Annotated in this window: 380 protein-coding genes, 3 tRNA genes and 1 pseudogene (2 of these 384 running past the window's edge); 161 read left to right on the forward strand and 223 right to left on the reverse strand. The window is 39.8% G+C overall.

Features of this window, described 5'->3' with window-relative positions:
- The 13 genes from ACK1I8_RS13455 to sucD all read right to left on the reverse strand — a co-directional run.
- Positions 1–1,075, reverse strand: the 5' portion of a protein-coding gene (locus ACK1I8_RS13455; RefSeq protein WP_412465883.1) for an agmatine/peptidylarginine deiminase. The gene continues 2 nt to the left of window position 1, outside the view; 1,075 of the gene's 1,077 nt are visible here — the first part of the coding sequence; it begins with the start codon at positions 1,073–1,075; the stop codon is cut by the window's left edge — 1 of its three bases falls inside, at position 1.
- 228 nt (positions 1,076–1,303) lie between these two features.
- The gene (locus ACK1I8_RS13460; protein WP_412465884.1) at positions 1,304–2,179 is read right to left on the reverse strand and encodes a carbon-nitrogen hydrolase; all 876 of its coding nucleotides are present in this window, start codon (positions 2,177–2,179) and stop codon (positions 1,304–1,306) included.
- 290 nt (positions 2,180–2,469) lie between these two features.
- Entirely contained in the window at positions 2,470–3,612 is a 1,143-nt protein-coding gene (locus tag ACK1I8_RS13465) for an efflux RND transporter periplasmic adaptor subunit (protein ID WP_412465885.1), read from the reverse strand.
- 6 nt (positions 3,613–3,618) lie between these two features.
- Entirely contained in the window at positions 3,619–7,986 is a 4,368-nt protein-coding gene (locus tag ACK1I8_RS13470; RefSeq protein ID WP_412465886.1) for a CusA/CzcA family heavy metal efflux RND transporter, read from the reverse strand.
- A gap of 71 nt (positions 7,987–8,057) precedes the next feature.
- On the reverse strand, positions 8,058–8,438 hold the full coding sequence (locus ACK1I8_RS13475; RefSeq protein ID WP_412465887.1) for a hypothetical protein: 381 nt from the start codon (positions 8,436–8,438) through the stop codon (positions 8,058–8,060).
- Between the two features lie 569 nt (positions 8,439–9,007).
- The gene (locus ACK1I8_RS13480; protein ID WP_412465888.1) at positions 9,008–9,229 is read right to left on the reverse strand and encodes a cysteine-rich CWC family protein; all 222 of its coding nucleotides are present in this window, start codon (positions 9,227–9,229) and stop codon (positions 9,008–9,010) included.
- A 138-nt stretch (positions 9,230–9,367) separates the two neighbouring features.
- Positions 9,368–11,752 (reverse strand): ribonucleoside-diphosphate reductase subunit alpha, encoded by a 2,385-nt coding sequence (locus tag ACK1I8_RS13485; RefSeq protein ID WP_412465889.1) that lies wholly within the window; start codon positions 11,750–11,752, stop codon positions 9,368–9,370.
- A gap of 179 nt (positions 11,753–11,931) precedes the next feature.
- A complete protein-coding gene (locus ACK1I8_RS13490) occupies positions 11,932–12,903 on the reverse strand; it encodes a ribonucleoside-diphosphate reductase small subunit (protein ID WP_090771670.1) in 972 nt (323 codons plus the stop codon).
- 457 nt (positions 12,904–13,360) lie between these two features.
- Complete coding sequence (locus tag ACK1I8_RS13495) at positions 13,361–13,741, reverse strand: septal ring lytic transglycosylase RlpA family protein (RefSeq protein ID WP_412465890.1); 381 nt, start codon at positions 13,739–13,741, stop codon at positions 13,361–13,363.
- Between the two features lie 144 nt (positions 13,742–13,885).
- The gene (locus ACK1I8_RS13500; protein ID WP_412465891.1) at positions 13,886–14,389 is read right to left on the reverse strand and encodes a methionine-R-sulfoxide reductase; all 504 of its coding nucleotides are present in this window, start codon (positions 14,387–14,389) and stop codon (positions 13,886–13,888) included.
- A gap of 176 nt (positions 14,390–14,565) precedes the next feature.
- A complete protein-coding gene (locus tag ACK1I8_RS13505) occupies positions 14,566–14,667 on the reverse strand; it encodes a GxxExxY protein (protein ID WP_412465892.1) in 102 nt (33 codons plus the stop codon).
- Complete coding sequence (locus ACK1I8_RS13510; protein WP_412465893.1) at positions 14,643–14,954, reverse strand: GxxExxY protein; 312 nt, start codon at positions 14,952–14,954, stop codon at positions 14,643–14,645. Before ACK1I8_RS13510 ends, ACK1I8_RS13505 begins: the two co-directional genes overlap by 25 nt.
- A 183-nt stretch (positions 14,955–15,137) precedes the next feature.
- Positions 15,138–16,010: a succinate--CoA ligase subunit alpha gene (gene sucD / locus ACK1I8_RS13515; protein ID WP_293788988.1), complete on the reverse strand. Its 873-nt coding sequence runs from the start codon at positions 16,008–16,010 to the stop codon at positions 15,138–15,140.
- Positions 16,011–16,796: 786 nt separating this feature from the next.
- On the opposite strand from sucD, the gene ACK1I8_RS13520 reads away from it, so the two are divergent.
- On the forward strand, positions 16,797–17,219 hold the full coding sequence (locus tag ACK1I8_RS13520; RefSeq protein ID WP_412465894.1) for a cupin domain-containing protein: 423 nt from the start codon (positions 16,797–16,799) through the stop codon (positions 17,217–17,219).
- Between the two features lie 125 nt (positions 17,220–17,344).
- On the opposite strand, the gene rlmF is transcribed toward ACK1I8_RS13520, so the two are convergent.
- Together rlmF and dctA are read right to left on the reverse strand one after the other, a co-directional pair.
- On the reverse strand, positions 17,345–18,313 hold the full coding sequence (rlmF, locus tag ACK1I8_RS13525) for a 23S rRNA (adenine(1618)-N(6))-methyltransferase RlmF (RefSeq protein WP_412465895.1): 969 nt from the start codon (positions 18,311–18,313) through the stop codon (positions 17,345–17,347).
- Between the two features lie 141 nt (positions 18,314–18,454).
- Positions 18,455–19,723, reverse strand: coding sequence for a C4-dicarboxylate transporter DctA (gene dctA / locus ACK1I8_RS13530; protein ID WP_412465896.1), 1,269 nt, complete (start codon positions 19,721–19,723; stop codon positions 18,455–18,457).
- Between the two features lie 214 nt (positions 19,724–19,937).
- On the opposite strand from dctA, the gene ACK1I8_RS13535 reads away from it, so the two are divergent.
- Positions 19,938–20,534 carry an RNA polymerase sigma factor gene (locus ACK1I8_RS13535; protein WP_412465897.1) on the forward strand — a complete coding sequence of 199 codons (597 nt, stop codon included), beginning with the start codon at positions 19,938–19,940 and terminating at the stop codon, positions 20,532–20,534.
- Between the two features lie 3 nt (positions 20,535–20,537).
- Here ACK1I8_RS13535 and ACK1I8_RS13540 read toward each other — a convergent pair whose 3' ends face one another.
- Complete coding sequence (locus ACK1I8_RS13540; RefSeq protein ID WP_412465898.1) at positions 20,538–21,539, reverse strand: hypothetical protein; 1,002 nt, start codon at positions 21,537–21,539, stop codon at positions 20,538–20,540.
- Between the two features lie 124 nt (positions 21,540–21,663).
- On the opposite strand from ACK1I8_RS13540, the gene ACK1I8_RS13545 reads away from it, so the two are divergent.
- The 4 genes from ACK1I8_RS13545 to ACK1I8_RS13560 all read left to right on the forward strand — a co-directional run bounded on the left by ACK1I8_RS13545 (position 21,664) and on the right by ACK1I8_RS13560 (position 29,283).
- On the forward strand, positions 21,664–22,857 hold the full coding sequence (locus tag ACK1I8_RS13545) for a FecR family protein (protein WP_412465899.1): 1,194 nt from the start codon (positions 21,664–21,666) through the stop codon (positions 22,855–22,857).
- Positions 22,858–23,090: 233 nt separating this feature from the next.
- A complete protein-coding gene (locus ACK1I8_RS13550) occupies positions 23,091–26,438 on the forward strand; it encodes a TonB-dependent receptor (RefSeq protein ID WP_412465900.1) in 3,348 nt (1,115 codons plus the stop codon).
- Between the two features lie 10 nt (positions 26,439–26,448).
- Positions 26,449–27,993, forward strand: coding sequence for a RagB/SusD family nutrient uptake outer membrane protein (locus ACK1I8_RS13555; protein WP_412465901.1), 1,545 nt, complete (start codon positions 26,449–26,451; stop codon positions 27,991–27,993).
- 54 nt (positions 27,994–28,047) lie between these two features.
- Positions 28,048–29,283 carry a M14 family metallopeptidase gene (locus tag ACK1I8_RS13560; protein ID WP_412465902.1) on the forward strand — a complete coding sequence of 412 codons (1,236 nt, stop codon included), beginning with the start codon at positions 28,048–28,050 and terminating at the stop codon, positions 29,281–29,283.
- 51 nt (positions 29,284–29,334) lie between these two features.
- Here ACK1I8_RS13560 and ACK1I8_RS13565 read toward each other — a convergent pair whose 3' ends face one another.
- The 9 genes from ACK1I8_RS13565 to truA all read right to left on the reverse strand — a co-directional run bounded on the left by ACK1I8_RS13565 (position 29,335) and on the right by truA (position 41,845).
- Positions 29,335–30,174 (reverse strand): cyanophycinase, encoded by an 840-nt coding sequence (locus ACK1I8_RS13565; protein WP_412465903.1) that lies wholly within the window; start codon positions 30,172–30,174, stop codon positions 29,335–29,337.
- The gene (locus ACK1I8_RS13570; protein WP_412465904.1) at positions 30,174–31,199 is read right to left on the reverse strand and encodes an isoaspartyl peptidase/L-asparaginase family protein; all 1,026 of its coding nucleotides are present in this window, start codon (positions 31,197–31,199) and stop codon (positions 30,174–30,176) included. Before ACK1I8_RS13570 ends, ACK1I8_RS13565 begins: the two co-directional genes overlap by 1 nt.
- A gap of 5 nt (positions 31,200–31,204) precedes the next feature.
- On the reverse strand, positions 31,205–32,293 hold the full coding sequence (locus ACK1I8_RS13575; protein ID WP_412465905.1) for a cyanophycinase: 1,089 nt from the start codon (positions 32,291–32,293) through the stop codon (positions 31,205–31,207).
- 51 nt (positions 32,294–32,344) lie between these two features.
- Entirely contained in the window at positions 32,345–33,736 is a 1,392-nt protein-coding gene (locus tag ACK1I8_RS13580) for a RagB/SusD family nutrient uptake outer membrane protein (protein WP_412465906.1), read from the reverse strand.
- Between the two features lie 11 nt (positions 33,737–33,747).
- The gene (locus ACK1I8_RS13585) at positions 33,748–37,146 is read right to left on the reverse strand and encodes a SusC/RagA family TonB-linked outer membrane protein (RefSeq protein WP_412465907.1); all 3,399 of its coding nucleotides are present in this window, start codon (positions 37,144–37,146) and stop codon (positions 33,748–33,750) included.
- Between the two features lie 78 nt (positions 37,147–37,224).
- Entirely contained in the window at positions 37,225–38,403 is a 1,179-nt protein-coding gene (locus ACK1I8_RS13590) for a FecR family protein (protein ID WP_412465908.1), read from the reverse strand.
- Between the two features lie 95 nt (positions 38,404–38,498).
- Positions 38,499–39,083: an RNA polymerase sigma factor gene (locus ACK1I8_RS13595; RefSeq protein ID WP_412465909.1), complete on the reverse strand. Its 585-nt coding sequence runs from the start codon at positions 39,081–39,083 to the stop codon at positions 38,499–38,501.
- 125 nt (positions 39,084–39,208) lie between these two features.
- Positions 39,209–40,978, reverse strand: coding sequence for an ABC transporter ATP-binding protein (locus ACK1I8_RS13600; RefSeq protein WP_412465910.1), 1,770 nt, complete (start codon positions 40,976–40,978; stop codon positions 39,209–39,211).
- 141 nt (positions 40,979–41,119) lie between these two features.
- Complete coding sequence (truA, locus tag ACK1I8_RS13605) at positions 41,120–41,845, reverse strand: tRNA pseudouridine(38-40) synthase TruA (protein WP_412465911.1); 726 nt, start codon at positions 41,843–41,845, stop codon at positions 41,120–41,122.
- 220 nt (positions 41,846–42,065) lie between these two features.
- Here truA and ACK1I8_RS13610 point away from each other — a divergent pair, with 220 nt between their 5' ends.
- The 9 genes from ACK1I8_RS13610 to ACK1I8_RS13650 all read left to right on the forward strand — a co-directional run bounded on the left by ACK1I8_RS13610 (position 42,066) and on the right by ACK1I8_RS13650 (position 51,674).
- A complete protein-coding gene (locus ACK1I8_RS13610; protein ID WP_412465912.1) occupies positions 42,066–42,533 on the forward strand; it encodes a DUF4293 domain-containing protein in 468 nt (155 codons plus the stop codon).
- Between the two features lie 5 nt (positions 42,534–42,538).
- Positions 42,539–43,009 carry a DUF4293 domain-containing protein gene (locus tag ACK1I8_RS13615; protein WP_412465913.1) on the forward strand — a complete coding sequence of 157 codons (471 nt, stop codon included), beginning with the start codon at positions 42,539–42,541 and terminating at the stop codon, positions 43,007–43,009.
- A 25-nt stretch (positions 43,010–43,034) separates the two neighbouring features.
- Positions 43,035–43,583, forward strand: a complete 549-nt coding sequence (locus ACK1I8_RS13620) for a DUF4256 domain-containing protein (RefSeq protein WP_412465914.1) — start codon at positions 43,035–43,037, stop codon at positions 43,581–43,583.
- An 8-nt stretch (positions 43,584–43,591) separates the two neighbouring features.
- Entirely contained in the window at positions 43,592–44,053 is a 462-nt protein-coding gene (locus ACK1I8_RS13625) for a hypothetical protein (protein WP_412465915.1), read from the forward strand.
- Between the two features lie 57 nt (positions 44,054–44,110).
- On the forward strand, positions 44,111–44,476 hold the full coding sequence (locus ACK1I8_RS13630; protein WP_412465916.1) for a DUF2200 domain-containing protein: 366 nt from the start codon (positions 44,111–44,113) through the stop codon (positions 44,474–44,476).
- Between the two features lie 262 nt (positions 44,477–44,738).
- Positions 44,739–46,595, forward strand: a complete 1,857-nt coding sequence (locus ACK1I8_RS13635; protein ID WP_412465917.1) for a DEAD/DEAH box helicase — start codon at positions 44,739–44,741, stop codon at positions 46,593–46,595.
- A 204-nt stretch (positions 46,596–46,799) separates the two neighbouring features.
- Positions 46,800–48,641 (forward strand): alpha-L-fucosidase, encoded by a 1,842-nt coding sequence (locus tag ACK1I8_RS13640; protein ID WP_412465918.1) that lies wholly within the window; start codon positions 46,800–46,802, stop codon positions 48,639–48,641.
- 293 nt (positions 48,642–48,934) lie between these two features.
- Positions 48,935–50,521 carry a bacillithiol biosynthesis cysteine-adding enzyme BshC gene (bshC, locus tag ACK1I8_RS13645; protein ID WP_412465919.1) on the forward strand — a complete coding sequence of 529 codons (1,587 nt, stop codon included), beginning with the start codon at positions 48,935–48,937 and terminating at the stop codon, positions 50,519–50,521.
- A 67-nt stretch (positions 50,522–50,588) separates the two neighbouring features.
- Positions 50,589–51,674 carry an Ldh family oxidoreductase gene (locus tag ACK1I8_RS13650; protein WP_412465920.1) on the forward strand — a complete coding sequence of 362 codons (1,086 nt, stop codon included), beginning with the start codon at positions 50,589–50,591 and terminating at the stop codon, positions 51,672–51,674.
- 395 nt (positions 51,675–52,069) lie between these two features.
- On the opposite strand, the gene ACK1I8_RS13655 is transcribed toward ACK1I8_RS13650, so the two are convergent.
- From ACK1I8_RS13655 to ACK1I8_RS13695, 9 genes are all read right to left on the reverse strand, one after another.
- Complete coding sequence (locus ACK1I8_RS13655; RefSeq protein ID WP_412465921.1) at positions 52,070–53,494, reverse strand: alpha-L-fucosidase; 1,425 nt, start codon at positions 53,492–53,494, stop codon at positions 52,070–52,072.
- Between the two features lie 55 nt (positions 53,495–53,549).
- Entirely contained in the window at positions 53,550–55,142 is a 1,593-nt protein-coding gene (locus ACK1I8_RS13660) for a SusD/RagB family nutrient-binding outer membrane lipoprotein (protein ID WP_412465922.1), read from the reverse strand.
- 19 nt (positions 55,143–55,161) lie between these two features.
- Positions 55,162–58,428, reverse strand: a complete 3,267-nt coding sequence (locus tag ACK1I8_RS13665) for a SusC/RagA family TonB-linked outer membrane protein (protein ID WP_412465923.1) — start codon at positions 58,426–58,428, stop codon at positions 55,162–55,164.
- Between the two features lie 122 nt (positions 58,429–58,550).
- Positions 58,551–59,741 carry an ROK family protein gene (locus ACK1I8_RS13670; RefSeq protein ID WP_412465924.1) on the reverse strand — a complete coding sequence of 397 codons (1,191 nt, stop codon included), beginning with the start codon at positions 59,739–59,741 and terminating at the stop codon, positions 58,551–58,553.
- Positions 59,742–59,889: 148 nt separating this feature from the next.
- Positions 59,890–61,083, reverse strand: coding sequence for a signal peptidase I (lepB, locus tag ACK1I8_RS13675; protein ID WP_412465925.1), 1,194 nt, complete (start codon positions 61,081–61,083; stop codon positions 59,890–59,892).
- A 137-nt stretch (positions 61,084–61,220) separates the two neighbouring features.
- Entirely contained in the window at positions 61,221–61,955 is a 735-nt protein-coding gene (dapB, locus tag ACK1I8_RS13680) for a 4-hydroxy-tetrahydrodipicolinate reductase (RefSeq protein ID WP_412465926.1), read from the reverse strand.
- 106 nt (positions 61,956–62,061) lie between these two features.
- Positions 62,062–62,775 carry a DUF5683 domain-containing protein gene (locus tag ACK1I8_RS13685; protein WP_412465927.1) on the reverse strand — a complete coding sequence of 238 codons (714 nt, stop codon included), beginning with the start codon at positions 62,773–62,775 and terminating at the stop codon, positions 62,062–62,064.
- Positions 62,775–63,683 (reverse strand): ParB/RepB/Spo0J family partition protein, encoded by a 909-nt coding sequence (locus tag ACK1I8_RS13690; RefSeq protein WP_412465928.1) that lies wholly within the window; start codon positions 63,681–63,683, stop codon positions 62,775–62,777. The genes ACK1I8_RS13685 and ACK1I8_RS13690 overlap by 1 nt, the downstream gene beginning before the upstream one ends.
- 7 nt (positions 63,684–63,690) lie before the next feature.
- Positions 63,691–64,494 (reverse strand): ParA family protein, encoded by an 804-nt coding sequence (locus tag ACK1I8_RS13695; protein ID WP_090984756.1) that lies wholly within the window; start codon positions 64,492–64,494, stop codon positions 63,691–63,693.
- A 181-nt stretch (positions 64,495–64,675) separates the two neighbouring features.
- Here ACK1I8_RS13695 and ACK1I8_RS13700 point away from each other — a divergent pair, with 181 nt between their 5' ends.
- The gene (locus ACK1I8_RS13700; protein WP_412465929.1) at positions 64,676–65,197 is read left to right on the forward strand and encodes an NADPH-dependent FMN reductase; all 522 of its coding nucleotides are present in this window, start codon (positions 64,676–64,678) and stop codon (positions 65,195–65,197) included.
- A 212-nt stretch (positions 65,198–65,409) separates the two neighbouring features.
- Here ACK1I8_RS13700 and ACK1I8_RS13705 read toward each other — a convergent pair whose 3' ends face one another.
- Complete coding sequence (locus tag ACK1I8_RS13705) at positions 65,410–66,702, reverse strand: IS4 family transposase (RefSeq protein ID WP_412469375.1); 1,293 nt, start codon at positions 66,700–66,702, stop codon at positions 65,410–65,412.
- A 535-nt stretch (positions 66,703–67,237) separates the two neighbouring features.
- Here ACK1I8_RS13705 and ACK1I8_RS13710 point away from each other — a divergent pair.
- From ACK1I8_RS13710 to ACK1I8_RS13720, 3 genes are all read left to right on the forward strand, one after another.
- Positions 67,238–67,516 carry a hypothetical protein gene (locus tag ACK1I8_RS13710; RefSeq protein ID WP_412465930.1) on the forward strand — a complete coding sequence of 93 codons (279 nt, stop codon included), beginning with the start codon at positions 67,238–67,240 and terminating at the stop codon, positions 67,514–67,516.
- A 5-nt stretch (positions 67,517–67,521) separates the two neighbouring features.
- Complete coding sequence (locus ACK1I8_RS13715) at positions 67,522–67,800, forward strand: hypothetical protein (RefSeq protein WP_412465930.1); 279 nt, start codon at positions 67,522–67,524, stop codon at positions 67,798–67,800.
- A 1,361-nt stretch (positions 67,801–69,161) separates the two neighbouring features.
- Positions 69,162–70,913, forward strand: a complete 1,752-nt coding sequence (locus tag ACK1I8_RS13720) for an ATP-binding protein (protein WP_412465931.1) — start codon at positions 69,162–69,164, stop codon at positions 70,911–70,913.
- A 419-nt stretch (positions 70,914–71,332) separates the two neighbouring features.
- Here the strand turns inward: ACK1I8_RS13720 and ACK1I8_RS13725 are convergent, their stop codons facing one another.
- From ACK1I8_RS13725 to ACK1I8_RS13740, 4 genes are all read right to left on the reverse strand, one after another.
- Positions 71,333–71,809, reverse strand: a complete 477-nt coding sequence (locus ACK1I8_RS13725; RefSeq protein WP_412465932.1) for an acyl-CoA thioesterase — start codon at positions 71,807–71,809, stop codon at positions 71,333–71,335.
- A 210-nt stretch (positions 71,810–72,019) separates the two neighbouring features.
- Positions 72,020–74,164: a glycoside hydrolase family 97 protein gene (locus ACK1I8_RS13730; RefSeq protein WP_412465933.1), complete on the reverse strand. Its 2,145-nt coding sequence runs from the start codon at positions 74,162–74,164 to the stop codon at positions 72,020–72,022.
- A gap of 193 nt (positions 74,165–74,357) precedes the next feature.
- Positions 74,358–75,608: a DUF2130 domain-containing protein gene (locus tag ACK1I8_RS13735; protein ID WP_412465934.1), complete on the reverse strand. Its 1,251-nt coding sequence runs from the start codon at positions 75,606–75,608 to the stop codon at positions 74,358–74,360.
- A gap of 86 nt (positions 75,609–75,694) precedes the next feature.
- Positions 75,695–76,075: an OsmC family protein gene (locus tag ACK1I8_RS13740; RefSeq protein ID WP_412465935.1), complete on the reverse strand. Its 381-nt coding sequence runs from the start codon at positions 76,073–76,075 to the stop codon at positions 75,695–75,697.
- 178 nt (positions 76,076–76,253) lie between these two features.
- Between ACK1I8_RS13740 and ACK1I8_RS13745 the strand changes: the two genes are divergently transcribed.
- Both ACK1I8_RS13745 and ACK1I8_RS13750 read left to right on the forward strand, forming a co-directional pair.
- Positions 76,254–76,619: a YtxH domain-containing protein gene (locus tag ACK1I8_RS13745; RefSeq protein ID WP_412465936.1), complete on the forward strand. Its 366-nt coding sequence runs from the start codon at positions 76,254–76,256 to the stop codon at positions 76,617–76,619.
- A gap of 213 nt (positions 76,620–76,832) precedes the next feature.
- Entirely contained in the window at positions 76,833–77,462 is a 630-nt protein-coding gene (locus ACK1I8_RS13750; protein WP_412465937.1) for a YdcF family protein, read from the forward strand.
- Between the two features lie 246 nt (positions 77,463–77,708).
- Here the strand turns inward: ACK1I8_RS13750 and obgE are convergent, their stop codons facing one another.
- From obgE to treZ, 4 genes are all read right to left on the reverse strand, one after another.
- Complete coding sequence (obgE, locus tag ACK1I8_RS13755) at positions 77,709–78,704, reverse strand: GTPase ObgE (protein ID WP_412465938.1); 996 nt, start codon at positions 78,702–78,704, stop codon at positions 77,709–77,711.
- A gap of 180 nt (positions 78,705–78,884) precedes the next feature.
- Positions 78,885–79,460: an adenylate kinase gene (locus tag ACK1I8_RS13760; RefSeq protein ID WP_412465939.1), complete on the reverse strand. Its 576-nt coding sequence runs from the start codon at positions 79,458–79,460 to the stop codon at positions 78,885–78,887.
- A gap of 376 nt (positions 79,461–79,836) precedes the next feature.
- Entirely contained in the window at positions 79,837–83,889 is a 4,053-nt protein-coding gene (gene treY, locus ACK1I8_RS13765; protein WP_412465940.1) for a malto-oligosyltrehalose synthase, read from the reverse strand.
- Positions 83,882–85,741, reverse strand: a complete 1,860-nt coding sequence (gene treZ, locus ACK1I8_RS13770) for a malto-oligosyltrehalose trehalohydrolase (protein ID WP_412465941.1) — start codon at positions 85,739–85,741, stop codon at positions 83,882–83,884. The genes treY and treZ overlap by 8 nt, the downstream gene beginning before the upstream one ends.
- Before the next feature lie 134 nt (positions 85,742–85,875).
- Here treZ and ACK1I8_RS13775 point away from each other — a divergent pair, with 134 nt between their 5' ends.
- Entirely contained in the window at positions 85,876–86,883 is a 1,008-nt protein-coding gene (locus ACK1I8_RS13775; protein ID WP_412465942.1) for an SDR family oxidoreductase, read from the forward strand.
- A 259-nt stretch (positions 86,884–87,142) separates the two neighbouring features.
- On the opposite strand, the gene ACK1I8_RS13780 is transcribed toward ACK1I8_RS13775, so the two are convergent.
- From ACK1I8_RS13780 to ACK1I8_RS13795, 4 genes are all read right to left on the reverse strand, one after another.
- Complete coding sequence (locus ACK1I8_RS13780) at positions 87,143–87,937, reverse strand: SDR family NAD(P)-dependent oxidoreductase (protein ID WP_412465943.1); 795 nt, start codon at positions 87,935–87,937, stop codon at positions 87,143–87,145.
- Positions 87,938–87,984: 47 nt separating this feature from the next.
- A complete protein-coding gene (locus ACK1I8_RS13785; RefSeq protein WP_412465944.1) occupies positions 87,985–88,176 on the reverse strand; it encodes a hypothetical protein in 192 nt (63 codons plus the stop codon).
- 205 nt (positions 88,177–88,381) lie between these two features.
- Positions 88,382–90,574, reverse strand: a complete 2,193-nt coding sequence (locus ACK1I8_RS13790) for a catalase (RefSeq protein ID WP_412465945.1) — start codon at positions 90,572–90,574, stop codon at positions 88,382–88,384.
- Positions 90,575–90,588: 14 nt separating this feature from the next.
- The gene (locus tag ACK1I8_RS13795; RefSeq protein ID WP_412465946.1) at positions 90,589–91,143 is read right to left on the reverse strand and encodes a ferritin-like domain-containing protein; all 555 of its coding nucleotides are present in this window, start codon (positions 91,141–91,143) and stop codon (positions 90,589–90,591) included.
- A 221-nt stretch (positions 91,144–91,364) separates the two neighbouring features.
- On the opposite strand from ACK1I8_RS13795, the gene ACK1I8_RS13800 reads away from it, so the two are divergent.
- From ACK1I8_RS13800 to ACK1I8_RS13815, 4 genes are all read left to right on the forward strand, one after another.
- Positions 91,365–91,856 (forward strand): CinA family protein, encoded by a 492-nt coding sequence (locus tag ACK1I8_RS13800; RefSeq protein WP_412465947.1) that lies wholly within the window; start codon positions 91,365–91,367, stop codon positions 91,854–91,856.
- 11 nt (positions 91,857–91,867) lie between these two features.
- Entirely contained in the window at positions 91,868–92,545 is a 678-nt protein-coding gene (locus ACK1I8_RS13805; protein WP_412465948.1) for a DUF6766 family protein, read from the forward strand.
- A 110-nt stretch (positions 92,546–92,655) separates the two neighbouring features.
- Positions 92,656–93,213: a ferritin-like domain-containing protein gene (locus tag ACK1I8_RS13810; protein ID WP_412465949.1), complete on the forward strand. Its 558-nt coding sequence runs from the start codon at positions 92,656–92,658 to the stop codon at positions 93,211–93,213.
- Between the two features lie 260 nt (positions 93,214–93,473).
- Positions 93,474–93,947, forward strand: coding sequence for an ankyrin repeat domain-containing protein (locus ACK1I8_RS13815; protein WP_412465950.1), 474 nt, complete (start codon positions 93,474–93,476; stop codon positions 93,945–93,947).
- On the opposite strand, the gene ACK1I8_RS13820 is transcribed toward ACK1I8_RS13815, so the two are convergent.
- The gene (locus ACK1I8_RS13820; protein ID WP_412465951.1) at positions 93,944–94,552 is read right to left on the reverse strand and encodes a hypothetical protein; all 609 of its coding nucleotides are present in this window, start codon (positions 94,550–94,552) and stop codon (positions 93,944–93,946) included. The two genes, ACK1I8_RS13815 and ACK1I8_RS13820, sit on opposite strands and share 4 nt — an antisense overlap.
- 191 nt (positions 94,553–94,743) lie before the next feature.
- Between ACK1I8_RS13820 and ACK1I8_RS13825 the strand changes: the two genes are divergently transcribed.
- The 3 genes from ACK1I8_RS13825 to ACK1I8_RS13835 are packed head-to-tail and all read left to right on the forward strand — an operon-like array spanning position 94,744 to position 97,436.
- The gene (locus ACK1I8_RS13825) at positions 94,744–96,309 is read left to right on the forward strand and encodes an FAD-dependent oxidoreductase (protein WP_412465952.1); all 1,566 of its coding nucleotides are present in this window, start codon (positions 94,744–94,746) and stop codon (positions 96,307–96,309) included.
- A gap of 52 nt (positions 96,310–96,361) precedes the next feature.
- Positions 96,362–96,658, forward strand: a complete 297-nt coding sequence (locus ACK1I8_RS13830) for a hypothetical protein (protein WP_412465953.1) — start codon at positions 96,362–96,364, stop codon at positions 96,656–96,658.
- Positions 96,659–96,704: 46 nt separating this feature from the next.
- On the forward strand, positions 96,705–97,436 hold the full coding sequence (locus tag ACK1I8_RS13835) for a DUF72 domain-containing protein (RefSeq protein WP_412465954.1): 732 nt from the start codon (positions 96,705–96,707) through the stop codon (positions 97,434–97,436).
- A 314-nt stretch (positions 97,437–97,750) separates the two neighbouring features.
- Here ACK1I8_RS13835 and ACK1I8_RS13840 read toward each other — a convergent pair whose 3' ends face one another.
- The 3 genes from ACK1I8_RS13840 to ACK1I8_RS13850 form a co-directional block, all read right to left on the reverse strand.
- A complete protein-coding gene (locus ACK1I8_RS13840; protein WP_412465955.1) occupies positions 97,751–98,113 on the reverse strand; it encodes a response regulator in 363 nt (120 codons plus the stop codon).
- Positions 98,106–99,659, reverse strand: a complete 1,554-nt coding sequence (locus tag ACK1I8_RS13845) for a PAS domain-containing protein (RefSeq protein ID WP_412465956.1) — start codon at positions 99,657–99,659, stop codon at positions 98,106–98,108. The genes ACK1I8_RS13840 and ACK1I8_RS13845 overlap by 8 nt, the downstream gene beginning before the upstream one ends.
- A gap of 397 nt (positions 99,660–100,056) precedes the next feature.
- A complete protein-coding gene (locus tag ACK1I8_RS13850; RefSeq protein WP_412465957.1) occupies positions 100,057–102,984 on the reverse strand; it encodes an ATP-binding protein in 2,928 nt (975 codons plus the stop codon).
- 252 nt (positions 102,985–103,236) lie between these two features.
- Here ACK1I8_RS13850 and ACK1I8_RS13855 point away from each other — a divergent pair, with 252 nt between their 5' ends.
- The 3 genes from ACK1I8_RS13855 (at position 103,237) to ACK1I8_RS13865 (ending at position 108,155) form a co-directional block, all read left to right on the forward strand.
- Complete coding sequence (locus ACK1I8_RS13855; protein ID WP_412465958.1) at positions 103,237–104,559, forward strand: paraquat-inducible protein A; 1,323 nt, start codon at positions 103,237–103,239, stop codon at positions 104,557–104,559.
- A gap of 12 nt (positions 104,560–104,571) precedes the next feature.
- Positions 104,572–105,921, forward strand: a complete 1,350-nt coding sequence (locus ACK1I8_RS13860; RefSeq protein ID WP_412465959.1) for a paraquat-inducible protein A — start codon at positions 104,572–104,574, stop codon at positions 105,919–105,921.
- 176 nt (positions 105,922–106,097) lie between these two features.
- A complete protein-coding gene (locus tag ACK1I8_RS13865) occupies positions 106,098–108,155 on the forward strand; it encodes an ATP-binding protein (protein ID WP_412465960.1) in 2,058 nt (685 codons plus the stop codon).
- A gap of 261 nt (positions 108,156–108,416) precedes the next feature.
- On the opposite strand, the gene ACK1I8_RS13870 is transcribed toward ACK1I8_RS13865, so the two are convergent.
- Complete coding sequence (locus ACK1I8_RS13870; RefSeq protein WP_412465961.1) at positions 108,417–108,593, reverse strand: hypothetical protein; 177 nt, start codon at positions 108,591–108,593, stop codon at positions 108,417–108,419.
- 175 nt (positions 108,594–108,768) lie between these two features.
- Here ACK1I8_RS13870 and ACK1I8_RS13875 point away from each other — a divergent pair, with 175 nt between their 5' ends.
- The 6 genes from ACK1I8_RS13875 to ACK1I8_RS13900 all read left to right on the forward strand — a co-directional run bounded on the left by ACK1I8_RS13875 (position 108,769) and on the right by ACK1I8_RS13900 (position 115,319).
- Positions 108,769–109,506 carry a hypothetical protein gene (locus ACK1I8_RS13875; protein WP_412465962.1) on the forward strand — a complete coding sequence of 246 codons (738 nt, stop codon included), beginning with the start codon at positions 108,769–108,771 and terminating at the stop codon, positions 109,504–109,506.
- 222 nt (positions 109,507–109,728) lie between these two features.
- Positions 109,729–110,469: a hypothetical protein gene (locus tag ACK1I8_RS13880; protein WP_412465963.1), complete on the forward strand. Its 741-nt coding sequence runs from the start codon at positions 109,729–109,731 to the stop codon at positions 110,467–110,469.
- Positions 110,466–111,149, forward strand: coding sequence for a response regulator transcription factor (locus tag ACK1I8_RS13885; RefSeq protein WP_412465964.1), 684 nt, complete (start codon positions 110,466–110,468; stop codon positions 111,147–111,149). Before ACK1I8_RS13880 ends, ACK1I8_RS13885 begins: the two co-directional genes overlap by 4 nt.
- Entirely contained in the window at positions 111,150–112,487 is a 1,338-nt protein-coding gene (locus ACK1I8_RS13890; protein ID WP_412465965.1) for a sensor histidine kinase, read from the forward strand.
- Positions 112,488–112,649: 162 nt separating this feature from the next.
- Positions 112,650–113,867, forward strand: a complete 1,218-nt coding sequence (locus ACK1I8_RS13895) for an MFS transporter (protein WP_412465966.1) — start codon at positions 112,650–112,652, stop codon at positions 113,865–113,867.
- Positions 113,868–114,074: 207 nt separating this feature from the next.
- Positions 114,075–115,319, forward strand: a complete 1,245-nt coding sequence (locus ACK1I8_RS13900) for an arsenic transporter (protein WP_412465967.1) — start codon at positions 114,075–114,077, stop codon at positions 115,317–115,319.
- Positions 115,320–115,487: 168 nt separating this feature from the next.
- On the opposite strand, the gene ACK1I8_RS13905 is transcribed toward ACK1I8_RS13900, so the two are convergent.
- The 10 genes from ACK1I8_RS13905 to ACK1I8_RS13950 all read right to left on the reverse strand — a co-directional run bounded on the left by ACK1I8_RS13905 (position 115,488) and on the right by ACK1I8_RS13950 (position 129,164).
- Entirely contained in the window at positions 115,488–116,636 is a 1,149-nt protein-coding gene (locus tag ACK1I8_RS13905; RefSeq protein WP_412465968.1) for a redoxin domain-containing protein, read from the reverse strand.
- 1 nt (position 116,637) lies between these two features.
- Positions 116,638–118,266: a S41 family peptidase gene (locus ACK1I8_RS13910; RefSeq protein WP_412465969.1), complete on the reverse strand. Its 1,629-nt coding sequence runs from the start codon at positions 118,264–118,266 to the stop codon at positions 116,638–116,640.
- Positions 118,266–120,266: a TlpA family protein disulfide reductase gene (locus ACK1I8_RS13915; RefSeq protein ID WP_412465970.1), complete on the reverse strand. Its 2,001-nt coding sequence runs from the start codon at positions 120,264–120,266 to the stop codon at positions 118,266–118,268. Before ACK1I8_RS13915 ends, ACK1I8_RS13910 begins: the two co-directional genes overlap by 1 nt.
- Before the next feature lie 13 nt (positions 120,267–120,279).
- Positions 120,280–121,650: a RagB/SusD family nutrient uptake outer membrane protein gene (locus tag ACK1I8_RS13920; RefSeq protein ID WP_412465971.1), complete on the reverse strand. Its 1,371-nt coding sequence runs from the start codon at positions 121,648–121,650 to the stop codon at positions 120,280–120,282.
- A gap of 4 nt (positions 121,651–121,654) precedes the next feature.
- Positions 121,655–125,251 carry a SusC/RagA family TonB-linked outer membrane protein gene (locus ACK1I8_RS13925; protein WP_412465972.1) on the reverse strand — a complete coding sequence of 1,199 codons (3,597 nt, stop codon included), beginning with the start codon at positions 125,249–125,251 and terminating at the stop codon, positions 121,655–121,657.
- Positions 125,252–125,392: 141 nt separating this feature from the next.
- On the reverse strand, positions 125,393–126,571 hold the full coding sequence (locus tag ACK1I8_RS13930; protein WP_412465973.1) for a FecR family protein: 1,179 nt from the start codon (positions 126,569–126,571) through the stop codon (positions 125,393–125,395).
- A 104-nt stretch (positions 126,572–126,675) separates the two neighbouring features.
- A complete protein-coding gene (locus tag ACK1I8_RS13935; RefSeq protein WP_412465974.1) occupies positions 126,676–127,254 on the reverse strand; it encodes an RNA polymerase sigma factor in 579 nt (192 codons plus the stop codon).
- Between the two features lie 292 nt (positions 127,255–127,546).
- Positions 127,547–127,620: transfer RNA gene (locus ACK1I8_RS13940), tRNA-Arg, on the reverse strand.
- Between the two features lie 98 nt (positions 127,621–127,718).
- A complete protein-coding gene (locus ACK1I8_RS13945; RefSeq protein ID WP_412465975.1) occupies positions 127,719–128,183 on the reverse strand; it encodes a redoxin domain-containing protein in 465 nt (154 codons plus the stop codon).
- 78 nt (positions 128,184–128,261) lie between these two features.
- On the reverse strand, positions 128,262–129,164 hold the full coding sequence (locus ACK1I8_RS13950; protein ID WP_412469376.1) for an SDR family oxidoreductase: 903 nt from the start codon (positions 129,162–129,164) through the stop codon (positions 128,262–128,264).
- Positions 129,165–129,256: 92 nt separating this feature from the next.
- Between ACK1I8_RS13950 and ACK1I8_RS13955 the strand changes: the two genes are divergently transcribed.
- From ACK1I8_RS13955 to ACK1I8_RS14045, 19 genes are all read left to right on the forward strand, one after another.
- Positions 129,257–129,775: a hypothetical protein gene (locus ACK1I8_RS13955; protein ID WP_412465976.1), complete on the forward strand. Its 519-nt coding sequence runs from the start codon at positions 129,257–129,259 to the stop codon at positions 129,773–129,775.
- 200 nt (positions 129,776–129,975) lie between these two features.
- The gene (gene atpD / locus ACK1I8_RS13960; protein WP_412465977.1) at positions 129,976–131,478 is read left to right on the forward strand and encodes a F0F1 ATP synthase subunit beta; all 1,503 of its coding nucleotides are present in this window, start codon (positions 129,976–129,978) and stop codon (positions 131,476–131,478) included.
- A gap of 81 nt (positions 131,479–131,559) precedes the next feature.
- Positions 131,560–131,805, forward strand: coding sequence for an ATP synthase F1 subunit epsilon (atpC, locus tag ACK1I8_RS13965; protein ID WP_412465978.1), 246 nt, complete (start codon positions 131,560–131,562; stop codon positions 131,803–131,805).
- Positions 131,806–132,764: 959 nt separating this feature from the next.
- Positions 132,765–133,655, forward strand: a complete 891-nt coding sequence (gene ilvE, locus ACK1I8_RS13970) for a branched-chain-amino-acid transaminase (protein WP_412465979.1) — start codon at positions 132,765–132,767, stop codon at positions 133,653–133,655.
- 284 nt (positions 133,656–133,939) lie between these two features.
- The gene (gene ilvD / locus ACK1I8_RS13975; protein ID WP_412465980.1) at positions 133,940–135,622 is read left to right on the forward strand and encodes a dihydroxy-acid dehydratase; all 1,683 of its coding nucleotides are present in this window, start codon (positions 133,940–133,942) and stop codon (positions 135,620–135,622) included.
- Between the two features lie 47 nt (positions 135,623–135,669).
- Positions 135,670–136,230 (forward strand): ORF6N domain-containing protein, encoded by a 561-nt coding sequence (locus ACK1I8_RS13980; RefSeq protein ID WP_412465981.1) that lies wholly within the window; start codon positions 135,670–135,672, stop codon positions 136,228–136,230.
- Between the two features lie 19 nt (positions 136,231–136,249).
- Positions 136,250–138,001 (forward strand): biosynthetic-type acetolactate synthase large subunit, encoded by a 1,752-nt coding sequence (gene ilvB, locus ACK1I8_RS13985; RefSeq protein WP_412465982.1) that lies wholly within the window; start codon positions 136,250–136,252, stop codon positions 137,999–138,001.
- Positions 138,002–138,048: 47 nt separating this feature from the next.
- Complete coding sequence (gene ilvN, locus ACK1I8_RS13990; RefSeq protein ID WP_412465983.1) at positions 138,049–138,687, forward strand: acetolactate synthase small subunit; 639 nt, start codon at positions 138,049–138,051, stop codon at positions 138,685–138,687.
- A gap of 116 nt (positions 138,688–138,803) precedes the next feature.
- Positions 138,804–139,181 carry a glyoxalase superfamily protein gene (locus ACK1I8_RS13995; RefSeq protein WP_412465984.1) on the forward strand — a complete coding sequence of 126 codons (378 nt, stop codon included), beginning with the start codon at positions 138,804–138,806 and terminating at the stop codon, positions 139,179–139,181.
- Positions 139,182–139,188: 7 nt separating this feature from the next.
- Positions 139,189–139,650, forward strand: coding sequence for a DinB family protein (locus ACK1I8_RS14000; RefSeq protein ID WP_412465985.1), 462 nt, complete (start codon positions 139,189–139,191; stop codon positions 139,648–139,650).
- A 122-nt stretch (positions 139,651–139,772) separates the two neighbouring features.
- Complete coding sequence (gene ilvC, locus ACK1I8_RS14005) at positions 139,773–141,254, forward strand: ketol-acid reductoisomerase (protein WP_412465986.1); 1,482 nt, start codon at positions 139,773–139,775, stop codon at positions 141,252–141,254.
- Between the two features lie 106 nt (positions 141,255–141,360).
- The gene (leuC, locus tag ACK1I8_RS14010; protein WP_412465987.1) at positions 141,361–142,773 is read left to right on the forward strand and encodes a 3-isopropylmalate dehydratase large subunit; all 1,413 of its coding nucleotides are present in this window, start codon (positions 141,361–141,363) and stop codon (positions 142,771–142,773) included.
- Positions 142,774–142,832: 59 nt separating this feature from the next.
- Positions 142,833–143,135 carry an antibiotic biosynthesis monooxygenase family protein gene (locus ACK1I8_RS14015; RefSeq protein WP_412465988.1) on the forward strand — a complete coding sequence of 101 codons (303 nt, stop codon included), beginning with the start codon at positions 142,833–142,835 and terminating at the stop codon, positions 143,133–143,135.
- Between the two features lie 120 nt (positions 143,136–143,255).
- Positions 143,256–143,840 carry a 3-isopropylmalate dehydratase small subunit gene (gene leuD, locus ACK1I8_RS14020; RefSeq protein WP_412465989.1) on the forward strand — a complete coding sequence of 195 codons (585 nt, stop codon included), beginning with the start codon at positions 143,256–143,258 and terminating at the stop codon, positions 143,838–143,840.
- Entirely contained in the window at positions 143,840–145,303 is a 1,464-nt protein-coding gene (locus ACK1I8_RS14025; RefSeq protein WP_412465990.1) for an ATP-binding cassette domain-containing protein, read from the forward strand. Before leuD ends, ACK1I8_RS14025 begins: the two co-directional genes overlap by 1 nt.
- Before the next feature lie 109 nt (positions 145,304–145,412).
- On the forward strand, positions 145,413–146,504 hold the full coding sequence (gene leuB / locus ACK1I8_RS14030; protein ID WP_412465991.1) for a 3-isopropylmalate dehydrogenase: 1,092 nt from the start codon (positions 145,413–145,415) through the stop codon (positions 146,502–146,504).
- A gap of 10 nt (positions 146,505–146,514) precedes the next feature.
- Positions 146,515–147,675, forward strand: coding sequence for a 2-isopropylmalate synthase (locus ACK1I8_RS14035; RefSeq protein WP_412465992.1), 1,161 nt, complete (start codon positions 146,515–146,517; stop codon positions 147,673–147,675).
- Positions 147,676–148,034: 359 nt separating this feature from the next.
- Complete coding sequence (gene ilvA, locus ACK1I8_RS14040; protein WP_412465993.1) at positions 148,035–149,285, forward strand: threonine ammonia-lyase IlvA; 1,251 nt, start codon at positions 148,035–148,037, stop codon at positions 149,283–149,285.
- Positions 149,286–149,443: 158 nt separating this feature from the next.
- A complete protein-coding gene (locus ACK1I8_RS14045) occupies positions 149,444–149,794 on the forward strand; it encodes a cupin domain-containing protein (protein WP_412465994.1) in 351 nt (116 codons plus the stop codon).
- Positions 149,795–149,945: 151 nt separating this feature from the next.
- Here the strand turns inward: ACK1I8_RS14045 and ACK1I8_RS14050 are convergent, their stop codons facing one another.
- Complete coding sequence (locus tag ACK1I8_RS14050; protein ID WP_412465995.1) at positions 149,946–150,506, reverse strand: DUF4230 domain-containing protein; 561 nt, start codon at positions 150,504–150,506, stop codon at positions 149,946–149,948.
- A gap of 135 nt (positions 150,507–150,641) precedes the next feature.
- On the opposite strand from ACK1I8_RS14050, the gene ACK1I8_RS14055 reads away from it, so the two are divergent.
- Entirely contained in the window at positions 150,642–151,055 is a 414-nt protein-coding gene (locus ACK1I8_RS14055; RefSeq protein WP_412465996.1) for a hypothetical protein, read from the forward strand.
- Between the two features lie 67 nt (positions 151,056–151,122).
- Here the strand turns inward: ACK1I8_RS14055 and ACK1I8_RS14060 are convergent, their stop codons facing one another.
- Positions 151,123–152,331: an ATP-binding protein gene (locus ACK1I8_RS14060; RefSeq protein ID WP_412465997.1), complete on the reverse strand. Its 1,209-nt coding sequence runs from the start codon at positions 152,329–152,331 to the stop codon at positions 151,123–151,125.
- A 93-nt stretch (positions 152,332–152,424) separates the two neighbouring features.
- Positions 152,425–153,417 (reverse strand): ABC transporter ATP-binding protein, encoded by a 993-nt coding sequence (locus ACK1I8_RS14065; protein WP_412465998.1) that lies wholly within the window; start codon positions 153,415–153,417, stop codon positions 152,425–152,427.
- Between the two features lie 144 nt (positions 153,418–153,561).
- Between ACK1I8_RS14065 and ACK1I8_RS14070 the strand changes: the two genes are divergently transcribed.
- Together ACK1I8_RS14070 and ACK1I8_RS14075 are read left to right on the forward strand one after the other, a co-directional pair.
- Positions 153,562–153,840: a DUF6364 family protein gene (locus ACK1I8_RS14070; protein ID WP_412465999.1), complete on the forward strand. Its 279-nt coding sequence runs from the start codon at positions 153,562–153,564 to the stop codon at positions 153,838–153,840.
- A 20-nt stretch (positions 153,841–153,860) separates the two neighbouring features.
- Complete coding sequence (locus ACK1I8_RS14075) at positions 153,861–154,121, forward strand: hypothetical protein (RefSeq protein WP_412466000.1); 261 nt, start codon at positions 153,861–153,863, stop codon at positions 154,119–154,121.
- A 114-nt stretch (positions 154,122–154,235) separates the two neighbouring features.
- Here ACK1I8_RS14075 and ACK1I8_RS14080 read toward each other — a convergent pair whose 3' ends face one another.
- The 13 genes from ACK1I8_RS14080 to hemA form a co-directional block, all read right to left on the reverse strand.
- On the reverse strand, positions 154,236–155,030 hold the full coding sequence (locus ACK1I8_RS14080; RefSeq protein ID WP_412466001.1) for an outer membrane beta-barrel protein: 795 nt from the start codon (positions 155,028–155,030) through the stop codon (positions 154,236–154,238).
- A 99-nt stretch (positions 155,031–155,129) separates the two neighbouring features.
- The gene (locus ACK1I8_RS14085) at positions 155,130–155,882 is read right to left on the reverse strand and encodes a hypothetical protein (protein ID WP_412466002.1); all 753 of its coding nucleotides are present in this window, start codon (positions 155,880–155,882) and stop codon (positions 155,130–155,132) included.
- Positions 155,863–156,432, reverse strand: a complete 570-nt coding sequence (locus tag ACK1I8_RS14090) for an RNA polymerase sigma factor (protein ID WP_090984941.1) — start codon at positions 156,430–156,432, stop codon at positions 155,863–155,865. Before ACK1I8_RS14090 ends, ACK1I8_RS14085 begins: the two co-directional genes overlap by 20 nt.
- 385 nt (positions 156,433–156,817) lie before the next feature.
- Positions 156,818–157,975 carry a hypothetical protein gene (locus ACK1I8_RS14095; protein ID WP_412466003.1) on the reverse strand — a complete coding sequence of 386 codons (1,158 nt, stop codon included), beginning with the start codon at positions 157,973–157,975 and terminating at the stop codon, positions 156,818–156,820.
- A gap of 185 nt (positions 157,976–158,160) precedes the next feature.
- On the reverse strand, positions 158,161–158,721 hold the full coding sequence (locus ACK1I8_RS14100; protein ID WP_412466004.1) for a CopD family protein: 561 nt from the start codon (positions 158,719–158,721) through the stop codon (positions 158,161–158,163).
- 136 nt (positions 158,722–158,857) lie between these two features.
- Positions 158,858–159,883: a uroporphyrinogen decarboxylase gene (gene hemE, locus ACK1I8_RS14105; RefSeq protein WP_412466005.1), complete on the reverse strand. Its 1,026-nt coding sequence runs from the start codon at positions 159,881–159,883 to the stop codon at positions 158,858–158,860.
- A gap of 182 nt (positions 159,884–160,065) precedes the next feature.
- Positions 160,066–160,581 carry a hypothetical protein gene (locus ACK1I8_RS14110; protein WP_412466006.1) on the reverse strand — a complete coding sequence of 172 codons (516 nt, stop codon included), beginning with the start codon at positions 160,579–160,581 and terminating at the stop codon, positions 160,066–160,068.
- Complete coding sequence (locus tag ACK1I8_RS14115; protein WP_039477978.1) at positions 160,581–161,285, reverse strand: response regulator transcription factor; 705 nt, start codon at positions 161,283–161,285, stop codon at positions 160,581–160,583. Before ACK1I8_RS14115 ends, ACK1I8_RS14110 begins: the two co-directional genes overlap by 1 nt.
- Before the next feature lie 8 nt (positions 161,286–161,293).
- Entirely contained in the window at positions 161,294–162,160 is an 867-nt protein-coding gene (locus tag ACK1I8_RS14120) for a sensor histidine kinase (RefSeq protein ID WP_293784589.1), read from the reverse strand.
- 74 nt (positions 162,161–162,234) lie between these two features.
- Positions 162,235–163,605 (reverse strand): glutamate-1-semialdehyde 2,1-aminomutase, encoded by a 1,371-nt coding sequence (hemL, locus tag ACK1I8_RS14125; protein ID WP_412466007.1) that lies wholly within the window; start codon positions 163,603–163,605, stop codon positions 162,235–162,237.
- A gap of 96 nt (positions 163,606–163,701) precedes the next feature.
- Positions 163,702–164,670: a porphobilinogen synthase gene (hemB, locus tag ACK1I8_RS14130; protein ID WP_412466008.1), complete on the reverse strand. Its 969-nt coding sequence runs from the start codon at positions 164,668–164,670 to the stop codon at positions 163,702–163,704.
- A gap of 226 nt (positions 164,671–164,896) precedes the next feature.
- On the reverse strand, positions 164,897–166,477 hold the full coding sequence (hemC, locus tag ACK1I8_RS14135; protein WP_412466009.1) for a hydroxymethylbilane synthase: 1,581 nt from the start codon (positions 166,475–166,477) through the stop codon (positions 164,897–164,899).
- Between the two features lie 402 nt (positions 166,478–166,879).
- Positions 166,880–168,106, reverse strand: a complete 1,227-nt coding sequence (gene hemA / locus ACK1I8_RS14140) for a glutamyl-tRNA reductase (RefSeq protein WP_293786751.1) — start codon at positions 168,104–168,106, stop codon at positions 166,880–166,882.
- 136 nt (positions 168,107–168,242) lie between these two features.
- On the opposite strand from hemA, the gene ACK1I8_RS14145 reads away from it, so the two are divergent.
- Entirely contained in the window at positions 168,243–168,626 is a 384-nt protein-coding gene (locus tag ACK1I8_RS14145; RefSeq protein ID WP_412466010.1) for a DoxX family protein, read from the forward strand.
- A gap of 247 nt (positions 168,627–168,873) precedes the next feature.
- Positions 168,874–169,698: an alpha/beta hydrolase family protein gene (locus ACK1I8_RS14150; RefSeq protein WP_412466011.1), complete on the forward strand. Its 825-nt coding sequence runs from the start codon at positions 168,874–168,876 to the stop codon at positions 169,696–169,698.
- Positions 169,699–170,167: 469 nt separating this feature from the next.
- Here ACK1I8_RS14150 and ACK1I8_RS14155 read toward each other — a convergent pair whose 3' ends face one another.
- From ACK1I8_RS14155 to ACK1I8_RS14180, 6 genes are all read right to left on the reverse strand, one after another.
- Complete coding sequence (locus tag ACK1I8_RS14155) at positions 170,168–171,442, reverse strand: mechanosensitive ion channel family protein (protein WP_412466012.1); 1,275 nt, start codon at positions 171,440–171,442, stop codon at positions 170,168–170,170.
- A 268-nt stretch (positions 171,443–171,710) separates the two neighbouring features.
- Positions 171,711–173,690 carry a (E)-4-hydroxy-3-methylbut-2-enyl-diphosphate synthase gene (ispG, locus tag ACK1I8_RS14160; protein WP_412466013.1) on the reverse strand — a complete coding sequence of 660 codons (1,980 nt, stop codon included), beginning with the start codon at positions 173,688–173,690 and terminating at the stop codon, positions 171,711–171,713.
- Positions 173,691–173,993: 303 nt separating this feature from the next.
- Positions 173,994–174,605 carry an RDD family protein gene (locus tag ACK1I8_RS14165; RefSeq protein WP_412466014.1) on the reverse strand — a complete coding sequence of 204 codons (612 nt, stop codon included), beginning with the start codon at positions 174,603–174,605 and terminating at the stop codon, positions 173,994–173,996.
- Between the two features lie 110 nt (positions 174,606–174,715).
- Positions 174,716–175,699, reverse strand: a complete 984-nt coding sequence (locus ACK1I8_RS14170; protein ID WP_412466015.1) for a LiaF transmembrane domain-containing protein — start codon at positions 175,697–175,699, stop codon at positions 174,716–174,718.
- Between the two features lie 5 nt (positions 175,700–175,704).
- Entirely contained in the window at positions 175,705–176,400 is a 696-nt protein-coding gene (locus ACK1I8_RS14175) for a PspC domain-containing protein (protein ID WP_412466016.1), read from the reverse strand.
- Between the two features lie 19 nt (positions 176,401–176,419).
- Positions 176,420–177,109, reverse strand: coding sequence for an SDR family oxidoreductase (locus ACK1I8_RS14180; RefSeq protein WP_412466017.1), 690 nt, complete (start codon positions 177,107–177,109; stop codon positions 176,420–176,422).
- Positions 177,110–177,256: 147 nt separating this feature from the next.
- Between ACK1I8_RS14180 and ACK1I8_RS14185 the strand changes: the two genes are divergently transcribed.
- From ACK1I8_RS14185 to msrA (ACK1I8_RS14215), 7 genes are all read left to right on the forward strand, one after another.
- The gene (locus tag ACK1I8_RS14185) at positions 177,257–177,991 is read left to right on the forward strand and encodes an MlaE family ABC transporter permease (RefSeq protein WP_113949422.1); all 735 of its coding nucleotides are present in this window, start codon (positions 177,257–177,259) and stop codon (positions 177,989–177,991) included.
- Positions 177,991–178,743: an ABC transporter ATP-binding protein gene (locus ACK1I8_RS14190; protein ID WP_265850718.1), complete on the forward strand. Its 753-nt coding sequence runs from the start codon at positions 177,991–177,993 to the stop codon at positions 178,741–178,743. The genes ACK1I8_RS14185 and ACK1I8_RS14190 overlap by 1 nt, the downstream gene beginning before the upstream one ends.
- A gap of 53 nt (positions 178,744–178,796) precedes the next feature.
- Entirely contained in the window at positions 178,797–179,009 is a 213-nt protein-coding gene (locus ACK1I8_RS14195; protein WP_412466018.1) for a DUF2281 domain-containing protein, read from the forward strand.
- Positions 179,009–179,395, forward strand: a complete 387-nt coding sequence (locus ACK1I8_RS14200; protein WP_412466019.1) for a type II toxin-antitoxin system VapC family toxin — start codon at positions 179,009–179,011, stop codon at positions 179,393–179,395. Before ACK1I8_RS14195 ends, ACK1I8_RS14200 begins: the two co-directional genes overlap by 1 nt.
- Entirely contained in the window at positions 179,396–180,277 is an 882-nt protein-coding gene (locus ACK1I8_RS14205) for a class I SAM-dependent methyltransferase (RefSeq protein WP_412466020.1), read from the forward strand. It abuts the gene before it with no gap.
- A gap of 87 nt (positions 180,278–180,364) precedes the next feature.
- Complete coding sequence (locus ACK1I8_RS14210) at positions 180,365–181,414, forward strand: hypothetical protein (RefSeq protein WP_412466021.1); 1,050 nt, start codon at positions 180,365–180,367, stop codon at positions 181,412–181,414.
- Between the two features lie 189 nt (positions 181,415–181,603).
- Positions 181,604–182,146, forward strand: a complete 543-nt coding sequence (msrA, locus tag ACK1I8_RS14215) for a peptide-methionine (S)-S-oxide reductase MsrA (protein WP_412466022.1) — start codon at positions 181,604–181,606, stop codon at positions 182,144–182,146.
- Here msrA (ACK1I8_RS14215) and ACK1I8_RS14220 read toward each other — a convergent pair whose 3' ends face one another.
- The 5 genes from ACK1I8_RS14220 to ACK1I8_RS14240 form a co-directional block, all read right to left on the reverse strand.
- Positions 182,147–183,235 carry an acyl-CoA dehydrogenase family protein gene (locus ACK1I8_RS14220; protein WP_412466023.1) on the reverse strand — a complete coding sequence of 363 codons (1,089 nt, stop codon included), beginning with the start codon at positions 183,233–183,235 and terminating at the stop codon, positions 182,147–182,149. It lies immediately after the preceding gene.
- A gap of 25 nt (positions 183,236–183,260) precedes the next feature.
- Positions 183,261–183,881, reverse strand: a complete 621-nt coding sequence (gene pnuC, locus ACK1I8_RS14225; RefSeq protein WP_412466024.1) for a nicotinamide riboside transporter PnuC — start codon at positions 183,879–183,881, stop codon at positions 183,261–183,263.
- Between the two features lie 342 nt (positions 183,882–184,223).
- Positions 184,224–187,097, reverse strand: coding sequence for a DNA gyrase/topoisomerase IV subunit A (locus ACK1I8_RS14230; RefSeq protein WP_412466025.1), 2,874 nt, complete (start codon positions 187,095–187,097; stop codon positions 184,224–184,226).
- A 1,083-nt stretch (positions 187,098–188,180) separates the two neighbouring features.
- On the reverse strand, positions 188,181–189,863 hold the full coding sequence (locus ACK1I8_RS14235; RefSeq protein WP_412466026.1) for a PNGase F N-terminal domain-containing protein: 1,683 nt from the start codon (positions 189,861–189,863) through the stop codon (positions 188,181–188,183).
- Positions 189,864–190,119: 256 nt separating this feature from the next.
- The gene (locus ACK1I8_RS14240) at positions 190,120–190,608 is read right to left on the reverse strand and encodes a cytidine deaminase (protein ID WP_412466027.1); all 489 of its coding nucleotides are present in this window, start codon (positions 190,606–190,608) and stop codon (positions 190,120–190,122) included.
- 148 nt (positions 190,609–190,756) lie between these two features.
- On the opposite strand from ACK1I8_RS14240, the gene ACK1I8_RS14245 reads away from it, so the two are divergent.
- Genes ACK1I8_RS14245 through ACK1I8_RS14255 form a run of 3 tightly spaced genes read left to right on the forward strand, consistent with a single transcriptional unit; the run spans position 190,757 to position 199,074 of the window.
- Positions 190,757–195,745 carry a translocation/assembly module TamB domain-containing protein gene (locus ACK1I8_RS14245; protein ID WP_412466028.1) on the forward strand — a complete coding sequence of 1,663 codons (4,989 nt, stop codon included), beginning with the start codon at positions 190,757–190,759 and terminating at the stop codon, positions 195,743–195,745.
- Positions 195,729–198,044 carry a BamA/TamA family outer membrane protein gene (locus ACK1I8_RS14250; protein WP_412466029.1) on the forward strand — a complete coding sequence of 772 codons (2,316 nt, stop codon included), beginning with the start codon at positions 195,729–195,731 and terminating at the stop codon, positions 198,042–198,044. Before ACK1I8_RS14245 ends, ACK1I8_RS14250 begins: the two co-directional genes overlap by 17 nt.
- Positions 198,045–198,051: 7 nt before the next feature.
- Positions 198,052–199,074: a YihY/virulence factor BrkB family protein gene (locus ACK1I8_RS14255; protein WP_412466030.1), complete on the forward strand. Its 1,023-nt coding sequence runs from the start codon at positions 198,052–198,054 to the stop codon at positions 199,072–199,074.
- 120 nt (positions 199,075–199,194) lie between these two features.
- Here ACK1I8_RS14255 and ACK1I8_RS14260 read toward each other — a convergent pair whose 3' ends face one another.
- Positions 199,195–201,063 (reverse strand): DNA topoisomerase IV subunit B, encoded by a 1,869-nt coding sequence (locus ACK1I8_RS14260; protein WP_412469377.1) that lies wholly within the window; start codon positions 201,061–201,063, stop codon positions 199,195–199,197.
- 461 nt (positions 201,064–201,524) lie between these two features.
- On the opposite strand from ACK1I8_RS14260, the gene ACK1I8_RS14265 reads away from it, so the two are divergent.
- Together ACK1I8_RS14265 and ACK1I8_RS14270 are read left to right on the forward strand one after the other, a co-directional pair.
- Positions 201,525–202,862, forward strand: a complete 1,338-nt coding sequence (locus ACK1I8_RS14265; RefSeq protein WP_412466031.1) for an APC family permease — start codon at positions 201,525–201,527, stop codon at positions 202,860–202,862.
- 281 nt (positions 202,863–203,143) lie between these two features.
- A complete protein-coding gene (locus ACK1I8_RS14270; RefSeq protein WP_412466032.1) occupies positions 203,144–204,478 on the forward strand; it encodes an MFS transporter in 1,335 nt (444 codons plus the stop codon).
- 512 nt (positions 204,479–204,990) lie between these two features.
- Here ACK1I8_RS14270 and ACK1I8_RS14275 read toward each other — a convergent pair.
- Both ACK1I8_RS14275 and ACK1I8_RS14280 read right to left on the reverse strand, forming a co-directional pair.
- Positions 204,991–206,703 (reverse strand): RagB/SusD family nutrient uptake outer membrane protein, encoded by a 1,713-nt coding sequence (locus tag ACK1I8_RS14275; RefSeq protein ID WP_412466033.1) that lies wholly within the window; start codon positions 206,701–206,703, stop codon positions 204,991–204,993.
- 12 nt (positions 206,704–206,715) lie between these two features.
- On the reverse strand, positions 206,716–209,946 hold the full coding sequence (locus ACK1I8_RS14280) for a SusC/RagA family TonB-linked outer membrane protein (protein WP_412466034.1): 3,231 nt from the start codon (positions 209,944–209,946) through the stop codon (positions 206,716–206,718).
- Between the two features lie 539 nt (positions 209,947–210,485).
- On the opposite strand from ACK1I8_RS14280, the gene ACK1I8_RS14285 reads away from it, so the two are divergent.
- Positions 210,486–211,784: a DEAD/DEAH box helicase gene (locus tag ACK1I8_RS14285; protein WP_412466035.1), complete on the forward strand. Its 1,299-nt coding sequence runs from the start codon at positions 210,486–210,488 to the stop codon at positions 211,782–211,784.
- A gap of 230 nt (positions 211,785–212,014) precedes the next feature.
- Here the strand turns inward: ACK1I8_RS14285 and leuS are convergent, their stop codons facing one another.
- Positions 212,015–214,843 (reverse strand): leucine--tRNA ligase, encoded by a 2,829-nt coding sequence (gene leuS / locus ACK1I8_RS14290; RefSeq protein WP_412466036.1) that lies wholly within the window; start codon positions 214,841–214,843, stop codon positions 212,015–212,017.
- Positions 214,844–215,325: 482 nt separating this feature from the next.
- Positions 215,326–215,754 (reverse strand): hypothetical protein, encoded by a 429-nt coding sequence (locus ACK1I8_RS14295; RefSeq protein ID WP_412466037.1) that lies wholly within the window; start codon positions 215,752–215,754, stop codon positions 215,326–215,328.
- 198 nt (positions 215,755–215,952) lie between these two features.
- Between ACK1I8_RS14295 and ACK1I8_RS14300 the strand changes: the two genes are divergently transcribed.
- The 10 genes from ACK1I8_RS14300 (at position 215,953) to ACK1I8_RS14345 (ending at position 226,189) form a co-directional block, all read left to right on the forward strand.
- The gene (locus tag ACK1I8_RS14300) at positions 215,953–216,831 is read left to right on the forward strand and encodes a cell division protein FtsX (RefSeq protein ID WP_412466038.1); all 879 of its coding nucleotides are present in this window, start codon (positions 215,953–215,955) and stop codon (positions 216,829–216,831) included.
- Positions 216,831–217,058: a DUF3098 domain-containing protein gene (locus tag ACK1I8_RS14305; RefSeq protein ID WP_412466039.1), complete on the forward strand. Its 228-nt coding sequence runs from the start codon at positions 216,831–216,833 to the stop codon at positions 217,056–217,058. Before ACK1I8_RS14300 ends, ACK1I8_RS14305 begins: the two co-directional genes overlap by 1 nt.
- Before the next feature lie 69 nt (positions 217,059–217,127).
- Entirely contained in the window at positions 217,128–217,922 is a 795-nt protein-coding gene (locus ACK1I8_RS14310) for an undecaprenyl-diphosphate phosphatase (RefSeq protein WP_412466040.1), read from the forward strand.
- Between the two features lie 118 nt (positions 217,923–218,040).
- Complete coding sequence (gene truB / locus ACK1I8_RS14315) at positions 218,041–218,772, forward strand: tRNA pseudouridine(55) synthase TruB (RefSeq protein WP_412466041.1); 732 nt, start codon at positions 218,041–218,043, stop codon at positions 218,770–218,772.
- On the forward strand, positions 218,769–219,629 hold the full coding sequence (locus tag ACK1I8_RS14320) for a YitT family protein (RefSeq protein WP_412466042.1): 861 nt from the start codon (positions 218,769–218,771) through the stop codon (positions 219,627–219,629). The genes truB and ACK1I8_RS14320 overlap by 4 nt, the downstream gene beginning before the upstream one ends.
- 11 nt (positions 219,630–219,640) lie before the next feature.
- Positions 219,641–220,627: a bifunctional riboflavin kinase/FAD synthetase gene (locus ACK1I8_RS14325; RefSeq protein WP_412466043.1), complete on the forward strand. Its 987-nt coding sequence runs from the start codon at positions 219,641–219,643 to the stop codon at positions 220,625–220,627.
- A 668-nt stretch (positions 220,628–221,295) separates the two neighbouring features.
- A complete protein-coding gene (locus ACK1I8_RS14330; RefSeq protein ID WP_412466044.1) occupies positions 221,296–223,512 on the forward strand; it encodes a cation:proton antiporter in 2,217 nt (738 codons plus the stop codon).
- A gap of 108 nt (positions 223,513–223,620) precedes the next feature.
- Positions 223,621–224,655, forward strand: coding sequence for a DUF2157 domain-containing protein (locus tag ACK1I8_RS14335; protein ID WP_412466045.1), 1,035 nt, complete (start codon positions 223,621–223,623; stop codon positions 224,653–224,655).
- A gap of 44 nt (positions 224,656–224,699) precedes the next feature.
- Positions 224,700–225,761 carry a PDDEXK nuclease domain-containing protein gene (locus ACK1I8_RS14340; RefSeq protein WP_412466046.1) on the forward strand — a complete coding sequence of 354 codons (1,062 nt, stop codon included), beginning with the start codon at positions 224,700–224,702 and terminating at the stop codon, positions 225,759–225,761.
- Positions 225,762–225,766: 5 nt separating this feature from the next.
- Positions 225,767–226,189: a secondary thiamine-phosphate synthase enzyme YjbQ gene (locus ACK1I8_RS14345; RefSeq protein ID WP_412466047.1), complete on the forward strand. Its 423-nt coding sequence runs from the start codon at positions 225,767–225,769 to the stop codon at positions 226,187–226,189.
- A gap of 1 nt (position 226,190) precedes the next feature.
- Here the strand turns inward: ACK1I8_RS14345 and ACK1I8_RS14350 are convergent, their stop codons facing one another.
- The 21 genes from ACK1I8_RS14350 to surE all read right to left on the reverse strand — a co-directional run bounded on the left by ACK1I8_RS14350 (position 226,191) and on the right by surE (position 258,707).
- Entirely contained in the window at positions 226,191–227,159 is a 969-nt protein-coding gene (locus ACK1I8_RS14350) for a YihY/virulence factor BrkB family protein (RefSeq protein WP_412466048.1), read from the reverse strand.
- 155 nt (positions 227,160–227,314) lie between these two features.
- Positions 227,315–228,634, reverse strand: coding sequence for a DUF3887 domain-containing protein (locus tag ACK1I8_RS14355; protein WP_412466049.1), 1,320 nt, complete (start codon positions 228,632–228,634; stop codon positions 227,315–227,317).
- Between the two features lie 434 nt (positions 228,635–229,068).
- Positions 229,069–229,458 (reverse strand): LiaF transmembrane domain-containing protein, encoded by a 390-nt coding sequence (locus ACK1I8_RS14360; protein WP_412466050.1) that lies wholly within the window; start codon positions 229,456–229,458, stop codon positions 229,069–229,071.
- A gap of 448 nt (positions 229,459–229,906) precedes the next feature.
- The gene (rpiA, locus tag ACK1I8_RS14365; RefSeq protein WP_412466051.1) at positions 229,907–230,596 is read right to left on the reverse strand and encodes a ribose-5-phosphate isomerase RpiA; all 690 of its coding nucleotides are present in this window, start codon (positions 230,594–230,596) and stop codon (positions 229,907–229,909) included.
- 441 nt (positions 230,597–231,037) lie between these two features.
- A complete protein-coding gene (locus ACK1I8_RS14370; RefSeq protein ID WP_412466052.1) occupies positions 231,038–232,999 on the reverse strand; it encodes a hypothetical protein in 1,962 nt (653 codons plus the stop codon).
- Between the two features lie 11 nt (positions 233,000–233,010).
- Positions 233,011–234,414: a DUF1080 domain-containing protein gene (locus ACK1I8_RS14375; RefSeq protein ID WP_412466053.1), complete on the reverse strand. Its 1,404-nt coding sequence runs from the start codon at positions 234,412–234,414 to the stop codon at positions 233,011–233,013.
- Positions 234,415–234,557: 143 nt separating this feature from the next.
- Positions 234,558–236,846: a GH92 family glycosyl hydrolase gene (locus tag ACK1I8_RS14380; RefSeq protein WP_412466054.1), complete on the reverse strand. Its 2,289-nt coding sequence runs from the start codon at positions 236,844–236,846 to the stop codon at positions 234,558–234,560.
- A gap of 40 nt (positions 236,847–236,886) precedes the next feature.
- On the reverse strand, positions 236,887–237,558 hold the full coding sequence (locus tag ACK1I8_RS14385; RefSeq protein WP_412466055.1) for a basic secretory protein-like protein: 672 nt from the start codon (positions 237,556–237,558) through the stop codon (positions 236,887–236,889).
- Between the two features lie 308 nt (positions 237,559–237,866).
- A complete protein-coding gene (locus ACK1I8_RS14390; RefSeq protein ID WP_412466056.1) occupies positions 237,867–238,847 on the reverse strand; it encodes a basic secretory protein-like protein in 981 nt (326 codons plus the stop codon).
- 64 nt (positions 238,848–238,911) lie between these two features.
- The gene (locus ACK1I8_RS14395; RefSeq protein ID WP_412466057.1) at positions 238,912–239,883 is read right to left on the reverse strand and encodes a hypothetical protein; all 972 of its coding nucleotides are present in this window, start codon (positions 239,881–239,883) and stop codon (positions 238,912–238,914) included.
- 59 nt (positions 239,884–239,942) lie between these two features.
- Entirely contained in the window at positions 239,943–241,769 is a 1,827-nt protein-coding gene (locus tag ACK1I8_RS14400; RefSeq protein ID WP_412466058.1) for a RagB/SusD family nutrient uptake outer membrane protein, read from the reverse strand.
- A 10-nt stretch (positions 241,770–241,779) separates the two neighbouring features.
- Complete coding sequence (locus tag ACK1I8_RS14405; RefSeq protein WP_412466059.1) at positions 241,780–244,983, reverse strand: SusC/RagA family TonB-linked outer membrane protein; 3,204 nt, start codon at positions 244,981–244,983, stop codon at positions 241,780–241,782.
- Between the two features lie 124 nt (positions 244,984–245,107).
- Positions 245,108–245,668, reverse strand: coding sequence for a discoidin domain-containing protein (locus tag ACK1I8_RS14410; protein ID WP_412466060.1), 561 nt, complete (start codon positions 245,666–245,668; stop codon positions 245,108–245,110).
- A 743-nt stretch (positions 245,669–246,411) separates the two neighbouring features.
- On the reverse strand, positions 246,412–247,287 hold the full coding sequence (locus ACK1I8_RS14415) for an ROK family protein (protein ID WP_412466061.1): 876 nt from the start codon (positions 247,285–247,287) through the stop codon (positions 246,412–246,414).
- 68 nt (positions 247,288–247,355) lie between these two features.
- Positions 247,356–249,623 (reverse strand): GH92 family glycosyl hydrolase, encoded by a 2,268-nt coding sequence (locus ACK1I8_RS14420; protein ID WP_412466062.1) that lies wholly within the window; start codon positions 249,621–249,623, stop codon positions 247,356–247,358.
- Between the two features lie 418 nt (positions 249,624–250,041).
- Positions 250,042–251,685 carry a RagB/SusD family nutrient uptake outer membrane protein gene (locus ACK1I8_RS14425; RefSeq protein WP_412466063.1) on the reverse strand — a complete coding sequence of 548 codons (1,644 nt, stop codon included), beginning with the start codon at positions 251,683–251,685 and terminating at the stop codon, positions 250,042–250,044.
- A 10-nt stretch (positions 251,686–251,695) separates the two neighbouring features.
- On the reverse strand, positions 251,696–254,746 hold the full coding sequence (locus ACK1I8_RS14430; protein WP_412466064.1) for a SusC/RagA family TonB-linked outer membrane protein: 3,051 nt from the start codon (positions 254,744–254,746) through the stop codon (positions 251,696–251,698).
- A 343-nt stretch (positions 254,747–255,089) separates the two neighbouring features.
- The gene (locus tag ACK1I8_RS14435) at positions 255,090–256,094 is read right to left on the reverse strand and encodes a LacI family DNA-binding transcriptional regulator (protein WP_412466065.1); all 1,005 of its coding nucleotides are present in this window, start codon (positions 256,092–256,094) and stop codon (positions 255,090–255,092) included.
- 293 nt (positions 256,095–256,387) lie between these two features.
- Positions 256,388–257,491, reverse strand: coding sequence for a lipid-A-disaccharide synthase (lpxB, locus tag ACK1I8_RS14440; RefSeq protein ID WP_412466066.1), 1,104 nt, complete (start codon positions 257,489–257,491; stop codon positions 256,388–256,390).
- A 97-nt stretch (positions 257,492–257,588) separates the two neighbouring features.
- Positions 257,589–257,858, reverse strand: a complete 270-nt coding sequence (locus ACK1I8_RS14445) for a stationary phase survival protein SurE (protein ID WP_412466067.1) — start codon at positions 257,856–257,858, stop codon at positions 257,589–257,591.
- A gap of 9 nt (positions 257,859–257,867) precedes the next feature.
- Positions 257,868–258,707: a 5'/3'-nucleotidase SurE gene (surE, locus tag ACK1I8_RS14450; RefSeq protein WP_412466068.1), complete on the reverse strand. Its 840-nt coding sequence runs from the start codon at positions 258,705–258,707 to the stop codon at positions 257,868–257,870.
- A gap of 222 nt (positions 258,708–258,929) precedes the next feature.
- On the opposite strand from surE, the gene ACK1I8_RS14455 reads away from it, so the two are divergent.
- Both ACK1I8_RS14455 and ACK1I8_RS14460 read left to right on the forward strand, forming a co-directional pair.
- Entirely contained in the window at positions 258,930–261,863 is a 2,934-nt protein-coding gene (locus ACK1I8_RS14455; RefSeq protein WP_412466069.1) for a M16 family metallopeptidase, read from the forward strand.
- Between the two features lie 573 nt (positions 261,864–262,436).
- Complete coding sequence (locus tag ACK1I8_RS14460; RefSeq protein WP_412466070.1) at positions 262,437–263,492, forward strand: hypothetical protein; 1,056 nt, start codon at positions 262,437–262,439, stop codon at positions 263,490–263,492.
- A 376-nt stretch (positions 263,493–263,868) separates the two neighbouring features.
- On the opposite strand, the gene ACK1I8_RS14465 is transcribed toward ACK1I8_RS14460, so the two are convergent.
- Entirely contained in the window at positions 263,869–264,918 is a 1,050-nt protein-coding gene (locus ACK1I8_RS14465; RefSeq protein WP_412466071.1) for a glycoside hydrolase family 130 protein, read from the reverse strand.
- A 67-nt stretch (positions 264,919–264,985) separates the two neighbouring features.
- Entirely contained in the window at positions 264,986–265,171 is a 186-nt protein-coding gene (locus tag ACK1I8_RS14470; RefSeq protein ID WP_029276197.1) for a CsbD family protein, read from the reverse strand.
- Positions 265,172–265,373: 202 nt separating this feature from the next.
- Between ACK1I8_RS14470 and ACK1I8_RS14475 the strand changes: the two genes are divergently transcribed.
- Positions 265,374–268,382, forward strand: coding sequence for a SusC/RagA family TonB-linked outer membrane protein (locus tag ACK1I8_RS14475; protein ID WP_412466072.1), 3,009 nt, complete (start codon positions 265,374–265,376; stop codon positions 268,380–268,382).
- Between the two features lie 12 nt (positions 268,383–268,394).
- Entirely contained in the window at positions 268,395–269,762 is a 1,368-nt protein-coding gene (locus ACK1I8_RS14480) for a RagB/SusD family nutrient uptake outer membrane protein (RefSeq protein WP_412466073.1), read from the forward strand.
- Positions 269,763–269,832: 70 nt separating this feature from the next.
- Here the strand turns inward: ACK1I8_RS14480 and acs are convergent, their stop codons facing one another.
- Complete coding sequence (gene acs / locus ACK1I8_RS14485) at positions 269,833–271,728, reverse strand: acetate--CoA ligase (RefSeq protein ID WP_412466074.1); 1,896 nt, start codon at positions 271,726–271,728, stop codon at positions 269,833–269,835.
- Positions 271,729–272,018: 290 nt separating this feature from the next.
- On the opposite strand from acs, the gene rpmB reads away from it, so the two are divergent.
- The 7 genes and pseudogenes from rpmB to ACK1I8_RS14520 all read left to right on the forward strand — a co-directional run bounded on the left by rpmB (position 272,019) and on the right by ACK1I8_RS14520 (position 276,237).
- Positions 272,019–272,252, forward strand: a complete 234-nt coding sequence (rpmB, locus tag ACK1I8_RS14490) for a 50S ribosomal protein L28 (RefSeq protein ID WP_025145121.1) — start codon at positions 272,019–272,021, stop codon at positions 272,250–272,252.
- 44 nt (positions 272,253–272,296) lie between these two features.
- Positions 272,297–272,479, forward strand: a complete 183-nt coding sequence (rpmG, locus tag ACK1I8_RS14495; protein WP_010599807.1) for a 50S ribosomal protein L33 — start codon at positions 272,297–272,299, stop codon at positions 272,477–272,479.
- A gap of 92 nt (positions 272,480–272,571) precedes the next feature.
- Positions 272,572–272,727 carry a DUF4295 domain-containing protein gene (locus tag ACK1I8_RS14500; protein ID WP_010599808.1) on the forward strand — a complete coding sequence of 52 codons (156 nt, stop codon included), beginning with the start codon at positions 272,572–272,574 and terminating at the stop codon, positions 272,725–272,727.
- Positions 272,728–272,809: 82 nt separating this feature from the next.
- Positions 272,810–273,772, forward strand: a complete 963-nt coding sequence (ftsY, locus tag ACK1I8_RS14505; protein WP_412469378.1) for a signal recognition particle-docking protein FtsY — start codon at positions 272,810–272,812, stop codon at positions 273,770–273,772.
- A 157-nt stretch (positions 273,773–273,929) separates the two neighbouring features.
- Positions 273,930–274,223: pseudogene (locus ACK1I8_RS14510) on the forward strand (GxxExxY protein); the annotation flags it as partial.
- Between the two features lie 62 nt (positions 274,224–274,285).
- Positions 274,286–275,614, forward strand: a complete 1,329-nt coding sequence (gene rimO, locus ACK1I8_RS14515; protein WP_412466075.1) for a 30S ribosomal protein S12 methylthiotransferase RimO — start codon at positions 274,286–274,288, stop codon at positions 275,612–275,614.
- A 116-nt stretch (positions 275,615–275,730) separates the two neighbouring features.
- Entirely contained in the window at positions 275,731–276,237 is a 507-nt protein-coding gene (locus ACK1I8_RS14520) for a hypothetical protein (protein ID WP_412466076.1), read from the forward strand.
- Between the two features lie 67 nt (positions 276,238–276,304).
- On the opposite strand, the gene ACK1I8_RS14525 is transcribed toward ACK1I8_RS14520, so the two are convergent.
- The 4 genes from ACK1I8_RS14525 to ACK1I8_RS14540 form a co-directional block, all read right to left on the reverse strand.
- A complete protein-coding gene (locus ACK1I8_RS14525) occupies positions 276,305–276,646 on the reverse strand; it encodes a hypothetical protein (RefSeq protein ID WP_412466077.1) in 342 nt (113 codons plus the stop codon).
- Between the two features lie 1,669 nt (positions 276,647–278,315).
- On the reverse strand, positions 278,316–279,314 hold the full coding sequence (locus ACK1I8_RS14530; RefSeq protein WP_412466078.1) for an NAD(P)H-dependent glycerol-3-phosphate dehydrogenase: 999 nt from the start codon (positions 279,312–279,314) through the stop codon (positions 278,316–278,318).
- A gap of 215 nt (positions 279,315–279,529) precedes the next feature.
- Entirely contained in the window at positions 279,530–280,870 is a 1,341-nt protein-coding gene (locus ACK1I8_RS14535; RefSeq protein ID WP_412466079.1) for an efflux RND transporter periplasmic adaptor subunit, read from the reverse strand.
- Between the two features lie 130 nt (positions 280,871–281,000).
- Positions 281,001–282,401, reverse strand: coding sequence for a TolC family protein (locus ACK1I8_RS14540; protein ID WP_412466080.1), 1,401 nt, complete (start codon positions 282,399–282,401; stop codon positions 281,001–281,003).
- 18 nt (positions 282,402–282,419) lie between these two features.
- On the opposite strand from ACK1I8_RS14540, the gene ACK1I8_RS14545 reads away from it, so the two are divergent.
- The 5 genes from ACK1I8_RS14545 (at position 282,420) to ACK1I8_RS14565 (ending at position 290,058) form a co-directional block, all read left to right on the forward strand.
- Positions 282,420–283,088, forward strand: a complete 669-nt coding sequence (locus ACK1I8_RS14545; protein ID WP_412466081.1) for a polysaccharide deacetylase family protein — start codon at positions 282,420–282,422, stop codon at positions 283,086–283,088.
- Positions 283,089–283,246: 158 nt separating this feature from the next.
- Positions 283,247–283,873 (forward strand): hypothetical protein, encoded by a 627-nt coding sequence (locus tag ACK1I8_RS14550; RefSeq protein ID WP_412466082.1) that lies wholly within the window; start codon positions 283,247–283,249, stop codon positions 283,871–283,873.
- 289 nt (positions 283,874–284,162) lie between these two features.
- Positions 284,163–286,928, forward strand: coding sequence for a bifunctional aconitate hydratase 2/2-methylisocitrate dehydratase (locus tag ACK1I8_RS14555; protein WP_412466083.1), 2,766 nt, complete (start codon positions 284,163–284,165; stop codon positions 286,926–286,928).
- Between the two features lie 180 nt (positions 286,929–287,108).
- A complete protein-coding gene (locus ACK1I8_RS14560; protein ID WP_412466084.1) occupies positions 287,109–289,388 on the forward strand; it encodes an aconitate hydratase in 2,280 nt (759 codons plus the stop codon).
- A 142-nt stretch (positions 289,389–289,530) separates the two neighbouring features.
- On the forward strand, positions 289,531–290,058 hold the full coding sequence (locus ACK1I8_RS14565; RefSeq protein ID WP_412466085.1) for a DUF3575 domain-containing protein: 528 nt from the start codon (positions 289,531–289,533) through the stop codon (positions 290,056–290,058).
- A gap of 280 nt (positions 290,059–290,338) precedes the next feature.
- Here ACK1I8_RS14565 and ACK1I8_RS14570 read toward each other — a convergent pair whose 3' ends face one another.
- From ACK1I8_RS14570 to ACK1I8_RS14580, 3 genes are all read right to left on the reverse strand, one after another.
- Positions 290,339–290,776: a DUF2007 domain-containing protein gene (locus ACK1I8_RS14570; RefSeq protein WP_412466086.1), complete on the reverse strand. Its 438-nt coding sequence runs from the start codon at positions 290,774–290,776 to the stop codon at positions 290,339–290,341.
- Positions 290,777–290,827: 51 nt separating this feature from the next.
- Positions 290,828–292,165: a GH1 family beta-glucosidase gene (locus tag ACK1I8_RS14575; protein ID WP_412466087.1), complete on the reverse strand. Its 1,338-nt coding sequence runs from the start codon at positions 292,163–292,165 to the stop codon at positions 290,828–290,830.
- Between the two features lie 316 nt (positions 292,166–292,481).
- The gene (locus tag ACK1I8_RS14580; RefSeq protein ID WP_412466088.1) at positions 292,482–294,299 is read right to left on the reverse strand and encodes a MutS-related protein; all 1,818 of its coding nucleotides are present in this window, start codon (positions 294,297–294,299) and stop codon (positions 292,482–292,484) included.
- A gap of 108 nt (positions 294,300–294,407) precedes the next feature.
- Between ACK1I8_RS14580 and rlmH the strand changes: the two genes are divergently transcribed.
- Positions 294,408–294,881 carry a 23S rRNA (pseudouridine(1915)-N(3))-methyltransferase RlmH gene (gene rlmH, locus ACK1I8_RS14585; RefSeq protein WP_412466089.1) on the forward strand — a complete coding sequence of 158 codons (474 nt, stop codon included), beginning with the start codon at positions 294,408–294,410 and terminating at the stop codon, positions 294,879–294,881.
- 145 nt (positions 294,882–295,026) lie between these two features.
- Entirely contained in the window at positions 295,027–295,152 is a 126-nt protein-coding gene (locus ACK1I8_RS14590) for a hypothetical protein (RefSeq protein WP_412466090.1), read from the forward strand.
- 60 nt (positions 295,153–295,212) lie between these two features.
- Here the strand turns inward: ACK1I8_RS14590 and ACK1I8_RS14595 are convergent, their stop codons facing one another.
- Positions 295,213–295,752 (reverse strand): DUF5606 domain-containing protein, encoded by a 540-nt coding sequence (locus ACK1I8_RS14595; RefSeq protein ID WP_412466091.1) that lies wholly within the window; start codon positions 295,750–295,752, stop codon positions 295,213–295,215.
- 139 nt (positions 295,753–295,891) lie between these two features.
- Positions 295,892–296,353, reverse strand: a complete 462-nt coding sequence (locus ACK1I8_RS14600) for a peptidylprolyl isomerase (protein WP_205058801.1) — start codon at positions 296,351–296,353, stop codon at positions 295,892–295,894.
- A 235-nt stretch (positions 296,354–296,588) separates the two neighbouring features.
- Between ACK1I8_RS14600 and ACK1I8_RS14605 the strand changes: the two genes are divergently transcribed.
- Together ACK1I8_RS14605 and ACK1I8_RS14610 are read left to right on the forward strand one after the other, a co-directional pair.
- Complete coding sequence (locus ACK1I8_RS14605; protein ID WP_412466092.1) at positions 296,589–297,770, forward strand: asparagine synthetase B; 1,182 nt, start codon at positions 296,589–296,591, stop codon at positions 297,768–297,770.
- Positions 297,771–298,040: 270 nt separating this feature from the next.
- Positions 298,041–298,781: a porin family protein gene (locus ACK1I8_RS14610; protein WP_412466093.1), complete on the forward strand. Its 741-nt coding sequence runs from the start codon at positions 298,041–298,043 to the stop codon at positions 298,779–298,781.
- A gap of 78 nt (positions 298,782–298,859) precedes the next feature.
- Here ACK1I8_RS14610 and ACK1I8_RS14615 read toward each other — a convergent pair whose 3' ends face one another.
- The 3 genes from ACK1I8_RS14615 to lpxK are packed head-to-tail and all read right to left on the reverse strand — an operon-like array spanning position 298,860 to position 302,716.
- Positions 298,860–300,866: a putative porin gene (locus tag ACK1I8_RS14615; protein WP_412466094.1), complete on the reverse strand. Its 2,007-nt coding sequence runs from the start codon at positions 300,864–300,866 to the stop codon at positions 298,860–298,862.
- 1 nt (position 300,867) lies between these two features.
- A complete protein-coding gene (locus tag ACK1I8_RS14620) occupies positions 300,868–301,683 on the reverse strand; it encodes a purine-nucleoside phosphorylase (protein WP_412466095.1) in 816 nt (271 codons plus the stop codon).
- On the reverse strand, positions 301,655–302,716 hold the full coding sequence (lpxK, locus tag ACK1I8_RS14625; protein WP_412466096.1) for a tetraacyldisaccharide 4'-kinase: 1,062 nt from the start codon (positions 302,714–302,716) through the stop codon (positions 301,655–301,657). Before lpxK ends, ACK1I8_RS14620 begins: the two co-directional genes overlap by 29 nt.
- Positions 302,717–304,239: 1,523 nt before the next feature.
- Between lpxK and ACK1I8_RS14630 the strand changes: the two genes are divergently transcribed.
- From ACK1I8_RS14630 to pruA, 8 genes are all read left to right on the forward strand, one after another.
- The gene (locus ACK1I8_RS14630; RefSeq protein WP_412466097.1) at positions 304,240–305,370 is read left to right on the forward strand and encodes an NAD(P)/FAD-dependent oxidoreductase; all 1,131 of its coding nucleotides are present in this window, start codon (positions 304,240–304,242) and stop codon (positions 305,368–305,370) included.
- Positions 305,371–306,084, forward strand: a complete 714-nt coding sequence (locus tag ACK1I8_RS14635; RefSeq protein WP_412466098.1) for a methyltransferase domain-containing protein — start codon at positions 305,371–305,373, stop codon at positions 306,082–306,084. It begins immediately after the preceding gene.
- The gene (locus tag ACK1I8_RS14640; RefSeq protein WP_412466099.1) at positions 306,081–307,133 is read left to right on the forward strand and encodes a type III polyketide synthase; all 1,053 of its coding nucleotides are present in this window, start codon (positions 306,081–306,083) and stop codon (positions 307,131–307,133) included. Before ACK1I8_RS14635 ends, ACK1I8_RS14640 begins: the two co-directional genes overlap by 4 nt.
- 25 nt (positions 307,134–307,158) lie before the next feature.
- Positions 307,159–307,605, forward strand: a complete 447-nt coding sequence (locus ACK1I8_RS14645) for a 3-hydroxyacyl-ACP dehydratase FabZ family protein (RefSeq protein ID WP_412466100.1) — start codon at positions 307,159–307,161, stop codon at positions 307,603–307,605.
- Entirely contained in the window at positions 307,598–308,875 is a 1,278-nt protein-coding gene (locus tag ACK1I8_RS14650; protein ID WP_412466101.1) for a beta-ketoacyl-[acyl-carrier-protein] synthase family protein, read from the forward strand. The genes ACK1I8_RS14645 and ACK1I8_RS14650 overlap by 8 nt, the downstream gene beginning before the upstream one ends.
- Positions 308,868–309,128, forward strand: a complete 261-nt coding sequence (locus ACK1I8_RS14655) for an acyl carrier protein (protein WP_412466102.1) — start codon at positions 308,868–308,870, stop codon at positions 309,126–309,128. Before ACK1I8_RS14650 ends, ACK1I8_RS14655 begins: the two co-directional genes overlap by 8 nt.
- Positions 309,118–309,573, forward strand: a complete 456-nt coding sequence (locus ACK1I8_RS14660) for a 4'-phosphopantetheinyl transferase superfamily protein (protein WP_412466103.1) — start codon at positions 309,118–309,120, stop codon at positions 309,571–309,573. The genes ACK1I8_RS14655 and ACK1I8_RS14660 overlap by 11 nt, the downstream gene beginning before the upstream one ends.
- 344 nt (positions 309,574–309,917) lie before the next feature.
- Positions 309,918–311,552 carry an L-glutamate gamma-semialdehyde dehydrogenase gene (gene pruA / locus ACK1I8_RS14665; RefSeq protein WP_412466104.1) on the forward strand — a complete coding sequence of 545 codons (1,635 nt, stop codon included), beginning with the start codon at positions 309,918–309,920 and terminating at the stop codon, positions 311,550–311,552.
- A 96-nt stretch (positions 311,553–311,648) separates the two neighbouring features.
- On the opposite strand, the gene ACK1I8_RS14670 is transcribed toward pruA, so the two are convergent.
- The gene (locus ACK1I8_RS14670; protein WP_412466105.1) at positions 311,649–312,410 is read right to left on the reverse strand and encodes a response regulator transcription factor; all 762 of its coding nucleotides are present in this window, start codon (positions 312,408–312,410) and stop codon (positions 311,649–311,651) included.
- Positions 312,411–312,495: 85 nt separating this feature from the next.
- Between ACK1I8_RS14670 and ACK1I8_RS14675 the strand changes: the two genes are divergently transcribed.
- Positions 312,496–312,750 carry a hypothetical protein gene (locus tag ACK1I8_RS14675; RefSeq protein WP_412466106.1) on the forward strand — a complete coding sequence of 85 codons (255 nt, stop codon included), beginning with the start codon at positions 312,496–312,498 and terminating at the stop codon, positions 312,748–312,750.
- Entirely contained in the window at positions 312,751–313,479 is a 729-nt protein-coding gene (locus tag ACK1I8_RS14680) for a DUF3667 domain-containing protein (protein WP_412466107.1), read from the forward strand. It abuts the gene before it with no gap.
- A 212-nt stretch (positions 313,480–313,691) separates the two neighbouring features.
- Here the strand turns inward: ACK1I8_RS14680 and can are convergent, their stop codons facing one another.
- The 3 genes from can to ACK1I8_RS14695 all read right to left on the reverse strand — a co-directional run bounded on the left by can (position 313,692) and on the right by ACK1I8_RS14695 (position 316,452).
- Entirely contained in the window at positions 313,692–314,348 is a 657-nt protein-coding gene (can, locus tag ACK1I8_RS14685; protein ID WP_412466108.1) for a carbonate dehydratase, read from the reverse strand.
- Between the two features lie 2 nt (positions 314,349–314,350).
- Positions 314,351–315,958, reverse strand: a complete 1,608-nt coding sequence (locus tag ACK1I8_RS14690; protein ID WP_412466109.1) for a SulP family inorganic anion transporter — start codon at positions 315,956–315,958, stop codon at positions 314,351–314,353.
- A 149-nt stretch (positions 315,959–316,107) separates the two neighbouring features.
- Positions 316,108–316,452: a hypothetical protein gene (locus tag ACK1I8_RS14695; RefSeq protein ID WP_412466110.1), complete on the reverse strand. Its 345-nt coding sequence runs from the start codon at positions 316,450–316,452 to the stop codon at positions 316,108–316,110.
- Positions 316,453–317,912: 1,460 nt separating this feature from the next.
- Here ACK1I8_RS14695 and ACK1I8_RS14700 point away from each other — a divergent pair.
- The 7 genes from ACK1I8_RS14700 to ACK1I8_RS14730 all read left to right on the forward strand — a co-directional run bounded on the left by ACK1I8_RS14700 (position 317,913) and on the right by ACK1I8_RS14730 (position 323,982).
- The gene (locus tag ACK1I8_RS14700) at positions 317,913–319,454 is read left to right on the forward strand and encodes an acyl-CoA carboxylase subunit beta (protein WP_412466111.1); all 1,542 of its coding nucleotides are present in this window, start codon (positions 317,913–317,915) and stop codon (positions 319,452–319,454) included.
- A 123-nt stretch (positions 319,455–319,577) separates the two neighbouring features.
- Positions 319,578–320,753, forward strand: a complete 1,176-nt coding sequence (locus ACK1I8_RS14705; protein ID WP_412466112.1) for an MFS transporter — start codon at positions 319,578–319,580, stop codon at positions 320,751–320,753.
- A 5-nt stretch (positions 320,754–320,758) separates the two neighbouring features.
- On the forward strand, positions 320,759–321,361 hold the full coding sequence (locus ACK1I8_RS14710; RefSeq protein ID WP_412466113.1) for a hypothetical protein: 603 nt from the start codon (positions 320,759–320,761) through the stop codon (positions 321,359–321,361).
- 2 nt (positions 321,362–321,363) lie between these two features.
- A complete protein-coding gene (locus tag ACK1I8_RS14715; protein ID WP_412466114.1) occupies positions 321,364–321,771 on the forward strand; it encodes a GNAT family N-acetyltransferase in 408 nt (135 codons plus the stop codon).
- Positions 321,772–321,876: 105 nt separating this feature from the next.
- The gene (locus tag ACK1I8_RS14720) at positions 321,877–322,992 is read left to right on the forward strand and encodes a M42 family metallopeptidase (RefSeq protein ID WP_412466115.1); all 1,116 of its coding nucleotides are present in this window, start codon (positions 321,877–321,879) and stop codon (positions 322,990–322,992) included.
- Entirely contained in the window at positions 322,992–323,258 is a 267-nt protein-coding gene (locus ACK1I8_RS14725; protein ID WP_412466116.1) for a hypothetical protein, read from the forward strand. The genes ACK1I8_RS14720 and ACK1I8_RS14725 overlap by 1 nt, the downstream gene beginning before the upstream one ends.
- A 319-nt stretch (positions 323,259–323,577) precedes the next feature.
- The gene (locus ACK1I8_RS14730) at positions 323,578–323,982 is read left to right on the forward strand and encodes a PAS domain-containing protein (RefSeq protein ID WP_412466117.1); all 405 of its coding nucleotides are present in this window, start codon (positions 323,578–323,580) and stop codon (positions 323,980–323,982) included.
- Between the two features lie 6 nt (positions 323,983–323,988).
- Here ACK1I8_RS14730 and xth read toward each other — a convergent pair whose 3' ends face one another.
- Positions 323,989–324,765: an exodeoxyribonuclease III gene (gene xth / locus ACK1I8_RS14735; RefSeq protein ID WP_412466118.1), complete on the reverse strand. Its 777-nt coding sequence runs from the start codon at positions 324,763–324,765 to the stop codon at positions 323,989–323,991.
- Between the two features lie 152 nt (positions 324,766–324,917).
- Here xth and ACK1I8_RS14740 point away from each other — a divergent pair, with 152 nt between their 5' ends.
- Positions 324,918–325,376 carry a hypothetical protein gene (locus ACK1I8_RS14740; protein WP_412466119.1) on the forward strand — a complete coding sequence of 153 codons (459 nt, stop codon included), beginning with the start codon at positions 324,918–324,920 and terminating at the stop codon, positions 325,374–325,376.
- On the forward strand, positions 325,366–325,860 hold the full coding sequence (locus ACK1I8_RS14745) for a hypothetical protein (protein ID WP_412466120.1): 495 nt from the start codon (positions 325,366–325,368) through the stop codon (positions 325,858–325,860). The genes ACK1I8_RS14740 and ACK1I8_RS14745 overlap by 11 nt, the downstream gene beginning before the upstream one ends.
- A gap of 140 nt (positions 325,861–326,000) precedes the next feature.
- Here the strand turns inward: ACK1I8_RS14745 and ACK1I8_RS14750 are convergent, their stop codons facing one another.
- From ACK1I8_RS14750 to ACK1I8_RS14770, 5 genes are all read right to left on the reverse strand, one after another.
- Positions 326,001–326,381, reverse strand: a complete 381-nt coding sequence (locus tag ACK1I8_RS14750; RefSeq protein ID WP_412466121.1) for a two-component system response regulator — start codon at positions 326,379–326,381, stop codon at positions 326,001–326,003.
- A 70-nt stretch (positions 326,382–326,451) separates the two neighbouring features.
- Complete coding sequence (locus ACK1I8_RS14755) at positions 326,452–326,970, reverse strand: RNA polymerase sigma factor (RefSeq protein ID WP_412466122.1); 519 nt, start codon at positions 326,968–326,970, stop codon at positions 326,452–326,454.
- Between the two features lie 125 nt (positions 326,971–327,095).
- Complete coding sequence (locus tag ACK1I8_RS14760) at positions 327,096–327,746, reverse strand: response regulator transcription factor (RefSeq protein WP_293788480.1); 651 nt, start codon at positions 327,744–327,746, stop codon at positions 327,096–327,098.
- A 40-nt stretch (positions 327,747–327,786) separates the two neighbouring features.
- Positions 327,787–328,863 (reverse strand): ATP-binding protein, encoded by a 1,077-nt coding sequence (locus ACK1I8_RS14765; RefSeq protein WP_412466123.1) that lies wholly within the window; start codon positions 328,861–328,863, stop codon positions 327,787–327,789.
- A 324-nt stretch (positions 328,864–329,187) separates the two neighbouring features.
- The gene (locus ACK1I8_RS14770; protein WP_412466124.1) at positions 329,188–330,252 is read right to left on the reverse strand and encodes a Gfo/Idh/MocA family protein; all 1,065 of its coding nucleotides are present in this window, start codon (positions 330,250–330,252) and stop codon (positions 329,188–329,190) included.
- Between the two features lie 210 nt (positions 330,253–330,462).
- Here ACK1I8_RS14770 and ACK1I8_RS14775 point away from each other — a divergent pair, with 210 nt between their 5' ends.
- From ACK1I8_RS14775 to ACK1I8_RS14800, 6 genes are all read left to right on the forward strand, one after another.
- Positions 330,463–330,879, forward strand: a complete 417-nt coding sequence (locus tag ACK1I8_RS14775) for a DUF1801 domain-containing protein (RefSeq protein ID WP_412466125.1) — start codon at positions 330,463–330,465, stop codon at positions 330,877–330,879.
- A 257-nt stretch (positions 330,880–331,136) separates the two neighbouring features.
- Positions 331,137–333,554: a prolyl oligopeptidase family serine peptidase gene (locus ACK1I8_RS14780; RefSeq protein ID WP_412466126.1), complete on the forward strand. Its 2,418-nt coding sequence runs from the start codon at positions 331,137–331,139 to the stop codon at positions 333,552–333,554.
- Positions 333,555–333,817: 263 nt separating this feature from the next.
- Positions 333,818–334,714 (forward strand): DnaJ C-terminal domain-containing protein, encoded by an 897-nt coding sequence (locus ACK1I8_RS14785; protein WP_412466127.1) that lies wholly within the window; start codon positions 333,818–333,820, stop codon positions 334,712–334,714.
- Between the two features lie 5 nt (positions 334,715–334,719).
- The gene (locus tag ACK1I8_RS14790; RefSeq protein WP_412466128.1) at positions 334,720–335,025 is read left to right on the forward strand and encodes a chaperone modulator CbpM; all 306 of its coding nucleotides are present in this window, start codon (positions 334,720–334,722) and stop codon (positions 335,023–335,025) included.
- A 94-nt stretch (positions 335,026–335,119) separates the two neighbouring features.
- Entirely contained in the window at positions 335,120–336,694 is a 1,575-nt protein-coding gene (locus ACK1I8_RS14795; protein WP_412466129.1) for a helicase HerA-like domain-containing protein, read from the forward strand.
- A gap of 120 nt (positions 336,695–336,814) precedes the next feature.
- Positions 336,815–337,714 carry a nucleotidyltransferase family protein gene (locus ACK1I8_RS14800; protein ID WP_412466130.1) on the forward strand — a complete coding sequence of 300 codons (900 nt, stop codon included), beginning with the start codon at positions 336,815–336,817 and terminating at the stop codon, positions 337,712–337,714.
- Positions 337,715–338,313: 599 nt separating this feature from the next.
- On the opposite strand, the gene dnaK is transcribed toward ACK1I8_RS14800, so the two are convergent.
- On the reverse strand, positions 338,314–340,221 hold the full coding sequence (gene dnaK, locus ACK1I8_RS14805) for a molecular chaperone DnaK (protein ID WP_412466131.1): 1,908 nt from the start codon (positions 340,219–340,221) through the stop codon (positions 338,314–338,316).
- Positions 340,222–340,679: 458 nt separating this feature from the next.
- Between dnaK and ACK1I8_RS14810 the strand changes: the two genes are divergently transcribed.
- Positions 340,680–341,039: a DUF1304 domain-containing protein gene (locus ACK1I8_RS14810; protein ID WP_412466132.1), complete on the forward strand. Its 360-nt coding sequence runs from the start codon at positions 340,680–340,682 to the stop codon at positions 341,037–341,039.
- A gap of 67 nt (positions 341,040–341,106) precedes the next feature.
- Entirely contained in the window at positions 341,107–341,682 is a 576-nt protein-coding gene (locus ACK1I8_RS14815; RefSeq protein WP_412466133.1) for a murein L,D-transpeptidase catalytic domain-containing protein, read from the forward strand.
- 104 nt (positions 341,683–341,786) lie between these two features.
- On the opposite strand, the gene ACK1I8_RS14820 is transcribed toward ACK1I8_RS14815, so the two are convergent.
- On the reverse strand, positions 341,787–342,986 hold the full coding sequence (locus tag ACK1I8_RS14820) for a class I SAM-dependent methyltransferase (RefSeq protein ID WP_412466134.1): 1,200 nt from the start codon (positions 342,984–342,986) through the stop codon (positions 341,787–341,789).
- A 290-nt stretch (positions 342,987–343,276) separates the two neighbouring features.
- Between ACK1I8_RS14820 and ACK1I8_RS14825 the strand changes: the two genes are divergently transcribed.
- Genes ACK1I8_RS14825 through ACK1I8_RS14835 form a run of 3 tightly spaced genes read left to right on the forward strand, consistent with a single transcriptional unit; the run spans position 343,277 to position 347,089 of the window.
- The gene (locus ACK1I8_RS14825; RefSeq protein ID WP_412466135.1) at positions 343,277–345,013 is read left to right on the forward strand and encodes a GMC family oxidoreductase; all 1,737 of its coding nucleotides are present in this window, start codon (positions 343,277–343,279) and stop codon (positions 345,011–345,013) included.
- A gap of 11 nt (positions 345,014–345,024) precedes the next feature.
- Positions 345,025–345,654, forward strand: a complete 630-nt coding sequence (locus tag ACK1I8_RS14830) for a gluconate 2-dehydrogenase subunit 3 family protein (protein ID WP_412466136.1) — start codon at positions 345,025–345,027, stop codon at positions 345,652–345,654.
- Between the two features lie 16 nt (positions 345,655–345,670).
- Positions 345,671–347,089, forward strand: a complete 1,419-nt coding sequence (locus tag ACK1I8_RS14835; protein ID WP_412466137.1) for a TlpA family protein disulfide reductase — start codon at positions 345,671–345,673, stop codon at positions 347,087–347,089.
- A gap of 94 nt (positions 347,090–347,183) precedes the next feature.
- On the opposite strand, the gene ACK1I8_RS14840 is transcribed toward ACK1I8_RS14835, so the two are convergent.
- From ACK1I8_RS14840 to ACK1I8_RS15000, 33 genes are all read right to left on the reverse strand, one after another.
- Complete coding sequence (locus ACK1I8_RS14840; protein ID WP_412466138.1) at positions 347,184–350,153, reverse strand: glycoside hydrolase domain-containing protein; 2,970 nt, start codon at positions 350,151–350,153, stop codon at positions 347,184–347,186.
- 235 nt (positions 350,154–350,388) lie between these two features.
- Positions 350,389–350,910 (reverse strand): 50S ribosomal protein L17, encoded by a 522-nt coding sequence (gene rplQ / locus ACK1I8_RS14845; protein WP_412466139.1) that lies wholly within the window; start codon positions 350,908–350,910, stop codon positions 350,389–350,391.
- 127 nt (positions 350,911–351,037) lie between these two features.
- Positions 351,038–352,030: a DNA-directed RNA polymerase subunit alpha gene (locus ACK1I8_RS14850; RefSeq protein WP_090984031.1), complete on the reverse strand. Its 993-nt coding sequence runs from the start codon at positions 352,028–352,030 to the stop codon at positions 351,038–351,040.
- Between the two features lie 85 nt (positions 352,031–352,115).
- Positions 352,116–352,724, reverse strand: a complete 609-nt coding sequence (gene rpsD / locus ACK1I8_RS14855; protein WP_090984033.1) for a 30S ribosomal protein S4 — start codon at positions 352,722–352,724, stop codon at positions 352,116–352,118.
- A 62-nt stretch (positions 352,725–352,786) separates the two neighbouring features.
- Positions 352,787–353,176, reverse strand: a complete 390-nt coding sequence (rpsK, locus tag ACK1I8_RS14860; RefSeq protein ID WP_039475175.1) for a 30S ribosomal protein S11 — start codon at positions 353,174–353,176, stop codon at positions 352,787–352,789.
- Positions 353,177–353,326: 150 nt separating this feature from the next.
- Positions 353,327–353,704, reverse strand: coding sequence for a 30S ribosomal protein S13 (gene rpsM, locus ACK1I8_RS14865; RefSeq protein ID WP_010599886.1), 378 nt, complete (start codon positions 353,702–353,704; stop codon positions 353,327–353,329).
- A 70-nt stretch (positions 353,705–353,774) separates the two neighbouring features.
- On the reverse strand, positions 353,775–353,891 hold the full coding sequence (gene rpmJ / locus ACK1I8_RS14870) for a 50S ribosomal protein L36 (RefSeq protein WP_010599887.1): 117 nt from the start codon (positions 353,889–353,891) through the stop codon (positions 353,775–353,777).
- 1 nt (position 353,892) lies between these two features.
- Complete coding sequence (gene infA, locus ACK1I8_RS14875; RefSeq protein ID WP_010599888.1) at positions 353,893–354,111, reverse strand: translation initiation factor IF-1; 219 nt, start codon at positions 354,109–354,111, stop codon at positions 353,893–353,895.
- Between the two features lie 67 nt (positions 354,112–354,178).
- Positions 354,179–354,967 carry a type I methionyl aminopeptidase gene (gene map, locus ACK1I8_RS14880; protein WP_412466140.1) on the reverse strand — a complete coding sequence of 263 codons (789 nt, stop codon included), beginning with the start codon at positions 354,965–354,967 and terminating at the stop codon, positions 354,179–354,181.
- A 7-nt stretch (positions 354,968–354,974) separates the two neighbouring features.
- The gene (gene secY / locus ACK1I8_RS14885; RefSeq protein ID WP_090501111.1) at positions 354,975–356,315 is read right to left on the reverse strand and encodes a preprotein translocase subunit SecY; all 1,341 of its coding nucleotides are present in this window, start codon (positions 356,313–356,315) and stop codon (positions 354,975–354,977) included.
- A 7-nt stretch (positions 356,316–356,322) separates the two neighbouring features.
- Entirely contained in the window at positions 356,323–356,769 is a 447-nt protein-coding gene (gene rplO, locus ACK1I8_RS14890; protein ID WP_025145210.1) for a 50S ribosomal protein L15, read from the reverse strand.
- Positions 356,770–356,873: 104 nt separating this feature from the next.
- Entirely contained in the window at positions 356,874–357,053 is a 180-nt protein-coding gene (rpmD, locus tag ACK1I8_RS14895; protein WP_010599892.1) for a 50S ribosomal protein L30, read from the reverse strand.
- 4 nt (positions 357,054–357,057) lie between these two features.
- Positions 357,058–357,576: a 30S ribosomal protein S5 gene (gene rpsE, locus ACK1I8_RS14900; protein WP_010599893.1), complete on the reverse strand. Its 519-nt coding sequence runs from the start codon at positions 357,574–357,576 to the stop codon at positions 357,058–357,060.
- Positions 357,577–357,593: 17 nt separating this feature from the next.
- Positions 357,594–357,947 carry a 50S ribosomal protein L18 gene (gene rplR, locus ACK1I8_RS14905; protein ID WP_412466141.1) on the reverse strand — a complete coding sequence of 118 codons (354 nt, stop codon included), beginning with the start codon at positions 357,945–357,947 and terminating at the stop codon, positions 357,594–357,596.
- Between the two features lie 5 nt (positions 357,948–357,952).
- Positions 357,953–358,510, reverse strand: coding sequence for a 50S ribosomal protein L6 (gene rplF / locus ACK1I8_RS14910; RefSeq protein ID WP_293788497.1), 558 nt, complete (start codon positions 358,508–358,510; stop codon positions 357,953–357,955).
- 19 nt (positions 358,511–358,529) lie between these two features.
- Complete coding sequence (gene rpsH, locus ACK1I8_RS14915) at positions 358,530–358,931, reverse strand: 30S ribosomal protein S8 (protein ID WP_412469379.1); 402 nt, start codon at positions 358,929–358,931, stop codon at positions 358,530–358,532.
- 148 nt (positions 358,932–359,079) lie between these two features.
- A complete protein-coding gene (gene rpsN, locus ACK1I8_RS14920; RefSeq protein WP_039475193.1) occupies positions 359,080–359,349 on the reverse strand; it encodes a 30S ribosomal protein S14 in 270 nt (89 codons plus the stop codon).
- Entirely contained in the window at positions 359,349–359,915 is a 567-nt protein-coding gene (gene rplE / locus ACK1I8_RS14925) for a 50S ribosomal protein L5 (protein ID WP_138818417.1), read from the reverse strand. The genes rpsN and rplE overlap by 1 nt, the downstream gene beginning before the upstream one ends.
- The gene (rplX, locus tag ACK1I8_RS14930) at positions 359,912–360,250 is read right to left on the reverse strand and encodes a 50S ribosomal protein L24 (RefSeq protein ID WP_412466142.1); all 339 of its coding nucleotides are present in this window, start codon (positions 360,248–360,250) and stop codon (positions 359,912–359,914) included. Before rplX ends, rplE begins: the two co-directional genes overlap by 4 nt.
- A 1-nt stretch (position 360,251) precedes the next feature.
- The gene (gene rplN / locus ACK1I8_RS14935; RefSeq protein WP_010599900.1) at positions 360,252–360,620 is read right to left on the reverse strand and encodes a 50S ribosomal protein L14; all 369 of its coding nucleotides are present in this window, start codon (positions 360,618–360,620) and stop codon (positions 360,252–360,254) included.
- Between the two features lies 1 nt (position 360,621).
- Positions 360,622–360,876, reverse strand: coding sequence for a 30S ribosomal protein S17 (gene rpsQ, locus ACK1I8_RS14940; protein WP_010599901.1), 255 nt, complete (start codon positions 360,874–360,876; stop codon positions 360,622–360,624).
- Positions 360,877–360,889: 13 nt separating this feature from the next.
- Positions 360,890–361,102, reverse strand: coding sequence for a 50S ribosomal protein L29 (rpmC, locus tag ACK1I8_RS14945; protein ID WP_090984044.1), 213 nt, complete (start codon positions 361,100–361,102; stop codon positions 360,890–360,892).
- Positions 361,103–361,176: 74 nt separating this feature from the next.
- On the reverse strand, positions 361,177–361,599 hold the full coding sequence (gene rplP / locus ACK1I8_RS14950; RefSeq protein ID WP_010599903.1) for a 50S ribosomal protein L16: 423 nt from the start codon (positions 361,597–361,599) through the stop codon (positions 361,177–361,179).
- A gap of 40 nt (positions 361,600–361,639) precedes the next feature.
- Positions 361,640–362,485 carry a 30S ribosomal protein S3 gene (rpsC, locus tag ACK1I8_RS14955; RefSeq protein WP_090501104.1) on the reverse strand — a complete coding sequence of 282 codons (846 nt, stop codon included), beginning with the start codon at positions 362,483–362,485 and terminating at the stop codon, positions 361,640–361,642.
- A 7-nt stretch (positions 362,486–362,492) separates the two neighbouring features.
- Positions 362,493–362,855, reverse strand: a complete 363-nt coding sequence (gene rplV, locus ACK1I8_RS14960) for a 50S ribosomal protein L22 (RefSeq protein WP_090984046.1) — start codon at positions 362,853–362,855, stop codon at positions 362,493–362,495.
- Positions 362,856–362,862: 7 nt separating this feature from the next.
- Positions 362,863–363,129 (reverse strand): 30S ribosomal protein S19, encoded by a 267-nt coding sequence (rpsS, locus tag ACK1I8_RS14965; protein ID WP_010599906.1) that lies wholly within the window; start codon positions 363,127–363,129, stop codon positions 362,863–362,865.
- A complete protein-coding gene (gene rplB, locus ACK1I8_RS14970; RefSeq protein WP_412466143.1) occupies positions 363,129–363,953 on the reverse strand; it encodes a 50S ribosomal protein L2 in 825 nt (274 codons plus the stop codon). Before rplB ends, rpsS begins: the two co-directional genes overlap by 1 nt.
- A 20-nt stretch (positions 363,954–363,973) precedes the next feature.
- Positions 363,974–364,264: a 50S ribosomal protein L23 gene (gene rplW, locus ACK1I8_RS14975; protein ID WP_090501098.1), complete on the reverse strand. Its 291-nt coding sequence runs from the start codon at positions 364,262–364,264 to the stop codon at positions 363,974–363,976.
- A 1-nt stretch (position 364,265) separates the two neighbouring features.
- Positions 364,266–364,895 carry a 50S ribosomal protein L4 gene (rplD, locus tag ACK1I8_RS14980; protein ID WP_412466144.1) on the reverse strand — a complete coding sequence of 210 codons (630 nt, stop codon included), beginning with the start codon at positions 364,893–364,895 and terminating at the stop codon, positions 364,266–364,268.
- A gap of 4 nt (positions 364,896–364,899) precedes the next feature.
- A complete protein-coding gene (gene rplC, locus ACK1I8_RS14985) occupies positions 364,900–365,517 on the reverse strand; it encodes a 50S ribosomal protein L3 (protein WP_039475454.1) in 618 nt (205 codons plus the stop codon).
- Between the two features lie 440 nt (positions 365,518–365,957).
- Positions 365,958–366,353, reverse strand: a complete 396-nt coding sequence (locus ACK1I8_RS14990) for a DUF1634 domain-containing protein (RefSeq protein WP_412466145.1) — start codon at positions 366,351–366,353, stop codon at positions 365,958–365,960.
- Positions 366,353–367,186, reverse strand: coding sequence for a sulfite exporter TauE/SafE family protein (locus tag ACK1I8_RS14995; RefSeq protein ID WP_412466146.1), 834 nt, complete (start codon positions 367,184–367,186; stop codon positions 366,353–366,355). Before ACK1I8_RS14995 ends, ACK1I8_RS14990 begins: the two co-directional genes overlap by 1 nt.
- Positions 367,187–367,342: 156 nt before the next feature.
- The gene (locus ACK1I8_RS15000) at positions 367,343–368,599 is read right to left on the reverse strand and encodes an NAD(P)-binding domain-containing protein (protein ID WP_412466147.1); all 1,257 of its coding nucleotides are present in this window, start codon (positions 368,597–368,599) and stop codon (positions 367,343–367,345) included.
- 168 nt (positions 368,600–368,767) lie between these two features.
- Between ACK1I8_RS15000 and ACK1I8_RS15005 the strand changes: the two genes are divergently transcribed.
- Positions 368,768–369,379 carry a hypothetical protein gene (locus ACK1I8_RS15005; RefSeq protein ID WP_412466148.1) on the forward strand — a complete coding sequence of 204 codons (612 nt, stop codon included), beginning with the start codon at positions 368,768–368,770 and terminating at the stop codon, positions 369,377–369,379.
- Positions 369,380–369,663: 284 nt separating this feature from the next.
- Here ACK1I8_RS15005 and ACK1I8_RS15010 read toward each other — a convergent pair whose 3' ends face one another.
- The 4 genes from ACK1I8_RS15010 to dgt form a co-directional block, all read right to left on the reverse strand.
- Positions 369,664–370,542, reverse strand: a complete 879-nt coding sequence (locus ACK1I8_RS15010; protein ID WP_412466149.1) for a type IX secretion system membrane protein PorP/SprF — start codon at positions 370,540–370,542, stop codon at positions 369,664–369,666.
- Positions 370,543–370,553: 11 nt separating this feature from the next.
- Complete coding sequence (locus ACK1I8_RS15015) at positions 370,554–371,057, reverse strand: gliding motility-associated C-terminal domain-containing protein (RefSeq protein ID WP_412466150.1); 504 nt, start codon at positions 371,055–371,057, stop codon at positions 370,554–370,556.
- A 6-nt stretch (positions 371,058–371,063) separates the two neighbouring features.
- Entirely contained in the window at positions 371,064–373,232 is a 2,169-nt protein-coding gene (locus tag ACK1I8_RS15020; protein ID WP_412466151.1) for a hypothetical protein, read from the reverse strand.
- Between the two features lie 245 nt (positions 373,233–373,477).
- Positions 373,478–374,821 carry a dGTP triphosphohydrolase gene (gene dgt, locus ACK1I8_RS15025; protein WP_412466152.1) on the reverse strand — a complete coding sequence of 448 codons (1,344 nt, stop codon included), beginning with the start codon at positions 374,819–374,821 and terminating at the stop codon, positions 373,478–373,480.
- A gap of 139 nt (positions 374,822–374,960) precedes the next feature.
- On the opposite strand from dgt, the gene ACK1I8_RS15030 reads away from it, so the two are divergent.
- Positions 374,961–375,608 (forward strand): hypothetical protein, encoded by a 648-nt coding sequence (locus ACK1I8_RS15030; RefSeq protein ID WP_412466153.1) that lies wholly within the window; start codon positions 374,961–374,963, stop codon positions 375,606–375,608.
- Positions 375,609–375,715: 107 nt separating this feature from the next.
- Complete coding sequence (locus tag ACK1I8_RS15035) at positions 375,716–376,078, forward strand: hypothetical protein (protein ID WP_412466154.1); 363 nt, start codon at positions 375,716–375,718, stop codon at positions 376,076–376,078.
- Between the two features lie 378 nt (positions 376,079–376,456).
- Here the strand turns inward: ACK1I8_RS15035 and ACK1I8_RS15040 are convergent, their stop codons facing one another.
- From ACK1I8_RS15040 to ACK1I8_RS15105, 14 genes are all read right to left on the reverse strand, one after another.
- A complete protein-coding gene (locus ACK1I8_RS15040) occupies positions 376,457–376,729 on the reverse strand; it encodes a hypothetical protein (protein ID WP_412466155.1) in 273 nt (90 codons plus the stop codon).
- Positions 376,730–376,850: 121 nt separating this feature from the next.
- Entirely contained in the window at positions 376,851–377,096 is a 246-nt protein-coding gene (locus tag ACK1I8_RS15045; protein WP_412466156.1) for a hypothetical protein, read from the reverse strand.
- Positions 377,097–377,197: 101 nt separating this feature from the next.
- Positions 377,198–377,503 (reverse strand): 30S ribosomal protein S10, encoded by a 306-nt coding sequence (rpsJ, locus tag ACK1I8_RS15050; RefSeq protein ID WP_008244591.1) that lies wholly within the window; start codon positions 377,501–377,503, stop codon positions 377,198–377,200.
- Between the two features lie 139 nt (positions 377,504–377,642).
- Entirely contained in the window at positions 377,643–379,757 is a 2,115-nt protein-coding gene (fusA, locus tag ACK1I8_RS15055; RefSeq protein ID WP_293788512.1) for an elongation factor G, read from the reverse strand.
- 129 nt (positions 379,758–379,886) lie between these two features.
- Positions 379,887–380,354 carry a 30S ribosomal protein S7 gene (rpsG, locus tag ACK1I8_RS15060; protein WP_025145241.1) on the reverse strand — a complete coding sequence of 156 codons (468 nt, stop codon included), beginning with the start codon at positions 380,352–380,354 and terminating at the stop codon, positions 379,887–379,889.
- 17 nt (positions 380,355–380,371) lie between these two features.
- Positions 380,372–380,785, reverse strand: coding sequence for a 30S ribosomal protein S12 (gene rpsL / locus ACK1I8_RS15065; RefSeq protein WP_010599925.1), 414 nt, complete (start codon positions 380,783–380,785; stop codon positions 380,372–380,374).
- 323 nt (positions 380,786–381,108) lie between these two features.
- Positions 381,109–383,925, reverse strand: a complete 2,817-nt coding sequence (locus ACK1I8_RS15070) for an outer membrane beta-barrel protein (protein ID WP_412466157.1) — start codon at positions 383,923–383,925, stop codon at positions 381,109–381,111.
- Between the two features lie 201 nt (positions 383,926–384,126).
- Entirely contained in the window at positions 384,127–384,297 is a 171-nt protein-coding gene (locus ACK1I8_RS15075; RefSeq protein WP_412466158.1) for a hypothetical protein, read from the reverse strand.
- A gap of 467 nt (positions 384,298–384,764) precedes the next feature.
- Positions 384,765–384,986, reverse strand: a complete 222-nt coding sequence (locus ACK1I8_RS15080) for a VF530 family DNA-binding protein (protein ID WP_412466159.1) — start codon at positions 384,984–384,986, stop codon at positions 384,765–384,767.
- A gap of 23 nt (positions 384,987–385,009) precedes the next feature.
- The gene (locus ACK1I8_RS15085) at positions 385,010–385,618 is read right to left on the reverse strand and encodes a class I SAM-dependent methyltransferase (protein ID WP_412466160.1); all 609 of its coding nucleotides are present in this window, start codon (positions 385,616–385,618) and stop codon (positions 385,010–385,012) included.
- 305 nt (positions 385,619–385,923) lie between these two features.
- Positions 385,924–386,289 (reverse strand): RidA family protein, encoded by a 366-nt coding sequence (locus ACK1I8_RS15090; protein ID WP_412466161.1) that lies wholly within the window; start codon positions 386,287–386,289, stop codon positions 385,924–385,926.
- 158 nt (positions 386,290–386,447) lie between these two features.
- On the reverse strand, positions 386,448–388,433 hold the full coding sequence (locus ACK1I8_RS15095; RefSeq protein ID WP_412466162.1) for a M1 family metallopeptidase: 1,986 nt from the start codon (positions 388,431–388,433) through the stop codon (positions 386,448–386,450).
- A gap of 239 nt (positions 388,434–388,672) precedes the next feature.
- Positions 388,673–389,413, reverse strand: coding sequence for a carboxypeptidase-like regulatory domain-containing protein (locus ACK1I8_RS15100; protein ID WP_412466163.1), 741 nt, complete (start codon positions 389,411–389,413; stop codon positions 388,673–388,675).
- Between the two features lie 68 nt (positions 389,414–389,481).
- Positions 389,482–389,829, reverse strand: a complete 348-nt coding sequence (locus ACK1I8_RS15105; RefSeq protein ID WP_412466164.1) for a Spx/MgsR family RNA polymerase-binding regulatory protein — start codon at positions 389,827–389,829, stop codon at positions 389,482–389,484.
- A 283-nt stretch (positions 389,830–390,112) separates the two neighbouring features.
- On the opposite strand from ACK1I8_RS15105, the gene ACK1I8_RS15110 reads away from it, so the two are divergent.
- Both ACK1I8_RS15110 and ACK1I8_RS15115 read left to right on the forward strand, forming a co-directional pair.
- Positions 390,113–391,651: a sensor histidine kinase gene (locus ACK1I8_RS15110; RefSeq protein WP_412466165.1), complete on the forward strand. Its 1,539-nt coding sequence runs from the start codon at positions 390,113–390,115 to the stop codon at positions 391,649–391,651.
- Positions 391,652–391,887: 236 nt separating this feature from the next.
- Positions 391,888–392,562: a LytR/AlgR family response regulator transcription factor gene (locus tag ACK1I8_RS15115; protein ID WP_412466166.1), complete on the forward strand. Its 675-nt coding sequence runs from the start codon at positions 391,888–391,890 to the stop codon at positions 392,560–392,562.
- 291 nt (positions 392,563–392,853) lie between these two features.
- Here ACK1I8_RS15115 and ACK1I8_RS15120 read toward each other — a convergent pair whose 3' ends face one another.
- The gene (locus ACK1I8_RS15120) at positions 392,854–399,216 is read right to left on the reverse strand and encodes an alpha-2-macroglobulin family protein (RefSeq protein WP_412466167.1); all 6,363 of its coding nucleotides are present in this window, start codon (positions 399,214–399,216) and stop codon (positions 392,854–392,856) included.
- 160 nt (positions 399,217–399,376) lie between these two features.
- Between ACK1I8_RS15120 and ribH the strand changes: the two genes are divergently transcribed.
- The 3 genes from ribH to ytxJ all read left to right on the forward strand — a co-directional run bounded on the left by ribH (position 399,377) and on the right by ytxJ (position 400,514).
- Positions 399,377–399,868 carry a 6,7-dimethyl-8-ribityllumazine synthase gene (ribH, locus tag ACK1I8_RS15125; RefSeq protein ID WP_183767954.1) on the forward strand — a complete coding sequence of 164 codons (492 nt, stop codon included), beginning with the start codon at positions 399,377–399,379 and terminating at the stop codon, positions 399,866–399,868.
- Between the two features lie 101 nt (positions 399,869–399,969).
- Positions 399,970–400,092: a hypothetical protein gene (locus ACK1I8_RS15130; protein WP_255420130.1), complete on the forward strand. Its 123-nt coding sequence runs from the start codon at positions 399,970–399,972 to the stop codon at positions 400,090–400,092.
- Between the two features lie 89 nt (positions 400,093–400,181).
- A complete protein-coding gene (ytxJ, locus tag ACK1I8_RS15135) occupies positions 400,182–400,514 on the forward strand; it encodes a bacillithiol system redox-active protein YtxJ (protein WP_293788522.1) in 333 nt (110 codons plus the stop codon).
- Positions 400,515–401,185: 671 nt separating this feature from the next.
- Here the strand turns inward: ytxJ and ACK1I8_RS15140 are convergent.
- From ACK1I8_RS15140 to msrA (ACK1I8_RS15150), 3 genes are all read right to left on the reverse strand, one after another.
- Positions 401,186–402,703, reverse strand: coding sequence for a malate:quinone oxidoreductase (locus ACK1I8_RS15140; protein WP_412466168.1), 1,518 nt, complete (start codon positions 402,701–402,703; stop codon positions 401,186–401,188).
- 337 nt (positions 402,704–403,040) lie between these two features.
- On the reverse strand, positions 403,041–403,397 hold the full coding sequence (locus tag ACK1I8_RS15145; RefSeq protein ID WP_412466169.1) for a VOC family protein: 357 nt from the start codon (positions 403,395–403,397) through the stop codon (positions 403,041–403,043).
- Between the two features lie 332 nt (positions 403,398–403,729).
- Positions 403,730–404,329, reverse strand: a complete 600-nt coding sequence (gene msrA, locus ACK1I8_RS15150) for a peptide-methionine (S)-S-oxide reductase MsrA (RefSeq protein WP_412466170.1) — start codon at positions 404,327–404,329, stop codon at positions 403,730–403,732.
- A 223-nt stretch (positions 404,330–404,552) separates the two neighbouring features.
- On the opposite strand from msrA (ACK1I8_RS15150), the gene ACK1I8_RS15155 reads away from it, so the two are divergent.
- The 3 genes from ACK1I8_RS15155 (at position 404,553) to ACK1I8_RS15165 (ending at position 407,122) form a co-directional block, all read left to right on the forward strand.
- On the forward strand, positions 404,553–405,515 hold the full coding sequence (locus ACK1I8_RS15155; RefSeq protein WP_412466171.1) for an isopenicillin N synthase family dioxygenase: 963 nt from the start codon (positions 404,553–404,555) through the stop codon (positions 405,513–405,515).
- A 225-nt stretch (positions 405,516–405,740) separates the two neighbouring features.
- Positions 405,741–406,328, forward strand: a complete 588-nt coding sequence (locus tag ACK1I8_RS15160; RefSeq protein WP_412466172.1) for a Crp/Fnr family transcriptional regulator — start codon at positions 405,741–405,743, stop codon at positions 406,326–406,328.
- A gap of 74 nt (positions 406,329–406,402) precedes the next feature.
- Positions 406,403–407,122 (forward strand): sterol desaturase family protein, encoded by a 720-nt coding sequence (locus ACK1I8_RS15165; RefSeq protein ID WP_412466173.1) that lies wholly within the window; start codon positions 406,403–406,405, stop codon positions 407,120–407,122.
- Positions 407,123–407,346: 224 nt separating this feature from the next.
- On the opposite strand, the gene ACK1I8_RS15170 is transcribed toward ACK1I8_RS15165, so the two are convergent.
- Genes ACK1I8_RS15170 through ACK1I8_RS15180 form a run of 3 tightly spaced genes read right to left on the reverse strand, consistent with a single transcriptional unit; the run spans position 407,347 to position 411,077 of the window.
- Complete coding sequence (locus ACK1I8_RS15170; RefSeq protein ID WP_412466174.1) at positions 407,347–409,164, reverse strand: serine hydrolase domain-containing protein; 1,818 nt, start codon at positions 409,162–409,164, stop codon at positions 407,347–407,349.
- Entirely contained in the window at positions 409,151–410,785 is a 1,635-nt protein-coding gene (locus ACK1I8_RS15175) for an amidohydrolase (RefSeq protein WP_412466175.1), read from the reverse strand. The genes ACK1I8_RS15170 and ACK1I8_RS15175 overlap by 14 nt, the downstream gene beginning before the upstream one ends.
- Entirely contained in the window at positions 410,715–411,077 is a 363-nt protein-coding gene (locus ACK1I8_RS15180; protein ID WP_412466176.1) for a hypothetical protein, read from the reverse strand. Before ACK1I8_RS15180 ends, ACK1I8_RS15175 begins: the two co-directional genes overlap by 71 nt.
- 270 nt (positions 411,078–411,347) lie before the next feature.
- Between ACK1I8_RS15180 and mutL the strand changes: the two genes are divergently transcribed.
- The 6 genes from mutL (at position 411,348) to ACK1I8_RS15210 (ending at position 420,488) form a co-directional block, all read left to right on the forward strand.
- Complete coding sequence (gene mutL, locus ACK1I8_RS15185; RefSeq protein WP_412466177.1) at positions 411,348–413,183, forward strand: DNA mismatch repair endonuclease MutL; 1,836 nt, start codon at positions 411,348–411,350, stop codon at positions 413,181–413,183.
- Between the two features lie 154 nt (positions 413,184–413,337).
- Positions 413,338–414,069 (forward strand): rhomboid family intramembrane serine protease, encoded by a 732-nt coding sequence (locus tag ACK1I8_RS15190; protein ID WP_412466178.1) that lies wholly within the window; start codon positions 413,338–413,340, stop codon positions 414,067–414,069.
- On the forward strand, positions 414,062–414,916 hold the full coding sequence (locus tag ACK1I8_RS15195) for a rhomboid family intramembrane serine protease (RefSeq protein WP_412466179.1): 855 nt from the start codon (positions 414,062–414,064) through the stop codon (positions 414,914–414,916). Before ACK1I8_RS15190 ends, ACK1I8_RS15195 begins: the two co-directional genes overlap by 8 nt.
- A complete protein-coding gene (locus ACK1I8_RS15200; protein ID WP_412466180.1) occupies positions 414,916–416,028 on the forward strand; it encodes an endonuclease/exonuclease/phosphatase family protein in 1,113 nt (370 codons plus the stop codon). The genes ACK1I8_RS15195 and ACK1I8_RS15200 overlap by 1 nt, the downstream gene beginning before the upstream one ends.
- Positions 416,029–416,690: 662 nt before the next feature.
- Positions 416,691–417,323, forward strand: a complete 633-nt coding sequence (locus ACK1I8_RS15205; protein WP_412466181.1) for an NAD(P)H-dependent oxidoreductase — start codon at positions 416,691–416,693, stop codon at positions 417,321–417,323.
- Positions 417,324–417,761: 438 nt separating this feature from the next.
- Entirely contained in the window at positions 417,762–420,488 is a 2,727-nt protein-coding gene (locus ACK1I8_RS15210; protein ID WP_412466182.1) for a carboxypeptidase regulatory-like domain-containing protein, read from the forward strand.
- Positions 420,489–420,629: 141 nt separating this feature from the next.
- Here the strand turns inward: ACK1I8_RS15210 and ACK1I8_RS15215 are convergent, their stop codons facing one another.
- The 11 genes from ACK1I8_RS15215 to ACK1I8_RS15265 form a co-directional block, all read right to left on the reverse strand.
- Positions 420,630–421,589 (reverse strand): 2-hydroxyacid dehydrogenase, encoded by a 960-nt coding sequence (locus ACK1I8_RS15215; RefSeq protein WP_412466183.1) that lies wholly within the window; start codon positions 421,587–421,589, stop codon positions 420,630–420,632.
- A 42-nt stretch (positions 421,590–421,631) separates the two neighbouring features.
- Positions 421,632–422,438 (reverse strand): DUF4249 domain-containing protein, encoded by an 807-nt coding sequence (locus ACK1I8_RS15220; protein ID WP_412466184.1) that lies wholly within the window; start codon positions 422,436–422,438, stop codon positions 421,632–421,634.
- A 4-nt stretch (positions 422,439–422,442) separates the two neighbouring features.
- Positions 422,443–424,767 carry a TonB-dependent receptor gene (locus tag ACK1I8_RS15225; RefSeq protein WP_412466185.1) on the reverse strand — a complete coding sequence of 775 codons (2,325 nt, stop codon included), beginning with the start codon at positions 424,765–424,767 and terminating at the stop codon, positions 422,443–422,445.
- Positions 424,768–424,863: 96 nt separating this feature from the next.
- The gene (locus tag ACK1I8_RS15230; RefSeq protein WP_412466186.1) at positions 424,864–426,063 is read right to left on the reverse strand and encodes a multiheme c-type cytochrome; all 1,200 of its coding nucleotides are present in this window, start codon (positions 426,061–426,063) and stop codon (positions 424,864–424,866) included.
- A gap of 16 nt (positions 426,064–426,079) precedes the next feature.
- Positions 426,080–427,831, reverse strand: coding sequence for a cellulase family glycosylhydrolase (locus ACK1I8_RS15235; RefSeq protein ID WP_412466187.1), 1,752 nt, complete (start codon positions 427,829–427,831; stop codon positions 426,080–426,082).
- A gap of 17 nt (positions 427,832–427,848) precedes the next feature.
- Entirely contained in the window at positions 427,849–429,246 is a 1,398-nt protein-coding gene (locus tag ACK1I8_RS15240) for a glycoside hydrolase family 30 protein (protein ID WP_412466188.1), read from the reverse strand.
- A gap of 87 nt (positions 429,247–429,333) precedes the next feature.
- A complete protein-coding gene (locus ACK1I8_RS15245) occupies positions 429,334–430,860 on the reverse strand; it encodes a RagB/SusD family nutrient uptake outer membrane protein (RefSeq protein ID WP_412466189.1) in 1,527 nt (508 codons plus the stop codon).
- Between the two features lie 12 nt (positions 430,861–430,872).
- A complete protein-coding gene (locus ACK1I8_RS15250) occupies positions 430,873–434,016 on the reverse strand; it encodes a SusC/RagA family TonB-linked outer membrane protein (RefSeq protein ID WP_412466190.1) in 3,144 nt (1,047 codons plus the stop codon).
- Positions 434,017–434,275: 259 nt separating this feature from the next.
- Positions 434,276–437,194 (reverse strand): triple tyrosine motif-containing protein, encoded by a 2,919-nt coding sequence (locus ACK1I8_RS15255; RefSeq protein WP_412466191.1) that lies wholly within the window; start codon positions 437,192–437,194, stop codon positions 434,276–434,278.
- 1,617 nt (positions 437,195–438,811) lie between these two features.
- A complete protein-coding gene (locus ACK1I8_RS15260; protein WP_412466192.1) occupies positions 438,812–439,471 on the reverse strand; it encodes a GDSL-type esterase/lipase family protein in 660 nt (219 codons plus the stop codon).
- An 868-nt stretch (positions 439,472–440,339) separates the two neighbouring features.
- Complete coding sequence (locus ACK1I8_RS15265; protein WP_412466193.1) at positions 440,340–442,409, reverse strand: FUSC family membrane protein; 2,070 nt, start codon at positions 442,407–442,409, stop codon at positions 440,340–440,342.
- Positions 442,410–442,698: 289 nt separating this feature from the next.
- On the opposite strand from ACK1I8_RS15265, the gene ACK1I8_RS15270 reads away from it, so the two are divergent.
- From ACK1I8_RS15270 to ACK1I8_RS15280, 3 genes are all read left to right on the forward strand, one after another.
- Entirely contained in the window at positions 442,699–443,322 is a 624-nt protein-coding gene (locus tag ACK1I8_RS15270) for a DUF5343 domain-containing protein (protein ID WP_412466194.1), read from the forward strand.
- Positions 443,315–443,905, forward strand: coding sequence for a Swt1 family HEPN domain-containing protein (locus ACK1I8_RS15275; protein ID WP_412466195.1), 591 nt, complete (start codon positions 443,315–443,317; stop codon positions 443,903–443,905). Before ACK1I8_RS15270 ends, ACK1I8_RS15275 begins: the two co-directional genes overlap by 8 nt.
- Positions 443,906–443,987: 82 nt before the next feature.
- A complete protein-coding gene (locus tag ACK1I8_RS15280; RefSeq protein ID WP_412466196.1) occupies positions 443,988–444,863 on the forward strand; it encodes a hypothetical protein in 876 nt (291 codons plus the stop codon).
- A 156-nt stretch (positions 444,864–445,019) separates the two neighbouring features.
- Here the strand turns inward: ACK1I8_RS15280 and ACK1I8_RS15285 are convergent, their stop codons facing one another.
- A complete protein-coding gene (locus ACK1I8_RS15285) occupies positions 445,020–445,466 on the reverse strand; it encodes a hypothetical protein (protein WP_412466197.1) in 447 nt (148 codons plus the stop codon).
- 504 nt (positions 445,467–445,970) lie between these two features.
- On the opposite strand from ACK1I8_RS15285, the gene ACK1I8_RS15290 reads away from it, so the two are divergent.
- Complete coding sequence (locus ACK1I8_RS15290) at positions 445,971–446,348, forward strand: nuclear transport factor 2 family protein (protein ID WP_412466198.1); 378 nt, start codon at positions 445,971–445,973, stop codon at positions 446,346–446,348.
- 517 nt (positions 446,349–446,865) lie between these two features.
- Positions 446,866–447,057: a hypothetical protein gene (locus ACK1I8_RS15295; RefSeq protein ID WP_412466199.1), complete on the forward strand. Its 192-nt coding sequence runs from the start codon at positions 446,866–446,868 to the stop codon at positions 447,055–447,057.
- A gap of 253 nt (positions 447,058–447,310) precedes the next feature.
- Here the strand turns inward: ACK1I8_RS15295 and ACK1I8_RS15300 are convergent, their stop codons facing one another.
- From ACK1I8_RS15300 to ACK1I8_RS15315, 4 genes are all read right to left on the reverse strand, one after another.
- Positions 447,311–447,673 (reverse strand): hypothetical protein, encoded by a 363-nt coding sequence (locus ACK1I8_RS15300; protein ID WP_412466200.1) that lies wholly within the window; start codon positions 447,671–447,673, stop codon positions 447,311–447,313.
- A gap of 141 nt (positions 447,674–447,814) precedes the next feature.
- Positions 447,815–450,262, reverse strand: coding sequence for a TonB-dependent receptor domain-containing protein (locus ACK1I8_RS15305; protein ID WP_412466201.1), 2,448 nt, complete (start codon positions 450,260–450,262; stop codon positions 447,815–447,817).
- Positions 450,263–450,395: 133 nt separating this feature from the next.
- On the reverse strand, positions 450,396–452,132 hold the full coding sequence (locus ACK1I8_RS15310) for a PspC domain-containing protein (RefSeq protein WP_412466202.1): 1,737 nt from the start codon (positions 452,130–452,132) through the stop codon (positions 450,396–450,398).
- A 17-nt stretch (positions 452,133–452,149) separates the two neighbouring features.
- Positions 452,150–452,485 carry a PadR family transcriptional regulator gene (locus tag ACK1I8_RS15315; protein WP_412466203.1) on the reverse strand — a complete coding sequence of 112 codons (336 nt, stop codon included), beginning with the start codon at positions 452,483–452,485 and terminating at the stop codon, positions 452,150–452,152.
- Between the two features lie 564 nt (positions 452,486–453,049).
- Between ACK1I8_RS15315 and ACK1I8_RS15320 the strand changes: the two genes are divergently transcribed.
- A complete protein-coding gene (locus ACK1I8_RS15320; RefSeq protein ID WP_412466204.1) occupies positions 453,050–454,504 on the forward strand; it encodes an amino acid permease in 1,455 nt (484 codons plus the stop codon).
- 207 nt (positions 454,505–454,711) lie between these two features.
- Positions 454,712–454,876, forward strand: a complete 165-nt coding sequence (locus ACK1I8_RS15325; RefSeq protein ID WP_412466205.1) for a hypothetical protein — start codon at positions 454,712–454,714, stop codon at positions 454,874–454,876.
- Positions 454,877–454,890: 14 nt separating this feature from the next.
- Here the strand turns inward: ACK1I8_RS15325 and ACK1I8_RS15330 are convergent, their stop codons facing one another.
- From ACK1I8_RS15330 to ACK1I8_RS15340, 3 genes are all read right to left on the reverse strand, one after another.
- Positions 454,891–455,787 carry an NAD(P)/FAD-dependent oxidoreductase gene (locus ACK1I8_RS15330; protein WP_412466206.1) on the reverse strand — a complete coding sequence of 299 codons (897 nt, stop codon included), beginning with the start codon at positions 455,785–455,787 and terminating at the stop codon, positions 454,891–454,893.
- Positions 455,788–455,862: 75 nt separating this feature from the next.
- On the reverse strand, positions 455,863–456,489 hold the full coding sequence (locus ACK1I8_RS15335) for a class I SAM-dependent methyltransferase (protein ID WP_412466207.1): 627 nt from the start codon (positions 456,487–456,489) through the stop codon (positions 455,863–455,865).
- Between the two features lie 92 nt (positions 456,490–456,581).
- Positions 456,582–457,493, reverse strand: a complete 912-nt coding sequence (locus ACK1I8_RS15340) for a hypothetical protein (RefSeq protein WP_412466208.1) — start codon at positions 457,491–457,493, stop codon at positions 456,582–456,584.
- Between the two features lie 123 nt (positions 457,494–457,616).
- On the opposite strand from ACK1I8_RS15340, the gene ACK1I8_RS15345 reads away from it, so the two are divergent.
- Positions 457,617–458,033 (forward strand): VOC family protein, encoded by a 417-nt coding sequence (locus ACK1I8_RS15345; protein ID WP_412466209.1) that lies wholly within the window; start codon positions 457,617–457,619, stop codon positions 458,031–458,033.
- 630 nt (positions 458,034–458,663) lie between these two features.
- Here ACK1I8_RS15345 and ACK1I8_RS15350 read toward each other — a convergent pair.
- From ACK1I8_RS15350 to recO, 4 genes are all read right to left on the reverse strand, one after another.
- Entirely contained in the window at positions 458,664–458,825 is a 162-nt protein-coding gene (locus tag ACK1I8_RS15350; protein WP_412466210.1) for a GIY-YIG nuclease family protein, read from the reverse strand.
- A gap of 182 nt (positions 458,826–459,007) precedes the next feature.
- Positions 459,008–459,082: transfer RNA gene (locus ACK1I8_RS15355), tRNA-Val, on the reverse strand.
- A 145-nt stretch (positions 459,083–459,227) separates the two neighbouring features.
- A tRNA-Val gene (locus ACK1I8_RS15360) sits at positions 459,228–459,305 on the reverse strand.
- Between the two features lie 93 nt (positions 459,306–459,398).
- Positions 459,399–460,124 (reverse strand): DNA repair protein RecO, encoded by a 726-nt coding sequence (gene recO / locus ACK1I8_RS15365; RefSeq protein WP_412466211.1) that lies wholly within the window; start codon positions 460,122–460,124, stop codon positions 459,399–459,401.
- A 119-nt stretch (positions 460,125–460,243) separates the two neighbouring features.
- Between recO and ACK1I8_RS15370 the strand changes: the two genes are divergently transcribed.
- On the forward strand, positions 460,244–461,373 hold the beginning of the coding sequence (locus ACK1I8_RS15370) for an efflux RND transporter permease subunit (protein ID WP_412466212.1). Its footprint extends 1,222 nt past the window's final position; the window shows 1,130 of its 2,352 coding nt (coding positions 1–1,130); the start codon lies at positions 460,244–460,246; its stop codon lies beyond the right edge, outside the window.

A 461,373-nucleotide genomic window follows, 5' to 3' on the forward strand; every position in this document is an offset into this window, starting at 1 on the left:
AAACCGCCGGTTCTTGTTGGCTCAGGCAATGAAAACTACCCAAACCCCAGATAATATCAACAGAGTTGATTCCTACTACCTTGCGGTCAGGAAAACAGCCCTGAATAATATCCAAAGCTTTCTGGTCGTTCACATCACCAAAAACGGGAACAATTACTGCCGAATTGGCAATGTAAAAATTGGCATAAGAGGCCGGTAAACGGGTGTCATCATAAATTACGGGTGAAGGCATAGGCAATTCAACAATATTTAACGGCCTGCCATCTTTTAACTTCATTTCTTTTAGTGCCGATAAATTTTCCTGTAGCAACACATAGTTTTCATCCAAAGGATTACTTTCTACCACGGTTAAAACGGTATCTTCGTTTACAAAACGGGTAATATCGTCAATGTGGCCATCAGTATCGTCGCCTACAATGCCATCGCCCAGCCATAACACCTGATCCTGACCATAATATTCGAGCAAATATTGTTCTATCTGCTCCTTTGTTAAATGTGGATTACGATTCTCATTCAACAGACAGGCTGTAGTGGTTAAAACCGTTCCTGCGCCATTAAATTCTACGGAACCACCTTCCATTACAATATCTGGATTGAATAAGGGTAAATTAAAATGTTTTGCAATTTTAGTTGGCACCACGTCATCCAGGTCAAAAGGTGGATATTTACCGCCCCAGGCATTATAACCCCAATCTACCACTGCTTTTTCGTTACCTTTAACCACAAATGCAGGCCCATGATCGCGGCACCAGGCATCGTTGGTTTCATTGAAATAAAATTCGATCTGCGTTAAATCGGCATCTACTTTTTGAAGTTCGGCAACGGCAAAAGCTTTCATTTCTTCGTCTTTTACGTTGATCCGTACTTTCTCGCCCCCGGCCACCACTTTAATAAACTGGCAATAAGGAGCATAAATAGTTTCGATCTTGCCCGGCCAACTGGCCTCTTTGTGCGGCCAACTTAACCAGGTAGCCTCATGTTTAGCCCACTCGGCTGGGAAAGCATATCCTTGCTTTTTTGGAGAATAATCGAAATGATTGATATTTAAATCTTTTCTTGGCGGAAAGTTTGACATCTAATTTTAATTTATAAAATGAATGGTTCGTGAGGACACGAACCATGGATTTGGATGTTCGTCATCTCGACTGAAGCGCAGCGCAATGGAGAGATCTATTGACAAAAACTGAAGATTAGATTTCTCGCCTCCGTTTCACTCCGCTCGAAATGACGATTTTGGAGGTTTATTAAAATAAAGAATCCTCCATAGTTGTTCGCTTTAAGCTTTGGTCTTTAACCTTTCCGCTTAATCCCCATCAATATATCTTTTAGTAATCGGTTGATACGAATCAATTCTTCTGTCTCTTAAAAACGGCCAGTGTTTGCGCATAAAATCGCTCTGATCCAGGTCTAGTTCCACTACTTCAGTTTCTTCCTGATCATGCGAAGCTAAATAAAGTAAACGGCCCTGCGCATTGGTAGCAAAACTTCCACCCCAGAATTTCATGGCACCATCCTGTTCAAAACCAACTCTGTTTACACTTACTACGGGAACGCCATTGGCCACAGCGTGCGAGCGTTGAATGGTTTGCCAGGCATTGTACTGATCCTGGTTGGTTTCTTCATCCTGATCGGTTGCCCAACCAATTGCTGTTGGATAAAACATGATATCGGCCCCCATTAATGCCGTAATACGTGATGCCTCCGGATACCACTGATCCCAGCAGATTAAAATACCGATCTTCGCAAATTTGGTTTGGAAAACCTTATAACCTAAATCGCCTGGAGTAAAGTAAAATTTCTCGTAGTAAGCCGGATCATCAGGAATGTGCATTTTACGATACTTACCTAAATATGATCCATCAGCATCTAAAACAGCAGTAGTATTGTGGTATAAACCTTCTGCGCGTTTTTCAAACAGCGAAGCAATAATCACCACCCCTAATTCTTTTGCAACGATCTGCAAAGCATCAGTTGATGGGCCTGGGATTGCTTCTGCCAGGTTGAAGTTATCGTAATCTTCCACATCGCAGAAGTATAAGGATGTAAAAAGTTCCTGCAAACACACAATCTGTGCACCTTTAGCAGCGGCTTCCCTTACCTTCATAATGGCCTTATCTAAATTCTCCTGCTTATCTTTAGTACAGCTCATCTGCACCAGGCCAACTTTTACCTTCTTCATTTTTTAAAATTATTGGTTGAGAGAATGAGTGAACGAACGCATTACAATATCATTCAGCCATTCAAAATGCTATCATTCTAAATCGGATGCAAAGTTACTATTTTGTTTAAAAGTAGAACGGCATAAAATTGTAAATGTTATTTTATATCAGTTTAATTCATTTGTATATCAACCAGGTACTTTGTTTTTAAATTCAAGCTTAAAAAACGAAAATACGCTGCAAATTTTCCTATTTATTTCTCTTTGAGGCATTGTGTAACATATTCAAATATTCAATATTCAGCCCCAGGTTATTCGCCTTCCTCTCCTCCGTTTTTCATTTTCATCAAAATGGCATAGGCATTTTTTGTTACCACAATCCCAGGCTTTTTATTGGTTTTAATTTCTATAAATCCATCCATGGTTGTTCCAATTTCTACAGGAACCATTTTGTACAGTTGATGGCCAACTTCCTCAAAAATGTAATATTTATTTTCCCATTTAACTACAGCATCTTCTGGTAAAGCATCAACAGTTTCGTTGCCGATAGCAATGGCTGCGTTTAGAAATGAGCCTGGTAATAATTTATGATCTGAATTTTGGATATCGCAATGCACGGTGGTAGTCCGGTCGTCTTCAATATTTGGCGTAATCAGATGTATTTTAGCGATATATTTCTTTTCGGGGTTTGTCGTCGTGTTACAGATAACCTCCTGTCCTGTTTTTAAACTGGCTGCATCTTTTTCAAGTACAGTGAGGTTCGCGTGTAGTTCTCCGGGCCCAATTAATTCAAATAAAATATCGGTTGCATTAACAAATTTGCCCGTGTTTACATTAACTTTGGTAACATAGCCGCTAATGGGAGAATAAATTTTGATATTACGGCTTATCGAATTTTCATTTAAGGTTTCGGGATTGATGCCAATTAACCTCAATTTTTGGGCAAGTGCTTTTGCCAAAACTTTTTGGTTGTTATAATCGCTCTCGGTTTGCTGAAAGATTTTATCGCTGGTTGCCTTTGTTTGATTTAATCCCTTTTGCCTGGCATAATCTACTGCTAAAAACTTCAGTCTGTTTTGAGAAGTTAGATAATCTTGTTGGAGTTGAATGTACTGTTGATCCTCAACCATAGCTAAAACAGCTCCCTTTTTAACGAACATTCCAGGCATAATAATCATTTTTTTAATATAGCCACCCATAGGCACACTAACAGAATAGGTATTTTCTGGCGGCACATCCACAACTCCGTTAACATTAATGGTGCTATGCATAGTTTTTTGTATTACTTTACCGGTTAGAATTCCAGCATTTTTTGCCTGTGCATCGGTAAGTTGCACCTGGTCTGTATGTACTGCTGCAGGTTTTTCAGACTGAACAGTTTCTTTTTGATCTCCATTGCTGCAGGCCAGTAAAAGTGACATGCAAACCAATGCGGCTAATATTTGAGTTTTCATTTTATCTTATTTATCTGTTGCTGTAATACGTTCAATTTCAAATGCGGCTTCGTTAAATTGTTGTACTTTATCATAATATTCTGCTTTCACCTGAATAAACTGGTTAACCAAAATCACCCAATCCAGATAGGCGATCTCACCAGCATTGAGTTTATCAGAAGCCGTTCTGAAAATATCATCAGCGTTCCTTAACGCGATTTTATGGTAAGAGTTGATCAGTTTTTCAAGCCGGGTATAACGTTCAACTGCGTTTATTAAATTATTATCCAAAGTTTTTTTTGTTAAGGCCAATTCTTTTTCACGCTGTTGGATGAGGATGCCATTGGCTTTAATACGGGAATTTTGCGCACCAAAAAAAATTGGAATCCCGATACCAACACTAACTGAAGAAAACCTTTTACTTTTATCGAAATACTGTTCTGCCCCAATACTGTTGGTTTGCCAACCAATAATACTCGAATTATTGTAACCAAAACTTAATGAAGGCATCAATTTGCTTTTTTCGAGTGCTTTTTGTTGTCTGGCCAAAACCAATTGTTCCTCTCCTAATTTCAGCAAAGGATGGTTGATCTGTTCCTCCCTAAATAAAAGCGCAGTGGAGTAAAGCAGACTATCAGCCTTTGGCAGCAGGTTTTCATTAGTATTTAATAAAAATTTAAACCTGTTTTGCATCAATACATCATCTGTTTTAAGCAACTCAAGCTGATTGTTAATTTGTTGTTTTTGATTTTCTACGGTACGAAGTTCAAGTAAATCAACATCACCTGATTTAAAACGCTGAGTGGATTTCTCAAGAAATGCACCATAAACACTATCGGCCCAAAGTAACAATTTCTGTTTTTCACTTAACAATAACAGGTTGTAGTATGCTGATTTCACTTCGGTTTTCAAATCGAGCTGACGGGCATCTACTTCGATCTCGCTGATACGCAAATTTGTTTTGTGAGCAGCAGATTGCCTGGCATACACCGTTGGAAAATCAAATGTTTGCATGACAGAAAATTTATTGTCATTCGCCAAACTATTGAATTTACCATAATCGAAACTGATTCCTGTTTTTGGCGCATCAAAACTACTTTTAGCGATTTGCTGATAATACTGAACGTTGCTTTTGGCAATCTGCAGTGATATGTTGTTTTTAACAGCAGTATCCAGTGCTGCTTTTAAACTGATATTCTTTTGAGCATTCGCATTGAAAGTTCCTAAAAGTATTATCAGTGCAGTTATGGCAAGTTTATTTTGGGGTTTGAAATACGAAAAGCCTTTTTCAAACAATATATATAACATGGGCAAAACAAATAATGTTAATAAGGTAGAGATTAATAAACCGCCAATAACCACTGTAGCCAGTGGCTTTTGAACCGCACCACCTGCTCCCGTACTAATGGCCATCGGGATAAAACCAAGCGATGGGACCAGCGCAGTCATTAAAACGGCACGAAGTTTTGACTTTGTTGCATGGATGACAATTCGTTTCACATCTGTCCAGCCTTCTTTTTTTAACCGGTTAAATTCTGAAACCAGTAAAATCCCATTCAATACGGCTACACCAAAAAGGGCAATAAAACCTACACCGGCAGAAATACTGAAAGGCAGATCCCTGATCCATAAGGCAAATATGCCGCCGGTTGCGGAAAGCGGAATAGCGGTATAAATCAAAAGCCCCTGTTTAACAGAACTGAAAGCAAAATAAAGGAGTAAGAAAATTAGCAACAATGCGATCGGCACTACAATCGCCAAGCGTGATTTTGCTGCGGTCATGTTTTCGAAAGAGCCGCCATAAGAAATGGTATAACCCCTAGGTAAGTGGAGCTTAGTACCTGCTTTCTGCTGTAATTCCTCTACAATCGACTGCACATCCCTATCCTTAACATTAAATCCAACAATGATCCTGCGTTTGGTATCTTCTCTTTGAATCTGATTAACCCCTTCCACTTCTTCGATATTAGCAACCATACTCAAAGGCACCTGATTACCTGATTTGGTTAAAACCATCAGATTTTCCACATCTTTAATGTTCTTCCTGGCTGATTCATCAAGGCGTACCACCATATCAAAACGTTTTTCTCCTTCGTAAACCTGTCCGGCCACCTGGCCCGCGAAAGCAGTATTAACCACCCGGTTTACATCACCTACGTTTATACCATATTTAGCCATTCCATCGCGGTTGTATTTGATGACCACCTGAGGCATTCCGGTAACTTGCTCCTCGTAAACATTAATGGCCCCGTTAACAGTACCGATTATGGCCCCTAAACGTTTGGCGTAAACAGCCAGCGAATCCAGATCTTCCCCGAATATTTTACAAACCACATCCTGCCTTGCACCGGTCATCAGTTCGTTAAACCGCATTTGTACCGGAAACTGAAAACCTACGGTAATGCCAGGGATTACTTCAACTGCCTTGGTCATTTTAGCGCTTAACTCCGGAAATGATCTGGCAGAAGTCCATTCTTTTTTAGGCTTTAAAATCACCATCATATCTCCTGCTTCAAAAGGCATGGGATCTGTCGGCACTTCGGCACTCCCTATTTTGGTTACTATTTTTTGCACCTCAGGGAACTGATCCAATAGAATTTTCGATGCTTTTTGTGTAGTTTCGATTGTATTGTTCAGGTTACTACCCGTAAGCAAACGGGTTTCAACAGCAAAATCTCCTTCTTCCAGCTGTGGAATAAATTCACCACCAAGTGTGCCCATTATAAAGATGGAGATGGCGAACAAGGAAAGTGTAACCAGCAGAATAGTTTTTGGAAAACGAAGTACTTTACTCAATATCGGCTGATACTTTCTTTCTATCCAGGCCATCAACTTATCTGTTAGATTTTTCTTATGGCTTATGGTTTTATTCAGGCATAAAGCCGACATCATCGGCACATAAGTGATAGACAAGAGAAATGCGCCGAGAATAGCAAAAGCAATGGTCCAGGCCATGGGTTTAAACATTTTACCTTCGATACCTTCTAACGATAGAATGGGTAGATAAACAATAAGAATAATAATCTGGCTGAATACCGCCGATTTAATCATCGATCCGGTTGATTTTTCCACTTCATTGTCCATCTGGTTTTGGTCTATCTTACCAATAGCCCTGAAGTGCTTGCTATGCGAGAACCGGTGAAGAATGGCCTCAACCACAATTACAGAGCCATCTACAATTAAACCAAAATCTATCGCGCCAAGCGACATCAGGTTTCCGCCAACGCCAAACTTATTCATCAGTATGATGGCAAAAAGCATGGATAGCGGGATCACAGAGGATACGATCAAACCTGCACGAAGATTCCCCAAGAAAAACACCAGTACAAAAATCACAATCAGTGCACCTTCCATCAGGTTGGTTTCTACCGTACTAATGGCATTATCAACCATTTTTGTTCGATCCAGAAAAGGCTCGATCACCACACCATCAGGAACCATAGTTTGGATTTTCGCAATTTTATCCTTTACCCGTTTTACTACAACAGAAGAATTTTCACCCTTTAACATCATCACCACAGCACCTGCAACTTCACCCTGGGCATTATAGGTCATGGCACCATAACGTATTGCTGAGCCATACTGAACCTTTGCAACCTGCCCCATTAAAACAGGCATTCCATTATCAAGTGTTTTTACCACAATCTTTTCAATATCGGCCAGATTGGTCGTTAATCCTTCACTTCTGATATATAAAACAGTTGGTCCTTTTTCAATATATGCACCACCGGTATTTTCATTGTTTTTTTCGAGGGCATCGAATATATCAGCAATGGTAAGTCCATAGGCTTTAAGTTGGTCTTGCCTCACCGCAACTTCATATTGCTTCAGCCTGCCGCCAAAACTAGATACCTCTGCCACACCTGGCGTACCTAAAAGCTGCCTTCTTACTATCCAATCCTGAATAGTCCGTAATTCCTGTTCGTTGAATTTGCCTTCATAGCCTTTTTTAGGCCGAACTACATATTGATATATTTCGCCCAAACCGGTTGAAACAGGAGCCATTGCAGGAGAACCTATACCTTGCGGAATTTCCTGCTGTACCTGCTGTAAACGTTCGGCAATTTGCTGCCTTGCCCAATAAACATCGGTTTCCTCACTGAAAACGATGGTAACCAAAGAAAGTCCGAAACGTGAAAAGCTCCTGATCTGTTTAAGTCCTGAAATACTGCTACAGGCTTGCTCAATAGGAAATGTAATGAGGCGCTCAATATCTGGTGCGCCCAAAGATGGAGAAACGGTAATGACCTGCACCTGATTGTCGGTAATATCGGGAAGTGCATCTATAGGTAACTTGGTAACCTCGTAAGCCCCCCACCCGATCAGTGAGCATACAAACAAAGCAATGATCAGTTTATTCCGGATGGAAAAACCGATAATTTTATTTAACATCATAACTTAAATTAAAATAACAGACAAATCCAGAAGCCATCGGAAACGGTTCTGAAAAATTTTAGAAAAGAAATTTAGGCTATGGAAATGGGTGGGCGAAATAGACTTCCGAAAGCAGGATTACTGTAGCAATTGGTGTAATTGAAAATTTTTCTGGTATAAATATTTAAGCACAACGCTTTTAGTAATATAAATTTTTCTGCGGGAACACCTACGGAAATAATGTGATGACCATCAATTTTTTTGAATGGGAGTTTCATATCTTCCTCGTCATCATTATCATTTGGGTCCTGGCCGAAGTAATGCATTTCAAGAAAATCTATAAAACTGATTTCTGCGTTGAGCTGCTGATGCTGTAAAAAGTGAAAAACAAGCTGAGGCGCCTTTATAACTTCTCGTACAGAGGTGTTAAAAATGAGTACCGGGAAAAGTAGCAGAAGGACAACTTTATTCACCCCACAAAGATAGCAAAGCATCAAAATAATTCAAACCTTGATGCTTATTATATCTGTTACTTTACTTAAAAGCCTCCTGAATACGATGGGTAATTTTAAAAGTCTTTCAACCAAAAGATGTGCGCCGAATGGAAGTTGAATACCTTAACATCCATAATTTATATGTTTTTAATGTTTTTTAAGCCTGATAAACCATTTATTAAGCATGCTATTGATACCAAATGATGTGCTTTGTACCAGATTGAACAACTATTTTGAACTATTTTTGCATTGAATTTAAGGCCTTAAAGAAAGGTTAAGTTGAATGATTTGAGGAATACCAATGCAGATGACATTTTTACGATCTGCTCAACCAATCGCTTATAAACAGCCAAAAACGACCTTTTTATTTACAGGCAACAGCTGCAGGAATTTTAATTGTAGTTTTAACAATTAAAAGCAAAAAGCTGTCCTTTTTCGGGCCTATGGAACTGACCTGATCTGGGGACAATTTGCATGAAGCTGAACAGCGGAATGAATAAGATATTCATTAACAAGGTGGTTGTGGACCACAGACCATGGAAGAAAAATTAAACCCTCATTTCAGCTCTGTAGTCTTGCTGTAACTCAAACAGACATTTCGCACAAAGACAGCCATCATACAGTTCGGAAATGTATTGCACTTCATTAATGCTGAGCTGCACCACGCTACACTGGCATTTGGTATAGGAATTTGCCTTGCATTCAATAGCGTTTCCGCATCTTTCGCAGGGAATGATTTCGTGTTTGCTATGTTTCAAGGTTGAAGGCATAAGGTGTCAGGTTTGAGGTAAAACCTATCGTAATACAAAAATATAAACAAAAAATAAGGTTTTGAGCGTTTGCCCAAAACCTTACGATATGATTAGATTCGTCATTCCAGGCTTATTCAGCATGACGACTGTGCGAGACTAGCCAGAACAGCTGATGCAACCTTCTTCCATGGTACAAACCGGACCGGTGATGATTTCCTCAGCTACCTGATCTTGTGGAATTTCGGCAGGGATAACGGCCTCAATGGCTTTACCGCCCTGATTCTCTACTGTAAATTTAACTGCCTGAGAAGCTGCTTGTGTACGCAGGTAATACATACCGGTTTTTAAACCTTTCTCCCATGCGTAAAAGTGCATTGAAGTTAATTTTGATGTATTTGGCGCATTTACAAACAGATTTAATGATTGCGACTGGCAGATATAAGCGCCACGGTCGGCAGCCATATCGATGATGTTACGCATCTTGATCTCCCAAACGGTTTTGTACAGTTCTTTAATATAATCAGGAATTTCAGGAATAGCCTGGATTGAACCGTTTGCCAATATGATTTTGTTTTTCATATCGTTGTTCCATAAACCCAATGCTACTAAATCTTTCAATAAATGTTTGTTTACCACCACAAACTCTCCACTCAATACCCTACGGGTATAAATGTTAGAAGTATAAGGTTCGAAACACTCATTGTTACCCAAAATCTGCGAAGTAGATGCAGTTGGCATCGGAGCCACCAATAAGGAGTTGTACACACCATCTTTAACTACTTTTTCGCGCAAGGTATCCCAATCCCAACGGCCGCTGTCTGGTGTTACATTCCACAAATCGAACTGGAATTTACCTTCAGACAATGGTGAGCCTTTAAACGTTTGGTAAGGACCGTATTTCACTGCCAGATCATGCGAAGCCGACATCGAAGCGAAATAAATGGTTTCGAAGATATCTTTGTTCAAACGTTTAGCCTCATCGCTTTCGAAAGGTAAACGCAACAGGATAAAGGCATCAGCTAAGCCTTGCACCCCTAAACCAACCGGACGATGACGCCTGTTAGAGTTTTCGGCTTCCTGAACAGGATAATAGTTATGATCGATGATTTTATTCAGGTTTAAAGTAGCCTGATAAGTTACATCATATAATTTTTGGTGATCGAAAGCACCGTTGATCACAAAACGAGGTAATGCCAGCGAAGCTAAATTACAAACCGCAACCTCATCTTTAGAAGTGTACTCGATAATTTCGGTACACAGGTTAGAACTTTTAATGGTACCTAAGTTCTGCTGATTAGATTTGCTGTTGGCTGCATCTTTAAACAACATATAAGGTGTACCGGTTTCGATCTGCGAATCTAAGATGGCAAACCAAAGTTCCTGTGCTTTAATGGTTTTACGGCCACGGCCTTCTGCTTCGTATTTAGTATACAATTCTTCGAATGCCGCACCGAAACAATCTGCCAAACCTGGTGCTTCGTGCGGGCAGAATAACGTCCATTCGCCGTTATCTTTAACACGTTGCATAAATAAATCGTTGATCCATAGGGCATAGAATAAATCGCGCGCACGCATTTCTTCTTTACCGTGGTTTTTACGTAAATCTAAAAACTCAAAAACATCTGCATGCCAAGGCTCCAGATAAATCGCAAAAGCGCCTTTACGTTTACCTCCACCCTGATCTACATAACGGGCGGTGTCATTAAATACGCGTAACATCGGGATAATACCGTTACTTGTACCGTTTGTACCCCCGATGTATGAACCCGTAGCACGGATATTATGAATGCTTAAACCAATACCACCTGCACTTTGCGAAATTTTAGCGGTTTGCTTTAATGTATCGTAAATACCTTCGATGCTGTCATCCTGCATGGTTAACAGGAAACACGACGACATTTGAGGTTTAGGTGTAGCTGCATTGAACAAAGTTGGTGTAGCATGTGTAAACCAACGCTCGCTCATTAAGTTATAGGTTTTAATGGCGCTTTCGATATCTTCTTTGTGGATACCAACCGAAACACGCATAAACAAATGCTGAGGACGTTCTACAATCTGACCGTTAACTTTTAACAGGTACGATTTTTCTAAAGTTTTAAAACCGAAATAATCGAAGCCGAAATCGCGGTCATAAATAATCGAACTATCTAAAATATCCTTGTTTTTTTCAATGATCTCATAAATATCATCAGCGATAAGAGGAGCCTCTTTCTGCGCTTTCGGGTCGAAATATTCGTACAACATTTTCATCGTACCCGAGAATGACTTAGTAGTGTTTTTATGTAAATTGGAAACCGCGATGCGCGAGGCCAACAGAGCATAATCAGGGTGTTTTGTGGTTAACGAGGCAGCAGTTTCTGCAGCAAGGTTGTCCAACTCCGAAGTGGTTACCCCATCGTATAAACCTTCGATTACCTTTTTGGCAACGTCAATCGGATCAACAAGATCTGAATTTAAACCATAGCAAAGTTTTTGAATACGCGCTGTGATTTTGTCAAATTGCACCGGTTCTTTCCGGCCATCTCTTTTTAGTACGAACATATTTTATGAGATTATTAGTTAATATTTAGTAGCGGTTATTAAGTATCAGGACTTGATATCCGCCTTTATATTTTTTGTTATTTATTTTAGTAGTATTAAGTAATCGGTATCAAGTAGCAAGATTTAAGTATCTAATATCAAGATTAAACCTTCCACCCTCAACCTTCTAACCTTCTACCTTAGAAGTCTTCATCTAAAGAAAACGCCTGGGCTTTGTTATCGGCAGCGGTTAATACACCACTTTTCTGATAGTCGCCAACACGTTTTTCAAAGAAATTGGTTTTACCCTGCAACGAGATCATCTCCATAAAGTCGAAAGGATTGGTTGCGTTGTATATTTTTTTATAACCTAATTCCTGTAACCACCTATCGGCCACAAACTCGATATACTGGCTCATTAATTTTGCATTCATACCAATCAGGGCAACCGGCAATGCATCGGTGATAAACTCTTTTTCAATTTCAACTGCATCGCTGATAATGCCATGCACCTGTTCTTCACTCAATTTATTGCTCAACATACTGTATAACAAGCAGGCAAATTCGCAGTGAGAACCCTCATCTCTTGATATCAACTCGTTACTGAAAGTTAAGCCCGGCATTAAACCGCGTTTCTTTAACCAGAAAATTGAACAGAAGCTACCGCTGAAGAAAATACCTTCAACTGCAGCAAAAGCCACTAAACGTTCTGCAAAAGTTCCGTTATCAATCCAGCGCAAAGCCCACTCAGCCTTTCTTTTTACGGCCGGAACAGTATCAATAGCATGGAACAAGCGATCTTTTTCTTCCGGATCTTTAATGTAGGTATCGATTAATAAGGCATAAGTTTCTGAATGGATATTTTCCATCATGATCTGGAAACCGTAAAAGCAGCGCGCTTCCGGAATCTGAACTTCACTCATGAAGTTTACTGCAAGATTTTCGTTTACAATACCATCACTGGCCGCAAAAAAGGCTAAAATATGAGATATGAAATGTCTTTCACCGTCGTTAAGGTTTTCCCAATGCTTAAGGTCATCAGAAAGGTCGATTTCTTCGGCTGTCCAGAAACTGGCCTCCGTTCTTTTATACATCTCCCAAACTTTCGGATACTTAATCGGCAAAAGCACAAACCTGTCTTTGTTTTCTTGTAGTAATAATTCCTGTTCCATATGCTGAGGTTTTTAAAATCTTTATTTTTTTACAGAGCCGACAAAGACATGCATCCACCAATTTATATATGATGATTGTAATGTCTTGCTCAAAACGCTGCTGTGAAAGTGCTAACCCTATTGCCTGGTAAACAACTGAATTTTTAGTTGCGAAAATTTAGAATGATAATCTGAGAGATCTACTTACAATTAACTAAAAATTAAGCTTTTATATTTGTTTCCAAACGCAAGAAGTTAAAGAACTTTGTTATAACAAATATATATACGGTGGCCATTTTTTGTGAACCAAAGTTGTTAACACCCCGCCCAATAAAGGGGAAAAAACGATCAGCTCAATATCATTTTCAAGCGAAAAAAAAGCTAATCGTTTGTTTTCAAGGCTTTAGCAAACCAAAATAAGTGTTAATAACTTAAATTTTAGGAGTATTTTGAGGTTTTAATGATGCTAAAAAGCGTATTATTCAATGGTATAACTCAGACTTACCTTTGCGATGCCTTTGCGGTAGATACCGATCTGTTTTGCAGCACGTTCAGACAGATCAATAGCCAATCTTTTGGAAAAAGGGCCACGATCGTTTACCTTAACGATTACTGATTTTCCGTTATCAGGATTGGTTACGGTAACCATCGTTCCCATGGGCAAGGTGCGGTGGGCGGCTGTTAGCTTTTTGGCGCGGTACTTAGCGCCGCTGGTGGTGCGGCGACCTTCGAATTTTCTGTGATAATAAGTCGCGAGAACTGTTTTTTTGATACTATCCGGTTCATTTGAAGATCCAGAATTTTGTGCTTTACCTTGTAAAAACAGGAAACAAAAACTTAATAACAGCAGATATCTCATAGGCTAAATTTTATTTATCGAGCCTGCAAATATAAGCATTTAGTTTATAATCAATAATTTGTGGAAAAACAGCTCATTTTTGTGCATTAAAAAAGGCGTAAAGCTTATCGCCTTACGCCCCTACCTAACCCTTCTACATCTACCTTATTTTTGATCTGGTACAAAGTTCATCGAGATCGAATTTACGCAATGACGGGTGTCTTTATTGGTAAATCCTTCACCCAAAAACACGTGACCAAGATGCGCGCCACAGTTGGCGCAAACAATTTCTGTACGCGAGCCATCGGCATCCGGAATACGCTTAACAGCGCCTTTAATTTCATCATCAAAAGCAGGCCAGCCACAATGCGCATCGAACTTACTTTCTGAGCGGTAAAGTGGCGCATTACAACGTTTACAAGTGTAAGTTCCCTTATCTGTAGTATGCTCATATTTACCTGTGCCCGGATACTCGGTACCTTTATGTACAATTACCCTTTCTTCTTCGGGAGTTAATGGATTCCAGTTCATCTTTTTCTTGGGTATAATTTGTGTTGCGTCTGTTGCCTGTTTTGTCTCTTTCTTATCCTGCTTTTGCGCACAGGCAGAAAGCCCGGTAATTAAAATAACAGCTGAAAGCAAAAATAGTTTATTTAACATCGTTTTCATACTTCAATATACGGTATAGATGTTGTTTTGGTTTGATGGTTTAAGGGTTTGTATTAGTGTTTACAAAGGAATGATAAATGTATCCTGGAGTTTTCTGTTATATGATTGCTTTCAAAAACCTAAAAAGAGTACATTCACTTTTTGCCACGGAAACACAGCTAACACGGAGGCATTTTTCATAAAACAACTCGTCGGATCTCCAAAGTTGGTTTACCGAAATTTAAAATCAAACCAACAGTACAGCCGGAGCACTTTAAATAATTAATAGTTTGGGCCAAATCTTCATTAGCAATTCCACTTTTAGATTTGACTTCTTAACAGAATCAAAAACAATGAAATCAGCGTAGAAATTATGTGGCAGCAAAATTTCTTTATAATAAACAGGGTATTGCTTTTCACGTTCATAATGATAGCCCCGGCTTTCCAACTCAACACAAATGGCATCCTTGTAAACAATTTCCAGAAAACCAAAGCCCAAATCTCTATGGACTTCAATTGCAGCATTAATAATTAAATCAGTTTCATTTTTAAATGGAAAATGATTTTGTTTTATTTCATAAGCCATAAACGATAGTTTTGAACTAATTTAATGATATTTTGACATTCTTCTATTTGCGTAGCGCGCTGTTCCGTGGCGACTAATTTTCAGTTTAACCCTGTGGCTACTTTGTTTTCGGGCAATCTAACCAAATAAAAAAGCGCTTCGAAACTAATCGAAACGCTTTCCTTTTGATGTAAATTTAAAATCTTACTTTGCTAATTCTTCCGCTATTGCAACACCGATTTCAGCAGGACTTTCTACTACCCGGATACCACACTCCCGCATGATTTTCATTTTTGCAGCTGCAGTATCATCAGCACCGCCAACAATTGCACCCGCGTGGCCCATTCTACGTCCCGGAGGCGCAGTTTGACCAGCGATAAAGCCAACAACAGGTTTAGTGCCATGTTCTTTGATCCAACGGGCAGCTTCGGCTTCCATACCACCACCAATTTCACCAATCATGATGATACCGTGTGTTTCAGGATCGTTCATTAATAATTTAACGGCTTCAACGGTTGGTGTTCCGATAATCGGATCACCACCAATACCAATGGCAGTGGTAATACCCAAACCGGCTTTAACCACCTGATCTACCGCCTCGTAAGTTAAAGTTCCTGATTTAGAAACCACACCTACATGACCTTTTTTGAAGATAAAACCTGGCATAATACCGATTTTGGCCTCATCAGCAGTAATTACACCAGGGCAGTTAGGACCGATAAGTGTCACATCACGATCTGCAATATATTCTTTAACCTGAATCATATCCTTTGTAGGGATACCTTCGGTAATACAAACAATAACTTTAATACCACCCTCGGCAGCTTCCATAATGGCATCAGCAGCAAAAGCCGGTGGTACAAAAATGATCGATACATTTGCACCTGTTTGATCAACGGCGTCTTTAACAGTATTAAAAACAGGCTTTTCTAAATGTAATTGCCCACCTTTGCCAGGTGTTACACCACCAACTACGTTTGTACCATAGGCCAGCATCTGCTCAGCGTGGTAAGTTCCTTCGTTTCCGGTAAAACCCTGAACGATAACCTTAGAATCTTTATTTACTAAAACGCTCATGTATCAATATTTTTTTGTGCAAAGCTAATATTATTGAACTGGAATTCAAATCTAAAACCATATTATTTGGTCCGTTTTTTCAGGAAAATGTAAGGAAATGGTTTTAAGCTAAAAGGGAAAAGACAAAAGCTAAAGCGCAAAGCAAAATCACTTCTTATTTTGCTGCCATAGAAAAAATCTACCGTAGCCAATCTAGCGATTGAATTGAGGTTAAATTAAAGGAAAAATACTGGGCGCCACAACCAAAGGCAACCCCTTCGGCAATAAACCTGACAGCAGCGGACATCCCGATTTTTCATCGTGATAAAGCGAATGGCAGGACTAAAGGCCGCCAAGAAACACAGCACGTCGGTTTCCAAATTAAAACCCTAACGTTAATTCCATTAATAATCTGCCCTGAAGATGTTTTGAACATTTTTTTATCCCGGCCGTCACCCTGATCCGATAGCTATCGGATTTATTTCAGGGTCTATTTGTATATAAAAAATGCTGACCACGAAGTAGCTACAAGGCAATTGAAAACACTATTTCTACTTGTAAAATAAATTCAGCATGACGATCACATATTATAAATATCTAAAAATGAAATTCTTATATTATAAAATAATCGAGATCATTTTACTAACACTTAGGTTTATGAAATGAGCAGTCCGGCACTTTTAGAAGGCGGGTTAGTAACAAAGCTTAGATGTTCTGGCAATATCAAGACAAAACGCTTAAATTTACCTTTAGGGCTAAAGCAGAAAGACCAAAGCTTAAAGCCAATATTAATATAAAACGAGCCAAATGAGCAGCAGAGCACTAACCGTACTATTTTTCATATTTTTTATTTCAATCGCGGCAAAAGCACAAACTGCCGATACCAGTAAATACATTCTGCAAAATGATGCTGAAGTAGCTAAGGAAGAACCAGGAACCCACAATGGCGGAGGTAAAACCATTGGCTTTAACTTTTTTGCTAATGCCAAAAAGCTGAAAACAGCTTTTAGGAAAAGGATTTTGAAACCGGGCTCATCAATCGGTTATCACCTGCAAAAAGAGGATGAAATTTATTACGTAATCAGCGGAAAAGGAACCATGCAAATGAACGGGAAAACCTTTGCGGTGAAACCTGGCGATGCCATTCTAACCCGTCCGGGCAGCTCGCACGGCATTGCACCGGATGCAGGCAACGATCTGGTGATTTTGATTGTTTATGAAAGGAAATGACTGGCAGTTTTCAGTAAGCTATCAATGGGCGCAACTGCAAACAAAAATGCCGAATGGATTTATATCCACCCGGCAATATTAGATCATTTGACTTGATTATGTGCCTGAAGCTGAAAACTCCAAACTTAAGCTTTCCATCCTTTTACCCATTCGTCCTGCGCTCTTTCATCCTGGAAAGTCCAGGCCACGAAGCGGCTTATTTTCTGGCCCTGGCTCATGATAACAGTACGTACTTCAAAAGCATTTGCTTTAACTAAAGCGTTATAAATACTTTTCAGGTTTGCGCTTTTCGAAACGAGTGAACTAAACCATAAAACCTGGTTTTTAATCTGCGCACTCTGGATAATCATCTGCTCCACAAAAGCACGTTCGCCTCCGGGGCACCAAAGCTCGGCCTTGTTTCCACCAAAGTTTAGTACATGTTTTACTTCTTTTTCATTTCCCCCCAGGTTGCGCCATTTTTGACGGGTACCCTGTTCAGCTTCTTTTAAGGAAGAATGGAAAGGCGGATTACAGACCACTGCATCAAAACGTTCTGTTCTGCCTACAATTCCCCTGAAAATACCCATTTTAGAGGATTGCTGGCGGATTTCTATCGCACCCTGCAATGGTTTGTTGGCTTCGATAATGCGTCTCGCCGATTCGACCGAAAGTGGATCAATCTCCGAACCCACAAAACTCCATCCGTATTCCTGATGACCGATGATCGGGTAAATGCAGTTAGCACCTACACCAATGTCGAGTACATTGATTTTAGGCCCTTTTGGATTTTTACCTTTATTGCTTGATCCCAACAGATCGGCAACATAATGGATGTAATCTGCCCTGCCCGGAATAGGCGGACAAAGAAAATCCTGTGGAATATCCCATTGTTGGATATCGTAAAAATATTTCAACAATGCCCTATTTAATGCTTTTACAGCATTTTGATCAGCAAAATCGATTGAATCGTCGTTATGTTCGTTTTTAAAAACAAAACGTCTTAGTTCTTTTGAAGCGGCAATAAGTTGTTTGAAATTGTAACGTGAACGGTGTTTATTGCGTGGATGCAACTCGCTTTTTTCTTTGCGGTTATTTTGTTCTTGCTGGGCCAATGTACTATAGGTTAATTAAACAAGCTGTGTTGCCTGTTTCTGCTACAAAGATAGGTTAAATAGTTTGGAGTTGGGCGTTTTTAGTTGGGAGGAGAATTCCTTTGGTTAAAGAAAATCCAAACTGACAACTGCAAACTCCTGCTAAGCCTCCTCTCCTTTTTCGATCGTGGCAGGTTGTATGGCTTTTAAATATTTCTCCTGGTCGAACTGGTTTTCACTTTTGGCTATCACAATAGTAGCCACGCCGTTTCCGATTACGTTGGTAATGGCCCTGGCCTCGCTCATAAAACGGTCTACACCAATTAAAATGGATATATGTTCAATCGGCATGATTTTTAAAGCGGTAAGGGTTGATACCAATACGATAAAACCACTTCCGGTTACACCTGCAGCGCCCTTCGAAGTAACCATAAGTACACCTAAAACGGTGATCTGCTGCCCCAGGGATAAATCGACCTGGAAAACCTGGCAGAGAAATATCACCGCCATGGCCAGATAAATTGCGGTACCGTCAAGGTTAAAAGAATAGCCGGTCGGAATTACCAAACCCACCACTGATTTATCGCAACCTATGCTTTCCATTTTCTGCATCATACTGGGCAAAGCCGATTCGGAAGATGAGGTACCCAATACAATCAGGATTTCCTGACGGATGTATTTGAGGTAAGCCCATAGACTGAATTTGTAATACCTGCAAATCCCATTTAGCACGATAAAAATAAAAAGGATACAGGTTAAATATACTGAACCCATCAGTTTGGCCATGCCAAATATACTTTCCAGGCCATGGGTACCGATGCTAAAGGCCATCCCGCCAAAAGCGCCTATAGGTGCTAACCGCATAATCAGTTTCATGATTTTAAAAAGCACTTTCGAGATTCTGTCAAAGGCGTTTAAAACACTGGTTCCATCGCTGCCCAGTTTATTCAGCCCGTAACCAAAAAGAATGGCAAAAAGCAGAATCTGCAGGATATTTCCCTCTGCAAAAGCCGCTATAACGTTATGCGGGATAATGTGAAGGAAAAACTCACCCCAGTTCATCTCTCTGGCCTGTTGGGCGTAACCTGCAATTTTTGTGGCATCGCCGGCTTTGTTTACCATCCCGACACCTGGTTTTAAGATATTCGCCACCAGCAAACCAATGGCTATGGCAACGGTACTTACAATTTCGAAATATAACAGTGCCTTACCACCAACACGGCCTACTTTTTTCATATCGCCCATATGTGCAATACCCAACACAATGGTAAAAAATATAATCGGGGCAATTAACATGCTGATGAGGTTAATAAAACCCTCACTGATCATTTTGGCTGTTGGTGCGAAGCCAGGAAAATAAGCGCCAACAATAATACCCACCGTTATGGCGATTAAAACCTGAACTGTTAAATTGGAAAATATCTTTTTCATTTATGCTTAGGAAAAATGAAAGATAGGGTAATTTTTCTTTCTGTTCTTATACTGGTTTAAAATTACATGTAACATGCCCCTTCACGATGCGTTTGGAAAGCCCGGCAGATTTGACAATAATCAAACTCCTTTGATAAATCGGGTTACAAAACTGGATTTATTCTACAGTAATTCATATATTTAGCGACCTAACAAACCAAACCTCCAAACATTCATGTCTTTATACAACCTATCTGCTGAAAAGATATTACTGCAAAAGATTGCCGAGGGCGATGCCTATGCCTTTAAGCATGTTTTTGAGCTGTATAAGAACAAAGTATATAGTTTTGTGGTCAGGTTTGTGCACTCAAGGGCTGATGCTGAAGAAATTGTGCAGGATACTTTCTGCACCATCTGGCAAAAGCGTGATATATTGCCCAACATTGAGCATCCGCGCAACTATATATACACTATTGTACGCAATAAAACCTATACTTATCTGAACCAGGCCGCAAAAAATCAGAAAGCCCTGGCCCAGGTATGGGCAAACATGCAGTTGGAACAGAATGATATTGCCGATCTTACCGATTTAAGGGATAGTGAACTCCTGATCAAAAAAGGGCTGGCCAACCTATCGGAACAAAAGCAACAGATTTTTAACCTTAGCCGGATAGATGGTATGAGCCATGAAGAAATCGCTGCACAGGTTGGTTTATCCAAAAGCAGGGTAAAAAATGTGATCGTAGATGTGCTAAAATACCTGCGCCATTATCTTTCCGAAAATAATATCAGCATCAGTATTTCTGGCCTGTTGTTTTATTTCATGATGTAAACGCTATTTAAAATACCTGTTCATAAAGGCAGTAACAGCTCTTGCTATGGATTTTGCATAATTGTTCCTGCTTTTATCATTCATCCTAACCTCCTGGTTAAACTCAAGCTGAATAGCCGAGATATTGCCCGAAAACCTGGATCCGTGCCTCGCCGTATTATAACCACCGTTAAAATACCGCCTATCGGGAAAATCATTTGCATCAATAGGATTGGGATAGGCCTTTGACGGCGTTGCTGTAAATCCGCTTTGATTTAACAGCGTGCCAAGTGCAGTATCTCCGGTAGCCAGTTCCTTCATGCTGGCCTTTCCCGATCTCACCAATGCCCTTAAACTCGATTGATCAGCCAATTTTTCGAGGTCGCCACTTCCAAAGTCTTTACCGCTTAATAATAGCCCTACTTCTGTACGCTGTGGCCGGTGCGCATTTCCATGAATATCAAGAACCAATCCCGAACCATTTTTGGCCACCTGAATCTTCGCATCATCTATATATTGATGAAAAGCCTTCCAGGCGGCTATTGCATTTTTGTCATCCTGTGCAGCTAATGACATGGCCCTGTTGGCATCCAGCTTACACCTGTGCAGGTGGTTAAGCACCACATGCGGACGTAATCCGGTAACTTTTCTGATCTCTTCTGCCAGGGCCAACGTGAGTTCCAGTGTTTTCGAATCAGCCATTGCCGAGAAACTTTCGGTATCGCCATAATCCAAATCGTTTTCCGATACCACAAAATCCTTAGTGCGTGTATGCATAAATTCCGGTTTGAGGTCGCCACCATGTGGAGAAGTCAGGATCAGTTTCGAGCCGGCATCGCCTGCAATGTATTCGATAGCCACTGCATGCTCGCCAATAGCTGATTCAACCTGAAAGGTATAACTTTTACCTGGCTGATACCTCCGCAGACTATCTTGCAGTGAAAATGTTTTGGCAATGCCCGATGCCTGGTAACCTAAGCTGTTCAGCAGCAGTACAACAATATAAATCCGTATTCTTAAAGACATTTTTTTTGGTTTTAGATATAGACTTTTTCTACGGTTAAAAGGACCGCGAAAAAAAATATTTTTTTTCGCGGTCCTTTGGTTCCTGCCAGTAGTCTATCTATTTAACCAAACTTGCCAAAACATCATGCCCGAAAATATTAACCAAAGAATTAACGAACTGCTTACACAATATGTAAACAAGAGCATTTCTGAAGCTGATTTCAAAGAATTGTTCGAATACCTCAGCCAAACAGAAAACAGGCACATTTTTGATGATTTCATGAAAAAATCGGAAAAAGAAACACTACCGGATATTACAGCCAACCATGTAGATTGGGACCACATGTATCAGCAGATCGTAGAAAACGGGCAGGAAAAACCGAAGTTCGGTTTAATTATCAATATCGGTAAAAAACTGACCATTGCAGCATCACTGGTGATGATGATTTATCTTGGGTATCAACGATATCGTCAACCTGAAATTACACCCCATTTGGTAAGCGTTCAGAAAAAGGACCTTGCCCCCGGGAAGAACAAAGCCACTTTAAAACTTGCCGACGGTTCAGAAATTATACTGGATGATATGCAAAATGGCATACTGACTAAACAGGGTGCAGCAAATATCAGCAAAAGTGACCAGGGAACATTAGCCTATACAACAGAACAAACTTCGGCTTCAGAAAAAATTTATATCAACACCCTGAGCACACCAAGAGGTGGCCATTTTAAACTGATGCTACCTGATCAAACAATGGTATGGCTTAATGCAGAATCGTCTATTACTTTTCCCACGGCATTTAACGGAAGTGAGCGTAGGGTAAAGGTAACCGGTGAAACTTATTTCGAGGTATCGAAAAACCGGAGTAAACCTTTCATTGTAGAAAGCGGTGCAGCAAAGGTAGAGGTTTTAGGTACCCATTTCAATGTGAATGTATATCCAAACGAAGAAAATTCGGCAGTTACGCTGTTAGAAGGTTCGGTAAAACTCAGCCGGCAAACGCATTCAATAACACTTTTACCCGGGCAACAGGCTGTTTTTAATCCGAAAAATGAGCATACAAACATCATTTATGTGGATATAGACAATGTGGTAGACTGGAAAAACGGGTTATTTATTTTCGAGAATGCCAGTGTCCCTGAGGTAATGCGCCAGATTGAAAGGTGGTATGATGTAGATGTGAAGTATATCGGGCAAATACCGGGCATTAAATTTAACGGAGCATTAAGCCGCAGCAATAATGTGTCGAAGTTACTCAAACTTTTACGGGCCGCCGGGAATATCGAATTCAACATCCATAATCAAACAATAGAAGTAAAACAAATCAGTAAGAAACCATGAGATAGATAAATCGGAAATACCCATAGCGAAAAAATCCTCCCGGTGGCCGCCGGGAAGATTTCACTAAAGCTGCAGGCAGCAGTTTTTGGGCTATAATAATTATCAACAGATCTATAAACCTAAAACCAAACAAACTTATGAAAGATTGTCTACAATCTGAAACGGACACTGGTATGTCCAAAACCACCAAACAACAAAAGAGAAGAGGTTATGCATTTAAAGCTTTTTTGATCATGAAATTTACAACAATCATCGTCTTTTGCCTATCCATGCAACTCAGCGCCAAAACCATGGCACAGAAAGTAAGCTTATCGGTAAAAGATGCCAGCCTTAAAACGATTTTTAAAGAGGTTCGGAAACAAACAGGCTACTATTTTATCTATAGCAACGAGGCTTTATCTCAATCCATACCGGTATCTGTTCAGGCTAAGAACCTGGATCTGGACAAACTTCTGGCTATCATTTTTGATCACCAGCCACTAAGTTATGCAATCGAAGAACAAACCATTATCGTCAATATCAAAACCCCGGTTCCTGGCATGAGGGTGGACCGGATTATCACCGGTATCGTTACCGGACAGGATGATAACCAGACCTTGCCTGGCGTATCAGTAAAAGTAAAAGGAAAAAACGGAGGCGTCATCACCAATATGGATGGTAAGTATACCATTAACCTTCCTGAAGGGGAAAATACGCTCGTGTTTTCATACCTGGGTTATACTACAAAAGAAGTCATCGTGGGCTCCTCAAATACACTCAATGTTAAGCTCGCCGTAGAAAACAAGCAGCTGGAAGAAGTGGTTGTTCAAGCCTACGGAACCGTCCGTAAGAGTGCGCTGACCAATTCGGTTTCCACCATTAGTGCAAAAGAAATTGAATCTAGGCCGATATCAAATCTGGGTGTCGCATTGGTAGGTGCTGCTCCAGGTTTGCAAACCACTACAGGAAGCGGGCAACCTGGTGCCGGGCCGGCCGTAAGAATCAGAGGATTTGGCACCATTAACGGAGGCTCTGATCCTTTATATGTGGTAGATGGCGCACCTTATGAAGGTGCCTTGAACAACCTCAATCCTGATGATGTGGAAAGCATTTCCGTGTTAAAAGATGCTTCAGCCTCTGCCTTATATGGTTCGAGGGCGGCAAACGGTGTCATCCTGATCACCACAAAGAGAGGAAAAGACAGTCCGGCTACGCTGACCTTAAAAACTACCCAGGGATTAAATTCACGCGGGCTGAGCGATTACGAAAAAGTAGATGCCTTTCAGTATTATCCGCTTTTATGGGAATCTATGAGAAACAGCCTGGTAACCGGCGGAGCAACTTTAGATGCGGCCAACACACAGGCATCCAATAATATTTCGGGAGCCTTGGTTTCAAACCCATTTAATGTTCCAGACAACCAGATTGTACTCACTGACGGAAAAATTAATCCTTCAGCCAGCCTGCTTTATCCTGAAGACCTGGACTGGCGCGATGCGCTACGCCGCACGGGTTTGAGAAGTGAATATAATCTGAACTACAGAGGTGGAAGTAACAAAAGTGATTTTTTTGCTTCTTTCAATTATTTAAAGGATGAAGGTTATTCTGTTTTAACTGACTTCAATCGTTACAGTGGCCGGGTAAATGTGAACTCTCAGATTAAAAAATGGATCAAAACCGGAATGAATGTTTCAGGATCTGTTCAGAAAACAAAAGTAGGTAATGAAGACAGCGGAATCTGGGAAAATCCATTTTACACCGACCTGATCTTTGGCCCTATCTACGCGGTACATAAACACAATCCTGATGGAAGTTACGTCATGGATGCATCGGGCAATAAAGTTTATGATGAAGGCTATACCCGACCTATAGCCCCAGGTAGAAACGTGATAGCAGAAACGGAATACAATGATAATTTCACCGAACGCAACTTTTTAAGCGGCAGAACTTATGCAGAAATTTCTTTTCTCAAAAACTTTAAATTCACGACGAACATCAGTCTGGATTTAAACAATTATAAATTCAATGTTTTTGATAGTCCGAAGATTGGCGACGGGCTTAGCTCAAACGGGCGGAGCAACCGGACCAATTCTACTACCCGTACCATTAACATTAACCAGTTGTTAAATTATAACAAAACCATGGGCAGACATAATATCGATGTACTGGCTGGTCACGAATCTTATCAACGTCGTTATGATTACAGTTTCGGCAGTGCAGCAGGGCAAATTGTAAGTGGTTCAACCGAGTTGAGAAATTTCGCTAACATACTTTCCCTAACCTCTTATCAGGATAACTACCGCATTGAATCTTATTTCGGCCGGATGCAGTATGACTTTGACGGACGCTACTTTTTGTCTGCTTCGTATCGTACGGATGGTTCCTCTAAATTTGCACCTGATTACCGCTGGGGCAATTTCTGGTCTGTGGGCGCCGGCTGGCAAATCAATAAGGAAAAGTTTTTTAAAGTGGATTGGGTAGACAACCTGAAAATCCGCGGATCTTATGGCCAGGTAGGTTCTGACGACCTGGGCAGTTATTATCTTTATCAAACCTTTTATGATACCGGATATAAAAACGGAAATGAGGCAGGCATAAAACAATCACTGGCATTGGGAAATGAAAAAATTCAATGGGAATCTAACGACAATATGGATGTTGCCCTTGAATTTGGTGTATTAAAAAACCGGATTTCAGGAAGCGTTGAATATTTTAACCGTTATACGGATAATCTGTTATTTAATGTCCCATTGGCTTTATCATCGGGCTTAACGACTCAAAATCAGAATTTTGGCAGTTTGTACAATCGAGGAATAGAAATCCAGTTAGATGGTATACCGGTGAAAACCAAAAATTTCAGATGGAATATCGGCATCAACTGGACTACCATCAATAATAAAATCTCTAAACTGCCATTCGATGAATTTATCGACGGAACCAAAAAATATATGGTGGGTCAATCCCGTTACGATTACTGGCTAAGAGATTATTATGGTGTTGATCCGGATACGGGATCAGAACTATATGTTGCCGGGCCGGCTGCCACCTCAACGAAAACTTTAGCCGACGGAACCGTAGTAACCACCAGCGGAAGCGGTGCGCAGTACCATTATGCCGGTTCTGCCATTCCGGATTTTTATGGCAGTATCAACAATACTTTTACCTATAAAAATTTCTCGCTGGATTTCAGGTTTATCTACCAGGTGGGCGGTGTTTCGTTCGACAATGATTACCAATCGCTGATGTACAACGGAACTTACGGACGCGCCCTGCACGTTGACGCCCTGAACCGCTGGCAGAACCCGGGCGACATTACCAACGTTCCAAGGCGGGCCATCGGCGCAACCATGTACGATAGTGATAAATGGTTGGTTGATGCATCTTACCTGTATTTGCGGGCTGCTAACTTTAGCTATAACCTGCCTAAAGCGTTTGCAAAAAAAATAGCCATCAATAATGCCAGAGTTTTTGTTACCGGAGAAAACCTTTTTATGAAATCATACCGCAAAGGTTTTGATCCTTCTCAGGCTTTCAACGGAAATACAGGCTATACCTATGCCCCTACACGGATAATTTCTTTAGGTTTAAACGTAACGCTATAATATCATTGACATGAAAATTTTTAAACTCACATCGGTATTCATGCTGATTACGGCATTGCTTACCTCCTGCAAAAAAGACTTTTTAGAAACCTTCCCTACTGATCAGGTGGCACAAACTACTGCCTTCGAATCTTTAGCCAATGCCAAACTGGCCGTTAACGGGATGTATAGACTGATGTACCTGCAAATCTCGAATCAATCGCAGGACGCTCATGGGGCCATGATGCTGAATATGGACGCCATGGGAGAAGATTTTGTATGGTCTGGCAATACTTACAGTTATTTCAAACCGGCTTTACGGTGGGTAGATCACCGTAGTGCTGCAACCAGTTTAGCGGCCTTTCCCTATATTCTGTACTACCGCATTAACAGTAATGCCAACATGATTATCGAAAACATTGATAAAATTGATGGTCCTGCAAATGAAAAAGCAGCTGTTAAAGGCGAATGTCTGGCAGTACGGGCCTGGTGTCACTTTAACCTGGTTCAGCTTTATGGCAAACGCTACGAGGCAGGGAAACAGAATACCCAGCCCGGCATTCCACTAATCGTTAACAACAGTGGAGTTGATCAGCCACGTTCCACCGTAGAAGATGTTTATAAACAGATTAATGCCGATCTGGATCAGGCCATCTCCTTACTTTCTACCGCGGTGGCCAGACCAGCCAAAACCCATGTTAACATCAATGTGGCCAAAGGATTTAAAGCACGTGTTGCGCTTACGATGCAAGACTGGGCTACCGCAGCCAGGATGGCTAAGGAAGCCCGTACGGGATTTAGCTTAATGAGTAATGCTGATTACCTGGGTGGATTCACGCAGATTGGCAATATAGAATGGATGTGGGGGGCAAACCAGCTCGTAGATCAGGTACCTACGTACGGATCTTTTTATTCTTATGTTTCGGCCAATTTCAACTCCTCATGGAACAGGCTGGAACCAAAAATGATCAATTCCGTTTTATATGCTAAAATTGCCAGCACGGATATCCGCAAAAAATTATGGTGGGACGGAACCACAGCAGAAAAAAGCAATTTTCCGGGCGCCATTGATGCCGCTACCAATGCCCCGGCTTCGAGCGTAAAAGTAATTAAATATATGCACCGTAAATTTAAGGTACAGGATGTGAACAGCCGGGCAGGAGACATTCCCTTTATGCGTGTGGCCGAAATGTATCTGATTGAAGCGGAGGCCCTGGCCAGAAGTGGGCAGGATGCAGCCGCAGCCACTGCACTTTATCCTTTGGCTGTGAACAGAAATCCATCTTATGTTTTATCAACGAAAACAGGCAATGATCTGATTGAAGAAATCATGATCCAAAGAAGGGTTGAATTGTGGGGTGAAGGTTTCCGCTTTTACGATCTGAAACGTACCGATAGTGAACTCAACCGGAGCGGGATGGATAATCCCCGTGTAAGCAGCACAGTAACCTACACCGACATTGCCTTTACCTTATCAAAGCCTAAGCCTTCTCAAAGTAATTTATGGGAATATAAAATTCCACAAGACGAGATTGATGTGAATAAAGCGATAGGCCCTGAAGATCAGAACCCATAATTAACCTCCAGATAGGGGCTGCCCCGATGGGTAGCCCTTTATAAATGATGTGTAATGAGTAAATTAACCAAACTTTTCATCCTTCAGCTTGTTTGGCTGAATATATTGTTATCCTGTAAATCCAGATCAATTCTGGCTACCGGAACAGCTTTACCAGAATCGGTTCCCAAGGCTTCGATCCGGTTTCAGCAAAGAAAGGTTTTTCATTTTAACCAGGGTACTGTTGCCTTTAGTAATACTTTTGCCGGCGCAAGACTGAACCAGGTGACACAGCTAAACGACAGTACTTTTAAACTCCTGATCGAACCCGAAAATACACCCGTTAATCCAAGTCCGTGGTATGCCTTTAAAATATGGTCGGCTCATAAACGTCGCTATACCCTGCAATTAACCTATGTCGGCACCAAACATCGTTATGATCCGAAGCTCCAATTAAAGAACGGCGCCTGGAAAGATGTGCAGCCTATCGAAGTAAGCAAAGATGGAAATCTTGCCAGCTTTGGTTTGGAGGCAGGTGCCGATTCTTTACTAATCGCGGCGCAGGAGCTGATGACTAGTCATGACGAATACCAGTGGGAAGACAGCCTGATTAAACTGCCCTTTATTAAGCGTATGCAGATTGGCAAAAGCATATTAGGGAAACCCATTAACGCTTTAAACATCACTGAAGGAAACGGAAAAAAACTTATTGTCATCCTCAGCCGGCAACATCCTCCGGAAGTTACCGGTTACATGGCCATGCAGGAATTCATCAGAACCGTAAGTGGTTCATCTGCCTTGGCCAGTAACTTTCGCAAAGCTTATGAGGTTGTACTTATTCCGATGATCAATCCGGATGGGGTTGATGAGGGAAACTGGCGTCATAATGTTGCCGGGGTTGATTTGAACAGAGATTGGGAAAATTTTATCCAGCCTGAAACGAGAAGTGTCAGAAATTATATTTTAAAAAAAGTTGATCGGCAGCAGGCAAAGGTATACTTCGGGATCGATTTCCATTCAACTTATCATGATGTATTTTACACCAATGAAGACCAACCTTTGCAGCAAACCAACCGGCCCGGTTTTACCCTCAAATGGCTAAATGCCTTCAGTGAGTCTATCCCTGGTTTTAAGCCAAATATCAAACCTTCACCAAATGGCGGAAATGTATCCAAAAGCTGGATGGGAAGAAATCTTAATGCTGAAGCGCTAACCTATGAGGTAGGTGATGATACGCCAAGACCAACACTTAAAATGAAAGGCCGGGTGGCCGCAGAAAAAATGATGGAGCTGCTCTTAGCTGAAAAATAATTGGTTTAATGCAAAATGGCCGATGGATTATCGGCCATTTTTATAGCTGTTTTAGGGTTTAATGTTGATCACGTCACCTGCTGTGAAGATCCCAAAATCGGCCTGTTTAAATTTTAGCAAACCTTTACCGGTTTTCTTAAGCGCTTTTGGATTAGCCAAACGAACAACCTGACTTTCACCTGCAATAGTTGCTGTATGACCATGAACAATGATCGCTGTACTTTCATCAATACCTATGCAAACCAGACGGGGGTGTGCTGCCAAAGCAGAAATCAATCGGTTATAACGGTTACGTTTTAAAAAATGCTGATCAATGATGGTATTTTGCAACAAACCCATTCCTTCATCAAATTCGATATTTTTATCCCATAATTTGTTAAATGTTTCTTTGTAAACAGTATCTAAAAGTTGTTTGCCGGTAATCATATACTTACTCATTACCGCAGCACCAGCACTTGTTCCGGCAATAGTGGCTCCATTTTGATAGGCCTTATGAATAGCAGCGTAAACCGGGGTGTTTAGCACCGATTTCATAAAACGGTTCTGGTCACCGCCTAAAATATAAATCAGTTTTGCACCAGCCAGCGAATCGATCCACTTTTTATCATTAACATCATGTCTGCTGAAATTAAAATTCCTGATAGCCCGGTTGTCAAGCTTCTTTAGCTGTGTAGAAAGGGTCCCGAAGCCTACATCAGGTACCTCGCTCGCCATTGGCAGCACAATAATATAATCGTTCGCTTTTAGTGAAGCGGTATTCAGCATTTCTCTCATCAGCGCATCCGAGCGCTCGCCGCCACCAATAATAAACAGCTTACCTTTAGGCTTTCCCTGCGCAACCGCCATTAGTGAAAGACTGGCCAGCCATACCATCAAAAATAGTTTTTTCATTATTTGTAAATGTTTACTTCGATTTTCCCATCCGCAGTGATGGTGCCTCTGTACATGCCTTCGGTGTTAAATGGCATCGCCACATTTCCTTTTTTATCTAATGCGATCAAACCACCGTCGCCCCCCATTTTACCCACTTTATCCAGTACAATTTTCGACGCTTCTGCTACCGAAATACCTTTGTATTCCATTAAATCGGAAATGGTTTTGGCTACCACATTGCGGATATAAAATTCGCCCCAGCCAGTACACGAAATGCCGGCAGTTTCGTTGTTACAATAAGTGCCTGCGCCAATAATCGGCGAATCGCCTACCCTGCCATATTTTTTATTGGTCATACCGCCTGTGGATGTCCCTGCGGCCAGGTTGCCCGCTTTATCCAAAGCCACACAGCCCACGGTACCGAATTTATAATCATGGTTTTTGATGCCAAGCAAACCCGATTTTTTACTGCCATGATCCAAAACTGCTTTTGTAGAATCTTCTTTAATGGCTTCCTGCAAACCGTCCCAACGTTCCTTGGTCCAGAAATATTTAGGGTCAACGATTTCTAAACCTGCATCTTTAGCAAACTGATCAGCTCCGGCACCCACCATCATCACATGTTCTGATTTTTCCATTACCGCTCTTGCTGCTGAAATGGGATTTTTAACAGTTGTAACACCTGCAACAGCACCTGCCATCAGCGTTTTACCGTCCATAACGGCAGCGTCCAGTTCATTTCTGCCATCGTGGGTAAAAACAGCGCCCTTACCTGCATTAAAATGAGGATCGTTTTCTAAAACATGGATCGTTGCCTCCACTGCGTCGAGACTCGTTTTTCCGGCTTTAATTTGGGCATAACCGGCCTGCAATGCCTTTGTTAAAGCAGCTACATAAGCGGCTTCTTTCTCTGGCGTCATATTTTTCTTCAGAATGGTACCTGCACCACCGTGGATCACCATTACATATTTTTTCTGTTGTGCATCCACATTCAATGCCCATAAAGCGCATAATAATACCGTAAATAATTTCAGTGCTTTCATTTCTTCTATTGATCTTTTTTATTTAAAACTCCGTTATCTATCCACCATGAGTACCATTTTCCACCGCTGGCTTCGTTTGCTTTAAAGGTAGCAACATTAAAGTTTCCACCACCATTAACCGATGCGGCAATTTCGTAAACGGCAACTGCTTTTCCGTTATTGTTCCAGTTTACTTTTTGGTTTGCCTCGAACTGCTCTGGTGCTTTGGTTGCATCAGGAATAATAAAATAAGCATAACTATAAGCCCTAGTAGCCGAATAGTCACCAAATACCTGTGCTTTTCCATCTTTATCAATACAAACGGCGGTACGCTCATCTGCAGCGATACATTTAGCCTGAACCGAAAAGTCTTTACTGATTCTCCCTAAAAATACCACGGATCTTCCTTCGCGATCTCGGGTGAGATAATGCTGGTCGGTAATTACATTTTGCAGATAAGGCGCTTTCAGAAAATCATTATTATACAAAGTAACGTTTGTATTGTATGGATTTGCCAATGCCTGCGCAGAAGTTAAGCCACCGGTTTCGCCACTATAGTAAAAACCACCCAAAATGGCACAACCTGCGCTGGTGCCGCCAACCGGCGCCTTTTTATCGTTTAACAGATAATTTAAGGCCTGTTCGGTTTTGGTGCCTTTCCAGTATTTCATATAATCAGACTGGTCTCCACCGGCAATAAAAACCATTTCCGCATTGCGGATAATATAGGCAACTCCATCATCATTGGCCAATTCCCTGGAGTTGATCAAGAGGGTTTCGACAGAATTAACGGTACCCAGGCCATTTACAAAAGCATTGTAGGCATCCGTCCCGCTTGCACGCAGAATCACGACATCTCCACCTCCGCTTCTGGCGATCATCCACCTGAAGGCAGCTTCCACATCAGCACCGCCTCCCATTAAAACCATACCGCCATTAGTTGGTTTGACCACATTGGCACTATCGCCAATAATACTGATTGACGCCGGCCTGGGTTTAACCACAGGCGTATTGTTACCACCCGTTGGTGGGGGTATTGGCGTTTCGGTTACTTTACTGCATCCCATAACCGAAAAGCAGTAAGCCACTAAAATGATTAAAAAGGATGATTTCATGGTAAATATATTAATCCAGAGGAATGCGAACATGCCTCTGGACAATTTTACTTAGTAGTTAGGATTTTGAACGGTTTGTTTGTTTACTGAAATTTCCGCTGCAGGAATCGGGAATGCATATTGTGCCTGAGTAACTGGCAGGGTGATTGCACCAGATGCATTTGCAGCATCAGCGGCCAACCTGACTACAGGTAAACTTCTTCGTTTTAAATCGAAAAAGCGGTGACCCTCGAAAGCGAGTTCTTTATATCGCTCTTCTAAAATAGCAGCAATTAACGTTGGCTTGTCAGCGAAAGCAGCGGAAACATATCCATTAATGCGGGCACTTCGTAAAGTGTTTAAATCTCCAGCGGCGTCACCTGTAGATTCTGCTTCAGCTTCTGCTTTAATTAAATACATTTCTCCGGTACGAAATAATTTAATATCTGTTAAGCCAGGTGCTGTTGAAGTACCTCCAATATATTTACTAACGAGATATTGTGATTTGGTTCCTGTTCTTGTTGCATCAAATTTAATGTATGCCTGATAACGTAAGTCGTTCACCTTATCAAAGGTATTGATCAACTTAAATGCCGGAGCATATAAAACAATTTCCCCTGTTTGACGGAAATAGAATTCGCCCAAACGCGAACCTGTAGTGCCAACACGTTTTGCTTTCCAAATGACTTCACTATCGTTCGCATCTGTCCAAATGCCCGGAAACTGCGCTTTTGTAGCAAGTGGAAAAGCCGCAATGGCTTCGCTCGCATAAGTTATTGCCTCACTCCAGTTTTTTTCGTACAACGCTAATCTGGCCTGTATGGCTGAAACAGCAGCTTTGGTAATACGGGTTTTATCTGTAAATGTTGTTGGAATCAAAGGCTTGGCAGCGATTAAATCTGCTTTTGCATTGGCAATAACCACTTCAAAATTGTCTCTTGCAGGATAAACAATGGCAGAAACTTTCATGTAAGGTACACCTAAAGCACCTGTTTGATAAGATGAGGCATAATTACGAAGCAGCTCAAAGTGAAAATAGGCGCGTAAGGCCAGCAATTCACCCCGATAGCGGGCACCAGTTGTAGCGTCGGCCCCTGTTAGTGTTAACGCATCTAAACCTGCCAGGGTTCTGTTTATCCGGTCAATCGCCACATAAAATGTATAATATTGACTGGTAACAGATCCACTGCCCGCATTGTAAAGCCATCGGAAAGCATCGCTATTTCCAACTGTATTTTCTGTGGGAAACGTAGCTTCATCCGAAACGGTGGAAACCACACCTATGGTACCGCCATCCAAAAGGGCATAAACACCCAGAACGCCTAAATTAATATCGCTGATATTTCGGTAAGCCTTATCAGGAGATATGGTGTCTGTTGGAACCAAATCTAATTTTGTACACGACGATGTTAAAACTAACAACGAAAATATAAGTACGTATTTTTGATATATTTTATTAACCATTGTTGTAATTATTAAAAGTTAACGTTTAAGCCTGCTGTATAGGTTCTGGTGTTAGGGTATTGGAAACGACCATAAACAGCATTGTTTTCCGGATCTAAACCTCTCCATTTTGTCCAGGTAAATAAGTTCTGGCCTTGAACGAAGATTTTAACACCTTTAATGATTTTGGTTTTTTCCAACAAACTTTTTGGTAAAGAATAACCAATATTTACATTTCTCAATCTTAAAAATGAAGCATCCTGAATATCTTTTGAAGTAAAATTTCTTGGAAGATCGAACCTTTGCAAAATCGCGTCATTTCCTGTATCTCCAGGAACCTGCCACCTGTTTTCGAGCATCCTAACGGTTTGGTTACTCGTTGCATATCGCTGGTTTTCATTATAAAAATCCTCGTTGTTCCAACGCATTACATTAGATACGAAAGAAAACAATGCCGATGCAGTAATGCCTTTATAACTTAATGAAGTATTAAAACCTCCCGTAAACGTTGGATATAAACTTCCGGAATTGGTGTTGCTTTGTGTATTTACATTATAAGCTGTTGTGATCGATCCATCCAGATTATAATATTGCGGCTCACCTGTTTGCGGATTTACGCCTGCCCAGTCCGGGGCATAATAAGTGCCATAAGGCAAGCCAACTTTTAAAATTCGTGTGTCGCCATCAGGATATGAGTCTACCAGATCGGTAACATGCAAAATTTTATTTTTATTATAACCAGCATTTACGCCAACCGTCCAGATAAAATCCTGGTTTTTAACCACATCCCCGCTGACGTCAAACTCCACACCCCTGTTTCTCATCACACCGGCACTGAGGTTTAACTCACTGAAACCAGATGTTGCCGAAAGTGGCTGATTGATGAACATATTGGTGGTTTTCCGGTTGTAATAATCAACTGTAATACGTAACCTGTTTCTGAAGACCGCTAAATCAAAACCAGTATTAAATTCTTTCACATATTCCCAGTCAAAGGCATCATTGCCCGGTGTAGTTGCTCTTAATGCTGAGGCACCACCATAAGATGTATTCACGGCGTAAGTAGGTAAATAAAGGAAATCGCCACCAAACGGACTTGCCGTAATACCGTAACTTCCTCTTAAACGTAAATCGTTAATTAATTCGGTATTTTTTAAGAACTCTTCTCCTTTAACATTCCAGTTTGCACCAAATGAATAGAAACCGTGCCACTTATTGGCTGGTGCTACACGGGTTGATCCGTCATAACGGTAACTTCCTGTTAAAGTATATTTATCATCATACGTGTATCTGGCCACGCCCATGATCGATGCCAGGGCATTTTTAGTTTTCCCACCAGTGGTACTAGGCAAAAATGTTGCACTGCCATTTGTTGCACCTGCCGGTGTTTCTGGTAGGCGGCCATCAATACCGTAAGCACTAAAACCAAATGAATTGTAATTATTATAAACGTACTCATAGAAAGCAGAAGCTTCAAAATCATGAACTTCGTTGAATTTCTTCGCGTAAGTTAAGCCAGTAGTGGAAATGATATTAAAATTTCTTCTGCTCGCATCAGTTAAACGCCCTTTGCCCCCTAATGTGTTGGCAACACTTCTTGATCCATAATAAGAATCCGGGTTAATAAATTGTTGGTCAGTTGACTGACGGTAATCAATACCTGCTCTGGTTGTTATTTTTAATTCCGGTAAAATCTGGTAAGCAAAAGCCGTGCTGATGATTGATTTTAATTGTTCTGTTTTATCTGATGAATTGAGCAAACGTTCTAAGGCCTGACTCCCTTCACGCTGATCCAGGATGAAATATTGGGATCTGTTCCCGGGATGTACCAAAGTACCGTCAGATGCGTATGGTTTTTCATATGGCAAAGCATAATAAACCGAAGCCATGGCTGTACCTGCTCCTGTTCCGCCCTCACCTTCGGTAAAACTTGATTGCGAATAGCCAATGAATACATTGGTACTTCCACTAAATTTACCATCATTAAAATCTAAATTACTTCTTAATGAATAGCGGTCCAGTCCGGTACGTTTTGCTACGCCTTCCTGGCTGTAATAGTTTAATGAATTGTAAAAACGAAGTTTATCATTTCCACCACTAATGCTTACTTGCTGTTCCTGAAACTTACCGCGTTGAAAGAAAATATCTCTCCAATCCGTATTAATCTGTTTTAAACTATCGATGATAAAATCAGCACGGGCACGTGATGCTGCAGTTCCTGCTGCATAGGTCGGGTTTTTGGGGGAGTATGTCCAGCCCGGACCAAGATTACGGCCAAAAGTTGCGCCAATTTCTTCTTCAAACTGTAAACGCTGAGCAGTGTTCATCATCTCGAAATTTGGCCTGCTTAAATTAGAAAAACCGTATTGTGATGTATAATTAACCGCAATTTTACCTGCCTTACCTTTTTTGGTTGTTAACACAATCACGCCGTTCGACCCTCTTGAACCGTATAATGCTTTAGCCGATGCATCTTTCAATACAGTTGCCGATTCGATATCTTCAGGGTTTATGGTTTGAAAATAGCCGGCTTCGATCGGTACACCATCCAAAACAAATAATGGCGTAGACGAACCATTTACGCTGCCAATACCGCGAATAACAACTGATGCACTTTGACCCGGCTGTCCCGTGGTGGAAATTACACTCATGCCCGGAACACGGCCTTGCAAAATTTGATCAACTGTTAATCCCGGAACTGTATTAATTTTATCAGCAGTAACCAGTGAACTCGCTGCAGCAGATTGCGTTTTAGTGTAGTTGGTATAACCTGTAACCACCACATCACTTAAATTGCCTGCTGATGGGGTTAATTTCAATATGCCCATCTGTGCTTTTGCCGATACCTCTCTATCCGTATAACCAATATATGAAATTACCAGAACCGCATTTTCATCTACATTTCTGATGATGAAATTCCCATTGCTATCACTAACAGCAGTTGCAGTCTGACCTTTTACCCGAACCGAAGCACCCGGCATCGGGTTTCCATTCTCATCAACAATTTTTCCGCTTACATCAATAGCCCTGGCATTATTGCTTTTGGCAAGGGGCATAATTAAAATGGTATTTTCTTTAATTTCCCAACTGAAAGGCTGCGATCTTAATACCTGTGCAAGCACATCTTTAATTTCGGCATTTTTCACATCAACGGTTACGGGTCTGGCCAGCTTTTCGATCAAATCCAGGTCATACAGGAAAAAATAACCACTTTGTTTCTTAATTTCTTTTAAAACACGCACCAGAGGCACGTTTTTTTGGTTTATGCTAATGTTCTGGGAAAATGCCGATGCACTCACCTGTAAGCACAAAACTGTTATTAAAACAACAAAAAGTTTCATGGTTCTCATAACCGTTAGGTTAAAATAGTTTGTAACGCACCCCATCGCCTTTAAGACATCGGGATGATTACCTTTTGTGTAGAAGTTCATACATTCAGTTTGGTTTAAATTTTTAAATTGATTAGTTTATTTGTGGGTTAATTGATAAATCTCTTTTGCCATAGGCGATTATTTTTCAGGCAGTACGGTTAACTTCTTTCCTTCGGCTATCCCGAACCTGATGTTTCCGGTCTTTTCAAGCATTTTTAATACTTCAGAGAGTTTAGCCTTACGTGGAACCATACCATTGTATTTTTTATTGGGTACAGTACGATAATCGATATGAACATCGTACCACCTCTCCAATTGCTTCAGAATGCTTTTCAGGTCGGCGTTATTAAACTGGAAAAGGCCATTTTTCCATGCGGTCTCATCTTCTGTGTCTACATCTGCTGCTAACCTGATGATACCTTTACCCGAAACTTCAGCAACGGCCTGCTCACCAGGTTTTAAAATCTTTACAGACCGACCATTACTGATCCGAACACGGCCTTCGAGCAGCGTGGTTTTAATGGTATTGTTGTCTAAATAACTATTGACATTGAAATGTGTGCCCAACACTTCTACATCCTGATGGTGATTTCTGACATGGAAAGGTTGTGCCTTATTTTTAGCTACTTCGAAATAAGCCTCTCCGGTAAGTTCTACACTACGTTCGTTACCGTTAAATACTTCCGGATACTTTAAAGAGGATGCAGCATTTAACCAAACTTTGGTACCATCTGGTAAAATCACCTGGTATTGCCCACCCTTAGGTGTTTGAATGGTGTTATAGGAAACTGATGATTCCAGTTTCAGATTGCTTTGATCTGAAACGGTATATACCAATTGCCCATCCTTTGTTCTGGAGATCTTCAAGCCATCTTTATCGCTGATATTGGCTGCAGTATGTTCATCCAAAACAATTTTTGAACCATCAGCGAGGGTTAAAATAGCTTTATCGGTACCCGGCAGAACATCCAGGTTTTTTTGAGTGACCAAGTGAGGCTTGGGCGATGGTTTGGCTAGATGAAGAACAGTATAAGTGATTCCGAAAACTATCAGCAATATCGCCGCTGCTGCGCTGTATTGATATAGACCAAAAGTTTTCCCTTTTTGATCTGCATTAATTTTAGCATGAATCGCTGAGAAATTAACTTCAGCCATCTTGGCTATTTCATCAGCATGGAGCTGATCAAGAATATCAGCGTTTTTGTCTAAATATTGATAGTATTTTTCTACAAAAAGAATCTCATCTGCCGTAGCCGTACCCGACACATAACGCCGGATGATTTTTTGCAGTTCTTTTTGATGTTTGAAGGCGTTCATTTTTTCTGGTTTTATATAGATGTACCAGAAAATGAAAAATATCCCAAAAGAATTTTAAAATATTTTGAAGAAGTTAAGAAATGACCCTAAACTTATCAGGAAAATGAAGTGATAACAACTGAAACTACCAAAAAGAGATGTGTAAGCCTTAAACGCAGGGCTTGTGTTGCGGTGGTTAACTGATTCTGAACAGTTTTTTGCGAGATATTGAGTTCAAAAGCAATTTTGGCCGTAGACAAACCTTCGAAATAATGCATAATAAATATATTACGCCGTTTTTCGGGCAGCGCTTTAATAAACAACTCCAATATTTCAGCTACTTCTCTTTCCAGTAACATGCCATCGGCCTGTAATGGAGAAATTAACTCATTTTCGAAAGATTTCCCGAAAAAACTGCTTTTCGGACTTCTGGAAATATGTTTTAAAACCTGGAAACGGACTGCGGTATGTAGATAAGCTACCGGATTTTCTAAATCGAGTTCAGTTTTTCTGTTCCACAGGTCAGTAAAAACATTCTGAATGATATCCTGGCATTTTTCTCTTTCTGGCAGGCGTTTGTAGGCTGCATTATAGAGTTCAGCCCAGTACAGGGTATAAATTTTTCCAAAGGCAACCTCATCTCCTTGCTTTAATAAGTCAAAAAGGGCATATTTATGCTCACTGTTTCTCTCGATTTTCAAATGAATTTTTGGGTTGCGAAACCAAACATAGTCATTTTTAAGGAATTATGTAAATCTTCTCATACGAGAATTAAAGAAGAAATTTTTAAAAGCGTTTACCTAAGTTTCGAAAACAGAAATACATATCAGACTTTAGCAATCCCCTTAGAAGAGAACTGGAGGTCGTAGAGCTTTTTATAATAACCGTTTAGTTTTAACAACTGCTGATGTGTGCCTTTTTCTTTGATCTCTCCCTTGTCGAGCACGATAATCTGATCGGCTTTTTGGATGGTTGACAGGCGGTGGGCAATTACGATTGACGTACGGCCCTCCATTAAATTATCAATGGCTTTCTGGATCAATAATTCCGTTTCAGTATCAACCGATGAGGTGGCCTCATCTAAAACCAGAATTGCCGGGTTATGTACCAATGCACGGATAAAGGAAATCAGCTGCGCCTGACCAGCAGAAAGTGTAGCCCCTCTTTCCATTACATTATACTGATAACCACCAGGCAACCGCTCGATAAAATCATGTGCCCCCACTTTTTTTGAAGCATTAATCACTTCTTCTATCGTAATTTCAGGATTATTAAGTGTAATGTTATTTAAAATAGTATCTGAAAACAAAAAAACATCCTGAAGTACTGTCGCGATGTGGCTTCTCAGGTAATTGAGTTCGAAATCTTCAATAGGTATGCCGTCAACGGTGATATCTCCTTTTTTTACTTCATAAAAACGGTTCAGGATATTAATGGTAGAAGATTTACCGGCACCGGTTGCGCCAACCAAAGCAACGGTTTCACCAGCCTTTACTTCAAAGCTGAGATCTTTCAATACATAGCTGTCATCATTGTATGCAAACCAGACCTTTTCAAACCTGATATTCCCTTCCAGTTTGGCAGGCTTTTGTTTACCGTTGTCGGGTGTAGTTTCGTCCGTATCTAAAACTTTAAAAACACGTTCAGCGCCCACCATCCCCATCTGCAGGGTATTAAATTTATCTGCCAGTTGGCGGATGGGCGTAAAAACCATACCAAGGTACATTATAAACTGTGTAATGGTACCAGGTGTAACATCTAATGGTTTAGCAAGAATGCTTTTGGCACCGTACCATACCAACAAACCTAAAGACATGGCCGAAATCAGCTCGACTACAGGAAAGAATATCGAATAATACCAGTTACTGCGGATATTGGCATCGCGATAACGTTTGTTAATGGCATAAAATTTTCTGTATTCCTGTTTCTCCCTGGCAAAATACTGCACAATAGAAACGCCGGTAATGTGTTCCTGCAAAAAGGTATTCAGGTTTGAAACCTCGTTCCTGATTTCCTGAAATGCCACCTTAATAGCTTTCTGAAATTTCCGTGTAGCCATAATCAGTAGCGGAATAGGTAAAAGCACTACTAAACTTAACTGCCAGTCGGTATATAACATTACGCCCACAATAACCACCACCTGCAAACTGTCGCCAATCATGGAAATTAAACCTTCTGAAAAGATATCTGCAATGGTTTCCAGATCTGAAACCGTTCTGGTAATTAATTGTCCTATTGGTGTTTTATCAAAAAACTTAAGCCTCAATTTAGTGATATGGTTAAAAACATTGATCCGCAGATCGCGGATAACCGACTGGCCCAATGTATTGGTTAACAGCGTGTGGTTATACTGAATTAAACTCTGCAAAACGAGCATAAAAACCATGAGCATGGTCATGTTGACCAGGCCGGCATAATTTCCGTTTAAAATATAATGATCGAGTGTGTATTTGATCAAAAACGGACGTACTGGCGAAATGGCCGCCAGCAAAATGGTTAAAATAACCGACCACACAAAAACGGCACGGTAAGGCTTTACATATTGAAAAATACGTTTCAGTAATCCGGTGTTATATACTTCGCCTGTAACTGCCATTTTTAAGGTTTAGGGTTTAGGGGTTAGGGTTTAGGGTTTAGGGGTTAGGGGTTGAAAATGTATCTTCAAAAGGTTTAATTAATAATTTAATTTTTCATATATACATATGGCAAACATTAACCTCAAACACTTAACTGCCAACTATCCCAAATACGGATAGTCTATCTTCACTAAATACAAACCACATGCAGGTACCGATTGCCCGGCATTACTGCGGTTTTTACTTTCTATTATTGCTTTAAAAGCAGCTAAATTTATTTCTTTTTTACCAACCGACACCAAAGTACCCATAATGGCCCTAACCATGTTCCGCAAAAAACGATCAGCCTGGATGGTAAAAACCAGGCTACCTTCCTGTTGTTCAAACACCGCTTTAGTGATGTTGCAATTATTGGTAAAAGTTTGGGTATTGGATTTGCTGAAACAGGAGAAATCGGTATAATTTAACAAAACAGCTGCGGCCTCATTCATGGCCACAACATCAAGTCGATCTTTAACCAGCCACGACCGGTTAAGTTTAAAAGGATCTTTTTCGAAATGGATATGATATTTGTAAGTACGTGCTGTGGCATCAAAGCGGGCATGTGCATCGGGATGTACCGGTATCATTTGTTTTACAGCAATTTGATAGGGCAACATGGCGTTGATGCCGGTAATGGAATTTAGCACTTTAATTTCCTCTACATCCTCAACATCAAAATGGGCATAAAAATCTTTGGCATGCACTCCTGCATCGGTTCTTCCGCAGCCCAATGTTTCGATAGGCTGCCGAAAAAAAACAGACAGTGCCTTATCCAACAATTCCTGCACGGTGATTGCGTTAGGTTGAGTCTGCCAGCCATGGTACAAGCTGCCATCGTATGCCAATTGGATGAAATACCTTTTTTTAATCAAAACGATGCAAAAGTACGGTTTAACGGGCAAAGGGCAAAGGGCCGAAGTAAGAGTTTGGAGCCTGGCATTTGGTCTGAATCTTTTAAGTTAATCGCAATTGATGCCTCCTTTTCGATTTATACACCTATCCTGCACCTTTAATCTTTTTTTCTTTTCTTAAAAAAATTAGCTTTGTTTCTATATTTTTACGTCCATGATACAAAGAATACAATCTATCTGGTTTTTTTTAGCCGCTTTAACCTTGGTTTTAATGTTGTTTTTACCTATTGCAACAAAAACAGTTGATGGTTCGGAAGCAAAGATTTTTACCAACGGCCTACATCATTTTCTTGAAGGTAAAACTGGAAAGGTACTGAATGTTGAAGTATTTTTACCTTTATTGATTACCCATATCGCTGTTGCCATTATCTGTTTCATCAATATATTTAATTACAAAAAAAGAAGTTTCCAAAAACGCTTTGCCATTGTTTCGATTATATTAATTGTTGGTTTTGCTTTTTGGTGCAGTATCTATGCAAAAGAACTTCCTGGCGGCGTAAAAGGCGCCAGCTTTGGTATTGGGGCGTACTTGCCTGCTGCAGCTATCCTCTTTATTGTACTGGGTATTTTTGGCATCAATAAAGACGAAAGGCTGATCCGTTCGGCTGAAAGATTAAGGTAACATTTATGCATCAAAGAATACAAACCATATGGCTCTCGCTCGCTACTATAGCGCTCAGCTTAATGCTTTTCTTCCCTTTGGTAGTGAAGAAATTAAGTGGTGTTTCATTCCCATTGTTATACACAAAAGGATATGTTTCGAGTTGGGACGCCGGTGAGTTTATAGCAATAAGCATTAAACCAATATATCCATTGTTTATTCCAAATATCGCCCTAGCCTTAATCTGCTTTCTCAATATATTTAATTACAAAAAAAGAAGTTTCCAAAAACGCTTTGCCATTGTTTCGATTATATTAATTGTTGGTTTTGCTTTTTGGTGCAGTATCTATGCAAAAGAACTTCCTGGCGGCGTAAAAGGCGCCAGCTTTGGTATTGGGGCGTACTTGCCAGCTGCAGCTATCCTCTTTATTGTACTGGGTATTTTTGGCATCAATAAAGACGAAAGGCTGATCCGTTCGGCTGAAAGATTGAGGTAATTTAATTAATTTTATAACGAATCAAATGTTATCTACAAATCAAGTCCAGGAGCTGCTAGATATACTGAAGACCCGCTTTGAAAAAAACATGCACCGGCATGAGGGCTTGGAATGGCAACATGTACTGAATAAATTAGAAGCCGACCCGCAGAAACTTTGGGCGCTGAATAAAATGGAAGAAACCGGTGGTGAACCGGATGTAGTTGACTTTGATGAAAAAACCGGCACGTATCTTTTTTTCGATTGTGCTGCCGAAAGCCCAAAAGGACGTAGAAGTTTGTGTTATGACGCCCAAGCACTGGCGTCGAGAAAAGAACACAAGCCAAAAGATAGTGCGGTGAATCTGGCAAGTGAATGGGGCATTGAACTTCTGACCGAAACACAATATCAATATTTGCAAAAATTTGACCGGTTTGACAGTAAAAGCTCCAGCTGGATTAAAACACCGGATGATATTAGAAAGCTGGGCGGCGCGTTGTTTTGCGACTACCGCTATGGAAAAGTTTTCACTTACCATAACGGCGCAGAATCTTATTATGCAGCAAGGGCTTTCAGAGCTTGTTTAAGTGTCTGATTTTAAAAATGATTTATAAATATTTATCCTTCAGCATTTCGATTGCATTTATCTCATGGATTGTGGGCATGTTGATCAACGCTTTCATCAGAAAAACTGATTTTTATCATAAACACCTAAATCACCTTAATTTTATTAAAAGTGAAAAACTGAATAAAATCATTGGGTTGCCTGTTTTTAAATGGATCGTGAAAAACACTTTTTTCAAATTTTTCAATCAAAAACTTAAACTCACAGGCAAGATTGAAAAGACTGATTTAATTAAATTACGTGCTGAGATGACAACATCTGAAATAGATCATTTAATCGCGTTTATTTTTGTAACCTGTTTTGCGCTGGTGTCATTCTATAATCTTAAATTTAAATCTGCCGGCATCATCATGTTTATAAATGTCCTCATGAACCTGTATCCGTCTTTACTGCAACAAGAGAACAAAAGGAGAATAGATAAATTCATCCATAAATTTTAGCATTTATCTTGCCTCCTTAAAAAATACCATTAAAAGGAAAAAATTTAAAAGAATACCATGCGTGTAACACCTGAACATAATGAAAAAATAGCCAAAATGACTTTTTCATCTGTTTATCCCCATTACGTTGCAAAAGTTGAGAAAAAAGGAAGAACTGTTGAAGAGCTGCACCAGGTGATCAGCTGGTTGACAGGTTATGATGAAGAACAACTCCAGAAATTTATTCTACAGAAAACAACCTTTAAAGACTTTTTTGAGCAAGCCGATATACATCCGAATGCACATTTGATTACAGGTGTGATCTGTGGTTACCGGGTTGAGGAAATTGAATATCCATTGACCAGGCAAGTACGCTATCTGGATAAACTGGTTGATGAACTGGCCAAAGGCAAAGCGATGGAAAAAATTTTGAGAGCCGGATAGACTAAACTTAAAATTAACCGGTTCCTGATCCCCTTTGAAATTAATGCGATCAAGATCATCAGGTTTAACGTTATCATTTATTTTAAAGATTTTTAGGAGGCAATTTATACGGTATAAGATCATCCATTTTCTTCTTCCGTTTTTCACCTTCTACTTCCTCCTTATTTTCAAATATTTAGCTCAAAAACTATTTACTTGATTGTCTGGGAAATACAAAATATTAACCGTACCTTTGCGGCTCAATTAAAAAATAAATAGACGAATGACAAACCCATTTCAATTATTGGGGATAAGTGATGACGTCGTTAATGCCGTAAAGGACCTTGGATTCGAAAATCCAACGCCGATTCAGGAGCAAAGTATTCCTGTACTGTTAGAAGGCACTAATGATTTTGTTGGTTTGGCCCAAACAGGAACAGGAAAAACAGCCGCATTTGGTTTGCCGCTGTTAGAACTAATCGATTTTAAAGTTAACAAACCACAGGCATTAATTTTATGCCCTACGCGTGAGTTATGTTTACAGATCGCTAACGACCTTAAAAACTTTTCTAAAAACATTGCTAATGCCCACGTTGTTGCCGTTTACGGTGGCGCGAACATTATGCAACAACTACGCGAAATCCGTCAGGGAATTCAGATCGTAGTGGCCACGCCCGGCCGTATGTTGGATATCATTGGCCGTAAAGCCATTGATTTTTCAAATGTTAAATATGTGGTGCTTGATGAAGCCGACGAGATGTTGAACATGGGTTTCCAGGACGACATCAACGACATTTTATCAACCACTCCTGATGACAAAAAAACCTGGTTATTTTCGGCTACGATGCCGTCGGAAGTTCGCCGTATAGCTAAAAACTATATGGATAACCCTGTAGAATTAACCATGGGCACAAAAAATACCGGTAACGTTAATATCGAACACGAATATTATATTGTTCGTGCCCGTGATAAATACGCTGCCTTGAAACGCATTGTAGATTTTAACCCTGATATTTTTGGTGTTGTTTTCTGCAAAACGAAATTAGATACCCAGGATATTGCCGAACATTTAATCAAAGATGGTTACAATGCAGACGCATTACACGGTGATTTATCGCAACAACAACGTGATAAGGTAATGCAGCGTTTCCGCGAGCGTAACATGCAATTGTTAATTGCAACCGATGTTGCTGCACGGGGTATTGACGTAAACAACGTAACGCACGTAATCAACTATTCTTTACCTGATGAGATTGAGAGTTATACCCACCGTTCGGGCCGTACCGGCCGTGCAGGTAAAACCGGTATCTCCATCTGCATCATCAATTCTAAAGAACTGGGCAAAATCCGCCAGTTAGAGCGCATTATCGGTAAACAATTTACCAAAGCCGAATTACCTACCGGTTTCGATGTTTGCGAAAAACAATTGTTCTCTTTGGTACACAAAGTTCATAATGTTGAGGTTAACAACGAACAGATTGATCAATACATCCCACGTATTATGGATGAATTTAAAGATTTATCTAAAGAGGATGTGATTAAACGTTTTGCTTCGCTGGAATTTAACCGTTTCTTAGATTATTATGCCAAAGCACCTGATTTAAATGCTGCTGTGGGTGAAGATCGTGGAGAAAGAGGCGAGCGTGGCGAACGCCGTGGCCGTGGTAGCGAAGGCTACACCCGTTTGTTCATCAACTTAGGTTCTGTAGATGAGTTTACCCGCGGTGATATGTTATCTTTTATCTGCAATAACGGAAAAATTGGTGGCAAGAGTGTTGGTAAGATTGATTTAAAAGGTGTTTTCTCTTTCTTTGAAGTAGAAGATGCGGTGGCAGACAAAGTTTTTGAAGGCTTTAAGTCAGTTGAATTTAACGGTCGCCAGGTACGTATCGAAAGAAGTGGTGATGGCGGTGGCGAAAGACGCGGTGGCGGTGAAAGACGTGGCGGCGGTTTCGGCGGTGAACGCAGAGGCGGCGGTGGCGGTGGTTACCGTGGTGGCGACAGAAGATCAGGTGGAGGAAGACGCGAAGGCGGAAACAGCGGTGGCGGTTTCAGAGATTTTTCTGGTCGTAGCCGTGAAGATAAAGGTGGTAGCGGACGCAGAGAAGGCGGAAGCGATGAGCGCCGTAAAAAATGGTAAATTACTAAACCAAATACATTATAGCCGTTCTGATTATTCAGAGCGGCTTTTTTGTATCCTGTCAATACCACCCAGCAGAGTAGACGTCAACTCTAGCAAACTGCTTAACAACATTGCACCCCCAATTAGCTACAATTTATATTCATCGGATTCAATAGACTGTAAAAAATAGATATATTTAACATCTTATCTGTTTAACTGAATATGATGCGTTATTTTAAGCTGGCCATTACTTTTTTCCTTTTAGCTACAGGCCTCGATTTATCTGCCCAACAAACAGCTTCAAATCAAAAAATGCAGTGGTTTGCTGATGCCAAACTTGGCATCTTTATTCATTGGGGTATCTACTCCGTAAATGGTATATCCGAATCCTGGGCTTTTTACAATAATTATATCAACCATGATCATTATATGAAACAGCTTGATGGATTTACAGCTAAAAAATATGATCCGCAGGAATGGATAAACCTGATTAAGGAAAGCGGCGCAAAATATGCAGTAATTACCACCAAGCACCATGATGGTGTGGCCCTTTGGGACAGTAAAATGCCTAATGCAACCACAACGGTAAAGCATAGTGCAGCTAAAAAAGATTTAATAACGCCATTTGTAACCAACCTTAAAAAATCTGGGCTGAAAACAGGTTTATATTTTTCGCTCCCTGATTGGAGCTATATTGATTATGATGGTTTTACGCGCGACCGCAAGCGTTACGATTATAAACAGAATACTGCCCGTTTTAAAAAATTCCAAAATTACTTTCAGGGACAGCTCAATGAACTTTCCAAACAATACAACCCGGATTTAGTTTGGTTTGATGGCGATTGGGAACATAGTGGCGAAGAGTGGCAGGCCAAAAATATATTGGAAAATTTGCGTAAGGTAAATCCAAACGTTATCATCAATTCCCGTTTAAATGGCCATGGCGATTACGATACCCCTGAACAGGGTGTACCGGTATTAAAGCCCGCATCACCAGAGTGGGAATTATGTTATACAATGAACGATTCGTGGGGATACCAGCCTTATGACAACCACTACAAATCGCCAAATATGATTATCCGCACACTTGTTGATTGCATCAGTATGGGTGGTAATTTATTGCTTGATATCGGCCCCAAAGCAGACGGAACCATCGCACCCGAGCAGATTAAAATTTTAAAAGGCCTAGGTCGCTGGACTCAAAAACATGCTGAAGCTATCTACGGTACACAGGCAGGAATACCAGGCAGACATATTAACGGAAAAACGACTTTATCTAAAAACAAAGATGTCTTGTACGTGTATCTGGATTATAAAACAAAAAATGGCATTTTATTATCAGGAATCAAATCTAAAATCAACAAAATTGAAGTGGTTGGCAGCAAAACGCAGGTATATTCAACCAAATTAAATCAAACTGCTTACTTACTTAATTTAAAAGAAGCTGATTTTGATAGCGATGTAACCGTGATAAAAGTGTCCTTAAATGGACCTATCCAGCTCGTCGAGGATATACAAGAAACGCTTTCGCTGCCAGACCTGTACGCAGCGCCCCAACAACGCGGTTTAATCAACCTGACTAAACTGGCCGTTAACCTAAACGATGGTATAAATGTATTTCAAAACACCAGTTTACCTGCCGATGGCCTAAACTTTAACCCTGGCATTAAAAATGCGGATCAAAAGGTTGGTAATTGGGTAATTAAAAATGCCGAGGCCCTCTACAAAACCGGAAAAGGTATCCCTGGTGGCCATTACCAGGGCAATACTACTCTTTCTGCCGATAAACAAACGCTTTATTTATTTGTAGAAGGCACACCAACTGGCCCTATTGCCATTAAAGGCTTAAAAAACAACATCAGCAGAATCAGGATTGTAGGTGAAGGTACTATGCTTCCGCACGAAATTTATAACAAACTGTACTGGAGCAAAATACCCGGTATTGTTTACATTCCGGTACCTAAAGAGAAACTGGATCCTGAATTAACCGTGATTGCCGTACTTTTAGATAGTCCGATTGACCTGTACCGTGAAAAGGTTGGCGCGATTGAAAGCAATCTCTAATAAAAATCGTCACCTCAACCGAAGTGCGGCGAAATGCCCGCCCGTGCGGGTGTGGAGAGATGTTTCCACATCGTTTAAAAGATTCAGCTTCGCGGAGCCTTCGGTTTCTTCATTACAGTTGAAATGACGAATCAACGGAAAAATGCATCATTAAAATTTCTTTATTTTTCGGAAACTGAATCAGGACGATGGTCATCCTGATTGCTGCGCTTCCATGACAAAAATTATTTAACAATTGTAAAATAGTGGCTTGACTTTACGATTATCCTTAAATTGCATTACTTTCGCACATCATGCAGGCAAAATATATTTCCTATCAGGAAACCGGATCCTTTTCAAAACTGGTTTTAGATTATATTAACGACGAAGAACAGCTTAAAACTTTTTACAGTTACCGTCCGGATATGGCGGGTTTAGCCAATGCAATTAAACATAGAAATTTCCTCGGAGACCGCACCATCCTGGCAGGGGTTCTGCAAGATCAATATCGGAATTTACAGCCCAATAAATCCGTTATCAAAAACATAGAGCTTTTAGCCCTTGACAATACTTTTACGGTAACTACCGGTCACCAGTTAAATTTATTTACCGGTCCGCTTTATTTTATTTATAAAATCGTAACGACCATTAATTTAGCCATTGAATTAAAAATGGCTCATCCCGAAAAAAACTTTGTTCCGGTTTATTGGATGGCCACTGAGGATCATGATTTCGACGAGATCAACCATGTAAGTGTTGATGAAAAAAATATCAGTTGGATACAACAAACTAATGGAGCTACCGGAAGATTAAGTACCAAAACCGTTGCCGCAGCCGTAACAGCTTACAAAGGATACCTTGGTATTTCGAAAAACGGGAAACGGATTGCCAAATTAGTAGAACAGGCCTATTTACAACATGATAATTTAGCCGATGCCACCCGGTTTCTGGTGAATAACCTCTTTGAGAAATATGGTTTGGTCATCATTAACGCCGATGATGCACGTTTAAAAAAGCAATTTTCAGGTATTGTTACCGAAGACATTATTCAGCATAACAGTGCAAAAAATATTGAAAACAGCTCTAAAAACCTCGAAGAACTGGGCTATAAAACACAAGTGAATGGCCGTGATATTAATTTCTTTTACCTGCTTGATAACCTGCGCGAACGTTTGATTTTTGAAAATGACAGATATGTTGTCAATCATACGGATATCAGTTTTACAGAAGCCGAATTAAAAGCCGAAATTGAATCTCACCCCGAGCGGTTTAGCCCAAATGTGGTGATGCGTCCTATGTACCAGGAAGTAGTTTTGCCCAACATTGCCTATATTGGCGGTGGTGCTGAAGTAGCCTACTGGATGCAGCTGAAAGCAAATTTCGATTACTATAAGGTAGATTTTCCGGTGTTACTGCTACGTAACTCAGCTTTAGTAATAGACAAACGCAGCGCGGAAAATCTGTACAGATTAGGTTTTTCTTTAGAAGATATTTTCCTTCCGGCAGAAGAACTGAAAAACATCTGGGTAAAACGGAATACATCTGCAGAGCTCAGCTTAGCTGATGAAACCCGGGCAATTAACAGCATTTTTGACCAGATTAAATTAAATGCCTATAAAATAGATAAAACGCTTTCTGTTTCTGCCGATACCGCAAAGCAAAGAGCCAACCGTTTGTTGGCAAACCTGGAGAAGAAACTATTCAGGGCAGAAAAAAGAAAACACGAAACAGCATTGCAGCAGATTGAGAACGTAAAGAAAAGACTATTTCCAAATGGCACCTTGCAGGAAAGAATCTTAAATATAGCACCTATGTATGTAAATTATGGAGAAGATTTTCTTTCATCGTGCATAGAAAATTTTGAACCACTTGGTGGTGACTTTACGGTTTTATTGCCATAAATATTAGTCCGGAGACGGGAGTCCGAAGTCCGCCGTCAATCTTGATACTCGATACTAAATACGTTAAATGAACTTTATCACCTTTACCGAAACCAAGCTCCGCGCTTTCACTTATAGCGTTTTTAAAAAAATAGGTTGTTCTGATGAACACGCCGGTTTAGCAACAGATGTTCTGATCCGATCAGATTTACGCGGAATCGACTCGCATGGCGTTGCCCGTTTAAGTGGCTATGTACGCCTTTGGGAAAAGAAAAGAATCAATGCTACTCCAAACATTAAAATTGTTCATGAAACCCCTACTACAGCAACAGTTGATGGCGATTCAGGATTGGGTTTGGTTGTAGCCCCCTTCGCTATGAAGGTTGCTATCGAAAAAGCGGAAAAATATGGCAGCGGCTGGGTATCAGTTAAAAATTCCAATCATTTTGGGATAGCAGGTTACCATGCGCTAATGGCCGTAGAAAAAGATATGATCGGTATCAGCATGACCAATGCAAGCCCTCTGGTAGCGCCTACTTATGCCAACGAACGTTTATTGGGTACCAACCCCATGTGTTACGCTTTCCCGGCCGGAAAATACCCACCGGTAATTGTAGATATGGCTACAGCAGCGGCGGCCAACGGAAAACTGGAAATTGCACAGCGGGCTAACAAAAGTATTCCTGATGGTTGGGTGCAGGATAAAAACGGAGAAAACTCTACTGACCCTAATGAATTAAAAAACGGCGGTTCGCTGTTACCATTGGGTAGTGATAAAGACCACGGCAGCCATAAAGGTTATGGTCTGAGTGCCACAGTCGACATTTTATCAGCAGTATTATCTGGCGCCAATTACGGGCCATGGGTACCTCCCTTTGTAGCATTTTTAGAACCCTCTGCTCACCCGGTAGGCGAAGGACTTGGCCACTTTTTAGGCGCTATGCGCGTAGATGGCTTCAGGCCGGCTACAGACTTTAAAAATCATTTAGATCATTGGATAGAACGCTTTAAAAGCGCCAAGACAATTGACCCTGATCAAAAAGTAATTATTCCCGGTGAGCCTGAATCTGAATTTGAGCAGGAAAGGAAAATCAGCGGTATTCCGATCATTGATGTAGTAGTACAGGACCTGAATGAGTTGGCCGTAAAACTTGGTCTGGACGGGTTGAAATAATTGATTTTGCCTAACCGCAAAGAAAAGGCGCAAAGCGCTCAAAGTTGGGCGTGGTAAACTACCATTTTTACCACAGAGTACCTGAAGTAAGCACCGGAGTAAACAGCATTCAGATCTGCGCCGCGGATTAAAACATATAAAAATGCGGTAACTACCGTAACTATTGAGTTAAAAACTCAATCTTTTTCAATATCCGTAGAGACGACACGCTTAACTCTACGGACAAGAATGGAATCAATGAACAACTGCCAAAATTTTTCTTCGGGAGTCATTCTCGGAATCAGGTCTTTTACCCCTTAATTGACACTTAGTTTTGATTGTTTATAGAGCAAAGAGGTCTTTTTTCCCGGTAAAAAAACTGCTAAAAAGATGCAGGTATGTTCTCAGCTTTGGCCTTACTGATTAATGTCGGGCGTAAAAGAGAAAGCCAATGCCATTTTCTCATCCGTTTTTGGAAGATCAAGATGTACTTTGCCATCTATCAACTTCCATTTCACTTTTTGCTTATTACTTAACAGGGTAATAGATGTTCCTTTTTTAGGGATACTACCCTGCCAGGAAATTCCCTGAGCTGCATTACCGTTAAGCAGGCTGATCCCATAAATGGTTTTACCATCTTTACTTTGGGTAAACCAGTTTTGCCCGTCATGATAATTTTTGGTGATCCTTGTACCATAAATTGCGGCACCATTTTTTGTAGTCCACTGCCCAATTTCTTCTAATCTTTTAATTACATCGTCAGGCAGCGTTCCACTTGCTTTTGGACCAATCCCCAGTAACAAACTTCCGCCTTTCGCTACAATCTCTACCAGTTTATGAACCACTTCTCTTGCTGATTTATACTGATCATTCGGTACAAAACCCCATGCTCCACCCAGGGTCATACAGCTCTCCCAGGGATAATCCAATTGTGTTTCCGGGATTTTCTGTTCTGGCGTTTGATAGTTTTCGAACTGACCATGTACGGTACGGTCTACCACAATCAAACCGGGTTGTACTTTTCTGGCATCAGCTGCAATTTTCGGCATATCAATATCCTGGCTCCACTCCGGAATAGGTGCTCCCCAGGAAAGCACTTCTTCATTTACGCTAGCCCGAGGACGAACCCATCCCCCGTCAAGCCACAAAATATCAATACTTCCATAATTATTCATCAACTCACCAATCTGGTTCTGGGTAAAGTTTTTAAACTTGTTCCAGCGCCATGGATTCTTCCTGATATCGTAATTGTTGTTTCTATTTGCCGTAGCATATTTATCCCACCAATAGTATTGCGAATGCCAGTCGGGTTTTGAGAAATAAGCACCGATCATGAAATCCTGCTTCCGAAAAGCCTCGAATACATATTTGGCCACATCTTTTTTAGGATTATTGGCAAATGGACCTTTTGCAATGCTATAATCACTTTCTTTGGTATCAAACATCGCAAAACCATCGTGATGTTTGGTGGTAAAAACCAGGTATTTCATTCCGGCATCCTTACCTGCCTTTGCCCATTGCTCCGGGTTAAACTGCGTTGGATTAAATTTTTCATTTAATCCCCAATACCATTTCTTGTAATCGTCATACTTAATTGTACTGTCTCTCTCAATCCAGTCTTCCGAGCAGATGGACCAGGATTCGATAATTCCGGGAACGGCATATATACCCCAGTGAATGATCATTCCGAATTTTTGGTCTTGCCAGTGTTCTAATTTTTCTTTTACCAGAGGATCTTCAGGCCATTCGTATTTTGTTGACTCTTTGAGGATATCATTTCTTTGCGCAAAAGCAACATTAATGCAGCAGATAAAGGCAATTAAAAGGCTGGGTATTTTCATATTGTAATATTATTAAAAATCCCGGCAGAAACTGCCAGGATTTAATTTAAATGGATTACGGCATCCAGAATATTTTAGTTTTTCGGGTATCTTTAGCTTGTACAGCTTGATAGTTTGCACTATTTAAAGTTTTCTCTTTTGCCGGATAAACCAATCTGGTTGGTGGTGTTTCGAAGCCGACCTGCTTTCCGTTTGTTGGAAAAGTTAGTAAAGGGAAACCAGTCCTTCTGTACTCAGACCACGCTTCAATAGATTGAAGAACACCAAAATGTGCCCATTTTTGTGTATAAATTTTTGTCAATTTATCAGTAGAAGCTCCGGTATATGCCGCTGATGAAGTATTCACCCAAGTATCGACTGTAGCAGTTGCAGGAGCATCTAACTTAACATAGGCCCCTTGATTTAGATTATTAAGATAATAATAAAAAGCTACTGATTGTCTCAAAGCAGTTTCATAAGCAGTTTTAGCATCAGTAGTGCTCCCCCATCTTTCATAAGCTTCAGCTTTAAGCAAATTGACCTCTGAAGCTGTCATCAAAATCCCAGGAAGTTTTTGATTGTAAACAAATGTAGCAGAATCAAGCACAGAATAGTCGGCGAAGTTAGCTTCTTGTTGTGCGGTAGTAAATGTGATCGGCATCGCTCGGTAAGTGGCATTCTGAACAAACTTACCATTAACAGTACGACCAAATTTATCGTACAATACAGGGATACGGGGATCATTTGCTGGCAGTAAAACAGAATTCAACATGTAATCAGTAGCATACCAGCTTCCTTCAAAAAAGGCATCATGCAGATCACTGGTACTATTGGTTAAAGGTTGTAGTAACACGTCACTATTGCCTGGGTTATAGGTTCCAACATTTCCACCATCAATTAACGGATATGCTGATTGATTACCTAACATCTGTAAAACTGCAGCTTTAGCTGTTGCTTCATCCGTTTTTGAAATGCGCATTAGTAATCTCAAGCGTAATGAGTTGGCGTATCTTGTCCATTTTGAAACGTCACCTTTAAGAAGAATGTCTGATTTCGCGAAAGCTGCAGTAGTTGTTGCTGACTTGAAAAATGTAGCTGCAGCATCCAAATCAGCAATAAAAGAGGTATACAAAGCTTTTTGTTCATCATATTTTGGGTTGCTGATGGTGCTATTGGTAGGTAAGCTACCGGCAGCAGAATATGGAATGTCGCCCCATAAATCTACCATTTTAGCTGCCTGTTCCAACAATACAACTTTTGCTGCCTGCATGATGATTTTCTGGCTAGCCTGATCTGCTGCTGAAAGTGAATTAAATTTTCCTTCCATCACCCTGTAAATGGTTAACGGGCCGCTACCATTACCACCAGTACTGTAAAAATCATCCCAATACTGCTGAGAATAGCTGTCGCTTTGTTGGTAAACCGTATTGCCATTTGATACATACATCGTTTGTGCATAAACTCCCGGCATCTGACTTAGAAAGGTACGAACATTCCAATACTTGGCTGCTACACGGTCGTTATTTAACATAGCAGTGAACAATCCTGGTAAATTAGGGTCTAAAACCTTCTCCGGATTATTAAACTTTTTATCAATATCTTTTTTGCAGCCAAGCAGAGTTGTTAGCGACAATAAAAGAAAACTTGCTTTTATGATTAATTTTTTCATAATGTCTGATATGTTTTGACTAAAAATTTGCATTTAATGAAAATCCAAAGTTCCTGGATGCAGCTGTTGAGCCCACATCTACCCCTTGTGACCACCATTTGTTTCCAAGTGGAGCTTCAGGATCCAGATCTTTCAAAGTTCTGTGAATGTAAAACAGATTACGTCCGATCAATGAAAATCTTAAATTAGAAATTTTCAGTTTTTTAGTGAATGAGGCTGGAATTTTATAGCTCAATACAACCTCTCTCATTTTGATATAATCATTATCAAAAATTTCTGCTTCGGTTAATGAACCTTCACCCCAGTTATAGGTGGTAAGGTAGTAATCCGCCGCAGAGAGGATTTTGTTATTTGGTAACCCAGTGGTTTGATTTACACCTGCTAAGATAACGCCATCATTATAAGTTTTTCCGTTAACAGTATAGCTTAATCCGCCATTAGCCGCATCTCTGTATTGCATTGAATTTTCTAACATACCGGCACCGCGCATATACTTCAAGTTAGGTGCAATCATTTTACCCCCGAAACGATAGTCTATAGTGAAATCCAGTGCTAAGTTGCCATAGCTAAACGTGTTTGAAAAACCACCTACAGCTTTTGGCATAATATTACCTGCTTTAACATAAACAGAATTATCCATTACATAATAACCATCGTCGTTAATTAAATAATTACCATTGGCATCAGTTTTTCTCGGACGGATATAAATGTTACCTAACTCTTCACCAGCCCGAGCTACGATTTTAGCAGTAGATTGATCCGATGAATAGAAATTAATTTCGGAATTGGCATCTTTTAATGAGTTTACTTTAGATTTGTTTGTAGAGAAATTTAAACGGGTATCCCATCTGAATTTTCCTGAAACTGGCGTGGCATTTAAAGCAAGTTCAAAACCTCTATTGCCAATTTCGCCAACATTTACAATCTGGCTTTGTGCTCCATTGGTAGAACTTACTTCCAATGGTAAAATCTGGTTTTTAATTTTGTTGTCATAATAACTCACATCGAGCCCTAATCTTCCATTTAAAAACCTCGTTTCTAAACCAAACTCTGCTTCATGTTTCTTTTCCGGCATCAAACCTAAATTACCATAAGCTCTCGCAGGCACTAAGGTAGGTACAGAACCATTGATCGTTTGTTGTGATGTTTGGGTATAAGAAACATTTGCTTCATAAATTGGAGGTGCATTACCCACCACCCCATAAGAGGCTCTTAATTTACCGTAACTCCAGAATTTTGGTAATTTCCAAAGGTCACTAAATACAAAACCACTGTTTACTGAATAATAAGAGTATTGATTGTTTCCAGGAGGAAGAGTTGAAACATATTCCTGTCTGGCCGTACCTTCAGCAAATAAGAAATCCTTATAACTTAGGTTCATTATTCCTAAATATGCGTACTTGAGCTGTTCTTTACGAGATTCAGAGGTTTCAGCAACACCAAAAGAGTTTGATAATGCAAAGAAATTCTCCGTTACCAATCCATCTCTGGTGTTCGATTTTAAGTCTTTATAAGTTTCTTTTCGACCTTGATAACCGCCGCTAACAGACAAGCCAAAATCATTACCAATCTTATTGGAATAGGTTAATAAAGCATCGCCATAAAGTACTGAATATTGGCCTTGTGACGTTGTGTAAGATCCTGTACTCGTATTACCATTTAATGCAGTAGGAATTTCGGTAAACTGACGGTTTTCCGCCTTAGCACTGGTATAGTCATTACCGATACGTCCTCTTAACTTTAAGTTTTTAGCAACGTCATAATTTAATGTAAAGCTTGACAATAACCTGTTTTCGTTCTCATCGTATTGGTTTTTCAATTGCTGCCAGTAAAAATCGAGCAAATTAGTGGCTCTGATATTGAAAATGAATGGCTCAGGACGGGCAGTCTGGTCAAAAGTGGCATATTTATAACCATTGCTGGTTTGAAATTTTTCTTTCATCAGGCCCATATCTTCAGCACGACTAAAAAAACCACCAAATGAGCCCAATACCTGACCTAATTGATATGGTCTGTTTTTTGTTAGGGTATTAACATAACTGACAATTACATCTGCAGATAGTTTTGGTGCAAGTTTGATGGTAGAGTTTAAGTTAAAGGTATTTTTCGACCCGGTATTTCCCGGCTGGGTACCTTTATAGTCTAAACGTGAAGCCGAAAAACGATAGTTCACACTTTCTGTCTGGTTTGAAATGGCCACGTTTGCGTTTGAAGTATAACCATTTTGATAAACATCTCTGTAATTATTTGGTTGGGGAGAGTATGAACGAATTGAACCATCCCACCATCTTACCTGTTGGCCTTCCATTTTAGGACCGAAGTTGGCATAAGCCCTGAAGTACGGTCTGAAACCACTTGGAGAAGCTGCATCAGCAATCCAGCCTTCTTCAGTTGCACCGTTTGCCACGTTGGTTTCTCTATCGTAACCCGGACCATATGTATTCTGGAAATTCGGCAGGAACGCCACCTGATCAATTGAGCCCTGGTAGTTAAAATCAATACCCAAACCCCTGTTTTTAGATCCTTTTTTGGTTGTAATGACTACAACACCACTGGCTGCATCAGAACCATATAATGCCGATGCACTTGCTCCTTTTAATACCGTTAAGCTTTCAATATCCGCCGGGTTGATATCCAGAATACCGTTACCACGAACACGTTGATCATCCCAATAATTATTATTGTTTGCTCCTGCCGCACCATTTTGACCATCATTTCTGATCATCACACCATCCACAACATATAAGGGTTGCTGATTGTAGTTAATGGAGTTAATACCCCTGATCTGAACATTTACCGCGCTACTTGCACCGCCTGGGGCTGTTGTAATTTTTACCCCCGCAGCTTTACCATACAATGCAGATGCAAAGTTGGTGTTTCCAGCTTCTGTGAGCTGTTTAGCGGTTACCGTACTTACCGCATAACCCAGCGATTTTTCCTGCCGTTTGATGCCCAGTGCAGTTGTTACTACATTAACTTCATCCAGTTGATTACTGCTTTCTTTAAGGACCACATTAAGTGATGTTTGGTTAGTAGTACTGACTTCTTGCCTGGCATAACCTATGGCAGTAAAAACCAATACCTCACCCGGATTTACGGGTAATGAAAATTTACCATTCCCATCTGTCTGAGTTACTTTGGATGTTCCTTTAACAGAAACACTTACACCAGGAAGGGGTCCTGAGGAGTCCTTTACCGTACCGGTAACGGTTTTTTGTGCAAAAGCACTTATTGTTATCAAACATAACAACAATATACTCAAACACTTTAAGTACATTTTTTTCATATTTTTTTGTGTTTAGTTTAAGATTAGTTTAAAAATTTCTGACTTTTTACTGAGCCTTTTATCTTGCCATATCGTATTGGTTTTGGTTAAATATTTATCTTCTATTTGTTAGCTATCTAATTTCAATCAAACTGATTATACTCTACGGTCAAACTCCCGGCAGCCAATAATTCGGCTTCATCCGTCAGGGCAGAGAGCTTTATTTCGGTCTGCCCGGCTATCCGGGGGATACAGAACTCATGGATAGCCTGCTGAATAGGAGGCAAAAGCATTTTACCTGCCTTGGCACCTCTTCCGCTCAAAACAATACACTCAGGGTTTAAAAGGTGAATTAAAGTAGCTACTCCTTTACCTAGTTGAAAAATTGCTTTGGCCAAAACCGATATGGCCACAGGATCTTGTTCACTTACGGCTTGCAGGAAATGATCAGCAGGATGTTTACTTTTGTCTTCAAAATATTTTTTCATGCTCGATTCAGCACCAGCCGCTATGGCTTCTTCTGCCCGCTTCACCATTACCAGTAAAGAAGTATCTACCTCTAAACAGCCCCTTCTGCCACAAGAACACAAATTGTCGCTGTTTGAAAGCGGGATATGACTAAATTCACCAGCACTGCCACTACTCCCCCGGTATAATTTACCATTTACAATAATGCCCAAACCCGTTCCCCAACCAATATTAACCACCATTACATCTTTTAAATCAATGGCCTCACCAAAATTAAGTTCAGCAAGCGCAATTAAACTGGAATCGTTATCTATATGTACGGGTAAATTGATTTCGGAAGATAGATAATGCCTTAACGTTGTTCCATTTTCAACCTTAAGAAAAGAATGGTTAACGCCTTCATCGGCATTCACAAAACCCGGCATACCAATCCCGACACCTAAAATATCGGCTCTGTTGATTTTCGATTGATCGATACTGCTATTAACAAAATTAACCAGGTCTCCGATATTACACTCTTTCGATGACAGATCAAACTCTAAAGTCTGAATGGGTGTAATCATTTTTCTAGAAAGATCGTAAATGGTTAATCGGGAGGTTAGCTGATCCATGGCAATGGCCACAATATATTTTTTCAGATTTGGATTGATGAGAAACATCGCTGCCCTTCTTCCACCTGTTGATGGCGCAAAGCCTTCTTCTATTATATAACCTTCAGTAATTAAACCGTTGACCACAGCGGTAACCACAGGCAAACTCTTCTGGGTCAGCTTACTCAGGTCTGTAAGTGATAACGATTTTTTATAATACAAATGTTTAATAATACCAGCCCTGAGACGCTGATTTTTCTTCACAATTACAGACATAATATTTGATTACAATCCAAACTTAAAAAATATTTTTAAAACATTACTATACTTTTTAATTTTTTTTAAAAGTTAATTATAAATGCATTATTAATAAAAAAGGCGAATAATCTTCGATTATCCGCCTTTTTTAAAGAATTATATTTTATTAATGAATTCCCATAAATAACCTGCTCCATCTTATTTTATGTAAAAAAGAGGCGGTGCTGTCCCAGCTCATCCAAACAAATAAAGCTTTGCCTACAATATGATCTTCAGGCACAAAACCCCAATAACGCGAATCTGCCGAATTATGACGGTTATCGCCCATCATCCAATAATAGTCCATTTTAAAGGTATAGGTAGTAGCTATTTGATCATTAATATACCAAACACCGGCCTTTTGTTCCACTTTATTTCCTTCGTAAGTTCTGATTGCCCTGTAATACAGCGGCATGGTATTGCTATCGATTTTAACGGTCCAACCTTTTGAAGGTATTTTAATCGGTCCAAAGTTATCACGGTTCCAAACCCTGTTCGGGTCGTTTGGAAAAACACCTCCCGGAACAGCGCCTGCAGGGTCCGGACTTAAGGTTACTGTTTTTACAAAATCAAAAGTTTTTAGCTTTTCTGCAATTTCCGGGGTAGCATCTACGATGTAGGTATTAGCAGCCACCGCCGGTACGCTGCCCAGGTTTAAATTAAACTCATCAAGTGCTGCATAATTAAAGTCCATGGTTTTAAACTCAATGCGATAAGGCATCATGCCTGTACTTTTTAAAGGCTCATCCTTGCCATTTACTTTGGCAATACCATTGCTCATTGAAATGACATCGCCCGGAATACCTATACATCTTTTGATAAAGTTCTCGCGTTTATCTACCGGACGGTCTACAATGGTGTAGGTACTCCTCACCTGTTCCCTTCCCATGCTCCGTACTAAAGCATAATAACTTTCTGCCTGGTTTTCTACGGCAACGGTATCTCCTTCGGGAAAGTTGAAAACCACCACATCGTTTCTTTTAATTTTAGACAAACCTGGTAAACGGTGATATTTCCACTGCACGCCATCCCAATAAGCTTTGGTAGAAGTGGTTAAAGGCATGGTATGGTGAGCAAAAGGAAAAGCAACCGGCGTCATCGGAATACGTGCCCCGTAATTAACTTTACTTACAAAAAGGAAGTCGCCGATCAGTAATGATCTTTCCATCGAACCCGATGGAATGGTATAAGCCTCAATAAAAAACACGCGGATGATGGTAGCAGCCACTACTGCAAAAACAATTGCATCAACCCATTCGCGGGTTTTCGTTTTTTTCTTCTTTGGGGCATCTTTTTTTCGTTGCCAGAATTTATAATTCATATATCTTATTTTTGGTTTAGCGATTTATGAAATCGGCTACCGGTTATCTGTAATCCTTTACTGTGGTTTCACAGCTTTATCTCTGAATTGGCTAACTGCCAACTAAAAATTTCCAACTGCCAACTGAAAACTTTGGCTTATTCAAAAATATCAGTAATACTGAAAAATCCTTTTTTATCTTTAACCCATTCTGCCGCTACTACCGCACCTAAAGCAAAGCCTGCTCTGTTATGGGCCGTATGTTTAATTTCTATCTCGTCTACCTCACTGCTGTAAATCACCGTATGCGTACCCGGTATGTTTTCAATCCGATGCGATTCGATCAGCAATTGATCCGCTTTAGGGAAGAGTTCAACATCGGTTCCCACCACCTCGTTTAACCACTCCTGCTTTCTGTCCAGGTTGTCTACAATCCCTTCTGCAAGGGTGATGGCGGTACCACTTGGTGCATCCAGTTTTTGTGTATGGTGAATTTCTTCTACCTGAACATCGTAAGCGGGATAGTTATTCATCAGCCTGGCCAAAGTTTGATTAAGCTTAAAAAACAAATTTACGCCAATACTAAAGTTAGACCCATAAAGCAAAGTATTGTTACTTTTATCGCAATCATCTTTTACTTCCTGCAATTTGCCATACCAGCCAGTTGTTCCTACAACCACAGGAACATTGGCATCAAAACAGGCATCAATATTTTTTAAAACCGAATCAGGCGTACTAAAGTCGATAGCCACATCAGCTGATTTTAAATTCTGCCTGGTTAAATCCTCTTGATTATCGATCGTTATCTTCAAAACAATTTCGTGGCCACGTTCCACTGCAAATTTTTCGATAATCTGTCCCATTTTACCATATCCTAAAAGCGCAATTTTCATCTCTATATGTTTGTTTTATTCTTATCTTCAAAAGCAACCTTAAATGTTTATCAGGCCATTCATCACCATTCTAAATGTTTATTTATTAAGTTCATGATGTGCAGTATTAAAAAGTCAATGATAATTTAAGTACCGGCGTTAAATTGAAACCATACATGGAATCGGCACTCATCACCGATGGCATGACCCTAAAAGAAAGATTATCATCAATATTAAAAAAATGCAAACGCGCTGCAACATAGGCATCGATAATATTGGCAGCATACAGCAACCCATATGAAAAGTACACAATCTGCGAATTCCGCTTATATAAACTTTTCCCGTCCAGAATACCCTGATCACTATATTGTTTTAAATCAGACTTACTACCTGGATGATCCTGGCGGTATTGGGCCTCATTTAAAAAACGTTTGTAATTCTTCCTGCTATCCATTAGCGATAGTGTAAGCGCGGTGGCACCTCCGTAAATAGCTGTAATTTTGCCACCGGTATAGATCTTTTGAAAAAACTGGCTTTTTCCTGCTCTTGTGCCATAACCATCGTTAAGCAATTGAATATTATACAACTGCCCCCAGCCGGGTATAATCATCGATCTGAAAACAGCTTTTCTACCGGCAACCTTACCTGGGTTAACATACTTGGCTTTCACCGAGTCCTTTCTGGTCATGTTTTTTTTAGCCGCAGTATCTAACCGTTTCGATACTATAATTTTTGCGGTGTCTGTAGGTTTTGATAAAGTATCCTTAACCTGCGCACCAGCCAGGTTTACAAGAAAAAATGTAAATGCAGCAACCAGTATAAAAAGCTTAGTCTTTTGCATTACCAGTCTAATAACTCCAGAATCCGGTTTAAATCTTCATCGCTCATAAACGGAATTTCTATTGCTCCCTTACCGTTCTGACTTACTTTTAACTTTACACGGGTAGCAAACTTGGAAGCCAGATCATCCTGTAATTTTTGATATTGAAAGGAAACAGCTTTTTCTTTTGGCTTTTCGCTGGCTTTTAAAGGTATATGCTGTAAATTACGTACAAGCTCTTCCACTTTACGTACGGATAAACCTTTTTCTAAGATTTCCTGGTGAATAAACAATTGTTTATCAACACCATCAACATTGATTAAGGCCCTTGCGTGCCCCATACTAATTCTCTGATCGCGGATGGAAGCCTGAATAGCGGGTGGAAGCTTTAACAAACGCAGGTAATTGGTTACTGTGGTACGATTTTTACCTACGCGCTCGCCCAACTGTTCTTGTTTTAACCCTACCTCATCAATCATCCGTTGGAAACTCAATGCTACTTCGATGGCATTTAAATTTTCGCGCTGAATATTTTCGATCAGGGCCATCTCCAACATCTGTTGGTCGTTGGCACTGCGGATATAAGCAGGAACCTGGGTTAAACCGGCCAGTTTGGAGGCCCTGAACCTCCGCTCACCAGAAATAAGCTGATATTTATTTGCCGCCAGTTTTCTAACGGTAATGGGCTGTATTAAACCTTGTATCTTTATCGAATCGGCAAGCTCATTTAAAGCTACCTGATCAAATTCGGTACGGGGCTGATATGGATTGGTCTCAACTTCAGTTAAACTTACGTGACTGATATTGCCAATCTGCTCGGTTTCACTCACCGCATTTACCTGATGTTTAGGCGGATGGGCAGATTCGCTATCATCTAAAAGCGCACTTAACCCTCTTCCTAAACCTGTTTTTCGCTGAAAAGATGTCATCTATAATTTATAAAGTTGCTGTTCCAATGTTTTCTTCTTCCTTTAAAAGGCCGTTTTTCTTTACAATTTCCCGGGCCAGGTTCAGGTAGTTGATGGCACCTTTGCAATTCGCATCGTGCATAATCACCGAAACACCATAACTTGGTGCCTCACTTAAACGGGTATTTCGCTGAATAATGGTATCGAAAACCAATTCGTTAAAATGCGTTTTTACCTCTTCTACCACCTGGTTCGATAAGCGCAAACGAACATCGTACATGGTTAATAAAATACCTTCAATCTCCAGATCAGGATTTAAACGGTTCTGAACAATCTTGATGGTATTTAACAATTTGCCTAAACCTTCCAGTGCGAAATACTCGCACTGCACCGGAATAATAACCGAATCGGCAGCAGTTAAAGCATTAATGGTAATTAAACCTAAGGATGGCGAACAATCGATGATAATAAAATCATACTGGTCTTTAACCTTCTCCAAAACCGCTTTCATTTTATACTCGCGGTTGTTGAGGTTGATCATCTCAATTTCTGCACCCACCAGATCGATGTGGGCAGGCAATAAATCTAAATTTGGGGTATCCGTTTTTTGGATGGCCTGTAGCGGATCAATATCATTAATGATGCACTCATAAACACTATCTTTAATATTCCGTGGATCGAAACCGATACCTGAAGTCGAATTGGCCTGAGGATCAGCATCTACCAGTAAAGTTTTGTATTCTAATACGGCCAAACTAGCAGCCAGGTTTATAGATGAAGTTGTTTTACCAACACCACCTTTTTGATTTGCTAATGCAATAATTTTGCTCATCTATGTATCCGAAATTTACTCAACGTTTATTTGGGCTGTGTTATTTATGCATGTAAAATCGGCAAAAAGTTCTATTTTTGCCTTGTTTACGGCCTTTTTCACAATCAGCTAAGATACAAACTATATGTCAATTTTAGCAAGAAGCGTATTTGGGTTTTACACATCTTATTAACAATTATCCATGATTACGATTATAGCTGCAACCAACAGGCCCAATAGCAATACGCTAAAAGTTGCTAAATATTACCAAAAGCAATTAAAAGAAAAAGAAACCGAAGCCAATCTATTCAGTCTGGAGCACCTGCCTGCAGATGTTTTGAATACCGATATGTATGGCAAACGATCAGCAGCTTTTCAGGAAATCCAGGACATGATCAACAGCACCGAAAAGTTTTTATTTATCATGCCAGAGTACAATGGCAGCTATCCGGGTGTACTCAAAGTACTCATCGATGCCTGTACTTTTCCTGATAGTTTTTACGATAAAAAAGCAGCTTTAGTTGGTATTTCTTCCGGTAAATATGGCAATATCCGTGGTGTAGATCATTTTACAGGCGTTTGCCATTATATTCATCTGAATATTTTACCTCTACGTCTGCATATTCCGAACATTAAAACAGAATTAGATGAATCGGGTAACCTCATCCAGCCGGATACCATTAAGTTTACCAATGAGCAGATAGAGAAGTTTATTAAGTTTTAATAAAATATCGTTATTTCTGAAGATCAGCGACAGTCCCAGAAGGACTAAAGTACCCTAAACCTCACTAAACTGCTTCCTAAAAAATAATTTCAAAGTTTTTTGATTTGGAAAGCAAAACCTGTGTTTAATAGGAATATTTGTTCCTGCTCTCCGCTTTACTCCGTTACACTCCGTGCTCGCTGCGATCACCCGCCCAATGTCGTTAAGTTAAGCTATATCCCTCTGTACATCAAAGGTTTTCTCTTTTCTTTATAGACCTTAATTCTTTTGAAGCTTCTATTGGATCTAACTATATCCGTGCAATTCTTTAATAACTTTAGGATTTTCTGGACCGAACAGACTATGTCGTTTCTGTAAAATATGTCAATCAAAAAGTCTTTAACTTTGGTTACTACCTGAGTTTTATTGATTTGTACGGCATGCTTGTGTCCTTTATCTTTTTGTCCGGCTTTTTCGATCTGCACTCCTATCATTGCTGAAATATTTAATAAAATTATCCTTGCATAAAAATCCTGTTGAATAGCATGTACCGTTCTCCCTGAAAAATATTCCATTTGTGCTACCTGTTTAATGCGCTTGTAACATTCTTCCACTCCCCATCTCATGTGGTATAGTTCTTTGATTGCTTGGACTGGGTATACATCTCTGTTACACAAACTGGTAAGTAGAACTTCCTGTTCACCATCAGGTAAATCTACCGATAGCAGCCTTAGCCCCTCAACTTTGGTCTGGAGGTTGTAGCTCCTCAATTTCCCGTATTCTTGCGAGGGACGCTTTTTTAGCTCAAAGTCAATATCTTTTTCTATGCTTGAATTTAGAGTTTCATGGGCAGTTTTCCATGCTGTACTCAACCTGAAACAAAAATCAAACCCCTCTTTCTTTAGGTAAGAAATTAGCCAAAGACTGGGATATCCCCGGTCAAAAACAAGAATATCAGTTTCACTATTTAAATTCTTCAAGTGATTTTTGGCCATCTCTTTCTCATCATCGTGCTGTGTATGGACAATCAGCGCGTCCAGGATAATATTATTGCAGACATCATAAGCAATTGATATCCTGGCACCTGCAGAAATAGTTTTGTTTTGATTCGAAAAGTTACCAAATTTCTCTATTAAGCATTTTTCGTTTGGCAGTACAAGAAAACTTCCATCAATAGCGACAACCCTCTTGCCCTTCCAGTTTCTTTGAGAAGGGCTATTGTTTTTAAAATAATCTAAAAGAGATTGGTTTAAACAGATGAAACTCTCTGGCCTTAATTTTTGCCGAGCCTGAGTAAACGCACTTTTAGAAAAGGTGGTGATTTCTGAACCTGTACCGGAAAGGGATTTGAAGAACCTGTCAAGTTCGGTTCGGACGGAGGCACGGCTAAAGCCCAGGATATTGACAACAAGGTCCTTAAAGGAAAACTTACGCTTCCTTGTAAAATCACTAGAAACAGTTTTAGAGGAGACTCTAAAATCTTCATTTTCAATGTGATTAATAGTGTGTAAAAAAAGCCCTTCTATAAACTGGAAAAAGTTCGCCTTCCTTTATAAGGGCTGACATAAAGATACTGGTTAAATCCTTTCTTTGCAATGTTTTTCCTTAACTTAACGACATTGATCACCCGCCTGCAACGGGCAGGGGTTTAGGCACATAGAACAGTGCGGTAAACCCCATGAAAATTTTAAAGAAATTGTCATTTATTCGCCCTGCAACCACAAATCCACTTACCGGCCGTGCCACCTAAACCCGATGGAAGCGGCACGCAGTATAGCGTACAGCGGGATTACATTAACCCAAATGCTTCTGAACCTGCTTTCCAAAAAAAAATGCTAAATTCTGTTTTTAAAAAGCAAAACCAGTATTCCATAGCAACATATGTCCCCGCTCTTCGCTTTACTCCTTTGCACTCCGTGTTCCCTACAATCACCCGCCTGCAACGGGCAGGGGTTTAGGCACACAGGACAGTGCGGTAAACCCCATGAAAATTTTAAAGAAATTGTCATTTATTCGCCCTGCAACCACAAATCCACTTACCGGCCGTGCCACCTAAACCCGATGGAAGCGGCACGCAGTATAGCGTACAGCGGGATTGCATTAACCCAAATGCTTCTGAACCTGCTTTCCAAAAAAATGCTAAAACCAGTATTCCATAGCAACATATGTCCCCGCTCTTCGCTTTACTCCTTTGCACTCCGTGTTCCCTACAATCACCCGCCTGCAACGGGCAGGGGTTTAGGCACACAGGACAGTGCGGTAAACCCCATGAAAATTTTAAAGAAATTGTCATTTATTCGCCCTGCAACCACAAATCCACTTACCGGCCGTGCCACCTAAACCCGATGGAAGCGGCACGCAGTATAGCGTACAGCGGGATTGCATTAACCCAAATGCTTCTGAACCTGCTTTCCAAAAAAATGCTAAAACCAGTATTCCATAGCAACATATGTCCCCGCTCTTCGCTTTACTCCTTTGCACTCCGTGTTCCCTACAATCACCCGCCTGCAACGGGCAGGGGTTTAGGCACACAGGACAGTGCGGTAAACCCCATGAAAATTTTAAAGAAATTGTCATTTATTCGCCCTGCAACCACAAATCCACTTACCGGCCGTGCCACCTAAACCCGATGGAAGCGGCACGCAGTATAGCGTACAGCGGGATTGCATTAACCCAAATGCTTCTGAACCTGCTTTCCAAAAAAATGCTAAAACCAGTATTCCATAGCAACATATGTCCCTGCTCTTCGCTTTACTCCGTTGCACTTCGTGCTCGCTACGATCACCCGCCTGCAACGGGCAGGGGTTTAGGCACACAGGACAGTGCGGTAAACCCCATGAAAATTTTAAAGAAATTGTCATTTATTCGCACTGCAACCACAAATCCCCTCACCGGCCGTGCCACCTAAACCCGATGGAAGCGGCACGCAGTATAGCGTACAGCGGGATTGCATTAACCCAAATGCTTCTGAACCTGCTTTCCAAAAAAATGCTAAATTCTGTTTTAAAAAGCAAAACCAGTATTCCATAGCAATGTATGTCCCCGCTCTTCGCTTTACTCCGTTGCACTCCGTGTTCGCTACGATCACCCGCCTGCAACGGGCAGGGGTTTAGGCACACGGAACAGTGGGGTAAACCCCATGAAAATTTTAAACAAATTGTCATTTATTCGCCCTGCAACCACAAATCTCCTTACCGGCCGTGCCACCTAAACCGGATGGAAGCGGCACGCAGTATAGCGTACAGCGGGATTACATTAACCCAAATGCTTCTGAACCTGCTTTCCAAAAAAAAATGCTAAATTCTGTTTTTAAAAAGCAAAACCTGTGTTCCATAGCCATGTTTGTTCCTGCTCTTCGCTTTACTCCGTTGCACTCCGGTAAACCCCATGAAAATTTTAAAGAAATTGTCATTTATTCGCCCTGCAACCACGAATCCACTTACCGGCAGTGCCACCTAAACCCGATGGAAGCGGCACGCAGTATAGCGTACAGCGGGATTACATTAACCCAAATGCTTCTGAACCTGCTTTCCTAAAAAATGCTAGAATCTGTTTTTAAAAAGCAAAACCAGTATTCCATAGCAACGTATGTCCCCGCTCTTCGCTTTACTCCGTTGCACTCCGTGTTCGCTACGATCACCCGCCTGCAACGGGCAGGGGTTTAGACACATAGAACAGTGCGGTAAACATTCGGCAACAATTGTTCATAATGGTAAAAACCCTCCCGAAATGAAAAGGTTTTTTTGCTGAACAACACCACAAAAACAACACAAAAAACTACTAATCAACAACTTATATACAAGCAAAACGCACTGGCATTACTATTGATGACAAGCTAAACAGATGCTATTTATCTAACCTTTGTTATGTAATTTAGTTCATCGGTAAACAGATTTAATTATAAGCAACTTTTACCACGAAAAGAGAGCAATTAATTTGCGTTCTTCGCGAAAAACTTTCCCTCTTTGCGGTTAACCAAGTCATCATGAAAATAAAAACCAAACTCCGACTCGGATTCGGCTTTCTCTTTATCATCGTTTTATCTTTCGGATTAATTGCACTCTTTTTCTTAAATGAGCTTTCCGACAAATCGAAGGTAATTCTGAAAGACAATTACAAATCTTTGAAATATGTTGCCGCTATGCGCAATGTGATCGACCAGCATGCTTTTCCATTAAGCCCCACACAGCTGACTATTTTTACCGAAAACCTAAAAAACGAGGGTTTGAACATTACCGAACCTGGTGAAAAAGCGGCTTTCAGGAAATTAGAAATAGCGTTCAATGCACTAAAAGGTTCAAAATCTTTAACGGTTAAGGAAAGTGATATCAAAAATTTGCGTGTTGCACTGCAAAATATAGAACAGGTTAACATGAAAGCCATTTATGATAAAAATGAACTGGCAAACGAAGCCTCGTCGCGGGCAAACCTTTACATCATGATAGCGGCCACACTAAGTTTTATCATCCTCTTTACTTTCATTGTCAACTTTCCGGGTTTTGTGGCCAACCCCCTGGCCGAATTTAGCGCAGCGATTAAACAGATCAGTCGTAAAAATTATAAACAGCGTTTGCATTTCGAAAACGAAGATGAGTTTACAGAACTGGCAAATTCCTTTAACAAAATGGTGGTTAAATTAAATGAATGGGAAAACAGCAACTTATCCAAAATTAAATCTGAAAAATCGCGTATTGAAGCCATCATTGCACAAATGCAGGATGCCATTATCGGATTAAATGAGAAAGGCGAAGTACTATTTCTGAATCATCTTGCTGCAAAACTGATGAATCTGGATGAAGAGAAAGTAGTCGGTCAAAACGTAGCCGAACTGATGCAAAAAAATGAGTTGCTCAAACGGATTATCAAACCTGAAACCAATGACAATACCTTAAAAATTTATGCTGATGACAAAGAATCCTATTTTCTGCTGGAAAATCGCGAAATCATCATCCCGAACTACGATGAGCAGGAAGAAAATACCTTGATTGCTTCGTCTAAATCGGCAGGAAGCGTTTATACCTTAAAAAATATTACGCAGTTTAAGGAGCTTGATGAAGCCAAAACTAATTTTATTGCCACCGTGTCTCATGAATTAAAAACACCGCTTTCATCTATCAAAATGAGCCTGAAATTACTTAATGATGAGCGTGTAGGCATGCTGAACGAAGAGCAGCAAGAGTTACTTCACCACATCAAAGAGGATAGCGACAGGCTCCTAAAAATTACCAGTGAACTGCTGGATCTCTCGCAGGTAGAAACCGGTAATTTAAAACTCAATTTTGCCCTAACCAAACCCGAAGAAATTGCGAATTATGCCATTGATGCGGTGAAATTACAGGCGGAACATAAATCGATTCAACTGGTGCTCAATTGCGGTGAGAACCTGCCTAATGTGAATGCCGATATCCAGAAAACGGCTTGGGTAATGGTTAACTTTTTATCGAATGCACTGCGCTATAGCTCCGAAAAATCGAAAGTAATCATCGATATTTTACAAAAAGACAATTTTATTGAATTCGCTGTCCGCGATTTTGGAAAAGGCATTGATGAAAAATATCAAAAAAGATTGTTCGACAGGTATTTCCAGGTGCCAACCGATGGTCAGAATAAGTCGGGATCCGGATTGGGCCTTGCCATTTCCAAAGATTTTATTGAAGCTGAAAACGGAAAAATATGGGTAGTAAGTGCCATTGGAGAGGGCAGTAAGTTTTGTTTTAGTTTACCAATCGCAGAATAGCCTCTATTTTTAACCGCAAAGTTCGCAACGCTTTTCGAAGAGCTTAATAGCTTAAGTTTAGGTAACTATTTAGATTTTTGATGCAATTATTTATATAGACCAGATCGTCATGCTGATCCGATAGCTATCGGATTTATTTTACAAGTAAATATGATGTTTTCGATTGCCTTGTAGCTACTTCGTGGTCAGCATCTTTTACTGTAAAATTGACCCTGATCCGATAGCTATCGGATCAGGGTGACGATTAGAAAATAAAAATATCTATAAAAATCTTCTGAAGAGCTTATTGATCAAACCCAAGTTATCAGCTATTTATCACAGAGAATAAAATGTTGATATGGTCGCAAAAATAACTCCGTGCACCCGGTGCCTTTACTCTGTTTTCTCTGTGGTGAACGTTAAACGCTAACCGCTCAACCCTAAACAATATACGGTTCCATTTCCTTATCAATGCTTTTACGTAGTTCCATTAATTTAATGGCGTAGCCATGCATGGCAACTTCTTTTTCTGTTTTAGGTTTAAAAGCGGGGATTGGCTTTGGTTGGCCATTGTCATCTACCGCAACAAAAACAATAATACAGTGTGTATTTTTAACAAAATCAGTCTGCTCTACCGGTTTGGAAAAGGCATCAACGGCGATATGCATACTGGTTTTGCCTGTGTAAATAATGCGTGCTTCCATTTTTACTAAATGCCCGATATGAACAGGATGAAAAAACCTGATTCCCCCCACATATACCGTTACACAATAGGTTTGGCTCCATTGCAGGGCGCAGGCAAAAGCAGCCTGATCAATCCACTTCATCATCATCCCGCCATGTACCTTACCCCCGTAATTAACATCAGAGGGTTCGCTTAAAAATTGAAGTTCGATATGGTTTTTGATTTTGGGCATAGTAGCTGATTTGATTTAATGGTTTTGCTAAGATATTATAAATAAGGTATAATAAAAAAGTGGATTAAGCCTGCGGTCAGCTGTTGCCACCTCACTGATAAATAAGCTGTTGCCGCTTGGCTAAAACTAACACTATTAATAGTTAACCAAAGCTAAAAAGGATACAACAAAACGGTGCCAGTTGTTGCCAACTGACACCACACTTACATTTTATTTCGCTATAATACTGATCGCATATCCACCACCAGGGGCGCAATACTGGGTCAATTTTGTTTTATTGGTCACTTCCATTTTACGGATGGTATAGGCTTTTGGGTTAGTTTCATAATGGGCATCCTTTGCGTCAGCATAAATCGTTGCAGTGTATTTTTTACCTGGTTCTAAAAAGCTGAAGTTGATTCTGGAAGTGCGGGCTTCTTCATCATTGGTACGGCCCACAAACCAATTATTTTTACCTTTTGCCTTACGTGCAAAAGTAATGTAATCGCCGGGTTCTGCTTCCAACACTTTGGTATCGTCCCAATCTACCGCTACATCTTTAATAAACTGGAAAGCATCCATATACTTGTTATAGGTTTCTGGTAAATCGGCTGCCATTTGCAAAGGACTGTACATCGTTACATAAAGTGCCAGCTGACGCGCCAAAGTGCTGTGTACAAAAGAAGTATTTTCAGGATTATAAACGCTCACTTTGGTTTCGAAAATACCAGGAGTATAATCCATAGGTCCGCCGATTAAACGGGTAAATGGCAAAATGGTGGTATGATCGGCATTGTTACCACCAAATGCTTCGTATTCGGTTCCCCTGGCCGATTCGTTTCCGATCAAATTTGGATAGGTACGTGCTAAACCTGTCGGGCGGACAGCTTCATGTGCATTCACCATAATTTTATATTCGGCAGCTTTTTGAATGGCGTACAGGTAATGATTGTTCAGCCACTGGCCGTAATGGTGTTCTCCCCTTGGGATGATGTTACCTACATAACCACTTTTAACCGCATCGTAACCGTTGGCTTTCATAAATTTATAGGCCGTATCTAAATGACGTTCATAATTACGAACAGATGAAGAAGTTTCGTGGTGCATAATCATTTTTATGCCTTTACTTGCCGCATAACGGTGCAGCTCTTTTACATCAAAATCGGGATAAGGGGTAACAAAATCAAATACATCATCTTTTGTTTTACCAAACCAATCTTCCCAACCTTCGTTCCAGCCCTCCACCAAAACAGCATCTAAACCATTTTTGGCTGCAAAATCGATGTATTCTTTTACATGGGCGGTATTCGCAGCATGTTTTCCATTGGGTTTGGTTTTCGAATAATCCGTTACGCCCAATTGCACACTGGTTAAATCATTGTAGGCCCAGGTACTTTTTCCCGTAATCATTTCCCACCAAACGCCAACATATTTGGTTGGTTTTATCCACGATACATCTTTGAATTTTGTAGGTTCGTTAAGGTTGTAGGTAAGTTTTGAGGTTAAGATATCTCCAGCTTTATCACTCACGATAATGGTCCGCCATGGAGATATACAGGGTGCCTGCATATAACCTTTATCGCCAACTGCATCTGGCGTTAACCACGATTCTAAAATCATATGCTGATCATCCAGGTTTAGCGACATCAAAGAATAATTGACTAGTGCTGCTTCGTGAATGTTGATGTATAAGCCATCTTTGCTTTTCATCATCAAAGGTGTTTGCAAGCCGGTTGGCGAAAAAGTAGTCTGAGAGGCATTTGGCGTTACCGCAGCTTTCATTTTACCACGAACCTCCGATAAATTTGAAGTTACCGTGCTATACTCCTGTGTATCGTAATCTCCGGGAAGCCAAAAAGCCTTATGATCGCCGGCCAGGGCAAACTGCGTTTTCTCCTCTTTGATTACAAAATAATCCAGATTTTTCTGTTCAGGAAATTCATATCTAAAACCCAAGCCATCATTAAACAAACGCATGCGGACAATGATATAGCGGTTTGTTTCTTTTTGCGTTAGGGTTACCGCCAATTCATTGTAATGATTGACAATTTCTTTTACCTCGCCCCAAACCGGTTTCCAGGTTTCATTAAAGGTGCTGGTTTTGGTATCGGTGATGGAGAAACCGTTCATTAAGGATTTACCCTCTTTAAGTTCTAAACCCAACTTACTGGTTTTGATCACATCTTTTCCTTTGTATGTCAAGCTATAAGTAGGTATCCCCCCTTCAGCCAAAGCAAAAGTGGCTACCAAGGCGCCATCCGGAGATTTCAGATTTTCTCCGGGAACGTTCCCGAAAACACTCCCAAAAAATAGGAGCGTGCAGATTAAAGTAAGAATTTTAGAGCGGGTAAAGAATTGGTTAGTTTTTTTATTCATGTTATGGTTTATTTATTATTGCTATTTATATCACATTAAAACTTGAAGGTTTTGGATCAAATGATAAACTGTCTACTATATTCCGGTCCGTGGCCACACGAACCGGAGCGGGTATGTGAGATTTAATTTTTTATTCCGATGCCATTGTTCGTGGCGATACGAATCCTTGCTAAAACCTTCGGTGTTGGTCGTATTACTCCAAAAGCAACGTATCATCTTCATCGGTTAAACTCAGCTGTACACTATCGCTACCAGCGATTCCCTCTATCGAACCACGGATGTGGGTAGCGTTTAACAGTACTTTCTCCAATTGTTTTTCACGCGCTTTCCATAAACGTTCCATCGCATCGCGCTCGCGCTGTATAGATAGTTTCATGCTCATAAACCCTTCTCTAATGGCTTTCCATTGTTCAGAAAACTCTGCACCCATTAAATAATCGTATAACATGTGCATTTTTTCGCCACGGTTTTCCTGCGATTTTACTGCTCCGGCCAAACGCAAAATACCCTCACGCAATACATAGGCTACGGCATTTACTTCTTCGAAAGAGCAGATCCAAACCCCATCACGCTGCCCGAAACAATCCATCCCTTTTGGGTAACATTGACTTACAATTACCGCTACATCAATGCCCATGCTCCGCATATCTTTCTTCAGTTTTTCAATCCAGTCGCCACCAAAATCTTTAGTACGTTTGCTTTCGTAAATTATTTTGCCGCATTCCTGTCCGAACTGATTACGCACCACCTGCACACAGTCTGCCCCACGTACCCCCTTACCTACTTCTTCAATTAAATCAAAAGGGTAATTGGTACGGAGCAGTTCTTCGAGGATCAATTCCTGTACTTCTCCCTGCAATTGCATACTCCCCTGCTCGGCTTTGCGTTTCATCTCTTCGGCCAGTTTTTTCTGATCGTCGAGCTGCTTTTCCAGTTCCTTTAAGCGTAGCTGATGTTCGGTATCTTTAATGCTATTTTTTTCTGCCTCTTGTTTACGGATCTGTTCTACCAGCTCATTGCGCTGTTCCAGCATTTTACGCTGGAAAGCGAGTTCCATCTCTTCTTCTTTCACCCTAAGGCTTTCCTCACGGCGTAAAAAATCCAGTTCCTTTTCGCGTGCCAACTTTAGTTTTTCAGCATTTTCTTTCGCATTACCTTCCAATATCTGCAGCTTGTTTTCAAAATCGGCCGAAATACTTTTCCGCAGATTTTCTTCCAGATTATCCTTAAGCTTGTTTTTTTCTTCAGCTAGTTTAGCCTCAAAAGCTTTTAGCTGCTGCTGTTTTTCTGACTCAAAAACCTGCAGTTTACGCTGATATTCTTCATCTTTCTGCCTGGCATAAGCAGCCGCCTTCTCACGTAACTCTTTTTTGTAATCTTCGGCCATAGCTTCTTCCATCGGAAAAACATGGGCACAATTGGGGCATTTTATTTCAGTAGGCATAAATTGTTTTTTAAAGCAGCAAACACTGTGGATGACAAAGATATTAAAGCTTTTTAGGATTGTGTAAAAGAGTTTTTCACCATCACTTAAAGTACCCTCGATCGGATTTCGTGGCCGGCAGCCAATATTTTACTCACCGGACATTTCTCCGCGATTTCCTCCAACCTCACTTTCTGTTCTTCAGTAAGCACGCCGGTGCAGGTAATTTCTTCCAGAAATATCGTTTCGCCGTTTTCAGTATCAACGTTTACTTCTACTTCAATTTTGTCAATCGGCCATTCTTTTCTATCGGCATACATCCTTAAGGTAATGGCTACGCAAGAGGCTAAAGAAGCCATTAACAATCCTTTGGGGGCAAAACCTTTGTGTGTTCCTCCTAATTCTATGGGTTCGTCTACTACAATTTCATGAGAACCATTTGTAACTGAACAGGCATAGTGTTCTTTATTTATTATTGCTTTTACCATTACAATCCGTTTTAGTTATCCAAATATTGCGCTTTAACTTTAAACATATGTAAAAAGTCTGTTTTTTTTACCCTGCTAAAACTTAAACTCTTCAGGCACAGGCAAAGCGTTTACTTTCCAAATCAAAAAAAACAAACATTATAACATACCAATTGTTCCTTTTAAAAAACACTACCTTATGAAATACAGAAAGTTAATCGGAAAATATTTGAAGCACGAATCAGATAACAGTGCAAAAATAGCCCTGGCCTTAGTAGCTGGTTTAGCAGCTGGAGCAGTAATCAGTATTTTATTTGCTCCTGACAGTGGTACAGGCACACGTAGAAAAATTGCTGGAGGTGCCAAAAACCTTCGTTATGGTTTTCAAGACAAATATAATTTACTAAAGGAAAAAGTTTTTGGCGTGGAAGCTATTGAAGAAGATATTGTTCAACATGAAGTACCCCACTTTAAACACACTATTACTAAAAGGCGTAAATCGGATGTGAAAGAGATTCTGGAAAATGCACATGAAAATGGACAGGTTCAGGAAGGACAAGGCTAAAACAAAAAAGAAACTGGTTTTTGGTATGGATTAATTAGTGCATACCAAAACCTTTACCTTCAAAAATTTCTTAGTTTTACCGGATAATAACTATACATGGTCTTTATCCTGTCTAAAATTTTGCTTTTCCTCATTAAACCGATAGTGTGGATTTTTGTGCTTTTAATTTTTTCAATTGCATCAAAAGAAGTTAAAAAAAGGAAAAGATTTGCAATGAGCGCCTTACTTACGCTCTTTCTATTTGGTAATGGTTTTATAGTTGGAACAACAATAAACAGTTATGAAGCCGGTTATCCTAAGCCAGAAAAATATGATATTGGAATAGTACTTGGAGGTTTTTCGGGTTTAAATAAACGAAATAATGAAATTACTTTTAATGGCGCAAGTGACAGATTGTTCCAGGCCCTTTCCTTGTATAAAAAAGGCCGGATCAAACAAATATTGATTAGTAGCGGAAGTGCAAATTTAATAGACGACCAGATAAAAGAAGCAGACTTGGCGGTTAATTACCTGAAAATCATTGGTATTCCGGATTCGGCAATTCTAATCGAAAACCAGAGCAGGAATACCATTGAGAATGCCAGATATAGCCTCGCCCTCATCAACAAAACGAACCCAAAAGCTAAAATATTGGTCATTACCAGTGCCTGGCATATACCACGGGCAAAATTGATTTTTGGTCGACTCACCAAACAAAAACTGGAATATTATCCCACCAATTTTTCGGGCAGTACAGCATTTGAACCTGGTGATTTCATCATCCCCAATGTCAGTGCATTAGGCGCATGGGAAAGGTTATTTAAAGAATGGATTGGTCTAGTTGCAGACCATTTGAGGACCTAACCGCCTTCGGAATTAATTCAAAGCTTTGTTTACAGCTGGAAACTATTCGTCAGATACTCCCCCTTATTGATAAACCCGACAGCAGCGGCAGCCTCCGATCTTTTCGATTACAAGTCCCGATGAAGGATGGGAAGATTTTTCCCGACAGTCGGTTTACTTCGTTCGAATGAGGCTGTACAAGTGCTTTCTCCTCAATCAAAACCGGTAATGAAGTTGATTAAAACGAGTACACCATTCAACCCGTACTTATCCTTCAATGGCTTTCCAAAGCATATCTTTTAGCTCTAAAATGTTTTTTTCAGCTACTGACGATATAAAAATGGAAGGAATATCAGGTAGATCCTGCTTCATTTCTTCCATCAGTTCTTCATCCAACATATCTGATTTGGTAATGGCTAAAACGTGCGGTTTTTGCATTAATTCCGGATTGTAGGATGCTAACTCGCTTTTAAGGATGGCGTATTCTTCTTTGATGGAGCGGCTGGTATCGGCCGGAACCATGAACAGTAACACCGAATTACGCTCAATATGACGCAAGAAACGATAACCTAAGCCTTTGCCCTTTGATGCACCTTCGATAATGCCCGGAATATCGGCCATAACAAAAGATTTTCCGCCTCTGTAACTTACAATACCCAGGTTGGGAACAATAGTGGTAAACGGATAATCGGCAATTTCCGGTTTAGCCGCAGAAACGACAGAAAGCAAAGTAGATTTCCCTGCATTTGGGAAACCAACCAGGCCAACATCTGCTAAAACTTTTAATTCCAAAATGTTCCAAACCTCCTGACCCTGCTCGCCCGGTTGCGCAAAGCGAGGTGTTTGCTGAACAGCATTTTTAAAATGCGCATTACCCAAACCACCACGTCCGCCTGCTGTTAAAATCTTGGTTTCGCCGTCTTTGGTAATTTCGAAAAGGACCTCTCCGGTTTCTGCATCTTTGGCAATGGTACCCAAAGGAACTTCTAAGATCTCATCCTTCCCTTGTTTACCGGATTTATGCGAACTACCACCCGCACCTCCATCTTCGGCAATAATATGTTTACGGTATTTAAGGTGTAATAATGTCCAGATATGGATACTGCCTTTAACAATAATATGGCCGCCGCGACCGCCATCACCACCGTCGGGCCCACCCATTGACGTTAAAATATCACGATGTAAATGTGCCGAACCAGCGCCGCCTTTTCCAGAACGACAACAAATTTTTACATAATCTACGAAATTTGAACCCTGTGACATATTTTACTATTGTAATGTTTAATAATGGAAAGTTAAAACAACTATTCCTTTAAAATTAAAGAGTTATAACGTTTTTAACATTATAACTCCCTGTATGTTTTTGAAATGATATCAGGTATTAAAATAACCTGATGCGTTTTTATGATACCTGATATGGGGTACCTAATATTCAATAATCGATTAAACCTTGTACTGATCAATCACTGCGCAAAGATCGTTGTAAATGGTTTCTATTTTACCAATCCCGTTTACTTTATTCAACTTTCCCTGTGCTTCGTAATAAGGCAATACGTGAATGGTTTTATCAAAATATTCTGCAATCCTTTTTTTCAGTTTTTCGGCATCGTCATCCGGACGGCCACTAATTTTATGGCGTTCAGCAATACGTTTGGTAAGTTCTTCCTGATCCACATCTAAAGCAATAACGCCGGCAATTTTACTGCCTTTACGCTCTAAAAACAGATCAAGCTCCTTTGCCTGTGGAACAGTACGCGGAAATCCATCAAACACAAATCCTTTAGCATCAGGATTTTTATCTACTTCTTCCTCAAGCATGGCAATTGTAATGGCATCAGGAACCAATTCCCCGTCGGCCAACAGTTGACTCACTTTTTTTCCCAGTTCGGTTTCTCCTTTAACGTGTGCTCTAAAAAGATCGCCTGTTGAAACGTGTACCAACTGATATTTCGCAATCAGCTTTTCAGATTGGGTGCCTTTACCCGCCCCTGGAGGGCCAAAGAGAACTAAATTAAGCATTCAGGTTGTTTAGGTTGTCTTCAAAAAATTAAAAAAGCCTTATTCCTATGGCTTGTTTATAAGTAACATTTAAATCTCTGATTAAGAGGATTAGACATTGCTTACTTTCAAGGCTGCAAATATATAATTATTAATTTAGATGCCATTTAAAATTGATAATATATTTAAAAAAGAGCGGTTTTAATGACATTTATCTTATTCTAAGAAGAATCTTGTGCCATTTTTATATTTAACAGAATTTTGTTTAAATACGAAGTCATCCTCCCAAAAGATTCTTCTTATATTTTCATCAATTCATCAGAAATTTCCTATTTATTACAGTTTTGCGCTTACCCTGGACCACTTAACTGGATGTGCATCTAATTTCACGAGCTATCTAACGCCCGTAAAGTTCAGCCTCTGCTTTCAGCCAGTTTATTATTTTCTCGTTTATAAAATTTCCATCTGCTCTCCATGTCCAGTTTCCGGTTGCCTCGCCTGGTACGTTCATACGGGCTTTTTCATCTAACTGCAGAATATCCTGCATAGGGACCATGGCCAATTTGGCAACTGAAGCATAACAGAGCCTGATCAACGTCACATTCACATTCTTTTCATTAACAGCTGTGCCTACATATCTGGAAAGCCGCTCTTTAACACTTGAATCCGCTTCATTTTTAAACCAGCCTAAAGTGGTATTATTATCATGCGTTCCGGTGTAAGCGATATAATTTGCTGACTCAAACTGATGTGGGATATGTAGCGATCCTGCCAAATCTTCACCAAATGCGAATTGCAGTACTTTCATCCCTGGCAATCGGAATTGCTTTCTTAACTGCTCCACTGCGGGCGAAATTTCACCCAGGTCTTCCGCAATAAAGGCAAGTTCACCTAATTTCCTTTCTATTGTTTTAAAAAATGAGGCACCAACTCCTGTTTTCCATACCCCATCAACAGCGTCTTTACTACCGGCCGCAACCTGCCAATAAGTAGAAAAGGCTATAAAATGATCTAATCGAAGAAGGTCAAACAGCTGTTGGTTTTTCCTTAACCGGTTTTCCCACCAAGTAAAATCGTCGGTTTTCATCTTTTCCCAATTGTATATCGGCATACCCCAAAGCTGTCCCTTTTCGTTAAAATAATCGGGAGGAACGCCCGCCACCACGGTCATGTTTCCGCTTTTATCCAATAAAAAGTTTTCGCGCTGCGCCCATACTTCAACTGAATCATAATCCAGGTAAAATGGAAGATCGCCGATCAGGCTTATGCCTTTCGCATTGGCGTATTCTTTTAAACGGTACCATTGGCGATAGAAAATAAACTGCTTCCATTTTATTTCTTCTATTTCCGCCTGATTGTTTTTTTCAAAATCAGTAATGGTTTGGGGATCTTTTAATTTATATTTTTCTGACCAGTTAAACCATTCTTTACCCTTAAAATATTCCTTTATGCAGGTATAAACAGAAAAATCAGCTAACCAGCTTTCTTCGGTTTTACAAAACAGGTTAAATTCATTTACCAGATTTTCATCGGCTTTGGTTCTAAACAGTTGATAAGCCTGACGCAATACCTGCTGTTTCTTCTTTTCTGTTTGATCAAAATCGATTTTTCCGGTTTCTGGCAACGCATAGTCATCCAGATCGCTTTCGTTTAAAAGCGCTTGTTCAACCAGGCTTTCAGGACTGATAAGCATCGTATTTCCGGCCATCGAAGAACTGCTGGAATAGGGCGAATAGCCAGTTTCTTTTTTGGTGGGGTTAAGCGGTAAAACCTGCCAGTAGCGTTGGCGTGATGCAGCGAGAAAATCTACAAACTGATATGCACCGCGGCCTAAATCGCCAATACCAAAACGTGATGGCAAAGCACTGATGTGCATGAGTATACCGGCAGCACGTGGATTTTTTTCAGGAATTAACTTAATTACCGCCAACTGGATATGGTTAAATAACTGGCTGATCCGGATGCCTGTATGTAATGGATCTTTAAACTCTTTTTTACCCGTTAGCAGGTTTTGCCAACAAAGTGGCGCCTCATTTGGCAATAATATTTCAGTATCTTCCCAATCAAAATTATCAGCCTCAACAGCTTGATTTTTACAGCATTTGGCAAAACCTAAAGGAACCACAGTAATTATCCATTCCGCTTTATATTGCCTGGCAAAAGCACAGATATGCTTGCTGTAATTACCCTTAACCTGCAAAGGCAGGTAAGCCCCAAGTTCAAAAACAGCTGCCTCCGCTTTTCTGATCCCTAGCAAAGTTTGGGTTAGCCACATTTTTATCTTTCCTGAAAATCTTTCCTTTAAAAGGCTTTTAAAATCTATCGGATGATCAAACGCTGCCAGCACAGCGACCCTTTCGTCATAATCTACGGGCCTTCGGTTATCGGGGTCAACCAGACTTAAATCCCACAATTCCGTTCCCTGGTAAATATCAGGGACACCCGGACAGGTAAATTTCAAGGTAAGCTGCACTAAGCTATTAATGACTGCAAAATCAGCGATTCGTTTTAAAAAATTTCTGATTAAAGTATTACTATCCTGCTGTTCAGTTAATATCAGCTGCGAAAATTCCGTGAGTTTATCTTCATAATTTTCATCCGGATTTGCCCAGTCTGACCGCTTTTTCGATTCCCTTAATGCTTTTACAATAAATTCGGCCAAACGGTTTTCGATTTCAAGATCATCATCTTCATGAAAGGGCAAAGCACCAATCATAGTTTGCAGAACTAAATAAATATCATTATCATGTAATAACTGGAAAGATGTATCTTTTTCCTGTAAAACAGCAAAAGTTTTTTTGAGTTGCTGCACCAACAGCGTCCATTCCTCCGGTAGATCGGTAAGCACATTTAATCTTGCCCTCACATCTTCACCTTTTTTAGTATCGTGAGTAGAACTTCCATTAATACTCAACGGCCACTCCTGCTGCCGTTTGTACATTTCATCATGAAACGCATCCACTGTCATACCAAAAGCATCTGGTGCATCACCTACTTCTGCATGACCTATAAACCGGTTATAGGTAAACATGGCGGTGTCTTCTACACCCTTGGCCATTAACGGTCCCGTAAACTGCATACAGCGCTGAAAAAAATGACTCAATTTTTGGTTGTCAGCTATGTTTTTCTTTTGCGGGATTTCTAAAAATATTTTATGCAGGAATTCTCCTGCTTTAGCCAGTTTTTCATGGTGGAGAAGTGGTTTAATCAGATTTTGAACATGAATTGCTTCTGCCTCCGCCAGGGGAAAACGATAGTTATAATATCGGTATACAGGCATGGCGATCAGCATTTCGGCGAATGCTCTTTTAAGATCGGCTTGGTTAATGGCTGAAAAATCAGCCAATTCAAGAGCTAAAAAGCTTTCAAATAAATTATCCAGCTCGCCTTGCATATGCTTGAACAAGATATTACTTTTTTTCTCGTAAATCAGCTTAGCCGGATCGAGCTTTTTGCCTGTTACTTCCTGATAAAGCTTGTTAAAAGGCTTTTCTGCCGCTGTATTCGTTAAAAGATTGTTTACCGTTGCCAGAAAATCGTAACCAGTTGTTCCCTGTATTTTCCATGTTCGCGGTAACATTTCCCCATGTTCGAGAATTTTTTCGACTACAATGTAAATATCTTTACCTACCGCTTTCCTAAGCCGTTGTATATATTCTTCAGGATTGTAAAGTCCATCAACATGATCAATCCTCAAGCCCTGGAAAATGCCTTTATCTATTAATTCAAAAATATAACGGTGATAAAGATCGAAGGTTTGCTGATGCTGCATGTTCAGGCAGATCAGGGCATTAACGGTAAAGAACCTTCGATAGTTAATGTTATAGTCGGTTTCCTGCCAGTTGCACAGGCGGTAATGCTGGTTTTCGACAATTTTAGTTAAAGCTTTGGCATCACTATTTATCTTCCCGAGGTCTTGTGTTGACAGGTGCTTAGCCGTATCGGAACTAACCGGCCAGTTTGATTCGCCGTAATTAAGGTAATATTTGCCTTTAACCTGGCGTAACGTTAATTTCTGCGTTGCAATCGCTTCTTCAAGGTCTTCGCCTAAAAAAGGAACCATTAAACGGCCATCTCCTTTTTGCAGATCAATATCAAAAAAGTTTGCAAAATCAGAAGCTTTTCCTTTTTGCAACACATCCATTAACCAGGCATTATCCGGATGGAAGGCCATATGGTTAGGCACAATATCCTGAAGCCAGCTGATGCCTGCAGCTTTTAACTTTTTTGAAATCCTGATCAATTCTGCCTCGGTACCGATCTCAGGATTTATCTTCAGGGGATTCACCACGTCGTACCCATGTGTACTTCCCGGCATAGCCTCAAAAATTGGCGAAGCATATAAGGTACCAATGCCCAGTTCTATGAGATAGGGAATGATTTGATCAAGAGATTGGAGGTTAAAGTTTTTATGAAACTGGATCCGATAGGTAGAAGTTGGTTTATACATGTGTTTTGTAAAGAATAAGAATGGATTCGGAAAATAAATTGATCTGTCCTTCAGCCGTTACAGGGTTTGATTCCTGGCTTGGGCCATTCCACTGCGTTAAAGCGGAATCTAACAGTACAGGGGCCTGTTGAAATGCGGGATCGATGGATAAAGTTTGTATCTGTTTAGAAAAATTGAACAGCGCCAAAATTTCTTCGCTGTCTTTCCAGCGTTTTACTACGAGACAATTTTTATCAGGAAAGGCTTCTGCATGTACATTGTTCCGATCCAGGTTGGCAAGCGCGGGAAATTGTTTTCGTAATACAATTAATGTTTTATAATAACTCAGCATAACCTTGTGACTTGGCTCCGCTGTTTTTTTCCAATCGATCTTGGATCGTTCAAAAGTCGCCACCGCCTGTGGATCAGGTGTTTCACCATGGGTATGGAAGTCGGCAAACTCTGCCTTTCTTCCTTTTCTTACCGCTTCAATCAGTTCTTCATCGCTATGGCTTACAAAAAACTGGAAAGGATTGGTTTCTGCCCATTCTTCGCCCATAAATATCAAGGGTAAAAACGGACTGCAAAAAACTGCACCTGCCATTACCTTTAACATTTCGAAACTGACCAGGCTACTGCTTCTTTCGCCCAGCATACGGTTACCCACCTGATCGTGGTTTTGTGAAAAAACAATAAATTTGGCACCTGAAACTTGCTGTACAGGCATTCCGAATTTCCTCTGCCGGTGTGCTGAATACTGCCCGGTGTATACATACGCATCACGATAGGATTTAGCCAGATCTGCTACCCCGTTGAAATCTGAATAATAGCCTTCTTTGGCTTGCCCCGTACAAACGCGAAGGGCATGGTGAAATTCGTCCACCCATTGGGCATCCATGCCATAACCATATTCGCTTTGATCCCGGATATAGCGCTCGTCATTTAAATCAAGCTCAACAATCAATTCGTAAATCCTTCCGGTCGTTAGAGAAAGTTTGTCAGTACAGGTTTTAATCTCCGATAAAATATGCACCGGGCTCAGATCTTTAATGGCGTGTACGGCATCCAGCCTAAGGGCATCAATATGGAAATCCCTGAACCACATCAAGGCATTTTCGATAAAGAAATGACGAACCGCATCGCAGCCTGCATCATCAAAATTAATGGCCTTACCCCATGGCGTATGGTATTTATCAGTAAAATATTCACCAAAATCGGAGAAATAATTCCCTTCTGGCCCTACGTGGTTATAAACAACATCTAAAATGACGGCCAAGCCTTTAGCATGGCAGGCATTAACCAAGTGCTGCAAGGATGAGGGCCCACCATAAGTATTTTGCACAGCAAATGGAAATACACCATCGTAGCCCCAGTTTCTATTGCCCGAAAATTGTGCAACTGGCATAATTTCTATGGCTGTAATACCGAGTTCAACCAGATAATCAAGTTTAGCCTCTATGGCTGCAAAATTTCCACCTGGCGTAAAGGTTCCGGTGTGGAGCTCATAAATTATAAAATCTTTTAAAGATACTCCCTTCCAATCGGCATCTGTCCAGCTAAAAGCATTTAAATCAAATGCAGTTGATGGCCCGTTTGGTCCATCTTCCTGAAACAAAGAAGCCGGATCTGCGCGTTTCAGGATTTCGCCGCCAGTTAAAGTGGTAATTTTAAAACAATATTGATCCTGATTGCTGATCTGATCGGTTTGCAAATACCAATAACCATAGCCTTCGTCAAACAGGGCTAAAGTCAATTCGCGCTTCTCTATTAAAATAGAAACCTGTGCTGCCAGGGGAGCCCAAAGCCGAATTTCGGCAGTCCCGTTCTCCTTAAAATTTAATCCTATTTTTCTCTTTCGTATATCTATTTCCATTGAAGCACTTTAGCAAAAAACAAGAAAAATACCTCAAAAGTTTTAGCCGTGGCAGGCTTGTTTAATAATGTTCAAAAAAGCCAAACCTTCTAAAATTTTATCTGGTTATATCTATACCTATTAAAAACATCATCATGGACGGGAAAAAAAAATTTACACGACGTGAGGCAATCGGAGGCCTCGGTATTGGATTGGCCAGTATGGCCATTGCACCAACATTAACTGCAGCAACAGTAGGCGAAAGCTATTATTCGCCACTTGCCGCGCTTGAAGACCCTACGACAAAATATCCGAGACCACCATTTAACCATCAAAATCAGCCTTGGCCGGCCTTAGCCAGCAAAATGGAACCCAGGCCCGATCATGGCGAAACCAGTTATAAGGGGTCAGGAAGACTGATGGGCAGAAAGGCGCTGATTACGGGTGGCGATTCTGGTATGGGGAGAGCTGCCGCCATTGCCTATGCGAGAGAGGGCGCAGATGTGGCGATCAATTATCTGCCGCAAGAGGAGCCAGATGCTAAAGAAGTTGTTGAGCTGATTAAAAAGGCCGGCCGTAAAGCCGTTGCCATCCCTGGTGATATCAGGGATGAGAACTTTTGTAAAAAGCTGGTTGATACTGCTGTAAGTCAGCTGGGTGGGCTTGATATATTGATTAGCAATGCAGCAAGACAGCAAAGCACGCCTTCACTTGCTGATTTAACCAGTGAGCAGTTCGACTGGACCATAAAAACCAACATATATGCCCCGTTCTGGATAATTAAAGCAGCTTTGCCGCATCTAAAACCAGGCTCATCTATCATTGGAACCACCTCGGTGCAGGCAACCGATCCATCACCAGATCTATATGATTATGCACAAACAAAAGCAGCTACAACAAATTTTGTGAAATCTCTGGCCAAACAACTGGGACCTAAAGGCATCAGGGTAAATGGCGTTGCGCCTGGCCCGATATGGACACCATTACAAATGGGAGGCGGTTCAACGCCAGAGAAACTTAAAGAATTTGGTAAAGATACTGCGCTGGGCAGACCCGGCCAACCGGCAGAACTGGCATCAATTTATGTTCAGCTCGCTGCGAATGACGCTAGTTTTTCTACCGGGCAGATATATGGCGCTGCCGGAGGAAATGGGCAGCCTTAAAAGCGGCTAACTAAAAAGCAATAACCATTGATGTTGGTGGTGATTACCTATGAAAGAATCATTTCGACCGTAATGCCTGCGTGTGCGGACAGGCCTTCCCATAAAGGCGGGAATAAGAAGCTATATTAGAAATGATTCTGGAGATTTTTGGCAGTAATATTTTGAAAAGTCGTCATCCTGTGAAAACGGGAACCAAAAAGTGCTCAGCTTGATGATCAAGCTGAGCACGACGATACCTAATATTAATAAGGGAAAAATATTATGATTTATCCACTGGTTCCTGTTGCTTACCCGTCTGTTCTGCAAGCATACTGTCAGGCGTTATATTTCCCACGGCTACCTGTAATTTATTCTTAAACCCGGATATTACCATATCCTTACCGGCAATCATGGCCTCATAACCATCTTTAGCTACTTCTGCAGGATCTGCAAGTTCTCCTTCCTGTACCGCTTTCGAATCCAGCATATCCGCTTTCCTAAAAAAGTCAGTATCTGTAGGTCCAGGCAACAAAGAAGTGATGGTAACCGGTGTGTCTTTAATTTCTGCGCGGATAGCCTCATTAAAAGAGTGCACAAATGCTTTCGTTCCATGGTAAACTGCCTGATAGGGCCCGGGAACTTTTCCTGCAATTGAGGCAACATTTAAGATTTTTCCACTTCCACGCGCCACCATTTCGCGTACATACAACTTGGTTAAGGTTACCAGAGAGGAGATATTAAGCTGGATAATATCAAGTTCCTGATTAAGGTCCGTATCAATAAACTTACCGTAAACGCCTTGCCCGGCATCATTAACCAATACATCTACCTGTATATTTTTAGCTTTTATTTGTTCATATAAATTAAAAGCTGCATTGGGGTCAAAAAGATCGGCAGTAATGGTTATTACTTCAACCCCTTGTTCTTCAAGCACTACTGCAGCACGCTGCAGGCTGGCCTCTTCTCTTCCAACAATGATTAGATTAAAATGATCTTTTGCAAAAAGCTTGGCAAGTTCATAACCAATGCCGCTACTTGCCCCCGTAATCAGGGCAAAATGTTTTGTATTTTCCATAATAGGTATTTTTAGGTTAGTGAAACCCAGTGTAAATAATCGTCCGTTTAGTCCGTATGGCTTTCAGTGGTTTGCTCATCTGCGTCCGAATCAGATTTTGTGGCTTGGCCGGCCAGTTTCTCTGCTGCATCATCATCTTGCTGAGCTGTATCAGCATCACTTCCCTCTAACTGAGAAACCGGAATAACGCCTACTTTCTCCTCATTCTGTGTCCCGGAATCTGTTTTTTTGTTTTCCATAATTTTTTAAGTTTATTTATGATTGCTATAAGCGGGCAGAAGAATTTGCCTATAGTCTGTAAATGATATTTCTCCTTGTCAATGCCTCCTCCATTATAGAACCTGTTGAAAGCTTTGGCAGTTTGGTTTATTTTAAAAAAAACAACCAGGCTAATAATAACCTGGTTGAAATGATATTAAAGATATTTTATTAAATTAATTTGGCTTAAGCCGGAATTTTCCTCGGCACCTCTCTATCCCAAAACCTGTGCTGTGCAATCATCCTGGTAAACAGGTCTGCCAATGACGAACGATCATCCGAAACCAATATCCCTTCCCGCAAGACGGTTTCCTCTGAATATTCATCCGGAAGTTTCTTATAAAAGTAAGTTGCCTCCAATACCTGTATGGCCGTAGCATCGGCAGCTATTGCCTTGCAGTGTTTAAAAGCCTCATTCAGAAAATGTACGGCATTAGCCTCTGCTTCCAATGTTGCAGAACTATTGGTTCCTCCAGGAAGATAAACGGCGTCATAAAGTACAGAAGCAGCCGTTAAGAAACTTTCATCTACATCAATCTGCTGATCTTCCTGCGCAAGAATAGTACCCAGTTTTGGTGCGATAATATGTACAATGGCACCCTGTTCAACAAGGGCATCCTTTACCTTACTCAACGATTTACCATCTACCCCATCCGCTGCAAGAATGGCAATTTTTCTGGTGGCGATTGAATCCTTCGGCGTTCCAGCCATACTCAATGCTTCTGACTTTGCCAGTTCACCTTCTTTCTGTTCCGGAGTGTAATCAGCCGGATCAGCATCTGCTGGTATACTTCCGTTTAGTTCTGCTAGCGGAATGGTTGGAACATGAAGTCCAAGCGCATAAGCCACGGCTGCTGCGAGGCCTTTATCCACGTGGTTAAGCAAGCCCAGCATACGTTCGCGTATAGCAACCATTTTTACCTTACCCAGCTCAAAACTAAGGGCATCAATCAGGTGGTTTTTCTCGGCTTCAGACTGACTATTGAAGAATAACCTCGCCTGCGAAAAGTGATCGAAAAAGCTTCTGCTTCTTGCGCGGATTTTCTTGGCATCAATACGTTCGTTGTAACTCACAAAACCGCCCTCAGCTGCTTTGGCCTGTTGTGGATCATTTGCTGCTATTCCATTTGGCCCGTAACTGGTTTTGCCCCGGTTTATGGTCTGGCGCATATAACCGTCGCGCTGGTTATTGTGGATAGGCACCACAGGCCTGTTAATCGGAATTTCATGAAAATTTGGTCCGCCCAGTCTGATCAACTGCGTATCGGTGTAAGAGAACAACCTTCCCTGCAACAGTGGGTCGTTAGTGAAATCTATTCCGGGAACCACATGACCAACGTGAAAAGCAACCTGTTCAGTTTCGGCGAAAAAGTTATCCGGATTGCGGTTTAATGTCATTTTTCCAATGCGCTGCACCGGAACCAGCTCTTCGGGGATGATTTTGGTCGGGTCCAATAAATCGAAGCCAAACTTAAATTCATCTTCTTCGGCCACAATCTGCACGCCGAGTTCCCACTCCGGAAAAGCGCCAGCTTCTATGGCATCCCAGAGATCCCTTCTGTGAAAATCGGGATCTTTTCCGGAAATATTTTGTGCCTCATCCCAGGCCACGGAATGTACACCCAGCAGTGGTTTCCAGTGGAATTTTACAAAACTGGCCACTCCGGATGCATTAACAAAACGGAAAGTATGGACCCCAAATCCTTCCATCATACGGTAACTTCTCGGGATGGCCCTGTCGCTCATCAACCACATAATCATATGAGCAGACTCAGGCATAAAGGAAATAAAATCCCAGAAAGTATCATGTGCGGATGCTGCCTGGGGAATTTCATTATCTGGCTCTGGCTTCACAGCATGAACTAAATCAGGAAATTTAACCGCATCCTGAATAAAAAATACAGGCATATTGTTACCTACCAGGTCAAAATTACCTTCCTGTGTATAAAATTTTACTGCAAAACCACGAACATCGCGGGCAAGATCGGTAGAGCCTCTTGATCCTGCTACCGTTGAAAACCGAACAAAGACAGGCGTTTCGATGCCTGGATCGCAAAGAAAAGCTGCCCTGGTAAGGTCAGACATATCCTCATAAACCTTAAAAACGCCATGTGCTCCAGACCCTCTGGCGTGTACCACGCGCTCAGGGATGCGCTCATGATCGAAATGGGTAATTTTTTCTCTTAATATGAAATCTTCCAACAATGTCGCGCCACGATCGCCGGCTTTAAGCGAATTCTGATCGTCGTTTATTTTAACGCCATGATTGGTGGTAAGTTTTTCACCTTTATCATCTGCAACAAAGGCCTCCAGTTTGGTCGTTTTATCGTTGCCCTGTTTTATCGGACTGGTATCTTTTACTGTTGTTTTTTTTGCCATCTTATTTTCCTTTCTTAAGCCTCCTCGGCAGCCTGATAGTTAATCTCATTTACAGCAATATCGGTAAGCTTGGTATCGGCAAGTTTTTCCTCAGCAAGTGTTTGTTCCAATAAATCTGCAACTTCTGTTAAGCCCAATGTTGTAGCCAATTGGAAAAGCCCGCCATAAGAGGCAATTTCGTAATGTTCCACCTTTTGGCTGGCTAGTATGATGCCTACATCACGTGTTGCAGTTCCGGCTTCTGTTTCCTCAATGATACTTTCCCCCTCTTTACTCAATCCTTCCATCGCATCACATTTTTTTGCTATGGGTTTTTCGCCGAGCAGCTCAAATACCTGTTCAAGTCTGGCTACATGTCCTTTAGTTTCAGTAAGATGAGATTCGATTGCACTTTTTAGCGCGGGTGCTGTTGCGCTAGCCATCATTTTAGGCAAATTTTTAACCAAATGATTTTCGGCCCAGTAGAGATCACAGATTCCATCTTTAAAGAGTTCTTTTAAGGCCGGAGAAGCCTCTACCGTGGCTTTAGCACTTAGTTTTGGTTTAGTGCCGCTGTCTTGTTTTTTCATGGTATGTTTTGTTTATGGATGTTTCTTTGTTGACCATCATCTATTATAACCCGGTATTTCGCTATATAGTTTCCGTAATTTATCCGTGTTTTAATACGCATACCGTAAAAAAGCGGATACCTAACGTAACCATCACCTCAAAACTATTCGTTAAAACAGCTTGTTATTTAACCTATATACCTTTAACCGGATTTTAAAGCGATACTAGCCAGATTTAGCCAATGAGACGTGATAAAATGGATGCCGTGGGCAAAATGCTTATCAGTAAAAATTTAACCATTGCCTTTGCAGAAAGTGCAACCGCCGGCCGACTTTCGGCAGAATTTTCCATGATCGATCATGCAGGAGAATTTCTTAAAGGTGGCATCGCCTGTTATGACGCGCAGTTAAAGGAAGATCTTTTACAGGTAAGTCACACGCTGATTAAAACCTATACACCCGAATCAATGGAGGTAACCAAGGCCATTAGTCTGGGCCTTTCAAGGTTGATCCCGGCTGATATTCATATCGGTATCACCGGGCTTACCGCTCCGGGAGGAAGCGAAACCAAAGAAAAACCAGTAGGCACCGTATTTATTTATGCTACACGTAAAGGTGAGCTGGCCTTTTCGGAAAGATTTAATTTTACCGGAGAACGGGAGGAAATCGTTTCAGCAACAGTGGAGGCTTGTGCAAGCCTGCTTATAGATTATCTAAAAGCAATAGAAAATTAGATAACAGTACAATGAAAGCTAAAAAAGTATTCCCTAAAAAAACCTGGCTATATAAAAATAGTCTGTCTGTTGTATTCATCAGCCTTTTTGTGTTTACGCTTTTGGCCCAGGCCATTACCGGCTGGAATGAACACAATAAGGAACTGAATGAGCATGGTGCATACAGTTTAGGCTTCGGCTCTTACCTGCAGTCGGGCCATTTTATCTCTGCAACCTTTGAGAATTTTGAAAGCGAGTTTTTACAGATGATGCTCTATGTTTTGTTAACGATAAAACTACGCCAGATCGGTTCTGCAGAATCGAAAAAAATTGACCAGGAAGAAGAAGTGGACCGCGAACCTGTTCCTTCCGAAGATGCACCATGGGCCGTGCGCCAGGGCGGATGGATGTTAAAATTATATTCCAACTCCCTATCCATTGCTTTTATCTTACTTTTTTTGCTCAGCTGGTATCTGCACTTTTATGGCAGCTGGCAAGATCACAACATCGAACAGGTACTAAAAGGGAAACCAATCGATACGATGGGTGCTTATCTAGGGCAGACCACCTTCTGGTTTGAGACCTTTCAAAATTGGCAGAGCGAATTTCTCTCTGTTGCTGCTATTGTAATATTCACCATTTTCTTAAGGCAGAAAGGTTCGCCTGAATCTAAACCTGTTGATGCACCATATATGGAAACAGGCAAATAACCCGACTAACCGGTACCAGTTTCGGCCAAATTATAAAAACAATCAAAAATTCAAAACTATCGTAAATTTCATCCTGTTCTATAAATAAAAAACCTATAAAAAATATAATTATGGCAACTACAAAAAAAACCGATAAGAAAAGCGCAAAACCTACAGGTAAAACCGGAAAAATGGAGAATTCTGAATTCCACGAGTTTTTTATTGATGAGTTAAAAGATATTTATTGGGCAGAGAAACACCTTGCAAAAGCGCTTCCAAAAATGAAGAAAGCGGCTACAAGCCCGGAACTGGCCGCAGCTTTTGAAAAACATACCGAAGAAACGGAACAGCATATCAGCACGCTTGAAGAAGTATTTAGCCTTTTAGGTGAAAAAGCAACTGCAAAAAAATGTGATGCCATGGCCGGATTATTAGAAGAAGCCGATGGCATTATTGCTGATACCGATAAGGGTACCATGATCCGTGATGCCGGACTTATTCTTGCTGCCCAAAAAGTTGAGCACTATGAAATTGCAACCTATGGAACCTTAAGGGTATTTGCAGAGAATATGGGCCACAATGATGTAGCCGAACTGCTTACGCAAACCCTTGAAAATGAGAAGGCAACAGATGTAGCTTTAACAGAACTAGCGGTTAACGCAGTTAATGAGGAAGCAGTAGCAGAATAACAATTTAAAAGGCTCTTCGGAGCCTTTTGTTTTTCATACGGTGTCATTTTCCCAGTCGTCGCCCTAAATTTATTTCAGGGTCTTTTTTTTGCTGAAAAAATGCTCAAAAAAGTCGCTAAGGGATAACTAAAATACCGATTGAAATAATTGGTAGAATTACAACCCAAACAGGAGAGATTCTCCATTGCATTCAGAAAGACAGCGTAAAAACCAGAATAACAAAGTCAAAACCTTTCCTCTACAACCACAGTTATATTTACATGGAAAATTTAGACCTATTGATGATCCCCGCAGCGAGACAGGGCGAGACAGAAGTATTAAAAGAACTGATCAGCAGGGGCGCAAATGTGGATTTCAGGGATGAAAAAGGTTACACCCCGCTAATTATTGCCTGTTATAACAACCGTTTATCATGCGCTGAAATACTTTTAGCAGCTGGGGCAGACATAAACGCGGCAGATTTTGGGGGCAACACGGCACTGATGGGAGTTTGCTTTAAAGGTTACCTCCCAATTGCAGAACTTCTGATTGCCAAGGGTGCAAAACTGGATCTTCAGCACGGAAACGGTGGAACTGCCTTAATGTTTGCAGCCATGTTCGGCAGAAATGATCTGCTGAAACTCTTACTTGAAAATGGAGCAGATACCTCAATTACAGATGTCCGCGGACAGCGTGCCGCAGAACTTGCAGCCATGCAAGGCAATGAAGAAGGGTTAGCCATGTTACAGTATTAAGGTTTGCCATCAAGCAGGCCTTTTACCAACAGCTTCCATTGCGGATAGGATAAGCCAAGCTTTGCACTGAAGCCAACAATCAGGTTTCTTGCCCTATCCAGCAAATTGCCTTCACTAATATTTGCCTCTTCATTCCTTCCATGCTCCTCTGCCCATACCGTAGTCTGATTTCTGCGGATAATAAAGGTAGAAGTGGCATGATCTTTTAAGAAATGAGCAACCTCTTTATCCTGATTTAAAGGCGTAGAACAAGGACGTACACACATACTGATCATATCCTGATCCCCGTCATGCGCTCTTTCAATTTCTTCAACCTTTACCCAATCAAAACCATCACCCGATGATGGACCGGGACCAGGGATATCAATTCTAATAAAGTCCCCCTTTTGCACTGACCGGAAAGCTTCTTGCCCATCAGCCGTAAAAATCTGAAAGTCTGATAATCCGGAAATTTGACCCCATTCATTCACAGCCAGTAATCTTTTTTCAGCTGCTGCGAAAAATTCCTGAGCATGGATAAGACTGCTTAATTTACGTTCTTCCACCACATCCATCTGGCTTCCGACAAGTTGTTGCGGAACTAAATCATTCTTTAAATTTCCCATAGTCTTTTTCTATAAAAACCATCTGTTTCTCCGCTTAGTTTCGTTATTTATCAAATAGGATGAAATTCTGCTAAAAAGCCAACATCAAATTTGTTGAAACAAACATCCGGATAACATGTAGGCGGTTAAAACAAAATTCTACAAACCTTTGCGTTTGATAACAGGTTTTTAATTTACCAACTGCTTTTAAAATGAAAAACAACGGAATAAAAACAATGATAAGAGATGGGGCCAACTCCAGTATCTGGCAAGCTACTTCAATAGACGGTGTGGCAACTAATCATTCTGATCATGAAGAAACATATGATGCACTGATTATAGGAGGTGGGATTACAGGTATAACTACCGCATTACTATTACAAAAACAGGGAAAGCGATGTATACTGACAGAAGCCAGAAATCTCGGTTTTGGCACGACGGGTGGTACTACAGCGCACTTAAACACTTTTTTGGATACTACTTATCCTGAAATAGACAGCAACTTCAGCAAAGAAATCTCCAGCCTTATGGCAGATGGTACAAAGGAGATGATCGAAATGATCAGGACAAATATAGACCAATTGAAAATTGCTGCAGATTTCGAGTTTAAAATGGCCTATCTTTTCTCGGAGAACGAAAAAGAAACTACAGAACTGCAATCTATTCTGGAATCTTCGCAAGCGGCAGGCGTAACAGTAAGCGAAGCTGATCAAAATGGTGTTCCGATCCCATTTAAGCGTGTGTTATGTTTCAAAAATCAGGCCCAGTTTCACCCGTTAAAATATATTCTCGGACTTGCAAAGGAATTTGAGAAACTCGGTGGAAAAATTATTGAACAAACATTTATCCATAGCACCGAGCTGCATGAAAACATCCACTATGCAAAGAGTGATAAATTTACACTAAAGGCAAAAAATATCGTTTATGCAACGCATATTCCTCCCGGAATAAATATCCTTTCGTTACGCAATGCCCCCTACCGTAGTTATGTTTTTGCTGTAAAACTGAACAGCGGTGAGTACCCTAACTGCCTGGCATACGATATGCAAGAACCTTATCACTACTTTAGGAGCCATGAACTCGACGGACAAAAATACCTGATTATTGGAGGCGCCGATCATAAAACCGGCCATGGAGATCCGTTAAAGGCTTTTGAAGATCTTGAAGATTATGCGAGGAAATATTTCGACATCGGAGAGATCAGTTACAAATGGTCGTCTCAATATTATGTACCTGTAGATGGTCTACCTTACGTGGGGCAATTACCAGGTGGCGATAAAGGGATTTATGTTGCAACCGGTTTTAACGGAAATGGTATGATCCTGGGCAGCCTCTCGGCTGTTCTGATCAGCGATCTGATATTGGAAAAAGAAAACCCTTATGAAAAGCTGTTCCGTCCATCAAGGTTAAAACCCATAGCCGGATTTACTGAATTTGTAAAGGAAAATGCAGATGTTGCCTACCATTTTGTAGCAGACCGATTGGGTACAGAAATTATAAAATCTACTGATGAACTAGCCAAAAATGAGGGTAAAATAGTGGAATTTGATGGAGAAAAATTAGCATTATATAAAGATGATTCCGGAAAAGTAACAGCACTTAATCCTGTATGTACGCATGCAGGCTGTATTGTGAACTGGAATTCTGCTGAAAAAACCTGGGATTGCCCCTGCCACGGAGGACGCTTTTCTGTTAGCGGACAAGTACTTACCGGACCACCGCAAAAAGGTCTGGAGTCTGTTCCATTGCGTGAAATAACATCGGCCAATGACAAATAAGCCGATCTGAGCAAACCACAATTTACTTTTATTAACACATTAAAATATTAATATGAACGAAATACCTATGAACAGCCCGAAAGAGGATTTAAATACTTTAAAGAAAAAGTTTGATGAGGGCTTGATAGAATCATTGTGGAGCGAAAATGGAGAATTAATGTATATCATTAAAGATGGGCTGGATCTAAATGAATACGCGCTGCTCGCCAAACAGATTCTGGAAAGTGAAGGTGATATTGCACATGACTTTACCGGTAAGGTGACTAATCAATCGAAAACCGAATTTGCAAGATTTGAATATCGATCGGGTTGGTTTTTAGACGGACTTGCTCAGGGCGAGATAGAATAGCTCTAGGCTATACAGGGAAAGTATTCTGAATTGTAATCGCAATTAAATGAAATCAGGTAAAACTTTTATTGGTACATCGGGATGGAAATACCGTCATTGGGAGGGTACTTTCTACCCTTCAGATCTTAAAAAGAAAGATCAATTGCAATATTTTACCGCACACTTTGACACCGTTGAACTGAACAATTCTTTTTACCGCCAGCCAAGGCTACAAAATTTTGAAACCTGGGGGGAACAAGCGCCGGCCCATTTTACTTATGCTGTTAAGGCTAACCGGTATTTTACCCATTTAAAAAAACTGAATGTATCCAAAAATGAGATTGTTGAGTTTTTAAATGCCAGTCTCGGGCTGGGAGAGAAATTGGGCCCCATACTTTTTCAACTGCCTCCAAAATGGGGAATAAACGCCGTGCGGCTGGAAGGATTTTTGGAAATGCTCCCATCAGGATACCGTTATACTTTTGAATTCAGAAATCCAAGCTGGTACCATGAAACCGTATTTTCCCTGTTAAAAAAATACCATTGTGCTTTCTGCATTTATGATTTAGGAGGGCATCAATCGCCCATTATATCCACTGCTAATTTTGTATATATCAGGTTGCACGGACCGGGAGAAAAATATCAGGGTTTATACGGCCAATCTGCCTTAACAACATGGGCTGAAAGGTGTAATACCTGGCTGAATGAAAATAAAGATGTTTACCTCTACTTCGATAATGACCAGGAAGGTTATGCCGCGTTTAATGCAATTGAGCTTAAGAAAATGATAAAATCATAGTGATTAATTACATCAAAGTATCGAATTGCTCTAAAACATTTGAGAGAGGCCTTAGATTATTGGCTCCTAACTTCGGAAGCTACTGTTAAAGAAATCTACCAATGCCAGGCGTCATTCTCGCGCAGGTGGAAATCTTAAGTAGTTTGTATTAAGATTCCCAATCAAGTTGGGAATGACGATCGCTCCAGGAATATTCCTGATATGAAATCTACCTGTCAATCATCGTTATCTCTATACCGTAAATGTCCTTCAAGAGGATAACTTGCATTTACGATACCATCTCAAAAAGAGGTAAAAATAAGCATTAACCTCCTTTAATTGAGCAATGCGTTAACTGAATCTAAAATATTGTTTAAATCGAAAGGTTTTGCTATAAATTGATTGGCTCCTGCATCAGTAGCTACCTGTTCACCGTCTCTGCTGGCCGAAATTACAATTACTTTCAGTTGATGATGTTCCGAATTTTTTCTTAAGTGCTTCAATACCTCCTGGCCCGATAGCCTTGGCATCCACAAATCAAGGATCAATAAATCCGGCTGCTCTTTATCGATCGCCGCCTGTACTTTTAAACTGTCATTTACCGAAATCACCGTATGCCCTACCTCATCCAAAATCATTTCCAATACATCAATAATCCCTTCATCATCATCGCAGATCATGATTTTCTTTTTATCCATTCGTTTCCTTTCCTGTTTTAGGTAAAGTAAAACTGAAGATAGAACCTTTGCCTATTTCACTTTCTACCCAAAGGGTTCCATTATGTCTTTTAATAATCTGGTCACAAATATAAAGTCCTATACCCATCCCTGGAAACTTCTTCTGGATTTCTACACCCCGGTAAAAACGTTCAAAAACTTTTTTCCTGTCTTCGGCGCTCATTCCCAATCCAAAATCCTTAACCGATACCTTCACATAATCGCTCACATTGGCAATATTGACTTCAATTTTTTCTGAATCAGGGGCATATTTAATGGCATTTGATAACAAGTTGCTGACCACCTGGGCAATATGCGACTCATCTGCAACCACTTTTGCACCAGTTTGGCCACTTAATATAATCTGATGACCGGGAACTGTTGTGCGCATGCCTTCAATAGCTTCTGTAATCATGTTATCAAAATCGAACTGAGCCATGTGCAATTCCATATTACCACTCTGGATCCGCGAAACATCAAGCAATTCACTAATCAATGAGTTTAAACGTTCTACATACACCGATACTTTGCCGAAAGTAGATAGAAATTTCTCACTGGCATTTTGAGGCATGGCGCGCTCTAACAACTGTACATAACCTTTTATCGTGGTAAGTGGGGTACGGAGTTCATGACTGGCGATAGATAAAAAGTCATCTTTTCTTATTTCCACCTCACGCCTTTCTGTGATATCTTCAATAGCAAGCAGAATCTGGTCTTTATATTGTCCCTCAAATTCAACACGATAGGCATTCAGAAGCATTAATTTTTTTCCAATATGTGGAAAATCGTGTTCCACTTCAAAATCAACAACAGGATTATTGGTTGGCAGAATTTCAACAAGCAGATCACGTAATTTCGGAATATCCCATTGGTGGTTACCTAAATCATACAACTGGCGACCAACTGTCTCTTCCTTACTTACCTTAAATGTCCTTAAAAAGTGATTGTTTGCACTAAGCACATTAAAATTAGGATCAAGCACCAAAAGCCCCTCGCGTACTGTTTCTATAATACTGGATAGGAAGGCTTCGCTCTCCCGAAGTTCATTTGTACGTTCCTCAATCCGCTTTTCCATCATCAGCTTCTGCTGGCGCAGATCGTGTTCCGCGTTCTTCCTTGCGGTTACATCGTTCTGAACCCCTATAAAATGGGTGACCTCACCTTCAGCATTTTTAACTGGCGACATATAAAGCTCATTCCAGAACAGATCGCCATTTTTTTTATAATTCCTGATTTCTACCCTGCACTCTACCCCTTCGGCGATACACTTGCTCAAAATTGCCCGTTCTTTTTGGTGTCGGTCTTGCGCCTGCAAAAACCTGCAATTATGCCCAATAATCTCTTTTCTGGAATATCCCGTAATTTTTTCGAATGCTTTATTACAATAAATGATTGGATTGTCTTGCTGGGTATTATCGGTAATGATAATGCCAGAAATTGAAGCATTTAATGCCATGGTCATCAGTTGGAAATTAGATGCCCCTGCATTTCCTGAAAGTTCAAATTTTCTATTGTTAGATGTTTCCAATTGATCTGTATAAAATTGTGAGTATCTGACTTATATTTTTAACAGTGATTTAATCACTTCTAATTTCAATTTAATGAATAAAATCCATCATATAACCGCTTAAGTGATAATTTGTTTTATTTCTTTACAAGAAAAATCCAGTGAAATTTTCAAAGTATGGACGACTGATGAGATCATCTTTATGGGGATAAAAACAAACGAACTATATGACTTCTTTTTAACCTAACTAGCTTAAAATTTTGTGCTAAAATAGCTTTTTTCCAAAACAATCCGAAAACTATCACTGTTATAGCCTAACATCTACCTAAAATAACTGTAAACCGGTTAATTCATGCGGCTACCGGCAAAGCCAGTGGCCGCTTCATTTTTTTTAGGTCAACACTCGTGAGCATTCACTTTAATGTGTTAAAGGCAAAGAAAAACAAAAGGTTGAGCCTAGCATAGGTTCGCTCTCTACGCTGATAGTGCCGCCATGGCGGTTAATAATTTCTGAGCAAAGATATAAGCCAACACCGAATCCCCTAAAGCCTTTGTTAGCCGATTCGGTACGGTAAAACCGCTTAAACACATGCGCCTGGTCTTCCTTTTTTATCCCCACCCCATAGTCACGTACAGAAATTACTACTTGCTCTTCCGTTTCCTTCACGATAATTTCAATCTTTGGCGCTTCGGGTGCATATTTAACCGCATTTACCAACAGGTTGGTGATTACCTGTCCAATTTTTTCGCGATCACCTTTCACCTGAAGCATATGCACACCACTGAAATGGAGGGTATGTGCGGGAGATGTGGATTGTACTTCGGCTACAATTTCCTTAACGAGTTCCTCCATATCAAAAGATCCCCAGTTCAGGTGCAGCATTCCTTCATCCAGTTTACTCACGTCAAGGAAATCGTCTACCAGCCTTGCCATTCTGGTGATCTGGTAGCCTGCCCTTTCAGCTGCATTGGTGATTAAAGGCTCATTGATGGTAGAAGATTTCTTCCCTATCAGCTGCACATAACCGAAAAGTGCGGTCAACGGTGTTTTTAATTCGTGGGTAGCCACGGCCACAAAATCGCGCATGCGCCGCTCATTGTACAGCCTAACCCTGTTGATTTTAATCTGTGCACGTACTTTACTAAGCAGTTCCTGTGCCGAAAAAGGCTTAACCAGATAATCATCTGCCCCAGCTTCCAAGCCATCAATCCTGGCTTCTTCACCTGCCCTTGCGGAAAGAAAAATAACTGGGATCCAATGTTTTTCTTCTCTTTCCCTGATTTTTTTAAGCAGGCCTTTTCCATCCATAACGGGCATCATAATATCACTAAGGATGAGTTCGGGCGTAAAAGTGCTAAGTTTTTGCAAAGCATCTTCACCATTCACAGCAGTATAAACAGTAAACTCGGGTTCGAGCAGGCGTTTCAGATAAGCGCGCATATCGTTATTATCATCAACAATCAGTACCTTGGCATCGGGTTGATGTCCGTCGTTAGCTTCGGTGAGTTTGTTCTCCTTTACTATTCCGCTATATTCTTCACCTAATAAGCCCGAAGCTTCCTGAAGAAAGGATTCCCGTAAACCGCTCATCAACACCTGAAAGTCTTTTTGATGCACCTGTTCTGCAGGTAAATGTGAACATCCTAAAGGTATGCATACAGCGAAAGTTGATCCTGTTCCAAAAACACTTTCAACGGTTATATTTCCGCCATGTAACCCAACAAGCTCACTCACCAATGAAAGTCCGATGCCGCTTCCTTCATGAGTTCTGCCAATCGCATTTTCGACCCGATGGAAGCGTTCAAACATATGCGGAAGTTCGGCCTCTGGTATGCCTACCCCTGTATCCGAAACATTTAAAATAACACGAGTATCTTCCTTAATTAATTCAACGGTAATTTTTCCCTCAAGGGTGTATTTGAAAGCATTGGAAAGCAGGTTGAGCACAATCTTTTCCCACATCTGAATGTCGAGAAAAACTTCAAGAGCCGGATAATCAGCTTTAACAACAAGTTCCATACCTGCTTTTTCGATAATAGATCTAAAACTACTGGCGAGGTCGGTAGTTACGCCTACAATATCAACGGGTTGAAAAGCAGCTTTTACCCTTCCGGCTTCTACCCTGCTAAAATCGAGCAGGTTGTTAACCAGTTTGAGCAGACGCATGGAATTACGATGTGTAGATAGTACAATCTCGCCAATTTCAGGATCGGCCATGATGGCTTTGGCCTGAAGATCTTCCAGTTGGCCGAGGATTAACGTAAGCGGGGTACGAAACTCATGACTGACATTACTAAAAAAAGCTGTCTTCGACCTATCTATCGCAGCAAGGGCTTCGGCCCGTTTCTGCTCTTGCTCATAGGCATATACATTGGAAACAGCACTGCTGAAGGTATTGGCCAGAAGCGAATAAAAACCCAGATATTCTTCATCAATGGCCCTTCTCGCACTAACCCCGGCTACAATGTAACCAAAAGGTTTTTCTTTGCCCGAAATAAACACCGGTAAAATCACCGCCGTAGTGGGGGTTTCGGGATATGGCTGACAAGAAAAATCACCAAACCTGACTGCCAGATCGTCTATCACCAAAGGCGCATTAGCGGCTTTGAATAATGGCCATGCCTGATGGCTGTCTTCAAATGATATTTCGGCAATAGCCAATGTTGGTGCGAGTGCTATGCCTGCGGAGCTGATTAAACTGGCAGATGTTCCGTTATCTGCTACACTGTAAAATAAGATAAAAGGTAAGTCGGCAACAAAATCCGGCTGCTTTTCAGCAATCAGGCAACCAATATCTTCAATGGATTTTGCCCTTGCCAAAACAGATGCCAGATCGCGCAACACCTGCGTTCTGCGGCCATTGAGCATTTTATCGGTAGTTTCGGTAATGGGGTGGAATATCCCGCCCACTTCACCAGATTCATCACGTATAGGCGCAAAAGAAAACGTCATGAATGCTTCTTCGAGGTAACCATACCGAAACAAAAACATCTGCTGATCGGTAATGTAAGTTCCCTCTCCCTGTTGTCCGCGCGTAAATTTATCGCCAACAACTTCCAGTGCAGATTCCCAACAGATGCGAAAGTTCATACCCATTGATTGGGGATGCATTGATCCACATATTGGGCGGTAGGCATCGTTATAAATCTGTATCGTTTCCGGTCCCCAGGCGATAAGAATGGGAAAAGTGGAGGAAAGACACAAGCTAACAGATGTCCGAAGACTCTGTGGCCAGGTTTCTACCGGACCTAATGGATTATCAGACCAGTCCATCGAGCGGATTAACGCGCCCATTTCTCCACCGCCGGATAAAAACTGTTCGTTAGAGAAGCTATGATTATCCATTTTTTTATTTATGGCGCTAAAGATAGTATAAATCGCGTCAACAAGCTTTGAATAATTATATAACTTGTTTTCTGAATTAGCAATTGACCATATTTTAACCTATTATGTTTGGATATTCACTCCAAATCCTTAAGCTAAAATATTTTTCCGATGACCTTAAAGAGCGTATAAAACATTTTCAAAACATTAATGTTTATCTGCCAATAGTTTAGTTCCTTTCGGGGAGATATAATCACCATTATCACATAAAGATTGGAAAAAATAATCAACAAACCTGCATCAGGAAAAATTATCCACCGGATTTTACTGATCCTTGCATTGGGCATACTGCTTGTGGCCGAAGGCTTTTTTGGTTTCAGGCTCCATGAACTATCAGAGAAACAGGAACAGATTAAACATGATTATTCAAGGGTAAACAACATCACTTACGGGCTGTTTTCTGTACAACAGTGGAAAGATAAGGTAGCCGCTATTGTTCACCATCAGGTTTCGGGACTCAAAATAACCCGTAAGCAGAGAAAAGTACTGCAGGGCGAGGTTGAGCAGGTACTTTTAGCCCTTATTGACAAGGCTGAAGCATTGGTGAATAAACCCAAAAAAACCATCAGTGGCAAGATCCAGAAGTTTGCCATCAAAAATTTTGTTAATTCAGATAGCATCCGCGCACAGGTACCTGCTTTTGCCAGAAAAATAATTGCTGAAATCGATAATCCGAAAAACAAAAAGCAACTCGGCCGCATGGCTTTGGGCGAGTTTAATGAAATAGCCAAAGAGGAAAGTCAGGATACCGCATTTGTGGCCAATAATGCGATCCTTACCAAAATTTACAAGACATATGGGGTATCTTCGAATCAACAGTTAAACCAAAAACTGAGCAGTTCATTAGGCAGTATCCGGCAGCAAACCTATTATTACTGCTTTGGCATGTTAAGCTGTGTTATAGTGGTACTTGCCTTTTGGTGGCTGTTACGCAAACGCACAGATTTACACACCACGCTTTTCATTCTATCGTTACTTTTCGCCTTTATCCTCTTGGCTGTGGGCCTTACGGCATCCATGATTGAGGTTGACGCCAGGATCCGCTCTTTGGATTTTGTTCTGCTTGGAGAGCATATTGTTTTTAACGATCAGGTACTCTTTTTCCAGAGCAAGAGTATTATGGATGTTGTACGGGTACTCATTAGCCAGTCAGCCATAGATTCTGTGCTGGTTGGGGTGCTTATCCTGGCTTTCAGTATTTTGTTCCCCGTGGTTAAGCTAACGTCAACAGGCATACACCTGCTGGGCGGCAAAAAGTGGGCAGAAAATGGGATTATCAGGTATTTTGCCTTCCAGTCGGGCAAATGGAGCATGGCCGATGTCATTGTGATCGCTATTTTAATGGCATACATTGGCCTTAACGGACTGCTTGAAAATCAGTTGAGGGCTCTGAATATCAATAATGATTCGCTTACTATCCTGACAACCAATAACACCGCCCTGCAACCGGGCTATATTGTTTTTATCTGTTTTGTACTTTACGGATTGATCCTTTCGACAATTCTTAAATCTATTACTCCGCACGATGTGCATTAAATCTGAAAATGAATGAGCGAATTGCAAAAAGATAATATCGGTACGAATAAGCAGGTTACGCCAGGTCAATCCAGATCGGCATCCTTTATCCTGATTGCCGCGCTTTCGCTGCTTCTGGTAGCTGCTGCCTATTGTGGATACCGTTTCCGGGAACTTGCCTATGAGCAGAAACGCATTAAGGAAGATTACAGTCTTTCGAATAACATTACCTTTGGAATATTTTCGGTAGACCGTTGGGGAGATAAAATATCAGCAGTGGTTGATCGAAAGGTAAAAGGCTTTAACCTGACCAAAAGCCAAAAAGCAGATATGCAAGAAGAGGTTGAAAAACAGTTGCATGGTATGGTTAACAAGGCGGTGGCAGAAGTTACAAAGCCTCAGAAAGGGCTTGGAGCGAAACTCAAAAAACTTGCTTTCAATACATTTGTTGATGTAAAAGAAATCCATGCACTGGTGCCATCTTTTTCCCGTACCATTGTTACCAAAGTAACCAGCCCTAAAAGCCTTAAAAAGTTAAAATCTGTTGCAGCAGGAAAACTAGATGAACTGGAAGCGCAGACATACGACCGAAGCGATGAGACCATTTCGTCTGTGGAACATAGCATTTATCAGAAATATAAGGTAGCTGATGCAACTGCTTTTGACAAAGTTGTAAGTTCGAAACTTCAACGGATTAAAGATTTAAGTTATCAGTTTGCGATAGGCATGATGGCCTGCGTTGTTGTTGCACTACTGATCTGGCTGTTGTTACGGAAACGCGTAAATATTGAGGTCGCACTTTTTATCATCTCACTGCTTTTTGCCTTTATTTTACTTGCAGTAGGTGTATCATCGCCCATTATTGAGGTTGATGCCAGAATTCATACGCTTGAATTTGCCTTGCTGGGTGAAAAACTGGTTTTTACAAATCAGGTACTCTTTTTTCAAAGCCAGAGTATACTGGGCATTATTGGCACATTAGTAGAGCAGCCTAAACCAGATGCGGTGTTGGTAGGCGTACTGCTTTTGCTCTTTGTGGTGATATTACCCCTGTTACGTCTTATTGCCCGGGGCCTGCAGGTATCCTGCAGTGAATTATTAGGGAATTCAAAATTCATTCGTTTTCTGGCCTTCGATCTGGGTAAGTGGGATATGGCTGATGTAATGGTAATTGGTATAGGCATGACCTATATTGGTCTTAATGGTATCTTAAAGAGCCAGTTGTCAGGGCTTAACATGGATACTGAAGCATTGAAAGTGACTACCGAAAACAACTCCACCATACAGCTGGGTTTCTTCATTTTTGTAGCTTATGTGGCGTATAATATAATCTTAACATCAATACTTAAACGCATAGATGAACAAAATGAACCCTGTAATTAGCAGTTTTTTTTTTACGGAAATTTGCAACAGTACAATTATTAGCTGCCTAACCCTAGAAATGTTTATTATGGAATGTGATGTTGTTCAATGGATTTAACAATCAACATAAGTTTTCAAAAATGCTATAATTCTTGTAAATTATCGAAATCATTACATTTGTATACGGGATATCATCAATGTTAACTATAATCAACTCTACCAATTTTATACTATCAGTGCCGATACCGATCTGCATCATTGACTCCGATTCACTGAAATTGGAGGATGCAAATGCCCCATTTTTAGATGTATTGCATCGAAGCCTTAAAGAAATTTCAGGGCTGAGTCTTCCTGACATCCTGGGCCATGAACTGCCTTTAACCATACCAGCTTTTTTTCTGGCGTTGAAAAATGCTTCCCATCACATCTCTATACCGATACAGATTCCAGGTCTGGAAAGCCATATAACGCCATTTTCGAACTATAATTATTTTGCCAGCAAGTTTGAAGAAGCTCCTGGTACCCAACTAAAAATTGCCGTTTGGTTAATTGCAAAACCTGGGCTTGCCATGGAGCAGAATCGGACTGTAAATGACGATAAAATATTGGTAAACCAGAAATCTGCAGGTGAAATACCGCCAGGCACGAAATCGGCCTTCAACCGCCAAAACATAGAATATATACAAGTGACCGGTGAAAGCATACAGATGGAAACTGAGCCTGCACATATTGCCAAAGATGATGTTCCAAAAATTGAAGCGGAAGGGATGCCGCAAACTCCGGCAGAAACCTGGACACAACTGGAAGCAAGCCGTGAATGGTTTAAAAATATGGTTCGCTCCTCTCCTGTTCCAATGTTAATTACCAAGGGAGAAAACATGGTTTTTGATGTAATTAATAATGCCATGCTTAATCTGATCGGAAAGGATTCCTCTATTTTGGGTAAACCCTGGTTCGAGGCTATTCCAGAACTGGCTGGACAACCGGTGGTAGATGAATTATTTTACGCTTACCGTACGGGGCTCAACCATCATGTAGCAGGTGTTGGCATATCACTGATTAAAAATGGCGAACCTACGCTAGGTTATTACGACCTGACTTATACCCCTTTAAAAGTAGATGGAAAGGTAATCGGGCTGATGCAAACGGCAACCGATATTACTGAGCATGTAACTTCAAAAGAAAAACTTCAAAAAGCATATGAGCAGATCAGGTTATCAAAAGAGGCTGCACAGTTAGGCACTTTCGATATGAACATGGTTACCGGCCACCTGCAATGGGACGACCGGTGCAGACTGTTGTTCGGGATCAGCCATTCGAATGAAATTGAATTTGAGCGGGATTTTTTACGGAACCTCCATCCGGATGATTTAGAAAGAATTAACGCAGTTTTAGCTCACGTTTTTGATAAGCAGGCTAGCAATGGTATTTATGACGTGGAATATAGAACCATTGGCTTTGAAGATAAACGACTTAGGTGGATAAGGGCGAAAGGACAGGTTTATTTTGATACCAACGATAAACCTTTACGGTTTATAGGTTCAGTGCTGGATATTACAGAGCAAAAAGAAGATGAGCAGCGTAAGAATGATTTTATCGGCATGGCGAGTCATGAACTCAAAACACCACTTACCTCCATAAATGGCTACCTCCAGCTATTACATTACCATGCCCACCTGAATAGTGAAGACAGGATGCTCGCTACGATCGAAAAATCGCTAAACCAGGTGAAGCGGATGACCCGTATGATTGATGGCTTTTTAAATGTTTCGCGCCTGGAATCAGGAAAGATAGCTATTGATAAACAACTATTCGAAATTACCGATTTGTTGAAAGAAGTTTGCGAAGAAACCACAACATTAACTACAGGTTATGAGGTAAACCTGCATTTAGATGGTGAGGTGACGGTATATGCAGACCGCAGCAAATTAAATCAGGTGCTTCAAAATCTGATTGGTAACGCCATTAAATATTCTGACCTGGGTAGCAAGGTTGATATACAATATACCGTTGATCGTGATCAGATTATAATAAGCGTCATTGATCAAGGCATAGGCATTAAGCCAGAGCATCAACAAAAACTATTTGACCGGTATTACAGGGTAGAAAATGACAGCACTATAGCGGGCTTTGGGATAGGGTTATATCTGTGCGCAGAAATTGTTACCCGCCATCAAGGAAAAATATGGGTAGAGAGCGAATTTGGAAAAGGCAGTACATTTTCATTCAGTATCCCGCTGGGTGCTGCGGGCTAAGTATACTATCAAAGAATATTCGAAAGTGATGTACAAGTCTTTGCTACCGTTGAGTTTGCTATTTACAACCATAGTTTAACTTATCTATACCCTGGTCAGTTTGCGATTTCCTTAATCGGTCTGCAACCATTTCTATGTTTTCAGCATCTCGGCAGGCATCGGTTTTATAGCACTGTTTGATGTCTGTACACAGGACAGTAACAGTAGATTGATTTATCATACGGACTACTTGCTGATGATTTGTTTACCATATAATGAAAATTAAGCTTTTACCAGAAATGCTTCAGGCATTTCTGCCGCTTTAAGCATAAAATTATGCAGTTCGTAATTTTTAACAAAAGGTGTTAAATTTTCAGATCCCAGACCAAACATCGTAAGTTCAATATAATCTCCGGTAGGGTTCATACCCGCCCATTGCACATCGGGATATTTGCCCAAAATTTTGCCGTATTCGTAAAAAGGGAGGTTTGATTCGTATTAGAAATGACCACTCTTTTAAAGAGTGAAGAATAAAACATTCAGATGAACTAAATTTAATCTGCTTTTCATACCCGCTTCAGACGGCAAGCATAGTTTTGAATCATAAAATGATTGAAAATAAAAAAGAAAGCATATGAAAAGCAAAATTAAAAAAACAGCAACAACAGCTTGTTTTGCGCTGATGAGTATTGTTACCTTCGCGCAGTTACGTCCAACTGATAATCTTCCTGCCCTACCAGCCGGAGTACCGGAACAAATGCCTCCCAATCCTGGTTTACACAGACGTGGTATAGAAAAAGGTCCAGGTTTAAAAGCGTTAACCTCATTAAGCGGAAAGGTAATTGCTTACCAAACGAACGATAGGTATATTTATAACCGTTTCACCTTGCAAAATGGCAACCAGGTGATCACGGTGAGATTTCCGGAACAATTAGGCAAACAATTAATGAGTATCGCAGCTAAGGGCAAATCGGTAACGGTTAAAGGCTTTACAGATAATGGTCCGGAGGGTATAAACGTATTCCAAATGGCGAGTTTATCTGTTGATGGAACACAAATAGCAGACACACCGCCAAGTGTACCTGTTACGCCGGTTAGTGCCCCATCCGCAACATTTACCGGAAAAATCAGTGATTTTAAGCGCGATCAGGGCGGCGCAATCCGCGGACTCAGCCTCGATAACAAGGTAGAAATAAATCTACCACCACATGCTATTGAACAATTACAGTCTTTACTAAAAGCGGGAGATAAAGTAACAGTCACTGGCATTAAAGACACACCACCATCGGGTGTAGCATTGGAAGCTGGCGCACCAGCCATCATTCATCCAGAGACCATCGAGATCAATGGACAGACTTATTTGCTAAGATAGTTGTCAGATGTGGCTGTATTATAAATGCAGATCGACTTCCTGAGCTTGTTGAAGAGCCTGTTTTAGATGTCTTACATGGCATTTACACAGGCTCAACTTAACAAATTCAGATTGAATAATATTTTATGATACAGCCTTTATCTTAAATTTAATTGTTGACACGTGTGAACTAATCGGCTGCTTTACTGTTAACTGATAAAATATGCATATTTTGCAGATTGTATGAAAATGGAGCAAGATAACGACTTACCAGATAAGCCAATAAAGATAAAAAATAACCGGCCCCTGCTGGTCGTAATTATTCTTTTGCTCTTAGTCATTATCTGGTTGTTAATAAAACCTCCCGTACCATTATTGCCAAAACCGCCCTTACATCATCATGAGCCAAAGATTGAACGGCCGCATCAACAAAGGGTAATTACCGGAACCGTTATCAGATATAAAAACAATCCTCATTTGGATATCAATGCCCTGGAATTGAAAACGGAAAAGGCTGGATTAATCACTGTTGATTTTCGGCCACATACAGCAGCTCGGGTAACCAAAATCGGTACTTTAGGCGGTTTGGTTACGGTAACTTATGGTTTAAACCCTAGCGATGAAGTAGTTGGATACCAATTAACAGCCATCAAAAACAATAGAACGGGCATTAGCCAGATCCTTGATGATTTACCCCCACCTCCTGATGTACCTAATCATCAGACAGAAAAATTCAAGTTGAAAGAACCTGTTTTAATTACAGATCACTATGGGGGCGTTGTTGCGCTTAAAAAAAATGATCTTTTATTTCACTTTAAGCCTGGGTTGGTAGATGATATTGCTCCTCTCATCAAAAAAAGCGATACATTTTATCTCGTAGCGGTCAGGCGTCAGGATGACCAGGGTTTCATCAACATCAATCACGACAAAGTATACATTGTGCTCAGTATTACGATCGATAACAAAACATTCCTGGTAAGATGAAAATATTATTAATAGAAGACGAGTTAAAGTTAGCGGGATTTATTGCCGATGGCCTTACACAGGCCGGCCATATCTGCGATGTGGTTGCTGATGGCAATAAAGGTTTGGAAACTGCTATGGTTGGCGATTATGACCTTATATTGTTGGATATGATGTTACCCTCGCTTAATGGCCTGGAAGTTTTAAAAAACCTGCGCAACTTTAACAATCAAACCCAGGTAATCATCATCAGTGCGCTGAATGATACAGAACACGTCATAAACGGGCTTGACCATGGCGCTATTGATTACCTCAAAAAGCCTTTTGAGCTTGATGAATTATTGGCCAGGATACGTTCTGTACAACGCCGGTCATTTGCGCAGGGTTCGCTCAGATTACAGGTGTCTGACCTTAAGGTAGACCTGCTCACCAGAGAAGTTAGCCGCGCCGGCAAACAAGTTGTACTGAGTAACCGCGAATTTGCCCTCCTGGAATTTCTACTCGCTAACCAGAACAAGGTGGTTACAAAATCACAGATCCTCGAAAAAGTCTGGGATATCAACTTCGATCCCGGTAGCAACGTAATCGAAGTACATCTATACCAGCTTCGGAAAAAGATGGACAGAGGTTACGACGAAGAATTGATCCATACAGTTGTAGGTCGGGGTTACCTGTTGAAAGGTGATGTAAAACAAGGTTAAATGAGAGTCGGAAAGCGACAGTTCGGTATCAAACTTAAAATTACGGCTGCATTCAGCCTGATTTTTATCTTGTTAAGTTTCTCCTTTAATCTCTATTGTTACCGGAAAATCAGGATGCTGATGATATCTGATGATGATACTTATCTGTTAGCAAGGGCCAAAACCCTTTTGGATAAGACAGAAGTATTACCAGCCATTATTCCTTTGCCTGATCACAATACTTCCATCAGGGTATTATACCATTCTGCAGGAAAACCCATCATCGTGTTCCAATCTCCCGGGATCATTAAAAATATCCGCACGCCTGCAAAAACAGGCGTAACCGATACCTTAGGCATGCGGGTAGCCTACGTGGTGAGTAATAATGAAGATAATCCTGCCGAATTGATGCTCGTACGAAGTGCTGATCAATTAGATAGTAATTTAAAATACCTCCTTTTACTACTCTTTGCCTGCAGCCTGTTGAGTGTTTTACTTGCAGGCCTTATTGCCTATATTTTATCTTTTTACCTGTTACAGCCTGTGCAGCGCATAATAAATGCGGCCAAACTCATCAATGCGCAAAAACTCCGGGATGTTATTCCGGTGAAAAAAACGAATGACGAACTACAGGAATTAACAGAAACCATAAATACGATGTTGGTTAGGATCGACGAATCGCTACAGCAACAGCAAAACTTTTTTGCTTCTGCCTCGCATGAATTAAAAACACCACTGGCCATTATGCGTGCCGAAATAGAAGTCCATCTATCAAAACCTGGATTAGCTGCAGAACTATCAGGCCTCATGGAAAGTCAGCTTGCCGAAATCAACAGGCTGCAACAGGTGGTACAGGAGTTCCTTTTGGTAAGCCAGTTAAAAAGTAGCGGCATTACCTTACATCGGCAACAAATAGACCTTTCATTGGTGATACTCCGATTGTTTAATAGGTTCCAACCTTTCCTGCAGCAAAAAGGATTAGGCTCAGCTATTCATTTTGATCAGGAAGCCGAAACATTTTTAGTCGCTGCTGATGACGATAAACTGAATATATTATTGATGAACCTCCTGGAAAATGCGATTAAATATGCGGTTCCAGACTCTATAATTAGTTGTGCTGTGCAGCAATCTACCGTGAAGGATGATATTACCATTAGTTTTAAAAATGCGATTAATGAAGAGAGTTTCCCAACTGAAAATCTGCAGAATGCCTTCCATAGGGAAACCATAGATTCAAATGGCGCGGGTATTGGTCTTTGGTTGGTTAAAGAGATCACACATTTGCACAAGGGAAAATTCCGCATCGAAAGCGGTAATTTTTTCTTCGAAGCCATAATAGATTTGCCAACTACCACATAGCCTTTAGGATGGATACGAAATATATTTAACTTCCTTTATCCCTATGAAGAAAAATTAATTTCGGCCACAACCATCATAAATCTTTGATTTTCAAATAAATAACACAAAACATCCCTGGTAAGGGATTAAACATAATGATGAAAGTGTTGTTAAGCAAATCGTATGAGCAAACAAGCGGCTATAGGCGTAACAGATAAGCGGATTATCTGGCCATTACAATCTCTAAATTTTTTCATGGCCGACCTCCAGGCAGGGGTTGGACCATTTTTAGGCATATTTCTTTTGGCGCATGGCTGGAAAAGCGGGCTGATCGGTTCGGTAATGACCATCGGTGGAGTAGCAGGAATGATTATGACTATTCCAGCGGGGGCATTAATCGATGCCACTAAAAGAAAGCGGTTTTACGTGATTATATCGGCTGTGTTCACCATACTGGCATCAGGAATAATCTTATTTACCCAGGAGTTCTGGCTGGTGAGCATTTCGCAGGTGGCGACAGCTATTGCCGGGTCGGCTATTGGTCCGGCGATCATCGGCATTACGCTGGGTATAGTGAAGCAAAAAGGATTTAACAAACAAAACGGCTATAACCAGGCATTTAACCACGCAGGCAATGTGGTGGGGTCTGCACTTTCCGGTTACCTGGGGTATAAATTTGGCATTACCGCGATATTCATTCTAGCTGCCTTTTTTGGCCTATTGTCTATCATTTCAGTATTATTGATTCCTGCTAAATCCATTGACGATAATGTGGCCAGGGGAATGAAAGAGGGCGACAAAAATGATGAAGCCAGTGGGTTTAAAGTATTATTTCAATGTAAATCTCTATTGGTATTGGCAGGTGCATTAGCCTTTTTTCATTTAGGTAACGGCGCGATGTTGCCGCTTTATGGCCTCGCTGCCGCCGCTAATGGTCATGGTAATGCTTCGATGTTTGTAGCCATGACTATTATTATTGCGCAACTGGTTATGATCGGCACCTCGCTTTTAGCGATGAAGATGGCAGATAAAAGTGGCTATTGGTTAGTATTATTTATTTCTTTCTTATCGCTGCCTATACGTGGTTTATTTGCCGCCTATATGCATAGTCATGTGGGCATCTACCCTGTACAAATTTTAGATGGAGTTGGAGCAGGCCTGCAAAGTGTTGCCGTTCCCGGCTTGGTTGCACATATCCTAAATGGCACAGGAAGGGTAAATATTGGACAAGGTGCAGTGATGACGGTTCAGGGACTTGGAGCTTCACTTAGCCCCGCAATTGGGGGCTGGATAGCGCAAGGAATAGGATATAGTTGTGCCTTCATGATCCTTGGTGCATTTGCCATCGGTTCTATACTCTTATGGGTCATATTTTCAAAAACAATCAAGGATGCCTGCTAACCCCTGCTACATGATTGCTGAGTAATTTAACCCTCAAAACGACCGATGTAACAGGCCTCAGCACACTTAGACTATACCATAAATATTGCTTCAAAATAATAAGACGGCTGTGGTGCAGAGATTCGCCGGGCAACCGGCTGAAATAGCATAACAGCGAACCGCCTAAGCTTTGAGCATGAAGGAAAACCCATATCTTCGCTATAAAATATGAATAATATACTCATCTGGATTATTTCCTTCTTCGCAATAGCGGGTGTGATCATCAGGCCTTTTAAAATTACCGAAGCAGTGTACGCTATCAGTGGGGCTGCCCTATTATTATTATTCCAGCTAATTACCCTTTCCGATGCCTTTTCTGGTGTATCGAAAGGTTTAGATGTTTATTTATTTTTAACCGGCATGATGTTGCTGGCCGAAACCGCGCGGGAGGAGAAACTGTTCGACTGGCTGGCTGCCCATGCAACTTCACAGGCTAAGGGATCTTCCGGAAGATTGTTTTTACTGATTTATCTGGTAGGTGTGGTGGTTACCACATTTCTTTCCAATGATGCTACAGCTGTTGTATTAACGCCAGCTGTGGCGGCGGCTGTTAAAGCGGCCAAAGTGGAAAAACCACTTCCTTATTTATTGATCTGCGCATTCATAGCCAATGCAGCTTCCTTCGTTTTGCCCATTTCAAACCCGGCAAATCTGGTTATTTATGGTACACATATGCCATCATTAATGCATTGGCTCAGCTTGTATCTTATCCCCTCTATCTTTGCCATTAGCGTTACTTATTTTATGCTCCGGTTCTCACAGCGCGGGTGTTTTAAACAAAAAATCAGAACGGAAATTGATTTGCCTGAATTGGGCCAGGGTGGTAAAACGGCTTTGATTGGAATCTGTGGAACTGCAGCAGTTTTATTGGCTGCCTCGGCCTTGAATATTGAACTAGGCTTGCCCACATTGATTACTGGTATCGTTACCAGTGCCATCGTATTGACCCGCGCAAGAAAAAACCCTGTTAATGTAATTAAAGGAATATCATGGGCAGTGCTTCCCTTAGTGGCAGGATTATTTATCATAGTAGAAGCTTTAAATAAAACCGGAGTGACGCAGGAATTAAGTGCATTATTAAATGATGCAATAGCACGGTCTGAAACTGCAGCGGTTTGGCTTAGCGGTATTGTAACGGCAGTAGCCTGCAATTTAATGAATAATTTGCCTGCCGGATTAATTGCAGGAAGTGTGTTGCAAAGTGCGCATACCCCCGACATGGTCAAAAGCGCAGTGTTAATTGGTGTAGATCTTGGCCCCAACCTTTCCATAACTGGTTCGCTGGCTACAATACTTTGGCTGGTTGCTTTAAGACGTGAAGGGCAGGAAGTAAGTGCCTGGACATTTTTAAAATTGGGAAGCCTAATTATGTCCACAGCATTGATCGCTGCTATACTTTCTTTATGGATTTGATTTGTTAACCTGAGTTTGATTGGTTGTTAAGCATCCTGCTATGCCATGATTTTAATGCTATAGTTAATTGATATGCCCAAAACAAACGATACAAAAAATGCAGGCGACATCCATCAACCTGCATTAATCATCATTAACTTATAAGATTTAATTACTTGTAAGATTTAATTACTTGGCACCTGCTTCAAATATCTCTTTGAGTTTATTTTCCAAAACCTCACCTCTCAAATATTTAGCGATAATTTTTCCATTCGGATCGATTAAAAAGTTCATCGGGATTGCTTTAACCTCGTATTTAGCTGCGGCCTCGTTTTCCCATCCCTTTAGATCTCCTACCTGTTTCCAGGCTAGTTTATCATCTGCTATTGCTTTTATCCATTTGGCTTTATCAGCTGCTTTATCAAGCGAAACACCTAAAATTTCAAATCCTTTTGATTTGTACTGCTCGTAAACCTTAACTAAGTTTGGATTCTCCCTACGGCATGGTGCACACCATGAAGCCCAGAAATCAACCAAAACATATTTTCCGCGGTAATCAGAGAGCTTCACCATTTTACCATCAACATCTGGTTGGGTAAAATCCTGTGCCTCTACACCTTCCTGCGTTTTTTTGAAAGTAGCGATCCGTTGGCCAACCGTTTTACCGAAATAAGAATCTCTCAATTTCGGATTGATGGTCAGGTATATCTTCTCCATCTCTACCGCATCAAAACCTGGCGCCAGCGTAGAGTTCAAAGCCATTAACGACATGAAGCTGTCAGGGTTCTTTTTTACATAACTGATCTTCGCATCCATAATCTCCTTTTCTGTTTTCCGTGCCCGTTTTTCCAGATCCATGATCACAGTTTTATCCTGTTTTTTGGCTTCCGGCAAATCCTCGTATTCCTTATTAAAGGCCTGCATTTTATGATAAAGCGGGCGAAGCATATCATCTACGCGGCGACTCTCTTCAGTTTGAGCTGACCCTTTTAATACAGCTGTTTTTAAAGAATCTTTACCTGTGATGGTAATATCTTCATTATCAAGGATCAGGCTTAAACCATCGATTTTTATACGTTTGCCCGGAATCTCCACCGCATCATCATGTTTCAAACGTAGTGTAGCTTCCGTGGGTCCGTCTACATGGCCTCTGAAAGTAAAACTTCCGTTTACGAGAGGTACTGAATCCAAAACCTGTGTACCTTCTTTGGTTGTCAATAAAAAAGCTTTTGCAGGCTTGCCCAGTTTACCGATCTGGCCTTTAATGGTATATCCTTTTTGTGCCGTTGCACTCAAGGAACAAAGTGCAGCTACCGCACCAATTATTAATGTTTTCATGTTAGTTTTTTTTCTTTTGATTTGGAGATGATTTACGATTGGTATTCCCGTCTAATAATTTATTGTATGTAGCTTTAGAATTGAGGATGGATAAGGCGGTGTCAAATGCAGTACTGGCTTCGTTACGAACACGCAGTGCATAACCTTTACCTACATATAACATATCGGCTATGGCAGCTTTTAGTTCTATACGGATGGTTTTACGTGCCACTTGATCTGTTTTTGCTGGCATTTTGATACGCAGTTTTACCGCAGCATCAAAAATCCCGTCAATCATGGTTTCTTCCCCTTTAAAGCCCTTATCAAAACTTTCGAAATCCGGATAGGAAGCTGTGAGCTGTTTACGGTTCTGTTGCACCTGTTCAAATGCTACTTTATTAACTAAACCACTGTTCATGATTTGATTCAGCCAGGTACTATATAATGCGGAGTCTATCGGAACAAACTGATCGGGCATAATACCGCCACCACCATAAACCGTTCTTTTACGGTTAAGTGTGGTGTATTTCAGTGAATCGGGAAAATGGTAATGTCCAGCTTCTTTCAATTCACCCGAGGCCATTCTCCGGTTAAAATCTTCAAAGTAATCGGCTTTGCCCTTGGAGTAAGGTTTCTGGATGGAGCGTCCTGAAGGGGTATAGTAACGTGCAGCTGTTAGCCTGATCACTGAACCATCACTTAATGGAAATCCTTTTTGCATCAGGCCCTTACCAAAAGTTCTTCGGCCAACAATAACAGCCCGATCCCAGTCCTGTAGAGCACCGGTCAGGATTTCACTGGAAGAGGCAGTAGATTCATCAACCAGCACCACCAACTCACCGTCCATAAACTGCCCGTAACCACCGGTGAGAAAATAATCCTTTACACCTGTATTGGTAACTGAATAAAAAACAGTTTTTTCAGGTGGAAGAAATTCATCCGCTACGCCGATGGCCATATCTACTATTCCTCCCCCGTTCATCTGTAAATCCAGGATCAACTTCGTCATGCCTTGAGCTTTTAAGTTTTTCAAAGCGGCATCCATTTCGCGGCGGGTAGATTGACTAAAGACAGACAAGGCAATATAGCCGATCTGTTTGGTTACCATGTAACTGGCCGTAATGGATAACTCGGCTAGCTGCTCCCGCATTACCGTGAATCTTAAAAGTTCCGGCTGCCCTTTACGCCTAACGGCCAGGTTAACGGCTTTTCCTTTTTCTCCCCTCAGCAATCGCATCACCTCCTGGTTCTTCAGGTTTTTACCAGGAATCGTCTGCCCATCTACGCTTACAATCTGGTCGCCTACCTTTAAGCCTACCCGGGCGGCAGGCCCGTCCGGATTTACACTGATGACAAAAGTACTGTCTGAAAGCATTGCAAATCCAATTCCAATTCCGGCAAAACTTCCCGACATGGATTCGTTCATGGCCTCTACCTCTTCGCGGCTGATGTAGCTCGAATGTGGATCAAGGCTGCTTAGCATTCCTTTGATGGCAGCATCTACCACGGGTTCATCATTAACCGGGTCCACATAGTTATCCTGGATCAGTTTTAAGGCATCCTGTAGCTTAATCTTCGGATTCATCTGTGCCTGGACCGAAAGCCCTATCCAAAAGGAGAGAAAGGCCACAATTATCGTTTTTCTTATCATTATTTTTCTGCTCTTAATATTTCAATCGCGGTTGATAATTCATCGCGTAGCTGACTCGGGCTACCGGAATATCCTTCTGAAGTATAGCGTACTACACCATTTTTTACGACGATTTTACGTGGAATAGAAGACTGTTTAAACAATGGTAAAAGACTCTTGAATACTTGGTCTTGCGCTCCTGATGCACTAACAGCATCATGCAAAAGATGGAAACGAAAGCCTTGACTTTTTACATAATTCACAGATTTAGCTTTGTAATCGCCGGTTTGCATGGTACCGATCATGTAAACTCCAATTTGTGGATCATTTGCATATTGATCTACGAGCAGCTGCATACCTGGAAAAGCCTCGATACAAGGTCTGCACCAGGTGGCCCAAAAATCAATCACCACAATTTTAGTTCCCCAATCATTGGAATTAACGAGATTGCCGTTGGCATCTTCCAGGCTAAAAGGTTTTAAGGGAAAGTTTACCATATTTGCTAATACGTGCGTCCTCATTTCTGCCTTTTTATCATTTGGCATCAGCGACGATAAGTATTCCTCATAGCCTTGATCCTGGCCTTGGCGTTCGCTTTTATATAGCTCCTTTAACTTGCTAAACATTTCTGGGGTAACTGCGTTGGCTGCCACACTGTTTTCCAGCAGAGGTTTAATCCCCTTATTATCTTTCAGTTCGCTTAATACACGAAGGTGCATGGCATTCATTTCGGCATTGCTATAAATTCCATCTTTAGATAGGTACTGGAAAAAGTTCTTTGCTGCTACAAAATCTTTTTGGTTAATGGCTAACGCGATATGGGTAAATAAACGATCGTTCATTTGCTTATCGGCGTTTTCCTGTGCTTTTACCGCATCTCTACCGAAGTCTGTCAGATAAGACTGATCGCGCTGGCGTTCTAACAGATAAGGAATAATCTTCTTGCTCAACTCATAAAGTAATTTATAATCTGCTTTACCTGACATAGACATTTGATTCCGCGTAATATTCCAGCGATAAATTTCGTTGGCCGTTCTAAAATCAATATCCTTAAACAGGGATAAGAATTTACCTATTTGGTTGCTATCAAAATAAATAGTGCCAAGGCCCCTGTAAATCTCATAATACAGGAAACCTTTGTCATCCGGGGTTTTCTTCCATTCTGCATAAGGATATTTTTCAAGAAAATCTTCTGATGCCAATTGATAAGTCTTTGTTGAAGCTCCTTTGGTTGCGGCACGGAAACTCAATAATTTCGCCGCTCCGCTTTTTGGCTGGTATTGGAAAATCAGTTTTTCTATTTCCTTTGCCTGCTGATCCCGTTTTTCACGGATATAATAATTATGAGCTTCTGTTAACAATGCTTCACTATATTTTGCTTTTTTGATGGCTGACTGTATTGCTGCATCGGCAAAGGCATTAAAGTCATCAGCAGGCATTATTGAACGTTTTAAATTAAGATAGGTGAATAGCGCCGGTCCTGTCCCAATTGATTTACCAGAGATTTTCTCTTCTTCTTTCAGCAGATAATCAGTGATTTGGGTATTTTTTTCAGGCGAAACAAAACTATTTAAACTCCAATCGCCGGTTAACCCGGCCCGTAATGCAGCTTCCGCCAGATAACTGCCACGCTGTTCTTTACCGTTGTTACCTACAACCCTGGCAAAATACCCTTTACCTTGATTATTATCACTAGCTTCCGGTGTCTCGACTGGCCCCTGATAAAACTTTAAAGCAAGGAAAACAGCATTTGCTGGCAGCGCATAACTGGCTTGCCATTGGTCTTTATCCTTTTTCAGTTTAAGCGGCAAAGTATTCCAGCGTTTGCCATTAAAATAGGCCAATGTTACTTGGGGCTCATCGCTAAATTCAAGGTCCCCACCTTTTGCCTGGTAATAAAAGGTGGCTGGTTGATTTTGCCTTAACAATCCTGGTTTCCAGGTTAAGGTCTGGGCTGCCAACTGCTGCCCAAAAAAAGGGCAAAGCAGTAGCAGACCACTCAGTAATAAATTCTTTTTCATAAGTGTCCGTAGGTTATCTGGGATTCTGTTGCAATTCGGGGTTTAATAGAATATACTTATCACCTATCGGATAGATATAGCGATTTGAATTAGGTGTAAGCGTGTAATCTATTCCCTTATAATTGCGGGTTTTGGTTTGCCTAAAGGCGTCATCAAGCATTAATCTCTTCTGATCAAACCAGCGTAAACCTGTGCCAAACAATTCCTTTCTTTTTTCTTCCACTACAATGCGTAAGGCATCGGCAGCAGATGAAGCTGTTAAAGGTGCATAATTGGCGTTATTGAAACGTTTGACCCTTAGGTTATTTACAATGGTCATGGCATCGGCGGTCTGACCTGCTCTCGCTAAACATTCCGCTTTGATGAGCATGATCTCAGGTACCGATGGGCCATTACTGATCACAAATTCATTGTAGAAATACTTAGTGGAAGCACGGCCGGTAAAACTGGTGCTAAATTGTGAACCAAAGCGGCTTCTGGTATCGGTAAATAACTTATAGCGCAAATCTGTAGTGCCCATGGCAGATAGCAGATCATTACTTAACGAAATGGCCTGATAGGATACGCCTGCAATTTTAGAAAATATAATTTCAGGATTATTTAACCTTACTGGAAGGGTACCTGGTGTACTTTCATAATTTTTCAGATCGATCAATGTATTTTGTAAACGCAAAGTACTATCAGCATATAATGAGGCATTATTAAAATCACGAAGATTGAGGTAAGTTTTAGACAGTAAGGCATAGGCCGATACCTTTGCAGGTCTTACGTTAAATTCAGGAAGATCTGGCAAGCGACTGATGGACGCCTTCAGGTCTTGCACGATTTTATTATATACTTCTGCTACCGGTGTACGGTTAAGTTTGGTATATAAATTTGGCGTAGTAAGCAAAGGCACGCCCAAATCTGTTGTGGCAGTAGCGCTGGTGTATTGCTTAGCATATGTATTAACCAAAATCAGATAAGTATAAGCACGGTGTACCAGGGCTTCGGCATAAATTTTCTGCTTCTCCTGTTGTGTTCCATTTTGTGAGCTTAACACCCCATTGATCACCTCGTTACAGGTATAGATGGTTTTATATTGTCTGTCCCAATCACTGTCACTTTGGGTATCGGAGGCATAAAGCGCAGCCCAGCTATATACGTTACCCAGGATATCCCCCAGGTTGTTCTGCCGGGTAACATCCGTAATTTCCGTATCGTCACCCGATAAAATCGGGTAGGAAAAACTACCTTCTAAAACAGTGTTATTATTCATGGCATACCGGTAATCGGAGGTATATTTTAAAGTACGTACAGAAATCTGATCAATTTCTACATACTTTCTGCAGCCTGCGAAGGCAATTGCCAATACAAACAGGATGATGATATATTTTGCGTTCATGTGATTAAAGCGTTGCATTGATTCCAAAAATGTAACTAGGTGTAGGGGTTACGGTACCAAAATTGCCATTGCTGACAAATTCAGGATCGATCCCTTCTTTATTGGCTCTCCAGATAATACCCAGATTTCTGACATTAGCAGAAAGCGAGATTGATTTGAAAGTATTTCTTGGTAGAAAACGTTTCGGTAACTGATAAGCCAGTGAAATTTGCTGCAAACGGATATTATCTGCTTTCCTTACTAAGGCATCAGAAAAGCGATATCGGTTAATACTGTTAAAATTTACGTTGCTTAACCCCGGAACATCAGTTTTCGCTTCATCCCCCGGATTTCTCCAGCGGTCTGCCAATTCTTCCTGCCTGCCTAAAATCCCGCTGTAACTACCCTGGAAAGTTGGGTAATTGGTTACCGCATTTTTCATAAATACATGCCCAAAATAACCTGTAATCTGAACTCCGGCTTCAAACTGGCCATATTTAAAGGTGTTGAAAAATCCTGTTGAATATGGCGCATAGAGAACACCCGCTTTAACCAGATCTTCTTTTGTAAAAGCACTGGTTAAATTCGTGGTATTGTTGATGATGTTGTTATTGCGGTCGTAAATCTGAGATTGTCCCTTATTATCCAAACCGGCCCATCGGTATACATATAGTGTTCCTAAAGTAGCGCCATTTACGGTTGATCCTGACCCAGCCAGGGTGCTGGAATTATTTTCGTACCTGGCTTCTGTTACCATATTGGTTGTATAGCTGAAGTTAAACAACGATTTCCAGCTGAATCTTCCAGCCCTTAGTGGCTCACCATTAATGGAGAATTCGTAACCGTGCCCTTTTAATGTTCCGCTGTTAAAATTTAGTGACGACCAGCCATATGTAGGATTGTAACTAAAATTGGCCAAAAGCCCGGTGGTACGCTTGGCATATACATCAAAGCTTGCATTTAAACGCCCCTTCAAAACACCAAAATCTAAACCAAGATTGCTATGTTTGGTAGTTTCCCATCCTAAATCAGAATTGGCCGGTGTTTCAATACTGGCAATGGGTTGACCAGTACGGGAATCGCTACCGGTAAGTGTCAGAATAGGAATATTTGAACCGCCCTGTGGCACTACCCCGGCAGTTCCAATAGTTGCCCTCAGGGCTAGTGTGTTCAGCCAGTCTACACTTTTAATAAATTCTTCCTGATTGGCATTCCATCTTAAACCTAATGACCAGAATGGTTTAGCTCTTTTACTACGGTCTACCCCCATCATGGTGTAATCGTCGAAACGGACACTACCGGTAAGAAAATACTTGTCTTTATAGCTATAGGAAGCATTGCTGTAATAAGAAAGAAAACGTTTTCTGGTTGCGGCCAAGCCACTTAGATTTGCGCCCAAAGTTTGGGTATAACCATACATAGTCATATAAGAAACGGTTGGATTTGCAATACCTACCGCTCCGGTATCTTCGTTATAGCCATACCGGGTTTCAGATGTATTGCCCGACCGGGTTTCCCTCAATTCTGTTCCTGCGATTGCTGTTACATGATGATCTTTGGCAAAAGTTACGTCAGCATTCAACTGCCCCCTTAACGCGGTTTCAGATGAATTATTACCAATAGTAAAGTAGCGTCCGCCATAAGGCACATTGTAAACCAGTTTACCGTTGGTAACGACTGTACCCGTATTTACTAAAAGCCTGCCTGCATAACTGTTTAATTCATTCAAGGTATTATTTGAACCAAACTGGCGCTGATTGGAAATGGAAACATCTGCATTTAACCACTTGGTAATTTTACCATTGATTCCGCCATTCAATCTAATCACATTGTTTTTGGCGATTGAGTTGGAGTAATTGAGTTCGTCTATTGCACTGTAACTGAACGGCAGGTAACCTTGTGCCATCATGGTATTGGCTAATGACTGGCGAAAAATAACCGTTCTGCCAATACTATTGCCATTATCATCCATCAGTAAATCGTATGGCCTGAGTGCTGTTGTGCTAACCGAAAGGGCATCAACCGCGGCACTGTTAGATTGTGATTTAGCATACTGATAATTGATTAATGCTCTTAGCGTAATCCGCTTATTAAATAAAGCGGTACTGGTATTGGCATTAATGAAAGCATTTTCAGCAAAATTACTTTTAAAAATGGGCACATCTTTCGTGTAGTTTCCAGAAATATAAAAATTACTGTTTTCACTACCACCTGAGTAAGAAAGGTTATATTGATGGTTAACTGCATTTTGCAACAGGTTTTTTTCGATCTGACCGGCGGCATCACGCATGGCAATTTGTGCCAACGCAGCGTCGCGCTCTGCAACGGTTGCCGTTCCACGTTTTACACGAAACATCCACTCGGTAGCCTCACTATTATTTGGTGTATAAATGGCATTTCCCGGTGTTGCCGAAGCCGGATCTACCAAAAAACCTTTATCTACCATTTCCTGCTCCAAATCTATATACTGCGCAGCACTCATCCAGCGCTGATTGGCAATAGATGGATTTTTGGAAATTCCAAAAACGTAACTGAGGTTAACCTGTGATGTACCATTACGACCTTTCTTGGTATCAATTACGATTACGCCATTGGCCGCCCGCGAACCCCATATGGAAGTAGCTGAAGCATCTTTTAAAAACGTGATCTGCTCAATATCAGCAATATTAATATTGCTAATAATTGAATTCCCATAACTAACACCATTGGCCTTTGTTAGTTGTGCACGGTCGCTAGCATCCATCAAAGGAAAGCCATCCAGCACAATCAGTGGAGTTCCGGAACCACCTGCATAACTATTTACGCCACGGATCTGAATAACATTACTTTTAATATCAAATTTTACTCCCGGAATTTTACCTTCTAAACGTTCCATGAGGTTAACGGCAGGCGTTCCTTCCAGTTCTTTTCCTGAAATGGTACTATAGGCTCCAGCTGCCCGTTCTTTACTGATTTTTTGATATCCGTTCGATACCACATTAATCTCATCCAACGCTGATGCAGCTGCCATCAGTTTTACGTAATAAGTAACGGTTTTCCGATCTACAAAAATCTCTTCCCCTTTATAGCCGATATAGGAGATTTGCAATACATAACCATTGGCAGGCACATCCCTGATCAGGATATCACCCTCTTTATCGGTCACGTACATTTTGTTAATGGTTTTGTTGTAGACATTAGCTCCGGGAAGCGGGCGTCCTAACGAATCTCTAATGCTTACCTTAACATCGATATCTTTCACCAGATCAACCAGTTTATCAGCAATACCTCTTTCCTTAATTACAATGGTTTTACCGTCTACAGAAAAAGTAAGTGGCTGGTTGTTTAACGACTTTTGAACGGCTTCTAAAACATTCACCTGATTCACCTGGATAGACACCGGTTTGGCATCCAGGATCAGGTTGAGATCATAGATGATATTATATCCACTTTGCCGGCGAATTTCTTTCAGCACGCGTTCCAACGGCGCATTTTTTTCAACAATGGAAACTTTTTGTGCCTTGGTTGATGCACTTAATTGCATTAAAGCCGCCAAGAAAATCACAGCCGTCAATCGCATAACAAGTAGCAGTTTGCGGAGCTGCCTGTTGGGCAACCCGAGTGAAGTAAAATTTTTATACATTTGTTTGTTTGGTTTATTGCATTTGGCCTGAGCTTCGAAATCAAGACCTTATGCGTAATTAGTTGATTATTTGTAGTCGACTGCCAATTATCCAGGGGTGCCGCCAAGCACTTCTGGTTTTTTTTTGGAATCGCTTTTAATTTATTTTGAAACGATTACCCTCCTTCCTTCCAATTTAAAGTGTACTTTTCCTGTTAACTGAATATGATTGAGTACTTCTGAAATATTGGTGCCTCTCGACATCCAACCACCGAGCATTAAATCCTCCGGTGCAGTTTCATCATATATGATTTCTACGTCATACCATCTTGCTACCTTTCTCATTGCACTTCGTAAATCTTCTCTAAACACAAATTCTCCATTTTTCCAGGCAACTGCCATTTCGGTATCTGCCTGTTGCACCTTTATGTTTTCATTACTCAACCTGGCCGTTTGCCCAGGTTTAAGTAATGCAGCTTTGTTATTGTTCAAGGCAACCTTTACACTCCCGATTAATAAGGTAGTATTAATAAAAGGTTCATCAGCATAGGCATTGATGTTGAAATGTGTGCCTAACACTTCTACTCTTTCTGATGGTGTTTGGTTTTTAACTACGGTGACGGAGAATGGTACTCTTCCTTTAGGCCCTTCCCTATGCGCCACTTCGAAATACCCCTCACCTGTTAAGGCCACCTCTCTTCCATTTTCAGCAAAAGCTGTCGGATATTTTAAAGATGAGCCTGCATTTAGCCAAACTTTTGATCCATCAGGCAAAATAACCGCGTATTGCCCCCCAATGGGTGTGGTAATGGTATTAAACCCAGCACTTTTACCAGTATTTAAAGCTTTATAAACCAAGGTTCCATCAACAGATCTGGTAATTTCAATGCCAGCTTCGGCAGCAATTTTTCCAACGGCATCTTTATTTAAATCGATTACCTTACCATCAGATAAAGTTAATGTAGCCTTATCAGTACCTGCAGGCAGGTCATACTTTTTGGCAATGACAAACCGGTCTGGAGTGTTGGCGTTATTTTTAAGTACCAGGTAACCGATACCCGCTATCAATATTAAGCTTGCGGCAATTCCTATTGAAATTATCCTTCTATACGATTGTTTTAGTTTCTGAACTTTGGGCAATTCCTGTGTTGTTTGTGATACATCAGCAATAATTTTATTCCAGATTTTCGCTTCCAACTTTTCGTATGCTATCGGCATCTCCACCGATTTATTTTCTTCAGCTTTTAACAAATACCAGGTTTCCAGCTGTGCTTTTTGTTTTTCATTAAGTTTATGATGCAGATAATCTCTGATAAATCCACTTATAGTTTGTTTGTTCATGTTTTTCATAGGTAGTATAATAGTAATGACAGGCAGCTCAGAGCAATGTTGTATCCAACATTAAAAAAAAAAGTTACTTTTTTATCAATATTTTGGAAAAAGCACTATAATGAGAAAAAAAAAGAAGGTAAATGATGACCAAATTTAGTTCGCAGTGTTGAAATCGCTTTGGTCATCTGCGTTTTAACCGTGAGTTCAGAGATGTCCATAATGCCTGCAATTTCTTTGTATGAAAGATTTTGTTTCCGTTTTAATTCGAAAACCTCGCGCATTCTGGGTGGAAGTTTTTCAATTTCCTCTTCAATAAGTCTGGCTAAGATCCGTTCCCTGATCAGGTGATCGGTAATTTCCTGTGCCTGATCTAAAAATTGCCCAAGATCTGTCAGGTAGGCGTGGTGCACCTGATTTTTACTAAAAAAATTCAGGATTGCATTTCTGGTGGATACATAAAGATAGGCACCAATTGAAGTATCAGCAGGCAGCTGAGGTGCTTTCTGCCATAATTTTGTAAACACCTCCTGAACTACATCCTCACTTTCGTTCTCTTCTTTGAGCATACGAAAGGCATGCCTGTATAGTAACGGCCAGTATCGGCTATAAATTTCTGAAAAGGCCTTACTATCCCGGACTATTAACAGCGAAAGTAATTCATCGTCAGCATATGTGGCATAATCCTGGTCCATTGATGAGTAAAAATAGAACTTATTTACGGTAAACAAAAATCAGGAAAATACAGTTGATTCCGGTATAATAGGGTTTTAGACTTTAAAAATGATGAAGATTAGGAATAGTAACGGTAAAAAGACGAAAGGTGTTAGTTGTATCTACTTTTCTTCAATGTGATATAAAAAAGTAAAGATCGTAGGCAACAATCTAAAAACTAATTAAAAATACCACAAACCGTCAAAATAAGACAGTTATATATCGCATTCATTAATAAAAAAGGGGAAGATTTTTCAATCTTCCCCTTCTCTGTGCACTCGTAGGGATTCGAACCCCAAACCTTCTCATCCGTAGTGAGATGCTCTATCCAATTGAGCTACGAATGCATTTCCGTATCGTTAACGGACTGCAAAGGTATAATTTGAGATTTTAATTTCCAACTAAATTTAAAAAAATCTTAAAATATTTCTTTACAGATATTGCCTTATAATTTTAACGCATCATTAATCGCTTTGAAATCAGGCAAATCCTTTGCGTTTTCCAAAACTTCGGCATAAGCAATTTTTCCTTCTTCATCGATTACAAAAGCTGCTCTTTTAGAAACACCTTTTAATCCGAACACAAATTCATCATAAAAAGCACCATATGCTGCCGATACTTCCTTGTTAAAATCAGACAATAACGGGAACTGATAATTTTGCTCTTCTTTAAATTTGCTTAAAGAGAAAGGAGAATCTACAGAAATACCGATTACCTGCGCATCTATTCCTTCGTAATAACTGAAATTATCCCGCATGGTGCATAATTGTTCTGTACAGGTTCCGGTAAAAGCCATCGGAAAAAAGTGAATAATCACTTTTTTGCCTTTAAAACCAGAAAGCGAAACTTCTGTTAAATCAGAACTGTATAATTTAAAATCTGGGGCGGTATCGCCAACTTGTAATGCCATTGGATTTTTTATTTAATATGTAAAATATTTATTGGTTAATGATGTTAAGACTCCGGACTTAAAACTGCCGACTCAGGACTAACCCTTCATCTGTTGCTCCAAAATTACCAATCCTTCCTCAAAAGAATGCGGATTGTATCCTAAATCTTTAATAGCCTTGTCCAGCACAAACCCCGTTTTTATGGGACGTTTAGCTGTTTGGTTTAAACTTGCTGAACTGATTTCATTAATAAACGAATGATTCAGTTTCCAATAATCGGCAACTTTTCTCACTAAATCGGCAATACTCATGTAATCTTTACCCGATATATGGTAAATTCCCCTGGCCTCTCGCTCAACAGCCAGCAGGCAGGCCTCGGCCAAATCTTCGGCGAGGGTCGGCATGCGCCATTGATCATTCACTACATTGATGGGCGATGCTTTTTCTAAGGCGCCCTTCGCCCACAGCACAATATTGCTGCGGCTCATATCATGGCTAATGCCATACACCAGGATGGTTCTTAAAATAGCATAATTTACTTTTGATTTTTTGATGAGGTCTTCAGCCATCACTTTCGATTGGCCGTAATAACTAACCGGATTTACGGCGTCTTCCTCTTTATAAGGCCCGTCCGCTCCGTCGAAAACGAAATCAGTACTCAAATGAACCAATTGAATATTTTTTTCCTCACAAACAGATAATAAAGTTGCAACAGCCTCAACATTTAACCGATGACAAAGCACCTTGCTTTCCTCGCAGATATCCACATTTGTCATTGCAGCGGTATGGATAACCGCATCAGGACGATATTTTTCGATAACTGCTTTTACCTGCTCAGGATGTAAGATATCCATTTCGGCATAACTATACCCCTCTTTAACAGGATAACGGTTCTCACCTTTAGCTGTCGCAATCAGGCTTACCCGCCCCTCGCCCAGTACTTTTTCTGTAATTTTCTGTCCCAAAAGACCATTGCTACCCGTAACCAGTATTCTTTTCATCTTCATATCAATTTATTTTTGTCAATCAAAACTAATTGTAATAGGTTTGTGACAAATTTTATCACCAATCAATTAAAAAACCAAAGATAAAGATGAAACCCCTTTTAACCGTTCTCTTATTTATGCTTGGCTTTAAAGCCATTGCCCAGGATTCAACATTAATCAAACCCTATATCAAAAAAAACAGTATTTACGCCGAACTTCTTGGAAATGGAGGTGTATATTCGATCAATTATGACAGGATATTTCAATTAAGTAAACAAGTTAAGATAGTTCCCAGACTTGGTTTTTCAACCCTTGATGATGTATTGATTTTTCCACTGGAGGTAAACCTGCTACTAAGCAAAAGCAACACATCAAAAAATTTCTTCGAAACAGGCATTGGTCTGACCATATTAAAACCCTTAAATGGTTTTTCAGGGCAATTGCTTACGATTAACGGATATGATTATAATTTTGACGGTAGAGCCGTAAATACTCCGGTGATGATAAGGGCTGGCTTTAGACACCAAAAACCGACAGGAGGATTGATGTACAGAACTGGTGCACTCCTGATAACAGGTAATGAAACCATATTGACTGTAGGAATTGGACTGGGTTATACTTTTTAACCTTGATTGCGATTTAACAATTCGAAAATGATAGCTTTTTGAGCGGATTTTTCGCCAAAATTTGGTCAGATTTCGTGTGTTGAAAAATTTTGTAATATATATTTAAAATTCAGCAAGAATAACTTAACTTTGCCAACCGAATTGGAGTCCTTATAAACAGCTTTAATTCATTGACTGTAATAAATTTACTCACAACAGATATGCCTAACTTAGGAAAAATAGCACAAATTATCGGCCCTGTGGTTGACGTTAGCTTTGCTGATGATGCCCATCTACCTAAAATTTTTGATGCGTTAGAGATAACGAAAGAAAATGGACAAAAAATTGTTTTAGAAGTTCAACAGCACTTAGGTGAAGACCGTGTACGTGCAATTTCAATGGACTCTACCGATGGTCTGGTGCGTGGTATGCAAGTAGTTGATACTGGCGCTGCGATTAAAATGCCAGTTGGCGACCAGATTAAAGGTCGTTTATTTAATGTAGTTGGAGAAGCGATTGACGGTATCAACACGGTTGATAAAACAGACGGTCGTCCTATCCACGCAACTCCTCCTAAGTTCGAAGACTTATCTACTGAAACTGAGGTGCTTTTTACAGGTATTAAAGTAATCGATTTATTAGAGCCTTATGCTAAAGGCGGTAAAATCGGTTTGTTTGGTGGTGCTGGCGTAGGTAAAACAGTATTGATTATGGAGTTGGTTAACAACATCGCTAAAGCTTATGCTGGTTTGTCAGTGTTCGCAGGTGTTGGTGAGCGTACCCGTGAAGGTAACGATTTACTTCGTGAGTTTATCGAGTCGGGTGTAATCAACTATGGTGACGATTTCTTACACTCAATGGAAAAAGGTGGATGGGATTTGAATTCAGTTGATACCGAAAAATTAAAAGAATCTAAAGCAACATTGGTTTTCGGACAAATGAACGAGCCTCCTGGTGCACGTGCTCGTGTAGCCTTATCAGGATTAACCGTTGCCGAATATTTCCGTGATGGTGATGGCGAAGGCGCTGGAAAAGATATCCTTTTCTTCGTTGATAACATCTTCCGTTTCACCCAGGCAGGTTCTGAGGTATCAGCACTTTTAGGTCGTATGCCATCAGCGGTAGGTTACCAACCAACCCTGGCAACTGAGATGGGTTTGATGCAGGAGCGTATTACTTCAACCAAACGCGGTTCAATTACTTCAGTACAAGCGGTATATGTACCTGCGGATGATTTAACTGACCCGGCTCCGGCAACAACGTTTGCCCACTTAGATGCCACTACAGTACTTTCACGTAAAATTGCCGAGTTAGGTATTTACCCGGCAGTAGACCCATTGGATTCTACTTCACGTATCCTTTCTCCTGCTGTTTTGGGTGATGAACACTATAACACTGCACAACGTGTTAAAGAAACTTTACAACGTTATAAAGAATTACAGGATATCATCGCGATCTTAGGTATGGACGAATTATCTGAAGAAGATAAATTAGTGGTATCAAGAGCACGTCGTGTACAACGTTTCTTATCTCAACCTTTCCACGTAGCTGAGCAATTTACAGGCTTAAAAGGCGTATTGGTTGACATTAAAGATACCATCAAAGGATTTAACATGATTATGGATGGTGAAGTTGATGAGTATCCTGAAGCTGCATTTAACTTGGTTGGTAGCATTGAAGATGCAATCGAAAAAGGTAAAAAATTATTAGCTGAGGCGAACTAAGAGAGACGTGAGAAACTAGATATGAGATATGAGAGAGACTTGGTCTCTAATCTTATATCTCAAATCTTAAATCTATTCAAAATGAATTTAGAAATATTAACTCCAGATAAAAAAGTTTTCGAAGGTGAAGTAACAGCAGTTACGGTTCCTGGTACTTTAGGCTCTTTTCAGATTTTAACAGACCATGCCGCGATCATCTCTACTTTAGAAGATGGAGAAGTGATTATTAAAGCAAATAAAGCCGATGAGCAACGCTTTTTTATCAAAGGCGGTGTGGTTGAGGCTATCCACAATAAAGTAGTGGTTTTAGCTGAAGGTATCGCTTAAACAAAATAACCAACTCATTTGGAAAGCCTTCTGATTTTAAAATCGGGAGGCTTTTTTGTTATTTTATTTTTCGAAATATTTGTACTGACTAACCCTCAACCCGTTTAACTGCCGTGATCATCATCCTGAGGGATAATGTATAATATAAAAATCGATACGGTGCCCCAACTGTTCTTATGCCATACAGCCCGGTCTAGCCTTGGCCTTGCTACCACATTCTTATTAAATAGATCCTGAAATAGATACAATAACGATGAGATCAGGGTAGATCCTGTTATAAATGATGCAAGAATTCTCAATAAGTATTAGATACCTATAATAATCAGTTGTCTTCCTAAAATGATAACTGCAATTTTTCATTGTAATTTCATTACCAAATACCTTCAAAATTTTCAATTTTCTGCGCACTTTTACCCATTTTACGCAGAATATTCAATAATTTATAATGCAAGCATAATAAACATACCATATACCGTTTTGATATTCAGTCTACATCTATCGGTGTTAAATCACAAATCGCGCATTAATAAAGAACTATATTTTGATTTAAACAACAAATTAAAAATTATATTTCGATTTAACTTTTTTCTGATTTCTCTTGCATATTAATGAACCAAAAACTAAATTGGTTTTATAAACGATGAGATAAAAATGAAGATTGAAAATCACACCTTTAACCCAAAAGCCCTGGCAGCAACTGTTGTCAGTGTGGTGCTGTTTCCTGTCATTTTACTTAACCTCCTACTCCTAAACATTTTAGGAAATAAGCGGACGCAGTTTAAATAGATTTTAATAAACTAAATAATATCTAAAGCGTCCTGATACAAACGGGACGCTTTTTTTAAATAACAAAACACAGTATTATGAACTGTCAATGATTAAATAAATCCAACATAAATCGAATGGTTATTTGATCATGGCAAGCGCCATCTGACTGAGGAAAGACAATAAATAAACAGATGAAATACTATAATGCTAATACGATTATTTACCTTGACGGGGCTTTTGAAAAAGCTGTGAACAGCAGCACTGACCTTTACGGACAATCGCTACATTACGGCTATGCTGCCTTCGAGGGTATTAGAGCTTATAAAACGCACAATGGTAACCGCATTTTCAAGGCTGTAGCCCATTTCGACCGCTTAGAACGTTCTTGCCAGCTGGCGAACATTCCGTTTCCGTGGGATAAACAGGAGTTAATTGCCGCAACCTATAAACTGCTTCAGCTGAACAAGCTGAAAGATGCTTATATCCGCCCTTTGGTATTTTGCCACCCAAACATGAAACTGAACGAACCAGTTGGCGTTTCGATTTTGATATGCGCCTGGGAATGGGATGCATATTCGGGCAACAAATTGCTGAAATTAACCGTTTCTGATTACGAAAGACCAAATCCAAAATCGGTTCCGATGGAAGCAAAATTGAGTGGAAACTATGTCAATTCTATTTTAGCTACTACAGCAGCAAACATCAAAGGTTACGACGAAGCTTTACTTTTAGACATGCATGGTTTTGTTGCTGAAGCATCTGGAGCAAATATTTTTCTCGAAAAAGATGGCAAATTATATACACCATCTTTAGGAAATATTTTACCGGGTATTACAAGGGCAACAGTAAAAGAACTTTGCACTGTTTTGGATATAGAATGTATCGAGAAAAAACTAACCATAGAAGACCTTAAAAATGCAGACAGCGCTTTTTTATGTGGAACAGCTACCGAGATAGCAGGCATTGCTTCTATCGATGATATCGTATATCGCCCATTGTGGAGAGAATCTATTGGTTATACCATACAACGTGCCTATAAAAACCTGGTACTCGAAAAAGTAAATTATGAAGTGATTATATAGTTAGAGGTCGGTAAGCCAGGAGTCCGAATTCAAAAATAAAGAAATACAATAAACTAGTTCTTTCAATTTTAAAGAAGTTAGTATGTTTGTAGTTCAGTCATCGACATGAATATCAATACAAACATTATTAGCAACCTAATTATTGTCATTTCTAAAAAAAGAGGTGGAAATCGTTGTGTATAATATAAAATATACCCATATCGAAACCGCCTCCTAAAAGAGGCGGTTTTTTTTTTGCCCCAGCAGAATACAACTAACAGAACCAGAATTATACATTTTAAACAATGAGCGAATTAAACAAGTACAGTAAAACATTTACACAAGATCCAACACAACCTGCTGCTCAGGCTATGCTTTACGGAATCGGTTTAACCGATGCTGATATGGCTAAAGCACAGGTTGGCATTGCAAGTATGGGCTATGATGGTAACACCTGCAACATGCACTTAAACGACCTCGCAAAAGAGGTCAAGGCAGGGGTCTGGAAAAATGATTTAGTGGGCTTGGTTTTTAACACCATTGGGGTAAGTGACGGAATGAGCAACGGTACTGATGGTATGCGTTACTCATTGGTTAGCCGAGATGTTATTGCCGATAGTATCGAAACCATTTGCGGCGGGCAATACTACGACGGTGTAATTGCCATTCCGGGATGCGATAAAAATATGCCGGGTGCCATTATGGCCATGGCACGTTTAGATCGTCCTTCTATTATGGTTTATGGCGGTACAATTGCCCCGGGCCATTATAAAGGTGAAGAATTGAATATTGTTTCGGCATTCGAGGCATTGGGACAAAAAATCTGCGGTAATCTTTCTGACGAAGATTATCAGGGCATCATCAAACATACCTGCCCGGGTGCAGGCGCATGTGGCGGGATGTATACAGCCAATACCATGGCATCAGCAATTGAAGCTTTAGGCATGAGTTTGCCTTATTCTTCTTCTAACCCAGCCATCAGTCCGGAGAAAAAGCAAGAATGTTTGGATGCAGGTAAGTATATTAGGGTTTTACTGGAAAAAGATATCAAACCATCAGATATCATGACCAGAAAAGCATTCGAGAATGCCATCCGTTTAATCATCATATTAGGTGGAAGTACCAATGCCGTACTGCATTTCATTGCCATAGGTAAAGCAATTGGAATAGAAATTACGCAAGACGACTTTCAACGCATGAGCGATGTAACACCAGTACTGGCCGATTTTAAACCAAGTGGAAAATATTTGATGCAGGATTTGTATCAATATGGCGGTACACCTGCGGTAATGAAATATTTGTTGAATGAAGGCCTGATCCACGGCGATTGTTTAACCGTAACCGGTAAAACCGTGGCTGAAAATCTTGCTGATGTGAAATCGATTATGGACTACGACCAGAAAATCGTTCAAAAATTAAGCGAGCCCTTCAAAGCAACAGGTCACTTACAGATTCTATACGGGAACCTGGCTGAAAAAGGGTCAGTAGCAAAAATCAGCGGTAAAGAAGGCGAAAAATTTGAAGGTCCGGCGCGTGTTTTTGATGGCGAGCACGATTTAATTGCCGGCATTTCGAGCGGTCGTGTAAAACCGGGCGATGTAATCGTAATAAAAAATGCTGGTCCGGTTGGTGCTCCAGGTATGCCAGAAATGTTGAAACCAACTTCTGCCATTATCGGTGCGGGTTTAGGTAAATCTGTAGCCCTCATTACAGATGGCCGTTTTTCTGGTGGTACACATGGTTTCGTGGTTGGTCACATCACACCCGAATCTTACAAAGGCGGTTTAATCGGCCTGGTTGAAGACGAAGACCGGATTTTGATCGATGCCGTAAACAATATCATTAGTCTGCAGGTCAGTGAAGAAGTAATTGCCGAGCGTAGAAAAAACTATGTTCAACCAGCATTGAAAGTTAACAAAGGTGTACTATATAAATATGCGAAAACAGTTTCAGACGCAGCAAGCGGCTGTGTAACTGACGAATATTAAAATCAAAAAATAATCCCTGGATTAATTGATTACTAAACATACAGATTATGCAAATAATTAAAAGTATTCAAAACAGGATTTATGAAATCCGGGGAGAAAGGATGATGCTGGATTTCGATCTGGCAGCACTTTATGAAGTTGAAACAAGGGTATTAAACCAAGCGGTAAAGCGCAACATCAAACGTTTTCCCGAAGACTTTATGTTTCAGCTCACCAGACATGAGTTTGAGGGCATCATGACTCAAATTGAAAACTCGAATCTGGGTATGTCATCACAATTTGTGATGACATACCCAACCAAAAGACCAAACTCAGCTTTGCCATATGCTTTTACAGAGCAAGGTGTAGCCATGCTAAGTGGGGTATTAAAGAGCGATAGGGCAATTAATATGAATATTGCCATTATGAGGGCTTTTGTTGATGTGCGTAAAATATTGCTGAAACAGAGCAACATTAACGAACAATTAACGGAAATTAAAGAACGGATTGGTGAACATGATGTTCAGCTCAATGAACTTTATGATGCCATGGAAAACCTAATTGATGAGAAAATTGCTCAGATCAAGTGGAAAGACAGAGAAAGAATAGGGTTTAAAATTAAAGAATAAGAACTGCAAAAACATAACTATGGAAACTGCACAAGAAATAATGCAACAAACCGGGACGAAAGCAGAAGCCTCAAAAACCTTGTTTAAAGGTACCGGCTCCCAGGTATTGTTGAATGGATTAATTGAAGAAGGTGTTACCACTATTTTTGGTTATCCGGGAGGAGCAATCATGCCTATTTATGATGCTCTCTATGATTACGCCGATAAATTAGAACATATATTGGTTCGCCACGAACAAGGCGGTATCCATGCTGCACAGGGTTTTGCCAGAGCAAGTGGTAAAGTTGGCGTTTGTTTCGCCACCAGCGGACCTGGCGCAACCAACCTGGTTACGGGTTTGGCTGATGCACAAATTGATAGCACACCTTTAGTATGTATTACCGGTCAGGTATTTGCACACTTACTGGGAACAGATGCTTTCCAGGAAACCGATGTCATCAACATCACTACGCCTGTTACCAAATGGAATTATCAGGTTACCGATGCCAAAGAAATTCAGGAGGTTTTGGCCAAAGCCTTTTACATTGCTAAAAGTGGCAGGCCAGGCCCGGTTTTAATCGACATCACCAAAAATGCACAATTACAACTTGAAGAATTCCCTGAATATGTGAAATGCAACCATATTCGCAGTTATCGCCCAAAACCAAAAGTTAGGGTTGAATATATCGAGCAGGCCGCTGAGCTGATTAATGCCGCTAAAAAACCTTTTGTATTATTTGGTCAGGGCGTTATTTTAGGCAAAGCTGAAAAAGAGTTCAAAGCCTTTATTGAAAAAGCTGGAATCCCATCTGCCTGGACCATTATGGGCGAAGGTGCTATTCCGACTGCTCACCCCTTAAACGTAGGGATGTTGGGTATGCACGGTAATTACGGCCCAAATGTATTAACCAACGAAGCTGATGTAATTATCGCCGTTGGTATGCGCTTTGATGACCGCGTGACCGGTCGTTTAGATAAATATGCTAAACAAGCTAAAATTGTACATTTGGACATCGACCCTGCAGAAATCGATAAAAATGTGAAGACAGAAGTTGGTGTTTGGGGCGATTGCAAAGAAACTTTACCCCTGTTAACCAATCTGGTTAACGAAAATAAACACGAAGACTGGTTAGCTAAGTTCAGACAATACAACCAGGAGGAAATAGACCAGGTTATCACTCCAGAGCTTTATCCTGCCGGCGATGAGATGACCATGGGCGAAGTATTACGCAACATCAATGAAATCTGTGGTGGCGATGCCGTAATCGTTACCGATGTAGGTCAGCACCAGATGGTAGCTTGTCGTTATGCTAAATTCAACAATACCCGCAGTAATATCACTTCTGGTGGATTAGGCACGATGGGTTTTGGTTTACCGGCTGCCATTGGTGCCAAATATGGCGCTCCGGATAAAACGGTTATTGCCATTATTGGTGATGGTGGTTTCCAGATGACTCCTCAGGAGTTAGGTACGATTATGCAATTCGGTGCTGCAGTAAAAATCCTGATCCTGAATAACCGTTTCCTGGGAATGGTTCGCCAATGGCAGCAGTTATTTCATGATAAACGTTATTCTTTTGTTAACATCACCAGCCCTGATTTTGTGGCATTGGCCAAGTCTTATTACATCGAGGCCGCTAAAGTTGACGAACGTGAAAATTTAAGACAAGCATTGGAAACCATGATCAACCACGAAGGTTCTTACCTGCTTGAAGTAATGGTAGGTAGAGAAAACAACGTTTTCCCAATGGTTCCGCAAGGAATGAGTGTAAGCGAAATCAGGCTAAAATAAGGCAGAAGGTTGAAGGCCAAAGGCTTAAGGTAAAAAAAGAAATCATTATGAGTACTGAAAATACATTAGAATATAAAACAACAAAAGCCGATTTTGACGGGAAGCAGGAGTATACCATTACGGTTTATGCCGAAAACCGGATCGGTTTATTAAACAGGATTGCGATTATTTTCTCGAAAAGGAAAATAAACATCGAAAGCCTTAACACCTCCCCTTCCGAAATTGATGGTATCCACCGTTTCAATATTGTGATACAGGAAAGTTATGAAGTAGTACGGAAACTGGCCCGCCAGATTGAGAAGCAGATCGAAGTATTAAAAGTTTATTTTAATACTAACGATGAGATTATCTGGCAGGAACTGGCACTTTATAAAGTTTCTACCGATGAAATTGCTGAAAAGGTAACCGTAGAGCGTTTATTAAGGCAATATGGCGCCAGCGCAGTAGTCATCCGAAAAGATTATACTGTTTTCGCCGTAACAGGTCACCGCGAAGAAACTGATGCGCTGGTAAAAGCCTTAGAACCTTACGAGCTGATTGAATTTGTTCGCTCAGCAAGGGTGGCCATTATTAAAGACAGCGCAGGTTTCCACGAGAAGTTAAAAGAATTTGAAGCCTTTGAACCAGGTGAAGAACTGGTAGAAAATGAATTTCTGGATAAAGGAGAAAAGATTTTCACCATGTAACCAACAACAAATCCGTCATTGCGAGGAGGAACGACGAAGCAATCTTTATCGACCAGTTCGAATAGATTGCTTCGGCTCACAGCAATTCAGCCTTACAATGACGAAAAAACAAAAATATGAAATGTCATAAAGCCATACCAGTGCTAAGAATGTTCGATTACAATAAAGCCATCGAGTTTTATGTGAACTGGCTTGGCTTTAAAGTAGATTGGGAACACACTTTCGAAGAAAATACCCCGGTTTATATGCAGATTTCGCTCAATGGTATCGAACTGCACCTGACTGAACATCATGGCGACTGTTCTCCGGGTACAAGCGTATTTATAGATTGTACCGGGTTGAAAGAATTTCATAAAAGCATTATTGATAAACAATATAAATACAACCGCCCCGGATTGGAAAAAACATTTTACGGAACCTGGGCAGTAACCGTAAACGATCCGTTTTACAACAAAATAACCTTTAACCAAACTTTAACCGAAGCAGAAAAATAACAGCAGAATGGATCAGATATTTGAATTTATCATCAACTCAAGAACGGCATTTATCAGGTTGGTTGATAGCTTAACTATTGAACAATTGAATAAAATTCCGGATGGTTACAACAATAATATCATCTGGAACTTTGGACACATTGTAGTAAGCACCCAAACACTGTGTTATTTTCGTACCGGTATCTGGCCTGATGCAAGCGCTGTAAAGTTTAATGAGTTTTACAAAAAAGATACGAAACCAAGTTATGCGGTAACGGAAGCGGAAGTTGCAGAATTGAAAGCTATGGCTTTAACGAGTATTGAAAACATTAAAGCCGATTATACAAAAGGAACATTTACAAATATTACACCTTTTTTAACGTCAACTTATGGCGTGCAGCTCAACAGTATTGAAGAGATACTAATTACCACTATTGGACATGACAATGTACATTTTGGCTATGCTTCTGCATTGAAAAAACAGTTGTAAAATGGAAAATGTAGGATGGAAGACGAAAATAAAATCGATGTAATCAAACCATCTGTGTAATCAAGCTGAAGAAAAAAAGAATATATAAACGATAATTAAATAGAAATTAACCAATAAAAACAATGGCAAATTATTTTAACACATTACCTCTTAGAGAAAAACTAAACCAATTAGGTGTTTGCGACTTCATGGACAGTGCTGAATTTTTAGATGGCGTTAGCGCGTTAAAAGGCAAAAAACTGGTAATTGTAGGTTGCGGCGCTCAAGGCTTAAACCAGGGTTTAAATTTAAGAGATAGTGGTTTAGATGTAAGCTACACTTTACGTAAGGAAGCAATTGAAGGCAAACGCGATTCGTGGAAAAATGCAACTGAAAATAATTTCACAGTTGGCACTTACGAAGAATTAATTCCAAATGCGGATGTTGTGATCAACCTTACTCCAGATAAGCAACACACAGCAGTTGTGAATGCAATTATGCCTTTAATGAAAGAAGGGGCTACTTTACTATATTCTCACGGTTTCAATATTGTTGAAGAAGGTATGCAGATCCGTAAAGATCTTACGGTGATTATGGTTGCACCTAAATGCCCGGGCAGTGAGGTTAGAGCAGAATATGTTCGTGGTTTCGGCGTTCCTACTTTAATTGCTGTTCACCCTGAAAATGATCCTCAGGGTAAAGGTTTAGCTCAGGCTAAAGCATACTGTGTTGGTACCGGCGGTCATAGGGCTGGTGTTTTAAGATCGTCTTTTGTAGCTGAAGTAAAATCAGATTTAATGGGCGAGCAAACCATCCTTTGCGGTTTACTACAAACAGGTTCCATCCTGTCATTCGATAAAATGGTAGAAAAAGGAATTGATGCAGGTTATGCTTCTAAATTGGTTCAATATGGTGTTGAGGTCATTACCGAAGCCTTAAAACAAGGCGGTATTACCGCTATGATGGACAGATTAAGCAATGTAGCTAAAATCAAAGCCTTCGAAATTTCAGAAGAATTGAAAGATATCATGCGCCCATTGTTCCAGAAACACCAGGATGATATCATGAGTGGCGAGTTTAGCCGTACCATGATGGAAGATTGGGCTAATGGCGATCAAAACCTATTAAAATGGAGAGCCGAAACTGGTGAAACTGCTTTCGAAAAAACTCCGGCTGGTGATGTTAAAATTGGTGAACAGGAATATTTTGATAACTATACTTTAATGGTAGCTTTTGTACGTGCCGGTGTTGAACTGGCTTTCGAAACCATGGTACAGGCAGGTATCAAACCAGAATCGGCCTATTACGAATCGTTACACGAAACACCACTTATTGCCAACACCATTGCCCGTAAGAAATTGTTCGAAATGAACCGGGTAATTTCTGATACGGCTGAATACGGATGTTATCTATTTGACCAAGCCTGCAAACCGCTTTTAGGTGATTTCATGAAAAAAGTAGATACTGATTTAGTTGGTAAAAACTTTAATGAAGGTAAAGACGGTGCCGTTGATAACAGACAACTAATCGAGGTGAACGAAGCGATCCGTTCTCATCAGGTGGAGCAGATTGGTGCTACTTTGCGTAAAGCCATGACCGCTATGAAAGCGATTAAAACTGCATAGAAACAAAAAGGATGTCATCCTGAGCCTGTCGAAGGAATTCTTTTTGTTTCCATAACCAAAAGTCTTCGACAAGCTCAGACTGACAAATATTAAATAATAACAGAAGATGTCAAAAACATTAGTAGAAAAAATTTGGGATGCTCACGTTGTAAAAAGTGAAGAAGGGTTTCCCGATATTTTATACATTGATACACACTTAATACATGAGGTAACCTCTCCGCAGGCATTTGATGGACTGCGCAAAAGAGGTTTACCTGTTTTCCGTCCGAAACAGACGGTAGCCACTGCCGATCATAACGTGCCTACGTTAAATCAATTACTGCCAATCAAAGAAGAGCTTTCCCGTTATCAGGTTGATATGCTCACCAAAAACTGTGCAGAATTTGGAATAGAACTGTATGGCTTAGGCCATCCTTTTCAGGGTATTGTACATGTTATCGGCCCTGAACTGGGTATTACTTTACCTGGTAAAACTATGGTTTGCGGCGATAGTCACACCTCTACCCATGGCGCTTTTGGTGCCATTGCATTCGGTATCGGTACCTCGCAGGTAGAGCAGGTTTTTGCTACGCAGTGTTTGTTGCAATCGAAACCGAAAACCATGAAAATTGAGGTAAATGGCGAACTTGGAAAAGGTGTCGGTGCAAAAGACATTATTTTATACATTATCGCACAGATTTCTGCTGCCGGTGGTACCGGTTATTTCATCGAATATGCAGGTTCGGCAATCGAATCGTTAAGCATGGAAGCCCGTATGACCATCTGCAACATGAGTATCGAAATGGGTGCACGTGGTGGATTAATCGCACCAGATCAAACCACATTCGATTATATTAAAGGAAGGGAATTTGCTCCGGCCGGCGAAGAGTGGGACAAAGCTTTAGCTTACTGGAAAACTTTATATAGTGATGCTGATGCAAAATTTGACAGCGTGTTAACTTTCAATGCTGCAGATATTGCCCCAATGATTACCTACGGCACCAACCCGGGTATGGGAATGGGTATCCAGGAACATATTCCGGCAACCACAGCACAACCAGAAACTGAAAAAGTTTCATACAAAAAAGCTTTGGATTACATGGGCTTTGATGATGATTCATCGCTGATCGGTAAACCAATTGATTATGTTTTCATTGGTAGCTGTACCAACTCGCGTATAGAAGATTTAAGAGAAGTGGCCGATTTTGTAAAGGATAAACGCAAAGCAGACAACGTTACCGTTTGGATTGTACCAGGATCTAAACAGGTAGAGCAACAGGCTAAAAACGAGGGTTTGGATAAGATTTTCGAAGCCGCTGGCTTCCAATTGCGCGAACCGGGATGCAGTGCCTGCTTAGGTATGAACGAAGATAAAATCCCGGCAGGTAAATATTGTGTATCTACATCAAACAGAAACTTTGAAGGTAGACAAGGACAAAATGCACGTACTTTATTAGCCAGTCCACTTACAGCCGCAGCTGCAGCCGTAACAGGAAAAATTACCGACGTAAGGGAAATGTTGGAAAAGGTAGCGGGTTAAAAAGCAGAAGGTTTAAGGTACAGGCAAAATGGCTAGCCGAATCTTTAGAAAATAAATATATGATTTTAGAAGTTGCCATACTAAATGTAAAAGCCGGGTTTTCGGCTGATTTTGAAAGGGCTTTCAGTGAGGCGCAAAAAATCATTTCCTCGATGGAAGGTTACCTTTCGCATCAGCTTCAGAAATGCATAGAGGTAGAAAATAAATATATCCTGCTGGTAAACTGGAAAACACTGGAGGCACATACCAAAGGTTTCAGAGGATCAGCAGGCTACGAGGATTGGAAAAAGTTATTGCATCACTTCTATGATCCTTTCCCAACAGTTGAACACTATACCAAGGTAGAAGGTAGTAAGGCTTAAGGCGGAAGGTAAAAACATGAAGTATAAAATTACTGCTATTAAGCAAAAGGCCTAAGATAAAAGATAAAAAGTGGAATACAAGTCTTGCTACCTGTTACTCCTTACTTGATACTCATTGACATGAAAAAATTTACAAAATTAACATCGGCAGTAGTGCCTTTAAACATAGAAAACATTGATACCGACCAGATTATCCCTGCAAGGTTTCTAAAAGCAACTACCCGCGAAGGTTTCGGCGAAAACTTGTTCCGCGACTGGCGTTATAATGGCGACAATACGCCGAAACCAGAATTTGTAATGAACAATCCTACCTATAGCGGTCAGATTTTAGTTGCAGGAAAAAACTTTGGTTGTGGCAGTAGTCGCGAACATGCCGCCTGGGCTATCCAGGATGCCGGCTTTGATGCCGTAATCAGCAGTTTCTTTGCCGATATTTTTAAAGGCAATGCCCTGAACAACGGTTTGTTACCTATCCAGGTAAGTGAGGCGTTTCTGGCGCAGATTTTCAAAGCGGTAGACAGCAATCCAAAATCGGCCTTAGAGGTTGATCTGGAAAATCAAACGGTAACGATTATAGAAACGGGAGCCAAAGAATCTTTCGAGATCAATCCTTACAAAAAATCATGCTTGATAAACGGCTATGATGATATCGATTTCATCTTAAACCAAAAACAATTAATTGAAGAATTTGAACAAGCCAGGTAATGCATAAACCATTCGTTTACATACAGGATTTAAATTTAAGTTACCGCAGCAAAGCGGTGCTAAAGGATTTGTATTGGGAAATGAATAGCGGTGAAAGCTATGTAATCGGAGGTGAAAGCGGAACCGGAAAAACAGCTTTGGCCAAAGCCATCGCCGGCCTGGTTCCGTTTCAGGGAAGTATAGAAATTAATTTTGACCAGCAGCATCAACTTCCTCAGGAAGTACTTTATGTAGAAAGCTGGTACCAGTTCAAAAATTTAGAAGGTGTAGCCAATTTTTATTATCAACAGCGATATACCAGCTTACAGGCGAATGATACCTTAACCGTTCATGCAGAACTGGTGAATTATGGTAAAGAGAAAGGTCTTCATTTAGATGAGGTTGAACCGATTTTAGAAGCTTTGGGTTTTTCAATGTTTGCCAGTTCACAGTTAATCGAATTATCCAGCGGCGAACACAAAAAACTACAATTGGTTAAAGCACTTTGGTTAAAACCGCAGCTGTTAATTATCGATCAACCTTATACAGGTTTGGATACTGCCTCAAGAAAAAACCTGAACATTTTATTAGATCAGGTAGCTAAAGAAGGCGTTCAATTGATCTTGATCAGCAATGATGCTGAATTACCAAATTCTATTCAGTCATTCGCTGAAATAAGAGACGGACAATTGCTTAAAGTAGATACGCTGGAAAGTGCTACCAGCGAAATCTGCTTAAGAGAAATTCCGGAATTTTTAAAAGAATCGCCCGTTTACAGTGTTCAGGATATTGTAAAAATGGTGAATGTAAACATCAGCTATGGCGAAAAACAGGTATTGAAAAATATCAACTGGGAAATCAAAGCAGGAGAAAAGTGGCTTCTCCAAGGCCATAACGGGTCAGGGAAGTCGACTTTACTAAGTCTGATCAACGGTGATCATCCACAGTCTTACGCCAACGAACTTTATTTATTCGGCAACAGACGTGGAAGCGGCGAAAGTATATGGGACATTAAACAGCATATCGGTTTAATCTCGCCAGAGTTTCATTGGTATTTCGATCCTACTGCTACCGTTTGGCAAAGTATTGCCTCCGGTTTTTATGATACGGTAGGTTTATTCCAGCAGTTGCCTTATACTAAAAGCACGCAGGTAGATGAACTGATAGCATACTTTGGCCTGACTGAAAATAAAAATGAATTATTAACTGCGCTTCCGCTCGGTAAACAGCGACTGGTACTGTTAGCGCGGACGATTATAAAAAATCCGGAATTGTTGATTCTGGATGAACCCTGCCAGGGATTAGACCAACAGCAAAGCAAACATTTTAACCAGTTAGTAGATGAATTGTGCAGCAATGGAATGACCTTAATTTATGTTGGTCATTTTGAATCGCAGCTGCCAAACTGCATAGAAAAAAGAATATTGTTAGAAAAAGGCGAGGTAAAAGTCGTCGAAAGTTTAAATACAGAAATATTAAGCTGATGCAAGCTTAGCCACGGAAACACGGCGAACACGGAGACGAAATTTCTGTGGTTTGCGTGCCTCCGAGGCCACCGATAAGCAAACTGCAAAGGCAAAAGAGAAGTCAACAATGAAGAAGAACATTTTAGTAATACCTGGAGATGGTATCGGCCCCGAGGTCACGACTTGGGGAAAAGCAGCATTAGAAAAAATTGCCGAAATTTTTGGGCATGAATTTAACTTCGAAGAAGCTTTAATGGGCCATGCGGCGATTGAAGTTACCGGCGAACCCCTGCCAGACGAAACTTTGGAAAAAGCAAGACAAAGCGATGCGATCCTTTTTGGCGCAATTGGGCATGCCAAATACGACAACGATCCAAGTTTAAAAGTTAGACCAGAACAAGGATTATTAAAAATCCGTAAAGAACTGGGACTATTTGCCAATCTCCGCCCGATATTACTATTTGATGAACTTCTCCAGGCATCCAGCATTAAACCCGAAATTTTAAGGGGAACCGATATTCTGTTCTTTCGTGAATTAACAGGTGATGTTTACTTTGGGGAGAAAACCCGTTCTGACGACAGAAATACGGCATCCGACTTAATGATTTACCATCGTTATGAGGTTGAGCGTATTGCTCACAAAGCTTATCAGGCTGCACAACAACGTAACAAACGTTTATGTTCGGTAGATAAAGCCAACGTGCTGGAAAGCTCACGCCTATGGCGCGAAACCGTTCAGGAAATTGCCAAACAATACCCTGATGTGGAAACCGAGCACATGTTTATCGATAACGCAGCCATGCAGCTGATCAAAAACCCGAAAAAGTTCGACGTGGTGTTAACCGCCAACTTATTTGGTGATATTTTAACCGATGAGGCATCACAGATTGCCGGTTCGATGGGAATGCTGGCTTCAGCTTCTGTTGGCGAAAGCACTGGTTTCTTTGAGCCGATTCACGGTTCTGCACACGACATTGCCGGCAAAGATTTAGCAAATCCTTTAGCTTCTATCCTATCTGCTGCACTAATGCTGGAAATCGGATTCGGACTAAAAGAAGAAGCCAGATTATTGGTTGATACCATCGACCAGGTATTGAAAGAAGGCTTCAGAACGCACGACATTGCCGACCAAAGCACTAACCGTTTTAAAGTTTTGGGTACCGCCGAAATGGGAAAGTTAGTATTGAAATTCTTATCACAAAAATTAATCAACTCCTAAATCTAAAATTATGATTCACGACCCTAACAAAGTTTATATTTTCGACACCACCTTACGTGATGGTGAGCAGGTTCCAGGCTGCCAGTTGGATACAAACCAAAAAATAGAAATCGCAAAATCACTCGAACTTTTAGGGGTTGATGTGATTGAAGCAGGTTTCCCGGTATCCAGCCCTGGAGATTTTAACAGCGTAATTGAATTGTCGAAAGCAGTAACCAACCCGATTATCTGTGCCTTAACACGTGCCAATAAAAATGATATTGATGTTGCCGCAGATGCCTTACGCTATGCCAAAAGGCCACGTATCCACACGGGCATCGGTTCTTCCGATTTCCACATTAAACATAAATTTAACAGCACCCGCGAAGAAATACTGGAACGTGCAGTGGAAGCCGTAAAGTATGCGAAAAAATATGTAGAGGATGTGGAGTTTTACGCAGAAGATGCCGGCCGTGCCGATATCGAATTTTTGGCTAAAATGGTTGAAGCCGTAATTGCGGCAGGTGCCACCGTGGTAAACATTCCCGACACCAATGGTTATTGCCTGCCAGACCAATATGGTTCGAAAATCCTTTTCTTAAAAGAAAATGTAAAAAACATTGATAATGCCATTATTTCGGTTCACTGCCACAACGATTTAGGACTTGCTACGGCAAATTCTATCGCTGGCTTACAAAACGGTGCCCGCCAGGTAGAATGTACCATTAATGGCATTGGCGAACGTGCAGGCAATACCTCAATGGAAGAGGTGGTGATGATTTTGAAAACGCATAAAGTTTTAGGTTTAAATACCCAGATTGATGCCACGCGTTTCTATGAAATGAGCCACATGGTGAGAAACCAAATGAACATGCCGGTACAACCTAACAAAGCAATTGTTGGTGGAAATGCATTTTCGCACAGTTCAGGTATTCACCAGGATGGTTTCTTGAAAAACCGTGAAAACTATGAGATTATTAAACCGGAAGATGTTGGTTTCCCTGATGCAACCATTGTTTTAACAGCAAGAAGTGGCCGCCATGCCTTGAAACACCATTTAGAACGTTTAGGCCATCAATTGGAAAAAGAACATCTTGATATTGTTTACAAACAGTTTTTGGTTTTAGCGGATAGCAAACAGGGCATTAACGATACTGATTTGAACCAGTTGGTGGCGCTGCATCTGGCCTAGAAGCCGAAAGGTCATAGACTGAAGTTTAAGGCGACAAGCGAACGGCCTAAAGGTTTAGAGTTGGGCTTTAAGCCGTGCGTTTTAGTCTGACACACCGACTCGGCTTCCCTAAACCTGATAGCAGTGGAAATACTTTTTAACTGCCGCCAACTTAAATATGATGTCATGTTGAGGCACGAAGCATCTGTAACCGATGGAAAACAGGTTTTTCGCATCTCAGCAGTACAGCTGTATTAAAAAGATTGAAACGAATAGCAGGGCTGTAATAACCGATGGAATACCAAACCCTGCTTTACAAATAAAACACAAGAAGATATCTGTCTTGATACCAGATACTGGATTCCTAGTTACTATAAAAAATGAATACGACAACACCACATACATTAGATTTTAAATCTGCATCAGAAAGGCTCAAATGCGTGGTAAAACGTACTCCGCTTGAGTTTAATGCCGGACTTTCTTCTCACTACAATGCCAATATTTATTTAAAAAGAGAAGATTTGCAGATTGTACGCTCTTACAAACTGCGTGGTGCTTATAATAAAATCAGTTCGCTCTCCCAAGAATTGTTGGTAAACGGAGTAGTTTGTGCAAGTGCCGGAAACCACGCACAGGGTGTGGCCTACTCTTGTAAAAAACTGGGCATTAAAGGTGTAATATTTATGCCCGAGATTACCCCTAAACAAAAGGTAAAGCAAACCTACATGTTCGGTGGCGAAAATGTGGAAGTGGTTTTGGTTGGCGATACTTTTGACGATTGTTTGAAAGAAGCGCTGGCCTACAGTTCCGACAAATCGGCTACTTTTATTCCGCCTTTCGATGATGAAAAAGTAATTGAAGGACAAGCGACAGTTGGTGTTGAAATTTATGAAGACCTACCAGATTTAGATATGGTAGTGATGCCTGTTGGCGGTGGCGGCCTGGCCTCCGGTGTAAGCGCCTATATGAGAACCATTAAACCTGATGTAAAACTGGTTGGCGTTGAACCGCTAGGAGCACCATCTATGGTTGCCGCGATGGAACATGGCGGCCCCTACACCCTGGCCGAAATAGATCGTTTTGTAGATGGTGCCGCTGTAAAAAGGATCGGCCACATTACTTACGAATATTGTAAGGAACTGCTCGATCAGATGCATTTAATCCCTGAAGGGAAAATATGTACCACTATTCTTAAACTATATAATGAGGATGCCATCGTAGTAGAACCTGCCGGCGCACTGTCTGTGGCCGCATTAGATCAGCTTAAAGACCAGATTGCGGGCAAAACGGTAGTTTGTATTGTTAGTGGGGGAAACAACGATATAGAACGCATGCAGGAGATCAAAGAGAAGTCTTTACTTTTCGAGGGTTTAAAACACTATTTTATTGTTCGTTTCCCACAAAGACCAGGTGCCTTAAAATTATTCGTGAATGAGGTTTTAGGGCCGCAAGATGATATTACCCGTTTTGAGTTTATTAAAAAAACCAATAGGGAAAATGGTCCGGCGCTGGTGGGTATTGAACTTTCGAATAAAAATGATTATGCGAGCTTACTGCAGCGCATGAAAGATTTCAAATTCGAAATCATCGAGCTAAACCAGGATCAGACTTTATTTGAATATCTGGTTTAAAGGGTGTAAGATAACCGCAAAGTGCGCAAAGTTTTGCCAGGAAGCCCGTCATTCCCAGTTCAATCAGATAGCTACCAGGTGGGAATCTTAAAATGCTTGCATTAAGATTCCCACCTTACGGGAATGACGGCAATTCTTTTAATATATACCTATAGAAAATGAACTTCCGGGATTTAAACAATAAAACCTTAATTTCTGACAACGATATCGATTGGGAAGATTTGGGGGCAGGCGTAAAACGCAAAATCATGGCTTACGATGACAACCTGATGTTGGTTAAAGTAGCATTTGAAAAAGATGCCATTGGTACCATTCATAATCATCCCCACTTACAGATGAGTTATGTAGCCAAAGGAAGTTTCCAGGTGAGCATGGGTAATGATAAAAGAATCTTAAATGAAGGAGATGTTTTTTTTGCTCCATCAAACGTTTTTCATGGGGTGGTTTGTTTAGAAAGTGGATTATTGATTGATGTTTTTAACCCGCACCGGGAAGATTTTTTAGACTAAGCTTTGGTGATGTCGTCATGCTGAATTTATTTCAGCATCTATCGTTCAAACCTCCGAAGTTTTACCTTGATGTTATCCTTCCCGGAAAGACCCTGAAATAAATTCGGGGTGACGATCGAACTTAAATCCCATGACCTATACCTCCTAAGCCCTACTCAAAGGTAAACCTCACATTCTTGTAGCCCAACCCCTCAATAATGGGCTTAAGCACGGTGGTAGCATTTGTTTTTGTTTGTGCTAAGATGCTCGATTTTTTAACTTCAGCGGTGATTTGTCTTTCGGCGGCTTTGTATGCTTCATCTACCAGACTGGCCTCGCGGAAAAAAGCCATTTTGGTATCGTAAACACGTGAGTTTTTATGGTCAATTTTAACATAACAGATTTCGGGCTGTGGTAAATTTACTACAGCAGTGTCCGCATCAATACTAATATCTTCTTTGGTAATTTTAGTCAGGTCGATACAGCCCACCGCTTCGGCCTTTATAATTAACAAAACACTGGCTTCAGGTAAAAAATCAGTTTTGTTTTTATGCTCCAAAACGTCGCTGATCTGGTACCTTACCAGCTCCAGTTTACCTATGGCCTCAATTTTCTCCACCAGAAGCTGATGTTTGCTTTCTACAGTGGTATTGATACTGAACTTTTTGGAGATAAAAAAGTAAGCTGCGATCAAAAGGATTAACCAGGGTAAGAGTCGAAAAAAGATCTTCATATGAGGTGAATAAATGAAAATTTATAATTGGTATCTATGGTTCACTGTACAATAATTAATCCATAAATAGGCTGTTGGATTTTTTGGCAGCAGATTTGTAATAGCCATATCACACACAAATAAAAACTAATCAACATGAAAAAACTTACCATCCTAATGCTTTGCATTGCCACACTAGGTCTGGCTTCATGCAAAAAAGAAACTATTTATCAAGAGTTAAGGGCTAAAACGTATAATTTTACCATTAATGCTAACGAATGGCAACGCAATTCCAATGGGAGTTATTCTGTAACTAAATCACTATCTGCCATCGATGGCGTAACGCTAGATGATGAAGGTGTACTTGTCTACTTTGAACATCCTAATGATCCAAATGGTGACATTCAACTACCTTATACATTTAATTACAATGCTTTTAGCTACAAAGTCTATAACGGAGGTTTAAGGTTCGACGTTCAGGATACCAATAATTTAACGGCTACAGTGCCACCCAACTATAATACTTTAGTAAAAGTTGTAATCATTCCTTCTGATTACGCAGGGAATTAAATTTTCAAAGATCTTTAAAACACTTGAAACGACTATTGTTCAATTAAACATAGTCGTTTTTTTTGCTTTAATTTTCCCACATTAAAAAATCACGGATATAAACATGTTGTATTCCTTGATATGTATTCCCATTAAACTGACTATTGGTGATTACATATTTTGGATAATTATCCTCAATCTGAAGCAGGTTTTCAAATTCGCGCTTAATGGTTGCTTCGTCCTCTAATTTTAAAGCTACCTGGACATAAATAAATTCGCCTTTGCGTTCGCCAATAAAATCGATTTCCTTTGTATTCGTTGTACCAACCTTTATTTTGTAGCCCAAATGCAAGAGATGATTACACACTACATTTTCAAGTAATTTACCCAGGTCCTGTGGCCTGTATCCAATAATGGCATTTCTAATGCCTGTATTTTCAAAATAAAATTTACTACCTGTTTCAAAAATCCTTTTCCCAATAATATCATATCGGTCTACCTCATGAATAATATATGCATTTACCAAATACCGGGTATATGTTTGTATTTGATTTGGGGCTATGTTAATTTGTTGAGATTTAAGAAAATCGCTGATTTTTTTTGCAGAAAACAAACTTCCAATATTGTCTGCCAGGAAAAGAACAAGTTTTTCCAGGAAATTACTATTTCTCAGATGATATCTCGAAACAACATCCCTAAACAAAATAGTGGTATAAATACTATTAAGATATTCGAAAGCCTGCTCATTCAGCGTTAAGTTAATCAAATAAGGCAGCCCACCATACTTAAAATAGTGTTCCATACTTTTATCATTGTTCTTCAGTTTATGAAACAATAAAAATTCGGAATACGACAAACTGTAAATGGTAAATTCAACATATCTCCCACTTAAGTATGTGGCTAATTCTCCTGAAAGCATTTTAGCATTGCTACCTGTAATGTAGATATCGTTATTTTGGTCGAGTAAAAGTGATCTTAATGCCTTTTCAAAATCAATTATATCCTGTATTTCGTCTATAAAAATATAATTATGCACATCAGGTTTTACTCTTGATAAGATATAATCATTCAGATCAGTTGCATTGTGCATAAAATCGAACTGTAAATCTTCTTTATTAATATAAATAATATTTGCATCCTGATCCTGTTCAATAATAGTGTTTATAATCTGAAAAACCAGATAACTCTTTCCAACCCTACGTTGCCCGGTTAATACCTTAATCAGATTTTTACGGATAAATGGCTGTATTCGGGATATGTATTTATCGCGGTTTAAAACGTCAACTGGTATATTCATATTATAACTATGATTATAATTACAACAAATATACTATAAAGTTTTAATTATACTTATAACTTTTTCCTATTTAAACATAAATTATAACTAAAATTAAAACTCCAAAAAATGATTAATGTTCACCTGAACGTGGTCGTTTTTCTGATGCACTCCCCTGTTTAGCTGTAAGGCGCGTATATTAACACCATTTCTTTCCAACAACAGCTCCTCATAAAAACCTTTATAGTACACATCTTTTACCTCGAAACGCCTGCTGCTCCAATTACTAGTGATTTCTGCCCATTCGGGATAAAATACTACATGATCTTTTTGTGTTTTCAAACCTATTTTTTCCGCATCAGCTTTTGGTAAAACCACTGCATTACCTAAAATCTGTGCGGTATAAGTGTGGCTCGGATGCTGGTAAATTTCAGCTGGTTTTCCCGTTTGCAAAAGTTCGCCATTCCGCAGAATCAACAACTGATCAGCTAAAAACAAACCATCGGCAGGGTCGTGCGATACCAATATCACCGTCACCCCTGTTTCGGCTGCTATACGTTTGATATCGGCACGCAACTGGTTTTTTAATAAGGCATCTACCTGGCTGAACGGCTCGTCTAAAAGTAAAACCTGTGTGTCGGCAACCATGGCTTTAGCAATCGCTACACGCTGCTGCTCGCCCCCGCTCAGCTCAATGATTTTCTTATGCTGCAGCGGTGAAATCCGTAAATGTTCCATCATGGCCAAAGTTTTTTCGGCTTTGGTTTTCAGGTCGGTATTGGATAATTGAGAGGCAATATTATCGTACACTTTCGCATAGATATTCAGCGAAAAATCCTGAGTAACCATTTTCATCTGCTTATGGCCGGGAATCAACTGCTCATCTGGTCCTTTAACGCGTTTATCTTCGAAATAGATTTCGCCTTCATCGGTTTTTAACAAACCATAAATAGATTTTAATAAGGTAGACTTTCCACTTCCGCTTTCGCCGATAATGGCAACCACATCACCCCGGTTGATGTCGAAACTTATATTTTTAATGCCACCGGCCTGTTCTGCCTGATATTGCTTGGTTAAATTTTTAACGCTGATTAGGGTATTGCTCACCGGGTAAAGATAAGAAAAAGGTGGAGGGTTTTAAGGCTGAAGGTTAAAGCAGAAAGACTAAAGCCAAAAGCAAAACACACGTGTGTTCTTTAGATATTTTGCACGTATAACATTATTACTTAACTTTAATTCGATAAATATAAGATGGTGAATGCTAAGCTAACGTTAACAGTAGATGAAGCTGTTATAAAACGGGCAAAGACATATGCCCAAAATCAAGGTAGGAGCTTATCAGCGGTAATAGAAAATTTGTTAGGATCTGTAGCTCCAGAAGAAGAAGTGTTAAGTAAGGATATCGAACTTTCTCCAGTAATAAAATCCTTAATGCTACGCCAGAAAGTAGACTTGCCCGATGATTATGATTATAAAAAAGAATTAGAGAAAATCAGGGATGAGAAGTTAATGGTTTCGTTACAGGCTTGATCATAGCAAATACCTACTATTTGCTGAAAAAACATTTTCAACAAGAGGATATTTTGGCCGACTTCAAGATTTTATTTACTTTTTTGGATATTTTAATTATTGACAAGAAGGTTATTATGGCCTGCATCGATTCAGAATTTTCTGATTTTGAAGATGGGCTGCAAAACTTTGCTGCCGAAAGGGATGGCTTAATCAGTACCATAATTATCAGAAATATTAAAGATTATAAAAAGAGTAAATTAAGTGTTCTCACTCCTGAAATGTTTCTAAAAATTTTATAACAAAAAATCCTGTCTCGCCTAACCGAAACAGGATCTGTTATATTTGTGTATTACTGCTCTGTCCTTCGGACATCTCTCCTAAACGCTAGAATGAATACGTTTATATAATATGCCTTAGTTTAACCCAAAAGTAACCCCGAAGCTCATATTCTTTAAGCCGGCTTGTTGAGGCGTGGTAAACATGTCGTTGAAATAGTATTTGGTAAACAAACCTAAACCGCCGTAACCAAACCTGATGGTACCCCCGTAACGAACCGATTGAAAGTGGTAGTTATCATATTGTTTTTCTTTACCGCGTTCTTCGCTAATCTGTTTAATTTTTCCGTTTAATAAAAAGCTAACCTCCGGACCTAATACCAGGTAGAACCTTTTGCCGTTTTTGTTTTCTGCTGTTCGGAATTCAAAGTTCAATGGAATGTGGACATAGCTGCTTGAGAAACGGTTTTTAGAGAAATGTACCTGCGATTCCGTATAAACAAAGTCATTTGAGTTTTTAGCAATGGTAATGTCTTTCCTCAAACGGATCAAAGTCCAGTCGAAACCTCCCGCTACATATACCTTAAAGTTTGAATTAAAACGGTATCCGAACTGTAACACATCAAAAGAGAACGTACTGGTTTTGCCACCTTTATAATCTAAAAAATCGTTATTTGGAGATAAATTGAAACTGCCGTTATCAATTAACCTGGAGAAACCCAAATCTACCCGGGTAAAGGTAATACCACCTACAAAACGGCCGTTTTTGGGTTGTTTATTTACGCTGTCTTTGCCGTCCCTTGTTATCTTTACAATTCCATAATCCAAATCTTTTCTATTCCTTTTGATAGAATCTTGTTGTGCAAAAGCACCAGAAGCCATAACACCGGCAAGTCCGCTTACCAAAAGTGTTGTACAAATTAGACGTTTCATATCTGTGTGTGTTATATTGTTAAATGTTGTAAGGTTTTAATGTTTAAACGTTTGATATCATTAACTGAAAACTGCTAACGGTTGGTTAACTGAAAACTATTATTTTTTCCGTTTACCAAATTTAAAAGGCCCGATATTGATTGATGACAGGGAAGAATCGTCATCATCCGTACGGAACTGGATCAGTTTATCTTTTCTTTTATCCATTTTGTTAACAATGAGGTTTACCACATCGCCCACATTACGGATGCCTTTATTACTTTGTTCATTATCGTTAACTGGCTCGTCTGTTTTAACCGGAGTTGCAACAGACGCGGTTACTGTCTCCTCTTTCGGCTGTAGAATCGCCTCTTCGATTTTCGTTTTGATATCTTTTTTAGGCTCCTCAACTTTAGCTATAATGGTTTCCTGTTTCAACATTTCAGGTGCAGTAACAATGCTTTTCTCTTCCTTTGATACCGTAGGTTTTATTTTCTTTTTAACATCTGTTTTGGCAACAGCATTAACGGCTTTAGGTTTAACTGGTAAAACTGGCTCAACATGACCAACGATGGTACCTGCTGTATCTTTAGCAATTGATTCCTTTACCTCTGGTTTAGTGTTTTCAATGGTATTACTTGCTAATTTTTTACCCTCACCTGTTGTATTTTGTTGTTGATAAAGCAAAATCCCAATTGTAGCGATCAATAAAACTGCCGCTGCCGATAACCAATATATGGGCATGACTCTTTTTTTCTTCGGTGCGATTTCGCTTTCTATATTACTCCACAAATCTCTCGAAGGTGTCACTTCTGCATCAGCAAAAGTATCTTTAAATAACTGATCAAAATCCTTATCCCGTATAGGTTGCATAACCAAATCCCTCCATTTTTATAATTTCTTCTTTTAATATTGCTCTTGCTCTCGATAGTTGCGATTTGCTCGCCCCTTCCGAGATGCCTAATGTCTCGCCAATTTCTTTATGTGAGTAACCTTCAATTACATACATGTTAAAAACCATCCGGTAACCATCAGCCAGTTTTTGTATCACTTTCATCAGGTCTTGCATACCTAAACGGCTAAAATCAAACCCGGTTGATGGTTGCTCATAAGCTTCATCTATTTCCACAACATTTAAGCTGCGTAAATTTTTTCGGTAACTCTCGATAGCCGTGTTCACCATTACGCGCCTAATCCAGCCTTCAAAAGAACCCTCTCCCCTATATTCCTTAATTTTCTGAAAAACTTTAATGTAGCCCATCTGCAGTACATCTTCAGCTTCCATCCTATCTTTGGCGTAGCGCATACAAACGGCCAACATCTTCGATGCTGTTTGCTTATAAAGCAACTCCTGCATCTTCCGGTCGCCAGCTTTGCAGCCTTCCATCAAATCGTTTATTGTATAGCTTCGCGTCAATTTCATTGTGTGTTTGTATATAGAAGATGGCAGATCACAAACAATGGTTGCATGGAGAGAGAAAAAAAGTTAAATAATGTTAAAAAATTAATTATAAATTTGATTATCAGACAGATAAATAAATAAAGCTTTCAGGAAAGATATAGCTTTCTGATTTGGAAAGCAAAGACAGAAGCAATTTTGAAGTGTTAGTCCCGCTATTTGCTTCAAAACCCCGGCTCGTTCCTCACCTTCGTGTTTTCCGCTGCTATCGGGTTTATAAACCAAAGGTAATGCTTAAAATAACCAACCCAAACCCGGGGATTCGAAACGGATGAATTCCCACCTTAAACGTTAAACCCTAAACCTCACACCTCTTACCTCCTACCTTACACCTTCTACCTTACACCCGCTACCTTCCACCCTTTTTCGCCGTAAACAATTTAAAATCCTGTTTATAGGTTATGAAAAATGAATGGTTAAACTGAAGTTGCTTATCGGTATGATCTAAATCGATATGTGGTTCGAAACGCACATCCAAGTATAAATGCGGAATCAATTCTTTTTGGTAGGCATAACGCAACGATACAATGTTTCTGGAACTTTGCTTTAAGCCTGGACTATATAAATTATCTGAAACAGACTCGTATAATGGCATCCCTTTAATTGAAATAAAGTTATTGCCTTTCCAGTAAGAGGCTACCAAACTTCCCCATTTACTTTCTACACCTGCGTTTAACCATAAACCAAAGCCACCTTGATAAGCCCTTCTTTTATCAGGAGAGAAATCTTTGTAAACAGCAATGTAGTTATCTGTATATACCTGTTTAATATTGGTATTAATATCTTTATGCAATTTTATACCGGTTGCACCATTAAACATAGTGGTAATCGGGATTTCTTTCAGCACATCAATCTGACCACCTTGATGGAAGGCCAAAAATTGTGCGGGAATGCTCAATTTCCAGTCGTCATTTCTGATCAAAAAACTTTCAGTAGATAATCCACCTATAATTTCTTCTTTAGCAGGATCAGCTTTATAGATCATTTTCTGCCAGGCAATCCAGGCATCTAAAGTAAATTTCTTACGCTCAACCAATAACTGTGTTCCATATTCGATCGGTGTAGTTAAAATCCGCTCAAAATCGTATAAGGGCTCGATGTATTTGTGTTGAATATTCCCTTCTAAACTACCAAAAATTAACGTGAGGTTACGTTTATGGTATTTTACACTGAATAATGGTTTGGCATCAGAAATTCCGTTCCGCCCAAAATCTTTCCTGATAAAGGCACCTGCTGTAATAGCCAGATTTGGATGTGCGTAATATACCAGTTGAGGCTGTAACTGTGTACCGTACAACGTATAACCATCATGAAAATCGTTGGTGTACTCGTAATTACGAACGTAATTTAAATTATAGAAGTTAAAGTGAACCTCATTGGTTAAGCTACTGTCGGGGCGGATCCTGTTTTCAAAGGCCGATTGATTAAACTGAGCCGAAGCAAAATAAGAACTGAGCAGAAAAGTTATTAAGACTAAGGCCTTCTTCAGACCTGTTTTTGTAAACATGAGCTTGGGTTTTATCGCTCAAATTTAGAATAGTTTTTGGTTTATTTAACCGCAAGGTACGCTAAGTTTACGCAAAGGAAACAAAGTTAATATGGGTTGACTACCACGGCACCTGAACACTTAGTTTTTTACCACTGATTATAAACAGTATTCTTTACGTCTTTAGTAGCTTTGTGGTTGAAACACTATTCGCCGCGCTTTTTGCGATAGTTCTTGTACAGCTTAACGGCAATCATAATTGCCATTGCAACGCCCATAATACCAATTAAACCATAAATCCAGTTAATGGCACTTTTAAGGATCACCACAAATACAATGGCAATCATAAAAATGGTGGCCAGTTCGCGCCACAACCTTAATTGAAAACTGGTGAGCTTGTATTGATTATTTTTAAGCTGTTTAACGATATTCTGGCAGATAAAATGATAAATGAGCAAGCCAATTACAAAGCCGAGCTTCACCCACATCCAATCGGCCTGAAGTAAGCCTGAATTTAAAGTCAGCATGGATACACCTGCCAACACGGAAATAATCATGGCTGGGGTGGCAATGATTTTCCATAAAGTAGCTTCCATCTTAACAAATTGCTTTTGGAGGATACTTTTTTCCGGTTCAGGTTTATCGTTTGCTTCTGTATGATAGATAAAAAGACTTAAAATATAAAACAGACCAGCCATCCAGCTGATCACAAATACAATATGAACAGCAAGGAAGTAATGGTAATATGGCAGTAGGGTTTCTATCATTTAGCTTTTCTGAATTACGTCATGCTGAACTTCCGCCCGGCCAGTCGGACGGGTGTTTCAGCATCTTCTTTTTCGAAAGACCCTGAAATAAATCCGATAGCTATCGGATCAGGGTGACGTATCGATAAATATTATGTTAGTACCTAAACTCCTTTACTACCTCAATAGCATACTTTACATGATCGAAAGGAATATCAGGCATAATACCATGTCCTAAATTGAAGATAAAACCTTCGGTACCGCGCATACGCTCAAATAGTTTATGGATCTGTGCTTTAATTACTGCTTTATCTGCATATAAAATATGTGGATCCAAATTTCCCTGTACCGCAATACCAGCTGGCAAAGCATTTTTAATATTCAATAAATCAGCATTCCAGTCAACCGAAATTACATCAGGTTTAGCTTCGGCCATAATTGGAGCAAAAACGGAGCTTCCTTTACAGAAAGAAATTACCGGAATATCTTTTCTATTTAAATTGGCAATAATTTCCTGGATATAACGGTGTGAAAACTCCTGGTAATCGTTCCACGATAAGGCAAGCGCCCAGCTATCGAAAATCTGAACCGCGTTAACACCAGCAGCAATCTGTAGGTTCAGATAATCGGCGGTTACTTTCGCAATTTTAGCCAGAAGTTTATGTGCCAATGCTGGTTGGTTATGGATAAAGAGTTTGGTTAATTTAAAATCTTTAGAAGAACCTCCCTCAATTAAATAACTCATTACGGTAAATGGTGCGCCGGCAAAGCCAATTAAAGGAATACTTCCAGCTAAACGCTGCTGAATCACTTTAATCGCATCGGCTACATATTGTAGTTTGTCTAAACAATCAACATTCAGGTTTTCAATATCCTGAGCTGTACGCACAGGATTTGCGAATTTAGGACCAATACCTTGAGTAAAACTTAAATCGCCACCCATTGCCTCTCCGGTTACCAAAATATCAGAGAACAAAATTGCAGCATCAATATCCAATAAATCAACAGGCAACATCGTTACATCTGCTGCAATTTCGGGGGTTTTACACATCTCTAAAAAAGAGTATTTGTTTTTAATTTCCCAATATTGTGGCATAAAACGACCTGCCTGACGCATCATCCATACTGGCGGGCGTTCGGTTTGTTTTGAAAATGCTGCGTCTAAAAATAAATTATTCTTCATGATTTGTATTTGGTGTCGTACTTATCGTCATGTTGATCCGATAGCTACCGGATCAGCATGACGATTTGCTAAGGGACGAAAAATCTAAAATTTTAATTTTGCAAAGGTATAAATAAAAAAAAAACGAAGTACCTTTTTATTCCTAAAGCGGTGCTTCGTTGTTCAAAATGACAATATGAGTATTATAACTTACTTATTTCGTTTTCAATTTTAACAATAATATCTCTCGAGCGCTGGGTTTCGGCAAGTTCTTTAGCTTTTCTGGTATAAGCTTCTGCTCTTTCTCTATCTTTTTTACGCAGGGCGAGATTAGCCAGATGGATCAACACATACGATTTTTGATTCTTACCTCCTACCGGAAAACGGCTGGCCAGCTGAAAGTGATATTCAGCCTTATCATAATTTTCCTCTTTCAGGGCCATATTACCCTGCATAAATTCGTAATAACCCCTGCGGCTTTTGGCTAAACGTTCTGGTTGTGTTACCTCTGCCAGCAAGGCTTTGGCTTTTCCAAAATCGTTATTTTTGAAATGTTTCGAAGCCATCAAAACCGAACCGTGCCGAAAATGGCTCCAGATTACAAAGGCCATTAACAATGCCGAAAGCGCGGCAAGCTGATATTGATTGTAAAAAACACAAACCAATCCGGCAAGCAGAAAAACCGCCATTAAAGCATATCTGCCTTTATTATTGTACATTAATGACTATCGGTAAATTTGTAGCCTACACCACGGATGGAATGAAAATAAACCGGATTTTTCTGATCTGGCTCGAAATATTTACGGAACGTTAAAATAAAGTTGTCGATAGTCCTGGTTGAAGGATAAACGTCGTAATTCCAAACCGTTTCTAAAATCTGCTCTCTCGAAACCGCATCGTTTTTACGTTCAATCAGCAATTTCAACAACATGGTTTCTTTTTTGGTTAAGGGTGTAATGGTACCATCATCATGTTTTAATTCAAAAGAGTTAAAATAAATGGTTTTATCCCCTATTTTGTAAGAATTCAATTCTTTTAGATCGTCAGATTTTAAACTGCGTTTAACCAAAATACCAACACGGAGAATCAATTCTTCTAAGTTGAACGGTTTAACCAAATAATCATCAGCGCCTTTTTTCAAACCTAAAACACGGTCTTCAGAAGTGTTTTTAGCGGTTAAAAACATAATCGGAACTTCTGCATTTTCTAAACGAATGGTTTCGCAAACCTGAAAACCATCCATTTCAGGCAACATTACATCTAAAACGATCAGATTAAAGCGTTCTTCTTTAAAAACTTTAAGAGCGGTTTTGCCATCTTTAACGGCGTGAACTTTATAACCCTCCAGTTCGAGGTTTAATTTGATAGCATCTAACAAGTGATCCTCGTCTTCTACCAATAGAATTCTTAATTTTTGTGACATAATTGAGATTAACTAAATGTTACTTCAAAAATACTTCCCTGAGGCAAATTGTCTTTTACTGTAATATCTGCATCATGGTATTGTAAAACCTCTTTCACAATAAACAAGCCTAAACCTGTTCCTTTCGCTTTTCTGACATTCTCGTTACCAACACGGTAAAACTTATCAAATATCAACATTTTTTCGGCATCCGATATACCTGGTCCCTTATCAATTACGCTAAGCTGAATATGGCCGTCTACTTTGTTTAAATGCACATTTATTTCATCACACGGACTTGAATATTTAACTGCATTCTCTATTAGATTAGTTACTACTGACGATAAGGCAAATTTGTCACCCATAAGCTGCAAATTTGGCTGAATATGGGCATTGATCAACTGTTCATTGCCACAGGAATGGACCTGAAGCCTATCAGTAATTTTATAAACCAGTTCTGAAAAATTAAATTCCTCCTTTGGGAAGGTATAGGAACGGTTTTCGATCTTTGTGGCCAGTAACATATTTTCGACGAGATCATCCAAGCGCTCAATATCTTTTAGGGAATTGTTTAACAATGAAATCTGACGGGCTTTATCCAAATCTCTTTTAACAATGGTTTGGATGGAAAGTTTTATAGCCGCTAAAGGAGACTTTAACTCATGTGTAATCGACATTAAAAAGTTCTGCTGTTGTTCGCGTAATTTATCTTCCCGTTTTAACGATTGATGCAGAAAATAGCCACCGAAACAAAGCAAAAATAAAAATACCGAACCCTCACCCATGATCATTGTCATGCGGCTCGGTTGCAAACGCACCACCAGGGTACCCCACGAAATGAGCTGAACCAGTGCATATAGCAACAATGCGTAAAATATGATTATAGATTTCTTCATTCCCTTCGGATTGATTACATAGATGATTTTCCCATGGCCGTATCTCTACGAACCATAGCAGCATTTAACACTTCTTACTTCTTAAACACCAAATCCAATGCCTCAAAAATAGCACGTTTCGCTTTTTCCAGCTCGATCTTGGTGTGTGCTGAAGATACGAAACCAACTTCATATCCCGATGGGCCTAAATAAATTCCTCTATTCAATAACTCACGGTGCATCACTTTAAATTTCTCCATGCTGCCGGCATCAATATCATCAGCCGATTGGATTTTATCCTTATCGGTAAAGGCAAACCAAAAGATAGAGCCAATGGTAAACACTTTAAACTTATAATTACGTGCGGTTGCAAAACGCTGGATGCTCGCAACAAATTCTTGTGCTTTATTATTTAATTCTTTATAAAAACCAGATTTGCTCAGCTCGGTTAAAGTAGCAATTCCGGCTGCCATAGCTACCGGATTACCTGATAAAGTTCCGGCCTGGTAAACGCCACCATCAGGAGAAATGTGCGCCATGATTTCAGCACGGGCACCATACATACCAACAGGTAATCCGCCGCCAATAATTTTTCCGTAAGTAACAATGTCTGGTGTAATGCCGTAGTGTGCGGCAGCACCTTCAAAACCAACTCTGAATCCGGTAATTACTTCATCAAAAATTAAAAGCGAACCATTATCGGTACAGATTTTACGTAAGAAATGGATGTATTCTTCATCCTGCATAATTAAACCGTTGTTGGCAGGAATACCTTCTATAATTACCGCTGCAATCTGATCTTTAAATTGGGTAAATGCCTGCTCAATCGCCGCTTTATCATTCAATGGAACCACAATGGTTTCTTCGGCAAAAGACTTAGGCACACCTGCAGAAGAGGTTTCGCCAAATGTAACCAGCCCCGAACCTGCTTTAACCAAAAGTGAATCGCTATGCCCGTGGTAACAACCTTCGAATTTTAAAATTTTATCCCGACCGGTAAAACCTCTCGCTAAACGGATGGCCGACATTACGGCTTCGGTACCGGAACTGGTAAAACGGATTTTTTCCACAAAACGGTTGTTTTTGATAATCAGTTCTGCCAGTTCGTTTTCCAGAGCTGTTGGTGCGCCGAAGCTCATGCCATTCTGCATAACTTCTGCAACTTTCTCACGGATCCTGAGATTATTATGCCCCAAAATTAATGGCCCCCAGCTACCGCAAAAATCGATAAACTGATTACCATCGGCATCCCAGATATAACAACCATCGCCTTTTTCAATAAAAAGCGGCGTTCCGTAAACAGATTTAAAAGCCCTTACAGGGGAGTTTACGCCACCGGGGAAATACGTTTTTGATTTTTCATACAATTCAGTAGATTTTGCCCTTGAAATATCAGGTTTACTGCCTGTATTTACCGGAATATCGGCTTCATTGCCTGCAAACATTTTCTTTAATGAATCTAACATTTTTTTAAAGCTTAAAGCTGAAAGACTAAAGCTTAAAGCGAAGGATTAAGCGCTATATAGCCACTTTGGTCTTTACGCTTTAAGCTTTCAGCTTATCTAAATCCAGTTGTTATTTAAAATATCTTTAATATGATAAGTAGTAATGATACTTGCACCGGCTCTGGCAAAGGCATGCATGGTTTCCATTACCACTTTTTGTTCATCAATCCAACCACGTTCAGCCGCTGCTTTTACCATCGAATATTCACCAGATACGTTATAAACTGCAATTGGTAAATTGGTATCTTGTTTTAAACGTTGAATGATGTCGAGATAGGCCAGGCCCGGTTTTACCATTAAAACATCAGCTCCCTCCTGCTCGTCTAACGCTGCTTCCCGTAAAGCCTCTAAAGGGTTCCTGAAATCCATTTGATAAGCTTTTCTATCGCCCTTACTCGGTGCACAATCGGCGGCTTCTCTAAAAGGCCCGTAATACGCTGAAGCAAATTTTGTAGCATGGCTCATAATCGCTGCATTTGCAAAACCGTTCTCATCTAAAAGGTTGCGCATGGCTTCAATCCGACCGTCCATCATGTCAGATGGTGCAAACATATCCGCACCAGCTTCGGCATGGGTTAGTGCCATTTTTGCGATTACTTCAACTGTTTTATCGTTTTGAACGTAATCATTTTCTAAAATACCGCAGTGACCGTGTGTGGTATAAGAACATACGCACACATCAGTAATCACATATAAATCGTCGGCGAACTGCTTTTTTAATTCGCGTACCGCTACCGGCACTAAGGAATGATCATGGTAAGCCGATTTGGCATCTGCTGATTTCTCATCACCAACACCAAAAAGCATGATTTTGTTGAGCCCCTTTTTCATTCCGGCTTCCACATCTTTAACCAAAGTATCAACCGAATAATGGTTTACACCAGGCATGGCATCAATGGCATGGGTCACATTGCTGCCCGGCACCACAAAATAAGGGTAGACAAACATATCTTTTGATAACCGTGTTTCGGCTACCATCTCTCTCACTAACGGGTTTTTCCGTAATCTTCGCGGACGATTTAACATTTTTTTATATCAAGTATTTAGTATCAAGATTTGAAGCATCGGGATTTTAGTATCGAGTATCAAAACCTGAACATCTTTTAATTTTTCCTTATGGGGTGATTATTTAAATTTTTGGATTTGACATTGAGCAGCAAGATCAAAATTTCGGGCATCAAGACTTAATTATTTTAAACCATTAACCCTACGCCTTAAATCTTCCACCCTAAACCCTAAACCTTTCTAACCTCTACCTCATCTCTATCCCGAACACTGCTTCAGCCAATCCAATCTCATCAGGAGAATATGGTAAAGCATATTTCACACCCATTTCATCAAATTTCTTACCAGTAGAGTTTCCGATGGCAATTACCTGCTGACCTGGTTCCAATAGATTATCTGCGAAATAGGCATCAACATTTGATGGACTGGTAAAAATGAGTACATCGGCATAACTTTGATCTATATCTTCTTCGATTACGGTTTCATAAATGGGTAGATCGATTATTTTAGCATCGGCAGGTAGTGATTTTTGAATAGACTGTAAAGAATCCTGTGCTCTCGGAAACAATATCTGCTGACCGCCAACCAATTTTGCAAAATCTTCTGCAACCTCTGTAATATCACCACTCTCCCCAACAAAATCAGCAATATGTCCAAATTTACGCAGGGCATCTTCCGAACCTCTTCCCACAACACCAAATTTTGTTTTCTTTGGCAATACTGGTTTTAAGTTGAAAAAATACTCCACACTGTTGCGGCTACTGAAGAAAACCCAGTCTACGTGCTTCAAAATAAACTGATCTAAAACCGTTACAATCGGGAAGGTACGGATTAAGGAGCGTCCTTCTATTTCAATATTATTATTTTCTAATGCCCTGCGGAAATAACTATGCTCACCTATTTCGCGCGAAATAAAAACCTTTGCCGGTTTCTTTCTGTCCTGATTAAACTTGGCAACAATTTTTTCAGCCAGACCCTCAGTACTCTCTGCACGCAAAAACAAACGCTCAGGGAAATGGTCGGAGGTTTCGGCTTTTGAAGTCCAGATTTCGAATTTTCCGTTTTCCTTTTTGCAATAACAACCTAAAGGCATATGGCAACCACCTTCAAAAAGGTTTAATACCTTACGTTCTACCGTTACGGTTTCGGCTGTCTCCGGATCGTGCAATTTTTGCAAAGCATCGAAAAGTTCGGTATCATTTTCCCTGATTTGAATGGCCAAAGCACCCTGGGCAGGTGCAGGGATAAACTCAGTGGTTTCCAGTTCCTCTACATGTAAATCGGTCACATCAAGGTTTAAACGCTTAACACCCGCTTTGGCAATTAAAATGGCATCATAATCTTCATCACGGAGCTTTTGGATCCGTGTAGGTACATTTCCGCGTAAATCTTCAATCTCTAAATCAGGACGTAAGCCCAACAATTGAGCTTTGCGACGGTTAGAGGATGTACCCACCATTGCACCCTTTTTTAACGACAGTTTCTGCGTAACATCTACGCAATCTTTTAAAATCAATAGATATTCACTTGCTTCTTCTCGTGGTGGTAAAGCAGCAATGGTTAATCCTGCGGGATGCGTAGTAGGTAAGTCTTTAAGGCAATGTACAGCAAGATCAATTGTTCCACCTAAAAGTTCTTCCTCCAGTTCTTTGGTAAAAAAGCCTTTGCCTTCCAGTTTGTCTAATCTTAAGTTCAGGATTTTATCCCCCTGAGTTTTAATGATTTTGATTTCTGCATCAATTCCGATGGCCGCCAATTCATCTTTGATATGATTTGCTTGCCATAAAGCCAGGTCGCTACCGCGTGTTCCAATGGTTAATTTCTTCACTATTAAGATTAAATGAGCTACAAATTTAATTTAAATAGTGGTTTATACCATGAATTGTTTAAAAATGAGACAGTGAGGTTACAGAAAGGAGAATTTAAAGGATTTCTATGACATTACCGCATCAGCACCACCACATGTATTACTCGGAAAGTGATGGAAATCATACGCGGATATTATCTGTCTAAACAGATCTCTCCCCTCCTGTACAGGTAGGCATTTCGCCATGCTTCAGGAGATGACGATTTTTTTTTGGAGATCAGTGAACTTTCTCTGTGGTATAAGATGTTTCCATCTTACTTAGATCAATTTATTTAGACAAAGTGATATGGCATTTGCCAGGATTTAACTGGAGAGGAAAGATTCCTCATTCATTCGGGGTGACAGAAAAAAGATGTGGTTAAATTAAGGCTGGTTAACCAAAATTTCTTTGGCCATGACCATGGGCACACTGATGTATTTTTTTTCCATGTAATTCATTACACGTTCTAAAACTTCACGGGAGGCTTCATCCATCTGACTGATTTCATCAGCAAAAACGCCGTTAATGGCTGTGTTTTTGATTTCTTTAATCTTTCTTGGCACTTCCTGCATCGCCAGTTCGATACGGCGTTGTTTTAAAACAGAGAAAAACTCGGTAATGTTATTACTGATAATTTCTTCAGCATGCACCAGTTCATTATAACGTTCCTGGATATTTTTGCGTGCCACTTCTTTCAACGATTCTACCTCAATATAATGTACAGGATTATTATGGATCACTGCAGGCACAACGTCATTCGGAATGGCCAAATCTACAATTACCTTTTTGCCCTGATCGCCATTTAGCAGTTTGGCATATAACGCTTCAGTGATAATTGCTTCAGTAGAACCCGTACAGGTTATGATTACATCAAATCCTTCATTAAAATCTTCCAGAGCTGCCAACGGATAAGCTTTACCACCTAGCTCCTCTGCCAAAGATTCGGCCTTGGAGAACGTACGGTTAAAAATGGAGAAATTGGAATATTTATGTTTATTAAGATATTTTGCAATGTTCTGATTCGTTTCGCCGGCACCAATAATCAAGACACGGGAGTTACCACACATGTTTAACTCTTTTAGCTTGCGGTAAGCCAATGAAACTACCGAAACCGGATTTTTGGAGATATTGGTATGTGTATAAACTTCTTTTGCCGTTTTAACTACGCGATCCATAATCATACGCATGTAATCGCCGGTAAATCCGGCATCGCGACAGTTTTCGTAGGCCTTACGGATTTGGGCGAGGATTTCCTTTTCACCAACCACCAAACTCTCTAAAGAGCATGATGTTCTGAGTAAGTGATTAAAAGCTTCTTCATTTTCATATACCGTAACATTATCCAGAAAACGCTCCATAAATTCCGGAGGCAGCCCCATGTCTAAAACAGTAAGAAATCTGGTTACAAACTCCTTGTCAGTTTTCTCCTTGGTCAGGAAAACAAATTCTACACGGTTGCAGGTTCCGACATAAAAAATTTCGCTAACGGGAAGCTCTGCTTGAACATTCTTCAACCTGCTATCTAAACTCTGGTCACAAATAACTAATTTCCCTAAAGATTTCAGGTCGATGTGGTGATGCGTAAAAGCTATTACTTTTAAATATTCCAAGTGCTTCCGTTATTAACTATTATCGGGATACAAAAGTAACATGGTGAAAGCATGTGACTGTCATTAACCTGTAATTTACATCAATTTAGAACGGTTTTAAATAGCAACCCTAAAGATTGAAACACTATATCGACCGATGATGAACAGACCAATTTATCTTTTTTTTCTTTGGGTTTATGCCCTTTTCTACGTTCTGGCCGGATGCAATCACTTTTTATCCACTTCACTATATTACGTAATTATGCCAAAATGGTTGCCTGAGCCTGACTTTTTAATTTATTTTTCAGGAATACTAGAAATTACTTTAGGGCTCTTATTATTGATTTATAAAACCAGAAAGTTTGCCGCGCTACTTATTATACTGATGTTGGTTGCCTTTACGCCTGCACACATGTACATGATCCGGAAAGCACCGTTTATGCTGGGGCAAATATTAATTACTCCATTGATGGCGTGGATGAGGTTACCACTTCAATTGTTATTTATTTGCTGGGCATGGTATTATTACTTTAAAAAATAGTCTATGATTAAAAACAATATGTGTTATTTTTTTGAAGCGCGACGCCAGTGCTAATGGGAAAGGTTCCGTCCTGCTGTACACTACAATCCTTTTGGACAAACTTCTTCAATAAAAATTTAACGGTTCCAAAAGGGATTTTCATTTCCATCAGGGCTATTTTACTACAGGTTGTAATCAGTTTCTTACTATCCTAAATACAACAAAATTAGATTTCGTAGGTTTATATTTTATACCAATCCTTTAAATTATGATTACACAAAGCAATTTTAGCCTTAGCGGTGCTGACGGAAAATTAATAATTGGCGACATCACTTTTGAAGAAAAAAATCCTAATACCCCAATTGTACTCTTTGTACATGGCTTTAAAGGTTTTAAAGATTGGGGTGCACATAATTTAATAGCCCGGTATTTTGCCAGCAATGGTTACCGTTACGTTAAGTTTAATTTATCGCATAGTGGTGTACCGGTTGATGACCCAAAAGATGTTACCGATATGGAAGCTTTTGCGAGCAACACCGTATCCAAAGAACTTTTTGATGTAAATGCAGTGTTGGATTTTATTGAGAAAGCTTATGGTGCAAATACTAAAGTAAATCTGATCGGCCATAGCCGTGGCGGTGGATTATCCATCATAGAAGCAGCTAATGATTTAAGGATTGACAAACTGGTTACCTGGAGTGCCATTGCTGATTTTAATAGCCTATGGAAAAAGGAACAGGAAACAGAATGGAAAAAAACCGGGAAAATCTTTGTAACCAATGCCCGCACTAAAGAACAGCTGCCCTTAAATATTACTTTGCTGGAAGATTTAGAAGAAAATGCAGCAACATTAAATATTATAGATGCAGCAAAGCGCATCAATATCCCATGGTTAATTATTCATGGCGATGATGATGTTAATGTCCCTTTCGAAACCGCGCAAACTCTGGCTGAGGCCAATCCAAATAGCAGGTTGATTAAAATTGAAGGGGCAAACCATGTTTATGGGGCTACCCAACCTTACACCAGCGAAACTTTACCTCCACTATTGTTTAAAGTTTGCGAAAGGGTTTTGACTTTCTTAGGAGAGTAGGCTCTTGTCGTTCTGAGGAACAAAGCATTTGTAACCTGAATTCGATTAATAATGCGCCTTAATTTGGGTTATTTGGCACCTTACATGAACGGTTGTCACCCTGAACTTCTGCCCGGCCGGTCGGACGGGTGTTCCAGGGTCTTATAGCAATGCGGTTTGACAGGTAAGATGCTGAAATAAATCCGATAGCTATCGGATCAGCACGACGACCTCATTAATATAAACACCTAAAAATTAAGTATTTATATTTAGCGAATAATCGAACTCAGGTTTGTAGAGAAGAGTGCTGTTAAATTTTATGCCCAGGCACACTTTCGCAAATGCTACGCTGCGCTATCATTGACAGCATCCAATAGCAAAATCGTCATTGCAATGACAAAGCCTACCAGCCCACAGTTCGTTACAAAATACTTCTGTCACTCATATTGGTTTTTATAAAATAAATTATTCCTCAGAATAACATCAAATGTTAATCATCCCCCCTCCTCACAAAATTCCGCATATCACTACCGCTAGGACTCTGGAAAATCTCCAGATCGAAATAGGGTACCGCTGCCAACAAGTGGTCAAAAATATCGGCAGCCACTTCTTCAAAACGTTTTAAACCTTTCTCTTTCGAAAATACGTAAATCTCGATAGGCAACCCGTGTTCTGTAGCCTGTAATTGGCGTACCATAAAGGTGAGTTCTTTATTTATATGAGGATTACTTTCCAGATATTTTTCTGCATACACCCTAAAAGTCCCGATGTTGGTCATGTGGCGGCCATTTACCAGGTTGTTGGGGTTTACTGTATTTTCGGCATTATAACGCTCAATAAAAGCCTGAGTCTCCCGGAGGTAATCTTTCAGAAAGTCGATGTTCTGTAACCTGCCGATCAGTTCCTCATCACAGAATTTGATACTGGAGATTTTAATGTTGATGTGGCGTTTAATCCTCCTGCCCTCACTCTCTTCCATCGCCCGCCAGTTCTTAAAAGATTCGCTTACAATGGCATAACTGGGCACAATAGTTACCGTTTTGTCCCAGTTGCGCACTTTTATGGTAGTTAAATTGATTTCGGTTACTTCGCCATCGGCACCATATTTTTCTACTGTAATCCAGTCGCCCACCCTCACCAAGTCGATGGCACTCATTTGTACCGATGCCACAAAACCTAAAATAGGATCTCTGAAAACTAAAATAAAAACAGCAGTAACGGCACCAAAACCACCAAAAACATATATTGGCGATTCACCCAGAATAATCGAGAGAATAAGTACAAAACCGACAATATAAAATACAATTTTGGCTACCTGTTTATAACTTCTGATGGGTTTATCGGCATATTTCTTTGATGATTCCATGATGGAAACCACGGCATTCAAAAATGCATTTACCGCAAACATCACAGCCAAAACCATGTAGATTTTAGCCAGAATCAACGCATAAAAATGCCAGTTTTTAAAGTAGATAAAAAGATAAGGAACAACATTATAAATAATGTAAGCGCCAAAAATCAGGGCAAAAGCCCTGAAAACACGGAATTCGAATAGTGCCTTTTGCCAGTCGGATTTGGTTTTGGCACTTTTTACCACGCCAATAAACACCTGCCGGGTTACAAAAATGGTAACAAACAAGAAAAAGATAACTGCAATAAGCCCAATAAAAAAATAAGCATAAATGAGTTCATTACCTGCAAGGCCTTTAGCAGCCAGCCAGTTTCTAAGTTCGTTAAAAAGATATTGAAACTCCGGGATTTTCATCAAGGCAATTTAGGATTTATTGGTTAGAAAATTAAATGATGTTCGAGTCTTTATTGTTCTGATCCTATACTATTTAATGAAATGAGAATCCCGCATTAAAGATTATTGACGATGGCGTAACTATGCTGATACCGATCATTGCACAGTTTATAATCAGGTGATTTCAGAATTAGGATTCTTCGCTGTGCTCAGCATGACAGCATAGTGGCCAGTGAGGACACAGACCACGGCTTACTTTGACTTTGCCATTCCGATTAAGCCATAATTATTAATTCTTTTCTACCCAGTTTCCGTCGCCTTTGATGATATCGATCAGTTCGTCCAAAGCATATGCTGTGGTTACATTCTTCTTCACCACCTCTTTACCCCGGTACAAGGTAATTTTATCCGGACCTGTACCAACATACCCATAATCAGCATCTGCCATCTCGCCCGGGCCATTAACAATACAGCCCATGATCCCTATTTTTATTCCCTTTAAATGGTCGGTACGGGAACGGATTAACTGAGTGGTTTCCTGCAGATCGAAAAGCGTTCGCCCACAGCTCGGGCAAGAGATGTATTCTGTTTTACTGATCCGTGTACGGGTGGCCTGTAAAATACCAAAACTAGTCGAATTGATTAATGAAAGGTTTTGTCCTTCTGCATCAATCCATACACCGTCGCCAAAGCCATCGGTAAGCAAGGCACCCAGATCGGTAGCTGCATAAAGCATTAAATGATCGGCATCTATATCCTGGTAAGTTCGCCTGATGATCACCGGAACCCGGATATCTTTCTCTTGCAGCGCCACAAAAAACATCCGCTGTTCCGCCATTCCGTGGACGGCAGAAGTTTTCAATATCAGGACAACATTAGGTTCAAATGTTGGCATGTCGGAATGCTGGAATATTCCCGCATCAATCTCAACAAAGTTCAAAAGATCATCCTTGTAATCAGTTTTGATAAATTCTTCTAAAGAGAATAAAGGATGACAATTATTTTTGTCTTTTAACTTTAGCCAGGTGGCATAATTATAAACCTGTTTTAAATTGCCGGGAAAAGAAAAAGATGGCAAATTATCTCCTAAAAAGGCTAAATCACAGGCCTGATCAGCTAAATTGTATTTGTCTAAACCTGCGCTATAGTTATAGCCAACCGAACTCAGGAAGTAAGGGTCTTTTAAATTTTCTTTCGAAACATCAATCACTACTACCGGATGGTGATGCCCACCAATATGTTGCACAGGAACGGTTATACGGCGGTTATATTCGTAAGGACTGTAAGTTGGGCGCGGAGCGTTGAGCGTAGAGCGTAGCGGAATTGACTCCGGACTCCGGACTTCTGACTTCGGACTTCTTAAAGCATATCGGTCTGCCAAAGCTTTAGCTACCGGTGCCTCAAATTCAGGATCTTCGGTTAAAGAAACGCGGATAGTATCACCCAAACCGTCTTCTAATAAAGTTCCAATACCAACTGCTGATTTAATGCGACCATCTTCACCATCACCAGCTTCAGTAACACCTAAATGCAAAGGATAATTCATTCCTTCTTTAGCCATGGTTTCTACCAACAAGCGATAAGCTTGAACCATCACCTGGGTGTTACTGGCCTTCATCGAAATCACCAGGTTATAATAATTCTGGTCTTCGCACATGCGGATAAACTCCATTGCCGATTCGACCATACCACGTGGGGTATCACCATAATGGCTCATGATACGATCAGAAAGCGAACCATGATTAGTACCGATGCGCATGGCCGTACCGTACTCCTTACAGATTTTTACCAAAGGGATAAACTTTTTGTAAATCCGGCTTAGTTCTGCATTGTAGGCATCCTGGGTATATTCTATATTCTCAAATTTCTTTTTATCTGCATAGTTGCCGGGGTTAACACGTACCTTTTCTACAATACGGGCAGCCATTTCAGCAGCATTTGGCGTAAAATGGATATCGGCAATTAAGGGTACCTGATAACCGCGGAAACGCAACTCTTTTTTAATATTCGCCAGATTTTCGGCTTCCTTGATGCTTGGTGCGGTAATACGGACATATTCGCAGCCCGATTCTACCATGCGGATGGTTTGCTCTACCGTTCCGAGGGTGTCCATGGTATCAGTAGTAGTCATAGACTGGATACGAATAGGATTATGTCCGCCCAAAGCTATATCACCAATGTTTACTTCCCGGGTTAAATACCTGGAATAAGCAGTTAAACTGTTGCAATATCCGCCAGCCAGATCATGTTTTGCCAATATATTTTCCATTTGTTTGCAAAGATAAGGATTGTTGGAATGTTTTAATGTTGGAATGTTGTAATTAAAATCGACCCGGTGCTTCAGGGCAAAATTTAATTTTTTGGAAACTGAACAGTGGTATCACTTGATAAATGCATTGGGGTTGACATGCTTGCACCGCCCCAGGTTTGTAAAAGGGTTGGCAGCGGCATCCTCCGATTAAGCACTATTTTTTGTTTTGTTATAGCGTGCTTGCTTGTTTCACAGGTTTCATCGGAGATATAGCGTACAGCCCGACTGACCATAACAAATGCATTAACCCTGCTTTTCTGATCAGATTAACCGATCTTTAATTACCAAAGTATTGGCGACAATATCATGCCAGCACTGGTGTTTTTTATTTAGGAAACTATATAGGTAACCAAAGAAAACAGGAACTACGGACATGATTTTTGAAAGATTTCTGGCCAGGGAAATACCAAAAGAGACCCTGCTGCCTTCTAAGTCGGTTACTTTAATATTGAGCAGTTTTTTACCAATGGTTGCCTGGTTTTTAGTTGCTTCAGCGATGCTGCCATAAAGCAATTTAACTAAAAATATCAACGGAAAAGGAACTAAAAAAGCCATAATCCGCTGGTCTTTGTCTTCTATATAAATATAACTGGTTAAAATAATAACGGTATAGAAACCGAAAATCATAAAATGATCAATTACCGAAGCCAATAATCTTTGATCGAAAGCGGCAAAATATTGAGGTGCAGTTTTTTGATAAGTAAAACCTAAAAGCTCACGCATTTCGGGGATGGCGTGAGCTTCTTTGAAATCGTCCATCCCGGGTTTACGTATAAAAGTATTCGCACTGATATTTAAATCTTTCAGTTCGTTTAAACTATACGGCCCCTGAGGCTTTCCATTAATTACAACAGTATATTGATCAGGATTCATCAAATGGGATCAGGATTATGAGATTTTAGGATTGTAAGATCAGCATTTAATAAAGATTTCGTTGACGAAGTCTTAGCCTCACGCCTTCTACCTTCCAACCCTTAACCTTTCTAGTATCTGCTCACTTCAAAGTTACTTAATCCGCCATCTAAATTGATAAAGATTTTTTTGGTTGAGGTTTTATAGTTTGAAGTTTCGTAAACACCATCGCTTAACTTTTCAAAACCATCGAAATCCTTAGCTGATAGGCCTGTTTTGGTTTTAATCCGGCAGCCAGAGCTGGTGGGTACATTAATTTTCACATCGGCCACGCCAGACTTTACAATTACATCCGTTATTGGCAATAAATCTCCAAATTTAATATCCAAAGCTGCTGCTCCACCATCAAAGCGGAAAGTACGTACCTTATAATCGGCAAAATCAAAGTTGGCTTCGCCGGCCCCAAGTTTCATCAATATATCCCAGTTAGCTTCTTTATTTAATTTAAAGTTGACATCATTACTACCATCACCAAAATTCCATTTATTCTTTTTATCATCCATTTGGAAGGTAAGAACGGTAGCACTATCGGTCAGTAATTTCTTCAAAGAAAAATTACCATGTTTTTTCTTAACGTCAGCATTGATCAGTTCGGATGTTTCACCATCAAGATTAAATGAGATACCTCCTCCAGAAATATTTAATATTGTTTTTTTCGCATTATCTGCCGCTACAAATGGCTCAGATAAGCTCATGTGGTTATAAGAAGTGTCGTTATCGTCATTATCATCATCATTGTCGTCATTATTATGATCAATATTCGCATCGATATCTTTTTTAAAGTGACGTCCCCACCAATTGCCGTGTTCAGGTACCTGCTGTCCTCTGTAAAAAAGAAACGAAAGGGCCACCACTAAAACACCAACAGAAATGATGCTACCGGTTTGCGAATTGTTTCTATTAAACAGGATATTTAAACCTGCAATAATTAAGAATACCGGCCAGAAGCTCCACACGTTGCGCCAATAAAAAGTGATTGCGCCAAAGTTTTCCAGTAGAAGTACACCGCCAATAAAAAGCAGGATAATACCCCACATTAATCTATCTAATTTCATTTTATTTATACTTGAGGGTGAGTGGATGTTGAATGATCGTCTTTATTTACGGATGTTGTTGGTTCATTTTCTACGATCGTATCAGAAAAATTGGCTGTTTTTTGTTGTTCAGCTTCCTGTTGCTGCTGAAAAGCCGCCCAGTCATTTTTTCTTTTTGATTTGGCTATGATACTGATACCCAGAGCAATAAATATAAATGGCCACATGTACCTGAATAAGTTACGGATACTAAACCAATCAGGAATGAAATCCATTTCTCGCATCAGGAAAAAACATCCGATTACCAGCAATAACAACCCGCCAATGGTGCGGCCAGTATCATTAGATTTATTGAATTTACTAAAATCCGGCTGTGTTTCGAAAGGTGTTTTCGGCGTGCCGTCTACCGGCTGTGTCCAATTCTGGTTTGCCTGACTGGAGGGGCCGGCAAAAGGATCAGCGGTTCCGAATGGCTGTGTATTTGGATTTTTATTGCCAAAGTAATCGTTAAATTTAGAAAATCTTGCTGCCGGATCATTGTTCACCGGAACAATAATCCACATGATAATATAGGCAATTAAGCCACCTCCAGCCATAAATATGGCCGATAATGCAAACAATAGCCTAATTATGGTAACCTCCACCTGCATATAATCAGCAAGTCCCGAAGCTACCCCGGCAATCATCTTATCGTGTTCGTTTCTAAAAAGCTTCTTTTCCATAACGTTGTTCATTTTGTGTTTAAAAATCAAGCGGAGTAATTAAAACTTCATCTACATTTACCCCTTTACTTAAGTTCAAAATGGTAAATAAAGTTTCTGCAATATCTTCAGGCTGTACAAATTTTTCATCAGGGATTGTTGTGCCTTCCCATGATGAAGTTTTGGTTGCACCTGGCAAAAACGCTGTCACTTTAACATGATGAGGTGCTAACTCTTGCCGCAATACATGATTAAGACTCAACATCGCTGCTTTTGTTACACTATAGCTCCCTCCATTTTTTACGGGTACTTTACTGGCCACTGAACAGATGTTGAATATGTGGCCCCGCTTAGCTGAGCGCATTTTTTTTCCAAAAAATTTACTGAGGTAATAGCTGGCATTTACATTTAAATGCTGTTGTTTTTCAAAGGTTTCGTCGTCCTCATCAAGCATACTTCCTGGCAAAAAGACCCCTACATTATTGATTAAAACATCAACACCATCAGCATTTACAGCTGCCGAATTTAAAAAAGCATACACATCTTCTTTAACCGAAAAATCTGCTGCATATATAAAAACAGCATTCCCATAAGGTGTTAGCTCTTCCCGAAGGCTATTGAGTTCTTCTAAGCCTCTTGCTGCCAAAATTAAATCGTACCCGCTCCGGGCAAATTTAGTTGCAATGGCTTTACCAATTCCCTTAGTTGCACCTGTTATTACCGCTTTCATTATTTATGGTTTAATTTTTGTTGACAAAAAACCATAATTATATTCAAAACCACGAATATTTTTGTAATTAGCAAAGCGCTCCAACTTTTTTATCGTTTCTTTGTAGTAGTATAGAATGATCATTTAAATTAAGCAAATACATACGGAATGAATTTTACCAATTTCGGCAGATACATCCTGCTACTCAAGTCTGTATTCAGAAGGCCGGAAAAACTGAAAATTTACCTGAAAGAAATCGCCAAACAAATGGATTACGTTGGTGTGGGTTCTTTAGGTCTAATTGCGATTATTTCTACTTTTATCGGTGCAGTAATGACTTTACAAATTGCTTTCCAGCTGGTTAGTGATTTTATCCCAAAAACCATTATTGGCTCTGTAAACCGCGATTCGAGTATTTTAGAATTAAGTCCAACTATTAGTGCAATTGTACTGGCAGGAAAAATCGGCTCGGCCATTTCATCTGAAATCGGCTCGATGCGGGTTACCGAGCAGATTGATGCCTTGGAAATTATGGGTATTAATGCACCCGGATATTTAATCCTTCCTAAAATTATTTCGGGCATCACCATGGTACCGATGTTGGTTATTATATCGATGTTCTTAAGCATTACCGGTGGCTATATCGGTGGTTCGGTTTCTGGAGCGGTAACACCGGCAGAATATATCCAGGGTATTACCACCGATTTTAACCCTTACACCATTACTGTTGCTTTGGTAAAAGCATTTGTGTTCGGTTTTATTATCACATCTGTCCCGGCATATGAAGGATTTTACGTTCGCGGTGGTGCACTGGAAGTTTCTCAGGCCAGTACAAGGGCCGTTGTAATTAGCTGTATTTCTATTTTAGCTTGCGATTATATCGTGACCCAATTGTTATTGTAATGATCGAAATTAAAGATATTTATAAGTCATTCTCTGGAAACGACGTATTACAGGGCATTTCCGGGAAGTTTGAAGAAGGCGTTACCAACTTAATTATTGGTGGTTCGGGTTCTGGAAAAACAACCCTGCTTAAATGTATGGTAGGTTTACACCAACCGGATTCTGGCTCGGTATTGTATGATGGCCGCGATTTTACCCCGATGACCTATGAGCAGCGTATTGAGGTACGTAAAGAAATCGGCATGTTATTTCAAGGCTCTGCGCTGTTTGACAGTATGACGGTTGAAGAAAACATTATGTTTCCTTTAAACATGTTTACGGATCAAAGCCGAAAAGAAAAACTTGAAAGGGTTGATTTTTGTTTGGAACGGGTAAACCTTGCCGGTAAAAACAAATTATTTCCGGCAGAATTATCCGGTGGTATGAAAAAACGCGTAGGTATTGCACGTGCCATTTCTATGAACCCAAAATACCTTTTCTGTGATGAGCCTAATTCCGGTTTAGATCCGAAAACTTCCATCGTAATTGATGAACTGATCAAGGAAATTACCGAAGAATATAAAACCACTACCATTGTGGTAACGCATGATATGAACTCCGTAATGGGTATTGGCGATTACATTCTATTTCTCCATGAAGGAAAGAAATTTTGGGAAGGTAGCAACAAGGAAATTGCCCACACTGATATCCAGGAACTGAATGACTTCGTATTTGCCAGCCGCTTCATGAAAGCTGCAAAAGATAAGTTTTAAGAAAAATCGTATATTTGTATATGACTACGGCTACCAAAAATATCATTCACAAATTGGAAACCTTACCAGAAAGCATGGTAAATGAGGTTGAAGATTTTATTGATTTTTTAAAAGCCAAACATTCAAAAAGCTTCCCTAAATCAGCAGATGAAAAAACAGATATTGTTGAAGAACCAAAAAGTTTGTATGGCGCTGCGAAAGGGACAATTCTTTATATCTCTGATGATTTTAATGAACCATTAGATGAACTAAAGGATTATATGTAATGCGTTTTTTATTAGACACCCATATTTTTTTATTTTTTATTAACGGAGATTATTCTATCTCAGAAAAGGTAATTGATATCATTAACAATACCGATTCAGAAAAATATATTAGTGTAGTAAGCATTTGGGAAATTACAATTAAGCTTAATATTGGGAAGCTGAAATTAAAAGATGATATAAATTCTATCTATCAGCTGCTTGAGAAGCATGGAGTGAAAATACTCCAGCCTTCTAAAAGTGACTTTATCACATACTCAACATTACCTTTAATACATAAAGACCCGTTTGATAGATTAATTATTTCGCAAACCCTAACAAATGATTTAATCTTGATAACTGATGATCAATATATTAAAGGTTATCCAAATTTAAAGTTATTTAAATAAATGATACAATTACTTGCCCCTACCCATTGGAAAGATTATGAACTGATAGATTGCGGGGATTTTGAAAAATTAGAACGTTTTGGAAACGTCATCCTGATCCGTCCTGAACCGCAGGCCGTGTGGAAAAAAACATTATCGGAACAGGATTGGAAAAAAGCAGCCAACATTACTTTTAAAGGCCGTTCTGCAACTTCAGGCGAATGGGTTAAAAAAAATCAGTCTATTCCAGACCGCTGGCATGTTGAATATAAAAATAATGAGGTAGCCATTAAACTCCGTTTAGGTTTAACTTCATTTAAACATGTGGGTGTATTTCCTGAGCAGGCAGTGAACTGGGATTTTATCTCTTCATCAATTAAAAAGTTTAAAACACCACAGCCAAAAGTTTTAAATCTTTTTGCCTATACCGGGGCGGCATCGCTAATTGCAAACGCGGCAGGCGCAGAAACTACCCATGTAGATTCGATTAAACAGGTGGTTACCTGGGCAAATGAAAACCAGGAACTTTCGGGATTGAAAGATACCCGTTGGATGGTTGAAGATGCGCTAAAATATGTAAAAAAAGAATTAAAAAGAGGCAAAAAATACAACGGTATTATCCTGGACCCACCTGCTTATGGCCACGGCCCTAACGGAGAGAAATGGAAACTGGAAGACCATATTCAGGAAATGATGCAGGATGTAGTGCAATTACTGGATGAAAAAGAACATTTCCTCATCCTAAACACCTACTCACTTGGATTTTCTTCGGTGATTGTTGAAAATTTAATCCGTACTTCTTTTCCCGCGGTTAAAAATCTCGAAACGGGAGAACTTTATTTACAGGCCACTTCAGGCATTAAATTGCCACTGGGTGTTTTTGGTAAATTCTGTAATGTGTAAATGTTGATTACTTTATTTTAAACTACCATATTTCCGCGCTACTTTCATCGGTCCGGAAAAAGACTAAAATTTAATTATCTTATATCTATGAAATTCCCTCAATTAGCAGGCACCATCATACTTGGTTTTGCCGCAATCAGCTTATTTGCCAACTGCAATTCAGACAGTAAGGGCGGAAGCAGCATTGGTAAAATCTTTTCAACTGATACCACCAAAAAAAAAACCGACTCAACCGCAAATGTCATGAAACCGGTTGATCCAAAACTTTACGATTCATTGGTAAAAAAACTGGCTAATGGAGATACTACAGGGAAATGGCCGGTTAAAAAACAACCATATCCTTTGGCAGGCGCTATTTTACCTTTTAAACGCATCGTTGTTTACTATGGGAACCTGCACTCGAAAAAGATGGGTGCACTTGGCGAATATGCACCTAAAGAAATGTGGCAACGCCTGAATGCTGAAGTTAAACATTGGGAAAAAGCTGATCCTTCTACGCCTGTACAACCAGGATTACACTATATTGCCGCAGTAGCCAGTGGAACACCCGGAAAAGATGGAAAGTATATCAACAGAATGGGTGATAAACAAATCGATTCTGTTTTGAAAATCGCTAAAATGCGGCCTAATACTATTGTCTTTTTAGATCTTCAGGTTGCTTTAAGTACCATAAAAGCAGAATTGCCCCGTATTGAAAAATATCTTGAACTGCCTTATGTACATTTAGGAATCGATCCTGAATTTTCAATGAAAGATGGTTCGTTGCCTGGTAAGAAAATTGGCACCTATGATGCTGCAGATGTAAATTATGTAACACAATACCTTGCAGATATCGTTAAAAATCACAATCTGCCTCCGAAAGTATTTGTGTTACACCGTTTTACAAAGAAAATGGTAACTAATTCAGCCAATATTAAACTACGTCCGGAAGTGCAGGTAGTGATGCACATGGACGGATGGGGCGAACCAGAATTAAAAAAAGGCACCTATCGCCACTTTATACAAAGCGAACCGGTACAGTTTACAGGTTTTAAGCTGTTTTACAAAAATGATCTGAAAAAAGAGCCAAAGCGGTTGATGACTCCGGAAGAGCTTTTAAAGCTCACTCCAAAGCCGATATATATTCAATATCAATAAATTTCAAGCCTGTAATAAAAATTACAGGCTTTTTTTATTTCCTAACGATCGCTATTCGCACTACAATATAAAACAGCGTTAATCAAAACCTGCAAGAATAATCAGCCTCCAACTCCATTGTAATATCAAAGAAATGTCTTTTTTTTGAAAAAATCTGAAATTTGGAATAGATTTTATATCAAGAAGATTATGCAAATAGCAACATTTGGCGGAGGCTGTTTTTGGTGTACCGAAGCCGTTTTTCAAACTTTAAATGGTGTAAGCCAGGTTACATCGGGCTACATGGGCGGAGATTTAAAGCATCCCACCTATATGGAAATATGTAATGGTGATACCGGGCATGCAGAGGTGGTTCAAATCACATTTGATGAAAATATTATAAAGTTTGCTGAACTTTTATTAATATTCTTTAGAACCCATAATCCAACAACCTTAAACAGACAAGGTAATGATGTTGGAACTCAATACCGGTCGGTAGTCTTTTATGAAAATGAAGACCAGAGAAAGCAGACAGAAAAAATGATTGCTGATTTAACAGAAGAACATATTTTCGATAGGCCTATTGCTACAGAAGTTGCTCCGGTAGCTGAATTTTACGAAGCAGAAGATTATCATCAAAACTATTTCGGACACAACCAATCAAAGCCATATTGTGCTTTTGTAATACAACCTAAACTGAACAAGTTTATGGCAGATTTTAAAGATAAAATTAAATCAGCGTTTTCAGCATAATTAACTATCGAAAGTAAGTAAGGCATGCTGGCTGGCGGTATAAATATCCCTCCAAACCCTGTTGATTTCTGATTCTTTTTTAGCAGCATCCAAACCACAGTATGGAAACAAGGTGGCTGCCAGTTTCCAACAGGCATGGGCCAATTTACGGCTATTTGAACTCACCTCCTTTAAATTGTCGTCTGCAATTTGACCACTATGGACTAACTGATTCCATGATTCATCAAAAGCACAGTAAAATTGCGTACGTAGGTTTAACAATTCATCTTTGCAGCGGTTAAGCTCATGGTTAAAAAACAAAATCTGTGCTTCGCTATATCTGCCCAATCCGGAACGGGCATAAAAAGATTGTTCTACCAGTTTAATAAAGTGATTGGTCATTCCCAAACTATTCACGGTTAATGTAGTTTCTGCGAGCTGTAAAAAGGGATAATCAAAACCACAATCTGACACTTCAATTTGCTGATTAATTTTAAAGGTCCGATTTTCCTTGACGTTTAAATTACGAACTTCAAAAGCATGGCTTCCGGTAGCTATTAAGCCAAAGTAAGACCAACCCGGTAAAATATTCACTTCCTCTTTTTTTAGGATAAATGACTTAACCACTTGCAATCCATTTTCATCCAGGATATCATCACCGGTTTCGTTTTTAAGGGCACAATTAGCGGTAAATATCGTAGCATGCAGCGCACCGCTTGCATAACTCCATTTCCCATTGATCAGATAACCCTGCTTTGTTTTAATGGCCACTCCGCCAACAGCACCACTCCCTGCAAAACAAACTTCACGCTCGGCGAAAATCTCTTCAGCCAATGCTGGATTTAGAAATCCTGCAAACCAGCCTGCGCCAGCACAAAGTGTAACGGTCCAGCCTAAACTTCCATCGGCTTCCGCTAATTCTTCTTCCAGCCTTAAAATCTCCGGAAGTTTTTTCCCTGGTCCGCCATAAACTTCGGGTACAAAAAGCTTAAACCAATTTTCCTGATAGGCCAGTTCCAAGATTTCGGGGTGTAACCTGCCCATTTCTTCAGAAATTGCGGCATAAGCTTTAACTTTTTCCTTCCATGCAAGGGTTAACAATTTACTCATGATTTATGGGTGCAATTGAAGATAATCAGGCTATATTGAACTTATTTTTATCAACGATCTTTTTCCATTCAAAAAAACCAAATATGGCTACGATGAACAAGAATGTTGTTAAGCAGGCCATAAGTGGAAGTTTTTTATGAAAGAACAATGGGACGGCCACTATATTGGATATATTCAGGAATATCCAATTTTCAATTTTGCGTTTAGCCAATAACCACATGCCTGCCCAGGCTGTTGAAGATACAATGGCATCGAACAATGGCACATCCGAGTCTGTATAATGCCTCAATACCAGGTAAAGCAGCCCAAAGCCGACTATCGAAATCGAAATAGCAATCGTTAATTCCTTATTGCCCGACCACGATACCTGGTTCTCGCCCTCCAGCTTTCTTTTTTTCCAGATAAACCAACCGTAAATGCTCATGGTCAGATAATAGACATTTAGAAGCACTTCAGCATATAATTTTACGCCCAGCAATAAAAACATCCACAACAAAACAGAAATTATTCCGGTTGGATAAAGCCAGATGTTATTCCTCTTTGCCAATAAAACTTCAGCTACACCAAAACCCACAGCCAGCCATTCGATTAATGAAGTGTGTAAAATCTGATCCTGAAAAAGCTTAAACCAGTCTTGAAAACTCATTTACAATAGTTGTTAAAATCATTGAAAACTGCTTTCAGGGCAAAACAGCAAGGTAAATGCTAACCTCTTTCCTACGTCGGTATTATCCGCATCAGGTTCATTTAAGGTGGAGGCTGGACGGTTAGAAGGTGGAGGGGATACCTTCAACCTTTTACCTTTCTACCTTTGACCTTAAAATGGGTATAATCTCAGCAAGTTGGAGGCAGCAGAAATTGCCATACCAAAAAGCACCCCTTTGAGTGAGGCAAATATAGGTTTAAAAATGAAATGTTTCCATTGAAATGAGAAGAGTTGTCAACTTTCTGACCGTAGGCCATTAAAGCTGACAACTCTCCAATCTATTTAGAATAATCCTAACTGCCCTTTATCATCAATATCGATATCATCCGGGTTGGTGATTTCGAAATCTACCTTTTTTACGGGTTTTTCGTTCGCCCTGGACTTATCCTCAGCTTTAACTTCATCCTTTTTAACTACTTCAGGTTCTGATTTAGGCTTTTCTACTGTAACAGGTTTTTCCTTTGCCTCTGGTTCTGCAGCCTTAATTGCTTGCACTTCTGAACGTTCAAACTTCGGTTTTGGTTGTGCTACAACCGGTTCATCGGCAACTATCTTTTCAGTTCCGTTATCTGTTATTGTTTCTCTGTTACTAACTTCAGGTACTGATTCCTCAACGCCATTTTCCTCTATAGTTGTTTCTGCCAGTTCTTCGACAACTATTTCAGGCTCCTCTAAAATTACTTTCTGAACATCATGCGGAGATAACCTGTTCCCGTTCGCTTTCAATCCTTTCACATCAATCAGTTCTGCCAGGGTTAAATCTAATGTTTCAGGGATTTGAGTTTTCCCTTTTAACACATCAACAATGATTTTTGCTGCAGGATTTGAAGTGAGATACAATAACTTCGACTTCTGCTCTTCACTGATAAAAATAGTTTTCTTGCCATTGGCCTGAAGTTCGAATACAAAACGTTTGATGAAATAGTTCTGTGCTTTGCCTTCAAAATGAACAGCCGCGAAGATCTGTTCGGGGTCAAACTTCTGGATCAGGATTAACCCATCATCAAAGTGATTGCTCAGCTCAAAAGAACTCAATTCGTAATATCCATCTTTATGTACCTGTAAAATACGGTCATCGCCATCAAATTCACCCAGGTATTTTCCACGGCCGTCAACATTCAGGCGCTTTAATAAATCATCATACCAGATTTTCAGTCCCGATAAGGTAGAAACGCCTTTACTTTTCAGCACGATTTTCTTAACCGGATATTTGGATACGATATTACCCTGCGAACCACGTCCTTTAATGGCCACTTCGGCGAAGTCAAGATCAAACTGCAGCTTACGCAATTTGGAGTGCGGCTTTAGCGCTACATTAATCACTTCAGCTTCTCCATTAGGATTAGCCGTAAAATATAAAACCTTCGATCCCTTCGATCCCTTGGTTAAATCATATTCCTTATCGCGCGTTACGCCTACTACAGCAAACCTTTTAATATAGGAAGTACCACTTGCTCCATCCTTATAAACCATGTTATAAATGGTACGCTCATCGTTTTTCTTAAACACCTGCACATGGATAATGCCTTTACCCACAAAGGTTTTGTCGGCTACTTTGGTAATGATGCATTTTCCATCCTCACGGAAAACGATTATTTCGTCAATATCCGAACAATCGGCTACAAATTCATCCTTACGCAAGCCCGAACCCACAAAACCATCGGCCCGGTTTACATATAATTTTACGTTGGCCAAGGCAACTTTTGACGCTTCCACCCGATCGAACAAACGGATTTCGGTTTTACGTTCCCTACCTTTTCCGTATTTATCTTTCAGCTTCTGATACCAGGCAATAGCATAATCGGTAAGATGTTTCAGGTGATTTTTAACCACTTTTATTTCATCTTCCAGGTTTTTCATCTGCTCATCGGCCTTTTTCACATCAAAACGGGTGATGCTACTCATCGGCTTATCAATCAGTTTCTTAAAATCCTCGGGTAATATTTCGCGGTAAAGTGAGGGTTTAAACGGTTCGAATAAAATATGTAATACCTCGACCACGGTTTCAAAATTGGCTGAGTTTTCATATTCAGGATTCTTATACATGCCCTCCTGAATAAATATTTTAAGTAACGAACTAAAGAAGATTTTCTCCTGTAATTCATGCAGACGGATTTCGAGTTCTTTTTTAAGTAAACTCTTGGTGTGTTTTGTATTTTCGATCAGGATATCGTTCACACTTAAGAAGTGTGGCTTATCGCCCTGGATAATACAGGTATTTGGCGAGATCGATACCTCGCAGGCCGTAAAGGCATAAAGGGCATCAATAGTTACATCAGGCGAAATACCCGGTGCCAGGTGTACTACAATTTCTACATTGGCTGCCGTATTATCTTCAATCTTTTTGATCTTGATCTTACCTTTATCATTCGCCGATAAAATACTATCAATTACGGATCCTGTAGTGGTACTGAACGGAACTTCGCTGATCACCAGCGTTTTTTTATCCTTTTCGGTTATTTTGGCACGCACCCGGATTTTGCCGCCACGCTGACCTTCGTTATAGTTCGAAAAATCGGCCATACCGCCCGTAAAGAAATCGGGCAGTATATTCGGGCGCACACCGCGTAATGCTTCCATCGATGCATCCAACAATTCGATAAAATTGTGCGGCATTACTTTGGTGGCCAAACCTACTGCAATACCTTCTGCGCCTTGTGCAAGCAATAATGGAAATTTAACCGGTAAAGTAATCGGTTCATTATTACGCCCATCGTAACTTAACTGCCATTCGGTTGTATCAGGATTGAATACCACTTCATTGGCAAATTTCGACAAACGTGCCTCAATATAACGTGGTGCTGCAGCACTATCGCCAGTAACCGGATCACCCCAGTTACCCTGCATATCAATCAGTAAATCCTTTTGCCCAATCTGCACCATCGCATCGCCGATGGAGGCATCACCATGTGGATGATACTTCATGGTATTACCGATTACGTTAGCTGCTTTATTAAAACGGCCATCGTCCATCTCTTTCAGAGAGTGCATTATGCGGCGCTGAACAGGCTTTAAACCATCGTTAATATGCGGAACCGCCCTATCAAGAATTACATAAGACGCATAATCGAGAAACCAGTTTTCGTATAAACCGTTGATTGGGGTTATGGTATGTTTGTGCTCTTCGTTTACGTTTTGATCTAATTCTTCACTCATTTATTTACAGAAATTGGCAGCCGTAAATATAATAAAAATGATGGCACAGCGTGAAGAGAGGTTATTCACATTTTGCAAAGAACACCCGTCCTATCGCGGCTGGTGTTTCACCTGCCGAAATTTTAACTTACTTGTGTTGATTTGGAAAGCAGGGTTCCCTAAGTTGCACCAAGCGTCAATCCCGCTTCATCTATCGGCTGGTGTCTCAACTGCCGAAATTTTAACGTACTTGTGTTGATTTGGAAAGCAGGGTTCCGTAGTTGCATTTAATATCAGTCCGGCTTTCCGATACGATCTTTTTTGTCCGCAGGCCACGCTCAGCCTACAAAAAAGGATCTCCCCTTCAATCCGGTTTAGGTGGATAGTTTTGTGCTGCTATTTAGGGTAGCATAGCGCAGATCACAAATTACATATAGAACTAAATAAAAGTAGTGATTTATCCTATAGGCTGGTGTCTCAACTGCCGAAAATTTAACGTACTTGTGTTGATTTGGAAAGCAGGGTTCCGTAGTTACATTAAATGTCAGTCCGGCTTTCCGATACGATCTTTTTTGTCCGCAGGCCACGCTCAGCCTAAAAAAAGGATCTCCCCTTCAATACGGTTTAGGTGGATAGTTTTGTGCTGCTATTTAGGGTGGCATAGCGCAGAAAACCAGTCTGATCATTCTTCGAAAGTAAAATGCAAGAAAAATTACAGGACAGCCGCTATTCATCTATCGGCTGGTGTTTCACCTGCCGAAATTTTAACTTACTTGTATTGATTTGAAAAGCAGGGTTCCATAGTTGCATTTAATATCAGTCCGGCTTTCCGATACGATCTTTTTTGTCCGCAGGCCACGCTCAGCCTACAAAAAAGGATCTCCCCTTCAATCCGGTTTAGATGGATAGTTTTGTGCTGCTATTTAGGGTGGCATAGCGCAGAAAACCAGTCTGATCATTCTTCGAAAGTAAAATGCAAAAAAATAACGCAATCATACAAACCATCAGCTAAAATGGCATGTTTTCTAAAAATAGATTTCTCGGCTGCGTTGCACTTCGCTCGAAAGGACGATCGCGTAGGTATACTGATCCCTAAAAAATGTGTTATTCTTCACCCAAAAGCACCCCCGAAACGTTCCAGGCACTGGAACTTCCGCCCTCAGGTTTCCCCATAGGGATAGTTACTCTTATGGTATGCGTACCCGCTTTTAAATCGCCCAGACTAATCCAGTTTGGATTGGTAACCGTACCCGGACACCAGTTAGAGCGGCTTAAATCCGACGAAGAAAGTCCACTTTCAAAATTGCCTGAAGCTGGGTTGGATAAACGGTACGATCCGCAATCCTGTCGCCACGGCGTGAAAGCAAAAACTTCTTTTCCATCTAACCAGATCGTATTTTTCCTCGGTACAAACTCATCGCCATTACCCCAGCCGCCATGCCCGGTGGTAATGTAACGCAATTTTGCATCCTTTAAATCTTTGGTAAGCGTAAAAGAAACTTCCAAACCTTTTTCGCTGCTAAACATCGTTGCATATTCCTGTCCGGCCATCTCCAATACATTGGTCGAATTGAATAAAGGTAAAATCACTTCTTTTGCTTCTTTCGGTCTGCCACCATTGTGCAGGGTAATATTTAAAGAAACCTGATGTCCACCTTTATCATAGTTACCAATAAAAACAGCTACCCAGGCTTCTTTTCCGTTCACCACTGGAAATAACTCCGAAACATCCTGACGGTAATAAACTTTATCCGCCCAGTTTTTATCCTTTAATTTTAAGGTATTGTATTTACCCACGCCAAAAGGCGTAAAAAAGCGCATCAGTTCGATTACCGGGTTATAATCTGCCGTAGCTACTACGCCCTGGTATTTCTTCCCGTTTCCATTATCGTAAACAGGTAATGCCTTAACCGAATTTTTAAGCGCATCCATCAAACTGATCGTTTTATCGGTCGGAATAATAAATACCGAACCCGTTCTGTCATAAGCATCACCCTTTGATTGCTCTGTTAAATCGACAAATACATTCGGATTAGCCATTTTAGGAAATTTAACTTTTCTGGCGATTACTGTTCCACCGGCAAAGCGAAAAACAGAATCGTTCGATTGTGGCTTATCAATAAAATTGATTGTTTCGTTATTGAAAACATTTAAAGTAATAAACCGGCTTTTCCAAAGCAGATCTTTATAAGTTAATCCATCGGTTAGTTTAGACGATATTTTTCCCGGGTCAATTGGCATGGCTTTCTTAACTTCTTCAATTTTTGTAGCCGTTACGTAACTGTTTCCATTACGCACCTGCTCTAAAACCAATCCCAGGTTTTGGCCTAAACTCGTTGGTGCAGCTTTTATCCCCGCATCGGTGGTATACCATAGATCTATACGGTTAGAATTTACCACCATTGTTGCCCTTTTGCAGATGTATCCTAAAATTACTTTTGTCTCCGCGCCAAACTCAAGAACCTGCTTAGCAATGGCAGTGCTATCATCAGTAGCGATCTGATGATCGGCACTTAAATCAGCCACCTGAAATAAAATCTGTTCAGGTTTCGTTACAATACCTTGTTCATAAGGATATTTAGCCTTATGATCTAAAATAGATGCGTTACTGATTAAGTTCTGCTTTGCAGAAGCAATAACCACTATAGGATTTCGATCTTCTTTTGGTTTCCCATCAGCCGACCGGAAATAAGTGATTTTATAAACGGCATTATGGTTAAGTACGCGCTGCGCATGCAGTTTAAAAGAAATAAAAATAGAGAAAAAGAAGATGTAGAGATATTTCATTATGGTTAAAAAACCAAATATAGAGAATAGTTGATATTAGTGGTTGGTTAGACACCGACCGATAGATTAAAGGTTTCCCGCTGATCATACAGACTTTGGCAGATTTAAAAACAATTGCAACGGCAAACTGCAAACCAGTCCTGCACTTATCGGCTTAAATCAGCGGGAAATAACTGTAAAAAAGCTTCCGGTATACCCCGGAAGAGTACAGCAGATTATGTGCGCTGCAAACTTTTAATTTAGCACCGAAAACCGCTTACCTTTCCAACCTATCCTCAACAAAAGCAAACGGTATCAAACTCTTTACACTCGGTACTTTTAAAACTTCTCCATTTAAACAATAAAAAATCACCTCAATAGGTTTGTTTTGTTTACGTTCAAATTCTACCATTACCTGTAAGCAACCTCCGCAAGAAGTTACTGGCTTCAAAATCTCAAAATTATCGGTCTGCGCCGTAATTGCCATACTTTCAATCACCGCATCCGGATAAGTAGAACCAATATTAAAAAGGGCAACACGCTCCGCGCAAAGTCCTGAAGGATAGGCTAAATTCTCCTGGTTGCTGCCCAAAATGGTTTCGCCAGAGGCCAAGCGAATGGCTGTGCCCACCCTAAATTTAGAATATGGCGAATAAGAGGTACCCAAAGCCTGTTGTGCAAGTTCGCAAAGGCTTCTATCGGCCAATGTTAACTCTGAAATACCGGCATACTGTTCAAAAGTTATATTAAGATGTATTGAATTCATTTTAACCTGATTATGAGACCGCAAATGTTAAATTTTTACAGCGGGCGAACAATTTAGGTTATTTTTTGTATTATTTAGTAAAGCTGCCTTAAAATTAATTTTAATGGCATGCTTTAGGCATTTATCTAAATACCAAACACACTTAGCTTTGAATAAATACGTACGCAAAAGTCTTAAAATTTTATTGTGGGTAATTGCTTCCATCATTTTTCTGGTGGTTGGTGTGGCCCTTTCGCTAAATATTCCAGCTGTTCAGAATTTTGTTAAAGGGAAAGCGATCAACTATCTTAAAAACAAAACCAAAACCGAAGTGAGTTTAGAGAGCATAAAAATTGCTTTGCCTAAAGACGTGGTTTTGAACAAATTTTACATTCAGGACCTTAAGGGTGATACCTTGTTATATACGGAGAAACTTGCAGTTGATATCAGTTTATTTAAATTGTTAAAAAATACGGTTGAGATCAATAACATAGAACTTAAAAACGTACGTGCGAATGTAAAGCGCATCACTCCGGATACAACTTTCAATTTTTCTTTTCTGGTTGACGCTTTTGCCAGCGACCAGAAAAAACCAGAGGAGCAGGTAAAAAAAGATAGCACTTCTACCCTAAAATTTTCTGTTGATAAAGTTTCTTTCGAAGATATTGGCATTAACTACCGCGATGATGTTGCGGGTAATGATGTGAAATTATATCTAGGCGCATTCAAAACCAAAATCAAAGATTTCGACCTGGCCAACCAGCACTATGTTATTAAAGAGTTGAGCCTGGCGAATACTTCATTGCGTTATTTACAACAAAAACCATTGGTTAAATTGGTACAGCACATTACCAACAGCGTAGATAGCACGGAAAAAACACAGGGTAAACTGCCATTAATTGAGGTACAGAATTTCGTTTTCAATAATGTAAAGGTAAACTACGACGACCAGGTTTCGACAACGAAAGCAGTTGCCGATGTAAATGATCTGGGCCTGGTAAACCTGAAAGTAGATTTAACCAATAGTAAATATTCGGTAGATGATGCGCATTTAAACAAATCGAATATCCTCTTTGCTTTTAAACCAGCCCCAAGCAACGATTTAAAGAAAGTTAAAGATACCGTCGTTCCTGAAAAGTCACCTTTGGGCCTGTTAATTAAAAATATTAGTTTAGGCGATAACGATGTACAGTTTGATAACCTGGGCGCAAAACCCGCGCCTCAAGGTATGGACTTTAACCACCTAAAAATAAATCAGTTAAATTTAGGTGCCAGCGATGTAAGCTATAGTGCAGCAGGAATAAAAGCCAATGTTAAAAATGGGTCATTAAAGGAAAAGAGTGGCTTTATCCTCGATGAATTACGCGGTGATGCGGTGTACAATGACAAACAGATCAAGCTGAGCAATTTTATACTGAAAACACCAAATACCAGCATTGAAAATGCTACGGAATTAAATTTTACCTCAATGGAGGATCTGACCAAACATCCGGAACGCGTAAAATTGAATATAGCCCTTAAGAACACCACCATTGGTTTAAAGGACGCCGGATATTTTAGTAATGCTGTACCCGTAAATTATCGCAATGAAAAAATAAAGATCAATGCTGATGTTAATGGATATCTGAACGAACTGAATATTCCAAAACTACAGATCAGCGGTTTAAAAAATACGCAGATTGATATCAGTGGAAAAGCAAAAGGTTTACCCGACATTAACAAAACCTTTCTTGATTTAAACATCAAAAAACTTCATGTTACCAAAAGTGATATTTTAGTGGCCGTACCTAAAAAATCGTTGCCTCCTTCCATTGAACTGCCTAACGTGATCGATGCAAAAGGTAATTTTAAGGGCTCCATGACTGATTTTAACACCAACCTGAACATTAATACCGATATGGGTGGTGCTGTGGTAGTTGCAGGTATGAATGGCCCTAAAGGCAAAGAAAGTTACAAGGCAGATGTTAGTTTAAATAATTTCAACGTTGGCCGCCTACTAAAAATGCAGCCTAAACTAGGCCGTGTTTCGGTTAGGGCCAATGTGGCGGGAACAGGCCTCGATCCTAAAAAAATCAATGCAAAGTTTAATGCTAAAGTATTAAATGCTTATTACAATAAATACACTTACCGCAATTTAACCCTGGCAGGAAATTACAGCAACCAGCGCATCAACATCAAAAGCAGCATGCCAGATAGCAATGCCAATTTTAATCTGGATGCTAAAGTAAATCTTGCAGGGAAATATCCATCGGTAAAAGCTGATCTGAATTTAAAACAGGTGAACCTTCAGGCACTAAACTTTAGTCCAACGGTTTTAAGCGCTGCAGGTGTAGTTAGAGTTGACCTGGCCACCGCTGACGCGGATTACTTGAACGGATCGGTTGATGTTACCGGTTTACAACTGGTAAAAGATCAACAAAGAATCAATGTCGACACGATTTCGATCCGGGCAAAATCAACCGCTAGCGAAAACGAGCTTACACTAAAATCCGAAATACTTTCGGCAAAGATTGATGGAAAATATCAACTCACCAAAGTAGGCAGTGCCATCATCAACGAAATTAATAAATACTATGCTTTTGGCACCGTAACCAAAATTCCGGATCAGCGTTTAAGGTTTTTTGTTCAGGTTTATGATTCTAAACTGTTAAAGAATTTTGTGCCTGAGTTGACGGTATTTAAACCCTCTCAGTTTTACGGATTGATTGATACTCAAAAAGACAGTCTGCAGATTAAGGGTAATTTCCCACAGGTAGTTTATGGCGATTTTAAAGTAGATACGACGGTTTTAAACATCAATAATGATAACAATAAATTAGACTATAGCTTAACCGTTAAAAGCCTTCAAAGTCCCTCTGTGGCACTTTTTAATACCGAGGTAAGTGGCGATGCTGCCAATAATAATTTAGGTGTTAACATTTTCTTACGCGATAGGCAGAAAAAAGACAAATACGTTATTGGTGGTAATTTCCAATCGATCAACAAAGATTTTAAATTCGCTTTAGATCCGCAGAAACTATTGCTCGATTATCAAAAATGGGTGGTTTCACAAGATAATTATATCCAGTTTGGTGCATCGGGCATATTGGTAAATCAGTTTCAAATCAGCAATAATGGACAGTCACTTTCCATCAATAGCAACCCTACCCAACCCAATGCGCCTTTAGCTGTCGCATTTAAAGATTTCCAACTGGAAACCTTAACCAAATTTGCCGAAACCGACACGACTTTGGTTGGCGGTCGTTTAAACGGAACTGCAAATGTTAAAGATTTGGCCAGTACGCCAAAATTTGAAGCAAACCTCACCATTGATCAGCTGCGTTATCAGAAAGACCAACTGGGTACCTTACGTTTAGCGGTAAACAACAATACCGAAAACGCTTTCGAGGTAAATGTGGCCTTAACCGGTGTACATGAGCTAAGGGTAAATGGCTTCTATTATACCGCACCGAAAAGCGCATTAGACCTTACCGTGAACATCGATAAGATCGAAATGAAAAATATTGAGAGTTTATCTGCGGGTCAGCTTAAAAACGGAACGGGTACACTAACCGGGGCACTAAGTGTTAAAGGCGAATTAACTGCTCCAAAAATATTGGGCGATTTAACTTTCAACAATGCGGGGATCAGAGTTGCGTATGTAAATTCGTACTTCCGTTTGCCTAACGAGAAAATTTCATTTACAAATGAAGGGATCAGTTTTAATAACTTCACACTGATTGATTCCCTGAATCAAAAGGCAACCATCGATGGAAAAGTTTATACCAGTAATTTCAAAGATTATCGTTTTGGTTTAGATATCAAAATGAACAATTTCAGGGCAATCAATTCGACCGCAGCCGATAATGACCTCATTTATGGAACAGTATTTTTAACCAGCGATATTAAAGTACGCGGCGATTTGAACCAGCCTGATGTGAACATGAACGTGAGGGTGAACAAAGGCACAAAATTTTTCTTTGCCCTGCCAACAAGCGACCCTTCAGTTATTGATCAGGAAGGAATTGTACAATTTATTGATGCTGATGCCCCACCATTTAACGGCCAAAAGGCTTTAAAAGTAGATAGCGTGAGTAAATCAGCCATGAAAGGGATTAACCTGGTTGCAGCCATCACCATTGATCCTGAAGCCGAATTGAATGTGGTGGTTGATCCATCAAATGGTGATGCACTGAATATCAAAGGTGAAGCAGACCTGAATGCAACGATGGATCCCAGCGGCAAAATAAGCTTAACAGGCCGTTATGAAATTATTGATGGTTCATACAATTTATCAGTTGGTCCGCTAGGCAAAAAAGCATTCAAACTGGTTAAAGGAAGTACCATTGTCTGGACGGGTGAGCCAACTTCTGCCAACGTAAACTTAACGGCATTATATGAAGTGAATGCGGCACCTATCGATCTGATCAATGAGCCAGATAATGTCCAGGCCAAAACCAAATTGCCTTTTCAGGTTTATTTGATGATGAAAGGTGAGTTATTGAAACCGATCATTTCTTTCAAACTTGATTTACCTGAAAACGAGCGAGGGGCATTAAATGGTACGGTTTACACCAAATTAATCAATGTAAACCGCGATGAAAGTGAATTAAACAAACAGGTTTTCGCGCTATTGGCATTGAACAGGTTCATCGCCAATAATCCTTTCCAAAGTTTGGCAGGCGGTGGAGGTGGTGTTTCTACCCTGGCCAGATCAAGTGTGAGTAAATTGTTGACAGAACAGTTAAATAACCTTGCTTCCGATTTAATTCAAGGTGTGGAATTGAATTTTGGCGTAAATTCATCAGAAGATTATTCTACCGGCTCACTTCAGCAAAAAACAGACCTTGAAGTTGGTTTATCAAAAAAATTATTAAATGATAGGCTTACGGTAACCGTGGGAAGTTCTTTCGCATTGGAGGGACCGCAGGCACCAGGCGAAAAATCGACAGATATTGGCGGAAATGTAAATGTTGAATATGCCTTATCAGCCGACGGAAGATATAGGTTAAGGGCTTACCGACGCAACCAAAACGATGTAATCGTACAGGGACAGATTATCGAAACCGGTTTGGGTTTCACCCTGGTAGTAGATTACAATAAATTCAGAGAGATTTTCCAGAAAAAACGCAACAGAAGAAACATTGAACAAAAACCTAAAAATGAGACAACTAATTAGACCAATTTTATTTGTACTGGCCTGCTTAGTTTGGGCTGCATGTAGCTCTACCAAATCATTAAAGCCTGGACAACATTTATATACGGGTGCTGAAGTAAAAATTAATCCGGATTCGTCAGGTAAAATTGATGATGAAAAACAGGTAAAAAAAGATTTAGAAAGTAAAACAAGACCCCGCCCCAACAAATCTATTTTGGGTATAAGATATAAACTGGGCATTTATAACCTGGCAGGCGAACCTAAAAAGCCGAAAGGGTTTAGAAACTGGTTACGAAGACAAGGTGAACCGCCCGTATTAGTGAGCGAGGTAAAACTGAAATATAATAATGATGTACTAACCAGCTATCTGATAAGTGAGGGTTATTTACAAGCTACAGTTACCGGCGATACCGTAGTGAAAGATAAAAAAGGCAAAGCGGTTTACACTGCAGAAACCGGTAACCGATATAAAATTAATAAAGTTACTTTTCCACCTGATACTGGCGTTTTAACTAAAATTATCAATCAGAATAAAAATAAAACCTTAATAAAGGTAGGCGATTATTACGACCTCGACAATTATAAAAACGAGCGTATCAGGATCGATAATGACCTAAAAGAGCAGGGTTATTTTTATTTCAGTCCCGATTACCTGATTATGCAGGTAGATAGTACCATCGGTAAAAACCTGGTAAATGTAAATATCAAAGTTAAAGACATTGCGCCTGATGCCGCATTAAAACCATATAGTATCAGGGATATCAACATATATCCAAGCTATACCTTACGTAGAGATACCCTCTTAAGAAAGTTAAAACCGCTTGAATATCACGATTTCAGCATTTATGATGACCGCAATACTTTTAAACCGAGATTATTTGATCGTCTTGTTTTCTTCCAGAAAGGTGAACCTTACAACCGTAAAGATCATAACCAATCGTTAAACAGAATGGTCAATATTGGTGCTTTCAGGGATGTAAGGGCAGAGTTTTTACCGGTTGATAGCTTCAAAAATAATCAGTTGGACCTGAATATTTACCTTACCCCATTGAAGAAGAACTCATTGAGTTTCTCGGTTACCGGTACCAGCAAATCAAACAATTTTGTGGGTTCGGAGGTAAAAGTTACCCAAACCACGCGAAACTTATTCAGAGGTGCTGAGCAATTAGATGTAAGCGTTAGCGGTGGTTTCGAAACACAGGTTAGAGGTACTTCGCTGGGCCGGAATTCCTTATCCTTTACAGCTGAAGGAAAACTAACTTTCCCAAGGCTGATTGTACCATTTTACAAACCTAACAGCACGAATGCTTTTATCCCGAAAACCATTACATCGCTTTCTTATCAGATGCTAAACCGGGGCTCTGAATATACCCTACACGCGATAAAAGGTGAATACGGTTACAATTTCAGAGAAAATCAGTATAAAGAGCATAACTTAAATCCTATTTCGATAAGTTATATTTCTACCGGTTTTCCTGACTCGAACAGGCGGGATAGTTTATTTGAGGCAAATCCGTTACTAAGAAGTACACTCGAAAATCAATTTATTATTGGTAGTAATTATAATTTTACCTACACCAACCAGATGGAAACCAATCGCCGCAACAATGTTTATTTCTTTGGCGGTTTAGAAACCGGTGGTAATGTTTGGGGCTTATTTACGCCTAAAAATGAGATGGGCCAAAGAACTTTATTTAATACCCCACTTACGCAGTTTATCAGGGCAGAGGCCGACTTTAGGGATTACTATAAAGTTAACCGTAACCTGATCTGGGCAAACCGCCTGAACCTGGGTTATGGTTACGCTTACGGCAATAGTTCATCCTTACCATTCGTAAGGCAATTTTTTGCAGGTGGCAGCAACGATATCAGGGCCTTTCCGGCCCGGACCTTAGGTCCGGGCACTTACAAAGTTCCGGATGATGCTATCTTTGCCGATCAAGGTGGTGATATTAAATTGATGCTTAATTCTGAACTCCGGTTTAAGCTTGTAAGTGTGCTTTATGGCGCATTGTTTGTGGATGCTGGAAATATCTGGCTCCGGAAAGAAGATCTTGGAGAACCGGGCAAACCGGAAACGGCAAGATTAGGATCCGGTTTTAAGTTGAAAAACACCTTTAACGAATTAGCTGTGGGTACTGGCGCTGGTTTACGTGTAGATGCAACCATTTTCGTAGTTCGTTTAGATGTTGCCTTTCCAGTGCGAAAACCATATCTGCCTGAAGGACAAAGATGGGTATTTGACGACATTGCCTTTGGCAATAAAGACTGGCGCAGGCAGAATTTAATTTTTAATATAGGCATAGGATATCCGTTTTAATTTTCAGATGAAAGTAATTAGCAAGATCAAAAATTTCTTTATTGCGCTTTATCATCTTTTTGTTGCTGCCGGAAAAGGGTTTGTAGAAGATCGGGTAACTAAACTGAGTGCTTCATTGGCTTACTATACTATTTTTTCACTTACCCCGCTTATTATCATTCTCCTCTCAGCAGCCACCTTATTTTTTGGAGACGAAAGAAACCAAAAGACAAGGGGCCAGTTTTACGGTCAGGTGACCGAAATGGTGGGCAAAGATGCAGCTACACAAATTCAGGGTTTTGTAGAGCATGCTAATAAATCAGGTCAATCTACCATTGGTTTAATTATTGGTATAGCTACGCTGATCATCGGGTCTACGGCCATTTTTATTGAAATACAGGATAGTATTAACATGATCTGGAAGGTAAAGGCTGTACCCAAAAAAGGTTGGCTGAAAATGCTTTCCAATAGGTTATTATCCTTTTCTTTAATCGTTTCAATGGGTTTTTTATTGCTGGTATCGCTGGTCATCAATAGTATAGTGGTGGGTTTAGGTTCAAAATTAGCCAACCTGATTTCACAAAGTGAAATAAAGGAAGTTATCCCGGTAGCCAACGACACCATGACCTTGCTGATTTATATTTTGAACAACGTCATTACGCTTGCCGCCGTAACCGCCGTTTTTACTGTTATTTTTAAAGTCTTACCAGATGTGATCATCCGATGGAAATCGGCAATCATCGGTGCTTTGTTTACAGCTATCCTGTTCAGTTTAGGTAAGTACCTCATTGGAATTTATATCGAAAAAGGCAATCCGGGTTCTGCTTTTGGAGCGGCCAGCTCCATCATTGTGATTTTATTGTGGATTTATTACACCTCAATTATACTTTACTTTGGCGCTGAATTTACCCAGGCTTATGCCGAAAAATATGATAACGGCATTGCTCCCAGTAAATACGCGGTATTCACCAAAATTACCATTGTAGAGAAAAAGGTAGATGTACTGCCACCGCAGCATCCGGAGGATACAGTGAATGCGCCAAAAGAGTAATTACCATTTGAGATCACGGCCGTCATCCTGAACTTTTCAGGTTCCAAAAAAGGTCTTTATTGCCACTCTCGATTAAAAACACATGGCAAACAGTTTCGTGAAGACAAACCATGGATAAAGCTAAGCTACCTCTTCTGTAATCACCTTTTCTTCAGTTACCTCATCCTTCTCTATCCTTAGGTTGCGGATAATATGCTGCTGCCTGTCTGGCGTATTTTTTCCCATATAATATTCTAACAGGCTTTTAATGGTCTGATCTTTTAAAATAACGGGATCCAGTCTGATGTCTTTACCAATAAACAAACCAAATTCGTCCGGAGAAATTTCACCCAGCCCTTTAAATCGGGTTATTTCTGGTTTATTGCCCAGTTTTTCAATCGCATTTTTACGTTCTTCATCGCTATAGCAATAAATAGTTTCCTTTTTATTCCGAACCCTGAAAAGCGGTGTCTGCAAAATATATACATGGCCTGCTTTTACCAGATCTGGGAAAAACTGCAGGAAAAAAGTCATCATCAGCAAACGGATGTGCATACCGTCCACATCAGCATCTGTAGCAATCACGATATTGTTGTAATGCAAGCCATCTAAACCATCTTCAATATTTAAAGCATGCTGTAGCAGGTTAAACTCTTCATTCTCGTACACTACTTTTTTAGTCAGCTCGTAACAGTTAAGCGGTTTTCCTTTCAAACTAAATACTGCCTGGGTATCTACATCGCGCGATTTGGTAATGGAACCTGACGCCGAATCTCCTTCAGTAATGAACAACGTAGTTTCATAACGTTTTTCGTGTGTGCTGTTGAAGTGAACCTTACAATCGCGCAGTTTTTTATTGTGTAAGGATGCCTTTTTAGCTCTATCGTTAGCCAGTTTTTTAATGCCGGCAATATCTTTACGCTCCCGCTCGGATTGCATAATCCTTTTCAACAAGGCATCGGCAACATCAGGATTTTTATGCAGATAATCATCCAGTTCCTTTTTAACAAAATCATTAATGAATGTAGCTACAGATGGCCCTTCCGGCCCCATATTCTGCGATCCCAGTTTGGTTTTGGTCTGCGATTCAAAAACGGGTTCCTGTACACGTATGGAAATGGCTGCAATGATGGATGAACGCACATCAGCAGCATCAAACTCTTTTTTGAAAAACTCCCGAACTGTTTTCACCACTGCTGCCCTGAAGGCTGCCTGGTGGGTTCCGCCTTGTGTGGTATGCTGCCCGTTTACAAATGAATGGTAATCTTCGCCATATTGCTGACCATGGGTCATCGCAATTTCGATATCGGGCCCAACCATGTGAATAATCGGGTATCTGATTTCATCAGGTTTATTAAATTTAGAAAGCAGGTCGTACAAGCCCCTTTCCGAAAAGTATTTCTGATTATTGAAATTTATTGTTAAACCTGTATTTAAGAAAACATAGTTCCAAACCATGCTCTCTACAAAATCGGGGATATAATGATAATTTCTGAAAATACTTTCGTCGGGGTAGAAAGTAATGGCCGTACCATTGCGTTGTGTAGTATCAATTACCGGATTTTCATTTACAATCTCACCTTTAGAAAACTCCACTTTTTTGGTTTTTCCATCACGGTACGATTGAACGGTAAAACTGGTGGAAAGTGCATTAACGGCCTTTGTACCTACCCCGTTTAAACCTACCGATTTTTGGAAGGCATTGCTATCATATTTACCGCCGGTATTAATTTTACTTACACAATCAATTACCTTGCCCAGTGGAATACCACGGCCGTAATCGCGAACGTTCACCTTTTGTTCTGATAGTGTAATTTCGATGGTTTTTCCGGTTCCCATTACAAACTCATCGATAGAGTTATCTACAATTTCCTTCAACAAAACATAAATACCATCATCTTGGGCAGAGCCATCACCAAGTTTCCCGATATACATCCCCGGGCGTAACCTGATGTGTTCTTTCCAATCCAATGAGCGGATACTGTCGTCGTTATAAATTACTTCTGCCATAATGTGTTCATTGTTCTTCAATGAAAAACCCTGCATTTTTTTGATTTGCAAAGTGATGAAGAATGTATAGAAATAACCCTGGTCATCGAAATAAACATTTTCAAGTACGTTCCCCAGAATTATCATACAATAATAGATTTATTCTGTGAGGCAAACAAAAGAAAGTTTCAACATACAAACATGGAGGATGGAATAGGTAAAATGGGTAATGGCCTGGTAGCAGGTTGATAGTTCAAAGTTTGATAGTTGGAACTATGATGGTCATGGCGAGAAGTTTCATCACTTACGTTTTTATGCCGTCAATTATCAATTTCTCCATTGGCTATCAACCATGAACCAAAAGACCGATGCCCCAATGAACCGATGATCAAAAGAAATAATTTCACTTCCATCTTACCTCTTCCGCCTTACATCTTTATATAATTTCCATATCTTCATCACTTTATTTAATATTCTTATCAATGCAACCGAAAAAACAGCTTTCGCTCTTTGATTTATCCATGATTGTGGTGAGTTTGGTTATTGGAATGGGCGTTTTCCGTACACCCGTAAACGTAGCGGCAAAAGCTCAGATTCCCGAATTATTTTACCTGGCCTGGTTTATTGGTGGTTTTGTGGCTTTCTGCGGAGCATTAACTTATGCCGAAATCGGTTCGCGTTTTCCGGTAACTGGTGGCTATTATAAAATTTTCTCGGTGGCTTATCATCCTTCCATTGCCTTTGCCATCAATTGCATCGTAATTATTTCGAGTGCGGCATCGGTGGCCGCGATATCTATCATTGGGGCTGAGTACCTGAGCAAGATTATTTTACCACCAGCCATACAAAACGAAACATCAAGGGTAGCGATAGCTATTACCACCATTTTGGTATTTTATCTGATTAATCTGTTGGGCTTAAAAGCGAGCGCTAAAACGCAAAATATACTAACGGTAATTAAAATCGGAATGATTTTAACTTTGATCTGCGCGGTATTTTTTGGCGGACAAACAGAAAGTATCACGCCTGTTTTTAAAACGGCAAGCGGGGCTTTACCAACCTGGTATGATTATGGAAAAGCTTTAGGCCTATGTTTAATTGCCGTTTCTTTTTCTTACGCAGGTTATGCGCAAACCATCAACTTTGGTGGCGAAGTTAAAGAAGCCAAAAAGGTAATTCCACGTTCCATTATTATCGGTTTAACCATTATTGTAGCCCTTTATCTTATTATCAATTATGTATATGTGAGGGTAATCGGTTTCGAAGAATTGAAATCGGCAGAAAGTATCGCCGCAATATTGGCCTCGAAAATATTTGGTCAGGCCGGATTTAATGCACTTTCGGTAATTATTTTTTTTTCCGTAATGGGCTATATAAATGTAAATCTGTTGAGCAACCCAAGGGCAATGTTTGCCATGGGAGAAGAAGGTGCGCTGCCAAAAATTTTTAGCAGGATGAACAAAAAAACAGAAGTAATTACCATGAGTCTAACGGCTTTCACCTTAATTGCGGTAGTGATTATTTTCTATGCCAAAACCTTCGATAAAATTTTAAACTATACCATTTTCTTAGAAAGCATCAGTATGGCCAGTTCAGCAGCCACCATTTTCATCCTTCGAAAAAGAACAGCGCATCTTGATAAAAAAACGATCTATACTGTGCCTTTATATCCTATATTGCCTATTATATTTATTGCTGCTTATACTTTTGTTGCCTTCAGTATTTACGCTGACGATGAAAATGCAGCACTTAATGGTTTATATATTTTTGCCGGCTTTCTGGCGATTTATTTTATAAGCAGGTGGTTTAACAATAATTAATTGTACGCAGATCGTCATTCCCAACTTGATCCGATTGCTATCGGATGGGAATCACGCAGTGTTTATGAATGCCACTGAATGAAATGAAAACTTATGAATGATCGTAATGCGATAAGCTTTAAGATTCCCGCCTGCGCGGGAATGGCGCCAGATCTTCGGAACTTGCCAAAGGCAGACCTCAGTAAAATAAACCTGATTGGAATGAACATGAAGCAGGAATGATCTACCCGGTTACACAGAACTTTGCTTTACAAAAAACATAAAGGAGCTTAAAATAATTAATGAACAAAACACTCTCGTTAAAACAAGAAATTGCCTACGCAGCGGGTATGATTGGCTGGAGTACGATGACCAACATCATCATCGTCATGCTGCCCTATTTTTACCTGCCCCCAAGCAACGCGGGTTTACCGCCTTTGGTACCACAGCTTGTTCTGTTGGGTGCATTTAATATCCTGTCGATAATTGCGGCCTCTGGCAGGCTGGTTGATGCCATTTACGATCCTTTCATCGCCTCAAGAAGCGATGCCAGCACCAATAAAAACGGCCGCAGAATGCCTTTTATGAAGTGGGCTATTGTGCCGGCCATGCTTTTCTGCGGACTGGTTTTTTATCCCATCCAAAAAACAGAAAGCCTGCATAATGCCTGGTGGCTCACCCTCACGCTCTGCTTGTTTTTTATATCGGTTACCACCTATATTATTCCCTATAATGCCTTACTGGCCGAGGTAACCAACACCCCTAGACAAAAAGTAAAATTATCCAGTTACCAGCAGGTGGGTTTTGTTATTGGCATTATTTTGTCGGCCTGTACAAACAATTTTGCCGATCTGGTTGAAGCTAATTTTCAGGTAGCCAACCGCAGCGAAGCCATTCAAGCGGCCATATGGGGGTTGTGCGTGCTCTCCGGATTGGTCATGTTATTGCCGGTGTTTTTTATCAATGAAAAAGAATTTTCTGTAGCAAAACCTACGCATGTACCATTATGGCCGGCAATTAAAAGTACTTTTAAAAACAGTAATTTTAAATACTACCTTATCTCTGATTTTGCCTTCTATACCGCACTGAGCATTATATCAAGCGGCTTATTATTCTTTTGTACGGTTTTATTGGGCTTACCGGAATCAGAAGGAGGCAAATTTATGGGTGCCATGGTTTTGGCTTCCCTCCTGTTTTACCCGATTGTTAATTTCGGATCTGCTAAAATTGGCAAAAAACCTTTTGTGTTGCTTGCCTTTGGTATATTGTGTTTAATTTTCGTTACCATTTTCTTTTTGGGTAAATTACCATTAGGGCCATATACGCAGATATATATGCTGGTATTATCGGCCTCTTTTCCATTGGCAGCACTGGGCATTTTACCTACTGCGATTCTGGCCGATATCGCCCAAAGAGACACTTTAAAAACTGGCGAAAACCACGAAGGTATGTTCTTCGCGGTGAAATATCTTTTTGTAAAACTTGGTCAAACATTAGGGATTGCCATTTTTGCTATGCTCACCATTTATGGTAAAGACCCTGGCAATGATTATGGGTTAAGGTTAAATGGTGTGGTAGGTTTTGGACTATGTTTAATAGCGCTGTTGTTTTTCAGCAGATTTAAAGAGGAGAAATAGTTCTAAGATAAGAAAAGATAAAACCCTATAACTTTTATTAATAGCATACTGTTGTAATATCTATTTCTTTTATGGAAAGCAATTGCTCTACTGCTTAGGTTACTATAGGCCCGCCCTTTGCTTAATCCCGATAAAATAAACGTATGAATTAAACCCTTTAGAATCGGGATAACGCTGTCGGTCAGGTTTATTTTACCAGCCGCAGTAGCTGTATTCTAGTCACTTAAAAAGTTTTATCTAAGCGTGATGCTTTTTCCTATTGCCAGCGGCTGAAAAATAAATGAGTGAAATAATCCTTAGTTAGGATAAAAAAAATTGTTACAAGCTTACATAAGATCTTCTATAGTCTGCTATAACTTAAAAATGTAAGAGGCTGTATCATAAGTGGAATTGTTATCCTGAGCTTGTCGAAGAACCTTGTTCTAAATGCTTTAAAGGCGTTTCGACAGGCTCAACGTGACAATTGGATGTAGAATTACAAATTATGATACAGCTTCTATTTATAAATTCACCTAATATCCGGTATTTTGTTTTAATGTGCCCTTACTTCTGTCAATCTGATCCTGAGGTAATGGAAAATATTCATCCCTGCTTTCAAAGGTTATGCCTTTCAGATAATCGAAGTACCCGCCTTCAAAAGAGAAATAACTTTCGAGCGTTTGTTTCGCTATGCCCCAACGTACCAGATCGAAAAACCGATGTCCCTCCATCGCCAGCTCTAGCCTGCGCTCAAACCGAACGGCATTTCTGGCGTAGGTAATATTAGGGAACGAGGTGTACGGACTTACTTTGTAGGCAGCAGCAGGCGCACCGTTTATCTGTTGCGGGGTAATTTTTGCAGCCCTGGCCCTCACAGCATTTACAAGTACTAAAGCCCTCGGCAGGTCGCCTTTTTCTACCGCACATTCTGCAGCCATGAGGTACACATCACCCAAACGGATCAGGTTTACATTTAATCCGGTTACGTTGGTGGTACCCGGCGCGGTGCCACTGGCAATCTGCGAAGCCTCTATGGTATTTTTAACGGCAACGAAAGGACCGCCATTTGAAGCATCACGAATCCAGGTGTCGCCTGCCATGATTCCCCAATCGCGATAAGGAATACCACGTCTGCCAATGGTCGATTCTATACGTGGATCAAAAGGTAAGGTTTTATCTACCACGTAATTATCTTTTGCTGATTCGGTTAAACCAAAATCTGATTTATAGGGGTTGTTACGGTAACTGCCATCCAATAAAGGCAATCCAGCTATATCAACCTTAAAAGAATTCGCCAAATCGATTGTTGGCTGGAAAAACCCACAGCAGTTGATCGGGGTGTTGCCATAAGGAAAATTCAGGATATCGCCAACATTTCCGTTATCTCCACCGGTACCATCAGTACCCACAGAGTGCTGAACAGACATGATGGTTTCCGGACCGTCTTCTTTGGTAATATCAAAATTATCTGAGTAAGGCATAGTGGTTAAGTCTGCTTTGGCCAAAATCACCGCATTCAGCAGATCGTAAGCTTCTGTATATTTTTTCTGATACAGGTAAACTTTACCAAGATAAGCCTGGGCTGCATATTTATCAACCCTCCCTTTTTGGTTTTTGGGTTTGGTTGTAGTCAAATTATCTACTGCGTATTGAAGATCAGCTATGATATTAGGATAAATATCTTTATCGTTAGGTACAAAGGTACCACTGCTGGCCTCGGTTACATACGGCACCATTTTAAATACCCTAACCAGGAAGAAATAATAATGTGCACGCAACAAACGGGCTTCACCTTGTATTTCCTTAGCACGGGCATCGCTAAATTTGGCAGAACCATTGCCTGCCTGTAAATTGGCCAATATTTTAAGGGTATTATTACAACGCTGAATGCCTTCAAAACACCTGTCCCAAAGATTCGATAAATTATCGTTTGTACTGGTTGGAGAATGTTGCTCAATGGCATTCATAGGGGGCTGATCGCCAACGCTACTGCCTTTATGGGCGTTATCTGAAGCTACTTCTCCAAAAAGCCATTGGCTGGGTGCAGCGCCGTAATTACCATAGGTACCGTTTACGTTGCCATTTAGCAGGCTATAGGCACCTACCAGTAAACCCTCCACCCCATCTTGAGTGGTTAGTTGTGCTTCTGTAAGTTCGCCCTGCGGTTGCAGGTTCAAAAATTCTTTCTTACACGAGAAGGTAGAAAAAATCAGAAAGGAGAGCAGAATATATTTTATATGTTTCATCTTTATTTATAGTTAAAATCCAACATTAATACCAATTAAAAACTGACGTGGAGAAGGATAAACACCCTGATCTACTCCCGGTGCAGAAAAAGTATCTGTAATCTGACTCACCTCCGGGTCCATACCAGTATACTTCGTGATTGTAAATAAATTGGTTGCGCTAACATATACCCGCAATTTGCTGATGGGCGAATTGGCACCGAATGCCTTAGCAGTAGGAATTGAATAACCAAGCTGTATATTCTTTAACCTTAAAAAACTTCCATCCTGAATATAATAGCTTGATGAGGCAAATTCCAGATCTGATGCGCCTGCATAGGCAGAAGGTATTAAACTGGTTGGATTTGAAGGACTCCATGCGTTTAACAGCCTGGTACTTTTTGCCCCATCGAAAGAAGGGAAATCGGTAAAATAACGTGTGGCCTGGAAAATATCATTGCCCTGAACACCATAGATGAATGCGGCAATATCAAAGTTTTTATAGGAGGCATTTAAGTTTACACCAACGGTAAAATCCGGATTGGGATCTCCGATAATGGTCCGGTCTTTTGGATCGATTACGCCATCGCCGTTAATATCCTGATAGCGTAAGCCACCAACCCTGGCGCCAGCATATGATGGATTGGCCTGAATATCGGCAGCACTCTGGTAAATTCCGGCAGTTTTGTACCCAAAAAAAGAACCAAATGGTGCACCTTCCTGCAGCACACTGGTTTGTAAACTCCTGTAATTACCATAAATCTGGTTAAAAATACCAGGGGCCAGCCTGACAATCTCATTTTTATTTTTAGAGAAATTTACACCAACATCAAATTTAAGCGGACTGTCATCTTTAATACCATAATGATAAGCCACATTAAACTCGATTCCTTTATTGCTCATGTCACCGATATTCACAAACGGTGAGCTACCTAAACCAACCACGCTGGAAGGTAAGGGAAGGTTATAAAGCATATCGGATGTTTTTTTGTCGTACCAATCAACCGATCCATCTATTGCACCTCCCCATAAACTAAAATCAAGTCCGATGTTCAGCGCTTTTAGCGATTCCCATTTTACATCGGCGTTTTGATAAGCATTTTGCCATACGCCCGTAGTTAATCCGTTTGCGCCACCAACGGCATAAGCAGAATTGATAATGGAACTTTGGAAACGGTTAATGTACTGATAAGGTGGGATCCGCTGATTTCCCGTCTGGCCGTAACCTACACGGAGTTTCAAATCACTCAGCCATTTTATGCTCTTCATAAATTCTTCTTCCGATAATCTCCAGGCTACACTTCCTGCAGGATAATTACCATATTTATTGTTCGGACCAAAGTTTGAAGAACCGTCACGTCTGAAGGTAATACTGGCCAGATAACGATCGCGATAAGAATAATCTGCTTTTCCAAATACAGAAAACAGTGAGCCTATGGAACCAAAACTGGTATTGCTGATATTGGAAGAGCCGGTACTCAGGTAATAATAATCCTGATTGCCTAAAATAAAGAAGTCATTTCTGCCTGCATTTAACTGCCGTGATTTTGACCTGATAGCTTCCGTACCCACCAGAATATTTACACGGTGTAATTCTTTAAAAACCTTACTGTAATTTAAAGTGTTGGTCCAGGTCCACTCGGTATTGTATCCCTGGTACTCGTTCAGGTTATTGGAGTTGTTGCCCTCAGAAAATTCGAGGTTTGGATAACGCATAGACAGGCCGTTAAAGTTTTCATAACGCAAACCAAAATTGGTTCTGAGCACCAGGCCGGGGATAATATCGCCTTCAGCAAAAACATTCCCGAAGAAGAAATTATTTTTGTTTTTATTATCTTTTGCACGGTAAAGAAAAGCGAGCGGATTCTCGGCGTTTCCCAGTTGGCTGCCCCTGCTGCCTGCAAAATTTCCGGCAATATCATAAACCGGGATAATGGTTGGTATTCGATAAGCCCAGCCCAATGCGCTGCCCTGATCCTGATAACTGCCCGGCGTATTGGGATTAACACCAAAACCATAACCTTCAGAATAACTATACTGTGCATTTTCGCCAAAACGGACACGCTTGTTAAAAGCCGATATACTGGTATTCGATCTTAAATTATACCTTTTAAATCCGGTATATTTTATGGTTCCTTTCTGATCGAGGTACCCGCTTGAAAAAGCGTAGGTTGCATTTTCGCCACCACCTGTTGCACTGATCTGATAATTCTGTACCGGTGCCGACTCTGTGATCTCATCAAACCAGTTGGTTCCTTCCTTATTTGCCCTTGTAATCTGATAAAACAAATTGGGATCGCGGCTGTAGTTATATTTGGAAGGATCGGCATCTGCAGCGGTAACATCCTGACCTAATTTAGAACCTGCCACCAGATAATCAGGCAGTACAGGAGTTGGCCCCGAACCATAGTTTTTGCCAGCTGCAATTGTTTTTCCCGCATTTGTATAGCCATCAAATACATACTGGGCATATTGCTGTGGGTTCATCATTTCCGGGAAGCTTCCTTTTCGTGGCGCCTGTGTACCATAATAAGAATCGAGCGTAATTTTTGGCAATCCTGTTACTCCTTTTTTTGTGGTAATAATTACAACCCCATTATTGGCCCGCGATCCGTAAATAGAAGCTGAAGAAGCATCTTTTAACACCTGCATGCTTTCAATGTCGTTTTGGTTAAGCCAGGATAGCTTGCCTTCAAAAGGAACACCATCAATTACATAAAGTGGTTCATTGTTATTGATCGTACTGATACCCCTGATACGGATTTGTGGGGTAGAACCAGGCGCTCCATCGTTGATGATCTGCACCCCCGTAGCCTTGCCCTGCAATGCTTCTACTGCACTAGCGGCGGGCTGGGCTTTCAACAGCCCCATACTCACCACTGCAACAGCACCCGTCAGATCCTTTTTCCGCTGACTTGAGTAACCCGTTACCACTACTTCTGATAATTTATTGTTTTCGGCCGTTAAAACGATGGAAAGATTGGTCTGGCCGCCTACGGCAACTTCATTTGATCTGTACCCGATAAAGGAAACTACGAGCACGTCGGTTGGTTTTGCAGCAATAGAAAATGTACCATTAGCGTCGGTTGTGGTGCCGCCAGGTCCATTTTTGATTTTTATCGTTGCCCCAACGATGGGTTGTTGATCATCACTGCCCGTAACTTTTCCGGTTACTTTGGTTTGGGCATCTGCCTTAAATACAAACAGCATAATCAGGCACAGGAGCACATAACTTCTCCTGAAAAAAGATAGATTTTGTTTCATAGGTTATTATGATTTAGGATTTTGAGCTAAAAAAAATGGCAATGCGCAGCATACAACAGCTTTAGTTGCCGCATTTTTTTAGTAAATAACTGGATTGATAGGCTTTTTTGCCCTTTTTAAACCTGTGGCAAATAAATCAGAATCGAATGCTCACAATGGCGGTGTACTGTTTTTTTCATAGTGTAATAATTGGTTAGATAGTTGGTTAGAAATTATAATATTTAAATCATATGTTATGTATACAAAAATGTAAACATAAAAAATACATTTAGAATAAAATAAATATACAAAAAATAAATAATTTACAGATACGTTGAATTAAAATACCAATTATTTTAATCGGCTTTCATTGCACCTGCATCCTGTACTGTGCACGACCGCACAAATAAGCAGGGTTTACTTTTCCACATTTTATTGTATCTTTGCCGCCGAAGCAGGAATAAGGGCTTGCCATTCTGAATGGCATATTCTCTCCGCAAGTTAGTCCTTCAATAATTGATTGTTCTAGCTTCTTCGATAAATATTACATAAAAACATACATGTTATTCAAAGAATTAAACCTCATTGAGCCCATTTTAAAGGCCCTTGAGACCGAAGGTTATTCACAACCAACACCCATACAGGAGCAATCCATCCCAACCATATTAAAAGGCAAGGATTTATTAGGCTGCGCACAAACCGGTACCGGAAAAACGGCTGCCTTTGCCATCCCTATGCTGCAATTACTGCACGAGAAACACATCAATACCAAGGCAACTAAAAATATCAAGGCACTGGTATTAACACCAACGCGCGAACTGGCCATCCAGATTGAGGAAAGCTTTAAAGCTTATGGCAAGAATTTAAATCTTCGCCATCTGGTCATTTTTGGCGGTGTAAACCAACATTCGCAGGTAGAGGCATTGAAAAAAGGAGTTGACATTTTAGTGGCCACCCCTGGCCGTTTACTTGATTTAATGAACCAGGGTTTTATTAACCTGAATACAATTGAACTGTTCGTTTTAGATGAGGCCGATCGGATGTTGGATATGGGCTTTATTCACGATGTGAAAAGAGTAGTGGCTAAATTGCCTGTTAAACGTCAGACTTTATTTTTCTCTGCAACCATGCCCGATGAAATTCAGAAACTGGCCAACACCATTTTGTCAAACCCGACTAAGGTAGAGGTTACTCCGGTTTCATCAACAGCCGAAACCATTAACCAATCCATTTATTTTGTGGATAAACCCGATAAAAAGAAACTTTTAATTCACCTTTTGCAGGATAAATCCATTGAAACGGCACTGGTTTTTACCCGGACCAAACATGGTGCCGACCGGATTGCGAAAGATCTGGGTCACGCCGGCATTAAAGCTGCTGCCATTCACGGTAACAAATCGCAAAATGCCAGGCAACGTGCGTTAAATGATTTCAAAGATAAAAATATCAGGGTACTGGTGGCTACTGATATTGCTGCCCGTGGGATTGATATCGAACAGCTGTCGCACGTTTTTAACTATGAATTACCCAACATTCCTGAATCTTATGTGCACAGGATTGGTCGTACGGGACGTGCAGGCGCGAACGGCTTTGCCATTTCGTTCTGTGATGCCGAAGAAAATGAGTATTTACTGGATATCCAGAAACTGATTAAAATTACTTTGCCTATTGTTGATGATCATCCTTATCCGCTAAGCTGGGAAAATATGCTGGCCAAAAACCAGGTTAAACGTAAACCACAGGCCCAATCTAAAGGTGGTGGCGGCGCTAAAAAAGGCGGCGATGGCAATATGAGTGGCAAACCGCGTAATGCTAGCAATAACAGGCGATTTGGCGGAAACAGAAGGAAAAGGGATTAGTGAGGCTGAAGGTTAGAAGGTGGAGGGCATAAGGCTTAAAACCCATAGCCTGGACAGCGTTAGGCTTATAAAAATAAACCCGGATTACGAAAACGTAACCCGGGTTTTTATATTTCTAGTTTAGTCGATTGCACGGAAAACCTTCGGCCCTATTAACCATCCGGCTTGCACCTCTCTAAGGACAATTGCAATGGAAAACCTTCCGCCCTATTACCTTCCGCTTTCTACCCTTAAACCACTACATTAATAATCTTTCCTTTAACGAAAATGATTTTTTTGGTCGGCTTTCCATCTAAAAATTTCTGGAATTGCTCATCGGCCAATAAAATGCTTTCTACTTCTGGTTGTGCTAAAGTTAAGCTCAAATTCAGGTTCATTTTCATTTTACCATTGATGGAAACCGGATAGGCAAACTCATCTTCTACTAAATACTCCGGATTGAATGTTGGGAAAGTGGCGTACGACAAAGTTCCTGCTTCATTTCCTAACAACACCCAAAGTTCTTCGCAGATATGTGGCGCATAAGGGGAAAGAATAATCACCATATCGCGTAAAATCTGACGGTTTTTACATCTCAGATCTGTTAATTCGTTTACCGCAATCATGAAACTGGATACAGAAGTATTGAATGAGAAACGCTCTATATCGTCCTGCACCTTTTTAATGATTTTGTGCAACGATTTTAATTCTGCTTTCGTAGGTTCAGCATCTGATACAGTGAATTCCCATGCCTCGTTGTGGAATAACCTCCAGAATTTACGCAAGAATTTGAATACACCTTCAATACCATTGGTGTTCCAGGGTTTGCTTTGCTCTAACGGACCCAAGAACATTTCATACATGCGCAAAGTATCAGCACCATAACGCTCAATCAAATCATCGGGATTGACCACGTTGAATTTTGATTTCGACATTTTTTCTACTTCAACGCCGCAGATGTATTTTCCACCTTCCAGAATGAATTCTGCATTGGCATATTCCTCCCTCCAGGCTTTGAATTTTGTTAGGTCTAAAGTATCGTTTTCAACAATGTTTACATCAACATGTAAGGCCGAAGTTTTGTATTCTTTTCTTAATCCAGCCGAAACATAGGTATTGGTAGGTTTTCCACTCTCATCGTGAATGCGGTAAACAAAATTACTCCTACCCTGTATCATTCCCTGGTTAATCAGTTTTTTGAAAGGCTCTTCTTCTTTAGTGTAACCCAAATCTTTCAAAAATTTATTCCAGAAACGGCTGTACAATAAGTGGCCGGTTGCATGTTCAGAACCACCGATGTACAAATCCACAGCCTTCCAGTATTCAACCGCTTCTTTCGAAGCAAATTCAGTATCATTATGGGCATCCATATAACGGTACCAGTACCAGCTGCTTCCAGCCCAACCCGGCATGGTACTCAGCTCGTAATGTCCGCCATCTTTTGGCAACCAGTTTTCAGCTCTCGCCAAAGGCGGTTCTCCGGTTTCTGTCGGTAAATATTTATCAATTTCAGGAAGCAACAATGGCAGTTCCTCTTCCTTAACCAAATAAGGCAATCCATCTTTAAAGTAAACCGGAATCGGCTCACCCCAATAACGCTGGCGACCAAAAATCGCGTCACGCTGGCGGAAGTTTACCTTTGCCTTGCCTGCGCCACGCTCTTCTAACCAGTTATTTAAAAAGGCAACCGCCTCTTTGTATTCCAATCCGTTAATAAAACCAGAATTGATGTACTTACCTTCTTTTGTTGGATCTGCCTGCACATCAATATCTTTTTGCGCATCTAAAATCTGCACAATCGGCAGATTAAAGTGTTTAGCAAATAACCAGTCGCGTTGATCGCCACTCGGCACTCCCATCACCGCACCAGTTCCATAGCCTGCCAATACATAATCAGCAATCCACAACTGCACGCGCTCGCCACTTACCGGATTAATCACATAAGTACCTGTAAAAGCACCCGATACCGTTTTGGTATCGGCCATACGGTCTAATTCCGATTTCTTTTTCGTCAACGCGATATAATCTTCAACAACTTGTTTTTGTTCAGGAGTGGTCAGTTCGGCAACCCATTCATGTTCCGGAGCCAAAACCAGGTACGATACCCCAAAAATGGTATCCACACGGGTGGTGAAAACCTCAATATATTTTTCAGTTTTCGGTTCTGAATTTTCAGTTTCTTCAACTGCCAACTGCGAATTATCAACTGCAAACTTTACGGATGCCCCAACACTTTTCCCGATCCAGTTACGCTGCATTTCTTTAATCGGCTCTGGCCAGTCGATGGTATCTAAACCTTGCAAAAGTCTGTCTGAATAAGCGGTAATACGCATGCTCCACTGCATCATTTTCTTTTGCTCAACCGGGAAACCACCTCGCTCCGAAAAACCATCTTTCACTTCATCATTGGCCAAAACCGTTCCTAATGCAGGGCACCAGTTTACGGTACTTTCACGAAGATAGGTTAAACGGTATTTAAGCAATTCGATCTGTTTTTCCTCTTCGGTAAAGGTTGCCCAATCGCTTGGCAAAAATACCCTGGTATCCTCATCGCAAACCGCCTTTACATCAGCAGTACCTGATGCATTGAATTTTTCGATCAGCGTGCTAATATCTTCAGCCCTATCGTTTTCAATGTTGTACCAGGAGTTGAACAATTGCATAAAAATCCATTGGGTCCACTTGTAATATGATGGCTCGCTGGTACGTACTTCCCTGCTCCAATCGAAAGAAAAACCAATCTGGTCTAACTGCCTGCGGTAGGTTGCAATATTCGCTTCGGTTGTAATGGCCGGATGCTGCCCGGTTTGTATGGCGTATTGCTCGGCAGGTAACCCGAACGAATCGTAACCCATCGGGTGCAATACATTAAAGCCTTTAAGGCGTTTATATCTTGAAAAAATATCTGATGCAATGTAACCCAGCGGGTGACCAACGTGTAAGCCTGCTCCTGAAGGATAAGGAAACATATCTAGCACATAATATTTTGGTTTCTCAGAATTGCTTTCGGCTTTAAACGTTTGATGATCTGCCCAAAATTTCTGCCACTTTTGTTCTATTTCTTTAAATTGGTAATCCATTGCAAGTTTTAAATTTTTAAAGCGGCGAAAATACGGAAATTAAGGGGCTTAAAAAAGGAGATTCAGGATAATATTTTACCAAAAAAAATGCAGAATATGAATAAGTTAATACTAAAACCAATGTTTTTAGTGTTTAATTAAACGTACCATCTTACTATCAGCAGCATTTAAGATAACTGGCGTATTTATCCTGTGTTTTATGTCAGCAGGCAACAGCAGAAAATACAATTAAGATAAAATAAATCTTATCCTTGAAGTTAGCTATCACCATCTGGCTTGCTATCAAAATAAATCTGATTTTCAATTCATTGTCAGCTGTTAACAACCGGACGCCACCGCTAAACTCCGATCTAAATATTCCCTATTCAAACAATTCCAGGTGAAATAATTGTCATCTCGTCGGTTGGCCACAAACCACGCCAACAAAAAAGCGCCATTGATCTAAAACCAATGGCGCAGCAAATAATCGGGGGATTAAGATCCTATCTCGATAAAGAATATACTTTAGTTACGTTTGTTTTATCAATTTTGGCAGTAAACTCTAATTTGTTTGCCGTAATACTGTTTATCTTACAATAATTCAACCCGTCATTAATGTCCATGGTAAACTGATCAGAATAGATGATCACATAAGTGCCGATCGTTCTGTTACCTGATAAACTCAACTCTACCTGGTCATCGTTATTAGGTTTGAAATCGACATAATCACTGGATGTACCATAATTAACTGTTCCATTCATTTTTTTTGGATCTTTCAATGTTTCTTCAGCAGTATAGCCAGAAGTTACAATTTTGTTTAACGTCCATCTCCCTAACATCTGAGCTTTTAAAGATGTACTGTCTTTTTTGCAGGAAACAATGGTAGAGGCGATAAGTAAGAATAAGCTCAGGATGGTAATTTGTCTGTTCATAGTTAAATTTAGTTTTAGGATATCCATAATTAACGCCATTTTAGCAAATTTCGTACCGCCTTTATAAAAAGAATCAGATTTGAGCGAAAATTTAATCTTCAAACTAAAAGCTGATCGCAAACGTTAGTTCATTTAGCAATCATTAATTGGTGTTTATCAGGTATAATTTATATTTTCGCAGAAACAAAAATGAAATACATGGAAGAATTCGAAGTAAGTGATGCATCTAAGAAAACCAAAACCGTTTACATCTCTACTATCATTAGTATTGCTTTGGTTTTATTAATGCTGGGGTTGCTTGGTTTAGTACTTGTACACGCCAAAAATCTCTCTAACTACGTTAAAGAAAACATTGTTTTAAACATTATTGTTGATGAAGGCGCAAAAGAAGCCGACGTTTTGGCTTTCCAAAAAGAGCTTAATGCCAACCCGGCTGTAAAACAGACCCAATATGTAAATAAAGAACTTGCAGCGAGAAACCTGACCCAGGATTTAGGTGAGGATTTTGTTAATTTCTTAGGATACAATCCACTAACTTCAACTTTCGATGTGTATTTAAAAGCGGAATATGCAAACAATAAAAGCATCGATGCTTTGAAAACCAGTATTTCTAAAAATCCTGTAGTGAAAGAAGTGGTTTATCAAAGTTCTTTAATTGATATGGTAAACAAAAATATCAATACCATTGGTTTAATTATTTTAGCCTTCGCCGCACTATTATTAATTATCTCTATCGCGTTGATTAACAACACCATAAGGCTAGCAATCTACTCACAGCGCTTTTTAATTAAAAGTATGCAGCTGGTTGGTGCAACGAAAAATTTTATCCGACGTCCTTTCCTACTGTATGCTGCTTTGCATGGCTTAATTGCTGCATTTATAGCCATTATTATTTTATTGGCCACTTTAATTTATGCGCGTAAGGAGGTGCCTGAAATTATTATTTTGAATAATTACCAGGAATTTGGCTTTGTGTTTATAGGCCTTTTAATGGTGGGTATTTTTATAACAGGTATTAGTACATGGTTTGCAGTAAGCAGATATTTACGTTTAAAATCTTATCATCTTTATAGATAATGGCAGAAAAAAAAACAGGTCCTGTTGTAAAGGACGTTAAAAGCGAATTGGTTTTCACCAAAAAAAACTATCAGTTATTGTTGATCAGCATTGCAATTGTAGCTATTGGTTTTATCCTGATGATGGGTACTACTGGTAATATTTACGATTTCAGAAGAACTTTACTGGCGCCATTGGTGGTATTGGCAGGTTTTGCTTTTGGTATTTATGCCATTTTAAAAAAATAATCGGGTGGTAAAGTATTATATCTAAAGCGTTTAATTAACTAATTAAACGTTTTCTTTCTTTTCTAAAATATGAACGCTTTTGAAGCCATTGTCCTTGCTATTGTTGAAGGACTGACTGAATTTCTACCTGTATCGAGCACCGGCCACATGATCATTGCATCATCGCTCATGGGCATTGCATCAGAACCATTTGTAAAACTTTTTACCATTGTCATCCAACTCGGTGCCATACTTTCGGTGCTTGTCCTCTATTTTAAAAGATTCTTCAAATCAATAAACTTCTACATTAAATTGCTTGTGGCCTTTATTCCGGCAGCGGTATTTGGCCTGCTATTAAGCAAAAAGATCGACGAATTATTAGAAAGCCCAATGGCGGTTGGTATCTCTTTATTAGTTGGCGGTGTCATTTTATTATTTGTAGACAAATGGTTTAATCAACCGACAGTTAATAAGGAGGAAGAGGTAACTTATTTAACGGCACTTAAAATTGGTTTTTTTCAGTGTATTGCCATGTTACCAGGCGTATCGCGTTCCGGAGCAACTATTGTGGGTGGTATGAGTCAGAAATTGAGCAGAAAAGTAGCTGCAGAATTCTCATTTTTCCTGGCCGTGCCTACGATGTTTGCAGCAACCGCCAAAAAACTTTACGATTTTTATAAAGAAGGCCACACCATTACCCACGACCAGACGAATATGCTGATTATTGGAAACGTAGTGGCATTTATTGTGGCCCTGCTGGCGATAAAAAGTTTTATCGGATACCTGAACAAACACGGTTTTAAAGTTTTCGGGTGGTATAGGATTGCTGCAGGACTGATTATTATTATCCTGTTATTAAGTGGGCATAACCTACAGATTATATAATAAGCAAAACCTTGACTAAAGATTTACAAGGCAAACACCGGTGATGATTATCGGTGCACATCCTTTTTACCTGTGGTAAAAGCGACACTGAATCCGTATCTTTGCGCAAAAAAGATTTGTGAGCACCGAAAATCCTAAATTTAAAGATTTCAATTTTGCCGAAGGCGAATTGCTTTTAATTAACAAACCGTACAAATGGACTTCATTTGATGTGGTAGGCAAAATCCGTAATTCTTTAAAACCGTTAAAACTTAAGGTTGGCCATGCCGGCACTTTAGATCCCCTTGCTACCGGTCTGTTGGTTATCTGTACAGGCAAACTGACTAAACAAATAGATACTTTTCAGGCTGAAGAGAAAGAATATACCGGTACCATGATATTAGGGGCCACTACCCCATCGTTTGATATGGAAACCGAAGTTGATGAAACATTCGGTATCGGCAACATTAGCGAAGAAGAAATTTATGCGGCCTGCAAGCCTTTTATTGGCGATATAGAACAATATCCGCCTGCGCATTCTGCTGTAAAGGTTAATGGTGAACGTTTATATGTAAAAGCCAGATTGGGCGAAGAAGTGGAATTAAGGAAACGTTTTGTAAGTGTACCTGAATTTGAAATCACAAGGATTGAATTGCCGGAAATCGATTTCAGGATTGTTTGCAGCAAAGGCACATACATCCGCTCATTAATATCCGATTTCGGTAAAACTTTAAATAACGGTGCTTACCTTTCCAAACTCACCCGTACCCGAAGCGGAAACTTTATGCTAAAAGATGCGTTTGAGGTATTAGAACTTGTTAATTATATTCGCAGTAAGAAAGAAGAAGTTAAAACTGAAGCAGGAGTATGAACCATATCAAAAACAGGAACACCAGGTTTATAAAAGAAATCCTTTTGATTATTGCAGGTGTAACTTCGGCATGTTTTGGCTTAAAAAGCTTTTTAATGCCCAGTCATTTTATAGATGGTGGTGTTACTGGTATATCCCTTTTGGTAAGCACCTTAACGGGCTGGAATTTATCATACCTGATCGTCTTTATCAACATTCCGTTTGTTATTTTAGGTTACAGGCAAATTGGTAAAGGCTTTGCACTGAAAACGGCTATTGCCATTGCTACACTGTCACTGGCTTTGATTATCCTTCCTTTCCAGCCGATTACGCACGATAAATTGCTGATTGCATTTTTTGGCGGTTTGTTTTTAGGCGGGGGAATCGGATTGGCTATGCGTGGGGGCTGTGTAATTGATGGTACGGAGGTTTTAGCACTTTACATCAGCAAAAACAGCATTTTAACCGTAGGAAATATCATCCTGATTTTAAATATCATCATTTTTGCATTCGCTGCTTATTTCCTAAACATTGAAACGGCGCTATACGCCATTCTAACCTATTTATCAGCATCCAGCACTATTGACTTTATCGTAAACGGCTTAGAACAGTACACCGGTGTCACCGTTATCTCAGACCACCAGGAGGCCATTAAAGATTTCATTATCAACGATATGAAACGTGGTGTTACGATTTATAAAGGCGAAGGTGGGTATGGAGAAAAAAAAGATATCGATATCATTTTTACTGTAGTTACCAAACTGGAAATGAGCAAATTGCAAACCGCTATCCGGCAGATTGATTCGGATGCGTTTGTGATCCAACAGCAGATTGCCGATTTAAAAGGCGGCGTAGTAAAACGCCATGCGTTACATTAATCCTAATCCCATTGAAGATATACAATAACCTTTCGGAATTTAAAAAATTAGCTAATGCCATTGTTACCATCGGTACTTTTGATGGTGTTCATTTCGGACATCAGAAAATCATCAGACAACTGGTACAAAAGGCAAAGGCCGATAATGGGGAAAGTGTAATTTTAACATTTTTCCCGCACCCAAGAATGATTATTGATCCTGAAAACCAGGATCTGAAAATGATTAATACCATTAATGAAAAAGCCGAAATTTTAAAAGGTTTAGGTGTAGATCATCTGATTATTACGCCTTTTACCCGCGATTTCTCCAATCAGCTACCAGAAGATTACATTAAAAATATTCTGGTTGATAACATTGGCACCAAACACATTATTATCGGTTACGATCACCGTTTTGGGAAAGACCGCTCTGGCAATTTAGATGTTTTAAAAGCTGCCGGCGCACATTTCGGCTTTACGGTTGAAGAAATTATGGAACAGGACATCCACGATGTGGCGGTGAGTTCGACCAAGATCCGCCAGGCACTTTTGGCCGGCGATGTTGGACTGGCAAACGATTACCTCGGCTACCCCTTCTCGATTTTTGGCAGGGTAATTAAAGGTGATAAAATAGGCAGAACAATTGGTTTTCCGACTGCAAATATTTTTGTTGAGGAAACCTATAAATTAATTCCAGGCGATGGTATTTATGCGGTTACTGTTGAAATGGAGTCCGAAGTCCGGGGTCTGGAGTCTGAAGTACCTACCCCTAAACCCTCAGCCCTAAACCCTCAGCCCTATAAAGGTATGGCCTATATCGGGCAGCGGCCAACCATTAACGGGATGACCAGAAATATTGAGGTTAATATTTTCGATTTCAACCAGGAAATTTATGGACAGGATATCAAGATGAATTTCCTGAAATTCTTACGTCATGATGTAAAATTTACAGGTTTGGAAGCTTTAACCCTACAGTTACAAAAAGATAAGGAAGCCACTTTAGCTTACTTTGGCGGGTAGATAGTTTTCAGCTTATCCTAAGGTCGTCATCTCGACTGAAACGAAGTGGAATGGAGAGATCTTATTTAAATAGATTTCTCGACTTCGTTGCACTCCGCTCGAAAGGACGATAACCTGAAAACATGTGATTTTACAAAATTCAATTTTAGTAATCCAATTCAAAAGTCAGTTTTACCTAATTTCCCTTTCAAAAAAGCCTTATTTTCGCTATATTAGCAGCAATGAGGCTTTTTTACATCATTTTATTTCTATTTCTCTCTATAAATTTTGCTGGCATCGCATCGCAAAAAAAAAGAAATGAGGTACAATCAAAATACTCAAAAATAACTTTCGTTACATATAAAAAAGTCATCAAACACCATTTTGGTTTCAGTCAGGATCACGAAACCCTGGAAAAAGATTTTATCAATATCTCCCCTGTAAAAATACATTATAGCGCCTTTGTACTGATCACTCTTTTGCTATTTCTTCTTCTTAAGAACAAAAACGTTAATAACAAAGTTGTAATCAAAAGATTGAAATATAATTATTGGTGTTTGTTTAAGATGCTCTACCCAAAACACGTTTTTTGGTAAATCAAATCAATCATATGGCTGCCAGCGATCGTCACCATTGGCCGTTGCTTCAGCCGAATTTAAAATTTTTAGTTTTTAACATTTTAAAATAAAATGATTCATTTACCAGATTTAATTGCCGATTTAGGATTGATACTTGCTGCTGCAGGTATAACAACATTATTATTTAAAAAAATTAAACAGCCGCTGGTGTTGGGTTATATCTTGGCTGGCTTATTGGTTGGTCCGCACTTTAGTTTGCTGCCAACAGTAACCGACCAGAAAAGTGTAACCATATGGGCCGAAATAGGGGTTATATTTCTTTTATTCAGTTTAGGTTTAGAGTTTAGCTTTAAAAAGTTAGTCAAAGTTGGTGGCTCCTCATCCATAACGGCGATTGTTGAAGTGCTGTTTATGCTTTTAATTGGCTATGCAGCCGGCTCACTTATGGGCTGGAATACAATGGACAGCATCTTTTTAGGCGGTATCTTATCGGTATCTTCCACAACGATTATCATCCGGGCCTTTGAGGAACTTGGCGTAAAACATAAGAAATTCGCAGGACTGGTTTTCGGTGTACTGATTGTGGAAGATTTAGTTGCCATTTTATTGCTGGTACTCCTTTCTACATTAGCGGTGAGTCAGCAATTTGCCGGTTCAGAAATGCTCATTTCTATATTAAAGCTTGCATTTTTTCTCGTGTTATGGTTTTTAGCGGGCATTTTCCTAATTCCAACCTTCTTAAAAGCCACTCGAAAATTAATGAATGATGAAACCATGCTGGTGGTATCTTTAGCCTTGTGCCTGGTTATGGTATTGCTTGCTGTAAAAGTTGGTTTTTCTCCGGCACTTGGCGCGTTTATCATGGGATCAATACTGGCCGAAACTACCCAGGCTGAAAAGATAGAACACCTGACAAAATCTGTTAAAGATTTGTTTGCCGCGGTTTTCTTTGTTTCGGTGGGTATGTTAATTGATCCTAAAGTTTTGGTTGATTATGCCTTTCCGATTCTTATTGTTACCCTCGCTACAATAGTTGGTAAATTAATCAGCAGCTCCTTAGGTGCTTTATTATCCGGCCAGCCTTTAAAAACCTCTGTACAGGCGGGAATGAGTCTGGCACAGATCGGCGAATTTTCATTCATTATTGCCACCCTGGGTTTAACGCTTAAGGTTACCAGTGAATTTCTTTATCCGATTGCCGTAGCAGCCTCGGCCATTACCACTTTTACCACTCCCTATTTAATCAAGTCATCAGAAAGTTTTTATAATTTTCTAAACCGGGTTTTACCACAAAAATGGTTAGATGGGATTCAGAGATACAGTTCCAGTACTGCCGGAATTACGACACTAAGCGATTGGAAAATCCTGTTACGTTCCTACATTTTCAATACCATTATCCACTCCGTAATTATTATCGCCATTATTTTTCTTACCTCAAGGTTTTTACAGCCTTTTATGGTCAAGAACATCACCAATGGCCTGCCTTCCATTTTAATCAGTGTGGGACTTTCGTTTATTTTGATGTCTCCCTTTCTTTGGGCGCTTTCTATCCGCAGGATTCAGAAAACCGCCTACTCGCACCTGTGGTTAAATAAAAAATATACGCGCGGCCCGCTAATTGCCATCGAATTTTTCAGGATTGCGCTCGGCATATTCTTCGTCGGATTTTTGATGTATGAGTTTTTTGACACCTGGGTTGCGGCCATGATTGCTTTGGTTTTAATTGTACTCGGAATGGTTATCTTTTCCAGAAAACTGCAGTCGTTTTATGATAAACTGGAACGCCGTTTTATCCGGAATTTAAATGCCAGGGAAAATCAAAAACCAGATATTTTACCTTGGGATACCCATCTTACCGAACTTAAGGTATCGCCCGAATCGGAGGTAGTTGGAAAAACGCTGAACGAACTGATGATCAGGGAAAAATATGGGGTTAATATCGCCTTAATCGAACGAGGGAGAAATAATATCCCAACACCAGGCAGAGATGAAAGACTTTATCCACACGATAAATTGTTATTGATCGGTGCGGATGACCAACTTGCAGCGGTTAAGGCACTTTTAGAGGTTAATGCTCCGGAGATAACCGAAGAAAATAATTTCCCGGATAAAGAAATGTCGCTGCAAAAAGTTGTGGTTCATACTGAATCGCCTGTTTATGGCATGAGTATCAGAAATGCAGGTATCCGCGAAAAAGCGCAGGCTTTAATTGTAGGTATAGAAAGAGGCGCCGAACGCATCTTAAATCCTTCTTCGGATTTTGTGTTTGATAACGGTGATGTCATCTGGATTGTAGGGAACAATAAAAAGATTAAAGAAGTGATTTAAAAGTCGGCATCCAAAGTCAGGGCTTAAAGCAGCTTGCTTAATTTCATTACGAAACGATTGATATTTTGACTTCCGACCAAAAAAGCTATCTTCGTATATAACCGACCTATGAAAGTTGACAGAGAAAAGAGCGAATTTCTGGATGACATGATTGAGCAATGGCAAAACGATGGCTTAATTAATGATGAAACAGGAGATAAACTCCGTAAAAGTTATGACGCCAAGAACTTCGATTGGTTACGCCTGGCGCAATATGCTTTTTGGGTAGCCCTGGCATGTGGTTTTATTGCACTTGGATCGCTCCTGATCGATAATTCTATCCTGAACTATTTAAAACGGGTTTACAATACGCCAAATATTGTAATTGCTATTGTTTCCGGCGGATTGGCGGCATGGCTTTACCTTTTGGGTTTTAAACGAAAACAGAAACTGTCGCATCTCAGATTTAGCAATGAAGCCATCGTGTTTTCTGCCATTTTACTCACGGCAAATGCCATTGCTTATTTCGGAAAGGCCGTAGACAATGGTTCTGGCAACTTCTCTATCTTGATTTTGATATCTGTTTTCATCTATGGGGCGCTGGGTTATATCTTCAATTCGCGTTTAATCTGGATTTTTGCTTTAATCTCCTTAGGTGCCTGGTTTGGTACCGAAACAGGGTATCTAAGCCGTTGGAATTACTATTTCCTGGGCATGAACTATCCATTGCGTTTTGTGATTTTTGGTGCTTTATTAACTGCAGCATCTTTTATGATGAAGGCCTTCCCCAAAACACAAAATTTCTTTCAGGTTACCTATATCGCAGGCATGGTTTATTTGTTTGTTTCACTTTGGGCATTATCGGTATTTGGTAATTTTGCCAATCTCGAAGAATGGTACGAGGTAAGGCAATTGAGTTTGTTTTACTGGGCTTTAATTTCTGCCGCTATTTGTGTAGCCAGTACGCTCTTTGGTTTAAAGTATCACGATGATATTGCCCGCGAATTTGGGATTACTTTTCTGTTCATCAATCTATACACACGATATTTCGAATATTTCTGGGATAGCTGGCATAAAGCTTTATTCTTTTCGGTATTAGCAGCCTCTTTTTGGTTAATTGGTAGAAAGGCGGAGAAAATCTGGAATGTGGAGTTTTTGAAATAGAAAGTTTAAAATTCTATCAAAACAGCAGGTTTTAAAATTTTAAAATGGAACTAAATAATCAAAATCTCTACAATAGGGTTATTGAATTACTAATTCAGGCTAGGCTACAGGTAGTACAAACCATTAATAATACAATGGCTATCACCTATTTTGAAATCGGTAAGATGATTGTGGAGGAGGAACAGAATGGCAAAGAAAAAGCAGAATATGGCAAGCAAATTTTGAGTGAGCTTTCAGAAAAGCTAATTGCAGCGTTCGGCAAGGGTTTTTCCGAAACAAATTTAAAACAAATGAGGTATTTTTACCTTACTTATTCAATTCGTCAGACAGTGTCTGACGAATTCGAAAATAATGAAAATTCAGAGACGCAATCTCATCAACTTCCCAACTCAATTACGCAGCAAGTGTCTGCGCAATTCAAACTTACATGGTCTCACTACCTTAAGTTAATGAGAATAACCGATGTAAACGAACGTAATTTCTATGAAGTAGAGGCAATCAAAAATAATTGGAGTTTACGTGAGTTGCAACGTCAATACGATTCAGCACTATATACACGCTTAGCATTAAGTAAAAATAAAGAAGAAGTACTATCACTTGGGCAAAAGGGACAGATCATCGAAAAAAGTAAAGACCTAATAAAAGATCCGTATATATTGGAATTCCTCGGTTTACCAGAACAAAACGCTTATTCAGAAAGTGAGTTAGAACAAAAATTAATTGATAAACTTGAACATTTCTTATTAGAATTAGGTAATGGCTTCACCTTTGTAGCCCGTCAAAAAAGAATAACTTTTGAAGAAAAGCATTTTAAAATTGACCTGGTTTTCTATAATCGAATTTTAAAGTGTTTTGTACTTATTGATTTAAAAATCGGAGAACTCAAACACCAGGATATTGGGCAGATGCAAATGTATGTAAACTATTTTGACAGAGAAGTAAAACTTGAGGATGAAAACAAAACCATTGGCATTATCCTTTGCCAAGATAAAAGTGAGTCTGTGGTAAGATATACACTTCCTGAAAACAATGAACAAATTTTTGCAAGTAAATATTTAACCGTTTTGCCTAGCGAAAAAGATTTCATCAAAATCATTGAGCATTAATTCAAATGAAAATATACCAACAAACCTTAGCCTTAAGAGAACGTAGAAGAGGATTCCACATTATTACCAGTGAGGTTGAAGATGCCCTGCCCCAAATTAGTGAGATTAATACCGGAATTTGTCAGGTTTTTATACAACATACTTCCGCTTCCCTCACGATCAACGAAAATGCCGATCCAACCGTACGTATGGATTTTGAGATGTTCTTTAATAAAACGGTTAAAGAAAACGATCCCGATTATGAGCATGATTATGAAGGATCGGACGATATGCCTGCACATTTAAAAGCTGCACTTTTAGGTAGCTCCTTAACTATCCCGATCAGAAATGGCAGGTTAGCGCTTGGTACCTGGCAAGGCATTTACCTTTGCGAACATCGCAATCATGGCGGACAAAGAAGATTGATAATTACTGCCTGGGGAGAATAGCTTATGCTTTTTTCACTTCTTCTTTAATTTCAGGGTGATTATCCTGAATAGATTTCCCATCAGTTTCTACTTCAATTTCTTTAGTGGTTACCGCATAATGTGAAGGGTAAATCTCCGAACCGAAAGCAACGGCATAAGCCTTGGTAAACTCAGCACCAAAATATAAAATGATGGAAGAATAATAAGTCCATAACAGCACCACTACCAACGAGCCTGTTGCACCATAGGTACCCCCCACATTGCTTTGCCCAATATAAATGGAGATGGCGAATTTACCGATCATAAACAATACAGCAGTAACGATTGCACCGGCAATTACATCACGCCATTTGATAATGGCATCAGGCAATACCTTAAATATTACACCAAATATTAATGAAATAACGGCGAGGGTTACAATCTGGTTGACAACGTAAAATACAATAACCGATACTTCTGCAAATCTGGCCTGTAAACGACTACTAAAAGCATCTAGCACCGAAGTCACGGCGAGCGAAACCAATAGCACAAAACCCAGGCTAATAATTACCGAAAAAGAGAGAAAACGATTCTGTAACATTTTCACCCAACCTCTCTTAGGCTTGGGTTTTAATCCCCAGATGGTATTGATAGAATCCTGAATATCACCAAAAACGGTAGTGGCACCGATTAATAAAGTAATGATACCGATAATTAAAGCAATGGTGCTTTTTCCATCCAGATAAGCATTTTTAATCAGTTGTTGTAAAGAGATGGCCGATTCCCTGCCTAAAAATCCTTCAAGTTGGGCATAAACCTGTCCTTCTGCTATTTCTCTTCCTAAAAATATGCCACACAAAGAAATAATGACCACGAGCAGTGGTGCCATAGAAAACACGGTATAATAGGCTAATGAGCCACTAAGCTTTGTTACCTTATGATTGTTAAATCCTGTAAACGATGCTTTTAAAATGCCCCATATTCCTTTTAAAGTGATTTTCCACTTTTCCATAAACAAATTATTTTAGATGAGTTACTCTAATTTAAACTGCTTATTTTTTGAATTGTTTGTAAATTATAAACAAAGAAGGAATGAGAAGAAATTAATATACAAAAAAAGCTCCTGATTTTCATCGGAGCTTTGTTCTTTACAATAAGTGGCTGATGTTATTTGGCCTTAATCCATGATGTAAGATCGTTGACCAAAGTTTCGGATACGCTTACTGCCGCCTGGTATTGCGCCATCGTCCCCTTTTCGGTTTGGGAACTCAACAGGTGATTCAAATCAGGATAAAATTTAAGCACCACATTTTTCTTTTTACTTAAAGCATCATTCCATAAATCAAAATCTACTTTGCCTACCTGAAAATCATTACCACCTTGCAAGATGTATATTTTAGGTTTTGAAAGGCTTTTAGCTACCGCAACCTGGTTGTAGCTATTTAAATCTGTCCAGTATTTTGCCGGCAGGCCTAAAATGATAGAATCAGGTTTTATGGTGGTTCCCAACTGCGAAATTCTGCTTTTATCAATTTCCACAGCAGCGTCAGCCAGTTGTTTTTTAAAGGCAGCCGTTGTATCATTGGCCAGATCGAACATATACTTATTCTGATCAACAATAATATCGGTTAATTTTCTTGCTGGTGCTGCGGCCAAAATAATCCCTGCCAAATCAGGTGTCAAAGTTGCCATTTTTGGAGCCAACATTCCACCTAAACTATGTCCGAATACATAAACAGCTTTTGGATTAACCCCCACTACTGTTTTAGCAAGTGCAATAGCCGCTGTTGCGTCATCGAGCACCTCTTCTTTTACGGTAAAAGCCTTGTTAAACTCGTTAGGATAGACCAAAGTTCGTTTTACATATCGAACGGAAGCAATTCCTTTAGAGGCCAAACCACCAGCCAGATCTTTAAAAGGTTTATTTGCACCAACCGTTTCATCCATATCAGCAGGTCCGGAACCATGTACAAAAACCACAACAGGAAAATTTTTGGCATTTTTAGGGGTAGTAATAATGGCGGCCAATTGTTTTCCAGCCGGACCAATATATACTGACTTTTCCTGATATAAGCTGGTATCTACATAGGTCGGTTTTAAATAAGAGGATGTTTTTCTGGAAGGAGCCAGGAATATTCCGACAATTTGCTGTTGTTTATTAAAACCCAAAATAAAGTTCTGATCACCGTTGGCAAATTTACCCTCAACCGTTACAGCAAAAAAATCGCCCTGAGCTTTACTTTGAATGGCATCTAACGATTCTGCCTTTCCGTACTTTGTTCCAATATCGCCCCAAAGTTTCTTTAAATTTTCCTCTGTCAGTTTCGTTTTTAAAGTATCGTCAAAGAACGCGTGGGCATCTTTAAATTTTTCTTCCTGTAACAGTTTAAAAAAGTCGTTTGCGCCATTGAAAAGCTGGATCACATTCTGAGAAAATGCGGAGGTGGTCAGTAATAAAGCGACTATGAATAAAATGCCCTTTTTCATCCGTATATTTTGTTTTAATGATAATGAGATGTCATGGTTTATCCTTTTCGGGATCTAAAACCATGAAAATTAAAGTATTGTGCTTGGTTGTTTACAATATCCAAAGTTAACAATATTTGGTTCTGAAAAGGCGCTTAATTAATCAGTGCTTTAGTTTTAACTAATTTTAACATTTTAATGCCAGGCTTCCTGATTACTTTTTACAGATCTGGCCGATATCGAAAAAAAAACAAGAAAATAAAGCTGAACACAATATATTCCATTTACAGCGTTTATGTATATGAGAGCGTTAATTTAGATGACGGGGATACTGCCTGAGGGTGGAATCCCCGTTTCTTTTTATGAATATGTAGAATGCCAAGCGCTTAACAAAACAAAAAAGGGACATTGTTAAAAAACGTCCCTTTTTAAGATATATGATGGAGTTAAGGATTTTAGCTTTCCTTATCAGTAAAATCAACTGGTTTCTTCTCGAAATATTGATTAAAGTTTTGAACTTTTTTAGGTTTTAAGATGATATACAAGCCTAAACCGATCAATACCATTGGCATGCTAATCCTAAACAGATTAAAATCAAAAATGTTTATTGCTTTAAAAGTAAATAAGCCTCCGATAATAGTCAACGCCAACCAACCGCTTCCCTGGAAGTCCTTACGGTAACCCATCCACAAACCGATACCTAACATAATGGTGTGCCATCTCCATATCCAATGTGGGATATCTATTCCCGAGTTTCTCAACAAGAACACCGAACCGATGGCGATGATTAAAATGCCTAGACCGACCTGTTTATCCGCGTGATTTTTTTTGATTAAATTTTCCATGACCGTTTTGTTTTATGATTCAAATGTATCATGAATAACATTGCTGGAGAATGGCTTTTCTCTTAGTTGCGATGTTTTATCGGTGAGTGAAATAAAATTATCGGTAAAAAATTTCCGGAAATTTAAGGGGAGAGGAATTTATCGGTGAAGTTGTCAGTTTGCCACGGAAACACAGAGAACACGGAATGGAAACAAATTCTCTCAATTTGTAATTCTTAAAGATTGATTTGTCATTTCGCTTGTTAGTAACACAATTAGGGATAATTTATTGTATAAAATCAATAAATGACAGTAGCATTTAATAAAAAAACCTTCGCTAGGGATCGTCATTGCGAGAAGGCTTTTTCAGCCGACGAAGCAATCTTTATTGCAAGGGAATCATTAGCGTGAAAGATTGCTTCGTCGTTCCTCCTCGCAATGACGATTTTTTTGAACAGCTGAACTGAGGTTATTCAAAAATGATGATGTCCGTTCCGTCGCTCATGATTACTTTTGAAGTGAGGTTAATGAATAAACCGTGGGCCAATATTCCGTTAATCTGATTTAAGTTATTAGCTAATTTTGCAGGATCATCAATCAGACCAAAATCAGCGTCAATAATCAGGTTTCCATTGTCGGTAATAAATGCCTGTTCATCTTTGGTTCTCAATACACCGCTTCCACCTAGTTTATTTATTTGATCGAATACATATTGATAAGCCAAAGGAATTACCTCAACGGGAACAGTAAAAGCGCCCAGTTTTTTAACTTTTTTTGACGCGTCGGTAATGATGAGGGCATTTTTACTCAATGAAGCAATTATCTTCTCTCTAAATAACGCACCGCCACCGCCTTTAATCAGATCGAGTGATGCGGTAAATTCGTCTGCCCCATCAATACTGATATCAATCTCGCTCAAGCGCCCAAGATCTAGAATTTCAATGCCCAGCGATTTTGCGAGTTCTTCTGTTCGGATGGAACTTGCAGCTGCTTTTATTTGAAGTCCGTCTTTTACCCGTTTACCCAATTCAATAATGGCAAATGTTGTGGTAGAGCCCGTACCCAAGCCAACTACATCGCCATCCTTAACAAATTTTACCGCTGCCCGGGCAGCTGCCAATTTCTCCGCATCTTGTTGATTTTTATCTGTAGTAGCCATAAAAAGTAAAAATAGGTTTAAATGATAAACATCCAAAAATGGAAAAAAATTGCACCTGATACAATAAATTGTTTTTACAGCGTTTATGTATATGAGAGCGTTAATTTAGATGATGGGGATTCTGCAATAGTGGAATCCCCATTTCTTTTTTACGCATACTAACACGCTGTTATCCTAAGGGATAATTTATTTAATAAAAATCAATACGAGTGACAGAAATTTTATTAGATAGTATTCCTTATCGTCATTCCCAACTTGAATGGGAACCTTAAAGCGCTCGTATTAAGATTCCCGCATGCGCGCGAGAATGACGACTGGGCTAGCAGATTCTGTCAATCGTAGCGTAGTTGAGAGATCTTCTCATTTAAGTCGAAAAATTTCCTTAATTTTTACCATAAAAAAACGGCTGGCATTTCTACCAACCGTTTCCTAACAATCAACTTATTTATTTAAAGAATTTATCCAGGCTGCAATTTTTAAAGCTTCTGCTTTGGTTACCTGCGGCATTGGCGGCATTTCTGTTGAATAACCCGGCCAATTTTGCGGTTGTGGATTGTGGATCAACTGAAATATTTTCTCTGGCGAATATTTACGTTTTGCAATTTCCACGAATGGCGGGCCAATCTGTCTCTTAGTTTGATTATGACAGGCCAGGCAGGTGTTTTTAGTGAGCAAACCTTCAACTTCTTTAAAGGTAGGTGCTTTGGCAGTAGCCACAGGCTTAGCTGGAGTTGAAGTTCCTTTAGCTTCAGGCGCTTTTCCTTTCGTTGCCTTTGGCACAGCTGTTTTCTTTGCAGGAGTATTGATAGGTGCTGCGGAGTTTTTAGTACTCACCTCATTGGCTGATAGTTTATTCCCATCAGGAATCTGATTCAAAGTGTAATAAGCTACAGGATGAATCAATGAATAGAAACCATCCTGCGAACGAATACCATCTAAAGTTAAAGTGTGGATATAATATTGACGGAGGTTCTGTACAATAATCCTGGCTTTTAAACCATCTGCTGAAACTTTAACTCCAGCGATTTTTAGTTTTTCGGTGTTTACTGGAGGCGAGCCATATACCGGATGGTATTTGTAAATAAAACTTTCTGCACTGTAAGAAGCCAGATCTTCTGCCGACTTACGATCAACAGGCATGGTAAATTCCACTTCGAAACCATCGGGCATTGCCCTTACGGCTTTCATTTCAAAAGGTGTTTTGTTATTGTAGACCAATCTTTCTAAACCTTCATTGGCATCACCTGCTGATCCCCAACCACGGTTCGTTTCGCCAACAAATAGTGAACCATCAGTACCCCATTCCAATCTTAATACACCTGAACGGAAACCTTTGCGGAACAAAAAGGCAGCGCCTTGCTCTTCACCCTTTACGGTTTCCATAAAAATCCTAGAAATGATACTCATTCCCTGATCGCCAACCAGAATCTGACCGGCAAATGGTCCGAATGTGTTGGCAGGGATTTTAACAGGTTCTGCAGAGGAAATACCCAGGATACCATAGGGCAACCAAACCGATGGCAAACGTAGTTCAGGAAATACTTTTTTCATTTCGAACAAGGTTTTAAACGATTCGTTTACCCTGTTTTCTGGTTTGATATATCTTCCCTGTTCATTTTTAGTTCTACGCTCATCTATTTGCGAGTAAAAGAAATCAGACTGCAGTTTAACCGGAGAGTTTGGCAGGTTGGTCCACCTTAAACTGGCTGGATGCCCCATAAAATCACCTTTGTTTACTTTCCACAAACCACCTGATCCTACCCAGTCGCCCTGGTTTTCAGTATAATAAAACTGACCATCAATACTTCCAATACCGGCTGGAGAGCGGAAACCTGCAGCATAAGGAATCATTTTACCATCTTCGGTAATGTTCATGGCCCAACCACGCATCGGTACACGGCTTTCGGCACGCCACCACTCTTCATCACCAAAGGCCACATTTGCAGTAACCATAAAGCTTCCATCAGGCATAATTTTCGGACCAAAACTATACTCATGGTAGTGGCCGCTTAAAGGCCAGGCATAAACGGTTTCGTAAATATCGGCTTTGCCATCCTGGTCTTTATCTACCAATTTGGTTAGTTCGCCACGCTGTGCTACATAGATGGCTCCGTTTTTATAGGCAATACCCAAAATTTCATGCAAACCATAGGCAAATCTGCGCCAGTAAGGTTTTGCGCTGGTAGGATTTTCTACGATATACACTTCTCCCCTACGGGTTGAAACGCCCAAATCGCCATTTGGGAGGGTTACCAGACCTCCAACTTCCAAGATCGGGCCTTCGGGTACACGTACTTTATTTATCTTGAAAAAATCTTCTTCTTTCGGTGTTTCTTGTGCAAAAACTGTCGAAAAGCTAAAACTTAACGCCAGTATTGCTAATTTTTTAAATGTATTTCTCATGATGATCACGACTAAAACAAAATGGTATAATTCAACTTACTTCCAATGGCTGCAATGATTTCCCATTTGCCATCAACATTTCTAATCACCGGCTTTGCGGTGCCTTCGCCAAGCTGTATGTAATATGCTTTATCGTCAATTAAATACAAGCCTTTCCCAGCTTCTTCAATGTTTGAAGCAGCAGCTAAAAGGAAATACAGATCTTTTGAGGGTTTATCAACCGTAATCTCCCTGCTTAAACCTTGTCCGTTGTCCATCACTTTAACCGCATCGGTTACATTTGTGCCATTAATGATGTATTTAAATTCCGGACGGTCTTGTTTATCCATTACATACCCCTTTGTTCTGAAACCTGTACCAGCCGTATCGGTAACCCACCTGGCTTGGTCGTTTGGCAGTTTTGAAATAGCCAGAACAGGCTGTTTGGTAAAACGGGTAACACTACCCAAAGCGCGTGAGGTTCCGTTTCCGCGGCCATCCCACATTGGCGTAGCATCGATAAAATCACCGTGCCATCCCTGCAAAAGCGTACCATTATCCAAATCGTAGCTGTAAGCAACCTTTTCCGGCCCACCTACCGAAATAGCATGAACAGAACGTACTCTTGGCGCAATGTCTACAAAACTTCTGATCATATTGTTGCTTGATGCCTCAATATATATCGGATCTGCGCCACCGTTTTGGTTTGGTTTTGGAATTTCCGATAGCTCGGTGATCTGGATATTTCTAAAGGCTACAGAACCGTGATCGCCTTGCAAGCGTAAAGGACCTTTTGCTTTTTCTGCTCCTGCTGCGCCTCTTGTTGCGCCAAATAATTCTACATTTTCATGAATCAGCACGCCATTCAGTTCTGCACTGATGATTTTGGCATTTTGTGTTTTTTTGCCTGTAGCATCAAACTTTGGTGCCTGGAAAATGATTTTGATGTGCTGCCATAAACCTGGAGCCTTGCTTGCATTCTGACGGGGTGCAACTCCACCAAATCCTTTTTCGGCTTCGGGCTTGCTATCATCCCAGCGTTGGTAAATACCGCCATTGTTTGAAGAGCTTGGGTTTCTAATTCCCCAGGCATCGTCAATCTGGATTTCATAGTTACCCTGAAGATAGATTCCTGAATTTGTTCCTTTTGCGGTTAAATAATCTAATTCCAGGGCTACATCGCCATACTCATTAACGGTATACAAATCGGAGCCAGCTTTTTTGGCGGTTGATTGGTTAACCAATATACCTTCACCTTTAGTTGTTTTTAACACATTTTCGGCGTTTAGGTCGGCAATTACGTTTTGTGCCAGCGACCATGAATTGGATGGATTTTTAAAGGCTGAAAGATCTTTGAGATCAATACGCTGGCCAAATGCCAGCAGGGTTCCGCAAAGCCAGAACATGGCTGTAAAACCCGTCTTAGAGATGTTCATATATTTTGGTTTGTTAGTTTTAGCCATATTGCGGCCAATTATTACTTCGAAAATTGAGACTGTATCACAACACGTAAACTAAATCTGTGCTTCTACAGGCACGAGATGACAGTTCTGTTTTATGATACAGTCGTTATGTTTCTCTATTTTTCTGTTGATAACGAATAAGGGAAATCAGCTGGATTGGATCCTCTGGTTTTGTTAGGTGTAGCCGTCATGTTAAAGTTTAACACCGCACCTTTCTGCATGCCACTGTGGCTGATCCAGTTTTTGGAATATGGTTTACCATTCATCTGCAGCGACTGAACATAACGATTATTATCGCTATTGGCTGGCGCGTTGATCACCACCGTTTTACCATTGTCTAAAGTAATGGTCACCTTTTTAAATAAAGGAGCACCTAAAACATACTGGTCAACCGCTGGTGTTACCGGATAGAAGCCCATTGCGGAGAAAACGTACCAGGCAGAGGTTTGCCCGTTATCTTCATCACCGCAATATCCATCTGGTGTAGCTTTATACATTCTGTTCATGGTTTCGCGCACCCAATATTGGGTCTTGTAAGGCGCACCACCGTAGTTATAGAGGTAAATCATGTGCTGGATGGGCTGGTTACCATGCGCATATTGGCCCATGTTTGCAATCTGCATTTCGCGGATTTCGTGAATGACCCCACCGTAAGCGCTTTCATCAAATACCGGAGGCATAGAAAAAACCGAATCTAACTTGGTTACAAATTTATTATGACCGCCCATTAATTTGGCTAAACCATCAATATCCTGGAAAACCGACCAGGTATAGTGCCAGCTGTTACCTTCAGTAAATGCACCGCCCCATTTAAACGGACTAAATGGGCTTTGGAAAGTACCATCCTGGTTTTTACCACGCATCAAACCCGAAGCCGGATCGAAAAGATTTTTGTAGTTCATGGCTCTTTTCTTATAGATATCAATCTCGGATGCAGGCTTACCCAAAGCTCTTCCTAATTGGTAAATGGTAAAATCATCGTATGCATATTCCAGCGTTTTAGCAGCATTTTCATTCTTTTTTACATCGAAAGGTACATATCCCAGTTCGTTATAATATTTAACGCCATCACGGCCAACGGCTTCCATCGGACCTTCATTGTTGGCTCCATGTTTTACGGCCTGCCATAACGTTTCAATGTCATAGCCGCGCATGCCCTTAATGTAAGCGTCAGAAACTACAGAAGCTGAATTGTTACCCACCATAATATTGGCATACCCCGGACTGCTCCACTCTGGCAACCAGCCGCCTTCTTTATAATCGTTGATCAGGCCTTGCTGCATCTCTTTATTAATAGATGGATAAACCAGGTTCAGGAACGGGTATAATGCCCTGAACGTATCCCAGAAACCTGTACCAGCGAACATATAACCGGGTAAAATCTGCCCGTTGTAGGGACTCCAGTGTACGATCTGGTTTTGCGCATCAATTTCATATAATTTATTCGGGAAGAACAGGGTGCGGTACATGGCAGAATAAAATGTACGGGTTTGGTCAATTGTACCACCTTCAACTGCAATTTTGCTTAAGGTTTTATTCCAGGTTGCCCTGCCTTTTGCTTTTGTAGCATCGAAACCATCATTAGCCAATTCTCTTTTCAGGTTTAAATCAGCCTGCTCAAAGCTGATAAATGAGGAAGCCACTTTTGCAATGACCTGCTCCCCTTTTTGAGTGGCGAAACCGATAACGGCACCGGCATGATCTACCGTTAATTCTAAATCTTTATCGTTAAGTTTTTTATCATCCCAGGTTTTGGCCAGTTTGAAATCTTTATTGAAATAGATGACAAAATAATTTTTAAAATTTTTAGGCAGCGGCCCACGGGCATATTTGGTTGTATAACCGATAATTTTTCTTTCTGCAGGTATAATTTTAATGTATGAGCCTTTATTCTGCGCATCTACTACTACGTAAGCGCTATCGGTTTTAGGGAAAGTAAACCTAAACTGGGCAGCCCGTTCTGTAGGGGTAATTTCGGTAGTCACATCTGCATCTGCCAGATAAACACTATAATAATATGGTTTAGCCACCTCAGCTTTATGGCTGAACCAGCTGGCGCGTTCATCTTCAATGAATTTTAATTTTCCGGTAACCGGCATGAGCGAAAAAGCGCCGTAGTCGTTCATCCATGGAGAAGGCTGGTGTGTTTGTTTAAAACCACGGATTTTGTCGGCATCATAAACATAGGCCCATCCATCGCCGTTTTTACCGGTTTGGGGTGTCCACATGTTCATTCCCCAGGGCAAACCGATCGCCGGGTAAGTATTTCCATTAGATAGCGATGGCTTAGATGCCGTTCCCATTAAAGGGTTAATCCAATCTACCGGATCTGTAATTTTGCCTATTGTTTGTGCGAAACTGGTTGATGCCGCAACACTCAGTAAGGCGATAAATAATCGTTTCATTTGTGGTTTTTGTGTTTTATTATATGCTAGTAATTATTTTTTAAACTTCAGAATTTTTAGCGTAATCTGCCCAAAGTGCATCTAAATCTTTACCTGTTAATTTGGTCCAGATCTCCCTGGTATAGGTATGATCTCTTAAAGAAGCATCAACGGCTTTAATCGTACCTGGTTTTACACTTTTTTCGATCCATGCAAAAAATGCAGCGGTAATGCGGTAACTGTTTTTATAACTGTGTTCGGGTTTTAGCGCCGGCAGCGACCATTTGGCACCGGCATTATCTACGCCAAATTTATAACGGGCATAATCTGCAATACCTTCGGTTAACCAGCCCGGGCCAACACTTCGGCCATAATCCTGCACAATGTGCATCACCTCGTGGGTAACCACATCAATATCTTCAGGATGTTTGATCATCCACATCGAACTGAAAGTTACTTTACCATCAGCGGTAGCTGCAACCCCTTTGTACGCCGTATCTACAAAAAACTTTACTTCTTTGATGGTAGAAGGGTTATATTCTTTGGCCAGCTTTGGATAAACTTCGAAAAATGTTTTGATTAAACGTTTTTTCAATTGGGGATCCAGCTCTTTGAAATTGCTTTCGAAGGATAAGGTATAGCCGTTCTTCTTAGTAATTTCCTGCGCTTTTAACTGTACTGATAGCGCAGATACCAGCATAACGGCAACCGAAAGAATTGATGTTTTTTTCATGTATTGTGAATATAGGTGTTTTGGTTAGCGTTTAGTTCTGCAAATTAAATATTTTATGTAAAACGTTTTAGTAAATGATCAAAAATTTTACTTTAGTGATGGATATTTTTACAAAACAGCAGTCGCCTCTGGAGCAAATGCAACAGAATCGGAGCCTGAAGATCCAGCCAGGTTGAATCTTTTAGCATACTTCTCTTTACTTTAATTTCGCAGAAAGCCTTTATGATATATATTTATTTATGATCACCCCTTTGAAGAACAGTCGGGTTTTTACCGGCATATGATCCATAAACTTGAATACCTTCTGATTATTTTTTACTGCTATAGCTAAGTGTTACTTTTTGTGGCGCTTTACCGTAGTCGTTCCAAAGCTGATCTACACTTTTTCCGGTTAAAGTTGTCCACGATTGTTCTGTGTATTGATGAACCCTTAACTGCTGATCTAGTGCAGCAATCAATCCCGGTTTAACATTTTGCTCTAACCAGGCGAAAAAGCGTGCGGTAATCCGATAACTGTTGGTATAATTTTGTTTTTCGTTGTAAGCGGGAAGGCTCCATTTAGAGCCTACATTATCTACACCAAATTTATAGCGTACATAATCGGCAATGCCTTCTGTTAACCAAACCGGACCAGCACTGTAGCCATACCCCTGCACAATATGCATGGTTTCGTGGGTTACCACATCAATATCGGTTGGATGCGCTTTCATATAACCAGCGCTGAACAGAATCCTGTTACCACTGGCTTCTGCTACGGCTTTATAAGCAGTATCAACCACAAAAAGTACATCATGTGTAGATTTTTGGTTAAATGTTTTGACCAGTGTGGGATAAATCTCGAAATAGGTAGAAATTAAATTTTTTCTAACCGTCGGATCGAGGTTAGGATCTTTACTGATAAAAGTTAGCGTATAGCCTTTGTGTTTTTCTTTACTGTATGATACCCAATTTTTAGAAAGCGCAGTAAAAAGTTCTTTCTCGATCTTCCCTTGCGATTTGTTTTTAATCCACTCGCTGTTCACTTTAATCTCACCGGCCTTAGCTTTAATCGTCGGCGTTTCATCGGTTACAAAATCCAATATTACGTTTCGTTTAGTCCTGTAGCCATCGGCCTGGGCAAAGCCAGGATAAACATTGATAAAAGCGGCTTTTAGCCTGGCATCTAAAGCGGCATTAATGACGCTGTCCTTATCGTTGATGACAATTTTATAGCCTCTTTCTCTGTTTTGGGCAAAAGTAACAACCGCTGAGCAGGATACTAATGCGAAGATTAAAAATTTTTTGATCATTTGTTTTATTGTGATAAAAAAGAAAGATTCAGCCTCTTATGCTAAATCTATTCTGGTTATAAATTTAATAGGTAATATTCGGGAAATCGGTTTTGGCTTTGGTCAACATTGGTGCCCAGTCTGCCCCTTTTTCGTCTTTTGGTCCAAAGGCTGTTAAGGCCAATGTTGCCAAATTTGCTTTGGCCGCACCGCTCCAAAAGTGAATAAATTCGCCAAAATTCATTTTTCGCGTGTATTGCTGGTAACTTTTGCCTTGTACCGTGATATTTTGTTTCGGGAAATGTTGCGATAGGAGGGTAAAAAAGCCATTCAACACCTTTGCTTTACCATAATTTTCGTAAATCGGTAAAAACCAGTTTTTGAACCATTGCGTACCGGCTCTTGGGTAACTGTCGGTTGTGGTCATCATTTTGTTCATCCAGCGTTGTGCATCAGCTGGCCTGTTTAAGCCCAAATACACATCGTACTGATAAATTTCCATCCATTTACTATCGTGCCAGATATCAAAGGCGGGAGATTCCTTTACCCCTTTCGATGCGCCTTCTACGATATGACCGATTTCATGTGTAGATAAATCGATATCGTTGTCTATACCTGTAATCCATGCATTTAAATCATTGGATCCACAATCCGTAACATTCCGGTAATCATGGCCGGCATCAAGATAGGTCCCCGGGTGACCGCCTCCATATTTACCTGCATGATAAATAACGAACAAGCGGCTATCATCGCCAAACTTACCATAAACCTTTTTGGTGTAATTCCAGGCATCGGCCATATAGGTTTTCGGCCAGGTCACAGTGGGCTTTACATCGCCATCATAATAAACCACCACGCTGGTATCATAACTCACACGGTTTAATAATTGAACGTGTTCGAACCAATGTTCTTTCCAGGTTTTGGGCGGCGCATCGGGCGGGTCAATCGCCTCTACCAGTGGTGGCGCTGGCTTCGCCGTTTCTACAGGTGTCTTTTTGCTGTTGCAGGCCAGTAGTAAAACAGCGGTAATTGCTATTAATGGAAAAATATTTTTCATTGCATGGATATAAAGAGATTAAAAAAGCACCGAACAAAATGCCCGGTGCTATATCTATTTTACCAACCTGTATTTTGTACAAGTAGAGGTACTTTTTGGATTTCGCCTGCTGGTATAGGCCATAAGTAATGTTTCTTTTGGAAAACCCTATTTTCGGTAACTACAGGTGTAAAAAATCCAGGTGCATTTTGAGTGATGTTCAAACCTCTGATTTGTTTATCGGTTGTTTCTGCAATTTTCCATTCCCTTGTGTAGAAATAGCGGTCCAATTCGAAAGCCAACTCAACACGTCGCTCTCTGCGGATGGCATCTTTCATATCTGTTGGGATAGGTAAACCTCCACTTCCATAAACCGGGATACCTGCTCTGGTACGGATCCTGTTTAGGTAAATCAAAATATCAGGATCAGATGGATTTGATTCTTGCAAAGCCTCGATGTAATCCAAATAAATTTCTGCCAATCTGATTACGGTGAAAATTGCTCTACCATTTGTCCAACCAGCTACCGTTAAATGTTTTCTGGAGGTATAGCCTGTTTTGGTATAATCGTTATTGGCAATGGCAGCTTTACCCGCATTACCATTAAATTCAAAACTGGTAATGATATTAGATGAAGGATTGATCCATTTACGTCCACTGTAAGTAATATCAGCATAAAAACGTGGTTCGCGGTTCACATACATATTGCTGATTGCTCTCGGTGCATTCTGATCATTTGGATCTGGCGCCTGATAAATTGATGTTCCGTTAGCGGTATAAGCCGGATCATTTTCGATAGGTAAACCGTTTGCGGTAAAAAATGCATCTACCAGTTGTTGCGATGGAGATAAAAATGAACCACCTTTGTCGCCACCTGAAGCACCGTTGTGATTTGGTGCTAGAGAATACTGATAAAAAGTAACATCACCACCTCTACCAAAAATGATCTCAGCATTCCAGCCATTTAAAAATACATCTCTCATAGCAATAAAGGCCCGGTTAAAAGCCGTATTTGGCAAACCAGCCGGTGTTGAAGGTACTGAATACAGCGCGTAGTTAGAATAGTTAGGGTTGTTTAAAAAAGCTTTCGCTGCTGTAGCCAACCTGGTCCATTTTGCAACACTATACGTTTGATTGATCAATTGTTTACCATCCTGATTTTTGAGGTTTGCATAATCGGTATTCCCGTTAAATAACGGACGGGCGGCAGTTAACAATGCTTTGATTTTATAAGCATCTGCCACTGAAGCCGTGATGTGACCATAATCTTCATTGGCCTGTGGGGTTGCAGGCAAACGAGAACTGGTGGCTTCCAGTTCGCTCACGATGTAATCAATGCACTCATCCATCGAGTTACGGGGTTTACTGATGGCTTGCAGCGGTGCATCTGACGCAATTGGGTCATTACCCAATAATACAACCGGCCCGTACTGTCTTACCAGGTGATAGTAATAAATCGCCCGCAAAGCCCTTGCCTCGTTGTAGTAACGGTTTACAATATCAATACCACCGATATTACAATCGGTACACCTGCTTACATTTGCCATAAAGGAACTGGCAGCCTGTATACCACGGTAATAACTTTGCCAGTGGTAATTTACCTGACCACTCGTGGCATCCCAGGCACCCGAATTTACGTTTTCTGTAAAGTTCGGCAAGGTATAATCAGCCTCGTCAGAAGCAGCCGTCCATGGCCCGATATTTCCTGATCCTGAAGCCGAACGGTCTTGATTTTGATCTGGTAATGTAGAGTAAACGTTAGCCAGTGCCTGATCAACAGTGGCTTTTTTCTCGTACATCTGATCGAAAGTTAGCCTGTCGTCAGGTACCTGATTTAAAAATTTCTTACAGCCATAATTACCAATTACCAGTAATACACCAGCTGTATATATCAATATCTTTTTCATTCTTTTTATTTTAAAAATTAGCGGTTAAACCCAAAGAATAGTTAGAGGTTAATGGATACCTTGTACCGTTGTTGGTTAATAACTCTGGATCCCATAATTTGAATTTGCTGATGGTAAACACATTGTAACCTGTAGCGTATACCCTTAAACGTTTAACGCCTAAAGATTTTATTCCATTTTTTAGGGTATAACCCAAATCGGCATTTTTTAACCTTAAGAAACTCACATCACGTTTCCACCAGGTACTGGACTGATAGTTATTGTTATTGGTACCACCATAAGATAACCGTGGATAAACGGCATCCTGGCGTGGATTAGTTGTCGTCCAACGATCGGCAGCTACTGCCAACATATTACCCAAACCTCCGGAATTGGCAAAGGATGGAATGTTTAACAGAATGTCTGCGTTATCCTGCCCCTGGAAAAATAAACCGAAGTCGAAGTTTTTATAGGTTAACGAGAAACCAAAACCATACGTGCTACTTGGCACATCTCCCCTACCAATGATCGTTTGGTCAAACGAATCGATTTTACCATCACCGTTTAAATCTTTATACTTGATATCTCCCGGCATCAGCGTTCCAAACTGGGTAGGACTGGCGTTGATTTCTGCCTGACTATCAAATAATTTTTCTGCAATGTAACCTATACGGGTTGATGCCAAAACATTGTATCCGCGTTGCTCCATCCATGGGTACGGTTTTGGTGCCTGATCATTTTCAATTACCTTGTCTTTATTGAAGGTAAAATTTGCCCTTAAATTAAGTGACCAATCTTTACCAAACTGCGCATCGTACTGTATGGTACCATCAATTCCTTTGTTTTCTACAATACCCAGGTTACCGATTGGCGTATTGGCTAAACCGATGTAGTTTGGAACAGTTCCTCTTTGGATAAATTGGTCTGTTCTTCTTTCCTTAAAGAAATCGACAATTAACGATAGGTTGTTATTGAATGTTTTTAACTCGAAGCCTAAATCCTGTTTACGTGTTTCGGCCCAGGTTACATCTACTCCATAGGCAGTTACGCCCAAACCATTATATCCAATATTTCCGGTCTGACCAAAAGTATAACCACTTGCACCACCTACTTTTGTTAAATAATAAAAACGGTCGCCTTCTGCATTAGCATAGCCCGAGCCACTGGCCCCACTACCCACAATACCATCAGAATAGCGGAATTTAACCATCTGGAAGGTATTTTTTAAGGACTCGAAAAACTTCTCGCTCGATAACAACCATCCAATACCCAATGCAGGGAAGAAACCATAACGTTTATCAGGTGCAAAGTTTTCAGAACCATTATAGCCCATATTAAACTCAAAGAAATATTTATTGTCGTAAGCATAAGTGGCCCGACTGGCAACCCCTTGTAAACGATAAGGAAGAGATAACGTTAGGTTTCCGGCAAATGGCGTACTGTTATCATTCTGGTTGTAAAGTAATAAACCTGAAACGGCATGTTTTCCAAAAGTGCGGTTGTAGTTGATGGCGGCCTCAAAATACATTTTCTTATCACCGCCGTTACTGATGCCATAATTCAGGAAATCCTGTCCCTGAAGAACCAATCCGTACTTGTAACCTGATGCAGGATTGTTTGCCACGATGTACGGATCGTTAGGATTGATCCTGTAAATGGTTTCTCTCTTGGTTCTCGCTATCGCATTATTGTTATTCACGTCAAATGAGAACATAGAGGTCACTGACAAACCCGGGGTTAATTCTTTTAAATCCTGTGTTAAACGTAGGTTAGAATATAATTGGTTGCTATATCCTGTTCTGTATCCATTTCTGGTCACATCGCCATAAGGATTACGTTGATCGGCCTGCGGACTAATACCAGGTAAACTACCATTTGGATAAAGTACCGGGAAAGAAGTTGGATTGATCAAAAAAGCCTGATTAAAGATCTCCTGGGCGCCGAGATTACTCGGAAAATTGCTCTGCGATAGAATGCCTTTAATACCCAAATCCAGTTTTGTGGTACCCGTAACATCCCAGTTCAAGTTTGTGCTCACATTGTAGCGACTAAAGCTTTGTTTAACAGCAGAATTTACCGCTTCGTCTGTTTTAAACAAACCATCCTCACCATAATAACCTAATGAAACGTAATATTTAGCATTACTTACACCACCAGACAGGTTAGCTGTTCCCGATCTGTTATGGCCAAAATCATTATAAATGGCATCAAACCAGTTTACGTTCGGATAAAGGATCGGATCGGTACCTGCAGCTGTTTTTTGAATGGCATCTATAGAATATGCTGGTGTAAATGCCCCTGCTGCCCCACCGCGTAAATAATCGGAATATTTGGCCTCATTGGCTAAGTTCATGTAATCTACACCATCAATCAGTTGTGGCCTTTTAGTGAAACGGCTCACGCCTTCATAGTATTCAACGTTAATTCTTGGGGTACCAATTTTACCTTGTTTAGTGTTGATCAGGATTACACCATTTGCACCACGGATACCATATACTGCTGTTGCAGCGGCATCTTTCAGTACCGTGAAATTCTCTACATCATATACACTGATATCGTTCAGGTTACGGTTTGGTACACCATCAATGATAATAAGTGGTCCTCTATCTCCAGAGTTTAGTGAAGATATACCACGGATAAAAATATCCGATCCGGTTGCACCTGGCTCACCGTTACGGGATACGTTAACTACACCAGGGATACGGCCTGCCAATAACTGGCTCATACTCGAAACCGGTTGTTTTAATTCGTCAGCTTTAACTGATGATTGTGCACCAACCAAACTTTCTTTTTTCTGTGTACCGAAACCTACAATGGCCACCTCCTGTAAGTTGGCGCCAACGGTTTCCTTTAAACGGATATCCAGTACGCTTTGTGTACCAACGGTGATCTCTTTTGAATCATAACCGACATAAGTAATGATCAAAACCGCATTCTGATCGGGAACAGTAATGGTAAATGCTCCGTTTACATCTGCAGCAGCACTGGTAGAACTTCCTTTAACTTTTACACCGGCACCTGGCAATGGCGCACCGGTTTCGTCTTTAATAATACCACGGATTACAATATCAGCCCTGGTTTGATTCACAGTAGCTGAACTGTTTATATTAATGGCCGATGCACTGGCTTTTGTATAAAAACCACTGCTTAAGGCCATTGCAAAAGCAATAGCTTTAAAAGCACAAGGTTTAAGCCTGAGCCTACCCCTGGTTAAATCTGTATTTTTCTTCATCATAAAATTAGTTTGTTGTGAACAGATTACTGTTATTTGGTCTATTGATTAGTTTGAAAGAAATTTTGTTGACTACCGGTTAGTCCCGGCAGAATAAATTTGGTATGTTTATTATGGTAAACACAAATTACTGTTGCTCTTCAGGTACTTCAATTACACGCCACTCAGACAACTGGAACAAAGAACCACCGTTATTTGCGGTAATACTAAGCCTGTAAAATTTATACAGCACTTTGTTTTTAAAGTTGTATGTTTTGGTGGTGTTACGGCCCGAAAATGTCTCGCCGGTCCTGGTATCAAGATCTACCCAGGCACTTCCATCTGTAGAGCCGCTTAATTTCCAGTTTTTCGGATCCCTGTCTGGCGCATCGTTACCCGAAGTCAATGTGTAAGATGCCACCTGCTGAACCGAAGGGAAAGTTAACTGTAAGTAAAGGCCCGATTGATAAGGATTGATCAAAAATTTCGAGTTGATATCATTATCAACCACTTTTAAAGATCCTTCAGCACCTGAAGCACCGCCCGAATTTTCGAAATTAACAGAAAGTACGGCCTTTGCAGTTACATCTACCTTTGCTTTCCAGGTAAAAAGATCCACTGCCGGGTATTCTTCTTTCCCGCATCCAAGAATTAAAGCTAACGCAAAGCAGAGCCCAACAGCTTTCCTGGTCATTTTTAAAAGATTCATAATAGTTTGATTATAGTTTGTTGGTTATTAAAATATGCAAGATTTACTCGATTGATCAATGAATGATCAGGGATTTATTCGTTTTCAAGAAAGGCAGATGATCAGCTATTAAGCAATCTCTTTAACTTCGGCACCATATCCCCTATAAATTAGGGGGTATTAACCTACAAACGGTAAATTTTGGCCATTCGATTTCAGGTCGCTTTAAGCATTAGCCTCTTCCAATTACGAATAAAACTAGTCGTGCCTATAGCCGTAAGCTGGTTTAGTAGTTTTTTTAATCATGATGAGTTATGGTTTGGTTTGGTTGGTTAAGCGGTAGAATGTGATGTGTCAGAATGTAAAATTTATCTCATTTAGGTCTCTCCTTATTTTTAATGAATGAATAGTTAATTTTTGACTAAACTAAAACGTTTTAGTGTTTATACATAAAAAAAAGCACCAATCTTAATGATCAACACTTTGTTTTTCTTAGTCCCTTTTGCGAAATGTTTAAATAACTCAAGACTAAAACGTTTTATTAAACAATAATAAGCATATTATTAATAAATTAAAAATAATTTACTTTTTTTTGGAAAAATTATTTGGGAAGGTTATTCCGATGAGCTAACGGGAAGATTACGGTAATAAACAGTATCTTTTTTTAGATACGGTTTCCTTTAAAACAGGAATAAAGAAAAATTGACTAAACTACAGGCTTAGCATGTAAATATGTTAATCCTGTAGTTTATGATAAATAGATATTAGGTTAAGCTTAAATCGCAGCAGCTTGCAGCACCAATCAAAGCCGCATGTTCTTTCAGTTCCGAAATTTTGATTTCGGCATTTATTTCATTGCCTTTAAGTGTTGCAGTCAATTCAGGGGCAAATGCACTAAAAGATTGTGCAATATTCCCCCCAACAATTACGGTATTTATTTTGTACCTCCTAATCACAGGGATTAAAAACTGGGCCAGGTTATAGCCGAATTCCATAAAAACCATCGTCGCAAAGTGATTGCTTTCTACCATCCCCACCAATTCCTTAACACCTTCCACGTCCTCACCGCTCAATTGCTTAAAACGTTTTACGAACCAGCGTGTAGATAGGTAATCTTCAGCAATTCCATCCAAAAAAGGAGAGTTCCATAAATCTGCATCGTAGGCCTTATCATTTAAACAAAGTGAAGATCCAAGCCCTGTTCCCAGGGTTAACCCCAACACGTTCACATTTCCTTTGGCAGCCCCGGCAAAAACCTCCCCTTGTAAAAAGCCGGCTGCATCGTTTATAAAATGGATATTTTCTATGTCAATGCCCAATCGTTTTGCAAGTTCTTCTTTCACATTAACCTGATACAGCGATTTAAACTTATCCTGATCTTTAATCAACGAAATTCCATCTTTATAATTAAAGGGTCCGGGCATGGCTATGCCCACATTCCTGCTGCCATTTTTTATATCCTGAAAAGCTTTATTAATAATATCGCACCAGGCCGATAAAATCACTTCCTTATCCTCCTGTGAATTCACAGGGCAACGCTTGATAGAGTTTTCCATTAAGGTTCTGGTTTCCAAATCTACCAACGCGGCTGTAATGTGCGAGCCGCCAATATCTACACCTAATGCAACAGGCTTTTCCATTCTTTATATATTTCTATTCTCTTTCCTTTATTCATTTGACTAATTCGGCAAAAGTAGTCATTCATTGTCTATTTACTAATCGAAAACGGCTTATCCTCCTCTGATATTCCCCTATCTAACGAAGGTTTAACATTCATCTCCAATTTTAATACACCGCCTTTTAATAAATCACTATGATTTAAGTAATTTTTGGTATAATTTTCACCATTTAAGCTTGCTGACTTGATATAAACATGATTTACATCATTTGCCGGCGCTTCGATGATAAATTTTTTGCCATTTTCGAGGTTAATCGTTGCTTTTTTAAATACCGGGCTCCCTAAAACATATTCTCCGGATCCCGGGGTTACACTATAAAACCCTAAAGCGCTCAATACATACCATGAAGAGGTTTGTCCCTGATCTTCATCTCCCGGATAACCGTTTTCTGTAGCATCGTACAGTTTACGCATCACTTCACGGGCGCGCAACTGAGCTTTCCAGGGCTGGTTGGCATAATTATATAGATAAACCATATGTTGTATCGGTTGATTGCCATGTGCATATTGCCCCATGTTGGCCATTACCATTTCGGTCATTTCATGGATCATCCCTCCGTAAGAACCTACATTAACTTTATTGGGTTCGCTAAAAACCGAATCCAGCTTCGAAACAAAATGGTTGTTCCCGCCCATTAAGTTAATTAAACCTTTGGTATCCTGAAAAACAGACCATTGCCAATGCCAGGCATTACCTTCGGTAAATGGGCCTCCCCATTCAGTCGGATCGAAATTTGGCGACCATTTGCCCTCCGCATTTTTTCCCCGCATAAAACGTGTAGACGGATCGTACACATTTTTATAATTGAACATGGGTTTCTCAAAAACTTCCATATAATGTTTATCGCCAATCATTTTAGCTAAGGCATAAGCACAATAATCGTCGTAAGCATATTCCAATGTTTTTGCAGTAGCTTCTCTGTATTTAGGATAAGGAACATAACCCAATTGGTTATATTCGGTTACACCGTCTCTGCCATTTGCCGGTCCCCATGGACCTTTGTTCATCGCTTCATGGTAATAGGCATCCAAAGCCTTTTTGGGATCAAATGTTCTGATCCCTTTTGCCCAGGCATCTGCCAACAGCGAAATGGCATGGTTACCAATCATACTTCCGGCTTCACTGGGGAAAGACCATGAAGGTAACCAACCGCATTGTTCATAGGCATCGAGCATAGCTTGCATATAACGGCCATGCATTTCTGGATGTACCAATGTATTTAACGGAAACTGCGCACGAAAGGTATCCCAAAAGCCCGTATCGGTGAACATGTAGCCATTATGCACTTTACCATCATACGGACTAAAATAATAAGGTGTGCCGGCCTCGTTAATTTCGTAAAATTTCCTGGAGAATAAACTTGCCCTGAAAAAGCAGGAATAAAAAGTTTCCATATCTGCTTTAGATCCCCCTTCAACTTCTATCTTCCCTAACGATTTATTCCAGACTGCAGCTGCATTGGCTTTAGTATCTTCCAAAGTCTTATCACTGCCCAATTCTCTTTTTAAATTGAGTTCGGCCTGTTTTAAGCTAATGTAAGAAGACGCTGTTTTCACCTGAACCTTTGCCCCTGGTTCAAACTGTACAAAGGCCCCCTTACCTAAGCCCTCTGCTGAAATGGAATCTTTTGAAAGGGTATTCCGTTTGTTTTCCCAGGTACCATACGCTTTAACCGGTTGATCAAATTGAACCACGAAATAACTTTTCCAACCTTTTTTAAAGCCTTCACCATTATTAACCCAACCGGTTATCTTATTTTCTTTTGGATAAATCCGAACACCGCTGAGTCTGGTGTATCCGTCTAAAACTAAAAAGCTTCTTTTGCCTTTTGGGTAACTGAACCTGAGGTGTGCACCGCGCTCTGATGGTGAAATCTCGGTGGTGATTTCGTTCTCAAATGTTACTTTGTAATAGTTGGGTTTGGCAATCTCATCCTTGTGACTAAATTTAGCTTCCCGCTGATCTTCGTTTACCACCAGTTCATCAATCATGGGCATTAATGAAAATACGGCATAATCTCTTGTCCATGAACTGCATTGGTGCGCCTGCTGAAAACCTCTGATTTTATCTTTAAAGTATTGGTATTTCCACCCATCGCCGTTTTTCCCGGTTTGCGGAGTCCAGGTATGCATGCCAAATGGCAGTGCCGTTGTAGGGTAGGTGTTTCCCCGCGTAAGTTCGTGTTTAGAATTGGTACCCTGCAGGGTGTTTACATAGCTGACCCAATTTTTCTGCTGTGCAAATAAACCTTTGGTCAAAAGGCAACATAAAACGGATACGATTAATTTAAGTTTCATTTGTGTTGGTTTTCTCAGAAATATTTGGTCAGGCAGATTAAAACAAGCGTTACGCATCATCAATGGATAAGCTAGCGCCTTTATTTTTTGATTTCTATAATTGGAAAAAATGACAAGGTTTAACTAAAGGAAAATTTTCTCATAACTAATATCTGGTCTTGTATAAACATAAATCGTTTTATTATACTCTATTCATCAATTCCAAGATTCTCAAATGAAGAAAAACCGTTAAACGATGGCTATTTTAATGGATGATTTTTGTTTAGTAGTCTGATTCAAAGTAAAACGTTTTACCAAGCCAATATTAGTAAAAAAATATGCAGTTTTTGCTTTCTAAATCCGTAACATGTAGGTTACAATTTTTTCTTATAAATTGGGACAAAAAAAAAGTGTCCATTTACTGGACACCTTTTAGTTTTTATTGATAACCTGGATTCTGTTTCAGGTTGGTATTTAGCGTTAACTGCCTTAAAGGAATTGGATAAAGTGTTTTAGTAGCAGTTGATGGTGTATGATCCCACCAGCTGGCTGTTGCAAATTTTCCAAAGCGAATCAGATCGTCTCTTCTCATGCCTTCAAAAATAAATTCTCTTCCCCGTTCAGCCAGGAGCTCATCTAAAGTTAAACTTGTTGTGGTATAAGCACGCGTAGCAAAATTTGCCTCGGTAAATGCCCGTTTTTTACAATCGTTTATTAACTGAACGGCTTCTGCAGTTGCTACACCCCCATTTTTACGCATAATGGCTTCTGCTTTGGCAAAGTATATCATGGTTAAACGATAAATATTCCAGTCGCCATTGTTATAATTTACATCAACTGCAGGCACTCCACCTGGTCCTGGAAACTGGTTACCTAATTTGTACTTGTTAAAACGTACACCAGAATTTTCTTCACCTTCGCTCATATTACTCACTGTAGAACCTGTTTTGTTTTTTCTGATATTATCAACAAACACCAATTGCGAACCATTGTACTCCTCAGATGCCAAAACTGGTTTAGTTGGGTCAACAAACTGAAACATTGGTCCTTCCAAAAGCCATTCTCTTTTTCTCAGGTCAGCATCTTCATAGGTGGTAAAAACACCTGGAACCACAACAATTCCATCGTTACCATTTCTTCCGCCGCCGTAAATCTGCTGTTGTTTAAAGTGATAGAATTCTGAAGGCCATGATGGCTGGAAATTGGCTATTGAATAATTATAAGCAATAGAGAAAATAGCCTCTTTAGATAAATCGTTTGTTGTTTTAAACTGGTCGGTAATGTTAGGATCAAGTGCCATCACACCATTTTGTGCACCTGCTTCCCCTGATATTATTTTATTTGCGGCAGCAATACAATCGTCCCAACGTGGGGTTCCTGTCCATACTTCTGCATTCAAATAAAGTTCTACCAACATGGCGTAGCCCGCAGCCTGGCTGATCCTGCCCACCATTGCCCGCGATAGTTTTGGTGCTTTATCAATATTGTTTTTGATTTCCGATTCAATAAAGTTAAACACCTCTTTTCTTGGCATGGTTTCCGGCCTTTCCGGAGTTCCAACTTTGGTTACTACAGGAATGTTACCAAACAGATCCATTAATTTAAGATAATGGAATGCCCTTAGAAGCTTCAATTCTGCAATATAGGCATCTTTCTCTGCCTGTGTAATTCCCATCTGACCAATATCTCTCTTTTCGATATTCTCGATAGGATCATTACATAATCCCATACCCCAGTTCATTAATACCCAGGCCTGGTTAAGTCCACCTTCATCTACAGTCCAGGTGTGGTAGTGTAACCTTTTCCATTTACCACCGTCTTCACCGTGGCGACCTTTGGTAGGCCAGGCCAGTTGATCTCCTGATAATTCGGCCAGGCGCCACCAGCCATCCTGACCAGATGGTGTAACCCAGGCATTAGCATGTGTATAAGGCCTTAATACAGCCGATAACACCTCTGTTTTGTTATTATAAAAATTATCAGTTAACAACTGATCGTATGCGTTTTCGTCAAGCTTTGTACAAGCGCTTGTAATGCTTAATACACCTGCAAGCACACCATATATGATTGATTTATTTTTCATTTTCAATTTTTTAGAATCCAACATTTAAACCGATTACAAATGATCTGGTACTTGGGTACGGACCTCTGGTATCAATCCCTAAACTTTTACCGTCAATTTCATTACCTATACCATTGTCTTGTACAAAGTCAGGGTCGTTTCCGGTATAGCCGGTAATGGTTCCAAGATTTTGGCCTGTTGCGTAAAGGCGCAGATTACGGATATATTTATTCTTGAATTTAAAATTGTAGCCTAAGGTAACCTCATCCAGTTTCACAAAACTTCCACTTTCCAGGTAGTAATCGGAAAACATATAGGTATCATTAATGTCGTTATATTTATCGAAAGTACTTCTTAATAAGTTACCAGACCAGGTTCTGTTGGCATAGGTTAAAGCAGTTGTATTTAATACATCAAATCCGAATTTACCCCTTAAGAATATGCGGAGGTCGAAATTTTTGTAGGTAAAACTGTTTGTCCACGAAGCATAGTATTTAGGAACCGCATTACCGATAACGGCTAAATCAGATTGATTCAAATCATTACGTGACGTATTGATCTGACCATTTAAAACCTTTTCGCCATTTCTGTTATAAAACAACCATTTACCTTCCGGCGTAAAACCGGCAAACCTTTTACCGAAAAACTCACCAATTTTGCCACCTTCAAACAGCGTAAAAGCATCACCTAAATCTCCTGCGCCGCCAATGCCTCCCCGGGTGATGAATTTAACTTTAAATACATCGTTCGAGTAGCTGTCTAACCTGTTGCTCAAAGTACTGGCCGTAGCATCCATGTTCCAGCTAAAGTCGTTATTTTTAATCACCAGGTAACTTAAACCCAACTCAATACCTTTAGAGGAGATCTGGCCAACGTTGGTTTGCAGATTATCACGTACATATGGTGGCTGAGGCGTGGTATAGCTATCCAAAAGATCTTTGGTAGTTCTCTTAAATACATCAATCGAACCGGTTAATCGGCTGTTAAGCAAAGTAAAGTCTAAACCAATGTTAGCCTCTTGCTTACGTTCCCATCTCAAATTCGGATTGGGATTACGGTCAGGACCATAGGTTTCATAGTAGTTACCGTCCGGGTACAGGTATTTACCACCGCCGCCAAGTGTAACGCGGGATACATTGTTTGAGGTAGGTGCATTACCGGTAACCCCGTAACCAGCTCTTAATTTCAGGTAGTTAACAAAAGAAATGTTTTTCATAAAACCTTCTTCGGTAATGTTCCATCCGGCAGAAACCGCAGGAAAGTTACCCCATTTGTTATTTGCCCCAAACCTTGATGAGCCCTCTCTCCTTAGAATAAACTGAACCAGGTATTTGTTATCAAAAGCATAGTTAACCCTACCAAAGAATGCGATCAAAGTATTGTCGTTTTTGCCACTCGACATGGTTGCCTTACCAACCCCTAATGCAGCTCCCTGAGAGATATTATCCTCATGAAAAAGATCGTTGATGAAGCCACGGTTAGACATGTCTGCTCTTTCTTCCATATAATAACGGTAGCTATAACCTGCTAATGCCGTAATATTATGCTTCTGTGCAAATGTATTGGTATAATTTAAGGTAGGTTCAACCGCATAAGCCTGCGAAAGGAAATTACCTCTGTAAGCATAACCACCACCAGGGAAATCCGTATTTTCTACTGAGTTTTCACTGGCCTTTAAACGGTACTGGCCGTCCAGATACGAATTCCTCACTACCGAACCAAAAATAGAGGCCTTTAAGCCTTTAAAAATATCCAGATCGGCTTTTACATCACCGGATGTGGTCTGTTGTTTTCTGTAACTTGTTTCCTGAAATAACCTCGCATATTCGTTTGTGCTGGTTAGGTCGAAACGATAAGAACCATCAGGATTGAAGTTAGAAAGTGTAGGATTTTTAGCCGATTCACTTTCCCAGCCGCCACCGCCCAACAGGTTGGCCTTGTTAAAATTGGTAACCAGGTTCATCTGAATGTTCAAACGGTCATCCAGTCCCCTTTGGTTTACATTTAACCTTAAGGTATATTCTTCTCTGCCATTCTGTTTAGCAATACCTTCCAGGTTACGGTAGTTTAAACTGGCCCTGTAGTTTGTTTTTTCCGTTCCGCCACTAAAAGAAAGGTTATGGTTTTGAGAAAGGTTATCATGATTGATCAGATCGTTATAAAAATCGGTTGAACTGCCAAAATCCTGTTGTTTGATTTGACCTGAGGCTATTTTTTGGCGATACTCATCCGCAGTCAAATAATCAGGACGTTTTTGAATATACTCTTTTCTTAAATAACTGGAATATTCGAACACGCCCGGTCCTGCCTTTCCTTTTTTGGTGGTAATCAAAATTACACCTGCATTGGCACTGGTACCATATATAGCTGCACCCGAACCATCTTTTAATACATCAATCGAAGCAATATCGTCTTGCTGTAATAAATCGGGGTTACCGCCAGGTATACCATCAATTACAAATAGTGGACTCCGGCTTCCGGTTACAGTTACCGATCCCCTTAATTGCACAGACACACCACTATTGGGGTTACTACCGCCTGGCCTGGTCAAGTTTAAACCCGCAATTTTACCTTGTATAAGGTCTAAAGGATTTCTGGAACCACTTTGTCTGAAATCTTCAATACCGGCATGGCCTACTGCAGAGGTCGTTTCTTTAATTCCCTGTGTACCATAACCAACCGCAACAACCGTTACTTCTTTTAAGTTTGTATTTTTTGCGACTGCTAGTTTTACATTAATTACTGACGATTGGCCAACCGTGATATCCTGCGTATCGTAACCAATATAGGAAATACGGAGCACTTGCCCTTCACTGGCTTCAATAGAAAATTTTCCGTTACCATCGGTTACTGTAGCTTTACCGGTAGTCTGATTTTTTATACCTGCACCTGGAACCGGCAAACCACTGTCGTCAACTACCGTTCCGGTAACATTTTTTTGCGCCTGAACCCCCTCTTTGCGCACGTGGCCATTCAAGAACCCCCGTGTGCCTTTCCACTCCGAATTCATTGAAAACGCAGGACTATTCAGCAATACGATTGCAGCCGACAGTCCCGTAATTTTAAGTAAATTAATTTTCATCAACGGTTTTGTTAAATTATTATAAAAGATTAGTTATTTTTTTCCTGGTAATATTTATCTGAGATTAAAACGACCGGACGCGATCAATTGCCGAACATTTTAGGGTATTATCTGATTAAGGGATTGTATCTGTTGACGACATAAACGATTGGAAACAAGCAATTCTATTTTGTGGCTTTGGTAAAATCTGTTAAAATTTTGTAGGGAGCTGCTTTGTTTTTCATGAAAAATTGAATTGGTTAGCCTAAATCGATTTAGCACACCAATAATAGGGATTATTAATTAAAATAAAACGTTTTAGTATGTAAAAAAAATATTACACCTGAGCGAAAGAAGTTTTTTCTTAGTCTCTAAGTACCAGGCGGGTGGGGATAATGAGCTCTTCAGCAGGCAATTTCGCTTTTGAAGAAAGGCGGTTTAAAATCAGTTTAATAATGGCTTCGGCTATTTCTTCCAAAGGTTGTTGAATAGCTGAAATGCGGGGAGTATGCAATTCAAATGCTTCGTGGTCATCGTAGGCAATAATGGCAAAATCATCGCCTATTTTTTTATCAATCTGTTTAAGTGCTTTCAAACCACTAATGGCCAGATAATTGGTTACAAACAATACAGCATCCACCTTATTGTTTTCAAACAATGATTTAATCTGTGCAATGGTTTCATTTTCTTCCTGGTTAAAATGAATCTTTAATACCAGGCTGTCGTCATATACAATCCCGTTATCTTCGAGTGCTTTTTTATAACCGTCATAGCGTTCTGTAATCTGCGCTACATTGATATCGGTGGTAACCAAAGCGATGTTCTTTTTGCCCTGATCAATAAAATGCTGTATGGATTGATAGGAGGCATTAAAATGATCGGCGCCCACATAACTGGTTTTAACATCCGGTAAATTTCTATCGAAAAAAATCACCGGGTTGCCATCATCAAGCAGCATCTGAACATCTTCTTCTATCCCTTTTATAGGAGAGATGATATAGGCATCAACTTTGCGTGACTTGAACAGGTTGATCAGCTCTTTTGCCTTGTCTATATTATTTTCTGTACTGGAATAAATAATTTTATAACCTCTTTTATAGGCTTTATCCTCAATTAACCTGGCAATCCTTGAAAAGAAGGAATTGGAAATATCCTCGATTATTAAGCCAATGATATTAGAATTACCCGTTCTCAAACTTCTGGCAATCTGGTTAGGCTTATAACCACTTTCTTCAATAATTTTCTTTACCTTTTCTATTACTGCTTCGCTGATCGACTTCTCTTTTGCTTTACCATTAATAATGAACGAAACTGTAGTAATGGATACATTTGCTTTTACGGCTATATCTTTGATAGAAAGCGATTTCATTTGGTCTGGATTTCTGTAAGTTAATCAATTCAAAGCTAAATAAAAAATGTAGCTTTTAAATTTTTGCCATTTATAAAAGTGCAATTTAACATTTTTTGCATTAATCGTCTTAGAAACGTTTATTAATAACCTAAATTCAATCAATAATCTGTTATGAAGAACCTTTATAAGACCATTTACTTAAATCGTCAATTTGAAGAATGAATTATTGCATAAATTCCAGGCCATGCAGCCCATTCCTGCCCCCGGCCAGTTTTTTCCGGACGTTCCGTACCAAGTTCATTCAGCATTGCCTATTTTAAATAACCGACAATCAAACGGGCTGTTTTTGCCGAAGCACCAGGTTTTCCCATCAGTAAAAGCAGTTCATCATAATGTTTTAGCATTAAATCCCGTCCTGCTCCCTCCAGAACCATCCGAAGTTCTTCGTTTACCTTTTGTGTATTGCAATCTTCCTGGATCAATTCGGTGACTATTTTTTTGTTTACAATAAGGTTAACCAGCGAAATAAACTTAATTTTCACTAAGATCCGCGCAATGGCAATAGATATAGCTCCTCCTTTGTAAACCACCACCTGCGGAACCTTAAATAGCGCCGTCTCAAGCGTAGCCGTACCCGAGGCTACAATTGCAGCATGGGCATGGTGCAATAAATTATAAGTATTGTTAAAAAGCAATTTTACTTTTCTAGTCCCAATAAACTGATGGTAATAGGCTTCGGTGAAGTTTGGGGCAGCAGCAACGGCAAATCTATAACCAGGATAATTATCTGTAATGCTCAGCATTACCGGTAACAAACGCTCTATCTCCTGCTTGCGGCTGCCCGGCAACAGGGCAATAATTTTTTCATTACCCAGCTGATGGTTTGACCGGAATCCGGAATCTGGTAGAAACTGTGCAATTTCATCTAATAACGGATTGCCCACATAATCTACCTCCATACCCCATTCTTTATAAAAACCTACTTCAAAGGGCAGGATGCAGAACATATGATCAACAACCTTTTTAATTTTCAGTACCCGTTTCTGGTTCCATGCCCAAACCTTGGGCGAAATGTAGTAACATACTTTTATGCCATTGGCCTTGGCAAATTCGGCTATTTTTAGGTTAAAACCCGGAAAATCGATCAAGATCAACACATCCGGTTTCCATTTTACGATATCGTCTTTACAAGCCTTAAGGTTTTTAAAAATGGTGCGTAAATTTAAAATTACCTCGGTAAAACCCATAAATGCCATATCAGCATAGTGTTTAACCAACTCCCCGCCTTCGGCTTCCATTTTATTGCCCCCGAAATACCTGAACACCGCTGCGCCATCCTCAGCTTTAAGGGCTTTCATTAAATTGGCGCCATGTAAATCGCCTGAGGCTTCGCCCGCTACGAGGTAGTAGTTCATAATTTGTAATGTATGATGGAAGATGGATAATGGATGATGGAAATTGGAAGTTAAATATCCCCCGTTATCCATATTACATTATCCATCTTACCTTTCATTAAAATACTTTATAGGCAAAAAACACAAAAGCGCATAAAAATGTTGCGGCCAGTATGCCCCTGCCAATATTTTCTTTATTGTACTTAAAAAATGTTTGCATGGTATAAGCATTTACCGCAATACCGCCGATATATAACAGATCGGCTTTTGCCAGCGAAGCCACCTGGTGGATAATATACCAGGCAATAGCACAGCATATTGCCGGTACCAGCAAACCAATGCCCAAACCAACCCATACCGAATTATTTAATTTCCTTAAACGCTCCATTTATTGCAGCTAGCCTAAATTAATACCATCGGGTGCGCTTACCTGGCTGCCTTTAGCGTTTGGGTTGCTGCCACCTATAAAGTCCCAACTGTTTAAGGCCTGTATGGCATGGTGCGCCGTTAAATCAAACTGCACCGGCACAATCGAAACATAACCATGTTCCAATGCCCAAACATCAGTATCTTCTCCTTTATCGAAATTTTCAAAAACGCCGGTTAGCCAATAATATGGACGCTTGTATGGGTCTGTCCGCTCATCAAATTCTTCCATCCATTTGGCATTGGCCTGTCGGCAAACCTTAACCCCTTTTAGGTTTTCACCCTTCGGAAAATTCACATTTAAAAGGATACCTGCCGGCAAACCGTTAGCCAAAACCTGCTCACAAATATTTTTAATGTATTTTTTGGTATGGCTAAAATCAGCATCGGCAGCAAAATCATCGAGTGAAAAACCGATAGAAGGAATTTTTTCTATCGCCCCCTCTACCGCAGCAGACATCGTGCCCGAGTAAAGCACATTGATGGAATTATTTAAGCCGTGGTTAATGCCCGAAACGCATAAATCGGGTTTTTTACCTTTAAAAATCTTGTTAACGGCAATTTTAACGCAATCTACCGGGGTGCCGCTGCATTTGTACATCTCTACCCCTTTATAAAGGTCAACCTTATCAAAACGGATCGGTTTGCCTATGGTAATGGCATGCCCCATCCCGCTCTGCGGACTATCTGGTGCCACTACCACCACATTGCCCAGCTCCTGCATTACTTCCATCAGGTTTTTTATCCCTGTAGCGGTAATCCCGTCGTCATTTACCACCAAAATAGTTGGTTTAGTGCCCTGTTTTGTCATGCCGGTAAAAATACAGATTATAATTTTCAAGGCACAATAAACCAGCATTTATATACCAAAATCATTTATTACTGTCTTTTTAGTTCTGAAATCAAAATAATTTCTTTCCAAGCAAGAAAGCATCTATATTTGGACAAATAACTTATTAAAAATGAATACTGTATTCAACATCGGTCTTAACCTACAGGTGCGTATTCATTGTCATAAACCAAAAACAATTCGATGAAATTTAAATTATTTACTTTGGCTTGTTTTCTCATTACGGGTGCTGCAGCCATAGCGCAAACCACCTACCAATGGAAAACAGGCACTTCGGGTGGCTACACTTATAAATATGTAACCAACGATCCGACCAAAACACGTTTTTATACCTTAAAAAACGGTTTAACCGTTATCTTATCCCAAAACAACAAAGAGCCCAATATTACCTACAAAATGGCGGTAAGGGCAGGCAGTAATACCGATCCGCGAACCAATACCGGCTTGGCGCACTACCTGGAGCACCTGTTGTTTAAAGGAACTGATAAGTTCGGTACACTCAATTATGCCAAAGAGAAACCACTTTTGGATAAGATTGAAGCACTCTACGAAACCTACACCAAAACCACCGATCCGGCCAAACGTAAAGAGATTTATAAGGAAATCGATAAAACTTCGGGTGAAGCGTCCAATTATTCTATCGCAAATGAATACGATAAAATGATGAAATCGATCGGCAGCAACTCTACCAATGCACATACTTCGGTAGAAGAAACCGTGTACGAAGAAGACCTTCCATCAAACGCCATTGATAAATTTTTGGCCGTACAGGCAGAACGTTTCCGTGCACCGGTTTTCCGCATCTTCCATACCGAGCTAGAAGCCGTTTATGAAGAAAAAAACATTGGTATGGATAATGATGGGCGTAAAATGTACGAGAAAATGCTGTATGCCCTATTTCCAACCCATAACTACGGGCAGCAAACCACCATTGGTACCATTGAGCATTTAAAAAACCCATCTTTGGTTGAAATCAGAAAATATTACAACAAATATTATGTGCCTAACAATATGGCCTTAATCATGAGCGGTGATATTAATTACGATCAACTGATCAAGAAAATCGATAAAGACTTTGCCTACATGGTTCCTAAACCACTTGCACTTTACAATCCTGCGCCCGAGAAGCCTTTAACACAGGTGCAAAAGGTAGATATTTATGGTCCCAGTGCCGAAAACCTGTACATTGCTTACAGGGGTTTTGCCCAAAATACCCGTCAAAGTTTGTTGCTGGATCTGATCGGAAGCATTTTATCAAACGGTAAAGCCGGTTTATTGGATATCAACATCAACAAACAACAAAAAATGTTGCGTGCTGGTGCGGGTTACAACTCCATGAAAGATTACGGTATCTTCATTTTATCGGGATCGCCAAAAGCCGGACAAAGTTTAGAAGACGCACAAAAATTGTTGTTAGAGCAGGTAGAACTGCTTAAAAAAGGCGAGTTTGACGAAAGTCTGATCAAGGCTACAGTAGCCAACATTAAACTGGCCGAATTGCAAGGTTTCGATAATAACGACGTACGTGCCAATGCTACCATGAATGCCTTTATTTTAAACCGTGGTACCGAGTGGGATAAAATGCTGGCCTCAACTGATGACATGGGCAAAGTAACCAAAAAGGAGATTGTAGATTTTGCCAATAAATTTTTCATCAATAACTATGTAGTTGTTTTAAAACATAAAGGCGAAGATAAAAGCATCATTAAGGTTGAAAAACCGGCTATTACCGCGGTAAAAACAAACACCAACGAAGTTTCACCATTTACCAAAAATATCATCGATGCACCGGTAAAACCCATTGCACCTAAGTTCTTAGATTATACCAAAGATCTTGCTTTTGGCAAAGCAAACATTGCTGATGTGATTGCCATCCAAAATACCGAAAATGGTATTTTCCGCATGGGCTACCGTTTTGATATGGGTTCTTACAACTATAAACTGTTGCCTTATGCCGCACAATACCTATCGTTTTTAAGTACCGATAAATATTCCGCTGAAGAGATCAGCAAGGCCTTTTACAACCTGGCCTGCAGCTATAACATCAATGTAGGTACCGATGTAACTACCGTTTCCCTTAGCGGCTTACAAGAAAATTTCGATAAAGCGGTAGCTTTACTGGAGGATGTGCTGGCCCATTGCAAACCAAATGAAAAAGCCCTGGAAGATTTAAAAGGCCGCTTGTTAAAATCGAGAGAAAATGCCAAACTGAATAAATCTTCCATCCTGGGTGGTTTAATGAGTTATGCACAGTACGGTGCCGATAACCCTTTCAATTACGGGTTAACCAACGATGAAATCAAAAACATGAAATCAGCAGATCTGATTTACATTTTGCATAACCTTACCAATTACAAACATACCATTACCTATTACGGTCCTAAAACTTTGGCAGCATTTTCTGCTGATATTGTAAAGGCCCATCCATTGGCAAAAGAATTTACCGATGCCGCTCCGATCAAGAAATTCACCTATACCAAAACCGATTCGAACAAAGTTTATTTTGCCGATTACGATATGGTACAGGCCGAAATCCGTTGGGTACGCAATAGTGGCTTGTACGATCCAGCCAATGCAGCTAAAATAGCCTTGTTCAACAATTATTTTGGCGGCGGCATGGGTTCGGTTGTATTCCAAACCATCCGCGAATCTAAAGCACTGGCTTACTCTACCTTTGCGGTATATTCATCCCCAAACAGTAAAGATAAAGAGAATACCATTGTAGCCTACGTAGGTACCCAGGCCGATAAAATGAACGAGGCCGTGGCTGGTATGAACGATTTGTTAACCACCTTACCTGAGTCTGATAAATCATTCGCACTATCAAAAGCCAACTCTTTAAACGGCATTGAAACCAGCCGCATCACTAAAGATGATATCATTTATGCCTACCTGGCCGATAAAAAATTAGGTTTCGATCACGATTCACGCATTGATGAGTATGCCAACCTTAAACCGCTTACTTTTGCCGATATCAAATCGTTTCACCAGAGTAACCTTTCGGGCAAACCTTACAACTATTGCGTTGTGGCATCCGAAAAGAAAATCAACATGGATGATTTAGCTAAATTTGGCCCGGTAACCAAATTAACTTTAGAGCAGATTTTTGGATACTAGGAAGATTGAAGGTAGTAAGGTAGCGGGTTGAAGGTAAAACCCAAAGCCTGAAAGCTAAATGCTTAAGCGATTCCCAGCAACGGGGATCGCTTTTTTAGTTTAGCCCCAGCTGGAAAGGCTATGGCTGTTGCAACATGCCGGTTAGTAAATGAGCAATCAACGAGCAGTATATCGCCATAGAAAATCACACAGGGTTCCATTTACCCTACCTACACCCCGAAATAAAATGTGAAATTTTGATTAATCATCAGCCTGTCTGAAATACTAAGCCGCTCCCCGCAGATCAGCTGCCGCAGGAGACAGGAATCACGAAATCCTCAACTATACTTTTTTCTTAGCAAATAAAATCTTCCTGAAATATAAATTTTAGGTTATAATGTTCAAACACTGCAAACAGTAACTTGTTGACCGAAGACGCAGTTGATAAAAAAATGATTCTGAGTTCAAATTTTGACGATAAAAATGATTACTAAGATGGTATTTTATTATTCGTTGAAACAAAAAAAAATGATAATTTGCAGCGTCAGATGTCGGAATTTGCGGTTTTCTGGGCAAAACTTGTTAATCAAAATCATGAAAAACTGGATGTGGATAGCGATAGGACTGATGATTGTGGTGGCCGTATTCTACCTGATCAAATGGAAAAATGCTGGTGTGCCGGAACGCAATAAAGTCCCATTGGACCAGGCATACCTGAATTTTCAGGCCATTAATGAACAATACCAATCAAAGCTGTTTAAAATCGAAAGAATTTGTACCGTAGCGGCCCGCAGTGCATCATCACCTGAGCCTATCCGTGTATTTCAGACCGTAAATCAACAATTGATTATCGATGCCGATCCTAAAGTAGACGAAGAAACTAAAAATGATTATCGCTATTATAAACTGGATCAGCAAGGACGATTGGTAGATTCCATTTATATCAAGTATGAAGGTTACTGGCCAAAATTTATAGCGCGATTTATGGTTTTCAGTAACGAACAAAAAGCCTATTACACCACCTGGCCGCTGGATGGAGATACGACCCGGCATCACTTTGTTAGTTTAAACGCCGACTTCAGCTGGCCAAAGGATAAGATTGATCAGAAAATCAGGGCCGTTAAAAAAAGTGGTCATTATTATTTCTTCCATGCTTTCAGAGATCATGGAAAAGATTTCCGATGGCTGGCATTTTATGAGCAGCAGCACTGGTATATGCTTTGGGAAAAGATGCCGGGTTATACAGAGGTTGCTGACGAGGATTCAGGCTATCGTTATCGTTCAGATGTTTTTCATACGGGAACACCAGATCCGGTTATACCTGAAGACGTGAGGCTGATACATTTCTACCCTGAAGAAAAGATGGAATATAAACATGCAATCGGAGGAGGAACGCCTCCGTCTTCCGCTACGAATTGGCGTGGAAAAGGATTTTTTTCGACGGTTATTGCAGGAAATAATTTTCCTTTCAAGGTAGATCAATTGGTGGTAGAACAGGAAGGATTCGACAAATTTAAAACCCGTTTGTATACTTTGCGGGAACCGGGCGGGGTGGCCAGGATTTACGAACCAGCTTTTTATCGGTCAGAACAGGGCTTTGCCCTTTATTCCGGCAACTGGGATGAACTTTATATCATCAGGCCTCAATAATAAGGTTCTGAGTGATCAGCAACTGTTTGTCAAGAGTTGGGATTGAAAGATTTTCCTGTGAGCTTATAAATCGCTACCATCAACTATAAATCTTTACCAGATCATTTTTATAATTTAAACACTTTTCGCATTGGTTCTGGCTGGAGTTAACCTTCAAACCAGTGAATAACCCCAATTCCTGAGCCTGAAGAACTTTTGTTTGCTCCATGGTATAACCTACCATGGAGTAAGGTATCGTTTTGAACCGATAACCGTTGCCTTCAGCCAGTATTAAGTTGAACAATTATAAACACGATCAAAAAATTGTGAGCTGTGGTTAAGCCATCCAAAGAGCTAGCTAATTTGATAGATTTTAGCTAGAACAGTACATTAACCGCTAAAAATAGGTTAATGCACTTAAAATTTCCTTTACCGAAAACTTCGCCCCGCACACGAACTCATCGGCCGCGCCATAATAAATGGTCAATTCATCCCCATTTACAACATGCCCGTTGGTAAATACCACTTCGCCAAAGAAACCATGTAATTCATAATCTTCTTGCGGGATCATAATGGGCGCTTCCGTTCTGGCCAGTACTTGAGATGGATCCTGTAAATCCATCAAAAAAGCGCCTAAAGCATACTGGTGTTTTTCATTGGCACCATGATAAATTTCCAGCCACCCGGCTTCGGTTTTAATGGGCGCAGCACCGGCACCTACACGAACACTATCCCAAAGGTTGGCCCTGGTTTTGATGATACACTGGTGCCTGCCCCAATGGATACCATCGGGCGATTCTGCCAACCAGATATAATTACCGCCCAGGGCTACGCTGCTGGGGCGGTGCAAGGCGTAAAACTTACCGTTAATACATGCTTCAAACAGGGCACAGTCTTTATTGTGTGGAGGGATGATCATGCCATGGTGTTCAAAGTTTTTCCAGTCTGTTGTCGTTCGCAGCCCTACCCCCACGCCATGTGCAGAAACAGCCGTATAGGTTAAATAATAGGTATGGCCAATTAAAGCTACGCGGCAATCTTCAATGCCAAAGGTTTCATCTTTGCCTTCGCCCTGTAAAATAGGGTAACCTTCCGGTTCGTAAAAATGAATACCATCATCACTGCAAACCAATCTCAAGTGCGACAGGGTGGTTAAATAATCGGCACCTTTATAGTTAATTACCCTGGGGTCGGTTGCGTTTAAAAAGGGATCACTTTCATCAACGGCCAGAATTTCTATGCCATCTTTCGTTAAAATAGGGAAAGAGATAATACCTGCTATTTGTTTAGGTCTTTCTGCTACGCGAATCAATAGCCACATTTTCTCCTCAAAAGTAAACACACCGGGGTTTAGCAAACAGGCAATCTCCAGGCCTTCCCTGCTAGGCGGCAGATTTTTGGGTGCCAGTATGGGGTTTTCCGCGAAGCGGAAAGCAATATCAGACATAAAAAATATATTAAAGCACGCAGGCGACCATTTTTTTTTGACCGCCTGTTTTGCTATTGAATGAATATTATAAAGAGTTGATCCACTTTACCAATTCATCTCTCCCTTTTCCAGTTTTTTGTTGCAGTTTGCCCAATAACTCATCATCCTGTCCCTCTTCATGTTTTAAATCATCATCTGTTAAATCAGCATAGGCTTGTTTAACTTTTCCTTTTATTTCATTCCACTTTCCTTTTAATTCTAGCTTATCCATTCTCGTATTTTTTTTATGGTGAATATTCTATTCAGATATATAAATTAACAGTTTCACCCCTGCTTTGTTTCGCTTTTTAGCGCATTACATTAATAATCAGCTTATTTTGTGGTACTCCTTCAGGTTTTACGTATGTTTTTAACTATATTAAGGGTATTATTTCTATCCATCACTAAACATTACTAACTAAACGAACAATTTGATGAAAAAACTACTCTTTAGTATGATTTTATCTCTTGGTTTAATTTCATTTGCTTTCGCGCAGGGCAAAGTGATTACCGGGAAGGTTACGTCGGCCTCGGGACCAATTCCCGGTGTTAGCGTATTTGTAAAAGGCTCGCCAGCCAACGGCACGCAGAGCGATGCCACCGGGGCCTTTAGATTGACGGTTCCAGACGATGCTAAAACACTTGTTTTTAGTTTTATCGGCTACAAAGCCAAAGAAGTTCCGATTACCGGACCAACCCTTAATGTAAACCTTGACGAAGAGAACAACACCTTATCTGACGTGGTTGTGGTGGGATACGGCACGCAGAATAAACGGGATGTGACGGGATCAATCGCAAAGGTTACCGCAGCCGATTTTAAAGACAGGCCGGTACCCACAATTGAAGGGGCTTTGCAGGGTAAAGCACCTGGTGTATTTATCAACTCAGGAAGTGGTAAGCTGGGCCAGGCACTTCAGATTAGGGTAAGAGGCATTTCTTCCATTTCGGCAAGTAACCAACCTTTGTTTGTAATTGATGGGGTTCCTATTGTGAGTGAGGCATTGGGCACCTACACCGAAGCCGACAACCCGCTTGCGGCCATAAGTCCGGATGACATCGAATCGATGGAAGTATTAAAGGATGCCGCTTCTGCGGCTATTTATGGAGCAAGAGGATCAAACGGGGTGGTATTGATTACCACCAAAAAGGGTAAACAGGGCAGAACCAACATTGATTTTGGCTATTATGCCGGCTTTAGCGACCCTACAAAAAAGGGGCAGTTTTTAAATGCTGAACAGTATCGCCAATTGCTGGATGCTTCTTTTAAATACAACAATTATGATGATGGCGACTATACCAATGCCGCAGAAATGTGGAAAGATTATACTGGTACTGATGATTGGACAAGCAATAACAACACCAATTGGGTTAACGAAGCATTTAGACGAGGGCATACACAACAGTATAGCCTGAACATTAATGGCGGTGATGCAAAAACCCGGTTCATGTTATCAGGAAACTTCAACAACAATAACGGCATTATCGTGAGCAACCGTTACGTACGTACCGGTGGGCGTTTAAGTGTAGACCACACCGTTTCGAAGATTTTGGACGTTGGCGGGGCTATCAATATTTCAAAGGTGGATAATTATCGGATCCCAACGGATAATGCCTTTTCCAATCCTTTACAATTGAACGCTTTACCGCCTATACAGCCCGTACGTGATGCGTCAGGCCAATTAAATGGCTCTACCGTTTACTACAATAGCTTAATTGATTATGATAATGGCAAAAATCTATCAACCACGTACAGAACCTTTGCAAATGCTTATGCAAGTTTGAAAATTATGCCAGATCTTGTTTTCAGAAGTGAATATGGTTTTGATTTCAATAACCTGGAAGAGGAGCAATTTCTAGGATCGAAAACACAGGATGGTGGTAGTACAGGTGGTTCTTCAACTGATTACATGGCCAAATCTATCAACTTCAACACCAACAATACCCTTAACTACACGAAAACTTTTAACGAAAAACATAACCTAAATGTACTGGCTGGTTTTGCCTTTCAGGATACGAAATTCAGGTATTCATCGGTAACGGGAACCACTTTACCATCAGACAGTTTTACCAAGATCGCAAGTGCCGCGGTCATTTCTGCAGGAGAATCTGCAGAAACGAGGCATACTTTTGTTTCCTACCTGGCCAGGGTAAATTATAAATACGAAGATCGGTATCTGTTTAGCGCATCAATAAGAACGGATGGTTCATCAAGATTTGGGGTAAACAACAGATATGGAACTTTCCCTGCCGTTTCAGCAGGCTGGATTATTAACCAGGAAGATTTTTTACAAACAAGCACCTGGCTAAGTTTATTAAAATTAAGGGGCAGTTATGGTTTAACGGGTAATGCCGAAATTGGCGATTTTGCCTCCCGCAATCTTTACCGTGGCGTCAATTATGCCGGAGTTGGCGGTACACGCCCCAGCCAATTGGGAGATCCAAATTTAAGCTGGGAAAATACCACCAATTATAATATCGGTTTAGATTTCGGTCTGTTTTCAGACCGTATTTCCGGTACTGTAGAATATTATAAAAAGAAAACAACCGATTTATTATTGAATGCACCAATAGCAGCAACAAATGGTTTTTCATCCATTACGCAGAATATTGGTGATATGCAGAACCGCGGATTTGAGTTTTCGATCAATACCCGAAATTTTATCGGAGACTTTAAATGGTCTACTTCTTTCAATATCTCTTTAAACAGAAACAAAGTTTTGCGTTTAGTGGATGATCAACCGATTTATCCCGGTGGAAGATTTTTAGGGAGGGTGGCTGTTGGAGAAGCTTTAGGTTACTTTTATGGTAAAGCTTATGCAGGTGTCGATCCGGCAAATGGTGATGCACTTTATTACATTGATGCATCGAGAACAACAACCACTAATGACTATTCCCTTGCACAAAACCAAAAGCTGGGAGACCCCAATCCTAAATTCTTTGGTGGTTTTGGGAACCATTTTTCTTTCAAAAACTTCGACCTGGATGTTCAGGCACAGTTTGTTTCTGGCAATGATATTTATAATATGGCAGGTGTTTTTCAATCGGCCAATGGCGATTATTTCGACAACCAGACCATTGATCAGTTAAATTACTGGACCCCAACAAACACGATTACGACTATTCCGCAACCGAGATTTGGCGAAGGAAACGGAACAAGCCCATCGTCCAGATGGATACAGGATGGCTCTTATCTCAGGATAAAAAGCGTAGTTTTTAGTTATAACATCCCTAAAACATTTGCCAATAAATATAAATTACAGAATGTAAAATTGTTTGCATCGGCCCTTAACCTGTTTACCATAACCGGATATAAAGGTTACGATCCTGAAGTAAATACCCCTAGTGGCGGCAATCTCCAGTCTGACAACATCCAGCTGGGCCATGATTTTTACACTCCCCCGCAGGCAAGAACCATCACATTTGGCGTAAATATTGGCTTATAAAACATTGTGTATATGAAAAATTATAAAAATATATTAGCTGGATTTTTCCTTTTGTTAAGCTTATCCGGCTGCAAAAAGCAATTAGAAATAGATCCCAAACAGAATATCGACGCCAATGTGGCACTCAATACCACTGCAGATGTTCAAAATGCATTAATAGGCGCTTATACTTTTATGGCTACCGGAGATCTTTACGGCAACAACCTTGTGTTTATACCTGATCTTTATGCCAGTGACAATTACCTTACCTGGCGTGGCACTTTCACTACCTATCGCAATATTTCAAGCAAGACCATTGTAGCCGATAATGCTGATGTAAGGAGAACCTGGACAACCGCTTACAGTGCCATTAATACCGCGAACATTGTGCTTTCTGCATTAAATGTAGTTAACGATGCCAATACAAAAAGCGTAATAGAAGGCAAAGCTTTGTTTATTAGGGGCATTATGCACTTTGAGTTGGTAAGATTGTTCGGTTTACCTTATGATGTCAGTGGATCCAATACCAACCTTGGCGTTCCGATTATGACCAAAGCGGTAAAAACTATAGATAATGTAACCAACTCGGTGGCAAGAAACACCGTCGCCGAGGTTTATGTTGCAGTAGAAAACGACCTGAAATCGGCGATAACCAAATTGGCTTCAGTTGATGATCAATATGCAGCCAAAGCTTTTTTGGCCAGGGTTTATCTGCAGGAAGGAAAATATGCTTTATCAAGAGACATTGCAAATGATATTATTACCAATAGTCCATATCGCCTGATTACCAATTCCCTTGAAGCGCCATTCAGAACCAAAAACTCAAGTGAAGGTATTTTTGAAATCAAGCAAAATGAACAAAGCAATGCGGGTACCTCTAACGATGGACTGGCTACTTTTTATGCCAGTTATCAAAATGCTACAGGTGGAAATGTTGGCCGCGCTGATGCCCTGGTGAATAGCAACTTTTATAATTCATTCGAACCGGGCGATAAAAGACAAACTGAAATGATTTATGAAGGTACAGGTGCCAGAACAGGTTTTTTTACCAAAAAATGGTATAGCTTTTATGATAATATACCCGTTTGCAGAATTACCGAACAATACCTGATCCGTGCAGAATGCAACTTTAGATTAGGTACGAGTATTGGCGCTACCCCAGCTGATGATATCAATACGTTAAGAACCAGGGCCGGTTTGGGAAATGTGGTTCCTACCCTGAATATTATTTTAAACGAACGTGAAAAGGAATTGGATTATGAAGGCTTCAGGCTTCACGATTATAAACGCACCAAACGATCTATCGGTACTTTTACTTATGATGATCCTAAATTGGTTTTCCCGATTCCAGACCGTGAAATAAATGCAAATAAAGCTTTAAAACAAAACCCAGGTTATTAACGCTAATGTTTATAAGCAATGAAGCCTCCCTGCTTTACATCAGGGAAGCTTCATTTTTAAAATATATTTACTAGAGTTTCTTCGCCGCTTCAATAATTTCCTCTACCACACCCGGATCAAGCAAGGTAGAAGTATCGCCTAAATTGCTGGTATCACCTTCGGCAATCTTGCGTAGAATCCTGCGCATAATTTTGCCCGAACGTGTTTTCGGCAAACCAGACACAAATAATATTTTATCCGGTTTGGCTATGGCACCAATCACCCTGGTAACTGTTTGTAAAATATCTTTTTTAGATAATTCTGTTTCGCCGTGCATATCAGGATAAATGACGAAAGCATAAATGCCTTGTCCCTTTACATCGTGCGGATAGCCCACTACAGCACTTTCTACCACACCAGCGTGCATATTAATGGCGTTTTCTACCTCAGCGGTACCAATCCGATGCCCCGAAACGTTTAATACATCATCTACACGGCCGGTAATCCGGTAATAACCATCCTTATCTCGTAAACAGCCGTCGCCGGTAAAATATAAATTCTCATAAGTAGAGAAATAAGTCTGTTTACAACGTTCATGGTCGCCATAAGTGGTACGCAACATCCCCGGCCACGGGAATTTGATACAAAGGTTTCCCATTACACCGTTTCCTTCAATTTCATTGCCGTTTTCATCTACCAAAATGGGTTGGATGCCGGGCAAGGGCAGCGTAGCAAAACTAGGTTTAGTTGGCGTGACGGTAGCAATAGGCGAAATCATGATCCCACCGGTTTCGGTTTGCCACCAGGTATCCACGATAGGTGCTTTGCCATGTCCTATTGTCTCATCAAACCAATGCCAGGCCTCCTCATTAATCGGCTCTCCTACCGAGCCTAGAACACGGATGGAGCTTAAATCCTTCCCATTGAGGGGATCGTCACCATAACTCATTAAAGAACGGATGGCCGTAGGAGCAGTATATAAGGTATTTACTTTGTATTTTTCTACAATATCCCAAAAACGCGATGGCGTCGGGTAAGTGGGGATGCCCTCGAAAAGCACAGAAGTTGCCCCCTGCGAAAGCGGACCGTAAACGATATAGGAATGCCCGGTAATCCAGCCGATATCGGCCGTGCAGAAATAAACTTCTCCAGGTTGGTAATTAAACACATTGGCAAAGGTATAACCGGCATAAACCATGTAACCACCACAGGTATGCACCACACCTTTAGGTTTGCCCGTAGAACCCGAGGTATACAAAATGAACAGCATATCTTCGGCATCCATTTCTTCTGCTTCGCAAATATCGTTTACGTGTTTAACTTCATCTTCCCACCATACGTCACGCCCCTTCAACATCGAAACAGGCGTGCGCACATGAGTTAACACGATACATTTTTCTACGGTTGGGCAACCGATCAATGCATCATCAATTACATCTTTTAAAGGAATCTGTTTGTTGCCACGGTAAGCACCATCAGCCGTTATCACTACTTTGCACTGCGAATCGTTAATCCTGTCGGCAATGGATTTAGCGGAAAATCCACCAAAAATAACCGAGTGTACCGCACCGATGCGCGCGCAGGCTAAAACCGCTATCGCAAGTTCGGGTACCATGGGCATATAAATGCAGATGCGGTCGCCTTTTTTGGCTCCATTGCGTTTTAACACATTGGCAAAACGGCATACCCGCTCATGTAACATTTTATAAGTATAGGTAACGCTTTCTTCTTCCGGGCTGTTCGGTTCCCAAACAATGGCAGGCTTATCGCCATTGGTAGCAAGGTGCCGGTCTAAACAATTCTCAGTGATGTTAAGCTTTGCCCCTTCAAACCACTTGATGCTGGGTTCGTTAAAGTTCCAGGATAATACCTTAAACCAGGGTTTGCGCCATTGAAAGTTTTGCGCCACTTCGCCCCAAAACTGCTCAGGGTTTTCTACGCTTTTCTTATAATCTTCTTCGTATTGCTTAAAAGATGTAATTTGCATCGCTCGTTTTTATATTTAGGATTAGTGGCAGCTAATTTAACTAAATAATACCAATGAGAAATAGTGTTATCGTATCAAAATAGAGACCATATGTTCAGAAAATTATTTATCTCTGAGATTTGATGATTCAAATATTCCCGATAAGAAACATGGCATTGACCCTTACCGCCTTTTAATATTAATTGTAAAAAATAATTAGCTAGGCTATTGCTGTTTACAATTATTATTCAGATATTTGCACACTCTTAAAAAAATTAAGCGGACGATATTAACAACTATATTTACAAGTCATGTCAAGAGTTTGTGATTTAACAGGAAAAAAAGCAATGGTAGGTAACAACGTTTCTCACTCGAACGTTAAAACCAAACGCAAATTTTACCCAAACCTACAACTTCAGAAATTTTATATCCCTGAAGAAAACCGTTGGATTACGTTGAAAGTTTCTACTTCAGCGATTAAAACCATCAATAAAGTGGGCATCAGCGAAGCAATTAACCGTTTCGTAAAAAAAGGATTTTTGTAAAAAACATTAACTGTTGAGATTAACAGTTTTCAATTTATATTAAAATGGCAAAAAAAGGTAACAGAGTTCAGGTTATTTTAGAATGTACTGAACATAAAGAAAGTGGCATGCCAGGTATGTCTAGATATATTTCTACCAAAAACCGTAAAAATACGACTGAAAGATTAGAATTGAAAAAATTCAATCCAGTATTGAGAAAAGTAACCGTACATAAAGAGATTAAATAGGTTAAGATAAAAGACCAAAGTTTAGAGACTAAAGCATTTGCAAGTCTCATATCTAATGTCTGATATCTCAAATCTAATAAAATTATAAGAACATGGCAAAGAAAGTAGTTGCAACCCTTAAAACAGGTACAGGTAAAGAATATTCGAAAGTGATTACAATGGTAAAATCACCAAAAACAGGTGCTTACTCATTCAAAGAACTTATCGTACATAACGACCACGTAAAAGATGCTATCGCATCTAAATAAGGTTAATATTTTTTAACATAAAATATTACAGGCCGTTCCGCTTTAACCGGAAGGGCTTTTTTTGTTATATCAAATTTTAGATATGGGTTTATTCGATTTTTTCAAAAAGAAAGAAACTGCACCTGAAGCCCAGGAAGCGCTGGATAAAGGTTTAGAGAAAACCAAAGACGGTTTCTTTAACAAAATTACCAAAGCCGTAGCAGGAAAATCTTCTGTTGATGATGAAGTACTCGATAATCTGGAAGAGGTTTTGGTTACCTCTGATGTGGGTGTAAGCACCACCTTAAAAATCATCAAACGCATTGAAGAGCGTGTGGCCAAAGATAAATACCTTAATACTTCTGAATTAAACTTTATCCTGCGTGATGAAATTCAATTACTGTTGTCCGAAAACAACAGCAATGATTTCCGTCAGTTCGAATATGGCGATCATAAACCTTATGTAATCATGGTAGTGGGCGTAAATGGCGTGGGTAAAACCACTACCATTGGTAAACTGGCCCACAAACTAAAAGAATCCGGGTTAAAGGTTGTTTTGGGTGCAGCCGATACTTTTAGAGCTGCAGCCGTTGACCAGATTAAACTTTGGGGCGAACGTGTTGGGGTAAGGGTGGTGGCACAGGCTATGGGTTCTGATCCCGCTTCGGTTGCTTTTGATACCCTGCAATCGGCCGTGGCAAATGGCGAAGATGTAGTGATTATCGATACGGCCGGACGTTTACACAACAAAATCGGTTTGATGAACGAACTTGGCAAAATTAAACAGGTGATGCAAAAGGTAGTACCGGGTGCACCGCACGAAATTTTATTGGTATTGGACGCCTCTACCGGGCAAAATGCCTTTGAGCAATGCAAACAGTTTACCGAAGCTACCGACGTAAATGCATTAGCCGTTACCAAATTAGATGGGACGGCGAAAGGCGGTGTGGTAATTGGCATTTCTGATCAGTTTAAAATTCCGGTTAAATATATTGGCGTAGGTGAGAAAATAAACGACTTGCAACTCTTTGATAAAAAGGATTTTGTGAATAGTTTGTTTAAGTAGCACTTCGTGTATGATTCCACTGATTTAGGGGATTACACCGATTAGTGGATTTCACAGATTTTTATATAGATTTAGGTATGATCGAATATGAAAAAGATACGCTAACACAAAAGATTATAGGCTGCTGTTATGAAGTTCATAATCACTTAGCCCAGGCTTTTTAGAGAAAATTTATGCGAATGCATTAAAAATTAAACTCCGGCAAGCAAGTTTAAACTTCATTGCAGAAAAGGAATTTAATGTAATATTTGAGCATATTATTATTGGGAAATTCAGATGCGATCTTTTTGTTGAAGATAGAGTGATTGTAGAATTGAAATCCGTGACGGGATACCAACCAAAGTTATTTCAAAGTCAACTTATATCATACTTAAAAGCCAGCAAAATTAAAACAGGATTATTGATTAACTTTGGCAACACAAAATGCGAAGTAAAACGACTGTCCGTTTAAATATATCATCGGTGCTCAGCTAATCGGTGTAATCATTTTATATCGGTGCTATCACACATAACATGAATACCAAAACAATAAAAAAAACAACCATCAAACAACCTAAAATCAATGTGATTACCTTAGGCTGTTCCAAAAACATATACGATTCGGAAGTATTGATGGGCCAGTTGCGCGGCAACAACCTCAATGTTACTCACGAATCAGACAAAATGGGTAAAGATGATATTGTGGTAATTAATACCTGCGGTTTTATTGATAATGCCAAACAAGAATCCATTGATACCATTCTGCAGTTCAGTGAGCTGAAAGAAGCCGGTAAAATTGGTAAGGTAGTGGTTACAGGTTGCCTATCTGAACGTTACAAACCTGAGCTGGAATCGGAAATTACCAACGTTGATGCCTTTTTTGGCACCAACGATTTACAAAATATTTTGCATGAGCTGGGTGCTAATTACAAACATGAGCTGATTGGCGAACGTTTGCTCACCACCCCATCACATTTTGCTTACTTCAAAATTGCAGAAGGCTGTAACCGTCCATGCTCGTTCTGTGCCATCCCGTTGATGCGTGGCAAACACATGAGCAAACCCATGGAAGAATTGGTTAATGAAGCCAAAATACTGGCCAAAAACGGCACCAAAGAACTGATTTTAATTGCACAGGATCTTACTTATTATGGCTTAGATCTTTATGGCGTGCGTAAGTTGGATGAGTTGATGCGCCGTTTGTCGGACGTACCCGGTATTGAGTGGATCCGCTTACAATACGCCTATCCATCTGGTTTCCCGATGGAGATTTTAGATGCCATGAATGAGCGCGATAATATCTGTAAGTATCTGGATATGCCGTTACAGCACATTACCGATAACATGTTAAAATCGATGCGCCGTGGCACAACCAAGCAAAAAACCATCGATCTGGTTAACCAGATTAGGGATAAAGTGCCAAATATTGCCATGCGGACCACATTAATATGCGGTTATCCAGGTGAAACAGAACGCGACTTTGAAGAAATGGCGGCATGGGTTGCCGAAACCAGATTTGATCGTTTGGGCTGCTTTACTTACTCACATGAAGAAAAAACACATGCCCATACTTTGATCGATGATGTGCCTGAAGAAGTAAAACAACAAAGGGTTGATGAGATCATGGAAATACAGCAAGGCATTTCATTTGATATTAACCAGGAGAAAGTGGGCAAAACGTTTAAAGTACTGGTGGATAAAAAAGAAGGAGATTTCTTTGTAGGCAGGACCGAATTTGACTCACCAGAGGTTGATAATGAAGTGTTAATAGATGCGGCAACAGGTTACGCAGCCAATGGAAGCTTTGTACAGGTAAAAGTTGACCGAGCAGAAGATTTCGATTTATACGGAACGATCGTGTAATAAAAAATAATCGAAAAAAGTCCCGAAAGCTAACTTTCGGGACTTTTTTTTTAATATTTACCGTATTTTGTAGCGAAAAAACAGTTTTTTCCGTTTAAGTCAAAAACCGGAAAACCATGAAAAAAATTTTAATTGTTCTCTCCCTCCTATTCATTATTAATTTAGGATGCAAAAAAGAAAATGTTGGTGGCGGCGGATTGTGTGCCTGTTCGCCAGTAAGTCCTCCACCTTTGAGCCTGGTGATCAAAAACAAGGCAGATGTTGATTTACTCAACCCAAAAACAACGGGTTACTTTGACAAAACCCGGATACAGCTTTTTGCCAGAGATGCCAACAATGTGGTCAAACCGATCAGTTTTGAAATACGTCAGCCATTTACTTATACTGCGAATCTGAAATTGGATTACTACCAGCTTATTTCGAACGAAATACCCTATTTAGCCAAAAGCCCTGATCAAACTTTTTACTTAAAGCTCGGCGATAATATGCTCTACGAACTCAACTTAAAAGTAACCAACAATATAGTAGATAAATTATTAATTGATAAGATAGAAGCGCCGAAAGAATTTCAAACAGGAAACAATTCTTATCTGGATACTATTTTCAGGTTGAAAATTTCATAGTTGTTGAGCAACAAAAAGCTCTTTACGCAAAAAATCCCGATCTTAGCCCGGGATTTTTCGTTAGAACTTAATTTTTAGACGCTGGTCTGTTTCTAATCTGGCTTGGTTTTAACCAAATTTTGGCACCTTTAGCGTTTACATAATATTTTTCGTTTTTTCCATTGATATAAACATCAGAACCATCTGGTGCCATTTTACCTTTCCAGGTTTTATCAGCCACTTTTGAACTACCTTTTACGGCAACCTCAGCTGTTTTATTACCTACTGATTTAGCACCTTTACCGATGGCTTTTCCGGTTTTGTCTAATGCTTTACCCACTTCAGTTTTTTTCTCTTGTGCATTTACGCTAAGGGTTACACCGCCAGTTAAGGCCATTGCTAATAAACCCATTACTAATTTCTTTTTCATGACAGCTATATTTTTTATTTAACTGATAACAGTTGATGGTAACATTTGTTTTATTTCTGTTACATGAATAGAAATAAAGTTTTAAATATTATTTTCTAGGCAGATAAAGTAGAATCCGATAAAGATGGGCATATCATGGAGGAGCAAAAAACATGTTTTTTTTTGGAGCGCAAGGACAATAACAACGGTTAAAGCCTGTTCCCGTGCTCCGCTATATCCCTTCGCTGCGCTTCGGGGATGCCGCTACGCCCAAGGCTAGAAACGCAGTTAGTGCAAGAGAAAAAAGTGCAAGATGGCTAACAATATTACAAAGCCTTACTTAGGTTCTTGGTTTCTTGAACTGCCCCCTGTTCGATAAACCTTATTGAAGCGGCTAACCTTTTTGCTGCACAAACCCAAATGTTCCCACTAAACCTTCGCAAAAAGATAATAGCGGAAAGAAGGACTATACTAACCGACAGGCATAGAAAGCTGCTTTACAAAACAGAAAATTATGCTTCTTTTGGAGCGCAAGTGCAGTGACAACGATTAAAGCCTTTTCCCGTGCTTCGCTATATCCCTCCGCTGCGCTTCGGGGATGCCGCTACGCCCAGGGCTAGAAACGCAGTTAGTGCAAGAGAAAAAAGTGCAAGATGGCTAACAATATTACAAAGCCTTACTTAGGTTCTTGGTTTCTTGAACTGTCTCCTGTTCCATAAACCTTATTGAAGCGGCTATCCTTTTTGCTGCACAAACCCAAATGTTCCCACTAAACTTTCGCAAAAAGATAATAGCGGAAAGAAGGAATACACTAACCGACAGGCATAGAAACCTGCTTTACAAAACAGAAAATTATGCTTCTTTTGGAGCGCAAGTGCAGTGACAACGATTAAAGCCTTTTCCCGTGCTTCGCTATATCCCTCCGCTGCGCTTCGGGGATGCCGCTACGCCCAGGGCTAGAAACGCAGTTAGTGCAAGAGAAAAAAGTGCAAGATGGCTAACAATATTACAAAGCGTTACTTAGTTTCTTGAACTGCCCCTGTTCGATAAACCTTATTGAAGCGGCTATCCTTTTTGCTACACAAACCTGAATGTTTTACCACTAAACCTTCGCAAAAAGATAATAGCGGAAAGAAGGACTGCACTAACCCAAAAGCAAAGAAACCTGCTTTCAAAACATGTTTATTCTTTTTCGGAGCGCAAGGACTGTAGCAACGATTAAAGTCGGTTCCCGTGCTCCGCTATATCCTTTCGCTGCGCTACAGGGATGCCGCTGCGCCCAGGGCTAGAAATGCAGTTAGTGCAAGAGAAAAAAGTGCAAGATGGCTAACAATATTACAAAGCGTTGCTTAGGTTCTTGGTTTCTTTAACCGCCCCCTCTCAATAAACCTTATTGAAGCGGCTATCCTTTTTGCTGCACAAACCAACGTATTCCCACCAAATCCTCACAAAAAGATAATAGCGGAAAGAAGGACTGCACTGACCCAAACGCTGCAAACCCTGATTTACAAATCACTTTTATTCTTTTTAGAAGCGCAGGAATGGTAGCAACGATTAAAGATCATTATCGTATTCCCGGCCTGGCATTAGCATCGCCGTCTAAAATTCATAGAAAAAAGGTGACGACTGCTTAAAAATTGTTTTATGACTGAAATTCCCGATCTAATGTGATATACAACGCTTAGCTGGGTTAACTCAGCTTTTCGGCTAATAACTTCATTTCAATCTGGGGAGACCGTTTCTCGTAAATAATGTTATGAACAGCCTTACAAATGGGCATATCTACATGATACTCCTGATTTTTGATGTGCATGCATTTCGCTGCATAATAACCTTCGGCAACCATGTTCATTTCTAACTGTGCCGATTTTACGGTATAACCTTTGCCTACCATATTACCAAAGGTACGGTTGCGGCTAAACTGCGAATAAGCCGTAACCAGCAAATCACCCAGATAAGCTGATTCCTTAATGTCGCGGTCTATTGGGTGAACCACATCTACAAAGCGCTTCATTTCACTTATGGCATTACTAATCAGCACAGCCTGAAAGTTATCGCCATAACCTAAGCCATGGCAAATACCACTTGCTACCGCGTAAATATTTTTTAAAACCGCAGCGTATTCGGTACCGAAAATATCGTCAGAAACATTGGTTTTGATATAGCGTGTACTTAAAAGAGAGGCAAATGCAGCTGCTTTTTCTACATCGGTACAAGCTATGGTAAGGTAAGATAGTTTTTCAAAGGCTACCTCTTCGGCGTGGCAGGGACCGCTTACCACCAGAATATCATGATAGGGGATATTATATTTCTCGTGCAGAAATTCGCCGATAATCAGGTTATCTTCCGGCACAATGCCCTTAATGGCGGATACTATTTTTTTTCCTTTTAAATCTTCAGGGGTTATAGTGGAGAGAGTCTCTTTTAAAAATGCTGCCGGTACATTTAAAATGACAAAATCAGCTGATTCTATAATCGAACGGATATCGGACGAGATATGGTCCTGATTCAGCTTTAGCTCCACAGAACTGAGGTAATGCGGATTATGCTTAAATTTTTTGATGTGCTCAATGGCTGTTTCATTACGCATCCACCAAAAAATCTCTTTCTCAGACAAATTATCTGCAAGCATTTTAACAATGGCAGTAGCCCAGCTCCCGCCCCCTATCATTGCTATTTTAGGCACCATGATTATAGAAAAGGTTTAAGGTAAAAGGTGTAAGGCAAAAGGTGTAAGAATTAAGGTTTAAAACTGATACTTTAAACCCTAAACCTTACACCCTAACCTTAGGAATACACCTTAAAGACGGCAAGTTACTATTTCTTACAGATATTTACGACAAAAGTGTGAGGCAGACAGGCAAAAGCCTACGCCTCAAACCTTTAACCTTACACCTCAAATGGCTACTTTTTACCGTCTTTGCTAAACAATTGGTCTTTAGCTGTTTTTTCTACGACCATACCGTCTTTCAATTTGTTTTGAATGGCCGAATACGGGCCGGTTACAATTTCCTCACCAGCTTTAATACCCGATTTTACGATGATATACTGATCGTTCTGGATACCGGTAGTTACCTCTGTTTTTTTAACTTTTTTGCTTTTGGCATCATAAGTATAAACATATTGCTTTACCTTTTTATCAGTTAGTTTTGACTTCTGTTTATCGGTATTTTCCTCGCTGCCCTGGTTACTGTTGCTTCCACCAGATTTCGCATTATCGGTAAACACCGCCTGGATCGGGATGGCCAATCCGGTTAACGATTCGCTTTCTATATCAACGGTTGCCGACATGCCCGGGCGAAAAATGGATTGTTGTTTACCTTCCATTTCTTCGGTAATCCGGATTTTTACTGAAAAGTTGGTTACCTGGTCAACAGATGTTGATGCAGTAGTTCCAACAGCGGTTGATGAACTCGCAATTTCGGTAACCACGCCCCTGAATTTTTTGTCAGAAAAGGCATCCACTTCGATAGAAGCTTTATCGCCGATTTTAACACGGGTAATGTCATTCTCGTTTACATCAACATTCACCTCCATTGAGGATAAGTTCGAAATACGCATAATTTCAGTACCTGCCATTTGCGAAGTTCCCAAAATACGGTCGCCTAGCTCAATTGACAATTTGGAAACTACCCCATCAACCGGTGCGTAAATAGTGGTTTTAGCTAAGTTTGCCCCCGCTTCCTTAACATTTGCACCGGTTTGCTCTAAAGTAAATTTGGCGCCTGTTACATTTTCTTTGGCACTGGCTAAATTGGCTTTGGCGGTTAAAAATGCCGCTTTGGCAGCATCGAATTCTGAAGCTGAAATTACCTTTTTATTAAAAAGTTCCACATTACGTTTGTATGTGGCTTCTGCATTTACAAAATTAGCCTGGTTTTGAGCAAGTTGTTGTTGCGCTGCAGCTACGCTGGCTTTCTGCGCGTTAAATGTGGCCACGGTTCTTTCGTAACCCGATTGTAATACATCCGGACGTACTTTACAAAGCAATTGGCCCGCTTTAACAATGTCACCTTCTTTTACTTTTAATTCTACCACCTCACCAGATACTTCCGAGCTTAATTTAACCTCGGTTTCTGGCTGGATTTTTCCACTTGCTGTAACTGTTTCCACAACAGTTTTATCTGATGCTTTCTCTGTAGTTACTTTTTCGGTTTTATTCCCACCGATCACTCCTGCCAGTTTTAACACCACCAGAAGGACTACGATAGCAACTACGGTAATAATAATATGCTTCAGTTTCATAATTTATATTGTATTTCGTTTGTTTCGATAATGTTGTAATGTTTGAGGGTTGAAAGGTTATGATGCTGGCTATCCTTTCAGCTTTAGTTTTTAGCTTTAACCTTTGGTCTTTCTGCTTTTAGCTTTAGCCTTAAAAAACAATCTGTTTGCCTAGATAATAATCAATTACCTTAGCACGGAACAGTAAATCGTACTTGGCCAGAATAAAATCTATTTCGGCTTTATTTCTATTGGTTTGCGCTGTACTATAATCTAATGAATTTACTAAGCCAACGGCATAACGCTGCTCGATCACATAAAAAGCATCCTTCTGGGCCTGAAAAGCATTTTGAGTAGATGAATACCTGCTTTGTGCAGCATTCAAATCGGCAACCGCCTGATTGATTACTTTGATCAGATTATTTTTAGCAATCTGCTCATCGGTTTTCCGTTGCTGAAATACAATCTTAGCCTTTCTAACCGTTGAGCGGGTGGTAAAACCATTAAAGATAGGAATAGAAATACCCATATTGATAGATTTACCGAAGTTATCTGATAACTGATTGAAAAATGGAGTATTTCCAGGTAAAGCAAACTGGTATTGATAGAACGAGCCTAAACCTCCTCCAAAGCTCACCTTCGGGTAATAACTGCCTTTAGCCACATCAATGGCTTTTTCTGCTGCTTTTGTATTTAAGTTTGCCAATTTAATGTCCGGAAAGCTATTTAAGGCCTGGTTGTAAATATCACTTGGCACATAAGTATTCTGAATATTGTTCATTTCGTCAACCAATGGCGGCTGTACTTTAAAGGTCATGGGCGGCTGAATTTCCATTAACTGCCCTAAAGTTAAATAAGATATCGTCAGTTGGTTCTGCGCATTAGTTAAATTAAGTTCAGCAGTTGCCGCCTGCGATTTGGCCTGTGAAATATCAGCCAGCGTTTTATTACCAACGTCTAAAAGCGCCTGCTCTCTTTTTAAAGTAGCATTGGCCACTTCCAATTGTTGCTGTGTAGCCTTAACCTGATCCTGGTTATTTAAAACCTGCAGGTAAGCCGTTACCACCTGCAATATCAGATCGTTTTTAACCTTTTCTACATTGGTTTGATCTACAGCCAACAATAACTTATTCTGCCTGATTTGATTTATTAGCGCACCGCCTCCAAATAACTGCATATTGGCAGAAACATTTGGACTTAAGCTATAATTCTGAGTATTTAAAAACAACCCTGATGTTACCTGGCTCCTTCCCCATTGCATAGATTGGTTAACAGATCCATTTACAGCAGGCAATAAAGCATTTTTAGACTGGCGCACATTTTCTTCGCTGATGGCGGCATTAAATGCGGCTTGTTTGATGTTTAAATTATTTTTTAACGTATTTTCGACCGCTTTTTCGATGCTGATCACTTCCTGAGCCCTAATTTGCTGACTAAAACTTAATGCCACTAGCAACGCAGATCCGGTAATTAACTTTTTATGGGTAAACATCTTCATCATTTGTTTCAATTCTATATAAACAACTTTAATCATTTCAATCTGTTCAGGCATTTACTAACTTTGGCGTACATGTACCTGATCAAATCACCGCTTCTGCTAAAATGGTATTATCCATCATTATTATGGAATAAATCGCGTACCGAAAAAGTCATTTATCTGACCTTTGACGATGGACCTATACCCAATGTTACAGATTTTGTATTAAAAACTTTGAAAGTATTTAATGCTAAAGCTACATTTTTTTGCATCGGCGATAATATTGTTAAACATCCCGAAGTTTTTGAACGTGTAAAAACCGACGGGCATGCCATCGGTAACCACACTTTTAATCATTTAAAAGGATGGAAAACCGATGATGAAACCTATCTCAAAAACACGCTAAAATGCCAGGAACTTACCCAGTCTAATCTCTTTCGTCCACCTTACGGGAGGATTAAGAAAAGCCAGATTCGTAGTTTAGAGCTTGGGGCTTGGAGTTCGGAGTTTAATGCGCTTAACATCTCACCACTCCAAACTCAACACTCCAAACTCAAAATAGTAATGTGGGATGTGCTCAGCGGCGATTTTGACATCAATCTTTCGCCCGAAAAATGCTATCAAAATGTGATCAAACATACCGAAAACGGTTCTATTGTTGTTTTTCATGACAGCTTAAAAGCATTTGATCGTTTAGCCTATGCATTACCCAGGGTTTTAGCCTATTTTACCGAAAAGGGTTTCACTTTCGCTACGCTTTAGCGATTGTTATGCCAGAATAATATAGGCCTAACCTGGTAAGCAAAAACAGGCTTTTAATGAGATCACCGGCGATCTACTGTTCAAAAACGGACAAAACTGTACGGAATTGAACGGCTATGGAATGATTGGTTTTACTTCATCTTCAACTAAAAACCAATATGCAAAACCGCTGGCTAAAATTAAAATATTATACACTGATTCTCGCCCTGTTCACATCCTGTAATCCGGATATCGAGCAAGGCTTTGAAAAAATCCCTGCCGGGTTAAACTTGGCGGAAGATCTGTTCAGGAAGATACGTCCGGATAAAAAGTATCAATATTGGGCATGCATCCGCCAGGATTTTGAAAGTAAAATCCACCCTGAAACGGAAATTATAATAGGGCATGGAAATATTTCCCATCTGATGAACAATAAATTTGATCAACCGAAATCCGGTTTTTATTTCGACTTATTCCGAGGTTATTTTTATATCGTTTATCTTGAAAACGACAGTATGAAATTGGTCACCAATAAGGCACAATTAATCAGGTTCATCGGAAAAATAGATGGTTTAGAAGAGGCCCTGTTGCTCGCCAAAATCACCAATTTAGAAGCAGATTACAGCAGAGATATTGGTGGCTCTTATCAGAAAACCAAAAAAGGATTTGAATTATATCTGTCAAGGTTCCATAAGTGTCCCGTAAAAACCGAAGCATTTAGAGTGAGCATCGATATCCTTGGAAATGTAAAAGCTAAAAATTTAGGCTTTTACTATAACGTTGACAGTAATATCTGTTTGGATTGATCATTTCATCAAACCACTGTCATTTACAGAAGATGAATCCAGTTGATCTCTAGGTGATTTATGCTTTCACGAGGTGCCATTGGCAGAAATTTTCTTAGTTTAGAACAATTCCAAATTACGTAATAGACCGCTCAAATTCCATAAAAAGCTTGCTTTTTGTTATTTTTGTTCTATCCGAAAAATTCACTTTTTTGGCCCGCAACCACAAATTAATCACATTAACAAAATTCTTTTGGACGAGGTGTATTCAATATACAAAACTCGCGACAAAAAGAATTAAATAGCTAAGATGAGTATTTATAACGATTATATTAAGGAGATTGAAGAACGTAAAACGCAAAGTCTTCATCCCAAACCTATTGATAGCGCCGAACTACTGAGCGAAATTATCGACCAGATCAAAAATGTAAATAATTTTAACCGGGCAGACGCTGTTCATTTTTTCATATACAATACCTTGCCGGGTACCACCGCCGCAGCAGGTATTAAAGCCGAGTTCTTAAAAGAAATTATAGCAGGTGAGACTGTTGTTGCAGAAATCACACCTGATTTTGCTTTCGAACTGCTCTCGCACATGAAAGGTGGTCCTTCCATTAAAGTTTTATTGGATATTGCTTTGGCGGATAATGGTGATAAAGCAAAAAAAGCTGCTGATGTGCTCAAAACACAGGTATTTTTGTATGATGCCGATACCGATCGTTTAAAAGAGGCTTACCAAAATGGTAATGCCATTGCCAAAGAAATATTAGAAAGTTATGCCAAAGCTGAATTCTTTACCGGATTGCCTCCTGTTGCGGAAGAAATTAAAGTAGTAACTTTTATTGCAGGTATCGGCGATATTTCTACCGATTTATTATCTCCGGGTAACCAGGCACACTCACGTTCTGATCGGGAACTACATGGTAAATGCATGATTACACCAGAGGCGCAACAGGCTATTAAAGACCTTCAGGCACAACATCCTGATAAAAGTGTGATGCTGGTGGCCGAAAAAGGTACCATGGGTGTAGGTTCTTCCCGCATGTCAGGCGTAAACAACGTGGCACTTTGGACCGGTAAACGATCAAGTCCTTATGTGCCATTTGTAAACATTGCACCAATCGTTGGTGGCACCAATGGCATCTCGCCCATTTTCCTAACTACAGTTGATGTAACAGGTGGTATTGGTATCGACCTTAAAAACTGGGTAAAGAAAACCGATGAGAATGGAAATGTGGTACGCAATGAAAATGATGAACCGGTTTTAGAAGAAGTATATTCAGTAGCTACCGGAACGGTACTTACCATTAACACCAGAACCAAAAAATTATATAACGGAGACCAGGAACTGATTGATATTTCAAAAGCTTTAACGCCTCAAAAAATGGAATTTATCAAAGCAGGCGGCTCTTACGCGATCGTTTTCGGTAAAAAAATCCAAACTTTTGCCGCTAAAACTTTAGGCATCGAGGCTCCGGTTGTATTTGCTCCGGCTAAAGAGGTATCTGTTGAAGGTCAGGGCTTAACAGCAGTAGAAAAAATATTTAACAGAAACGCCGTAGGTTTGGCACCGGGAAAAGTTTTACATGCAGGTTCTGATGTGCGTGTAGAAGTAAATATTGTTGGTTCGCAAGATACTACCGGTTTAATGACGGCTCAGGAATTAGAAGCGATGGCGGCTACGGTAATTTCGCCGATTGTCGACGGAGCTTATCAGTCAGGCTGCCATACCGCATCTGTTTGGGATAAAAAAGCGCAGGCCAACATCCCTAAACTGATGAAATTCATGAATGATTTCGGGGTGATTACGGCCCGTGACCCTAAAGGCGAATATCATGCAATGACTGATGTTATCCATAAGGTATTAAATGATATCACGATTGACGAGTGGGCAATCATCATTGGTGGCGATTCGCATACCCGTATGTCAAAAGGGGTGGCATTCGGTGCCGATTCTGGTACAGTAGCTTTAGCATTGGCCACCGGCGAAGCCTCTATGCCGATTCCGGAATCCGTAAAAGTAACTTTCAAAGGTACCATGAAAGAACACATGGATTTCCGTGATGTGGTACATGCTACGCAATTGCAGATGCTGCAACAGTTTGATGGCGAAAACGTATTCCAGGGCCGGATTATCGAGGTGCATATCGGTACTTTACTGGCCGACCAGGCTTTTACCTTTACCGACTGGACTGCCGAGATGAAGGCAAAAGCATCAATCTGTATTTCGCAGGACGATACTCTAATCCAATCACTCGAAATTGCCAAAAACCGTATCCAGATCATGATCGACAAGGGTATGGACAACCATAACCAGGTACTTCAGGGCTTGATCAACAAAGCAAACAAACGCATTGAGGAAATTAAAACCGGTATCAAACCTGCTTTAATGCCGGATATAAATGCCAAATATTATGCGGAGGTAGTAATCGACCTGGATTTAATCAACGAACCTATGATTGCCGACCCGGATGTAAATAATGCTGATGTTTCTAAACGGTACACACATGATACCATCAGGAATTTAACTTATTACGGTGGCGATAAAAAAGTAGATCTGGGTTTCGTAGGTTCATGCATGGTCCATAAAGACGATTTAAAAATCGTTTCTCAATTATTGAAAAACGTAGAGAACCAAACCGGTAAGGTAGAATTTAAAGCCCCATTGGTAGTGGCCGCTCCTACTTACAATATTATTGATGAACTGAAAGCAGAAGGCGACTGGGAATATTTACAGAAATACTCTGGATTTGAGTTTAGTGATGCATTACCTAAAAGCTTGGCGCGTACTGAATATGAAAATATCATGTATTTAGAACGCCCTGGCTGTAACTTATGTATGGGTAACCAGGAGAAAGCCGCTAAAGGTGATACTGTAATGGCCACTTCTACGCGTTTATTTCAGGGTCGTGTGGTTGAAGACAGAGACGGCAAGAAAGGAGAATCTTTACTGGCCTCTACGCCGGTTGTGGTGCTTTCAGCTATCTTAGGTCGTATTCCAAGCATAGAAGAGTACAAAGTAGCAGTTGATGGCATCAACTTAACTAAGTTTACTCCTATTTCTACAAAACAATAAGAAACAAAAAAGCATATTATTTGTTAGGGCTATCAGAAATCTGGTAGCCTTTTTCTTTGCATAAAGAATTGCATAGAATGGTTTTAAATAAGATATTATGACAAATCTCAAAAATAATTCTGTTTAAAATTGTTTACTTTAGATAGTACCTTATTGTTAATAATTTATAAAAATTAAAATATGGCTTTTGATATAGACATGATTAAAAAGGTGTACGCAAACTTCGGTAACCGCGTAGAAGCTGCGCGTAAAGTTGTTAGCAGACCTTTAACATTATCTGAAAAAATATTGTATGCACACCTTTGGGATGGAGATCCTAAAAAAGCATTTAAGCGTGGATCTGATTACGTAGACTTTGCACCAGACCGCGTAGCCATGCAAGATGCCACTGCACAGATGGCTTTATTACAGTTTATGCAAGCTGGGCGTCCACAGGTGGCAGTGCCTTCGACAGTACATTGCGATCACTTGATTACGGCAAAAGAAGGTGCCGCCATAGATTTACCTCACGCCAAAACAGAAAGTGCTGAGGTTTTTGATTTCTTATCATCTGTATCCAACAAATATGGTATCGGTTTCTGGAAACCAGGTGCCGGCATTATCCATCAGGTTGTGCTGGAAAATTACGCTTTCCCAGGCGGAATGATGATTGGTACCGACTCGCACACCGTAAATGCTGGTGGTTTAGGTATGGTGGCTATTGGTGTTGGTGGTGCGGATGCCTGCGATGTAATGGCTGGTTTACCATGGGAACTAAAATTCCCTAAGTTAATTGGTGTAAAATTAACTGGTAAATTAAACGGCTGGACGGCTGCAAAAGATGTGATTTTAAAAGTAGCTGGTATTTTAACCGTAAAAGGCGGTACAGGAGCTATTGTAGAATATTTTGGCGATGGTGCTACTTCAATGAGCTGTACCGGTAAAGGTACCATTTGTAACATGGGCGCTGAAATTGGCGCAACTACTTCTACTTTCGGTTACGATGAGAGCATGGAGCGTTATCTACGCGCTACGAACAGAAACGAAGTGGCAGATGAAGCGAATAAAATTGCTGCTTATTTAACCGGCGACCCGGAAGTTTATGCCGATCCTGAAAATTATTTCGATCAGGTGATCGAGATCGATCTAGATACTTTAGAACCCTACTTAAATGGTCCTTTTACACCAGATTTAGCTACCCCTGTTTCGCAGATGAAAACGGAAGCAGGGAAAAATGGATGGCCGTTAAAAGTAGAATGGGGATTAATTGGTTCTTGCACCAACTCTTCGTACGAAGATTTATCGAGAGCAGCTTCTATCGCCAACCAGGCCATTGCAAAAGGTTTAACAACCAAAGCGGATTTCGGTATTAACCCGGGTTCTGAGCAGGTGCGTTACACTGCAGACCGCGATGGTTATTTAAAAACTTTCGAAGATTTAAATGCAACGATATTTACAAATGCCTGCGGACCATGTATCGGTATGTGGGACCGTACGGGTGCAGAGAAAGCAGAAAAAAATACCATTGTACATTCCTTTAATAGAAACTTTGCTAAACGTGCCGATGGTAACCCGAATACCTATGCGTTTGTAGCTTCGCCAGAGATGGTGGCTGCCATTGCCATTTCGGGTAATTTAGGATTTAACCCATTAACGGACACCCTGACCAATGATAAAGGGGAACAAGTTAAATTAGACCCACCTACCGGTTACGAATTGCCAACCAAAGGTTTCGCGGTAGAAGATGCAGGTTTCCAGGCCCCGGCAGCTGATGGCTCACAGGTACAGGTTCTGGTTTCGCCAACTTCCCACCGTTTACAGTTATTAGATCCGTTTGCCCCTTGGGAAGGCACCGACCTTAAAGGCCTGAAACTATTAATTAAAGCCAAAGGTAAATGTACAACCGACCATATTTCGATGGCTGGCCCGTGGTTAAAATTCCGTGGTCACCTGGATAACATTTCCAACAACATGTTAATTGGTGCGGTAAACTATTTCAATGATAAAACTGATACTGTTAAAAACCAATTAACTGGAGAGTATGGCCCGGTACCGGCTACCCAACGCGATTATAAGGCTGCTGGTTTAGGTTCAATTGTAGTGGGCGACGAAAACTATGGTGAAGGCTCATCACGTGAACATGCGGCCATGGAGCCACGCCACCTGGGTGTTCGCGCGGTACTGGTAAAATCTTTTGCCCGTATCCATGAAACAAACCTTAAAAAACAAGGTATGCTGGCCTTAACTTTTGCCGATAAAGATGATTACGATAAAATTCTGGAAGGTGATACGATCGATATTTTAGGCTTAACGGAATTTGCTCCCGATCAGCCATTAACACTGGTATTACACCATGAAGATGGCACTACAGAGCAGTTTGCTGTTAACCACAGTTACAATGCGCAACAAATAGACTGGTTTAAAGCTGGTGGCGCATTAAACATCATCAGGGCTGAAGCTGCTGCAAAAGCCGCGCTTTAACTAGTCAGAAAGTCCAGAGTCGGGATCCCGGAGTCTGGATATAAAAACATCAATCCCGTTTTGTTAAGGCAAAACGGGATTTTTTGTTTGTAAACAAGAATATTAAATCTATTTTTACAGCTCAAACAAACTAATCAAATTAATGAAAAAGCTCTTTTTATGTGCCGCTATGGCCACGACTTTTCTATGTGCAAAAGCACAGGATGCAGAAAACACCATTAAAATTAATCCGCTAAGTGCCCTCATCAAAACCGGATCAGTTTTTTATGAGCGCAAGCTCAATGACGGAGTTTCGTTACAGCTCGGTTTGGCTTATACTGGCCTGAAACTGGATGATGTTAAATTTACGGGTGTTGCGGTTACCCCAGAAGCACGTTTCTACTTAAAACAGAGGGCAATAAGTGGTTTATATGCTGCTCCATTCTTAAGATACCAGAATTATTCCGTTACCGATGGATCAGACAAAGGAAAATACAGTTCATTTGGCGGAGGAGCTTTGATGGGTCGCCAGTGGGTTTATGGAAGTGGCTTTGTACTTGATATTTTCTTTGGCCCGAGTTACAACAGTGGAAAATATAAAGCCACTCAAGGTAATAACGAACCAGATATCAAAGGCGGGATTGAGGGCTTCGGTCTTCGCACTGGTATTGCGTTAGGTTTCGGTTTTTAATCTATACAGCGTCCTTATAATCCCGTTTTGTTTATTCAGAATGGGATTTTTTTTGCAAAAACCCCTTACCCCGGAGTATGAAGTATATCAGAGACATTACCCTGGTCTGGTAAATATCGGAATGATTTCAGGGTATATATTGCGGAAAAGATGCTGACCATGCCGTAGCTACAAGGCAAATGAATACGCTGGCGCTACTTGTAAAATGAATTCAGCATGACGGTGACTGAGGAATATTAAAAACTCCCTCGTTATAAAGGATTACTTGATAGGGTTAAATCTACTCAAACTCATTACCGCAATCATAACAATGATAACATTTATTGGCTTTAATTGGCATAGTAAATGTTAAAAAAGCCAATACGGTAGCCCAGAAACTGTATTTTTTATCGGTTGCCATGCCATAGCCTACATTGGTAGATTCACATTTCTCACAAACTGTTTTACCTTCAGCTGATTTCTCTTCATCAACAATTTCATCTGATGATTCAAAATCCAAACTATTGTCTTCCGCCAATAGAGCATTAATGGCTTCCACATCCCGTTCAAAAACAATAAGTTTAACCCCGCCTATGGCCTGGTTATAAAGTGGCTGAATGGTAGACACATTTTCATCGGCCAGGAAACAGGCAAATCCACTATCTTCCAATTTGGCTTTAATGATATTTGCCTCCATTGGATTGTAATAAGTACTATAAACCAAGGTTTTATCATCCATATCCAAATATAACAATTTGTTTATAATTAATGAAAAACCGCTGACTATCAACTAATTTTCCAGAAATTCTTTCCACCAGTAACCCGAATCTTTAATGATACGTTCCTGGGTTTTAAAGTCGTTATAAATCAACCCGAACCGCGCTGTAAAGCCCTCTGCCCATTCAAAATTATCCATTAATGTCCAAGCCATGTAACCTGTAACCTTAACCCCATCATTTTTGAGTTTGAGCAGTGCTTCAAGGTAAAGTTTAAAATATTCGATCCGTTCGGGATCAGCTACACTTTTACCGATCAATTTATCGTGATAGGCTGCACCGTTTTCGGTGATGATAATATTTTTGATGGCTGGATAGGCTGCAAACTGTTTTACAATATTGTAAAAGCTGTCGGCATTTATTTCCCAACCCATGGCTGTATGCGGTTTTTTTCTGCTTTTGGCTTTAACTTCCCAGGCCTGGATTACCGGAATAAAAGCATTGTATTTTACCGTTAACGGAAAATAGTTTTGAAGACCAATAAAATCAAAGTCGAATTTCATCCTTTCCTGCAATCGCCAGGTACCATATTCGATCTGGAATTTTTCCAGCACATCCCAATCTGCTGTAGGAAAGCCCATGCCCAACGTAGGCTCTACAAACAAACGGTTCATTAAACAATCTATCCGCTTTGCAGCCAGTATATCATTATCGCTTCCGGTATAAGGAAGTATTTCAGAGCAGGAATAGGTAGTCCCGATGTAAGCATTGGCCACCTCCGCACGTAAAATTTTACCGCCATCGGCCTGTGCTAAAGCCGTATGCAAAACTGCCGGAAAAAAATTGCTTAACCCTGTTTTTCCCGGTGCATGTACCCCAAGCATATAACCCAAGGAAGTATAACCGAAAGGCTCATTCAGTACAATCCAGTTTTTTACTTTATCACCATATTCCAATGCACAGATACTTACAAAGGCATTAAAGGCAGCATTAATACTAAAACTCGTCCAACCGCCCTCATCTTCCAGGGCCTGTGGTAAATCCCAATGATAAAGTGTAACATAAGGTATAATTCCCTGCATCAAACATTCGTCAATAAGATTATGGTAAAAACGGATACCTTCCTGATTTACTTCTCCCCTTCCACCGGGTAAAATCCTCGACCAGGCAATAGAAAACCTAAAAATCTTAAACCCCAAGTGTTTAACGAGCGCTACATCTTCGGTATAACGATGATAAAAATCGCAGGCAGGATCTAATTTATGGTTCTTCTTTATTTTGCCGTTTTTTGCGGTAAAGGTATCCCAGATAGAAGGGCCTTTACCGTACTGGGTTGCTGTTCCTTCTATCTGCGCCGCAGCAGTAGCTACCCCCCACAAAAAATCAGAACCGAAATCGCTTGCTTTAACCATTATTATCTATTACTTGCCAAATTGCGAGTTTAATATTAACAAATCATTAAACCATGAATTTAATTTAAAGATTGGCCATTTATAAAAAACGCAATAATGATACGATTATCTATCAGCCTATTTTAAATTCATCCAGCATCGCTTTCTTCATTCTTTAACGGATGAATCCTCGTTAATGATAAATGTAGGCCGTCAGTAATCAGGAATTCATCAATTGAAAGTGATATTAATATTCCGAACAACTGTAGACCACCTGATGGGTACAAATATTTCTTTGCTATGTGTTGAAGTGACGGATGTTACCATCTGGCGCCACTTAATAATCCAGCTTTAAGCCGATTTCCTGAAGTAATATGGCAGCATTAAAAGTTTTGCACGGACCATTTTTTACCAGATAATCAAATCTCATTTCACCCCCTGTAATCTGAATATCGAAATGAAAATTGCGGACTGCTTCAGGATGACCGGTAATCAGATCAGCTAGTTGCAGGTCGTGGGTTGCAAAAAGAGCAGGTGTTTTTTCTGCAATCAGCTTTTGGATAAAAACTTTTGATCCTAAATATTTATCGCGGCTGTTGGTACCCCGAAGCATTTCATCAATCAATACAAAAGTATCTTTATCCTTCACTACATGATCCAGAATCATCTTCAAGCGGTTGAGTTCTGCCTTAAAAGTAGAAGTACTTTCATTTAGCGAATCTTTAATCCGCATATAGGTATTGATCGAAAAAACCGATAATTGCATATTCCGTGCACAAACAGGCGCACCTGCATAAGCCAATACCATATTAATCCCCAAAGTGCGCAGAAAAGTACTTTTACCTGCCATGTTAGAGCCTGTTACAATATCAACAGTTGGTTTTACCTCCACTCGGAAATCGTTATTTACCCTTACCTGCTCATGAATAAGCGGATGCCCGATATGGATAGCGGCGAATTCAAATTGATCGGTAATGACCGGGAATACCCAATCCGGCTGGTTATAAGCTGTAGTGGCCAACGATATCAGTTCTTCAAAATCGCCCAGATGATCAAGCGCAACAATTACATCTTTTGACGATGATTTGTACCAAATGTCTAAATTGATACAACATTTTAAATCCCAAAGCAAAAGGGCATTGAGTACGCCTCCTACAATGATATTTAGCCTGGCATCAAAATTCTCGATAATCTTCGTTAGCGCTTTAATTTCCTTACTTACAAGATTTTTTGAATCAAGTAAACTTTTTGTATAGCTGCTTTTCCAATTTTGATTCTCTGCCCATAAGATAGCGCTTGCATAGCCGTTTAGCAGGTTCGAACTTCCACCGAAGCTATAAAATACTTTGTTGATTTTTTGGCCCAGCAATACGTTCCACCCGATATGGACCACCACTAAAAGCGCCAATATTTTCCAGAAACCACTATTCACCAAAAGTGCAGCCAGCATTACGGCAACACCAATATAGGGTACCAGTTTTACATAAAACCGCATAAAAGATCCTTGAACAAAGCTCAACTGTTCACCCAGTTGGCTCTTTAACTGCATTTTGATCTGTTCTATCTTATCAGGATCGTAGCCATGAAGGTTCGCCCTAAAACTATAGGTTTCTGCTATCTTGTGCGTTATTTCTTTTATGGCTTCCTGCCGGAGCAAAATCCTATCCCTGCTCGATTTTTCTGCAAAATTCTTAGCCAGCAGCATATTGCCTGTTTTGGTACTGCAACGGTTGGTGAGTGCAAATAGTGAGGAGGCGCCAAAAATATCCAGATCGGAAGTATAAGGATGTTGTTCAGATTCGAAAGCTTTACCATGATCGTATCCATTAGCGATACCATGTAAAATATTCCATTCGTTCTGGTAAACCCATAACAGTTGCTTTTTATAGTCGATTTTACGATCCAGCCGGCTTTGTCTGCGCACCACGATCCCGAAGGCAATTACCGGCAGTATTAAAAAAAATTGGATTAATGTCCTCAAGCTGTCATCTGCCGAACGCAGCAGCAACACAAAAAATAAAATCTCGGACAGAAACAAGCCTATGCGAAGGAGAGAAAGCTGATCGATTTGTTTTTTTGCCCCATCTATATCGGCAATAACCTCATTTATTTTCTTCAGGTAACCGGCTATTATGGCTTCTTGTTGTTTCTGCATGGTTTTATACTATATATTTCCGAAGCTATCAGATCGATAGATTGTCTTTTTTGTTACAATTTTCTCTAAGTTTGGATTTCGAAATCCTAAAGATAGGCAAAATATTAAATGAAGATTACCCTGATCGCCATTGGCAAAACCGAAGATAAATATTTAATTGAGGGAATTGATAAATACATCAACCGCCTTAAGCACTATATTAATTTTAATTTTTTAGCCATACCTGATGTAAAAAATGTTAAGAACCTGAGTGAAGCGCAACAAAAAGCAAAAGAGGCAGAACTCCTACATAAGCAGATTTATAACGGCGATATGGTGATTTTGCTGGACGAGAAAGGAAAAAAGTACTCCTCGGTTGAGTTTTCCAATTATTTAAACAAACAGATGATCGGCAGTGTTCAACATTTAATATTTATTATCGGGGGGCCTTACGGATTTGACGAAAGTATTTACAAACGGGCAAATGGCTTAATTTCGTTATCAGATATGACTTTTTCGCACCAGATGATCAGGCTGTTTTTCGTGGAGCAGCTTTACCGCGGATTTAGTATCTTGAAGGGGGAACCTTATCATCATGCTTAGTGCTGGAAAATGTTTGACGTAAGATGGGCTATTTTGAGGTGGTATGGAAAACGGAAGATGATTGTCGGAAAATGGACGAGGTTAGTCGTAAGGCATTTAGATATGGAAAAAGAAAATAATAATCATCATTAAATAAAAAGACACGATGTTACTAGATAAATATAAACGGGAATACAGGTACAAGAGCCGCCAGGGTGGCACCAACAAATACTTATGGATCAGCATTATCATTTCATTGATTATCGGCGGATTGATCTGGTATTTTGGTTAAGCGCAAAAAAAAACACCAGACAAGCTGCCCGGTGTTTTTTTATATTTCCATTATTAAAGCTTAAACGCCTTTTTTACTGGTCATATTAGCCTTTTTAGCCGGAGCGGAAGTTTTAGTGGTTGCTTTTGCACTGGCTGCGGCCTTAGCGCCTGTAGCTTTTACTTTTTTATCAGCCGTTTTCTCTTCAGCTAATTTAGCTTCTGCAGTTGTTGCCGGTGTTTCAGGTGCTTCTTCCGTAAACAAAGGAAGATCTTTAAGCAAGTTATACCAGTTAATGATTTTTTTCATATCTGAAGCATAAACTTTTTCCTGATCGTGACCTGGAGCAACTTCTAAAAAGAAAGGACGTAAATCGCCTTTAGGATCCGGAGTACTTCCTTTAGCCGCAATTTTGGCAAAAATATCAGCCAGTTTAATTTCTTCATCTTCACCATATACCGTAATATCTTCTAACGAAGCTAATTTTGTGTTGGTGATGTTAGCTACAATTTTAGTTTTTTGTGCATCTAAGCTTTCCAAAATGTAACCCACCTTATTTTGTCCTACCAGTTTAAATAAACCCGGTCTGCCAGATACGGCAACTATTCCTCTTAAGTTCATATGATGTGTGTTTAGCGATTAGCGGTTGGGGTTAATGTAATAAATCGCCTACCGCCAAACGCATAATGTATTTCTAATGTTTTAAAACTAAATCTGAGCGATTAGCGCCTTAAACGCTTATGGCCAAACGCATTGCGTACTAATCTTCTAAAACTTCAATATTTACAATCTTGTCACCCTGACGAATATCATCAACAAGATCTACATTCTCGATAACTTTACCAAAGCAAGTATGGTTGCGATCTAAATGAGCGGTATTTGCTCTGCTATGACAGATAAAAAACTGTGAACCACCGGTATTACGGCCAGCATGGGCCATAGATAGCACACCACGATCGTGATATTGGTTTTCACCGTCTAATTCGCAATCAATTTTATAACCTGGACCACCAGTACCGGCTAAATGTGCTTTAGCCGGATCCTTTGAATTTGGACATCCGCCCTGAACCATAAAGTTAGGAATTACACGGTGAAAAGTTACACCATCATAAAAGCCTTCTTTAGCTAATTTTTTAAAGTTTGCAACGGCTTTCGGCGCATCATTCTCGTAGAATTCTACGGTCATATTACCTTTTTCTGTTTTTATTATTGCTTTACTCATATCAATGTCGGTACTAATTTTAAATTTTATTTGCTTAAAAAATTTTTTATCTTTTTTTAAGTAGAGGGCAAAAATAGCAAAATTGTATAACTTATAACATCATTAAATTTTTCTATCCAGTTTAAATACGGTATTTTAGTGTTTTAAGCATACCAATTTGATAAAGAAATATTATATCCTGCTCATCTGTCTGCTTTGCTCTCTTGGGCTTAGGGCTTCTTCGCTATTAATTTATATGGATGAAGATCAAAAAAACCATCTTAAAGCATATGGTATTGCCTATTGGACCATCAGCAAACAATTGGAGGTTGACTGGCTTTTAAATTATCGCGGCGGCAGCTTTTTAATTAAATACAATAAAATAGTTGAAGATGAACTTAAAATCCGCGGTGTATCTTATGAAGTAATGGCCGACGGAAAGGTGACCAGTCTTTTAAACGAAATCAGCGATCCTGCTGTGAATATGGAAATGGTTAAACTGGAGAAGACACCCAAAATTGCCGTTTATTCTCCAAAAAGCAAATTGCCATGGGATGATGCGGTTACGCTTGTTTTAACCTACGCAGAAATTCCATATGATGTCATTTACGATGATGATATCCTCCAGGATAAATTAAACAAATACGATTGGCTGCACCTGCACCATGAAGATTTTACCGGACAGTATGGCCGTTTTTGGGCTAATTTCAGGTATGCCACCTGGTACCAGGAAGATGTTAAAAACCAGGAAGCATTGGCGAAACGAATGAGCTATAAAAAAGTATCTGAAATGAAACTGGCTGTCGCCAAGCACATTAAGGAATACTGTGCCGGAGGTGGTTTTTTGTTTGCCATGTGCTCTGGCACCGATAGTTTCGACATTGCCCTGGCTGCCGAAGGTGTAGATATTTGCGCGCAGATGTTTGACGGGGATCCCGCCGACCCCAATGCACAGTCGAAGCTTGATTTTAACAAAGCACTCGCTTTTCAGCATTTCAGACTCGATAACAATCCCATGAATTATGAATTTTCAGATATCGACGTTACGCAAACACGTACACTCAATCAGGCTAACGATTACTTTACCTTATTCGATTTTTCGGCCAAGTGGGATTTGGTGCCAACGATGCTTACCCAAGACCATGATAAGGTGATTAAAGGTTTTATGGGGCAAACCACAGCCTTTAAAAAAAGTTTGGTTAAAACAAGTGTGACCGTTTTGGGCGAAAATAAGGGAGCAGCCGAAGTCAGGTATCTCCACGGTGAAATTGGGAAAGGGCAGTTTACCTTTTATGGCGGACACGATCCGGAAGATTATCAGCACGCTGTAGGTGATCCACCAACTGATTTGAATCTGCATCCGAATTCACCTGGATATCGTTTAATCCTTAATAATGTACTTTTTCCAGCAGCCAAAAAGAAACCTCAAAAAACTTAAATTCAAATTCTGGCATTATTCCCATTGGGTTTAAAATTGTTCAATCTCTGCGCTATTCCTGTTATGTATACAGTAAACAGCTTCTTCTACCAATGCCCAATCAGATAATCACCTTACCAAATATTTATAAAAATTATACTGATAACCAATAGTTTAGCCTTCAAAATGTAACACACTTGATACTTTGGCACAGCTTTTGGATTGGCACTGTCAATTAACAAACAGGGTAATACCTGAAATTTAAACAAGATTTTTATAAAGAAAAATATCATGAAAAAGTTATTATTAAGTGCTTCAATCGTTTTATTAGCAACAGGTGCTTTCGCTCAAAACACCATGACAGGTAGTGACGCGCGATTTGGAATAAAAGCCGGAGTAAACCTGGCAAGATTTCACTCAAGCGGTACTGACGGCAGTACATCTTTCAACGACAATGCAAAGGACAATGTTGGGTTTAATGTAACAGCGTTTGCTGATTTCGGTGTAGGAAACAATTTCTTTATTCAACCAGGTGTATCACTGCAGAATAAAGGTACTAAATCTGAATCCAACAGTTCTGCTACGGTAGGTGCCAATACCATTACTACTGCAGTTACCAATAAAATTAACCTGATGGCAATTGAAGTTCCTGTAAATGCAGTATTTAGAATTCCTACAGGTAATGCCGGTGCTGTTCAGATTTCTGCTGGCCCATACATTGGTTTTAATATTTCAGGTAAAACTAAACAAGAATCGTCTGTTACTACCTTAAACAATAACACCAATACATCTACAGTAGCCAATAGGTCAGACGAAAACGATCTAAAATTTGGTTCATCGAATGATAAAGATTTTAGCGGTACAGAGTTTGGTGCCAACTTCGGTTTAGCCTACCGTACAAACTCTGGTTTTTTAGTGGGTGCTAACTACGGTTTAGGACTTTCGAACTTAATCCCTAAAGATAGCCGTGGTAATTCTGATGCAAAATTAACCAACCGTGTGTTAGGCTTTACAGTAGGTTATTCATTCTAGTTTATACAATACCTATGAAAAACAAAAACCTTCCCGGTGTAAAACCGGGAAGGTTTTTTTATATAACTGATTATGTTATTAATCGTAGAAATTCCAGCTTACGCCAAATTTCAGTAAGGCGTCTTGCATAGGATATCGGTTTACCGTATAGTAACCTGGCTGGAAGAGTCCTTGGTTTATGAAATCATACTTCACAAAAATATTCGCTCTTTTCAAATTCGCTTTAAAAAAAGCATCAACTATTGGCCTTGATTGCAGCTTTGTTGGATTGCGCTCATTAATATAAAACTGTGCCGTAGCTGGTGAATATAAGTAATTTGCGTATTCAGAATTGTACCTTACGTCAAATCCTATATTAGCTTTTAATACTTTAAAGAAAGTATTATCAAAATAAATACTGTTGTAAGTATATAAATCCGGAGTTCTTAATACTGCATTTTTATCTGTTTTCTGGTATGCAACGTAATTTTCCATCACAAATTTACCAAACCTGGTTTTCTTAGATACATCCAACCTGATTAAGCTAATATCGGTTGTTGCCTGTTTTGGTAAGATAGCAGTTGTATTATTGGTGAGATCTGCAGCAAAATAAAGATAATTGCTGGTTAAGTAATATTTGGCTCCCGCAGTAAAACCATATTTATCATTAATGTAATTAAAAGATAAATTGGCAATTTTAGTGTTCTTAAAATCGTTGTTTGTCCACTGATAATGGTTACCATGGTAATAATTAAAAATAGCTGCCGGTGTTTGGTTCTGCGCGTAGGCACCCAGTTCAATCCTGCCTATGGTTTTACCTAAAAGAATTTTACTTTTTGCTTCGTACAAATAATCACCGGCATTTTCGCCCTGTAAAATTTGCTGTACATTTAAATTGAAATCTATATTATTAGAAAACCGATAACCTGCCGCGCCTAAAATGGTAATGTTTTGATAGCCAAACCTGCTTTGTTCATAACTGGTGCCATCTTGCTTTAAACCCAGGTATTCATGTGTATAATAATCGTGCCTTACCCCCGCATCAACCTTTAATTCATTTTTAATAACCGAAGTATTTTTGGGTCTTAAAAAGAAACTATAGATAAATTCATTTTTGATATGTTTTACATGGGTAGAATCATCGGTATATGTTGTACTTGCCATTCCGGGAGGCAGCACATTATTTGCATCCGTTCCGTTTTTATAAAAATCATAACTATCGTTATTATACTCAAACGTATACGAAACCTTATTGGTAGGTAAAACCGCGTTATTAACATTTACAGAGGTATCTATTCTCCCTACATAATAGGTTTGTTTCAGGAAAATGGTATTTTTTCTGTACAAATTCCTGGCGTCTGATAAATTTATAGGCTCTGCTTCTCTTGAAATTTTAGAATAATCAGGATCAAATAATCCTGTAGCTACTGTAGAACCATTCTCGTAGGCCCGCATGGTGTTAAAAATTGCCGATGCCCACATATTATAACGCTTATTGGGCGATTGATACCATGAAAATATGGCAACATTCAGATTATCGCCACGCTGCCTCGAATAAAAACCTTTAGAATCGCCGCGGTTAAAATTAACCCCAACGTTCCAGTTTTTTTTAATATTCTGCGTATGAATAGCCCTAAAAAGCTGTTCTTTTTGGCCTGCACTCACGAAATACAGGCTGGTAAAAGGCGTTCTGGCCTGATAATAAATGATATCATCAGGTGTTAAAGCGTAATAGTCGAGTGAATGAAAGCCCACATCAAAACCAATGCGCTTACTGGGTTCGTAAAGTAAAGGTCTGGCCGAAAGCCCCATATTACCATTGTTTATGGTTGGGTGGGTAGGCTGTAAAAGCGGACTATAATTTTGAATATTAACGGTTGAGGTATCAAGCGGCAATAGCACAATGCTATCTTTGGTTAAGGACAGCTTCGTATAACGGATGTATTTCGCGGTAAAAACAACAGAATCTTTACCCCCATCCAGCTTTTTTCTCACTGAATCGAGTTCTTTATTGGTACCAACACTAGTTTTCAAATCTTGCGCAAAAGCCTTGTTCATGCCTAAAAGCAGCAGGAGAAAAAAACAGATTTTAACAGCTTTATGCATCTTATAATTCAGAAATTAAGCGGGTTAAAATCTCAGTCATCTTAGGCTCGGCATTGGCTGCCGCGGCTAAAATTTCATCTAAATCAAAAGGCTGCAGATCTTCCGGAAAACCTTCGTCAGTTAATACGGAAATGGCAAAAACAGGCAAACCAGCATGGTTGGCCACAATAACTTCTGGCACAGTACTCATACCCACTGCATCAGCACCAATTAAACGCAGGTATCTGTACTCGGCCTTGGTTTCTAAATTTGGACCGGAAACCGCAACATATACTCCTTTATGGCATTTAATATCTACGCTCTTGGCTATTTGCAATGCTTTGGCTATAATATCACGTTTATAGGGCTGGCTCATATCCGGGAAACGGGGACCCAATTCGCTTTCTATTAAACCACGTAATGGGTTATCTGGCTGCAAATTGATATGATCGTCGATAATCATCAGATCGCCCTTTTTAAATTCAGGGTTTAAGGAACCCGCAGCATTAGATACGATCAGGTTTTCGATACCCAAACCTTTCATTACACGTACGGGAAAAGTAATCTGTTGCATGCTATAACCTTCGTAATAATGCAAACGCCCTTGCATAGCTATAATTTTTTTCCCGTTTAATGTCCCAAAAATGAGTTTACCGCTATGGAACTCCAATGTAGAAATAGGGAAATTAGGGATATTAGAATACATCAGTTGATGTTCTATTTCAATTTCTTTTACCAGGCCACCCAAACCGGTACCTAAAATAATACCTATTTCTGGCTTAAAGTTCTCTGTTTTACGTTTTATGTATTCAACGGTTTCTTCTATTGCTCTTAACATAATTTAAAATGAGTTCGTCAAAGGTACTCTTATCTTCTTCAAATAATTCAACCTCAACAGGTAAATAATATATGGGTAAATCTACCAGTAAATCTTTAAATCCGGTAGCTCTTAAACGTTTGCTATCCTTTTCTGTTGTGATAATGATTTTATCTTTTTTATCGCTGGCCATAAAAGCTGATTTAAATTTCTTAAGATCATCAGTTTTAAATGCATAATGATCAGGAAATTTTTCGTGCTTGATGTTTTCAGCATATTTTTCAAGTTCTTCAATTAATGGATCGGGGTTTGCAATTCCGGTGAGAAGAAAAATTTCGAAATCTTTAATTGCCTCAAGCCTTTTACTTTCGTTGTGGTATAAATGGATCAGATCGCCATATTTTAAGTAAGAATGTAATACGGCCTGATCTACGGTTGGTTGCAATTCGTTTACCGATGCCTGTTGCGCTACATGAAGTAAAGGCACGGGCGATTTGGTTACCAAAAGCACATCGGCCCTTTTGCGCGAGGAGAAAACATCCCTTAAATTACCCGCAGGCAGCAAAAACTGTAAAGTACCGAGTTTCCTGAATTCGAAAAGCAAAATATTCAATCCGGCCTTAATGGCGCGGTGCTGGAAAGCATCATCCAAAATGATGATATCATGGTTATTTTGCAACCGCTTTACCCCTGCTACACGGTCCTCGCATACCGCCACAGTAACTTGCTTAAATTTCTGGTAATACTGTAAAGGTTCATCACCAATCGTTTCGGCATCAGCCTGATCGTCGGCCAGGATAAAACCTTTGGTTTTACGTCCATAACCCCGGCTTAAAATAGCTACTTTATATTTTGCGAGTAACCTGACCAAGTATTCGGTAGTAGGCGTTTTTCCTGACCCACCAACAGCAAGGTTACCCACGCAAATGATGGGTAGATCGAACGATACGCTGCGCATCATTCCCCAATCGTAAAGCTTTTTCCGAAGTGTAATGGCCATGGCATAAACCAATGAGAAAGGGAGCAATAAAAGACGTAGATAATTAACTAACATAGTGTCGTGTTTTCAAAATTACTGATTATTTAAAAAAGAAAGGCATTGCTTTAGGCAACGCCCTTTAACTGAACCTTTACCGTTTAAAAATGTTTGCCCGATATTGCCCTTGCGAAAAACCTTTATGATTAAAATAACATACTGATGGCATTAAATCCTACCAGATGTTTACCCCCTGAAAGCATACCCAGATGTGATTAATAAGGTAACATCCTTAAATTAAACCTTATTAGGATGGTCACGAATGCTAAACCTTATCTGAGAAACCATAAGCTGCTTAACGATGCAATCGTAAATTATGTCTAAAGCTGTCCGGAAACAAGCGTAAAAAGAAAAGCAAAAAATGAAACTGTCAGACAGCAATATCTTAAAGCATATTCAATGATCAGTTGATAATATACGAGATCGCACTGGCACATTGCACACCAAACTCGGTGCGCTCATTGTTTCCGCTCCACTTTAAGCTAACGCTCGTTTTTAACGAGCGTTGAATAACCCATCGTTTTAAACGATGTAATCGTAAACTATTTCTAAGACAAACAAAAACCCTCAGATGACAACATTTGATCGCACACAATATTATAAACCCAGCTTTGTGTGTACTTCGTGTTTCTCTCAATAACCTCTGTGGTTAAGCAAAAATCATTCTACGATGTAATCGTAAAGCTATTTCTGCACTCGTTTGGAAACGAGCGCAAGCAGGAAAGCAAAAAATGAAACTGTCAGGCGGCAATATCTTAAAGCATATTAAATGATCAGTTGATGATATACGAGATCGCATTGGCACATTGCACACCAAACTCGGTGCGCTCATTGTTTCCGCTTTACTTTAAGCTAACGCTCGTTTTTAAGGAGCGTTGAATAACCCATCGTTTTAAACGATGTAATCGTAAACTATTTCTAAGACAAACAAAAAAACCTCAGATGACAACATTTGATCGCACACAACATTATAAACCCAGCTTTGTGTGTGCTTTGTTTCTCTCAATAACGTCTGTGGTTAACCAAAAATCATTCTACGATGTAATCGTAAAGCTATTTCTGCACTCGTTTGGAAACGAGCGCAAGCAGGGGCAAAATATGAAACTGTCAGGTAGCAATATCTTAAAGCATATTAAATGATCAGTTGATAATATACGAGATCGCATTGGCACATTGCACACCAAACTCGGTGCACTCATTGTTTCCGCTCCACTTTAAGCTCACGCTCGTTTTTAACGAGCGTTGAACAACCCATCGTTTTAAACGATGTAATCGTAAACTATTGCTGAGACAAACAAAAACCCTCAGATGACAACATTTGGTCGCCCACAATATTATAAACCCGGCTTTGTGTGTGCTTTATTTCTCTCCATAACCTCTGTGGTTAAGCAAAAATCATTCTACGATGTAATCGTAAAGCTATTTCTGCACTCGTTTGGCAACGAGCGCAAGCAGGTTCCGCTCCACTTCCTCTTCGTTAAAAACACACAAATGGAACAAACCCGAATTTTAAATGTTATATTGGTGTTCCATCTTATTTTATGCAGGCCGAAAACGAAATTTTGATTATAGGTGGTGGATTGGCAGGCTTAACGGCGGCACTCCACCTGAATAAGATGGGTTTAAAGGTTACATTGATCGAGAAAGATACCTATCCTCATCACAAGGTGTGTGGGGAATATATTTCGAACGAAGTAAATCCCTATTTTAAATGGTTAGGTCTGGATGTTGGAAGCCTTGGGCCAACCTCTATCAGCGATCTGCTTTTTACTTCAAATATTGGTCAGAGTATACAGACCAAATTGCCACTGGGCGGTTTTGGCTTGAGCAGATATACATTCGATCATTATTTATATACCGAACTGATCAGGAGAAACGTTAATGTCGTTCATGATCGCGTTGTTCAAATAAATTTTAGCAATAACCAATTTAAAGTAATCACTACAAATCATACATTTATTGCCGCTTACGTAATTGGTGCATATGGCAAACGATCAGCCATTGATGTGAAGTTAAACCGGAGTTTTATGGATAAGCAATCGCCTTATCTGGCCGTTAAAGCACATTACCAAGCCGATTTTCCTGATCATCTGGTTAGCCTGCACAATTTTAAAGGCGGTTATTGTGGTGTTTCGAAAGTTGAAGACGATCGTGTGAACATTTGCTACCTCGCGGATTATGAGCGGTTCAAAAAATATAAAAACCTGATTGCTTTTCAGGAAAACGTGCTATACAAAAACAAGTATTTAAAAGATATTTTCGAAAATGCAAACTGTTTATTCGACGCCCCGTTAACCATTAGTCAGGTTTCTTTTGAGCGCAAAGAACCTGTTTATAACCACATTTTAATGATTGGCGATACTGCGGGCTTAATCCATCCGCTTTGCGGTAACGGAATGGCCATGGCCATTCACGCAGCCAAAATTGTTTCAGCGCTTTTGCATCAAAGGATCGAAGGCAAAATCAGTTCGCGTGAGGCATTGGAAGAAAATTATACCACACACTGGAACAGCGAATTTAAAAGCCGCTTAAAGATGGGAAGAATGTTAGCCTCTCTCCTGAAGAACTCTAAATTGGAAAGTTTAGCGATAAATATATTGATTAAAATGCCTTTTCTACTTCCTGCAATAATCAAAAAAACACATGGCAAGCCCATTAAAGTTTCATCATAAATGTCAGTAGATACCAGATTTAGAAGCACAGCACCAGAAATTATGGACAATTTCGCCATGGAAGGTGAAATATTACGCGATGCACTTGACAAAATAGCGAGCATTAACCAGCTTCTTGGCGGCAATCAAGTTACCCTGGCCGGAGTTAAAATGTTAATCGCCAGCAAACCATCCGATCAGGTAATCCGTATTACCGATATTGGCTGTGGAAATGGAGACATGTTACGCACTTTGGCCGATTACGCAAAAAAGAAAGGTTTACATTTTATTTTAAAGGGTATAGATGCCAATAAATTTACCATCAGCCATGCGCAAAGTTTATCAACCAACTACCCTAACATCACCTACGCCTGCAGCGACATCTTTGATGATTTAAGTAAAACTGAACCTTGCGACATTATGCTTTGCACCTTAACGCTCCATCATTTTAAAGATGAAGAAATTATAGCCCTGTTAAACAATTTTAAAAGATCGGCAACAATGGGCATTGTGATAAACGACCTGCAGCGAAGTGCAATAGCCTACTATCTGTTTAAGGCGCTTTGTTATGTTTTCCGGTTAAACGATATGTCGAGAGAAGATGGATTAATATCTATTTTACGTGGATTTAAAAGGGCAGATTTGCTTAAGTATACAAAACAATTAAACTTAAAATCGAGTTCCATAAAATGGAAATGGGCTTTCCGCTACCAGTGGATAATTAAAACAACATGAGCGTAACCATAAAAACAGTAAGTAAAGCCTTGCCAGAATATTGGCGGTCAACCGAGGACATTTTGCCATTTTTAGATGTTTGGCTAAAAGACCAGGACGATCGCTTTATCAGAAAGGTGAAAAAGATTTTTGAAGGTGCCGCGGTAGATAAAAGATACTCAATCATGTCGCCCGAAGATGTGTTCAGCGATTTAAGCTTTGAGAAACGAAATGATATTTATGTGCGCGAGGGCATAAAACTAGGTGCCAAATGTTTGGAAACCGCACTCGAAAAGGCCGGTTGGCAGGCGCAGGATTTAGATTACATCATTACCGTAAGTTGCACCGGCATCATGATTCCCTCCCTGGATGCCTATCTGATCAATCTGCTCAAACTCCGTCAGGATATTGTTCGTTTACCCGTAACCGAAATGGGTTGTGCGGCTGGTGTATCAGGTATCATTTACGCCAAGAATTTTCTGAAAGCCAATCCAGGCAAGCGCGCAGCAGTTATTGCGGTAGAATCGCCAACGGCAACTTTTCAGTTAAACGATTTTTCGATGGCCAACATTGTGAGTGCCGCCATATTTGGCGATGGTGCTGCGTGCGTGTTATTAAGCTCAGCTAAGGAAGATATTGGACCACAGATTTTAGCCGAAGAAATGTACCACTTCTATGACGCAGAGGAAATGATGGGCTTTAAACTCACCAATACCGGACTGCAAATGGTACTGGATGTGGCCGTTCCGGAAACCATTGCCAGTCATTTCCCGGATATCGTCCATCCATTTTTAAAGAAAAACGGATTTGAAATCAATGACATTGATCATTTGATCTTCCATCCGGGAGGAAAAAAAATTATCCAAACTGTTGAAGAGTTATTTGGGCAGCTCGGTAAAAATATAAACGATACAAAGGAAGTGCTAAGGCTTTATGGAAACATGAGCAGTGCAACGGTTCTTTATGTTTTGGAGCGGATAATGGATAAAAAACCAATGCCTGGAGAAAAAGGACTGATGTTAAGCTTTGGACCAGGGTTTTCAGCACAACGAATACTGCTACAATGGTAATATTTATTCTCTTAATCAGCTGCGAATGACCACAAAAGACATATTAGATCAATTGCCTTATGGTAAATCTTTTCTTTTTGTTGATGAGTTGTTGCATGTTGATGAAAATGGAGCAAAAGGTACTTATACTTATGCTAAAGAATTACCCTTTTATGAGGGACATTTTAAAAATCATCCCATTACTCCGGCAGTAATCCTTACAGAGACTATGGCGCAGATTGGATTGGTTTGCCTGGGAATTTACCTGCTTAAAGACATTGAAACTGATCAAAATATATCCATGGCCATGACTTCAAATGCGATCGATTTTTTAAAACCAGTTGCACCGGGAGAGCAGGTAACAGTTACGAGTGAAAAAGTGTATTTCAGATTTAATAAACTCAACTGCAAGGTAAAAATGGAAAATGCAGCCGGAGAGTTGGTTTGCAAAGGCAATATTTCTGGGATGTTAATTTTTAAAGAAAATGGGTAACAGAGTAGTAATTACGGGTTTGGGCGTATGCGCCCCAAATGGTATTACCATTAATGAATTTTCTGATGCCATAAAAAAGGGAATTTCAGGTATCAGCCACCAGCCCGATCTGGAAGCTTTAAACTTCTCTTGCCAGATAGCTGGTAAGCCGCTGCTTAGCGAAGAACGGATCAGCCAATATTTTACACCGCTTGAATTACGAAACTTAAACAGCACAGGAATTATTTATGGCGTTATTGCCGGTTTGGATGCCTGGCAGGATGCAGGTTTAATGATAGAAAATAATAATGAACCCGACTGGGATAGTGGTACCATTTTCGGAACCGGCACGTCTGGAATAGACAAATTTAGATGGGCCATTAACAAAATAGATGCACTCGAAATTAAAAAACTGGGCAGTTCAGTTGTAATCCAAACCATGGCCAGTGGCGTAAGCGCTTTTATCAGCGGGAAACTAGGCTTAGGCAACCAGATCAGCACCAATTCATCTGCTTGCGCAACCGGAGCAGAAAGTATACTGCTGGCATACGAAAGGATTAAAACAGGCCAGGCAACCAGAATGTTGACAGGAAGTACAAGCGATAGTGGTCCTTACATCTGGGGTGGTTTTGATGCGATGAAAGTTTGCACATTTAAACATAATCACGCACCGGAAAAGGGTAGCCGCCCAATGAGTGCCACCGCAAGTGGTTTCGTACCCGGAAGTGGCGCAGGTGCTTTAGTATTGGAATCGCTTGAAAGTGCATTGGCCAGGAAAGCTAAAATTTACGCAGAAGTGTGCGGAGGCCATGTCAACTCGGGCGGTCAACGGGGTTTAGGCTCTATGACTGCACCAAACCCTATAGCAGTACAACGATGTATCCAGGCGGCATTAAAAAATTCGGGGATTGAAGCACATGAAATTGATGTGATTAACGGCCACCTTACCGCCACGACCAAAGATGCACTGGAAATAGAAAACTGGAAATTAGCCTTACAGTTACCCGATGATGATTTTCCATACATCAATTCTTTAAAAGGCATGATTGGTCATTGTATCGCAGCATCCGGGAGCATAGAATGTGTAGCCTCAGGGCTTGAACTTTCGGAGGGTTTCATATTTCCCAGTATCAATTGCGAAGACTTAAGCCCGGAGATTACAGCTTTAATTGATGCGAAATGCATTCCACAAACTGTAATTCATCAACCCATTAATATTTTAGCAAAAGCCAGTTTTGGTTTTGGCGACATTAACGCCTGTATTATTTTTAAAAAGTATTCCCATGAATAAAGAAAAGATTATCGAAGCACTGAAAACAATTATCGAACCCTACAGTGAAGATGCAGCGGCATTGGCTCATATCGACGAAAACACCGATTTTATAAAAGATTTAAAAATAAACTCAGCCAATTTGGTTGATATCGTGCTGGATGTTGAAGAGAAATTCAACATCGAAATAGACAACGATTCAATGGCTAAAATGCTTACCGTAAAAGCTACGGCCGAAATTATAGCTCAAAAACTGGAAGCGCATGCTGGGTAACGACATTGTTGACCTGGATCTGGCAAAAATCCAAAGCAACTGGCGACGTAAAAATTACCTCAATAAAATTTTTACTGATGAAGAACAGTTATTGATTACATCTGCAAATCATCCTGATGAAATGGTATGGCTGTTATGGAGCATGAAAGAATCGGCCTATAAAATTCACAACCGTGAAACGGGTATAAGGAATTTTGCGCCTAAAAGTTTAAGCTGTACGGTCTATGCAGATACTTATGGTGAAGTAAATATCAGCAGCTACACCTATTTTACCAAAAGTAATGTGCAAACAGCATTTATACATACCATAGCGACTCCTGTTTATGATAAACTGAAAGCCATTAAAGTAGCCATTTACGAATTACCAGATCATCCGGATGATTATAAACGCACCCAACCAGCTTGTGTAAGCCATCACGGAAGATATTTGGCTTTGGTGTATTAATAAATTCTTTTTTTCCTCCTGATCACCCGCCCCATCGTCATCCTCACACAGGCTGGGATCTTGAAAACTTTTGCGAACAATAAATCCAGATTACAGGTGACCATTATTACATTAAGGCAGTCAACAGTTGGTTAAGAACGGGCAGAATCACTGTGAGTTGGTAATAACCGGACGCCACAAACCAATCCCACTAAAACAGTTAAATTTTAACCACAATAAACCTATAATTAACTTGTATTACCATTCCTTTATACAATAGCAAGTTTATGCTGTTTTCTTTACAGAATAATGGAATGGCCTACCCTAAAAAGCATTATCTTTGCCCAAATCATAAAAAATAAAATATGCTTAAAGGATTTTTTAACGTACCTACCCCGGTTAACGAGCCCATTAACAGCTATGCGCCAGGCACAAAAGAGCGTTCACTTTTAAAAGAGGCTATTGCCGAGGCGCGTGCTAAACAATTGGATATTCCGATGTTTATTGGCGGAAAAGAGGTACATACTAAAAATAAAAAGAAAGTTGTAGCTCCACACGATCATCAACATGTATTGGCTACCTTTAGTTATGGTGATAAAGGCCATGTAAAAGAAGCCATAGACGCTGCTCTGGCTGCCAAGACAGGTTGGGAAGCTTTAGCCTGGGAACACAGGGCGGCTATTTTTATGAAAGCTGCTGATTTGTTTGCTACAAAATACCGGTATCAAATTAATGCGGCAACCATGCTTGGGCAAAGTAAAAATGCTTACCAGGCTGAAATTGATGCAGCCTGCGAACTGGTAGATTTCCTGCGTTTTAACGTAAGTTATATGCAGGATATTTATGGTCAACAGCCGCCGGTATCGCCAAATGGCATGTGGAACAGAACAGAACAACGCCCTTTAGAAGGATTTATATTTGCCTTAACACCTTTCAACTTTACGGCAATTGCAGGTAATTTACCAGCTTGTGTAGCCATGATGGGTAATGTTGTGGTATGGAAACCAGCAGATACGCAAGTTTATGCGGCCAATGTAATTATGCAGGTTTTCCGCGAAGCAGGTTTACCTGACGGGGTAATCAATCTTATTTTTGCAGATGGACCTGAAGTTGGCGATGTAGTTTTTAACCATGCTGATTTTGCGGGGATTCACTTTACAGGCTCAACAAAAGTTTTTCAGGAAATCTGGAAAACGATCGGAACAAACATCCATAAATACAAATCATATCCACGCATTGTTGGAGAAACTGGCGGTAAAGATTTTATCCTGGTTCACCCAAGTGCAGATGTTGCGGCTTCGGTTACGGCAATTGTTAGGGGTGCTTTCGAATACCAGGGACAAAAATGTTCAGCAGCCAGCCGTACTTATATCCCAAAAAGCCTGTGGCCTGAAATTAAAGAATTGATGCTAAGAGATTTAGCCTCATTTAAAATGGGTGGAACCGAAGATTTCGGTAACTTTATCAATGCCGTTATTGATGAGCGTTCTTTCGATAAATTGGCTAAATATATCGATCAGGCAAAAAAAGACAAAGGTGTGGAAGTTATTGCCGGTGGCAACTATGATAAGAGCAAAGGTTATTTCATAGAACCTACCGTTTTAGTGGTTGACGATCCGAAATATACCACCATGTGTGAAGAACTTTTTGGTCCGGTATTATCTGTTTATGTATACGAAGACCAGGAATTTGACCAGATTTTGGAAATAATCGACACCACTTCACCTTACGCCTTAACGGGCGCTATTTTATCACAGGATAGGTATGCTATAGAAAAGGCCAGTTATGCTTTGCGCAACTCTGCTGGTAATTTTTACATTAACGACAAATGTACAGGTGCTGTAGTTGGGCAACAACCATTTGGTGGCGCAAGAGGATCAGGCACCAATGATAAAGCCGGGGCAATGATTAATTTATTGCGTTGGGTTTCTCCACGTACCATCAAAGAAACTTTTAATCCTCCAACTGATTACCGTTACCCATTTTTGGCAGAAGATTAATACATTGGAAAAAATGATATCAGAACCTCCGGAAAAGTCCGGGGGTTTTGTTTTTTACAGGAACAGCCGCCTTGATGGCATTATCTTTTCGGGCAACTAAATTACCTTATTGTTTACCGCATAAGAAAGTGCTTCTACGATATTGCCAACGCCAAAATTTTCAAATATTTTTCGCCTATAGTACTTTATGGTATCTGGAGATACAAATATTTTTTCGGCGATTTGGTTAATGGTTAAACCTTGCGCATACAAACGTAAAACTTCGATTTCGCGATCATTAAGCTTCGGTTTCAGTTGCTTGTTCCAAACCTGTTTGTCTACATCAAGCGCCCAGATCTGATCGGAACCCTGTTTATGAATAGTGGCATTGCCGGCCGTTTTATTCGATGATATGGATACCACGCAAATGGCTTTCCACATCTTCCCTTCTGCATTAAGGAAAAGCGGAGTAAGCTTATGGTTAATCAAGCTCGTTTTCCCACCTTTGTTCAGCAAATGAAAATCATAAGTAATACTGTACAACTTTTTCTCGTTAAGGGGAAGTTTTTCAAAAAAATTAAATCCGGTTTCGTTAATCAGGTCCAGCAAATGCAGATCTTTCTCGGGCACGTTATTCAGGTAAAAGCCGTAACCTAAAGCCATCACTTCAGCTACTGTATGGCCACATAGAAAAAGTGGATTACTGGATACATACTCGAATTTCATTTCAGCATAATCGATCACATACACGCTCTGATAGGTTAATTTTTCAAAAGCACTGATCGCCTCCAGATAATTATCCAACCGGAGTATATCTTGAGAAGTGATGTTGTCTATTTTGTTTTTGGTAAGTAACCCGCTATGCTGATCAGCTTTCATTGACTACTAAATTAGTAAAATTACACTAAAGTGTAATGTCCAATCAGATTACATTTCTGAATTTTGTTCTATAGAACAAATCAGTATGGCCGCAGAAAAACTATTTAAGCAAGATTTCTCTGAATTAACCAGAAAAAAAGCAAAACTAAAAGCTATCATTGTTGCAGGTGCAACTATTTGGCTATTTTTAATGGCTTGTGTAATATACCTGTTCATATTTAAAACGAAATCAGCTATTCCATTTATAGCCATTCTCACTGCTATACCCATCACATTCTTACCGGCTATTAAAAGCCTTATTGACATTAATAAGGAAATTAAGTTACGTAATCAAAATTAAATGATGATGACAGCAACCTGCATCAGCTGCAACCAGGATATACCTGAAAATTACTGTACCAGATGTGGCGAACCGGCCAAACTTAAAAGAATTGACTGGCATTATATCCAGCATGAAATAGAACACGTTCTGCATTTAGAAAAGGGAATATTTTATACCATTAAAGAGTTATTGGTCAGACCGGGGCGAACCATTCATAATTTTATATCTAATGATAGAAGCAGACTGGTAAAACCAGTTGTATTTTTAGTCGTAACCTCACTGATTTACACGCTGATTAATCATTTTTTCCATATTGAAGAAGGTTACTTTAATTTTGATCAAACCAAAACTGCAGTTATAAATCCGATTAATGAATGGGTTCGGAGCCACTATGGTTATGCCAATATCATCTTAGGCGTATTTTTGGCTTTATGGCTGAAACTTTTTTTCAGAAAATATGCCTATAATTTTTTCGAATTACTGATTCTTTTGTGCTTTCTTCAGGGAATGGGTATGCTTATATTCGCAATTTTTGCAGCAATTGAAGGACTCACCCACCATCACCTTATGCAATATTCAACCATGCTGTTTATCATTTACTTTTCATGGGCCGTAGGCCAGTTTTTCGAAAAGAATAAATATATCAATTATCTTAAAGCCTTGGGTGCTTATATTGTTGGCTTAATCACTTTTACGTGCGGTACAATATTATTAGGGGTACTGATATACACTATTACCAAACACTGATATAGATTTCCGGATCTTAATATCGTTAAGAATTTAAATCCGTACCACAACATGGAGAACATTTTTTAGCCAAATCTTTTAAATCAGCAATCTAAAATTATAGTATGCCAAAGCAATGGGGGCTGAAATGGGAAACATGCCAAAAGCAAAAAAGCCCGGAAGAAAATCCAGGCTTTTACTAACAACTAAAAAAATGGCTAATAATAGTGCATTTATTCTACCTGGAATGCAGGAGCAACATCATCAACACAGGTACAGGTTACTTTCAGGTCTTTAATAATCCCAGTTTTTAAACTATAAACCCACGCATGTACTGCCAGTTCCTGTCCATTGGCCCAGGCACTCTGTACAATTGATGTGTTAACTACATTTGCAGCTCCTTCGATAGCATTTAATTCCACTAAACGGTCAAAGCGCTGATCAGGATCCTTGATTGTTGCCATTTCGCGTTCATGGGTACGATATACATCGCGGATATTCCTCAACCAGTTATCAATAATTCCAACCTGTTTGTTGCCCAGTGCAGCTTTTACACCACCACAACCGTAATGGCCGCAAACAATAACGTGTTTAACTTTTAATACATTAATAGAATAATCGAGTACAGAAAGTAAATTCATGTCTGTATGCACAACTACATTGGCAATATTCCGGTGTACAAAAATATCACCCGGTTTAGTATTGGTAATCTGGTTTGCAGGCACACGGCTATCAGAACAACCGATCCATAACACGGGTGGGCTTTGACCTGCCGACAATTTATCGAAAAATTCAGGATCACTGTCAATCGTATCTTTAACCCAATCTTTATTGCCTTGTAACAAGGTCTCGTAAGTAATATCTTTAGTTTCTATTGTTTTTGCGCACATAACTATAATTTATTAATTTCTTCTTCTACTTTAATATTTAATTTTGGTACTGTATAATGTTTTTGGATGTTCTCCAAGGTTACGATAATACCTTTTGTATAGGCGTTATGTTTATAATTGTAAATGGTTTCCAATACATCAGGATCAATATACCTGGCATTCGAACCATCAATAATTACATTTGTTTCTTTTGGGATATTCGTTAAAACTACCTGTATCGCTGCTTTATTTAAAAAAGAAACTTCTTCTGCCAGTTTAATTCTGATATTCTTTTTGTCACCTTCGTTTGTAATCCTGTAAAAGAAAGGGTTACGCATATTGGTCCGCAATAAATAAAAAATCGAGACCAACATCCCAATGGCTACACCTTTTAACAGATCGGTAAACAATACCGCCAATACGGTAACCACAAATGGCACAAACTGGTCCCATCCTTTGTGGTACATATGTTTAAAAAGACTGATCCGCGTTAGCCTGTATCCGGTTACCAAAAGAATCGCAGCTAAACATGATAAGGGAATCATGTTAATGAGTCCGGGAATAAACAAGAGCGACAGTAACAACCAAATGCCATGAAAAATGGCCGACATTTTTGTTCTGGCACCAGCGTTTACATTGGCCGAACTCCGCACAATTACAGATGTCATAGGTAAGCCGCCAACCATGCCGCTGGCCATATTTCCTATCCCTTGTGCAATCAGCTCCCTGTTTGTTGGTGTTACACGCTTAATCGGATCGATTTTATCCACCGCTTCGATACTGAGCAAAGTTTCTAAGCTCGCTACAACCGCAATGGTGATGGCAACTATGTACACGTTTTTATTGGCTAGCTGAGAAAAATCAGGCATTGTAAATAATCCTAAAAATTCACCAAAGCCATTCACTACCGGGATTTTCACCATCTGATCAGCCCGAAACGGATAATCGGTTCCGGCAAAAACAAGAGTTCCCAAAATACCTAGAGTAACCACCACCAGTGGTGCGGGTACAACCGCCAATTTTGGAAACTTTGGCCACAAAATCAGGATAGCTATCGATAATAAACTAATCACCACCGCAGCCAGACTAAAATGGCTTATTGCTGCAGTAATTGCAGAAAAAGTATTTTCATGATCCTGCTGAAAGAAACCCTCATCACCGGTAAAATCGGTATCAACGCCTAACGCATGCGGTAATTGTTTTAAGATTAATATCAGTCCGATCGCCGCAAGCATTCCTTCAATTACACTCGAAGGAAAGTAATTGCCAATGGTTCCGGCTTTAACCAGACCTAAAATCAACTGGAATACCCCTGCCAGTACAACAGCAAGTAAAAACGTAGGGTAGCTTCCCAAAGAGGTTATTGCACCTAACACAATAACCGTTAAACCTGCGGCCGGACCACTAACACTTAATTGTGAGCCGCTGAAAGAGGCAACCACAATTCCACCTATAATTCCCGTAATTAAACCGGCGAATAGTGGTGCGCCAGAAGCCAGGGCAATACCTAAACATAGTGGTAAGGCCACCAGGAACACCACGATGCTCGAAGGTAAATCTTTACTGAGATTTTTTTTAAGAAAATATTTCTTTACATCCGTACCTGAAACGGCCGGGTTAAATTTTTGCATAACGATATCATGATCTAGTAAATTTTAACGAATAAAATCGTAGGGGATTAAAAATTTGGACACCAAGCATCTACGTACTGCATAAAATGAACATAGCAATAACGCTTGATACAATTGAGCAGGTAATTTTTACCCCAAATAAATAACGACTAGATAACGTTGGGCGGAGGTGTCGGAACAGTAGGGTGATATGGATCTACATATCTTTTGAAGTGTTCTATAAAACTGCTCTTCAAAAAGAAATGGCTGGAAGAGAACTCATAAGAAAGAATGGGATAGTTCAGCTCAATGAGTTTGAAATCAGTAAATTTTGCAGTGTCTTTGGCGGTATCTTTACCGCCTTCATGCTCTAACTCGATTTGCATGATGACAGCATTCATGATTTCCTTGTCGATACTGGTATAAAACACGGGTGCACCAGAAATGCCCATCTTCGCCATGAAGATGACCATAAAGGTAGCAACGATTAAATACTTGTATTTCCTTAAAAACATTTAAAATTCTAATGCTGTTTTAATTCCTATCCTTACAAAAGTAAACGGATTATTGGTTTTTCAATGCATTGAGCTGTAAAAAAAATGTAATTTAGGTAAAACACAGGTATTCTTCAGGCAAAAACAGGGTGCTTTATAAATTTTGGAAACGGCAGGTTCTGTTATTATTGGTTAGTTCAGTCCTGCCCATCCATGCCGGTATTGCAGGCGGGCGCTTAATCTTTTTTGCAAAATTCGCTGTAAATTCAAAATCAATCGAAACCAAAGAGGATACCGCTCCTGTCGCGTTTATTAACAAAGGTTTGTTCGTAAGAATTTTAATTGGGTGATGACAGACCTGGGTTGCTAGCACAGGCTTAGGTAAAGTAAACCCGATTGTCGGGAAGAGCTTCCGGTCCTTCACCGGAACGCGTACCAAAAGCGGGACGGAAATGGCCAAAAGTGCAGAACCCCGCATTTCCTGATAATTATTAATCATTTCTGTTTTCTGGAAATGAAAGCTAGCATTTCATAGGTGCTGTAGTCCCGCCATTCGCTTATAGTCCTCATTTCGTTGCTCTCCATTCCGGGCTATCCGCTCCTGTCAGGTTTATTAACAAGGGTTTGTTTGCAAGATTTTAATTGGGTGATGACAGATCTGGGTTGCTAGCACAGGCTTAGGTAAAATAAACCCGATTGCCGGGAAGAGCTTCCGGTCCTTCACCGGAACTCGTAGCAAAAGCGGGACGGGATTTGCCAAAAGTGCAGAACCCCGCATTTCTAATAATTATTAATCATTTTTGTTTTCTGGAAATGAAAGTTAGTATTTCATAGGTACTGTAGCCCCGCCATTCGCTTATAGTCCTCATTTCGTTACTCTCCATTCCGGGCTATCCGCTCCTGTCAGGTTTATTAACAAAGGTTTGTTTTCCAAGCACTGACCCGGGTTAAATAAACCCGATTGCCGGGAAGAGCTTCCAGTCCTTCACCGGAACGCGTACCAAAAAGCGGGACGGAAATGGCCAAAGGTGCAGAACCCCACATTTCCTGATAATTATTAATCATTTCGTTTTTTGGAAATGAAAGTTAGCATTTCATAGGTGCTGTAGTCCCGCCATTCGCTTATAGTCCTCATTTCGTTACTCTCCATTCCGGGCTATCCGCTCCTTTCGGGTTTATTAACAAAGGTTTGTTTTCCAAGCACTGACCCGGGTTAAATAAACCCGATTGCCGGGAAGAGCTTCCAGTCCTTCACCGGAACGCGTACCAAAAAGCGGGACGGAAATGGCCAAAAGTGAAGAACCATCCGTTTTCTAAATATTAAGGTTTTTATTTGAAGGAAATGAACGGACAGTATTTCACAGGTTTCGAGCCCCCATCTGCCTTACTCAAACTCATATGTCGGACCGAGATAAAATAACACCCCACCCCCTTGCATTACCGCTTGTAATTTTTAATTTTAAAATCTCATAGCCTCAGCAATGGACAAAAAAATAGCATTACTTAAAGATAAAATAAACCAGGCAAACCTGGGTGGCGGACAGGACCGGATCGATAATCAGCATAAAAAAGGTAAACTTACCGCTCGGGAGCGCATTCATTTTTTAATGGATGAAGGAAGCTTCGAAGAAATCGGCATGATGGTTACCCACCGAAGTACAGACTTTGGCATGGAACGCGAAAAATATCTGGGCGATGGCGTGGTAACAGGTTATGGAACAATTAATTGTAGATTAACTTATGTATTCTCTCAGGATTTTACTGTATTTGGCGGTTCACTTTCTGAAACCCATGCAGAGAAAATCTGCAAACTGATGGATATGGCCATGAAAAATGGGGCTCCGCTTATCGGCCTAAACGATAGTGGCGGTGCACGTATCCAGGAAGGTGTTGTTTCATTGGGCGGTTATGCCGATATCTTTTATAAAAATGTACAGGCTTCGGGTGTAATTCCGCAGTTATCAGCTATAATGGGGCCATGCGCCGGAGGAGCCGTTTATTCGCCCGCCATTACTGATTTTATTTTAATGGTAGAAAATACTTCTTATATGTTTGTAACCGGTCCGAACGTAGTTAAAACAGTAACACACGAAGAAGTAACTTCTGAGGAGCTGGGAGGTGCCGGTACACATGCTACCAAATCGGGTGTAACACATTTTGCCTGTGCCAATGAAATTGAGGCCATTAACCATGTGAAAAAATTATTGAGCTATATGCCACAAAATTGTGAGGAAATAGCCGATCATTTACCTTACGAAGCGGCTGATGAAAGCCGACCACAACTCAACGCTATCATGCCAGAAAACGCTTCGCAGCCTTACGATATCCGTGAAGTGATTGCCAGCGTAGCCGATACCGATAGCTTTTTAGAAATACATGCCGCTTACGCAGAAAATATTGTGGTGGGTTTTGCCCGTCTTGCAGGCAGAAGCATCGGTATCGTAGCCAATCAGCCAGCTTACCTGGCAGGCGTTTTAGATAGTAATTCTTCAGCTAAAGCCGCACGTTTTGTCCGCTTTTGCGATTGCTTTAACATTCCATTGCTGGTGTTTGAAGATGTCCCTGGTTTTTTACCAGGCACAGATCAAGAGTGGAACGGCATCATTACCAATGGTGCCAAGTTGTTATATGCCTTTAGTGAGGCTACTGTACCACGCATTACCGTAATTACCAGAAAAGCTTATGGCGGTGCCTATGATGTGATGAACAGCAAGCACATTGGTGCAGATATGAATTATGCCTGGCCAAGTGCCGAAATTGCTGTGATGGGTGCCAAAGGTGCCGCAGAAATTATTTTTAAACGGGAAATTACCGCAGCAGACAACCCCGAAGAAAAATGGCTGGAAAAAGAGAAATTATACTCAGATATTTTTGCCAACCCTTACCGCGCTGCCGAACGTGGTTTTGTTGATGAGGTGATTGAGCCAGCTCAAACCCGTATGAAGTTGATCAAATCGTTCAAAATGTTGGAAAATAAGGTGGTAAACAACCCGAGAAAGAAGCATGGAAATATACCTTTGTAGGTATGGAAAGATGGATCAGGTAAGATGGTAAATGGAGTAACTCAACATCACCCATTTTACATTACACCCCTTACCTATTTAACCCATCATCCATTTTACTTATTCACATCTTACATTATTTACATGTTAAAACGAGCAGATATCCTCCTGATGGCTTTTTGCACAGGCCTTATTGTTGCGAATATTTATTACTGCCAGCCTTTGGTCATCTTGATTGCCAAGGATTTTGATCTTACCGAACCAGTTGCCGGAAAGATTACCTATTTAACCCAGATTGGTTATGCTTTAGGCCTTTTTCTTTTAGTGCCACTGGGCGATATGTTTGAACGCAAAAAGCAGATCCTGGTGATTACCGGACTTGCCATTTTGGCCTTACTGGTTGCTGCGGTATCGCAAAGCTTTTTTATACTGGAAGTCGCTTCTATCTTAATTGGAGCCTGTTCCATTGTACCTCAATTAATATTACCCTTGGCGGCTAATTTAAGTACCGATGAAAATCGGGGAGCCAATATTGGCGTGATTATGAGCGGTTTGCTGGTTGGAATTTTAGCTTCACGTGCAGTAAGTGGCAGTATTGGCTTTTGGCTGGGTTGGCGGGCGGTGTATTATATGGCCGCAGGAATTTGTGGCCTGCTTATTTTTTTAATGGCCAAACGCTTTCCTCAAAGTTATCCTCATTTTAAAGGCTCCTATAAAGAACTCATGCGTTCGATGTTTGGTTATATTAAAACACAACCTGCTTTAAGGGAAACTTCGATCATTAATTTTCTGGCTTTTGCCATTATCAGTGCTTTCTGGACAACCATGGTATTATTTCTGGCTAATCCACCCTTTAATTTCCAAACGTTGCAGATTGGCCTATTTGGAATTGCCGGAGCAGCGGGTGCATTGGCTGCACCACTGGTTGGAAAATTAAGCGATGGCAACAATCCACGTAAGAACTTAATGATTGGTTTTATATTACAGCTCATCAGTATCGCCTTGTTTTATTTTACAAACAGCCATTTGTACCTTTTTGTAATCGGTATTGTTCTGATCGACATCGGACAGCAAGCAATACATGTAACCAATCAAACCCGTATTTACACCTTAATACCAGAAGCCAGAAACCGGCTGAATACCATTTTTATGTCTGTTAGTTTTATTGGCGCCAGCTGTGGCTCGGCGTTAGGCTTGTGGCTTTGGGATCGGGGCGGCTGGACATTATTTTGTTATGGAATGACAGGTATTATTGTACTTAACATCTTAATTTATCAGTTTTACGGGAAAAAAAATCACAATTTAAACAACCCCTTATAAGGTTTATGAAATCTAAAAACGTAATCAAAACACTTTCAATATTATTAATCTCTCTGGCCATTTTTGGTAAAGCAAAAGCTCAAGACAGTACAAAAGTAGAACAGCCAACTGAAGTGAAGTCGCTTAATAAAATAAGGTTGAGTCTTCTCTCGCTACATTATGAACGGGAACAAAAAATAGGAAAACTCATCACAGTTTATGGAGGTGCAGGATTGGCTGGTACTTTTCTAATAGAATACAATTATAATTACATGGCTGGAGATAAAACCAAAACCTACTTTGATCTGGCACCAAACCTTTACGCAGGAATCAGAAAATATTATCATTTTGAAAACAGGATAAAAAAAGGAAAAAAAACCATTAATAACGCTTCTAATTATTTTGGGCTAGACGTAAGCAGTTACTTTTCTCCCTTAATTAAAGGTGGCAATCTCAATCAATATAATGTGGCAAATTGGGAGATCGGAATCACCCCGCAGTGGGGGTTTCAACGCAGCATTGGCAAGAAAACAAATTTTGAGCTTTCATTGGGTCCAAATATGCGCATCAATAAATATCAAACCTATTATGGCGTTGACGGCCGAATAGGCTTTAGCTTTTTGTTATAATTATGGTTCAAATTGAGCAGATATTTCCTTCGCTAACCTGGCGGATCAGACATGAGGCCATGTATCCGGAATTACCTTTTGACAGCGTAAAGCTTGCCGATGATTTTGACGGCATCCACTTTGGATTATACCTTGACCATAAATTAACAGGAGTAGTTTCTCTATTTTATGAAGGAGCCGTGTATCAATTCCGTAAACTGGCCATTTTACCCAGTGCTCAAAAAGCAGGTTTGGGTTCACAATTAATGGCTTATATCCTTGATTTTTGTAAAATTCAAAAAGCGACAAAACTATGGTGCAATGCACGTGTAAATGCTAAGGAATTTTATTTTAAATTTGGCTTCCACGAAACGGATCAAACCTTTTTTAAAGATGGTTACGATTTTGTGATCATGGAAAAAGAACTTTAAATCATCAATCGTCATGCTGATCCGATGGCTATCGGATTTATTTCAGCATCTTATTAACAGATCCTGAAGCAAGTTCAGGATGACGAATATTATAGAACGAATATTATGGCTAAGAAAAAAGACGAAGAAAAGAAAAAACATGTTGCTGTGGTTACCGAAAAATCGCTGCAGTTTCTTGAAGAATACATCAATAACCCTGCTCCTACCGGTTATGAATGGGAAGGACAAAAGCTTTGGTTAGATTATTTAAAACCCTATATAGACGAACATTTTGTTGACAACTACGGTACTGCAGTAGGTGTGATTAACCCTAAAGCTGATTTTAAAGTAGTGATAGAAGCTCATGCAGATGAAATTTCCTGGTATGTAAACTACATCACCAGCGACGGCTTAATTTATGTCATCCGCAATGGAGGTTCTGACCATCAGATTGCACCTTCAAAACGGGTAAACATCCATACAGAAAAGGGCCTGGTTAAAGCAGTATTCGGCTGGCCGGCTATCCATACCCGCCATGGAGAGAAAGAACAGGCTCCGGAGTTAAAAAATATCTTTTTGGATTGCGGTTGTACCTCAAAAGAAGAAGTAGAACAATTAGGCATCCATGTAGGCTGTGTAATTACTTACGAAGATGAATTTATGGTGTTGAACGACCGCTATTATGTTGGTCGCGCTTTAGATAACCGTGTGGGTGGTTTTATGATTGCCGAAGTGGCCCGTTTATTAAAAGAAAACAAGAAAAAGCTTCCTTTCGGTTTGTACATTGTAAACTCGGTACAGGAAGAAATCGGTTTACGTGGTGCCGAGATGATTGCCCAGCGTATTAAACCGAATGTGGCCATTATTACCGATGTAACGCACGACACTACGACGCCAATGATCAATAAAAACGTTCAGGGCGATCTATCAGCAGGTAAAGGACCTGTTGTTTCTTATGCACCAGCTGTTCAAACCAATTTAAACAAACTATTGATTCAAACGGCCGAGAAAAACCAGATCCCCTTCCAACGTCAGGCCTCATCACGTTCTACCGGAACCGATACCGATGCTTTTGCTTACTCAAATGGCGGCGTACCATCGGCATTAATTTCGCTGCCGTTACGTTATATGCATACTACAGTAGAGATGGTGCATAAAGAGGATGTTGACAATGTTATCAGCCTGATTTATGAAAGTTTGCTAAACATTAGCAACGGTCAGGATTTCAGATCATTTAAATAATGAAAAAATTAAATCACCGGAAGATCATGATCAGCACCTTATCAAGGGTTTTGCTTATGATTGTGGTTATCTTTATCCTTAACTCCTGGCCAAGCATCAAACAGAGTTTTATTGGTAACGCACCACCCTTGGATTACTGGCTTGATCATAGCTTTAAAGTAAGCAATATCATCCTTATTTTAGGATTTGGTGGTTATTTTTATTACAAAGATTTAATGAATCAAAAAGAACTGATCGAAAAGTCAAAAGTCTCAGATCAGCACTAACATTAATAAATGAGACGAAAAATGCTTTATCACAAAAACCTCTGAATTTTTCTAACCTAAGCATAACTTTTACTAAGCCTGCCAGATGAACCAACATCGTTGCTGTAGTTGATCTGGCAGGTTATCTATTTCAATGCAGCAGCATTAACACCCAAGTGTGAATTTTAAATCGCTTGCACTGACAATACAGCCAGATGTTTTTTTTGATTTAGAGATCAACCTGGGTACCCCCACCGTTCCCATACATTAATTTTTATTAATACTCAACATATCTTCACATAGTTTGTGTAATTTACCTTCATAGTTTATCCTTCTTATTATGAACACAAACAAAAAAAATGTTGATCTATCCGTTATTTGTGATGATCACTGGGATGTCGTATTCGACCATCTTCGCCTTGGTTTTTGGGAGCTGAGCATAGCAACCGGCATACTTCGTTCAACCCGATCTTTTAAACAGAATTTTGGTTATCCGCCAGATGGTGTTTTAACCTATGAAACAGTTTTGGGACTAATCCTGCCAGAAGATCTCGACCATGTTCAGGATGAAATCGAGCTTACTGTAACCAAAGAAAAAAACAGTTATGATGTATTGTACCGAATCCGCCGTCCGGATGGAAAAATCCGGTGGATCAAAGCCGATGGAATACTTTCCCAACAGGATGGCGAATTGCTAAAATTGATTGGAACAACTTTAGATGTTACCGATTTAAGACAATTTTAATTTTAGTTACAGATCATTCAGTTCTATCCAAACAGGTCCGTGGTCGCTTGTTTTTTCCCATCCCCTAACGTTTTTATCCACTCCTGCTGATTTTAAGCGATCGCTCACCTGAGGACTCAATAAAAAATGATCAATTCTTAATCCCGCATTTCTGCCATAAGCATTACGGAAGTAATCCCAAAAGGTATATATTGTTTCTGTTGGATATAATTTCCTGATCGCATCTGTCCAGCCTTGTGCCATTAAATTTTGAAATGCCTGTCGGGTTTCCGGACGGAACAACGCGTCTTCAACCCAACGTTCAGGCTTATAAGCATCCAGTTCAGTAGGAATTACATTGTAATCTCCTGCCAAAACTACAGGTAGATTTTTCTCCAACAAAGCTGCTGCGTGTGCAATAAAACGTGCAAACCATTGCAACTTGTAATCAAACTTGGGGCCTGGTGCAGGGTTGCCATTTGGCAAGTATAAACAGCCAATAACTACACCATTTACCAAAGCCTCTATATACCTGCTATGCAGATCTTCAGGATCTCCATCTAAACCGCGCCTCAATTCTTTTATTTCTATATTTCTGGCAAGTATGGCTACCCCGTTCCAGCTTTTCTGTCCGTGCCAGATAGCATTGTAACCTGCATCTTTAATCGCCTTTTCAGGAAATTTTTCCTGAGGAGCTTTTAGTTCCTGCAGGCATACCACATCTGGCTGGGTTTCTTCCAACCAACGTAAAAGTACAGGCAAACGGCCATTTACACCATTCACATTATAAGTAGCTATTTTCATTTTATAAATCTCAGCATTAAAACCCAAAAATAGAGGATCGTTATATTTTTAATCTTAAAACCATTGTAAGCAATAATTTCATACGTTAATTAAAGATAATTTAAAATTTGGCGTTATCTTGCATCTTATTTAGCGTAACTGTTCAAATAACCATGTTCAAAGCAGTCTTAAACAATCTTTCTGCGGAGCCAAAAGATATCCGCCGGCTCTACAACCAGTATGCTCCCATGCTGCTTGGCTATATCAATGGTATTGTACAAGATCCTCAAGAATCCGAAGATCATCTGATCGCTATTCTTACTTCATTCGTAAAGGATGTTGTCGTTTTACCAGAAAAAAGCAGGTTAAATATCTGGCTGGAACTTCGTCAATATGCGCAAAGTAAATTAACTTTGTACACAGCTAAAGATCATCAGTCAAATTTTAACCAATCAGTACATAAAGGTAAGCTGGATTTGTTAGATGATTTACAAAAAAGGATATTCTGTGCAGTATATTATCATGGAAAATCAATTCATTACCTGGCGGCAACAATTGGATGTGATGAAAGCGAAATCCGCAATCAGTTAAAATTATCAATCGATAAAATGAGGAGGACAAGTGGAAATTAATAAAATTATTGAGAGCGGTTTAATGGAAACCTATGTGATGGGAATCGCCACCGAAGAGGAGGTACAGAAAGTCTTATCACTTAAAAAAGAATATCCGGCATTTAAAGATGCTCTGGAAAAGCTTGAGTATGATATGGAGCTACTGGCACAAAGTATGGGTATTGAGCCACCTGCCGGCACTTTAGCTAAAATTGAGCATGAAATCAATGAAATACAGCGCCAAAACCAAGTTGTACAAACCGCTTTCAATTCAGAGTATAGCTATGATAAACCGCGGCAAGAGAACAAACAGGAAAAATATATAGAGGTAGAATCAGAATCTAATCAAATGCGCGTAAATAAAGCCTGGAAATGGGTATTTATCGCCGTTTTTGTATTGGGCAAGATATTTTTAGCCTGTGCTATTTATTTTTACCTGGAAAACAGACAGGTGAAAGAGCAAATTAAGGAATTAAAAATAGAAATAAAACAGAACATGAGGTAAGTAGATGAAATACGATAGAAAATCTACTTTTTTAATCCCAATACTAAACTGAAATGTTTAATTTTGAATATTCATTCATGTTTGAGCGCATGTTTGAGTTTAGATATGGGGATAGGCTGCTAGTCTATCCCCTTTTTTATTTAGACCGTTTTTGTTTCCAACAATATCTTAATTTTTTGTCGGAGGTCCGCAATATCAAAAGGCTTTTCAATGGTATCATCAGGTGAACAGTTTAAATTTTCCATATTCACAGCTGAGAGCAATATTACCGGAACTGATGCTGTTTTAGGATCAAACTTTAATCTGTTGCAAATATCCCGACCATCATGTTTGCCGATAAGTATATCCAGTAGAATGATATCTGGCAGAAAATCAGTAATGGCCTCTTCTAACTGAAAATCATCAGCATCCAAAATGCCTTTTATATGATAACGTTCTTCCTCAAAAATTAACTTTATAATATCATGAATGTTTTCGTCATCGTCAACAATAAGAATTTTTTTAACTGGCGCGTTGCTCATAGGCAACAAATCTAGTTCAAGTGAACTGTTTCATGCAGCGTATTTATACCTGAATTTACCGAAAAGATGATCAGGCAGCAAGACCCGACTTATAGTTTTTAAGCATCTTTTTCAGCAAGCCTCTCGCCACGTGTATTTTAGTTTTTACCGTACCTAGCGGAATGTCTAGCTCGGCAGCAATTTCATGATATTTATAACCTTCAAAGTAGCGGCAAAAGCAAAACCGACAATCCTCAGGTAAGGCATTTAGCGATCTCTGTATATCCTCCATAATAAACTTGGTGGCTCCGCCATTTGAAGAAGCGCTTGGAACCAGTTGAACAGAAGTCAAATCTTCTTCCTGCTGAATCATTTCATTTTTACGCTTCACTTTATAATAATGATTGAGAAAGGTATTTTTCAGGATAGTAAAAAGCCATGCCCTCACATTGCTTCCCATTTCAAATTTGGCCGAAAACCTAAAAGCTTTCATAAAGGTATCCTGAACTAAATCAGCGGCATCATCTTCATCGTGTGTGTACGCTAATGCGCGGTCGAAAAGTGGTTGCCTGTATTGGTAAATGTCGCAATTGAAATTTAAAGTATCCATAATTCGTTTTAAGGCTGATGTTAATATTCAACAAACAGCAACTCCTTATGTTATTTGTAGAAATACCCGATTTTTTACGGTTTATTTAAAACACCTGGAAAAGGGGCAAAAAACGGTCAAAAATACTAATCTACATAACCATTTCGCATGGCAAAACGGACTAAAGATGCGGAATTTTTTGTACCTGTTTTGCTGATTAGAGCTTCTCTTTGGCTCTCTACAGTTCGCCTGCTCAGGTATAATTTATCAGCTATTTCCTGGTTCGTTAATCCGTCTGCAATGAGTTTTAATACATTAATTTCGCGCTCCGTAAAGTTGATTTCCGTATTCATTTTTCGCGAGAGTATATTCAACTGCATATTAAACCGCTCTAAAATGGAGATGCATAAATTAGAAGAAAGGTACCGTTTTCCCTTCATTACATGCTTTAGGCAAAACAACAGTTCATCCTCTTCAATATCTTTTGAAAGATAGGCAAAAGCTCCTGATACAAAAGCATTTGACGCATACTTTTCATCATCCAAAATAGATAAAACAACCACTTTGGCGGTGTATTTACGTGCTTTAATCGTACTGGCCAAGGCAATCCCATCCAGCCTTGGCATTACAATATCTGATAAAATTATATCAGCTTTTATTCCTTTTTCCAAAAGCTCCAAAACCGCCAAACCGTCTGGAACTTCTGCAACAACATTGATGCCTTCGTGTTTTTCTATAAGCGCTTTAAGTGAGGTCCGGATAATATGGTGATCATCCGCAAGAATAATGTTAATCATAATTCAAATATAACTTACGCCGTTTTAAAATTAAAAACGGCTACTTAGGCAGCTCGATATAGAAGGTTGTTCCAACACCGGTTTTGCTCTCAAACCATATTTTTCCCTGATGTAAATCTACAATAGCCTTGATTATGCCCATACCAAATCCTCCTGATTCTTCGCCCTTAAGACCTGGCCTTAACGTTTCGGGCAAATGATTAAAAAGTCCAGCATGCAACTCTTCAGGAATCCCTATTCCATCATCGGCAACGGTAATCAGAACAGTACTTTCATGTTCTTCTGCATGTATCGTAATATTACCGTAATCAGCAGTAAATTTTATGGAGTTCGAGATGAGGTTATTGATAACCTGTATAAACTTCATAGTATCAAGACGTAGATAAATCTGTTCAGCAGAGCTGGTAAATTTAATATGCTTCATTTTGCCCAGCTTCGATCGTTTATAAAAACGAACTACATCTTTAAGTTCCCAAACCAGATCGGCACGCTCTTTACGGATTTCGACCACGGATGATTTTAAAAATTCCTTGTTAACCATGCTCCGTACCAAAAGTAGGTTACGCTCACACATATCCTGAATAAATGCCAGCGAATTGATCATCCGTTCATCACCTGTTTGTGCAATACCTTCTTTCATAGATGAAGCAATTAATTTCATCATGCCCAGTGGTTCTTTTAAATCGTGCGCCAATACTTCCAGGGTTATATTTTTTCGGGCGTTTATCTGTTCGATGTGTATTTTATTATGTCGCATTACCGTGATGTCTTCCACTGTACCGACCAAAAGCTTAACTGCACCCTTAGTAACCGAAAATACGATCACCCGGACATACTTCTCCCTATCGAGAAACAGTAAACGAAATTCATATTTGTTTTCGGTATCCTCTTCAAGGCACTCTTTATAACAGTTCATCACATGTGTCAGATCTTCGGGATGCACCCGTTTTAGAAGCAACTTTGGATCAGCAATAACTTCATCAGAGTGGAGTTCCCAGATATTACTTAGTGATTTGTTTAGATATGAAAAATTTTGCGATGTATAGTTAAAAATAAAATATCCGTCAACAGAACTGTCGCCTAGATTACAAAAAAGCTCTTTATTCAATTCGACCATGATATAATTTTTGATAATTTGACAGTAAACGATATAATAATAAATCAGCAGTCACATCTCAAACAGTAGAGGAGTAAAAATGTTTTGTACAAAAATAGCCCCTCATTGTTGCAAGAATATCCAGCTAAGGATTAATTATATTAGAGAAATTAACATTTTCCACACATTGTTTAAAAATATTTACACGGTTAAAACCAACTATTGCCTAAATTGTTAAGCATAAAAGAAAGATAAAAAAAGTCCTGTGAGCGGGAGATCCGCGGAGGGCAGGCACACCATAAGGAAGATACAATTCCTCTTAACGATAGCCATCATAAAAGGTGGCTATTTTGTTTTTGAGGCCAGCCCATTCAACATCACTTTTTTGCCTGTTTTAGCCGAAATTTTCGCGGCCTCCAAAATGCTCACTACCATTAAATTATTCTCCAAAGACGAAAGGTCGTTTTTAGGGTTGATTTCTCCTTTCAAAATGGCAGATAGATAGTTCAAGTGGTTAGCATAAGTTGGTGCTAACATTTTTGGCTGATAAATTTCATAACCATCTTTATCATTTCGCCTCGCCCTGATATTTTTCTCGTTAATGGCTTGCATATACCCCTTTTCACCAAACACTTCCAAATCTTTTATACTAAAAGGCCAGTTCCATGAAGCTTCAATAATCCCTGTAGCATTTGAGTACTCCAATAAAATAGTTGCGTCGTCATCTACATTCGGGTACAGCCCTTTTTTAATTTGATGGGTGATTGCCGTAACCGAAATTGGGGCTTTGCCATCCATTAACCAGGTCATTAGATTAGCACCATAACAGCCAAAATCGACCAGTGCTCCTGCTCCATTTTGATCAGGGTCGGTTAACCAGCTCAAAAATTCCTTGCTTACCCCAATTTCTTTCGGTCCCTGGTGTCCATCGTGTACAATCATTTTTGTGATCCCGCCTATGATATGGTTTTCTTTTACATTTTTGTAAACCTCTTGATTGCTCGGATACCAGGTAGTTTCGTAATTGGTTAATACCTGTACTTTATACTTTCCGGCCAGTTCTGCCATTCGTGCCGCCTCCTTAACCGATATTGCCAAAGGTTTTTCTACCATAACCGATATGCCAAGCGGCGCAGCTGCTTCTACAACGGCTAAATGATCACTGATGGCATTATAGGCCAGCACCACATCAGGTTTCTTTTTCTTCAACAGATCGGGAAGGTTATTGTAAAATATACTATCAGGTATTTTATAGCGGGTCTTAAACCGGTTAACCAGTACAGGGTTACTTTCCGCAATACCAATAACGTTAACTTCTGCCTTTTGGTAACTGTTCATAATCAGATAAACATGATCATGGTTTAAGCCGGCTATAGCCACATTTAGTTTTTGCTGTGCCTTGCTACTCATAAACAGAAGTAAAAAGCTAACGATCAAAGTATTTAACCGACAAAATTGTTTAATTTTATTATGAACTGTTTTCATGCTGTTTTATAAATTGGTGTTTACAAATTATGAATTTATAAAAGGCTTGAGGCTAACGCTTAAAAATATTACAAAGTGCAAAGTCAGAATTGTTAATCAAGGCCTGCTTTAAATCTTATATCCATCATTAAAAAAATGGCGCAGAATAAAACCAAGGAAAACGATTTAAGTGTTACGGATTTTCTGAATACGGTAACAGATGAAACAAAACAGCAAGATTGTTTTAATCTTTCGAGTATAATCGCTGAAACAACAGGCTTTGAAGCCAAAATGTGGGGAACGGCCATTGTTGGTTTTGGCCGCTATCATTATCAATACGAAAGCGGCAGAACAGGTGATGCACCCCTGATTGGCTTCTCACCACGGAAAAATGCCATAGCTTTGTACTTATCATCAGATTTTAAAGATCGTGAAGCATTACTGGCTAAATTTGGCAAATACAAAACCGCCAAAGCCTGCATATACATAAAAAAATGGCACGATATTAATGTGGAGGTATTAAAAGAAATGGTTACCAAATCAGTTGCGAGGATCAGTAGTTTGTATCCATAAATCCGAAAAGCCAGGAAACCGGAATTCAAGGTTTATAGTACAGAAACGCAAATTCTTTATATATAAAACTTTGCGGTTACCTCACCGCAAGTGGTTTGTTAAGCTGAGCCGGGTAAAGTTCCAGATAATTACCTTCACAAAAGCGTCGGTATGGTATTCAGATTAACGGCAATAACTGCCTCACTAAGAAGTTACGCAGCAATAAGTTAAATTTTACCATATTTGAATCATCCCTTATTTCGAATAAAAAACCGGAAATGATTAAAAAACTAAGCCTTTATTTATGGATAGCAGGCACTTGTATTTCGCTTCATTCTGCGGCTCAAGATGCAGTAAGCTACCAAACTCCCCCAAAAGAAATTGCCGACTTATTATTGGCTAAACCAACTCCTGGTGTAAGCATAGATGGCAAAGCGGAATGGATCCTGTTTAGCGAGCGTAATTCCTATCCTTCGGTAGCAGAACTGGCTATGCCTGAGTACAGAATTGCAGGTTTAAGATTAAACCCCAACAATTACTCACCAAGCAGACAAACCTATATCAACAATTTCAGTTTAAAAAATATCAAATCCAATCAAAATTTTCAGGTAACCGGCTTGCCAAATCCATTATATGCCGGCAACGTCAGCTGGAGTCCATCTGAAAATAAGATTGCTTTTACGCATACCACACAGAAGGGAGTTGATCTTTACATCATTGATCTGGCTACAAAAAAAGCGACTAAAATCAATAAGGCTTTTTTAAATGTAGTTTTAGGAAGTGGTCTTACCTGGTTAAATGATCAAACCGTTATTTACCGTACGGTAACCAAACCTGCCAGTGCTGCCCCCACAAAACCATTAATGCCTAAAGGACCAACCATCCAGCAAAATTTAGGAAAAGCTGCACCCAGCGCTACTTTCCAGGATCTGATCAAATCACCGTTTGATGAACAGTTGTTTGAATTTTTTGCCACCTCACAATTGGTTAAAAACACGGCCGGAGTAGAAACGCCCATCGGTAAGCCGGCTATTTATGGCTTAACCAGTTTATCACCCGATAAAAATTATATGATGGTTGAAACCATCCATAAACCTTTTTCCTATCTCGTTTCGGCTTATGGCTTTCCATCTACAGTAACTATTAACGATTTGTCGGGTAAAACCATCAAGGTTATTGCCGAACTACCATCGTCAGAGGGTACGCCATCTGGTTATGATAATACACAAGATGTACCCCGTGGTTTCGACTGGAGGGATGATGAGCCGGCTACATTGGTATGGAGCAAGCCACTGGATAGTGGTTTGATTAAAAAAAATGTTCCTTATCATGATGCAGTGTATGCGTTAAGTGCACCTTTTACCCGAACAGAGAAAGAGTTATTTAAAACACAGACCCGTTACCGGGGTGTACAGTGGGGTGATGCCAACCTGGCACTTATTATGGAAGGCCTACGCAGCAAACAAACCACTAAAGTAAGCCGCTATAACCCTACAACAGGAGCGGTAGAAGAACTGTACAGCCGTAACCAAACCGATGCATACGGCAACCCTGGTTCTCCGGTTACAATCAAAAACAAATACGGCAGACAGGTAATTAAAACGGTTGATAATGGCACGAAACTGCTCATGAACAATGTTGTGGGTTCATCAGAAAAAGGAGATTTACCCTTCCTGGCTAAATTTGATTTAAGCACTAAAAAGAACGAGATTATCTGGCGCAGTGCCGAAGGAACGTTCGAATATGTAAGTGACGTAATTAATCCTGACAAACTGATTTTAGTTACCCGTAAAGAAAGTCAAAAGTTAGCACCTAATTATTTTATTAAAAACCTGTTGCTTCGTGTTGCCGACCAGCCTATTACCAATTTCACTAACCCATACCCCTCTTTAGAAGGCATTACCAAACAAAAAATTTCTTATAAACGTGCTGATGGAGTTGATTTAACCGGCGATTTGTATTTACCAAAGGGATATAACAAAGATAAAGATGGTCCGCTGCCAACTTTAATTTGGGCCTATCCACGCGAATTTAATTCTGCGGCTGATGCTGCACAGATCCGCGGATCGAAAGATAAATTCACAACCATTAGCTGGGCCTCTCCTATTTTTTGGGTAACCCGCGGATATGCCGTTTTAGATAATGCCGAAATGCCAATTGTGGCCAAAGATGGTAAAAAACCTAACGATACCTTTGTAGATCAATTACAGCTAAATGCTGAAGCAGCAATTAATAAGCTGGCTGATTTAGGTGTTGGTGATAAAAAACGTATGGCTGTTGGTGGCCACAGTTATGGTGCATTCATGACTGCAAACCTATTGGCCCATACTAATCTTTTTGCCGCAGGTATTGCCCGTAGCGGAGCATACAACCGTACGCTTACACCATTCGGTTTCCAGAACGAAGAACGTACCTATTGGCAGGCACCTCAGTTATATTACGAAATGAGTCCATTTAGCTATGCTGATAAAATTAAAACTCCATTGTTATTAATTCATGGCGATTCTGACGATAATCCAGGTACTTTCCCGATTAACAGCGAACGTTTGTTCAATGCCATAAAAGGGGCCGGTGGCACTACCCGTTTTGTATTTTTACCCTACGAGGCTCATAGTTACCGGGGCAAAGAAAACTTGTTGCATATGCTTTGGGAGCAAGACCAATGGCTGGAAAAATACGTCAAGAATAAAAAATAATCTTTCTTCACCTTGATCAATGAAAATGCCCTTTTTAGGGGCATTTTTTGTTTATAAGGCTTTTCACTTGTTTACACTGATTGCATTCTTAAATTCAATATTCCAGCCGCCATCTGTTACTGGTAACAGCTGACAGCACATTCATTAATGCTCATTTTCTTTCCTATGCTCCATGTCCCTTTCTCCTTTGCACATTTCCACACTAAAACCTTACATTTATACAATAAAATTGAACATTCCCGCTATTAATTTGTTAAGCCATTATGGACTACATAGACTATTATAAAATCCTCGATTTAAAAAAAGATGCAACAACAGAGGATATTAAAAAAGCTTATAGAAAATTAGCCCGCAAACACCATCCGGATCTCAATCCCAATAATGAAGAGGCAAATAAAAAGTTTCAGCAAATTAATGAGGCTAACGAAGTTTTAAGCGATCCCGAAAAAAGAAAGAAATACGATAAATACGGAAAAGACTGGCAGCACGCTGATCAGCTAGATGCCCAGCAGCAACAGCAAAGGCAATACCAATCGCAAGGGCAATCTTATGGCGGAAGCAGCTATTCTGGCGGTTTTGGCGGTGAAGACTTTTCTGATTTCTTTTCTTCTATGTTTGGTGGCGGAGGAGGAAGAAGCAGTAGAAATTCACCATTTAAAGGCCAGGATTATAGTGCCGAGTTACAATTGAACCTGCTTGATGCTTATACTACACATAAACAAACCTTAACGGTTAACGGCAAACAGGTACGCATTACCATTCCGGCAGGAGTTGAAAACGGACAAAAAATCAAACTTCCGGGTTATGGCGCCCCGGGTGTTAATAATGGTCCTCCAGGCGATCTGTATATCAAATTCAATATTAGCGATCATCCCAAATTCAAAAGGAAAGGGAACGATATTTACATTCAGGAAGAAATAGATCTCTACACAGCGATTTTAGGCGGCGAAAAAATTGTAGAAACTTTAAATGGCAAAGTTAAGCTTAAAGTGCCAGAAGGCACACAGCCTGATACCACATTAAGATTGAAAGGCAAAGGGTTTCCTGTTTACAAAAAAGATAACCAGTTTGGCGATCTGTATATTAAATGGCAGGTAAAAATACCCACTAATTTAAATGCGGAACAAAAAGAACTATTCGAAAAACTTTCCAAATTCTAACCATTATGGAAACTTATCTAATACCTGTAGAAGACATCTGCGCTTATCACCATGTAGAAATCAACTTTATCCATTCTCTGGAAGATTTTGGATTGATCCAGACGACCGTTAAAAAGCAGTCTGTCTTTTTGCCTGTTGATGAATTGGCTAAACTGGAGCAGTACCTTCGTTTAGCAAACGATCTCCAGATTAATTTAGAGGGTATACATGCCGTTTCGCACCTGCTCAATCAATTGCAAAATATGCAACAGGAAATAACAGTACTTCAGAACGAATTAAATTATTACAGGCAGCTTAACCATCAACAGTAAACAACCATTGATGCCGAATTTTGGATCAAAGTGCTGAATAAAAACATAGCCTTTCCAAGATAAGTTTCTTAAATTGGCAATCTAATTTTAAAAAATGAGCGATCTTTCTTCAAAATTCATCGAAAAAATAAAATCATCTTATGCTCCTTCGGGCTCGTACATTTATTTAGGCGCGGGAATTTTAGATGGACAGATTTATAGCGAAGCCGAAGTTAATTTATCATTAAAAATGATGAATAGACACGGTCTGATCGCCGGGGCAACCGGAACAGGTAAAACACGAACCCTACAGTTATTGGCAGAGCAGCTGTCAGATGCTGGTGTTCCGGTTTTTATGTTGGATGTTAAAGGCGATTTATCTGGTTTGAACCAACCAGGTTCTGTTAATCCGAAAATAGAAGAAAGAGCACAACAGCTCAACAAAACTTTTTCACCAACAGGTTTCCCGGTCGAGATTTACTCCCTTTCGGGCAAAACGGGTGCCCAGATGCGTGCAACCGTACTGGAGTTTGGACCTACCCTTTTATCAAAAATTTTAGATTTAAACGATACACAAGCAGGTGTTTTAGCCGTTATCTTCAAATACGCTGATGATCATAAACTCCCGATAATCGATTTAAATGATTTAAAAAAACTGGTATCGTATCTTTCAGAAGGTGCAGGCGCAGCAGAAATCAAAAGCAGTTATGGCAGCATTTCTACTGCAACATCGGGTACCATGCTGAGAAAAATAGTAGCGATAGAACAACAGGGCTTGGGTGGCATGTTTGGTGAAAAATCGTTCGATACTGAAGATCTTTTTGAACGGATTGACGGCAAAGGAGCCATCAGTTTATTGAACATTGCTGATGTCCAGAACCAACCTGTATTATACTCCACATTTTTATTAAGCTTGTTAGCTGAGTTATTTAATACGATGCCCGAGGTTGGCGATTTGGACAAACCAAAACTAGTATTCTTTTTTGATGAAGCTCATTTATTATTCAAAAACTCTTCTAAAGCATTCTTAGAACAGATAGAAACCATTATCAGGTTAATCCGTTCTAAAGGTATTGGTGTCTTCTTTTGTACGCAGGCACCTACCGATGTTCCGGAAAGTGTTTTGGGCCAATTGGGTAACCGCTTGCAGCATGCGCTGAGGGCTTTTACACCAAATGATGTGGATGCACTAAAAAAGACGGTTAATACCTATCCAAGATCAGAATTTTATCAGATCGATCAAGTATTAACTTCATTAGGTACAGGGCAGGCATTGGTTACCGTATTAAATGAGAAAGGTATCCCAACTGAAGTTTCTGCAACCATGCTTACCCCACCAAGATCCGTAATGGGACCACTCACAGCTGCAGATTTCGAGCAGCTGGTACGTACCAGCCCGATGTATGCCAAATATAAAGATCCTGTCGACCCTGAAAGTGCATACGACATTTTAACTAAACGCATTAACGAACAAACTGCAGCAGCCGAACAAGAAAAACAAGAAGCTGAAGCCAAAAAACAAGCCGAAAAAGAAAGCAAACCAAAACCTGGAGAAAAAAGCCTTGTTGAACAGGTAATGGGTGCAACCATCACCCGCCAAATTGGTAAAGAAATTGTCCGCGGGATATTTGGCATGCTTACGGGTAAAAAAACACGTTCCAAAACCGGCACCGGATTTTTTGGACTTTAAAAACATATTTATTAATATAACAAAGCGCTCAATTAACTAATTTCGCAAGTTGAAACTAAGATAATGTAATAGTTATTTCGTCATCAAGGTCTCCATGCACAATAATATAATAAACAATAAATGAAACCCACCTTATTAATATTGGCGGCAGGTATGGCCAGCCGCTATGGAAGTATGAAACAGATTGATGGTTTTGGCCCGAATGGCGAAACGATTATCGATTATTCAATATATGATGCAATAAATGCCGGTTTCGGTAAAGTTGTATTTATCATTAAAGAAGAGTTTGTAGATAACTTTAGAGCTATTTTTGAACCAAAACTTGCCGGAAGAATAGAAACAGATTATGTTTTCCAAAACTTCGATTTAAAACAGTTTGGTATAGAAGAAGAAATTTACAGAGAAAAGCCATGGGGTACTGCGCACGCAATCCTATCAGGCAGAAAAGTAGTTCAGGAACCATTTTGCGTAATCAATGCAGATGATTATTATGGCTTCGATGCCTTTAAAAAAATGGTCGATTTCTTAACTACAGAAGTTACGGACAGCAACTATTCCATCATCGGTTACCAGATCGGAAAAACGTTATCAGAATTTGGTGCAGTTTCCCGCGGGGTTTGTAAAGTAGATGCGGCTGGCAACCTCGAAGAAATTATAGAACGTACGAAGGTGTATCCTAAAGACGGCAAGATTTTTTATGAAGAAAATGGTGAAGAATTTCCTTTGGCATATGAAACACCAGTTTCGATGAATTTCTGGGGCTTCACACCTGCTGTTTTTAAAATTACTGAAGATCTATTCAAAGAATTTGTGGAAGCCAATAAAGATAAACCTAAAGCAGAGTTTTTTATCCCGTTAATCGGCGAAAACCTGGTGAAAAGCAATACGGCAACCTTTAAAGTAATACCCACTTCAAACAAATGGTTCGGCGTAACTTATAAAGAAGATAAACCTTATGTTCAGGATAGTATTGACCAATTGGTGAAGAACGGAACATACCCTGAAAAACTATGGAATTAATTTGATTCAGATGTTATAAAAGCATAGGTATATAATTAAAATAGATGCCTCAGGTTTTAAAAGCCTGAGGCATTGTAATAAAATAACATAGCAACAAGTGCTCTTCAAGAAGCAGATAGCAGCATTTCTTTTACCTTAATTTCGATTAGTTCTTTTCTCGATAATGATAAGTTGATTAAAAATCCACAACTCATTCAGTCAAGATTGCAAAAATATTGACCTCCGCGAAAGCTATCAATATTTCAAATTGCCCAAAAAGCACCAACCATTCTTCATAAATCCGACAGCAGCGACAGCCCCGTTGATTTCGCTCTGTTCGTCATGCTGACCCGATAGCTATCGGATTTATTTCAGCATCTTTTTAGCATGAAAGACCCTGAAATGAATTCATGGGGACGACTCTGAATTAAAAATATCTTACAGGGGTCATTTAAAACTGGATTTTTAATCTAAAGAAACTCAGGTTTAGAAGGCATTTGAGAACATGGAAGCCAAACAGCCCCTATTTAAACCAAAAAAGCGTCCCTGAACTTAATCAGGAACGCTTTCTATATTTAGATCTTCGGACTTTACGGACCTCAGACTTTCCGACTTTAAGACTATTTCTTATCGTCTTCTTTTACTTCTTCAAAATCAACATCCGTAACGTTATCGCCACCTTGAGGTTGACCATCAGCTTGTGGTTGTTCACCACCCTGAGGCTGCTCACCGGCTTTGTACACTTCTTCTGATGCCACGTTCCATGCAGCTTGCAATTCAGCCGAAGCTGCATCAATATCTGCAAAATTACGTGATGAGTGTGCTGCTTTTAATTTCTCTAAACCAGCTTCAATCGGAGCTTTTTTATCGGCAGATAATTTATCACCAAACTCTTTTAATTGTTTCTCGGTTGAGAAAATTAAAGCATCAGCGCCGTTAATTTTATCAGCTTCTTCTTTTTGCTTAGCATCGTCTGCAGCATTAGCTTCCGCTTCTTCTTTCATTTTTTTGATCTCCGCATCAGTTAAACCTGAAGATGCTTCGATACGGATTTTTTGCTCTTTACCGGTAGCTTTATCTTTAGCACTTACGTGTAAGATACCGTTGGCATCAATATCAAATGATACTTCTACCTGAGGTACACCACGAGGTGCTGGTGGAATACCATCTAAAATGAAACGGCCAATAGTACGGTTTTGAGCTGCCATCGGACGCTCACCCTGTAATATGTGGATTTCTACTGAAGGCTGGTTATCAGCTGCAGTGGAGAAAGTTTCCGATTTTTTAGTTGGGATTGTTGTGTTAGACTCAATTAATTTAGTCATTACACCACCCATCGTTTCAATACCTAATGATAAAGGAGTAACGTCTAATAACAATACGTCTTTCACATCACCGGTTAATACACCACCTTGAATAGCGGCACCGATCGCTACCACCTCATCAGGGTTAACGCCTTTGCTTGGCTCTTTACCGAAGAAAGCTTTAACGGCTTCCTGAATAGCAGGAATACGTGTAGAACCACCTACCAGGATAATTTCGTCAATATCACCTGTACTTAAACCAGCGTTTTTCAAAGCAGATTTACAAGGATCAATAGTACGTTTAATTAAGCTATCAGCCAATTGCTCAAATTTGGCACGAGATAATGTGCGTACCAAGTGTTTAGGGCCACTAGCATCAGCAGTAATGTATGGTAAGTTAATTTCAGTAGAAGTGGTGCTTGATAACTCAATTTTAGCTTTCTCAGCAGCTTCTTTTAAACGTTGTAACGCCATTGGATCTTTAGAAAGGTCCATGTTGTTTTCTGCTTTAAACTCCTGAGTTAACCAGTCGATAATGATGTGGTCAAAGTCATCACCACCTAAGTGAGTATCACCATCAGTTGATTTTACCTCGAAAACGCCATCACCCAATTCCAATACAGAAACGTCATGAGTACCACCACCACAGTCAAACACCACAATTTTCATGTCTTTGTGTGCTTTATCCAAACCATAAGCTAAAGCAGCTGCAGTTGGCTCGTTAATGATACGTTTTACAGATAAACCTGCAATCTCACCAGCTTCTTTTGTAGCCTGACGTTGTGCATCATTAAAATATGCGGGTACGGTAATTACCGCTTCGGTAACTTCTTGTCCTAAGAAATCTTCAGCAGTTTTTTTCATTTTCTGCAAAATCATCGCAGAAATCTCTTGTGGAGTGTATTTTCTGTCGTCGATTTCAACACGGGGAGTATTGTTATCTCCTTTTACTACTTTATAGGGTACGCGTCCAGCCTCTTTCGCACTTTCGTCGTAGCTGCTACCCATAAAGCGTTTAATTGAATATATCGTTTTTGTTGGGTTGGTTATAGCCTGACGTTTAGCAGGCTCGCCAACTTTACGCTCACCGTTTTCTGCAAAAGCAACAATAGACGGTGTAGTACGTTTACCCTCACTGTTCGCGATAACTACAGGCTCATTGCCCTCCATTACGCTCACGCAAGAGTTTGTTGTTCCTAAGTCTATTCCAATAATTTTTCCCATTGTATTTTTTATTTTTTCTCTTTAAAGTATTATAATTTCTACACCTATTAAACAATGCCTGTGCCAATTGGGTTTTGGCAGATAATATGGGCAAAAGACTGATAAAATGTAAAAAACAATCTGCTTTGATACTGACAGCATGACAGAAATATGGAAGATATGGGATGAAAGACGGATAAAGGGGGAAGATTAAAATATAAAAAAGGCCAAAGCTGAGAGCTTGAAGCTACACCAGAATAAAATGGAAAGTATAAAAGTGATGATTAGTATAATTGTTTAAAATCATTTGAAAATTAAAGTTCGGATCTTTTCGGGAGCAGCAGCCCCGCTATCCGCTTTACTTCGTTACACTACGTGTTCGCTTCTATCGGGTTTAGTTACAGCAGACACTAAAAACGCATCCGTATTTTTTATATCTTTAGAGATGCAATCATTCAAATCGGTGTAATTCCTATTATATGCAAATAGCAGCGCAAATTATAATCGGCTTAGTAGCCTTTATCCATATCTATATTCTTTGGCTCGAAATGTTCGCCTGGACAACCAAAGCACCCAAGGTATTTAAAACCATCCCAAAAGATTTATTTGTACCAACAAAAATATTGGCAGCAAACCAGGGATTATACAATGGATTTTTAGCGGCGGGTCTAATCTGGTCATTATGCATAACTGATCATCAGTGGAAAATGTACGTAGCCATATTCTTCTTAAGTTGCGTAATTATTGCGGGTATTTATGGCGCAGCAACAGCAAGTAAAAAAATCCTTTATGTGCAATCTATTCCGGCTTTAGTAGCATTGATTTTATTGCATTTATAATTAACTGCTACTGATCGGTGTCGAACCGAACAAGATATTGCATTATTCTTTATACCACTAATTCTACATGCAAAAATTAATCGTTCTCCTAGCTTTATTCACAATTTTTGGGTTTAAACCTAGCGTAGATCACAAGATAAGTGAAGATAGAATTAGCGAAGCATTAGTCTTCTGTAAGAAAAACAATATGGATACTTCTATTGCCATAATGGTTGATATGAGTATTCATTCCGGCAAAAACAGATTTTTCCTTTATGATTTTAAGCAAAACAAAATGATCATCCAAGGATTATGTGCTCATGGCGTTGGTGAAGGTAGTACGCCAATAAAACCAGTCTTCAGCAATAAGGAAGGCAGTTATTGCACCTCTTTGGGTAAATATAAAGTTAAAGGGCGCGCATATAGCAATTGGGGTATCCATGTTCATTATAAAATGTACGGTTTAGAAAAAACCAATAGCAACGCCTTTAAACGCATTGTAGTTTTACATTCTTATAGCCCAGTACCCAGCCAAGAAATCTACCCCCAAACCTTGTTCGGACAAAGTGCTGGCTGCCCCGTTTTATCAGATGTCACGATGAGAAAAGTAGATACTTGGTTAAAGAACAGGAAAAAACCAGTATTACTCTGGATTTACCATTAGTATTCAATTTAACAGGACAATCGTCACCCTAAACTCGTTCCAGGGTCTTAGTGAAGGATTCTGAAACAAATCCGATAGCTACCGGATCAGCATGACGAATATTCTTAAAGCTCCAGCAATCTTTCCAAATGATGATAACCAATGCCAAAGTATTCCTTGCTGGTTTTAATTTTCTCTAAAATCGCTTTCTGCCCTTCAGTCTTCGGACTTCCGACTAAAGACTTCGGACTTTTCTTCACTCCGACCACAAGTACATTTTTCGGTGTATGCGCATCAGAAATAAATTCAAATACCTTGGTTTTATAGCCAAAATATTCTAAAATCAAAGCCCGGATGCCGTCGGTAACCATCTCCGCCTGACGTTCCAAAAAGATTCCGTATTTGGTCAAAAACGAAACATCATTCTTTACTTTGTTTTGTTCAATTTCCCTGCGGATCTGTTTATGGCAACATGGCGCAACCACAATCAGTTCAGCATTGGCCATAATTCCTTTATAAATGGCATCATCTGTCGCGGTATCGCAGGCATGTAATGCAATTAAAAGATTTACATCCGTTGCCTTAAAATCTTCAATGGTACCTTGTACAAAATTCAATTTGTTGAAAGCAGATTTTACCGCAACCTGCTTACATAAGTCAACCATATCCTGCCGGTACTCTACTCCTATCACCTCGCTTTCCAATTTTAAAACCGAATGCAGGTAATCGTAAAGTGCAAAAGTCAGATAACCTTTACCAGAACCCATATCAGCGACTTTTTTAATCGTACCTTCTGGCAGTTCTTTCATTAAAGCACTTAAAATTTCAATATAGTGATTGATCTGCCTGAATTTGTCCTGTGCATTTTTGAAAACCTTACCTTCTGCATCAGTTATCTTCAATTCGGTTAAGTAAGATTTTGAATCAGGTTTGATCAACCTGATTTTTTCTTTGTCATGATTGGGAGATGGCGCGGCTACACTGGTTGCTTTACCTTTACGCAATACCACCTTACCATTTTTAAGCTCCTCCAATATCAGGTCGTTTTCGGTCGTAAATAGCGTAGCTATTTTAAATCCGGTGCCCAGATAATCCTCAATTAAATCGATGGCCTCACTGATAGCATAGTTTTTTACCACATCGCGTGTTTTGTAGCGGTAAGTAACGGCCAGTTTATCTTCACGCTTAATCGTCACCTTACGGATCAACAATTGTTTTAAGGCTTCTTCTGCCCCTTTATAATTCCCCAGAGAAATTTTCACAAAATTTTCTTCTTCTAAACTGGCTTTTAAAGCGATGATAAATTGCTTGATATATTCTGACACTGCTATTGATTTGAAATACAAAGATAATCAAGTTTATCCGGAGCTGAACACCCAATGAATAATGTAACAATAGAGCGACCATATAAAAAGATGTAAGAGATAAAATGTAATATGGATTGCCATCTTCCACCATAAAAATTGTTGATATCGATTTAAATAGGTAAATGACATAATACGATTTAGAAACCCGCCATCACATTATTATCTATATTGATTCCAAAATAGTGGAACACTTTTTTTTCAAAAAATTAAATTTTAGATTAGGGTATTCAAATAGCTAACCACAATACATGAGTGACTTTCAGATAAAAAAATCGCCTACTGTATACGATGCCATTATTGTTGGCTCGGGTGCAGGTGGCGGAATGGCAGCCTATGTGCTAGCACATGCCGGTCAAAAGGTTTTAATGCTCGAGGCTGGTCAAAATTTTGATCCGCGATTAGATTCACATCAATTAAAATGGCCATGGGAGTCACCACGCCGTGGTGCAGGCACCGTTCGTCCATTCGGTGATTTTGATGCATCTTATGGTGGCTGGGAGCTCGAAGGCGAGCCTTATACACAGAAAAATAAAAGTGAGTTTGAATGGTTCCGTTCGCGCATGCTCGGTGGCCGTACCAACCACTGGGGCAGGATTTCTTTACGGATGGGTCCGGATGATTTTAAGCCTAAAGATGGTTTAACCGATGCCTGGCCAATAACTTACGCGGACGTAAAACCATTTTACGATAAAGTTGACCGCATGATCGGTATTTATGGAACTGCTGAAGGTTTAGAAAATGAACCTGATGGCATTTTTATGAAACCGCCAAAACCGAGGTTAAATGAGCTTTTTATCAAAAAAGGAGCTGAAAAAGCCGGAGTAAAGGTAATTACCGGTCGTGGGTCTGTATTAACGGAAGCTTTACCGAACAACAATGACCGTGCACCTTGTTTTTATTGTGGTCAATGCGGCAGAAGCTGCAAAGTTTATGGCGATTTTTCATCATCATCATGTCTGGTAAATCCTGCAGTAAAAACCGGAAACCTGACCGTAATTACCGATGCAATGGTACGGGAAGTGATCACAGACAAGGATGGTACGGCTAAAGGTGTTTCTTATGTAAACCGAAAAGATTTGCAGGAATATCAGGTAAACGGCAGACTGGTTATTTTAGGTGCAAGTGCCTGCGAATCAGCGCGTATTTTATTAAATTCAAAATCAACTTTGCACCCAAATGGCCTGGCCAATAGCAGCGGTGTAGTAGGTAAATATCTGCACGACTCTACAGGAGCAAGTGTTTCGGGCTTTTTACCGCAATTGATGGATCGGAAACGTTATAACGAAGATGGCGTAGGCAGTGTGCACATTTATTCGCCCTGGTGGTTAGATAATCGCAAACTCAACTTCCCGCGCGGTTATCACATCGAATATTGGGGCGGAATGGGCATGCCTGCTTATGGTTTTGGTAGCGGCGTGGCTCAAATGAACGGCATGGTACCCGGCAGAGACGGCAAAATGAAAGAGGCCGGAGGTTACGGAAAATCATTAAAAGATGATTATCGGAGGTTTTATGGCACTGGTGTCGGAATGGCCGGTCGTGGTACCGCTATTGCGAGAGAAAGCAACTACTGCGAAATAGACCCCAATACGGTAGATAAATATGGCATTCCGGTTTTAAGGTTTAACTACAAATGGGATAAAGATGAAATTCTACAGGCAAAACACATGCAGGAAACCTTTCTTTCGATTATGAAGGAAATGGGCGCAGTGGTAACCTCCGAAATTCAAGGTGCAGATACCAATTACGGTTTACTCAATCCAGGAAAAATCATCCACGAGGTAGGTACCATCCGCATGGGTGATGACCCTAAAAAATCGGCATTGAACAGATACTGTCAGGCACATGATTGTAAAAATCTGTTCGTGGTAGATGCGGGTCCATTTGTACAACAGGGCGATAAAAACGCTACCTGGACTATTTTGGCCCTATCCATGCGTACCGCAGAATATATTTTAGCTCAAAAGAAAAAACAAAACATTTAAAGAATTACAACATGAACAGACGTGATTCACTAAAAGCACTAGGTTTAACCGCCATAAGCACAACCGTGCTGCTTGAGGCCTGTAAGCAACCTGAAACAAAAACCGAGGTTGCACCAGAAGAAGGTGCAAAAGAAGCAGGCAGGGAACAATGGGAACTGGACCGTGATAAAAATCTGAAATCTGAAACTTTTTTCACCAAACATGAAATGGCTACAATTACCGTTTTGGCCGACATCATTATCCCGAAGGACGAAGTTTCGGGCAGTGCTTCTGATGCCAAAGTACCAGAGTTCATCGAATTTATCGTAAAAGACATTCCCGAACATAAAACACCTATGCGTGGCGGACTGAAATGGTTGGATGTGTATAGCTTTAATAAATTTCAAAAACCTTTTGTTAAAGCTTCTGCAGATCAGCAGATTTCTATTGTTGATGAAATTGCTTACCCTAAAAAAGCCAGGCCAGAAATGCAGGCTGGCGTAGCTTTTTTCAACAGGATGAGGAATTTAACCGCATCAGGTTTTTACACCACAGAAATGGGCGTAAAAGACATTGGTTATGTAGGTAATGCGCCAAACCAATGGGCTGGTGTTCCTGCCGATGTACTCAAACAGTATGGAATGGAAAATGTGAAAATTTAACAACGAAAATTAACAAATGAAAAAATTAACGCTACTCATACTTTTTCTTAGCTTGGCCAGTGTTGGCTTCAGCCAGTACACCGTCAGTAGGTATGTAAACAATTTTAATGGCTTTCAAAGAACCAATGAAAATGATCCGGATTCAGCCCTGTTTTTTTTAAGGAACCTGGCTACTCTTGAACCTAACTCTACCGACGAATTATTACATAACAGTTTTGCACAGCGTTTTCTAATCTTCTCTGAGACGAAATTATTTGCCAGCAGCGAATTTCTGGCGACACTTAAATCTCAGCATGTTACAATAGACTCTGCCCGGAGGAAATTTAAAGAAATGAAGCAAAGCGCTTATAAAATTTTAGCCCAGATCAAGAATGATCCAAATGCAGAACTAAAGGCAAATGCCTATCCAATTTTGCAATGGGTGGAAGCTCAGGATAATTTAACCAATAGCACAAAACTAAAAGCCATTGGTACCGAATATATCAGATATTTAAATTCTACAACAGATTTTTATACGCAAAGAAAAGCAAGATATGGATTGTTAATCGCTAAGTTACTGTATAACAACAATAAACTCCGTCCCGATGCAGACAGGATTATCGAATTGATTTATAACAATCTTCAAAATCATCAAATAACTGAAGACCCCACAACCGTTACAAGGCCTGCTAAAGAGAAGCGTGCCTGGTACAGGTATATGTTCGCCTATTGTAATTTCATCACCTCACAGAACCTAAAACTAACTAAGAATCAAAAACTGGAACGGCTCAAACTTGCATTTAGTTACAGTCCCGACATTTTAGACAAGACATTTTCGAATGCCTACTTTTATGACATGATTTTTCTATTCGGAAATGAGAAATATTCTTTTGAGGAAGATTATTTAGCTGCACTTGGAAGTGATGAGGAAAAATTCAAAACGATTATGGTGATGTCTATGAATGATCCATCATTCAAACAAAAAGCAAAAGAACTGTATAAAGGTCAAGCCAACTTTGATGATTACTGGCTAAGTGAATTCAATAAGAAATTTGCATCAGCACCACTGTTTTCGCTTAAACAGGTAGATGGGAATCAATATGTTCTAGGAAATAACAAAAATCAATGGACATTGATTGATTTTTGGGGAACCTGGTGTTCACCTTGTAGAAAAGAGCATCCTGATTTACAAAAACTTTATCTTGATACAAAAGATGGAAAGATGAAAAGATTAAATATCATTACCATTGCAAGTGAAGATCAGGAGCATGTGGTTAAGAAATACATGGAAAGCTTAAACTACAGCTTTCCTGTGGTGATGTCCGATAATCAAATTGAAAAAAAATACAACGTTTCATCCTGGCCATCAAAATTTCTGGTTAGTCCACAAGGAAAATACGTTGTTATCCCGTTCAACGTAGACTGGCAGAAATATATAGAAGATTACATTAATTAACTAACAAGCCGCCTCATAGTTGACTTATGAGGGGGCTTGTATTTTATTTTTTGCAATATAGCTACTGAAACAGCTTGTTGGATACCGGAAAATATTACTCCATAATCAGAATCAAACCTTTTCCTTTTTCAACGGGAACCGATTTTCCATCAACATAATTGCCCGCCATCTGGAAGTTATCAATTGCCGGAGCGTTTATTTTAACTTTGCCGGCATCAAGTCCCAATTTAGCCCAATCAATACTTAAATTAACCTCTGTATCACTTTCAGCCCAGCTGGCTAAGGCCACCATGGTTTTGCCCTGCTTTTTATAAACTGTGGCTAAAACTTTCGGGTTATCGGTTTTAACCGGACAGTTTTCGCTCCAGTAGCCAATCATTTCCGAACCTTTAATTCCGAAATTGTCCCAGGCTTTCCACAGCGGCCTTGGATCGCTCTTTTCCGACCAACCTAAACGGCTTGTCATGCCGTAAATCATCCCGCGCCAGGGGTTTCCGTCATCTTGCAGCATTTCGCCCATTAAACCAAATGGAATACCACTCACCTCAGTTAAAAAGAAATCGGGGCTGTTTTTTTGATAATCGAAATATTCGCCAAACCATAAACGGTTCAGATAAGGAAAATGCTCCATGTATAAAATGGCGCTGTTGTTAAAGCCATCACTTTTGTTATACTGGTTGGCCGAGTGCAAATCGATAATGCCCGGATGGTTGTTTTGCGTTAGTACGCGTTTAATCCTTTTCATGGTTACCCGATCAAAAGCCACATCATCCAGATAAACGCCATCAATACCTACGTTATTTACCAGCCAGTTCATCCCTTCTACATAGTAATTGTGCCAGCGGTTCATTCCGCTGTTAATTACAGCTGCATCCTTAATTTCGGGCACAAACCAGGCCGCAATGTAGTTAGAATTTAAATGCTCCTGCAACCAGCTAAAGCCACCACCCTTTCCGGGCGAATATACTTCTGTACCGAGACTTCTTAAAGCAGGTAATTCGTAAGCGTGATTAGAAAGTTCACGAACGGTATTGTAGATTTTAACTTTCAAACCTTTGCTGTGTGCCTCGTCGATATAACTTTTCATCTTTTTCCATTCGATAAACGGATAGTTGATCCACGGATTAATCGGCGTAGCGTGATGAATGTTTACCACACTTGCCCCAGTAGCTTTAATGGAATCTAAATTGCCATATTTATGGTAAAAGCGGTTATCCCACTGAAAATCGGGATTAAGTAAGTGGAATGGCGTAATTAACAAATTAAAGTTATAGTACAATACATCGCCTTTTTTCATGCTTCTTGCACCTGTAAAGTTATCTGCCAGCATCGAACTCCCTTTTACATTAATCTGGATTCCCCCTTTATCTTCGTTGCCCCACGATTTAGGCAATAACAAAGGCTTCTGCAGGTAAAAATTGGTGTTTAACGGTCGAATATAGCGCTCATCTCTTAAATTGTAATACAGTCCCGCATTTACATTACCGATCCAAACGGCATCCTGATTTTTATTAGTAACATCCCACTTCCATTTAACGATATCTGGTCTAACTCCGCCTTTTTCTCCCAATCCCATTAGATATTTAGTCGAACCTTTATCAAACGGGATATGAAGATCCACATTGCTGAAATCTACATCTTTTAAAGCGGTAACCTTAACCACATAATGCACATAACCATCAAATTCAAGCGTACCTTCCAAATCCATTTTTAGATTTTCGGAAGTATTTGTCGCCACCCATTTTACGGTACCTGCCTCTTTGCTGATAATCTGGAAGTTGGCAGGAATAAATTTCTCCTGTGTTTTGGGGGTATTAAAAAAGTGAAAGTGAATGGGCTCAGCTAAGATATTGTTAGGTTTATCGGTATAAGCTGTCATCTCTTCATTAAAGAAGGTCTGGATTTGTTTCGGGAAACCATCCGGATTGATTTCAAATTTACGGCCTAAAAGCGAGATTACATTCCCTTGTAGCGTTAAGGGAGTGTAAGGTGCAACCACCGTATTCGGTTGTGCTAAGGTGGAGTTTAACCAGGTCAAACGGGTTTGTTTATCGGGTGTCCCAACACCATTATCGGCTAAAACCTGGTTGCCAACCGTAATTTTAGCGGCAATTACTTTCGACTTACCATTGGCTTTAACCACAAAATTACCGGCGTATACACCTGAAGCTGTAGTTTTAGGAATATCAATGTTAATCCACATGGGCTGAACGTTACCCGAAGCGACATTCACCACTTCAACCAGCGGTTTATTATCATAGCTCGTTCCTTTGGTATTTAAACAGTTAATAAATTTCGAAGGGATAACTTTTCCAGCAGCTGTCTTTAAATCGCCAAAATCTACGGTTAAGTTGTTCAAGTTCTTCAAGGCAAATACGCCCAGCTGAAAAGCATAATTTTCCCCCTTGCTTGCGGTACCTGTAAAAATACGGGCAGCTCCTTTCTGAATCCAGCGGTAAGGTAAATCGCTTTGCATTTTAATTGGAAACATCCTGTCTTCAGGAAACACCACAAAAGCATCTGTAGTGTATCTGGCTTTGACTGCTGCTGTTTCTTTCGCTGTAGCAATCACTTCCATTGGATAGAAGCTATTAAAGGCATCAACAGACTGGATTTCTACTACCGAAGTATTTACGGGAATACGTTTAGCCTGGTTTAACCATTTCTGATCTACCGGTTTTGGTTTTAAATAAACACCTTTAGGGTAATTGCTTCTACCTTCGTTTTTATAAGCCAGGTAATAGATATAATATTTTCCGGCACCATGAGGTTCAAAATAAATATCGACGCTTTCGCGGGTTAATTTATCGGCACCAAAAATGGCAACATTTTTACCATTGGCATCCTGGATCATGAGTCCTTTCGTTTCAGGATGTTCATCTCTTCTGCGCCAGTCAATTTTGGCGTGTGCAAGTTTGCCCGTACCCGAAAATTGTAACACTGCCCTATGGTTACCAAGCGAATCAGCATTCCATGAGTTGTTGCCATTGGTATATTTTAGTGTTTGTGCAAGGAGAGCTGACTGCCACAAAAGGCAGAAGAATAGAAAAAACCTAAATTTCATTTTTAATTTGTTTGAAGCTAATTTAAACATAGCTGCTTGAAATAAACCCATGTAATGAAAAAATGAGACAAACGTTTGATCAAATTTACCCGTCATCGCGAGTGGGAACGACGAAGCAATCCTTACAACGATCACTTTAAGATTGCCTCGTACCTTGCAGTGACGATCAATAGCATAAAAACAAAAAAGTCCTGCTCTTTCGAACAGGACTTTCCTATGCTTAAGTTGAATAAAATTATTCTCCTTTTGGTTCCTCAGTAGCAGGAGCTTCTTCAGCAGGAGCAACTTCTTCAGTAGTTTCAGCTTTTGCTTCAGCCGCTTTAGGTGCAGCCGATTTACTTCTACCACGACGGGTTGTTTTCTTTTCTTCTTTAACTTCTACATCTTTACCGTAAACTGTATTGTAGTCTACCAATTCAATTAAAGCCATCTCAGCGTTATCACCCTGACGATTGTTTAATTTAATGATACGAGTATAACCACCTGGACGGTTTGCCACTTTCTCAGCTACTTCGCGGAACAAAATCGTGATTACTTCTTTATCCTGTAGATAAGAGAAAACTGTACGACGTGAGTGAGTGGTGTCATTTTTCGCTTTAGTGATTAATGGCTCAACATAAGTACGTAGAGCTTTAGCTTTAGCTAAAGTTGTAGTAATTCTTTTTGCTTTAATTAGTGATGTAGCCATGTTAGCTAACATCGCTTTTCTGTGGCTGTCGGTTCTACCTAAGTGGTTTACTTTTTTACCGTGTCTCATTGTTTTTTGATTAAGTGTATACCGTCTCTGTCTCAGAGGGAATTATACACTGTGAAAAATTATTTATTTTAGTTGAGGCTGTAGAAAGGAAGACTTACGACTCCGAACTAAAGACTCTGGACTAATCTTATTCTTCGTCTAATTTAAATTTAGACAGGTTCATACCAAATGATAAACCTTTTGATTTTACCAATTCCTGGATCTCTGTTAAAGATTTCTTACCGAAGTTTCTGAATTTTAACATATCAGCAACGTCATAAGAAACTAAATCAGCCAAAGTACGGATATCAGCCGCTTTTAAGCAGTTTAGTGCCCTAACGGAAAGATCCATATCTACCAATTCAGTTTTAAGGATTTTACGCATGTGTAAAATTTCCTCGTCAACCTCTTTGGTTTCTTCTTTTGCCTGAGATTCTAATACCAAATTCTCATCTGAGAATAACATAAAGTGTTGGATAAGGATCTTAGCCGCTTCTTTTAATGCTTCTTCAGGATGGATTGAACCGTCGGTAGAGATATCTAAAACCAATTTTTCATAATCCGTTTTTTGTTCAACACGAAAGTTTTCGATCGTGTATTTTACATTTTTCATTGGAGTATAAATCGAATCGATTGCGATTACACCTACAACAGCATCAGCAACTTTATTTTCTTCAGCAGGTACATAACCACGTCCTTTATTGATGGTTAATTCCACTTCCAAAGTAACAGATTTATCCATATTGCAAATCACATGCTCAGGGTTTAAAACTGTAAAGTTGTTAGAGAATTTAGTGATATCACCAGCTTTAAACTGATCTTGACCATTAACGATGATGAAAACTTTTTCAGAATCACCTGAATCACCTGTTTTCTTAAAACGAACCTGTTTTAAGTTTAAGATAATGTCAGTTAAATCTTCTACAACACCTTTGATGGTAGAAAATTCGTGAGAAACGCCTGAAAAACGAATAGTAGTAATAGCATAACCTTCTAATGAAGAAAGTAAAATTCTTCTTAAGGCATTACCAATTGTTACACCGAAACCGGGCTCTAAAGGACGAAATTCAAATGTGCCATCGAAATCAGTTGATTTCTGCATGATCACTTTGTCTGGTTTCTGAAATGCTAAAATTGCCATTTATATTTTTTTAAATTCGTTATTGAATATATAGTAACATGAAAAAAGTTAATTACCCTTTTGAGGTAATTAACTAGCTCATTTATTACTTTGAGTACAACTCGATGATTAAGTTTTCCTTGATGTTTTCAGGAATCTCATCACGTTGAGGGTAGGTTAAGAATTTACCAGTTAATTCACTGGCGTTCCACTCTAACCATGCGAACTTGTTGATTGTTCTGCCTGCAACTGAGTTACTAATTGATTCTAAAGATTTAGATTTTTCACGAACAGCAACCACATCACCAGCTTTTAACTGATATGAAGGGATATTTACAACTTCACCATTCACGGTTACGTGTTTATGGCTAACTAACTGGCGTGCACCAGAACGGGTTGTTGAAATACCTAAACGGTAAACTGTGTTATCTAAACGTGCTTCTAATAACTGAAGTAAGTTATCACCGGTGATACCCGCACGTGAAGATGCTTTTTTAAACAAGTTACTGAATTGTTTTTCCAATACACCATAAGTGTATTTTACTTTTTGTTTCTCCATTAACTGGATCGCATATTCAGATTGTTTTCCTCTTCTTTTTGAAACGCCATGTTGGCCGGGAGGATAATTTTTTCTGTCTAACACTTTATCAGGACCGAAAATTGGTTCTCTGAATTTACGTGCGATTTTTGATTTTGGGCCTGTATATCTTGCCATTTTCTTTTTGTTTTTAAAGTATCATCCAACCTTTAGCTGGAGATTCTTAGCTTTAAAATTAATTAAACTCTTCTCTTTTTAGGAGGACGACATCCGTTGTGAGGAAGTGGCGTAATATCTTTGATAGATGTTACTTCTAAACCTGCTACCTGTAAAGTTCTGATTGCAGATTCACGACCTGAACCCGGACCTTTTACAAATACTTCAACTTTACGTAAACCTAAATCAAATGCTACTTTACCGCAATCTGAAGCTGCTTGACCAGCTGCATAAGGCGTGTTCTTTTTAGAACCTTTAAAGCCCATTTTACCAGCAGAAGACCATGAGATAGTCTGTCCGTTGTTGTTTGTTAAGGTAACGATGATGTTGTTAAAGGTAGCATTGATATGTGCCTGACCAACAGGCTCAATTACAACGATACGTTTTTTTGTTACTTTTTTACTTTTAGCCATTTTATCTTTTAGATTTTAGATATGAGACTTGAGATTTAAAAACTTCTATATCCCGATACTCAGTATCCTACTTTTTCTCTTTTGTTCCAGATTTGAGCAGATTAAAAGATATGTCTCCACATCTCATATCTCACATCTCACATCTATCTATTATTTAGTAGCTTTTTTCTTGTTAGCAACTGTTTTTCTCTTACCCTTACGAGTACGTGAGTTGTTTTTAGTACGCTGACCACGAGAAGGTAAACCTTTTCTGTGACGTAAACCACGGTAACAACCAATATCCATTAAACGTTTGATGTTTAATTGAACCTCTGAGCGTAAAGCACCTTCTACTTTAATCTCATCGTTGATCATTGTACGGATTGCCGATAACTCATCATCAGACCAGTCCTGTACTTTTTTGTTTAAATCGATACCTGCCGTAGTTAAAATACGTTGAGCAGTTGTTCTACCGATACCATAGATATAGGTTAAACCGATCTCTCCTCTTTTGTTTCTTGGTAAATCAATACCTGAAATCCTTGCCATATTTATTATTGTTTTGCAGTAATTCCGAACGGCGGGCCACCGTTGTACGGTAAATTACACTATTTTCTAATTACCCTTGACGTTGCTTGTATTTAGGATTTTTCTTGTTGATTACGTAAAGTTTTCCTTTACGGCGAATAATCTTGCAATCAGCGCTACGTTTTTTAATTGATGATCTAACTTTCATTTTATTTGTATCTATAAGTAATGCGTCCTTTTGTTAAATCATAAGGAGACATTTCCAATTTAACCTTATCTCCAGGAAGAATTTTGATGTAGTGCATCCTCATCTTTCCTGAAATATGGGCAATTATCTCATGACCGTTCTCGAGTTCTACCCGGAACATCGCATTAGATAATGCTTCCCTTATTACTCCGTCTTGTTCAATTGAGGCTTGTTTAGCCATATTTTATTGATTGTTACTTAATTAGCTGCTTCTAAACAGGGTTGCAAAATTAAACAAAAATTTTTAATTATTTATTTTTTTGTTGCAAAACTTCTTCTATTATAGAAAACGTCGATAAAACGTCTGCCTGACCCTTTTTAATGGCTACTGTGTGTTCAAAATGTGCCGATGGTTTATTGTCTTTACTGGTTACCGTCCATCCATCGTTATGGAATTTAACACCGGCTACGCCTGCATTAATCATGGGTTCTATTGCAATAACCATCCCTTCTTCCAGTTTTGGTCCTGCACCACGTTTCCCATAATTCGGAACCTCTGGTTTCTCGTGAAGTTTTACACCAACGCCATGTCCCACAAGCTCTCTTACCACACCAAATCCGTTAGCTTCTGCACACTGCTGAACTGCATAACCAATATCACCGGTACGCATCCCAACAACAGCTTTTTCGATACCCAATTCCAGACAACGTTGAGTAACCGTAAGCAACTTTTGTTTTTCAGCATCAATCTCTCCTATGGAGAAAGTATAAGCTGAATCTCCAAAATAATTGTTCTTGATTACTCCACAATCAACCGAAATCAGATCACCCTCTTGAATTATATATTTGCTTGGAAAACCATGAACAACTTGTTCATTTGGTGAAATACACAATGAATAAGGGAAACCATTGTAATTTAAAAATGCAGGAATCGCTCCGTGATCACTAATAAACTCATAGGCTAACTGATCTAACTGAATAGTGGTCATGCCTGCTTTTATAACCTTGGCCACTTCGGCCAAAGTTTTAGAAACAAGCATGGAACTTTCTCTTATTAACTCGATCTCCTCAAGAGACTTGTAATAAATTTTAGACATCCTTACACTACAGCGCTGCGTTGCTACTTGCAGCAGGAACACCTGTTCTGCCAGTAACTCTACCCGTTTTCATCAAACCATCATAATGGCGCATCAATAAATAACTTTCAATTTGCTGCAGTGTATCCAATACAACACCAACTAAAATCAATAAAGAAGTACCACCAAAGAAGTGTGCAAACTCTTGCTTAATGCCAAACTTAACCGCAATAGAAGGAAGAATAGCAATGATCGCTAAAAATACAGCACCTGGGAAAGTGATTTTTGAAATGACATCATCAATAAAAGTTGATGTTGCGAAACCAGGCTTAATACCCGGAATAAAACCACCATTTTTCTTCATATCATCGCTCATTTGAGTTGGATTAACTGTAATCGCTGTATAGAAGAAAGTAAATGCAATAATTAAAAATGCGAACGTTAAGCTATAAGCCAACGACGTGGTATTGCTGAACTGGATTAACCAAGAACCTTGTAATGAAGGAACAAACTGCATTAAAGCACCTGGAATAAACATTAACGCCTGAGCAAAAATGATGGGCATAACCCCGGCAGCATTAACCTTTAAAGGAATATACTGACGAACACCACCAAACTGGCGGTTACCAACAATTTTCTTAGCGTATTGTACAGGCACTTTACGTACACCTTGAACAATTAAAATGGTAAACATCACCACTGCAAATAAAGCAACGATCTCTAAAACCAATGCAACAGGGCCTCCACCTTCACTAGCAGAACCCACACGTGCACTAAACTCCTGAGAAATTGCCACTGGTAAACGCGCAATAATACCAACCATAATGATTAGTGAAGTACCGTTACCAATACCTTTATCCGTAATTTTTTCACCCAACCACATTACAAATAATGTACCTGCTGTTAATACAAACGTAGATAACACTAAAAATAAAGTATTTGGCAATAAAATTGCTTCTGCAGGAACTTGCGTTTTAACGTAACCAACAGACTGAACGATTGTGATCGCTACCGTTAGGTAACGGGTAATCTGGTTCATTTTCTTTCTACCACTTTCGCCCTCTTTCTGCATTTTTTGGAAAGAAGGAACAGCAATACCCAATAGCTGCACCACAATCGATGCAGAAATGTAAGGCATTACCCCCAATGCTAAAATAGACACACGAGAGAAAGAACCGCCGGCAAACATATCTAGTAGGCCTAAGATTCCTGATTTTTCGTTATTGCCTAAAGCAGTTGGATCTACACCTGGTAAAACCACGTGAGATACGAAACGGTATACCAAAAGAATTAAGAGCGTAAACAATATACGCTCTTTTAATTCCTGAATTTTCCAGATATTACTTAAAGTAGTAAATAGCTTCTTCATTTAATAATTACAATTTTACAATAGAACCACCTGCAGCTTCAATAGCTTTTTGTGCGGTTGCAGAGAACGCATGTGCTGTAATTTCTAGCTTTGCTTTAACTTCGCCACGACCTAAAATTTTAACCAAGTCGTTTTTAGAAGCTAAACCATGTGCTTGTAAAGCAGCAAAATCGATAGTTGTTAAGCTATGTTTTTCAGCTAATGCTTGTAAAACGTCTAAGTTTACACCTACATACTCTGTGCGGTTAATTGGTTTGAAACCAACTTTAGGCACACGACGTTGTAAAGGCATTTGACCACCTTCGAAACCGATTTTGGTTTTGTGACCTGAACGGGAACCCGCACCTTTGTGACCACGGGTTGAAGTACCGCCACGACCAGAACCTGTACCACGACCAATTCTTTTACTGTTTTTTGTAGAACCTACTGCAGGTTTTAAATTACTTAAATTCATCTTTTTGAATTTGTGTTGCCCTTCGCTTTCACTAAACAGGTACAACGATTAAACATATATAAAGGTAGTACCGGCTTACACCTATACTACCTTTAGAACTTTTACTAGATTGCTTCGATTGCTACCAAATGGTTCACTTTACGAACCATACCGATAATCTGTGGAGTAGCTTCTACTTCAACGCTCTGGTTCATTTTAGATAAACCCAAAGCCTGAACGGTTCTTTTTTGGCGCTCGCTTCTGTCGATAACGCTTTTTACTTGTGTTATTTTGATCTTAGCCATAATATTATCCGTTAAATACTTTGTTTAAATCTATACCACGGGTTTGAGCTACTGTATAAGCATCACGCATTTTAGTTAATGCATCAACAGTTGCTTTTACCACGTTGTGTGGGTTAGATGATCCTTTAGATTTTGCCAATACATTATGTACACCGGCACTCTCTAATACAGCACGCATCGCACCACCGGCAATTACTCCGGTACCTACTGCAGCTGGTTTGATTAAAACAAAACCACCTGAGAATTTACCGATTTGCTCATGAGGTACAGTACCATTTAAAATCGGAACTTTTACCAAGTTCTTTTTAGCATCATCCACACCTTTAGCAATTGCTTCAGTTACCTCTTTCGCTTTACCTAAACCGAAACCAACAACACCGTTTTCATCACCTACAACAACAATTGCAGAGAAGCTGAAAGTACGGCCACCTTTGGTTACTTTGGCAACACGTTGTATACTAACCAAACGATCCTTTAATTCGATATCGGTGGTTTTTACTCTTTTTATATTAATAGTTGACATCTTACTTTTTCTTCAGATTAAAATACTAAACCAGCTTCGCGGGCACCCTCTGCCAACGATTTCACACGACCGTGGTATAAATAGCCATTTCTATCGAAAACAACTTCTTTAACACCTGCAGCAATTGCTTTTTCGGCAACTAATTTACCTACTGCAACTGACTGATCGCTCTTGCTTCCAGTACCAGTAAAATCTTTCGATAATGATGATGCTGATGCTATTGTTCTACCGGTTACATCGTTAATTACCTGAGCATAAATCCCTTTATTGCTTCTATATACAGATAACCTTGGACGTTCTTCCGAACCGGTAAGTCTTTTTCTGATCCCTTTTTTAATACGATCTCTTCTTGATAATTTTTTACCTGCCATGATTACTATTTTTTAGATGCTGATTTACCTGCTTTTCTTCTTAACACTTCACCTACAAATTTGATACCTTTACCTTTATATGGTTCTGGTGCACGTAACGAACGGATTTTCGCTGCTACCTGGCCAATCAATTGTTTGTCAATACTTTCTAAAATAATTTTAGGCGTCTGACCTTTTTCTGATTGCGTAGTTACTTTAATCTCTGCTGGCAACTGGAATACATAGTGGTGAGAGTAACCCAAAACCAAGTCTAATGTATTACCCTGGTTTGTAGCACGGTAACCAACACCTACCAACTCTTGAGTTAATGTGTAACCTTCTGTAACACCAACAACCATGTTGTTAAGCAATGAGCGGTATAAACCGTGTAATGCTTTGTGTTTCTTTTGATCTGATGGACGTTGAACTGTTAAAATTCCATCTTCCTGACTTACAGTGATATCTTTATCAACTGCTTGTGATAATTCTCCTTTAGGGCCTTTTACAGTTACCACGTTATCGTTAGATACGGTAATGGTTACGCCTGAAGGGATTGTAATTGGGGCTTTTCCTATTCTTGACATTGTGTAGTTCTCCTAAATATTAATAAACGTGACACAATACCTCACCACCAATATTTAATTTGGCTGCTTCTTTATCGGTCATTATGCCTTTAGAAGTAGATAAGATTGCGATACCTAAACCGTTTAATACTCTTGGCATATTTTCAACGCCTGCATACTGTCTCAAACCTGGTTTACTTACTCGCACTAATGTACGAATAGCAGGAACTTTAGTAATCGGATTGTATTTCAAAGCTATTTTAATCGTGCCTTGAACGGTAGTATCTTCAAACTTATAGTTCGCGATGTAACCTTTATCAAAAAGTACTTTTGTAATTTCCTTTTTAAGGTTTGATGCAGGAATTTCTACAACTCTGTGGTTGGCCTTAATGGCATTCCTTACTCTTGTTAAATAATCTGCTATTGGATCTGTATTCATTATTTATTGTTTTTGATAGTGGTTTCCTTCTGCTACCCAGCTGTGGGACCTGCTATCGGTTAAAATTCTTTTAAAAGCAAAAAGACCAAAGCACAAAGACTAAAGCAACATATATCGCTTTAGACTTTGAGCTTTCAGCTTTAAGCTTGTATTACCAAGATGCTTTTTTTACACCTGGTATTTTACCGTCTAGTGCCATTTCGCGGAATGTTACCCTTGAAATACCAAAGGTACGCATATATCCACGAGGACGACCAGTTAATTTACAACGGTTGTGTAAACGTACCGGAGATGAGTTTTTAGGTAATTTATCTAAACCCTCGAAATCTCCTGCAGCTTTTAATGCTGCACGTTTTTCAGCGTATCTAGCTACCAATTTTTGGCGCTTAACTTCGCGTGCTTTTACACCTTCTTTTGCCATTATTCTGCTGTTTTTTGATTTTTAAATGGTAATCCGAATTGTTTCAATAACTCAAGCGCTTCAACGTCAGATTTTGCCGAAGTTACGAAAGTTATATCCATCCCTAAAATTTTATTGATTTTATCGATGTTAATCTCTGGAAAGATGATTTGCTCAGTAACACCTAAAGTATAGTTACCTTTTCCATCAAATCCTTTATCATTAATACCTTTGAAATCACGGATACGAGGCAAAGCTACAGAGATCAAACGATCTAAGAACTCGTACATGTTGTTATCGCGAAGCGTAACGCGCACACCAACTGGCATACCTTTACGCAATTTAAAGTTAGAGATATCTTTCTTTGAACTCGCCGGAACCGCTTGCTGACCAGTAATGGTGGTCAACTCAACGATAGTGGTGTCCATAATTTTTTTATCTGTAACAGAAAAACGACCAACACCCTGATTGATACAGATTTTTTCCAACTTAGGAACCTGCATTACAGTTTTGTACTGAAATTTCTCTTTTAGTGCATTTACAACTTCTTCTTTGTATTTGCTTTTTAATCTAGGTGTAGCCATTATTTAATCTCCTCTCCTGAAATTTTAGCAACTCTAACCAATTTACCATCTGCGTTAGGTTTACGACCTACGCGGGTAGCTTTACCAGATTTTGGATCAACCAACATCAGGTTAGAAATGTGAAGAGCAGCTTCTTTTTTAATAATACCACCGTTTGGATTAGCAGCATTTGGTTTAGTGTGTTTAGATACTAAATTAATGCCTTCTACAATGGCTCTGTTTTTATCTTTTTGTACTGAAAGTACTTTTCCTTGTTGACCTTTTGAATCGCCAGCAATTACTTTAACTAAATCTCCTGTACGGATTTTAAGTTTTGGTGTATTTACTTTGTTTCCCATTTTATAATACCTCCGGTGCTAATGATACGATTTTCATGAATTGTTTTTCACGTAGTTCTCTCGCAACCGGGCCAAAGATACGTGTACCTCTTGGCTCATCCTGTGCGTTCAATAATACAGCAGCATTATCGTCAAAACGGATATAAGAACCATCTTTACGACGGATTTCTTTTTTAGTTCTTACAACAACTGCTTTAGAAACTGTACCTTTTTTGATGTTACCTGAAGGTAACGCGCTTTTTACGGTAACAACTACTTTATCACCAATTGAAGCATAACGTTTGCCGGTTCCACCTAGCACACGAATTACCAATACTTCTTTTGCGCCGCTATTATCAGCAACGTTTAATCTCGATTCCTGTTGTACCATCTTATTTAGCTCTTTCTAAAATTTGTACCAATCTCCAGTTCTTGTTTTTACTCAAAGGACGAGTTTCCATAATCAATACCGTATCACCGATACCGCATTCATTTTTCTCATCGTGAGCCATAAATTTGGTAGTTTTCTTTACGAACTTACCATAAATCGGGTGTTTTACTTTACGTTCCACGCTCACTACAACAGATTTATCCATCTTGTTGCTTACCACTAACCCGGTTCTTGTTTTTCTTAATTGTCTTTCCATGTCGACTCTCAAATTATTTAGTTTCAGTAGCTGACTCCGTGTTTTTCACTTTAGTCAACTGAGTGTTTAAACGGGCTATATCTTTCCTTACTTTTGCAATACGTGAAGGATTTTCTATAGCTGAAATAGTGTGAGCGAACTTTAACTTTGATAAGTTCTCTTTTTCTTCCGCAATCTTAGCTACTAATTCTTCTTTTGAAAGCCCTGTGATTTCTGAATTTTTCATTTTTCTTTTTCTTTTACGTTGAGTGTAGCGGTTATAATAAACAAGTATTTTACAACATTCATCTCAACACTTTACTATGCTTCTACGTAATCTCTACGTACTACGAATTTGGTTTGGATCGGTAATTTCTGAGCAGCTAAACGCAATGCTTCTTTAGCAACTTCCAAAGGCACACCTTCAGCTTCGAAAATTACACGTCCAGGTCTTACAACTGCTACCCAATATTCAGGAGCACCTTTACCTTTACCCATACGCACCTCAGCAGGTTTTTTAGTTACCGGTTTGTCCGGGAAGATCCTGATCCATACTTGGCCTTCACGTTTCATGAAACGGGTTACGGCAATACGGGCAGCCTCGATCTGGCGACTTGTGATCCAAGTTGCCTCTAGAGATTTGATACCGAAAGATCCGAATGCTAATTCAGCTCCACGGGAAGCTAAACCCTTCATTCTGCCTTTTTGCATCTTCCTGAACTTCGTTCTTTTTGGCTGTAACATTTTATTTTGTTCTAATCGTTAAACGATGTTAATAAATCAATTATTTACGAGGACCTCTGTTAGCGCCTGCGCCACCACCTCTGTTTGCACCACCTTGGCCTGGACCACGACCACCGCCTTGGTTTCCACCACGTCTGTCGTTACCACCGCCACGGTTGTCTCTTCCACCACCACGGTTATCTCTTCCACCGAAAGCTGGTTTATCTGATGCGCCTTTAGGACCGTTGTTTGTTGCACCAATGTTTGGAGACAAATCACGTTTTCCATAAACCTCACCTTTACAGATCCAAACTTTAACACCTATTTTACCATAAGTAGTTAAGGCTTCGGCTAATGCGTAGTCGATATCAGCACGGAATGTATGCAAAGGCACTCTTCCTTCTTTGTACTGCTCGGTACGTGCCATCTCAGCACCACCTAAACGACCAGAAGTCATGATTTTGATACCTTCAGCACCCATACGCATGGTTGATGCGATAGAAGATTTCATTGCTCTACGGAATGAGATCCTTGCTTCTAATTGTTTTGCAACACCTTCTGCAACTAATTGTGCATCAAGTTCCGGGCGTTTAATTTCGAAGATGTTAATTTGAATTTCCTTTTTAGTCAGTTTCTTTAACTCTTCTTTGATTTTATCAACCTCAGCACCTGCTTTACCGATTACAATACCCGGGCGAGCAGTATGTATGGTAACGGTGATACGTTTTAACGTACGCTCGATAACCACTTTTGCTACACCACCTTTTGCAATACGGGCAGAAAGGTATTTTCTTATTTTCTCATCTTCAACTAATTTATCGGAGTAGTTGTTGCCACCGAACCAGTTAGAATCCCATCCTTTGATAATTCCTAATCTGGCACCTATTGGATTTGCTTTTTGTCCCATTTCCTAATTAGTTTTGAGTTGTTTCTGTGTTTTTACTATCTACAATCAGCGTTACGTGGTTAGAACGTTTACGAATTCTATATCCACGGCCTTGAGGAGCTGGACGTAAGCGTTTCAACTGACGGCCACCATCAACCATAACTGTTTTAACAAAAAGTTGATTTTCTTCAGGGCGGGCACCTTCATTTTTAGTTTCCCAGTTTTTGATAGCAGATAATAATAATTTCTCAACTTTTATTGCTGCTTCTTTATTGGTAAACTTTAAAATGCTTAATGCTTTTTCTACACGTTCACCTCTGATAAGATCTACAACCAAACGCATCTTACGCGGTGAGGTTGGACAATTGTTTAATTTTGCTACTGCTTCCATTGTCTAATTATTTTTTCTTTTCAGCGTGTCCTCTGAATGTTCTGGTTGGAGCAAATTCTCCCAACTTGTGACCAACCATGTTTTCTGTAACGTACACAGGGATAAATTTATTTCCGTTGTGTACAGCAAATGTATGATTCACGAAATCTGGTGATATCATTGATCTGCGAGACCAAGTTTTGATTACAGACTTTTTGCCTGAATCATTCATAGAGTTTACTTTTTTCTCTACGTTATGGTCAATATAAGGTCCTTTTTTTATCGAACGAGCCATTATTTCTTCCTTCTCTCTATGATGTAACGATTAGAATATTTTTTAAGTTCTCTGGTTTTGTAGCCTTTAGCTAAAACGCCTTTTCTTGAACGTGGGTGACCACCTGATGATCTACCTTCACCACCACCCATTGGGTGATCTACTGGGTTCATCGCTACCGGTCTGGTTCTCGGACGACGGCCCAACCAACGTTTACGACCAGCTTTACCTAATACTTCATTTGCATGATCTGAGTTAGATACCGCACCGATAGTAGCAAGACAACTCGTCAGGATTAAACGGGTTTCGCCTGAAGGCATTTTTAAAGTAGCATATTTACCATCGCGGGCAGCTAATTGTGCATAAGCACCTGCACTACGAGCTAATTGTGCTCCTTTTCCAGGGTGAATCTCCACATTGTGGATAATAGAACCTAATGGAATGTTCGATAATTTTAAAGTGTTACCTACTTCTGGTGATGCTTTATCGCCCGATAATAATACCGAACCAACTTGCAATCCTTCAGGAGCAATGATATAACGCTTCTCGCCATCTGCATAATGTAATAATGCAATGCGGGCAGTACGGTTTGGATCGTATTCAACAGTAGCTACTGTTGCAGGAATATCGAATTTATCGCGTTTGAAGTCGATTAAACGATAAGATTTTTTGTGACCACCACCGATATAGCGCATAGTCATCTTACCTGTATTGTTACGTCCACCAGACTTTTTTGATGATACAACCAATGATTTTTCGGGCTTGGTTGCTGTAATCTCCGTAAAACTAGCACCAACTCTGAAGCGGGTACCTGGAGTAACTGGTTTAAATTTTCTTAAGCCCATAGTTATAATGAATAATTAAATTAAAGGGTTGCGTAATAATCTATTGTTTCGCCGTCTTTTAACGTTACGATTGCTTTTTTGTATTTCGGGCTACGGCCTGATACAAAACCTGCTTTAGTGTAACGAGATTTAGCTTTTCCATCAACAACCATCGTATTAACTGCAACGATGGTTACACCGTACAATTTCTCAATAGCAGCTTTGATTTGGATTTTGTTAGCCTTGTGGTTAACACTGAACGTGAAACGGTTAGATTTCTCAGATAAAGCTGAAGCTTTTTCGGTTAATATTGGTTTTTTTAAAATTTCCATATTACTTGGCAAACGCCTCCTCCAAAGTTTTAACAGAATCAGCAGTTAACACAAGTACACCAGCGTTCAACACGTCATAAGTGTTTAAATCTGCTGCAGAGATTACTTTAGTTTTCTGAACGTTTCTGCTTGATAAATAGATATTATTATTTTGTGCAGGTAAAACCAACAAAGTTTTTTGATCATCTACTTTTAAAGCAGCCAATAAACTTGTGTAGTTTTTAGTTTTAATCGTATCGAAGTTGAAATCTTCTAAAATCACTACGTTATTGTCTTTTGCTTTGTAAGCTAAAGCCGATTTACGTGCCAATGATTTTAATTTCTTGTTCAATTTAAAACTGTAATCACGTGGCTGAGGACCGAAAACACGACCACCACCGTTAAATAACGGAGATTTAATGCTACCGGCACGGGCACCACCTGTACCTTTTTGTTTGTATAGTTTACGGGTTGAACCAGCAATTTCATTACGTTGTTTAGACTTGTGTGTACCTTGACGTTGGTTAGCCAAATACTGTTTTACATCTAAATAAATCGCGTGGTCGTTAGGCTCGATACCAAATACCGATTCAGGAAGTTGCACCTTGGCACCTGTTTCTTTACCTGAAATGTTTAATACTTTAACTTCCATCTGATTATTTGTCTAAGATTACGTAAGAACCTTTAGCTCCTGGAATGGAACCACTAACTACTAATAAGTTTTGCTCAGCATAAACTTTCAAAACCTGTAAGTTTTGAATTTTTACCCTGTCTCCACCTGTTCTTCCTGCCATGCGCATTCCTTTGAATACACGTGAAGGGAATGATGATGCTCCCAATGAACCTGGGGCACGCAAACGGTTATGCTGACCGTGAGTCTGCATACCAACACCGGCAAATCCGTGGCGTTTTACAACACCTTGAAAACCTTTACCTTTTGAGGTACCTACAACATCAACAAAATCGCCTTCTGCAAATGCATCTACAGTTACAACATCACCTAAGTTAAGTGCAGTTGTAAATGAGTTGAATTCTACCAGCTTGCGTTTCGGAGTTGTGTTTGCTTTCGCGAAATGGCCTTTTAACGGTTGAGAAGTGTTTTTCTCTTTTTTCTCATCATATCCTAGCTGAACAGCTGAATACCCGTCTTTTTCTTCGGTCTTTACCTGTGTAACTACACAAGGCCCAGCTTCGATTACAGTACAAGGAATGTTTCTTCCCTCTGCATCGAAAATACTGGTCATTCCTACTTTTTTTCCAATAATTCCTGACATTTTATCTTTTCTTTTTAACACCCATCGAAGCAGTAGGGCTTCGTTCAAGGTGGTTGTACATCCCCCGAAAGGGACGGCAAAGATAGACAAGAATTATTAATTTTCAAATAGTTAGCTAATTATTTTTTCAAATAAATTGCTGATATGATGTGATTTAACTGAAAAATGGATGCAGATCGGCTGTCAACGCGGTTAAAGCAGTAGTTATAGATTTGACTTAAAGCACTTTATCCTTATTTTACAGTACAAAAAACCGGTATGAAATCTAACCTTAACTGATTTCCCGAATCGTTTGGCAAGAATAGTGTATACACCCTGATGTGCTGTTATAAACAGGCACGTCATCCACAAATAAACCATCAAATATAATGGCTTTATCAATGTCGTTTTTAATTGAGCCCATTTCAGGCTGAATAATTAAAACATCGCTATTTGAAAAATCAATGTGCTATTCCGCCGTTTAGGCTAATGGTTATAATGGCTAAAATAATAAATCCTATCAGTACATAAAGATAATCACGCTCAATCAAAAAGCTAAAGATGGCGAAAACGATGCGCGCAATCGGTGTAAAAATAAGCATGAGTATGCCAAATTGTACAATAGCATCGCCCTGAAAACCAGTTACTCCTTTAAATATAGCCACAATGGAAGAAAACTTGCTGACTTCCGGCTTAAAAACGCTATAATCGGTAACGGCTCCTTTGTTATGAACGAGGAAAATGACGCCACCGATTAATACAATAGCCATCGAAATGATTACGCCTGTACGCAAAAGTGTACCCAGAATCACCTGGATATCTTTATCGTCAAGATTTTCTTTTCCTGTTCTACGCATTATAATCCCTTTATTCCTTTATATATCATCTGCAATGCCAGAAAGGTGACTACAATTGCAAATACAATTTTAAGTTTATCTGTTTTGGCCTTCAATAAAACTTTAGATCCTAAAGAGGCACCTGTTAAAACTCCGATACATACCGGCATGGCGATACCGGGATCGATCTGGCCACGGTGCAGATAAACTACTGCACTGGCTGCCGCCGTAACCCCCATCATAAAATTACTGGTTGTGGTTGATACCTTAAAAGGCAAACGCATAATATTATCCATTGCAATTACCTTTAACGCTCCACTTCCGATGCCCAATAATCCTGATAAGGTTCCGGCAAAAAGCATCATTAAAAAACCACCAGGCACATGTTTTACAGTATAGGGATGATCAATACCTTTATCAGGGTAAGACCCGTTGAGTTTAAAAAACCTGGCCCATTTATCAGTATTGTCCAGAGTAGTGTGGTCTACCTTTTTCTTTAAAGTCATGATTGCGGAAAAAATTAAAATACAGCCAAACAGAATAGCAATATAGTTTGCATTGAGATAAACGGCTACAATTGCCCCGCAAATGGCCCCTATAGTAGTGGCGATTTCTAAAAACATTCCGATCCGGATATTGGTGATGCCTTCTTTTACATAAGCGGCAGCCGAGCCCGAAGAGGTAGCGATAACCGAAACAATAGATGCACCAATGGCATAATGGATATCAACCCCTAAAGCTAATGTAAGTAACGGGATAATGATTACCCCACCGCCTAAACCGGTTAGCGAGCCTAACAATCCAGCTAAAAAAGCGCCAAATAAAACGATAATGGTAAACAGCAGTACCGACATACGGGCAAATATAGGGTACTTGCTTTAGCGAAACGAAAGATTTAGGGAATAAAATAAAGTCTATATGTTATATGGAATAGGTAAAATGAGGGATGGAAAATGGATAATGGAAGAGGTTAAAGTGGAAGTTTAATATCAACCATGAGCCATCTTACATTATTTCCCTAATCGTTTGATCATCTCTGCACTCAAATCCCTACCGTCATTCAGCCGGTTCGCAAAAAATGATTTTGCTGCTTCAAAATGTTCCTTGTAACCCTTCAAATCGCCGTAACCGATAATGGATGCCCATTCATGTACCGCCGTATGGAATTCCAAATCATCGCCCCGGATTGATTTATCGTATAATGCCGTATTGATCGATTCTTCCAGCATGGTTTCATTTTTGAAAAGGTATTCGGCAATGCCCAGCCGCAGTTTAAAAGGTGGGGTTTGGCAGATCAGGTTATCGTAAGGATTTACCCCCATTTTATACCAGGCATAAACCATACTCAATAAACTGAGATGCGAATTGGGTTTCTGTTTATGATCGGAATCAGATAGGCTGAACTCTTTCATGATGTTATCATCCAGCAATAAAAGTGAACGGCTCTCCTGAAAAACGAAATCGCGGGCTGCATAAATTTTCTCCCTAAACTCCGATTCATTTTCACAGATCATCAGCTTAAACAGCTCAGACTCTGCCTGTGCATAATATTTTACCTGTTTTTGTGCATAAGGGTTTAAAATGGCCAAACCTGCATAAATGTGAGATTTATAGCTAAAAATCCTCAGGGTGGTTAAAATCTTCACATTATCGATGCCACCGGCGTAGGCCGGATTATCCCAGGGGAAGAAACCGGCATTTTTCCAGGCAGACCCCATACTTTCAAAACCCATATGCGTTACTGCCTGGGTATCGGCCACAATGCGATCGTGTTCGCGGTAATCGTCCATTTCGATAATGTTCGATTTTAAAGATTGATAAACTTCCAATGCCCGGGCATAAACTTCATCGGTAGCCCGGTGACGAACCACTACAAGCGTTTGCCCCTCAGGACTGAAAGCCGGGCCGTGCAGAGAATGGCAGGTTACAATCTGGGTGTCTGGCGGAAGGTGCTTTTCAAAAGCAGCAATTTCAGGATGTTTGACCGATGTTTGGCCCGAAACAATTGCACCATATTTGGTTGAACGCGCAAAGGTAGCCACCACTTCATCAATTCTTTCGGCTTCAACGCAATAAATAATAAAATCAGCTTTACGCGACACCTCATGTCCATCAATTAAAACTTCAACTCCTTTAGGTTCGAGTTCATTTTTTAAATCCGTAAAACGTAAGGGCATATCTGCGCCACATACCTTGTAACCTGCGTTTACAAACGATAAAGCATACAATTTGCCCATATCGCCCATACCAATAATTCCTATTTGCATGAAACAAATGTAACCTATCGTAAATAATTTTATAATAAAACTTAGATAAAATTGTTATTTAGAATGTTAAACGAAAATAATTTTATCGATTTGCCAAATTTTAAACATTTTTTTTAATCGCAAAATGGATAAAATGTAGTTTTACATGCTAATACCTATATTTAAACTATGCAGAAAATTAAACACACCTTATTGTTTTTAGGCGCTATGCTTTTTTTAAACCTTGCATTTGCGCAAAGCACTCCTGACACCACAAAAAATACCGACCCATCGCTAAACGGCCAGTATCAGTTCATGTTAAAAAAATCCAAGAGTTTGTATGGCGCGAAGCTGATTAACCCAAACCGTTTATCTGCTTTATGGAAAAGTGTTAACGATACGCTAAAAAAGGAGCGTAGGCAACTACAGGAGGCCAGGCAGGAAATTAAGACACAAGCCGATCATATTTCAAGTTTAAAAGGCGAGGTTACCGGAAAAGAAAACTCACTGGCCAACGCTACAGCCTCGGTTAACGAAATTAAGTTTTTAGGAATTTCATTTAACAAGGGCACTTATAATACTATGGTTTGGACCATTATTATTGTGCTGGGCATTGGCCTGGCTTTTGTTATTTTTCAATCCGGAAAGTTGAGGCATGAGGCCAAATACAGGACTGAACTTTACCAGGAAGTGGCCGATGAATTTCAGGCGCATAAGGTAAAGGCAAAAGATAAAGAAATGAAACTTGCACGCGAGCTGCAGGACGAGCGTAATAAGTGGGATGAAGGCAGGGGAAGATAATAAGGTCTGGCCACTAACCAACGCAGAAGATATCTTTCTTTTGGTTATATAGCAGAAATCCTAACTAGTGCCAGATGATTACACCTGGCACTACTAAAAATTCAAATCGAAATAACAACTTTTCAATATTTTTGAAAATGATGGGTTCTGTTTTTATGGCGGCCTTCTGTCCCGCTATTCCTCCAAGTCCTCACTCATTACTTCGCTCCGGGCTTTCCGTTCTATCGGGTTTAATAAATAAAGACAGTGCCTGAAAATCTAACAAACACTTGTATAATAGGCCTTTAATTTTTAATGCTGTACTTCAAACCCAACTCAAACTCTCCATTGCTATAACTCAGCATTTTTGAGGTATTGGTGGTGTACTGGAACAAAAGCGAAAATTGGTTTTTGTAAAGAGTACCAAAACCAGCTGTAAAGCTATTGGTGCTATGGTAAATGCTATTAAATATTAATTTATTATCTAATAACTGTACATTAACGCCTGCATCAAAAATACCATTATAATTTTGCACGCCACGATATACCAATTTTGGTTCTAAGCTATTAATTAATTGATCAGTGGTAAATTTGTAACCTGCAGCAATAAAATAGGTAGAACGGTCTACAACATTCCTCATTATATCTCGTTTAAAAAACCGTTTAAGATTTGGTACCGTAGCCTGCAGGGTTAAATTTTCAGTACGATAAGCAGCCCCAAAATCGCCATCCAGGTAGAGTTTGCGATCATTAAAACTATTCAGCACATCATCATCTAAATCGCCTTTAACTTTATTAAAATTCACCGATTCATTCATCATACCGGCAGATACGCCAAAATCGAGAAAATTTGTTCCTCCATTTAAAGGCAGGTGGTAAGCATAGGTTAGCGTAGCCCGGGTACGATTAATGGCGCCCGCTGTTTCGTTATAAAAAAGCACACCTAAACCTACCTTATTGTCAGCCAAACCATAATCGCCGGTAAGGGATTGAATTTTGGGAGCGCCCTCTACCCCTGCCCATTGCATCTTCAGTGCGGCATTGAGGTTTAAGCCTGTTTCAAGGCCGGCCATAGCCGGGTTAGCTAAAAACTGGTTCTGGTAGTAAATGCTCCCCATAGGATTAAGTTGGGCAAATGTTGGTCTAATCAATAAAAACAACAGCGCTACGACATAATATTTCATTTTTCTCCCTGTTATTTTTTATATAAGATTGATATAAAACCTTTAATAGATCCATCTTTACCTAAATCAAGCATGTAATAATAGGTATCTTCCGCTAATGGTTTTCCGTTGAAATAGCCATCCCAATTATTTTGGTAGTTCGCTGTAGCATAAATCATCCTTCCTCCCCGGTCAAAAATGGTAAGTTTATTGTTCGGATACATTTCTAAACCCTTAACTACAAAAAAATCATTTCTACCATCACCATTCGGGCTAAGGATATTATTTATTACCTCAACCTCTGCCGTGGTTTGTATGATCAGAAAAGGCTGCAAAAAACCTTGACTTAACGTGACATTTACTGTCTGAAAAGTTTGTATCACGGCCATTTCACCAATGCTGAAATCATAAAGCTGATTATTGATTTTGCCGTAAGCACTGGCAGTATTGAATATATAGGGTAAGTTCTGTGCCCTCAGCTGATTTCCCCAAAAAAGCACAAACAGATACATGAATGCATAGTATATTTTTCTCATCACCTTTTAGTTTAAAGAGATCCATGTTGCGCCATCACTTTGAATGGTAAAAGTTTTATTTCCGGTAATAGTGGTTAAGCTCGAATCGTCGTTTAATAACACCGGGTTATTCAAGGTTACATCTCCTGATGATGGAGCTTTAATAATTACATATATCCGTCCTTTACAGGAACTGGCAGCCGGAAGATTAAGGTTTACTGCTGCACCTGCATTTTTTATCCTGACGGTATAATGGCTTTCATTCAGGGCTAACGTACCAGCGGCAGTAAAAGTTAGAATACTGGCAGAAACCGAACCATTAACATTTAAAGTACTGGAATTTGCCGGTGCATAGGCAGTAGCTGTTGCCGCTGATATTCCGTTAAGTGTTAGCGAACCACCATTTGTAGCAAAACTACCTGCTATTAAGGGATAGGCGGTATTAGAATTGGCTACTACCAGTGTATTATTTGCGTTTATAGTGTTTCCGGCTGCATTACTCCCGATAAAAATATTACCTGTGCCATTGTTTTTTGATCCTGCACTATAACCTATTGCGGTATTGTTGTCGCCATTGCTAACTTCAAGTGCTAAACTTCCTACTGCTGTATTGGCAACACCAGTACCATTTATCATTAATGTGTGGGTACCCAATGCTGTATTATTAGAGCCAACCGTATTGGCCGATAAAGACTGTGAGCCGAAACCACTATTATTAATGCCGCTGAAATTACGTTGTAACACCTGATAGCCAAATGCACTACTTTCATAACCCGAAATATTTACCGATAATGCTTCTTTTCCGAATGCACTATTGTAAAAACCTGATACGTTTGCGGTAAGTGTTTTGTAACCAAAAGAAATGTTACTTTCTCCTGAATTGCCCAAACGCCCGGATTTTAAACCATTAACCAAAAAGTTGATGGCAACATCATCAGTGTTACCCAAAAAATTGTTGTTCTGATCTATATTTCCGGCATTGCCCTTCAGCGCCCAAGCATTTGCATTAGCAAATAATGCCCTGCTCATCAGTTCCGGCTTTCCAGTTGCGGCATTTGTAATGTATACCTTGTTTGCATCACTAACACCATTGGTAGTTAATTTAGTTACAGTTACAGATTCATCAGCCAGCTTTGGCGTAGTTACTGAACCATCCACAAGCTGAAGCGTGTTCACGGCAGCATCATCTATATTAATATTCTTAATTTCCTTATTCCCAATTTTTACTGAAGTTACTGCGCCATCTGCGAGTTTGGGCATGGTAATGGCGCTATCAGCTATTTTCGAAGTAGTTGCCGCACCATCCGCAAGTTTAACAGTGCTTACTGCACCTACATTGATATCGATTACTACATCCTTAAGTAACGCTGTGGTACCACTGGCACTAATGCTTAAATCAGTTGAGGTTAAAGCCTTGGCACCAGATAGTTGGTTAACGTCCAATGTTACTGGTTTCCATACGGCACCATCAAATAAAAGAACCTGGTTATTGGCTGGTGCAGCTGCATTTAAAGTTTTGCCCTGAATGTTTTGGAGGGTTGGGTTTGGATAATTACCGGTTAAATCGCCTCCGGCAGCTCCGGTTGAAGGACCTACCGGCCCAGTATCACCTTTGTCTCCTTTATCGCCCTTTAAACCAGGTATGCCCTGTAAACCAGCAGCACCGGTATCACCTTTGACGCCCTGTGGGCCTGTTGCACCGGCAATACCCTGTATGCCTTGCGGACCAACTGCACCAGCAGGGCCTTGCGGGCCTGTTGCTCCCGGATCACCTTTCGGTCCTACCGGCCCGTTTGCGGCATACAACGCATAAGGAACGCTTAACAGTTGTGCTGTTCCGGCAAGGGTAAAATTGGCCCCGTTCTCTGGATCGATTTCAACTTTAACAAATTTTAATCCATTCGCCCAGGTCACCCCTGCTATGGTACCGCTTACAGCACTTGCCCCTGCTGATCCAATGGCTACTGCATAGAGGCCCAATCCATTGGTAACCACATTTCTTACTTCCGAATATTGCATAGTACCTGTAGCAGATGCATCCAGTATGCTGATGCGCAGGGCGATATTTTTATTTGCGAGTGGTGTACCATTGGTATTTCTGGCAGCACCTTGATAATTGAATTGTTGTGGAGTTTGTGCGCTGACAGCCAATGCAAAGCCTATGCTTAATAATGTAAACAGTAATTTTTTTTTCATGAAAAGGGATGAGATACATTGATTTGACTACAAATAAAAGGTAGCCAAACGATCAAATCTAATAATTAGTATAAGCTGAGAACTGAATTTTACACGAAAACTTATTACTGATGCACAAAATACTGTAAACCAAATCCATATATAAATTACAGGCCCGTAATTTTACACGAACAGCGATTCCAAAGGCCATCAATGCTTTATTAATTCCGGAAATTGGGATAAAATACTTACCGGTTTTAAACCAACTAGGTTTCTGAAGGAAAAGATATCCCTTTGATATTCCGGTATAGATCTACAGCATAGAGGTCTGTCATTCCGGAAACAAAGTCTAGCACACTCTGTATAATAGAATAAATATCGGTCAAATCGGTATGATATTGTTTTGGAATGAGCTTAACCAGTTTTTTATAATAGTGTGTATTATTATGAATAAGTGCCGGAACAAACTCTTCTAGTAAACCGGCCATAATTTTATAACCCGCCACCTCTTTCTGTATTACTGAAGAGAAATTATATATACGCTCCACGGAGATTTTTTCTACTGCTTTCCAAGCCGAAATATAGGGTTCGGGCAGTAGATCGGTTAAGCTATGGTTAAGATCACCTTTCAATAGTTTTTTCTGTTCCCTGAAGAAAATGGCTGCACATTGGTTTGTTAAAGTGTTAATGGCCTTAGCACGGAGTAGGCCTATCTTGGCATCATCATCTTCATAATCGTTTTTTAACCGTTCTTCTATAGTTGTTGAATTGGCAAAAGGCATGAGGTAACCCTTTACTTCTTCGTAAGAAAGAATCTTGAGGCGGTGCGCATCTTCCAGGTCGATGATGCTGTAGCAGATATCATCGGCAGCCTCTACCAGATAAACCAAAGGATGGCGTTTATAGATGAGGTACTCGCTGTCTTCCTGTGCCAGGCGAAGTTCGGTAGCAATTTTTTTGAAACTTTCCTCTTCTGATTGGAAGAAACCATATTTTTTACGGTGCAGCAAACCTTTTTGTTTGCCTGCAATAGAAGCACATGGATATTTGGCTATAGAGGCCAGGGTAGAGTAGGTAAGCGCATAAGCATCATTTCCCTTTCCTTTTAATGGATGCGTAAGAATCCGGATGGCATTGGCATTTCCTTCGAAATTAATTAAATCGTGCCATTGCGATTCACTCATCTCTTTCTGGTAAACCTTACCATCGCCATCGGTAAAATAGCGCGAAATGGCCGCTTCTCCCGAATGTCCAAATGCCGGGTTGCCCAAATCATGCGCCAATGCAGCGGCAGCCACAATATTACCTACTTCGTTTATTAAGGGAACGTCTTTAATAAGTTCTGGTTGATATTCTTCTATACCTTTAAGAAATATATTTGCCATGGAACGGGCCACACTCGCCACTTCTAAACTATGTGTTAAGCGATTGTGTACAAAAACACTTCCAGGCAAAGGAAAAACCTGCGTTTTATTCTGCAGCCTTCTAAATGGAGACGAAAAGATCAACCGGTCATAATCACGCTGAAAATCTGAACGTGCCCGATCTGTACTGGCACCATATTGCTCTTGTCCGTATCTTTTATTCGAAAGTAAGTATTTCCACTCCATTTATCGCGCTGGCATTTAAAATTTGGTGCAAGTTAAACAAAACGTGAAAATGGTTAAGCATAAAGCTTTAAGTAAAATTTGTATTACATCAATTAAAAGATATATCTATATTTGCGGCCAAACAAACAAACAAACAACAATGAAAAAAATCTTATTAACGCTAGCTATCTTATGCTGTTTTACGGTTTTGACCAAAGCACAATTTGAAGGCTCAAAACAAATTTTCGAAAGTCCGAAATTAAAGGACGCAATCAAAACACACAAAACTGTAGCTATTTTACCCTTTGCGGTAAAAATCTCTTACAGGAAACAACCCAAAAACTTTAGCGCTGAAGCGAACAAAAGTCAGGAAGAATCAATGGCCAGGTCTATCCAGGCAAGTATGTATACCTTTTTGCTAAGAAAAGCTTCAGACTATACGGTAACTTTTCAGGATGTTGACAAAACAAATATCCTGTTAAAAAAAGCCGGCGTTCTGAATAAGTTAGACGAGACCACTAAAGATGAATTAGCTAAAATACTGGGTGTTGATGCGGTGATTGGTGGCCGTTTTGAAACAGAGCAAACGAAATCAGAAGCTGGCGCCATTGCCTCAGCTGTTTTATTCGGAGGTTTTGGAGGAAAATCCGGAACAGGCACCATGTTCTTAACCATCAATAACGGATCAGACGGTGAATTATTATGGCGTTTCTTTAAAACAATGGATGATAACATTATGAGTTCTACCGATGATATGGTGGAACGGATGATGCGAAAAATATCGCGGAATTTCCCTTATCGAAACTAAAACAGAGGCAGATAGAAATATCTGCCTTTTTTGTTAACTACGTTTGCTGGTGATCATGAATCAAACCATTTAGCTTCTGCCCTGTTTATTGATAAAATGATACGGACATGAAAACGAGTGTATATAACAAAAAAGAGCATCTGGAGGGATATGTAGGGTCAGGTGACGAGCAAGCTGAAAAATCAGACGTGCAAAAAGCTTTAGAGCAGGCCAATGATACAAATATAGTAACGAGTTACGGCAAAGAACCCAGTGAATTGATTGAAGGAAATCCTTCAGCAAGAGATGGTGGAGATAACTCTGGTACACAAGGTAAAGATTCACTTAGTGATGATGCCTACAATAGCGCTGATAAAAACCCAACGTTGAAGAGTGCTGAAAGTCATACCGGCAGTTCGTCTGAAGATTTTAAACCAAAAACCGATATTAATGAGGCTGATGAAAACCACGCATTAAATACCGGCATTTAATACATTGAGATTACTAAAACAGGATTGAATTTATCAGTAAGATTCAGGTTATATTGATCAAACATTTAACCCTTAAAAATAAGTTATTGACATGGTAATCCTATGTTTTTGAATCACAACCAGATACTATTTACATCTAAAAAAAATTGACATATGTCAATTCATTAAAACCATATCTTTTGCGATTTGATGATAAGTTATTGAAATTAGCTATGCCTTAGGATTCGCGACAAGCTAAAAATTAGAGAAGAACTATTAAGGGCTTTAGCTAGTTAATCCACACATTTCAGTTGTTGAATTCTAAATTACTTCCATCTACCGGGAAAGGCGTAAACCTATAAAGGGATTGTCTATTAGGATAATCCCTTTATAATTAAGTTACAAATCTTTGCCATGCAAACCTTTGTCGTCGTTCTTGTTTCTGTTTCCTATATCTTCACCCTGACTTAAATTCGAATTATTAAGACTTCCATTTACGTCCTGATTAACATCATTCTCTCCGCTTTTGTGAGATGTCATCGGTTCATCTTTACGCTTAAAATCAGCTCTTTTATGCCCGTAAGTAGCTTCTCCGTTATCCCACTCTATATCCTCTTCGTTGTGGTTAGTCTCCTCGTTAGGATCAATATTTTTATTTTCATTATTTTCCATAGCGATTTATTTTATAAACACTCTTTTATCAGAACAATGGATACGATAGAAAGGTTTAATGTTGAAACAATTATATACTTCCCGGCCTTTGCTCCATTTTATGGCCTTTGATTAATTGTGGCTAATTCACCCCTTTGCTTTGATCTATTGCTGTGCTACTATCCAAATCATCTTTCGTCGAACCATTTTCATCACGATGTTCTGGCGGGTTTTCCATCCTGCTTTCTTCCAGTTCAGAAAAATCACTGCCATTTTGATTGGCTACTTCGCCATGTGAGGAAGGATCATCCTTCCCTTCTTCCTTAGGATCAGCAAAATCCTGTCCTTCAACTGGTAATCCTTCTTGTTCTTTGTCTTTACTTATCATATCAGTACAACCCAGACACCCCAGGTTTTGTTTTAGCATTTAGGCTATACAAAAAAAGGCCCCGATTTGCATCGGGACCTTTTTTATTCTTTTAAAATCAATTAAACTTTGATCTCAACTTCAACACCGCTAGGTAATTCAAGTTTCATTAAAGCATCAACTGTTTTAGAGTTAGAGCTATAAATATCCAATAAACGTTTGTAAGCACACAATTGGAATTGCTCTCTGGCTTTTTTGTTTACGTGTGGAGAACGTAAAACAGTAAAGATTTTTTTCTCAGTAGGAAGTGGAATCGGACCACTTACCACGGCACCCGTAGGTTTAACAGTTTTTACGATTTTCTCAGCAGATTTATCTACCAGGTTGTAATCGTAAGATTTTAACTTAATTCTGATTCTTTGGCTCATCTTATTTTTAATTATGGCTTCCTGTTAGAGCTATTAACAACAGAAACCGGATTTATCTTTTTTAGTATCGAGATAGCAGTATTAAGTATCAAGACGGATTATCCAATCTTGATACCCTATACTAAACACTTGTGACGAATTAGTCTTCAGTTTTAATTCTTCCTTTAGATTTAGCTACTACTTCGTCCTGAACGTTTTTAGGCGCTGGCTCATAGTGGTCAAATTCCATTGTAGAAGTTGCACGGCCTGAAGTGATGGTACGTAACTGAGTTACATAACCAAACATTTCTGAAAGTGGCACCAATGCTTTAATTACCTGAGATCCGTTACGGGTATCCATACCTTGCAACTGACCACGACGACGGTTCATATCACCGATAACATCACCCATATTTTCTTCAGGGGTCAAGATTTCGATTTTCATAATAGGCTCCATCAAAGCAGGTTTACATTTAGGTAAAGCCTCACGGTACGCCATACGGGCAGCAAGCTCGAATGATAAAGCATCTGAATCGACTGCGTGGAATGAACCATCAATCAAACGTACTTTCATATCAGGAAGCGGATAACCAGCTAAAACACCATTTGCCATTGCAGATGCAAATCCTTTTTCTACTGAAGGGATGAACTCACGAGGAATAGCACCACCTACAATTTCGTTTACGAACTGCAAGCCACCTTTTTCAAAATCAGCATCAATTGGAGAAATCACCACTTTGATATCGGCAAATTTACCACGACCACCTGATTGTTTTTTATAAACTTCGCGGTGTTCTGAGGTACCGAAGATCGCCTCTTTGTAAGCTACTTGTGGTGCACCTTGGTTAACTTCTACTTTAAATTCGCGTTTTAAACGGTCAATTAAGATATCTAAGTGAAGCTCACCCATACCAGAGATAACCGTTTGGCCAGTTTCCTGATCAGTTTGTACCCTGAAAGTAGGATCTTCCTCTGCTAATTTACCTAACGCTAAACCTAATTTATCAACGTCAGCCTGAGTTTTCGGCTCGATAGCTAAACCGATAACCGGATCAGGGAATACCATTGATTCCAGAACAATTGGATTTTTCTCATCGCAAAGAGTATCACCAGTTTTGATATCTTTAAAACCTACTACCGCAGCAATATCACCAGCACCTACGTTAGGAATTGGATTTTGCTTGTTAGCGTGCATCTGGAAGATACGTGAAATACGCTCTTTGTTATTTGAACGTGTATTGTACACATATGAACCCGCCTCTAAGTTACCTGAATAAACACGGATAAAGCATAAACGACCTACGAAAGGGTCAGTTGCAATTTTAAATGCTAATGCTGCAAAAGGCTCTTGTTCAGATGGTTTTAATAAAACTTCCTGATCTGTATTCGGGTTAGTACCTACAACACCTTCAGAATCTAAAGGCGAAGGCAATAATTCCATTACATAATCCAACATGGTTTGTACACCTTTATTTTTGAAAGATGAACCACAAACCATAGGAACAATTTTAGCATCCAATACGGCTGCACGTAAAGCGTCTAAAATTTCACGCTCAGTGATTGAGTTTGGATCTTCGAAGAATTTCTCCATCAAAGTCTCATCATAATCAGCAACTGATTCTAACAATTTTTCTCTCCACTCTGCAACCTCATCTAACATATCATCAGGGATTGGCACTTCAGTAAAGGTCATTCCTTTATCGTGCTCATTCCAAACGATACCACGGTTGTTGATCAAATCAACCACACCTTTAAAGTTATCTTCAGAACCGATAGGTAACTGTAATGGAACTGCATTACTACCTAACATATCTTTCACTTGTTTAACAACTTTCAGGAAGTCAGCACCAGAACGGTCCATTTTGTTAACGAATCCGATACGGGCAACATTGTAGTTATTAGCTAAGCGCCAGTTAGTTTCTGATTGTGGCTCAACACCATCAACTGCTGAAAACAAGAATACCAAACCATCTAATACACGTAATGAACGGTTTACCTCTACGGTAAAATCTACGTGTCCGGGTGTATCGATAATGTTGATGTGGTATTTACTACCACGGTAGTTCCAGTTTACTGTTGTAGCAGCAGAGGTAATAGTGATACCACGCTCTTGCTCTTGTGCCATCCAGTCCATTGTTGCAGCACCTTCGTGCACTTCACCAATTTTGTGACTAACACCAGCATAATAAAGGATACGCTCAGTAGTGGTCGTTTTACCAGCATCAATGTGAGCTGCAATTCCAATATTTCTTGTAAATTTTAAATCTCTTGCCATGTTATGTTTTTGATTTATCTGATCTTAAATGATTGCACCGATTATGTTGAAACAAATCGGTGCAAATTATCTAATCAGTATAATCTTCTAATTAAATCTGTGTAATCTTACTTGTCTGTTAATCCTAAATTAGAATCTGAAGTGAGAGAACGCTTTGTTGGCCTCAGCCATTTTGTGCGTATCTTCTTTCTTTTTAACAGCAGCACCTTCACCTTTAGCAGCAGCTACGATTTCACCAGCTAATTTCTCTTTCATCGTTTTTTCACCACGACGACGAGCATATAAAATTAACCATTTCATACCTAAAGCTGTTTTACGCTCTGGTCTAACCTCCGTTGGAACCTGGAAGTTAGCACCACCAACACGACGAGATTTAACCTCTACAGCTGGCATAATGTTAGTTAATGCACGTTTGAATACCTCTAAACCGTTTTCACCTGCTTTTTTCTCAGCAATTTCAACAGCATCGTAAAAAATTGAGTAAGCGATAGATTTTTTTCCATCGTACATCATGTTGTTTACAAAACGGGTTACCTGAACATCATTAAATTTTGGATCAGGAAGAATAATTCTCTTTTTTGGTTTTGACTTTCTCATTTCTTATTTCCTCCCGATTATTTTTTCTTTCCTTTTGCAGGTGCAGCAGCTGCCTGACCTGGTTTAGGACGTTTAGTACCATATTTAGAACGACGTTGGTTACGACCAGCAACGCCCGATGTATCTAACGCACCACGGATGATGTGGTAACGTACACCTGGTAAATCTTTAACACGACCACCACGGATCAATACGATGGAGTGCTCCTGTAAGTTGTGACCTTCTCCAGGGATGTAAGCATTCACCTCTTTACCGTTCGTTAAACGAACACGGGCTACTTTACGCATTGCTGAGTTTGGTTTTTTAGGGGTAGTGGTGTACACACGTGTACATACACCTCTTCGCTGTGGACAGCTGTCCAACGCCGGAGACTTACTCTTGAACTCCAGTGCTACTCTACCTTTTCTAACTAATTGTTGAATGGTTGGCATTGTGCTTTTTTATGTTTTTTATTTAAAAAATTTACCGCTCCCCCGGCATCCTTGCAGATCGCCCATAAAACGGACTGCAAAAGTAGAACAATTCTTTTTAAAAATCAAGGGGTTAGCATAAAAAATTTTCGGTTAGTAATGGCTGGTTTTCAGTTCAGGATTATGGAGTTATAATTTTCCTGCCAATTGCCATCAGAATTGATCGGAATCCACTTCAACTTCATCAGGGCAAGCAATTACACAAAGTAAAGTCTAAATTTTGTTGATATTCCATTCGCTCCACGAGAACATTTATACCCTCACATCTATTAATTCCTAGCGATTTAATTAACGGTGCTGCGTGGATTGCTTCTTTCATTATTTGCACCTACTTTGGTCAACTTGTAATTTAATGATAAATAAAAGTACCTGGTAATGTTATTATACCGCACATCCTCTATCCGGCTGCTGTTTACAATCCGATCGATGCTGGTATTCTGGTTCAAAATATCAAAGCCTTTTAAGCTCAGGGTTACCCTTCTTTTCATCAAATATTTATTGATACCTGCATTTAGCAGAAAGTAATTGTTGTTAAATCCATCAGCACGGCCAGCCGAACCAATATGGTTTACATCAGCCTCTACCCTTAAATCTTTTATAAATTCGTAACTAAGGTTGAGGGTATTTTCCAAACTGAAATATTTATTATTGATGGCCGATTCTGCCGTATTGTTTACTTTGGTATAACCTACGTAAGCATAGATACCGGCATTAAATTTATCATCGATATCGTAGCTCCAGTTGACATTCGGCCCGATTTCAAACCTGTTCGTCAGGTTTTTAGCTCCACTAATAAAGTTTGTTCTGTGTTCGGTAAAGAAATTTGCGCCATAGTTCATCCTCAAACCCTTCATTTTTGATGGCATCCCAAAATATGTACCTGCACGTAAATAGTAGTTGCCATTTACATTAATGGGCTTAACCGTCTGGATGCCGTTATTATAGGTGATATCATTTCCGGTGTCATCAAATGATAAGTTGTAAAGAAAATAACCATTCCAATAGTGGTTGTTATCAGGACTAAACGTATTAAAATTGACTGAAAGGCGATGATTTTTCCTGGCCTCGAGATCAGGGTTTCCAATTCTTTGGTATAATGGATTGGTGTTGTTCTGTACGGGCTGCAGATCGGTTACCGAAGGTAAGTTAACGCTCGCCCGATAATTGATGGCAATGGTTTGATTGGCTTTATTTTTAAAGTTAACCGTTAAGCGCGGCAATAAATTGTAATAAGATTTTTCAATCTTGCCTATGTTGGCACCAATGTTATTAAACACATTTGCATTCAATAAACTTTGCTGCGCATTCAACCCAAAATTATAGGTCCAGTCTTTTCCGGTATAAATAAAACCTAAGCCGGCGGTCTGCAGGCTGTTTTGGTTATCGAAAGTATTGGTCAACAGCGGAACAACGGTTTCATAACGATCATTGGTCGGGTTATAGTCAAAAGTGATCTGCTTCGCATCCACAATGTTCCGTGTAAAACCGTAAGCTACATTGGCACTCCACTTCTGTCCCAATGGCCGTGCATAATTACCGTTTACGGTATAGGTTTTCGACACATTCTCCTGATTGGCCTGTTGATTGGTATGGGTAACTACGGTATTGCCGCTGATCAATTGATTGAGGAAGGATTGATTAACCCAATCGGAATTATAGGTATTCTGTGCACCATTTAAACGAAGCGAAACCGAACCTTTTTTGTTTGGCAGCCTTCTGAGTATGGAGAACTCGCCAAATAAAGAAGGGGTAAAGTTATGCTGATTGAAATACTGGTTTCCATCATTCGATTTTCCTGCGACATCAAAATTAGCATTGAAAAACCGATTGCTGATATTGGTAGTGCTGTTTAAGATTACATTTGGCCGCAGTACAATGTCAGTTAACGAATCAGGATGATATTCTGCCTTAAAATTGAAACGATGCGCCTGGTTATCGCTGTTCCGGTCGGTATTATCCACGGTGCGCAAAATATCGCCCGAACTTAAATCCTGAATATTAGATAATTTATTACCCAAACCAGCAGAAAAATAAGTAAAATAACTGCCACTGATAGCCAGTTTATTATTTTTACCCCATGAATTGCTATAGTTAAGACCACCACTGTGAGTGGTATACAGGCCAATAGCACTGTTGTCGAAAACACCACTCCCGCCAATAGTGGTTTTGCCGTTATTGCTGTTGATAGAAAAACTTCCTCCGCCAGGTGGGGCAAAAATATTTCCAATGTTTCCACCGCTGAAACTGCTCAGGTCATCATAACCGAAACTGGCATCATTGGTATTGTTGCTCATGCCCAAAACCGCAAACTGAAGATTTTTATTAAAATGATTGGCACTCAGGTAACTTCCGTACTTATCGGTAGTACCGCCTGCAAGGTTGGCATTTCCGAACCAGCCCTTTTTCTTGTCTTCTTTAATGGTGAGGTTCAATACTTTTTCCCGCTGACCGTCGTCAATGCCAGTAGCTTTTGCTTCCTGCGTTTTGCTATCAATTAACTGTACTTTTGCAATGGCGTCAGCAGGCAGGTTTTTAGTTGCCGTTTTAGGGTCGGTTCCAAAAAAATCTTTACCGTCAACAGTTAAGCGCGTAACTTTTTGCCCCTGCACCAATATACTCCCATCTTTATCAACGGTTACACCCGGCAGTTTTTTCAATAAATCTTCCACAGCAGCGTTTGGCCTGGTTTTATAGGCATCGGCGTTAAACTCTACCGTATCCTTTTTAACTGCTGCAGTTGCATACCGGCCGCTTACCGCAACATCTTTCAGGGCTATGGCATCTTCTTCCAGTTTTAAAATGCCAATATTAACAGCCTTGCCGCCCACATTGATATTTTTGATGATGGGGTTATAGCCCACCGCCGAAATCCTGATTTTATAATCACCATTCGGCACCGCATTAAAAGAAAACTCTCCGGCTTGATTAGTTACCACACCTACTTTTTTGGTCGAGTCGGTTTTATTTGATAAAATAATCCCCGCATATTCAATGGGCTGATCTGTTTTTCTGTCAATAATTTTTCCATTTACATTACCCGACTGCTGTGCGAAGACTTTCGTAGATAATATGCACAGCAATATCAATAAATAGGTTTTCATACTTAAAATTGTCTTTTTTATTGGTTTGTTTGATTAACCTTTTTTAAGGTTTCCAACGATAAGACACCAAAAGATGGAAAATGTGACAAAAAATATGTTTTTCTTTTAAAGTTTAGAGGAAGCTCGGGGGTAAAGATAACTTAGGAAGTCTGCGTCAACAAACAAAAAGTCTTCCAGTTTTACCTGAAAGACTTTCCTTTATTAAGCTTTGGCTACTTTGTGTGTGTGTTTATGATGATGATGTTTCTGATGACTTTTTTTAGTCTGTGATTTTTCTGTGGTTGGTTTTGCAGGCGCTACAGTTTTTGCATTAACGGTTGCGAAGGTAAACATGGCTAATAAAGCGATGCTTAAAACTTTAATTGCTTTCATTTTCAAGTGGATTTAATAATGAATAAACCTTGTTATTTTGTTGATTAAATCTCGAAAATCAACATGAAGATTTTATGAACAATCAATGGCTGTATAACTAAACTAAAAAATAACTGAAGGCAGAAACAATTGGTTAAAATTTAGCTGACTACGGCAAATCGAATGAAAAAGTATAATTGTGTTTTTTTTCCTCAAAATATATTCAGAAACTATTATTCCATCCACCAGTATTTTATACTCAGCTTTAGCTTCTTTTGGGCAACAGCGAGCGTTTTAAGCTCAATATGAGTGCCCGACTTTAATGCCATAGTCTTTTCCCATGCCCATTTACTTTTTAAGGAATAATTAATTATCTCTCTAATTAGAATATATCGTAGTAATATTTATAACGAAATAACTAGTCAGCCAAACATCCATAGGAACCAATAGAAAATATTTTTCATTTGATGCTAAACTCACTCATTCCATCATTTATTAAAAGTATCGAGGTATAAATCTTCTACCTTTTTTCGGGCCCAGGGCATTCTTCTTAAAAATTTCAAGCTCGATTTGACCGACTGGTTATTATTAAAACAATCGATCCTGATCAATAATCCCAATTTTTCCCAGCCATAATATGATTGGAGATCAGTTACTATTTTTTCTAAAGTGATACCGTGTAAGGGATTATTTTTTTGCTGTTCGGCCATGGAGCAAAGTTAAGGCAAAATTATCAGGGTTTGTACTGCGCCATCCAAACATTTGCACCGCCGCAATCGGGATCATTTATTTTATGCCTGAGCACTTCAAATTGATTTTCATGAAGCAGCATTTGATATTCAGCAGTAGCCAGAGAAGCATGAAAAAGATTTTCGCCCCCGTTCTTTCCCCATATTTCTCCCCGCTCTGTTCCAGATGTAAACAGTAAAATACCGCTGGCTTTTAAATGATGCTTAAAAATGGTAAACATATTCGGTTGGTCATCAGCAGGAAGATGAAAAAAACTATGCCAGGCAATAATCGCATCAAATTTTTCATCGAGATCAAGATCACGCATATCTTCCAGCAAAAACCTGGTAGATGGAAAATTGATTTTTGCCAGCCCGATCATCTGCTCACTGGCATCAACGCCTAAAACATCTATACCATGGTTAATAAAATATTCCAATATAGGTTTTCCAGTACCGCAACCAAGGTCCAAAACCTTTGCATCTGCCGGAAGGTGTTCGAGGATATCATTTAAGTAAGCTTTTTCCACCAAATCGGCATAACGATTTTCGGCAAACCAACCCCCTATTTTATTGTAAACCTGATAAACGTTTTTGCGCTCTCCTTTTTCCATTCTTAAAATTTCGATGGTTATTAATGTTATTTTTGAGATTAAAACATCTGGTAAATCTCATAACAATTTAGCAAATCCAAATTAATCAGATTTTGCTTTTTTTGGAAACCAACGTGCAGTGGGTATCGGGCAATACAGTCCCGCCATCCGCTTTACTCCGTTGCACTTCGTGTTCGCTGCTGTCAGGTTTAGGATGGCAGGTCCGTTTCAAAAACGGAGCCGGAGGTATTCATCTTTGTATATAAACCGAACAGAACCCTCCAAAACAATATCGGTTTAACAATAATGTTAACCAGGCTTATCAATTAACCTATAGCTGTAGCATCAATTTCGATCAACATGCCATTTAAGGCCAATTTCTGCACTGGGATAAGCGTATTTACCGGGAATTTTTGATCAGGCCAGATTTTATTCGATTCTTCGATCAATATCTGGTGCTTCTCCTCATCGTAATCGACCACCAAAGTGGTTAACTTGGCAATATTCTCCATTTTTAACCCTTTGCTGGCTAAAGCAATGGCAATGTTTTCAAATACGATGGTTACCTGGTTTCTGAAATCGGAACTTAAAATGCCATCGGTATTGCTTCCCCCCCTGGCCTGCAACAAATACCAGCTGGCTCCAGGCCGGAACTGCCGCAACATGCGAATAGCCATGCGGGCGGGGATCATAAATTCCTTCGGGATTACTTATTTCTATTAGAGAAGTGCTCATGTTGTATAATTTTATTGCTAAACTAACTGATATCGGAAATTAAAACGTCGGTACTTTGCAATAAAAAACCTCCTGATCTTTAAAATCAGGAGGTCTGGAATGAATTGATGTGAGCTTAGTTGCCCGCAGCCGTCCAGGTATCGTTATCCGGATTTGAGTCTGGCAATACTTTATCCGGATCCAAAGTAACGGATTCAATTTCTTCAGTGGTTGGGAAACGAACTAACCAACTGGTATTTTTCATCCACACATCAACCGGAACTTTTACGGTCTCCGTTTTTCCGCTTTTGGTTTTGATCTGAAGAATGATCGGCATCGGCATTTTTTCCAGGTTCACCACCCTGATATTATAGCTTACCAATTTACCGTCTTGCTTAACGGCCTCAACACCCGCAATGCCCTGATCCATTTTCCAGCTATTTAACCACCAGCTTCTCCAGAACCAGGCTAAATCTTCTCCTGCACCATTTTCCATTGAACGGAAAAAGTCAAAGGGTGTTGGATGTTTAAATGCCCAGTTTTTAATGTACTGGCGGAAAGCATAATCGAAACGGTCTTCGCCTAATATCTGGTTTCTCAGGATATCCAGGCCCCATCCTGGTTTACTGTATAAGTTAACGCCGATGTTTCTTTCCGCCATACCATCAGGCATTTGCATAATATTTTCGTAAATCGGATTACCGATTACACTTCTACCGATCTTATGGAAATCAACGGGAGGCGTTGCATACTCGCCATTATTAAAGTTTTTCTTAGAAATGCCGTTGATGAAGGTGTTAAAACCCTCGTCCATCCAGCCATATTTACGCTCGTTGGATCCCACAATCATCGGGAACCAAGTATGCCCAAATTCATGATCGATTACACCCCATGCGCTTGCTTTTTTAGCTTTCCAACCACAGAACACAATACCAGGATATTCCATACCACCAATGTTGGTGGCAACATTAACAGCCATTGGATAAGGATATTCGAACCATTTGGAGGAATAATGCTCGATGGTAGATTTTACATATTCTACACCACGTCCGTAAGAATCAATACCATTGCTTTCTACGGGTTGAGCAGAAACCGCTAAACCTGTTTTACCGCTTGGCAGTTTATACCTTGCGGCATCTAATACAAATGCTTTTGATGAAGCCCAGGCCGCATCGCGCGCATTAATAATTTTAAACTTCCAGGTTAATTTATCTTTAGCCGGGCGCGATTTCGGATCGGTTACCTCTGCTTCACTACGGATATGTACGGTGGCATCGCTCAGTTTAGCCGCGTTCCATCGTTTTAACTGCTCTGGTGTAAAAACTTCAGCAGGGTTTAATAACTCGCCTGAACCCATTACAATATGACTTGCAGGCGCAGTAATGGCAAAATTGATATCGCCATATTCGCAATAAAACTCACCGCCGCCCCAGTAAGGTAAGGTATTCCAACCGATTACATCATCATAAACACACATGCGTGGAAACCACTGTGCAATAGCAAAAATTTCACCGTTTTTAGTGGCTAAATGTCCGGTCCTGTCCGATCCTTCTTTAGGGACAATATACGAATAATCCATTTTGATGGTTACCAGATCGCCATTTGGGGCCAAAGGCTGATCTAAACGGATCTGCATACGGGTATCTTCAACAATTGAAGTGAACTTTACTGCACCTGCTTTTTGCGCTACACTAATGTTCTGGATCTTATATCCACCATCAAACTTTTCACCCTGTGCGCCATAACGGCTACGTGATGGGGTAATGGCGTAACCGCGTGAGGTTTCTTTAAAGGTATTTTGATCCAGTTGTAACCATAAATAAGGTAATTTATCGGGACTATTGTTTTTATAAGTAATGGTAACTGTTCCGCTGACCATGTTTTTTATTTCATCCAGATTGGCGGTAATGTTATAATCAACACGGTTTTGCCAGTATTTCGGGCCTGGCGCACCATTCGCAGAACGGAACTCGTTCCCATTTTGGGTGTAAAATAGTGGTCCAAAGGCTTCAGCAGGATTGTAATTAGTAGCTGGCGCAACGGTTGTAGCTTGCTGGGCTGAGGCTGAAAGAGCAAAAACGCAACAAATCAAACCAAAATTAATCAGTTTATTCAATTTCATGATAATAAGGTTGTAAATACTGCGGTAAATATAAAAAATAACCACATATAGATTTATATGTGGTTATAATGTTACTAATAATGGTTAACAGGGTAGTCAAAAAAGCTTTTTAGGCTTTAATTTGATCAATATTTATTCATACTTATCATTAATTTCCTTTCACTAACTGTCAGCTGAATTTATTCAGGCATCTTTTCAGTAAATAGACCCTGAAATGAATTCAGGGCGACGAGTCTTTATTAATTAGCCTTTAATTTGGGCAGATCCTGCAATTTTCTTTGCTGAGGAGTTAATTTGTTCCAAGCTGCAAAAGCACGTGAGATGTAAAAAGCGTAACGGAATGGTCTTTCGCCCTTTACGGCTTCGATGGAAGGCCTATAAATAATCATGAAGTTTTTAAGCTCCTCTCCTTCCAGTTTAGTCAGTTCAGTAATGGCCCTCGGAGTGAAATTTTCATCTATTTCTTCCTGATACATTTCCCTTTCTTCCAAATCTGCTTCTTTGCGCTGTTGTCTCTTATATTTACCATAACCAAGATTTAGGCTTAAACCACCTACTTTATCGGTCATGCGTTTACGGTTCAGGTTTCCGCCTGTACTTAATAGCGTATATTTCTCAGCCAGCGGATCTTTAGCATCCGTAATCTGACTATTCATCCTTACCGCAGTAATATCCACATCTTTTAAGCTATTCGTTTTAGCCGGTAAATATATGGTTCTGTTCAAAAGGTTGGTCAGGTATAGCGTATCGGTATGATAGCCTATGGCAGAAAACTCTAAAAGATCGCCAATACTAGCGCTTATAGTATACTTTCCATCTTTATTTGTACTGGTTGATTTTTTACTGTTCAGGTTTCTGATACTAACACCAGGAAGAGAAAGGTTTTTTTTCGAAAAATCGAAAACTGTACCAGTAGTTACCGTTTGTGCGAAAATACCCAGAGGCGATGCCAGCAATAGAAAAATGATCAGTTTGTACATACTCAAAAGTAACTTAGTTCAACAATTAAAAACTGCATTTAACAATCTTTAACATTAGAACAACTGAATCAGGCTAGTGTTTTTAAATAATTTTCATCGTCAAACCCGATTAATACAGCCTTGCTGTTTTGCTCAATAACCGGACGTTTTATTGCACTGGTATTTTCTTTTAAATAAGCTATTGCCGAATCCTGGTTATCAATTTTGACTTGCTCTTCTTTAGTTAATTTCTTCCAGGTTAATCCTTTGCGGTTTAATACCGTTTCCCAGCCGAAAGTGTTACACCACTCGTTTAATTTTTCAGTGGTAATGCCCTTTTTCTTAAAATCATGAAATTCAAAGTCAACCTGATGCGCTTTTAGCCAATCAAGCGCCTTTTTAACTGTATTGCAATTTGGAATTCCGTAAACGGTCATATTGATTGTAATAATGTAAGATGGAAAAATGGATAATGGATAATGGAGAAATCAATCTTAACTATCCGTTTCAAAGATAGCAAAAAAGAGGATGGCGTGGGATAACAGCCGATGATCAATTTGCAGTAACCAAATCAAAATGTAAAATGGATGGGCCTGTTGATCTGAAAATCCTGCAATCCTATACATCCTGATCATTCGTCACATTTTTAGTGCCATCCATCACATTTTAATGATCGGTATAAATTCTCTTTGTAAAATTGTGCCATTAATTTAGAACAAAATGGAAATTCTTTCAGATCATTCATCTGCTATCAGATCTAAAAATATCAACCAGCTGGAGTTTTGGATCTCTACCACATTATACATCCTGGCTTTGATCAGCATTTGCACCAAGATCAATTACGGACCAGGCAACTCATACCATTATGCCGATAACGATGTCGATTATAACGTCCTTACAAATTTTTTCCTTCCGAAGGTATTTAAAATTACCATGCTTTACTTTAGTTTTCTGCTGTTCAATTTTGTTTCAATGCCCCAATTGGCAAGGAAGCAAAATATAATCATGAATGTGATCATTACTGTTGCGGTAACTGCTTTCTCTATCATTGGCTGGATGGTAGCCAATACCTATACCCAACCATACAGATTAATGGAATATGAAAATATCGACCAGGCTTACGGTGTATTCTTTGGAGAAGCGTTCAGTTATATCTTTTTTCTTTATCTGCTCATCAATGCCTATTCTTATTTTAATGAACGTGGATTAGTACTGCTAAACCGGATTTCTTTTTTAAAGCAGTACAGTAACAACATCGTTCCGGAAATTTTTACCTCGACTAAAATCTGGTTGATTTCGCTCCTGGTGTTTGCTGCCGTGCTTTCGTTAAGAATTGATTATGAATTATTGATTATCTGGCTACTGGTACCGCCGGTAAATATTTTATTTGCCTTTCTTTCTATTTATTATATTATCCCAAATCTTCGAAAAAATTTCAAAGGTTTTGGACGGTACTTCTGGGGCAATGTAGGTATAACCATTATCGTTTCACTTTTGCTTTTGCTGGTTCTTATTCCTTTTATGCGTAATGGCGCGGTTGTTCCCATTACTTTAACGTTAAATCTAATCTGTTTAATCTGTATCACCACGCCATCTGCCTGGTATGTTTATAAACATAAATTTGAAAAACTGAGCGAAATACAAATGCTTAAAACAGAATTAGGCAAATCTGACGCCAGCCTGAATTTCTTAAAATCACAGATTAACCCACACTTTTTATTCAATGCCTTAAATACACTATTCGGGACTGCTTTGCAGGAAAATGCAGAACGAACCGGCGAGGGTATACAAAAACTGGGTGATATGATGCGTTTTATGCTCCATGAAAATACACTGGATAAAATTTCGCTCACCCGTGAAGTAGAATATCTCAACAATTATATCGATCTGCAAAAACTCCGTACCTCACGTTCCGCTGATATCAGGATTGATACGCATATAGAAGAACAGTTAAATAACCTGCAGATTACCCCCATGCTATTAATCCCGTTTATCGAAAATGCCTTTAAACATGGGATTAGCTTGCAACAACCCTCGTACATCAAAATCACCCTGCAAACTAAAGAAAGCACCTTGTATTTTGATGTAAGCAACAGCATATACATTAAAGCTGACAACGATCCTGAAAAGCTAAAAAGCGGCATCGGACTCGAGAATGTTAAACAACGTTTATCATTGCTCTATTATGGAAAACATGAACTAATTATCCGCGAAAGTGCCAATGAGTTTTTTGTTCATTTAACTTTGCAGTTGGATTAATCCTTTGACTCCGCTCAGGATGATATGACTAAATAAATATGATACCAATAGTGTTGTCACGCTGAGCGGAGTCGAAGCGCGTAAATCTAATTCAAGCAAATATTTAAGTTAATCATGATTTTACTATATTTATCCTTCAACTCCGCTTAGGATGATACCATGCATTAGTATAAAGCGAAGAAGAAGTAATAGGCTTCGACTACGCTCAGCCTGACATCCAAAAAGACAGATAAAAAATGACTGCCATTGCTATAGATGATGAACCCATTGCGCTTGATATTATAAAATCGCATGCCTCAAAAGTTCCGTTTATTACTTTACGGGAAACCTTTACAGATGCTTTTGCAGCCATCACTTATCTCCAGCACAACAAAGTTGACCTGATTTTTCTCGACATTAAAATGCCCGATATCAGCGGAATCGATTTTTTAAAGAGTCTGAGCAAGCCGCCAATGGTAATTTTCACGACAGCTTATACTGAACATGCGGTACAAAGTTTCGAACTTGATGCGATTGATTACCTGCTAAAACCCTTTTCGCTTTCGCGTTTTTTAAAGGCCTGCAATAAAGCACTCGAACTATTTAACCTACGAAGCGGAAAACAGGTGGAAAAACCCAGCCACATTTTTATAAAAGATGGTTATGAGCAGATAAAAGTAGCGCTGGATGAAATTTTATACATTGAAGCGTCAGGTAATTATACGCAGATCCAGCTTAAAAGCAAATTGCTAAGCTCTCGCATTACCATTAACGATCTGGCCGATCTGCTGCCAAAGACAGATTTTATCCGTTGCCACCGGACGTTCATTGTCGCCAAAAATAAAATATCCAAATTTGACCGCAGCCAAATCTGGATAGGTGATAAAGTTATTCCCATCGGGGCCACTTATGGCGGAATACAACTTACCTGATACAATCTAGGCCATGATACGAAAGGCAGAATCCTTATTTAAATAAACCCCTGCCTGCAGCGTAAAACCCGAAGGTGAGGTACGAGCCAAGGCTTTGAAGCGGATAGCGGGACTTTCGTAACCAAAGTACATCAAACCCTGCTTTCCAAAAAATATTGACCATCTAAACCACACGGATTCATTAGTATTTAGATGTAGACCTCGCGGGTTAAAGACCTTTGAGGCTTGTACTTCGTAAGTTAGCCCTAAAATAAATCCGATATCTATCGGATCAGGGTGATGGTCAAAATGTTAAGGCTTTACATTTACCCTGATCCCGGCCGAATGAGTAGTAAACTCTGGCGCATACATGCTTTGCAAAGTGGTAATCCCATTCGAAAAATTCCCTGCATGGGTAACCCTTAACGGGTATTCGAATACATAGGTTCCCTTTGGCATATAACTGATAAAGAAATTGGTTGAAGCATCTTTTGTACTTTCATAATAACCCAAACCATCCTGATATTTATAGCTGGAAATTACATTTACAGGTTCGAAACCTGATGAACGCATATCTTTTAAATGGATATATTCCATATTCCTATCACAATAAATTTCGATGCGAACCTTTAACAAATCGCCTGGAACCAAAGTATTGGCTGAGGTTAGTGCTGTGAGTACATCTCCCTTATTGCTGGCTTTCTGTAGGAATAATTGTTTTTTGATTTTTACTCCGGAATTTGCCGACGTGATTTTATCCAGTTGCTCAAAATATTGCCAGTACAACGTACCCCAGGCAATGGTTTGGTTGCTGTTTTTAACCTCTACCCTGCCCATTTCGGGTTTTACATCCTGACCTACAATGGTCACTTTTTGATAACCGGTTCCAGCCTCTTTTGTAGCATTAGCTGGTTGAAGCGCTGCTAATTTCTGGCCACCAATGGTAATTTCCGGTTCATTACGTCCGGCCAGTAAATCGGCGCCTCGCATTAATAACGCATAACAGGCCGCTGTAGTAGCTTTTGTGGTTTTCCAATCGTTGGTTTGTTTGTTTTTGAGCAGCCAGATTTTCATTTCCTCTACCGCTTTGCGATCATTGGCCACCTCATCAAAAGCTTCAATCAATAAGGCCTGTGTTTCAATCGGACTTTGGTACCACCACCAACCCGCTTTATTCGTCGCCCAGTACATACCCAGTTCGTCATTTTGCTGTGCGGTCTGATTTAACAGGGTGATTATTTTTTTAGCCTCTACCTGATTGCCATTTCTGTTTAAAACCAAAGCTGCCTGTGCCAGCTGGTACGGATCAAAGGTTTTCCATTCGGCAACTAGTTTTTTGAGGTAAAAATCTTTAGCTTTTGCGAAATCAGCTGTTGTATTTTTATGTTCAGTATAACTTCTCGCAAATAGATAGTGTAGTGGCAAGTAAGCAAAACGTTTGTCTTTCAGTTCTTTTTTATAATCGTTGATAAATTTTTTATCTAAATAGATAATGGCCTTGTTGAGCATGGCATTGAAATTTGGATATGCTTTCTCGTCGATCAGTTTTAGTTTTTTTAACTGGCCCATACCCAAAACAATATGCTGGGTAATGTATTGATCTTCCTGCATTCCATTAAACCATGGAAAAGCTCCATTGTTAAACTGCATTTTTTCCAGCTTTTCGAAATTGGTTTTTAACTCATAAGTCATTCTGTTTAAGTCGAAAAGTGTAGCCAAACGTTTTTTACGTTCGGTTTCGTTACCGGCATTGCGTACCCAAGGTGTTTCTTCCAATAAAACCGATTTCAATTCCTGGTTTTTCTCCAGGTTGGATAACAATGCTGCGCCGTTATTGGTATTTTTCCATTGCTCAAAAACCGTTTTAATTTTTGGTGACGAATGGATGATTCCCGTTGCAAAACTATTGGCATAAAAGCGGCTAAAAGTTTGCTCGGCACACTCATATGGATACTCCATGAGGTAAGGTAAGGCCTGCACTGCATACCAAACCGGATTGGAGGTAAACTCGAAAGTTAAACTCTGGTTGCGTATAGTTTTGGAGGAGCCGGATTTCTCCAGTTTCTCAAAATCGAAAGTTTTGCTGGTATTTCCACGTACGTTTATAGGCATACTTTCGGTTACCAACATCGCATTCGCCAAAACCGGAACGGTGTTTTCTTCACCATCGCTGAACCTGCCACTTTGAGCTAAAACTTTATAGGTTATGGCATTAATCCCCGAAGGGATGATCAATGTCCATTTTAAAACGGTATTGCCCTCATTATCTATTTCGAAAGTTTTCTCCGCTTTATCATTTGTCTCAAAAAGCTGTAGGCCTTTTCCGGTCAGGGCATCTGTAAGTGCCAGACTGGCATTGCCTGCAAGTTTTTTACCAGCTAAATTATTCAGTTTAGCCGTTAACAAAATGGTATCGCCTTCCCTAAAAAATCTCGGCGCATTTATGGCAATGGCCAATTGTTTTTGTGTTACCAGTTCGTTCGTAATCATTGCCGTTTTTAAATCTCTGGTATGTGCAAAACCCATCATTTTATAGCGGGTTAAACTTTGCGGTATGGTAAATTCGATCTTGATTTCGCCTTTGGCATCGGTTAACAACTGCGGATAAAAAAATGCAAGTTCGTTGAAATTGGTACGGGCTGTAATATTTGTTTTTTGATATTTGAGCGCCTCTACTTCCTGGCGTAACGTTGGCTCACCAAGTTTATCATTTAGTGCTTCTCCTGAATTCGCCCCCTTTAATCTTTCAACAGTAGGAGGGTCAACACTTAATCCTGCCACCCTCCCTTGCAAGGCAACGCCCCTAACCCGCGTTAATGCTGCTGTTGAACTCTGCTTTTTCTGCGCCCCATAGCCTACAACCATTACTTCATTTAAAGCCGTCCCATCCTCTTTCAATGTTACATCAACGCGTTTTTTATTGCCTATTTTTATGGCATGGCGTTTAAATCCGAGACAAGAAAAATTAAGTGTTTCCCCAGCTTTGGCATCAATGGTATAAATACCAAAAACATTTGTTGTAGTTACTTTCTTACCTACGCTAACCTGTACGCCCGGTAGTATTTCACCCTGACTGTCGAACACCACCCCATAAATTAATTTACCATTTTCTAAGCTGGCGAGCTTTTTAACCGCCTCTGGTGATAATCCTTTCCGTTTAGCCCTCTGTAAATTACTGAGATAGCTATGGTAACCAGAATTGTATCCGCCGTAATAGTTATAACCGAATAGATTGAGGTTTTCGTAACCCCGCGTCATCACGCTATAATTTTTATCCCGTTTTAAAAACCATAGGTAGCCTGGACTAGCGACATCATTTACATTAAAATTCCAGTTATAATAACCATAGTTAAAACTGTGTTGCAGATTCGTGTTCCAATCCATTTGCTTAAGATCATCCAAACTTGCGTCGTAAAGCGTGGCCACCATTTCGGCCATTTGTTTCTGACCGTTATTACTACTGATCTGCAGTTTCCAGCTTTCTTTCTCTCCAGGCTGTAATTTATCCCGAAAGGTTAAAAAACGGATGTTCAGTTCTTTCTCCGGATCTGCAATTTTAACCTGATATATGGAGTTGTAAATGGTACCCTGATGCACCATGGTAAACTGCACTGCAAAACCATCTTCATCATTAACGTTTGGTTGTATTTTAACAATGGTCTGTTTTGGAGATAAATTGATCCATACTTTTTCGGCTATGCTATCGCGATAATAAACCTCGTAATAAGCCTTACTATTCTCTGCCAGCCCTGCCAAACGGAATATAGCGCTTTCATTTGGTTTGATCAGCGTAACTTCCGGTGTAACCCATTCGGCGTTTGATTGAATTACTGCTGGTGTATCATGATAAACGATAAGATATTTATCTAGTTTAACCGTATCATTTTGTTCGTTTACAGCTGTGAGACTGATTTTATAATAACCTGGCTTCAGGTCTTTCTTGCTAAAACTCAAATTTCCACGTCCAGTTTTGGGACTCAGGTTCTGTTTAAATTCAACAGATTTTACCGGCCACTTGGCTACTTCGAGTTCATTGTTATAGTCGTCATGAGGAAAGTTCTTGATAAATTCTTCCTTGTTCATGGTATAGTTTTCGGCATAAAACGGGCTTTTGTTCATCAACCTGGATGGTGCCTGTAATAAGCTCCATTCTGCTTTAATATCAGCCTTAATAATTTCACGATTTAAATTGGTAACCGAAAAGGAGAGGCTATCTATTTTATTGCTCAAATACACAACTTGTTCTGTGCTGATGTTAAGCATAATATCCTTCCTTCCAACAGTTAGGTTGATCGTCTTCGAACGGGTTTCTCCATTCAAATCTGTAACATCTGCCACAATTTCGTAGACATAATTTGCATTGATATCGGTAGCATGAGCAAAGAAAGTAATTTCGAATTTTCCACCTGCTTTAGTATCTGTTTTACCAATAGCTATCTGTTTTCTTTCGGCATTTATCCTGGAGCCATCAGTGGCCATCCGTTGCTCATAGCTGAGCCTGTAATCATACATCAGGTTCCTGAAAACTTTATAATTTACCCTGGCGTTGCTTACTGAATAGCCCGAAAAAGAACTGGCCTTACCGGCTACTTTGATGCTATCATTCAGTTTATAATGTTTATTGGGTTTGTCAAAAACCACTTCAAAAGTTGGGCGCTTATATTCTTCAACCTGTACGGCAACGCGACCATAATCGGTTTCGATTTCCATCTCACCATTTAATATGCCCATCGGGATGGTAAAAGTGCCTTGAAACGTGCCGTAATCGTTACTCATCAACCTTGTTGTGGTAATCTCTTTTCCATTGGCATTATTAAAAGAAACATCAATGGCTTTATTGACTTCGATGTTATTTTTTCCATTCAGGATTTTCAAACACAATCCCTTGTAATAAACAGTTTGCCCTGGGCGATAAATCGGCCTGTCTGTAAAAAGAATAACCCGTTCGTTAACTTCATCTTCCCGGTAGCTATTATAATTATTGATATTCAATTTCAATTCATCTTTTCCAAGCGTAACTATTGCCTGAGACAGGTTTCTGTCCGTTTCGAACGTACTGGCATAACCTTTTTCATTAGTTGTGATTAAATCATCATCAATAAGCTTTCGGGTATCGTAATCATATCTTCGTTGCTCGATCTTTACATTTTTTAAAGGAGCTCCATTAGTTAATTGAGTAACGAAATATTCGTGTTTTTCGACATTGCGCCTGTTGATCACTGCCATTCCCGTAACCTTAAAATTGATGTTACTGTAAATGGTATCGTTCTGCTCGCGGTTAATGGTTTGGGCAATTAAAGTATAACTACCAAAAGGCAATGCCTCCATTTTATCAACTAAACTGTGGCTTTGATAATCGTTAGTTTTAGGGACAGCGATCATCCACTGTCTGATTGTTTTATGCTTTGTCAGAAAAGCTAAAAAATCGGCCCTGTTCTTAAATTGTTCATATTCATTTTTAAATTTGGGCGAATGGTACAACCTCAACTGTACACTATCGGTGTTTTTATATGATAAATATAATTGGCTGGGCAAATCGGGCTGTACAAATTCTTTCACCTTGACTGATAAAATACTGCTTTTGATACCTTCAATTAAATTTCTGGCATTCTCTGCCCCAATGCTTTTTGGGAAGGCATTTATCGCTTTTTCGGCCAGGGCAACCGCCATAATCAGGTTCTGCTTATTAGTATCAACGGGTAACTCTGCATTTTTATGCATACTGGCCTGCTCGTATAAAATATCAGCAAAAACTTCACTTTGGGTACTTTCTTCGGCTAACCGGCTTAAAGCTTCGTAATACAATTCCTGACTATCACGCATAAAATGTCGTTTAACAAATTTTAGCCGTTTTAAATCCACATCTGCGAGTGCAGAAGAATTATTACTGTTCTGATGAAATCTGATCAGGTTCTTAAACAGCTGTAAAACCTGCGTTTTAAAAGAAGTACTGTCGATAGGTATGTCTATCTTTAAAAATGCCTGTCTGCTTCCAAACCAATCAGCATTACTCATGCCGATCCATTCATCATCATATTGGGTAAGGCCCAGCTGCGTGTTACTTAACACATCAAGGGCACGGTGGGCCAGCAAATCGTATAATGTAGGCCTAAAACTTCTGTATTTTTTATCACCAGCCAATACTGCATCCAGGGTGTCTACTTTTGTCTGCTTTAAAAGCTGACTGTCTTTTAAAGATAAAAGGTAATATTTTAATGTTTCATCATTTAGTTTTTTAATGTTCCAGGTTTTGATGTCGTCTCCAATATCACCCTGTACCGGCGTACGCTGATTAATCTGCCAACGGTTCTGTTGCAGGTAGTTCCAATAGGTTTCGGCTAAAAGGGATTGCAAAATGCTTTTTTCAGGTTGTTTAGCATTACCTATGTCTTTACGCAAACCGATCAAAATTTTATCAAAAGCGTTTTCTTCCAGATAACTTTGAAACACCATCCGATAAATAACCGATTTAATGAGCAAAGGCATATTGCGCGTTTGGCTGGCCTGCTCATATATTTTTTCAACCAAAGCAAGCGCGTCTTTTGGTTTAGCCTGGTTGGCAATTGAATCTACCCTGTAGAAATCTGCCAGCGTATATTTATGCTGCGCAGAAACGTTAAAGGAAAACAAAAAAGTAAAAAGAAATAAAGTGGAGACACGTAATGATGTATTCATATGATGTATTGCGTTTTAATATGGATGAACAAAAGGTAAAGATTCCATAAGCGCCTAAAATTTTATCTGATTATCCTAATCTGACTATAAGTGTATTAAAAGTTGCAAGCCGCAAACATTAACGTTTTTAACATTCAATGCATAACATTATCTTTGTCCTATGTCAACACAATTAAAAAATCTATCTGATTTCTCTCACACTACTGTTCCTAGTGGCGCAAACTATAAATTCGGGATTATTGTAGCCGAGTGGAATGCCGAAATTACAGGCGCATTATACAATGGTGCATTAAAAACCCTGTTAGCAAATGGCGTTGCCGAAGAAAATATCATTTCTTTACCCGTACCAGGGAGCTTCGAATTAACAGGTGGTGCTGAAATTTTATTAAGCAAAAGAAATGATATAGATGCCGTAATCTGCCTGGGTTGCGTGATCCAGGGAGACACGAAACATTTCGATTTTATTTGCGATGCTGTAGCACAAGGGATAACCAATGTTGGCATTAAATATAGTAAACCGGTTATCTTCGGGGTTTTAACCACCAATAACCTGGAGCAAGCCCAAGACCGTGCAGGTGGCAAACATGGTAATAAAGGCGATGAGGCCGCGATCACAGCGATTAAAATGGCTGATTTTTCTGCGCAAATTTAAACTTGCGTTTTAATAATTATTTGTACCTTAGTCGTTTAAAATTATCAGATCAAATGAAACCATCGTAACTGGTTCATTACCATTGAAACAAACTTAAAAAGATGAAAAAAGTAGCCATTTTATTATTGGCGGTGTTTTGCACCATTACCATTTTAGAATCTTGTTCTTCTAAACTTTGTCCGGCTTATGGATCTTATCCTGAAGGAAAGCGCAGAAGAAACTAACCGAACTCATTCCTTATTTTCATTTTCAGGTTATTTGCAGAACTTTATTTAACTGCAATTGTTATTCTGTAAATCATATCATCAATATCATGAATTGGGTTAACTTAACTTCAATGGAACAGCTTGACGAGATCAAGAATGCAAGCGGTTTTAGTCTTATTTTTAAACACAGCACACGTTGCTCAATTAGTTTAATGGCTAAAAAGAATTTCGAATTCGATTGGGATGTTATTCCATCAGAAACAAAACTTTACTTTTTAGATTTAATCAGCTATCGTGATATATCTAACCAGATTGCGGAAGTATTTCAGGTAGCACATCAATCGCCCCAGATTTTATTGATTAAAAATGGAGATTGTGTACTGGAAGCATCGCATAGTGATATTTCGGCAGAAGAAGTTGCAGAAGTAATTGCAGCTTAACGATAACAAATTTCAGACAAAGGGTATTCAAGAAATTGGATGCCCTTTTTTTATGGTTGTTTCTTTTAGCAAATCAACATTCGATCTGTTATCGGTTGCAGTAGGTATATTTCTATAAGTTATGCGAAAGAAACGTTCCTATGGAACGAAAAAGCCTCTTCTCTTATAGGTTACCTACAACACGTCCCGACGTGACGTACGTAAATACCCCTGATCTATCCGGAGTGTTTTGAAGGACTATGGATGAATGACGAAAAGCGGATTTCAGCTGCGCTTATTATTGAGTTTGTACACTCAATTCCATTTGTAAATCCGCAGAGACGCTACGCTTAACTCTACGGACAGTATAGGAATAATTCTATGTAACGTCCCAAAGGGACGATTACAGGGTAGCACAAATAATATTTCATTATTTGTGCCGTTCCGTAGGAACGTTTCGTAAAACGATTAATATTGGGCAAACCTGTCAGTAATAATCTGAAAGGAATTATGGATGATTTAGCAAAGAAAGAGTCGCTGACTCGTTGTTGATCATTTGGTGAAAGAGTTGATATCATTCGCCATCCGTAGAAAGGCTGCCCTTAACCCTACGGATAGAACTTAATAACGTCAATACGCAAAAAAGGTCCCGATTTATGCCGAGACCTTCTGAAATTTATAATGATTATAATCTAAGCTACTACCGTGTTTTCTATTTTCAACACCTGCGATGTTCTTGCTCTGGTTTCTTTGCATAATTCAGGATCCTCAGCAAGTAATTTTCCATAAGTAGGAATCATCTTTTTGATTTTTGCCTGCCACTCATCGGTAGCCAAATCATCAGCAAAACAACGGTTCAACAAGTCGAGCATGATTGAAACAGCTGTTGAAGCTCCGGGTGATGCGCCCAGCAAGGCTGCAATAGAGCCATCGGCAGCACTAACCACCTCTGTACCAAACTCTAAAATCCCACCTTTTTTCTCATCCTTTTTAATCACCTGAACGCGTTGTCCAGCATATTCCAATTCCCAATCCTTCAATTCGGCAGTTGGTAAATATTCTTTTAACGCCTCCAATCTATCTTCCGGCGACTGCCGAACCTGCTCGATTAAATATTTTGTTAAATCGAGGTTATGTAAGCCCGCCGAAATCATTGGCCGGATATTGTTAAATTTTATCGATTTTGGCAAGTCTAAAAACGATCCGTTTTTTAGAAATTTAGTCGAAAAACCTGCGTAAGGTCCAAATAACAAAGCCTGCTTGCCATTGATCATTCGTGTATCCAGGTGTGGTACCGACATCGGCGGTGCGCCAACCGCAGCTTTACCGTAAACTTTGGCGTGGTGTTTTTTAATAATTTCTTCGTTGGTACATTTTAACCATTGTCCGCTAACCGGAAAACCGCCAAACCCTTTTCCTTCCGGGATATCAGATTTTTCTAACAATGGTAATGATCCGCCACCAGCACCGATAAATACAAATTTGGCTATACGCTTGCGTTTGTCTCCGCTTTCTAAATCTTTAACCTTCACAATCCAGTTGCCATCTTTATTCTTCTTAAGGTCGCGGATTTCGTGATTGAAAAAAAGATTAACATTGCTTTCTTCCTTCAGGTGGTTAAACATATCGCGGGTTAAGGTACCAAAGTTGACATCAGTACCCAGATCCATTTTTGTAGCCGCTATTTTTTCGCCTTTTTTACGGCCATCCATAATCAATGGCGCCCAGCTTTTAACAAGCTCAGCATCTTCTGTGTATTGCATGTCGCTAAACAGATCGCATTGCGTTAAGGCATCATAACGTTTTTTAAGGTATTCTACATTCTTTTTACCCCAAACAAAACTCATATGGGGAATATTGCGGATAAAATTGCCAGGATCAGAAACCAAGCCCTTGCTCACCAGATATGACCAAAATTGCTTGGAAACCTCAAAATGTTCTGCAATTTGAACCGCTTTTTTTATTTCGATAGAGCCATCTTTCTTTTCAGGCGTGTAATTTAATTCACAAAAAGCCGAATGTCCTGTACCAGCATTATTCCATGCATCAGAACTTTCTGCTGCCGCAATATCTAAACGTTCGTAAATTTCTATGCTTAAATTCGGTTCCAATTGTTTTAATAAAACACCAAGGGTTGCACTCATGATGCCAGCCCCTATCAAAATTACATCAGCGTCAGTTTTGCCAACTGTCTTTTTCTTTTTTGTCATCTTAGCTTAAAGGAGTTACAAATTTAGAATGATTTTAAACATACCACGAATTTTAAGGCATTAAATCTTTAAAAAATCGCCAAGGAAATTAGAAATATTTTTCTGTCTTCCATAACTTCTGATCAAATTTTAATCCAAAAATTACTTTGATCAATTAAAAACCAAAAATGACCTTAGCTGGCCATAAAAAGTTAATTATTAAATTGCTATACACACCGATCATTTGATCGAAATAATTGTGATTTTAACTTTAAATGAAGATAAAATTCAATTCCCACAAATACCAGGATAAAATCTTTAATCAGCGGATACCCATTTATTGAGTTTGATGGATCATTCAGCCCGTAACATGGCTCAGGATATTGATTAATTTGCCAAATGGGTCTCTGGTATAAAACCGCCTTACGCCCCATGGCTCATCAACCGGGCCATATTCTACAGGAAACCCTGCCGCTTTCACCTTTTCCAATACCGCATCAACATTTTCAACTTCTACAGATAAATCTGGTGTTGGCGTACCCGATCCGCCTTCAGAGGCAAAACTGATTTGTACATTCATTTTTTGATCTGTGACACCATAAGTTGCAATCCAGCCATGATCCATCATGAGGTCGAGGCCAAGGATATCCCGATAAAAACTTGCCGCATCAGCAATTTTCGGCGTATCAATATTAAGCACAATTCTTTTTACCATGGCTAAACTTCCTATATTGCTTTGTCATCCCGAGGGATAATTTATGATATAAAAATCAATATAATTGACAGATAAAATTTAATTAGCTAATATTCATCAAGAGATCGTCATTCCCAACTTGATTGGGAATCTAAAAACGTTCATTAAGATTAGCTTCGCTGAGCACTTCGTGGTTCCCGCATGCGCGAGAATGACGACCGAACTAGTGGATTCTGTCAATGGTAGCCTGTCGAAGGATTTGTCTGAAATAAGGCGAGCATTTCGATTAATTATCCCGAACTTCAACAGTCTCAACGTGACAGGAATTCAACGAATAACACTGTATTTTCGAATTAGTTTTTAAGCTTCGCTTTAAATACTTTTTCCAGTTTCTGTATTTTTGGAAGGATTACTAATCTGCAATACGGCTCACTCCCATTCTTATTAAAATAATTCTGGTGATAGTTCTCTGCTACATAAAAAGGTTTAGCAGCCTCTATAGCGGTTACCACTTTTTTACCATATGCATTGGTTTTATTCAGTTCTGCCTTGTACTTTTCTGCCAATGCCTTTTGCGCTGCTGAATGATAAAAAATCACAGAACGATATTGTGTACCGCTATCTGCGCCCTGACGGTTAAGGGTGGTTGGATCGTGGCTTTTCCAAAAAACTTCCAATAACTCATCGTAAGAAATCACCGTTGGGTTGTAGGTAATCTCCAAAACCTCGGCATGCCCGGTAGCCCCGGTACACACTTCTTCGTAAGTTGGATTGCTCAATGTACCACCTTCATAACCCGATTTTACTGATATTACACCTTTTAATCTTTGAAATATGGCCTCGGTACACCAAAAACAACCCATTCCAAATGTTGCCTTTTCCGTCTTCTTCCCCTGTGCATTTGCCTGATTTAATGCCAACACGGCAAATAGGATCAAAATTATTTTTCTCATGTGTGTCCTCATTTATACTTAATTATACGCAAAATAAAAGGATGTGGTTTATGTTAACACAATAATGGGTTTTGTATGACAATCGCAACAAATTACCGATTCCAGTGTTAATGTTAACAACTTAAAACGTTAGCTTACAAAATTTTAAGACGACATTTTGTTAATTAAACGCACTTATTAACAATTCTTTTTTAAATTCGTATAACATTATAACTATAAAATTATGTCTACACCTTATATTCCCTGTTTAGATTTAGGTTCTTACATTAATGGCGCTGAAGAAGACCGGAAAAAGTTTTCTGATGAATTGGGCAGGGCTTTTAACGATTCTGGTTTTGTTACCATTACCAACCATGGTTTAAGCCAGGAACTGATTGATAAACTCTACGAAAATATCAAAGCTGCCTTTTCATTGCCTCTTGAAATCAAAAGGAAATACGAAAAACCGGAATTAGCAGGACAACGTGGCTACACCAGTGCAGGTAAGGAAACGGCTAAAGGCGCAAAGACACCTGATTTAAAAGAGTTCTGGCAGATTGGCCAGGAAGTTACTGATGGTGATCCTGTTAAAAACGAATATCCTGACAATGAAATTTTAGAAGAGTTACCTGAATTTAACAAAGTAACCGGAGAAATTTATAAAAAGCTGGAAGAAAACGGAACGCATTTATTGCGTGCCATTGCCACTTATTTAGAATTGCCGATCAATTATTTCGATAAACACGTTCATAATGGAAATTCTATTTTGAGAGGCATCCATTACTTTCCAATCGAAAATCCGGAAACCATTCCTGACGACGCCGTACGTGCAGGCGCACATGAAGACATCAACCTGATCACTTTGTTAATTGGTGCCAGTGCCGATGGCCTTGAAGTATTAACCCGCAGCAACGAATGGCTGCCGATTAAGGCACATCATACTGATATTGTAGTGAACGTTGGCGACATGCTGCAACGCTTAACCAATAACAAATTAAAATCAACAACACACAGAGTAGTGAACCCACCTCGTGAATTAATGAAAACTTCACGTTACTCTGTTCCTTTCTTTCTACATCCGCGCAGCGATATGGATTTAACCAGTTTACCATCAACCATTGATGCCGAACACCCTAAAGCCTATAGCGATATGACCGCTGGTGAATATCTGGACGAACGTTTGAGGGAAATTGGATTGAAGAAATAGTTTGAAGTTGGCGATTCTTAGTTTAGCATTTTCACCAATTGTATAAAAAGCGCCGGTTAAAACCCGGTGCTTTTTTTTATGGTTTCAAACATTCGTAAAAAGAGTGGTGAACTTTATAGTAAAATGCCGATTAGATTGGCCAGTCTTTAATCTGTAAAAATCGTCTATGTTTACAGATTGGCTTATAAAGCTTACATTTATTGACTGTGTTTGCTTAAAAGAAATATGCTACAAGAGAATTTTTCAGAAAACTATCAAAACTTATTTTCTGTTTTTAACGCCATTTACCCGCTGAGTGAAGAACTCAAAATGGCTATCGTCAGAAACAGCCATATTGCCCAATTCAAAAAAAAGACTACTTTGTTAAGCGCTGGAGAAAGCAGTAATACCATTTATTTTATTATTTCAGGTGCAGCAAGAGTATATTATCTTGATAATGAGGGCAAACAGACCAATACCTGGTTTTTATTCGAAAATGAATTGTTGATCTCTGTTTATGGTTTCTTTACCGGGCAGCCAAGCTTCGAATATATTGAAACAATAGAGGATACAACCTTAATAGCAGTAAAAAAAGAAAAACTGGATGAAATATATCTCCAATTTTTAGAGTTCAATTTTATTGGCCGGAAACTAACAGAATATTACTACATCCGTAACGAAATACAAGCCAACGAATTGCGGATGTTGAGTGCAAAAGAACGTTATGAAAAACTACTCAAGCGAAATCCACAACTTTTCCAGCGTGTTTCTTTAGGTCATATTGCCTCTTATCTGGGTATCTCGCAAGAAACATTAAGCAGGATCAGGAAGTAATTTTGTTTTTTTGACTTTTATCAAAAGTCAGCAATTTATGCATTCATAGATTTGAATCAATAAATCTAAAATCTATGTTATTTACAATCTTTATCGTATTTGGATGCTGCTTTCTGATTGAAAGAATTAAACCGGGCTGGAAGTTACCAAAAGTCTCAACCTGGGCCGTTAGGGTTTTAAGCGTCAATTTCATCCAATTGAGCATTGTTCTTTTGGCTGGCTTTACCTGGGAGAAATGGCTATCTTCTATTTCACTATTCCAACTTTCAAACCATATGCCTGATTGGCTTGGTGGAGTGACAGCCTATTTCATTGCTACGTTTATTTTTTATTGGTGGCACCGTTGGAGACATACAATAGACTTTCTATGGCTGGGTTTTCATCAGATTCACCATAGCCCACAACGGCTAGAAGTGATCACTTCCTTTTATAAACACCCGTTGGAGATGACTGTAAATTCGATTATTGGAAGTCTTTTAGTTTATACCTTACTGGGCTTAAATCCGGAAGCGGGCGCTATTTATACCCTATGTACCGCCCTTGGCGAGTTTTTTTACCATACTAATGTGAAAACGCCACAGTGGATCGGTTATATTTTCCAGCGACCAGAGATGCACCGGATCCATCACGAATATGAGAAACACAGTCACAATTACGGAGATATTGTTTGGTGGGATATGTTATTCGGCACCTATAAAAACCCAAAAGAATTTAATAGTTCATGTGGATTCGACAATGAAAAGGAACAGAAGTTACTGAATATGATCCTGTTCAAAGATGTACACAAGCAGTAAATTTTCTGATTGTTTACGCTTGTAAAAAGGTAAAACTGGATGAAAACTTTTTCAGCTTTCAAGTATCAGCTGCATAACAACACCGGTAGACTTTGAGCAAATACAACAGCGTATATGATTTCAGGATGTTGATTATCTGCAATAGCTATTTATTTAATTATTTAAAAGAGTTGTCAAACCGGCAACGAACTAAAGCTGACAACTCTGCTATTGATAACAGGGCTTTATTTCCTCGATTCATCAATGGCTTTATTGATTACATCCTGAATTCTACCCCTGATTTTTAAATTGGAAAGTTTATCGGTAACCGTTGGATTCACACGGTTGGATAAAAACACATATACCAAACCCCGCGATGGATCTACCCAAACACAGGTTCCGGTATAACCGGTATGACCATAAGTTTGTGGCGAAGCTAAATCAGAAGGATAATGTTTGGTACTGTCAGGATCCCAGCGATCGAAACCCAAACCTCTGCGACTCACATTTGATTGTTTTGACGTGAACATATCTACAGTTGTGTTTTTGAAATAGGTTTCTCCACCGTAGCTACCCCGGTTTAATAGCATCTGGTAAATAATGGCCAGGTCGTTTGCGCTTGCAAATAAACCAGCGTGACCTGAAACACCTCCTGCTAAAGCTGCCCCCTGATCGTGCACATAACCTACCAATAAAGTTTTCCTGAAATATTTATCATCTTCAGTTGGAACAATCTGCTCTGGTTTAAAACGGTTGCGCGGTAAAAAACCTGCCGTTTGCATCCCTAGCGGCTTGTAAAAATTTTCGTAAGTATATTGATTTAAAGGCTCTTCACTAATATGCTCTACAATATCTTTCATCACATACATGCTGATATCGCTGTATACATATTTGCCACGTGTTTTGATTGGCGAATTAAGCATTTTCGGCCACATAAAATCTTTAAAGAAGCCTTTTTTGATATAGTAGTTATCAGCTACTTTGGTTGGATAGGCTGCAGATGAATCTCTGCTATAATCGCCTGTTTTAACGTAATCGTGAAAAGGAATGTAAGGAATAAAACCTGCCTGGTGCAACATCACTTCACGCACCTGGATATTGTTCATGGGCGTAGTACGTGCTTTTGGAATGTAAGCACCAATATTGGTATCCAGTTTCAGTTTTCCTTCTTCAAATAAACGCATGACCGCCGGTGTAGTTGCCGTTACCTTGGTTACTGATGCGAGATCAAAAATATCGGTTACCTTATCTGGCACATTGGTATCGTAAGTATGGGTACCATAAGCCTTATTAAAGATCACTTTACCGTCTTTCGCTACCAAAACCACTAATCCTGGAGTTGCTTTCTGTGCTATAGCTTCGGCGGCAATAGCATCAATCTCCTTTAAATTGTTCGAATTTAAACCTGCATCTTCAGGTACAGTATACTTTAAGCGCGTAGCTGTTGTTGTAAAACCAGAACCGATTGTATAACGGGCAGAATAAGCAGTGGTTAACTTATTTGAAGCGGCAATGCCTCCAAAAATATATTGTGGTACGATGGCCGCAGCATCAACATTGTTCTGACTGGTCCATATAATTGGTGATTTTAACAGATCGAATGATTTTAAGCCAGGCCCGTTACCAAAAAAGGAAACAATCACCTGCTTATTCTTGCTGATGCTGTTAATGAAGTTAATATATCTGGCTTTAGTTACCTGCTGATCATCAATGGCAATCAAAATCGTATTGAAATATTTAAGATCATCTTCCAAGTCGTCTAAATTCAGGCTATCCTTATAAGAACTGGCCGAAAATGAGGTGATTTTATCATATTTATTGGCCAAACTATCGAAAACAGCACTATAGGCAAAGCCAAGGCTAACCGAAGCAATATTTTTCTTTTCTAGTGCTTTCAGAGGAATAATTCCTTCCTGATTGTTTAACAACACGGTTGTGTTGGCAATTGCATTGGCAATAGCCAGTTTTTTCTCATTTGCGGTATGATCCTGTGCGCATGCGGTTAAACATAAAATATTGCAGCAGAATGCTACGGCCAGGATATACAATCTATTTCGCTTCATATACTTTTTCTCCGTTCAGATAGGTTTTTAAAACTTTGGTTTTTAATATGTTTTTTGAGGTTGGCTTCAAAATATCCTGATCGAGCATAACAAAATCGGCTAATTTACCTTTCTCCAGGCTACCTTTTTCATTTTCTTCAAAATTGGCTTTTGCTGCCCATATCGTCATTCCGCGCAAAGCCTCTTCAGGTGTTAGGGCATTTTCTACCTGGAAACCTCCTTTCGGAAAACCTTTTGCATCTGCCCTCACTGTTGCTGCATAAAACGTTAATAACGGATTAATGTTTTCTACAGGGAAATCGGTACCCAAGGGAATCCAACCATTTTGTTTTAGCAATTGTTTGTAAGCATATGCATTTTTTAACCTTTCAGCGCCCAAACGCTGTTTGGCCCAATACATATCTGAAGTGGCATGTGTAGGCTGAACGGAGGGGATGATACTGGCTTTGCCGAAGAGGTCAAAATCTTTTGAGTTTACTACCTGAGCATGTTCAATTCGCCAGCGTTGATCATTTTTATCTTTTAATATTTTATTGTAGATATTAAGGATTACCCGATTTGCAGAATCTCCGATAGCATGGGTACACATTTGGAAATGATTGGCAGCAATTTTTGCAGCTACTTCTTCAAAATGCTTCTGATCGCTCAGCAAAAAACCGGTTTTACCGGGCATATCACTGTAAGGATGTAACAGACAAGCCCCACGCGAACCCAAAGCGCCATCGGCATACACCTTAAAAGCCCGAACATTTAACCGATCGGTTTTAATGGGTCCACGGTTGAAAAGATAGGTATAATTATCAGGCTCATCTGAAAGCATGACATAAAGCCTCATTTTCAGTTTGTTCTCTTGTTGCAGTTTTTCGATAAATTCCACCGTAAGGTAACTTAATCCACAATCATCAATGGTAGTTAAACCAGCAGCAAAACAGTTTTGCTGTGCATCCATCAATATCTTTTCGGCTAATTTAGCATCGGGTGAAGGGATTTTACGTTCTACTAAGGCTACCGCATTATCAATTAACACACCGGTTAGCTTTCCGTTTTGGGTAAGCATATCGCCACCTACCAACTTCTGCATACTTTTAATACCGGCATCTTCCAATGCTTTCTGGTTTGCAATGGCCGCGTGTCCATCGATCCGGTTTAAAAACACCGGTCGACCTGGAAAAAGTGCCGTTAATTTTTCATTTGTAGGGAATGCTTTATTCTGCCAATCGTTTTGGTCCCAACCATTGCCAATTAACCAGCCATCAGGATGCGTTTTAGCAAACGCCGTTAAACGCGTCAGCACTTCATCCCACGACTTTGTTTCCCGTAAATCGGCTGTTTGTAAACTTTGCCCATAACCATAAAAATGAGCATGGGCATCGATAAAACCGGGATAAATGGCTTTGCCTGCCGCATTGATTTCTTCTTTAGCTGTATAATTACTTTTTATCTCATCGCTTTTACCCAGTGCGAGGATTTTCCCATTCTTCACCGCGAAGGCCTCAACCGTATCAAAATTACTGTTAACCGTATATACTTTGGCATTGTAGATAATAACATCAACAGCTTCTTTTTTGGTACAGGAAGTAAATAGCAGGGCCAGAAAAAGGCTGTATAACATGTATTTCATACCGATAAAGATAGAGAATTGAAAGCATTTGAATTTGTAAATTCAATTTTACAGAAAGGATTTGTCCCCTGTTTCTGGCATCAACGCTAAAACCGGCAACAATTAGTTTTCTTTGCCAGTAATGCAAACCAATAAATATGTTTTTTTTTGCCACGGAAACACAGAACTCACGGAAGTTATACGCCCTGGTCTGTGTCACCACAGACCAATCAATAATAACATGGTTTCTTCCATTAAGAATATCCATAAAGACCCATTCTTTATTATTGTTCAACTGATGGCTTACATTCATGAAGACTATTTTATATAAAACAACCTGACTATATTAATTCTTCCTCTTAATCGATAGTCTATGTGATCCGCAGGTTCGTTTTCAGCATGAACCAGAGATTTTAAAAGAAAGTAGTTTTACAATTAAAGATCCTGCGATTCTGCTCAGGATGACAATTGATTGCAGCAATCAATTCTATTTAACGACAGTCATTTACGTGTTGAGTTTTAAACAAATCGGGTTCTTTAAGCTTATTTTGCATAATTTAGCGAATTCACTTTGCCTTAATACATGACGGATATTATTCACTTATTGCCCGATGCTGTTGCCAATCAGATTGCTGCCGGAGAAGTTGTTCAACGCCCTGCTTCTGCGGTAAAAGAATTGCTTGAAAATTCGATAGATGCTGGCGCAGATAAAATTCAACTGGTGATAAAAGATGCCGGCAAAGCATTGATTCAGATTATTGATAATGGCTGTGGAATGAGTGTTACCGATGCCAGAATGTGTTTCGAACGCCATGCTACATCGAAAGTAAAAAAAGCCGAAGATTTATTCGCCATCCGAACCATGGGTTTCCGTGGAGAGGCCATGGCTTCTATTGCGGCCATTGCACAGGTAGAAATGAAAACCCGCAGGCATGAAGATGAAATAGGCACCTGCATTTCTATTGAAGGTGCACAGGTCATCAATCAGGAGCCTGTAGCTACTTCCCCCGGAACGCAGATTTCAATTAAAAACCTGTTTTTTAATACACCCGCCAGAAGAAACTTCCTTAAAAGCAACCCGGTAGAAATGCGTCATATCATAGACGAATTTCAACGCGTAGCATTGGCACATCCAGGTGTGTTTTTTAGTCTGCACCATGATGGAGTTGAAATTTTCAACCTGCCAAAAGGCAATTTAAAACAGCGTATTGTTCATATTTTTGGCAACAACTATAACGAACGTCTGGTACCGGTTGAGGAAGAAACCACTATTATTAACTTGAAAGGATACATCGGTAAGCCTGCTTTTGCAAAAAAAACCAGAGGTGAACAGTTCTTTTTTGTAAATAACCGTTTCATAAAAGATCCTTATTTAAACCATGCGGTAAGCTCTGCTTTTGAAGAGTTATTACCTGATGACAGTTATCCGTTATACGTATTATTTATTGAGATCGACCCGGCGAAAATTGATGTAAACGTACATCCTACTAAAACGGAAATTAAATACCTGGACGAAAAGTCGATTTATGCGATCATGAAATCGGCAGTAAAACGTTCCATCGGACGGTATAATATTTCCCCAACTTTAGATTTTGATCAGGAAACTGGTTTTAGCAATATGATTACGCATAAAGCAGTTGAAGATATTATACCACCAAGCATTAATTTTAATCCTGATTTTAATCCTTTTGCGAATGACAGCAGTTCTACCTCCGGTTACGCCTCATCGCCAAGAAATTATGATGCAAAACCGAGTGCCAAAAACTGGGGTTCGCTTTACGATATAACTGAACAACCTGTTGTAGAGCAAACTTCTATTTATGCTGATGAGACTGTTTTAGAAACCAAGCAAAAGCAGTATATGCAATTGCATAACCGTTATATTGTTTCGCAGATCAAGTCGGGCCTGATGGTTATCGACCAGCAAATGGCGCACGAGCGAATCCTTTATGAACGTTTTCTCGTACATCTTGACGACCGTAAAGGCGCATCGCAGCAGAGTTTATTTCCGCAAACCATAACACTTAATGCCCAGGATTTTGAACTGGCCAAAAGTTTATTGGACGATATAAAAAGTTTGGGCTTCGATGTACGGGAATTTGGAAAAAATACGTTGGTAGTAGAAGGTGTTCCCGTTGATCTGGGCAGCAGCAATATTAACGAAACGCAATTATTTGAGCAATTGATTGAGGGCTTTAAAAACTCACAACAGGAACTTAAATTGAGCAAACGCGATAGCCTGGCAAGAAGCCTGGCAAAAAACAGTGCGATAAAGGCAGGAACTAGCCTTGGACAGGAGGAAATGAATACCTTGATTGATGAACTTTTTGCCTGTAAAACACCTAACTTTAGCGTGAGTGGCAAACCGATTATCCAAACCATTACCCTGGCAGAACTGGATAAGAAGTTTGAGAAATAGACTAAAGACCAAAGCTGAGAGACTAAAGAGAAAAAGTCGGGTGTCAGGGGAGGTCAGAAGATTGAAGTGTATAGTAAAACTTGAAGCTAAGGAAGAAATACAAAACAGTTAACCGATTTAAACCATTAACCAGTTAACCCTTTTTAAGAATTAGATGAATAATATATATATTCCACCGGTAGTTAAAAATCTACTAATTATTAACGTTTTATTTTTTGTAGCCAGCTACCTGCTCACCACGCTCAACCTGGATGATCGCTTAGCGGTATATTATTTTGATTCTCCGAAGTTTGAGATATGGCAACCGATAACTTATATGTTTATGCATGGCGGTTTAGCGCACATTTTCTTTAATATGTTTGCCTTGTACTCTTTTGGAAGCATCCTTGAATCGAGATGGGGCGGCAAAAAATTTATCATATTTTATTTTATTACGGGATTGGGTGCACTGGCATTACAGTGGGCGGTACAGGCTTACGAGGTACACCAGATTATAGGTAGCGCCACCAATAATGGAAAGATAAACCTTCCCGCATTATTTCAGGGTGAGTTTAATACCAAACAACTTTCAATGGCGCAAGCGGTTACGCTTCGGAGTATCTATTTTGGCGGTATGGTAGGAGCTTCGGGTGCTATTTTTGGTTTACTGGTTGCCTTTGGTATGCTTTATCCAAATGCCGAATTACTGATTATGTTTATCCCGGTTCCGGTAAAAGCTAAATATATTATACCCATTTATATTTTAGTAGAGTTATCTTTGGGTGTTGCCCAGTTTGAAGGCGATTCCATTGCCCATTATGCCCACCTTGGGGGGGCCTTAATCGGCTTTATACTGGTTAAAATATGGAAAGATAAAAACGATACATTTTATACACTCTATGAATAATACTTTCAAAGATTTAAAATACAAGGTTTTTCAATCGGGCAACCCATTGTTTTTTTATATTGGGATCAACATTATCCTTTTTTTAGTTACTGCCATTATTGGTGTAGTTGTTTTTTTAGGCCGTATTCCTGTCGATACCAATTTATGGATCAGAGAATATGTGGGCTTACCCGCCAGTGTTTCGAAATTGCCCGAACGTTTTTATACCTTATTCACTTATATGTTTTTTCATGACGGGATTCTCCACGTCTTGTTTAACATGCTCGGATTATTTTGGTTCGGCAATATATTTATGAATTTTTTAAAAACCAGGCAGTTTCATTTTGTATACCTTGCAGGTGGTTTGTTTGGTGGTTTATTTGCCGTTGCTGCTTTAAATATATTCCCTGTTTATGCTAATGGATTAGCTGGCGTAACCATTATTGGAGCATCCGCCGCCGTAATGGCGATCATTTTTGCCGCTGCAACATTGGTACCCAACTACAGTATCATGCTGCTTTTCTTTGGCGAGGTTAAAATTAAGTGGATTGCCATTATTTATTTTATTCTCGATTTTATTGCCATCGGTTCCATAAATGCCGGTGGAAGTTTAGCGCATATTGGTGGCGCACTTTTAGGTTTTACTTTCATTAAAAGTTTGCAAAACGGAAAAGATTGGAGTAAACTGTTTGAGCGTAAGCCGAAACTAAAGATCGTGCGGAATGAAAAACCTGTTAAAAAACCTGAATTTAAAGGCGGTGTTTCTCAACAGGAAATAGATGCTATTTTAGATAAAATATCAACTTCAGGATACGATAAACTAACAGCCATAGAAAAAGAAAAACTATTTAAGGCAAGTAAAGATTAATGGCTACAAAAACGAAGAAATATAATTTCATAGACAAACTTCTCTTACCTATTGCCTTTCTATTGGCAATTTCTTTGCTTTTGGGCTTGCTAGCCGGGAATATGGATCCAAGAAAACATGCCATTATTGCTTTTTTTGGTCTCGCCTACCCATTTGTCCTGTTTGCGAATATGATCTTCCTGGTTTGGTGGCTTTTAAGCAAAAAATGGATTTTTGCAATCGTTACCATTCTGGTTATCGCACTTGGCGGTAAGACATTAAAAGCCACCTTTGCCATTGGTGGCGATGAAGGAGGTGCTGAAAAAGCAGATAATAGCATCAGAATGATGACCTATAACGTACATAGTTTTAAACTATATGGTGAAGACAATACCGAATCGGTAAAAGAAAAGATGCTTCAGGTAGTGAAAGATCAAAACCCAGATATTATCTGCTTTCAGGAGTTTTTTACCCGCTATAAAGGTGCATTTGATACGGTTGATAGCTTAAAAGCACTGTTAAACACCAAATATTACTATTTTGTACCCACCAATAAAAACGATTACGAGGCCACAGGTTTAGCCATATTTTCAAAATTTCCCATTAAAAATTCCGGCAAAATCCCTTTTGTTGAAGGTTATCCGGGTAATATGAGTATTTACACTGATTTAAATATTAAAGGAAAAACCCTCAGGGTTTATAATGTACATTTTCAATCTATTTCTTTCGAAAAACAGGATTACGAATACCTGGATAAGGTTAAGGAAATGAATACCGAACTGCAGCCCTCTAAACGGATTTTAAGAATGCTGAAAAGTGCCTTTTTGAAACGTAGCGGTCAGGTAGACATTATGAAAAAAGAAATGGCCACCTGCAAAACACCTTACCTTATTGCGGGCGATTTTAACGATACACCAGCATCATACGTGGTGACTCAAATCACTGCAGGTTTAAACAATAGTTTTATCAAAAAAGGAAATGGCTTCGGTAAAACCTATAATGGTAAATTTCCCAATTTTCAGATCGATTATATTGCTACTTCCAAAGAACTTGAAGTTTTAAATTATAAAATCACCCAGGCCAAATTATCTGACCATTTTCCGGTTCGGAGTGATTTGAGATTTGTTCCATAAACTTCCCGTGGTCTGTGTCTCCACAGACCGTCCTAGATTATTCCTTTTTCGTTCTGTGAAGATACAGACCGAGGACACAGGTGCAGCAACCCTGGTTCCCAAACCTGATTGAGCGGAATAGCCCGGAGCGTAGCGAGGACTATAAGCGAAAGCAGGACGGTAAGCCGCCAGAAACAACAAACCGTTCATTTCCCAATTCAATTTCGGTCGGTGAGACACCAACCGATAGAATAAAGCTTCCGTGGTCTGTGTCTCCACAGACCGTCTTAGATTATTCCTTTTTCGTTCTGTGAAGATACAGACCGAGGACACAGGTGCAGAAACCCTTGTTCCTAAACCTGATGGAGCGGAATAGCCCGAGGACTATAAGCGAAAGCAGGACTGTAGGCCGCCAGGAACAACAAACCGTTCATTTCCCAACTCTATTTCTTCCCCATACCCCCTCAATAATGAAATATTATGATGTCCATAAAAAAATAAACTCCCCGGCTGAAAGATCCTGAAACCAGTTCAGGACGACGTATGCGCAGAAACTATCTTGAATTGCTATGATTTAGTCTGACTGAACCATGCTAAATCTTTTTTCTTACCATACATCAACAATAGGTTTATTCCTTATTTCCATATTTGCTTTATAAAATTTAATAAAAATCTTCAAAAATATGAGCTTAATAGATGCCCTAAAATGGCGTTATGCCGTTAAGAAAATGAATGGTCAGCCTGTTGAACAGGAAAAGGTTGATAAAATTATTGATGCAGCACATTTAGCACCTACCTCATCAGGTTTACAGCCTTTTAAAGTAATTGTGGTAACCAACCAGGAATTAAAAGAGAAAATTGCGCCGATTGCTTTTAACCAATCGCAAGTGATCGATTCTTCTCACTTATTGATTTTTGCTGCAAACGAAAATTATACAGAAGAAGGCATAGATACCGTTTTCGACAGAATGAATACAGAGCGTGGTTTACCATTAGATACGACAGATGCTTACAAAGGGCAACTTAAAGGCATGCTTTTATCCAGAACTGCGGAAGAAAACTTCAACCATGCAGCCCGTCAGGCTTATATTGCTTTCGGTATTGCCATTGCAGAAGCAGCTTTGTTAAAAGTAGATGCCACTCCGATGGAAGGTTTCAACGGACCTGCCTTAGATGAACTTTTAGGTTTAGATAAAAAAGGCTTAAAAAGTGTTACCCTGTTACCTTTAGGATACCGGGACGAAGCTGGCGATTGGTTGGTAAACCTTAAAAAGGTACGGACACCAAAAGAAGAATTCGTGATCGAGTTTAACTAACGGGCAAACACCATTATAGTTTAAAACGGGCCGCTAAAACAGCGGCTTGTTTGTTTATAGTTTTTTTAGCTCAAAACAAACCGATCATTGCGGACAAAAGCACTGCCGGTGGATCGGAGTGAAGCATTCTTCACGAATTTACCTCAATAATCCTACCGTATAAAGCTTGTGCGCGTTTCTGACGCGTGCTTTAATAGCGCCGCGACTCTATTGCATATAGCCCGCATTAAAAACGCTAAACCATTCAACGCCAATTAAGAAACAAGCGTAAACATTTTTCATGGTCATCACAAAATAAATGGCTTTAGCTCGCTTATACCACCCTTGCAGAAACTATAACAAGCAATAATAAACTTTTGTAAAAAAATGTTAAACCTCTGTACAATTTAGGACAGCTATTTATAATTGGATATATTTACGGTCTATAATATCCAATCCATGAAGATTTTTACATTATCTTTTATCATATTATCATTCTTATCAGCACTGAGTTTTTCTTCTTCTGCCCAAACCGATACTATTAGCATCAATAGCATCATTGCCAAAACCAATAAGGTATTGAGCGATTACCCTGCTGAAAAGATTTACCTCCATTTTGACAAACCTTACTATGCCGTAGCCGATACCGTTTGGTTCAAAGCTTATGTTACTGAAAACCAAAATTTTTTATCGGGCATCAGTAAAATCATTTATGTAGATGTAATCAATCAGAAAGATTCGCTGATCCAAACCCTAAAATTACCTATTACCGGTGGTTTTGCTTATGGGAGCTTCCCCTTAGATCAGATCAACTATAAACAGGGCAATTACCACATTAGGGCTTATACTTTATGGATGCTCAACAGTGATGACCCGGCTTATTTTAACAAAACTTTTTACGTGGGTGAAGCCATCGATAAAGAGTTAAAAACCCACATTACTTACAAAAATACCTCTACAGATAAGCTGGAAAAAATTGATGCGCGTATACAATTTAAAGATGCCGGCAATAAACCCTATGCCAATAAAAATGTAAGCTGGCAGGTCGTGACGAGTTTTACGGTAATTGCCAAGGGCAGGGGTACAACAGATGCCAATGGCTATTTAACCATCGCGATGAGCAACGCACAAAAAGCCGAATACCAATTACAAAAAGGCGAATTGATTATCAGTATTAATACCACTGATAAAGATGTGGCAAGTAGCAGCTTTCCGCTTAAAAATGCAATTGTAGGCAAAGATTTTCAGTTTTTTCCTGAAGGTGGAAGTTTAATTGCTGGCCTAAATAATAAAGTAGCCTTTAAAGCCATTAAAAGTGATGGTTTGGGTATTAACTCAAAAGGCACAGTAACCGATAGCGATGGAAAAACGGTTGCTTCCTTTGCAGCCCAGCATTTAGGGATGGGCAGTTTTAACTTATTGGCAGAAGCCGGAAAAACTTACAAAGCAGCTGTTACCTATGCTGATGGAACTACCCAAAATTATAATTTGCCAGCAGTTGCAGCAAATGGTGTTGCTCTAAAAATAGACAATAGTAATCCTGACAATATTGCCATAAAAATATTAGCTAATGATGCCTTTTTTGAACAGAATCAAGGTAAAAAGCTTTATTTAATAGCACAGAGCAAAGGCGTTATCTGTTATGGAGCGCAAACAGCATTATCAAACACAGAATATAATACTACTGTGCTTAAATCTAAATTTCCAAATGGGATTGCTCAGTTTACCCTATTTAACGAATTTGGCAAACCATTGAGTGAAAGGTTGGTTTTTGTACAGCACAAAAACACCATGGCAGTAACACTAACCAGTGCTGCAACTACTTACGGAATCAAGAAAAAGGTTAAGATAAATGTGGCAGCGAAAAAAGATGGTGCACCTGTAGAAGGTAGTTTTTCTGTAGCTGTTGTTGATGAAACCAAAGTTCCATCTAATGAAGATGCCACCAGTACAATATTAACAGGCCTGCTATTAAGCAGCGATGTTAAAGGTTACATTGAAAAAGCCAATTATTATTTTAATGCACCCGATGCCAGGAAAAATGCAGATTTAGATGTATTGCTACTTACCCAGGGTTACCGTAGCTTTAAATATACCGATATCATCGCCAACAAATTGCCTAAAATTGACTTCTTACCGGAACAAGGCATTGAAATTTCTGGCATTTTGCGCCAGAACAATGGCATTCCGGTTAGAAAGGGGGCCCTGCTGTTAAGCATTCCCGATAAACGTTTTAACCAGGAAGGAACAACAGACCCGGTAGGAAACTTTAAATTCTCAAACCTGGTATTTAACGATTCATCAAAGGTAACCATTACTGCCAAGTATAATCCAAACTATAAAAACATGACCCTGAGCTTAAATGGTGCACCAGTACCTACACTAACCAGAAACTTTAGTGCGGCCGAAGAGGTTTTAAATATTGATAGCACTTTAAGCAGTTATTTAGATAACAGCAAAAAACAATATGCTTATTTACATACCTTGAAAGATGTTAACATTAAAGGCACTGTGGTTCCAAAAGTAAGCCATAAGGATTATCCTGCATTGAGCGGATTAAGTCAAATGGCCGACCATGAGGTGAGCGGCGACCGGTTTAAAGGCTGTGGTTTATTAATTAACTGTTTACAAGGTATGCTGGCAGGAGTTACCTTCGCCGACAATAATTTTTACGTAACCCGCGATTACAATCAAGGGAAAAAAATCCCGATGGGTATATTCATTAACGGTATGAATGTGGATGTAAACCAGATTAATACCATAGATGTTAACCTGCTTGAGTCGGTTGAAGTATTTTTAAGAGATGACTTAGGCCTGGTAAACCGTGCCAACAATATAAACGGTGTGATTGTATTTAACCAGAAAAAAGCACCTAAAGGAACCAGGATATCGAAAGCGCAATTGATGGATATGCTTCCTAAATACTACGAGCTTACCTTCTCGCCTCAGGGTTATAACAAAGAAAAACAGTTTTACTCCCCTAAATATGATGTTCCGGCGAGCATGAATCGGAACGATTTAAGAACGACCATTTACTGGAACCCTAAAGTGGTTACCGATGCAACCGGGAATGCTTCTTTTGAATATTACAATGCTGATGGAAAAGGACAGTACAAAGTAATTATTGAAGGTATTGATGCCAACGGCAATTTAGGCAGATCAGTGTTTAAGTATATGGTTAAGTAAGATGGAGAATGTAAGATGGATGATGTAAGATGGATAATGTAAGATGGATGATGTGGAATTGAATTCTTTTCCTCATCCAGCTCACATTATCCATTTTACCTCTTACATTTTCCATCTCACATCATTCTATTTCACATCATTCTATTTCACCTCAAAAGGCAGTGGTTCCCCTTTTAATCCCGCAACAATATTCTGCACAATAATTTTAGCCATGGCTGCTCTCGTTTCTTCGGTAGCTGAGCCAATATGTGGTAAAACGGCAACGTTTTCCATGGCTAACAAAGGATTGTTTTTATCCATTGGTTCAGGGTTGGTTACATCCAAACCTGCTCCCCATATCATTTTCTCTTCCAAAGCCTGGATTAAATCCTTTTCATTATGAATACCGCCCCTGGCCGTATTGATGAAAATAGCATTGGGTTTCATCTGCTTAAATACATCAAGTGTAAATTTATCCTTGGTTTCTGGCGTTAGCGCGGTATGGATAGAGAGTACATCACTTTGTGCCAAAAGAGTATCGAAGGATACATATTTTGCGCCGATTTCTTTTTCAGCTTCTTCATTACGCGAGCGGTTATGGTAAATCACCTTCATTTGATAGGCAGCAGCACATTTCCTGGCCATTTCCAAACCAATTTTACCCAGCCCAAAAATACCGAGGGTTTTGCCATTTACTTCAATCCCCAGTTCTGGAGCAGGCTCATAGTTTTTCCAGTCGCCCTGAATAATCTTTTTATGTGAAAAAAAAGCCTTTCGTGATACGGCAAGCATGAGTAAAAAAGCAGTATCGGCAGTTGCTCCGCTTAAAACGCCCGGTGTATTACCAATAGGGATATTTAGTTTTTTAGCGGTATCCAAATCAACCTGATCGAAGCCTACTGAATGTAGCGCAATCACTTTTAAATGCTTACACGCCTTTAAAAATACGGCATCCAGTTTATTAGGACCTACACTGACCAATGCATCCTGATCTTTACAGGCTTCAATCAGTTCTTCAGCCGTAATCTGCCTGTTTTCTTGCCATTGGGTTACCGTAATATTATTTTCTTCAAGTTGCTTTAAACCAACCGGAGCAATGTTGCCGCTTACAAATACTTTCATATGTATTTAACAGCAAACCCGTACCAGGGGTTTTGATTATGCTTATTTTACAGTAGTGGTAAGTACCTGATAGGTATTTGCACTGAAGTAACCCAGGGCATTATTGGTAATGTTTGATGTGGGATTGGCTGGTGTGGTACCCTGGTTGGGTCCGCGGTCTGACTGTTGGCTTAATGCATACCAATAGTCGAAAATATTGCTGTCAATACATTCCATTTCAATCCTAACCTTATCATTGGTATTCAGCTCGTCACTATCATGATCGTTATTGGGTTTAAAAAAGAGTTGGATCCGTAAATCCTTACCATTGGTCAACCTGTCGTTTGTAGCATAATAGCGTCGCGATAACACATCGTTTACATATAGGTTAAAATGGTAAAAATTGACCTCATTAACAGGATCTTTTAAAAAAGCTGCTGCTGTTTTACGCTCTCGACCAAAAAAATTATTTTTGATGATCCCGATTGAATCCATTTTTACCACATTCGGCATTTTAGAACTCGCGGTATAGTTTTGCCCTTCAATTGTTGCATTTAAATGATAAGTAACACCAGGCTCACCTTTCATTCGGTTAATGTAAGTCCCTGGCATCGTTCCCTCTTTAAATATATAGGTATTCCCCTTGCTATCGGTTACGATAACCGTAGCACCAGAAATTTTAGGAAAAATATTTTCCTCGGTATAACCTATCGTTTTGCTGATTTTGATTTCCTGGTCGATCAACTGGTTATTAATAATACCTTCAATAACCACCTGCGGATCGGCATTTTCCGTATCAATGGAAATAATTTTCTTGCATGAAGAAAGGCAAAGTGTAAATAAGGCAAAATATATCGTTATTTTTTTCATGGTATTAAAATTTAAAATCCCAGGTAACAGAAGGGATAAGCCCAAAAAGCGAAGTTTGCTGTGCAGCAGTTTTATTCGGATTTTCCGGATCGGTAATAAATTCTATAGCGTAAGGGTTTTTACGGCCCAGCACATTATAAATACCAAAATTCCAGCTCGATTGATATTTGCCCTTTTTCTTGCCTGCTAATGTTGCACTGAGATCTAAGCGCATGTTGTAAGGCATGCGGCCTGCGTTGCGCTGGGTGTAATAATAAGCCGGTTGCCCACCAACAGTGTATTTACCTGCCGGATAGGTAACCGCATTACCCGTACTGTATATAAAGCTTGATGAAAATGTCCACCTTGTGGTCATGTTATATATGCCAACCAATGAAATATCATGTGTGCGGTCTTGCCTGGCCGGAAAATACTTACCATTATTCAGTTCTGTAAATTTACGCTCGGTACGCGATAAGGTATAACCCACCCAGCCGTTAAGCTTTCCAAATTTCTTTTTAAAAAACAGTTCCATTCCATAAGCGCGACCTATACCGTAAATCAGTTCTGATTCTACGTTCGAATTGGCCAGCAACTGGGCTGCATTCTTATAATCGATCTGGTTTTGCAGCCATTTGTAATAAATTTCGGCTGATAGCTCGTAGGTATTCTCTTTGATATTTTTAAAATAACCTAATGCCACCTGATCTGCAATTTCGGGCCTGATATTATTACTGCTTAATACGTACTGATCGGTTGGCGAGCTGGATGTGGCATTGGTTAAAATATGAACATTCTGCGTATTTCGGTTGTAAGACGCTTTTATTGAGTTTTGTTCATTAAGCAGGTAACTTACCGAAAAACGGGGTTCCAGGTTGAAATAGTTTTTGTAGAATTTACCCTTAGCCACATATTCTGTCGAAATGATTTCGCCAGCTGCATTGTAGGTGCTAAAGTTCCCCGGCCCCATTAGCGAGAAAGCAGCCAATCTTACACCGTACAAAAAATTGAGGTGTTCATTTACATTCCATTCATCAGAAATATAGGCAGCAGATTCTATCCCATAACGACGCTCTTGCGTAAGGGAATTTACCTGTGAGGCAACATCGCTATCAATATCAATAGGTGATATGCGATGCTGGGTGGCATTTAATCCGAACCTCAGGATATGTTTGTTGCTGAAATACTGAAAATCTTCTTTAAAATTAAAATCCCGAACCAGCGAAGTGGCCTTAAAATTAGTCGCATCATTCAACAAACGAACGGTATAATTGTAATTGTTGTAGATTAATGAAGTATTAGAGAATAAACGATCGTTAAAAATGTGATTTAAGCGGATGGTAGTGGTTACATTGCCCCAGTTATTCTCAAACAGATCCTTCACCCCAATATTATCCTTACCAAAGTAGCCAGAAATGTAAATGGTATTTTTATCATTGATTTTATAATTCGCCTTGGCATTGATATCATAAAAATTTAAGGTACTTCCATTTACAGACGAATCTGGCGAAGCCCTTAAAAACAGATCAATGTAGGTTCTACGGAAACTCACCATAAACGAGCCACGATCTTTCACAATCGGCCCTTCTGCTTTTAAACGCGAAGCTATTAAACCGATACCGCCCTGAAATTTAAACTCTTTGTTGTTTCCGTCATCCATTTTAACATCTAAAACGGATGACAAACGGCCGCCATATTGCGCGGGCATGCCGCCTTTGTATAAACTTACATCTTTAATCGCATCGGCATTGAAAGTAGAGAAAAAGCCCAGCAAGTGTGAGGAATTGTAAACCACAGCCTCATCTAAAATGATCAGGTTCTGATCGGCGGCACCACCACGAACATAAAAACCGGTGTTTCCTTCACCACCCGATTTTACGCCTGGCAAGAGTTGGATCGTTTTTAAGATATCCTTTTCGCCTAACAATACCGGAATGGAATTAAGCATTTTCATATCAATTCTTTCCAGCCCCATCTGCGCACTTTTAACATTTTCATTTTTACGGTTATTGGCACTAACAGTTACATCGGCCAGATCGTTTGCACTTCGTAATTCCTCGTTCAACTTGGTATCTTTTGTTAAATTGATGGTTTTAACAATGGAAGTATAACCGGTATAACTTACTGCCACAGTGTAGGTGCCTTCAGTCTGTGTGAGCGCAAAATATCCATAATTGTTGGTTAAGGTGGCTGCGGCAGAAGCCCCGGAAATCCTTACCGTAGCACCAATTAAGGTTTCGCCTGTACCTGCATCACGAATGGTACCGCTAAGGGTAAACTTCTTTTGGGCGAAAACAGAGCTTGAGAGGAAAAGGAAAGAGAATAAAGCTAAGTAGTATTTTATGGGCATATCGGCTACTGATCTAATTTTTAAGGTAGAAACCAAATGTACGAAATCAAACTCCTATTATTGGATAGTGCAGGATTTCTTAATGCAAGTTTGATCTTACTTACTAATATCAGGATAAATAGCGATATGGTGTGAACGTAAAAGGTAAGGACTCAAATCATCTTTACCCGCCTGTTGAAAGGTAATTAATTTAGAAGACTCTTTGGGCATATGGCAATCGATACAATTTGTGCTGATCGATCCTTTGGCCAAAGTAAGTTCACTGTGCTTTGTACTTTGGTGACAGCTGATACAGCGTTGCGAATAAACCGCTAAATTGCCCTTAATATTTTCATGTGTATTGTGGCACGATTGGCAGGTCATGTTTTTACTTTTCCGATAACAATTGCTTCCCATTAACATGTTGGTCTGGTTACCATGCACATCTGGGTTGCCACCGCCAAAACCCACAAAATCCTGAGTGTAGTAGTCATCTAAGTTATCGCCTGGAGTAAAACCAAAAACCGATTTTTGAGCAACCAAGGCATTTCCGGAGTGGCAAACTCCACAGGCATCCATTTTTTGTTTACGGCTTAGTGTTTTAAAAATGGTAATGAATTTAGCGGTTTTCTCTGCCGGATTTTCGAGGTGAAAAACTGCATGTTGCCTGCCTGGTCCGTGGCAACGCTCACAATCGATGCCGTAGAGCAAAGCACCGCGCTCCATTTCTTCATCCGTGGTAATGCCTGAAGTTTGGGTTACTTTTTTATCTACGTATGAGGCATGGCATTCTAAACAACGGCTACCGATAGGCCGGTCGTAATAAAAGGTTTGTTTGGTAAATCCCGGACTGATGGCCCAGTTGCGGATTTCGGAGAAATAGGAAAGCGGCAATTCGTATAGCTTTTTACCTTTCCAGTAGGCATAGGTGTAAGCCTTTTCGCCGGAGCCAAATACCATATCAAACTTTTCGGCGCGTACTTCTTTTCCATCTACATAAGCAACCTGAAAAACACCAGCAGTTCTTTTCTCAATAACTACCTTTTGGTGCATATCGAAGTTAAAGACATTGGAATCCCTGGCAAAGACCTTTAACAGTTCCTGGTCGTGTACAGGTTTGGAGGTTAAACCATGAGCGTTATGGGCAAAAGACTGCTTAATTTCCTGATGGCACTTTACACAGGTGGCTGCACCGGTATAAGCTTCACCCCTGATGTCTTTTGGTAAAGCGTCGGCCGCATTCATGCATCTGGATAGGATAATGATAATGATCGCTATCGCTCCTAAAATAACCAGTATCCGCTTTATACCTTCCAAAATAGATTTTTGCCTTTTATTTTATAAACTGAATATAACTAAAATTATAACCACCATTGGCAGTCACTACCCTGATTTTTTGCCATCCGGCATTTAAAGGCACATTTTTGATTTCGAAAGGAGCAAACTTTTTCATATTCCCAGTATTTGGGACTGCCGCTTCGCTGGCAACGGTTTTACCATTAATTAAAATGGTGATCCGCCCGTTAGCCTGATCGGCTGCGGCATTAATCTTTAAAGTATAGTTACCTTTTTGTGCCACCTTAACGGTGTATTGCAACCACTCTCCTTTTTCGATATGGTTTACATAATATTTTTCGTATTGAAGCGAATCTTTCGCAATATCTACACCATCGTTGCGGTAAATCATGCCGCGGTTTCCGGCCGTTCGTTTATTGGTTACCGTATGGTAATCGGCCGTATCATGATCGAAATAGGCAAATCCGTTTTTTCCCAAATCATAGTCAACCGCGTAAATAATGCTTCTGTTCTGGATGAGATTAGCTTTAAAAGGTTTGGTTTCATGACTAAAGGGCTGGCGGATCATCGCATCGATTACATCACGGTGAATGATGGTGTTTTCTAACCTCGAATAAATGGCCAGCTCCATCAAACCGCTATACACGTTGCTATCTTTAGGTTTATCGCCACCCTGGTTCAGGTATTTAACCAGTGCATCGTAATTGGGATTTGATTTAATTTGCATGGGGTTATTGACACCCATTTTCTTTAAAGGCCACCACGACCAGCCAATATTGTTTTTTTCTAAAAGCCGGATGGCATCGGTAAACCAAACATTAGAGTTCTCGCCTGTTTCGCCCAGCCAAACGGGTACATTTTGCTCATCGCGGGCTTTAATGATGTGCGCTATCGAAGCCTGATCGTTATAATTCCAGTATTTATGAAAGCTTAGGGCCATGTTTTTATCCCACAGCGGGAAAATGCCATTGTAATTGTTGCCCCAGCCATTACCTTCAATAATAATAAGGTGTTGCTGATCTACTTCACGGATAGCTTTGGTGATATCCACCATCAATTTTCTTAAGGGAGCGTTTACTTTTTCTTTAGTACCGTTTTTATCTTCTTCGGGATTGGTGAAACCATAGTTGGGTTCATTTATAATATCATAAGCGCCAATGTAGGGTTCATTTTTATAACGTTCGGCCAGTTTACGCCATAAGGCTATGGTTTTCTCCTGGTTGGCCTCACTATTCCAAAGATAGGGCTTCGAAGGATCGCGGTCGGCAATGTTTACATCGTTACCCTGCCCGCCGGGTGCGGCATGTAAATCTAAAATAAGGTACATTTTATTGGCTTTACACCAGTTGAGCAAACTATCGGTTAAGGCAAAACCTTTTTCGAGCCAGGTATTTTTACCCGCTACAGGCTCCTGGTCAACCGGCAGGGTATAAAGATTATAATGCATGGGCAAGCGGATGGAATTAAAACCCCAACGTTTCATCGAATCGACATCAATTTTACGCATATGGTTAGTTAGCCAGGCATCATAAAATTCCTGCGTTTGCTTCGGCCCCATCAGGTCGGCAATCCTTTCGCGGATGCGGTATTGTTGTGCCTCTTTGTTTATTTTAAGCATATAGCCCTCCTGCAACATCCAGCCACCCAGGCCAATGCCGCGCAGCACTACGTTCTGGCCTTCCCCATCAATAATTTTTGTGCCTGATGCTTTTAAAAAACCCTGACCAAAACCGGTAAACGAAATGCTACTGAACAGAAAAACAGATAAAAGTGATTTTTTCAAAAACATAGTTGATTGATTAAAAATTACCAGATATAAGTAGCTACTGCACCCTTATCGAGCGCCGCGGCATAGATTTTGCCCTTTAGGCTGATATTAAATGCTGCAGATGTTTTGCCTGTATTCGCCACAATAAGTACGTATTTTCCATCGGGTGTTTTAAATGCAACATTGGCCAAACCGTCAGGCTCGTTAGAAGCAACCCGTACAGCACCCGGCCTTACAAATTTTGAGGCATGGGCAATGGAAAAGTAGGCCAGGTTGCGGCTATAATGATCGCCGTTGATGGTAACTGCCCCCTGGCACATGGAACAACCTCCCCTATCGGTATAAGGTTTATTTTCCGGATCAGCTGCCAAATTCCACTCTAACACATTTCTGGCCCAGTTACGCGTGGCGCCGATAATTAAGCGCGCTACCGGATCTATAATGTTAATCGCCGTGGCATCTGGCTCTTCTACTACCATTTGCTCAGAGAAATAAATATTTTTATCGGGATGGGCATTGTGCACATCGGTGAGCGCTTCTATTTTACCTCCGTAAAGGTGAAAGGCAGACCCATCGATATATTTTTTAGCTTCCGGATCATCTAAAATACTGATCGGATAATCGGGCCGATCGGCATTGTGATCGTAAATAATAATTTTGGTTTTAATGTTGGCTTTTGCAAAAGCGGGGCCTAAAAACTGCTTTACAAATAGCGCCTGATCGGGTGCTGCCATAAATAAACTGGGGTTATTACCGGGATGCAAAGGTTCGTTTTGCACCGTGATGGCATCGATAGGGATCCCCTCCTTCTTCATTTCCTGCACGTAACGCACAAAATATTGGGCATAAGCAGCGTAGTATTCGGGTTTGAGCATCCCGCCCCGTGCGTCGTATGTAGTTTTCATCCATAAGGGGGGAGACCATGGCGAACCCATAATTTTAATTTTAGGATTAATGGCCAGGATCTCTTTCATTACCGGAATAACATCTGCCTTATCCGGGCCTAAATTAAACTTAGCCTGTTCCAGATCGGTTTCACCTTCCGGAAGATCATTGTATGAAAATACTTTCTCGTTTAAATCAGACGCTCCGATGCTCAGCCTGATGTAACTTACACCGATATGATTACCATTGGCTGCAAAAAGTTCGTTAAGCAAATCCGCCCTGGCCGGTGCACTCATTTTAATGATATGCTGTGCACTGCCCCCGGTTAAAGCATAGCCAAAACCATCTATACTTTGAAAAGTTTCTTTTTCGTTGATTACAATTACAGGTTGTTTGTTTTTGGCTGTAGACAACTTTAAACCTGTAGCCTGGCGGGTAAATAAGGCTGTACGGTCGGCTTTGGTTAACCACACCTGCGGCTGGCTTTGCGCCATAACCGAAAAAGTAAAAGCACAACCCATTAAGAGTCCAACGGACCTGGTAAATAGCATATAAGAAAAATAATCTGATAAAAAACAGGAAGAAAGGTTTCACTTTCTCCCTGTAACAATTAAACTTTAAGGATATGTAGACTTTATTTATTTAGTGCCACCCCACTCTTTGCTTTGTACAATTTTGGTATTGTTTAACTCCGCTTGAGGGATCGGCAAGGTTTCATTTTTATTCGCCTGAAATCCTTTAAAGGCCAGTTTAGTTGGCGCAAGTCCCCATCTAACCAAATCAAACCATCTTTGTCCTTCGGCCACCAGTTCCAGGCGTCTTTCTTTCATGATATTATCCATGGTTACATCAACAGGATTTAAACCTACCCGGGCCCTTACGGCATTAAAGAAAATATAAGCCCTGGTACCTGCGCCAACCGCTGCACCACTTTTCAACAAGGCTTCAGCTTCCATTAAATAGGTATCAGCTAAACGGATTTCATACATATTCTGACCAAAATTTAATTCCAGCTGGCCAACAGCTGCTTTGGTAGAAACACGACCAGCATATTTTTCAACAAAATATCCGGTATTATCATTTGCATGTTTGTAGGTTACAATACCTGCTTTTTCCAAACTATCCAAATTGGCCACCGTAGGTTTGTTACGCGGATCGTAGTGAATTAAATCAAACAGTTCCTTGGTTATTGGCATCACACTCCAACCCGAAACATAGTCTGGTGCTTGCGAAGCAATTACCGGTACGTAGTTACGCGGTCCTACCAGAATGCCCATCACATTACCTTCACGGCTCCCAACATTACCCCAACCCATGTTAGAGGTGGTATTGTAACTGAGTTCTAAAATAGACTCTGAATTGAATTTATTTTTCCAATTCCACAAATCGGCAAATTTTGGCAATAGTTTATAGCCATAGGTGCTTGCACCAGGCGCTGAACCATTTACCTCTGCAAACTCTGCAGCGGCCAGGGCCCATTTTTCCTGCCATAAATAAACCTTGCCTAAAACCGCATGTGCTGCACCTTGATTTAAGCGTCCTGCATCTGCAGTAGGGACCGTTACCGGAAGAGCCGATAACGACTCTTTTAAATCCTGTTCGATCTGTTTGTATACATCTGCCGGAGCAACCTGTGTTACATCGAACATGGCAGAAGGCTCTATTGGCGCCAGGATTAGCGGTATATTTTTGAAAATGCGTACCAGATCGAAATAAAATATCGCCCGCAATGCTTTGGCTTCGGCAATATACCTGGCCTTGGTTGAAGCATCCATGCTAATGCCTTCTATTTTTTTCAATAACACATTGGCACGGTAAACACCGGTAAAGCCTTTGCTCCATAAATAACTCGGCGCCCCTGATAGCGAATTCACCGTATAATTGTTCATGGCCTGCATATCTCCTAAATCCGAAGGAGAATCGGCACCGGCATAATGATCATCTGATGCGGAGCAGAATAAATTAAGCTTGGTGAGGTAACCGCTGGATTGATTACCTAACTGATCATAAACCGCTACCAAACCCGTAAATGCCTGTTGCTGATTTTGATAATAATTTGTCTCCAATATGCGTTCGCGTGGATTTACCTCCAGCTGTTTTTGACAAGAAACGATAAGCTGAGAAGCGGTTAAAAGGGCTACAATAGCTAAAATATTCTTTTTCATTTTTAATTTTTTTTAGAATCCAACATTTAAACCTACCATGAACGAACGGGCTTGCGGATAAACTCCACGATCTACCCCCAATACAGTTCCACCTATTTCGGGATCGTAACCGGTATACTTGGTAATGGTCCACAGGTTTTCACTCATGAGATAAACCCTAACTTTTTGTGCACCAATTTTTTTGGTCACATTTTCTGGAAGATTATAACCTACCTGAAGGGTTTTTAAACGGAAGTAGTCACCTTTTTCTAAATAATTTCTGGAGAATTTGGTATAGTTTCCATTAAGATCCTTATCTGCAACACGCGGAATATCGGTTGAGGTATTGGTTGGTGTCCACCTGTCAAGAATTGATTGTTGCCAGTTTCCATAAGTTACATCCAAACGTCTTAATCCCTGGAAAATCATATTTCCGCCAACACCATTTCCGAATGCCACAAAATCAAAGTTTTTGTAAGCCAGGTTAATGGTAACACCATAGGTATATTTTGGAAGCGGACTGCCTAAATAGGTACGATCGCTACCATTTATGGTTTCATTTCCATCTAAATTGGCGAACTTAATGTCTCCTGGTTTTGCAGAAGGTTGTAATATAGTACCTCCCGGACCTCTGTAAGCATTAACTTCTGCCTGCGATTGGAAAATACCAAGCACTTCATAACCATAAAACTCATTAAATGCACGTCCAAGTCCGGTACGGGTAAAGTTGCCCATGCCCTGAAAGCTTTGTGCATTATCTTCAATAAATTCTCTTCCCGGCAACAGTTTGGTTACCTTATTTTTCAGGGTCGAGATATTGGCATTGATCCCTAAATTAAGTTCTCCGATTTTTTTTCGGTAACCCAATTCGAATTCTATACCGGTATTCTGCATATCGCCAACATTTTCTGCGGCACCACCTGCTGCACCTAGATAAAGCGGAATAGAAGGGGTTTGCAACACACCAATAGTTTTCTTTTTGAAATAAGAAGCGCTCAGGCTAAAATCATTAAACAAGGTCGCATCCAAACCAATATCGGTTTGGTGGGTTTCTTCCCATTTCAGGTTCGGGTTTGATAACGCAGCCGGACTCCATCCAATGGTGCTTACATCCGTAGTACCAAATGTATAGTTACGTCCGCTATTCACTAATGATACATAACTGAAATCGCCAATGGCATCATTTCCGGTAATACCATAACTACCCCGTAATTTTAAGAAGTTAACCACCTTGTTTTCTTTCCAGAAAGCCTCTTTTGAAGGCACCCAACCTACTGACGCCGAAGGGAAATAACCAAAACGGTTGTTTGTACCAAAGCGTGAAGAACCATCACGACGGATAATACCTGTAAACAGATATTTTTCATCATAGTCGTAAGTTACCCGGGTAAACAGCGAGTTAACGACATGCAAGGTGGCATCACTACCATCACCCTGAATATCGGCGGTTGCCGGTTTATAGTTTAAATTGGCCTGATAAAAATCCTGCGCAATGATATTGTTAAACCTTACATTTAAACCGCGGTTATTGTTGTCCATATAATAACCCTGACCCAAAATAGCATAGGCATGATGTTTACCAAAACTCTTAGAATAGCTAAGCGTATTTTCCCAGTTATAATTTAGGGTCATGTTCATCTCGCGATAGAAGTTAGTCTTCGAATTCGTATTTGCGGGACTCAACCAGAATAAAGGGGTATAAGATTCTGAACCATAGAAAGCAATTTTAGTTCCTAGGGATGACCTGAATTTTAAATTTTCGATAGGCTCAATTTCCAGGAAAGCATTACCAACAATGTTATGATCCCAGCCATAGTTACCCAGTCTGGTTTGCGTATATGCTAAAGGATTACTCATTTCCTGACCAACCGGACCCGAAATACCATAAGGAAATCCTGTTGCCGGATCTCTTATAATATTGGCTATGGTATAAGGAGATTTGCTGATAACGGTTGGGTCGGTTTGAATAACCGGGGTGATCGGATCCAAATGAATGGCTGAACTTAAAGGCCCACCAAACTCGCTGTTGGTATTACCCAACGATTTATTAACCGAATGGCTATAGCCTAAATTCTCGCCAAAACTGATCCACTTGGCAGGCTTATATGTGGAGTTAAGACGGATGTTTGCACGGTTAAAATTGGAAATAGGTGTGGCTACAATACCTTCCTGATCGATATAACCAAAGGAAGTGTAAAAGGTAGATTTATTCGTTCCGCCTGAAACGCTGAACTCATGGGTCTGCCTGCGGGCATCGTTATTAAAAACAACTGATTGCCAATCAGTACCCTCTCCATAAGCAGATGGATTTGCATAAGGAAGTGTAAAAGTACCGTCGGTTGCCGCATTGTAACTGTTTGCATAGGCTTCATTCCTGATCGTAGCATATTCTGTTGCGTTTAACAATTTTAACTTTTTAGCAGGCGCTTGTGTACCGTAAAATCCATTGTAATTGATAGATAATCTTCCTTCTTTACCTTTTTTGGTAGACACGATAATTACACCATTTGCCGCTCTGGCACCATAAATGGCCTGCGAAGCTGCATCTTTTAAAACCTCGATAGATTCGATATCTGATTGATTTAAATAACCGATACCGCCATTATCTACAATTACCCCATCCACTACCCAAAGCGGATCGTTATTGCCTGAAGATGCAAAAGAGGTAAATCCCCTTACCCGTACTGTTGAAGCAGATCCGGGCTGTCCGTTACCACTGGCAATAGTTAAACCAGATGTTCTTCCCTGTAAGGCCTGTTCTACTCTGTTAATTGGCATCGATTCCAGATCTTTAGCCTTTACGCTGGATATAGACCCGGTTACAAGGGCTTTTTTCTGTGTTCCATACCCTACAACTACCACCTCGGTTAAATCTTTGGAATTGGCAGATAGCGAGACATTAATACGGCCATCAGCAGGAACAGTTACCGTTTGTGTGGTCATACCGATTAAACTAATGTTTAATTTGCCACCTACGGGAGCCTGGATGTTGAAAACACCATTGGCATCAGTAGACGCCGCTTTAGTAGTGCCCTCCAGCCGAACGGTTACGCCCGGCAACGGACTACCATTTTGTTCTGTTACCTTTCCTGTAACGGGAATGTCTTGTGCCAATAAGGTCAACGGGAATGCCAGGATACAGTAAACGAAGAATACGAACGTAAATCTTCTTCTCATAAAATTAGTTTTAAGTTGATTAATTTGGTTAGTTCATGATACAGTCTTACTGGTTGCTGTTCATTAATCAAAACTATACACGTAAACAGCAATAGCAGCATTTTCCACTACTACACCAACCATACAACAGCTATAAAACTGACATTACAATAGAGAAAACAGGCCTACATAACCCCTACAAGTCAACCACAAACAACTGTAATACAGTTATTTAAATATTTTAACAAAAAATAACAGCTTTGGTAACAAAAACATGCGTTTAAGGCATTTTTTGCCGTGCTATTTCAATTAAAAACTCATACAAATTAGTTTCCGGCTTGAGCTGTAGTTTTTTTCGAAGGCGGTAACGACCTACTTCGATCGCTTTAATTGTTACGTTCATCAGCTGGGCCATTTCTTTTGAAGAAAGGTTCATAGACAAGTAGGCGCAGAACTTCAGATCATTCTGGCTCAGGTCTGGATAAAGATCTTTAAGGCGACTAAAAAATTCGGTATTTACATGATTGAAGTGCACACTCATATGATCCAGCTCCTGGTCTTTTTTCTCTACATCCTTAATCAGCCTGATCAGGTGCCTGAAACTTGGCGAACTTTCGTTAAGATCATTGTTTTTAATTACCGCAGATATGACTTCCTTTATTTTGGCCAATACTTTACCACGCTGCACCAGGTGCATGGTCATGGTAGAAAGTTCTTTGTTCTTATAATTTACATCGGCCTCGAGTTTTTCGTTCTGCAGCCGTACAATTTCTTTTTCATTTCGGTCAAGCTCCAGCTGGTGCAGGTAACTCATGCGTTCTTGCTCCTTAACATGTTTCTTTTTTTGCCACCTGATAATTAACCTTAGTGCCATTACAATTAAAATAAGATAAAAAATCCGCATCCAAATGGTATTGTACCAGGCCGGTAGCACTACAAAAGTATAACTTACCACCTCCGATTCGTTACTGATACCAGTGCTCGCCTTAACATTAAACGTATATTTCCCGGCAGGTAAATTGGTATAATCTTTTTCGCTTTTAATGCCCCATGCAGACCATTCGTTATCAAAGCCGGCAAGCTGATAACTGAATTTGATGTTTTTATCATGCTCAAAAAGTGTAGAGGCATATTCGAAATGGATCGAATTCAGGCTGTTTACATATTCAGGTATATCACTCAGCTCCTGCTTAGGTACAATATTTCCCTTGTTTACAAAATAGCCCCCAAAAACCACACTATCTTTATTACCCATTAATTTTACGTTACCCAACACCACATTTGGCCGGGTGATATTCTGAATGTACTTTTGGTAATTGATGTGATACGCTCCTTTGTTGGCCCCGATAAATATATTCTGACTATCGGGGGCATAGATCGATTCGAAACCGCCAACCACTTTACCATTCAGCTCGGGCAGGTACAAAATACTGAATGGATTTTTCCCACTGGGCCTATGGAAATCAATAACGCCTACTTTTTTATTGGTTACGAACCAGATATTACCATCGTTATCTTCTTTCAGATATTGAATAGGAATACCATTGAGAGCAGAGCCGAACAACTTAAAACGGTTGAACTTTTTACTTCCGGCATTATATTCAAAAATTCCGCTTGTGGTGGCAATAACCACCCTGTTTTTAATATGAAAAACATAATTATAAAGCTTGGTTGGTAAACCATCCCGATCGGAGAACAATGTAGTGTGCAAAATACTTTTATGATCCGGCTGGAGTTCTATTTTATAGACACCATGATAAGGATGCGAAGCCCAGATCTGATCGGGATTATTATTATCAGCTACAATAAAACGCAGGGTTTCGTTAATACCGGCAATTTTACCACCATTTATAAAGCGGCTTCCATCGTAAGTGAGTTCCTGTAGTCCGGCATAGGTACCTGCTATGACCTCTTTGTTCGGATAAACGCCATCCATGGTTTGGTACATCCAGGTCCCAATCAGGCTATAGAGCGGCGTGCCGGTGTTATCTTTCACCAACAAGGTTCCATCCTCGTGGGCCATTAACAGCTGGTTATTAATTTCGTCCAATCCCCAAACCTGCCCTTTACTGTTCTTTACCTCTTCGAAATTGGCAGGAGAATAGCTTAAATCGGGCATGGCCGTATTAATTTTGGCTTGGTACAAACCGTTAGAGGTACCAATATAAATGGATTTTCCATATTTGCGGAAAGCATAACTGGTAATCTGCTTATTGCGATCAGGAGAAATACTTTTCACGGCGCTGTTGATGGCCACATAAGCAATCCCGTCATCAAGGGCCAGCCACATGTTCTTATCCTTATCCAGCAGTATACCCCTTACGTTATTGTTCTGCAAACCTTCTTTGTAGTTATATTTCTGTACCAGATCGCCCTTTTTATTCATAATATACACCCCGCCGGAAGTGGTGGCTACCCCATATAAACCTGAATTGATCTGCGTGGCCAAATAAATCCGCTCGTTTAAAAAAACCTGATTTAAACTGCTACTTAAAGGTTTTAGTTGATGGTTAATCATCAAAAACAATCCTTTTTTTAACATCGAAACCAATAAAGTATCGCCACCATAAGGCAATACAGCGGTAATGCCTGAGCGGTTTAAAATACTATCCTTGCAAAATGGTTTCCACATGCCATGGTCGTAAATCATCAGGCCCGAATCAGACGACTGCGAAAAAACCTTGCCTTTTGCAGTCCCCATAAACATCCAGTTGGTATTGGTTTTATAACTTTTAATTACCCCATCTTTATAATGCAGAATAGCATGTATCGACCTAAAAAATACCTCGTCTTTAACAATAGAAACGCCCCATATATCGGCCAGTTTCCGCATGTTTTCGGGCAGCAGGTGCAACAGCGAGGTATATTTTAAAATTCCCTGGGCATTAGGGTAGAAATAACCAAACTCATCTTGGCCGCCAACATAAATGCGGTTTTTGGCATCTATCCCTACGGAGCGTACCGAAGTAAAATTAGGTAACCGGTACAGGTTCCAGTAACGGCCGTTAAAAGTAAGTAAGCCCTCATTGTTGCCAAAATAGACGATACCGTTTTTATCCTGTTCTACATCCCAGTTCTGTATACCGCCATTATATTGCTCATTACTGTAGTTTACAACCTGTGGAATACCTAATAAAACCTGTGAATGGGTAGAATAAGCAGTTAAGAAGAATAATATAGCCGGTAAAAGTCTCTTCATTTGGTTTAGTGAAGGGTTAAAACGCAATAATAAATATATAATTTTAATTCCGGTTAGCCCTTTCTTAATTTCAACCGCTTGCGCGGGTTTCTGACGCATGCATCAATAGCCTAAAGACTGCATCGTTTAACGTGTACCGATTTTTTATCAAGGGCTTGCGCGCGTTTCTAACGCGCGCATCAATAGCTAAACGATTGCATCGTTTTAGGCAAAACAATATTTTTATCACCCCAAAACATTGTTGAATAGCTGAGCTTTTGGCTTTGGTCTTTCAGCTTTGGTCTTTATATCAACAGGCTTGCGCGCGTTTCTAACGCGTGCATCAATAGCTTAACGATTGCATCGTTTTAGGCGAAACAATATTTTATCACCCCAAAACATTGTTGAATAGCTGAGCTTTTGGCTTTGGGCTTTCAGCTTTGGTCTTTATCTTATTTTGAAGCGCACCACCTGTGGTTAATGGCATAGGTTCAGTCCCGCTTTCCCTGCAAGTCCTCGCTACGCTCCGGGCTTTCCGTTCAATCGGGGCTAGCTAACTTCTTATCTGCAAGAAATAAATATGGCTTTGGAATTTTAATGAGGCTTGCGCGCGTTTCTAACGTGTGCATCAATAGCTAAACGATTGCATCGTTTTAGGCGAAACAATATTTTATCACCCCAAAACATTGTTGAACAGCTGAGCTTTTGGCTTTGGTCTTTCAGCTTTGGTCTTTATCTTATTTTGAAGCGCACCACCTGTGGTTAATGGCATAGGTTCGGTCCCGCTTTCCCTGCAAGTCCTCGCTACGCTCCGGGCTTTCCGTTCAATCGGGGCTAGCTAACTTCTTATCTGCAAGAAATAAATATGGCCTTGGAATTTTAATGAGGCTTGCGCGCGTTTCTAACGTGTGCATCAATAGCTAAACGATTGCATCGTTTTAGGCGAAACAATATTTTATCACCCCAAAACATTGTTGAACAGCTGAGCTTTTGGCTTTGGTCTTTCAGCTTTGGTCTTTATCTTATTTTGAAGCGCACCACCTGTGGTTAATGGCATAGGTTCGGTCCCGCTTTCCCTGCAAGTCCTCGCTACGCTCCGGGCTTTCCGTTCAATCGGGGCTAGCTAACTTCTTATCTGCAAGAAATAAATATGGCCTTGGAATTTTAATGAGGCTTGCGCGCGTTTCTAACGCGTGCATCAATAGCTAAACGATTGTATCGTTTACGCTACTCCAATACAATTGATCGCCTATAGCAAATAAATTAATCTTAATAACCTGAACTCAATAATTAATTAAAATACTTCCTTATAAACGCCCCATCCCTGACCGATTCGTCATGCTGAACTTCCGCCCGGCCGGTCGGACGGGTGTTTCAGCATCTTTTAAGCAGGAAAGACCCTGAAATGAATTCAGGGTGACGGAGTCTAAATCAAAAAAGGAGATATAGGCTAACGAGAGGCAATATTAATAATCCAACTCAGGTTAATATCCTTACCGTAGATTTCTCCCCGCCCTTGCAGGCAGGCCTGCCTGCAAGGGCGGGGCACATCGTTGTACTCCGCTCGAAATGACGGATTTTTGTTTGATATTCAACTTCGGTCTTCGGACCGCTGACACCAGACTCCAGGAATAAAATCTACTTCAACAAATGCGGTTCAACCGCTTTCCTCCAGATCGCATACCCTTTGGCATTCATATGCAGCATATCTTCTACAAAAAGTTCTGGTCTTAATTTTCCATCTTTCGTTAACATTAAAGAATAAACATTAACGAAGGTGGTATTGGCCTCTCCGGAAAGGAACTTTTTTATCAGTGCGTTAGACGCCACTGCTTTTTCCTTAAACTTATCCCGGCTCGGGCTTGGTTTAATCGAAATGTACACAATAGGTACGGTTGGCAGTTTAGCCCTGATGGCTTTGTACAGGTTAATGGTACGGTTGAGTACCGTATCAGGTGTTACCGTTTCATTTGGCAGATCATTTTCGCCAACATAAATTACAATCTGTTTAGGTTGGTAAGGAAAAACGACATCATTTAAATAATAAGTGATATCATTAATTACCGCACCGCCAATTCCCCTATTTAAAGCATTGTATTTTGCAAAAATCTGGGTACAATCGTCCCACTTGCGGATAGATGAACTCCCTACAAATAATACCGGGTGTACAGGTGGTTTATACATTTGATCGTATTTCTTAATCACCTGTACATCATCCCAGAAATTGGGTTTCTTTTGGGCAAAAGTAGCTGTGGTTAAAAGATAGAGAATAAGTAGAACAAAAGATGATTTTTTCATATAAAAATGTTTAAAACGGGCACAATATAGCAATATAGTAGTGCCGTTAACTAAATCAAACAAATTTATTACCGCTGGTTTACGATGTGATTGATATGGAAGCACAGAACACGGGAGGTAGCGGCTAAATCTGTCCCGTAGCATCGTCATTTCGAGCGAAACGCAGTGCAGTCGAGAAATCTTTTAAACCAGATTTTAATAACCAGATTCAAAGATCTCTCCCCGCCTGTACGGGCAGGCATTCCGTTACACTCCAGTCGAGATGACGATCTTTCTATGGGACGCTGTCCTCCTGAGCGTAGCCGAAGGACCTTTTGCGTATAATTACATTTTGAAAGTTAACAATTCATACGGTCTTCCACTCCGCTCAAGACTGACTAAAAATTATATGTTACCCTTTAAAACCAGCACTAAACTTTGTGAATAAACCTGATTGCAATGGAAAGCCCGGAATCCCGATTCTTCATCGGGTGAGGACTTGGAATGGAAAGCAGGACTATAATCCGCCAAAACCTACTGCCCCTTCATTTCCAAAAAACGAGCTGAAGCAATCTATTTAAAACCGATAGGGTACTCAACTTCGCTCAGACTGACAAAAAATTAATTTATCCACCTAAGTTCAATTAATATTTGAATCATAGCGACTGTTTAAAGCCGCTTTACCTCACGCGATCGTCATGCTGACCTGTAGCGCAGCGGAAAGCTACGCAGTAAACCGAGACTTAAGCGAGCTCACCGAAGATAATTTATTTCAGCATCTTTCATGCTATTAAGACCCTGAAATAAATTCAGGGTGACGAAAACAATACTAAAATACTTAAAGAATAGCCCCAAAAGCCACATTATTAATCGAACTCAGGTTTACCCCTCAAAAACCAGCACTAAACCTTTTAAATTCAAACGATAAAGCGGCGATGTGCGCCAGTTTCTGCCCGGTAGAATGATCATCATCATTTACATCCATGGCATCAATGCCCGTTACTGCATCAAGTGTCACTTCATTATTCAGGTTATTTACAATTTGTTTAACCAGTAAGGGATCGGCCTGTCCTGCGGTATGGTTAACAGAAAGATATATGGAGGTGATAATGGCATTAATCTGGTAAATAATAGCCTGTACATCGTAAAGCCCGTTAAAATCGATGTGTTTCCGCATGGGTTCCTGACTGGCAGAATCAATGGCTTCGCTTAAGGCCGATAAACTTAAATTGGCATTTTTCCGCGCCATGCGCGATTGATTTTCATCTCTTTCGGTCCGGTTTTGAATGGCCACCTGCAGATAATTAAAACTGGCTTTAGCGGCATCCTCCATTTTTGCCTTTAGCTGCCGGCTGTCCCAAACGGGAAACAAATAGGTGGCAAAAATAGCAATTACGCAGCCTAATACGGTGAAGATAATCCGATCGTGCACAATATGATCGAAATGCCCCTGGTAACTGCCGAGTGTTAAAATTACCGCAGGGGTAATAAACAGCACACTAATGGTATAATTTAAGCGGTTAAAGGCATAAAAACCCAATAAGAAAACAACCGAGAAAGACAACAGCACCGCCGGGCTTTTAATCAGGTAAACCAGTACCAAACCAATAATTACCCCTCCCATACTGCCCTTTAAACGCTGTAAATTCCGTTTCCAGGTGATGGAGAATTTTGGCCTGGCGACGATCACCAGCGTAAGAAAAAGCCAGTAACTGTATTTGCTGGGTTCCAGCTGCGCAATGAGCAAAAAACCAAACAGGAAACAAATGGCCAGCCGCAGCGAAAACCTGAAGATAGGCGACTTTAAAGTCAGGTGTTCCTTAACGGAAAAACGATCGCCGGTAATAAATAGCGGGTAAGCGATGGTACCGCTTAACTCTTGCTGCTCCTTTTCCGGCACGCGCTCATTGCCCCGTATCATTTCAATAATCCGCACAATATCGTTCATGTTCGAAAGCACCTTCAGCACAATTTTTCGCTGCGTTTCGTTTAAACGTTCCATCTCTTCCAGTAGCATCAAACGTTGCTGCTGATACTCGATGTTGGTGGCTACCTCGCCTTTATAAGCCTTTGCCAAGCGCACGTGCCTGCCCAGCTGCTCCAGCTTTCTGGCCAATAATCTAATCAGGCTGGCAATCAGTTGCAGACTCGAACCAGTAGCTAAAGTCTTCCGTACCAAAGCATAATCATAATGCACCGCATTCAGCTGCTCATATAAATCAATCAGTAACCTGGCCCGCTCCAGTAACAACCGGCCTTTGGGATTATCGGGATCCATGGCGTACTTATCGGTGAGCAACAGATTGCGGATCAGCTCATGTTTTTGGTTCACCTTAATGTGCAGCTTTATCGCTTCTTTCTGTTGCAGATCGAGCGGAACATCCACATCATAATTTTTGGCTTTGGCATTTAAAAATACTGCGCTGCTCATCAGGCATTCGAAAATGGCATGGTGAAGCGAGCGGTAAGGCCGCAGCAGGGTTTGGATCAAACTGATCATATAATACCAAACCCCGCCCACCAACATATAACTGCTAAAATGTAGTGGATTTGCCGGGTGAAGCCCCATCACAAAGGCACACACAATCAGCACCATGGTGCCAATAAGCGAAAGTTTCTGTCCGTATACGGCAAGCATCGAAAAGCTAAAAGCAGCAACCACTACCACAATGGTGGTAAGGTAAACATCATCTAAAACGGATGAAACCACGAGCGTAGTAGCGAAAAAAACGAGAATACTCCACAGTGCCGTTTTCAGTTTATTCAACCGGTTATCGGGTAAGTCGGTTAAACTGATTAACAAAGCCCCAACCCCTATTCCCTTTGCCGCTTCGGGGTTGCCCAGGTAAAAGAATAAAATAATGGGCAATACCACGGTAATGGTGGTGCGCAGGGCATCAGAAAAGTATTCGCCTAAAAAGAAATAGGTAATGGTAGAGCCGATGCTGTTTTTGCCCATGAATGTGTTAATGAATGCGGATAATTGATAAAAGCTGCAAAGATAAGAGATTTATAATGCATGCATAGTAAATGGTTATAGAAAACCAGATACCGATTTGTTATTTGGACTTTAGGAAAAAATACTCCTCACTAAAAATGAGTATTTACGGATTACCGTAACTAAAAGTTATAATTAACTCCTTAAATTAGTAATAACTAATAACCTCAATATAATAATCCAGTTTTTCTAAATATAATGATAGGTTATAAGGCAATTTTTTAAAACTTTATTATTATCATTTGATTTTATGGCAGCAGAAATACCATACATGGCAGCAGCAGGAGCTATTGCTAAAATTTTAGAAAAAATCAAAGAAGCAGCTACACCCGAATCATTTAGTGGCGATTTTTTAGGCACAAAATTAGGATTTAAGGGGGGAAATTATTTAACCTTTATTTCTTGGGCAAAAAAATGTGGACTTTTAAATAGTGATGGTTCGCCAACGCTTATTTATAAACAATTTAGAAATCCAGCAACATCCGGCCAAAGCCTCGCAGCAGCTTTAAGAATAGGCTATTCTGAACTTTATATCAGAAATGAATATTGCCACGAACTAGATAAAAAAAGCTTCAAAGGGCTTGTTATGGAGGCTACCGGAGAGGCTCATGATTCTGTTAAAGTTGACAAAATCGTTTCAACTTTTTTTAATGCAAAGGACCTGGCAGATTTTGAAATTTCGAATATACCTACAAAAGAAACGCCAGTAGATGCCCATTCTGAACACTCTTCTGAATTTAAAAGAAAACCTAGGGGCTCCGATATAAATCTAGGATTGAATTACACAATCAATCTTGTCTTACCAAAAACAGATGACCCTGCTATCTATAATGCGATTTTCAAATCCTTGAAAGATAATTTATTAAATGACTAAGCTTGATATTGTTTCCAAAATCAAATTATTTGCACTTGCAAATTCGCTAACTGAGAATCAGCTCGATAAAGTTGAAAAGGAGTTACAAATAGAGCTCGGAAGAAAGGCTCCCGAGCAAGCTAAAAAAAGAGAATACTATCTACAATTTGATTCAAGATTCAGAGAAGAAGCAAAATCAATGGCGGAGCATTATGAAGTTTTTTACTGTTTAGAACGTTCAATTCGAAACTTAGTTGTCCAATTAATGTTTGAAAAATATGGAGATAATTGGTGGAATGAAAAAGTTGATGAAGAAATAAAAAAAAATGTCGAAAAAAATATACATAGGGAAGAAGATTCAGGTTTCACAATTCGATCTGAAGAAAAGATTGATTACACTACTTTCGGCGAATTAACTCAAATTGTTACAAAAAATTGGCTAGCTTTTGAAAACTTATTCAAACGTGGCCAAAGAGCTTTTCAACGAATTACCAATAATTTAAACCAACTAAGAGGACCTATTGCACATTGTTGTGCTCTGGCCGATGATGAGGTTGTCAGGTTAGAATTAACTGTGAAGGATTGGTTTCGATTAATGGAATAAATTTTTTACTAAAAAGCCTTAAAACATTTTATAGATTACTTTCTGAAGCTTAAAAAATCTACAATAAAACGATTGAACAACTATGAATATCTACTTAAGAGATGCAGGATTCTTTATTAGAGAAAGTTCTAGATTAATTTCTGATTCAATTGAAAAGCCACAGGCAATACAAGCCGTATTTAATCTCGCTTTAGGAATAGAAAGAGTTCTAAAAGGTATTTTATACAATGTGAACCCTATATATGTCTTAGTTGATCCAACTTTTAATAATTCAATTCAAGCACTTTATAAGGGTAAATTGATCAGTAATACTGATGGGCACACAGAGCTAAATAAAAATACAAATTCAGATGTAATTACCTTTAAAAACTCTCTGCTACGAGCACAAGCCATTTCAGAAACGACGCTTAACAACAAAAACCTTTTATTTACAATTGCAAATGCACGTGATATAATTGCCCATAATGACCTAAATTTACTGGAGATAGATAAACTCATAAAACTTTTGAAGAGAGATTATTATCAATTGATTTCAAATTATTGTTATGAGCTAAATATATCTCGCGGCAAGTATTTTGATGGCTATCAAATCAAGTTATCTGAACTCTCATCAAAATATAGTGAAGATTTGGGTCAAAAACTGAAGCTAAAATACGTGGCACATAGAGAAAGATGGAAGCTGCTACAACTTACAAGTGGTTTTAAAGAAATGGCAGATAAAATAACTGATGAAATATTAACATCACCAGGAAAATCTCCAATAAAATGTCCTGCCTGTAGCAATACTGCTGTAATCTACTCAAAATTTATAAAGGAATTTAACTCTTTCGAAAATAAAGAGATAATTGTTGGATTCAAAGTCGCCGAATTGAGATGCCGTTATTGCAAACTAGATATCAGAGATTACAAAGAATTAGATTATTTAAAGCTTGATAGCCAAACAACTGAGTCCAAATAGTAATTTAATTAGATTGAATGAACTAGTATTGCTAATCCTATCTACACAAGCGCAAGTCTTAATGCCTTACTCCATGCAACGGCCAGACTTGTGCTTTAAAAATGCTTATCCACAAAAACTAGCTACTGGGCTGTCTTTCAACAGCCCAATAATATTTTAATCCCTATACCCATCTCTAAAACTATAATGCGTTTGTGCATTACAGATTACATAATCAATAATTTCGATGTTCAGCTTTGCGCAGGTATTAAAACAGGTGCTTACAAAAAGTTCGTCGAGGGGGTTAACCTTAATGCTTTTCACATCGCAATAGTTTACCACCAGTACACCATAAGCATTACAGGCAACAGCCAAGCCCGCCAGTTGCTGTATGCAGTTAATTGGTTTGGCCTGTTGCTTGAGTTTGTGCCAGCAAAAAACCTCGTGGTTTTGGTTTACAAACAGCACATACCAATCGCATTCTTTACCAGATGATGGTTTGCCGCGGAGCTGTTTTAAAAATTGAATTGAATTTTGGGCCAGGTTTACATTTACCGGCTTTTTCAGTGTGCGATAACTAAACTCCAGTTTAGCTAAGGCAATTTGATTTTTCTGTGTTCGCATTTTTTGAAAAATTAAATTAAAGCCCAGGTCACCGCGAACACAGTCGGACAAGCCGAAGAGTTCCCGGACTTTCACCGGTATGCCTGGGATATTGTTAAAGAAATTATTCGTTGAATTGCTCCAACTGTGTTCGCGACATAAATATAGCAAAAATTTGTAATTAAGCTGCTAAAAAAATATACTAAAAGAAGAATTTAATTTGTATACAGATATATAATTACTGGATAGACCCTGAAATGAATCCAGGGTGACGATCACCTTCACTATTCTGCTAACAAGATTGCTTCACGCCATCACAGCAACCCTGCCCTTCCGTTCGCAATGACGAAATTTGCATAATCAAGTGCTGTATCCAGCCCAAGGTGCCACTTCCATTTTCGCCGAACGTTAAATATCGATACAAATCTCCTATCACTTGCGCGGCTCACCAAATACTTATATCTTTAATTCAACGTCCAATTTAGTACGAAGTAAACATTATATAGCTTGATACCGACCGATACTATGCCTTTAGAAGAAGAAATCGTTAGAAAATATATTGAAGCCTATAACAACTTTGATGTAGACAATATGGTTGCTAATTTTGATGAAAACGTAGTTTTTGAAAATGTTCAGAATAATGAAACCAATATGTCGTTGACGGGTATAGCTGCTTTTAAAGAGCAGGCCGAACAGGCAAAAACATATTTTAAAACAAGGGAACAGCGTATTAAATCAATCAAACATGCTGCACAGGAAATAGAAATAGAAATTGATTATCATGCTGTATTAGCTACCGACCTTCCCAATGGGCTTAAAGCTGGCGACACACTAAACCTTTCAGGTAGGTCGGTCTTCTTATTCGAAAGCGATAAGGTTATTAAATTAACGGATATAAGTTAATATTGAATTGATGATAATTTAAAAGCATGGAGGCTATTTTCACTATCTTATTTGAACTCATTATCAATCCACTTTTATTGAAGTGGACGCTAAAAAAGAGCAGCGCAGAAATCTATAAGAATGCTAAGACCATTCTAGGATAGTCTTAGCATGACTTAAATTTCGCTCATGTGATACTCACCTAAAAGATTGCTTCACGCTACAGCAACAGCCCTACCCTTCAGTTCGCAATGATATGCCTAGAAATTTCTCCATCCGATTATTCGTCATTTCGAGCGGAGCGCAGCGAAGTCGAGAAATCTTTTAAAGTTGCATATAAAACCCGGTTAAAAGATTTCTCCACTACGGTCGAAATGACGAACGGTCAGTACTTAATAGGAGATCAACCCAACTTTATGGTTAAAAAAATGCGCCCAAACTTCCTACCCCGGTTATCCGAAACCGGACTAATTCAACAATTTCCAAAACAATTCTAATGGAAAAGGATTATTATATAAATACACCAATAACATCAGATATGAAAACGAAAATAATAATCTTAGTGGCTGCATTTGGTTTAGCGTTATCAGCATGTAGTGGTAAAAAGGCCGATCAGGAAAATGCCGACAGCATGTATAAATACACCGATACCAATAAGGTGGTGGATAGTACCAGCACCGATTCTGTAGCAGATTCGACCACCAATGCTCCGGCCGATGTAAGGCATTAAAAATAATAAACAACAACTAGCGCTCAGACAGAAATGTTTGGGCGTTTTTTTGTGACTTAATAAACCAGTCTTCTAGATTTATCTTAAGAAAAAGATTCTTCACTGCGTTCAGAATGACAATTTTGATTTCTGGTAGATTGCATGGATGTTAAAAGATTTTTCTTTGTAAATTGTCAGGATGAGTGTAGTCGAAGGCCTCCCAACTTTGCGTCCTCTGCGCTTTCTCTCTGTGATCTTTGCGGTTAAAACACGACTACTCCGTTAACTTCTTTTTAATCCCTTCCGTCAGTTTTTTCACTTTCATATAACCTGCAGCCGTACTATTCCTTTTATCGAAGTTGATTTCGAGCCAACCCTTTTTGGCTTTAAGATTAAATTTATTCGTGCCATTTAAATTCACCAACAGATCGATATGCTGATCCAGCGGTAGTTCATTATTTAAAGCACTGTCCAGGTATTTCTCCAGCTTTGCCGTTTTGTTGTCTGCATACTTCGCCTCGAATTTAAACGAGTGGTCTGTATCGTTGGTATTGATGGATAAATAACCTCCGCCACCATGGCATCCGGAACTTAAAGCGGCAACTAAAATTGCGATACTGTAAAAAATATTTTTCATTGTTATTAGGTTAACTGGTTAATTGTTTAAATTGGTTAACTGGGGATTACCACCCCAAACGTCAGACTATGAACTTCGGACTGAGGACTCTGGACTTCGGACTAAAAATTCACCACGCCAAACTCTAAACTCAAAACTCATCTATCCCCCTGCTCTGTTCTTAATATCATCAGTAGCGGTATTTCTTGATCGGGCAGATTTTACATTCTGGTTCCCAAAATTATAACTGATGCTGAAATTTGCTCTCCTGCTGGTATAATGGTTTACAACACTCATGTTGACATTCTGATAAACCAATTTTCCTTCCCAATGGTTGGTGAGTAAAATATCATCCATGTTTAAACGCAGTTTAAGCTTTTTATTCATCAAAGATTTCTGGATTCCGGCATTTAACGCCCCCTGATAAATGGTTGTCTGCTCTACTCCGTTTACCCGTGGAGAATTTAACCAGGCACTTACTTCAATACTGAAGTTCTGTGGAAGCGTAAAGGTATCTGAAGTAAAAAGGTTCACAGCCGCTTTACCGGCACTATAAGCAGCACCTTCTATATTGCCATCGTTAAATTTGTTATAATATACACTGATGTTGTTCTGCATATTCCACCATTTGGTTACTTTAACCGGGATATACAAATCGGCCGAATAATACCGCGAGCGGCCCAGGTTTTCACGGATCACACTGATAATCCTTGTGGCATCATCCTGTTTACTGATCTGCGTAATCATATCGCGGGTATCAGAATAGTTTAACGAGAAAGAAAGCTCTTTATAACTGTAACTGACCTGGTAATTAGCCGTAAACTGAGGTTTGAGGTAAGGATTTCCCTGATCAACCGCCAAAGGATCCATATAAAATACAAAGGGATTTAACTGCTGGTAATTCGGACGATCAACCCTTCTACCATATGAATAACGGATGTTATGGTTTTCACTGATCTTCTGGTTGATAAATACCGTTGGAAACAAGGAAAAATAATTGCGGTTTACCTGTTTTTGATCGGTAACCGAAGTTCCGTTAGAGTGCGTATGTTCACCCCTTAAACCTAACTGAACCTGAAATACTTTCCATTCTTTAGAGAAACTTCCGTAAATGGCATTGATGTTTTCTTTGTACACAAAATTATTTGATTTACCCAGGTCGTTCTGCCATACTCCTCCAATCAACTGTTCGGAGATAAAGTTGTTATGGGTAACTACATAGCTACTTTTCAGACCTGTTTCCAGTTTCATCGTTTTCGAAATCGGCAAGGTAAAATCTGTTTTTGCTGCATAAATATTAATTTCTGCATCGGTATTGTTCCTCAGGGTGGTTTCGTTAGTTTGGTTGCCGCTACCGTTTAAATAACTGGCCAGGAAGTTTTCATCTTTTTTATTGCTGAAACGCGAGTAATCCATATCAAAAGTAAGGCTCTTTCCTTTTTTATCGAAGTCGTGTTTGATGTTAAAATTAGCCGTTAGATTGCCCACCGGCGAATGTGAATTTGCATCCTGTAAAATATAATTCAGGCTCGAACTACCATTTTGTACCGCATTGATGTTTGTATTGCTCAAATTGCTGAGTTTGGTGGTTACCGTATTGGCATCCAACATTACCCCAAAAACCGTTTTTTCCGAAGCATAATAATCTGCGCCCAGTTTCCCCTGGAAACCAACACCTTTGTTTTTCCGGTCGAAATTTTGTGTTAATGAACTGGCCAAACCATCCGATAAAGTGGTACGGGTTAGAAACGTATTGTTAAACTGGGCTTTGCGTACGATTGCGCCATTTCCAAAAATATTCCATTTACCCTGGCGGTGATTTAAGTTTAAATTTACACCCGCGCGAAATAAATCACCCGGCGAATCAGGCATAATGCCCTGGCCGGTGTTTACGGCCAGGGTACCATTTGTACCAAAAGCTTTATTGCGTTTAAGCCTGATATTGATGATCCCGGCATTGCCAGCTGCATCATATTTAGCAGAAGGGTTGGTAATCAGTTCAATGGTTGCAATCTGATCGCTGCTCATATTGCCCAACAACGTGGTAATATCGGCGCCTGAAAGGAAATTGGATTTGCCGTCGATCATCACTGTTACCCCATTTTTATTGTTCAGTTTAATCTGATCATTCTGACGATCAATCTGTACACCAGGCGCTTTTTCCAAAACCTCTAACGCAGTACTGCCTGCAGCTGTAATACTGTTTTCTACATTCAGTACCGTTTTATCAATCTGGTGTTCAATAAATGGTTTCTTGCCCTGAACGCTCACTTCTTTCAATTGCTTGCTTAAACTTTCGATGCTGATTACCGGCAGATTCAAATCTCCGTTAAGCGAAAAACGATCTGTTTTTTTGCTTTTAAAACCCACTATCGAGATGGAGAGGATATAATCACCATTTTTTAACTGATCGATGCTAAACTCACCATCGATGTTGGTCGATACACTTTTGACAAGACCGGTATCGGGATAATTCAGCACCCGAACCATCGCAAAAGGCACCGGGACAGTCTTTTCATCTACAATTTTTCCGGAAAGTTTATTTAATTTTTGGGCAAAAGAAGCCCCACACACCATCAGGCATGCCATTAGCGTAAATAATGTTTTCATGGTTTTCTTCTTTTTAAATTTTACGTCATCCCGACTGAAGTGAAACGGAACGCCTGCCCGTACAGGCGGGGAGAGATCTGTTTAAATAGATTTCTCGGCTGCGCTGCACTCCGCTCGAAATGACGAAATATTATTATGGCGCAATCCCCAACTCTCCTTTAACCTCCCTGATCCTGTTTGAAACAGAATCCTGATAAATTACATCATCAGTTTTGTTCTTTTGTAACCGTTCCAATTCAGATAGTTCTTTTCGAAGTTCTTCCTTTCTGATAGCTTCTTCTTTTAGTTTGGCAACACATTTCAATCCATCTTCAGTCATCACCCAAACACTGTAGTCATCGTGGTCATTTTCAATGTCATTACACTCCCAGGTCCAGTAGTTATTAATGTAGCGGTAAATATCCTGCTTTAAAATCAGTTTCGTGCCTACCGGGATTTCAAGATTTAACCTTACTTCCTGGTTTCTCCAGATGCTCCCTTTTTTCAATTGAAACCGCGGACTAAAAATCAACTCTGACTCTTTCATTACGTAATTGTAGCTGATGTTCTGGGCATTTTGTAAGGCACTTTGAAAGGTTTTGCCCTGCGATTCGTACTTCTGTGTTAAACGGGTAACACCATTTTCGCTTTTATCAATGTTAATTCGGATCCGGTTCGGCGAAACAAATGGACCATCTTCCAGGTCATCAACCACAATCTGATGGCGGTTGTTTGCATCAATGTGGTAAGCTACGCTATCTTCTTTACTAAAGTATTTGCTTTTATCGATGTTCAAAGTGTAAGTAGGAAAAGATTTCAGGTCGGTGGTTTGCGTTAACTCTGCATGCTGCTTAAACTCGGTCGAAATTTTAGCCGCCTGATAACCCGTAACCGCCACACCTGCCAACCAGATAATCAATAAGCCAAAAGACAGTGTTTTATTAATGGCCTGTTTATTAAACGCTACCCGGATAGAGAATAATACCAAAGCCAAAACCGGAACGAAACATACAATAAATGCTCCCAATAAAATCATCCCTCTGTTGCTTTCATTCACAATGGAGAACGGGAAATATTCATAGATACTTGCATCCCAAAATCCCTGAAATGCCGCTGTACCAATAATTAACGCCAGTAAAAAAAGTATGCCAGCTAAGACGATAAGACCAGCGATTATCTTAAAAATGATTTTTCCGGTACCTGATATAAAACGGCCAAGCCATTCAAAAAACTCGCCGATAAAAATCCCAAAACGTGCAAATAAAGGCTGTGCATGTTTATTTACTTCACTTAAGCGCTCTTTAACAGCCTGTAGTTCTTCATCCAGGTTTTTCTGAAATCCCTGAAGGTTGGCAGGTTCGCCTTTCATCTCCATTTTTTCTATACGCGATTTGGCTTTTGGCATGATGATCCAAAGTAAGGCATAAACCAATAAGCCAAATCCACCAGCCAAACTGATCAGTAACGTAGCTAACCTGATCCATTTCGGATCAGCATTTACAAAGTGTGCAATACCCGAACAAACACCGGCTACCACGCGATCGTCCATATCGCGGTACAATTTTTTCTCGGTGTATTGATACTGATAGTGGTTGTCGGTTACTGGTTCTGCTTCACCTTCGGCTGTGTGATCGAAATCCTGTACCCTGCCCATTTGTGCAATTACCGAATTGACGTTGGCCGGATCTACCACCTGTTTTTTCTGCTCTTCCAATTGCTCGGTTAACAGTTCCGCAATCCGGTTTTCGATATCCGTTACAATTTCCAGATCGTCGGCATGGTTGGCAAAATATTGTTTCACCTCGTTCAAGTAGGCTTTTAAGAGTTCGTAGGCACTTTCTTCAATGTGAATAATCGTGTTCCCTATATTAATGATGATGGTCTTTTCCATTTCTTTGTGACTAATGATTATGAATTGGCTCCTTTTTGCGAAACCCCTACTGCATAGGCCAGTTCCTGCCAGGTTTGGTCTAATTGAGATAAAATGCCCCGACCATCTTCGGTTAAGGTATAATATTTACGCGGAGGGCCTGAGGTAGATTCTACCCAGTTATAGCTTAACAAACCGTTGTTTTTAAGCCTGGTTAATAATGGATATAATGTACCCTCAACCACCAACAGCTTTGCCGACCTTAACTCGGCAATGATATCCGAAGCATAAATTTCGCCCCGAGAGATGATTGATAGAACACAGTATTCCAGAATTCCCTTCCGCATTTGTGTTTGCGTATTTTCTGCCATCATATAACAAAGATATATGTTTTATACACTACCATGCAATACATAGTACTACAATAATTTAAATTAAATACACAAATAATTGATTATCAATGACATAATTTTAAATAAAATTTTGTGCTTTGGAAATAATTCCTTTAAAGCTGAAAATTTTTACTGTTTTTTAGAAAAGCAGGGGCCTGTAATACTTTGGTTTTTGCAGCCCTGCTATCACCTATAGTCCCGATTAGATAGATCTTAAATACAAACATTTACTTAAATCGGGAGCTATTGGGTTCTATCAGGTTTAGGTGGAGAGGTTTTGTATTACTATTTATGTTTTTGGAACAGCCCCCCTGTAAATAAACCCGACAGAGCGGGTAGCCCACAGTGAAGCAAAGCGTAACGAGGACTACAAGCGATGGCGGGACTACAGTACCTATGAAAAACAGCACGTACATTTTCAAAAACTGCTTTTTATTCTCTAAGGTTAGCAGGTACCTATCTGATTTTAGGTTTACAGGAATTAAGCATATAAATACTATAGATTTAATATATTTTAATAATTTTGCAGCTTCTTAACTTATTTTCATGAAAAAATCTATTGCCAGCATTGTTGCTGAGGCAAACGAAAGCGGCGAAGGAACGCTTAAAAGAACCTTAGGCCCCATCAACCTCATCTTAATTGGTGTAGGCTTAACGCTTGGTGCAGGTTTATTTTCGATTACCGGTTTGGCAGCCGCCAATCATTCAGGGCCGGCAGTTACCCTATCTTTTGTAATTGCAGCTTTAGGCTGTGGTTTCGCAGCACTTTGCTATGCGGAATTTGCCTCTATGATTCCGGTGGCAGGTAGCGCCTATACCTATTCGTACGCCACCATGGGCGAGCTTTTCGCCTGGATTATCGGCTGGGATTTGGTATTGGAATACTCGGTGGGCTGTGCTACCGTAGCCATCAGCTGGTCGCAGTATTTAACCAAATTTTTAGCCAGCCTTCATATTTATCTTCCCCCGCAATTAACCCTATCCCCCTTTGAAACCGCTAAACTGGCTGATGGTTCTGCTGTTCGTGGCGTCATTAACATTCCTGCAGCACTGGTAGTGGTTTTAATGACGGCCATACTGATCCGCGGTACCAAGGGATCAGCCATTGTAAATGGCATTATTGTATTTCTGAAAGTGGGCGTGGTTTTGGTTTTTATCGCTTTAGGCTGGCAATATATCGATCCGGCAAATTATCATCCGTATATCCCTGAAAATACCGGAACATTCGGTCAGTTTGGATGGAGCGGCGTTTTACGTGGTGCAGGTTTGGTATTTTTTGTATTCATCGGTTTCGATGCCGTTGCTGCCTCTGCACAGGAAACCAAAAACCCGTCAAGGGATTTGCCCATCGGTATCATTGGCTCATTAGTGGTTTGCACAGTTTTGTTTGGATTATTCGGCCATGTAATGACCGGCCTGGCCAACTATAAAGAATTTGCCAATAGTGGTGCGCCGGTAGCCATAGCCATCGAAAAAACACCTTACGCCTGGTTAAGTCAGGCTATTATTCTGGCCATTCTGATCGGTTATACATCCGTAATCCTGATCGATTTAATGGCACAATCCCGGATGTTTTATTCCATCAGTAAAGATGGATTGTTGCCAAAAATGTTTTCTGATGTGCATGCAAAATTTAAAACACCATACAAATCAAACATTATGCTTTGTTTATTTATTGGCCTTTTTGCTGCATTTGTCCCCATGAATGTAGTTGGTGAAATGACCAGTATCGGTACACTATTGGCTTTTTTAATGGTTTGTGTGGGCATCCTGATTTTAAGAAAAACAAACCCTGATGCCAAACGCCCATTTAAGGTTCCTTTGGTGCCATTAATTCCAATTCTGGGCATTTTAACCTGCATTGCCATGATGGTATTTTTACCCTGGGAGACCTGGTTAAGGCTTGCAATCTGGTTGATTATCGGCTTAGCCATTTACTTCGGGTACGGCAAAAAGAACAGTAAATTGAATGATGTGGAAAAACAGGTAAAAAACCTGTAATAATCATTTACTATACATATTGGGCAATCGGGCTGTGTGGAATATCCAACAACCTGATTGCCTTTTTTAATACTATACGGTATTTACAACCGTATAAATATCAATTCATTATAAAAAAAATATTAATTATCCACAATTTAACATTTTTCTTAAATATTGGCTTGGGATTTGTCCTTAAAAAATCGAATCTATTTAAAACACCATCCCATGATTATTAAATTAGACACATCGATTTTCAGGCTTTCCAGGCATAAAGCTGAAACCATAAAAAAAGTTGCCACACCACTTACCAGAGATCAATGGATCACTGCTGATAGAATTGTCATTGCAGCGATGTTTATCTTCACAATTATTGGTGCGATACTACTTTAATCTCTGATGATTGATCAAAAATCTTCAGAAATCAATTCTTTATTAATCATCACTGCGGCCATTGTTCCGGCAGCTGTAATGATAGGCAACGACCTGAATATGGTTGTACAATCTCCTGCAGCATAAACGCCTTCGGCAGTACTTTGCTGCTGTTCATTTACTTTTATTGTTTTTAGCTCCGTTAGTTCAAAGCCCAACTGCTCGTTAAAATTTAGGTGTTGCTCTATTTCAGGTTTAACATATATTGCCTTTAAATTTAATCTTTCGCCGTTTTTAAAAACAACATTTTTGAGCTGACCATTTTCGTGTTCCAGTTCAATAATCTCCTCTTCTAAAATCCTAATCGATTTAGATTTCAGTTTTTCGGTCTGTTCTGCATTTAATTGTGATTTTCCATTGGTTAAAATAGTTAAATCCTTATTCCAGAGGTAAAGGTTTCTGGCCATATCGAAAGCATGCTCACCATTCATTAACAGGCCTATTTTTTCATTCTTCACCTCGTAACCATGGCAGTAAGGGCAGTGTATTGCAGAAATGGCCCAGCATGCTGCCAATCCTTTAATGTCAGGCAACACATCTTTTAAACCGGTGGCCAGTAATATTTTCCGGGCCGTAAAACTTTCCTTACTTTCTATTTCAATACTAAATCCTCCTTTTATGCGCTCAGCTGAAATGGCTTTACCTTTCAAAAACCTGACCGTTGGATATTTCAACACCTCTTCTTTTGCAACTCTGGCAATATCGGCAGGCCGTTCGCCATCGTGTGTTAAAAAATTATGTGAATGTGGCGTCTGTCGGTTGCAAGGCTGACCAGCATCAATTACCAGAACATTGCGGGTTGAACGGCCCAGTGTTAATGCCGCAGACAAACCTGCATAGCTGCCGCCAATTATAATTACATCAAAATCCATATACGATTACTTTTTAGAACAAAGATCCAAATCCAAAATTTAAATGCAACATAGATGCATTAAATGAATGTCATTTTATTTTCTATAAATAACTGCTTTTATAAAACTCCGGTAATAAAAACGTTGTTCCACAATCTGATAACCTGTATGTAAAAAATAAGGATTCATGTTCACTAGCTGATTGGCCTCTACAATCCCCAGTAATTTAAAAAAGCAATACATCGATTTAAGCAGCAGCCATTTCCACCAGTTTCCATTGACTTTATTGAGCGAAAAATCAACTATAAACCAAAGGCCGTCTCTCTTTAAACAGCCATTCAATTGCTGAAATACTTTTGCAGCCCTTTCTTCAGCAAAATTATCGAAAAGGAATGGCGTTAAAACGACATCAAACAATACATCGGTGTTAAAATCCTCAATACCCATATTCAAAAATTCAACCTGATTGTTTTTATAATCCCGCTTTTGAGAAAGCGCCAGCATTTTAGCGGAGATCTCTACATAAACAATCTTCAGCCGGTCTGGATGTATCCTGGAAATTTCCTCTAAAATCCATCCTGTTCCACCACCTGCAATTAAAATTGAACTATCTTTTGGAATATATGGAAGTTGATTGACCTGAGCATTAACCTGCGATTTAAAAAACACCAAACGGCTTAAGGTATCGTAATGATTAGCTATTTTATCGTAGTTGTTGTTCATTCTTGTAGTAGTATCAAGTATTGAGAATCAAGTATCAAGATAAATTTTTCGAGTGTAAATACGCTTTGGTCTTTCAGCTTTAACCTTTCAGCTCACTGAACAAACTGCATTCCTATTATTCCACATATTGCCTTAAATAAAATCAGTCCATCAATTACCATCAGATAATACAGGATATTTTTCCTTTTGTGCATGGAATAAGCAACATAAATTGTCAAAACAAAGGGCAGAACATTGAATAGAACCTGTGGTATTCCGAAGCCTTTATAAGTGGCAAATATGCCCAGCGAAATTAAACCGATAATTAAAAGGGGAATGAGAATATTAAAAATGGTTCTTCGTAAGCCATAACGCACTACAAAAGTGCGCAGGTGTTTATTCGCATCGGTAGGGTAATCTTTAATATCGAAAATAATGGCATTTACCGTGCAGAACATCCAGTTTTTAACAAATAACCAGGTCCATAGTACCGAATCATGATAACCCACCCCAGTTTCGATTTTAAGCATAATTAAGGGCAGCACATTGACACAGCAGGCCCAAACAAAACCAATAACGAAAGCTTTTAACCAGCCCGTATTGCGTAGATTAAAGCTAATGAAGGATTTAGGGAGCAAACCATAGTATAAAGCACCCGCAGTAGTCATAACGACCATAGCTATCCAATAACTAAGCGGGAGCGACAGCATATGTTTAAAGTTCTGATACAGCAGGTTAATGGCCAACAGCATGCAACTGATAAAAAGCACAGTCTGACTCCAGTTAATAAATGTCTTGTGTTGATAATACCATTGATTGCGGGGGTTGGTAGCAGAGGGTGCAGTAGACACTCTATTGTAGGCGTAGGTATAATAAATGGTGGGGGCCAGAAATAACAAGAGGTAATAATTGAGGGAATTAAACGGAAGTCTGAGCTGAAGAGTAGCCTCAAGCGTAAGGGCTACTGCTAAAATCCCCACAAAGTAGTTTCCAAAGAAAATAAACCTGACGATTTTACGGAGCATTTAAATTTGTTTTTTGTGAGCAATTTCGGATATATTATTGAATATGGTAAATAATAAAGTTGATTTTCTACTATCTTAGGGTTAGAAAAGAATTTAACTGGCAAAATCTCAATCAAAAATAATATGGAAGACACAACAAACCCGGCTTCAACAACTGATACCACACCAAAGGTGACAGGAATTGGCGGCATTTTCTTTTTTTCGGATAATCCGAAGGAAACAAAAGATTGGTATGCTAAAAATTTAGGTGTCGAAATCAATGCGTGGGGTGCTGTGAGTTTTGATTCCCGGAATATCAATGATCCTGATGAGGTGGAATCACTTCAATGGAGTCCGTTTAAAAAAGGAGATGAATATTTTTCACCTTCGAAAAAGGAATTTATGATTAATTACCGGGTTCAAAATCTTGAAGCGCTATTGGAAAAACTTAAAGAAAATGGTGTAATGATACTTGATGAAATCGCTACTTACGACTATGGAAAATTTATCCATATTATGGATGAAGAAGGCAATAAGATTGAATTATGGGAGCCTAAATAGTTTGTTGTTATCCTGACGTATAATTTATTTTACAAAAATCAATACGAGTGGCATAAATTTTATTAGATAACATCCCTTAAGGAATCGTCATTCCCAACTTGATCCGATAGATTCTATCAATGGTAATGCAGCGAAGAATCTTTACGATAGAAATCTCAACGTGGTTTAAAATATTTTTATTGATCCAATCCCATTAGACATACTTCGAGCCAAGATAACTTTTACTTTAGCTAAAAGATTCTTCACTGCGTTCAGCATGAAGCATAAAAAAAGCCTCTCAATAAATTGAAAGGCTTTAAATGGTGGGAAATTGATCCCGATATTCAAATCGGGACGCCATCCTCGGTGTAAATGAGGGCTCTGAACCAGCTGAGTTCACTTCCTCGATGAGTATCTGTACCAAAAATTTGAACATAAAAAAAGCCTTCCAGTTTCCTGGAAGGCTTAGTGGGAAATGATCCCGATGTTCAAATCGGGACGACCACTTAGGTTTAAACGAGGTGCTCTGAATCAGCTGAGATGAACAATCCCTAGGATAAGTTAATATATCTTGCTGAGGCAATCAATTTTTCAATCATTAGCCTGCTCTTCCAACTTTTAATTTGTTTCTCTTTTAATATTGCCTCTTTCCTAGTTTCGAAAACCACTCCAAACAACACACCAATCTCCGGTATGACCGGTAAAACCTGAATGATTTGTGTTGTGTTTTTTCAACCTATTCGTTAGATCATTTGTAGAGCCAACATAATATTTATTTCGAGTTTTTGAATATAAGATATAGGTGTAAAACATATAATAAATATAAGAATTCACTAAATAGAATCATCTTAATATTATTAAAGCAATCGAGACGATACCTCTATATAAAAGGGAGCCTCATTAACCACCTGAGTCAACTTTTCTGTAGAATTATTACAACTCAAATCCTAAAATTTGAACATAAAAAAAGCCTTCCAGTTTCCTGGAAGGCTTAGTGGGAAATGAGGGGTTCGAACCCCCGACCCCCTCGGTGTAAACGAGGTGCTCTGAACCAGCTGAGCTAATTTCCCTTTTTGGTAATGTTTCAAAATTATCTCATCTTTTTCGATCCGACCCTCCCGACTGATAACGTCGGGATGCTCTGAACCAGCTGAGCTAATTTCCCTTTGTATATGTCAAATCTGATAAAAAAGCCTTCCAGTTTCCTGAAAGGCTTGGTGGGAAATGAGGGGTTCGAACCCCCGACCCCCTCGGTGTAAACGAGGTGCTCTGAACCAGCTGAGCTAATTTCCCTTTATATTTTGTCAAATTTAATGCCCCACTCTCCGTTTGGGAATGCAAATATAGCGCTATAAAACTGTTCTGCAAATCTTTTTTTCTTTTTTTTCAACTTAATAAAGTTTCGAGGATCTTATGCGATTGCACCACCCCAAAAGAGGCAGTATGTAAGGTATAGAAAACCAATATCTTATCTAACAAAAAGCGTCGCTGGCTATTGCTTAATTTTATTTCAGAAATCTTTTCGAGTGGTGAATCAAACAATGAAATAAAACCTGTCGCATCATCTAATTGAAGATAATTGGAGTGAACCGGCAACCGTGAAGTAAATTCTCCTTCCTGCAGATCAAAGTAGATCTGATCGTTTCTTCTTTTTCCGTTAGGAGAAAAACCTAAAAACCTCGTAAGCTTTAATAAAAACGACAAATGAAAATTTGGGTTTATCTCTTCCACTTCATCAAACCAGGCAATCGAATTAAAAATGTAATCGAATAAACTTTCATCAGCCGATTGCTGCCTGATGCTTTTATACAGCACCTCATTTAAAAATATAACGATACTGGTTTTAAGGATATCATATGGAATACTTTTAAAAACCGGCGTTTGCCGGACTTCCGACACCCTTTGTATATTGGTATTTACTTTATGATAAACCACCATATCCAACAAGTGGAGCGACTGCAGCATGTTCATCTTAATCTTCGCTTTTGGTTTTTTAACCCCATTGATCAGGTAAGACTGCATGCCAAATTTATCGGTAAGTACCTGCACCACCACACTGCTTTCGCTGTAGTTTGTAGTCTTTAAAACAATGCCCCTAACTTTGTGCAACATCCGGTTAAAACAATTTTTTCAAAAGTATGTTATTTGTGCAAATTTAATTGTGCGAAAAGTAATCACGTTTTACAAATAAGATTAGTTTTGCCTTTAATATTATTAAAACTAAGCTGCACATGTGGGTTAAGCTATCGAGATTTATTCTTCAGAATCGTATTGCAATCATTGTATTTTTTGTATTAGGAACAATTTTCATGGCTTACCAGGCCAAAAATGTAAAACTCTCTTACACGGGGAGTAAAATCCTACCTGTTACCGATAGCGCTTTCATTAAATACAACACCTTTAAAAAAACCTTTGGAGAAGATGGCAGTGTGATGGTGGTGGGGATACAATCGCCTGATATTTTCAAAAAAGAAATATACAACCAATGGGTCCAGCTTTCTAATGATATACAAAAATTAAAAGGCATCAAGCAGGTTTTATCTTCAGGAAGGATTTTTCAACTGGAAAAAGATACTGTTAACCAAAAATTTGTGTTAAAACCATTACCAGGCGGCCTGGTTAAAACCGATGCAGAGATGGATTCGATCAAAAATGCCATTTATAGCAATCCTTTTTTCGAAGGTCTGGTTTATAACCGTCAAAATGCAACTTTGATGGCCATCACCTTTGATACTAAAATCTTAAATACTGCCGAACGTAACCCCATTTTAAAAGAGATTGAGACAAAGGCAAAAGCTTTTCAAACGGCCACAAAAATTAAGGTTCATATATCGGGACTGCCTTATATCCGTACCGCGGTAAGTAAGCTGGTCAGTAACGAATTTGTACTATTCTTAGGTTTATCCATTCTGGTATCGGCCCTAATTTTATTGATCTTCTTCAGGAAATTCTACGCGGTATTTTTCCCTATTTTAGTGGTTATAATGGGTGTAATCTGGAGTATTGGCACACTGGTTTTATTTGGTTTTGAACTAACCATTTTAACCGGATTGATTCCGCCTCTGATTGTAATTATTGGTATTCCCAATAGTATCTTACTGTTGAACAAATATCAGAATGAACTCAGAAAGCATGGCGATAAACAAAAAGCGTTAAGCATCACCATAGAACGGATTGCCATTACTACCTTAATTGCGAACATTACCGCAGCTATCGGATTTGGGGTGTTATACTTCACCGGAAGTGAACTTTTGATGCAGTTTGGCAGTGTGGCTTCTATTAATGTAATGGTTACCTGGTTGATGTGCCTATGTTTGATTCCGATTATCTTCAGCTACCTGCCAGTGCCTAAACTTAAAGC

The sequence above is a fragment of the Pedobacter sp. KLB.chiD genome, assembly GCF_047040275.1.
Lineage (GTDB): Bacteria > Bacteroidota > Bacteroidia > Sphingobacteriales > Sphingobacteriaceae > Pedobacter.

What these genes read in the sequence shown, in the direction of transcription:
- ACK1I8_RS15225 (WP_412466185.1), bottom strand. Translation starts at nt 424,767, where the DNA reads ATGCCCATAAAATACTACTTAGCTTTATTCTCTTTCCTTTTCCTCTCA.
- ACK1I8_RS14635 (WP_412466098.1), top strand. Translation starts at nt 305,371, where the DNA reads ATGTCAGTAGATACCAGATTTAGAAGCACAGCACCAGAAATTATGGAC.
- ACK1I8_RS14150 (WP_412466011.1), top strand. Translation starts at nt 168,874, where the DNA reads ATGATTACACAAAGCAATTTTAGCCTTAGCGGTGCTGACGGAAAATTA.
- ACK1I8_RS14755 (WP_412466122.1), bottom strand. Translation starts at nt 326,970, where the DNA reads ATGGATACTTTAAATTTCAATTGCGACATTTACCAATACAGGCAACCA.
- ACK1I8_RS15280 (WP_412466196.1), top strand. Translation starts at nt 443,988, where the DNA reads ATGAATATCTACTTAAGAGATGCAGGATTCTTTATTAGAGAAAGTTCT.
- ACK1I8_RS14280 (WP_412466034.1), bottom strand. Translation starts at nt 209,946, where the DNA reads ATGAAACAAAATCTATCTTTTTTCAGGAGAAGTTATGTGCTCCTGTGC.
- leuD (WP_412465989.1), top strand. Translation starts at nt 143,256, where the DNA reads ATGAAAAAATTTACAAAATTAACATCGGCAGTAGTGCCTTTAAACATA.
- ACK1I8_RS14535 (WP_412466079.1), bottom strand. Translation starts at nt 280,870, where the DNA reads ATGAAACTGAAGCATATTATTATTACCGTAGTTGCTATCGTAGTCCTT.
- ACK1I8_RS14295 (WP_412466037.1), bottom strand. Translation starts at nt 215,754, where the DNA reads ATGAACAGACAAATTACCATCCTGAGCTTATTCTTACTTATCGCCTCT.
- pruA (WP_412466104.1), top strand. Translation starts at nt 309,918, where the DNA reads ATGCTTAAAGGATTTTTTAACGTACCTACCCCGGTTAACGAGCCCATT.
- ACK1I8_RS15180 (WP_412466176.1), bottom strand. Translation starts at nt 411,077, where the DNA reads ATGAATGTAAGCCATCAGTTGAACAATAATAAAGAATGGGTCTTTATG.
- ACK1I8_RS14460 (WP_412466070.1), top strand. Translation starts at nt 262,437, where the DNA reads ATGAAAAACTGGATGTGGATAGCGATAGGACTGATGATTGTGGTGGCC.
- ACK1I8_RS13820 (WP_412465951.1), bottom strand. Translation starts at nt 94,552, where the DNA reads ATGGGAAATTTAAAGAATGATTTAGTTCCGCAACAACTTGTCGGAAGC.
- ACK1I8_RS15305 (WP_412466201.1), bottom strand. Translation starts at nt 450,262, where the DNA reads ATGAAAACATTATTTACGCTAATGGCATGCCTGATGGTGTGTGGGGCT.
- ACK1I8_RS14545 (WP_412466081.1), top strand. Translation starts at nt 282,420, where the DNA reads ATGTACCTGATCAAATCACCGCTTCTGCTAAAATGGTATTATCCATCA.
- ACK1I8_RS13640 (WP_412465918.1), top strand. Translation starts at nt 46,800, where the DNA reads ATGATGCGTTATTTTAAGCTGGCCATTACTTTTTTCCTTTTAGCTACA.
- ilvE (WP_412465979.1), top strand. Translation starts at nt 132,765, where the DNA reads ATGAAATACTATAATGCTAATACGATTATTTACCTTGACGGGGCTTTT.
- rpsE (WP_010599893.1), bottom strand. Translation starts at nt 357,576, where the DNA reads ATGTCAACTATTAATATAAAAAGAGTAAAAACCACCGATATCGAATTA.
- ACK1I8_RS14815 (WP_412466133.1), top strand. Translation starts at nt 341,107, where the DNA reads ATGCAAAAATTAATCGTTCTCCTAGCTTTATTCACAATTTTTGGGTTT.
- ACK1I8_RS14615 (WP_412466094.1), bottom strand. Translation starts at nt 300,866, where the DNA reads ATGCATAAAGCTGTTAAAATCTGTTTTTTTCTCCTGCTGCTTTTAGGC.
- ACK1I8_RS15255 (WP_412466191.1), bottom strand. Translation starts at nt 437,194, where the DNA reads ATGAAGAGACTTTTACCGGCTATATTATTCTTCTTAACTGCTTATTCT.
- ACK1I8_RS13815 (WP_412465950.1), top strand. Translation starts at nt 93,474, where the DNA reads ATGGAAAATTTAGACCTATTGATGATCCCCGCAGCGAGACAGGGCGAG.
- ACK1I8_RS13495 (WP_412465890.1), bottom strand. Translation starts at nt 13,741, where the DNA reads ATGAGATATCTGCTGTTATTAAGTTTTTGTTTCCTGTTTTTACAAGGT.
- ACK1I8_RS14350 (WP_412466048.1), bottom strand. Translation starts at nt 227,159, where the DNA reads ATGGAAAAGTGGAAAATCACTTTAAAAGGAATATGGGGCATTTTAAAA.
- ACK1I8_RS15290 (WP_412466198.1), top strand. Translation starts at nt 445,971, where the DNA reads ATGCCTTTAGAAGAAGAAATCGTTAGAAAATATATTGAAGCCTATAAC.
- ACK1I8_RS14530 (WP_412466078.1), bottom strand. Translation starts at nt 279,314, where the DNA reads ATGGTGCCTAAAATAGCAATGATAGGGGGCGGGAGCTGGGCTACTGCC.
- ACK1I8_RS15130 (WP_255420130.1), top strand. Translation starts at nt 399,970, where the DNA reads ATGAAAAAAGTAGCCATTTTATTATTGGCGGTGTTTTGCACCATTACC.
- ACK1I8_RS13865 (WP_412465960.1), top strand. Translation starts at nt 106,098, where the DNA reads ATGTTAACTATAATCAACTCTACCAATTTTATACTATCAGTGCCGATA.
- ACK1I8_RS15075 (WP_412466158.1), bottom strand. Translation starts at nt 384,297, where the DNA reads ATGAAAGCAATTAAAGTTTTAAGCATCGCTTTATTAGCCATGTTTACC.
- ACK1I8_RS14210 (WP_412466021.1), top strand. Translation starts at nt 180,365, where the DNA reads ATGAAATTCCCTCAATTAGCAGGCACCATCATACTTGGTTTTGCCGCA.
- ACK1I8_RS14825 (WP_412466135.1), top strand. Translation starts at nt 343,277, where the DNA reads ATGAGTGACTTTCAGATAAAAAAATCGCCTACTGTATACGATGCCATT.
- ACK1I8_RS14730 (WP_412466117.1), top strand. Translation starts at nt 323,578, where the DNA reads ATGAACACAAACAAAAAAAATGTTGATCTATCCGTTATTTGTGATGAT.
- ACK1I8_RS13545 (WP_412465899.1), top strand. Translation starts at nt 21,664, where the DNA reads ATGCCCGAAAATATTAACCAAAGAATTAACGAACTGCTTACACAATAT.
- ACK1I8_RS14550 (WP_412466082.1), top strand. Translation starts at nt 283,247, where the DNA reads ATGCAAAACCGCTGGCTAAAATTAAAATATTATACACTGATTCTCGCC.
- ACK1I8_RS13575 (WP_412465905.1), bottom strand. Translation starts at nt 32,293, where the DNA reads ATGAAATCATCCTTTTTAATCATTTTAGTGGCTTACTGCTTTTCGGTT.
- ACK1I8_RS14070 (WP_412465999.1), top strand. Translation starts at nt 153,562, where the DNA reads ATGGTGAATGCTAAGCTAACGTTAACAGTAGATGAAGCTGTTATAAAA.
- ACK1I8_RS13805 (WP_412465948.1), top strand. Translation starts at nt 91,868, where the DNA reads ATGAAAGCTAAAAAAGTATTCCCTAAAAAAACCTGGCTATATAAAAAT.
- ACK1I8_RS14405 (WP_412466059.1), bottom strand. Translation starts at nt 244,983, where the DNA reads ATGATGAAGAAAAATACAGATTTAACCAGGGGTAGGCTCAGGCTTAAA.
- ACK1I8_RS15315 (WP_412466203.1), bottom strand. Translation starts at nt 452,485, where the DNA reads ATGATGGCAGAAAATACGCAAACACAAATGCGGAAGGGAATTCTGGAA.
- ACK1I8_RS15095 (WP_412466162.1), bottom strand. Translation starts at nt 388,433, where the DNA reads ATGAAATTGAATAAACTGATTAATTTTGGTTTGATTTGTTGCGTTTTT.
- ACK1I8_RS13660 (WP_412465922.1), bottom strand. Translation starts at nt 55,142, where the DNA reads ATGAAAAAATTAATCATAAAAGCAAGTTTTCTTTTATTGTCGCTAACA.
- ACK1I8_RS13665 (WP_412465923.1), bottom strand. Translation starts at nt 58,428, where the DNA reads ATGAAAAAAATGTACTTAAAGTGTTTGAGTATATTGTTGTTATGTTTG.
- ACK1I8_RS14045 (WP_412465994.1), top strand. Translation starts at nt 149,444, where the DNA reads ATGAACTTCCGGGATTTAAACAATAAAACCTTAATTTCTGACAACGAT.
- ACK1I8_RS15300 (WP_412466200.1), bottom strand. Translation starts at nt 447,673, where the DNA reads ATGAAAAATATTTTTTACAGTATCGCAATTTTAGTTGCCGCTTTAAGT.
- hemE (WP_412466005.1), bottom strand. Translation starts at nt 159,883, where the DNA reads ATGAAGAATAATTTATTTTTAGACGCAGCATTTTCAAAACAAACCGAA.
- ACK1I8_RS14375 (WP_412466053.1), bottom strand. Translation starts at nt 234,414, where the DNA reads ATGAACATCTCTAAGACGGGTTTTACAGCCATGTTCTGGCTTTGCGGA.
- rpmB (WP_025145121.1), top strand. Translation starts at nt 272,019, where the DNA reads ATGTCAAGAGTTTGTGATTTAACAGGAAAAAAAGCAATGGTAGGTAAC.
- ACK1I8_RS14155 (WP_412466012.1), bottom strand. Translation starts at nt 171,442, where the DNA reads ATGAAAATCCCGGAGTTTCAATATCTTTTTAACGAACTTAGAAACTGG.
- ACK1I8_RS15240 (WP_412466188.1), bottom strand. Translation starts at nt 429,246, where the DNA reads ATGCTATTTACCAGGTCCGTTGGACTCTTAATGGGTTGTGCTTTTACT.
- lpxK (WP_412466096.1), bottom strand. Translation starts at nt 302,716, where the DNA reads ATGTTAGTTAATTATCTACGTCTTTTATTGCTCCCTTTCTCATTGGTT.
- ACK1I8_RS14620 (WP_412466095.1), bottom strand. Translation starts at nt 301,683, where the DNA reads ATGTTAAGAGCAATAGAAGAAACCGTTGAATACATAAAACGTAAAACA.
- ACK1I8_RS14330 (WP_412466044.1), top strand. Translation starts at nt 221,296, where the DNA reads ATGATTCATTTACCAGATTTAATTGCCGATTTAGGATTGATACTTGCT.
- rplX (WP_412466142.1), bottom strand. Translation starts at nt 360,250, where the DNA reads ATGGGAAACAAAGTAAATACACCAAAACTTAAAATCCGTACAGGAGAT.
- ACK1I8_RS14445 (WP_412466067.1), bottom strand. Translation starts at nt 257,858, where the DNA reads ATGGAGCGTTTAAGGAAATTAAATAATTCGGTATGGGTTGGTTTGGGC.
- ACK1I8_RS15005 (WP_412466148.1), top strand. Translation starts at nt 368,768, where the DNA reads ATGCAGAAAATTAAACACACCTTATTGTTTTTAGGCGCTATGCTTTTT.
- ACK1I8_RS13695 (WP_090984756.1), bottom strand. Translation starts at nt 64,494, where the DNA reads ATGAGCAAAATTATTGCATTAGCAAATCAAAAAGGTGGTGTTGGTAAA.
- ACK1I8_RS13920 (WP_412465971.1), bottom strand. Translation starts at nt 121,650, where the DNA reads ATGAACGCAAAATATATCATCATCCTGTTTGTATTGGCAATTGCCTTC.
- ACK1I8_RS13580 (WP_412465906.1), bottom strand. Translation starts at nt 33,736, where the DNA reads ATGGTTAATAAAATATATCAAAAATACGTACTTATATTTTCGTTGTTA.
- ACK1I8_RS13795 (WP_412465946.1), bottom strand. Translation starts at nt 91,143, where the DNA reads ATGAAAAAACAAGACAGCGGCACTAAACCAAAACTAAGTGCTAAAGCC.
- ACK1I8_RS14455 (WP_412466069.1), top strand. Translation starts at nt 258,930, where the DNA reads ATGAAATTTAAATTATTTACTTTGGCTTGTTTTCTCATTACGGGTGCT.
- ACK1I8_RS13945 (WP_412465975.1), bottom strand. Translation starts at nt 128,183, where the DNA reads ATGGCATTACAAGTTGGCGATACCGCCCCAGATTTTAAATTATACAGT.
- ACK1I8_RS15335 (WP_412466207.1), bottom strand. Translation starts at nt 456,489, where the DNA reads ATGAACAACAACTACGATAAAATAGCTAATCATTACGATACCTTAAGC.
- ilvA (WP_412465993.1), top strand. Translation starts at nt 148,035, where the DNA reads ATGAATACGACAACACCACATACATTAGATTTTAAATCTGCATCAGAA.
- ACK1I8_RS15165 (WP_412466173.1), top strand. Translation starts at nt 406,403, where the DNA reads ATGTTATTTACAATCTTTATCGTATTTGGATGCTGCTTTCTGATTGAA.
- ACK1I8_RS14085 (WP_412466002.1), bottom strand. Translation starts at nt 155,882, where the DNA reads ATGCAACCTATACGGGATAAGGATTTTGATCAGTTATTTAAAGATACT.
- ACK1I8_RS14355 (WP_412466049.1), bottom strand. Translation starts at nt 228,634, where the DNA reads ATGAAAAAGGGCATTTTATTCATAGTCGCTTTATTACTGACCACCTCC.
- ACK1I8_RS13760 (WP_412465939.1), bottom strand. Translation starts at nt 79,460, where the DNA reads ATGCTTAATTTAGTTCTCTTTGGCCCTCCAGGGGCGGGTAAAGGCACC.
- ACK1I8_RS14560 (WP_412466084.1), top strand. Translation starts at nt 287,109, where the DNA reads ATGGCTTTTGATATAGACATGATTAAAAAGGTGTACGCAAACTTCGGT.
- ACK1I8_RS14335 (WP_412466045.1), top strand. Translation starts at nt 223,621, where the DNA reads ATGAAAGTTGACAGAGAAAAGAGCGAATTTCTGGATGACATGATTGAG.
- ACK1I8_RS15250 (WP_412466190.1), bottom strand. Translation starts at nt 434,016, where the DNA reads ATGAGAAGAAGATTTACGTTCGTATTCTTCGTTTACTGTATCCTGGCA.
- leuB (WP_412465991.1), top strand. Translation starts at nt 145,413, where the DNA reads ATGAAGAAGAACATTTTAGTAATACCTGGAGATGGTATCGGCCCCGAG.
- rpsQ (WP_010599901.1), bottom strand. Translation starts at nt 360,876, where the DNA reads ATGGAAAGACAATTAAGAAAAACAAGAACCGGGTTAGTGGTAAGCAAC.
- ACK1I8_RS14390 (WP_412466056.1), bottom strand. Translation starts at nt 238,847, where the DNA reads ATGATCAAAAAATTTTTAATCTTCGCATTAGTATCCTGCTCAGCGGTT.
- ACK1I8_RS14175 (WP_412466016.1), bottom strand. Translation starts at nt 176,400, where the DNA reads ATGGAAAAGAAGCTTTTTAGAAACGAACACGATAAGATGATTGCCGGG.
- ACK1I8_RS14695 (WP_412466110.1), bottom strand. Translation starts at nt 316,452, where the DNA reads ATGTTTTTAAGGAAATACAAGTATTTAATCGTTGCTACCTTTATGGTC.
- ACK1I8_RS14680 (WP_412466107.1), top strand. Translation starts at nt 312,751, where the DNA reads ATGATGATGACAGCAACCTGCATCAGCTGCAACCAGGATATACCTGAA.
- ACK1I8_RS14275 (WP_412466033.1), bottom strand. Translation starts at nt 206,703, where the DNA reads ATGAAACATATAAAATATATTCTGCTCTCCTTTCTGATTTTTTCTACC.
- ACK1I8_RS14080 (WP_412466001.1), bottom strand. Translation starts at nt 155,030, where the DNA reads ATGAAACGTCTAATTTGTACAACACTTTTGGTAAGCGGACTTGCCGGT.
- ACK1I8_RS14055 (WP_412465996.1), top strand. Translation starts at nt 150,642, where the DNA reads ATGAAAAAACTTACCATCCTAATGCTTTGCATTGCCACACTAGGTCTG.
- ACK1I8_RS13775 (WP_412465942.1), top strand. Translation starts at nt 85,876, where the DNA reads ATGGACGGGAAAAAAAAATTTACACGACGTGAGGCAATCGGAGGCCTC.
- ACK1I8_RS15295 (WP_412466199.1), top strand. Translation starts at nt 446,866, where the DNA reads ATGAAAACGAAAATAATAATCTTAGTGGCTGCATTTGGTTTAGCGTTA.
- ACK1I8_RS14660 (WP_412466103.1), top strand. Translation starts at nt 309,118, where the DNA reads ATGCTGGGTAACGACATTGTTGACCTGGATCTGGCAAAAATCCAAAGC.
- ACK1I8_RS13535 (WP_412465897.1), top strand. Translation starts at nt 19,938, where the DNA reads ATGTCTTTATACAACCTATCTGCTGAAAAGATATTACTGCAAAAGATT.
- ACK1I8_RS14430 (WP_412466064.1), bottom strand. Translation starts at nt 254,746, where the DNA reads ATGAAAATTAATTTACTTAAAATTACGGGACTGTCGGCTGCAATCGTA.
- ACK1I8_RS13550 (WP_412465900.1), top strand. Translation starts at nt 23,091, where the DNA reads ATGAAATTTACAACAATCATCGTCTTTTGCCTATCCATGCAACTCAGC.
- ACK1I8_RS14590 (WP_412466090.1), top strand. Translation starts at nt 295,027, where the DNA reads ATGTTACTAGATAAATATAAACGGGAATACAGGTACAAGAGCCGCCAG.
- ACK1I8_RS14655 (WP_412466102.1), top strand. Translation starts at nt 308,868, where the DNA reads ATGAATAAAGAAAAGATTATCGAAGCACTGAAAACAATTATCGAACCC.
- ACK1I8_RS14650 (WP_412466101.1), top strand. Translation starts at nt 307,598, where the DNA reads ATGGGTAACAGAGTAGTAATTACGGGTTTGGGCGTATGCGCCCCAAAT.
- rplW (WP_090501098.1), bottom strand. Translation starts at nt 364,264, where the DNA reads ATGGAAATTTTAAAAAAACCAATATTAACCGAAAAAGCTTCAGCTTTA.
- msrA (WP_412466170.1), bottom strand. Translation starts at nt 404,329, where the DNA reads ATGAGAAAAATAATTTTGATCCTATTTGCCGTGTTGGCATTAAATCAG.
- ilvC (WP_412465986.1), top strand. Translation starts at nt 139,773, where the DNA reads ATGGCAAATTATTTTAACACATTACCTCTTAGAGAAAAACTAAACCAA.
- lpxB (WP_412466066.1), bottom strand. Translation starts at nt 257,491, where the DNA reads ATGAACTACTACCTCGTAGCGGGCGAAGCCTCAGGCGATTTACATGGC.
- ACK1I8_RS14760 (WP_293788480.1), bottom strand. Translation starts at nt 327,746, where the DNA reads ATGATTAACATTATTCTTGCGGATGATCACCATATTATCCGGACCTCA.
- rpsC (WP_090501104.1), bottom strand. Translation starts at nt 362,485, where the DNA reads ATGGGACAAAAAGCAAATCCAATAGGTGCCAGATTAGGAATTATCAAA.
- rplQ (WP_412466139.1), bottom strand. Translation starts at nt 350,910, where the DNA reads ATGAGACACGGTAAAAAAGTAAACCACTTAGGTAGAACCGACAGCCAC.
- rpsK (WP_039475175.1), bottom strand. Translation starts at nt 353,176, where the DNA reads ATGGCTAAAAGTAAAAAAGTAACAAAAAAACGTATCGTTGTAATTGAG.
- ACK1I8_RS15140 (WP_412466168.1), bottom strand. Translation starts at nt 402,703, where the DNA reads ATGACAAAAAAGAAAAAGACAGTTGGCAAAACTGACGCTGATGTAATT.
- ACK1I8_RS14115 (WP_039477978.1), bottom strand. Translation starts at nt 161,285, where the DNA reads ATGTCACAAAAATTAAGAATTCTATTGGTAGAAGACGAGGATCACTTG.
- ACK1I8_RS13655 (WP_412465921.1), bottom strand. Translation starts at nt 53,494, where the DNA reads ATGAAAATACCCAGCCTTTTAATTGCCTTTATCTGCTGCATTAATGTT.
- ACK1I8_RS14725 (WP_412466116.1), top strand. Translation starts at nt 322,992, where the DNA reads ATGAAAAAATTAAATCACCGGAAGATCATGATCAGCACCTTATCAAGG.
- ACK1I8_RS14810 (WP_412466132.1), top strand. Translation starts at nt 340,680, where the DNA reads ATGCAAATAGCAGCGCAAATTATAATCGGCTTAGTAGCCTTTATCCAT.
- ACK1I8_RS14610 (WP_412466093.1), top strand. Translation starts at nt 298,041, where the DNA reads ATGAAAAAGTTATTATTAAGTGCTTCAATCGTTTTATTAGCAACAGGT.
- ACK1I8_RS13925 (WP_412465972.1), bottom strand. Translation starts at nt 125,251, where the DNA reads ATGTATAAAAATTTTACTTCACTCGGGTTGCCCAACAGGCAGCTCCGC.
- ACK1I8_RS13690 (WP_412465928.1), bottom strand. Translation starts at nt 63,683, where the DNA reads ATGACATCTTTTCAGCGAAAAACAGGTTTAGGAAGAGGGTTAAGTGCG.
- ACK1I8_RS14360 (WP_412466050.1), bottom strand. Translation starts at nt 229,458, where the DNA reads ATGGAAAATTTAATCAAAAAAAATCACGCGGATAAACAGGTCGGTCTA.
- ACK1I8_RS13930 (WP_412465973.1), bottom strand. Translation starts at nt 126,571, where the DNA reads ATGAACAAACAAACTATAAGTGGATTTATCAGAGATTATCTGCATCAT.
- ACK1I8_RS15000 (WP_412466147.1), bottom strand. Translation starts at nt 368,599, where the DNA reads ATGCAAATAGGAATTATTGGTATGGGCGATATGGGCAAATTGTATGCT.
- rplO (WP_025145210.1), bottom strand. Translation starts at nt 356,769, where the DNA reads ATGAATTTAAGTAATTTAAAACCTGCAGTAGGTTCTACAAAAAACAGT.
- lepB (WP_412465925.1), bottom strand. Translation starts at nt 61,083, where the DNA reads ATGAATTATAAATTCTGGCAACGAAAAAAAGATGCCCCAAAGAAGAAA.
- bshC (WP_412465919.1), top strand. Translation starts at nt 48,935, where the DNA reads ATGCAGGCAAAATATATTTCCTATCAGGAAACCGGATCCTTTTCAAAA.
- ACK1I8_RS13910 (WP_412465969.1), bottom strand. Translation starts at nt 118,266, where the DNA reads ATGATAAGAAAAACGATAATTGTGGCCTTTCTCTCCTTTTGGATAGGG.
- ACK1I8_RS14145 (WP_412466010.1), top strand. Translation starts at nt 168,243, where the DNA reads ATGATGAACAGACCAATTTATCTTTTTTTTCTTTGGGTTTATGCCCTT.
- ACK1I8_RS14255 (WP_412466030.1), top strand. Translation starts at nt 198,052, where the DNA reads ATGAAAGTAATTAGCAAGATCAAAAATTTCTTTATTGCGCTTTATCAT.
- ACK1I8_RS14120 (WP_293784589.1), bottom strand. Translation starts at nt 162,160, where the DNA reads ATGAAGAAATCTATAATCATATTTTACGCATTGTTGCTATATGCACTG.
- ACK1I8_RS13615 (WP_412465913.1), top strand. Translation starts at nt 42,539, where the DNA reads ATGCATCAAAGAATACAAACCATATGGCTCTCGCTCGCTACTATAGCG.
- can (WP_412466108.1), bottom strand. Translation starts at nt 314,348, where the DNA reads ATGTGCGCAAAAACAATAGAAACTAAAGATATTACTTACGAGACCTTG.
- ACK1I8_RS14715 (WP_412466114.1), top strand. Translation starts at nt 321,364, where the DNA reads ATGGTTCAAATTGAGCAGATATTTCCTTCGCTAACCTGGCGGATCAGA.
- ACK1I8_RS13750 (WP_412465937.1), top strand. Translation starts at nt 76,833, where the DNA reads ATGAGCGCCTTACTTACGCTCTTTCTATTTGGTAATGGTTTTATAGTT.
- ACK1I8_RS15200 (WP_412466180.1), top strand. Translation starts at nt 414,916, where the DNA reads ATGGCTACAAAAACGAAGAAATATAATTTCATAGACAAACTTCTCTTA.
- ACK1I8_RS14200 (WP_412466019.1), top strand. Translation starts at nt 179,009, where the DNA reads ATGCGTTTTTTATTAGACACCCATATTTTTTTATTTTTTATTAACGGA.
- ACK1I8_RS13460 (WP_412465884.1), bottom strand. Translation starts at nt 2,179, where the DNA reads ATGAAGAAGGTAAAAGTTGGCCTGGTGCAGATGAGCTGTACTAAAGAT.
- ACK1I8_RS13510 (WP_412465893.1), bottom strand. Translation starts at nt 14,954, where the DNA reads ATGGCTTATGAAATAAAACAAAATCATTTTCCATTTAAAAATGAAACT.
- ACK1I8_RS15275 (WP_412466195.1), top strand. Translation starts at nt 443,315, where the DNA reads ATGACTAAGCTTGATATTGTTTCCAAAATCAAATTATTTGCACTTGCA.
- ilvB (WP_412465982.1), top strand. Translation starts at nt 136,250, where the DNA reads ATGGAAACTGCACAAGAAATAATGCAACAAACCGGGACGAAAGCAGAA.
- ACK1I8_RS13685 (WP_412465927.1), bottom strand. Translation starts at nt 62,775, where the DNA reads ATGCAAAAGACTAAGCTTTTTATACTGGTTGCTGCATTTACATTTTTT.
- ACK1I8_RS14785 (WP_412466127.1), top strand. Translation starts at nt 333,818, where the DNA reads ATGGACTACATAGACTATTATAAAATCCTCGATTTAAAAAAAGATGCA.
- ACK1I8_RS14220 (WP_412466023.1), bottom strand. Translation starts at nt 183,235, where the DNA reads ATGAGTAAATTGTTAACCCTTGCATGGAAGGAAAAAGTTAAAGCTTAT.
- ACK1I8_RS14690 (WP_412466109.1), bottom strand. Translation starts at nt 315,958, where the DNA reads ATGCAAAAATTTAACCCGGCCGTTTCAGGTACGGATGTAAAGAAATAT.
- ACK1I8_RS14170 (WP_412466015.1), bottom strand. Translation starts at nt 175,699, where the DNA reads ATGAAATTAGATAGATTAATGTGGGGTATTATCCTGCTTTTTATTGGC.
- ACK1I8_RS15080 (WP_412466159.1), bottom strand. Translation starts at nt 384,986, where the DNA reads ATGGCCGAACAGCAAAAAAATAATCCCTTACACGGTATCACTTTAGAA.
- ACK1I8_RS15070 (WP_412466157.1), bottom strand. Translation starts at nt 383,925, where the DNA reads ATGAAAACCTATTTATTGATATTGCTGTGCATATTATCTACGAAAGTC.
- ACK1I8_RS15195 (WP_412466179.1), top strand. Translation starts at nt 414,062, where the DNA reads ATGAATAATACTTTCAAAGATTTAAAATACAAGGTTTTTCAATCGGGC.
- ACK1I8_RS15245 (WP_412466189.1), bottom strand. Translation starts at nt 430,860, where the DNA reads ATGAAAAAGAATATTTTAGCTATTGTAGCCCTTTTAACCGCTTCTCAG.
- ACK1I8_RS14700 (WP_412466111.1), top strand. Translation starts at nt 317,913, where the DNA reads ATGGACAAAAAAATAGCATTACTTAAAGATAAAATAAACCAGGCAAAC.
- ACK1I8_RS15265 (WP_412466193.1), bottom strand. Translation starts at nt 442,409, where the DNA reads ATGGGCAAAAACAGCATCGGCTCTACCATTACCTATTTCTTTTTAGGC.
- ACK1I8_RS14570 (WP_412466086.1), bottom strand. Translation starts at nt 290,776, where the DNA reads ATGGATGATAAAACCTTGGTTTATAGTACTTATTACAATCCAATGGAG.
- ACK1I8_RS13905 (WP_412465968.1), bottom strand. Translation starts at nt 116,636, where the DNA reads ATGAAAACATTAATAATTGGTGCGGTAGCTGCACTTTGTTCCTTGAGT.
- rplR (WP_412466141.1), bottom strand. Translation starts at nt 357,947, where the DNA reads ATGGCAGGTAAAAAATTATCAAGAAGAGATCGTATTAAAAAAGGGATC.
- rplF (WP_293788497.1), bottom strand. Translation starts at nt 358,510, where the DNA reads ATGTCAAGAATAGGAAAAGCCCCAATTACAATCCCTTCAGGCGTAACC.
- ACK1I8_RS15170 (WP_412466174.1), bottom strand. Translation starts at nt 409,164, where the DNA reads ATGAAGCGAAATAGATTGTATATCCTGGCCGTAGCATTCTGCTGCAAT.
- ACK1I8_RS14555 (WP_412466083.1), top strand. Translation starts at nt 284,163, where the DNA reads ATGAGTATTTATAACGATTATATTAAGGAGATTGAAGAACGTAAAACG.
- ACK1I8_RS13630 (WP_412465916.1), top strand. Translation starts at nt 44,111, where the DNA reads ATGCGTGTAACACCTGAACATAATGAAAAAATAGCCAAAATGACTTTT.
- ACK1I8_RS13890 (WP_412465965.1), top strand. Translation starts at nt 111,150, where the DNA reads ATGAGAGTCGGAAAGCGACAGTTCGGTATCAAACTTAAAATTACGGCT.
- secY (WP_090501111.1), bottom strand. Translation starts at nt 356,315, where the DNA reads ATGAAGAAGCTATTTACTACTTTAAGTAATATCTGGAAAATTCAGGAA.
- ACK1I8_RS14180 (WP_412466017.1), bottom strand. Translation starts at nt 177,109, where the DNA reads ATGAAAGCGGTAATAACAGGTGCAACTAAGGGAATTGGTAAAGCCATT.
- ACK1I8_RS13860 (WP_412465959.1), top strand. Translation starts at nt 104,572, where the DNA reads ATGAGCGAATTGCAAAAAGATAATATCGGTACGAATAAGCAGGTTACG.
- surE (WP_412466068.1), bottom strand. Translation starts at nt 258,707, where the DNA reads ATGACAAAACAGGGCACTAAACCAACTATTTTGGTGGTAAATGACGAC.
- rpmD (WP_010599892.1), bottom strand. Translation starts at nt 357,053, where the DNA reads ATGGCTAAGATCAAAATAACACAAGTAAAAAGCGTTATCGACAGAAGC.
- ACK1I8_RS15285 (WP_412466197.1), bottom strand. Translation starts at nt 445,466, where the DNA reads ATGCGAACACAGAAAAATCAAATTGCCTTAGCTAAACTGGAGTTTAGT.
- rpsS (WP_010599906.1), bottom strand. Translation starts at nt 363,129, where the DNA reads ATGGCTCGTTCGATAAAAAAAGGACCTTATATTGACCATAACGTAGAG.
- ilvN (WP_412465983.1), top strand. Translation starts at nt 138,049, where the DNA reads ATGAGTACTGAAAATACATTAGAATATAAAACAACAAAAGCCGATTTT.
- ACK1I8_RS14340 (WP_412466046.1), top strand. Translation starts at nt 224,700, where the DNA reads ATGGAACTAAATAATCAAAATCTCTACAATAGGGTTATTGAATTACTA.
- ACK1I8_RS14990 (WP_412466145.1), bottom strand. Translation starts at nt 366,353, where the DNA reads ATGCGTAGAACAGGAAAAGAAAATCTTGACGATAAAGATATCCAGGTG.
- ACK1I8_RS15235 (WP_412466187.1), bottom strand. Translation starts at nt 427,831, where the DNA reads ATGTTTTTGAAAAAATCACTTTTATCTGTTTTTCTGTTCAGTAGCATT.
- ACK1I8_RS13555 (WP_412465901.1), top strand. Translation starts at nt 26,449, where the DNA reads ATGAAAATTTTTAAACTCACATCGGTATTCATGCTGATTACGGCATTG.
- rplB (WP_412466143.1), bottom strand. Translation starts at nt 363,953, where the DNA reads ATGGGCTTAAGAAAATTTAAACCAGTTACTCCAGGTACCCGCTTCAGA.
- msrA (WP_412466022.1), top strand. Translation starts at nt 181,604, where the DNA reads ATGCAAATAGCAACATTTGGCGGAGGCTGTTTTTGGTGTACCGAAGCC.
- ACK1I8_RS14050 (WP_412465995.1), bottom strand. Translation starts at nt 150,506, where the DNA reads ATGAAGATCTTTTTTCGACTCTTACCCTGGTTAATCCTTTTGATCGCA.
- ACK1I8_RS13745 (WP_412465936.1), top strand. Translation starts at nt 76,254, where the DNA reads ATGAAATACAGAAAGTTAATCGGAAAATATTTGAAGCACGAATCAGAT.
- ACK1I8_RS13490 (WP_090771670.1), bottom strand. Translation starts at nt 12,903, where the DNA reads ATGGAACAGGAATTATTACTACAAGAAAACAAAGACAGGTTTGTGCTT.
- rpiA (WP_412466051.1), bottom strand. Translation starts at nt 230,596, where the DNA reads ATGGCTACTACAGATAAAAATCAACAAGATGCGGAGAAATTGGCAGCT.
- ACK1I8_RS14415 (WP_412466061.1), bottom strand. Translation starts at nt 247,287, where the DNA reads ATGGAAAAGCCTGTTGCATTAGGTGTAGATATTGGCGGCTCGCACATT.
- ACK1I8_RS14410 (WP_412466060.1), bottom strand. Translation starts at nt 245,668, where the DNA reads ATGAATCTTTTAAAAATGACCAGGAAAGCTGTTGGGCTCTGCTTTGCG.
- ACK1I8_RS14840 (WP_412466138.1), bottom strand. Translation starts at nt 350,153, where the DNA reads ATGAAATTTAGGTTTTTTCTATTCTTCTGCCTTTTGTGGCAGTCAGCT.
- ACK1I8_RS15145 (WP_412466169.1), bottom strand. Translation starts at nt 403,397, where the DNA reads ATGGTAAAAAGAATTGTGCTTAATATTGATACGCCGAAAATTGCTGAT.
- acs (WP_412466074.1), bottom strand. Translation starts at nt 271,728, where the DNA reads ATGCAAATTACATCTTTTAAGCAATACGAAGAAGATTATAAGAAAAGC.
- atpC (WP_412465978.1), top strand. Translation starts at nt 131,560, where the DNA reads ATGAATTTAGAAATATTAACTCCAGATAAAAAAGTTTTCGAAGGTGAA.
- hemB (WP_412466008.1), bottom strand. Translation starts at nt 164,670, where the DNA reads ATGTTAAATCGTCCGCGAAGATTACGGAAAAACCCGTTAGTGAGAGAG.
- ACK1I8_RS13735 (WP_412465934.1), bottom strand. Translation starts at nt 75,608, where the DNA reads ATGCCTACTGAAATAAAATGCCCCAATTGTGCCCATGTTTTTCCGATG.
- rpsJ (WP_008244591.1), bottom strand. Translation starts at nt 377,503, where the DNA reads ATGAGCCAAAGAATCAGAATTAAGTTAAAATCTTACGATTACAACCTG.
- rimO (WP_412466075.1), top strand. Translation starts at nt 274,286, where the DNA reads ATGAATACCAAAACAATAAAAAAAACAACCATCAAACAACCTAAAATC.
- ACK1I8_RS14600 (WP_205058801.1), bottom strand. Translation starts at nt 296,353, where the DNA reads ATGAGTAAAGCAATAATAAAAACAGAAAAAGGTAATATGACCGTAGAA.
- ACK1I8_RS14675 (WP_412466106.1), top strand. Translation starts at nt 312,496, where the DNA reads ATGGCCGCAGAAAAACTATTTAAGCAAGATTTCTCTGAATTAACCAGA.
- ACK1I8_RS13720 (WP_412465931.1), top strand. Translation starts at nt 69,162, where the DNA reads ATGAAAATAAAAACCAAACTCCGACTCGGATTCGGCTTTCTCTTTATC.
- ACK1I8_RS14310 (WP_412466040.1), top strand. Translation starts at nt 217,128, where the DNA reads ATGAACGCTTTTGAAGCCATTGTCCTTGCTATTGTTGAAGGACTGACT.
- ACK1I8_RS14270 (WP_412466032.1), top strand. Translation starts at nt 203,144, where the DNA reads ATGAACAAAACACTCTCGTTAAAACAAGAAATTGCCTACGCAGCGGGT.
- ACK1I8_RS14385 (WP_412466055.1), bottom strand. Translation starts at nt 237,558, where the DNA reads ATGAAAAAAACATCAATTCTTTCGGTTGCCGTTATGCTGGTATCTGCG.
- ACK1I8_RS15260 (WP_412466192.1), bottom strand. Translation starts at nt 439,471, where the DNA reads ATGAAAAAATCATCTTTTGTTCTACTTATTCTCTATCTTTTAACCACA.
- leuS (WP_412466036.1), bottom strand. Translation starts at nt 214,843, where the DNA reads ATGGATTACCAATTTAAAGAAATAGAACAAAAGTGGCAGAAATTTTGG.
- ACK1I8_RS13885 (WP_412465964.1), top strand. Translation starts at nt 110,466, where the DNA reads ATGAAAATATTATTAATAGAAGACGAGTTAAAGTTAGCGGGATTTATT.
- rlmH (WP_412466089.1), top strand. Translation starts at nt 294,408, where the DNA reads ATGAAGATTACCCTGATCGCCATTGGCAAAACCGAAGATAAATATTTA.
- ACK1I8_RS13850 (WP_412465957.1), bottom strand. Translation starts at nt 102,984, where the DNA reads ATGGATAATCATAGCTTCTCTAACGAACAGTTTTTATCCGGCGGTGGA.
- ACK1I8_RS15340 (WP_412466208.1), bottom strand. Translation starts at nt 457,493, where the DNA reads ATGCTCCGTAAAATCGTCAGGTTTATTTTCTTTGGAAACTACTTTGTG.
- ACK1I8_RS14165 (WP_412466014.1), bottom strand. Translation starts at nt 174,605, where the DNA reads ATGAATCCTGATCAATATACTGTTGTAATTAATGGAAAGCCTCAGGGG.
- ACK1I8_RS13520 (WP_412465894.1), top strand. Translation starts at nt 16,797, where the DNA reads ATGAGCAGCAGAGCACTAACCGTACTATTTTTCATATTTTTTATTTCA.
- ACK1I8_RS14705 (WP_412466112.1), top strand. Translation starts at nt 319,578, where the DNA reads ATGTTAAAACGAGCAGATATCCTCCTGATGGCTTTTTGCACAGGCCTT.
- dnaK (WP_412466131.1), bottom strand. Translation starts at nt 340,221, where the DNA reads ATGGGAAAAATTATTGGAATAGACTTAGGAACAACAAACTCTTGCGTG.
- ACK1I8_RS14835 (WP_412466137.1), top strand. Translation starts at nt 345,671, where the DNA reads ATGAAAAAATTAACGCTACTCATACTTTTTCTTAGCTTGGCCAGTGTT.
- rplV (WP_090984046.1), bottom strand. Translation starts at nt 362,855, where the DNA reads ATGGAAGCAGTAGCAAAATTAAACAATTGTCCAACCTCACCGCGTAAG.
- ACK1I8_RS14800 (WP_412466130.1), top strand. Translation starts at nt 336,815, where the DNA reads ATGAAACCCACCTTATTAATATTGGCGGCAGGTATGGCCAGCCGCTAT.
- ACK1I8_RS15175 (WP_412466175.1), bottom strand. Translation starts at nt 410,785, where the DNA reads ATGAAATACATGTTATACAGCCTTTTTCTGGCCCTGCTATTTACTTCC.
- rplD (WP_412466144.1), bottom strand. Translation starts at nt 364,895, where the DNA reads ATGGAAGTTAAAGTATTAAACATTTCAGGTAAAGAAACAGGTGCCAAG.
- ACK1I8_RS13620 (WP_412465914.1), top strand. Translation starts at nt 43,035, where the DNA reads ATGTTATCTACAAATCAAGTCCAGGAGCTGCTAGATATACTGAAGACC.
- ACK1I8_RS14465 (WP_412466071.1), bottom strand. Translation starts at nt 264,918, where the DNA reads ATGTCTGATATTGCTTTCCGCTTCGCGGAAAACCCCATACTGGCACCC.
- ACK1I8_RS15110 (WP_412466165.1), top strand. Translation starts at nt 390,113, where the DNA reads ATGGAAATTCTTTCAGATCATTCATCTGCTATCAGATCTAAAAATATC.
- ACK1I8_RS13790 (WP_412465945.1), bottom strand. Translation starts at nt 90,574, where the DNA reads ATGGCAAAAAAAACAACAGTAAAAGATACCAGTCCGATAAAACAGGGC.
- ACK1I8_RS13785 (WP_412465944.1), bottom strand. Translation starts at nt 88,176, where the DNA reads ATGGAAAACAAAAAAACAGATTCCGGGACACAGAATGAGGAGAAAGTA.
- ACK1I8_RS15015 (WP_412466150.1), bottom strand. Translation starts at nt 371,057, where the DNA reads ATGAGAAAAATATACTATGCATTCATGTATCTGTTTGTGCTTTTTTGG.
- ispG (WP_412466013.1), bottom strand. Translation starts at nt 173,690, where the DNA reads ATGGAAAATATATTGGCAAAACATGATCTGGCTGGCGGATATTGCAAC.
- ACK1I8_RS14580 (WP_412466088.1), bottom strand. Translation starts at nt 294,299, where the DNA reads ATGCAGAAACAACAAGAAGCCATAATAGCCGGTTACCTGAAGAAAATA.
- dctA (WP_412465896.1), bottom strand. Translation starts at nt 19,723, where the DNA reads ATGAAAAAGATATTTTCCAATTTAACAGTTCAGGTTTTAATCGCCATA.
- ACK1I8_RS15035 (WP_412466154.1), top strand. Translation starts at nt 375,716, where the DNA reads ATGAAAACGAGTGTATATAACAAAAAAGAGCATCTGGAGGGATATGTA.
- rplP (WP_010599903.1), bottom strand. Translation starts at nt 361,599, where the DNA reads ATGTTACAGCCAAAAAGAACGAAGTTCAGGAAGATGCAAAAAGGCAGA.
- ACK1I8_RS13635 (WP_412465917.1), top strand. Translation starts at nt 44,739, where the DNA reads ATGACAAACCCATTTCAATTATTGGGGATAAGTGATGACGTCGTTAAT.
- rpsL (WP_010599925.1), bottom strand. Translation starts at nt 380,785, where the DNA reads ATGCCAACCATTCAACAATTAGTTAGAAAAGGTAGAGTAGCACTGGAG.
- ACK1I8_RS13670 (WP_412465924.1), bottom strand. Translation starts at nt 59,741, where the DNA reads ATGTCTGTAATTGTGAAGAAAAATCAGCGTCTCAGGGCTGGTATTATT.
- ACK1I8_RS13840 (WP_412465955.1), bottom strand. Translation starts at nt 98,113, where the DNA reads ATGGATAAAAAGAAAATCATGATCTGCGATGATGATGAAGGGATTATT.
- ACK1I8_RS14090 (WP_090984941.1), bottom strand. Translation starts at nt 156,432, where the DNA reads ATGAAATTGACGCGAAGCTATACAATAAACGATTTGATGGAAGGCTGC.
- ACK1I8_RS15310 (WP_412466202.1), bottom strand. Translation starts at nt 452,132, where the DNA reads ATGGAAAAGACCATCATCATTAATATAGGGAACACGATTATTCACATT.
- ACK1I8_RS14780 (WP_412466126.1), top strand. Translation starts at nt 331,137, where the DNA reads ATGATTAAAAAACTAAGCCTTTATTTATGGATAGCAGGCACTTGTATT.
- hemL (WP_412466007.1), bottom strand. Translation starts at nt 163,605, where the DNA reads ATGTTAGATTCATTAAAGAAAATGTTTGCAGGCAATGAAGCCGATATT.
- ACK1I8_RS14015 (WP_412465988.1), top strand. Translation starts at nt 142,833, where the DNA reads ATGATTTTAGAAGTTGCCATACTAAATGTAAAAGCCGGGTTTTCGGCT.
- ACK1I8_RS14790 (WP_412466128.1), top strand. Translation starts at nt 334,720, where the DNA reads ATGGAAACTTATCTAATACCTGTAGAAGACATCTGCGCTTATCACCAT.
- rpsG (WP_025145241.1), bottom strand. Translation starts at nt 380,354, where the DNA reads ATGAGAAAGTCAAAACCAAAAAAGAGAATTATTCTTCCTGATCCAAAA.
- ACK1I8_RS14025 (WP_412465990.1), top strand. Translation starts at nt 143,840, where the DNA reads ATGCATAAACCATTCGTTTACATACAGGATTTAAATTTAAGTTACCGC.
- ACK1I8_RS14185 (WP_113949422.1), top strand. Translation starts at nt 177,257, where the DNA reads ATGAATTTTACCAATTTCGGCAGATACATCCTGCTACTCAAGTCTGTA.
- ACK1I8_RS14235 (WP_412466026.1), bottom strand. Translation starts at nt 189,863, where the DNA reads ATGAAATATCTCTACATCTTCTTTTTCTCTATTTTTATTTCTTTTAAA.
- ACK1I8_RS14110 (WP_412466006.1), bottom strand. Translation starts at nt 160,581, where the DNA reads ATGTACAATAATAAAGGCAGATATGCTTTAATGGCGGTTTTTCTGCTT.
- ACK1I8_RS13810 (WP_412465949.1), top strand. Translation starts at nt 92,656, where the DNA reads ATGGCAACTACAAAAAAAACCGATAAGAAAAGCGCAAAACCTACAGGT.
- ACK1I8_RS14425 (WP_412466063.1), bottom strand. Translation starts at nt 251,685, where the DNA reads ATGAAAAATAAATCAATCATATATGGTGTGCTTGCAGGTGTATTAAGC.
- ACK1I8_RS15045 (WP_412466156.1), bottom strand. Translation starts at nt 377,096, where the DNA reads ATGATAAGTAAAGACAAAGAACAAGAAGGATTACCAGTTGAAGGACAG.
- ACK1I8_RS13915 (WP_412465970.1), bottom strand. Translation starts at nt 120,266, where the DNA reads ATGAAAAAGAATTTATTACTGAGTGGTCTGCTACTGCTTTGCCCTTTT.
- pnuC (WP_412466024.1), bottom strand. Translation starts at nt 183,881, where the DNA reads ATGAGTTTTCAAGACTGGTTTAAGCTTTTTCAGGATCAGATTTTACAC.
- ACK1I8_RS15010 (WP_412466149.1), bottom strand. Translation starts at nt 370,542, where the DNA reads ATGAAATATTATGTCGTAGCGCTGTTGTTTTTATTGATTAGACCAACA.
- ACK1I8_RS14100 (WP_412466004.1), bottom strand. Translation starts at nt 158,721, where the DNA reads ATGATAGAAACCCTACTGCCATATTACCATTACTTCCTTGCTGTTCAT.
- ACK1I8_RS15215 (WP_412466183.1), bottom strand. Translation starts at nt 421,589, where the DNA reads ATGAAAGTATTTGTAAGCGGCAACATTGCTCCGGTTGGTTTAAAGCAA.
- ACK1I8_RS13730 (WP_412465933.1), bottom strand. Translation starts at nt 74,164, where the DNA reads ATGAATAAAAAAACTAACCAATTCTTTACCCGCTCTAAAATTCTTACT.
- rpsM (WP_010599886.1), bottom strand. Translation starts at nt 353,704, where the DNA reads ATGGCAAGGATTTCAGGTATTGATTTACCAAGAAACAAAAGAGGAGAG.
- ACK1I8_RS13610 (WP_412465912.1), top strand. Translation starts at nt 42,066, where the DNA reads ATGATACAAAGAATACAATCTATCTGGTTTTTTTTAGCCGCTTTAACC.
- obgE (WP_412465938.1), bottom strand. Translation starts at nt 78,704, where the DNA reads ATGTCACAGGGTTCAAATTTCGTAGATTATGTAAAAATTTGTTGTCGT.
- ACK1I8_RS14060 (WP_412465997.1), bottom strand. Translation starts at nt 152,331, where the DNA reads ATGAATATACCAGTTGACGTTTTAAACCGCGATAAATACATATCCCGA.
- leuC (WP_412465987.1), top strand. Translation starts at nt 141,361, where the DNA reads ATGTCAAAAACATTAGTAGAAAAAATTTGGGATGCTCACGTTGTAAAA.
- ACK1I8_RS13955 (WP_412465976.1), top strand. Translation starts at nt 129,257, where the DNA reads ATGAAACCCCTTTTAACCGTTCTCTTATTTATGCTTGGCTTTAAAGCC.
- ACK1I8_RS14260 (WP_412469377.1), bottom strand. Translation starts at nt 201,063, where the DNA reads ATGGCAGAAGTAATTTATAACGACGACAGTATCCGCTCATTGGATTGG.
- ACK1I8_RS15085 (WP_412466160.1), bottom strand. Translation starts at nt 385,618, where the DNA reads ATGGAAAAAGGAGAGCGCAAAAACGTTTATCAGGTTTACAATAAAATA.
- ACK1I8_RS13830 (WP_412465953.1), top strand. Translation starts at nt 96,362, where the DNA reads ATGAACGAAATACCTATGAACAGCCCGAAAGAGGATTTAAATACTTTA.
- ACK1I8_RS14645 (WP_412466100.1), top strand. Translation starts at nt 307,159, where the DNA reads ATGACCACAAAAGACATATTAGATCAATTGCCTTATGGTAAATCTTTT.
- ACK1I8_RS13980 (WP_412465981.1), top strand. Translation starts at nt 135,670, where the DNA reads ATGCAAATAATTAAAAGTATTCAAAACAGGATTTATGAAATCCGGGGA.
- ACK1I8_RS13800 (WP_412465947.1), top strand. Translation starts at nt 91,365, where the DNA reads ATGAGACGTGATAAAATGGATGCCGTGGGCAAAATGCTTATCAGTAAA.
- ACK1I8_RS13825 (WP_412465952.1), top strand. Translation starts at nt 94,744, where the DNA reads ATGAAAAACAACGGAATAAAAACAATGATAAGAGATGGGGCCAACTCC.
- ACK1I8_RS14000 (WP_412465985.1), top strand. Translation starts at nt 139,189, where the DNA reads ATGGATCAGATATTTGAATTTATCATCAACTCAAGAACGGCATTTATC.
- rpsD (WP_090984033.1), bottom strand. Translation starts at nt 352,724, where the DNA reads ATGGCAAGATATACAGGCCCAAAATCAAAAATCGCACGTAAATTCAGA.
- atpD (WP_412465977.1), top strand. Translation starts at nt 129,976, where the DNA reads ATGCCTAACTTAGGAAAAATAGCACAAATTATCGGCCCTGTGGTTGAC.
- ACK1I8_RS14595 (WP_412466091.1), bottom strand. Translation starts at nt 295,752, where the DNA reads ATGAACTTAAGAGGAATAGTTGCCGTATCTGGCAGACCGGGTTTATTT.
- ACK1I8_RS14400 (WP_412466058.1), bottom strand. Translation starts at nt 241,769, where the DNA reads ATGAAAAAGATATTGATATATACAGCTGGTGTATTACTGGTAATTGGT.
- ACK1I8_RS13740 (WP_412465935.1), bottom strand. Translation starts at nt 76,075, where the DNA reads ATGGTAAAAGCAATAATAAATAAAGAACACTATGCCTGTTCAGTTACA.
- ACK1I8_RS14640 (WP_412466099.1), top strand. Translation starts at nt 306,081, where the DNA reads ATGAGCGTAACCATAAAAACAGTAAGTAAAGCCTTGCCAGAATATTGG.
- ACK1I8_RS14575 (WP_412466087.1), bottom strand. Translation starts at nt 292,165, where the DNA reads ATGGTTAAAGCAAGCGATTTCGGTTCTGATTTTTTGTGGGGGGTAGCT.
- ACK1I8_RS14230 (WP_412466025.1), bottom strand. Translation starts at nt 187,097, where the DNA reads ATGAGTGAAGAATTAGATCAAAACGTAAACGAAGAGCACAAACATACC.
- ACK1I8_RS14035 (WP_412465992.1), top strand. Translation starts at nt 146,515, where the DNA reads ATGATTCACGACCCTAACAAAGTTTATATTTTCGACACCACCTTACGT.
- ACK1I8_RS14670 (WP_412466105.1), bottom strand. Translation starts at nt 312,410, where the DNA reads ATGAAAGCTGATCAGCATAGCGGGTTACTTACCAAAAACAAAATAGAC.
- infA (WP_010599888.1), bottom strand. Translation starts at nt 354,111, where the DNA reads ATGGCTAAACAAGCCTCAATTGAACAAGACGGAGTAATAAGGGAAGCA.
- ACK1I8_RS13590 (WP_412465908.1), bottom strand. Translation starts at nt 38,403, where the DNA reads ATGAACGCCTTCAAACATCAAAAAGAACTGCAAAAAATCATCCGGCGT.
- ACK1I8_RS13835 (WP_412465954.1), top strand. Translation starts at nt 96,705, where the DNA reads ATGAAATCAGGTAAAACTTTTATTGGTACATCGGGATGGAAATACCGT.
- mutL (WP_412466177.1), top strand. Translation starts at nt 411,348, where the DNA reads ATGACGGATATTATTCACTTATTGCCCGATGCTGTTGCCAATCAGATT.
- ACK1I8_RS15190 (WP_412466178.1), top strand. Translation starts at nt 413,338, where the DNA reads ATGAATAATATATATATTCCACCGGTAGTTAAAAATCTACTAATTATT.
- ACK1I8_RS15155 (WP_412466171.1), top strand. Translation starts at nt 404,553, where the DNA reads ATGTCTACACCTTATATTCCCTGTTTAGATTTAGGTTCTTACATTAAT.
- ACK1I8_RS13565 (WP_412465903.1), bottom strand. Translation starts at nt 30,174, where the DNA reads ATGAAAAAACTATTTTTGATGGTATGGCTGGCCAGTCTTTCACTAATG.
- ACK1I8_RS13715 (WP_412465930.1), top strand. Translation starts at nt 67,522, where the DNA reads ATGGAAGCGGCACGCAGTATAGCGTACAGCGGGATTGCATTAACCCAA.
- ACK1I8_RS15350 (WP_412466210.1), bottom strand. Translation starts at nt 458,825, where the DNA reads ATGTTTTACACCTATATCTTATATTCAAAAACTCGAAATAAATATTAT.
- ACK1I8_RS15330 (WP_412466206.1), bottom strand. Translation starts at nt 455,787, where the DNA reads ATGGATTTTGATGTAATTATAATTGGCGGCAGCTATGCAGGTTTGTCT.
- ACK1I8_RS13600 (WP_412465910.1), bottom strand. Translation starts at nt 40,978, where the DNA reads ATGGCAGTTACAGGCGAAGTATATAACACCGGATTACTGAAACGTATT.
- ACK1I8_RS13560 (WP_412465902.1), top strand. Translation starts at nt 28,048, where the DNA reads ATGAGTAAATTAACCAAACTTTTCATCCTTCAGCTTGTTTGGCTGAAT.
- ribH (WP_183767954.1), top strand. Translation starts at nt 399,377, where the DNA reads ATGTCAACACAATTAAAAAATCTATCTGATTTCTCTCACACTACTGTT.
- ACK1I8_RS15120 (WP_412466167.1), bottom strand. Translation starts at nt 399,216, where the DNA reads ATGAATACATCATTACGTGTCTCCACTTTATTTCTTTTTACTTTTTTG.
- ACK1I8_RS14630 (WP_412466097.1), top strand. Translation starts at nt 304,240, where the DNA reads ATGCAGGCCGAAAACGAAATTTTGATTATAGGTGGTGGATTGGCAGGC.
- ACK1I8_RS13480 (WP_412465888.1), bottom strand. Translation starts at nt 9,229, where the DNA reads ATGCCTTCAACCTTGAAACATAGCAAACACGAAATCATTCCCTGCGAA.
- ACK1I8_RS14765 (WP_412466123.1), bottom strand. Translation starts at nt 328,863, where the DNA reads ATGGTCGAATTGAATAAAGAGCTTTTTTGTAATCTAGGCGACAGTTCT.
- ACK1I8_RS14605 (WP_412466092.1), top strand. Translation starts at nt 296,589, where the DNA reads ATGGATGAAGATCAAAAAAACCATCTTAAAGCATATGGTATTGCCTAT.
- ACK1I8_RS14475 (WP_412466072.1), top strand. Translation starts at nt 265,374, where the DNA reads ATGAAAAAACTACTCTTTAGTATGATTTTATCTCTTGGTTTAATTTCA.
- ACK1I8_RS13950 (WP_412469376.1), bottom strand. Translation starts at nt 129,164, where the DNA reads ATGAAAAGAATACTGGTTACGGGTAGCAATGGTCTTTTGGGACAGAAA.
- xth (WP_412466118.1), bottom strand. Translation starts at nt 324,765, where the DNA reads ATGAAAATAGCTACTTATAATGTGAATGGTGTAAATGGCCGTTTGCCT.
- ACK1I8_RS13895 (WP_412465966.1), top strand. Translation starts at nt 112,650, where the DNA reads ATGAGCAAACAAGCGGCTATAGGCGTAACAGATAAGCGGATTATCTGG.
- ACK1I8_RS14500 (WP_010599808.1), top strand. Translation starts at nt 272,572, where the DNA reads ATGGCAAAGAAAGTAGTTGCAACCCTTAAAACAGGTACAGGTAAAGAA.
- ACK1I8_RS13935 (WP_412465974.1), bottom strand. Translation starts at nt 127,254, where the DNA reads ATGGACCAGGATTATGCCACATATGCTGACGATGAATTACTTTCGCTG.
- rplN (WP_010599900.1), bottom strand. Translation starts at nt 360,620, where the DNA reads ATGGTACAACAGGAATCGAGATTAAACGTTGCTGATAATAGCGGCGCA.
- ACK1I8_RS15105 (WP_412466164.1), bottom strand. Translation starts at nt 389,829, where the DNA reads ATGACCGTTTACGGAATTCCAAATTGCAATACAGTTAAAAAGGCGCTT.
- ACK1I8_RS14480 (WP_412466073.1), top strand. Translation starts at nt 268,395, where the DNA reads ATGAAAAATTATAAAAATATATTAGCTGGATTTTTCCTTTTGTTAAGC.
- treZ (WP_412465941.1), bottom strand. Translation starts at nt 85,741, where the DNA reads ATGGAAATAGATATACGAAAGAGAAAAATAGGATTAAATTTTAAGGAG.
- ACK1I8_RS15040 (WP_412466155.1), bottom strand. Translation starts at nt 376,729, where the DNA reads ATGGAAAATAATGAAAATAAAAATATTGATCCTAACGAGGAGACTAAC.
- ACK1I8_RS14305 (WP_412466039.1), top strand. Translation starts at nt 216,831, where the DNA reads ATGGCAGAAAAAAAAACAGGTCCTGTTGTAAAGGACGTTAAAAGCGAA.
- ilvD (WP_412465980.1), top strand. Translation starts at nt 133,940, where the DNA reads ATGAGCGAATTAAACAAGTACAGTAAAACATTTACACAAGATCCAACA.
- ACK1I8_RS13880 (WP_412465963.1), top strand. Translation starts at nt 109,729, where the DNA reads ATGAAAATGGAGCAAGATAACGACTTACCAGATAAGCCAATAAAGATA.
- ACK1I8_RS13500 (WP_412465891.1), bottom strand. Translation starts at nt 14,389, where the DNA reads ATGAAAACGATGTTAAATAAACTATTTTTGCTTTCAGCTGTTATTTTA.
- ACK1I8_RS14720 (WP_412466115.1), top strand. Translation starts at nt 321,877, where the DNA reads ATGGCTAAGAAAAAAGACGAAGAAAAGAAAAAACATGTTGCTGTGGTT.
- ACK1I8_RS14525 (WP_412466077.1), bottom strand. Translation starts at nt 276,646, where the DNA reads ATGAAAAAGAAATTAGTAATGGGTTTATTAGCAATGGCCTTAACTGGC.
- ACK1I8_RS14240 (WP_412466027.1), bottom strand. Translation starts at nt 190,608, where the DNA reads ATGAATTCAATACATCTTAATATAACTTTTGAACAGTATGCCGGTATT.
- ACK1I8_RS15030 (WP_412466153.1), top strand. Translation starts at nt 374,961, where the DNA reads ATGAAAAAAATCTTATTAACGCTAGCTATCTTATGCTGTTTTACGGTT.
- ACK1I8_RS13900 (WP_412465967.1), top strand. Translation starts at nt 114,075, where the DNA reads ATGAATAATATACTCATCTGGATTATTTCCTTCTTCGCAATAGCGGGT.
- ACK1I8_RS15210 (WP_412466182.1), top strand. Translation starts at nt 417,762, where the DNA reads ATGAAGATTTTTACATTATCTTTTATCATATTATCATTCTTATCAGCA.
- ACK1I8_RS14565 (WP_412466085.1), top strand. Translation starts at nt 289,531, where the DNA reads ATGAAAAAGCTCTTTTTATGTGCCGCTATGGCCACGACTTTTCTATGT.
- ACK1I8_RS14320 (WP_412466042.1), top strand. Translation starts at nt 218,769, where the DNA reads ATGAACCATATCAAAAACAGGAACACCAGGTTTATAAAAGAAATCCTT.
- ACK1I8_RS13485 (WP_412465889.1), bottom strand. Translation starts at nt 11,752, where the DNA reads ATGTTCGTACTAAAAAGAGATGGCCGGAAAGAACCGGTGCAATTTGAC.
- ACK1I8_RS14775 (WP_412466125.1), top strand. Translation starts at nt 330,463, where the DNA reads ATGGCGCAGAATAAAACCAAGGAAAACGATTTAAGTGTTACGGATTTT.
- map (WP_412466140.1), bottom strand. Translation starts at nt 354,967, where the DNA reads ATGTCTAAAATTTATTACAAGTCTCTTGAGGAGATCGAGTTAATAAGA.
- ACK1I8_RS15270 (WP_412466194.1), top strand. Translation starts at nt 442,699, where the DNA reads ATGGCAGCAGAAATACCATACATGGCAGCAGCAGGAGCTATTGCTAAA.
- ACK1I8_RS13780 (WP_412465943.1), bottom strand. Translation starts at nt 87,937, where the DNA reads ATGGAAAATACAAAACATTTTGCCCTGATTACGGGGGCAAGTAGCGGC.
- treY (WP_412465940.1), bottom strand. Translation starts at nt 83,889, where the DNA reads ATGTATAAACCAACTTCTACCTATCGGATCCAGTTTCATAAAAACTTT.
- rpmJ (WP_010599887.1), bottom strand. Translation starts at nt 353,891, where the DNA reads ATGAAAGTTAGATCATCAATTAAAAAACGTAGCGCTGATTGCAAGATT.
- ACK1I8_RS14435 (WP_412466065.1), bottom strand. Translation starts at nt 256,094, where the DNA reads ATGAAATCGCTTTCTATCAAAGATATAGCCGTAAAAGCAAATGTATCC.
- ACK1I8_RS13470 (WP_412465886.1), bottom strand. Translation starts at nt 7,986, where the DNA reads ATGATGTTAAATAAAATTATCGGTTTTTCCATCCGGAATAAACTGATC.
- ACK1I8_RS14520 (WP_412466076.1), top strand. Translation starts at nt 275,731, where the DNA reads ATGAAAAAAATTTTAATTGTTCTCTCCCTCCTATTCATTATTAATTTA.
- ACK1I8_RS15205 (WP_412466181.1), top strand. Translation starts at nt 416,691, where the DNA reads ATGAGCTTAATAGATGCCCTAAAATGGCGTTATGCCGTTAAGAAAATG.
- ACK1I8_RS13570 (WP_412465904.1), bottom strand. Translation starts at nt 31,199, where the DNA reads ATGAAAGCACTGAAATTATTTACGGTATTATTATGCGCTTTATGGGCA.
- ACK1I8_RS14205 (WP_412466020.1), top strand. Translation starts at nt 179,396, where the DNA reads ATGATACAATTACTTGCCCCTACCCATTGGAAAGATTATGAACTGATA.
- ACK1I8_RS14345 (WP_412466047.1), top strand. Translation starts at nt 225,767, where the DNA reads ATGAAAATATACCAACAAACCTTAGCCTTAAGAGAACGTAGAAGAGGA.
- ACK1I8_RS14395 (WP_412466057.1), bottom strand. Translation starts at nt 239,883, where the DNA reads ATGAAAAATATTTTTCCATTAATAGCAATTACCGCTGTTTTACTACTG.
- ACK1I8_RS14470 (WP_029276197.1), bottom strand. Translation starts at nt 265,171, where the DNA reads ATGGATAAGCTAGAATTAAAAGGAAAGTGGAATGAAATAAAAGGAAAA.
- dapB (WP_412465926.1), bottom strand. Translation starts at nt 61,955, where the DNA reads ATGAAAATTGCGCTTTTAGGATATGGTAAAATGGGACAGATTATCGAA.
- ACK1I8_RS15100 (WP_412466163.1), bottom strand. Translation starts at nt 389,413, where the DNA reads ATGTACAAACTGATCATTTTTCTATTGCTGGCATCGCCTCTGGGTATT.
- ACK1I8_RS14095 (WP_412466003.1), bottom strand. Translation starts at nt 157,975, where the DNA reads ATGTTTACAAAAACAGGTCTGAAGAAGGCCTTAGTCTTAATAACTTTT.
- ACK1I8_RS13465 (WP_412465885.1), bottom strand. Translation starts at nt 3,612, where the DNA reads ATGAAAACTCAAATATTAGCCGCATTGGTTTGCATGTCACTTTTACTG.
- ACK1I8_RS15020 (WP_412466151.1), bottom strand. Translation starts at nt 373,232, where the DNA reads ATGAAAAAAAAATTACTGTTTACATTATTAAGCATAGGCTTTGCATTG.
- rpmC (WP_090984044.1), bottom strand. Translation starts at nt 361,102, where the DNA reads ATGAAAAATTCAGAAATCACAGGGCTTTCAAAAGAAGAATTAGTAGCT.
- ACK1I8_RS15220 (WP_412466184.1), bottom strand. Translation starts at nt 422,438, where the DNA reads ATGAAAAAAATAACGATATATTTTGCCTTATTTACACTTTGCCTTTCT.
- ACK1I8_RS13585 (WP_412465907.1), bottom strand. Translation starts at nt 37,146, where the DNA reads ATGAACTTCTACACAAAAGGTAATCATCCCGATGTCTTAAAGGCGATG.
- ACK1I8_RS14750 (WP_412466121.1), bottom strand. Translation starts at nt 326,381, where the DNA reads ATGAGCAACGCGCCAGTTAAAAAAATTCTTATTGTTGACGATGACGAA.
- ACK1I8_RS14995 (WP_412466146.1), bottom strand. Translation starts at nt 367,186, where the DNA reads ATGTCGGTACTGCTGTTTACCATTATCGTTTTATTTGGCGCTTTTTTA.
- ACK1I8_RS14710 (WP_412466113.1), top strand. Translation starts at nt 320,759, where the DNA reads ATGAAATCTAAAAACGTAATCAAAACACTTTCAATATTATTAATCTCT.
- ACK1I8_RS14265 (WP_412466031.1), top strand. Translation starts at nt 201,525, where the DNA reads ATGCAACCGAAAAAACAGCTTTCGCTCTTTGATTTATCCATGATTGTG.
- ACK1I8_RS13875 (WP_412465962.1), top strand. Translation starts at nt 108,769, where the DNA reads ATGAAAAGCAAAATTAAAAAAACAGCAACAACAGCTTGTTTTGCGCTG.
- ACK1I8_RS15090 (WP_412466161.1), bottom strand. Translation starts at nt 386,289, where the DNA reads ATGATCCCCGCCCGCATGGCTATTCGCATGTTGCGGCAGTTCCGGCCT.
- ACK1I8_RS14300 (WP_412466038.1), top strand. Translation starts at nt 215,953, where the DNA reads ATGGAAGAATTCGAAGTAAGTGATGCATCTAAGAAAACCAAAACCGTT.
- ACK1I8_RS14740 (WP_412466119.1), top strand. Translation starts at nt 324,918, where the DNA reads ATGTTCAAAGCAGTCTTAAACAATCTTTCTGCGGAGCCAAAAGATATC.
- rplC (WP_039475454.1), bottom strand. Translation starts at nt 365,517, where the DNA reads ATGTCAGGAATTATTGGAAAAAAAGTAGGAATGACCAGTATTTTCGAT.
- rpmG (WP_010599807.1), top strand. Translation starts at nt 272,297, where the DNA reads ATGGCAAAAAAAGGTAACAGAGTTCAGGTTATTTTAGAATGTACTGAA.
- ACK1I8_RS14285 (WP_412466035.1), top strand. Translation starts at nt 210,486, where the DNA reads ATGTTATTCAAAGAATTAAACCTCATTGAGCCCATTTTAAAGGCCCTT.
- ACK1I8_RS13540 (WP_412465898.1), bottom strand. Translation starts at nt 21,539, where the DNA reads ATGTCTTTAAGAATACGGATTTATATTGTTGTACTGCTGCTGAACAGC.
- ACK1I8_RS13710 (WP_412465930.1), top strand. Translation starts at nt 67,238, where the DNA reads ATGGAAGCGGCACGCAGTATAGCGTACAGCGGGATTGCATTAACCCAA.
- ACK1I8_RS14370 (WP_412466052.1), bottom strand. Translation starts at nt 232,999, where the DNA reads ATGAGAAATACATTTAAAAAATTAGCAATACTGGCGTTAAGTTTTAGC.
- ACK1I8_RS15325 (WP_412466205.1), top strand. Translation starts at nt 454,712, where the DNA reads ATGATTATTAAATTAGACACATCGATTTTCAGGCTTTCCAGGCATAAA.
- ACK1I8_RS13700 (WP_412465929.1), top strand. Translation starts at nt 64,676, where the DNA reads ATGATTACGATTATAGCTGCAACCAACAGGCCCAATAGCAATACGCTA.
- ACK1I8_RS14850 (WP_090984031.1), bottom strand. Translation starts at nt 352,030, where the DNA reads ATGGCAATTTTAGCATTTCAGAAACCAGACAAAGTGATCATGCAGAAA.
- ACK1I8_RS14250 (WP_412466029.1), top strand. Translation starts at nt 195,729, where the DNA reads ATGAGACAACTAATTAGACCAATTTTATTTGTACTGGCCTGCTTAGTT.
- ACK1I8_RS13625 (WP_412465915.1), top strand. Translation starts at nt 43,592, where the DNA reads ATGATTTATAAATATTTATCCTTCAGCATTTCGATTGCATTTATCTCA.
- ftsY (WP_412469378.1), top strand. Translation starts at nt 272,810, where the DNA reads ATGGGTTTATTCGATTTTTTCAAAAAGAAAGAAACTGCACCTGAAGCC.
- ytxJ (WP_293788522.1), top strand. Translation starts at nt 400,182, where the DNA reads ATGAATTGGGTTAACTTAACTTCAATGGAACAGCTTGACGAGATCAAG.
- ACK1I8_RS14540 (WP_412466080.1), bottom strand. Translation starts at nt 282,401, where the DNA reads ATGCCTGAACAGATTGAAATGATTAAAGTTGTTTATATAGAATTGAAA.
- ACK1I8_RS14420 (WP_412466062.1), bottom strand. Translation starts at nt 249,623, where the DNA reads ATGAAACTTAAATTAATCGTATCCGTTTTATGTTGCCTTTTGACCAAA.
- rpsN (WP_039475193.1), bottom strand. Translation starts at nt 359,349, where the DNA reads ATGGCAAAAGAAGGTGTAAAAGCACGCGAAGTTAAGCGCCAAAAATTG.
- ACK1I8_RS15345 (WP_412466209.1), top strand. Translation starts at nt 457,617, where the DNA reads ATGGAAGACACAACAAACCCGGCTTCAACAACTGATACCACACCAAAG.
- ACK1I8_RS13650 (WP_412465920.1), top strand. Translation starts at nt 50,589, where the DNA reads ATGAACTTTATCACCTTTACCGAAACCAAGCTCCGCGCTTTCACTTAT.
- ACK1I8_RS14830 (WP_412466136.1), top strand. Translation starts at nt 345,025, where the DNA reads ATGAACAGACGTGATTCACTAAAAGCACTAGGTTTAACCGCCATAAGC.
- ACK1I8_RS13725 (WP_412465932.1), bottom strand. Translation starts at nt 71,809, where the DNA reads ATGCCCAAAATCAAAAACCATATCGAACTTCAATTTTTAAGCGAACCC.
- recO (WP_412466211.1), bottom strand. Translation starts at nt 460,124, where the DNA reads ATGTTGCACAAAGTTAGGGGCATTGTTTTAAAGACTACAAACTACAGC.
- ACK1I8_RS15160 (WP_412466172.1), top strand. Translation starts at nt 405,741, where the DNA reads ATGCTACAAGAGAATTTTTCAGAAAACTATCAAAACTTATTTTCTGTT.
- dgt (WP_412466152.1), bottom strand. Translation starts at nt 374,821, where the DNA reads ATGGAGTGGAAATACTTACTTTCGAATAAAAGATACGGACAAGAGCAA.
- ACK1I8_RS14795 (WP_412466129.1), top strand. Translation starts at nt 335,120, where the DNA reads ATGAGCGATCTTTCTTCAAAATTCATCGAAAAAATAAAATCATCTTAT.
- ACK1I8_RS14190 (WP_265850718.1), top strand. Translation starts at nt 177,991, where the DNA reads ATGATCGAAATTAAAGATATTTATAAGTCATTCTCTGGAAACGACGTA.
- ACK1I8_RS14770 (WP_412466124.1), bottom strand. Translation starts at nt 330,252, where the DNA reads ATGAGTAGCAAGGCACAGCAAAAACTAAATGTGGCTATAGCCGGCTTA.
- ACK1I8_RS13995 (WP_412465984.1), top strand. Translation starts at nt 138,804, where the DNA reads ATGAAATGTCATAAAGCCATACCAGTGCTAAGAATGTTCGATTACAAT.
- ACK1I8_RS14380 (WP_412466054.1), bottom strand. Translation starts at nt 236,846, where the DNA reads ATGAAACGATTATTTATCGCCTTACTGAGTGTTGCGGCATCAACCAGT.
- sucD (WP_293788988.1), bottom strand. Translation starts at nt 16,010, where the DNA reads ATGAGCGTTTTAGTAAATAAAGATTCTAAGGTTATCGTTCAGGGTTTT.
- fusA (WP_293788512.1), bottom strand. Translation starts at nt 379,757, where the DNA reads ATGGCAAGAGATTTAAAATTTACAAGAAATATTGGAATTGCAGCTCAC.
- ACK1I8_RS15320 (WP_412466204.1), top strand. Translation starts at nt 453,050, where the DNA reads ATGAAAAAATCTATTGCCAGCATTGTTGCTGAGGCAAACGAAAGCGGC.
- ACK1I8_RS15115 (WP_412466166.1), top strand. Translation starts at nt 391,888, where the DNA reads ATGACTGCCATTGCTATAGATGATGAACCCATTGCGCTTGATATTATA.